Below are 357093 nucleotides of genomic sequence, written 5' to 3'. Positions count from 1 at the left end.
TTGAGCTTGTTGAGCTTGTTGAGCTTGTTGAGCTTGTTGAGCTTGTTGAGCTTGTTGAGCTTGTTGAGCTTGTTGAGCTTGTTGAGCGACGTCTTGTCCGACCATTTCCGACAAAGCCAAAGTTGGGTGGAGAGGCCTGGGCTTGCTTCTTCGAGGAGTCAGCTGAGCGCAGTAGTCGAGCGGCAGTGATGGCACTCTGCCAACACCGACCAAGAGACGTACTAATGCTGACAAGCTATGCAATTGAAGCTGCTATTAATGGCGGTCATCAAATGATGATGTTGGCGGATGTGGAGACTGCATCGAGAAGATATAGCACAAGCCGTCTCAAAGATCTTGGCGATGAATTTGCCGAAAACTATCCGAATATTAGCGTCCTCCTAGAGTTTTTCTATGGACTTGGAAATGAGTATTCGTTGATTGGCATCGAAGACTTTATTGCCAAATTGCTAGTTAACGACAAGATAAAAAAGCATTGCGCGTCGTGGTTCTTTGACTACACAACTGCATCAAGGCTCGTCGAGTTGCTTTATGGCATTGGGTTTCTAGGACTTCGACGTGCAGGTCGAACCTTCTTCAAGGAACCCGGAAAAGACTCGAACGCCAAATTGCCTATCGATCAGGCGACTCATTTTGTCGTTCATCCGACGTACCAGCCAGCACTAAACCTACGCAACATTCTCATTCAGACAGTTTCCAAGGATACCGCCCTGAAAAATGAGGGAGTATTAGAGGAGCTACCTGACAACTATAGATTCGACCAATACAAAGATGAACTTAAAAGCGCGCTTGAGGATTTAAAGACGCTCCCATTGGGACATGCTGGGGCCCAAGAATTCGAAGAAATCGTGGGCAAAGTGGTAAAGCTTTGCTTTTTTAGATCGCTTACAAACGTTCAATCGAAGTGTCGAACTGCAGATGGTTCTCAGATACGTGATTGGATAGCGTCCAATCGAGCGAGTGGCGGGTTTTGGGATATTGTTCGAGCCAAATACGGTGCAACTCAAGTTGTCTTTGAATGCAAAAATTATGAAAACCTCTCTGCCGATGATTTTCATCAGGTTCAGTATTATTTTAGTGAAACCTTCGGTCGTTTTGGTTTAATATTTTTTCGCGGGAATGAGATCAGAGACTCCTATTTGAAGCACATTGCAAATGTCGTAAATAAAAACCAAGCGGGATTGATCCTTCCATTAACGCAGAGAGATTTGGAAGTTTTTCTTCGACAAGCTATTAATGGCGTCTTTAAAGAGTGTCATATACAGGACAAGTTTGATTTTTTGGTTCGCTCGATTTCATAAAACTCGAGTCAAATCGCAACCATTTCTCGGCCTCAGCAGAATGCGAAGACGTATTAACAAGATGCTGCTAGCTCGGCAGCATCACAGTGCATGGCAGGGGAAGACCGCTTTCATCCGATACTGATGCAACTTCGCCTCAGGGGCGGCTTCACAAGGATTACCAGTCCGAGACGTCACAAACCGCCTGGCCGCGGCCATGATCGCCTCCGCGGTATCCCTCAAGCTGGGACAGATTGCCGAGCGATGCAAGCCGTTGGTGCGGGAACTGTACCGTTTTCATCCGGTCAAGCTGGCCGCGACGTACGGGGGCTGATGCTGCAACCATCCCGGCAAACCAATTGCCTGCGCCTTGACGCTCGTGCATATAAGCGTAGCTCTGGGCGATAGCTCGTTTCCTCGGCCTTGGAATGATTGCCACATTGAACACGATCTGGTCTTCAACAATCCTATATCGATGCAGTTTGCAAAAGGGCCAATTCCGGGGCACGGAGAGAAAAGGATCGCAGATGGCTCGACCATGACCTCGCGCAAGTTCGGTGGCACTTCACAGTGCCATTAACCATCGGTTCACCATGGGGTATGGCGCATTGACCATGAGTTAACCAGTGGTCGGGCAGAGACCAGCTAAATCAAGGCCTGTGGCCAACTGCCGTCCAGGCAGCATTCGCGGCGACCAGAGATATCCAAAGGTGTTGGGCTCTGACCAGATATACGCCACTGGGGTGGGCGATTGGCCGGGCGTTACCCTCAGGCATGATCTTGTGGGTGGGGTGGCTAGAGCCAAGCCTGGTTCATGGTCAATGGCACTGCAGTCGGCCAAAGACCAACCCAAACTTTGCTTAAAAACTGTTCGAAAGATTGCTTAAGACACCTTCGCAGCGGTCAATCCGACCACCTTTGCGCCTACGCATTACTTCATACGATGTATATTATGTTAATAAAATGATGAGTGCTATCGTCTCGAAAGACGACTCACCCTCAGCTGCGATGCACTAACAATGTCTCGTAGACAAAGTTCTGCAGCACGACTTGCTTGGCTGCGTCAATATCGTGGAAGTTAATGCCGTGGGAATACACGGTCTGAAACGTGGCTCCATCGGCGGTACTGCCAGCCGATTGCTGCAGACTGCGGATGGAGGCTGTCGTTGCTATCGTGACCAACTGATCTGCGGTCTGGTCATTCAACGAAAACTCAATAGCTATGACGTCGCCAGTAGTGCCTAGAGACTTGCTGGTGGAGATCAATGCGCCTGAAAGGCTGATATCCGAAAGTGTAGCTGTCGTAACGTCTTCGGCCTCTACCGGGCTTTTCACACGCACGGGTAAGTTTGCTTTGACACGAACAGCTTTGCGTAAACCCACTTTTTGGATAGCTGCGGGAAAGGCCAGCAACATGAAGGTGCGAGGCGTTTGCACCACAGACTCAATTCGGCTGTCAAAGGTAAAAACGGATACGCCTGTAAAGACCCGTATGACCACCCCCATGCCTTCTTGCAAGGTAACCATGGCGCCATTGTCTTGCGGAATTGTCAGTAACAGGTACTCGCCCGCGACAAAGCCGATCAGCGTTGAGTAATGCACCACAGCGTTATCGCTATGGTTCAAAAGAATCTGGAGTCGTACGCCGACTTGTAGATTCATGTCTTCGAATTCAATGGTGTTCTTCTTGGTCATATGTATTGCTGGGCCTGCCACTCGCAGACAAGAGTCCGGCGGCTATGCCGCCGTGTCCATCGCGCAAATTTTAGTCGCTCACATTCCGATCCCCTAAGGCGCAGGAAAGACGGCAAGGTGTCTAAAAAAACGAGAAATGCGGATGTGACAGCGAGAAGCGAACCGTGGGCGTACTGAAGTCATTGAAAGGTACACCGAGTGCAATTTCCCCGGAGGCATGCAGCACGCAGTCATTCCGACGCAACGGTACATCGTTATCGCTGCCGACAAACCGCACCCAGGTGCCGAAGCTGCTCATATCCGTCAGAAAAAACGCTCCTTTACGCCATTCAATCTTGGCATGCAGGCGGGATACACGGGGGTCCTCAATGAAGAATTCGGCAGTTTCGGCCCGCCCCAGATGTACCGGCATAGCTGCAGATGAAAAGCTGCTGCAGTGGTCCAGATAGGCCAGATGGATTTGCCCGGTAGAGCGCTCGACAGGGTGCTCGGTTTGCAGCAACGTGGCCTGCATAGTCAGGAACTCGGACACGGCGCCGTCCTGCCATTCGAGTCGGTACAAAGGCAGGGGCTCCGCCCTGCCCCGTATGCTCACCGGCCCCAGGCGCAAAAAGCGCAGGCCAGAATCATCGCCCAACGCATCGACCAAGGCTTCAGTCATCCAGACCTGGTTGGCACCCGAAAGATCACTCAAGCGAGATGCAACATTGACCGCGTCTCCATAGCAGTCACCCTCTACCTCCACCACTTCGCCGTAGGCGATGCCGGCCTTGATTTCCATGCGAATGGCGGCCGGCCATTTCAGCAACCTGAGTTGGTGGCCACGTTGAATGTCGGTCACAGCGCGGACTGCATTTTCTGCATTGACAAAGACGGCCAATACACCGTCGCCCAGCTTTTTCACCACGCGACCCTGGTACGCCACGCAGACGTCACCGATCCATTGCGTCAACCGTGTCACCGTCTGGGCCGCTTTGGCATTGCCAAGGGCTTCATAGAAAGCAGTACTTCCGGTGAGATCGACAAATACGACGGTGGCCTGAACGCCCATGGTGGTAGCGGTGTAGTGATTGTGAAAAGAAAATACGATAGTGCCGTGAAATTATGCGGGCAAAGTGTGCTTCCCCCGCTGGGCTTTCAAGTATTGGAGGCTGATGTTATGCAATCACATGCCTTAAGTATGTTCCAAGCTGGCAAATGAAGGGTTTGCTCTATAAAGACTGCACGGGGCAATTGGGTCTTGGTATAAATGCGGGATTCAGTTACTCGTGCAATACCCACTTATTTGCCTATGGCCGCCCCTAAAAACTCTGTGCTGCTCAGCCTGTTCAGCTTTTTCCGTCCGGAGTCTGGCCGGGTGGATGCTCGGCAGGAGCAGCAGTTGGAGTTGATTCGCTCGACGATGCTGTCCTGCCTGGAGACGGCAGCGGCCGACCCCTCTTACTTGGAACGCAAGATACGTACCGCCAAGGATGTGCAGGTCTTGTGGTATCTGCGCGCGGACCTGATGGCGACTTTGGCCAGCCAAAGCGGGGAAATAGATGCCCGCGCCAAGATGGAGCACGTGACTCGGCTGTTCCAGGGCGCGCTGCCCCGCAGCCTGAAGGCGCGTCCTAGCTCACTGGGCAGCTAAGCGGTTTTCAGTGGCGATGGGTGTGGTCGTGGCTGGGGTCCGTGCATCCAGACGGCAAATGCCCCCATACGATCAGCGCTTCGCGCCCTTCCACGGCCAGCTCCACCTTGGCACCCACAGGTAGCAAGACCTTGGTGGGAACATGCCCAAATGGCAGCTGGGTCAGGACCGGTACTTTCAGCAGACTGCGCAACCACGACAACACCGTCGCCATCCGGAAGCTGCCGTCATGCGGCACCTTGGTGAAACCGGTGAACTGCCCCAGCACCACCGCCTTTTGGCGCGCCAGCACACCGCTGTACAGCAACTGGGTCAGCATGCGCTCGATGCGATACGGGTGCTCGCCCACGTCCTCCAGAAACAGCACGCCGCCCTGGATGTCCGGGAAATACGGCGTACCGATCTGCGACACGAGGACTGAAAGATTCCCACCCCACAGCGTAGCGTCTTTGACATAAAAACTGCCGCTAGCGCAATCAGAATCTGCGCCAGCAGCTACTGAATCAATAGCAAGTTGAGCATCTTCGCGGCCCAGTCGCCAGCCGGTGCCCTCGCCCTGCCCTTCGACCAGGTCGTCAAAACAGGCTTCCATGATGTCGTCCGGCAATTCCGCCGTGCCGAAGTCTTCGCCCAATGCCGGCCCGGCCCAGGTGATGGCACCGGTTTGCGCCAGCAGCGCGTTTTGCAAAGCTGTGAAATCGCTGAACCCGACAAACTGCGTGCCGTGGTGGATGGCATGGGTCACGGCAGCGTAGTCGATCTGGCCTAGCAGACGCGTCAGTCCGTAGCCACCACGTGAAATCAGCGCAACGTCGGCACCACTTGCGGCCGCACGGTGGATGGCGGCAACGCGGGTGGCATCGTCGCCAGCAAAGCGCATATGGCTCTTGAGGGCATCGGTGTCGATTTCCACCGTATGGCCCAGGGATTTGAGGCGGGCTACGCCGCGTCTGAAAGCAGCCTTGTCGCGCACTGCGCCAGAGGGGGAGTAAATATAAATATGTTTGGTCACGCGCAGGAGTATCCCATTGGCCGATCAGGCAGGGGTGAAATAGGTGGCGGCCTGTTGCGCCGCTTGCAGGCCCGGCGGACAAGCCAGTTGCAGCACCTGTCCCTGCCAGGTGTCAGGCGCAGCTTGAGCGCCCTGCTCCGCCGCCCAGCGGGCCCATGCACGCGGAGCTGCACGATGCCCGGGGTCAGGAAAAGGGGCATCGTCTGCAGCGTGCGCAGGGGCGGGCTGCAACACCAACAAGCCGTGAAAAACCTCGGGCGCCGCTGTCAGCAAGGCCTGGCCCAACGGGTCACCCGCTTGTAAAACCAGCACTACGCGGTGCAGCGCCAGGTGCAGCACCCATTCCCGCAGGATGCGGCAATGCCAGTCCAGACTGTGTAAAGTCTCTTTCTTGGGTTTGTCGCTGCGGCCGAACCCGACCAGGTCAGGCACCAGCACGCGCTGTCCCGCCGCCAGCAATGGCGACAGCATCTGCCGGTACTGGTACCCCCAACCGGAGGCGCTGTGCAGGCAAACATAGCTGAGACCCGCAGCGTACGGGCCCTCGTCTACATAGGCCATGCGCAAGCCCGCGAGCGCAGGCAGATCGCTGATGTACTGCGTGGCCCATGAAAAATCGGCCAAGCCGGCAAACTGGGCTTTTGGCGTGCGCAAAGCATCTTCACGTAGTACGTGGCGCGCCTGGCGTTGCGCTGCCCGCCGCTGCTGAAAAAAGTCTTGCAGCAGTGCGGCGCATTCTTCAGCCAGCACGCCGCCGTGCACCTGGGTCTGGTGGTTCAGCTGGGACTGGGCGAATACGTTCAGCACCGATCCGGCCGCACCGGTCTTAGGGTCGGCTGCGCCAAACACCACGCGTTGCAGCCGTGCGTGCAGCATGGCGCCGCTGCACATGGTGCAGGGCTCCAGGGTGACGAACATCTCGCAGCCGTCCAGCCGGTAATTGCCCAGCACCTGGGCTGCTGCACGCAGGGCGACGATTTCGGCATGGGCTGTGGGGTCATGACTATCCACGGGCGCATTACGCCCGCTGGCAATCACCTTGCCATCTTTCACGACCACGGCGCCGACAGGCACCTCACCAGCAGCCGCGGCCAAACCTGCTTCAGCCAGGGCTAGCTGCATTGCATCGGCGTCGCTCAAGGCCATTTTTGCTATGAATTAAGTAGCAACTGCCGCAGATAAAACCTGCGCCAATTGCCAAAAACATCAAGGTTTTTCATCGGGCAGCATGCGCGGCTGCTGCAAGGCAGCATCCACCGCCTGTTTGACCTGCTGAGGCATGTTTTGCGCCGAGGCGGCGGCCTGCGGCGTTTGCACCGCAGGCGTCAGCTGCTTCTTGGCCAGCAGGCCCAGCACAAGCACTACCAGCAGCAAACCCAGGAGGCTAAAAATAGCGCGCATGGTTCAGGCCCGATGGATCCGCCTTATTCCCACTCGATGGTGGCTGGCGGCTTGCTCGATACGTCGTAGGTCACGCGGTTGATGCCACGCACTTCGTTGATGATGCGGCCAGACACCTTCTTCAGCAACGCATAGGGCAGCTCGGCCCAATCGGCGGTCATGAAGTCGCTGGTCTGCACGGCGCGCAGGGCCACCACATAGTCGTAGGTACGGCCGTCGCCCATCACGCCCACGCTCTTCACTGGCAGAAACACGGTAAAGGCCTGGCTGGTCAGTTGGTACCAGGTTTTGCCCGTAGCTTCGTCCTTGAAGTTGTGCAACTCTTCGATGAAGATCGCGTCGGCACGGCGCAGCAGGTCGGCGTATTCCTTCTTGACTTCGCCCAGGATCCGCACACCCAGGCCGGGGCCGGGAAACGGGTGGCGGTACACCATGTTGTATGGCAGGCCCAGGGCCACGCCAAGTTCGCGTACCTCGTCTTTAAACAGCTCGCGCAGCGGTTCCAGCAACTTCAGACCCAACTGCTCGGGCAGGCCGCCAACGTTGTGGTGGCTCTTGATGGTGACGGCTTTTTTGCTCTTGGCGCCGCCGGACTCGATCACGTCGGGGTAAATCGTGCCCTGGGCCAGCCATTTAGCGCCCTTGGCGCCCTCGCCTTTCAGCTTGGCGGCCTCTTGTTTGAATACGGTGACGAACTCGCCGCCGATGATCTTGCGCTTGGCTTCGGGGTCGCTCACACCAGCCAGCTTGCCCAGGAACAGGTCGGAAGCATCGGCGCGGATGACCTTGGCGTGCAGCTTGCCGACGAACATGTCCATCACCATATCGCCTTCATTCAGGCGCAGCAGGCCGTGGTCCACGAACACGCAGGTCAGTTGGTCACCGATGGCACGGTGGATTAGGGCGGCAGCAACGGAAGAATCGACGCCACCAGACAGGCCCAGGATCACTTCTTCGTCACCCACCTGCTCGCGGATGTGCGCTACGGCTTCGCTGATGTAGTCGCCCATCACCCAATCGGGCTTGGTGGCGCAAATGCCGAGCACAAAGCGGTTCAGCAGCGCCTGGCCTTGCACGGTGTGCGTGACTTCAGGGTGGAACTGCACGGCATAGAAGTTACGGGCTTCGTCGGCCATGCCGGCGATTGGGCAGCCTTCGGTGCTGGCCATCAGCTTGAAGCCGGGTGGTAGCTCGGTGACCTTGTCGCCGTGGCTCATCCAGACGTTCAACATGCCTTCGCCTTCGGGTGTGGTGAAGTCGGCAATGTCTTTCAATAAAGCGGTATGGCCGCGGGCGCGCACGGCGGCAAAGCCGAATTCGCGGGTGTGGCCAGTTTCCACCTTGCCACCGAGTTGCTGCGCCATGGTTTGCATGCCGTAGCAGATGCCCAGCACCGGCAGACCCAGTTCGAACACCACCTGGGGCGCGCGGTCAGTGGTGTCTTCGGTCACGCTGGCGTGGCTGCCGGACAGGATGATGCCTTTCAGCTTGCCGTCTGCGGCGTAATTGCGAATCCACTCGTCTGTCACATCGCAGGGATGGACTTCACAGAACACATGGGCTTCGCGTACACGGCGGGCGATGAGTTGGGTGACTTGGGAGCCGAAGTCGAGGATAAGGATTTTTTGGTGCGTAGACATGAACGGACGTGAGGTCAAAATCAAAAACGGGCAGCGCGTGGGCTGCCCGGATGGGGTTACTTACCGTATGCCTTATTCCGAACGGTAGTTCGGGGCTTCCTTGGTGATCTGCACATCATGGACATGGCTTTCGCGAATGCCGGCAGAGGTGATTTCCACGAACTCGGCCTTGTTCTTCATGTCGTCGATAGTGGCGCAGCCGCAATATCCCATGCTGGCGCGGATACCGCCGGCCATTTGGAAAATGATGGACACCATAGAGCCCTTATAGGGCACGCGACCTTCGATGCCTTCGGGTACCAGCTTGTCGGCGTTCGGGTTACCCGTGCTGACTTCCTGGAAGTAGCGGTCGGCACTACCTTGCTGCATGGCGCCAATGCTGCCCATGCCCCGGTAGCTCTTGTAGCTGCGGCCCTGGAATAGCACTACCTCACCCGGAGCCTCTTCGGTGCCGGCGAACATGCCGCCCATCATCACGGTGCTAGCGCCTGCCGCAATGGCTTTGGCGATGTCGCCGCTGTAGCGGATGCCACCGTCGGCAATCAGCGGTACGCCGGAGCCTTGCAAGGCGGTCGCCACGTTGTCGATGGCCATGATTTGTGGCACACCCACACCCGCCACGATACGGGTGGTGCAAATGCTGCCGGGGCCAATGCCAACCTTGACTGCATCGGCACCGGCTTCGGCCAGCGCCAGGGCTGCCGCGCCGGTGGCGATGTTGCCGCCGATCACGTCGATTTGTGGGTAGTTTTGCTTGATCCAACGCACGCGGTCGATCACGCCCTTGCTGTGGCCGTGGGCGGTGTCTACCACGATCGCGTCCACGCCGGCACGAACCAGGGCTTCAACACGCTCTTCGGTGCCGTCACCCACGCCAACCGCAGCGCCTACGCGCAACTGGCCTCGGGCATCACGTGCGGCATTGGGGAAGCTGGTCTGCTTGGTGATGTCCTTGACGGTGATCAGGCCCTTGAGCTCGAATGCATCGTTGACCACCAGCAGGCGTTCCAGCTTGGACTTGTTCAGCAATGCCTTGGCTTCGGCCAAGGAGGCGCCTTCCGTCACGGTGACCAGCTTTTCACGTGGCGTCATGATCTGGCTGACTGGCACGTCGTAGCGGGTTTCAAAACGCAAATCGCGGCTGGTGACGATACCGACCACCTTGCCGCCATCGCAGACCGGAAAGCCCGAAATGCCCAGCTGTGCCGACATATCGATCACCTGGCGCACGGTGTGGCTCGGGGTGATGATGACAGGATCACGCAGCACGCCGGACTCGTAGCGCTTGACCTTCAGCACTTCAGCGGCTTGCTGCTTGGGGGTGAAGTTTTTGTGCACGATACCCATGCCGCCCTCTTGTGCCATGGCAATAGCCAGACGGGCTTCGGTCACCGTGTCCATGGCGGCAGACACCAGGGGCAGGTTCAGGGTAATGTTGCGGGATAGACGGGTGGCAAGAGACGTGTCCTTGGGCAGGACTTGGGAGAACGCTGGCACCAACAACACATCGTCGAAAGTGAGCGCTTTTCCTAGCAGGCGCATATCAAAGCTCCAAAAGTCGTATTGTACTAGCCCGCAGCAGGGGTATTTTTTGCGCAACAGCAGCGCCCGGAGAAGCTGTAGGGCCAAAGCATTCATATCCTTGCAGGCATGCGGCCGCTAAACTAGCGGCATGAAATTGCACAAAATGCTCGTAGTCGCTTTGGGATGTGGGCTGTCGTTGGCAGCTTTTGCGCAATGGCAGTGGATGGATAACACCGGAAGCAAGGTTTTTAGTGACCGCCCGCCACCACCCGACATTCCCGCCAAAAATATTTTGAAGCAGCCAGGCGGCACTCTGAAGATCAAGGCCGCAGCGCCGGAGGTACCGGCTTCTGCCGCATCCGCCCCCAAGATCAGTGGCGTGGACAAGGCCTTGGAAGAGAAAAAGAAGCAGGCGGAAGACGCGGAAGCCGCCAAGCGCAAGGCCGAAGCGGATAAAAATGCCGCGGCCAAGGCAGAGAACTGCACCCGCGCCCGCCAATCCAAGATCCAATACGATTCCGGCATACGCATTGCGCGCGTAAATGAAAAAGGTGAACGGGAAATCTTGGACGACGCTGCGCGCAATGCCGAATCGCAGCGCATCCAGGACGTAATCAACGCCGACTGCAAATAAAGCTGTAGACCCAGCTCAATAGCCCGATTTAGCCCCGGCTCGCTTCTGGGCAAACAAACCGGTGGTACGCGCGCCCTGGCGCTTGAAGCGGGTGCGCCGCGCTTCCATAGGGTCTGCTGTCAGGGGACGGTAAATTTCCACCCGGTCGCCGTCTTCCAGTACCAGCTTCAGTTGCGCCTTGCGACCCCAAACACCCAGCGCTGCCTCGGAGAGATTGATGTCGGGAAACCGTGTCAGTACATCGCTGGCTCGCACGGCATCTTCCAGGCTGGAGCCCTGCGGCAACAACAACGAGCGTTCGAAAATCTCCCGCGGCGCCGACGAATACACCAGCGTGATGTTGATGTTCACCCGTACACCTGCTCGGCGCGTTTGACAAAGGCATCCACCAGACTGCCTGCGATGCGATCAAATACGGGCCCTACCAGGGCCGACAAGGCCACGCTGTCAAAACCGTAGTTCAGCTGCAGGTCCACGCGGCAGGCGCGTTGCTGGCCGTCGCCCACGGGGGTGAATTGCCAGTCACCGTCCAGGTTGGAGAATGGACCTTTGACGAGCTTCATACCCACCCGGCGCCCCGGCACATGGGTGTTCTGGGTGGTGAACTTCTGATGCAGGCCGCTGAAAGCAATACCCACTTCGGCGGTCATGCCGTTCTCATCCTGAGCCAGCACAGAGGCGTGGTCGCACCAGGGTAAAAACTGCGGATACAGCTCAACTTGGGTGACAAGCTTGAACATTTCCTCGGCGCTGTACCAGATCAGGACGGACTTATGGACGTTTTTCATAGAATGGAAGGCTGCGCGGAATTGTAAAACCTGCACCGCACGCTTTCCGACTTGTACCCCATGGCCAAAAAACCCGATACCAACACCCGCATTGCCGACAATAAAAAGGCCGCTTTCAACTACTTCTTTGAGGAGCGCATTGAATGCGGGCTGGTACTTGAGGGGTGGGAGGTCAAGTCGCTGCGTGAAGGCAAGGTGCAACTGACCGACGGCTATGTCGTAGTGCGCAATGGCGAGCTGTTCATCATCGGCTGCCAGATCCACCCCTTGAATTCGGCCTCCACCCACATCAGCCCGGACAAGGTGCGCACCAAGAAGCTACTGCTGCACAAAGAGCAGATCAAGAAGCTGATCGTCAAGACCGAACAAAAGGGCTACACGCTGGTGCCGCTAAACCTGCACTGGAAAGGCGGCAAGATCAAATGCGAAATCGCGCTGGCCAAGGGCAAGGCCGAGCATGACAAGCGCGACACCATCAAGGACCGCGAAGGCAAGCGCGAGGTGGAGCGCGCCATGAAGTCGCGCCAGCGCTAGGCGCGTGCGGGCGGCGCTATCGCCGCTATCGCCGTCTACCCCCTGGTAAAAGCCGCTGGCTTCCGCCCAGGATGTTCGTTAGCATGGGCCTGGCACTCTGTAACGAAGGCTCACCATGAAATTGCGCAACCAAATTCTTTCTCTGGGCTTGATCGGTATTCTCATGGCCGGACTGGTGGGTGGCATCGGTTTGCTCAATGCCAAACGTCTGACCACGGCCATCAATGGCTCCATCGGCATGGGGGTTGCACTGCAAAGCAGCCAGGAGGCGGACATGATGCACGACGCCGTGCGCGGCGACGTGCTGTTGGCCCTGCTGGGAGCGACCAGCAAGGACGAAGGCCAGATTGAAGAAGCCAAAAAAGGTTTGTCCGAGCACGCCAAAATATTTAACGATGCGCTGAAAACGCTGCAAGGTCTGCCCATATCGCCCGAGGTCAAGACTGTCGTCGATAAGACCCTGCCGATGGTGAGGAGCTACACCGAATCTGCCGCCGTGGTGCTGGGCCAGGCATCCACCGACCTGGCAGCCGCACAAGCCGCCGTGCCGGCCTTCCAAAAAGCCTTTGCCGACCTGGAAAAGCAGATGGCCGAACAGTCCGACGCCATCGAGAAAAGTGGCCACGACATGAACCAGGAAGCGCAGGACCAGGCCAACCAGTCCCTGGTGCAAATTGGTCTGGCCCTGGCCCTGGCCAGCGCAGTGCTGGTGGTGGCGGCGCTCTGGCTGGCCAAATACCTGGCGCAACCCATGGCCCACGCCATGCACATCGCCGACCAGCTTTCGCAAGGGGATTTGTCGGTCGCGGTGCAGCCTGCAGGCAACGAAGAAACCATACAGCTGCTCAAGTCCATGGCGCACATGCAAGCCAATTTTGCGGGCATCGTGCACAGCGTTAAAAGCAATGCCGAAAGTGTGGCCACGGCCAGCGCAGAAATCTCCCAGGGCAATCACGACCTAAGCGCGCGCACAGAAAACCAGGTCAGCGCGCTGGAACAAACCGCCGCGTCCATGGAGGAACTGGGCTCCACCGTCAAACAGAACGCCAGCAACGCCCAGCAAGCCAACCAGTTGGCCCAGAACGCATCCACCGTGGCCGTGCAAGGCGGTCAGGTAGTAGGCCAGGTGGTGGAAACCATGAAGGGCATACACGACAGCTCGACCAAGATTTCCGACATCATCAGCGTGATCGACAGCATTGCCTTCCAGACCAATATCCTGGCCTTGAATGCTGCCGTGGAAGCCGCCCGCGCGGGCGAACAGGGGCGCGGCTTTGCCGTGGTGGCCAGCGAGGTGCGCAGCCTGGCCGGACGTAGCGCCAACGCGGCCAAGGAGATCAAGTTTCTCATCAACGACAGTGTGGAGCGGGTAGCCCGGGGCACCAGCCTGGTAGACCAGGCCGGTAGCACCATGACCGAAGTGGTGGGCGCCATTCGCAAGGTCACCGACATCATGGGCGAAATCAGCCGGGCCAGCAACGAACAGTCGGCCGGCGTGTCACAGGTCGGTGAAGCCGTCACCCAAATGGACCAAGCCACCCAGCAGAACGCGGCCCTGGTCGAAGAAATGGCCGCCGCCGCCAGCGGGCTCAAGATCCAGGCTGACGGCCTGGTGCAAGCCGTGGCTGTGTTCAAACTAGCCTGATCTGAGGCAATGGGGGAACTTCAGCGCGCGCGCCGTATCATTCAGGGCATGCGTTATTGGCTTTGGTTTCTGCTCATCGTCTCGCTGCCCTTGCGCGCCTGGGTGGGTGATGCCATGGCTTTGGAAATGCTGAAGCCCCACCCAGCCGCTATGCAAAATATAGCTACTGGCGCAGCTATTACCAGCGCCAGCGCTGTTTTTGATGAGGATATGCCAGCCGAACACATGGATTGCGCCGGCCATTCCAGCCAGCCCGAACCCGATGCGGCGCCCCACTGCGGCGATGGCAGCTGCAGCCTGTGCCAGGTCTGCCACTCCGTGGCAACGGTGGCGTCCATACCAGTCTCGGCGCTGGCGTGGACACCCCATGTGCGACCCCATGCGGGCGGCACGCCGTACGCCAGCGCCGCCGCCGCACTAGCGCTGAAACCACCCATTTCCTGAACTCCCTAGCCGTAGTCCGTCTGTACTGCGCCTGATGGCGCCTGTGCGGGGCGGATAACGGTGGCCTGCCGGCCACCTCGCTCGTGTTGTTCAGGAGAATTCTGTGAAAAAAATGTCTTTCGTGGCGGGCACGCTGTTGTGCACGCCCGTCTTTGCCCAGCTGCCATCGGCGGCTGACCCCAGTATTACCGTGCCGCCCGTGGCCTACCGCTCGGTCTTTGCCAGTACCCCTGCCGGCATGGAAATGCAGGCCAGCGACTGGAAGGAGGCCAACGCCCAGGTCGGCCAGTTCCGCCGGGGCCATGCGGATGTCTTGAAGTGGGAGCAGGCCCAGCGCCCGACCACGCAGCCCAATGCATCCAAGCGGTAGCCGTATGCGAATCGCTAAGCTCAAACCTATCAGCACGGCCCTGGCCCTGCTGACCCTGGCCGGCTGCGCCTCGCTCTCACCCGATGGTGGCCTGGCTGACGTGCAAAAGCTGGCCCAGGGTAAGACCGCTGGCGCGCCCGTGCTACTCAGCCAGGACCCGCAGGCATCAAATACCGCCGTCGCCGAGCTGCTGGCGCAGCCATTGCAGGCCGAAGCAGCGGTGCGCATCGCCCTGCTCAACAACCCCAGGCTGCAAGAGTCGCTGGCCACGCTGGGCGTGAGCGATGCCGACCGGGTACAGATGGGGCGTCTGCCCAACCCGCACTTCGCCATTGGCCGCTTCACAGAGGGCGATAGCCGCGAAATCGAGCGCATGCTGAGCTTCAATGTGCTGGGCCTGCTAACCCTGCCCTGGCGCGCCCAGTGGCAGGGCCAGCAGCACGAACTGGCCAAGCTGCAGGCCGCGCAGGACGTTGTGCGCCTTGCGGCCGACACCCGCAAGGCCTGGATCAACGCCGTGGCCGCCCAGCAAAGTGCCCGCTATCTGCACGATGTCAAAGAGGCAGCCGAAGCCGGTGCCGAACTGGCCCGGCGCATGGCCCGCACCGGCAACTGGAGCCGCCTGGAGCAGGCCCGCGAACAGGTCTTCCTGTCCGATGCCACGGCCCAACTGGCCCGTGCCGAACAAAAGGCCTTCAGCGAACGTGAAAAGCTCACCCGCCTGCTCGGCCTGTGGGGCATGCAAGCCAGCTTTAGCCTGGCCGAGCGCCTGCCCGACCTCCCGAAAGCTGCGACCGAGATGGACGACATTGAGGCCCGCGCGCTGCGCGAGCGGCTGGATGTGCGCTCCGCCATTGCCGAGTCGGACTTTGTCGCTCAGCAAGCCGGTTTCCAACGGGTCGAAGGCTATCTGGATGGCCTGACCCTGACGGCCACCCGTAACACCAGCTTCAACAACACCAGCGGCGAGAAAACCGCCAAGCGCGGCTGGGAGCTGGAACTGCCCTTGCCCTTGTTCGACTGGGGCGGTGCGCGCAACGCCCGGGCCCAGGCCGTGTACCGGCAGTCCACGGCACGGGTGCGCCAGGTAGCGGTGCAGGCCCGCTCGGAGGCGCGCGAAGCCTACTTTGGCTACCGCAGCACCTACGACCTGGCCGTGCACTACCGCGACCAAGTGGTGCCGCTGCGTCAGCTGATCCATGAAGAGCTGGTGCTGCGCTACAGCGGCATGCTGGCCAGCGTGTGGGAGCTGTTGGCCGATACCCGCCAGCAGGTTCTGGCCGTCAACAACGCCCTGGAAGCCCAGCGCGACTTCTGGCTGGCCGAGGCCGATCTGCAGACCACCCTCAGCGGCACCTCGCCTGGCGCGTTAGCGTCTTCTGCCTCCGGCGCCAGCGCCGAGGCCCTCACATCGCAAGGACATTGATATGGACCGTAGAACTTTTTTTGGTGGCACGGCCTTCTCTGCCGTGGCGGCTGCCAGCGTCAGCCGGGTTGCTTTGGCCGCGCTGCCCGAGCCGGTGATCGCCACCACGCCCGCTACGGCGCCGCCGCTGCAGCCCAGCACCGGCCAGCCCTACAACCCGGTGGTCACCCTGAATGGCTGGACCTGCCCCTGGCGCATGAACGCCGGAGTGAAGGAATTCCACCTGGTGGCCGAGCCGGTGGTGCGTGAAATCGCCCCCGGCATGAACGCCACGCTATGGGGCTACAACGGCCAGTCGCCCGGCCCCACCATTGAGGTGGTGGAAGGTGACAAGGTACGCATCTTCGTCACCAACCGCCTGCCCGAACACACCACCATCCACTGGCACGGCCAGCGCCTACCCAATGGCATGGATGGCGTGGGCGGACTGACCCAGCCGCAGATACCGGTGGGCAAAACCTTTGTCTACGAATTTATGGCGCGCCGGCCCGGCACCTTCATGTACCACCCGCATGCGGATGAAATGGTGCAGATGGCCATGGGCATGATGGGCTTCTGGGTCACGCACCCCAAGGCCAGCCACCCGCTGATCAGCAGCGTGCAGCGCGACTTCTGCTTTCTGCTGAACGCCTACGACATCGCCCCCGGCAGCACCACGCCCCGGCCCAACACCATGCTGGACCAGAACCTGTGGACCTGGAACAGCCGCGCCTTCCCCGGCATAGACAGCCTGAACGTGCGCCTGGGCGACAAGGTTCGGATCCGCGTGGGCAACCTGACCATGACCAACCACCCCATCCACCTGCACGGCCACGAGTTCATGATCACCGGCACCGATGGTGGCCCAGTGCCAGTCAGCGCCCGTTGGCCCGAGGTAACGACCGACATCGCCGTGGGCCAGATGCGCCAGCTGGAATTCGTGGCCGACGAAGAAGGCGACTGGGCCCTGCATTGCCACAAAAGCCACCACACCATGAACCCCATGGGCCACAACGTGCCCAATATGATCGGCGTGGACCACCGGGGCCTGGTGCAAAAAATCCAGAAACTGGTGCCCGACTACATGCTGATGGGCGAGCGCGGCATGGCCGACATGGGCGAGATGCAAATGCCCATCCCCGACCAGACCCTGCCCATGATGACCGGCACCGGCCCCTACGGTCCGCTGGAAATGGGCGGCATGTTCACCACGCTGAAGGTGCGTAAAGACCAAAAGCCGGGCAGCTACGCCGACCCCGGCTGGTATACCCAGCCCCGCGCCAGCCAGGCATTCGAATGGACCGGCGCCCTGGCCGAGCCGGCGCGCCCTGCCCCGATACCGCCCGGTGATGCCATGCCGGTCCGCAAGCCCGGCAGCGGCCATGAAAACCATTGAGTCCCATGTTCACTATTAAAACCATAGCTACTCCCGCAGGTACTACCTGCGCCAGAGCCCTATTTTCTTTAAACCACCCTGCACTGAAAAAACCTATGCGCACACCCTACCCAAGCCTGATCGCCGCTCTCATCACCCTGTCTTGCACGGCCAGCTGGGCCCACGGCGACGAAGCCCATAACAGCCAAATGGCTGCAATGAAGAAAGAGCAAAAAGCCTGGGGTATTGCCGGCGATGCCCAAGTCGTGACGCGCACCGTCACGCTCAGCATGACCGACGCCATGCGTTTCGAGCCCAACCAGATCAGCGTGAAAAAAGGTGACACGGTGAAGTTCGTCATCCAGAACAGCGGCGCCATGCAGCATGAAATCGTCATCGGCACCAAGAAGGACCTGGACGCACACGCCGCCATGATGGCCAAGTTTCCCAATATGGAACATGACGAGCCCCACATGGCCCATGTGGGCGCGGGCCAGACCGGCACCCTGGTCTGGACCTTCAACCGAGTCGGCAGCTTCGACTTCGCCTGCCTGATCGCCGGCCATTACCAGGCCGGCATGACCGGAAAAATCACCGTCGCTGCCCAATAACCACCACACCAACCTGAAAGGAATTTTCATGCGCAACACTTCCCGACTCTTTACCGCTCTCGCATCCGCCGTCTTCAGTGCTGGCGTGCTGGCCCAGGCCGCCCTGCCCCTAGTGGATGGCGAGGTCCGCAAGGTGGACCTGTCCGCCCAGAAGATCACGCTGAAACATGGCGAAATCAAAAACCTCGACATGCCGGCCATGAGCATGGTGTTCAAGGTGAAGGATCCAGCCCTGCTGGACAAGGTGAAGGCCGGCGACCGCGTGCAGTTCACCGCCGAGGACGTGAACGGCGCGCTAACGGTGGTGTCGATTGAGCGTGTAGCGCCCTGATCTGAAGAGTCTTACCAGGCCCCTTTGGGCTGTTTCGCCCGCACGGCGGCCGAGATCGCGGCCACCGCGTCCGGGCGGACGCCCAACTGGGCGAAATCGATGGCGCTGAGCTGTTGTTGGTTCTTCAGCAACGGGTCGGCACCCTCGTCCAGCAGCAGGCGCACGGCGTCGGTGCTACCGTAGCGCGCGGCCATCATCAGCGGCGTCGTGCCGTTGGGTGACGCGGCGTCGATATAGGCGTCGTTGTCCAGCAGCAGGCGCATCACGGCCACCTGGCCGCGCGTGGCGGCGTAGTGCAAGGGCGCCCAGCCGACCTTGTTGACGTCCGCGCCCTTGTCGATCAGCTTCTTGCACAGGTCCAGCTCGCCGGCCAGCGCGGCGATCATCAGCGCGCTTTCGTCCTTGGGGTTGCGGGTTTCGGCTGCGATCTGGGGCCAATCCAGCAAAGCGTCAGCCGCCTTGTAGGACTCGCTCTTGATGGCCAGGAACAGGCCGGACAGGCCTTGCTCGTTGCTGGTATTGCCATCAAATCCGCGCTGCAGCAGCGCCCGGACGTCGCTGGCATTGTCACGCTTGATGGCGGTGAAAAAGTCTTCAAAAGAGCCCGCGTTTGCAACACTAAACCCTATAAAAACAAATAGATAGGCCAGCTTCTTAAAGTATTGCATCATGCCAAAACCCCGCTGAACAGTCGGTCAAAATTGGCGCTGGTAGCTTGCGCTACTTCTTCCACCGGGATGTTCTTGATCTGCGCGATCTGCTGCGCCACATAAGGCACGTACGAGGGGTTGTTGGTTTTGCCACGGAAGGGCACGGGCGCCAGATACGGGCTGTCGGTCTCGATCAGGATGCGGTCCATGGGCACCAGGGCCGCCACATCGCGTATGTCCTGCGCCGTCTTGAAGGTCAGGATGCCCGAGAAGGAAATGTAGAAGCCCAGGTCCAGCGCGGCGCGGGCCACCATGTCGGTCTCGGTAAAGCAGTGGAATACGCCGCCAGCCGCACCGGCCGAGCCGTCTTCACCCTCCTCCCGTAGGATGGCCAGGGTGTCATCCGAGGCGCTACGGGTGTGAATCACCAGCGGCTTGGCGGCCTGGCGTGCGGCGCGGATATGGGTGCGGAAGCGCTCGCGCTGCCACTCCATATCGGCTACGGTGCGCTCGCCCAGGCGGTAGTAGTCCAGCCCGGTTTCGCCTATAGCCACCACACGTGGCAGCGCAGCGCGCTGAACCAGGTCGTCCAGCGTAGGCTCCTGCACATCGTCGTTGTCAGGATGCACGCCGACGGTGGACCAGAAGTTGTCATAGCCGGTGGCCAGGGCATGCACGTCGGGAAACTCTTCCAGCGTGGTGCAGATGCACAGGGCGCGGTCTACACGCGCGGCGGCCATAGCGGTACGGATGGCGGGGAGCTGCGCGACCAGGTCGGGCATGCTGAGGTGGCAATGGGAATCGGTAAACATGGCGACCGCCAGAGGGGCGGTGGTTGCGGTGAAGGCGGTGGAACGGCGGGGCTTAAATAGTCTGCGTAGGCCGATCCGAGCCCAGGTGGGCACCCAGGATCTCTTCGATCTTGAGCTTGAGCAAGCGGGCTTTTTCGTCCTTGGGGAACTGAATGCCCACGCCCTGGGTACGGTTGCCGGCTGCGCGCGGTGGTGTAACCCAGGCCACGCGCCCGGCGATGGGGTGGCGCTGCGGGTCATCGGGCAGGGACAACAGCACGTACACATCGTCACCCAACTGGTATTCCCGCGTGGTCGGCACGAACAGCCCGCCCTGGGTGAACATCGGGATGAAGGCGGCATACAGCGCACCCTTTTCCTTGATGGCAAGCTGGATGACGCTGGGACGGGGCGAGGCGTTGTTACTGCTCATTGGCAAGCACCATGGATAGCGTTAAAGACGCGAGTTTAGGACGTTTTGGGCCCGGCCCACCAAAGACTCCAGCAGCAGCCCCGCATTGAACGGGTGCTCCACCACGCGGGCGGTGGCGTTCAGGTCCTTGGCCCACTGGGTTAGCAGCTTGCCGGACGGTGCTGATGGCAGATCCTTGGCGGCAAAAAAACGCGGCGCAGCACCTACGCGTACCAGCAGCAGGTCGTGGCAAAGCTTTTGCAGCGCGTCCACCACCTGGGCCGGCCCCCAGTCGGCAAACGTGGTCAGCACACCCTGGGCCACAGCGCGCGGCAGGGCCGACCAGCTCTGTGCTGTACGGCCAGCCTGGGCCCATTGCAGCGCATCTTCGGGGCGGCCACCGGCGGCGGCCAGCAGCACAGGCGCGTCGGCCGCGGGTACGCCCTGGGCCTGTAGCCAGGTTGTGGACTCGACCGTATCGGGCCAGACCATGTTGTGACCCATGCAGCGGCTGCGGATGGTGGGCAGCAGTTGGTGGGCGGCGCCCGTGGCCAGCACGAACTTCACGTCACCCGGCGGTTCTTCCAGGGTTTTGAGTAGCGCATTGGCGGTGATGTGGTTCATGCGCTCGGCCGGATAGACCAGCACGGCCTTGCCGCGGCCACGGGCGCTGGTGCGCTGCGAGAACTCCACCGCGTCGCGCATGGCATCGACGCGGATTTCCTTGCTGGGTTTGCGCGACTTGTTGTCGATCTCGGACTGGGCCTTTTCGCTCAGCGGCCAGCCCAATTCCAGCATCATGGCCTCGGGCATCAGCAGGCACAGGTCGGCATGGCCATGCACATCGATGGCGTGGCAGCTGGCGCATTGTCCGCAAGCGCCCTGTGCACCCGGCGTGTCGCACAGCCAGGCGCGCACCAGTTCCAGCGCCAGCCGGTACTGGCCCAGGCCGGACGGCCCTTGCAGCAGCCAGGCGTGGCCACGTTGGGCCAGCAAGGTACTGCGCTGCTGCGCCACCCACGGGGGGACCAGGGCTTCACTCATGCCAGGGCCTTCAGGTAGCCGCGTTGCACCAGCACCGCATGCACCTGTTGCCAAACGGCCTCCCGTGGCAGCGCCGCATCGATGCGAGCGAAGCGGGCGGGTGAATCCTCGGCGCGGCGCGCATAACCGTCGGACACGCGACGGAAGAATTCGGTGGGCAGGGACTCGAAACGGTCGGGCACACGGGCACTGGCCAGCCGCTCGGCGGCGATTTCGGGCGCCAGCTCAAACCACAAGGTTAGATCAGGATTGCGAATGAAATCGGCCTCTGGCGCAGATACTGTCTGCACGAAGCGCTCTAATTGTGATAGCACATCAAGCCGAAAGCCGCGCCCACCGCCCTGGTAGGCAAAGGTGGCGTCGGTAAAGCGGTCGCAGACCAGCACGTCGCCACGCGCCAGCGCCGGCTCTATCACCTGCTGCAGATGGTCGCGCCGCGCGGCGAAGACCAGCAGGGCTTCGGTCAGCGGGTCCATGCTGTCGTTCAAGACCATGGCGCGCAGCTTTTCGGCCAAGGGCGTACCGCCAGGCTCGCGCGTCAGCGTGACCGCCCTGCCCTGCGCCCTGAAAGCTGCGGCCAGAGCCTCGATATGGCTGGATTTGCCCGCACCGTCTATGCCTTCGATGCTGATGAAAATTCCTGCTTTCATTAACCAATTACCCCTGACATCCAGAGCCTTCTATAAAACACATGCCAGCTCTTACCGCCTGCTTCCAGAGATACCGCGGAGCCGGCTTTGCCGGGCCGCTGGTATCGCCCCCTGCAAGGGGGTGGGCGAAGACACGAATTGCGTAGCCTGGGGGTGAGCATCATTTTTGTCTGATGTATTTGTTCACGGCGCGATTGTGCTCTTCCAGCGTGGCGCTGAACTGGCTGCTGCCGTCGCCCCGTGCCACAAAGTACAAAGCTGCCGTGGGGGCCGGCTGCACTGCCGCCAGCAGAGCCTGCTTGCCCGGCATGGCGATGGGCGTGGGTGGCAAGCCCGCGCGCAGATAGGTGTTGTAGGGGCCGTCTGTCTGCAGGTCGCGTTTGCGCAAATTGCCGTCAAACCCGGCTCCCAGTCCATAGATGACAGAGGGGTCGGTCTGCAGCGGCATGCCTATGCGTAGCCGGTTGTTGAATACGCCGGACACCATAGGGCGGTCGCCCGGCTGGCCGGTTTCTTTCTCGACGATGCTGGCCAGGATCAGGGCCTCGTCCGGCGTATGCGCCTGGGTGGAGGGTTGGCGCTGGGCCCAGGCGGCTTCCAGCTTTTTGTCCATGGCATGCAGCGCACGTTTCAGCACAGCCAGATCGCTGCTGCCCTTGGAATAGGTATAGGTATCGGGAAAGAACCGGCCCTCAGGCGCCACGCCGGGCCGGTCTAGTGCGGCCATTACGGCCTCGTCGCTCAAGGCAGCGCTATCGGGCTTGAGCTGGTCGGCCCGTGACAAGGCCGTTCGCACCTGGCGAAAGTTCCAGCCCTCTACCAGGGTGACGGCGCGCATGGCTTCGTCGCCGCGTACCAGCTTGGATAGCAGCTCCAGGGGCGTGGTGCCGCTAGTGATTTCATAGCTGCCGGCCTTGATCTGGCGGGCCTGACCCGACACGCGGAACCAGGTAAAGAGCAGCACGGCAGGGGTTTGCACGCCCGCATCGACCGCAGCCTGGGCTACGCCGCGTGGACTGGTGCCGGGCTCGATGGACAGATCCAGCGTAGCGCTGGACAGGGACAAGGGCTGGTACAGCCACCATCCGGCCGCTGCCGCGCATACGCCCACGATCAGCAACAAACTCAAAAACAGGCGACGCACAGTAGACCTTTGTGAAACCGGACAAATAGCCATTGATGATAATTCAGCCCATGACCATCGCACTCAACGCCGCACTCCACGGGATTGCCCCCCTCCATCACCTGGGCGTGATACGCGCCGAAGGCGCTGACGCAGCCAAGTTTCTGCACGGCCAGCTGACCCAGGACTTTGCCCTGCTGGGCCAGGACCAGGCCCGCCTGGCCGCCTTCTGCAACGCCAAAGGCCGCATGCAGGCCAGCTTCATCGGCTTCAAGCGCAGCCCGACCGAGATACTGCTGATATGCCACCGCGACCTGCTGGCCCCCACGCTGAAGCGCCTGAGCATGTTTGTCATGCGCGCCCAGGCCAAGCTGACCGACGCCACGGCCGACTTCGCGCTGTACGGCTTGGTGGGTGGCGACATTGCCCCGGCCCAGCCCGCCTGGACCCTGGCCAGCGCTGGTGATGCCACCACCATCGCCCTGTACCCGGCGGACGGACTGGCACGCGCATTGTGGATCGCACCCGCGCAAACCACGCCGCCCACTGGTCCTTCGCTCAGCCCCGAGCTGTGGCTGTGGAGCGAGGTGCGCAGCGGCGTGGCCACGGTGTCGCAACCGATTTTTGAAGCCCTGGTGCCGCAGATGCTGAATTACGAATCGGTCGGCGGCGTGAACTTCAAAAAAGGTTGCTACCCCGGCCAGGAAGTGGTGGCACGCAGCCAATTCCGTGGCACGTTGAAACGCCGTGCGGCCATAGGCCATGCGGACGTGAGCATGCTGCCAGGGCAGGAAATCTTCCACTCCAGCGATGCCGAGCAGCCCTGCGGCGTGGTGGTGCAGGCGGCGGTCGCGCCTGAGGGCGGCTGGGATGCGATTGTGTCCCTGCAGCTAGCCGCCATGCAAGACGGCAGCCTGCATGTGGGCGCGGCGGATGGCGCCGTGCTGAGCCTGCTGCCCCTGCCTTACGAACTACTCGCCGATATCTAGTCCAAATGCGCCACGCAGGGCCCTGGCCGCGTCAGCATGGGCTTGGCGCGCCTCGGGGATGGCGCGGCCCATTTTGATGAATTCATGGGTCACGCCACGGTAGATCTCCAGGTCTACCGGCGTACCCGCCAGGCGCAGCTTGTCAGCGTACTGCAGGCCCTCATCCACCAGCGGATCGCATTCAGCCAGGCCGAACCAGGCCGGAGCCACGCCTTCCACATCCTGTGCCTGCAGTGGCGCAAAGCGCCAGTCCTCACGGTCCGCCGGGCTGCGCAGGTACTGGCCGAAGAAGAAATCGATGTGTTCACGCTCCAACACCAGGCCGCTGGCAAAGCGGGCATGCGACGCGGTATCGCCATGCGAGGTCGTGCCCGGGTAGAACAGCATTTGCAGCGCCAGCGGCAGGCCCGCGTCGCGCGCCTGGATGGCGGCCACGGCAGCCAGCGTGCCGCCCGCGCTGTCCCCGGCCACGGCCATCTTGCCGGGCTGCAGGCCCAGGCTGCGGGACTCGGCGGCCAGCCAGGCCAGCGCGTCCCAGGTGTCGTGCACCGCGGTGGGAAAGCGGTGCTCCGGCGCCAACCGATAGTCCAGCGAGACCACGGCGCAGCCACTCAAGCGGCTGAGTTCGCGGCACAGTATGTCGTGTGTGGCCACGCTGCCCACGGTAAAGCCACCGCCGTGCAGGTACAGCAGCACCGGCAGCGGCTCGAACGACGGCGCTACCAGCCTGGCCTGCAGCGCATGCCCGTCGCGCGCCGGAATCTGCAGGTCTTGCACCCGGGCCAAGGCGGGCGAAGGAATTTCCAGCACGCCCGCCCCCAGGGCATAAGCCGCGCGGGCCTGCTCCGGAGTCAGGCTATGCAAGGCCGGGCGGCGGGCGCGGGCCATGCGGCTCAACACAGAACGCATCTGCGCGGTCAGGTGGGAGTCAATAGACATAGGATTGAAACCTGCTCTGACGCAGGTAAATCGTGCGCAAGCAGCTAGCAAATAAATAGCAAATAGAACTAGAGACGGGGCAGAAACGGCGCGCTCTGGTCGCGCCAATCTAGCGGGTCCTGCTGCAGCACGATGTCGATGTCCAGCCCCAGTGGCACACCGATTTCTCCGGGGAAGCTGACAGCCAGCGCGTTGTCGTCCAGCGCGCCCTCTTTGGCGCGTACCCGCCAGGCAGCCAGGTGCAGCACGCCGGCCAGGGGTTCGTAGCTTTCGTTGTCGAACGGTGCAATCTGGTACTGCAGCGCGTCCACCAGGCGTTCGGGCAGTTGCCATTGGCGCGCCAGGCCGGCGGCTACATCGGCATAGCTATAACCCAGGCGCTTGTGTTCCAACCGTGCACGGCGCAGGTCGAATGGCGGCTGGGTCTGGTTCAGCGCCTCCATCTCATCCGGCATGGCAATATGCAGTGCCAGCTCGCCCACGGCATGTAGGAGCCCGATGGCATAGGCAGTGCATGGGTTGTTGCGTATGGTGCCGGCCAACGCGCGGGAGAGCTTGGCCACGTCCACGCTGAAATGCCAGAACTGTGGCAGCGACAAACTGACCAGGGTCTGCGGCCCCAGGCTGTGTGTGGCGGTATGCGCCAGGCCGCGCAACTGCTCGGTGCTCAGGATGGCCAGCGCCTCGGGGATGCTATAGACCTGGCCAGCCATGGGCGTGCCGGCCGCGTTGGCCTGGGCCAGCAGGCGCACGGTCAGCACCGGGTCGACGCCTACCAGCTGGCCCAGCACCCGCAGATTGGGGTCCGGGTGGGCCAGCTCATTCAGAAACATGGCCACCACCTTGGGCGCATAGGGCAAGGCCAGCTCGGAGGCCAGCAGCGCATTCAACTCCATGGTTGTGTCTCCATTCGTATACGGCATGGTACGGCAAACCGCCTGCTGCGCACCATGGGCGCATGCGGTTTACCGTGCTAATCAGCGCTTGGGTTGCAGCTTGGCAAAAGCCGATGCCATGGCCGACTGCGGCGCCGGGCCGTTGTCGCGACGCGGCTGTTGCTGACCACGGCTAGCACCCTCGAAGCGGTTGTCACGGGGACCATCCCGGCGGGCCGGCGCCTCGCCCAGCTTCATGCTCAGCGCAATGCGCTTGCGGGCCACATCCACCTCGACCACGCGCACCTTGACGATGTCGCCGGTCTTGACGACCTCGCGCGCATCGGTGGTGAACTTGTGGCTGAGTTGGCTGACGTGCACCAGGCCGTCCTGGTGTACGCCCAGGTCCACAAAGGCGCCAAAGGCCGCCACGTTGCTGACCGTGCCTTCCAGTACCATGCCTTCGACCAGGTCCTTGATGTCTTCCACGCCATCGTTGAAGCGCGCTACCTTGAAGTCCGGGCGCGGGTCGCGGCCGGGTTTCTCCAGCTCGCCAATGATGTCTTTGACGGTAATGACGCCGAACTTCTCATTCGCAAACAGCTCGGGCCGCAGCGTCTTCAGCATCTCGGCGCGGCCCATCAGCTCGGTCACCGGCTTCTTGGTCACTTCAATGATTTGCTCGACCAGCGGATAGGTTTCGGGGTGCACGCCGGTCATGTCCAGCGGGTTGTCACCGCCGCGGATGCGCAAAAAGCCCGCGCTTTGCTCGAAGGTCTTGGCGCCCAGGCCGCTCACGTCCATCAGCTGCTTGCGGTTCTTGAAAGCGCCATTGGCCTCGCGCCAGCGCACCACGGCCTTGGCCACGTTCGCAGACAGGCCGGAGACGCGGCTCAACAAGGGCACGCTGGCGGTGTTCAGGTCCACACCTACCGAGTTCACGCAGTCTTCGACAACGGCTTCCAGGCTGCGCGCCAGGTCGTTCTGGCTCACATCGTGCTGGTACTGGCCCACGCCAATGGACTTGGGGTCGATCTTCACCAACTCGGCCAGCGGGTCTTGCAAGCGGCGCGCGATGCTGGCCGCGCCGCGCAGGCTCACGTCCACATCGGGCATCTCTTGCGACGCGAATTCGCTGGCCGAATACACCGATGCGCCGGCTTCGCTGACCACCACTTTCTGCACTTCCACCGGTGGCAGGCCGGCTTGCTCGCTCATTTTGGCCAGCAGCTTGATCAGGTCGGCCGCCAGCTTGTCGGTTTCACGGCTGGCTGTGCCGTTGCCGATGGCGATCAGGTTCACGCCGTGTTTGGCGCACAGCTTGCCCAGGGTGTGTAGCGAGCCTTCCCAGTCCTTGCGCGGCTCGTGCGGGAAGACGGTGGCGGTTTCCACCAGCTTGCCCGTCGTATCCACCACGGCGACTTTCACGCCGGTACGGATGCCCGGGTCCAGGCCCAGCACCACACGTGGGCCGGCCGGTGCAGCCAGCAGCAGGTCGCGCAGGTTGTCGGCAAATACCTTGATGGCTACTTTTTCGGCGTCTTCGCGCAGCTTGGCGAACAGGTCGCGCTCGGTAGACAGGCTGAGCTTGACGCGCCAGGTCCAGGCTACGCATTTGCGGATCAAATCGTCGGCCGGGCGGCTTTGGTGGCTCCAGCCCAGGTGGATGGCGATGCGGCCCTCGGCCAGGGACGGCTTGCCCGGCTCGGGCTCGACTGGCAGTACCAGCTTGGCATCCAGGTATTCCAGCCCACGGCCACGGAATACAGCCAGTGCGCGGTGCGATGGCACGCGGCCAATCGGCTCGTCGTAGTCGAAGTAGTCGCGGAACTTGGCGATGTCGGGGTTGTTCTCGTCCTTGCCAGCGGCCAGCTTGCTGCGCAGCAGGCCTTCATTCCACAGCCAGCTGCGCAGGTTCTGGATCAGCGCAGCATCTTCGGCCCAGCGCTCGCTGAGAATGTCGCGTACGCCGTCTAGCACGGCCTGCGCGGAGGTGAAGTCGTCACCGTTTTCACCCTTCTCGGCTTTCACAAAGGCCTGGGCTTCATCGGCCGGTACCAGCGCGGGGTTGGCAAACAGCTTGTCAGCCAGCGGCTCGATGCCGTTTTCTCGGGCGATCTGGCCCTTGGTACGGCGCTTGGTTTTGAACGGCAGGTACAGGTCTTCCAGCTCCTGCTTGGTGGCGGCGGAAAAGATGGCCACACGCAGCGCGTCGGTCATCTTGCCCTGCTCTTCAATGCTGGCAACGATGGCCGCACGCCGGTCTTCGAGTTCGCGCAGGTAGCCCAGGCGGGTTTCCAGCTCGCGCAGCTGGATGTCGTCCAGGCCGCCGGTGACTTCCTTGCGGTAGCGCGCGATGAACGGTACGGTGGCACCGCCGTCCAGCAGCTCTACGGCGGAGCGGATTTGTTCTTCTCGGACTTGGATCTCGGTGGCCAGCTGGCGGATGATTTTCTGCATGAACGGGAACTAATAAGGCAAGGGGCGTGAGTTTGCCACAGCCACCTTAGCCCATATTTTGTATATAAAAAGCGACTCTAGCGCAGAAGAAACCTGCACCAGCAGCTATTTATTCAATAGCAAACTGCGTACCTTGTGTTGCAAAGCCGGGGGCAGCGGCGAGATACCCTGCTCTGGCTAACGCAATTTACTGAACTTATGATGTGGAATTAAATACGCTAGTAATGCACAACACAAGATGCAACCAGAATACGCAGGGCTATGCTTGCCTAGGCCGCTTATTACTGATATGCCTCGCGGATATCCTGCTTAACGAAACGGAGCATATCAAGGTGGCTTCAAGGCCAAGTTTGAAGAATACTTTCAAATGGGACTAAGTCCGGTAAATAGGCCGCCGACGTCCTGAAAGCGCAGGGGAACTTGAATCTTAGCAGTGCTACCTAGCATGGATCAACTCACTATTCCGCTGGGCACCGCATTGCTCAGCATTTACCTAAGATTTAAGTCGCGCTTTGATAATTCGTCCGGCCGCCGTTTGAGGGCAAGGTAAATCTATAATTGAAAAACCCCATTCGACTAACATCCTGAAGAAATAATTCGGATGAAAACAAAGCTCCATCCAGCCATGATGTGCTATTGACCAAATGCCTTGCCCCGAAGGATTTAGCCCCCAGTCATAAGGGAGTTCATTTGTTATTGTTTCACCGGTAAATATTATTACAGCAGAAGGAGTAAGGCATTTTTTAAGTCTTACCAGTAGTTCGCGATGTGCTATGCAATGGTGAAAGCTTTCGAAAAATAATATTGCGTCAAATTTTTTCCCTAACTTTGGTGCCTCAAAATAGTCGCCACAAATTGTATTCAAGCTTAGATTGAATCTATTGAATCTATTGAATCTATTTTTTACAATTTTTATAAATTTTTCTTCAATATCAAGAACTGTTAATTGATAACCGGAAAGGGCCAGTTGTAAGGCCAACCTTCCCCAGCCCACACCCATTTCGAGTACAGAGCCTCCAATGGGCACGTCATCGAAAGCTCTTACTATAGAACCCACAGCGATTAATTGATTGCCGATTGCGACTGGGTCTTTGGTGTTATAGGGGTAAACATTATCAATCAAATTATCCGAGAAATCGTGTTTCTCGTTTTCTACTTTGTAATTTATTTTGCATATATTTTTATATTGACAAAGCCAAAATTTTTCATACTCGGGAGAGGCTGAGTCGCCAGATGGAACTTGGAATGCCCCGCTAAATTTGGTAAAATAATGCAACAGCGCATCATTGGAATGATTGGCCATATGATGAGATAAACCAATGAAGCGATCGATATCCGCTTCGATTTCCAATTTATATCCACCAGTAAGTAAGGATTTTTTTCGACTGATGCCTCCTCCAAACTGTGAAGTTGTTGCAATGCCCTGAATCATTAGACCCAGTGCACGTGGGTCATTTTCGGATGATGGGTAGCGATCGGATACTTTAATTGATATTAAGTTACTATCAGGAGTTGATATTTCCATTTTATCAATGACAATAACCTGGTGCCCTGTTGAGATTTTGAATTCCCTGCTGCCCGCATCTCCGCAAATTTTTACATCAACCTCGTTGCTCTGCTTTTCCAAATATCCATAATGAATTAAAATATAATCCAAGAAATCATTGACAGGAATCCTTATTGTTGCACTTAATCCCATCCGTCTCCATCGTTCATCGCCATTGACTTCCATGTCAAACCAGCCATCAAGCAAATCCACTCCCTCGGGAGCGATATCGCGAACATAAGGATCAACAAACGGTAAAAAGACCCCGTTTATTTTCTTTCTTTTTATGTAGCCATGCGATGCAAGATATTTGGTTGCCAATCGCTTGAATTCTTTAAGGCTCATATTGGCAATCTATGTGGGGAAAATTGAAGGAAAACCGATCAACAAATTTTTATTTGCTGATTCGATCTCATTAAATCATCACAACTCATTTGTGTCCTGCGAGGTGTTTACCGCCCCATATTACCAACCCTAGCGTACTAAGAAAAATGGCAAGTAGCTCAAACACCGAGCCAAGCTGAAATCGGTGTTGAAGTTGATTCACTACCTTTGTTGATTGATGTGATTGCCAAAGTGCTCACCTATAACCCATATCGATCGCCATCGGGCAAGCGTTTGCAATCACTTCTATTTTCAAATTACATCAACCTCAATGACAACCGGAGTGAAAGAGGCCATCTCAAACCACGAAACATCCTCGTGAACCAGTGTAATCTCAAGCAAAAATCTTCCTTTTTTCTCAGGTGCATTTACTCGAATCACTTGCTCGACCGTGGTGCACGCCTCTATTAAATCATTGAGAATTTTTGTTCGAACCCCATCAAATACTATGACTTTGCCACACTTATCCCGCCAGTGGTAACTAACGCGTACTGGGCGCTCTCCATTTCCATTCCAATTTTTCTTTGAAAGATTACAAATTGTCGCGTCAACCGAAAACTCTTCGCCTAGCGACACCCTTTCGGGGCAAAACTTGATGCTTAATTTACCAGCATAGTCCTTAGACTCGCAGAGCGGCAAGGTCTCATCGGGTAAAAGCGTGGGATTCCGCCAAAGCTGGACACCATCCACCTGAGTATGGATTTCTCGACCAATCGCAAGTACCGCAGGTCGCTCGATTTCCAAAACCCAGCCAGCGGACTGGAAGCTATCAAATAAGGCGGCCTCAATCTGCTTACTATGTGTGCCGATTAGTACCATCGCAACTTTCTCGTTTAAGAAGGGCATGGATAACGGAATTAGTGGAACCTCAGCACCTTGAATGTCGACATGAACCAAATCAATCCGATCAAGCTCCGAAGAAAGTAACGAAGAAAGCGGTATTTGACGTAGATAGTTGTACTTACCTGTATTCAATAACTCTGCTAATTCCGTATCTAAAACATTAAAACGAGCTTCAAGCCCCCAAGACACACCAGACTGCTCCTGAATAGGAAATAAAGCGTGCCCAGCCTGCCAACTCGCAATACCATGGTGGATCACATACTCATCGATGTTGAAGCCGTTTTCCTGCAGAGACTCATGGGCAAACTGGACATGCCCAGCATCGCCTTCGACGCCGATTAATTTGACGTCTAGTCCTCTTCGCCTGGCAACTACACCGGTAATATTTAACCAGCACCCCCACCCACACCCCAACTCAATTACGGTAAATTTATCTTTTGCCAATTCCACGGCGCGCAATGCAGCGCCGAACTCGGCCAAATCAGCGTGCCAATTTGCAGGTATAGGTGGTGGCTCCACACCTTCCTTTCCCCCTACAACCAAGGGCAGATGGTTCGGATTTACTTTTACACCAAAGGCATTTGTTAGAAATCCAGGAGTAGGCGCTATGTCAGGCAACACATATCTCATCACAAGTTGTTCCAATCCACCGATGGCAGATTGGTAAAAGTAGTATCGACTGCTCGGATCCAGGGTCATTAATATTCCTATTTCAAAAAATTTCTTTAATTTTTATTACCATACCTCTTGGTATCATGCCGAATTGCCGCGTGGTAAACCCGTAGTTACAGATCACTCAGGGAGCAGGCAATGGCTATACCGCCGAAGAGCTCATTGAAGCCCTGCGCGAAATGAATGTTATCCCACATATGGCACTAAATACCTCGAGACGTCACCCAGTCGGCCAAACACCGTTGACGCAAGTGAGACGCATCATCGCGGTCTAACAGAGAAACCGCATTGAGCAAGACTTTGGCTGGGCAAAGACCAGTGAGTGCATCCACTAAATGACGGTGCGCTGACTCTGTAGCGTAGATCATATTTTTGTGCTGACCGCGGCGGTCAACAACCTCACGTACATGTTGGAGAGAATGCGCCTGCAAACGCTTTAAGACAACGCTAAACAAGGACCTTCAAAGGCTACGTTAACAATCCACAAGGGGCGAACTTCGTCCACAGAGACGCTCATTGTGTTGGCTTAGATAGGCTTTGAACCCGAATGGCAGATCATTCAACCTGCATGCTGCCTTTATGGGCGTACCTGTGCCAGCGACTGGCTGCGGCTTAGGTGGATATTGGCCAGCGCCAAGGCGGTGAACGCCCTCGTGGCGCTCTTCAGCAAGCCGCTTGTCCACGCCAAAAATGTGTTTTACCCGGGCGCGTATCTTGGATTTGTTGCGGTTCTTAGACCGCACCACCTCATCGACAATACCGTTACGCCGGCTGCGTTTATTCGTGAAGTTCCGGGCTTTTGCTGGCTTCGCCTGAATCAGGCCCTTCTGACTGGCGTAGGCCGAGTCGTATAGACGCGCCGCTCGTTGCCATGGAGCAGTTTGGGCAAGGGGTGTTTGTCATGCAGGTTGGCGGACGTGACCACGGCGCTGTGGACCAGTCCGCTTTGGCTGTCCACGCCGATATGCAGCTTTATGCCGAAATACCACTACTGGCCTTTGCAGATTTGGTGCATCTAGGGGTTACAGGCCTTATCCGCGTTCTTGGTCGAGCTGGAGTGCTGAGAGGGTGATATCCACAATGGTGCCGGTGTTGACCTTGAAACCCCTTATTGCAGCTCTTGTCCAACCTTCGCAAACAGAGACTCTCCCCGTTTGTACTCGTTGATGTGTCGGTGCAACTTGAGCAGGGTGACAGCGTCAGGTACCGGCTCACGGCCCAGGTCAATGTCGACGAAGCTGCGCAGGCTGGCGGTATCGTACAGCCCCTCATCGCAAGCCAAGTCGGCCAGATTGAACGAGTGCTGCAAAGGTGGATGCGCAACATGCGCTCCAACCCAATGGGAGAGCGTCCGTTGCCGGCCTTGGGGCAATGAGGTTCAATGACCTCACACAAGGCAACGGAACAATCGTGTTTATGGTCACGAGGAACCCATCACGCCGTGTGGGTCTGCGGCAGCTTTCGAACCCAAGATCTGCCGCCATAGCTAGAGTCTGCTGTTTCATCCCTACCTCCTCAAAATGAGGCACGCTATCACGCAAATCACGTGCCAGCTCGGGAATTATTCAGATGGTATGAGCGCCTCCCTCCTACCGCTACTTGCACTGCGCCCTGGGTAATGCCAGATTGGAGATCCCATCGTCAACATCGAAACGGAGACCATCATGGAACGTACCGTCATTGCCGTCGACATTGCCAAGAAGGTGTTTCAGCTGCATTGGGCCGAGCCTTGATGGCGCTGGGCCACGAGGTACGGCTCATCTCCCCGCGCAAGGCACGCCCGTTCGTTCAGCGCAACAAGACCGACGCTGCGGACGCTCAAGCGATCTGGACCGCATGCCGTCAGCCGGGAATGCGCTTCGTGCCTGTCAAGAGCGAGGCCCAGCAGATAGTGCTATCGCTGCACCGGATGCGCTCACAGCTCATGAAGACTCGCATCATGCAAACCAACGAACTCAGGGGCTGCTCTACGAGTTCGGCATCGTGTTGCCGGAAGGTCATGCGGCGTTGCTCAAGGCCTTGCCTGACGCCATGTGCGACGCAAAGACACGGCTGCCAGCGATGCTCATGGACAGCCTGGACGAGCAGCTCAGGCGAGTCCAGCAACTGCAGGCCGACATCGGCCTCATCGAGCGACGGCTCTCGCAGCAGATGCGGGAAATACCTGCGCACGCTGGTGATGCGTGGCGCGCACGCCATCGTGATCAGATCCAAGGATGGTCCGACATGGCTATGGTTGACAGCTTTGTTGCAACGTCGGCCGTAAAGCGTGGCGGTCGAAGCCGTAGCGAACAAGTTGACGCGAACGATCTGGGCCGTATTGGCACGCGAACTGGCTTGGAGGTCTGAAGCGTGGCAGGCCGCGCGTTAAAGATGAGGCTTACGAAACGACCAGTTTGAAGGAGAGCAAGCGACCACGCGTGTGATGGAACAAATAGGTCGGACCGGGACGGAGACACTCCGATAAGGCATAAGAGCATCAAGCTCGATGTTCAGATGGAAACTTCGTCAGCGAAAACCATTAGGGCCAGCAGGCACATCAGCTTGCACAACAGGCCGGATATAAGACTGCAGCCCTGCCTCCTGAATCTTCACACACACGAGTTCTTGCAATCCGGGAGGCGCCCATATAAGCGTTGCCTTAGTTCAACTTGATATCAGTCGAATTATTTTCATGACAAGCATGCTTATTGCAGCTGCCATTGCTGGCAGGCATTATTGAGCCAAGCCCATTGCTGGATATTGGTCGTGTCGGCGGTGCCGCAGTTGGAAACATCCAATACCTTTCCGCTGTTGCGCGAGGTCAAGCGGAACCAGGGAGCGGTGGTCGTTGTTACCTGCCATTGCTGACTGGTGCTACTGCTGCAAGTATTTTGGATCACGTTGCCGCCATTGGCAGTGGAAGATCCGCTGACATCCAGGCACATGCCGCTGTGCTCGCTATAGATACTGGAGTATCCATTGCCCAAGTCCACCATTTGCCAATTCTGCCAAGCAAACCCGTTGCATGTATAGAGGTCGACATTGCTACCCGCACTGGTATTAGGTTGCTGAACGTCCATGCACTTATTGCTGTTTTGATTGACGAGCTTTTTATAAGAACTCAGGGCATTTCCACTGTAACCTGCTGCAACGATATTGGCTTGCACGGCGTTTTCGGTTGCATCAGAAGGCTTGCCTGTTGTCATTGCGCCTTCATAGAAATTACCGACTGCCACCTTGCTGTTGTCGCCGCCAATACCCAAAATAATGGCGCCTTCTTTGTGGAAGGGTACATATCCTGACGTTGTGGGTAAGGGCCCTGCATAATCCGTTTTTAATGCACCAGTTTGGGCATCTCCATCTCTAATGGAATATGTTGTGGCATCTTGTTTAATCATGGCCGTGACAAAAGTGGTGTTGCGGCCAGTATTATTCGTATTGCTTCCGTTGCCGCCCAGGAATAAACCGTTCTCAAGATCTGCCATGACCCAGGGGCCAGATCCAGTACATGCGAACCAGCACAAAGTGCCAAAGTAGACAGCATTCATGTGTCCATTGCCGGTATCAAGGTTATTTGTCTCGGCATTACCATAATCAAAGCAGCAACCATTATTCACATGGGTCGCACTGGTAACCATGTATACGCCTTCTGATGCGCTACCGGTTGCAATGCCTGTGGTGTTATTGCGCCGATACCCGACGCCCGCGGAGATATAGACCGCATATGCAGACTTTCCGCCAATCGTCACCTTTAATGCGGTAGCACTGCCTGTGATGTCTGCGCTGCCGTTCCCCCCGGCCGGTGCAACAGTCAAGTGATTTCCATTCGCGGTCTGGTCATAGATCGTTTCAATGGTACATACAGAGCCTGCGCAGAAGGCATCTTGTGCTGCAGCGTTGGCAATACCACCGGCTGTCAAAGTGCCAATATCCATGGTGGCGCCATTAGATGCGCGCTTGACCTGGTACAGTTTTCCGTTATATGCCCCAAACAAGGCTCGCACTGTGCTGTGGGCCGCAGAGCACGGCGTACCGCCCGAAGCGTAAATATCACAGGTACTTGTGGCGGCAGAAGCTTTCTGGAAAAAACCTGAGCTTAAAAATACCATCAACGCCAAAAGCATTAAAAAGCGATTTAATGTCTTGGCGGTAAGTCTACTTAATGGGGGATGTCCATCCAACTGCAAATAATGGTTTTTCATTTTAGTCTCCGTGGTTATTTACTTTGATACCATGCCTCTCGACATGTCATTCCACGGGTTATTATTTCTAAACCCGTAAAATTGATTTCGGCAGAACGTATAGCGTTCGGTGCCTGATAGGGTGAATTCAATGGTGTGAATCTATGGCGCGCAAACCCGCGATATTCCAACTTGTGCGCCGCCTCAGTTGGGGCCCAGGTGAGCGAAGTACTTTTTTCGCCCACGGCGGTCATACACCACCGGCGGGAGCCGGGGACGGCCGAGGAATCGGCTTCTCCGCCTCAACTCCGCCATTGATCGCGATGCGCAATAGCCGGGCTTCTGCATGGTCAAGAGCGTCAAAATATTCACCGGTAGCGGACTTCTTCCGGCTCTGCACCAGATTCGCCAGATCGGTGCTTGCTTGGCGGTCGCCCTGTTCTGCCAGCGCTTCGAGCTGCCAGACCAGATTTGCCGCGTCAGCGTTGGTCTTGGCGCACTCAGATGCCGTCGCATTCGGTTGCTGGGCAACTTGGCATGGCCATATCAGATCAAGCTTTGCGCGTACGGCCGTTACATCTCTACCCGCGGCGGGCGATAGCGGCACCGGATCGTTCGAACAGTTCGATGGGCCGCTTCCGAATGGGCTGATTTGCATCATGTCGGCGCAGCGCTGCTTGCCAGGCGCATCCGCTATTGCTGAGGCCGTGCTGCTGAACGGTGGCAATGGCTTGGCGCCATCCAGTTGCCGGGCGCTTGCCAAAGGCTGCTCAGCGCTGTTTGATTGGCTGCCGCCTATCAGTGCGTAATAGCACAGGCACGCTGCGGCGATCACGCATATGCCCGGGAACACTTTTTGAGCAACAGACATTCTTTTCCTACTTTTGCTGGCCTTCCCCGCGAGCATCTAGACACCTTATGGCCCTGCCAAGAGCAGGATCGGCATGCTTGCATACGCAAAGCATAGGTGCCAGGATGTTCTACCGAACGATCAGCCTGGGAGGGAAATTCAGCTCGCGTCGACATCCCCCAACGCAAACCCGACTAGCCGCTCAAACCGATTGTTCGGGGCCATCGTAGCCGTCATCATTTCAAGAAACCAATCACATCTTTCAAAGATGGCATATCATTTTTAGTATTGGTAGTACCACTATTGATACTTAAATGCATATGTCTTACTCGGAGCTATCCATTCAACAACATCCCACTCAACTCCTGCCGCGCAAGACTGCGGCTGCTGGCGTCAGACATACCAATCTGCTGCACGACTCGCCCTTGGTCAAACACAAAAGCCACGTCAGCCAGCGCCAGCACGTCTTCCACGTCATGGGTAATCATTAGCGCCGGGATGCCCCATTGGCGGCGCACCTGGGCTAGCTCGTCGCGCAGGCTGTGACGCAGGCGGGGGTGCAAGGCGGCAAACGGCTCATCCAGCAGCAGCACCTGGGGCTGGCAGGCCAGTGCGCGAGCCAAAGCCACGCGTTGCTGCTGCCCACCAGACAGGGTGATGGGCCGGCTGTCCGCTAGCGCGGCTAGGCCAAAGCTGTCCATCAAGGCCTGCACATGGGCCTGCTCAATGGGCAACAGACGTTTTTTGCGCCAGGACTTCAGGCCGAAGGCAATGTTTTCGTATACCGACAGATGCGGGAACAGCGCGTAATTCTGCGGCAGATAGCCCACGCGGCGCTGGGGCGGCGGCATGTGCACGCCTTGCCCTGCGTCGAACAAGCTACGGCCGTCCAGGCGGATGTGGCCCCGGTGGGGCTTGAGCAGGCCGGCAATAGCCTGCAGGGTCAGCGACTTGCCCGCGCCCGAAGGGCCGTACAAGGCGGCAAACGGCGCGTCGGTGGCAAAGCGCACGGCCAGATCGAAGCGCCGGCGGCGGTCGGCAACAGTGAGCTGGATGTCTACGTCAATCACGGCTTTCCAAAGCCGTAACGCGCCAGCACTTGCTGCGCGGCATCGGTGAACAGGAAAGCGATGAAGTTCTTGGCCAAGGCCTTTTGCTTGCTGTCGGCCACCACGGCGATGGGGTACGACACAGGGGTGTGGCCGGTGGTGGTCAGCACGATCTTGACCTTGTCGCCCAGCAGCGCCGCATCGGTGCGGTAGACGAAGCCGGCCTCGGCCTCGCCACGGCTCACATAGTCCAGCACCTGGCGCACGTTATCGGCCTGCACGAACTTGGGCTCCAGGGCGGTCCACAGGTGGGCGCCGTCCAGCACCTGCTTGGTATAGCGGCCGGCGGGCACGGTAGCGACTTTGCCGATGGCGATCTTGCGCACATTGGCGCCGCCCAGGTCTTGCAGGCTTTTCAGGCCCAGGCCATCTTTGCCGGGTTCGATCAGCACCAGGCTGTTGCTGACGAAGTCCTTGCGGGTGTCGGTGTCGATCAGTTTTTGGGCCGCACCCCGGTCCATGGTGTCCTGGTCGGCGCTGACGAACACGTCCACCGGCGCGCCCTGGCTGATCTGCTGCAGCAGCACGCCAGAGGCCGCAAAGTTGAAGCGCACGGTGGCGCCGGGCTGGCTGGCTTCGAACTTGGGGCCCAGCTCCTTGAACGCATCTGTCAGGCTGGCGGCGGTGGAGACGGTGATCTGCTGCGCGCTGGCCAGCAAGGGCAAGGCCAGCAAGATGGAAAGCAGTCTGGAAAGCAGTAAGGAAGGACGCACGTGAAAGCTCCTGAAAATCAACGCAAGGAAAAGAAGCGGTTGGACAGCACCAGCACCGCAATGGACAGCACCGAAGTGACCAGCACCAGCAGCAGCGCCCTGTCGTCCTGCCCAGCCTGCACCGCGTCGTAAATAGCCATGGACAGGGTCTGCGTCTGCTGCGGGATGGAGCCGGCCACCATCAGCGAGGCGCCGAACTCACCCATGGCCCGCGCAAATGCCAGCAGCGTACCGGCCAGGATGCCCGGCCAGGCCAGCGGCAGCGTGACGCGCATGAACACCGAGAAAACCGATTGGCGCAAGGTGCTGGCAGCGGCCTCCAATGCAGGGTCCACACCCGCAAACGCTGCACTCGCCGACTTGAGCACCAGCGGTAGCGCGACCACGGCCGAGGCGACCACCGCGCCGTGCCAGCTGAAGATGATGGTGTAGTCCAGATGCGTGCGCAGCCAAGCGCCCAGCGGGCTGCGCCGCCCCGCCACCACCAGGATGGCATAGCCGATGACGGTAGGCGGCAGCACCAGCGGCAGCATGCAAGCCGCTTCCAAAAGGCTACTGCCAGGAAACTTTTTGCGGGCGAATACCCAGCCCAGCGCAACGCCTGCCAGCGTCGCCAGCAAGGTCGCCACCGCAGCCACTTTCAGCGACAGCATGAGGGGGAACCAGTCCATGGAGGCGAGTAGCGCGGGCATGGCCGGCATTGTATCCAGCCGTATATAGCGATAAAGAAATGTTCAGGGCGCCAGCAGCGCCTGTAGCGCGGCAATGTCCACAGCGGCTGCCGTGCGGGCGGCCTGCTCCACGGCTCGGTAGTGCTGCACCAGCTTCTCGCCCAGGGGGGACAACGCAGTGCCCCCGCCCTGCGCGCCGCCGGCCACGGTGGTCACGGCTGGCGACACCAGGGTGCGGTTCATTTCGTCCACCAGCACCCAGGCGCGGCGGTAGGACATGCCAAGCTGCCGGGCAGCGGCGGAGATGGAGCCGGTTGCGGCAATGGCCTCCAGCAGATCGACCTTGCCCGGCCCGATGGCAATGCTGGCATCGCGGTAGATGCGCAAGCGGAACTGGGCTTTGCTGGTAGCGGTCCTCACAGCGGCTTGGCGAACAGGCCGATGGTCAGACACACGCCGATGCCGACGATGGCGATGCGCAGATATTTCTCGTTCACCCGGTGTAGCGCCCAGGAGCCGATGAGGCCGCCAACGATGGCTCCTGCGCCCAGCACCAGCGCGGGCAGCCACTGCACCTGGGGTGAAGTGATGAACAAGGCCACGGCGGATGCATTCATCACCCCGGCCAAGGCGTTCTTGGTGGCCCCAGCATTGCGGGTGGGCAAGCCGGCCATGGTCAGTGCCGCCATCATCAGAAAGCCAATGCCACCGCCGAAATAGCCGCCGTAGATGGCAATGCAAAACTGCGCCACCGCCGCGCCCGCAGGGCCTATGTGCACCGAGGCCTCCCCCGGCTTGCGAAAGAAACTACCCCAGGCAAACACCGTGGTGGCAAACAGCACCAGCCAGGGCACCAGGCGAGTAAAAATGTCCGAAGGAGTATGCAGCAACAGCAGGCCACCCAGCGCCCCGCCCAGCACGCTCACCAGCAGCAGCGCCCAAAACGGCAGCGCGCCGGCGCCCGTGACCAGCTTGCGGCCCGCAAAGCCGGATGTCACCTGCCCCGGAAACAGCGCCACCGTGGAGGTGATATTGGCCGCCAATGGCGACATGCCCGACAGGATCAGCGCGGGCAAGGTGACAAAAGAGCCGCCACCGGCCAGCGAGTTTTGCAAACCGGCCCACAGCCCGGCCACCAGAATCAATACAAGCACGCAGACCCCTCAAATTTCATATATAAAAAAAGCTTCTGGCACAGTATTTACCTGCGCGAGAAGCTATTCAAACCATAGCAAGAATGCAGCGATATTACGCCAGTGCCTTATCCACAATGCCCTGCGCTTCTTGGGTGATACGGCGCAAGTGGTCTTCACCGTGGAAGCTTTCTGCGTAGATCTTGTAGATATTCTCAGTCCCGGAAGGGCGCGCGGCAAACCAGCCGTTGGCGGTAGACACCTTCAGCCCACCCAGGCTGGCACCGTTGCCGGGGGCCGTGGTTTGCACCTGGGTGATGGCCTCGCCCGCCAGCTCCGAACTGGTGATCTGCTGCGGCGTGAGCTTGCCCAGCTTTTTCTTCTGCTCGGGCGTGGCCGGAGCGTCGATGCGGTCATAGGCGGGTGCACCAAAGGCCTGGGTCAGCTTTTGGTAGGCCTGGTGCGGGTCGTCGCCGGTGCGGGCGATGATTTCGGCCGACAGCAAGGCGGGAATCAGGCCGTCCTTGTCGGTGGTCCACACAGTACCGTCGCGGCGCAGGAAGGACGCGCCAGCGCTCTCTTCGCCACCAAAGCCCAGCGAGCCATCGCACAGGCCGGCTGCGAACCATTTGAAGCCCACCGGCACCTCGTACAGATTGCGGCCCAGGCGGGCAGCCACACGGTCAATCATGCTGCTGCTGACCAGGGTTTTACCCACGCCGGCCTGGGCGCTCCAGCCGGGCCGGTTCTGGAACAGGTAATCGATGCACACGGCCAGGTAGTGGTTGGGCTGCATCAGGCCACCGCTCTTGGTTACGATGCCGTGGCGGTCGTGGTCGGTGTCGCAGGCGAAGGCGATGTCGTACTGGTCCTTCAGGCCGATCAGCGAGGCCATGGCGCTTTTGCTGGACGGGTCCATGCGGATGCGGCCGTCCCAGTCCACGCTCATGAAGCGAAAGGTGGCGTCCACCTGCTCGCTCACCACACTCAGGTTCAGCTGGTATTTCTCGGCGATGCGGGCCCAGTAGTGCACGCCCGCGCCGCCCAGCGGGTCCACGCCCATACGCACGCCTGCGCCGCGGATGGCATCCATATCGATCACATTCGCCAGGTCGGCCACGTAGTTACCCAGGTAGTCGTGGCGGTGCGTGGTGCTGGCCTTCAGCGCCTGGGCATAGGGCATGCGCTTTACGCCCTGCAGCTTGTTCTGCAGGATTTCATTGGCGGCTTTTTCTATCCAACCGGTGATGTCGCTGTCGGCCGGGCCACCGTTGGTGGGGTTGTACTTGTAGCCGCCGTCCTCTGGCGGGTTGTGCGACGGCGTCATCAAAATGCCATCGGCCAGGCCTGTGCTGCGGCCCTTGTTATAGACCAGGATGGCATGCGACACGGCAGGTGTGGGCGTGTAGTCGTCATTCACAGCCAGCATGACCTGCACGCCGTTGGCGGCCAGCACCTCTAGCGCGGTGGCGCCCGCGGGTTCGGACAGCGCATGCGTGTCTATGCCCAGAAACAGCGGGCCGGTGATGCCGTTCTTTTCACGGTACAGGCAGATGGCCTGGGTAACGGCCAGCACATGGTGTTCATTGAAGCTAGCCTTGAACGCATTGCCCCGGTGGCCTGAGGTACCAAAGGCCACGCGCTGGGTGGACTCGGCCGGGTCGGGCTGCAAGCTGTAGTACGCGGTAACCAGCCGGGGCAGATTGACCAACAGGGATGGGGGTGCGGTGTGTCCGGCCAGAGGGCTGTTGGGCATGGTGTGTCCTGTTCTTGGATGGGTGGTTCTCAACAATATTGAACCACAGCAATCCGGTGCTTAAGCCCTGGAACCGGGCCGATTGCCGGGTATCTGTCCACGCATGTGTTTCCAGTTGTAAGCCTGTAAGAATTGGCGGCCTGCGGCGACCAAAGGCTATGACTATTTTCAGGAGCCGCCCATGTGGAATGCTATCAAGTTCGTAGCTGCCAGCGCAGGTATTGCCTGCGCTGGAGCGGCTTTTTCTTCAGAAGGAAGCTGCAGCCTGCAGTCGGGCCGCAACAGGCTGCCAGTGGTGGAGCTGTACACCTCCGAGGGCTGCAGCTCCTGCCCGCCGGCCGACCGGTGGCTCAGCCGCCTTAAGGGCCAGACTGCTGTGGTGCAGGCCTTCCATGTGGGTTACTGGGACCAACTGGGCTGGGTGGACCGCTTCGCCACACCCGCCCACACGGTGCGGCAGCGCCAGGTGGCCGCGTGGAACCGGCAAAGCTCCATCTACACGCCGCAGGCGGTACTGGACGGCAAGGACTGGAGAACCTGGGGCGGAACGCTGGACAAGCAGGCCGCCGAGCCCGGCCTGGCCCAGATCAGCCTGCACCAGCTGGGGCCAGACCAGTTTGAGGCCACGGTGACGCCGGTTGCCGGCGCACCCGCGCACTGGTCGGCATATTGGACGGTGACGGAGAACGGCTACAGCTCCAAGGTGCAGGCCGGTGAAAACGCGGGCGAATTTTTGCAGCACGACTTTGTGGTGCGCCAGTACACCAGCGCTGGCGTCTACACCAGCAACACTGCGCAGCGGCTTACGTTTCGCAGCATTGCCAGCACGCCGGAGCACAGCCGGCAGATCAATCTGGTGGTGTTCGACCCGCAGACGGGCAAGACGCTGCAGGCCATCACCGCGCCTTGCTAAGCACGTCTTAAATGGCCTTCAGCACATAGCCTATGCGGGGGAAGTGCACGTGCACCGTGCCGGCTCGCGAATCCTCGCGGCGCAGTGTGATGTGCATGCGGGTGGCTGCCACCAGCTCGCCCTCGCTGGCTTCCGGGCCAAAGCTTTCGGCTTGGACACTGACGCGGCTGCCCAGCGGGATGCCATGGTCGTCCTGGAACACTTCGGTTTCCAACGGCAGCGGCGTGGATTGCGCGGCGAGCGCGACGGCATCCTCCGAGCTCAGCTGTTGTACGGGCGGGTGGTCCAATGCGGCCATGTGGTCCATCCAGTCCAGCACATTTGGCGTGGCATCAAGGATGGGCGCCAGCGCTGGCACGTTAAAGCGGGTGAACCACAGCGGCGCGTAGGCGGCAAAGTCCGCCAGGCAGGGCGCCGTGCCCACCAGAAAAGGCAAGTCTTCCAGCATGCTAGCCAGGCGGCGTAAATAAGACTTGTAGGCCGATGTGGCATCGCCCGGGCGCAGGTGCGGTACACCGCCCCTCATCTTGGCACGGTCCTCCGCGAAGGCCAGGCCCACCTCCGGCGGCACGTGGCCAAACAGCTGCTCGCGCCCGCGCGGTTGGAAGCAATAGGCCATGGCGGCGGTGAACAGCGTGGTATCGGCCCACTGCGCCAGTACCCGCGCCAAGCCTTTGTGCGAAGGGGGTGACAGCGAAGGGCTGGGCTGGCGGTGTTCCAGCACGTCGCAGATCAGCGCGCTGTCGCAATAGATGTCGGCACCGACCTGCAGCACCGGGGTTTTGCGGTAGCCGCCAGTCAGGGCCACCACGTCAGGCTTGGGTGCGATGCTGGGCACGGTGACCGACTGCCAGTCCAGCTGCTTGTAGGCCAGCACCTTGCGGACCTTTTCAGAGAACGGCGAGATGGTGTAGTGGTGCAGTATCAGATCGGCCATGGCAAAACCTTCCGCTATTCGTCGCTAGAGCGTACGCGCGAGCGCACGTAGATCAACACGGCCCCGAAGACTGCTGCCACTCCACCGCCGACCACCATGGTCTGGCCCAGGTCATCGTCCGCGCGTTGGGTGAACAAGCCCAGGATGAGCGTCAGCAGCCCTCCGTAGAGCAGTATCCAAATGGTGTTCTCTAGCCGGGCAATCGTTTTAGGGGTGAGCATGCGCGCCACTGTACCGAAAGCAGGGCCCGCCCGCCATGGTTGCACTATTTTTACCCAGGATTTACCTGGGTAGAACGCCCCCTAGGGGTTTGCGCTAGGGCGGACTTGAACCCGCCGCGTAAGTCCTTGCCCTGCAACGGTATTCCGCCGCTTCCATGCAGGGTTGCCGATATATCAATCTGCACCAGGGCAAGACGCCACTAGACTGCGCGCAGGCTGATGGCAGCCCACAGAATCCCTCTTACGGAGACAAACAACAATGGCCCCCCTACCCTCCACCACATCGGGCAGCGCACTCGAAAAATCCGCGTACAACAAAGTCGCCTGGCGCCTGATCCCCTTTTTGTTTCTTTGTTACGTCGTAGCCTATCTGGACCGCGTCAACGTCGGCTTTGCCAAGCTGCAGATGCTGACCGACCTGAAGTTCAGCGAGACCATTTACGGCCTGGGCGCTGGCATCTTTTTCGTGGGCTACTTTCTGTTCGAAGTGCCCAGCAACATCATCCTGCACCGCACCGGCGCCCGGGTGTGGATTGCCCGCATCATGGTCACCTGGGGCGTCATCTCGTCGGCCATGATGCTGGTCACCACGCCGGCCATGTTCTATGTGCTGCGCTTTCTGCTGGGCATTGCCGAGGCCGGCTTCTTCCCCGGCATCATCCTGTACCTGACCTACTGGTTCCCCATGGAGCGGCGTGCCCGCGTAGTGGCCCTGTTCATGACGGCCATTGCCTTGTCGGGTGTGGTGGGTGGGCCGCTGTCGGGCTGGATCATGCAGGCTTTTGCCGGTGTGAATGGCTGGCATGGCTGGCAATGGCTGTTCCTGCTGGAAGGTATTCCGTCCATCCTGGTCGGCATCTGCGTGTTCTTCTATCTGGAGGACTCTATCGCTGGCGCCAAATGGCTGACCGACGCAGAAAAGCAATTGCTGATAGACAACATTCGCCGCGACGAAAGCGGCCGCAGCGAGCACAGCCTGAAGCAGGTGTTCCGCAACCCCAAGGTGTGGCTCATGGCCAGCATCTACTTCTGCAGCGTAATGGGCCTGTACGGCATCAGCTTCTGGCTGCCGCAGCTGATCAAGAACGCCGGCGTCAAGGACGTGCTGGACGTGGGCCTGCTGACCATGATCCCCTATGGCCTGGCGGCCGTGGCCATGGTGGTCGCTAGCCGCAGCTCGGACCGCAGCGGCGAGCGCCGCCTGCATACCTCTAGCGCGGCCTTCGTCGGCGGCCTGGGCCTGGTGCTGAGTGGCGTGTTTGGCAACGATATCGTGCTGGCCATGGCCGCACTCAGTCTGGCCACCATGGGTATTTTGACCAGCCTGCCGTTGTTCTGGACCCTGCCCACCGCCATGCTGCGTGGCTCGGCGGCCGCCGCCGGCATTGCCCTGATCAACGCCCTGGGCAACCTGGCCGGCTTCGTCAGCCCCTTCATGGTGGGCAGCATCAAGGACGCCACCGGCAGCACCACGGCAGGGCTGTATGTACTGGCCGGCAGCCTGTTCCTGGGCGGCATCCTGGTGCTGCTGGCCACCCGCAAGCCAGCAGGGCGTTGAACCGGCATGCGCCGCGCTGCACTGACAATCGTACGGAAAGGAAACCTCCCCGTGACGCCCTCTTCCGCCGACCACCGCGCTCTGCTGCGCAGCCTGTTTGACGCCGCCATCGCCGCCGCCCAGCCCGCGCTGTGCCTGCCGCCGCATTTACCTGCACGACCCAAGGGCCGGACCATCGTGATCGGTGCAGGCAAGGCCTCGGCGGCCATGGCGCAAAGCCTGGAAGCGCATTGGGACGGCCCGCTGGAAGGCCTGGTCATCACCCGCTATGGCTATGCCGTGCCCTGCCAGCGCATCGAGATCGTAGAAGCCGCCCATCCGGTACCCGACGCGGCCGGTGCGCTGGCCACCCAGCGCATACGCCAGTTGGTGACGGGCCTGAACGCCGACGACCTGGTCATCGCCCTGGTGTCAGGTGGCGGCTCTGCACTGCTGGTAGAACCCGGCGAGGGTTTAACGCTGGCCGACAAGCAGGCCGTGAACAGCGCGCTGCTGGAATGCGGCGCCAGCATCTCAGAGATGAACTGCGTGCGCCGGCATCTGTCCGGCATCAAAGGTGGGCGGTTGGCCGCGGCCTGCTTCCCGGCGCGGGTGCACACCCTGCTGATTTCCGATGTGCCGGGTGACGCGCCCAGCAATATTGCATCCGGCCCCACGGTAGCCGATGCCAGCAGCTGCGCGGATGCGCTGGCCATCATTGCGCGCTACCAGATTACCCTGCCACCAGCGGCGCGCACGCTTTTGGAAAGCGGCCTGGGCGAAAGCATCAAGCCCGACGATGCACGGCTGGACGCCAACGTCACCCGCACCATCACTGCCCCACAGATCGCACTGGAGGCCGCCGCCCAGGTGGCGCGCGCGGCCGGCTACACGCCCTACATCCTGGGTGACAGCCTGGAGGGCGAGGCGCGCGACTTGGGCAAGGCCATGGCCGGCATGGCCCGGCAGGTGGTACTGCACGGCCAGCCTTTCCAGGCGCCTTGCGTGCTGCTCTCGGGTGGTGAAACCACGGTCACCCTGCGCAGCAACGGCCGTGGCGGGCGCAATGTGGAGTTTTTGCTGTCCCTGGCGGTGGCGCTGGACGGCCTGCCCGGCGTGCATGCGATTGCGGGCGATACCGACGGCGTGGACGGTGTGGAAGAAATCGCCGGTGCCACCCTGGCTCCGGACACCCTGGAGCGCGCCTGGGCCCAGGGCATCAACCCCAGGGCCAGCCTGGACCGCAACGACGGCCATGGCTTTTTTCAGGCGCTGGGCGACTCGGTCATCACTGGCCCCACGCTGACCAATGTGAACGACTTTCGCGCTATCGTGATCGAAGCACCTAAGCGCTGATACCGTCCCCCGGCCACACCATATCGATGGTTGCCAGCAAAGCTTGCAGCGTGGCGGATTCCTCTTGTGACCGCCGATACAGCAGCGACAGCGGGCAAGCCAGGCGCGCCCCCTGCCAGGCCACGACCTGTCCGGTCTCCAGCGCCGGGGCCAGGGTGCGCTCGCGCATCAAACCCAGGGCCACGCCGGCCTGTACCAGCTCCAGAATCGATGCCTCCTGGTCGGCCTGCACCACGGTGCGGTAGCTCAGGCCGCGCTCCGCAAACATCTGGGTCACCACGCCATACTGCGAGCTGCCGGTCGGCGAGGCCAGCCAGGGCATGGCGGCCAGTTCCTCCCAGCCTGCCGTGTGCAAGCGCTCGGCCCAGGCGGCCGGCCCGATGACCACGTAATGCTCCAGCAGCAGTTGGCGCACGGCGATGTCGGTGTCCTTCAGCGGCCCCAGGTAGAAGCAGGCGTCCACCTCTCCGTCTCGGAGCATTTGCAGCACCCCGCCCGAGATGCCGTGCTGCAGCGACACATCCACCTGCGGGTAATACTGCAGCAGGGCCGTGAGCAAAGCCCCGAGGCGGATGGAGTCCGGGTCGATGATGGTGCCCAGGCGCAGCCCGCCGGCCACCGTGCCGCGCATAGAGGCGGCCAGCGCCGCCATTTCCTGTACCGAGTCCACGGTTTGCGTGGCCAGTGGCAGCAGGCGCCGCCCGGCTCCGGTCAGCACCATGCCGGTGGGCGTGCGGGCGAACAGCAGCACACCCAGCTCGTCTTCCAGGCTCTTGATTTGTTTGGACAGCGCAGACTGGGTTAGGTGCAACTGATCGGCCGCCCTAACGAGCTGGCCGCTGCGGGCCACGGCCAACAGCGCACGGAGTTGATGGAGTTCCATGCCGGGATTATGGCCCGCAGCCCACGCGGAACCGGTGCCCGCGCATTTAAAAGAAATAGGCCGCTAGCGCAGACACTACCTGCGCCAGCAGCTATTTATTCAATAGCAATGCAGCCTACAAAACCTCAAACACCCCGGCCGCGCCCATGCCGCCGCCTATGCACATCGTCACGCACACGCGCTTGGCACCGCGGCGCTTGCCTTCTATCAGCGCGTGGCCGGTCAGGCGCTGGCCGCTCACGCCATACGGGTGGCCGACTGCAATCGCGCCGCCGTTCACATTCAGCTTGTCGGCCGGAATGCCCAGCTTGTCGCGGCAGTAGATCACCTGCACCGCGAAGGCTTCGTTCAGCTCCCACAGGTCGATGTCGTCCACCTTCAGGCCCAGGCGCTTCAGTACCTTGGGGATGGCGAACACCGGGCCTATGCCCATTTCGTCCGGCTCGCAGCCGGCCACCGCAAAACCGAGGAAGCGGCCCAACGGCTGCAGGCCGCGCTGGCTGGCCAGGGTTTCATTCATTACCACGACAGCGCCGCCGCCGTCAGAAAACTGGCTGGCGTTGCCGGCCGAGATTAGGCCGCCGGGCAAGGCCGAGCGCAGGCCGGCGATGCCTTCCTTGGTCGTGCCGTCGCGTATGCCTTCGTCCTGGCTCACCGTCACTTCCTTGGTCATCAGGCCGCGCACCTTGTCGGCTACGCCCATGGTCACAGTGATGGGCGCGATTTCGGCGGTGAACAGCCCGGCGGCCAGGGCTGCCACGGCCTTTTGCTGGCTGGCTGCGCCGTATTCGTCCATCTGCTCGCGGCTGATGTTGTAGCGCTGCGCCACCTGCTCGGCGGTCTGCAACATGTTCCAGTAGATCTCGGGCTTGTTTTTCACCAGCCAGGGGTCGTTGAGCATGTGGATGTTCATCTCCTGCTGTACGCAGGAAATGCTTTCCACGCCGCCGGCCACATACACATCGCCTTCGTTGGCAATGATGCGCTGGGCCGCCATGGCAATGGTCTGCAGGCCGGACGAACAAAAGCGGTTCACGGTGACGCCGGATGTCGTCACCGGGCAGCCGGCGCGCAAGGCGATTTGGCGGGCGATGTTGGCGCCCGTCGCGCCTTCGGGCGTGGCGCAGCCGATGATCACGTCATCGACTTCGGCGGCTTCGATGCCGGCGCGCTGGATGGCGTGCTGCACCGCGTGGCCGCCCAGGGTGGCACCATGGGTCATGTTGAAAGAGCCCTTCCAGCTTTTGGCCAGGGGGGTGCGGGCGGTGGAAACGATTACGGCGGCGGTCATGTTCTGTATTCCTTAATTGAAGGTTTTGCCTTCGGCGGCGAGCTTGGCCAGCAAGGGCGCGGGCGTCCAGAAAGCGGCATCGTCCAACGGGTTCTGCGCAAAGCGCTGCATAGCCTGCACCACGTTGAACAGTCCCACCTGGTCGGCGTAATGCATGGGCCCGCCGCGGTAAATGGGGAAGCCGTAGCCGGTGAGGTACACCATGTCGATGTCGCTGGCCTTGGAGGCAGTGCCCTCCTCCAGAATGTGCGCGGCCTCGTTGACCATGGCATACACCAAGCGCTGGACGATTTCTTCGTCGCTGATCTTGCGAGGCGTGATGCCCAATGACGCGCGGTGGTCCGCCACCATTTTTTCCACCAACGCGCTCGGCACAGCGTCGCGCTTGCCGGCCTGGTAGTCGTACCAGCCGGCGCCGGTCTTCTGGCCAAAGCGGCCCAGTTCGCACAGCAGATCCGCCGTCTTGCTGTACTTCATACCCGGCATTTCTACGTAGCGGCGCTTGCGTATCGCCCAGCCGATGTCGTTGCCGGCCAGGTCGCCCATGCGGAACGGCCCCATGGCGAAGCCAAACTTCTCCACCGCCTTGTCCACCTGGGCCGGGGTGCAGCCCTCGTCCAGCAGAAAGCCGGCCTGCCGGCCGTACTGCTCGATCATGCGGTTGCCGATGAAGCCGTCGCACACGCCGGACACCACCGAGGTCTTCTTGATCTTCTTGCCCAGTGCCATCACCGTGGCCAGCACGTCCTTGGCCGTGGCCTTGCCGCGCACCACTTCCAGCAGCTTCATCACATTGGCGGGGCTGAAGAAATGCGTGCCCACCACATCCTGCGGCCGCTGCGTGAAGCTGGCGATCTGGTCCAGGTCCAGCGTCGATGTGTTCGACGCCAAGATGGCGCCGGGCTTCATCACGCGGTCGAGTTCTTGGAACACGGCTTTTTTGACGCCCATGTCTTCGAACACGGCTTCGATCACCATATCGGCATCGCCCAGGTCGTCGTAGCTCAGGGTGGTGCTGAGCAAGCCCATGCGCTGGTCCAGCTTGTCCTGCTTCAGCTTGCCCTTGGCCACCTGGGCTTCGTAGTTCTTGCGGATGGTGGCCAGGCCGCGCTCCAGCGCCTCGGGCTTGGCTTCCAGCAGCTTGACCGGAATGCCGGCGTTCAGGAAGTTCATGGCAATTCCGCCGCCCATGGTGCCGGCGCCGATGATGGCGACGCTGTTGATAGCGCGTTGCGCAGTATCTGCGGGCACGTCAGGTATTTTGGATGCTGCACGCTCGGCGGCGAAGATATGCCGCAGCGCCCGGCTCTCGGGCGTCCACATCAGGTTCAAGAAGGTGCTGAGCTCGAAGGCCATGCCGGCGTCGAACTTCTGCTTGGTAGCGGCTTCGACCGCGTCCACGCACTTCAGCGGTGCCGGGTAGTCCTTCGCCATGCCCTTGACCATGTTGCGGGCGAACTGGAAGTAGGCATCGCCCTGCGGGTGCTTGCATTTGAGGTTGCGCACCAGCGGCAAGGGCCGGGCATCGGCGATGGAGCGGGCAAAAATCAGCGCTTCCTCAAGCAGCGATTCGGCGGATGCCGCCAGCTTGTCGAACAGCTTCTGGCCGGGCAGCGAGGCCAGCAGCTCGCTCTTCACCGGTTCACCGCTGACGATCATGTTCAGCGCGGCCTCTACGCCCAGCACGCGCGGCAGGCGCTGCGTGCCGCCGGCACCCGGAATCAGGCCCAGCTTGACCTCGGGCAAGGCCACGTTGCAGCCCGGCGCCGCAATGCGGTAGTGGCAGCCCAAAGAGGTCTCCAGCCCACCGCCCATGCACACCGAATGGATGGCCGCAACCACCGGCTTGGCCGAGTTCTCGATCGCCAGAATCATGCTCAGCAGATTCGGCTCGCGCATGGCTTCAGGTGTATCGAATTCCTTGATGTCCGCCCCGCCGGAAAACGCCTTGCCGGCGCCGGTCAGCACGATGGCCTTGACGGCCGCATGGGCATTCGCCTGGGCCAGGCCGTCCGTCACGGCGCGGCGGGTAGCCAAGCCTAGGCCGTTGACCGGTGGGTTGTTCAGAGTGATTACGGCTATGTCGCCGTGAACTTGGTATTGCGCCGCCATGGAGGAACCTCAGGTTTAAATCGAACGATCGTGCGATTTAAATTCTAGGCCTCGTGCATGTCAGCGCATGCACTGGTTTGTCCCAGTCGGGACAGTTTTACTAGCGCACCGAGATACTGCTGGGCCCGGAGCCGTTGGTGGATGCAGTCCCCAGCGAGGTCAATGCGCCGCTGGACCCTACGCTGAACGATGTAACCGTAGCGTCGTTGTAATTGGCCGCATACACAAAGCTGCCGCTGGGCGACACGGCAATTCCGCTGGGGCCGGTGCCGGTAGCCGCGGTGGGGGTAGCCATGGCAGTCAGCTTGCCGCTGGAGATGCTGTACTGGGACACGGTGTTGTCGCCCGAATTCGCCACATAGGCATAGCGCCCGCCAGGGCTGACGACGATGCCGCTGGGCGAGGTGCCGGTGCTAACGCTGGCGGGCGACAAGGCCGTCAACAAGCCGCTGCTGCCAATGCTGAACTGGGCCAGTTTGGCGCTGTCTGATAGGGTCACATACAAGTAGTTGCTGTCTGGCGCAATGGCAATCGCCAGCGGCGTGGTGCCCACCGAGCTCAGGCTGACCGTGGCCGGCGACAAGGCCGTCAGCGCACCAGTGCTACCAATGCTGTACTGCGACACGCTGTTGCCACTGGCGTTGACCACATAGGCGTACAAGCCATCGGGGCTGACCGCCACCGCGTAGGGGTTCACCCCCGCAGCCACGCTAGGTGTGGACATGGCGGTCAGTGCGCCGGTAGAGCCGATGGTGAACTGCGACACCGTGGCGCTGCCGTAGTTGGCGACGTACAGGTATTTGCTGTCGGGGCTGATGGCCAGGCCGTACCCTGCGCTATCGGCGCTACCGGTGCCCACCAGGCTCAACGCGCCGGTGCTGGCCGAGATGCTGTAGACGCCTATGGCCTTGTTGTTCTGGAAGCTGACGTAAGCAAACTTGCCATCGGCACTGGTGCTGATGCTGGACGGCAGGTAAGTGTTGGTGGACAGCGTGGCCGTTGACTGCGCAGCCAATGCCCCGGTACTGCCCACGCTAAATTCGCCCAGGCTACCGCTGTACCAGTTGCTGGTAAAGGCCACATAGCCACGGCAGGTAACCACCACGCTAGACACATTGCTGCCACCGTTGCCACTGCCATTGCTGACCACGCAGGTCTGCCCGTCTGGCTGCGTCGCCACGCTGACCGAATAGCTGCCCGTCATGCTGTCGCTGAACGTGAAACTGGTCGCACCCGAGGCCACCGCCAGCGAGGACGAACCATTGGCGAGCACCAGGCCGCTAGTCGTCAGGCCGCTGACCGTGCCGGCCAGCGTGTATGCGGTGTCGTCGCTGCTACCGCCTCCGCAGGAAGCCAACGCGACAACCGTGGCGCAGGTGATCAAAAATGGTAAGCCATTGCGGCGCTGTGTGTTCAAAGCTCACTCCGTAGTTTCTCTTGTGCGAACTACGGTAGCACCCGTGCATAAAGTTATTTATCAATTGATGTCTGGCTTGCAGCAGGCATTTCACACTTCCAGCCATTCCTGACGCAAGGCATCGTCCTCACGCAACTGCTGCGGCGTACCCTCGAACACGATGCGCCCCCGCCCCATCAGCAATACGCGGTCAGCTATGTCCAGGGCAATGGCCAGTTTTTGCTCGACCAACAAAATCGCCATGCCCTGGCTGCGCAACTGCTGCAGGGTGGCGGCCATGTGCGCCACCAACTGCGGCGCCAGGCCTTCAGTCGGCTCGTCTACCAGCAGCAGCTGCGGGTTGCCCACCAGGGTACGCCCCAGGGCCAGCATTTGCTGCTCGCCGCCGGACAGCACGCCGCCAGGGGCATGCTGGCGGGCTTTGAGCGGGGGAAACATCTGGTAGATCGCATCCAGATCCCACGGGCCCTTGGGGCCGGCGGACTTCTGGCCCAGCAACAGGTTCTGCTGCACGCTCAGCCGCGGAAAGATGTCGCGGCTTTCGGCCACATAGCCCAGGCCACGCTGCGCAATCTGAAACGGCTGCAGCCCCAGCAGTTCCTGCCCCATCCAAAGCGCCGAGCCTTCTGCGCGGACCAAGCCCATCAGCGCCTTGGCCGTGGTGGACCGGCCTGCGCCATTGCGCCCCAGCAGGGCAACGATTTCGCCGGGCCGCAGGTCGAACGACAGCCCCTGCAGCACATGGCTGTGGCCGTAGTAGGCGTGGAGCTGGCGTATCTGCAGCATCAGGCGGAGGCCCCCAGGTAGACGGCTTGCACCTGCGGGTTGGCGCGTATGGCGGCCGGTGTGTCGCAGGCGATGATCTGTCCCGCCACCATCACAGCTATTTTGTCCGCTAGCGCATATACCACCTGCATATCGTGCTCCACAATCAATAGCGCTTTACCCTGGATCACGTCGCGTATCAGCTGCACGAAATGCGCGCTTTCGCTGGCCCCCATGCCGGCCGTAGGTTCGTCCAGCAGAACAGTGTGGGCACCGCCGGTAATGGTGATACCCAGCTCCAGCGCGCGCTGCTCGGCATAACCCAGTTCGCCAGCCAACACATCACGTTTGGCGCTCAGCTGCACCTGGGCCATGCAATGCTCTGCCAGGGCATTGGCATCCTTCAGGCCCGACAAACGACGCCAGAAGCTGTAGCCATAGCCCAGGCTCCACAACACGCTGCAACGCAGGTTTTCAAACACGCTGAGCCGTGCGAATACGTTGCTGACCTGGAAGCTGCGCGACAGGCCCGCCCGGTAGATCTGGAAAGGTGTTTTGCCTTGTATGGCCTGGCCTTGCAGCACGACACGGCCGCTGTCTGGCGCATGTTTGCCGCTGATGAGGTTGAACAAGGTGGACTTGCCCGCGCCGTTGGGGCCGATCAGCGCCACCCGCTCGCCCGCCGCCACGGCCAGGCTGGCACCCCGGATGATGTCTACCGGGCCAAAGCTTTTACGCAGGCCTTGCAGCTCCAGTGCTGGCACAGGTTCCGTCATATCCGGCGCGCCCCCATAAACATGCCGCCGCCCGCCAGCAATACCAGTGCCGCGCCCAGCCAACAGGTCCAGCGGCTGGCGTCCAGTTGCAAGCCCATCCAGCGCAACTCCGGCCCCAGCGAAGACTGCAGTTGCAGCTGGTAGGCCATCTCTACCAGCATGGAAAAGCCCGCGAAGGCCATCGCTGCACACAGGGTTAAAGCCACATAACGCGGCCATCGACGCCACCGCAGCCGGTGCGCCACCAACACACTGGCAATGCCCCCCGGCGCCACAATCACGATGGCCAGAAACATCAAGCCCAGGTACAGCAGCCAGGCCTTGGTCACGGTACTCAACAACACAAAACACAGCACCATCAGTACCGCGCCAATGATCGGCCCCCAAAAGAATCCTGTGCCGCCTAACACCGTAAACAACAGATAGGCCCCCGAGCGCTGGCTGCCCAGCACGTCGGCAGTCACTATCTCGAAGTGCAAGGCCGCCAAGCCGCCGGAAACACCAGCGAAAAACCCCGCCACCACCACCGCCATGAAGCGCACACGGCGGGCGTTGTAGCCCACAAATTCGGCACGCTCGGCGTTGTCGCGCACGGCGTTCAGCATGCGGCCCAGGGGGGTCAGGGTAAAGAAGTACATCAACGCCGTGCAAACGCCGGTATAGGCAGCCACCAGGTAGTAAACCTGGATTTGCGGACCGAAGCTGATGCCCAAGGGCGCAGCACCTTGCACGCGGTTGCCGGCCAGGCCCGATTCGCCGCCAAAGACCGCCGGGAACAACCACGCCATCGCCGCCACCAGCTCGCCCAGACCCAGCGTCACCATGGCAAACGTGGTGGCAGAACGCTGCACACTCATCCAACCCAGCAGCAAGGCCAGCACGGCCCCGGCCACGCCACCTACCAAGGGCACCAGGCTGACCGGTAGCAGCGCCAGGTTCAACACATGCATGGCGGCAAACGCGCCCAGCCCCGCGTACACCGCGTGGCCAAAGCTCAGCATGCCACCCTGCCCCAGCAAAATGTTGTAGCTAAGGCAGACGATGGTGGCGATGCCCATCTGCGTCAGCAAACTTTGGCCCAGGCTGCTGTGGAACACCCATGGCGCCACAAGCATAAGCGTCGCCGCACTACCCCAGACCACAACCTTAGTCAGCACGCCGCCCCCACAGCCCTTGCGGTTTGGCCACCAGTACCAGCACTAGCAGCAAGTACGGCAGCAGTGGCGCAATCTGGCTGACCTTGATACGCCACAAGGCATCGCCCCAGGTGCCTGGGGCAACTAGCCAACCGAGTACCGGGGCATCGATGCCTACCGCCAAGGTTTGCAGCATGCCCACCAGCAAAGACGCCAGAAAGGCCCCCTTCAAAGACCCCATGCCGCCCACCACCACGACCACAAATACGACAGAGCCCACGGTGGCAGCCATGCCCGGCTCGGTCACAAAAGCGTTGCCCCCCACTACACCGGCCAGACCGGCCAGCGCAGCACCGCCGGCAAACACCCCCATGAACACGCGAGGCACGTTGTGCCCCAAGGCCTGCACCGCATCCGGGTGCGTCAGCGCGGCCTGTACCACCAGGCCAACGCGGGTACGCGCCAACACCAACCACAGACCGCCCAACATGACCAGTGCCACCAGCACCATGAAACCGCGATAGGCAGGAAACGGCGAGCCCCACACATAGAACAAAGGCCCCGCCAATTGGGTTGGAATGCGGTAGTCCACCGGCCCCCTGCCCCAGACCAGCTGCACCAGTTCGATCAGCACCGTATTCAGCCCGAATGTCACCAGCATTTCGGCTATATGCCCATGGGCATGGACGCGGCGCAACACGAACTTTTCAAACCCCGCGCCCAGCAAGCCCACGGCAGCCGGAGCCAACACCAAGGCCACCCAGAAGCCAAGCCACTGCGTCAGGCTGTAGGCGAAGTAGGCCCCCAGCATGTAAAAGCTGGCATGGGACAAATTCAGCACCCCCATCATGCTGAAAACCAGCGTCAATCCCGCGCTGAGCATGAACAACATCAGCCCATAGGCCAGGCCGTTCAACAAAGATAGGGTGAAAAACTCCATGCGTTTCCAGGGGTAGGGCCACGCGGTGCGGTGGGGCGGAAGTGTAGCTGGCGCTAAGGCCCGGTGAACGTCCCCCCTTGGCGAAACAGTTGATCGGTTAGCGGACTACTTGGCGGCTGTGGCTGCCGTATTGGCCGGCGGCATCACGCTGCCAGTGGAATTTGGTTTTGATTCGGTGGTCGCTGCCGGAGAGACTACCCAACGTCTCTTTCAAGGCCTCTTGCATGCTATTAAATAGATAGCTTCTTGCGCCGGTAGTACCTGCGCCAGAGGCCGATTTGGCAGTTATTCCTGAGGCCTCTTTCTGTTCTCCACCCAAGCGCTGGTCTACTGCGGCACGCAGGTCTGCGCTGAGGTTGTTGTGGGCCAGGTGAACGACACGCAGCAGGGTATAGCGGCGTTCGTCCTCAGGTGGTTCTTCCAACAACGTGGATAGATCGGCCTGGCCGCTAAGCACGAAGTGGGTGCCGGGGGTGAAGCTGCGCACGGTGCCGGCTCCGGTGTAGAGCTGGCGGGCGACGGTCACATTTAAGGAGATGAGCGCTCCCTGCAATTGCCTTGAGTCAAGATCCAGCAAATCCTTCCATCACAACTCAGTGAGTCCAGCTTTTCAAGGAGGGAACGCGTATTCCAAATCTGGATTATTCACACTTTCAAATAAGTTATCTTTATCATCTGGAAGATAATCAATCGAAATTATTTTCCAGCCAAGCTTGGGGAACCACTGAAACACCAAATTCGCTCGCTGCACATACTTAACAGAACCCCATTGTCCATCACAAAATTCTTGAAAAAGTTGCAACTCGTCCGCAGTTGTTTTATAAAAATTTGATTTTTTAAAATTATTGAAAAATTCTGTATTTTTCGTTACCTTATTTTTTATGAAGATAATCGAATAATTTTTCAAAAAAAATTTTTTACTTATTAGTGTTGGTTTATCCCCATGATAGGGGCCATTAAGCTTCAATGGAAAGTTAAAATATGGCTCCATTGTCTTGGCATCTTTAACCAAAGCAAAATTTGAATAATCCATCAGTGTATGGGTAAGTTGTGCAGACATATCCTCTGCACAAGTGGTAGCATGTATTACACCACAAAAAAATAAATTAAGAATTAACGCCAATAATTTCTTCATTATTTTTTCTCCTGAGCTGTAGGCCACCTATACTCCACCAAATGCAACTTAGGATCATCCAAGGCATCAACCGCCCAACCCGCAGCTTCAATAATTTGATTTGAATAGTTGCCACTTAATAAACGCACCTTTTTAACCATCTTGTGCTTATCGCGTTTTATTTTCTTAATATTCCCCTTTTTATCAACAACTTCAATCTCCTCTTGCCCATCCTTTACACTTACCTCTTGAATTCCCGTGTAAAAGCCAACATGAAATTGTGTTGCCGAGCGTGTAACTATCGTAATAGCACCATAGCGTGGTTCGTCAATTTTCTCGCCCCAATTTTTCCAATTCTCAGCTCTGGCTGCACCGTCTGCCAGTCCTTTATAACCCGCAGATTTTATGCACCAATTCAAGAACGAAGCACACCATGCGGTCCCATCGTCACGTGCCATATCTCTCGGAAGATTGGTGGACTGTAGATATTTAACAATATCTGAATTATTCGATTTACTTTCGATAACCTTCATTTCTTCATCCGCAGCATCACGCAAAGATATTTGCTCTTGAATTTGTTTTTCCAGTTCTTCTATTTTTTTAGTGTCTTTGATTTTTTCGGATTTTCGCTTCTCTTGATTTAATTCAATCTGCTTCTTTTTTAAAGTGGTTTCAGCATCTGTACGTTCCTCGTGTTTTTTTTGCCAATTTTTATTATTTACATGTGAAAGAGTGTTTTCTGTAACATTTTTTCCTTGCTCCTCAATAGCAAAATTCATCCAAGGTGCATCTCCTGATATTTCCACCTTTTTAATCACTGGTTCAATCGCTGTAGTAACTGCATTTTTCACCTTTGGTGATTTAACATCGACATTCTTAATACTACTATTGACAACCTGAATGCGTGTTTTTTCTTTTTTTACTATTGTTTTTTCACTCAATAATTTAGCCGGCAATTTTGGTCGTGTATAAAATTGCTTCGCATAAGCAAAGGATGTTTCAAATACATTCTCCCAACCTAAATTTTTCTTAAGAGCAATAACAATATCATTAAATGTAATATCGGCACTAGGGCTGGGTTGGGGAAATTGCGCGTGTTTCTTGTCTTGCGCCATAGCCGCAGAAAGGCTTGGCGTTTCGCTGTTCTTTTTTACCGCGGGAGTTTTGGGAGCAGGTTTGGGAGTATTCACGGGTCCAGTCGCAGGTGCAGGCGTGACTGGTACTGGTTCGGGTGATTTAATCGTCGGCAAAGCGCCTTGCTCGCCACTGCTCATTGCAAGTCGGTGTTTATTGCCATCTTCACAGATGGAATAATCTGCAACCGCCTTGTTATATGCTTCGTAATCTATTCTCGGAATCAAGACTAATACTCGCTCTTGTGTATCGGATGCAACCTCCGGTATTTGGCCCTCGCTGTTTGTAGTAACCTCTAGCGCCACCAGTTCCCAAGTCATGGTGGGAGTGGGCTCAGAGGGTGGTGGTACACATATATTTGCCGCAGACTGTCCCTCAACCTTGCCGGGACTGGCGGCTGGCTCAGCATTCTCAACGGCCGGAACAATTGGAGTATCAGTTGAGGCTGTTGGTGTTACCGGTATCGCAGTTTGTGTATTGACAGCTCTTTTTTGGACAACAACGACCTTGCGCCCTACCATGGGCTTGCCCATGATGTCCATTAGCTGCACTTGCAGCCCATGCGTATCGTTCAGTATCTTTTCAATACGGGCCGCTTCGTCCACTACGGTTTGTGAATCCAGGTATTTTGGCGTGCCCTCCAGCTGCGTAAAAGGATAAGGCTCCTTTACAACGACCTTACCATTAATTTTTTCACGTCGATTGATGGAGAATTCCCCGTAGTGGTAGCAGTAATAAATCAGCGCTTCGTACTGACCTGTCGCCGAACCATAGTCTTTAATTATTTTCTCTTTGAGATGCCAAAAATACTGTAGGCCAGCAGAAATATTAGCACGAGCATCAAATCTATTTTTGTCATTAAGCCCATAAGTATCACCCGTATCATCAAGCATCTGCGCAATACCTGCCGCTGTGGAGCGGTCATTAGCAGCATCCGGATTAAAACCAGATTCACGTTTGGCAACGGCTATGTAGTACGAAATATCACGATTACTAAATTTCCTCTTACGAGCCTCCTCGATGATGATATCAACAATTTTCTGTTGAATTTCTGGCGGCGCATCCCCTCCATTCCGTGAGTTACCATGTAGTTCACGTTGGGTATCTAATTGTTCATTAACGTGAGTTTTTGTCATGGACCGACCTGCGCCTCAATTTTATTTTTCAAATAGACAGCTTCCATCTTAAACCAATCATCCTGTCGCATCGCTATATCACGCCGTACGCCTCCCTGAATAAGCCATTTACGGTCGTAACGCATCCATTGACCTCGCAAATTCATCACGGCATCAACTTCACAGTCATCGCAATTACCACCATTATCTAAAATCATATAAAGATAGGGCTCCCCTTCCGTTTCTGCGGCGCATCGAATAGAAGCAAGCGCATGGTAATTCCCGCGAACAGGCTCTCTCTCCAATAATTTATTTTTTTTATACTGTCTTCCATCAGGATGGTTAAATTCTATTTTTTGGTTAAAACAAGCCGTGTTCTTCGCCAAATCTGGCGCATTCTGGCACTCGGAATACACGGTTATCTTCACCTCGGCACACCGTATTTCATTCTTATACCAATGCATGTCATCCAAGGCCCATACATTTCCCACCGCGCCAGCAATGAATCCGGCCACTAACCATTGATAAATCTTTTCCATATCAAGACTCACTTTCGCCAAACCAATCATTTACGTCGTCGTCTTCCGTCTTCGCTCTATGAAATTTTTCATTCGTATCCATCGTAATTTTGAGTTTTTGAGCCTGCGATGTCACTACGGACTGGGTGTGCCCTTGATGGTCCGTTTGCCCAAAAATGACCGTACCGTTTTCCATCGTTTTTCTATAAATACGACCAGATACAGGCTCTTGATTGAGTTTTTCTGATACCTGGAACTTGCCTGCATAAAGTTTTGAACGCGGCATATCCAGTACAGGGCCACTCACACTCCCCGGCCCGGTCAACTCCACCGCACTGCCCTTGAACGCCATGGTCCCCGGCCCCTGGATGGTGATGTTGCCGCCTTCAATCCGCAGCCCCGCCCCACCCGCGGTCAGTAACACATGCTGCTGCGCACTGACGTTGATTGCACCGGTGACACTCGCTACCTTAATCCCCTGGTCAGCCGTCAGCCGTGTCTGGCCGCTCTGGCTTTGGCTGCTGACCTTGCCGCTGGCGGAATGCAGGGCGATGCCGGTTTCCTGGTTCGGCTGGTTGGCGTTGCTGACTTTGCCGTAGGTGAAGAAGCTGATGCCGTCTTTGATCAGGTGGTGGCTGTTGCCTTGGGCGGCCAGGTTGATGGCGTTTCCTGCGGTGATGCTGCTGGTGTTGCCGGCACTGAAGACGCCGCTTTCGGGGGTGGCGGTGGTGATGCCGCCTTTGCCGCTGAGCTGGAGCAGGGGTTCGCTGTAGGCAGTGGCGTCTTGGTCCTGGGTTTGCAGGATGTTTATGCTGCGGGCCTGTTGTTCTACGGCGGGCAGCTTGGCTGGTTCGAGCTGGGCTTTGAGTTCGGCTTTGTGCTTTTGGGCGGTCTCGGCCAGGCTGGTGTGCAGCTGTTGGCTGGCCTGGGCCTGAGCTATCGCCTCCTGGCTGTCGAGCTGGGTGCGGCTGACGTTAGCTCTAGCGTCGGTACTCAGCAGCATGCCAGCGCCGGCCCGGCTGGCGTGGCTGTGCGGGGTTTTGAGTTCCGCGCCGAAGCCCACCGGATTCAGTCGTTGGTTGTCGCTTTGGTGGCGCAGCTGGCCCAGGTTGAGTTCAGCCGTTCCCTGGTGCGGGGAAGCATGGCTTTGCAGAGCGGTGCGGGCCTGGCCGGCGCTGTCGTCAAACACCAGTTGGTTGTAGCCACCTGCGCCTTGCTGGCTGGCGGACAAGGCCTGGGTTTTGATGCCGCTCAAGGCTGCGGGGTGGGCATGGCCGTCGGCCTCACCGGGGAACCATGCGGGGGCGTTGCCGGTGCTGCTGCCAGCACCACTAGGGGCCTGGTTGTATTGGGCGTCGGCAGTGCCTTGGCCGTTGTAGACGCTGCCGGTGATGACGGGGCGGTCGATGTCGCCCTCGATGAAGTCCACCCAGACTTCCTGGCCTATGCGGGGGATAGCGACAGCGCCCCAGTTGGCGCCTGCTGTGGGGGCCAGGCTGGCGGCGACCCGGACCCAGGTGCCGCTTTGTTCATTGGCAGGCGCCCCTGTGTGGGCTCCACCTTGGCCTTGCTGGCTGGGGTGGCTCTGGCGGCTGTGGCTGCCGTATTGGCCGGCGGCATCACGCTGCCAGTGGAATTGGACTTTGACGCGGTGATCGCGGTCGGTGTAGACCACCTGTCCCGTGGGGCCCACCACGACAGCGGTTTGCTGGCCGTAGACGCTGGGCTTGGGGTGGAGCAACTGGCCCTGGCTGCTCATCTGGGAGCCCCGGTAGGGGGTGGTGTTGCGTATGGCGTCCACGCGGTTGCGGTACAGGGGTTTGTCGCTGCCGGAGAGACTACCCAACGTCTCTTTCAACGCCCCTTGCATGCTATTGAATAGATAGCTGCTTGCGCTGGTAGTACCTGCGCCAGAGGCCGATTTGGCATTTATTCCCGAGGCCTCTTTCTGTTCTCCACCCAAGCGCTGGTCTACTGCGGCACGCAGGTCTGCGCTGAGGTTGTTGTGCGCCAGGTGAACGACACGCAGCAGGGTATAGCGGCGTTCGTCCTCAGGTGGTTCTTCCAACAACGTGGATAGATCGGCCTGGCCGCTGAGCACGAAGTGGGTGCCGGGGGCGAAGCTGCGTACGGTGCCCGCTCCGGTATAGAGCTGGCGGGCGACATCCAGGGACTGGAGCTGGTTGCGGGCCAGACGCTGGCCTTGGGCCGGGGTTTCGAAGGCATAGGCGCCGGGGGCATCCCGGTGGGCCAAGGGGATTGCGCCGGTGGCATCGGATTCCCCATTGCCGGTATTGCTGGCCAGCGCTGGGCGGCTGGTACCGCCACGGTAGTCCCATGTGCTGAGTTGCACCGTGCGGGCCTGCCAGCGGCTGAGGCTGCGCCAGCGGTCGACACTGTCGCGTTGCATGACTGCGCCGGGCTGGGTGAAGGCGACATTCGCGCTGGCGTTGGGCTGGAATGCGCCGTTGTGGTCGGCTATCACGACGGTGTGGGTGCCCAGTGCGGGGCTGTTGGCATCGCCCTTGTGCTCTACCCAGGCGAACAGGCCTTCTTCGGCCATGAGCCGGGTGATGAAGGCCAGGTCGGTTTCCTGGTACTGGGTGGTCAGGCTGCGTTTGGGGTAGGCAGACTTGTCGGCAATATCAAACCGCCACTGGGGCTGCAGAGCGCCCTGGCCCTGGTAGTCCTGGAAGATGGAGTCCAGGATGTCAAAGACCTGCATGTCCTGGAAGCTGGCACTGTCCTGGCGCTGCGCCAGAAAGGCGAGCCAGGGTTCCACGGTCAGCTGGTAACGGGCCAGACCGCCGTTGGCACCCAATTGCTCAACATGGGTGATATGGCCATGGAAGGGACGCAAATTGGTACGGCTGGCATCGGTAAGCAGCTCCAGTAGCACTGGCTGGCCCAACAACGTGGACAGGTCGATATGGGCGTCTTGGCTCAGGCAGCGTATGTACCAACGGGTGCCGCAAAACGCGGGGTCCACGGCCAAGCCGGTCCCGGCTTCGTCTTGCACGCCCAGGTTGCCAGGGTACAAGGACTCTACCGCCTGCAGACGTTCGGCCAGCAGTAATTGTCCTGGCAGCGTGGTGTGCAAACGCAGCAAACGGTCGGACTGGCCCCAGCTGTCGAGCATGCTGCTGAATACGCCACTGAGCGGGCCAAGACTGGCGATGGTGCTGATCGCGGTCATATGTGCTTACCGGTTCACTTACTGTATGGCGTACTTGAAGTCGCCCTTTTTATTGGCGCTGACCTTGATCTTGCGGATAAGGCCGCCTGTGGCCATCTGGGCCAGCACGCTTTCTGATATTTCAGGCAACAGGCTGCCGTTCAGGATGTTGTCTACATTGCGGGCACCCGAATCCACCTCAGTGCAGCGGGCCAGGATTGCATCCACCAGCGCCTCGTCATACACAAACTCGGCTTTGTGGTTGACGGCAATGCGCTTCTGGATGCGCGATAGCTTGAGCTCGATGATTTGCGCCAGCACCTCATCGCCAATGGGGTAGTACGGAACCACCTTCAGCCGCCCTAGAAAAGCGGGTTTGAAGGCCTTCATCAGCTGCGGCCGGATCAAGGCTTCCAGCGCTTCGGTGCTGGGTAGTTCGTCTGCCGTCTTGTTCAGGCAGGCCTGCATCATCTGGCTGGAGGCAACATTGCTGGTCAAGATGATGATGGTGTTCTTGAAGTCGATTTCGCGGCCCTCGGCATCGTCCATCACACCTTTGTCAAAGACCTGGAAGAACAGTTCCATCACATCGGGGTGGGCTTTCTCGACTTCATCCAGTAGCACTACGCTGTAAGGGTTGCGGCGCACAGCTTCTGTCAGCACACCGCCCTCGCCATAGCCCACGTAACCAGGTGGCGAACCTTTCAGGCCAGACACGCTATGCGCTTCCTGGTATTCGCTCATATTGATGGTGATGAGCTTTTTCTCGCCACCATACAAAGCGTCGGCCAAAGCCAGCGCAGTCTCGGTTTTGCCGATGCCGCTGGGGCCTACAAACAGGAACACGCCCTTGGGCTTGTTGGGGTCGTCCAGGTTGGCGCGCGAGGTGCGTACACGCTGGGCAACAGCTTCGATGGCATGGGGTTGGCCCAGAACGCGCTCTTGCAGCAGGTCCTTGAGCTTGAGCACGGTTTTGATTTCGTCACTGACCATCTTGCCCAGAGGGATGCCGGTCCAGCTGGCAACAATTTCAGCTACGACATGACCGTCAACCTGGACGGGAACCAACGGTGTTTCGCCCTGGTGGGTCTTGAGTTCTGTCAACAGTTGCTGAAGAGCAGCCAGCTCCGGGCTATCACTGGCTTTGGCCGGCTTCTTGGTTGCTTTAGCCGGTTTGGAAGCGCCCTCCACCACCACGGCTGGTGCCTGCACTGCAAGCGCTTCCAGAGCAAGACGAGCGGCCTTTATTTTTTGTGCAAGGGCTTGCTCTGTATCCCAGCGCGCGGTCTGCAGCACTAGCTCCGCATTGGCCGCATCGCGTTGGACGAAGAGTTCTTGCAGCCGCTCTCCGTGCTGGCTGCCACTGGCCTGCTCGCGCTCCAGGTTGGCAATCTCGGTGTGCATGCGGTCCAGATGCTTTCGCAGATTTTCCAGCACGGCCGGGACCGCGCTTTGCCCCAGCGCGACTTTCGCGCAGGCCGTATCCAGTACGCTGATCGCCTTGTCGGGCAATTGACGGCCGCTGATGTAGCGGTGGGACAGGCGCACTGCTTCGGTGATGGCTTCGTCAAAAATACGCACGTTGAAGTGCTTCTCCATCACCGCAGCCATGCCGCGCAGCATGGCACAAGCCAGTTCTTCGCTGGGCTCTTCCACCTTGATTACCTGAAAGCGTCGAGCCAACGCTGCGTCTTTTTCAAAATACTTTTTGTATTCACCCCATGTGGTCGCAGCGATAGTGCGCAGCTCGCCCCGGGCCAAGGCCGGTTTGAGCAAATTGGCTGCATCATTCTGGCCGGCTTGACCGCCTGCTCCGATCATCGTATGGGCTTCGTCAATGAACAAAATGATGGCGTGTGGGCTCTTCTTCACCTCGTCAATCACATTTTTCAGCCGGTTTTCAAACTCACCTTTGACGCTGGCGCCAGCCTGCAGCAGTCCCATGTCCAAGGTGTGGATTTCTACGCCTTGCAGAACTTCGGGCACATCCTTCTGTGCTATACGCAAAGCCAAGCCTTCTACTACGGCGGTTTTACCCACACCGGCTTCACCGGTCAGAATGGGATTGTTCTGCCGACGCCTCAGCAAGATGTCGACGGCCTGGCGTATTTCCGTATCGCGACCTATCACCGGGTCTACCTTGCCTTCGCGAGCCCGCTGCGTCAGGTTGGTGGTGTACTGGTCCAAGGCAGGAGTCTTGGTGCCTGTTCGAGCGGACAGATCACCGACAGGATCGCCGCCCTGCTCTTGCGTAATCGATTGCACACGGGCCCCTTCTTCAGAACCCTCGGTCAATTTGGCTAGGTTGTGCTTCAGTTCGTCCAACTTGAATTTGACAAACAGCTTGGACCCTCTGTAAGCCAGCTGCGCCAAATCGGGCTGAGTCAATAAAGCCAGCAAAAGATGGCTGCTGCGTATGCGCGCAGACTGGTTGTCCAGTGAAGCAATCAGCCAGGCATGTTCGAACAAGGTTTGCAGGTGTGGCGACAGCACGGGTGTGCGCGTGTTGCCAGTTTTGAAGCGGCCGATTTCGGCCTCTAGATCTGATTGCAGGCTCTCGACACTGATGCCGGACTTGCGGGCAATCACGGCAAAGTCGCTGTGAGGCTGCTCCAGCAAAGCCAGGAACAAATGCTCCAAATCGACTTCGTATTGACCTCTGCTGGTACACATATTGGCTGCGCGTTCTGTCGCTAGCCGTGCGTGGTCGTTGAGTTTGCTGATCAGTGTTTTGAGATTGGTGCCCATCGCCTACTTTCGCGTCTAAAAATGTGCAGCCAGCGCATGGATGTCGTAACAGACGTCCGCGCGGTCCTGCACTTCTGGTTTACTAGTCAAAAACAAATCCCACCCAAGCCGACCACTTGGACCATCCGCACCTAAGCGGGCGCCGGATACATCAGAAGAGCGCAATACCAATTGCACCTCGTACTCCAGACACACGCCGGTGAAAAGGGTGAGTATTTTTTGCAAAGCTACAGCCGCCTTGGCCCTTGGCAAAAACTGTTCAAAATCTGCGCGGGCCAGCGGCCCTACGCGCAGACGTACCCGCAGGTCACGTTGCCAGACTCGCGAGCCCACCATCGCAGCCGTGCCCAACACGGCATTGGTTGACCCTAGTTGCGTCTGGTGCTCACGTGGCACGTGGTACCACATGCCGACAAACTGCTCTAGCGCGATGGGTACCGCAAAATATTCGCTTAAAACGCGCTGCAACAGCGCAGCGGATGTGGGGCGCTGACGCACGGCGGCGGCAAAGCGCGCAATGGACTCATCAAGAACGCCCTCTCCGTCGCTCCCCAGACGGCTATGCAGAGAGCTTTGCCCTAGACCCGACAACGACAGCAACAACGGGAGAAACCCGTCTTTTCCCTCGGCTTGGTCGTAGTGCAACTCCAGCCGGTACTTACGCCAGGCACGGTAAAACAAAGCCAATGCACGATTGGAAAAAGTGTCTAGAAAAGCACGTGGGCCTTCATCTTTTTCCAAAGCCTGATGTGCAGCAACACGCTCGGTGTAATGGTTTGGCAGGGCTCCATTGCCGCCCAGAAAACCCATGAATGTAGGCGTCAAGCTGAAATGCTTGAATGCCTCGCTCTGCATTGCAAGCTCAGACTCCACCACCGACGCATCCGGCTCCGAAGGAAAAACCGCAAGGCTCTCGACTTCACTAGCCGGATAGCCAAGAGAAATCCGATTGGCAAAGCGTATGTGGTTGGACAGCATCTGCTCCGAACCCACACCTCTGTTCTTAAACCACAGTTCGATCAGCCGCACCGACTGGAAGAACTGGAAGCGATATGGCGTGGCGAGCAGGCGCTGAACTACGCTAGGCTCAAATCTCCGCTTCGTGGTCGGCATCGCAACAGCTCCTCCCCATTTCTTTTGGATGTAATGACGAGTTGGGTAAAACTGTTGACGTGTACGTATAGCCCTAAAAACCGGTCAATCAGGCTGGCAAACACATGCAAGCCACTGCCGACGAAACCCTCTTCATCCAGCGTCAGACGCACTTCAACTCCCCGTACCAAGCTAGCGAATGGATTGCCAGGTAACCACGCAGTGGCCGCACGGTGTTCTATGGAGAAGATTGCTCCGATCTGGCGCTGCGTTGTCGCGGAACGCGACAAGTCATACAAGGTCAAAGTTTCGCGAAAGGCATCAACCCCACCTTTGGTCAACGATAAATGGTTCAACGCCAGATGCGAAATCAAGCGCCAATGGGCTCCTCGTCCGCGCTCAAAGCGCAGGGGGGCACTGGGCTTGCGCAGCAAACTCATGGACTTGACCAGCGTGCCGCCCTTCAGAAACAAATCACCGCCTGGTAGCCCGTAGGCCAATGCGGCAGGCAAGTCACGATTGGTCGCCGTGAGTTCCAAACTCAAAGTCTGCGTCTCAATCTCAGCGGGATCAAAGTCAATATCAACAATCGAAATTTCTGCCTCATACCCTGGGCTTCTGAGAGCCACAATTTCATTGCGGCGCATGACCCAGTAATGCCCCTCTTTGCCCGGCACCTGGCCGTGGCGCAAAGAATAAAACGGACGGAATTCAGTGACAGACTCACCCTGGGGCGATTGTCGAACCAGTTTGACTGAGTCAATTGCGTACACCTCGAACGCAAATGCATTCTGCGAATCCGCGACCACCGGATACTGCGCACCCGTATGCGTGAGGCGGATGGGGTCACCATGTTGTTTGAACAGATTGACCACGGGCGCACACCCCAACAGCAGATTCTTGGCCGATAGCGTGCCCAACATCCGCGCGATATTCGAATCTGAACGCAGCCCCTCCAGCGCCAAATGCAAAATAAATCCCTTACACCCCAACGGCAACAGCGCCAAAATGGGCAAGAGCTCCAGATCAAAAAAATTGAATTTCTCTGGAAAAGAGAAATACTCAGTCAACAAACGGTAAGCAGGATGCGAATTGGCAGGGAAATCAATCAGTGCATCTTCTTCGTCAAAGCCCACCTCCCGAATTGGAACGGTGGGCAGTGTCTTCCATTGCGTCGTTTTAGGCAGCTCAACATAGGCTCGCACACTACGGGTAAACAATGCGTCCCGCAAAGCTGCGCAAAAGGATGGCTCTCCATCGATAAACACTCTGAGTTTGCCAATACCGAGTTGACCAATGCCAAGCTGCTCTGACAGAACATCTATGTGAATGCTGATTTTTGAAGTGACCTTGGGTGGCAACACAACGGATTCCGGAGCCGCCACAATGGCATCGAACTGCGCATGAGACAGCCGAATAGGAGCAACAACCACGTCATAAGCGGTTTGAAATCTACACTCAACACCCTTAACCGGACGGGTGCTCACCTCCGTCCCTCGCGGCATTAGAGTTGCAGCCGTTAACTGGGATATGTTGACACCCGAATCCATGCGCGCAATCGCGCATGATGGAAACGGTCTCAAATAATGTGGGTAAAGCACTTCAAACAGTGCTTCCGTAAATTCGGGGTAGTCGTCGTCGATGCGTTTAGAAACTCGCGCACTCAGCAACGCAAATGACTGGATCATGCGCTCGATGTGAGGATCTTCACAGACCTCTCCCACCATCAATAGACTACCCGCAATTTTCGGATAACGTTCCGAAAATTCGCGCGAATACCGCCTTAGAAAGCCTAGCTCTCGCTCATAGTAAGGAAGAAGTTCTTGCAACTTAAATTCCAATCCGTGCCGTATACCGGGATTTTTTAATTGAATATTGCAAAGACGATGGCTGCAATACGGCATCAAAACTAACTGGCTCCTGGGTTGTACTCACAACCAGAAGCGCTGAAATGGAAAAGCTCAATCTATTGATCTTGCCGTCCTGAACTTCCAAAGAAGCCCGCACACTTCTTAATCGAGGTTCGTGGCGAGCAATCGATTGCTCTAGATTGCGGCAAATAGTGGCTCTGTCATCCGTACTGGCCAAACTCATACCTGCAAAATCATGCAAACCATAGTTGATGATCGAGGTCGAACATTCGGGATATTTTTTTAAATTGTCCAACGTAAAAACAGCACGCGTGTTTAAAAGGGACTCAAGGTCACGGGCTACCTCATCCTTCAATTCTTCTAGCGACAACAACCTTACGAGACTCTGCGATGAAGAACGCGCACCATCACCGAGTAATTTCTCAAACAATCCTGAAGAAAATCCTTTCATATATATTTATATCCAAATGAAATAACCACCAACGGAAGTCAGTGGTTATTTCAACTGACAAGATCTTAGGCAACCTTGTTTTTAGACAGATCCCAGCCGCCAGAGGTATTACCACCAGCGCCGCCGCCAATCTTCTGCTGCGTGTACTTCCACTTAACCAACGAGTATTTCAAGGAAACCACATCCGTCAAAATACTACCTTCAGCGACAGAAGAGGAAACGCTGCTGATAATCAGATTTTCAATTTCAATTTCGAAGTATTTGACGCGCTCACCTTTGCCATCAGCGCGTAAAAATTCAAATTTTGCCTTGGCAATCGTTTTGCCAGACGAGCTATTTTGCAACAGCAAGGGTGTTGACAAATCAGCAAGTTTTGTGAAAACGATATCTTTGTGTTCACAGCGTTCGGCCGTGTGCCCGCCGCCTGTAGATGCCGTCGCGGACTTTGGTTGCAAAACACCAAAATCAACGGATTGGCACTCAATCCAATCTTTGTGTGAATCATCGGTGGATTCACCCTTAATGCCATCAATCTGCAAATATACGTCAATTGCCATAATTTACCTTTCGGTTATGTTGTATAAAACAACGGTTAAGACTTAGAGGACTGAGGCAATTCAGCCACCAAGCGGAGAGATACTGACAATTCATCCAGCTGAAAGTGCGGGCGTAAAAAAGATACTGCACGGTAAACACCTGGCCGACCTGGCACTTCAGAAACCTGCACAGACGCCTCCCGTAAGGGGAATTGTGCTTTTGCCTCTTGGCTAGCGTTGTCATCCAGCAGCACATACTGCGCAATCCAACGATTCAAGAAATCCTCCACATTGGATGCTGCAGCAAAACTGCCAATCTTGTCGCGCATCATGGATTTCATGTAATGGGCAATACGAGATACCGCAAAAATATATTGCAACTGAGAAGACAATACCGCGTTGGCGTTGGCTGATTCTGTGTTGTAGCTTTTTGCCTTTTGCGTAGATTGCGCACCAAAAAAAGCCGCGTAATCGGTATTTTTGCAATGCACAAGCGATATGAAACCAAGATCACTCAGTTCTTTTTCGCGTCGATCCGTAATTGCAATTTCGGTCGGACACTTTAAAGCGACTTCACCTTCATCAGTTTTAAAAGTGTGGGTTGGCAAATCCTCAACCAAACCACCACCCTCAACGCCACGTATTGCGGCACACCAACCGAAGTCTTCAAAGGCTTTGGTCAGTTTTGTTCCGAAAGCATATGCTGCGTTACACCACAAATATTTTTCGTGGTCTGTTCCATCTACATCTTCTACAAAATTAAAACCTTCCACAGTTAATCCATCTCTGGGATTAAATGGCAGTCGCCCCAGAAACCTCGGCAAGGTTAAGCCAACATAACGTGAGTCTTCTGATTCACGAAAGGATTTCCATTTTGCATACTCAACTGTGTCGAATATTTTTGCCAAATCACGTGGCTTACCTAAATCGCTGTATGTTTCCAGCCCAAACAGTTCAGGTGACGCAGCAGAAATAAATGGAGCATGAGCGGCCGCTGCTATACGCGACATTTGCTCAATAAAATACATGTCTTCTGGCTGCCGCGTAATTTCGAAATCACCAATCAGGCTCCCAAATGGAGCCCCACCAAAAGTGCCAAACTCTTCCTCGTACACCTTTTTGAACATCGTACTTTGATCAAACTCCAAAGCCGAATTGAAATCTTTGATCAATTCTTTTTTGGTGGCATTTAAAACTTTTATTTTTAAATTTTGACCAGTTGACGTGTTTTTTACTAAGTAATGCAGTCCGGTCCAGCTACTTTCCAGCTTTTGGAATTCGACTGCGTGCATGATCGCACTTACTTGATTAGAAATTAGTCGATCAATTTCGGCAACACGCGCATCCAAGGTCGCCATCAAATTCTCTGACACCACCACAGTGCCGTCCATGACCTGATTTACCAGCTCAGAAATAATATCTTTTGCCCGGGTGTGCTCGGCACTTGACTTGGCAACCTTACTTTGCTCAACGATTTGATCCAACAAACCAAGCTCAGTCTGCACTTCAACGGCAGCCTCTGCTGTATTTTTTTGTTCAGACATAATTACCCCGATTACTTGGTAGTTTTTTGACTTAGTTCCGCTAGCTTTTCCGTATTGTTAAGCACATCATTGAGAATATCTTCAAGCTTCTCACTGCCAGCCAATTTATTACGTAAATCAGCCAATTTTGTACGCGCCTCTAATAGTTTTTGGAGGGGTTCCACCTGCCTCACCACCGCTTCTGGACGAAAATCCTCCATGGATTTAAATTTCAGATCCACAGAAAATTCACCGCCTTTCTCGCTCAACTCATTTTTTACGCGATATGCAGCTCGCGGCTCCAACCCCTTCATAACCTCATCAAAGTTGTCCGGGTCAATGTTAATAAATTTGCGATCCTTTAACTTGGCCATGGCAATTTCAGAGTTACCACTGAAATCTCCAACAACACCGGTCACAAATGCCAGTTCTTTCTTTTCAATAGCATCACCAATTTCGACGTCATAAGTCATTTGCACCCGTGGTGGACGCACTTTTTGAAGTTTCTTTTGAATGCTTTCACTTTTAGCCATGTTCACTCCACAGGTAACAAAAATTTAAAATGCTGCGGGGAGCAATGTATCTCTTGCAGCGGGCAACCGAACTACTTTAATCCACCAAATGGATTAGATTTCCCCGAGTCTGGAGTGTCGACCTTGGCCGAAGCGCTGGTAGGCTTGGAGCTCGCCGCCACCGGCTTCACCGCAAGGGGGGCCGATACACGTGGCCGGGGAGCCGTAGCTGCTGGAGAAGGCACCAAAACAGTTTCACCAAGATTTTCGCGAAGCAACTTGGCAAGGTCTTGAGCTTCATTTTTGACGGTACCAGACAGCGCATTTTGGGTACGCAAATCGGCGAGAGATTTTGTTGCGAGACGTAAACCACTCACGGTCACAATACTATTGGCAATCTTATCTGAAGGATCTCGCTGCAATGCCTCCAGCGCATTTATGATGGCTTCGCCATAGATTCCACTATCAAATTTAATCTGTGCCATGCGTAACCATGGTGTTTTATCAGCAGGAAATTTATTGGCAGCATCTTTAAATAAACTTAATGCCTGATCCGTTTGCCCTGCTGCCTGAGCAGCATTTGCATCTGTTACCGCAGACTCCAGGGTCACTTTAACAGGTTCGGGAGTTTTAACTGGTGCGGCACACCCCCCTAAAAGAGATGCCAGCAACAAAAAATAAGCAGAATTCAATTTACGAATATGCACGCGTAATGCTCCTAGTACAAAACAATGTTTTCATTGTTGAAAATGCGAATCTGTCTATGTTAGCGCAGGTTGCATGCGAAATTTTCGGGTCTTCCATCTTGCAACTTCGTTTTCAGAAACCTTCAGAAGCTTTCAGTTGATCAATGAAGCGCAGTTAGAGCCTCTAGAACTGCAAGCAAAGACGTACTTGGACGGCATAATTTGCTTTGTTTAATCGATAAAAAGCACACATCACTCTTAGCATTGGATCAATACAAGTGCGCGAATCCGACTTTCGACAAACATCATTTTCTTCATCAAAATTGTGGAAAAAATTCTTTTATCAGATCCTGATGATTCTTTCTTTTTTGGGGATCGCAGGATGCTCGGCTACATCTGCTGTCTCTGTTTTGGGGGCAGTAGCTAATTCCGCACTCGAGGCCACTGGCCTTAAAAAGCCGGATGCTCCTGAGGTGCCGGATGCCTTAAAGGTGCCTCGCAATGTACCGATTAAACTGCACGCCAGCGATACTTTGAACCTGGATGCATCCGGACGTCCACTTGCGGTTATTGCAAAGATTTACAAACTCAAACAAAACACTGCATTCTCTCAAGCCCCTTATGACGCTTTCTTGAATTCTCAAAAGGAAAAAGAAGCACTAGGTGCTGATTTATTGGAAGTTCGAGAAATTACACTAATACCAGGCCAACGTTACGAGGCAATTGAAAAAGTCAGCTATGAAGCCGGATATATTGGCGTTGTTGCATTATTTAGAAACCCAGTTCCATCACGCTGGAGGGTTGATTTCCCCGCGGCACAGGCAGAAAAATCCGGCATCGTTCTAGGATTGCATGCTTGCGTTCTGACCGTGGGGGTTGGCACTACTTCGACCGACACACAAAGCAAAAATCCCATGCTGGCACCAGTACGGTGTCCACAATAGTTTTACTAAAAACGAATATATAAAAGAGATCCATACTGTGAATCAATCTGACAAGGTTTTGTGGGGCGAGGGCTTGTTCCTGCGTCCACAGCATTTCCAGCGCCAAGATAGCTACCACGAAAGTCGTCTGCACCAGACCGCTACAGCGCTTAACCCTTATGCCTGGGGTGTCCAGCAACTCAAAATTGACCGAGATGCTTTGGCCAATAACTCTTTTCGGTTGTTGGACCTGTCCGTTATTTTTCAGGACGGTGAAATTTACCGCGCGCCTGACGGTGACGATTTACCAGAAGCCGTTGCTTTGACAGATCTGCCACCCACGCTGCAAACCATTACCTACTATGCGGCACTGCCAGCGCTCAAAAGTTTTGGCGGCAACTTCGTGGCAAATGCGAATGGTCAACAGTCGTCCCGCTACACCCAGGCCAATCATGAGACACCCGACCTTTTCACGGATGCGGCCAAAGCCGAAGTGGTTTACCTCAAAAAGTCGGTGCGACTTATTTCCGAACTGGAACCACGTGACGCCATGGTCTGCCTGCCTATCGCTCGATTACGCCGTTCCACCCAAGGCGGCTTTGAATTGGACCCGCATTTCATCCCACCCAGCCTATCTGTTGGCAGCGCGCCGCACTTGGTACTCAGGCTACGGCGCCTAATGGATGCGTTACAAGCCAAAGTCAGCGCGCTATATGGACACCACAGGGAACCCAGTAAGAACGTAGTTGAATTCCGCTCTGGAGACATTTCGTCTTTTTGGCTTCTACACACTGCCAGCACGGCCTATGCTGCATTGAGCCATTACCAAAACAATCCTCTGTTGCACCCCGAGCGACTCTACGAGCAACTGTTGACTCTTACAGGCTCGTTAATGACCTTCTCCAAAAACTACGCGCTGAGCGATCTGCCACCCTATGTACACCAGGATCCGGGCCCCGGTTTTGCCAAGCTGGATGGCATCATCCGAGAGCTGCTGGACACCGTTATTTCATCGCGCTATTTTGCAATCGCGCTGTCAGAGGCCAAGCCGTCCTACCACCATGGCATGCTGGATTCCGGAAAAATCGACGACAAGACGGCCTTGTACCTCGCGGTCGGCGCCGACATACCCGCTGTTGAACTAATTGACATCGTGCCGCTTCGCTTCAAAACCGGAGCGCCAGATGATGTGGAGAAGTTTGTGCTGGCGGCCATGCCAGGTGTGAAACTGGTGTACTCACCCCAGGTACCCGCTGCCGTACCGGTGCGACCTGATACTTATTATTTTGCAATCGACCCCAAAGGGGCCATGTATGAGCGTATGTTGCAGGCCCAGTCCATCTGCATTTACGTACCCGCAGGTATTCGTGGACTCAAGCTTGAACTTTTGGCAGTAACCGCATGACCTCATCCGCTCCCTCCCTGCTAGGTGCATCTGCAGCGCCATCCTCTAGCCCATTCTTTGCTAGCGAAGCCCCTGTGCACGCAAACTCCCTATTGGATTTGATGTACGACGGCTTCTACGCACTCTTCTTGCTCAAAGGTGGCAGTGCACCGCAGGATAGCGAGACACTGCTGGCAAGAATGCAGAAATTTTTAACCGTCGTGGAGCAAGGAGCCAAGAAACTGAATGTCTCCGCCGAAGATGTACACGCAGCTAAATATGCTTTTTGCGCTTGCGTGGATGAAATCGTTTTGCGCTCGCAATTTGCCATCCGCGATGCATGGGAACGCCGGCCTCTGCAGTTGGCGTTGTTTGGCGATCAGCTGGCAGGTGAAAACTTTTTCAACCAGCTGGAAGCCATGCGGGCCAAGGGTGCCGCGCACATTCATGCATTAGAAGTATTTCATATGTGCTTGCTGATGGGCTTTCAGGGCAAATACGTCATTGAGGGGCTGGAAAAGCTGAACTACATTACGGCTCGCCTGGGAGACGAAATCAGTCACATAAAGGGAAAAAGCGCCGGTTTCGCCCCCCATTGGGCTCGCCCTGACGCTATTGCCAATCGGCTTCGCAATGACGTTCCTATATGGGTGATAGGCGCCATATTTGCCTTGATGGCTTTGTCCGCCTACGGTGTTTTAAGCTGGATGCTGCAACGCTCCACACAGGATGGCATCAACGGCTACAACGACATCGTGCGCTTGGCCCCACGCCCAGCCAACCTCACGATTACCCTCCCCTGAGGTTTCATCGTCCAGCATAAACAAATATAGCCGCTGACGCAGTAAACACCTGCGCTGGCAGCTACAAAATAAATAGCATCAACGCTTAGCCTTGGCCTGGGCGTAGCGCGCAGCAGACAATACGCTCAAAATTGCGGTCGTAACCATCTCCGGTCGATCTTGGTGGATGTTATGCCCGCTGTCTTCGCATACCCGCATGCGACCAAGCTTAGACATCTTGGCCAGGTTGCGCTGGCTGGCGTTCCAAACCTTGCCCAAGCGCTCGGGCCAGTTCGATGTGGCCTTGCCTTGCGAAAGAACAATCAAAGGAATAGGGGGGAAAGGCCCTGCCCGGCGCGCTTGCCGCATGGTCAAGGCGGACGCCGCCAGCTCCGCGCGGGTCGCTCGTGAAGAAAGCGCAAACAGGAGCTGTGGAGGCTGGTAGAGCAAGCGGTGCACGCCCTGCTGCCTACAGCGTTTGTCGAATTCAGAATGACGGGCATCGACTAACACCACTCCCGCCACGTCACCAGGATGCATGCGGGCGAACAATTTGACAAATGTGCCACCCAAAGAATGCCCCACAAGAATATAAGGCGGCTTGATTTCCTCCGCCTGCAGCAACGCCCGCAACTCTTGCACCACCTGGTGGCCGTCACGTTGCAAGTTGGATGGGTCACTGCCGCCATAGCCGGCCCGGTCATAGGCAAACACTCGGGCGACAGCGCTGACTTCATTAAAAATATTGCCCCAAATCTCCTTGCCGTCACCCAGGCCAGATTCGAAAACGACGGTAGGCCCGCCCTCGCCTGCACTGATGAATGAGCGCATGCCCATGGGCGTGTATGCCAGCAAAGGGGCTGGTAAAGCCTGGGAGCGCAAGGATGGATCTACACGAAGACGCTCCAATTGGGGTTCGGCTTGCTGTGAGGCGTGCTCGGGATGCTGTGCGACAGGTGCCCCGACGGTATAGCGAGTCCGCGGCTGCAAAACCGGCGCCAAGCTGCCGACCGCCGATCGCACCACCGTAGTGCGCCGACTAGGAGGCAATGCATTCAAAGACGGCTGTGCCTCAAGCTTGCTTTTGTCGTCAAACTGGAGGGAAAAAGCTCTAACCATTTTGGAAAATCAAGGAAGACGCCATAAAAGTCATGAATTTACCAAGGAGACGATAGTGGCATGGTGCTGCCTCGCCGCATTTATAGATTATCAGATCGGCGTGGCAACTTGAATAAGTGCGGAAGGCGGTAAAGCCAGGGCATTTCACCGCCACCCCAAAAGCAAAAAACCGGCCTTGACACCGACATCGCCCCGCTGCATGGACAATAGTGGGGTGACTATTCCCCATACCTTCATCCAGGAACTGATTGCCCGCGCCGATGTCGTCGAAATCGTGGGCCGCTACGTGCAACTCAAAAAGGGGGGCGCCAACTTCATGGGCTTATGCCCTTTTCATTCCGAGAAGTCGCCGTCTTTTTCCGTCAGTCCCACCAAGCAGTTCTACCACTGCTTTGGCTGCGGTAAAAATGGTGATGCCGTTCGGTTCCTGATGGACCACGTGGGCATGACTTTTGTCGAGGCCGTGCAAGACCTGGCCCAGCAATACGGCATGCAAGTGCCGGAAGACGAGGCATCGCCGCAAGACAGGGCCCGTGCGGCGGAACAAAAGCAAAAACAGGCCACGCTGACAGACGTGCTGGAAAAGGCATGCCTGGCCTATAAAAAGCACTTGAAAGAATCGTCCCGGGCCATTGCCTACTTCAAGGGCCGAGGCTTGTCCGGAGAAATTGCCAAGCAATTCGACCTGGGTTACGCCCCGGAGGGCTGGCGCAGCCTGGCCAGCGTATTCCCGCACTACGACGACCCGCTGCTAGTGGAAAGTGGGCTAGTCATTACCGGAGAAGATGGGGAAGACAAGCGCTACGACCGCTTCCGGGACCGGGTCATGTTTCCCATCCGCAATGTCAAGGGCGAATGCATCGGCTTTGGCGGCCGGGTGCTGGGCGACGACAAGCCCAAGTACCTGAATTCGCCCGAAACCCCGGTATTCAGCAAGGGGCGCGAGCTGTATGGCTTGTTTGAAGCGCGCAATGCCCTGCGCGACGCCGGGTATGCCCTTGTTACAGAAGGCTATATGGACGTCGTGGCCTTGGCCCAGTTGGGTTTTCCCAATGCGGTCGCCACACTGGGTACAGCCTGCACCAGCGACCATTTGCAAAAGCTGTTCCGATTTACCGATTCAGTCGTTTTCAGCTTCGATGGAGATGCCGCTGGCAGACGTGCTGCGCGCAAGGCGCTGGACGGCGCACTTCCCATGGCGACCGATGTACGCAGCTGTAAATTTCTATTCCTGCCGCCAGAGCACGACCCAGACAGCTACATCCGAAGCTTTGGCCAGGATGCATTTGCCCGCTATATCGCCGAGGCCATTCCGCTGAGCCGCTTCCTGATCGACTCGGTCCGTGAGGGCTGCGAACTGCATACCGCTGAGGGGCGAGCCCATTTGGCCAGCAATGCCAAGCCGCTATGGGGACAACTGCCTGAGGGCGCACTCAAACGCCAACTGCTGGCAGAAATTGCCGATCTGGTACAGCTCAACAGCAGCGAACTCAACGATGTATGGCAAGGCAAAGCCATCAGCAGCACCCGCACCGAAGTTAAGAGCTACAAAAAAAGTAGCACTCCATATACACCTGGCCGGCGCTACGAGCCCAAACCACCCCCTGTTGGATCGGATCGCCAAGGCCGTCGCCAACCCGCGAGTCGTTCCGACCATGCGGCCCGGCTGCTACTAGCCAATAGCTCGGCCTGGAATGATCTTTCCCATGAGGAACATGCGCTGCTCTGCGACCTGCCCCTGCCCCACGGCGCGCTATTTGTGTGGCTAGAGATACAGCAACACGAGCACGGGCCCCAAACCTGGGGCAATCTACGAGAGAGCCTACGCGAAGAAGCATTCGAAAGCCTGGCGCTGAAGCTCATGTCTGGGCTGGAGACCAGCCCTCCGCCCGAGCCCATAGACCCCGGCGCCACGCCTGGGCGCGAGGCCTTGAACGAATTGAAGGCCTTGTTGAACCTGATGCTGATCGACCAGCTCAAACAACAGGAAACCGAAGCTCTTGCCGCCGCGGCCTCTGATCCCGAGGCCCTGGAGCGCTATCGGGCCATCAATCGGCGCCGCCTGGAGCTTATGGCCACCAAAGTGACATAAACCGCAATTAGCACTTGAATTTAAGCCAGCAGGCTATAATCTAAGGCTAACTGCTCGGCAAGAGCGACAGCAGCACCTCCGGACACCGCCAATCGACGCCACAGCGCGCGCCGGCTCCTCCGCAAGGACTGCATGCCAAATGATCGCCCAGACATCTTGCCAACGAGAAACTCTCTCTCCCACGCGCCCGCGCCGGTAACCTGCGGTTTCCGGGTTTATTTCGTTTGTTTGCTGTTGTCCTGAGGTTTCTGCCCATGCCCGCTCAAAAGTCCGAGAAGCCCGTCAAATCCGCTGCAGCACCCGCAGCAAAAACCAAAAGTACGGCAAAAGCCGCACCCGAGGTCGTGGCCAAGTCCGCCTTGAAAGTGAAATCCGTGCCCGCATCGAAGACCCCTGCCGTAAAAGTAGTAGCAGCCGCTGAAGACTCCGCAGCCAAGAAAAAACCTGGCCGCCCCCCCAAGGTCGTAACCCTTCCTGCAGCGACCGCCAGCACTACCGCGGCAGCGGCCAAGCCCAAGCCGACCGGTGCCAAGCGCGGCCCCAAGCCCAAAGGCTCCATTTCGACGGAAATCAATCTGGACGATCTGATCGAAATCGAAGAAGACCCGGTGGAAGAAGCGCCGGTTCAACTCAGCCCCACCGGTGAGAAGATCAAGCCTCTGCGCATGAAGATCAGCAAGGCGAAAGAACGCGCGCTGATGAAGGAATTCGGCCTGGACGAAACCGTCCTGTCCGAAGAAGACATGGCCAAGCGCCGCATGCGCCTGAAGGCCCTGATCAAGCTGGGTAAGACCCGCGGCTATTTGACGCACGGCGAAATTTCCGACCACTTGCCCGACAAGCTGGTCGATGCGGAAACGCTGGAAGTCGTGGTCAACATGTTGAACGACATGGGCGTAGCGGTGTACGAGCAGACGCCCGACGCCGAAACCCTGCTGCTGAACAACACCGCACCGACTGCGGCGACCGAAGAAGAAGCCGAAGAAGAAGCGGAAGCTGCCCTGAGCACGGTGGATAGCGAATTCGGCCGCACCACCGACCCGGTACGCATGTACATGCGCGAAATGGGCACAGTTGAGCTGCTGACCCGCGAGGGCGAAATTGAAATCGCCAAACGCATCGAAGGCGGTCTGATGCGCATGATGGAAGCCATCAGCGCAAGCCCCGCCACCTTGGCCGAAGTGTTTGCCTTGGGCGAACAGATCCGCGAAGGCAAGGTTGTCATCTCCACCATCGTGGACGGCTTCTCCAACCCGAACGAAGCCGACGATTACGTGGCCGAAGAAGACTTCGACGAATTCGACGCGGCCGACGATGACGACGGCAAGGGCGGCTCCAAGGCACTAACCAAGAAGTTGGAAGAGCTGAAAAACGAAGCCCTGACCCGCTTCGACCGCCTGCGCGAGTTGTTCGAGAAGGTCCACAAGATCTACGACAAGGAAGGCTACGGCACGCCGCACTACGTCAAGGCCCAGGCCGCTTTGAGCGAAGAGCTGATGACCATCCGCTTTACCGCCAAGACGATTGAAAAGCTGTGCGATCTACTGCGCAGCCAGGTGGACGACGTGCGCAAGAAAGAACGCGAGCTGCGTCGCATCCTGGTGGACAAATGCGGCTATCCGCAAGAAAACTTCATCGCCGACTTCAGCGGCCGCGACAAGATGGGCAACAAAGTGCCATCGCATCTGCTGGACCTGAAGTGGATCGAAAAGCAAACCGCTGCAGGCAAGCCCTGGAGCGCGATCATGGGCCGTAACATTCCGCCCGTGCAGGATATCCAGCAAAAGCTGACCGACCTGCAAGCCCGTGTCGTGGTGCCGCTGGACGAACTGAAAGGCATCAACAAGCGCATGAACGAAGGCGAAGCCGCCTCGCGCGATGCCAAGAAGGAAATGATTGAGGCCAATTTGCGCCTGGTGATTTCCATCGCCAAGAAGTACACCAACCGCGGCCTGCAATTCCTGGATTTGATCCAGGAAGGCAATATCGGCCTGATGAAGGCGGTGGACAAGTTCGAATACCGCCGCGGCTACAAGTTCTCGACCTACGCCACCTGGTGGATTCGCCAGGCGATCACCCGATCCATCGCCGACCAAGCACGCACCATCCGTATTCCGGTGCACATGATCGAAACCATCAACAAGATGAACCGCATCAGCCGCCAGCACTTGCAAGAGTTTGGTTTCGAGCCCGATGCATCCATCCTGGCTGAAAAGATGGAGATCCCGGAAGACAAGATCCGCAAGATCATGAAGATCGCCAAAGAGCCGATCTCCATGGAAACGCCGATCGGTGACGACGACGACAGCCACTTGGGCGACTTTATCGAAGACGGTGCCAACACCGCGCCTATCGAAGCTGCCATGCAAGCCGGCCTGCGTGATGTGGTGAAGGACATTCTGGACAGTCTGACGCCACGCGAAGCCAAAGTGCTGCGCATGCGCTTCGGTATCGAAATGAGCACCGACCACACGCTGGAAGAAGTCGGCAAACAGTTCGACGTGACCCGCGAGCGCATCCGCCAAATAGAAGCCAAGGCACTGCGCAAGCTCAAGCACCCCAGCCGCTCGGACAAGCTGCGCAGCTTCATCGACACGCTGTAAGAGCACTGCCCATAAAAAAGCCCCTGCCGGTTCACGCTGGCAGGGGCTTTTTTTATGTGCGCACAGCTTAAGTGATGGACTCCATCAACATCAAACCGGCGGCGGTGTTGGAGATGGGAATGTGGTAGTTCGAATGCAGCAACCGCGCCTGTCCAGGTAAAGCAGCCCGCGTGGTCAGCCACATCAGCAGCTCAATACCTTGGGTGCCCACCTTCTCGACTAACTCATGGATGCTGAAGCGGGTCGCCCAGGCCGGATCGCTGACCAGGCTCTGCATGAACTGCAAATCAAATGCCTTGTTGATGAAGCCAGCACGCTGGCCGTCGAGTTGATGGCTCAGGCCACCGGTGCCGATGATGACCACCCGGGCGTCGCTGTCCCAGGACGCCACGGCCCGTCCTATGGCTTCGCCCAGCTTGTAACAGCGCGCGGCGGTAGGCAGTAGGCATTGCCCCCAGCCTCTATCAGTGCCAGCACATTGCGCTGGCGAATCGCCTCGGCCTGCTCGGCATTCAAGCCAAAAGCCCGCATATAAGCCTCTTCGTCCTGCTGAAAAGTTGCGCGGGCTTCGGCGGTGTTGAACGAAAAGCACATCTTGTTCAGTGCATAGCCCTTGCGGGCCTGGACGCTATCAAACAAGGTGGTGCCGGGTATATCGACGTGGACCATGGTTGTCTCCTGTGAAGTGGGTGATGGGAAGTATTCCCGCCGCCACACATTCAATAAAGTCGATAATTAAGATCAAACCCATGAGCAAATTCGATTACTCACACTTGGATGGCCAATTGCTGCAACTGCTGCTGGCGGTACTGGAAGAAGGCTCGGTCACCCGTGCCGCCCAACGCCTAGGCGTGACGCAATCCGCCGTTAGCCATTTGCTCGACAAGCTGCGCGGCATTACGGGCGACCCGCTGTTCGTGAAGTCGGGGCGTGGCATCGTCCCCACCGCACGGGCCGAAGCCCTGGCCCAGCCAGCTCGCCTAATGCTGGAAGACATGCAAAGACTCGCCACCGCCGAGCAATTTGACCCTGCTGCCCTGCAAGTCTGCTTCACCATCGCCGCCAACGATATGCAGCGCGATCTGCTGCTCCCCCCGCTGCTGCGCAAACTGCGCCAGCAAGCACCCATGGTGAGTTTGCACACCATTCCCTCGGGCGTACCCAGCGCGGAAATGCTGCGCGATGGCAGCTGCCAACTGGTACTGTCCCCCCGACCTCCCGATGCCACGGACATCGTACAAAAACGCTTGTTTGAAACGCCCTACCGGGTGTTTTATGACGCGACCGCGCGTGCCGCACCGAGCACGCTGGCTGACTACCTGGCCAGCGAGCATGTGAGCGTGCTGTACCAGCCGCGCCGCACACTAGACATAGACCAATGGCTACAAACACAGGGCATACAACGCCGTATGGCGGTCACCGTGCCAGGCTTTGCTGGAATAGCCGCCTTTCTGCTGGGCAGCCCCTGGCTAGCCACTATGCCGGGGCTACTGGGCCGGGCTATGCTGCGCGACTTCAACAGTTGCGCGCTACCACTGCCCTGCCCCAATTTGCCCATGTATATGCTGTGGCATTTGCGGCACCAGCATGACCCGGTACAACGCTGGCTGCGCCAGTCCCTAGAGGCCATCGCCATAGAAGTATTGCAGCCATAAACTTCGACCTAAAATCACCCGCTAGCGCAATCAGAATCTATGTCACAAGCTATTAAATCCATAGTAAGCAACTCTTCGTTATGGGTGGCTTGCTTGTGTGCCGATTGGTGCGGCAGCTGCCGCGAATACCAGGCCCGGTTTGAGCAGATGAAGGCCAGCTTTCCCGGCGCCGAATTTGTGTGGATTGATATAGAAGACCAGGCCGATCAGGTAGACCCGATTGAGGTAGACAACTTCCCCACCCTGCTGGTTCTGGTCGACCAGCAGGTGCGCTTCTTTGGCAGTGTCACGCCACAGGTCGAAACCTTACACCGCCTGATCCAGGCGCAACTGGAGGCGCCTGCGTCTCCAGCCCCAGCGAAATCCGCAGTGACCGCGCTAGCGCAGCGTTTGCGCGCGTTGACTTAACCCAGACTCAGTGTTCTACACCCGCTTTGGGTGGTTTTGTTGCAGGCTTGACAGCGGGCTCGTCATCATCATCGTCTTCCTGGTCTTGCACCAGATAATGCTGCACCAAGGAAAAAAAGCTATCGTAGAACGTTTCAGAAGCGATAGTTTCACTGCTGACTTTGACCATGGCGTCGCTACTTGAGCTTAGTGGCAGCGAAAACGACCCTAGTGCACCCACCCCCAGACTGGCGGAGGCGTTGGTCTTTTTCAATGCGTAACGGTCTTGCAGCGCGCTCACAAAACCCAGACTGATGCGGCCATTTTTGCTTTCCGAGACACACACCACGCGAATATCCACCTGTACATGAATTTCGTTTTCAGGCTGGAAGCTTTTTTGCCCTTGAATCAGTTCCTTGCTCGCGGCTGAGATGATGTAGCCCTGGCTCAGCAAAGCCCTCCGAGCGGCCTCACAGGTCTGCGCCGGTGAGGCATCAAACATACGGGAAAACTGCCCTTTGGAGTTGAAGTTTTCTTGCTGTGGAATGGACCGCATGGGAAGCGAGCATCCTGCCAAGGTACCCAAACCACCAACTGCCAGCAGCCATAGAACCCAATGCTTAGAAGTCGGCATCGTTAATCTTCAGGAAGCTCATAGGTAGTGTCCGAGCCTGAAAGTACCGACAAGTTCAGCGGCCGGACTGCGCCCATCCACATCGCATAGTCCCGATGGTCAATAAGATCATTACCGGTGATGGGGTGGATGAACACCACCAAGCCGCGCCGATGCAACGCCAGCCAAGGGATCAACTCGGCAAATACCGAGGGAGCAAATGCGAGTTGGCAGCTCCAGTCAGGGTGCGGCCCTACAGGCTGCTCATGCACCCGCCCCATCGCTAACTTGAACTTGCTGGCAGCCTCGAGGCACAGGGCGCGGGCCTGCTCCAGCGTGCTGGCGTCGAAATACACGTGGGCGTGAAAGCCCCGAATGCGCGGCGTATCGACTTCAGCCATGGTTAAGGTGCCCGGTGCAGCCGTGGGCTGGCCAATGCCACAGCCTGCTCGTCCAGCGCTGTATCGACGTTGGGATGCCGCGCGGGTGCATTAGGCAGTTGCAGCTGCGTGCGCAGCTGAGCCACATCCTTGGCGCTGTGCGCAGCCTTGATTTGTGCAATTGCCGCCGTCGCATTGCCGCTGCGGATCAGCGCCAGCATTTTCGTCACCCATTCGCTAGGACCGGATTTGTGTTTGACCATGGGGCTGATTTTGCTTGAAATTGATCGACCGGAAACAACAACGCCGCGTAGGCGACCCATACAGGCCCACCTACGCGGCGTTGTTGCCACCAGGATGGAGATTAACCGCCCTTGTGTGGACGCTTGCCAGGGTTCTTCTTGCTACGTGTTGCAACACCGCGTTCCAGGCTGCGCTTTTGACCGCGGCTGACGGGGTTGGTGTAGCCGGGCAGTGGCGTGGGCTTGGGGGAAGCGCGACGCTCTGCTTCGGTGCGGGGTTCTTTAGCCATCAATTACTCCATTTAAAGTTGGTTAACCCGCAATTAGGCCACAACCGCGAATGCAGTTTGCCGTAACAGGGGTCAGGTGTTGGATTTAGCTGGCGGCTTCATCCATCGCTTGGCACGATGGAGAGCAAACCGCCTGGGACTTGCCGAGCACCTTGCGGGTACCCATCAGCGAACGGGTACGGTGCTTGCCGCACAAAAAGCACGACATGGTGGCGCCACCAAACGACGCAGCAGCCGCAAAGGGCGAGCCGGAAGCCTTGGACTTGTAACGCAGTCCGTCGGCCAGCATGGCAGTTTTGGATTCAGCTTTCGCCATGGATAAAACCTTTTATCGGGATGCCCTGAGGCATAGTCATACGGCACGCAGGCCACACAGGAGGCTACATTATCCTCCTGAATGATGTCCTCCTTCGGAATAAGGGTGTGTGTGGGCATATAGCAGGCTCTTGTTCATTCTCAACTTTAGGGACATCTGCCGGGTTGCAGCCTTCCATTTCAGGCTGGATATGTTCATAAGCAGACCACCTGAGCTGGCGTCCTGATCTGCGACGCCAATGCTGCATTTTCGATAGCACCCAGCGAAGTATTTATCTGCACCGACAGCATTTTTCGCGTGCAAACGGCTTGGCATTCTTGCACCAGCCCCCACATGCTCTGTAGCGGGTAAAATCCTGCATCCGCGCGCTTGCGCCGAGATGTAAAAACAGCCCGCCATGTGGGCTGTCTTTTTTTGTGAAGAAAAACCATGCAAGACCACTATGCTGCGCTAGGGCTGTCCAGTGCCGCCACGCTGGCCGAGATCAAAAAAGCCTTTCGGCTGCGCGCCTCGCAGTACCACCCGGACCGCAACGCCTCCCCCGACGCGCCCCAGCTGTTCCGTGCGGTGCAAACCGCCTACGAGGTGCTGTCCGACGAGGAGCGTCGCAAGACGTATGACGACAACCGCCGCCGCGGCCTGCTGGACGACCCGCTGGATACCGCCCGCAGCATCTGGCACAACTACCTGAACGAGGCCTTGAAATGAAACTCTCCCGCTACTTTGCCGACCACGCCCGCGCCTACGACGCGGAAATGGACGACCTGGTGTCCGACTCCGAAGGCAAGAACGTGCTGGAAAAGCGCCTGAAGGAAAAACGCAGCCAGGTGGACTTTCTGGTCCACATGATGGACGACAGTCCTGAAATGCTGGCCACCGCCTTCCACCAGGGCTTCAGCTTCTCCAACACCAAATCCATGGATCTGCTGGTCGCGCAAGAACCTGAAGAGTTTCCCGACTGGGCAAAACTCTCACAAACCATCCAACTGGCCCCCTGGGCCAAGACCCTGGCCGCACGCGTGCTGCAAGAGCCCACCGGGGAGCGCTTTCTGGCCGTCGCCGCCTGCCTGGAATACCTGTACACCCGAGCCGATGACCGCGGCGCCGCCGTGGACGAGCCCGAGGATGATGAAGAAGATTTCGACCCCGAAGAGCAGGACGCCCGCGACCGCGAAGATGCCGGCGCCGCCTGGATGGAGGAGCAAGGCTTCGACCCGAAGCCGCCCAAAGCGTGAGCAAGATAAGTGTCCGTTGAGTAAAGAGTAAAGGCCCTACCCATGCATTACCCCGCAATCGTCAAAGCCCAAAGCCTGATCCTGGCCGGAGACATCGTTGGCGCCGAATCCGCCCTGGTGGAACTGGCCGACGAAGAAGGCGACCAGGCCCTGGTGCTGGCACTGGACCAACTGCCCCCGAAAGACCTGTTGGCGGTGATACGCGAATACGACCCGTCTAAGGACTCGGTCATCAACCTGCTGGTCACGCCCGAGCAGTTCTCGCGCGCCGTGGTCATCGAAAAGCAGTACAAGGACCTGACCCACGCCCACCTGCGCGGCATGATGAATTCAGTCATCTTCCGGGATGACAACGACCCGGTTGAATTCCTGCGCGCCATTGGCGAACGCGAAGGTGGTTGCGATGCCCTGGCCGACTACCTGGCCGACCATTGGGGCCGGGTGGAGAGCTTTTTGCGCACCGGTACTTTCGAAGCATCGGAAGACACCGGCGCCGTGCTGTCCGAAGGCGAGCTGGTCGTGCAGATGTACAACGAGGCCAAGGTGGACCGCGACGAGATCGCCGACCACGACTGGATGGAATTCACTTGGCTGCTGCGCAACGACTGCCCTGACATCCTGATCGAGGTGATGGTGATACTGCGGGCTCGCGTCAAGGCCTTCGAGGATGAATCCGAAGACGAAGACGATAGCCTGCACCAGGGCGGCCACACGCCCTTCCGCGAAACCCACGGCGAAGGCGAAGGCTCGCAGCGCAAAGCCGCGGACCCCGACGAAGAATCGGCGATCTAAGCCCATGACCATGCAAGAAACCAGTGCCGGCATCTCGATCTACGACCACCGGCCTTTCTTCGAGAAAGCGCTGCGCTTTGGCCTGCAGAACGGACTGATCGACGACGCCAAGCTTGAGTCCATCCGCAACGATGCGCCCAAGGGCATGGTGCAGATCGCTCGCTACTTTGGCACTGAGTTTCTGCGGCCGGAGCTGGAAAAGGCGCGTGAGCGCATGGTCAACCTGGTCAGCCTACATCTGGAGCAGGACTGCGCCGGCGACCTGCGCCAAGCGGCCGAGCTGCTGCGGGAGAACTCCTTTCTGTCGCGCTCCAAGGCTGGCTCCGACATGCTCAAGGGCTTGCTGTCCATGCCGGACAACACCCACTTCAGCATGATCGATAGCGGCGGCTTCCGCGACGAAATGATCCCGGTGCTGGCCAAATGGACGCTGAAGACCTTGCCCGAATACCAGCAGGAACTGGCCAAGCGCGAAGCCATCCAGACCCGCCTGGACGCAGCCTTTTGGCTGGCCCAGAAATTGGGCGTGGCACGACGCGAGCTGCAGGCTGCCGATACCGACTCGGAGGCCGTCATCCGCACCAGCCTGCTGTCCCTGGCAGCCGGTCGCAGCTTGATGCCGAATTGGCCGCAGTTCGAAACTGTGGTGAATCTGTTGCGCAAACGTGCCGAAGCCGGCAAACCGGTAGACCTTGCCATGCCCAAGGATGCCCCTGCCCACCTGCGTCCGGTACTGCAGGCCACGCTGGAGTCTATGGTGGAGCAGGATCTGCCAAAGGTACTGGACGCCTCGGTAAAGCCGCGCAAACTGTTTATCCAGTCGCTGAACTTCATGGGCCGCTATTTTTGGCTGGACGAAGGCGTGGAAGATGTCAGCGAATTGGACCGGGCCATCTCCGACCAGTGGCTGAAGTTAACCCAGCGGCATACCGACGACAGCTCGTTGATCACCCTCTTCCTGTGCATTGCCGCCGGTATGGCGCGCAAGACCACGCTGACCGAAACGGCGGCCGCCAGCCTGGTGCGCAAAATCCGCAAAGGCAGCTACCAGCCCCAGCTGGCCACTGACTTCATCCGCGAATATGCGCCGCACGAGAACCACAACGACTACCAGACGCTGTGGCAGAACTTTGTCGCAGAGACCGAACGCGACCTGAAGGACGAGCGCGATACCCGCCTGGTGGAAGCCATGGCGGCACTGAAATTGCATTGCAATCTGGTCAAGGCCGCGCCCAAGCTTGCAAAAGCAGGTAAGCCGACCTAAAAACAAACATGCTTTGTTGGCCTCGCGCAAGTGATGCTTGCGCAGAGCGCTATTATTTTTGATAGTTGATTACAACGCTCTGAAAGTTAAAATAGGGGCGTTTTCCGGCGTTCATCCAGAAATTGGTTGGGCGTATTTCGTTGAAACTGAGGGCAAGTTCAATGGAGGCGTATATGAGGGTTATGGGTGCAAGCGGCAATATGTACGCTGCAACGCCGGTCAGCAAGGCGGGTGCTGCTGCGCTGTCTGCCGCCTATACCGATACGGCATCAACCAGCCGCACCAGCTCCAATAACGCATCCTCGACCTACGACTTCACCAGCATCACCCCTTCCCAGCTGGGTCAAACCGTGGGTGAACTGGTCAGCAGGGGCCAGTTGGACCAGGAAGACACCGTCACCCTGGCCGATACCATGCCCACAGCGTCCAGCAAAACCAATTTTCACGGCAAGATCCCGTCAATCTACGACCAACCCAACAACATCATTGCCCGCTTGCAAACCGGTATTGACGACGCGCGCAACCGCAACGACCTGCAAAGCGTGCACAGCCTGTCCAAAACGCTGAACGTGTTCCAGCGCTTACAAGGCGCACCTCGCGGCATCGATCTACAGGCCTGAGGTCTTTTCGGCCTCTAGCGCAAGCAGTACCTGCACCAGCCGCTATAAACTGCATAGCATTCTCGGGCATTTCAGCCCATACTCGTTTTTCCACTTATTCCAGCGCAGGCGCCGCATGAGCCGACTTGGCCACACCCGCATAAAAATCTACAACATTGTGGCCCGCCAGTTGCACGGCCAGGTGCCCTGCTGGGTATGCGGCGAACATGTGGCAGCCGAGGCTGCTACCTTGGAACATATCCAGCCGCTGAGCGAGGGTGGCAGCAGCCACCAGGAAAACCTGGCTATCAGCCACGACCACTGCAACCACCAGCGCCATGCGAAAAAGCCCGCAAACCCGTTGGACGGCGCCTGATTTGGCGCAAAATCACCGGACCGATTAAGGAGACAACTATGTCCAACGAGCGCCGCCAATTCATGCGCGTGTCTTTTGATGCCCCGGCATTTCTGACCACGCCAATGGCCCGCCATCAGGTAGAGGTACTGGACCTGTCCTTCAAGGGTGCTTTGGTACGCCTGGCCGCTCCGGCCGAAATCCGGGTAGGCATGTTCAGCCAGCTCAGCATCCCGCTGGCCAAGCTCGAAGCGCATATCGCCATGTCTACCGAGGTGGCGCATATCAACGGCAACGATATCGGCCTGATGTGTCGCAGTATCGACCTGGACAGCATGACCCATCTGCGTCGCCTGATAGAGCTGAACCTGACGGACCCCGCATTGCTGGACCGCGAGTTCAAGGCCTTGATGCTGTCTTAAACCTTTCCCCGAAAAACGCCTAGCGCCACCGACTGGCGCCCCTGGCGCGACACCCGCATGGCCGTGTTCGCGGCCTTGATGATCTGGTCCACGCTGCCATTGCCACCCTGCAGCAAATGGATACCGATGCTGGCCGTGCAACGCAGACGCAAGTCGCCCAATAGATAGTCGCGGTCCAGCAGATCCAGCACCTTGTCTGCCACGGCATTGACGTGATTTACCGCAAACACCTCCTCGGCACCCAGATCTTCCAGAAGCACTACGAACTCATTGCCCCCCAGACGAGCCACTGTATCGTTCTGGCGTATGGCCGCCATCATGCGCACGGCTACCTCGACCAGCAGCTTGTCGCCAATGGCGTGCCCGTGCTTGTCGTTGACCTGCTTGAACTGGTCCAGGTCCACATACAGCACAGCAAAGAAACTGCGCTGCCGGTTGCTGTGCAACTGGGCGCGCCATAGGCGGTCACGCAGCAGGCTGAGATTGGGCAGGCCGGTCAAGGCGTCGTTCATCGACATGGTGCGCACCAAGTCGGTCGCCAGCTTTTGCATCGAAGTGTCACGCACCACCCTGGACAAGCCCACCAGCTGCCCGCGGGCGTCCAGCATGGCGGTCGCCGCAATGACCACCGGAATCAGGCTGCCGTTCTGGTGCAGGCGCACGGTTTCCAGGGTTTGAACCGATTCAGTTGCATGGCTGCGCAGCTGTTCTTCTTCTTCCAGGCGGTCCACGGGCACCAGAATCTGACTGCGCTGTCCCAACATTTGCTTGGCGGTATAACCAAACATCACTACCGCACCCGGGCTCCAGTACTGCACCACACCCTGGGCATCCTCCAAACAGATGGCGTCCGCCGAGCTGCGTGCCACCGCATTAAAGCGCAAACGCAGCCCCCCAACCTCCCTACTGTGCAGCCCGTACAAAGCCCAAGCACCACAGGCGCACAGCAAAAGCAGCGCGCTACCGTAATACAGCAACGACATGGTGGGCCTTTCAATAAAACACCATCTTAGAACTATCGCAAATCCCACGCCAACACCGTTGGCACCAAGATAGACCCGTCCAAGCACGGATTAAATAGGTAGAGCACACCAAATAGGTGCACCGATCTTGCATACCAGTTGGCACAAATGCTGCATGATATGCAGCCATGAGCACCGCATCCGACATCAGCAAACGCATTATCGAAGCCGTGATGGCGCAAAAGCTGGCCCCTGGCTCCCGCTTGGGCGAGCAACCTTTGGCCATGCTGTTCGATTGCAGTCGCACCATCGTGCGCGAGGCGCTGACCCACCTGGCCGCACGCGGCATCGTCACCGTCAGCGCGCGCCGTGGCTGGTATGTGATTGAGCCTTCGCAAGAAGAAGCGCGTGAAGCCTTTGAAGCCCGCCGCGTCATCGAAACCGGGTTGATTCGCAGCCTACAAGGCATTGAAAAACCCGCACTGAAACGACTTAAACAGCACCTCAAGCAAGAGCAGGCGGCCGTGGAGGGGAATGACATTGGCACGCGCAGCTTCTTGCTGGGCGACTTTCACGTCTGCCTGGCCGAATGCCTGGGCAATACGCTATTGGCCGACACCCTGCGCGACTACACCGCGCGCACGACCTTGATCGCCATGCTGTACCAGTCGTCGCACAACGCAGCCCAGTCCTGCGAGGACCATGTGCAGATCGTTGGCGCCCTGGAGAAGGGCGATATTGTCCGTGCTGAGGCCCTGATGGCAGCCCACATCGGCAGCGTTCAACATGCGCTGAAGCTGCCCGTGAATGCCGACCCGTTGGCACAGTTGCGCGACGCCCTGGCGCCGGTAGGCAAGCCGGCCCTCGCCGCTGAGGCACAAGTCTTGCATACAAGATCATTGAAAACTCGCAAAAAACCTGCGAACCCCACCGAAGACCCATCCACCTACCTAGGAGCTTTGCTATGACCACCTCTCGCCGCCATTTCCAATTGGGCCTTGCCACCATCGCCCTGCTGTCCAGCCTGGGTGCCCACGCCCAAACGGCGCTGGACGACGTGATGAAGGCCAAGAAGATCACTATCGCCATTCCCACCGACTTCCCTCCCTACGGCTTTGTCGGTACCGACCTCAAACCCCAGGGCCTGGACGTGGACATGGCCAACTACATTGCCGCCAAGCTGGGCGTGGCCATCGAACTCGCACCCGTTACCAGCGCCAACCGCATCGCCTACCTGCAATCCAAAAAGGCTGACCTGGTGATCTCCACCCTGGGCAAAAACCCAGAGCGTGAAAAAGTGATCGACTTCACGTCCGCCTACTCGCCCTTCTTCCAAGCCGTGTTCGCACCCAAATCCCTGGCCATCAAGAGTTTTGCCGACCTGAACGGAAAGAGCGTCGGCGTAACCCGTGGTGCCATCGAAGACCAAGAGCTGACCAAGCTGGCCCCAGCCGGTGCCGACATCAAGCGCTTCGAAGACAACAACGTCACCGTCTCATCCTTCGTCTCCGGCCAGGTGCAGGTGATTGCCACGGGCGCCTCGGTCGCCGGCAACCTGATGGCCAAGAACCCGCAGCTGGGCACCGAATACAAGCTGCTGTTGAAAGACTCTCCCAACTTCATCGGCGTGGCCAAGGGGGAAGACAAGCTGCGCCTGAAGGTGAATGAAATCATCGCCGACGCCAAGAAATCCGGCGACATCGACAAGATGGCCGAGCGCTGGTTGGGCCGCCCCGCTGGTGATCTGCCGCAGTAAACAGGCCACCCCGCATTCTGCGGGGCTCGCCCGCACCATAGTCCACCCCGTGCGCCGCTGAGGCGCATGACCCCAGCCAACACCATCCTCGGAGGCAGCCCATGCGCATCCAATTTGACTTTATTGCCGTGCTGGAGCAGTGGCCGCTGCTGCTCAAGGGCGTGGGCTGGACGCTGCTGCTAACGCTGCTGGCCACGCTGATTGGCGCCGTGGTTGGCATCGCCTGCGCCTGGGTGCGCAGCCAGAATGCACCCGCGCCGCTGGCCCTCAAATGGCTGGTGGGAGCCTATGTAGAGCTGATCCGCAACACGCCTTTCATCGTGCAACTGTTCTTCATCTTTTTCGGCTTGCCCGCGCTGGGCTTCAAGCTATCGCCCCAGGTGGCTTCGGTGCTGGCCATGGTGATCAACCTGGGCGCCTACGCCACGGAAATCATCCGCGCCGGCATCGACGCCACACCCAAGGGGCAAATCGAAGCGGCCATGAGCCTGGCCTTATCTCGCCTGCAGATCTTTACCAGGGTGGTGCTGCCGCCTGCCCTGAAAAAGGTCTGGCCGGCCATGGTCAGCCAGATCATCATCGTCATGCTGGGCTCGGCGGTGTGCGGACAGATTTCCACCGAAGAACTGAGCTACGCCGCCAACCTGATCCAGAGCCGCAATTTCCGCGCGTTCGAGGCCTTCATCATCGCCACTGCCATCTACCTGGCGCTGTCAGTTTCCATGCGCAAGCTACTGAATTGGCTGGGCCCACGCTTCGTGTTTGGCCGCTAACCTCCCAAAGGATCTACACATGGTTGATTTTTCCGTTTGGGACATTTTTCGCAACCTGCTGCTGGCTGCGCGTTGGACGGTGGGGCTTTCGCTGATGGCCTTCATCGGCGGCGGCATCGTCGGCGCACTGCTGCTGGTGGCCCGGCTCAGCCAGGTCAAAGGCGTCGATAAGGCCGTAGGCGCCTATGTACAGGTGTTCCAAGGTACGCCGCTGCTGATGCAGCTTTTCCTGGCCTACTTTGGCATTGCCTTGTTTGGCGTTAATACCAGCGCCTGGGTGGCTGCCGCAACCGCATTGACGCTGTACACCAGCGCCTTTCTGACCGAAATCTGGCGCGGCTGCGTGGCCTCTATCCCCAAGGGGCAGTGGGAGGCGTCAGCCAGCCTAGCCTTGAGTTTTGGTGAACGCCTGCGCTACGTGGTTTTACCCCAGGCGGTGAAGATCGCCATCGCCCCGACTGTGGGTTTCCTGGTGCAGGTCATCAAGGGTACGGCCCTGGCCTCGGTGATCGGTTTCATCGAGCTGACCAAGGCCGGCACCATGATCACCAACGCCACCTTCAAACCCTTTGTGGTCTACAGCTGCGTGGCTCTGCTGTATTTCATTTTGTGTTTCCCCGTCAGTTTGTACGCCAAGATGCTTGAAAGGAAGCTGCATGCAGCCCGTCGCTAAACCCGTGTCCGCACCCGCGATCGTCGAAATCAAGGGCCTGCGTAAATCCTTTGGCAGCAACGAGGTGCTCAAGGGCATCGACCTGCAAGTCCAGCCCGGCGAGGTGATAGCCATCATCGGTAAAAGCGGCTCAGGCAAAAGCACACTGCTGCGCTGCATCAACGGGCTGGAGGAATTCCAGAGCGGCTCGCTCACCGTAGACAGCAAGCCCCTGCTACATGACAACGCCCTGGCCATGCGTGCACTGCGCCAGCGCGTGGGCATGATCTTCCAGGGCTTCAATCTGTTCCCCCACCTCACCGTAGGCAAGAACGTGATGCTGGCTCCGCGCCTGGTGAAGCAGCAGGCCGAAGCACCCGGCATGGAGCAGGCCCGCAAGCTGCTGGCCCGCGTAGGCCTGGCCGAGAAGTTCGACGCCTGGCCCGACCAGCTTTCTGGCGGCCAGCAACAGCGCGTGGCAATTGCCCGGGCTCTGGCCATGGAGCCGGCTGTACTGCTATGCGATGAAATCACCTCCGCTCTCGACCCCGAGCTGGTGGGCGAGGTTCTGCGCGTAGTGGAAAGCCTGGCCGACGAGGGCATGACCCTGCTGATGGTGACCCACGAAATGAGCTTTGCCCGCAAGGTCAGCGACCGCGTGATCTTCATGCACCAGGGCCGTGTACACGAGATGGGGCCACCCAACGAGCTGTTCGGCAACCCGCAAACGCCAGAGCTGAAACAGTTCCTGTCCTCACTGCATGACTAACACGCGCTATATATTTGATAGCTACTCGCGCAGATAGAATCTGCGCCAGGGCCACTTTTTATTCAAATCGATGAGCGCACGCACTGAACTTGCCGGCTTGCAACAAAGCCTGGACGCCTTGCGCAATGCAAGCCTGGACATCCACGCGTTCAGCCAATCTGCACGGCAATGCCCGGACTTGCTGGCCGCCCTGCCCCCGCGCTACGGCGAGGTGTTGTTGGGCCTGCTGGATCGGCTTGAATCCAGCGCCCTGTTCAGTGAAGAAAGCTGCTCGTTCAGCCACACCGACCTGCACGACAGCCTGCAGATGTGGCTGGACAAGGCGGGCCGGCAGCTTTAGGCCATCGGCCCGGTTCCTACCGGCTACTCACGCCGGTGTTTGTTGCTGTCTTCCTGTTCTATCTGCTCCACCGCGGCTTCGAGTTTGCGGTAGGTGGCGACCAGCAGCTCCTGGCAGCTTAGGCGGTGGCCCGTGGAGCTGCGGTCGGCCTCCTTGTTGATCAGTGCTGCGACGATGGTGGCAGCGGGTTGCAGAAGTTCGGTTCGCATATCGTCTCCTTTCACGTAGCCATGGGCTATTGCAAACCTGTTTGCGCGGGATTGCAACCGGGTACGCACTAGACTGTGTATAACTTTGTAGCGTCTTTACCTGGCCTGAAACCGGTCTTACACAAGCTGTGCTCCACGACATATTCGCCCGCCAATGGATTACCCTGCACAGCCTGATCGTCCTGCTGGGCCTGGGCATTTACGCTGCAGGCTCACACGCGCTGAAACAACGCCGCCATCCGTCCGCGGGTATCGCCTGGGTGGTCTCCCTGGTGCTTCTGCCCTATGTGGCCTTGCCGCTGTATCTGGTATTTGGCAGCCGAAAAGTTGTTAGTCCCAAGCGCCTGAGAAGGCCGCCTACAACCCCATCCAGCCACAATGCCCCGCCCGCCGAGGCCGAGCGGCTGGCCAGGGCACTGAGCCTGGGTGACGCGGCCTCGTTTAGCCAGTTGGCCGTGCACGCGCATGGCAGCCAGGCATTGGATGCCCTTCGGATGGGCATCCACGGCGCGCACCAGCGCCTGGACATCTGTACCTTCGTTTTGGGCAAGGATGTGCTGGGCGATGAGATCTGCGAATTGCTGGTGCGGCGCGCCCGTGAAGGCATCCAGGTACGGCTGCTACTAGACGGCATAGGCCGTTACCTGGGCGGCCCCGTCAAGCTGAACAAGCTGCGCGCGGCAGGTGTTCAAGTGGCCTTGTTCGTACCGCCGTTGCGCTCCCCCTTGCGCGGGCGTACCAATCTGCGCAACCACCGCAAGATGGTGCTAGCCGACGGGCAATGGTTGTGGTGCGGCGGGCGCAATCTGGCGGCCGAGTACTTTGAGGGCGACACCAGGTCGACCCAGACCTTCCGCAACAAACCGGTCTGGATAGACCTTAGTTTTGATCTGCGCGGCGACCTGGCGCAGCAGGCGCAACAACGCTTCGACAGAGATTGGAACTTCGCCATCACCGGCGTGACCGAAGCCGCACCGCCACCCACAACAGGCCTCGCCCACACTACGGGCTCGCGGGCGCGTCTGGTGCCCAGTGGTCCGGACCAGACCGAAGACACGGTCTATACGCTGCTGGTGTCGGCCTGCTTCACAGCCAAAAGCCGCATACTGGCCGTAACGCCCTATTTCGTGCCCGACTCGACCCTGCTCGTGGCCATGGCCCTGGCAGCCCGACGCGGCGTGACCGTGACCCTGCTGATACCCGCCCACTCCAACCACCGTTTGGCCGATATTGCGCGCCACGCCGCGCTTCGCGAGCTCGCTGCATCAGGGGCTCACATATGGCTATCGCCGCATATGGTGCACGCCAAGGCCGTGCTCATCGATGAGGACATGGCACTGGTGGGTTCTTCCAATCTGGACGAGCGCAGCCTGTTCCTCAATTACGAACTGATGGTGGCCTTTTACGATGCGCCCGTGGTGCAGACCTTCGCCCAATGGATCGAACACCAGCTGGCCAATACCAAACCCTACAAACCACGCGCTCCCGGCCTGGCGCGCGAACTACTGGAAGCGGCGGTGCGCTGGGTAGCTTTTCAGCTCTAAAGGACAAATGCCCTGGTGAACAGGTCCACCAGGGCATGTATGCAGGTAATCGCGGCTTGCTTGCTTATTTACTTTCGGCCTTGGTATCGGTGAAGCGGCCGTAACTTTGCAGGCGGTCGTAACGGCGGTCCAACAGTTCCTTGACCTTGAGATCACTGACCTGGCGGTACGCATCGTTCAAGGCGCGCTTGAGGAAGGCTGCCATCTGCTTGTGGTCACGGTGGGCGCCACCCACGGGCTCGTTCACGATCTTGTCCACCAGGCCCAGGGCCTTGAGGCGGTGCGCGGTAATACCCAGGGCGTCGGCTGCATCGCCGGCTTTCTCAGAGGTCTTCCACAGGATGGAGGCGCAACCTTCAGGGCTGATGACGGAATAGATGGAGTACTGCAGCATCACCACCTGGTCGCCCACCGAGATCGCCAGCGCACCGCCAGAGCCGCCTTCGCCGATGATGGTGGTGATGATGGGCACTTCCAACTGCGCCATCTCGTAGATATTGCGGCCAATGGCTTCGGACTGGCCACGCTCTTCCGCGTCAATGCCGGGGTAGGCACCGGGAGTATCCACAAAGGTGAACACCGGCAGCTTGAATTTCTCGGCGGTCTTCATCAGACGCAGTGCCTTGCGGTAACCCTCGGGCTTGGTCATGCCAAAGTTGCGCAGGCCACGCTCCTTGGTGTCGCGGCCCTTTTGGTGGCCAATCACCATGCAAGCCGTACCGTTGAAGCGCGCCAGGCCGCCCACGATGCTCAGGTCATCGGCAAAGTGGCGGTCGCCGTGCATCTCGACGAAGTCGGTGAAGATTTCGTTGACATAGTCCAGCGTGTAGGGACGCTCGGCGTGACGGGCGATCTTGGTGATCTGCCAGGGCGTGAGGTTGCTGTAAATGTCTTTGGTGAGTTGTTGGCTCTTTTTGCTGAGCTGGTCGATTTCTTCCGAAATATCCACGGCAGACTCGGTCTGCACATAGCGCAGCTCTTCGATCTTGGTTTCGAGGTCGGAAATCGGCTGCTCGAAATCCAGAAATGTTCTTTTTGCCAAGGTCATTCTCCTAAGGTAGTGAGATAACTTTCAGGACTGGAGGTGCATCGCGCCCCAGTCCTGAAAGCTAGTAGGTGTTTATTTCGCCGCGTCCGCAGCAGGCACCGGGGCCAAAGACCGCCAAATATACCAAGTTGCCACGCTGCAGTACGGTGCCCAGGCGGCAGCCACTTCGCGTGCGTCACTGCGGCTGACGGGGTCGCCCGAAAAATAGTTCTGGCTGATGCCGCTGATCAGCCCCACATCGTCCAGCGGCAGCACGTTCGGCCGCATCATATGGAAGATCAGGAACATCTCGGCAGTCCAGCGGCCGATGCCGCGTATGGCCACCAGCTCGGCAATGATGGCCTCGTCGTCCATATCCTCCCAAGCCTGGACATGCAGCTTGCCGGCATCGAAATGCAGGGCCAGGTCCACCAGGTATTCCACCTTGCGCGCGCTCAGGCCGGCGGCGCGCATATCGTCCACCTTGAGCTTGAGCACGCTCTGTGGAACCATCTGTTCAGGCAGTTTGACAAACTTGCCCCACACCGTTTGCGCCGCCTTAACCGATATCTGCTGGCCCACGACGCTGCGCGCCAGCGTGGTGAAAGCATCGCCCCGGGTCTCCAGGCAAACGTCGCCAAACTGGGGAATCAAGCGCTTCATCACCCGGTCTTTTTTAACCAGATGCTTGCGGGCATCTGCCCAGTAGGCCGGAGTGAATACGGTAGGGCTGTCTCTTACTATATTTTTAGTAGCAGCCATCGCACATTCCACTTGCGCCAACGGGCGAAATCATTCGCAAAAAAAGCACTACGCTGCCTCCCAGGTCGTGCCGCTGGCGGAGTCCTTGAGGGCAATGCCCTGGGCCAGCAGCTCCTGGCGAATACGGTCGGCTTCGGCAAAGTTGCGGGCGGCCTTGGCCTCCGCGCGCTGGACAATCAGCGCCTTGATGGCGACATCGTCCAGACCGGCACCAGCCTGCAAAAAGGCCTTGGCGCTGCCTTGCAGCAAACCCAGGGTTGCACCCAGGGCCTTCAAGAGGCCGGCCTGCGCTGGCGACTGACTGCGATTCACGTCGGATGCCAGTTCAAACAGCACGGCCAGGGCTTCCGGCGTGCCAAAGTCTTCGTCCATGGCGGCCTGGAAACGGGCAGCAAACGGCTGGGTCCAGTCGATCTGTGCGGGCACTTCGGGTTCGACCAGGCTAAGTGCGGTGTACAGGCGTTTCAGGGCGGTACGGGCGTCGTCCAGATGCGCATCGCTGTAATTCAGCGGGCTGCGGTAATGGGTACGCACCAGGAAGAAACGCAGGGTTTCAGCGTCGTACTTCTGCAGCACGTCGCGGATGGTGAAGAAGTTGCCCAGGCTCTTGGACATCTTCTCGTTGTCCACCCGGACAAAACCGTTGTGCACCCAGAAGCGAGCCAAGGGCTTACCCGACGCGCCTTCGCTCTGGGCGATTTCATTCTCGTGGTGCGGAAACTGCAGATCGGCACCACCGCCGTGGATGTCGAAGCTTTCACCCAGGGTCTGGCAGGACATGGCCGAGCATTCAATATGCCAGCCGGGGCGGCCGGGGCCGAAGTCACTGTCCCATTTGGCGTCGGAGGGCTCGGTGGGTTTGGCGGCTTTCCATAGGACGAAGTCCAGGGGATCTTCCTTGCCATCCAGTACCGCCACGCGTTCACCTGCATGCAGTTCGTCCAACGACTTGCCGGACAACTTACCGTAGCCCGGAAATTTGCGCACGGCGTAGTTCACATCGCCTTGCTGCGTGCGGTAGGCCAGGCCTTTCTGCTCCAGCATGCCGATCAGGTTGAGCATCTGCGGCACGTATTCCGTTGCACGCGGCTCGATGCTGGGCGGCTCTATGCCCAGCAGGCTGATGTCCTGGTGCATGGCCAGGGTCATCTCGTCGGTCAGGGCACGGATGGTGATGCCGCGCTGCACTGCGCGGGCGATGATCTTGTCGTCGATATCGGTGATGTTGCGCACATAGGTCACGCGCAAGCCGCTAGCCTTCAACCAACGCTGCACAACGTCAAACGCCATCATCATGCGGGCATGGCCGATGTGGCACAGATCGTAAATCGTCATGCCGCATACATACATGCGCACATGGCCTGGCTCGATCGGCGAAAACTCTTCCGTGGCACGCGAAAGCGTGTTGTATATGCGCAAACTCATGGAATCTAGGGTTGGCGCAGGACGCATGGCGGTCCTGCGGGCTTTTCACTGGGTAACACTGGACAAGGGAGGCAGCTTGAAATCCGCGCCTGGGTGGGGGCGGGTCCGTTATTGCGAAACCCCTGGGCTACAATCTTCCGAGTATATAGCCCTCGTTTGGGCCTGTCTTCGCATGCTTTTCAAGAGGCCCTATGCTGCACCCCAAGTTCCGTTTTTCTACTGTGCTACGCGTGCTGGCTGTTGGCGCCCTGGTGGCGACTTCGGCAGCTTACGCGGATGACTACAGCGATGTGAACCAGTTGCTACGCACCGGCAAGCTGACAGAGGCACAGGCCAAAGTAGACCTGTACCTGGCTGTCAAGCCACGGGACCCGCAAATGCGCTTCTTGAAGTCTTCGGTGCAAAGCGCAGCAGGCCACCCCGCGGATGCAATCACCACCCTGACGGAGCTCACCCAGGAGTTCCCCGAACTGCCCGAGCCCTATAACAATCTGGCCGTGCTGTACGCCGGACAGAACGATTTCGACAAGGCCCGTACGGCCCTGGAAATGGCGGTCCGCATCAACCCGAACTACGCCACCGCCCATGAAAATCTGGGCGATATCTACGCCAAGCTGGCGAGCCAGTCCTATAGCAAGTCGCTGCAGCTGAATGCCAACAATCCGCAAGCCTCCAAAAAAGTCGCTTTGCTGAAAGATGTGCTGACACCCGCTGCCGCCCCCAAAGCAAAGTAACTCTGCGTTCACGGCTGCAGTCTCATGAGGCTGCAGCGCCCTTTTTGCATAGCATTTCTACATGATGGCTTTTTCTACTTCCAAGCGCGCCTGGCTGACTGCCGGTGCCATCTGGGCTTGTGCCCTCGCTGCTCCCGCATTTGCCGCCGACGCACCCCGGGTCAAATTTGCCACCTCCGTCGGCGACTTCGTGGTCGAGGTCTACCCCGACAAAGCACCCAAGACCGTGGCGAACTTCCTGCAATACGTGCAAGACAAACATTACGACGGCACCATCTTCCACCGTGTGATCGACGGCTTTATGGTCCAGGGCGGCGGCTTTACCCCCGACTTGCAGCAAAAGCCAACCCGCCCGCCCATTCCGCTGGAGGCCAATAACGGGCTGAAGAACGACCGTGGCACGATTGCCATGGCGCGTACCGGCAACCCCAACTCAGCCACCGCCCAGTTTTTCATCAATGTCAAAGACAATAGCAACCTGAACGCCCCCCAGCCGGACGGCTACGGTTATGCAGTGTTTGGCAAAGTGGTGTCGGGTATGGACGTGATTGACAAGATCCGCACCAGCGCTACCGCCAGCAAGGGGCCGTTCCAGGACGTTCCCGTGACCACCATCAGCATCCGTACTGCCACTCCTCTCTAACTTTCCCGCCCGGGTTGCCAGGCGCCCCGGGATCACGAAAGCGCTTTCAACCTCCATAAGGAAAACCTGCCATGAGCAACCCCAAAGTCGAACTCCACATCGCCAACCGCGGCGTCATCACCCTTGAACTGGACCAGGAAAAGGCACCCAAGTCGGTCGCTAACTTCCTGGCCTATGTGGCCAAGGGCCACTACAACAACACCGTGTTCCACCGCGTGATTCCTGGCTTCATGGTCCAGGGCGGTGGCTTCGAGCCCGGCATGAAGCAAAAGGGTACGGACTCCCCTATCGACAACGAAGCCAATAACGGCTTGAAGAATGACAACTACACCGTTGCCATGGCCCGCACCAGCGATCCGCATTCGGCTACGGCCCAGTTCTTCATCAACGTGGCCAACAACGGCTTCCTGAACCACACCGCAATCTCCAGCTCCGGCTGGGGCTATGCCGTGTTCGGCAAGGTCGTGTCCGGCACGGAAGTTGTGGACGGCATCAAGGCAGTGAAGACAGGTAACCGCGGCGGCCACGGTGATGTGCCCGTGGAAGACGTGGTCATCGAAAAAGCCGTCGCACTGTAAGGACTGCATGGCGCCGACCTCCATCGCGCCAGCGTCGACCGTGCCTCCAGTGGCCGAGCTGCTAGCTCCTGCCCACTGGCGCACGGTCGATTGCATTTCGGACCTGCATTTGCAGGCCGCTGAGCCGGCCACCTTTGCTGCGTGGCAACGCTATATGGCAAGCACCACGGCCGATGCCGTCTTCATTCTGGGTGACTTGTTTGAAGTATGGGTGGGTGACGACGGTGTGGACGCCGATCCAATAGGGTTTGATGCGACCTGCCTTCAGGTGCTACAGGCAGCCGCCCAACAACGTCCGATTTTCTTCATGCACGGCAACCGGGACTTTCTGTTCGGGCAGCGGGCTGCCGATGCCTGCCAGCTGACCCTGCTGGACGACCCTACGGTTTTGCAGTTCGCCGGGCAACGCTGGCTACTTAGCCATGGCGATGCCTTGTGCCTGGACGATGTGGACTACCTACAGTTCCGAGCAATGGTGCGTAGCCCCGCCTGGCAGAGCAATTTTCTGGCACAGCCTCTGGCGCAACGCCAGCAAATCGCCCGCAACATCCGCAGCCAGAGCGAAAACCGCAAGCATAGCGGCGTGGTCTACGCCGACGTGGATGGCCCGGCAGCCTGCCAATGGCTGGCTGCGGCACGCGCCCGGGTGTTAGTACACGGCCATACCCACCGGCCGGCGCAACATGCGCTGGGCACAGACCTGGAGCGCTGGGTGCTTAGCGACTGGGACGCCGACGCCACCCCCCCGCGTGGCGATGCCTTGCGTATTTCATTTAACGGCCTGGTACGCATCCAGATCGCTTAGGACCTGTTGGCTACAACGATCCATCACGGATCTTGCCGCGCAGTGCCTTGGTACTGGAACGCAGCCCCTTGCCCTCTAGCCGGCGTTGCTGCGAGCCGTAGGTAGGCTTGGTCGCTCGACGTACGCGGGGGGCTAATGCCACGGATTCCACCAGGGACTGCAGGCGTTGCAGGCCGTCGACCCGGTTCTGCTCCTGACTTCGGTGCTGCTGGGCTTTGATCACCACCACCCCCAACTGGGTGATGCGGGCATCCCGCAATGCCAGCAGGCGCTCCTTAACATCCTCCGGCAATGAGGACGCCCGCACGTCAAAGCGCAGATGTACCGCACTCGACACCTTGTTGACGTTCTGCCCGCCTGCCCCCTGGGCACGGACAGCCGTGATTTCGACCTCCGCTGGATCGATGACCAGGGGACGGAAATGCATCACGGCCCCGTCAGTTGGACGGCACCTGACACCGTCACCTGCACGGTGCTGCGGCCGGCCTCGGTTGGCACTGGCATATCGGACTCCATCAATTTGGCACTCATGGCCATGGGACGCATACGGGGTGTGGGACCGGTGTCATTGGTGTTCACAGAAACCTCGCGCAAGCTGTAGCCGCTAAAACCAAAACCCTTGGCGATGTCCCGGGCTTTGGATTTGAACTGCTCAATGGCGAGTAATTGCGCATCGCCCTCGACTTGTGCTCGCTGGCTGCGGCTGAGGCTGAAAGCCACATTCGACATAGTCAAAGTATTGATCTTGCCGGCAGTGCTGGCGATGCGGCTGAAGTCTCGTCCTTCCAGCACCAACTCGGTTGTGCCCACCCATCCCTGGATTTTGCCGTCCTTGCCATAGCGCGGCGACAGACTGAAATTGCCCGTGTGCAAGTCCAGTTGGCCGGCTTGGGCATATTTCTTGGCCTCGACCAATGCACTATCCAGGGCCACTTTCAGCTGATTTTGCAAAACAACGGCGTCCGCACCGTCGCGGCTGGTTGCCAACACAACGGTCAGCCAGTCCTGCTGAACTTCCACTGCACCACTGGCAGACAACTGCACCACATTGTGAAGCGGGGCGACACTCGTTGACTCCTGAGAAAATACCGGACTCGCGCATATTACAAATAGGCTTGCAGCTATAAATTTAGTAGCAATTAATGGGATTTTTTGCATTGTTTCCTTGGGGTGTGGGTATCGAAAATCAGGCCGAAAAGCACATCCCATTTTTGGTGAAAATGCTACAAAACCAGGCCGCTAAGGGCCTGCAAAAGTTGTAACAGTCTGTCAGAAGCCACCGTTATCCAGGATTTTCCGTTGTTACACACTGCAGAATCCCCCCTTGTTACATATTTACAGTACACGGACTATGAACCAGACTGCCAGCCGACCCGACAAGATCTTGGTTGTCGATGACGACTCCCGAATTCGCGATTTGCTGCGCCGCTACTTGGTGCAAGAAGGCTTTGAAGTCATGCTGGCCGAAGACGGCAAAGCATTAAGTCGCATCATGTTGCGCGACACGGCCGATTTGATTGTGCTGGATTTGATGATGCCCGGCGAAGACGGTTTGAGCATTTGCCGCCGCCTGCGTGCCAGCAATGACCGCACGCCCATCATCATGCTGACCGCCAAAGGCGAAGACATTGACCGTATCGTAGGCCTGGAAGTAGGCGCAGACGACTACCTGGGTAAACCCTTCAACCCGCGTGAGCTGCTGGCCCGCATCCACGCTGTATTGCGCCGTCGCCCGACCAAGGAAGCGCCCGGAGCACCATCGATAGACAACGAAATCATCAATTTCGGCCCGTTTGCGTTCGACCTGGGCTCCCGCACCTTGAACCGCAACGGTGAAGAACTCCCCCTGACCACCGGTGAATTCGCCATGCTCAAAGCGCTGGTTCGCCACCCGCGCCAGCCACTGTCACGCGAAAAACTGGCATTGCTGGCGCGTGGACGCGAATTCGAGCCTTTTGATCGCAGCCTGGACGTGCAGGTGTCCCGCTTACGCAAGTTGGTGGAAGTGGATGCTGCGGCCCCCCGTTTCATTCAGACCGTATGGGGCGTGGGCTATGTATTCGTACCCGATGGTGCGGGTTAATCCATTTTGAGAAAAACTCCGCGGACCGGCCAGTCTTCCAGCTACCGCGCTGGCGGGTCCAACCAGATTGATGCCAGTGCTCCTGCGCCGCTGGAAACGCGCACCAAAAAGTCACACCTGTCACGCCAGATGGTGGTCGTCAGCCTGTTCTGGCGTACCTTCTTTTTGTTGGCGGCGCTGCTCATGGGCAGCATGCTTGCTTGGCTGATGACACTGCGGGCGCTCGACTTTGCGCCACGTGCCATCCAGGCAGCGCAGCAGATCGCCTCACAAGTCAACCTTAGCCGCGCAGCACTGATGCATACCGACCCCATAGCCCGGGTGTCGTTAATCAAGGCCATGGCCGAACAAGAAGGTTTGCGCATCCTGCCGCGTGAACCGACCGACCAGTTCCAACCCTTTGACCACGACAGCCTGAGCGAACGCATCGCACAAGAACTCAAAAACCTGCTAGGCCCAGCGACTGTTGTAGCGCGCAGCGTGAACGGGGTTGAGGGTCTGTGGATAGGCTTTCAAATCAATGGCGACCCCAACTGGTTGCAGTTAGACCGTGAACGCTTCAATCCTGCCAGCAACAAAACCTGGCTGATCTGGCTGCTGACCATCGGCGGCCTATCCTTGGCTGGTGCCGCCCTGATTGCCCGCCTCATCAACCGCCCGTTGAAACAGTTGTCGTTCGCCACCAGCCGCGTGCGTGAAGGTGACTTTGACGCCAGCCACCTGGATGAGCGCGGCGTGACCGGTGAAATCCGCGAGGTGAATATCGGCTTCAACCGCATGGCGCAAAAGCTGGCCAAGATTGAACAGGACCGCGTGGTCATGCTAGCCGGCATATCGCATGATCTGCGCACGCCGCTGGCACGACTGCGCCTGGAAACCGAAATGAGCGTGGGCGACTACGACGCCCGTGAACATATGGTGGCCGACATCGAGCAACTGGATGCCATCATCGATAAATTCCTGGACTACGCACGCCCAGACCATGTGGAACTCAAAATGGTGTCGCTGAATGCGGTGATCGAGTCCAGCCTGTATGCCGTGCGCGAGTACGAGGATATGCGCATCAACCTCAATGTAGACGAGGCGTTGATGGTGCTGGCCGACGAGGTGGAACTGACACGTGTGATCTCCAACCTACTGGAGAACGCACGCCGCTACGGAAAATCCGAAGGCTCCGGCATTGCCGAAGTGGACATTGCCGCCAAATCACGTGATGACTGGGTACTGCTGAAGGTGCGCGACCACGGCCAGGGTGTAAACCCCGAACAATTGGACAACCTGCTGAAACCCTTCTTCCGGGGCGATGCTGCCCGTACCGCCGCCACTGGGGCCGGTCTGGGCTTGTCGATTGTGGACAAGGCCATACAGCGTATGGGTGGGGAGTTTGAATTGACCAATAGCTCTTCGGGCGGTCTGGCCGCCCATATCAAATTGCAAAGGGCCAACAAACCCAGGATATCTTCAGTACAGTAGTACGACGGCCCGGGCCTCGATGCTCTGCCCCAGGCCCACTGGCCCCATCTTTTCAGCCGTCTTGGCCTTGATGTTGATCTGATCCAATTCCAGCCCCAGCGCCGCAGCAATGCGTTCACGCATGGCTGGAATGTGCGGCATCATTTTCGGCGCCTGGGCAATGATGGTGCTGTCGATATTGCCAATGCGATAACCCTTGGCCTGCACACGGCGCACAGCCTCGACCAGCAACACCATAGAGTCGGCACCTTTGTATTGCGGGTCGGTATCTGAAAAATGTGTGCCGATGTCGCCCAGCGCAGCGGCGCCCAGTACCGCATCGGTGATGGCATGCAGCAAGGCATCTGCATCCGAATGGCCCAGCAGCCCCATGGTGTGGGGGATTTCAACGCCACCCAATATCAGCTTACGCCCAGCTACCAGGGCGTGGACGTCCCAGCCCTCTCCAATCCGAAACTGCATTAAAAACTCCTGGAAGATAAACGACTGCGCAGCACAGCCTCAGCCAGCGCAAAGTCGTCAGGGTACGTTACCTTGAAATTCTGGGCACTGCCCGGCACCAGTTTGGGCGCCAGGCCCATGGACTCCATGGCACTGGACTCGTCCGTCACCTCGGCCCCAGCGGACTGCAGCGCCTGTGACAACATGCCAATGCGAAACATCTGCGGGGTTTGAGCCAACCATTTATCGCTACGCGGCAAAGTGCTCGCCACACGCCCCTGGTCTTCGCTTTTCAGTGTGTCGGCCAATTTGTGCGCCAGCAAGCCTCCCACGGCATCCGATTCACAGGCATCAATCAGTGCATTGATTTGCGCCGGAGTGATGAGGCAGCGCGCAGCGTCGTGTACCAGCACCCAGTCATGGCCTTGAGCGCCTTGCTCAAACAGATCGTGCAAGCCATTGAAAACCGATTCGGCCCGGGTCGCGCCACCGCAATCAGACACCACACAGGTTGAACTTTGGTGCTCAAAAAAGTCGTCCCCCATCGCCACCACCACCAGCACATCGGTAATCCGTGGCACGCTGGCAAAGGCAGCCAGGGTGTGCATCACCATAGGCTGGCCAGCGACAAGCTGGTACTGCTTAGGGGTTGGCGCGGCACCGGCTACAAGGGCTCTGCTGCCCATACCAGCACAAGGAATCAGGGCAAAAAAACGGGGTACTGCAGGTAGGGTATCGGTAGACATTGCCTGCATTCTAAAATCAGCCCTATCCACACCCCCCGCCCTCGTGCCGGGGGGTGTTTTTGCATTCCAGAATCAAACCCTATTGCAGCCCATGGACCTCCCCAAACTCACCCCCGGCAAACGCTATACCCTGCCCCGCCCCCAAGGCTCGGCCGACGCGGTGCTGCTGGCCCAGCTGGCTCGGCGGGAAAAGGCCAAGGGCTCGCTGACGGCGATCTTCACCTCGGACGCCAGCGACGCCCAGCGGCTGATGGAAGAAATCGTCTTCTTTGCGCCGAGTCTGCGCTGCGCGATGTTCCCCGACTGGGAAACCCTGCCTTACGACACGTTTTCGCCGCACCAGGACCTGATCAGCGAGCGCCTGGCCACGCTATGGCGCATCAGCCAGCGCGACAAGGACACTGGCGCCGACGTGGTCATCGTGCCGGCCACCACCGCGCTGTACCGGCTGGCGCCGCCCAGCTTCATGGCTGGCTACACCTTCCAGTTCAAGACCAAGCAGAAGCTGAACGAAGCCAAGTTGAAGGCCCAGTTGACCCTGGCCGGCTACAGCCACGTGACCCAGGTGGTCAGCCCCGGCGAATACGCGGTGCGCGGCGGCCTGATCGACCTGTTCCCCATGGGCAGCGCCGTGCCCTACCGTGTCGACCTGTTCGACGACGAGATCGACAGCATCCGCACCTTCGACCCCGACAGCCAGCGCAGCCTGTACCCGGTGCCCGAAGTGCGCCTGCTGCCGGGCCGCGAGTTCCCCATGGACGACGACGCCCGCGCCAAGTTCCGCAGCCGCTGGCGCGAACTGCTGGACGGCGACCCGACCAAGAGCCGCATCTACAAGGACATGGGCCATGGCGTGGCCACCGCCGGCATCGAGTACTACCTGCCACTGTTCTTTGAAGACACGGCCACGGTGTTCGACTACATCGGTGCCGATGCCACCGTGGTGCTGCACGGCGACCTGGAGCCATCGATCCTGCGCTTCTGGCAAGACACCAAAGAGCGCTACCGCCTGGTGCAAGGCGATATCGACCGCCCCGCCCTGCCGCCCGAGGCCTTATTCCTGGGCACCGAGCAGTTCTACGCGCTGACGAACCAGCACGCCCAGCTGGCCCTGCGCACGGTGGAAAGCAGCAGCGACACCGGCTTTGAAGCCCTGCCGGTGCTGTCGGTGGCGCGCGGCGCCGAAGACCCGCTGACCCAGTTGAAGATGCACATCCAGCGCACGCCGCACCGCGTGCTGCTGCTGGCCGAAAGCAATGGCCGGCGCGAAAGCCTGCTGGACCTGCTGCGTGCCAGCCAGGTAAACCCGCCGGCCTTCGACTCGCTGGAAGACTTCCAGACCAGCAGCGAAAAAGTCGGCATCGCCACCGCCGCGCTAAATACCGGTTTCAGCTGGTTGGCCGAGGCCATCGACTTCGTCACCGAAACCGAGCTGTTCGCCGCCGGCCCGACCACGCGCCGCCGCAAGAAGCAGGAACAGGTCAGCGATGTCGAAGCGCTGATCAAGGACCTGAGCGAGCTGAGCCTGGGCGACCCGGTGGTCCACTCGGCCCACGGTATTGGCCGCTACAAAGGCCTGGTTCACCTGGACCTGGGCCAGGGCAAGAACGCCGACGGCACCCCGGTTTTGCAAGAATTTCTATTCCTGGAATACGCCGACAAGGCCACGCTGTATGTGCCGGTCAGCCAGTTGCAGCACATCAGCCGCTACACCGGCGTCAGCGCCGACGAGGCGCCGCTGCACCGCCTCGGCTCGGGCCAATGGGAAAAGGCCAAGCGCAAGGCCGTCGAACAGGTACGCGATTCGGCCGCCGAGCTGCTCAACATCTACGCCCGCCGCGCGGCCCGCGAAGGCCATGCGTTCCGCTATTCGCCCAACGACTACGAGGTGTTTGCCAACGACTTCGGATTCGAAGAAACACCTGACCAGAAAGCCGCGATCCATGCCGTCATCCAGGACATGATCAGCCCGCGCCCCATGGACCGCCTGGTCTGCGGCGATGTCGGCTTCGGCAAGACCGAGGTAGCCCTGCGCGCCGCCTTCATCGCCATCACCGGCGGCAAGCAGGTAGCGCTGCTGGCGCCCACCACGCTGCTGGCCGAGCAGCACTACCAGACCCTGGTGGACCGTTTCGCCAAATGGCCGGTCAAGGTGGCCGAGGTATCGCGCTTCCGCTCGGGCAAGGAAATCACAGCCGCTCTCAAAGGCATAGCAGAAGGTGGTGTGGATATTGTGGTGGGCACGCATAAGCTGCTCAGTGAATCGACCAAGTTCGCGAACCTGGGCCTGCTGATCATCGACGAGGAGCACCGCTTTGGCGTGCGCCACAAAGAGCAGATGAAGGCGCTGCGAGCCGAAATCGACGTGCTGACCCTGACCGCCACGCCAATCCCGCGCACGCTGGGCATGGCACTCGAAGGCCTGCGTGACCTGAGCGTGATCGCCACCGCGCCCCAGCGCCGGCTGGCCATCAAGACCTTTGTGCGTTCCGAGAGCAATGGCGTAATCCGCGAGGCGGTGCTGCGCGAGCTCAAGCGCGGCGGCCAGGTCTACTTTCTGCACAACGAAGTCGAGACCATTGAGAACCGCCGGCAAAAGCTCGAAGAGCTGCTGCCCGAGGCCCGCATCGCCGTGGCCCACGGCCAGATGCCCGAGCGTCAGCTGGAATCGGTGATGCGCGACTTCGTGGCCCAGCGTTTCAACCTGCTGCTGTGCTCAACGATTATCGAGACCGGTATCGACGTGCCCAGTGCCAACACCATCGTCATGGCCCGGGCCGACAAGTTCGGCCTGGCCCAGCTGCACCAGTTGCGCGGCCGCGTGGGCCGCAGCCACCACCAGGCCTATGCCTATCTGATGGTGCCGGACCTGGAGGGCCTGACCAAGCAGGCCAGCCAGCGCCTGGACGCGATCCAGAAGATGGAAGAGCTGGGCTCTGGCTTCTACCTGGCGATGCACGATCTGGAAATCCGCGGCGCCGGCGAGGTGCTGGGCGAAAACCAGAGCGGCAATATGCTGGAAGTCGGCTTCCAGCTGTACAACGAGATGCTGAACGAAGCCGTGCGCTGCCTGAAAGCCGGCATCGAGCCCGATCTGCTAAGCCCGCTCAGCGTCACGACGGAAATCAACCTGCACGCCCCGGCCCTACTGCCGAACGACTACTGCGGCGATGTGCACCTGCGGCTCAGCTTCTACAAAAAGCTGGCCACGGCCAAGACCACCGACCAGATCGACGCACTGCTGGAAGAAATCGTCGACCGCTTCGGCAAACTGCCTGCCCAGGCGCAGACCCTGATCGACGGCCACCGCCTGCGGGTGCTGGCGCGGCCCTATGGCGTAGTCAAGGTCGATGCGGCGCCCGGCGTGATCAACATCACCTTCAAGACCAATCCGCCGATCGAACCCATGCGCATCATCGAGCTGATCCAGAAGAACAAGCACATCAAGCTGGCTGGCAACGAAAAGCTGCGCATTGAACGCGAACTGCCCGAGCCCAAAGACCGCGCGCAGATGGTGCGAGATGTGTTGCGTAGCCTGGGGCAGCCCATCCAGGTGGAAGCGGTCGCTTCTTAGGTCATGCGTCACATATAAAAGCGACCAGAAGCCGAGATAATCAAAAGTCCATTGCGCCCCAAGCCAGGGGCTTAACTCTCCAATGTCAGGAGCCCTTAAAAGCATGTCGGCCGTCAGCTCGCTTCTTCAACCTATCAGCGATGCACACCCTTGCGGTGAGGATCTTTCTTTCTCCCCAGAACTGGATGCCATTGCACAAGCACGCCGCTTTGACGACCCCACTCTGGACCAGGGTGAGTGGGTTACCACGCTCAAAGAAGCGGATTGGAATGCTGTAGTGCAACTTTGTACTTCGCTGCTCTCCACCAGAAGCAAAGATCTACGGTTGGCTGTATGGTTTACCGAAGCAAGCGCTAAAACCCAACGCTTTCGTGGCTTGGGCGATGGTTTCAGCCTGATTAGCGGCCTATGTGATAGCTATTGGGCCGACATACACCCTCTGGCCGAAGATGACGACCAGGACATACGGGTTGGCAACCTGAGTTGGATTCTGGCGCGTGCGGTACCGCTGCTACGCGAGATGCCGCTGACCGAAGGCAAGGACTCGGCGTTTTCCCTGGCTGATTTTGAATCAGCACGCACACGCGCCGTGCAGGCCGAAAAAATCATCGCTGCAGGTGGACGTCCGGAAGAAGGCTTAAAGCTGGCCACCTTAGAAGCAGCTCGGCACAAAAGCTCGCGCAAATTTTACGAGGAGCTGCTTGCCGATTCGCAGTACTGCCTGGACGCGTTGCAGCAAATGGAAAAGTCGGTCGATGCACGCCTTGGCATGGATGGCCCGACGTTCTCTGCTGCAAAGAATAGCCTGGACCAGGTAATGCGCACCATCGCCCGCTTTGCGGCCGATATCGGCATCCAAGCCGCCCCTACTGAAGAAGCTGAAACCGCAGTAACCGAGCCGCTACCTACTACTACAACTCTCGCCACTATGCGCAATGGCCCCATACAGAACCGGACCCAGGCTTTAGCACAACTACGTGCAGTGGCAGAATTCTTTAGGCAAACGGAACCCCATAGCCCTGTTGCCTATCTGGCAGAAAAGGCTGCACACTGGGGTGACTTGCCCTTGCATGCCTGGCTGAAAACAGTCATCAAAGACAGCGCATCCATGGCGCATATCGAAGAACTGCTGGGTTTGCAGATGCCGCCCGCCGATGGGCACTAAGAACCTCATCGGCTGAAGCGTTACTGTTTACTGCGCAATTCGGAATTCGATGCGCCGATTGCGGGCACGACCGTCGGTCGTATCGTTGCTGGCTACGGGTCGGTCGGGGCCTTGCCCCGAGGTGGATAGCAGCGCGACATTGATACCCTTAGATCCCAGATAAATTTTTACCGCGTCTGCACGCGCCTGGCTTAATGCCAGATTGCTGGCCCGCAGCCCCTTGTCATCAGTATGGCCGATGATTTCTACCTTGCGGTCCTTGAGTTTTTGCAAGGCAAGAGCCATCTCGTCCAGAATGGTCTTACCAGCAGGCGTCAGTGTCGTCTGGCCGCTTTCGAACTCCACAATCCGGTTGGCCAAAGTACTATCCAAAATGCCCTGTTCCGACGCCGATACGCGCAGTCCATTGTTGACGGTATAGGTCGGATTGAGGCTGGTGGCAATCGCACTGGCTACCTGTTGACGCTGTGCTTCGTTCGCCACTTCGCCATGCACGCTGACGGCCGTACCGTCAATCTTGAGCTGACCACGGCTGACCAGCTTGAGATTGGGGCCGATAATTTTCTGCACATAAGTACTCCAATTGGCAGGGGACACGACAGAACCGATAGCAATTTGGTCCACCACCTTATCTGCACCATATAACTCGCGCAGTCGTGCCAACACACTGGATTTGGTAGCTTCGTCCGGCACCGTGCCAGCAGCCAAAACCTGACCAGGATTTGGCGTAACGACAGGAGGAGCCACTGTTTGCGCGCCGATCCAGCTCGGAATCAAAAAAAGAAAAAACCACAGGCGACGCATGGCATCAAGCTCCCAAAAACGCTTCACGAAACGAATCGTGTGCGGACTTCAAAGACAGATTCGGCAAAGATAAATAGCTGGACAGCTTCTTCAAGCCATAGTCAGCAGCCAACTGCTCTTCAATCCAGTCGGCAGAATCAAAAGCAATATGCTGTTCACTACCAACCTGGGGGTCCAACACCGCATGCAAGGTGCGAGCGGATGCACCGCCAAAACCTAGAACCATGCTTGGGTTCCCATGGATTTGGGTTAAAAACAAAGCCAGCTCGAAATCAGCACGCTGTAAAAACGGGACAATCAAATGCATCCAGAAAGTTGCCACCAATGGCCGATATATGGGATCGCTTGGCAACGGCAAAACCAGGCTTTTATCCAAACGGCTGGAGCTACTGGCCATGACAGGCTGCAATAACAAACCCAGGGCCAGAATCAGCTGACGGGCATTACCAGCGAAGCCAGAACGTGCGAGCAAACTGTCCAAAGCACCAATAGTTTGCATCTCCAGAAAATCAGCAAAGGCTGCGTCATACCCTGCGGTATTCAGCTCCAGATCCACGGTCGCAGTCGCCAGGCTCTGCAGAGATGCAGCAGGATCCTGAGACGACGTAGCGTTCTCAGTTAAAGACTCCAGACGCGTCCACAATCTGGACAAGATCAGTGGGCTACGTTTGACAAAGGCAGACGGGTCTTCAATATCCATCGTGCCCATTGTCAGAAATGGAAAGCGCCGTTGCGCTTGATCGGTGCTGGCCCGTAAATGCCCTGCAACAGCCCGCTTGCTGCGCGGGCCCATGAAAACAAAGTGCAATGGCGGCACTGCGTCGTAGATGATCTTCCAGCGTGGATCTACAGACAACAGCTCCATTGATTGGGCCAGCCAATCGTCCAGCAAGCCGATGAGCGCACTATTGTCTGCAGCTTTGACAAAGTCTCCACGTGAAGGCAGCTTTCCAAAGTAACCCACTTTGGTGGGAGTGGCAGCGCTGCTCATTGCGAGGCTCCCACAGTGCTAGAAGCAACAGGCACCGGTAGGTTCACAGCCTGAACCGGGTCAGCAGGAGCCGCCGTACCGCCCGCAATGGCTTCGGGCAACTTCATCCCACGCAGGGTAGGCGTACTTCCGCCTTTGTCTGAGGTTGCGCCGGAGACCTGCGAGCTACTGATAATTTTCAGGTCCATCGCCACTGCCACTGAGCCATTACTCCAGCCCAATTCAAATACGCCACCATCTTTGCGCTTGCGGGTCGCAGAATTAATCAGCCGCTCCAAACCAAAACGGCCAGGCTGGTTGGCCACCTCCACGGTACGTCCATCAAACGTCACCGCCGTGATCTTGGCACCGGGCACACCTTGCGCATTGGGCCACACGAAATTGGTCCATTGGGCCTGGGTATTACGGTACCGCAACATCTGGCCGTCGATCTCCACTGTGTATTCCGTCGTACCAGGCGCTGGCAAGGGTTGTATCTGGAACACGGTTTGCGGATCTGAGGCTCCACCAGCCTGCGTTGCTGCGCCTGCCGCAGCCTGCGGAGCAACCCAGCCTGCGAAATTTGCCGAGACAGACGGCAACAAGTTGATCCCCATATTGGCCCAGGTCTTGGGCGCCAAGGTATCGCCACGCCTCACCACCAATGGCCCCATGGAAGTAGTTACAAATTTGGCTATGGCGCCATCGGCACCAAAGATCGCTCCGATCTCGGCGCTATTTGCTTCGATTTTGGAGTCCACAGTGAATGGGTACTTTCCTGCCAAGGTCTTTTGGAAGGGTTCGTACACCTGCGCCAGCCAAACCTTGTTCATTTCAGCCTCTGTAGGCTTAACGATGACCGCGAAAGCCTGGATCAGCGGTCGCACCAGCAAGGGACGAATAGCTTGCTTCTGTGCATCGCTCATGCCGGTAAGCATCTGTTCATCTACATACTTCAACCCATCCGACAGTTCGGAACTGCTGCCTTCCAGGGTCTGTTGCATCAATTGCTTTGCTCCAGGTCCCGTATCTCCCTGGTTCTTGATCTGGTTGAAGCGGGTACGTAGCTTGGATAGAGTTTCCATATAGCCGCGCATTAGCGATGCATCCTTATCCTTAACGACCACCAACTTGGCCACGCCCGCAAACTCCTTGCCTACAGGCCCCAAAGGAATTTCTGCGCCAGTGGCTCCCATATTGAGGTTGACGTTTACAGGTACCGGCGCTTGCCCCAGCACCGTCTGCTTGAACCAATCGATGACTCCCGACTGGGCGTTCTTGAGGCCTGCGTTGACCAAGGACGGGTTATCCCAAGATGTCTCCTGGTAAACCGTTGTCACAATCTTGTTGATGGGCGAGGTAACGGGGTCACCCAGTCGATTCATTGCCGTGACTGCAGACTCAAAACTATTCAGGTCGACCACCGCCACACCTTGTACAAACTTCTGCCACTCTTTGGCGTATTCGGTCTTGTATTGGTTGACCAAGGCCTTCTGAATTTGCTCGGGGCTGCCCTCCAGGGTTAAATCGTCTTTGGATGCCGTCTTCAGCACCCAGTCACTACTTTGCAGTTCCTTGTTGGCGGCATCCTTGAAAGCTTCTTCGATGTACTTTTCCCAGGCATCGCGTGTGAAGGTTCCGGGAATGACGTAGCTCCCCAGCACCAATTCCTTGTCTTGATCTCCGACAAGGCGGGCCACGGTGACACTGGGAAAGCGGGTGGACGCGCGCGCCTTGACCTCGGCATATACCCGATCCCGTGCTGGCATGCCACGTACCACACGCCGCAGGCTCTCACGGGTCTGGTCCACCAAAGTCAGTTTGTTATCCATCACAGGCCAAGATGGGTCGTTGATCTGTTCCAAGGAAAAACTGATCAAGCGCTCTGCGCTACGAATAAGCTGCTCTCGGGGCATATTGCCGCGATTACTCTCCAGCCAACCGCGCCAGAAGCGGGTGATCTGGTCATTCAAATGGCCCGTTTCCGCTCGCGACTTGTCTCCCAACATCAAGTAAGTTTTGAGTGCGTTGTAAGCGTCTTCCACACTGGCAGGCGAGACGTCCTTGTATTGTTGTGAACTTTGTGCAGCTCCTGCCTGCTTGTCTGTGGTGGACACGTTGGCAAACTGGGGAGGACGTGACATCGGCTCCAATTTGTCGGCGCCAGCATTGACCTCGCTGAGATAGACCTCGATATTCGCTGCTACCGGATTCAGCATGACTTCCTTGATGCCGGCGTAGTACTCCTCGCGCAGCTTGCGTTCCAGCAGGTCCCCCTGGTACAGCCCTAGACCAACTGACAAAGGCTGGCTTGCGTGAAGCTTGCTGAGCTGCTCGATCCGATCTTGCAAAATTTCCAAAGCCTCGAATCGCGACTGCAGATCCAACCGTTTGTCTTGCAGCTTTACCACCTTGTCCAGATCTGCCTGTACATTCGCGGCGAGCTGTTTGTTACCCACATAGGACCAGCTCCAGCCGCCCAATGCCAGGCCAACCAAAGCTGTTGCAACAAAGAACGCGACATAACGCATGCGTGTCTTGGCAGGGCTGGCATATTGCGCAACCAATTGCTTATCCGCAAAGATCACCTGTTTAAACAAATTCAGCAAGAAGAAACCATGCTGTGACCGCACTTCGGTCTGTTCTTGAGGGCGCAACTGCAAACCAAACCGTTCGGCAATGCGCTGCGCCGAGGAGCCAGAGGCACTCCCCTCTTGCAAGGCACTCGTGAAATAGAAGCCACGGAATACGGGCTTGAATTGGTAAGGATTTTCCTCAAACAAAGTGGTGATGAAGGATCGTAAAACCCCCTTGATAGAAGAAAACTCCAAGGGAAAAGTCAGCACGCCCGCGGGCAGGCGTTCACCCCGACTCATGGACATACTGGCCAAACTCATATCCTTCAAACCATCATGCAATTCGTCAAACCGGGTATCAAAGAAATTGACGATCTCCTGGCCGCTGCTATAGCGTGCATAAGGCATGGTGGCACCCCAAACACGCTCACTTTCAGACAGCTCGCTACCGGCAAAGAACTCATTGAATCCAGTGATCAAATCCGCCTTGGTGAACATAACGTAGACCGGCGCAAACACCTCCAGTCTCTCGGTCAACTCCTGTACACGCGCACGTAAATTCTGCGCTAGCATAATCACGGCTTCTGGCCTGCTGCCAACCAACTCGGCAATGCTTACCGCCATGATGATGCCGTTAATAGGCGCCTGCTTACGGTTTTTCTTCAGCAGGCTCAGAAAGCTAAACCACTCCGCACGGTCTTCGTCATACACCGAATACCGCCCAGCCGTGTCCAGCAATATGCCATCTGTCGTGAAAAACCAATCGCAATTGCGTGTACCGCCCAGGCCCTGAATGATCTTGCCGTGCTTGTCTGCCAACGGAAACTGCAAGCCTGAATTGACGATTGCCGTACTTTTACCAGCTGCCGGATTGCCAATCACCATGTACCAGGGCAGCTCATATAAAGCAGCAGCGCCCGAGCGCAAACCCAGCTTGGATGTCTTAATGGTGTTGATCGCATCCAGCATGCGCTTGCGGATAAGCTCAACTTCATCACGCTGGAAATTGCTGCTTTTAGACACCGATTTATCAGCCTGGCTTTCCAGCATATCGCCTAGCTGTCCGGCTGCTCGCTTGGCGCGCCAGCGCTTGAAAAGCTGAAAAGCCAGCCATAGACCAAGCGCCACCAAAAACAAACCGACCGCCCAAATTGCTGCCAGCTGCATCGTACTGGCACCCAAAAACAAGAAGCCCGCCAGTGCGGCGAACCCAATTACCACCAACGTGTTCGTGTTGGTCAAAAACTGCCAGATTCGTTGCATGTTGTAGTCAATGTCATTGTTGGGACTGGTGCGAAACGCCATTGGCGTCTACGACACAGTCGTTTCGACGGGTTAGGGAGTACAAGGCTGTACGACCATCACCACACGTTCATAAGCGTCCTGGCAGCCAATACACAAGGCAATGCTTTGCTCTACACTTGCTTCATGGTGCGCCAACGCCAGCGCAGTCAAGCTAGATACAGCGCCAGCACTGCCGCAGTCTGCAGCTACTTTCAAACATTGGCTGCGAAAGTCCAGATCAGGAAAAACACTGGCTTCCAGGCTGAGCAACTCCGCCAGCCGACGGTGATCTCCATCGCTGGTAATCAAGCTTATCTTCTCAGGCGCAATACCCGCCGCTTGAATGACATCCTGTACCAGTTGCACCAACAATTCGCCGCTAACTCGCCCACTTGCATCTGCCGATTTATCTCTGCGCCCCAAAGCCATACGGCGCATTTTTGCGTATGGAGCACCGGCAGCCAGCAGCTGAGCCTGCTGCATGTCGGCCAGTAAAAAGCCTACGGCCCCCTCTCCTGGTGTCTGTCCCGACTCGACCTTGGCCTTGCGCAGCTGCCCTGCTTGATCCCAGGCCAAAATACTTTCTTCGCCTATCCAGGATTCACACGCAACAACCACGCATAGGCATGGCGCAGCGAGACGATGGGCCTGCACCAACACCGCATCCAACTGCGCCAAGGGTTCTGCTTTAGTCGTACCCACCAACTCCAGTTTTTCAAGCGGCCAGCCATGCTGCACCAACTGGTGCTTGAACCACCTTGACGACGCCTGGCACATTTCGTCCGTCCAACGATGGGGCCAAAACGCCAGCAACTGCAGCATTGGCAAAGCCACACCATCGCGCACGGCAGACCCCGTCTTTGCACTCTGGATGTAAGCGGCAAGATGCGGGTGAGAAAGCAACTGCGGCAGCAGCTCTTGCAGCACATCAGTACCCATGCTCAAGGCACGCAACTGCTCATCCGACCAGTTCTGTACAGGTTCGTGAGCAGCACCTTGCCAAGACGTAACTGCATCCAAAACAGCACCACTGTCTAGATCGGTGATGCGCCCGGTTTTAACTGGAAAACCATCCAACGTGGTTAACTCGGTATCCAGTTGCAAACGTATATCCTGAGACTTCAAGGCAACCGCCAACTCCTCAGCGGATGCGCCATGTGGTGACCGCAAAGCAGTGGCCAGAACCGCCAAATGCCAATCACGTTCTGCCGCAGAATTATCCGCATGCACGGCAGGATGAACAGCAGCCGCAGACGCTGCGGCGACTGTCGCTTTTTCTGCGCGGGCTACCACTAAAGCCATTGACTTGCGAAACAGCCAAACACACAACAAAAAAGCTGCAGGCAATACAAACAAATACAAGACAGCTTCCGAAGCTGCCGGCATTCTGTGGTTGTTACGCCAGTACACCATCATCAGCAACCACACTGCGACGAAGCACAGCACCACCAGTGCGCTGCGCTTGAACCAAGCCAGCATCAGCGACCCACTCTCAAAACAATCGGCATGCGTTTGCGCTCAAGATGTAGTTAAGCCTTGGCTTGCTATCAAGGTAGCGCCGCAAGCAGTTTTGTCGCCGTCACGCGCTACCGGTGCACCGTCCACAATCAGCATGGCGTCACCGCTCACAATTTGATTGTCACCGTGCCCCTTAATAGGACAGGTTACCTTGTCGCCAATCCTCGCCACACCAACGCCACCAGTAACGGTTTGGCCCGATGCCGACACGACCGTCCCGCCATGCGAGGTTTTGTCGCCTAAAACAATAAATGCCTTTCCCATTTGAATCCCTTGTTCTTCTATCTTCTATTAACGTCTTAGTCTATCTGGCACAACGTGGCGTCTAGAGCACACGAGATGATTTCAGAAGTCTTCATGGTTTCTTCAGAACGCCGGGTAAATGCAGTTCGGTATGACCCAGATCCATCATCTTCCAGCGCCCGCCCCAGGTCAGCCCCACCGACTCAGCCACTTCGCCATACAAACGGTAGCCTTGCATGGCCCATGGGTCCTTTTCACTGATCACCAATTTTCCATAGCGCATGAAAGCGCAATCGGCAGCAAGGCCATACTGATGGTAGCTTTGAAATGCTGCGACATTGGTCACATTGGGGCCCAATGCTGCAAGCATGTTCTGTCGTTCAGGGCTGCGATAACCTTCCAAAATTGTCATGTCGTAATCGTATTTTTCTTTCATGATTTTGAACACCAGCAGCAGCCGCTGGGTGTACTCACTATTGAGTAATTGCCAGTTGCGACTTGCCGAAACCAACATAGGCCGCACCATTGTTACTTCTTGTGACGTAAAAAAGTCTGGAGGCAAAGGTGGCGGTGGAACCAGTAGTTCGCCCCGCAGCAATTCCGACACCTGCACGTTCGCGTTGCGGCTGGAATCATCAAAACCTTGCAACATGGATTTGTCACTGAAAAGCAATGCCACAAATGGCGGAAGCAAGATTAAAAAAAGCCCTCCGGCCCATAGCAAAGAATGCCGTTGAAAGCTGCGCGCCAGTCCCACTAGTGCAGCATGAAAAGACAGTCCCAACTGACCCACAGCACGGTCTTTAGAACGCAGCCCACGATGTATGCTGTGCACGCACTTTGCGGCCATGCCTTCAACTTGCCGTAGCACCGTATCGCGTCCTGACGTGAATAGAATCATCCAGGCAATAAAGCAAGCCAATAAGAAGCACACACCAAGAGTGACGAAAAGCACCAAAAGCCTTGCAATGTAGATCAATGAGGAACATGCATTTTGCAGCACCCTGAACAGCCCAAGTCCAGCCCTAGTCGGCCCAGTCTTCTCTCTGCAACCGAGTCAAATGACAAGGAGCACGCGCGTATTCTTGGTAGCGTCTCCGCAAAGGAGCGTCAGAATTCCTCCTCAAACTTGGGGAAGAAAAGTTTGGTTTGGTTATTGCTTGGTGGTGTTGCCATTACGGCTGTGTGGGGGCTCATCAACCGCACGGGATCAAATGCACCAACGGTAGATAAATACACCCCGGCCACAACACCGCCTATTGCAACGACTGCGCCCTCAGCGCCAGCGGTGCCCGAAGTCGTACTGGCCGCTGCACCGCCAGCAGCAACCATCATCAATGTTGATGAAAAATCCTCCAGTCCAACTGCCTCCAATGCAAAGGACAGCCATCTGGATCCGCTTACAAACCTGCTGGAAGCTGGCGTCCAAGTGCCAAGCAACACGATTAGTGCTGCATTAGGTTCGACGCCAATTACCGCCCCCGTCAAGCCACATGTAACGGCACAACCTACCCAACGTGCAGAACCCGTCAAAGTGGCAGTAGAACGCAGCAAGCCCATCCCGCCACTGCCCTCCAAATCCATGGACCCAATCGACAACGACGTCAGTTTGATTTCAGCCCTGGTGGCCCATACCGAAGTAGAGCCTCCGCCCGCACAAAATCCCCCCAAACGAGCAGTGAAGAAACTCACACAAGACATCGTGGAACGCCACACAGGCGACAGCACGGCCGCACTGATCAAGCGCTGCAAACGCCTGGGTGGAACCGAAGCCAAACTGTGCCAACGGCGCATATGCGCAGGCCATGGATCCGAAGCTGCATGCAAGGCCAAGTAGGCCAGGCTTGCAACAAGCCTGCATGGCGACAAATTGCGGCAAGGAATCCCATTGCAAGAAAATCAGCCTCCAGCGCAAACAACGCTTGCGCAGGCAGCTACAAATTTAATAGCAAGCAAGATTCACTGAATCTCGGGACAGAAATATCCTCAGACCCTGCACCTGGGCTATCAAGACCAGGGCTGTTTAGGCGAACATCATCATCATGGCCGTCTAAACGGGACAGAAATATGAGAATCAAAAAGGCACCGTAGGCGCAGCGCTTGGCGCACGGCCATTGATATGAAATATGCAAAACCCGGCTGAGGGCGCACAAAAGCAAAAGGGTTAGTAGGCTTTCACCTACTAACCCTTGCTATTAATGGTCGGGGCGAAAGGATTCGAACCTTCGACCCTCTGGTCCCAAACCAGATGCGCTACCAGGCTGCGCTACGCCCCGACTAGTCTTCTATTCTACAACGACTTTTGGGCTGATTTGGAGCCCGGCGAATTTATTCACACATTCGCCAGCAAATCTGCACGCTGCGCGGCCCGTGCCACAGCCTCTGCAGCAGGGTGTACCGCTGCGTCACGGATAAACAGCCCTGTGCCTTGCATCTTGGCATCATGCTTGGCCAACGCAGCGGCATTGGCGACATCTTCGGCCTGCGCATACTGGCCGCGCCGTATGCGGATGGCCCCAATCGACAACGTGGTGAAAGGGAAAAAACGGGGTATGCCTTGGCGGTCTTCGGCGTAAATGCCGCCTTGCAGGCGTGCAGCATCGTCAAACAGGGCCAAGGCCCGCTCACTGAATTCCTGCACGATGATTTCACAGCGCTGTACCCAGTCATTGCTTTGGAATAGAAAAATGAAATCGTCACCACCTACATGGCCCACAAAGTCGCGCTTGGCGTCACAGTGCGACAAGGCAAGCTTAGCCACCAAGCGGATCATTTCATCGCCACGCCAGTACCCGTAATGGTCGTTGAAAGGCTTGAAATGGTTCAGGTCGGCATAGCAGGCCACAAAGTCGGCTCCGGCTTCCATCAGGCGCTCTATATGCTGACTGATAGGAATATTGCCCGGCAAGAAAGTGAGCGGATTCGCATGGCGCGCGGCTTCCAGCCGCACCTCGGTCACCGAGCGCACCAGTTGGTCGCCAGTTCCCAATCCCAAATAACGCCCGTTTTCAGTCACGATGAAGCCTTCGGTCAGATAGCGCTGATCTTGGGACGTCAGGATGCCCACCAGCTCATCCACGTTGTGGTCACGCTCCACCAGGCGCGGCGCATGGTTGGCGTTCAGCAAACAAGGCTTGCGGCCGTGCACCTCCCGGTAGTACGGCGTGGCGTAATGGGTCATGAACTGGTGCCGGTTCACCAAAGCCAAAGGTCTTTCTTGGTCCACGATAGCAATCGCATGCAACTCGGGATGGCGCAGAAACATGGCCGACAACTGGTCGTTGGTAGTGTGGATGCCGGCGCAGGGTGCGTTTTGAACGGCGAGTCCACGCAGCACGCCCGAGCGCGAAACCCGTCCCGACGCCGGGAAGATTGACACCAGGGAGTCGCTCAATACCTGGATGGCCTCGTTCTTGGCTTTCACCCGTGGCGACGCAGCAGGCCGCCCCAGCAAATAGCCCTGGCCATAGGCCAGATCCAGGTCACGCAGCACCCGCAAATCATCTTCGGTTTCAATGCCCTCAGCCACCAACTGGGTACCAAAAATGGTGGCGATCTGCTTCAAGGCTTGCAGCGTTTGCAGATTGTCAGCGTGCTGCGAAATTTCCTTGGTGAAGTACTTGTCGATCTTCACAATCTCGGGCTTGACCTGTGACCATAGGCGTAAGCTGGAGCGGCCATCGCCAAAATCATCCAGCGCCAAAGACATGCCCGCCGCGCGCACCTCGCGGGCTACGCCAATCAGTTGCGCCATATCATTGACGCGCTCATGCTCGGTCAACTCCAGCACCAGCATGCGCGGCAAGACACCATAGCCACGCACCGTATCGATCAATTTCTGGCAGCCCTGGCGACTCACCACCTCCACCAGCGCATCGGCACTGATGTTGACAAACAGACGCCCAGGCTCCTGCAGGCGCCCCCAGCCTTCCAGCGCAACGCGCACGCAATACAGCTCAAACTCGAACAGCAGATTTTCAGAGCGTGCTGCAGCAAACAGCGCATCGGCCCCCAGCAACGCAGCACCTGGCGAGCTGCGGATCAAGGCTTCATGCGCATAAACATTGCCGCTACGCAAATCCACGATGGGCTGAAACACCGAGTGCAAGGCATTGACACGCATCAATTGAGCCAAAACGCCCTGCCCCAGGCGCACACGCTCCGGCTGATAGCCCAGACTCAAACTCGGCGCATCCACCATAGAAGCATTCACCATTCCACTCCACCGGTCATGACAATCGTTCAAGTTAATACAGTGCTGTGACAGAGCGATGAAACGGGGTGCATCTGCTATTGTTTTTTTGCAAATCATCAAAAACCATATAAACTATATAAATCGTTTAAAGGATTTTTTTGATGACTACCAGCCCCAAAGTTGCAAGCACCACCGCAGCCCCCACCTTGCCCACAACAGTAGCCGCGCCTGCTGTAGAAAAGTCTCCTGTTGCCAAACCGGCCGCCACCAAACCGGTTGCCGTCAAGACTAGCAGCGCAGCCAAAGCGCCCGCACCCAAGGCAAAGGCCGTAAAAACCAAGACTGTGAAAAGCCCGGTGGCTGCCGCCGCTGCCAAGCCCAAGGCAGTTGCTGCCAGCAAGCCCACCAAGGTCAAGAAGCCTAAGCTGGTACGTGACAGCTTCACCATTCCCAAAGCCGAATATGTGGTGCTGGACGAGTTGAAGCAACGCACTATCAAACTGGCACAACCCGCCAAGAAAAGCGAATTGCTGCGTGCCGGCATCAAGGCCCTGGCCGCCATGTCAGACAGCGCACTGCGCACCGCCCTGCAAGCCGTACCCGCCATCAAAACCGGCCGCCCTGCAGCCGCCAGCGCAGATGTGTCGGCAGCCGCTAAAAAAACCGTCAAGAAGGTCGCCAAAAAGGCCTGATTCGGCGACGCATTTGGCGTCCAGGCTGCCATGCCGTGGCGCTGGAAGGTGAACTAAATTGTCTCCGGCCCCTGTACGGAGACAACCACGGTCTGCGCCTGGCCGTCCCGCTCACGCCGGCGCAGCCACCAGACCGCACCCTTGCGCACCGGCAGCTCCAACTCCCGCAGGCCCAGCAATTGGGCAATCGTCTGCCCCAGGGTAGGCTGGTGCCCCACCAGCAGCACGGCAGACTTGCTTTCAGGCCACTGCGCTGCAGCCAGCAGCTGCTCTGGCGAACAGCCCGGGGCCAGGTCCGGACGCAGCTTGTAGCGACGCCCCAGGGCTTGCACGGTTTGCTCCGTGCGGCGCGCGGGGCTTGCGAGCACCCGCGTACTCTCGGGCAAATGGCGGTCCAGCCACTGCGCCATGCGCTGGGCCTGCTTGCTACCGCGCGAGGTCAGGGCTCGGTCCATGTCGCCCAGAGTTTCACTCCCCTCTTCAGCTTCGGCATGGCGCCACAAGACCAGATCCATGGTGTTTACGCGTCGTGCGCCCGTCGGTGAAGGCCATAACGCCCCATCAGCGCGGCCTGCGCGCCATGACCTTCTGGCTGCTGCACACGCACATACTGGCCGCCCGCAACCATGTCCCAGGCATCGCGCTGGTCCAGCAGATACGGCACCAGGCACTCATCAATCACACGTTGGCGCAGCTGCGGGTCGGTCACCGGCCAGGCCAGCTCGATACGGCGCAGCATATTGCGGTTCATCCAGTCGGCACTCGACAGGTACAAATCTTCCTGCTCGGCGCTGCGGAAATAAAACACCCGTGAATGCTCCAGAAAGCGCCCGATGACAGAGCGCACGCGGATATTCTCCGTGCTACCTGGCTCCTGCGCGGGCAGCATGCAGGCACCGCGCACGATCAGGTCGATCTTCACACCCTGCTGGCCTGCCAGCATCAGGGCCGCGATCAGGTGCTCGTCGGTCAGCGCATTCATCTTGGCCACGATGCGGCCCGACACCCCCTGGGCGGCCGCCTTGCCGACGGCGCGCACCTTGTCGATCAATTTATCGTGCAGCTCGAAGGGAGCCAGCCACAGGCGCTGCAAGCGGGGCAATTTGCTCAGGCCGGCAATGTGCACGAACACATGCTCCATGTCGCCGGTCAGGGCCGGGTCGGCCGTCAGATAGCTCAGGTCGGTGTACAGCCGCGCAGTACGCGGGTTGTAGTTGCCGGTGGACAAATGGCCGTAGCGGCGCAGCTGCTTGCCCTCGCGGCGCGTCACCAGCAGCATCTTGGCGTGGGTCTTCAGACCCACCACGCCATACACCACCTGGGCGCCGATGGATTCCAGCATCTCGGCCCAATTGATATTCGCCTCTTCGTCGAAACGGGCTTTCAGCTCCAGCACCACGGTGACTTCCTTGCCGCGGCGCACAGCCTCGCGCAGCAAGGCCATCAGCTCGGAATCAGCGCCGGTGCGGTAGATGGTCTGCTTGATGGCCAGCACCTGCGGGTCGTTGACGGCCTCGCGCAAAAAGGCCAGCACCGCGTCAAAACTCTCGAACGGCTGGTGGATCAGTACATCGCCCTGCTTCAACCGGTCGAAAAATGACTGCCCCTGCGTCAGCTGCTGGGGCCAGCTGGCATGGAAAGGCGGGAACAGCATGGACGGCCGGTTCACCAGATCGATCAGCTGCGTCAGGCGCGCCAGGTTCACCGGGCCATGCACGCGGTACAGCGCCTGCTCGGGCAGCTTGAACTGTTTCAGCAGAAAGGCCGACAGGTATTCCGAACAGTCCGCCGACACCTCCAGGCGCACAGCCTGCCCGTAATGGCGTATCTCCAGCCCCTGGCGTAACGCGGTGCGCAGGTCGCGTACCTCGTCTTCGTCCACCGCCAGGTCGGAATGGCGGGTGACGCGGAACTGCGAAAACTGCCCCACCGTGCGCCCGGTAAACATCTCTTGCAGATGGGCCCGGATCACGCTGGACAACGACACAAACAGAACGCGCTTGCCCGACACCGCATCTGGCATGCGGATGAAGCGCGGTAGCACGCGCGGCACCTTGACGATGGTGATGTCGTTCTCGCGGCCAAAAGCGTCTTCGCCGGTTAGCCGCACGATGAAGTTCAGCGACTTGTTGGCCACCTGGGGAAACGGGTGCGACGGGTCCAGACCCACCGGCATCAGCAGGGGGCGTACCTCGCGGTCAAAGTAGGCTTTGACCCAGCGTCGCTGCTCGGGATTGCGTTCGCCGTGCGAAATGATCTGGAAGCCCTCTTTCTCGAAGGCCGGCATCAGATGCTGGTTGTACAAAGCGTATTGGCGCGCCACCAGGTCGTGCGCCGCAGCAGCCAGCTTCTTGAAGGAATGGACGCTGTAGACGCCTTGGTAGTCGTTGTTCTGCGCAGCGATCAGATGCGGTGCACCCCGCACCTCAAAAAACTCGTCCAGATTGGACGACACAATGCACAGATAGCGCAAACGCTCCAGCAAGGGCACGTCGGCGCGCACCGCCCAGTCCAGCACCCGCTCGTTGAAGGCCAGGATGCTGTGGTCGCGGTCCAGCAAGGGCACGGCAGGCAAATTGGCGGAAGCAGCGGGAGGTTTTTTATGCTGAGACATCAGGTCTTTATAGAGGCTATACAAGGCACGCGGCGCGCGATGCTAATCGCAAGTGTCCCCTCATTTGATGACAGTAATGTGTCAATCCAATGACGACACAAAGCACTAGCCTATGCAATATTTTTGATAGCAAAAACAGCATAGCCATTTATGCTTTTAGCGCAGGTATTGTCTGCGCTAGGCGCCATCATTTTGATAGCATTTTTTGCATAAGCATCAATGGAAATCTCGGCTGCTGGTGGTCAGTTCACCCAGCAGATGGCTGGCGTCGCGCAAATGCTGCGCCAGCAGGTGGCGTACTTCGCCCACGCGCTGCCACTGGCCGTAGACCGCCAGCAATTGGGAGTGCAGCAGCTGCGTCCGTTGGCTATCGCGCAGACTCTTGCGCACGATCACGTTGACGCTACCGGTTTCGTCCTCCAGCGTCACGAACACAATGCCCTTGGCCGTGCCCGGCTGCTGCCGCACAGTGACCAGGCCGCAGGCGCGCACCACGCGGCCCGTCGCCGTCTCGGGCAGCGCAAACAGCTCTGCGGCCGAGAGCAGGCGTTTGCTGCGCAGATACGGCCGCAGCAGGGCCACCGGGTGGCGCCGCAGCGTCATGCCCAGCGCCGCGTAGTCCCAAACGATTTCTTCGGACTCAGGGGCTGCCTCCAGCGCCAGCAGATCCTCATATACCGGTGCATCGCGCAGCAACGCTGGTGTGGCGTGCAGGGCCGACGCGTCCCACACCTGCTGGCGCCTATGGCCCGACAGGCTGGCCAGCGCATCGGCACGGGCCAACGCGTTCAGCGTGGCGGCATCCAGCTGGGCGCGCAGGGCCAGGTCTTCGGTGTTACGGAACGGCTGGACGGCACGCGCCTCCATCAGACGCTGCATCGGCTTCTGCGACACGCCAGACACCAGGCGCAGCCCCAGACGTACCGCGGGTTGCGGCAACCGGCCCGGCTGCAGCGGCCCACCGCTCTCCAGCGTGCAGTCCCAGTCGCTATGCGTCACGTCCGCCGGCCGAACCTCGACACCGTGACGCTGCGCGTCCTGTACCAGCTGCGACGGGCCGTAAAAGCCCATGGGCAGCGAGTTCAGCATGGCCGCCAGAAAGCAGGCCGGCTCGTGGCATTTCATCCAGGCGCTGTCGTAGACCAGCAGCGCGAAGCTGGCGGCATGGCTCTCAGGGAAGCCATAGTCGCCAAAGCCCTGCATCTGACGGAAGATGGCTTCGGCGAACTCAGACGCGTAGCCACGCGCAGCCATGCCATCCATGATGCGCTGGTGGAATTTCTCCAGCCCGCCCTTGCGCTTCCAGGCGGCCATGGCGCGGCGCAACTCATCCGCCTCGCCGGCGCTGAAGCCGGCGGCGATCATGGCGATCTGCATTACCTGCTCTTGAAAGATCGGCACACCCAGCGTGCGCTCAAGGGCTGGGCCCAGCGCTTCATTGGGCAAGGTTTTGGGCTCCAACCCCTGGCGCCGCCGCAGATACGGGTGCACCATGCCGCCCTGGATCGGCCCGGGCCGCACGATGGCCACCTGCACCACCAGGTCGTAATACTCACGCGGCCGCAACCGGGGCAGCATGCTCTGCTGGGCCCGCGACTCAATCTGGAAAACACCTATGGTGTCGGCGGCGCAGCACATGTCATAGGTGGCGTCGTCGCCGTCCTTGATGTGCTGCCGCGTAAAGACATAGCCGCGCCACTGGCGGATGAAGTTCTGGCAGCGGTGCATAGCCGTCAGCATGCCGAGTGCCAACACGTCCACCTTCAGCAGGCCCAGTGCGTCAATGTCGTCCTTGTCCCATTCGATAGTGGTGCGCTCTTGCATGGACGCGTTGCGCACCGGCACGGTGGAGGTGAGTCGGTCGCCGGTCAGCACAAAACCACCGGTGTGCTGCGACAGATGGCGCGGAAAGCCGACCAGAGCCGGCGCCAGCTCCAGCAGCAGCGCGATGGCCTTGGCGGCCGGGTCGGCGCCGATTTCGCGCAGGCGCTCGGGCATAGCCTCGGGGTCGTCCCACCAGACATGGTTGTGGGCCAGTGCCTCCAGCATGTCCAGCGGCAAGCCTAGTGCCTTGCCCACGTCGCGGATGGCACTGCGCGAGCGGTAGCTAACCACGGTGGCCGTCAGTGCCGCGCGGTGCCGACCGAAGCGGGTGTACAGGTACTGGATGACCTCCTCGCGCCGCTCGTGTTCAAAGTCCACATCGATGTCCGGCGGCTCGTTACGCTCGCGGCTGATGAAGCGCTCGAACAGCAGGCTGCTGCGCATCGGGTCCACCTCGGTGACATGCAGACAGTAGCAAACCACCGAATTGGCAGCCGAGCCCCGGCCCTGGCACAAGATGTCTTGGCTGCGCGCAAAGCGCACGATGTCGTAGACGGTCAAGAAATACTTCTCATAGCGCAGCTCGCCAATCAGCGCCAGCTCATGTTCCAGCCGCTGCAGCACACCGTCCGGCACGCCGCCCGGGTAGCGCTGGGCCGCACCGGCCAGCGCGCTGAGGCGCAAAAAGCTGGCCGGCGTGTGGCCCTGCGGCACCACCTCCTGCGGGTACTCGTATTGCAGCTCATCCAGCTTGAAGGTACACAGCGCGGCAACCAGCAGGCTCTCCTGCAGCAGTTCGATCGGGTACAGGCCGGCCAGCCGCACGCGGGTGCGCAGATGGGCCTCGGCATTCGGCTCCAACGCAAAACCGCACTCAGCCATTGGTCGGCCCAACCGGACGGCGGTGATCACGTCATGCAAGCGCTTGCGCGAACGCACATGCATCAACGCCCCGCTGGCTGCCACCAGGCGCAAGCCACTGCGCTGGCCGACCTGCTGCAGCGTGTGCAGCCAGCGCGCATCGTCCATGCGCTGCAGCAATTCCACCGCGATCCAGCTGCGCTGCGGAAACAGGCGTTGCAGCCACTCGGCGCGGGCGCTGATGTGGTCTACATCCATTTCATCCATCCGGCGCTGCGGTGCGAACAAAGCCAGGCATTCATTCAATGCGCCGGCGTGGGCTTCCCAATGCGCGGCATCCTGGCGGTAGGGGTCTTTTTCGGTTCGGCTGCCGGCACGGCACCGTGTGATCCATTCGCACAGCTGGCCGTAACCACGCCGGTTGCGCGCCAGCAGTACCAGCGTACCGCCGCCCTCCCCCTGCAGCATGAATTCGGTGCCGACCAGCAGATGCAGCGGCGTGCCGCGCGCCGCCACATGGGCTCGCACCACGCCGGCCACCGAACATTCGTCGGTGATCGCCAAAGCCGTGTAGCCCAGCTTGAGGGCGCGCGCCACCAGCTCCTGCGGGTGCGAGGCCCCGCGCTGGAAACTGAAGTTGCTCAGGCAGTGCAGCTCGGCATAACCCGGCAAGGCCATGGCGCTGGAGGTGGCGCGGCTATCCATACACACCGTGCAGATACCAGCCCATCGCACCGCGCAGACGTTCGCGGTACACCCAGAGCAGGCCCGATGTCGCGCTGTGGGCGATGAAATAGTCGCGCAAGGTCAGGTCGCCCCCGTGCCCATCCCCCTGCTCATCCCACCAGCCGGACTCAATACGCTCCGGCCCGGCCAGCAGGGTTAGCGGGTCCTGGTACACCGGCCGGTGGCCGTCCATGCCCAGCGGCAGCGGGCTGCGCAGTATCCAGGGCGGGTGCGAGGCCTGGGCCGGGTCCGGCGTGATTGGCTTGCCGGCCGCCGCAGTGCTGGCCGCGGCCCAGGTCTGCATGTACTGTGGCCGGTGGTCGGCCACGGCCTGGGCACGCAGCACCTGCTGCGGCCCGAGCCGGGCGGCAACACGCTCGATGAACTGCTGCAGCGACTCACCGCGCACCTGGTCCCCCGGTAGCAGGCTCTGGCTACCGACCTGCAGTCGCTCCACGCCCAGCGCCTCCAGCGTGATGGCCACCACCGGTGCGGCCAGCGGGGTGTGGGCCAGATGCTCTGCCAGCAACTTGGCCAGGTGGGATGTATCGCGCGTGGCCTCGGCCGTGCGGACTTCCATAGACCCGGCCGCCGCCTCGCTACGGCGCTGCATATCGTGCTCCCAATGCAGGCGCACTCCGATAGCGCCACTTTGCCGCGCCTGCAGCCAGGCTTTCAGCTGCAGCAGCAGGCGCTGCACGCCAAACAACATGCCCTGCGCCACCTCGATGCGGCCGCTGAACTCCAGCCGCAGGCGGAACTGCTCGGGTAGCGCCACCCAGGGGTAGATTTCCGACTTCAACCCGTACGCCCGGTCCAGTGCATCCAGCACGCCGGCACCAAAACGCCGCGACACGCCCGCGCGCGGCAACGCCCGCACCTGGCCCAGGCTGCGGCAGCCCAGGCGCTGCAGGGTCGGCAGATGGCTGGCCAACGCCGCCAGGCAATGCAGCGGCAAGCTGTCCAGCGTGCTCTGCAAGGTCTGCGGCTTGCAGCCCGCCAGCGGGCCACTGTGCTGCTTCAGCAATGCCAATGCGCCCAGCGCAGTAGGCGCCACCGCCAGATGGCAGTGTTGCCACAACGCCACCTGCTGCTGCACCGCCCGCACCAGATCGCGCTTGCCGTGGAACAGGCGCAGGCTGGCTTCTACCTCCAGCAGTACCGCCTGCTCCACCAGACAGACGCGCGGGCTGAACTGCAGCATCGCCCAGGCCAGCGCCTGCAGCAGTGCGCCAATGTCGGCGATCGGCCCCTGCGCCACCTCAAGCGATGATGGAACGGGTGTAAGGGCGATCCACAGCATGGAGCGGGGGGGAAGAAGGCGCCGGCACCCGTGCCGGCTTCACCAGCGCCGGCGGTAGCGCCGGCAGCAACAGCAAGGGGCGGTCCAGCGTCGGGCCACGGCGCTTCAGGACGCTGATCTCCAGCCGGTGCCTGGGCGCACTGCCCATGCGGATACGCAGCGGCGCGGGCGAGGAAGCGTCTTGCGCCTGCAGCGGGCGGAACGCGAACACCAGCGGTGCCTGCGCCTGGTTGGCGCTTTGCGCGGCCATGTGCAGGCGGCGCAGTTGGTCAGAGCGCGCATGGGCCAGCCAGACCAGCACAGCACCCACATCGCGGCAGCGCAACGCCTGCTCGGTAGCCCACAGCTGGTCTGCCGCACGCTCGGCGTCTATGCGCAGCAGCGCATCCATGGCCAGGCCCTGGCAGGCCAGCGCCGGCATATTCGGCAGCAGCGGGCTGCCCACCAGCACCACCGTGCCGGCCACCGCCCGCAGGGCCGGCAGCAGCAGGCGCCATTCGTGCACGCCGTGCTGGGCCTGCAGGATTTCCGTCAGGCTGCCGCAGGGCCAGCCGCTGCCGGGCAAGGCGGCATCCAGCAGCGCATGGCCGCTGGACACCGTGGCCATGGCGCCCAGGCTCAACTCGCTGGCACGCCAGACGGTGTCGAGAAAGGGAACGGTGTTGCCGGGCATGGGGTGTTTTCTCAGTTAACTGTTTAAATATACAGTATTTTGAATAGACTGGCAGCTTGTGGAAGCCTCTCAGGCCCAGGTGTGCTGCTGGTGTGTAATGGCGCTCCGCACACAGAAAGACACACTCCATGGGCCTGCAGGAACCAGCCATCCCTCCCCTACCCGACAGCCCACTGCGCAATGCGGTCGCCGGTCTGTCCGTGGCCGGCTTGCTGATCCCCGAAGCCATTGCCTACGCGGGCATTGCCGGTGTGGCGCCGCAGCACGCCATCGTGTCTAGCGTGGCAGGGCTGTTGGCCTATGCCGCCCTGGGCGGTAGCCGGTATGCCATCGTGTCGCCCACTTCTTCGTCCGCCACCATCCTGGCCGCCGCGGTTGCCACGCTGGTGGCAGCGGGCTTTAACACCGCCAGCGCGCTGATGCTGTCATCGGCCATGGTGCTGCTGGTGGGCGCATTGTTTGCACTGAGTGCGGCCGCCCGCATAGGCCATCTGGCGGCCTTCATCTCGCGGCCGGTGCTGCGCGGCTTTGCCTTTGGCCTGGCCGTGACCATCGTCATCAAACAGCTGCCGCATATCGCGGGCGTGGCCGCGCATGGCACAAGCGCCCCCCAGATTCTGTGGCAGCTGCTGCGGGACCTACCGGCCTGGAACCCCTGGACGCTGGGCCTGGGCTGCGGGGCCTATGTCTGCCTGCGGCTGCTGAAACGCATTGCCCTGTTTCCCGCCGCGTTGGCCGTGATGCTGCTGGGCATGGCGGCCGCTGCGCTGCTGGACCTGCCGGCGCACGGCGTGCCCCTGGTGGGCGCCATTGACATGGGCCACATCCATCTGGCATGGCCGACGTTGGACCACAACGCCTGGCTGCGTGTGGCCGAGCTGGCGGTCCCGCTGGTGGTAATTCTGTACGCCGAGTCCTGGGGCTCCATACGTACGCTGGCGCTCAAGCACAACGACGTGGTGGAACCCAACCGCGAGCTGGCGGCCCTGGGTGCGGCCAATCTGGCGTCGGGCATCTTCCAGGGCTTGCCGGTGGGCGCCGGATTCTCTGCCAGCGCGGCCAACGAGGATGCTGGAGCGCAAGGCAAACCCGCCGGTCTGCTGGCCGCCCTGGTCATTTTTGTGCTGGTGCTGCTGGCCGGCCCCTGGCTGGCCCTGCTGCCGCAGCCAGTGCTGGCCGCGGTGGTTGTGTCGGCCCTGACGCATGCGCTCAACCCGCGCCCCTTGCTGACCCTGTGGCGCCTGGGGCGGGACGAGGTACTGGCCATTTGCGCCGTGCTGGCCGTCATCGCCCTGGGGGTACTGCAAGGCATGCTGCTGGCCGTGCTGCTGTCCATCGTGGCGGCCATGCGGCGCTTTTCACAAACGCGGGTCAGCGTGCTGGGCGAGCTGCCGGGCACGCATGACTTCATCGACGCGGCCCGCCACCCGGAAGCCCGGCTGCACCCTGGCGTACTGGTGGTGCGCCCGGAGGCACCGCTGTTCTTTGCCAACGCCGAGCAGATCCTGGCCGAGGTGCGCCGGCTGGCCGAAGCCCAGGCGGCGCCGCTGACCATCGTGCTCAGCCTGGAGGAAAGCACCGACCTGGACAGCACCGCCGTGGAGACCCTGGCAGAGTTCCACAGCTGGGCCCTGCGCACAGGCCACCGCCTGCTGCTGGCCCGGGTGAAAGAAAGCGTGCGCGAGTTGCTGCTACGCGGGCCCGGCCCTAGCGCCAGTACCGTCTGCTTCTGGAGTGTGGCCGATGCGGTGCAGGCGGCTATAGATAAAAACGGCCGCTAGCGCAGGCAATACCTGCAGCAGCAGCTATTCATTTAATAGCAAACTGCACCAGACGCCCTATTCCTCGTAGGCCACCACGGCCTGCGCTGCCTGCGCCAGGCACTGGGCCAATGCCGCATCGGTGGGGAAGAAACGGGCCTTGTCGCCCAGCAACAGGTCGGCCACGGCCACGCCCTGCGGGGTTTGGCGCTGTACCGACAGGCGCACCGGCAGACCATGCACCACGTCGCCCTGCTCGGTGGTTTCACGTACCGGCGGGAAATCCTTCACCAGCTTGGCAATGTCCAGGCCGGAGCCGGTGGCGTTCGGTGGCAGCTGCAGACGCAGGAACTTAGCGTAGCGGCAACGCGCGGTGGCCAGGCTCCAGGCTTCGGTAATGCTCATCTGCAGGCCACCGCCGCCGAAGCGGTCGGTTTGCACCTTGCCCATGGCGATGATGAGTTCGTCGTCCTTGAACAGGTCTTTGTTGGCCTGCATCAATGCATCGCTGACGCGGGCGTCGATCATTGCGGAGCCGTCGTCCAGCCGGAACAGGCCCAGCTTGCCGCGCTGGCCGTTGATAACGCGCAGGTCACTGATGATGCCGGCCAGCATGACGATGTCGCGGCTGTCCACTGCATCGGCAATCTCGCGCTTGGCGAAGCGGCGCACCTCCTTGCGCACCTCGTCGAACAAATGCCCCGACAGGTAGAAGCCCACCGCCGTTTTCTCCAGCGTCAGCCGCTCCTTGATACCCCACATCGGGGTTTCGACAAGGTCCGGCTCCTGCGTGCTGGAGCCGTGGCTGTCGTCTTCCAGCATGTCGAACAGGCCGCCCTGGTCGGCATTCGCCAGCGTGGCTGCCGCAAAGGCAAAGGCACGGTCGATGGAGGCGATTAGCGCTGCGCGGTTGATCTCGATAGCGTCAAAGGCGCCGGCCTTGATGAGTGCTTCCACCGTGCGTTTGTTCAGCTTGGATTTATCCACCCGCACGCAGAAGTCGAACAGGCTCTTGAACGGCCCACCGGCTTCGCGTGCCGCCACGATGGCCTCAATCGCCTGCTGGCCCGAGCCCTTCACGGCGCCCAGGCCGTAGCGGATCAGCTTGTCGGTCACCGGCTCGAAGCGGTAGCGGCCCAGGTTGATGTTGGGCGGCTCGAAGCTCAGGCCCATCTTCACCGCGTCCTCAAACAGCAGCTTGAGCTTGTCGGTGTCGTCCATTTCCACCGTCAAGTTGGCGCAGAAGAATTCGGCGCGGTAATGCACCTTCAGCCAACCCGTGTGGTACGCCAGCAGCGAGTAGGCGGCAGCATGCGACTTGTTGAAGCCGTAGCCGGCGAACTTCTCCATCAAGTCGAAGATTTCGTCGGCCTTGGCCTCTGGGATGTTGTGGGTGGCCAGGGCACCGGCGCGGAACTTCTCGCGATGCTCGGCCATTTCCTCGGCCTTCTTCTTACCCATGGCGCGGCGCAACATGTCCGCGCCGCCAAGCGAGTAGCCGCCCAGGATCTGCGCGGTCTGCATCACCTGCTCCTGGTAGACCATGATGCCGTAGGTCTCGCTCAGCATCTCGGCCACCGCCGGGTGCGGGTACTCCACTTCCTCGCGGCCGTGCTTGCGCGCCACGAAGCTGGGGATCAGGTCCATAGGCCCTGGGCGGTACAGCGCGTTCAACGCAATCAGGTCTTCCAGCCGGCTGGGCTTGGCGTCTTTCAACATGCCCTGCATGCCGCGACTTTCAAACTGGAACACGGCTTCGGTCTTGCCGTCAGAAAACAGCTTGTAGGTGGGCTTGTCGTCCAGCGGAATGTTCTCGAAGGCGAAGTTCTCCTGGCCCGGGTGGCGCAGGATGATGAACTCCTTGGCGATCTCCAGGATGGTCAGCGTGGCCAGGCCCAAGAAGTCGAACTTCACCAGGCCGATGGCCTCCACGTCGTCCTTGTCGTACTGACTCACGGCCGACTCGCTGCCGGGCTGCTGGTACAGCGGGCAGAAGTCGGTGAGCTTGCCCGGGGCAATCAGCACACCCCCGGCGTGCATGCCGATGTTGCGGGTCATGCCCTCCAGCTTTTGCGCCATTTCGATGACGGTCTTCACGTCTTCTTCGGTGCGCACGCGCTCGTACAGCAGGGGCTCCAGCTCCAGCGCGTAGTTGTTCTTGTCGCCCTCCTTCTTGGGTTCGGGCGGATAGGCCAGCGTGTACGACATACCGGGCTTGCCCGGCACCAGCTTGGAGATGCCATCACAGAAGTTGTAGCTCATGTCCATGACACGGCCCACGTCGCGGATGGCCGCCTTGGCGGCCAGGGTTCCGAAGGTGGCGATCTGGCTCACAGCGTTCTTGCCGTATTTTTCCTTCACGTAATCGATCACGCGGTCGCGGTTGCTCTGGCAGAAGTCGATGTCGAAGTCAGGCATGGACACCCGCTCCGGGTTCAGGAAACGTTCGAACAGCAGCTTGTACTGCAGCGGGTCCAGGTCGGTAATCTTCAGCGCATAGGCCACCAGCGAACCGGCACCAGAACCCCGGCCCGGCCCCACCGGGCAGCCGTTGTTCTTGGCCCAGTTGATGAAGTCGCCCACGATCAGGAAGTAGCCCGGGAAGCCCATCTTCAAAATGGTGGTGAGCTCGAATTCCAGGCGCTCCACATAGCGCGGGCGCTCAGCCTCGCGCTTGGCTTCATCGGGATACAAGTGCAGCAGGCGCTCTTTCAACCCCTCGTGCGATGCGTAGCGGAAATAGTCCTCGGGCGTCATGCGCACGCCATCCACCAGGGGCGTGGGGAAGTCCGGCAGCTGCGGCTTGCCCAGCACCAGGCTCAGGTTGCAGCGCTTGGCGATCTGCAGCGTGTTGGCCACGGCAGAAGGCAGGTCGGCAAACAAGGCCAGCATCTGCTCCGTGGTCTTGAAATACTGCTCGCGGGTGAAGCGGCGCACCCGACGCTGGTTGCCCAGAATTTCGCCTTCGGAAATGCACACCCGGGCCTCATGGGCGTCGTAGTCATCCACCTCGCCGAACTGCACCGGGTGGGTCGCCACCACCGGCAGCTGCAGGCGCGCCGCCAGTTGCACCGCGCCCACCACCTGGGCCTCGTCGTCCGGCCGGCCGGCGCGTTGCAGCTCCAGGTAAAAGCGCTGGGGGAACAGCGCGGCAAACTGTAGCGCTGCCTCTTCGGCCCGCGCGGTATCGCCCTGCACCAGGGCCTGGCCCACCGGGCCGGCTTGCGCGCCCGAGAGGCAGATCAGCCCCTCGTTCAACTCTTGCAGCCAGGCCAGCTTGATCACCGCCTGGTTCTTCACAATATTCTGGGTAAAGCCGCGCGCCAGCAGCTCGGACAGGTTCAAGTAGCCCTGCTTGTTCTGCACCAGCACGATGACGCGACTCAGCGCCGTCAGGTCCAGGCCCTGGCCTTCCAGGAAAATCTCGGCCCCGATGATGGGTTTGACGCCCTTGCCCCGGCCTTCCTTGTAGAACTTGAGCGCGCCGAACAGGTTGCTCAGGTCGGTAATCGCCAGCGCGGGCTGCTGGTCCTTGGCGGCGGCTTTGACGACTTCGTCGATGCGGTTGGTGCCGTCAACGACGGAAAATTCGGTATGGAGGCGGAGATGGACAAACATCCGACCATTTTAGGTCGCGGCCAAGTCTGAAAGCGGGCTCTTAAAATCGCTGGGTGAACTCCATCCTGAACATCTCCTCCTACAAATTCGTCCCCCTGCCAGACGCGGTAGCCCTGCGCGAGCAGCTGCACGCCTGGGCTCTGGAGCTACAGCTCAAGGGCACCATCCTGCTGGCCGGCGAAGGCATTAACCTGTTCCTGGCCGCGCCCGAGGCCGCCGTGCGTGCCTTTGTGGCCCGCCTGCAGCAAGACCCGCGCTTTGCCGACCTGGCGCCCAAGGAAAGCTGGTCGGCCACCCAGCCCTTCAAGAAGATGCTGGTGAAGGTAAAGAACGAAATCATCCGCATGGACTGCCCTACCATCCAGCCCGACTTCAGCCGCCCGGACGGCCGTGCACCCGCCGTCAGCGCGGCCACGCTGAAACGCTGGCTGGACCAAGGCGTGGACGACGAAGGTCGCCCGGTAGTCACGCTGGACACGCGCAACGCCTTCGAGGTGGACCACGGCACGTTTGACGATGCTATCGACTGGCGCATCGACAAGTTCAGCCAGTTTCCCCCGGCCCTGCTGGAGCACAAGGCTGAGTTACAGGACAAAACCGTGGTGAGTTTTTGCACCGGTGGCATACGCTGCGAAAAAGCCGCCATCCTGATGCGCGAACAAGGGCTGGAGCATGTGTACCAGCTGGAAGGCGGCATCCTCAAATACTTCGAGGAAACCGATGGCAGCCACTACCACGGCAGCTGCTTTGTGTTTGACGAGCGGCGCACGCTGGAGGCCGATCTGTCGGCCAGCGACCTGGCTGCAGCGAAAATCTAGGTTTCAAGCCTTTCAGGCCGCCAGCGCAGAATATACCTGCGCTTCAAGCTATCAATGCGATAGCAAAACACTCACGACACCGAGTTGCCCGAGCCGGCAATCTGCACCGTTTTGTTGTCGTTGCCCGTGACCGTGGCGGTCTGCGTAATGCCCAGGGCCTGTGCCTGCTGGCGGCCTTGCTCCAGCCACTGCTGCAGGAATGCCGCCAAAGCCGGGTCGGCTTGCACCGCCGCCTTGAGCTGCTTGCGCAGATCGGCCTGGTTGTCGGCATCTTCGGGTTGCTTGGCCAGGTCTTGCAACGGCTTTTCGGCCGGCGTACCACCGAGGCGCTGCTTGAACTTGTCCAGCAAAGCACCCATGGCCGACTTGCCCAGTTCCTCTGCGCCTTTGTCCACAGCCTTGGCCAGCAAGGGTGACAGCAGCGCCACGGTGCTGCTGACCAGGGCGGAAAGGGTTACGGGGTCGATCATGGCGGTGCTTCCTCATCGGTTTGGGCAAAAAAAGGCTGCAGCGGGGTCAGCAGCGCCTGGTCGGGCTCCTGGTCTGCGGCCTGGCATAGCGCAAAGTAGTCGCTCAACAATGGCTGCATCAGCTCCACATAGGCCTCGGTCCGCTGCAGAAAATGCGGCAACAGGGCCTGCACCGCCGCCTGGGCGACTGCCAGGGCGCCACCGGCGTCCTCGCCCTCTTCCCTGTGGATGCACACGGCCAGCAGATACAGCGACCGGGCCAGGTCGGGGCCATACAAATCGGGCAGCTGCGCCGCCAGGGGGCGGTACAGATCCACGGACTGCTGCGCCGCCTGCCGGGCCGCACCAAACTGTTCCTGCGTGGCATTGGCACGGGAAAGGATGAAAAGCGCTCTGGCCCAGTCCGCAGAAAACACGCCAGGCCGCGCCACCTCCAGCCCTTGGTGCAACACGGTCGCCTGCTGCGCTGTTTCCACGGCGGCGTCAACCAAGCCATTGGCCAGCTGCATCCCCGCCAGATTGCTCAGCGCCTTGCCCAGCTCAGGGGCATACACATCCGGTGCGTGCAGGGCCAGACTGCGATACAGGTCGGCGGACTCCTGCGCCGACTGCAGGGCGGCGGCAGGCTCGCCGGACTCCACTTGAGATTTGGTCAGATTCAGCAAGGCCATGGCCAGGTCGGGCTGGAACACCTCGGGCCGCTGCAATGCCAGCTGGTGGTAGGCCTCCACCGCTTGCTGCGCCGACTGCAGAGCATCTGCATGCTGGCCCAATGCGCTGTGGATGTAAGACAGATTCGTTTGCGACCGTGCGAGCAGCGACAAAAACACCTCGGGCCGCTGCCGGGCCAGTTGCCGGTGCAAATCCAGGGCCTCCTGGGCCACGGGCAAAGCCATTTGAAACTGGCCCAGCTCGACCTGCGATTTGGTCAGATTGAACAACGAAAACGCCAGCTCCGAGGTAAATAGGTCGGGCCGCTGTGCGGCCAGCGCACGGTACAGCTCCACCGCCTCCAGAGCACTCTGCAAAGCCGCCTGCGACTGGCCCTGCTGGCTGTGGATATAGGCCAGGTTGTTCAGCGACCTGGCCAGATTCGGGGCGTACACATCCGGCTGCTGCGCCACCAGGCCGCGGTACAAAATAATGGATTGATTCACTGTGTGCAGAGCCGCCCCCAGCTGCCCCATCTCGATCTGCGCCTTGGCCAGGTTCAGCTGGGCCACGGCCCAGTCTGGCGTAAAGGCCTCGGGTTGCTGTGCCACCAGGCCGGCGTACAGAGCCACGGCCTGCAACCCCGCCCGCACAGCGGCCTTCGCCTGCGCCAGATTGCTGTGCATGAACGCCAGGTTGTTCAGGGCCCGGCCCAGGTCGGCGGTGAATAGGTCTGGCTGCTGCTCCGCCAGGCTGCGGTACAGCGCCTCGGCCTGTTGCGCGGCCAGCAAAGCGGCTTCGGGCTGCCCCACCTGTGACTGTGCGAGAGACAGGCTCAGCAAGGCCGCCGCCTGCAGTCCAGGGTTCGCAGTGGGGTCGTCCGCACATTGGGTCTGCAGGCATTGCGCCACCCGCAGGCTGACATCGCCCAGCACCACGCTCCCCATGGGCAGGCTGAACAGTAGCTGCAATAGCGCAGGCACATCCTGCTGGGCCGCATCCACCATGGCATTCAGCCATTGCAGCGGCAGCGGTGACTCGGCGGCAAAGTCCTGTGCGCAGCGGACTGCGGCCTCGGCCACCTTATGGCCCAGGGTGGCATAGCAGCGCCGCACGGCGTCCGGGTCATCGCGTAGTACCTGCAGCACCAGGGCCTCGCCAATCAGGTCGGGGGTAACGGGGGCTATACCGCCAGGCTGCGGCAGGGCTTGCTCCAGCAGCTTGGCCACGGCGGGTGGTGCGCCCTCCCAGCCGGAGACGGCCTTCTCCGCCACCGCGAAGGCAATGAACGCCTTGTGCTCCAGCCCCTGGGCCAGCGTGGCGCAGGCGGCCAGGTGCAGCACCCAAGCCGGGTCCAGGTGCCGCGCCTGGGCCAGTTTTTGCAGACGCTGTATCTCCCAGCCAGCCACCGCCATCGCCAGGTCGGTGCGCCCCAGGGACAAGGCCTGGGCATGGCCCAGCCTGGCCATGTGCATGGCGGCCATCATCAGAAACAACGGGTCTCCGCCCCAGGGCGCGGCCATCAACTGGGCCTGCAGCACGGGCCCGTCCAGCGGCAACCAGATGGCCTGCTGGTCCAGCATATTGCGCAGCAGCGCCAGCCGGTCCTGCTGCTCCACCAGGCGGTGGATTTCCACTGGTACAGGCGGGTCCAGCAGGGCCTGGCGGGCGTACTGGCGCGCATCACCGCCAAACACGGTTTGCCACCAGCCACCCTGAGGGTCCGCATGGCGTTCCAGCAGCAGCAGGCGCAGCGGATGCGAAGGACGAGACGAAGACTGGCTGTGGTCGGCCAGCTCGGACAACCAGAGCTTCAGGGTTTCGGCCTTGGCGGCGGCGTAGTCGATCACCACCAGGGTGGGTTTTTGCCAACGCCAGGCGCTGAGGTTTTGCTGGGCCACAAAGCGATCCAGCTCGGCGCCGGTGATGAAGCCGGTGTTCCAGCCCTCTTGCGCCAGGCTGTCACACAGGTCCAGCGCCAGCCGGGTCTTGCCGCTGCCGCCGCTGCCCACCATGACCCGCACGCTGATAGGTCTGGCGTCTTGCAAAAAGCTGCGCAGGCTGGCCATTTCCGCATCGCGGCCCAGCAGGGGCGTGGAGCGTGCGTAGGGGGTGAGCCGGTTCAGGGGGGTGTCCAGCCTGCGTTGCGCCTCGAACCGCGTCAGCACTAGATGCGCGCGGCCCAGCTGCACGATGTTGTTGTCACCTTCGATTTGGACAACGGTATTGCCGTCGCCAAAGATGCTTGCGGTGTGGCCCATGGCGCGGATTATGGAGCCGGGCGCCGGTTTGGGATAGCGGATTTCCCGCAGCCTATGCTATAAAAATATGAGCTGCCTGCGCAGGTAATTTCTGCGTTGCAGGCCTATTTCTTATAAATTTCGGCAGGCCAGGCGATGGCAGTGACCGCGCGCACATGCTCGCGCAACCAGCAGTGCACCGGGTCGCCGTGCATGCGCGGGTGCCAGTTGAGGGCAATGTCCACGCCCTGGGTCTGCACCGGCAGCGCAAAAATGAAAAACTGGCCGGCCCCGGCGTTCCACAGCGCAAAGGGCTCCGGCATCACGGCTATGCAGTCCGAGGCCTGCACCATGGCCAACGCCGTCTGAAAACCCGGCACCACCGCCACCACCTGGCGTTGCGCTCCCACGGCCTGCAGAGCCTCGTCGATGGAGCCGTGGGCGCGCCCGCGCCGCGACGGCGTCACATGCGGCCAGCGGGTGAAGGCTGCCACATCCACTTCGACCAGCTGCTGCAACGCATGCCCGGCCCGCACCACGCCGACAAAGCCGACCCGCATCAGCAGCTGGCTTTTGATTTCCGGCGCGGGCGCATGCAGCACGCCCAGGTCCAGATCGATCTCGCCGCTGCGCAGCTGCTCCATATGCGTATCGGTGCGGGGCACGAAGCGCAGGCGCACACCGGGCGCCTCGGCGAGGGTGCGCGCCAGCAGCCGGGGTGCCCAGGCGCCGATGAAGCCGTCGTTGGCGCGCAGCGTCAGCGTGCGTTCCAGGCGGCTGAAGTCCACCACCGGCGGAGCCAGAATGCCGCGCACATCTTCCATCGCGGCCTGTACCCGTTCCCGCAGGTCCAATGCCCTGGCCGTGGGTACCAGGCGGCGGCCGGCCAGCACAAACAGCGGGTCGCCAAGGGCATGGCGCAAATGCGCCAGGCGCCGGCTCATGGCAGGCGCGCTGAGGTGCAGCTTCTTGGCCGCGCCGGCCACACTGCCTTCGCTGAGCAAGGCGTCCAGATCGATCAGATGGTTCAGGTCCATGGTGCGGTGATTCTCCCGCATGCATGCACAGCTTGCATGGATATAGATCGAATGTTGCACTTTATTGATGCATCGAAACACTGAAAAATAGACCCAACTTGATACCCACAAGGTAACCGTATGTCTACATCCTCTTCCGCTCCCGCCTCTTTCAGCAGCTTCCAGGGCGCCGCACTTGCGCCGCTGGCGGCCGTGTTGCTGTGGACCGGCAACACCATCGTCACCAAGGCAGCGGCTGCGGTGATTGCGCCGGCATCCATCGCCCTGTACCGCTGGTTGCTGGCATTTTTGATACTGACACCGTTTCTCGGGCGCGCCGCCTGGCAGCACCGCGCCGCCATCCTGCAGCACCTGCCCAAGCTGGCTGTACTGGGCGGCCTGGGCATGGCCACCTACCAAAGCCTGGCCTACGAAGCCGCCAGAACCACCACCGCGGTGAATATGGGCGCCATCGTGGCCTGCATGCCACTGCTGTCGGCGCTGTTGGCAAGCGCCATGGCGGGGGAAGATCTTTCCGCCCGCAAGCTGGTGGGCATAACCGTTTCCCTGCTGGGCCTGCTGGTGCTGACCACGCACGGCGCGCCGTGGGCCTTGCTACAGGGCTCGGTGCAGGTGGGCGATGTGTGGATGCTGCTGGCCGTATCGTCAAATGCGTTGTACGGCGTGCTGCTGAAACGCTGGAACCTGCCGCTTTCGACCTGGCAGCAGCTGTATGCGCAGATTGCCATGGGCATCTTATGCCTGCTGCCGTTCTGGCTGGGCAGCAGCATATCGCCCATCACCGCAGCAAATGCGCCGCTGGTGCTGTACGCAGCCATTCCGGCCTCCATAGGCGCACCGTTTTTCTGGATGACTGGCATCAAGTTCTGGGGTGCGGCCCGCGCCACTCTGACCATGAACCTGCTGCCGGTGCTGGTGGCGTTGGCGGCTTGGGCGCTGCTGGGTGAAGAGCTGCACACCTACCACGCCGTGGGAGGCCTGGTGGCGTTGGCGGGTGTGGCCTGGGGGCTGAGCAAGCCCAAGAGCCTGTCTACGATTTAAGGACGACGCGGCGGCAGAGGGATGAATTCCGTATCGCCCGGCACCTGGCCCATGCGCTGCGCTTCCCAGTCGTCCTGGGCCTGCAAAATGCGCTCCTTGCGGCTGGAGACAAAGTTCCAGCTGATGAAGCGGTGGCCGTCCAGCGCATCACCGCCTAGCACTACCAGGCGCGCGGCTGCCGTGCTGCGGATGGTGGTAGTCACGCCGGGGGCCAGCAGCGCCAAGGTGTGTGATGGCAGCACGGTGCCATCCACCTCCAGCTCGGCATCCACGCAGTACAGCGCCAGTTCCTGCTCCAGCGGCGGCAATTCAAAACTACCGCCAGCGGACAACGCAATATCCAGGTACAGGGTGGAGGCGAATGTGGGCACGGGCGAACGCAGACCCCAGGCCTGGCCCACCAGCACACGTATATCGGCGTCGCCCAGCGTAAGTTCGGGAATATCGACCGCCGCCGTGTGGCTGAAGCTGGGCTCCACCTCTTCAAACGCCTGGGGCAAGGCGGCCCACAGCTGCAGGCCGTGGTTGACGTAGGTGGACTCGGCCAGGGCCGGCGGCGGGCGCTCGGAATGTACGATGCCACGCCCGGCGGTCATCCAGTTGATGGCGCCCGGCTCGATCTGCTGGACCACGCCCAGGCTGTCGCGGTGCAGCATCGCGCCTTCGAATAAGTAGGTCACCGTGGCTAGGCCAATGTGCGGATGCGGACGCACCGCATGGCCGCCACCAGGCGGAATGGTGACCGGACCGAAATGGTCAAAAAACAGGAATGGACCGACCGACTGGCGCTGCGCCGATGGCAGCAAGCGGCGCACCATGAAGCCACCGCCCAAATCCTTGGTGTAGCCTGTTAATTGATGTTCGATGCTCATGGGTCGGCTCCTGATGTTCTGGTGAACAAGTGAAAACGCCAGGCCGAATGGCCTGGCGTTCGAGTTTTACCAAGCCTGCAGTTTATGCCTTGAACTTGGCGGTGATGTCAGCTACGCGCTTGCCGTAGTTCTTGGCGGTGTCCAGGTCGCCCTGCGACATTTCTGCGGGGCTGGAATCCGAGGGCGACTGCACCAGCACGCCCACCGAACCACCAATGTTATTCAGGTCATTGCGGGTAGCGGCCTTGGTGTTGCTGGGCATTTGGCCCAGGCTGACCCAGATGCCACCTTGTTGCGATGCCAGGGTTTGCAGATAGATCAGGGTGACTTGCTTGTCACCGCTGAAGCTGGCGCTGTTGGTGAAGCCGCCAAACACTTTGTCTTTCCAGGCGCTGGTGAACCAGGCTTTGCTGGAGGCATCGGCAAACTTCTTGAACTGCCAGCTCGGGCCACCCATGTAGGTGGGCGTGCCGAAGATGATGGCGTCTGCTGCGCCGATCATGGCCCAGCCCGCTTCGGACACATTGCCCTCAGCATCGATAGCGATCAGCTCGGCATTCGCGCCTTCGGCCACAGCCTGGGCAACGCGTTGGGTGTGGCCATAGCCAGAGTGGTAGACAACAACAGTCTTAGTCATACAAGTTTCTTTCTTGAAAAGTTAAACACAGGGCACACGAGAAATACTGTAACGGAGCTCAATTACCGCTGCGGGCATCCAGGCTCCAAGCGCCAGGACCCCAGGCGGCCAGGGTCAGCAGGCCCCCCACCACGGCGATGTTCTTGATGAACAGCAGCTGGGTCACCATCGCGGCTTCGGCCGGCACGGCCCAAAACGCGTGGAAGAAGAAGCTGGCCACCAGGGTGAAAACCGACAAGGCCAGTGCCGCCCAGCGGGTACCCAGGCCAAAGACCAAGGCCAAGCCACCACCCACTTCAAACAGGATGGCGAACAGCGCGCTCAACGTAGGAAACGGCATGTTCACCGAGCTGATATAGCCCACAGTGCCCGCAAAGCCGGTGATCTTGCCAATGCCGGCCGGCAGAAACAGGACGGCCAGCAACAGACGGCCAATAAAGCTCAGAGGATTTTGCAAAGTTTTGAACATGGTGTTTTCTTTCAATAAACAGATTTAAAAATTCAGGCAGCCAGGTCAAAAACCAGTACTTCGGCCTGCTTGCCATGGGTGAGCGTCAACAAGGATTCGCTCTCGATCAGTGCCGCGTCGCCGGTGACCAGCGGCTTGCCGTTGACCTCCAGCGCACCGCGCACCAAATGCACATAACTCTTGCGCGCCGGGTCCAGCGCCAGGGTCGCAGATTCATCGCCATCGAACAAGCCCGCATACACCGCCGCATCGGCATGGATGGTCACAGAGCTGTTGGCGCCGTCAGGCGATGCCACGAGGCGCAAAACGCCGCGCTTTTCGCAGTCCGCAAAGGTCTTTTGCTCGTAGCTGGGCTGGATGCCGGTCACGTTGGGGGTGATCCATATCTGCAGGAAAAGCGTGCACGCATCCGGCGCATGGTTGAACTCGCTGTGCTGCACGCCACGGCCCGCACTCATGCGCTGCACGTCGCCGGGCGGAATGCCTTTGACGTTGCCCATGGTGTCCCGGTGGGCCAGCTCGCCCTGCAGCACATAGCTGATGATTTCCATATCACGGTGACCATGGGTGCCAAAGCCCGAACCCGGCGTGATGGTGTCTTCGTTGATGACGCGCAAATTGCCCCAGCCCATGTGTTCCGGGTCGTAATAGCCGGCAAACGAGAAGCTGTGGTGGGACTTCAACCAGCCATGGTCTGCATGGCCACGGTCTTGTGATTTGCGAATCGTGAGCACTTTCATCTCCTGATAGTGGGATTCGGCTGTCGAATCCATGGACTGAACTTTAGGCCCGAGCACCCTTCTGGCCGTCCACATCGTTTGATGGCATCATTCGAAAAATTTCAATGAAAAATAACGAACCATGCAAAACGCACGCGATGTACTGACGCCCGAAGCCTTGTCCATGCTGGTCACCATCCAGGCCCAGGGCAGCTTCGCGGCGGCGGCGCGCAGCCTGGGCATGGTGCCCAGCGCTCTGACCTACCGGGTACGGCAGATCGAAGACGCGCTAGACGTACTGCTGTTCGACCGCAGCTCGCGCCAGGCCAAGCTCACCGTCGCCGGGGCCGAGCTGTTGCGCGAAGGCCAGCGCCTGCTGGAGGATATTTCGGCGGTGGCCAACCGCGTCAAACGCGTGGCCACCGGCTGGGAGCCGCAGCTGACCATTGCGGTGGACAGCGTAATCTCGCGCAGCACCGTGCTGGAGCTGTGTGAAGCCTTCTTTGCCCTGAACCCACCCACCCGGCTGAAGATCCGCGAAGAAGTGCTGTACGGCACGCTGGAAGCTCTGGTCTCAGGCATTGCAGACCTGTCCATCGGCGTGGCGATGGAAACCAACACCAACTCCAACATCCTGGGCGAACGCCTGGGGGAAATGCGCTTCATCTACGCCGTAGCGCCGCACCACCCACTGGCCAACGCGCCCGAGCCCCTCAGCGACGTGCTGATACAGCAGCACCGCGCCGTGGCCGTGGCCGACTCCGCCCAGCGCGGCAACGCCCTCACCTTTGGCCTGCTGGGCGGGCAGGACGTATTCACCGTACCCAGCATGCGTGCCAAGCTGGATGCCCATTTACGCGGCTTGGGCGGTGGCTTTCTACCCGAAAGCCTGGCCCGCCCGTACCTGGAAACCGGGCGTCTGGTGAGCCGTGAGGTGGAACGCGCCAGCCGCGTCATCCACATCAGCTATGCCTGGCGTGCCGACACCGGTGGCACCCAAGGACGCGCCCTGCAATGGTGGCTGCAGCAGCTGAAAAGTCCGGCCACGCGCAAGGCCCTGCTGGACCGCCAGGCCAGCAATTGAGCAGTTCCACAGACCGCCTGCGCAACAGTTGTACAGTGGGGTTGGTTGACTGCGAATGCGTGCGTACGTTCTAACATCCACTCCAAGAAGAAAGCCAACATGATTAAGACCAGCTCTCCCTTTATTCCGCGCCAGATCGCCGTTGTGGGTGCAGGCATAGCCGGTATCACTTGCGCCAGAACCCTGATGCAGGCTGGCCACAACGTCACCCTGTTTGATAAAAGCCGTGGCGTGGGCGGGCGCATGTCCACCCGCAGCAGCAGCTTCGGCACCTTCGACCACGGCACCCAGTATTTCACCGTGCGCGACCCACGTTTTGCCCTGGCGCTGGAGACCGCCAAAGGCATTTGCCGCCCCTGGAGCGCCAGCTCGGTACGGGTGCTGGACACCTTTGGCCGCGTCGCTGCTGCCGCCCTTCCATCGCGTGACCCGCATTGGGTTCCCACACCGGGCATGAATGCCCTGGCCAAGCACTGGGCCAAGCCTTTGCTGGACGACCAGCGCCTGGAGTTGGAAACCCAGGTCACCCGCATCGAACGTGATCCGTTGAACAAAAAGCAATGGCAGCTGCGCACCACCGGCATGCCAGGATCGCCCGAAGCCCAGCACGTGTTCTCCGGCTTCGATGCGGTCGTGCTGGCCATGCCACACCCACAAACTGAAGATCTGCTGCAAAAATCTGCCCAGGCCGCACGCCTGGTGCGCGACATACGCCGCGTGCAGGTCGCACCCTGCTGGACTCTGATGTTGGCTTTCCCCCAAGCCGTACAGCCCACCATGGCGCACCTGGGCCCGCAGTGGAATGCCGCCCGTAGCAACCACCACCGTATTGCCTGGCTGGCACGCGAGTCCAGCAAACCCGGACGTGGCGGCGTGGAGCGCTGGACAGTGCAGGCCAGCGCTGCGTGGTCGCTTGAACACCTGGAAGACGACAGCGCCCGCGTGCAGGCCAAGCTGCTGAAAGCCTTCACCGAGGTCACTGGCATCCGCGCCGAGCCCAACTTCTCCGCGGTACACCGCTGGCGTTATGCGCAAACCGTGCAACCCCTGGGCCAAAGCCATCTGTGGGATGACAAGTCCGACATTGGTGCCTGCGGCGACTGGTGCATTGGCCACCGGGTGGAGGACGCGTTCATCTCCGGCCTGGAAATGGCGCTCGCTATTGCTTAACCAGTCGCTTGACGGATAGCTTGCCGACCTACACCGGGCGCTTCGCGCCCTCGCCTACCGGCCTGTTGCACGCGGGCTCGCTGGTGGCCGCACTGGCCAGTTGGCTGGACGCCAGGGCACATGGCGGTACCTGGCTGGTGCGCATAGAAGACGTGGACACGCCGCGCTGCATCCCCGGCGCCAGCGCGCTGATACTGCAGCAGCTGGCTGCCTGCGGCCTGGTGCCAGACGCCCCACCAGTCACCCAATCCACACGCGGCGCGCTGTACCAGCAGGCTTTGGACGCGCTGGTGCACAGCGGCTGGGCCTACCCCTGCGCCTGTTCCCGCAAGGACATAGAAGCGGCCTGCGCCGCACACGGCCAGCCGCGCCAGCGCCATGCCGAGCTGGTCTACCCCGGCACCTGCCGCACAGGCCTGCAGGGCCGGCCCGCCCGGGCCTGGCGTATGCGTACCGATGCATTTAAAGAAAAGAACCCTCTAGCGCAGGAAATACCTGCGCTAGCCGCTACGAATACCATAGCAAACACCAGCCTAGCCTGGCACGATAGGCGCTTGGGTCTACAGGAGCAAAACCTGGCCACCGAGGTAGGCGACTTCGTCTTGCGCCGTGCCGACGGGCTGTGGGCCTACCAGTTGGCCGTGGTGGTGGACGACGCCGCCCAAGGCATTAGCCATGTGGTGCGCGGCCAGGACTTGGCCGACAACACGCCGCGCCAGATCCATCTGCAACAGGCCCTGGGCCTGCCCACGCCGCAGTACCTGCACACAAAGCTCGTGTGCGGCCCAAATGGCGAAAAGTTGTCCAAGCAAAACGGCGCCCAGCCGCTGGACCTGACCGCACCGCTGGCCGCCTTGCAGGCAGCAGCCCAGGTACTGGGCCTGCCGGCCGTAGGCAGCGGCTGTGCCGATGCACTGGCGGCCTGGGTGGAGGGCTGGCGCGCTCTCTACAATCCCACCCTGTGAACGACGCAACAAACCCTATCCCCCCCGCAGACGCAGGCCGCCCGGCCGTGCCCCATCCCAAGACCATCAAGAGTTTTGTGCTCCGCGCCGGTCGCACGACCACCGGGCAGACCAAGGCCTTCGAAACCCTGGGCCCGCAATTCCTGCTGCCCTACCGCGCCGCACCACTGGACCTGGACGCCACCTTTGGCCGCAGTGCCCCGCACATCCTGGAAATCGGCTTTGGCATGGGCGAAGCCACGGCCCACATCGCCGGCGTGCTGCCAGAGAAGGACTTTCTGTGCTGCGAAGTGCACCAGCCCGGCGTAGGCGCGCTACTGAAACGCATTGGCGAACAATCCATACCGAATATCCGCATCGTCTCGCACGACGCCGTGGACGTCATCGACCACATGCTGCCACTGGCCAGCCTGGACGGCATCCACGTATTCTTCCCCGACCCTTGGCACAAGAAGAAGCACAACAAGCGCCGCCTGCTGCAGGCGCCGCTGGTGGCCAAGCTGGCCGCACGCCTGAAGCCCGGCGGCTATCTGCACTGCGCCACCGACTGGCAAAACTACGCCGAGCAAATGCTGGAAGTACTGGGAGCCGAGCCGCTGCTGCGCAACACGGCCGCCGACTACGCCCCCAAACCCGACTACCGACCGCTCACCAAGTTCGAGAACCGCGGCATCAAGCTGGGCCATGGCGTGTGGGACCTGGTGTTCCAACGGGTTTGATACCTGCCCACCTCCCCACCCGGGACGGCGTAGGCCCCAGCTGCGTGGGGCTGCCCGGCGGAGACTGGCTCCGCACTATCGATTTCCTGGCGGATAGATTCCCCACGGTACAGCCCGAAGTGTGGCTGCAGCGCATGCAAGACGGCCTGGTGCTGGACGAACAGGCCCAGCCGGTGTTGCCCGACGCAGCCTACCGCCCGTATACCCGTCTGTACTACTACCGCCACCTGGCGGAAGAGCCCCGCATTCCTTTTGAGTACACGTTGCTGTTCCAGGACGCGCATCTGGTTGCCGTAGACAAACCACATTTTTTGCCCACGGTACCGGGTGGACGCTATGTGCAGGAAACCGTGCTGGTGCGCCTCAAGCAGGCGCTAGGCCTGGACAGCCTGGCACCTCTGCACCGGCTGGACCGGGAAACCGCCGGCGTCACCCTGTTTTGCATCCACCCGGCTGAGCGCGATGCCTACCACGCGCTATTCCGGCAGCACCAGGTGCATAAAACCTACGAGGCCGTCGCCCCCTGGCGCGCAGAACTGCCTGCCGTGCGGCGTAGCCGTATCGTGCAAGGTGAACCCTTTTTTCGCTACTGCGAAGTGCCCGGCGAAGCCAATGCGGAAACCCACATTGCCCTGCTGGAGGCCACGGGCGAATGGGCCCGCTACCAGCTCAGCCCTACGACCGGGCGCACCCATCAGTTGCGCATCCATATGGCGGCCTTGGGCGTTCCCATTCGCAATGACCACTGGTACCCTGAGCTGGTTCCGGTGGCCGACGGCGATTTCAGCACGCCGCTGCAGTTGCTGGCGCGCTGCATTGCCTTCACCGACCCCATTACCGGGCAGGCGCGGCAATTCAGCAGCAGCCGAGAACTTAAAGTTTAGGCGCCCAGACAACCGGTGTGCCTGCGGGCTCGTTGGGCAGCAACACCGTGCTGGCCATGGGCACGGCAGCATCGGCCGCACCGGGCGCGGAATGGGCCGCCGTTGCAGGCAGGCTCTCATCGACATAGGCAACACCCGAGTCAGGGGTCAACAAAATGCCCACAGCCACCAACGCAACGGAAAACAGCAGCCAGACGAGCAACGACCACCAGGGGCCGTTCTTTGCACGGATACGGGGCATGGGTTTGGGACGAACCGTTGTGGTGCGCATGTTCACTCCTGTCAACCAATATGCTGCAAGGAAACCATGCCGTCCTGCCGGGCATCCGATTCATGGCAAAAAGCCAATGCATCGCCCCGGGCCTGCGCGGCCAATTTGCCGTATACCGTCTTCACGTGGCACAAAAGGGTTTGCGACGGGCAACCGGCCAATTCACTGATCTGCTCCAGCGACATCCCACGTGCAACCCAACGCAGAATATCTGCCTCGCGCTCAGACAGCGGGTGGATGGAGTCCGCCAGAGACATGGACCAGGCAGACACGCTGCTCACCCCTGCGCGCAGACGAAACCGACCAAGCACACGCCGTGCCATACCTGGGCTGATTGCCGCACCGCCGCCACACAAAGTATGGATACAGCTACCCAGATCATCTTCTGCGGCATCCTTGAAGAAATAGCCACTGGCACCGGCTTCGATACAGGCCAACACCTGCTCATCGTTGCCGAATTGGGTGAGTACCAGTACCTCGGTGGCGGGGTGGTGCCACGCCATATGGCGGATAACGTCCACCGCTGGCATATCGGTCAAGGCCAGGTCCAGCAACAAGACATCGGGCATGCTTTGCTCAACCACCACCGTTGCGGCAGTGCCGGTGGATACAGCAGCGGCCAGGCTCAGCGCCTGGTCCTGCTCGATAGCGGCCGCGAACTTGAGCAATACCTCAGGGTTGCTTTCGGCAATCAAAACACTGATCGGTTTTTTGGCAAACATAAATAGACTCCCTAAGCCCGAGATCGATGGAAACGTAAACCGCCAACGTTGTTCAAATGGGCTGAATGGCCGTGTTGTGGCCGTAGATGCAAGCCGTTTACAAGGCCTGTGATGCGATCCATCTTAGGTAGGCTGAGCATGCTTCGCATCCCTAATATTGACGAAAAACAGCTGCCGTAACACCCTCGTGCACAGGGGCCTTCCGCGCTGCGCCGCCGGTGCCTGCATCCTGTGGCAGACTCGCCGTTTGTGCGGATGCGGCGGTGCTCCAGCCCATGGCTACCAACGCAGTGCGCATGCCGGCAGGCTCGGCCAGATGTGGCAACCAGCGCGCCGCCGCAGTGGCAAACAGCACGCAGACCAGAATCCACACCAGGCCAGGACGGTCAAAGTAATGGGGGGCGGGATGTGGATCGGCTTGAAACTGTGAAGAATCACCGAAAGTTTCTGGAAATCCACTGTCACGAGTTGTAAATGGTTCGGGGGTCATGCGTTTTGTCCTTGACAATCAGGCAACATGTCGCTGCCGTGACAGGGGTGGACTGTCCTCCGAACCGGTTTGTACGTCCTTGATCTGCCTGAAACCGATCTGAAAACTTCTGAAACCCGGCCCATCCGCGATTTCCCGGCGCCCCCGCCTCCGTGGCAGCAGGGTGCCATCCAGAGACCTATTTTTTGTATGCAGGTACTTAGTTGTTGAATAGCTACCGTTTTGGCCGCTTCGAGGTCCGGCCATCCCAGCGCATGGTTCTTGTAGACGGCACGGCCACCAACCCGGGAGCGCGTGCCTTTGACGTGTTAATGGCCCTGGTAGAGCACCGCGACCGGGTCGTCACCAAGGACGAACTGCTGGACATGGCCTGGCCCGGGCTGGTGGTAGAAGAAAACAATCTGCAAGCCCAGGTTTCCACGCTGCGCAAGCTGTTGGGCCCACAGGCCATCGTCACCATTCCGGGGCGCGGCTACCGCTTTGCCCTGGAGGCCAGCGGTGCGCCCAGCACGCCGATACCCCCTGCACCGCCGCCCATGAGCAATAGCGCCGCCGAAGCGCCTGCGGTCACCCACCTCCCCTCGGTGCTGACACCGCTGATCGGTCGCGCCTCCGACGTGTCGAATCTGGGCAGTTTGCTGACCCAGCACCGCCTGCTGACCATCGTGGGCGCGGGCGGCATAGGCAAGTCGCTGCTGGCGCAGTGGCTGCTGCACGAGCGGCGCAGTGCCCACCAGCATGGCGTGGCCTGGGTTGATCTGGCGCCGCAAACCGCACCCGAATTCGTCGCCAGCACCGTTGCCGGCGCGCTGGGGCTGCAGTCGGGCCACGGTGACCCGCTCAAAGGCTTGATGGAGGCGGTACGCCCGCTGTCCATGCTGATTGCCATCGACAACGCCGAGCATTTGCTGGATGAAGTCGCCCGCATACTGCAGGCCCTGCACCAGGCAGCGCCCCAGCTCAAGGTGCTGGTCACCAGCCAGGCACCGCTCAAGCTGGCCGATGAATGGGTTTACCGGCTGGATGCGCTTGCCCTGCCCGACCGCCTGACTGCTCTGGAAGAGGCCCGCGAATACGGCGCCGTGGCCCTGTTTGCGCAGCGCGCACAGGCGGCGGACCGGCGTTTCACTCTGGGCCCCGAAAACCTGGACACGGTGGTGGAGATATGCCGGCGCCTGGACGGCTTGCCGCTGGCTATCGAGCTGGCAGCGGCCCGCGTGCCCCTGCTGGGCCTGGCGCCCCTGGCCAACTCCCTGAACCAGCGCCTGCGCCTACTCAATGGCGGCAGCCGGCGTGCTCCGGCGCGGCAAAAAACCCTGCGCGCGGCGCTGGAATGGAGCTACAGCCTGCTCGATGGTGTGGAGCAAACCGTGTTCCGCCGGCTAGGCGTCTTCGTTGGTGGTTTTTCGCTGGAAATGGCCAAACAGGTGGTGGCCGACGACAACCTGGACGAATGGTCTGTCGTGGACGTGCTGGGCGCGCTGGTGGACCGCTCTCTGGTAATTGCAGAGCGCACCAACCACGACGAACAGGTGCCGCGCTACCACCTGCTGGACACGCCGCGCAGCTTTGCTCTGGAGCAGCTGGGCGCCGCCAGCGAAGAGCCTGCCTTGCGTCAACGCCATGCCCTGGCCATGCGCCATCTGTTCGAGCAGGCCGACATTGACTTCTTCAGCGGCAAGCAGCGCATAGACGACTGGTATGCCGCGCTGGCACCCGACCTGGGCAATGGCCGCGAGGCGCTGAATTGGGCCATCCACAACGACCCGCAAAGCGCCGTGGCCATCGCCCCGGGCCTAGCCGAGGCGCTCAGCAGCGACCGCCGCCGGGAACGCCGCTACGTCTGGGAAGCCACTGCACCCCTGGTCACCGACAAGCTGCCCACCGGCCTGCAGGCCCGCTGGTCCAGCCGTGCAGCCTATTTCTGGGCCTACCGGCAACCCGCCCTGGGTTGCCGCCTGGCGCGCCGCGCCTGTACTTTGTACCGCGCCCAACCCGGCGAAAAGCGCAACCTGTACCACGCGCTGGCCGCACTGGTCTATGCACTCACCTACGGCCCGGAGCAGCGCCAGGAACAGCGCGAAGTGCTGTCAGAGATGTGGGCCATTGAAGACCCCACCTGGCCGCCCATCGTGCGCAGCTACGGCCTGTTTGCTTCACTAACCTGCAATTTCGTTTCCGGTGCGTTTGACCAGGCCATCGAGCAGTTGCTGCAAAAAGCCACACTGGACGCACTGGCCGGCTATTCCGAGGCACTGCTGCGCGGCGAGGACATCATCGCCTACATGGAGCTGGCCGCCGGCCGCGTGGATGCCTCCATCACCCGCTACCTGGCGCTGCAACAGCGCCTGGCCAACACCCGGCACATGGCCACCCTGTTGCTGGTGCAGTTGCACCTCACTGGGGCCTGGCTGGCCAAGGGCGATACGGCCCAGGCCCGCGCGCTAGCGCAGGCCTGCTGGCCACAAGTGCTGCACTTTGATGCCCAGGTGTATGCCGCCGACAACCTGGCTCTGCTGGCGGCACTGGAAAACCGCCCACAGACCGCCGTCTGTCTGCTGGGCTATGCCGACAAGGTGCATGCCGCACACGGCAAGTCACGCGAAGTGAACGAAGCCCGCTGCGCCGAATGCGCCGAACACATGGCCCGCCAGCTACTGGACGCCACCCAGTTCGACCGGCTCAAAACCCTGGGCGCGGGCCTGCGCCACGAAGACGTGGAAGCACTGGCCTTCGGCCTGGACGATCAGACTCTTTGACGCGCAGACCCAAGACCGCCAGCCTGCTGCAACTAAAGCAAGAAAAAACCACTCTGACGCAGACGAAACCTGCACCAGCAGCTACGCTTTTGATAGTAAATCAGCTTGCGGGACATCTGCTGGCCCCGTAACATCGTGTTGACAGTTTTGTGTAAGCCCATGCCCCTAAAACGGCACTAGCGTCTGGTCCGGCTCTGCCGGGGCCAAACAAGCACGACAACAACTATCTACGAGACAAAAAACCATGCTTTTCCAAGCCGTTCTTTCCCCGGGTGTACAGCTGATGCGTCGCCTGCCATTGCTGGGCAAGGTATTGCTGCTGGCCGCGGTGCTACTGGCCCTGCCGGTCGGCGTTACGCTGAATGCATTCCTGGGTTCGGCCTCCAGCGCCATGCCCTGGCTGTGCGCGTCCGGACTGCTGGTATCGGCCTATGCACTGCTATGTTTTCACCACAGCTTGGCGCAAGACCTGCAGCAGGTACAGCAGGCCATGGCCCAGTTGGTCAAGGGTGACTTGCGCCTGAAGCTGCAAGTACGTGGCAGCGACGAACTGGCCGCGCTGGCCAACGCCACGCAGCAAATTGGCTCTACGGTATCGGCCATGGTCGCCAATGTGCGCAGCAACGCGGCTTTCGTCGCCTATGCGGGCAAAAGCCTGGCCAGCGGCAACCGCGACCTGTCCGACCGCACCGAGCAGCAGGCGGCCAACCTGGAGCAAACCGCTGCCAGCGTGGAGCAACTCTCCAGCACCGTGCAGACCACCGCACACACGGCCAGCGAGGCCAATACCCAGGCCGCCAGCGTGCGCGACGCGGCCGACCAGGGCAGCAGCACCATGGCCGATGCCATCGCTTCGGTAGAGGCCATACAAGGCAGCGCCCAGCGCATGGACGAGATCGTGGGTGTGATTGACGGCCTGGCCTTCCAGACGAATATCCTGGCCCTGAACGCCGCCGTGGAAGCCGCCCGCGCGGGTGAATCCGGCCGGGGTTTTGCCGTGGTGGCCAGCGAGGTGCGTTCACTGGCCCAGCGTTCGGCCGGCGCAGCCAAGGAGATCCGCCTGCTCATCGGCACCTCCAGCAGCCAGGTGGCCACCAGCGTGCAAAAAATCCGCAGTGCGGGCAGCACACTGAACAAGGTGGTGTCCGGCATCCGCGACGTAGCCAGCAATATGGCGCACATCTCTGTTTCCAGCGCCGAACAAAGCACCGGCCTGAGCGAGATCACCAGCGCCGTGCGCCAGCTGGACGAAATCACCCAGCAAAACGCGCACATGGTGGAGCACGCCGTCACCCAGGCGTCCACACTGGAAAGTCGCGCCTCCACCCTGGTGGAAGCCGTGGCACTGTTCAAGCTGCAGCAGGGCTCGGCCGAAGAAGCCATGGCCCTGGTCGAGCGGGCCGTGGCGCACCGGCACCGCAGTGGTTCTACCGATGGATTTCTGCGCGACCTGACCCAACCTGCCCAGGGTTTCCATGACCGGGACATGTACGTCTTCGCACTGGACCGCAGCGGCAACTACCGCGCCTTTGGCGGCAACCCTGCCAAGGTCGGCACGCGGGTCCAGGACATTGCTGGCATCGACGGCGCCGGCCTGCTGCACGCCATCTACGCCCAGGCAGAACGCGAGCCCGGCTGGGTGGAATACAACATCACCAACCCCAGTACCGGGCGGGTTCAAACCAAGATGTCCTTCGTCCAGCTGGTCGATGACTTGGCCGTGGGCTGCGGGGTCTACAAGAACCTGGTTGTTGCCTGACAAACCACCAACAGCCCCACAGGCCTCCAGCGCAGGTAGAACCTGCGCAACACGCTGCTTATTTGATAGCAACAGCACCCAGGGTCTGGCGTAGTTCTTCGCGTACGCTGGCATAGGCCTGTTCCCGAGCCGCGGGGTTGCGGCCCGCATGCACACCCTGGCCAGGGCGCACGCCATTGGGCACATTGCGCAGTAGGCGTACGCCGCCTGTGGGGTTGTCAAACTCGTGGTAACTGCCGGGGTACACATGCAGCTCGGCCCCCACCGCCTGCCCCAGCGCGATGCACGGCGCTGCAGGTGTCCAGTCGTCGCTCTCACCCAGCAGCAACATCAAGCGGGTGTTTGGCTGGTAGCCGGCCTTGTTGGCGGCGGCGCAGCCTGGGTAAAAGGCAATCGCAGCTGCAAAGGTGTTGGGCTGTGCCGCCACCTCGGGCTGGCGGCGGTCGGTGGCAGCCAACACGGCGCTGCCGCCATGCGACCAGCCCAGGGCCGCAATGGCCTTGGGTCGGGCCCAGGGCTGGGCCGCAACCCAGGCCAGCGCGCCCAGAACATCGCTGCGCCGCTGGGTCTGTGTGATGTCGCGCTGGGCCATTTTCTGCTTGCACAGCGAATCCTCACCGCGCGATGTCAGGCTGTCGGGGAACAGCACGGCATAGCCCTGGCCCAGCAGCATATCGGCCATGGCCTGGTGCCGGGCATTCAGCTTGCCGCCCTTTGCATACAGGCCGCCACAGCCGTGTACGGCCACCACCGCAGGGCGGGTCGCAGGCCCCGGCGTGTCGGGCAGAAACAGCCAGGCACGCAAACGGGTTCCGTCCAGGCTGTTGAAATGAACTTCCTGCCCCGGGGCAGCGCTGACGGTCTGGGTGGCCGCACACAGAGATACTAAAAACAAGCGCTTCAGCGCCGATGAAATATGCATAAGTAGCTACGAATTAAATAGCAATAAAAAGAAGAAATGATGAACGCATGCCGGCGTCGCCGGCGCAGGCCCTATTTGGTGGCCTCGAGGTTCAGGCTGATAGGTACCGGATGGCCTGCCACCGCAATTGAGCGAGCAGACCAGTCAGGCAGATTATGAAAGGCATCACTGCCCGGTTGCCAAGCTTGCACCGAAGAAAATCCGGCCTGCAGCAAAACCTTGCGCAAGGACTGCTGGTTAAACGCCGTGAAATGGAAGTTGAACGGATAGTCCTGGCCCCCAAACAACGGCGGCAAAATAACTTCCATGTCCTGGCCGCTGCGCTGGTACATCTCCAGAATGCGGTCGAAGTCCGGCACCGAAATGCACAAGCGCCCGCCGGGCACCAGCACCCTGCACCACTCCTTAAAAATCCCCACGGTACGGTCGCGCGGGAAATGCTCGGCGGCATGGGAGCAATACACAAAGTCCACGCTGCCATCCTTGAAACGCCGCAGCCGTGTCAGGGACTGCACAAAATGCACATGCGGTCGGTCAATGCCATCAATGTTCACAAAGCCTGGATGATCGACAGGCCCGCAGCCCAGATGCAAACGCAGTACCCCGTCTTGGGGCAATGGCTTGGGAAACGCCCAACGGTGCAGGCGGCCACGCAGCGCCGACGCGTGAAATTTCCCCGTTTCTAACCAAGAAGGTACGAGCATCGGCGCATCATAGTCACGCCCTTTGTGACCTGGCTAGCTTCTATCTGTAACAACCAGTAGGCAGTCTGCTTCGGCCTACCGTGTTGGAAATACCCGGTTCCGACCAGCGGCCTTGGCCTGGTACAGCAGGGCATCGGCCCGCAGGATCAAGGCGCTGCCATCTTCCTCCGGCCGGGCCTGCACAGCACCGAAACTGGCGGTCATGGAAATGGACTGTCCGTCAAAATGCACGGGCTCGGACTCCAGCAAGTGGCGCAGGCGCTCGGCGGTATGCAAGGCGGCGGTCTCGTCGGTCTCGGGCAGCACAATCAGGAACTCTTCGCCGCCCAGGCGCACCACCCAATCCACCTGGCTGCGCGACACGCCGCGCAAGCGGTCTGCCGTGGCGCACAGCACGGCATCACCGCAGGCGTGGCCGAACCGGTCGTTGATCTGCTTGAAGTGGTCCAGGTCCATGCAGATCACCGAAAACGGCCGCCCATAGCGCCTTGCGCGCTCCAGCTCGCCGTGCATCCGCTCTTCCAGATGGCGGCGGTTGAAACAACCGGTCAGTGCGTCGGTAATGGACAGCTGGTGGTTGGCCTCCGCCAGGTCTTGCAACTGCTGGGTGCGCTCGGCCACCATCTGGTCCAGGTTGGCGATATGCTCGCGCAAACCGTTTTGCAGCTTGGAAAACCCATGGGCCACCAAGTCGATTTCGTCGATACGCGCACGCTGCGGTCGGTCCAGCGCCAGCGGCTCGACCAGGGTCTCGGGCGTCAGCTCGCGGGCAAACTGTGCCAGATGCTGCAAGGGCCGCTGCAACTCGCGGCGCAGCATATATGAAATCAAAGCACAAATCAGCACGGTGAACAGGCCATAGCCGGCCAGCACACTCAAGGCCGTACGCCGTACCTCGTTCACCACGAACTGGGGATTAGCCCACAGCCGCAGTTCGCCTATCACTTTGCCGCCCTGCGGCGCCGGAATGGGTATGCGCAAGCTGCCTGGCTCCGGACGAAGCTGCGCGTTGCCGGCTTCGAATTGCTGGCCGGTACCCACCATCAACAGCACATAGCCGACCTCCGGGCGATCGGCGATCACATCCACCTGCTGCTGTACGGCCTGAGGCTCGATATCCCATAGGCTGACAGACAACAAAGGCGCGCTGGTCTTGGCGACCTCATCCACCAGCTGCTGAAACTGCGCCTTGTGCTGCTGCAGCATCAGCCCCACCTGCACCACAAACACCGCCAGCATGCAACACAAGGCCAGACCCAGCGTGTTGCGGATCAGATGCCCTGCGAGGGACCGGAACGGTAGGTTCGGCATGGATGCAGTGTGCAATCAACGCAGTAATTGGGCAAATCCGAAACTGTATTGCGCCAGCTTGGGGTTCAGCGCCTTGCTGTAGCGGCGAAAGTCAATGCTGTTGTAACGCTGACCAAAACGCTCTTCAAATTTTTGTACCAAGGCGGGCGTGAACAGGACGAACATCGGGCGCTCCAGCTGCAACCCCTCGTCCGCAAAATCATGGCCATGCTGGTAGTCATACAGCATCACCAGCGCCCAGGCACCGGCCATGAAATGCCCACCGGCCAGGGCTGTCAGGCGGCCGGACTTGACGGCCCCCAGCGCCTCCTTCGAGGTATTCACACCGCTGAACCACATGCTTTGGCCCGGCTGCCCACCACGCTTTTCCAGCGTCTGCATGGCACCAAAAGCGATCTGGTCGCTGCCGGCCCACACCAGCCGGGCCGCTGGATGGCGCGCAAACAGCCAGTCGGCCTGCTCGGCGGCCTTGTCGCGCTTCCAGCTGGAATAGACCATCTGGTCCAGCACGGCGTCGTCCGCTTCTGATAGGGCCTGCAGCAGGCCCTGGTTACGCAATACCGAGCTGGGCGTGGACCGGTCGCCGGCCAGGGCCAGCACATGCAATTTACCGTCGGGGGCCTGGGCCTTGGCGGCACGCCCCTGCTCCAGCAAAGCCTTGGCCGTCAGGTAACCCGCATCCGCCGCGCGCGGCTCCAGCGAACCCAACCACTGCTTGAAGCGCTGGCGCGGCCCGCCCAACAGCGCTTCCTCGGCAGCAGACAGGCGGCTGAAGGCCATGAAGCACCGGATGCCGGAGCCGTCGAACACGCGCAGCAGCTCCGCCCCAGTGGCGTTGTCATTGGAAAACACCACATAGTCCGGCCGCTGGGCCGGGGGCCGCGCTACCAACGCACGCGCCTGCTCCAGCACGCGCAAATGGTCGCGCTCGGCGAACTGGACCTCCAGTTGCAGCCCCAGGCTGGTCGCAGCCTCCTGCATGGCCTGAGCCGCAGCCACCCAATAGGCTTCATCCGACTTGCCTGGATTGAGAAAAGCCACCGACATGGCGCCCGCAGGCCAAGCCATCAGCAAGGCCCAGCACAGGGCCAGGCGCCGGATCAGGGTGAGGCGCTGCACGATAGAACTCCTGGGATCAACACATCCCAGGACGGTACGGCGTTAAACCCGTTCGCGCACCCAGGCTTGTACCGATGCCAGCGCTGCTGGCAGCTTGGCCGGTTCGGTGCCGCCGGCCATGGCCATGTCGGGCTTGCCGCCGCCCTTGCCACCGAGCTGGCTGGCGACAAAGTTGGCCAGTGCGCCGGCCTGCACCTTGTCCACGCTGTCCTTGGTCACACCGACGGCGATCTGCACCTTGTCGCCATCCACAGCGGCCAGCACGATCACGGCGGTTTTCAGCTTGTCCTTGAGCTTGTCCATGGTCTCGCGCAGGGTCTTGGTGTCGGCGCCTTCGAGCTTGGCGGCCAGCAGCTTGATGCCATTGAGATCCACCGCGCTGTTAACCAGCTCGTCGCCCTGGCTGGAAGCCAGCTTGCCCTTGAGCTGGGCGACTTCTTTTTCCAGCGCCTTGATGTTCTCCAAGGCCAGCGTGACGCGGGCTTGCAGCTCGGCCGGCTGCACCTTGAAGCTACCTGCGGCTTGCGTCACGGTGCGCTCCAGGTCTTGCAGGTAGGCCAAGGCGCCCTCGCCGGTCACGGCTTCGATGCGGCGCACGCCAGCGGCCACGCCACCCTCGCCCACCACCTTGAACAGGCCGATGTCGCCGGTGCGCTGCACGTGGGTGCCGCCGCAGAGTTCCTGCGTGCTGCCGATGCTCAGCACGCGCACGATTTCGCCGTACTTTTCACCGAACAGCATCATCGCGCCGGTCTTTTGCGCCGATTCGATGTCCATCAGCTCGGCCTTGGTCGCGGCATTAGCCAGAATTTCAGCATTCACCAGCGCTTCGATCTGCAGGATTTGCGCGTCGGTCACAGGCGCATTGTGCGTGAAGTCGAAGCGGGTGCGCTCGGCATTCACCAGGCTGCCCTTTTGGTGCACATGCGTGCCCAGCACCTCGCGCAAGGCCTTGTGCATCAGGTGGGTGACCGAGTGGTTGCGCTGGGTGGCGGCGCGCAGCGCGGTGTTGACGCTGGCGGTCACCGTGTCGCCCACATTCAAGGTGCCGGATTCCAACGTGCCCTGGTGGCCGAACACATCGGTCTTGATCTTCTGGGTGTCGCCCACCGCGAAGCGGGCCGAGCCGCTGGTGATCAGACCCTCATCGCCGACCTGGCCGCCGCTCTCGGAGTAGAACGGTGTGGTGTCCAACACCACGGTGCCGGTTTGACCTACTTTTAGTGCTGCAACGCTGGAACCATCTGCGTAGAGGGCTACGATTTTTGCAGTAGCTTCGAGCTTCTCGTAACCCACAAAGGCGTTGTCTGCGCCGGTGTATTCCAGGCCCCGGTCCATCTTGAATTTGCCAGCGGCACGGCCCTTGGCTTTTTGCGCTTCCATCGCGGCGGTGAAGCCGGCTTCGTCCACCGACAGGCCGCGCTCGCGGCAGACGTCGGCCGACAAATCGAGCGGAAAACCGTAGGTATCGTGCAGCTTAAAGGCCACGTCGCCGGGCAGCACCTGCACGCCGCCTTCCAGGGCTGCATTGAGGATTTCCATGCCCATGGCCAGTGTCTCAAAGAAGCGCTCTTCCTCGGCCTTCAATACTTCGGCAATGCGCTCCTGCTGCGCCGCCATGGCCGGGTAGGCTGCGCCCATCAGTGCCACCAGGTCAGGCACCAGCTTGTGGAAGAACGGTTGGGTCTGGCCCAGCAGGTAGCCGTGGCGGATGGCGCGACGGATGATGCGGCGCTGCACATAGCCGCGGCCTTCGTTGCCCGGGATCACGCCGTCGCTGACCAGGAAGGAGGTGGCGCGGATGTGGTCGGCGATGACGCGCAGGCTCTTGTGGCCCAGGTCTTGTTCACCGGTTTCACGCGATGCGGCCTTGATCAGTGCATCAAAAATATCGATTTCGTAGTTGCTGTGCACGTGCTGCAGGATCGCAGCCAGGCGCTCCAGGCCCATGCCGGTATCGACGCAGGGGGCAGGAAGCGGCGTGACCGAGCCGTCTTCGGCCATGTTGAACTGCATGAACACGTTGTTCCAGATCTCGATGAAGCGGTCGCCGTCTTCACCGGGGCTGCCTGGGGGGCCGCCTTCGATGTGGTCACCGTGGTCGTAGAAAATTTCAGAGCACGGGCCGCAAGGGCCGGTGTCGGCCATCATCCAGAAGTTGTCGGACTTGTAGCGGCCGCCCTTGTTGTCACCGATGCGGATCACGCGCTCGGGCGGCAGACCGATTTCCTTGGTCCAGATGTCATAGGCTTCGTCGTCTTCTTCGTACACCGTGGCCAGCAGGCGGTCGGCGGGCAGCTTGTAGACCTTGGTCAGCAGCTCCCAGGCCCACTTTAGCGACTCGCGCTTGAAGTAGTCACCGAAACTCCAGTTGCCCAGCATTTCAAAGAAGGTGTGGTGGCGCGCGGTGTAGCCCACGTTTTCCAGATCGTTGTGTTTGCCACCGGCACGCAGGCAGGCCTGCACCGAGGCCGCACGCACATAGGGGCGCTTGTCGGTACCGAGAAACACATCCTTGAACTGCACCATGCCGGAGTTGGTGAACATCAGCGTCGGGTCGTTGCCCGGTACCAGCGAACTGCTGGGTACCACCGTGTGGCCCTTGGATGCAAAGAAGTCGAGGAAAGTCTTGCGGATATCGGCGACGGTGAAAACAGGCTGGGTCATGTCGGTAGTTCTTGGAGCGGTGGTCAATGGAGCCGCATATTATCGCCGCCCCCGGCAGGGAGTCCCCGCGCCGCGTTTTACAAATCCATGGTGGAGAAGCTGGGCAATCGCAAGCCCGTACTCCAAAATGGCGCATCCTCACTTTCCTTCCGCAGACAGGAACTCACACCATGGCTACACCGCGCTTTCCGACCCAGCTTTTGATCAACGGCGCCACCGTCACCGGCGAAGGCCGCGCCGAGAGCGTGCTCAACCCCGCCACCGGCGAAGTGCTGTGCGAAGTGCGTGAAGCCAGTGCCGACCAGCTGCGGCTGGCTGTGGATGCCGCCAGCAATGCCTTCCCCGCCTGGGCCGCACTGACGCCGCGCGACCGCAGTGGCTATCTGCTGCAGATCGCCGACGCCGTCGAGGCCCACGGCGATGAATTTGCCTCGCTGGAATCGCTGAACTGCGGCAAGCCGCTGAGCGCGGCGCGCAATGACGAGATTCCGGCCATCGCCGATGTGTTCCGCTTCTTCGCCGGCGCCCTGCGCAACCTGACCGGCGCACTCGGCGGCGAATACCTGGCAGGCCATACCAGCATGGTGCGGCGCGACCCACTCGGCGTGGTGGCATCCATCGCGCCCTGGAACTACCCGCTAATGATGGCCGCCTGGAAGCTCGGCCCGGCGATCGCCATGGGCAATACCGTGGTGCTCAAACCCTCGGAAAACACCCCGCTGACAACTTTGCGGCTGGGCGAAGTACTGGCCGCCATTTTGCCGCCGGGCGTGGTCAACATCGTCTGCGGCCGCGGCGATACCGTGGGCGCACCGCTGATCCGCGACCCGCGTATCCGCATGGCCTCGCTGACCGGCGATGTCTCCACCGGCAGCAAGATCATGGAAACCGCCGCCCGCGGGATCAAGCGCACGCATCTGGAGCTAGGCGGCAAGGCCCCGGTGATCGTGCTCGATGATGCCGACCTGCCCAGCGTCATCGAAGGCCTGCGCACCTTTGGTTACTACAACGCCGGCCAGGACTGCACGGCCGCCTGCCGCATCTACGCCGGCGAAAAAATTTATGACCGCCTGGTGGCAGATCTGAGCAGCGCCGTCTCCAGCATCAAGGTCGGTACGCAGCAAGAACCCGGCGTAGAAATGGGCCCGCTGATCTCGGCCCGCCAACGCGACCGCGTCGCCGGCTTTGTCGACCGCGCCGCGCAATTGCCGCACGTCGAAGTCACCACCGGCGGCGGCGCCTGGGGCAGCAAAGGCTTCTTTTACCAACCCACCGTGGTGGCCGGCGCACTGCAGGACGATGAAATCGTGCGCAGCGAAGTCTTTGGCCCAGTGGTGTCTGTCACCCGAGTGAAAGACGCCGAGCAGGCCATCGCCTGGGCCAATGATTCCGACTACGGCCTGTCCAGCTCGGTCTGGAGCCGCGATGTAGGTGTGGCGATGCAGGTGGCGTCACACCTGCAATACGGCTGCACCTGGGTCAACACCCATTTCATGCTGGTGTCGGAAATGCCGCACGGCGGCATGAAACACTCTGGCTACGGCAAGGACATGTCGGTCTACGCGCTGGAGGACTACAGCTGCGTGCGCCACGTGATGGTGAAGCACGCCGGCTAGGCTAGCGCCCTATAATCTTGTCATCTCAGCGGGTGTAGTTCAATGGTAGAACGCTAGCTTCCCAAGCTCGATACGTGGGTTCGATTCCCATCACCCGCTCCAGTCGTTGAAGCCACGACGACCGTCACCGGCCCCGCGCCAACCCCACCGACGCGGTGCTGCTCCAGGGAGCCTGCACCATGCGCTTGCCGAAACCGCCCCACCCGTATCTTTCGCCCCTGCTGCCATTGCGCTGGCTTGTGGTGATAGGCATTTGGCTCGGCATCAGTGCCTGCGGAGGTGGTAGCAGCGAAGCCGCGGCACCGGTGGTTGTGCCAAAAATCACCACCTTGAACAGCAGCCTGGCAAGTCCATGGAGCATGGTGTTTTTACCCTCGGGCGAGCTACTGGTATCGCAACGTGGTGGCAGCCTGGTGCGACTCAGCGCCGATTTCAAAAACGCTACGGCCATCAGCGGCATCCTGCCAGTCAACACCAGCGGCCAAGGCGGCTTGTTAGGGCTGGCGCTGGACCCGGATTTTGCGACAACACCCTGGGTGTACTGGAGCTTCTCAGAGCCCGGCAGCGGTAGTGAAGCCGGCTTGACCGGCACCAGCGTGGCGCGCGGACGGCTGGTGGGCAATGCACTGCAGGATGTCACCGTGGTGTTCCGCCAGCAGCCCAAGACCAGTGGAAGCAACCACTACGGATCGCGCCTAGTGTTCGCCCGGGACAAAACCCTGTTTATCACCATGGGGGAACGCCAGCTCGGCAGTCCGGCACAAGACCTGCAGCAAACCCTGGGCAAGGTGGTGCGCATCCAGCGCGACGGCAGCATTCCTGCCGACAACCCGGTGTTTACCCCGCCAGCGCTGCCCGGCATCTGGAGCCTGGGCCACCGCAATGTGCAGGGTGCGGCACTGCATCCAGACACCGGCGAGCTGTGGACCAGCGAGCACGGGCCGCAAGGCGGCGACGAGATCAACATCGACCGCGCCGGTGCCAACTACGGCTGGCCGGTGAAAAGCTATGGCTGCAACTACGGCGACCCCGTGGGCGACGCCTGCCGCATCGGTGGCGGCGTGCACGCACCGACCTATACAGAGCCATTGACCTATTGGGTGCCGACCTCCATCGCCCCCGCGGGCCTACTGTTCTACACCGGCAATCTGATACCGCAATGGAAGGGGAATTTATTCTCCGGCTCGCTCGCCGGCCAGGCGCTGTGGCGCATGACGGTCAGCCCCAGCGCCGTGCTGGCACGTGAAGCATTGCTGACCGATCTGCACGAGCGCATTCGCGACGTGGCGCAAGCACCCGACGGGGCCATCCTGCTGCTCACCGATAGCGGCAAGCTGCTGCGACTGGGCCCTTGAAGCTCAAACTAGCTTAACGCCGGTCTTGGCCTGCAACGCGTCCAGAGTCACGCCAGGCGCCAGCTCCACCACCTTCAAACCGGCAGGTGTCACATCCAGCACCGCCAGGTCGGTGATGATGCGGTCAACCACGCCCACGCCGGTCAGCGGCAGGGTGCAGGCGGGCAGAATCTTCAGGTCTTCGGTTCCATCTTTCTTCTTGGCCACATGCTCCATGAGCACGATGACGCGCTTCACGCCGGCCACCAGGTCCATCGCGCCGCCCATGCCTTTAACCATCTTGCCGGGGATCATCCAGTTGGCCAGATCGCCCTTCTCGCTGACCTGCATGGCCCCCAGAATGCTGAGGTTGATCTTGCCGCCGCGAATCATGGCGAAGCTTTCATGGCTGCCAAAAATCGACGAACCGGGCAGCGTGGTCACGGTTTGCTTACCTGCATTGATCAGATCGGCGTCCACCTGGTCTTCGGTCGGAAACGGGCCTATGCCCAGCATGCCGTTCTCGCTCTGCAACCAGACTTCCTTGTCGGCGGGCACATGGTTGGCCACCAGCGTGGGGATGCCAATACCCAGATTTACGTAAAAGCCGTCTTCCAGCTCCTGGGCCGCACGGGCCGCCATTTGGTCTTGTGTCCAGGCCATGCTTATGCTCCTGCTTTCTCGGTGAGGGTTCTCTTCTCGATGCGCTTCTCGGGGTTCGCATTGAGCACGATGCGGTGCACGTAAATGCCGGGCAGGTGTACCTGGTCGGGCTCCATGCTGCCAGTTTCCACAATCTCTTCCACTTCCACGACGCAGACCTTGCCCGCCATTGCAGCGGCGGGGTTGAAATTGCGTGCAGTCAGGTGGAATTGCAGGTTGCCAGACTTGTCGGCGCGCTGGGCTTTGACCAGGGCCACCTCAGGCACCAAGGCGCGCTCCATGACGTAGGTTTCGCCATCGAATTCGCGCAGCTCTTTGCCCTCGGCCACCAGTGTGCCTACGCCGGTCTTGGTAAAGAAGGCTGGTATGCCCGCGCCGCCGGCACGCAGTTTTTCGGCCAGAGTGCCTTGGGGAGTGAATTCCAGCTGCAGTTCACCAGCCAGGTACTGGCGCTCGAATTCCTTGTTCTCGCCCACATAGCTGGAGATCATTTTCTTGATCTGCCGGGTCTCCAGCAGCTTGCCCAGGCCAAAGCCATCGACACCTGCGTTGTTGGAGATCACCGTCAGGTCTTTCACGCCGCTGTCGCGCAGGGCGTCAATCAGCGCTTCAGGGATGCCGCACAGACCAAAGCCGCCTACCGCCAGCAGTTGGCCGTCCTGGACCACGCCTTGCAGCGCCTGCGCCGCAGAAGGGAAAATTTTGTTCACACAGCTCTCCGGTTAAAAGATCAGCGCATACGATACTACGTATTCATGTACGTAGTTTTTCGTAGAGGGCCCACCTGATGGATGTTGATTACCGTCTGGCATTCGAGCTAGCTCCCGTCGGCCTGGTGGTTTCGCGCAACCGCAGCATCGTGGATTGCAACCAGCATCTGTGCGACATGTTTGGCGCGGAACGCGCGCAGTTGCTGGGGCAGTCGTTTCAGATGCTCTACCCGAGTGCCGCCGAATTCGAGCGTATCGGCGCACGCATTGCCCCGATACTCAACGCCACAGGCCATTACGCCGACGAACGCATCATGCAGCGCGTGGGCGGCCGCTTCAAGGGTGAAGTCTTCTGGTGCCACGTCACAGGCCGCGCCTTTGACCGCAACGCACCGCATGCGGCGGGCATCTGGAGCTTTGAAGACCTGTCTTCACGCCGCCCCGTGCAGGCCGCGCTGACGCCACGCGAACGCGAAGTAGCAGCCCATGTGATCAGCGGGCTCACATCCAAGGAAATCGGCCGCGCACTGGGCATCAGCCACCGCACGGTGGAGCTGTACCGCGCCCGTTTGATGCGCAAATACCAGGCCTCCACTGCCGCAGACCTGACGCACCGGCTGATCGGGGGCTAACGACCAACCCCATAAAAAAAGCCGCACACCGCTTGGCACGGTGTGCGGCCTGGTCATGGCCGGTGGGGCAGCAGATTACTTGCTCTTCTTGAACAGCGTGTAGACGTTGCTCATGGATTCGCGGGTTTCATTGCTCAAGCTGGTGGGCGACACCATCTTGGCCATATTGTCCGCATCCACGAAGATGGTCTTGTCGCTGGCGATTTCAGGCTTGACCTTCTCGATGCTGGCCTTGTTCGCCGTGGGGTAGCTCAGCTCGTTGGTCAGAGACGCAGATACCTCTGGACGCAAGAAGTAGTTCATGAACTCCATCGCGTTGTTGGGGTGCTGCGCATCCTTCGGAATTGCCAGGTTGTCAAAGAAGATCAGACCGCCGTTCTTGGGCAGCAGCACTTCGATGTCATTACCGTTCTTGTTCTCGATGGCGCGCGCCTTGGCGATGTTCAGGTCACCAGCCCAGCCCAGGCCCACGCAGGCCTTGCCGCCCGCCATGTCATCGATCATGGTGCTGGAGAACAAGCGGATGTCCTTGCGCACCTTGGCCAGCATGGCGCCAGCGGCCTTGTGATCGGCCACATCGGCGGAGTACGGGTTCTTGTCCAGGTAGTGCAGTGCTGGTGGAATCACCTCGGTGGGCGAATCCAGGTAGGCAATGCCGCAAGACTTGAGCTTGGAGGTGTAGGTGGGGTTGAACACCAGGTCCCAGACATTGTCAGGCAGCGGGGTGGAGCCCAGTGCCTTGGCGACCTTGCCCTTGTTGATGGCCACCGTGGTGTAGCTCCAGGCCCATGGCACCAGGTGGGCGTTGCCCGCGTCCACGCTGGCCACCTTTTCCATGATGGTCGGGTCCAGATTGGCCAGATTTGGGATCTTGCTCTTGTCCAGCGCCATCAGCAGGCCGCCATCGATTTGCGATTTGGCAAACACGGCGCCCGGCACCACGATGTCAAAGCCGCTATTGCCGGCCACCAGCTTGGCGTGCAGGGCCTCATTATTCTCAAAGGTCTGGTAGTTGACCTTGATGCCGGTTTCTTTCTCGAAGTTGGCCACCATATCGGCCGCGATGTAGTCGGGCCAGTTATAGACGTTCAGCACTTTTTCTTCAGTATTGGCTGGTGCTGGAGCGGGCGCCGAAGCCACCGGAGCCGGTGCGGGCGCAGAGGCCGGTGCCGCAGGCGCCTCTTCTTTTTTGCCGCAGGCGGCCAGGAAAAGGGCTGACAAAGCAATAACCAGTGCTTGCTGTTTCATAGCGTTTAAAACTCCTAAAAGGAACAGATGAAAAAGTGAAACCCCGAAAAAATCAGATTGTATAAAGCAAAACCATCACACATGCAGCAGGAGATGCTCACGTTCCCACGGCGAAATGACCTTCATGAATTCTTCAAACTCGATTTCCTTGATCTCGGTGTAGACGGTGATGAAATCCTCACCCAGGATTTCATGCAGATCGGGCTCGTTGCGTAGCAAGTCCAATGCCTCCCCCAGGCTGCGCGGCAAGGTGAAGGGCGCCAGATATGCATCCCCCTTCATCTCGGACTTGGGTTTGATCTTCTTTTGCATGCCCAGGTAGCCACAGGCCAAGGTCATGGCCATGGCCACATAGGGATTGGCGTCCACACCGATCACACGATTTTCGATCCGCCGCGCCTGTGGCGTGGAAATGGGCGAGCGTATGCCCACGGTGCGGTTGTCGTAGCCCCATTCGGTATTGATGGGCGCCGCCGTGTTGCGCGACAAACGGCGGTAGCTGTTCACATAAGGTGCCACCAGGGCCATGGCCGCAGGCAGATAGCGCTGCAAGCCACCGATGTAATGAAAGAAAGCCTCGGACGGCGAGCCGTCGTCGTTGCTGAAAATATTCCGCCCCGTGGCTTTGCTGACCAGGCTTTGGTGCACGTGCATGGCACTGCCCGGTTCACCCTCGATGGGCTTGGCCATGAAAGTGGCGTACATGTCGTGGCGCAAAGCCACTTCACGCACCGTGCGCTTGAAGAAGAACACCTCGTCCGCCAGGCCCAACGGATGGGCGTGGAAGAAATTAATCTCCATCTGCCCGGCGCCGGCCTCGTGGATCAAGGTGTCAACATTCAGCTCCATCTTTTCGCAGTAGTCGTAGAGCTCCTCGAACAGCGGGTCGAACTCGTTCACCGCGTCGATGCTGTAGGACTGGCGGGAGGTTTCAGCCCGGCCGCTGCGGCCAACCGGCGGGCGCAGGACGGTGTTCGGATCGGTGTTGCGGGCCACCAGATAAAACTCCAGCTCTGGCGCCACCACCGGCTCGAGGTCCAGCGCGGTATAGAGATCGCAGACCCGGCGCAACACACTGCGTGGCGCAAACGGCACCAGCTTGCCGTCGCGGTCATAGCAATCGTGGATCACCTGCGCCGTGGGGTCGGAAGCCCAGGGCACGATACGCACGGTGGACGGGTCGGGCCGCAGGTGCATATCGCGGTCTGTGGGGTTGACCACATCGTAATAAGGGCCCTGGGACGGCAGTTCGCCCGTCACCCCCATCGCCACCACCGCCTCGGGTATGCGCATACCGCGGTCTTCGGTGAACTTTTCGCGGGGCAAGATCTTGCCACGGGCCACCCCCGTCAAATCAGGTACCAGGCACTCCACTTCCGTCACGCGGCGCTGGTTCAGCCAGTGCTCCAGATCGTTGAATGTCATGTTCTCTTTTTTGGCTACCGCCATAAACGAATGCTCCTGTAATTGAATCAAGCAGCGGCCTGCTGCAGTCTATTGCTTTTATTTTTATAGCACCTCGCGCACGCAATATGTGCGCCAGAGGCCTATTTTGCTTAAAAGTGAAACGGCCCAGGCTCACGGGTAGAGGGCATTTATCAACTGGGCCAAGCGCGCACCGGCCTTGGTCAACTGGCGTATTTGCAGCTGCTCCCGGCGCGCGCGGTAGCCCGCCTCATCGTCGAAGCTGGCCTGCCATACCCGGGCACCCTTCTGCAACGTTGCAGGGCTGAAATGCACACCCACAAAAACCTCCCGGCTCGCCGCGAGCGAATCCTGGACCCAGGCATCCACCCAACGCTCCGGCTTGGCCCGACTGACGCGCAGGGCCCGTGCATCCTGCAACATAGCGGGCGGAATACTGCTGGAACGCAAGGTATCCGGAATATCGTCCCACATCGCGTGCAAATTGCTGCTGCCCAGCTCCAGGCTGTTGCCTCCCCGGGTGGCAAACACAGCGTCGGCAGCTACGCCTCCGGCGTCGGGATCTACAGGCTGCGCATCTGCATCCAGATATATGGCACCCACATGCAATGGCTGGTGCAGGTCACCCACAAAATGGGCCAACAACAGCAAGGCTTCTGCGCGGCTGGCGATGCTGAAGGGCGCAGGCACAGGCTTGCCTTGCAGCATGGCAACCGCCGCCCGTATTGCATGCACCAAGTCGTGCCCATTCACCCCTACATAGTCCGCCCGGTAACGGAGATGCTGGTAGGCCACGTCGGTGAAGTGGTAGGTCTTGTGGCAGTCGACGCGCTGGCCGCAAGTATCCCAGTTACGCGCCACGTAGTCCCGCATCGCCCGCACGCCGTCCTGGGTCTCAAAACGTGTGCAAGCAGGTGACGGCCACCGCTCATCTGCTGCATAGGCAAAGCCTTTAGGCCCAAAGGCCACGTTTTTCACGCAATCCGCCCATGGCGCGGCCTGCTCCAGCGACAGGCCCAGATCGGCCTGCAAGCCCGCCCGGGCCCGGGCTGTCAACAATTGGTCGGCTAAGGCGCCGACCACCATATGCCCTTGATGGCCCCATGCCAGGGCCTGTTGCGGCAGGCCGCTTAACAGGGCCAAAACAGCAATGGCCGGGCCAAGCCATCTCTTGTAGTTATGCATACTGGAGTCCAAGTTTCATGACGGCCCAAGGGGCAATGCAGCCATTTACAGCAGCACATAGCGCCACTTGCTGCCCAAAATATTGCCCTCAAAACTAGTATGCATGAACAACTGCATACAAAAAAATTTCAAAGGTTACGTCAAGTTTCAGACCGCTTTGCAAAGCTAGGCTTTCTGCCTTGACTTGACTGCCAAATCCCTCTAACCTGCGCCGGATGCCAAAATGGATACTTGTTCTACTGCTCGCCTGCTCCACCGCCCACGCCGCCCCTCCCCCTCCCAGCAATGAAGAGATAGACAAAATCCTGGCCGACAAAGGCCTGCTGAACCACACCATGGACCAGCTCGAGCAAGTGCGCCAAAGCATGAGCAGCAAGGCCTCCGATTTAGTGGTGAATGCCATGGGTTTCCTGGGAGTTCCTTACAAGCGCGGTGGCAACTCCGCAGAGACCGGTTTTGATTGCAGCGGCTTCGTGCGCGCCATGTACGAACAAACGGTGGGCCTGGTATTGCCACGCCGAGCCAAAGAGCAAGCGGCCGCCACCGACCGCATCGACAAGAGCGAACTGCGTCCAGGCGACCTGGTTTTCTTCAACACCATGAAACGCGCTTTCAGCCACGTCGGCATCTATGTGGGCGATGGCAAGTTCATCCACTCCCCACGCACGGGCTCTCAAGTGCGCGTAGAAGACATGCGTGAAGCCTACTGGCAGCGCCGCTTCGATGGCGCCCGCCGCGTCACACCACAGCCCGAAGCAGAAGCAAAGCCCTGAGCAAAACCCGCGATATCTAACGGTCTTTGGCGTAATACTGCAAACCGATATGCTCCAAATTTTGGAGACTTTCGATGCAACGCAAAACTGCCCAGGATTTCGACCAGGAACTGTTGATACTGTTTGACGCCTACGTACACGGAAACCTGGACCGTCGAGGCTTCCTGGAAAAGGCCCAAAAATTCGCAGTTGGCGGCGTCACAGCCACCATGTTGCTGGGCGCACTCAGCCCCGATTTCGCACTGGGCCAACAAGTCCCCCCCAACGACCCGCGCATCACCACTGAAACGCTGTCAGTTTCTTCCCCCAAGGGCTATGGCACCATCAAAGGCTATTTGGCGCGCCCAGCGAATGCTACCGGCCCGCTGCCAGCCATCTTGGTGGTGCATGAGAACCGCGGCCTGAATCCCCATATCGAAGATATCGCCCGGCGCCTGGCGCTTGATAACTTTGTTGCATTCGCGCCCGACGCATTGACCCCGCTTGGAGGTTACCCCGGTGACGAGCAAAAAGCCGTTGCCCTTTTCAGCCAGCTGGACCAAAGCAAAACGGCGGAGGACTTCATCGCCGCGGCCGAATTCCTCAAATCGCGCCCGGAAGTGCGCGGCAAGATTGGCGTTGTAGGCTTCTGCTACGGCGGCGGCATAGCCCATATGCTGTCTACCCGCTTGCCCGATTTGGGAGCCGCAGTTCCCTTTTACGGCAACCAACCTGCCGCCAGTGCCGCAGCGCAAGTCAAAGCCCCGCTGCTGATGCACTTCGCCGCGGTAGACGAACGTATCAACGCATCCTGGCCCACCTACGAAGCCGCGCTGAAGGCCGCCAGCGTACCCTATACCGCCTACCAGTACCCCGGCACACAGCACGGCTTCAACAACGACACCACGCCCCGCTATGACGCTGCAGCAGCCAAGCTGGCATGGGAGCGGACGCTGGCCTTTTTCAACCAAAACCTGCGCAGCTAAGCCAGCAAAAAGAGCTATTCAAAAAAGGCTCTGGCGCAGGATTTATCTGCGCCAGCAGCTCTCAATTTGAGAGCAACTCACTCTTTGCCCAGCAACCGATCCGCATAGCCCTGCCAGCGCGCATCCGGCCCCAGATCAGCGAACAGCCTGGCACGGGCTAGGCGGGCCATGGCATCCTGCTTGTGGGCGGTAGCGGTCGCCATAGTCGGGTCCAGGCCTGCGTCGCGTACCGTACGGGCGGCCTCAAACATTTCCTCGGCACGGCGCTTGCCATGTTGTGCCACCCGCTGGAAGAAGTAGCTACCTTGCTGCTGCCAGTCGATACCGGGGAAGGTCTCGGCCAACGTGGCCAGCATGTGCTCCTCCACGCCGTAATGGCGGGCTGCGGCATAGCTCTCCATCACCAAGGCCTCCATTCCCTTGACCACCACGCTACGGCACATCTTGATGGCCGAGGCCACGCCAACCTCATCAGACACGGCCTTGGCATCCATGCCCCAGCCGCGTAGGGTCTCGGCCAGCTCCTCGGCCTTGGGGCCACCCAGCAGCATGGGCACACGTATGCCGTAAGGCGGTACCGACGCCATTACCCCCGCATCCACGTAGTGTGCGCCACCGGCAGCCAGCATGCTGGCCGAGCGCTTCTTGGTGCTGGGCGAAACCGAGTTCAGGTCCAGGTAGATGCTGCCTTCGCGGATGCACATGCCGGCGTCTTCCGACACATCCAGCGCGCTCGACGCGGTCACGGCCGACACCACCAGGTCCGCCTGCGCATATAGCTCCTGAAACGAAGCACAGGCCTGCAAGCCAGCCGGCACGGCATCGCGCACGCGGTTGTCACTGAACTGCAAATCCCAGGTGCTGACCGCGCCCACATGGGGGGCCAGGCCGGCCGCAAAAATCTTGCCCACCTCGCCATAGCCGACCACGCCCAGGTGCTTGAATTGCATGGAGTTGCTCCGAAAATCAGGTTTATAAAATAAGACCGCTAGGGTCTGCCGGGCCTGTGTCCGTGCAAGGCTTCGGCCATGCGCCCACTATCCCCCGCCCGCGCGCCATATGCAAGGGCTGAACACCCACTGCGCAGGGTTCAGGATACCGGTGTTGCGACCGCCGATGCGGCCGGCTGCGCAGGCACAGCCGCTGCTGGTGGTACTGGTGCTGCTGGCACGGGTGCCGCAGGTGGCAGTCGCAAGTAGGCAGCAGCGTCCTCGGGAGCCATGCCAAAAGTGAAAGTCGCCGGACTGGCATCGCTGCCGCCCCAGCCATAGGCCTTCAGATCGCTGATGGCAGTGAACGCCATGGAGGTAGGCACACCCGCGCAATGCAACTGCAACACACCGGTGGTGGTCGCGGTATATCGGAAATTGCCCGAACACACCCGTACAGGCGTTTGGGTTGAGGCCATCTGCACCGTGCCCGAGCGGTCCAGCCCCACGGTAGCCGTGCCCTGGTACAGCACGCCATCCACCACCGCCAGGGCGGGAGTGCTGGAGTAAAGAAAGGAAACGGCCTTGTTGCTGACCGTGTCACAGCCGCCCAGCGCCAGGGCAGCCACGAGAGTGCAAAGAACTGCTTTCATCTGCGCATCTTAGGCTGCACAGCTTGGCTGCGGGCCCCGGTAAATCGCGGAAAAGCGGGTGATTTCCGGCACTAACTACCGGTTAGGTTTGGTTCTCAATCGTCGTCTGTAGGCGCCAGGCCAGGGAATAACACCTCGGTATAACCCAGCTGCGTCAAATCGCGCATGCGCGTGGGGTACAGCCGACCTATGAGGTGATCGCACTCGTGCTGCACTACGCGGGCGTGGAAGCCCTCCACCGTACGGTCTATAGGGTCGCCATACTGGTCAAAGCCGGTATAGCGGATCTTGGACCAGCGCGGCACCAGGCCCCGCAGACCGGGCACAGACAGACAGCCCTCCCAATCGTCGTCTTCCACCTCGCCCAGGGCCGTGATCACAGGGTTGATCAGCACCGTAGGCGGCACCAGCGGACGGTCCGGGTAGCGCGGATTGGCCTCGCGCGTGCCGAACACCACCAGCTGCAGGTCCACGCCGATCTGCGGCGCTGCCAGCCCAGCGCCGTTGGCTGCGCGCATGGTGTCCAACATGTCAGAGACCAGCAGATGCAGCTCATCGGTATCGAAATGGGTCACAGGCTGGGCCACGCGCAGCAGGCGCGCGTCGCCCATTTTCAAGATGGCGTGTACGGTCATGGCGTAGCTCCTTCATTCAACAGCGCCAGCATCTGCGCCTCGTCCAATACCGGCACGCCCAAAGCCAGCGCCTTGTCCAGCTTGCTGCCAGCTTCCTCGCCGGCAACCACGTAATGGGTCTTCTTGCTCACCGAGCCGGCCACCTTAGCGCCGGCGGCTTCGAGCAGATCCTTGGCCTGGTCACGGCTCAGCGTGGGGAAGGTGCCGGTCAGCACAAAGGTCTGGCCGGCCAGGGGCTTGGGCACCTGGGCGGCGGGCTCGCCCTCTTCCCAGCGGATGCCGCAAGCGCGCAGTTGCTCGACAACTTCGCGGTTATGCGGCTGGTCGAAGAAGGTGCGGATGGCCAAAGCCACGATAGGGCCGACGTCGGCCACCTCCAGCAGCTGCTCAACGCTGGCATCCATGATGCTGTCGAGCTTGCCGAAGTGCCGGGCCAGCTCCTTGGCCGTGGCCTCGCCGACGTGGCGGATGCCCAAGCCAAACAAAAAGCGCGGCAGGGTCGTGTCCTTGGATTTCTCCAGCGCGGCCAGGATGTTCTTGGCCGATTTGTCGGCCATGCGGTCCAGCTCGGACAAGGCCGTCAGGCCCAGCTTGTACAGGTCGGGCAAGGTGCGGATGATGCCGGCGTCGACCAGCTGCTCGACCAGCTTGTCGCCCAGGCCTTCGATCTCCACCGCGCGGCGGTGGGCGAAATGCAATATCGCCTCCTTGCGCTGCGCCGGGCAGAACAGGCCGCCGCTGCAACGGTGGTTCATCTCGGTCTTCTCGCGCACCACGGCGCTGCCGCAGATCGGGCATTGGCGCGGCATGCGGAAGTTGGGCACGTAGGTTTCACGCGCCTTTTCGACGACTCCGACCACCTCGGGAATCACATCGCCCGCACGCCGCACGATGGCGGTATCGCCCACGCGCACCCGCTTACGGCGCAGTTCAAACAGGTTGTGCAGCGTGGCATTGGTCACCGTCACGCCACCGACGAAAACCGGCGCCAGCCGCGCCACCGGCGTCAGCTTGCCGGTGCGTCCCACCTGCACGTCAATCGCTGTCACCGTGGTTAGCTGTTCCTGTGCCGGGTATTTGTGCGCCACGGCCCAGCGCGGCTCGCGCGACACAAAACCCAGTTGGCGCTGCAAGGCCAGCGCATTCACTTTGTAGACCACGCCGTCGATGTCGTAGGGCAGCTGGTCGCGCGCAGCACCGGTCTGCTGGTGGTACGCTACCAATTCCGTAGCGCCCTGCGCAATCTGTACCTGCGCTGCAACCGGAAATCCCCAAGATTTCAAGGTCTGCAGCATGGCGTAATGGGTGTCGAAGACGGGGCCGCCCTGCTCCATCGGCGTCAGCTCGCCCAGGCCGTAGGCGAAGAACTTCAGCGGGCGCTTTTGGGCAATGCCCGGGTCCAGCTGGCGCACTGCGCCGGCGGCCGCGTTGCGCGGGTTGACAAAGGTTTTCAGGCCGGCTTCACGCTGGCGCTCATTTAACGCATCGAAGTCGTCGCGCCGCATATAGACCTCGCCGCGGACCTCCAGCACGGCCGGCGCATCGCCGTGAAGGCGCAGCGGTATCTGGCGCATGGTGCGGATGTTCTGCGTCACGTCTTCGCCGTACTCGCCGTCGCCGCGCGTGGCGGCCTGCACCAGCGCGCCGTTCACATAGCGCAAGCTCATGGCCAGGCCGTCGAACTTGGGCTCGGCCACGTATTCCACCGGCGCATCGCCCTCGGCCAGGCCCAGTTCCTTGCGGATGCGGGTGTCGAAATTCAGCGCGCCGCTGGGTTCGGTGTCCGTTTCTGTTCGGATGCTCAGCATGGGCACGGCGTGGCGTACCGAGGCGAACTCGGGCAGCGGCTTGCCGCCCACGCGCTGGGTCGGCGAATCGGCCGTCAGCAGCTCGGGGTGCGCCTCTTCCAGCGCCTGCAGTTCGCGGAACACGCGGTCGTACTCGGCGTCCGGCACGGTGGGCGCGTCCATTACGTAATAGCTGTGGCTCCAGGCATTGAGCTGCGCGCGCAATGCTTCTATTTTGATAGCTGCTGGCGCAGGATTTACCTGCGCTGGCGCCCCAAAAAGCTCTAAGTTTTCATCCATGTCGTAAATCCAATGGGCGTCAACACACCGCAGCCAATAAGGCGAGGTGATTTCTTATTCCAGAATACCGCGGAACCGGCTTCGCCGGGCCGCTGGTATTGCCCCCTGCAAGGGGGGAGGAGGCCACACGAAGTGGGCAAGCCTGGGGGTTAGCTAAAAAGCCGTCTCGCCAATGCAGAGCCGGCAGCCAGCTCGCGCGACTCCAGCGTGTCGTAGAGCTTTTCCAACTCGGCGCCGATGCCGTCCAGTGCATCCTGGGGCAAGGGGTAGCCTCGGTCGTCGGTGATGCTGCCGTCCATGGCCTCGGCCAGGGCCTTGGCGGTTTCACGCATGCGCACAAAGGGCTGCTCGGCGCGGTCCACCTGGGGTACGTCCAGGCTCAGCGACACCTCACGCAGGGCCGATTGGTCCGGGTCTTCGGCCAGCGCAGCCTGGGCGTCGAAAGCCAGGCCCAGCACCGGTGGCATGCCCGTTGTGGCCGAGGGCAACACCATACGGCCCGGGATCAGCGAGGGTACAAAACCCAGGCGGGCCGCGTGCTGCTGCACATAGCCGGGGCTCCAGGCCGCGTGCACGGCGCGCAGGGTGAAGCCCAGCTGGGCGTCGTGGTCGTTGGCAAACTGGTCCAGCTCGCGGCCACGGGCCACTTCTTCACGCATCTCGGGGAACTCGGGCAGGCCGTTGACCGCATCGGCAAAGGCCTGGGTCTTCATCACGAACTCGGAAAACTCGATCTCGTTCAGCGCACCCGTGCGGTTGGCCAACTGCACGCCGGTCTGAAACTGGGTGTAGCGCTGGCCGGCGGCGGGGGTTTCCCACTGGCCGCTGGAGGCATTCAGTCCTTCGATGGCAAAGGGTTTGCTGCCCACGCGGCGTGTCGGCGGCATGGCGGCCAAGGCCGCGTCGCCCGACACCGGCTGCTCCACGGCCACCGTGGCCAGGCCGTCTATCAAGGCGTCCATGCCGGGCTTGCGCTCGGGCACGGGTAGCGGCGGCAGCTCGCCCTCGAACGATGGTTCCTGGCGTTGCACACCCTCCTCCGTGTCGGGGAAGGCGCTGGGCGGCGGTGGATCGGGTTGCTTGGGGGCGTTTTTGCGGGCTGTCCAGGTGCTATGTGCGACGACGGCGGCCAGTACCAGGCCGCCCCCCACCGCCAGCCCCAGTTGTAGGGTAGTTGTCATGTCATTTCGGCCATGGAAAGGGCCGACTCCATATCGACCGCCACAATGCGCGAAACGCCCTGCTCCTGCATGGTCACGCCAATCAGTTGCTGGGCCATTTCCATGGCGATCTTGTTGTGGCTGATGAAAAGAAATTGGGTCTCGCGGCTCATGCTGGCCACCAGTTTGGCATAGCGCTCGGTGTTGGCATCGTCCAGCGGCGCGTCCACCTCGTCCAGCAGGCAAAACGGCGCCGGGTTCAGCATGAAGATGGCGAACACCAGGGCAATCGCGGTCAGGGCTTTCTCGCCACCCGACAACAGATGGATAGTCTGGTTCTTCTTGCCGGGCGGCTGCGCCACCACCTGCACGCCGGAATCCAGAATCTCGTCGCCGGTGATGACCAGGCGCGCATTGCCGCCGCCAAACAGCTCGGGAAACATCTTGCCAAAGTGGCCGTTCACGGTGTCGAAGGTGCCGGACAGCAGTTCGCGGGTTTCGCCGTCAATCTTCTTGATGGCGTCTTCCAGCGTGGTCATGGCGTCCACCAGGTCGGCGGTCTGCGCATCCAGGAACTGCTTGCGCTCGCGCGCCACGGTCAGCTCGTCCAGCGCGGCCAGATTCACAGCGCCGAGTGCGGTGATTTCACGGTTCAGCCGGTCGATTTCGCTCTGCATGCCGTGCATGCGTACATCGCCATCGGCAATGGATTTGGCGATCGCCTCAAGATCAGCCTTGGCATCGGTGAGCAGCTGGGTGAATTGCTCCGAGCCCAGGCGCGCGGCCTGCTCTTTCAGCTGGAATTCGGTGATGCGCTGGCGCAGCGGGTCGAGGGCGCGCTCATTCTGCATGCGGGCCTCGTCGGCGGCACGCAGGCGGGCGGTCAGGTCGTCGTACTGGCTACGCTGTGCACCCAGAGCGGCTTCGCGCTCCAGCTTCTGGGCCAGCGCGGTCTGCAGGCCGCCCTGGGCGGCTGCGTCACTGAGGCGGGCCAATTCGTCGTGGGCGCGCTGCTGTTCGTCGGTCAGCGACACGGTTTGCTGCTGCGCCATGTCCACCGCGCGCGCCAGCTCGGCCCGGCGTGCGCCCAGGCTGCGCTGGGCGAAGGTGGCCTCTTGGGCCTGGCGCTCCAAGCTGCGTTGCTGCTCACGGCATTCGTTCAGCTTGCGCTGCACTTCGATGACGCGCTCGTCCAGCTGGGCGTGGCGCTCCTGGCTGTCGGCCAGCTGCATGTCCAGCTCTTCGAAACGGGCCTCGGCGGTGACGCGGCGCTCTTGCAGATCGTCCAGCTGGGCCTCGACCTCGGCCAGGTCGCCGGCCAGCTGCTGGCTGCGCGCGCGGGCCTGCTCGGCCAACTGGCCCAGGCGCAGGGTTTCGACCTGCAGCGCGTGGGCCTGGGTTTGTGCTTCGCTGGCTTCGCGCCGGGCCGTGACCAGGCGCTGCGAGGATTCGTTATAGGCCGCCTCGGCACGCACCAGGGCGTAGCGGGTTTCCTCGTTGATCAGTGTCTGGGCGCGCAGCTGCTTTTCTAAATTTTCAATTTCCTGGGCTCGCGCCAACAGGCCGGCCTGCTCGGAGTCCTGGGCGTAAAAAGACACACTGTGCAGGCTGACGGCGTGGCCGCTTTGCACATAAATCACTTCGCCAGTCTGCAGCTGGCTGCGTTGCTGCAGCGCGTCTTCAAAGCTGGCTGCGGTATAGCAGCCGTGCAGCCAGTCGCCCAGCAAGGCGGCCAGGCCGGCATCGTTCAAACGCAGCAAATCGGCAAGACGGGGCAAGGCGGCAGCAACTGGTGCGGGGCCGGCCGGCGGCGCGCTGTAGAAAGCCAGCTTGGCCGGAGGCACATCTTTGCCGTCCAGGCCCGCAAAGGCACGGACCATGTCCAGCCGGGATACTTCCAGCGCGCCCATGCGCTCGCGCAGTGCGGCTTCCAGGGCGTTTTCCCAGCCTTGCTCGATGTGGAGCTTGCTCCACACGCCTTGCAGCCCTTCCAGGCCGTGGCGGGTCAGCCAGGGTTTTAGCTTGCCGTCGGTCTTGACCTTTTCCTGCAGCGCCTTCAGCGCCTCCAGGCGGGCCGAAATATCGGCCTGGCGAGCAGATTCGGTGTTGACGGCGGTCTGCTTGGTGCGCCGGTCTTCATCCAGCTGGGGCAGGTTTTCCTGCAGCTCCTGCAGGCGCGCGTCGGCGATGGCCGCGGCCTCGGTGGCTTCATCCAGCTGGCCTTGCAGCATCTCCAGACGGGCATCGTCGGGTGCGGCCAGGGATTTCTTGTCGCTCTCCAGGCGCTCACGGCGCTGGTCCAGCTGACGGAACTGTTCTTCGATGCTGCGCTGCTCGGCGGCCAGCACCTGGATCTGCTGCTGCACCTGGACCACGCCTGTGCGCTGCTCGTTAGCAGCACGGGCGGCGCTTTGCAGCGCATCTTCCAGGTCTGGCAACTGGGCGGCCTGCTCTTCCACCTGGGCGGCGAGCAGCTCGGCTTTTTCTTCCGCCTCGATGCCGGTGGCCTCCAGATTTTCAAGTTCGAAATGCGCGTCTTCCTGGCGCGTGGCCCATTGCTGGATTTGTTCTTTCAATGTGGCCAGGCGCAGCTCGACGCGCTGCCGGCCTTCGACCACGAAGCGGATTTCGCCCTCCAACCGGCCGACTTCGGCGCTGGCCTCGTACAGCTTGCCCTGGGCCTGGTTGACCGCATCGCCGGCGTCGTAATGGGCCTGGCGTATGGTTTCCAGCTCGGCCTCGACATGGCGCAGGTCGGCGATGCGCGACTCCAGGTCGTTCACCGCCTGGGCGGCTTCGGCCTTGACCTTGCCCTGGTCAGCCTCGCTCTCGGTCTTCTTCAGGAACCACAGCTGATGCTGCTTCAGCGTGGCGCTGGCGTGCAGGGTGTTGTACTTGTGGGCCACCTCGGCCTGCTTTTCCAGGCGCTCCAGGTTGGCGTTGAGCTCGCGCAAGATGTCTTCCACGCGGGTCAGGTTTTCACGCGTGTCGCTCAGGCGGTTCTCGGTCTCGCGGCGGCGCTCCTTGTATTTGGAGACGCCGGCGGCTTCTTCGAGGAACAGGCGCAGCTCTTCTGGCCGCGACTCGATGATGCGGCTGATGGTGCCCTGGCCGATGATGGCGTAGGCACGCGGGCCCAGGCCGGTGCCCAGGAACACGTCTTGCACGTCGCGCCGGCGCACCGGCTGGTTGTTGATGTAGTAGCTGCTATTGCCTTCACGGGTCAGCACGCGCTTGACGGCGATCTCGGCAAACTGGCCCCACTGGCCGCCGGCACGGTGGTCGTTGTTCTCGAACACCAGCTCCACGCTGGAGCGGCTGGCCGGCTTGCGCGTGGTCGTGCCGTTGAAGATCACGTCCTGCATGGACTCGCCGCGCAGCTCGCTGGCCTTGCTTTCGCCCAGCACCCAGCGCACCGCGTCCATGATGTTGGACTTGCCGCAGCCGTTCGGCCCCACCACGCCAACCAGTTGGCCCGGCAGATGGAAGGTGGTGGGTTCGGCAAAGGACTTGAAGCCCGCGAGCTTGATGGATTGGAGGCGCACCGAAGTCTGGTTGTTATAGCGAGTGGGTTGGTCTGCAAGGCATTTGTATACGCCATAAGCGCCACAAAAGCAGAATCGAGTTTACCCGAGCCCCCGGGCGTATCCCAGATCAACTGCTACCAATTGCTACCAATTCAATAGCTTACAGCGCAGACAGAATCTGCGGTAGACCCGTATTTCTTTCACAAGCCCTGCCGCATCGTGCCGCAAGCAAGGGCTTTATGGTGCAATTATCCAATCTTCCGTAAAATTATGTTTTACGAAATAATTAATCCATAAAACCCATGGCCGACCTCTTCACCTACCGCCGCACCGCCCTGGCGGCCAGCTACTGCGACGCGCTGGAGGGCCGTGGCATCCTGGACGCCACCTCCGGTCTGTTCCTGGCGGCACCCCGGCGCACTGGTAAATCCACCTTTTTGCGCGAAGACATGGTGCCCGAGATGCGCAAGCGCGGCTGGGAGACGCTGTACGTAGACCTGTGGTCCGACCGCAGCCGCGACCCGGCCGAACTCATCATCTCCGTGGTGCGCGAAGCCCTGGCCCGCTTTGATGGCGTGGTGCTCAAGGCCGCCAAGGGCGTGGGGCTGGACAAGCTGAATGTGCTGGGGGCTCTGAGTCTGGACCTGAACAAGATCGGCCAGACCGGCGGCGCCACGCTGGCCGACGCGCTGGAGCGGCTGCACCTGAAATGCGGCAAACCCCTGGTGCTGCTGGTGGACGAAGCCCAGCATGCCCTGTCCACCCCCGCCGGCACCCAGGCCATGTTCGCGCTCAAAGCCGCGCGTGATCGCCTCAACCAAGGCACGCCCGAGCGCGGCCTGTACCTGGTGATGACCGGCTCCAACCGCGACAAGCTGACGCACCTGGTGTTACGCAAGAGCGAGCCCTTCTATGGCGCCGGCGTAACCCGCTTCCCGCTGCTGGACCGGGGCTTTGTAGAGGCTTACGCCGCCTGGCTGAAACCCCAGTTTGCCGACGGCAAAGCCTTCAGCGCCGATACGCTGGAGCGTGCCTTTGACCTGCTGGGCCGCCGACCCGAGATGCTGAAACGCGTGGTCGGCGAAGCCGTGGCCGACTGGGGTGGCGCCGAGGCGCTGGACGCACTGATTGAACGCAACGCCCAGCAGCTGCAAAGCCGCGCCTGGCAAGAGTTTGCCTCGGCCTATAACAGCCTGCCTGGTGCGCAAAAGGCCGTGCTCGACGCCATCGCCCGCCTGGCCCCCGACTACACCCCGTTCGCCGAAACCGCGCTGGCCGCCTACCAAGCCGTGCTGGGCAAAGCCTTGAACAACTCAGCCATCCAGGGCGCGCTGGACGCGCTGCGCGACAAAGAGTTGATCTGGCGTGCCGGCCGCGGCGACTACGCCTTCGAAGACGACGGCCTGCGCGCCTGGTACCTGCAGCAGCATCCACAGCCGCCGCAGATAACCGACTGAAGCTTGCTATCAAGTCAATAGCTTCCAGCGCAGGTATTACCTGCGCTGGAAGCTATTTTTATATGCAATAGGAACAGGTCTTATGCGCTCCAATTATTCGCATATCGTATGTTGATATCGTTCTATAGCTGCATACACATCTAAACCTAAGATTCCGCTCCAAGGCCACCGCTTGCCGTGGCCGCAAACTATCAGGAGCTGGAAGCATGCGATTCGCACAAAAACTATGGACGGCCGCCGTGGGCGCGCTGGTATTGGGCACCGCCCTCACAGCCACAGCGGCCGACAAAAAAGTAGTGGTGGGCTACCAGACGGACGCCCTGCCCTCGTCGGTCGGCATTGCCAATGGCGACTACGCCAAGACCACGGGTTTTGAGATCGACTTCCGTCGCTTCAACTCCGGTGCCGACATCTTTGCCGCCATTGCATCGGGCGATGTACAGATTGGCTACGTGGGCTCCAGCCCCTACGCTGCCGCCACCTCGCGCGGCCTGGACGTGAAGGCCTTCTACGTGGCCTCCATCTCCGGCATCGATGAGGCCCTGGTGGTGCGCAACGGCTCCGGCATCAACAGCCTGGCCGACCTGAAGGGCAAGAAGCTGGCTGCAGCCCCCGTCTCCACCGACCACTACCAGCTGCTGGCGCTGCTGAAAACCCAGGGACTGACGGAGAAAGACGTGCAGGTTTTCGCCATTCCCCAGCCCGACATCGTGGCCGCCTTCAACCGGGGCGATATCGACGGCGGCTTTGTCTGGGACCCGGCGCTGACCGAACTGAAGAAGAATGGCAAAGTGCTGGTGACCTCCAAGGATGTGGCCGACAAAGGCGCGCCGACCTTCTCCGCCTGGGTGGCCACCGCAGCCTTCGCCAAGGAGCACCCCGAGTTCCTGAAGTCGTTCTCCAGCGTGGTGGACAAATACACCACCTCTTTCACCAACAACAAGGCCGCATGGACAGCGGATAGCGAGAACACCAAGCTGCTGGCCAAGCTGCTCGGCGGCACCCCGGCCGACCAGGCCGCTGCGCTGCAAAACCTGTCGTTGCTGAGCCTGAACACCCAGGCCTCCGATGCCTGGCTGGGCGGCGGCGAGAAGTCTGGCGTGGCCCGCATCCTGAAGGAAACCTCGGTGTTCCTGAAAGAGCAAAAGAAGATCCCCGAGGTATTACCCAGCTACGCAGCGTTTGTGACGCCCGCTGCCGTGGTAGCCCTGAAGAAATAAGCGCATCCATGCTCCGCGTCCAACACGCCAGCGTATTTTTTGAAGCCCGCGACGGCAGGCCGGTGCATGCGCTGGACCGGGTATCGCTGGACATCCCACAGGGCGGCTTTGTGGTGGCCCTGGGCACTTCCGGCTGCGGCAAATCCACCTTGCTGAATGCCATGGCCGGATTCCTACCTTTGTCCGATGGCAGCATCACGCTGGACGGGCGCCCGGTGAAGGGTCCGGGTGCCGATCGTGGCGTGGTGTTCCAGAAGGACACGCTGCTGCCCTGGAAATCCGTGCTCGACAACGTCGCCCTGGGCCTGCAGTTTGCCGGCCTGCCGCGCGCCGAGCGCCGCGAGCGGGCACTGGAGCTGCTGCGCCTGGTGGGTCTGCAGGACTTTGTCAACGCCGCGCCCTACGAGCTGTCAGGCGGCATGCGCCAGCGCGTGGGCCTGGCCCGTGCCCTGGCGCCCGATCCGCACATCCTGCTGATGGACGAGCCCTTTGGCGCGCTCGACAGCATGACCCGCGAACAAATGCAGGAGCTGCTGGTGTCCGTCTGGGCGCGTACCGGCAAGCGGGTGTTTTTCATCACCCATTCGATCGAAGAAGCGCTGTTCCTGGGTACCGAACTGATCGTCATGTCCCCCCGGCCGGGTCGCATCGTGGCGCGCTTCAATCTGGACTTTGTACGCCAGTACGCCCGCGACGGCGACGCCCGCGCCATCAAGACATTACCCGCCTTCGCCCAGCTGCGCGAAGACATACGCGCCATCGTCCACCAGTCTGAACACAACACCGAAAACACCGAAGAGGCCACCGTATGAGCGATCTAGCCGTTCCCGGCGCCATCCACAGCGCCAGCGCCGCCCCTCGCACCGCCAGAGAGGCGGCCATGCCGCGGCTGGTGAAGATGCGCAGCTTTGGCATAGGCGAGCATTCCACCGTGACCACCAGCGTCGCCACCGGCGCCGCCATCCTGCTGCTATGGTGGCTGGTGGCGCAGACCGGCCTGGTGCCACACCTGTTTCTGCCCACCCCGGCCGAGGTGCTAGCCACGGCCCGCAGCATCTGGGACGACGGCTATGCCAACGCCACGCTGTGGGAGCATGTGTCTGCCAGCCTGGTGCGCATACTCTCGGCCGCCGCCATCGCGGTGGCACTGGGCATACCTGTGGGTATCGCCATGGGTTTGAACCGCTGGGCCAAAGGTGTACTGGACACGCCCATAGAGTTCTACTGGCCGCTGCCGCCGCTGGCCTATCTGCCGCTGATGATCATCTGGCTGGGCATAGGCGAAGCGTCGAAGATCACCCTGCTGACGCTGGCCATGTTTGCGCCCGTCGTGCTGTCGGCCCAGGCCGGTGTGCGGTCCCTGTCGCAAGAGCGGGTGAACGCTGCGCTGTCGCTGGGCGCTAACCGCTGGCAGTTGTTCAGCCAGGTGGTACTGCCGTCTGCGCTGCCCGAGATTTTGACCGGCATCCGCATCGCGCTAGGCGTGGGCTGGAGCACGCTGGTAGCGGCGGAACTGATCGCGGCCACGCGCGGCATAGGCTTCATGGTGATGTCGGCCTCCCACTTCCTGGCGACTGACGCGGTGTTTGTCGGCATCGTCATCATCGCAGCTTGCGCATTTGCATTTTCCCTGGCCATGCGCCTGCTGGAGCGCTGGCTACTGCCCTGGAAGGGCAAACACTGATTGCTTCAAATTTGATAGCTACTAGCGCAGGTATTAGCTGCGCCAGCAGCCTTTTTACCCAGATGAATAGGAGGAGCAAAAACCCTGTATGTAGGAATCGGGCTACGAACAGTAACGGCATCGTCTGCTGTGCGGATGGTCGGGAATTTTCAATACTGTAGGTATACAAAACCCACAGGAGAAACTCCATGAACAGCAACTACCGCATCCACCGCGCCATCGCTACTGCCACCATAGCCGCCGTTTTGCTCACCTTGGGCGGCTGCGCAGGCATGAACCGCAGGCAGCAAAACACCGCTACTGGCGCAGCCATCGGCGGTGCTGCCGGCCTGGTTCTAGGGGGTAACGCGGTAGGCACGGCTGCTGGTGCAGCAGCCGGCGCCTTCATCGGCCACGAAGTCAGCAAGTAAGCTGATCTGCGCTACCTAGCTAGCGCGACACACCCAAAAGCCTGCTGAGCAGCTCCGGCTGCTCTTGCAGGCTTTTTGCCGTTCCGGTGTAGACCACGGTGCCGCGGTCCAGCACGGCAGCGGTATCTGAGATCGCCAGAATCGCCTGCGGATGCTGCTCGACGATGATGGCCGACAGGCCTTCCTCGCGGGTGATGCGGCGGATGGCCCGCAGCAGCTCCTGCACGATGATGGGGGCCAGGCCTTCGCAGGGTTCGTCCAGCAGCAGCAAGGTCGGGTTCAGCACCAAGGCCCGTCCCAGGGCCAGCATCTGTTGCTCGCCGCCCGAAAGCTGCGTACCCAGATTCGTCTTGCGTTCCGCCAGCCGCGGGAACAGGCTGTAAACCCGCTCCGGCGTCCACGGGCTGGACGCGCGCCCTGCCCGCGCCGGCCGCGCCACCGCGGTCAGGTTCTCGTGCACCGTCAGCGACTTGAAGATATTGCGTTCCTGCGGCACCCAACCGATGCCGACCGCGGCCCGCTCGTGCGACGGCAGCTTGTGCAAGGCGATGCCACCAAGCTGGATGCTGCCCCCGTGCTGGCGCGTGGCGCCAGCCAGGGTGTTGATCAGCGTGGTTTTACCAGTGCCGTTGCGACCCAGCAAGGCCAGCGTCTGGCCTTCGTTCAGACTCAGCGCGATGCCATTGAGCACCACCGCCTCGCCATAGCCGGCGCTCAGGCCCTGGACATTCAGCAGCTCAGCCATGGGCGAACCCTCCCTCGCTGGTCACAGGCGCCTCGTCCTCGCCATGGCCCAGGTACACGGCCTTGACCTGCGGGTCGTTGGCAATGGTTTGCGGATCGCCCTCGGTCAACACCGTGCCGTTGACCAGCACCGTCATGCGCTTGGCGAAACTGAAGACCAGGTCCATATCGTGCTCAATCAACAAAATCGATACCTCGGCCGGCAGCGCGGCCACGGTTTGCAGCAGCTCTTCGCGCTCGCCCGCGGGCACGCCAGCCACCGGCTCGTCCAGCAGCAGCACGCGTGGCTCACAAGCCAGCGCGATGGCAATCTCTAGTAGCCGGCGCTTGCCGTAGGCCAGCACCCGGGTTTCCTGGGCCATCACGGCCGTCAGGTGGAATTGCTCCAGCAGTTGCTCGCAGCGCTGCGTCACGTCGCGGCGTGCACCCAGCGCCTGCCACCACTTGCCGCCCAGGCCCTGGTGTTGCGACACCGTCATGGCCAGGGTTTCCAACGGCGTCAGCGTATCGAAAAGCTGGTTGATCTGGAAGGTGCGCACCATGCCGCGGCGTACGCGCTGGTATGGCGCCAGTTGGGTGATATCCTGCCCCTCCAGCACGATGCGGCCGGCGGTAGGCTGCAGCACGCCAGTGAGTAGATTGATCAAGGTGGTCTTGCCGGCGCCGTTCGGGCCGATCAGCGCGTGGCGCGCGCCTTTTTGCAGGTGCAGCGTAACGTTGTTGGTGGCGGTGATGCCACCAAACTGCATCACCAGGTCTTCGGCGGACAGCACGGTATCTGCGCTCATGGCCGACCTCCCGTCCGGCGCGGCAAACGCCAGGTCCAGGGGCGCAGCAGGCGTTCGCGGCCGACCAGCACCAGCACCACCAGGAACAAGCCGATCCAGAAGGTCCAGTACTGCGGCGTGATGCTGGACAGAAAGTCCTGCATCAGCTTGAACACCACCGCGCCGAGCACGCCGCCATACAGCCAGCCGACGCCCCCGACCACCAGGATCAGCATCACATCGGCCGAGCGGTGGAACTCGAACAGATCCAGCGAGGCAAAACCGGTGGTCTGCGCCAGCAAGGCGCCAGCCGCACCGGCAACACCAGCCGCCACGGTGTAGACCACCACCAGCCGGCTATGCACCGGGATGCCGATGGCCATGGCACGCAGCCGGTTGTCGCGTATCGCCTTCAACGTGGCGCCGAACGGCGAGTGCACCAGCCGCCGCGCCAGCACGAACAGCACGAGCAGCACGCTGAGCGAGTACCAGGCCGCAGTCTGCCCCATCAGATCAAATTCAAACTGGCCCAGCAGCGGCCCCATCACCACCCCCTGCAGGCCATCGGCGCCACCGGTCAGCCAATCCAGCTTGTTGGCCAGCTCCATCAGGATCAGGCCGACGCCGAGAGTCACCATCAGCCGCGTCAGGTCCGTGCCGCGCAAGATGGTGGCGCTGCAGATGGCGCCCAGCAGCGTCGCGGTGGCGATGCCGAATACCAGGCCGAGCAGCGGGTCGGGCATCACCAGTTTGGCAAACAGCGCGGCCGAATAGGCACCCATGCCGAAGAAGGCGGCATGGCCCAGCGACACGATGCCGGTGTAGCCCAGGATCAGGTCCAGCGACAGCGCGAACAGCGCGACGATGGCGATCTCGTTGATGATCAGCGCGTGGCGCGACAGTACCCAGGGCGCGGCCAGCGCCAGCAGCCACAGCGCGTATTCCCAGGACTTCCAGCGGCCGCTTTTCAGCAGCAGGTTTTGCGATTCAGACTGCATCACTTGCCCCCTTGGCGAACGAACAGGCCTTGGGGCCGCCAGATCAGAATCACGATCATCAGGCTGTAGACGATGAAGGCCCCGAGCTTGGGGATGTAGTACTTGCCGGCCACGTCGGCAACGCCCAGCAGTAGCGCGGCCAGCAGCGGCCCGGTGATGCTGGAGGTGCCGCCGACAGCGACCACGATCAAAAAGTAAATCATGAATTTCAACGGAAAGCTTGGATCCAGACCTAGCACCTCGGCACCCAGCGCGCCGCCGAGGCCGGCCAGGCCCGAGCCCACGGCAAAGGTGCCCAAAAACACCAGGTTCACATTGATGCCCAGGCCGGCCGCCACGCGTTGGTCGTCGACCGAAGCACGCAGGCGGCTGCCGAAACGGGTGCGCGCCAGCACATACTGCAACGCCACTGTCAGCGCGGTACACACGGCGATGATGAACAGCCGGTAGTGGCCCATGCCCAGCATCCAGGCACCCTCGCCCACTTCGGTACGGCCCTTCAGCCATTCGGGCAGCTGGATGATCTGCTGACTGGAGCCGATGAAGTAGTCGGCGCTGGCCACCGCCATGAAGGTCAGCCCAATGGAAAACAGCACCTGGTCCAGATGCGGCTTGCGGTACAGCGGCCGGTACAGCGTGCGCTCCAGCACCGCACCCAGCAGGGCCGAGCCCAGGAAAGCCAAGGGCAGGCACAGCAGAAACGGCACACCGAAGCGCTGCATCAGCAACACTGTGATGTAGCCGCCCACCATGGCAAAAGCGCCGTGCGCCAGGTTGATGAAATTCATCAACCCCATCGTCACCGCCAGGCCCACAGCCAGAATGAACAACAGCATGCCGTAGGCAATGCCGTCAAAAAGAATCGTCAACATGCGATAGCCAATCTCTCAAGTATCCGCAGGAATTCGAGCCCGCCGGAGGCGCGACTGCCTTACCCAGAACAACCGCGGAACCGGCTTTGCCGGGCCGCCGGTTGTGCCCCCCCTTCGTATCGGTTTTTCAAACCGATACGAAGGGGGGGCGGAAAGTGCGCAGCACTGTAGCCTGGGGGTGTTACTTAGCCTTGCCCGGATCTTTCACGTCCTTGATGACCGCGAATTCCACGTTGTACAGCTGGCCGTTCTTGCGCTCCACTTTGCGCAGATAGATGTTTTGCACGATGTCGCGGGTTTGCGCGTCGATGAAGATCGGGCCGCGTGGGCTCTCGAATATCTGGCCCTTCATTGCCGCCAGCAAAGCGTCGCCGCCGCCCTGGCCCTTGGTGGCGCGCAGTGCTTCGTAGATCACGCGCATACCGTCATAGCCACCCACGGCCATGAAGTTCGGGCGCAGACCCTTGTTCGCCTTGCCAAAGGCATCGACAAACTTGGCGTTCAAGGCCGAAGGATGGTCGGTTGAATAGTGGTGCGAGGTGACCACGCCCAGCGCGCCGTCGCCCATGTCGTTCAATTGGTCGTCATCGGTCACGTCGCCGGTACCGATCAGCTTGATGCCGGCCTTGTCCATGCCGCGCTCCAAAAACTGCTTCATCACCGCTGCACCGGCGCCGGAGGGCACGAAGACAAACAGCGCATCTGGCTTCAGGTCGCGCACTTTCTGCAGGAACGGCGCGAAATCCGGGCCGCGCAAAGGCACGCGCAGCGACTCTGGCACCTGGCCGCCGTTGAACAAAAAGCGCTCTTTGAAATACTTCTCGGCGTCCAGGCCCGGGCCGTAGTCGCTAACCAAGGTCACCACCGTCTTGATGCCGTTCTTGGGTGCCCAGTCGGCCATGCTGACCGCTGCCTGCGGCAAGGTGAAGCTGGTGCGTACGATGTACGGCGAAGCCTGAGTGATGCTGCTGGTGGCAGCGGCCATCACCACTTCGGGCGTCTTCGACTGGGTGGCGATGGGCGCGGTGGCCAGGGCCGATGGCGTAATACCGAAGCCAGCCAGCACATTCACCTTGTCATTCACCACCAGTTCCTGCGCCAGGCGCTTGGTGACGTCGGGCACGCTGGTGTCGTCCTTGACGATCAGCTGTATCTTCTTGCCGGCCACGGTATCGCCGTTCTGCGCCATATAGAGCTTGGCTGCGGCTTCGATCTGCCTGCCGGTGGAAGCCTGCTGGCCAGTCATGGGCAGGATCAGACCAATCTTGAAGACATTGTCTTGCGCTATCGAAACAGTAGCACCCAGCGCAGAAACGGCGAGCACTGTGGCGCGAATAAAGAAATTCTTGGGCATATCTTGTCTCCTGGTGGATGGGAATCAAACGCTCTGGCAGCCCCCGGCACACAAGTACCTTGCACCGCAAATCCGACTACACGATCAAGTGTAAGTGGCTGCAACATAAAGCAATCACTAACAGTTGTATAGCAGATATATAACAGCTGTACCCCATCACCAGGGCTAACCCTATTGCGCCCAGCGCGCTCAGGCGCTTGCGATGGCGGCTATTGATGCCTGCGGCGACCGGGCCGGGCCATTGGCTTCCGCGACAGGGGCCGACTCTAACCGGAACACAGATACCGCCGTCACTAGATCGCCGGCCTGCCCCTTCAGGCCACTGGCCGCGGCAGCCATCTGCTCGACCAGCGCAGCGTTCTGCTGATTCACCTGGTCCATCTGGGCCACGGCTTCGCCGATTTGCGACACACCGCTGCTCTGCTCGGCACTGGCCACGCTGATCTCGCCCACAATGGCAGCGAGCTTGCGGATGCTGGACACCACCTCGGCCATGGTGCTACCGGCCTCGTCCACCAGGCCCACGCCCTGCTCCACCCGCTGCACGCTGGCGGCGATCAGCGACTTGATCTCCTTGGCGGCATCGGCCGAGCGACTCGCCAGCGAACGCACCTCAGACGCCACCACCGCAAAGCCGCGCCCCTGTTCGCCCGCGCGGGCGGCTTCCACGGCAGCATTCAGCGCCAGGATATTGGTCTGAAAGGCGATGCCGTCAATCACGCTGATGATGTCGGCGATCTTGCGCGAAGACTGGTTGATGCCCTGCATGGTCTCAACCACCTTACCCACCACATCACCGCCGCGCACGGCCACCTGCGAAGCCTCCAGCGCCAGCCGGTTGGCGCTGTGGGCGCTGTCGGCGTTCTGCCGGACGGTACTACTAAGCTCTTCCATCGACGCCGCAGTCTGCTCCAGCGCACTGGCCTGGTGCTCGGTCCGCGCGCTCAAGTCATGGTTGCCCTGGGCAATCTCGGCACTGGCCCGGGCTACCTCGTCCGCCCCCATGCGTATGGATTGCACGATCTGCGTCAAAGACGATTGCATGCCGGCCATCGCAAACACCACGCTGCGCTGGTCGTTCGGCTGCACCTGCACCGGGCTGCTCAAATCGGCCTGGCTGATGGACGTTGCCAGCGCCACCACGGCATCCGGCTGCCCACCCAATTGGCGCAGCAAATGCCGGCTGATCAGCACAGCCAGCACGATCGACAGCAGCACGCAGGCCAGCGTCACGCCCATCAGCACCAGCTGGGCCTGGGTCACGGCTTGTCGGCCCTGGGCCTTGTCTTGTTCCGCCTGTGCCAGCTGGTCTTGCCACAGCTTCTGCAAAGCCTGGTAGGCCGCCACATACACCTGCTGGCTGGGCCCGTCGAAGAAATCACTGGCTTCCATGGCCCGCTCGCCCTCGGCACCTGCGGCGGAATTCGACATCTGGAAGAAGGTGCTGCGCAGCGCATGGTATTTGGCGATGGCACCCAGCAAATTGGCCTGTAGCGCCGGGTTCGCCGATATACCGCTGCCTGCCTTGTAACGCGCCAATGCGGCATCCAGCTCCTTCACGGCGGCTTTCACCACCAGCTCTTCACGGTCCTTGGAGGGCATATTCAACGCCGCCAAATGCTTGAGCTCGGATATGCGCACCGCCTGCAATTTGTCGTTCACCTCCCCCAGAGCCGTCAGCGCGGGCAAGCTGGTGTCCACCAGGCCATCAAAATCCGCATGCATGGACGTAATGCGGCTGTAGGCCGTCAAGGCCAGCACCACCACCAGCACAATCACCATGCCAAAGGCCAAGCCCAGTTGGCGCCCCACACTCATTCTGGAAAGCATCTTGGAATTCACCTTTGTGCGCTGCAGCGGCCCCAGCGCCTCCGTCCAACACCAACACATACACCAGGCCAGGATGCATACGGATGGCTGACTCCACCCAGATACATCAGCTTACATTTGGCGCCCGTGCCGGATGCATACCGATTTGTCGATTGCTGGTACGCAATTGGTTTTTCGGCTCAGGATATCCCTAGGAGCAGGCTTTAAGCGCCATGGTCCTACACGGCCCAAGTGGTGGCCGACGGTAAAATGCACAGCATGTTTCGTTGTGTCTTTGCGGTCGTTCTGTTCTTTGCCATGCTGGCATCCGGCTTGTACGCCTGGGCAGGCGAGCCGACAATGGCCGAGCACCATGTGGTGCAGGAACAGATACCTTTGCAGGCAGATGCCTGCGGCGAAAGCTCCACCAGCAACAAGCCGTTGCTCACAGACCAGCAGTCCGACACCGCTGAGACCGACAGTGGTTTTGACAGCCCCGCGCTGTGCCACTCGGCGCCGTCCGGCCTGACTTTTGGCCGCAAGTCGGCTGCGGCCATACCTTTCACACCCACCGCTTTCCTGCAACCGTTCTCGGATGGCTTGCGCAGGCCACCACGCTTGGCCCTGCTCCGCACCTAGTGCGGCGCAGCGTTTCTCTGCAAGAGAAACGCCCGCCCAGACCCTAGGCTGCGGGCCCTCTCACTGACGCTCTTGTCCGGCCTGCTGCTGTAGCGGCGGCTATTTGCACTCCACTGAAAGCTTACCGATGAACACACTCCACTCCAACACCTATGGCGCGGCTGAAAGCCTGCCCAGCACGGCGCAGCGCAACCGCGTTTTGCGCAATACCTATTGGCTGCTGGTACTGTCCATGCTGCCCACCGTGCTTGGCGCATGGCTGGGCGTAACAACCGGCATTTCCCGCGCCATGTCGCCCGGCATTGGCATGCTCGTCTTCCTGGGCGGCGCGTTCGGCTTCATGTACGCCATCGAGAAGACGAAAAACTCTGCGGCCGGCGTGCCGGTGCTGCTGGCGTTCACGTTTTTCATGGGGCTGATGCTGTCGCGTATGGTCGGCACGGTGCTGGGCCTGAACAACGGCGCCAGCCTGGTGATGACTGCCTTTGCCGGTACCGGCGGCATCTTCCTGGGCATGGCGGTCCTGTCTACCGTCATCAAGCGCGACCTGAGCGCCATGGGTAAATGGCTGTTCATCGGCGCGATCCTGTTGCTGGTAGCCGGCGTTGCCAACTTCTTCATACAGTCCAGCGCGCTGATGATGACGCTGTCGGTACTGGCCATAGGCATCTTTTCCGCCTTCATCCTGCACGACCTGAAGCGCGTACAAGACGGTTACGAGACAAACTACATCAGTGCCACACTGGGTGTCTACCTGAGCCTGTACAACGTGTTCCAGTCCTTGCTGGCACTGCTGGGCATGGGCGGCAGCCGCGACGAATAAGCGACGAACTCCCTGGGCCATCGGCATACCGGTAGCCCAGGGAGTGGCACAAAAACCATGCACACGCTCTTACTGCGCAGCTACTAGCTCAGCTGCATTTTTCTGGCCACGGCTGGCCTTGTCGGTTGCAACGGCTACCCCGCCGAGGCTCGGCGTACGGCTCTGCGCAGGCAAAGACCGAGGCACTGCCCTGCAAGATCACGACGCTCGTCAAGCGACGCACACGCGAGTGTCAAGCGGACACCGAAAACCAGGCTGCGGTGTCCGTTTGACGGTCTAGTTAATCCAGCCAGCGGCGCGCGTTGTGCCAGAGCTGCATCCACGGGCTGAAGCTGCTGACATCGCCGCTGGTCCAGCTCTTCTGCACGTTGCGGAACACGCGCTCGGGGTGCGGCATCATCGCGGTGAAGCGGCCATCGGCCGTGGTCACCGCGGTCAGGCCACCGGGGCTGCCGTTCGGGTTGAACGGGTAGGCCTCGGTCGCCACACCATGGTTGTCGGTGTAGCGCATCGCCGCAATCGCCTTGGTCGCGTCGCCACGGTAGGCGAAGTTGGCATAGCCTTCGCCGTGCGCCACGGCAATCGGCATGCGGCTGCCGGCCATGCCTTGCAGGAACACGCTGGGCGATTCCAGGATTTCCACCATCGACAGCCGCGCTTCGAAGCGCTCGCTGCGGTTGGTGGTGAAGCGTGGCCAGGCTTGCGCGCCGGGGATGATGTCGGCCAGTTCGGCAAACATCTGGCAGCCGTTGCAGACGCCCAGCGCCAGCGTGTCCTGCCGGGCAAAGAAGGCCTTGAACTCTGCCGCAAGCACCGGGTTGAAAGTGATGCTGCGCGCCCAGCCTATGCCGGCACCCAGGGTGTCGCCGTAGCTGAAGCCGCCGCAGGCCACCACGGCCTGCATATCCTGCAAGTGCACGCGGCCGGATTGCAGATCGGTCATGTGCACGTCGAAGGCCTCGAAGCCCGCCTCGGTGAAGGCGTAGGCCATCTCGGTGTGCGAATTCACGCCCTGCTCGCGCAGCACGGCAACCTTGGGCCGGGTCAGCTTCAAGGCCGGCGCCGCTACGGTTTTCGTAGCTGCTGGCGTAGACAGTACCTGCGCCAGAACACTGTTTGGCTCTATAAACACATGCAAGCCTGGGTCGTTGGCCGCACCGGCTGCTGCGTGCTCAGCATCGGCGCAGGCCGGGTTGTCGCGCTGCTGGCAGATCTGCCAGCTGACGCTGTCCCAAACCTGGTGCAGATCGGCCAGCTTGGCGCTGAACACGGCTTTCGCATCGCGCCAGACCTGGACTTCGCCCACGCCGGCGCTGATCGCGCTGTCTGAACTTGTTGGTATGGGCCGGGTCTTGCCCACGACGTGGCTGTGCTTGCCCAGGCCATGCGCGCGCAGGGTCTGGACCACGGCGTCACGGTCAGACGTGCGCACCTGCAGCAGCACGCCAAGTTCTTCGTTGAACAGCGCCTTCAAGGTCAGCTCTTCGCGGCGCGGGCCGACTTGGCCTGCCCAGTTCTTGCTGTCGCCCACATCCATGCGGCTGTCGGAAATACCATCGCCTTCGGTGACCAGCAGATCGACATTCAGCGCCACGCCCACGTGGCCGGCAAAAGCCATTTCGCAGGCTGCCGCGAACAGGCCGCCATCGCTGCGGTCGTGGTAGGCCAGGATTTGCGGGCGCACGGCATTGACGGCGTTCACCAGGTTGACCAGGTCTTGCGCATCGTCCAGATCGGGCACGGCATCGCCGACCTGGTTCAAGGTCTGCGCCAGGATGCTGCCGCCCATGCGGTTTTGGCCCTTACCCAGGTCGACCAGGATCAGCGTCGTGTCTTCCGTCGCGTTCAGCTGCGGCGTCAAGGTGCCGCGCACATCGGGCAGGCTGGCAAAAGCGGTGACGATCAGGCTGACCGGCGAGGTCACCTTCTTTTTGTCCGCATCGTCGGTCCATTGTGTACGCATGGACAAACTGTCCTTGCCCACCGGGATCGAAATGCCCAGCGCCGGGCACAGCTCCATGCCCACGGCCTTGACCGTGGCGTACAGCGCGGCGTCTTCGCCGGGTTCACCGCAGGCGGCCATCCAGTTGGCCGACAGCTTGACGCGGGGCAGATCGAAGGGTGCAGCCAGCAGATTGGTGATGGCTTCGGCCACGGCCATACGGCCGGACGCAGGGGCGTTGACGGCAGCCAGCGGCGTACGCTCGCCCAGAGCCATGGCCTCGCCCGCAAATCCCTTGTAGTCGGCCAGGGTGACGGCGCAATCCGCCACCGGCACCTGCCACGGCCCGACCATCTGGTCGCGGTGGCTGAAGCCGCCCACGGTGCGGTCGCCGATGGTGATCAGGAAGCGCTTGCTGGCGACAGTCGGGTGGGCCAGCACAGCAATGGCGGCTTTTTGCAGATCCACGCCGGTCAGTTCCACTGGCGCAAAGGTGCGCGCCACGGTCTTCACATCACGGTGCATCTTGGGCGGCTTGCCCAAGAGCACATTCATCGGCATGTCGACCGGGCTGGCCGCGCCGTCATCGGCGACGATCAGTTGGCGCTCTTCGGTAGCGACACCGACCACCGAGAACGGGCAACGCTCGCGCTCGCACAGCGCGGTGAAAGCCTCCAGCGAATCCGGCGCGATGGCCATCACATAACGTTCCTGGCTCTCGTTGCACCAGATTTCCTTGGGGCTCATGCCGCTTTCTTCCAGCGGCACGGCACGCAGGTCGAAGCGTGCGCCGCGACCGGCGTCATTGGTCAGCTCGGGGAAGGCATTGCTCAGGCCGCCGGCGCCGACGTCGTGGATCGCCAAAATCGGGTTCTTGTCGCCCTGCATCCAGCACTGGTTGATGACTTCCTGGGCCCGGCGTTCGATCTCGGGGTTGCCGCGCTGTACCGAGTCGAAGTCCAGCGACGCGGCATTCGCGCCGGTGGCCATCGAGCTGGCCGCGCTGCCGCCCATGCCAATGCGCATGCCCGGGCCGCCCAGCTGCACCAGCAGCGAGCCGGCGGGGAATTCGATCTTGTGGGTTTGCGTGGCGTCGATGGTGCCGAGGCCGCCGGCGATCATGATGGGCTTGTGGTAGCCGCGGCGGATGCTGTCCACATCGGAGGTGACGGTCTGCTCGTACTCGCGGAAGTAGCCCAGCAGATTGGGCCGGCCGAATTCGTTGTTGAAGGCCGCGCCACCCAGCGGGCCCTCGACCATGATTTGCAGCGGGCTGGCGATGTGCTCGGGTTTGCCGATGGACACGTCGCCGTCTTGCGGCCAGAGCTTGGAAACGGTGAAGCCGGTCAAGCCCGCCTTGGGCTTGGAGCCGCGGCCCGTCGCGCCCTCGTCGCGGATCTCGCCGCCAGCGCCGGTGGAGGCGCCGGGAAATGGCGAGATCGCGGTCGGGTGGTTATGGGTTTCAACCTTCATCAGCACATGGTGCTGCGCGCTACTCTTTTCATAGCTGCTGGCGCTGGTAGTACCTGCGCCTGAGGCCAATTTGGCCGAATTCCCAAATTCAGCCGATTTGGCTAAAAATCGTTCGATCTCGAAGCCTTCCATCACCGAGGCGTTGTCCGAGTACGCCACCACGCTGTGCTGCGGCGCCAGCTGGTGGGTGTTGCGGATCATGCCGAACAGGCTTTTGGGCTGCGCCACGCCGTCGATGGTGAACTCGGCGTTGAAGATCTTGTGGCGGCAATGCTCGCTGTTGGCCTGGGCGAACATCATCAGCTCCACGTCGCTGGGGTTGCGCTTCAGCGTCGTGAAGGCGTTGACCAGGTAGTCGATTTCGTCGTCGGCCAGGGCCAGGCCGAATTCGGTATTCGCCGTCTCCAGCGCGGCGCGGCCACCGCCGAGCACGTCGACCTGGGCCAGGGGCGCGGCTTCCAGCGAGGTGAACAGCTCTTGCGCCTGGCTGCGGTCCAGCATGGCACTTTCGGTCATGCGGTCGTGCAGCAGGTCGGCCACCTGGGCCAGTTGCTCGGCGGACAATACAGTTTTGCCCAACAAAGGCTGCTTGACAGACAAACGGTATTCGACCAGGCGCTCGACCCGGCGCACGGCCAGGCCGCAGTTGTGGGCGATGTCGGTAGCCTTGGACGCCCAGGGCGACACGGTGCCGAAGCGCGGGGTGACGACCAGCAGCGGGCCTTCGGCCGGGCCGGCATAGGGGTCGCCATAGGTCAGCAGGCCGTCCAATTGGGACTTGACGGCCTCCGTCAGAGGCGCATCGCTGGCCACCAGATGCACAAAACGCGCGGCAACACCGCTGATCTTGTCGTGGATGGCTTGCAGCCGGGGAAGAATTTGTTGAACGCGGAAGTCGCTGAGGGCATTGCCGCCCTCAAACTGGGAAATGTGCAAGGTCACTATAGCGGCCCGGGTTGGGGAAGTTAGCCTCTGATTTTAACGGCACGGTCAAAGCGTACTTCCCGCATCTAGGATAATTACAGCCATGACTATCACCTACAAAGACGCGGAAGGCATCGCAGGCATGCGCATCGCAGGCCGCCTGGCTTCCGAAGTACTCGACTACCTGACCCCCCACGTGGTGCCAGGCGTTACCACCAACCAGCTGGACAAGCTGGCGCACGACTACATCACCCAGGTGCAGGGCGGCATTCCGGCCCCGCTGAACTACACCGCCGGTGGCAACATCCCCTACCCCAAGTCGATCTGCACCTCGGTGAACCACCAGGTTTGCCACGGCATCCCGAACGACAAGCCGCTGAAAAAGGGCGACAGCGTAAACATCGACGTGACCGTCATCAAAGACGGTTGGCACGGCGACACCAGCCGGATGTTCATTGCTGGCGAAGGCAGCATCCTGGCCAAACGCCTGGCGGCGCTGACCTATGACGCGATGTGGCATGGCATCAAGATGGTCAAGCCCGGCATCCACCTCGGTGATATCGGCCACGCCATCCAGCGCTTTGCCGAAAGCAATGGCTTCAGCGTGGTGCGCGAATTCTGCGGCCACGGTATTGGCCGCGTGTTCCACGAAGAACCGCAGGTGCTTCACTACGGCAAACCCGGCACGCTGGAAATGCTGAAGCCCGGCATGACCTTCACCATCGAGCCAATGATCAACGCCGGCAAGAAGGAGATCAAGGAAGGGCCGGAAAAAGACGGCTGGAGCATCGTCACCAAAGACCATTCCCTGTCGGCCCAGTGGGAACACACCATCCTGGTCACCGAGACCGGCTACGAAGTACTGACCGTCTCTGCGGGCAGCCCGCCCATCCCAGCATTCGTGCCAGCCCAAGCCTGAAGCTTCTACGCGCCCCACCATGACCGACATCCAGGCGCTGCGGGCGCATTACCTGCAGGAAAAATCGCGTTTGCTGCAAACCGTGCGCGACAGCGGCCCCAGCACCCGGGGCCTGCGCAAGGCTTTGCAAAACCTGTCCCACCTGGCGGACGACACCTTGCGCGACCTTTGGGTGCGCGCCGGCTTCACCGCCTCGTTCGCTCTGGTGGCGGTGGGCGGCTTTGGCCGGGGCGAGCTGTTCCCCTACTCGGATATCGACGTGCTACTGATGCTGCCCGACGGCGAATCGCCCGAGCAAGACGAGGCATTGAAATCGCGCATCGAAGACTTCATCGGCAGTTGCTGGGACGCGGGGCTGGAGATCGGCTCCAGCGTACGCAGCCTGGAAGACTGTCTGGCCGAAGGCAGCAAGGATGTGACGGTGCAGACCGCGCTGATCGAGTCGCGCCTGGTCACCGGCGACGCCAAGATGTATGCCGACTTCCGCCAGCGCCTGGGCACGGTGTCCGACCCGCGCGCCTTTCTGGTGGCCAAGACGCTGGAGATGCGCCAGCGGCATAACAAGTTTGAAAACACGCCCTACTCACTGGAGCCCAACTGCAAGGAATCGCCAGGCGGCCTGCGCGACCTGCAAACCATTCTGTGGGTGGCCAAAGCTGCCAACCTGGGCAAGAGCTGGGAAGAGCTGGTGCGCAGCGGCATCGCCACACCGCACGAGGCCAAGCAAATCAAGCGCAACGAAGACCTGCTGTGCCTGATACGCGCCCGCCTGCACCTGACAGCGCATCGCCGTGAAGACCGCCTGGTGTTCGACCTGCAGACTGCTGTGGCCGAATCGTTTGGCTATAGCTCCGAGGACGACGACGGCCAGCCGGTGCGCGCCAGCGAAGCGCTGATGCGCCGCTACTACTGGGCGGCCAAGGCCGTGACCCAACTCAGCCATATCCTGCTGCTGAACATCGAGGAGCGGCTGAACCCCTCCACCCACCTGCTGCGGCCGATCAACGAGCACTTTTTTGAAAAAGCCGGGATGATCGAAGTCGCCAGCGACGACCTGTACCACCGGCACCCACACGCCATTCTGGAGACCTTCCAGGTCTACGCCTGCACGCTGGGCGTGCGTGGCCTGTCGGTGCGCACGCTGCGCGCCCTGTACGGCGCGCGAAGCCTGATGACCTCGCAGTTCCGCAAGGACCCGGTAAACCGCGCCACCTTCATGCGCATACTGCAGCAGCCGGCTGGCATCACCCATGCGCTGCGGCTGATGAACGATACCTCCGTGCTGGGCCGCTACCTGTGGGTGTTCCGACGCATCGTCGGGCAGATGCAGCACGACCTGTTCCACGTCTATACCGTCGACCAGCACATCCTGATGGTGCTGCGCAATGTGCGCCGCTTCTTCATGGCCGAGCACGCCCACGAATACCCGGCCTGCTCGCAGCTGGGCGCCGGCTGGGACAAGCCCTGGATCTTGTTTGTGGCGGCGCTGTTCCACGACATCGCCAAGGGACGTGGTGGCGACCATTCCGAGCTGGGCGCGCTGGAAGTACGGCACTTCTGCAGCCAGCATGGCATCAACCGCGAAGACGGCAAACTTATCGAATTCCTGGTCAACGAACACCTGACCATGAGCCGCGTGGCGCAAAAGGCCGACCTGAGCAACCCGGACGTCATCAACGCCTTTGCCAAACGCGTAGGCAACGAACGCTATCTGACCGCCTTGTACCTGCTGACCGTGGCCGACATCCGCGGCACCAGCCCCAAAGTCTGGAACGCCTGGAAGGGCAAGCTGCTGGAAGACCTGTACCGCACCACCCTGCGCAGTCTGGGTGGCCGCGCACCCGATCCGCAGGCCGAGGTAGAGGCGCGCAAGCGTGAAGCCCTGGTGCTGCTGGCCCTGCACGCCCAGCCTTTTGAGTCGCACAAAGCCCTGTGGGACACGCTGGACGTGGGCTACTTCATGCGCCACGACGCGGCCGACATCGCCTGGCATACGCGCCAACTGTCACGCCACCTGGCCTTCCCGGCGCCGCTGACGGTGCCGCCGCATGCGGTGAAACCGGTGGTGCGCGCCCGCCTGTCGCCAGTCGGCGAAGGCCTGCAGGTAATGGTCTACACGCCCGACCAGCCCGATCTATTTGCGCGCATCTGCGGCTTCTTCGACCAGGCCGGCTTCAGCATCGTGGACGCCAAGGTGCATACCGCCCGCAACGGCTTCGCGCTGGACACCTTCCAGGTGGTCACGGCCATGCTGCCCGAGCACTACCGCGAGCTCACCAGCATGGTGGAAAACGACCTGGACCACACCCTGGCCCAGCAAGGCCCACTGCCGCCACCCAGCAAGGGCCGGGTGTCGCGCCGGGTGAAGAGCTTCCCCATCGCGCCGCGCGTGGACCTGCGGCCTGACGAAAAAGGCCAGCGCTGGCTGCTGAACATCTCCGCCAGCGACCGCGCCGGTCTGCTGTACCTGGTGGCCCGCGTGCTGGCCAAGCACAACCTCAGCGTGCTGCTGGCCAAGGTCACCACCCTGGGCGAGCGTGTGGAAGACAGCTTTTTGGTGCAAGGCCCAGAGCTGCAGTACAACCGCAACCAGATCGAGATCGAGACCGAGCTGCTGGACGCACTGGCCGCCAAATGAAGCAAGACGTCAGCTAAAAACTGGCGCCAAACTGATAAGCTCCAGATCACAGAAATCCTTCTGAACTGGTCCGCCCTGCACTTGGGGCGGCCAGCCTGTTTCCACCTATCCACCGGAGAAAACCATGGCCAAAGGTCAACAAAAAACCAATAAAGAAGCCAAGAAACCCAAGAAGGACACATCTCCACCCAAGCCCATTTCGGGTGAAGCCGTGCGCCCCACCATCACCACCGTGGTGCCAGTGCGCGGCAAGCTCAAGAAGGTTTAAAGGTTTCCCAGGCCACTGCTATTGAATTAATAGCTGCCTCCGCAGGATATACGGGCGCCAGTGCCTTATTTCTCTTAAATATCCCGACTGCGGATGGAGCCGCTCACAGCAAGGGACGCAGCTCCCTTGCCGCCTCCAACAACACCGGCAACAGCTCTTTGCGCAGCACCTCTTGCTGCAGCCGTTGCGGCGTGGTCACCACATTCAGCGCAGCCACCGTCTTGCCCTGCAGATTGCGCAGCGGAATCGCCAGGGCATGCACGCCCAATTCGTGCTCTTCACTGGCCACGCAATAGTCGTCAGCGCGTACCTGCGCAACCACCGCGCGAAAAACTTTGGTGTCGGTAATAGTGTGCGCGGTCAGCCGGGCCAGGCTACGCCCCTTCATCCAGGCATTAAAGCTCGACTTGGTCTCCGCCGCCAGCAGCACCCGCCCGGTGGAAGTGGCATGGGCTGGCAAGCGTGCACCCAGGTGCAGGCCATACGCCAGCACGCGCAAGGGCCCGCCGCTGCGGTCGTTGCCACTGCGCGCCACGATGACCACCTCGTCGCCGTCACGCACCACGGCCGAGAACGACTCCAGCGTCTGCGCCGCCAGCCGGTTCAGCGTGGGTTGCAGCACCCGCGGCAGCTGGGCCGAAGCCAGATAACTACCTGAAAAACGCAGCACCTTGGCCGCAAGCCAGAAGTAGCTGCCATCGGTATCCAGGTAGCCCAGGTGCGCCAGGGTCAGTAAATGGCGCCGGGCGGCAGCCCGCGTCAGGCCCGCACGCTGCGCCGCCAGGGTGGCGTTCAGGCGCTGGCGCTGCGTGTCAAAACTCTCCAGCACCGCCATGCCTTTGGCCATGCCTTCGATCAAATCGGCCTTCTGAATCTCCATGGGCGCCCTTCTGTGGATGTTTGCGCGGTGATCGCGCAGCAGTCTCGATAATCGCACAAAGAGCGCCGAACGGCCGCCACAGAACGTTCCTGGCAGCCTAAGCTAACAGGCAAATTACGCCCTCAGGAGACACCCCATGCGAACCCAGGTTGCCATCGTCGGAGCCGGCCCGTCCGGCCTGCTGCTCGGCCAGTTGCTGCACAAAGCCGGCATAGACAACATCATCATCGAACGCCAAAGCCCTGACTACGTGCTGGGCCGCATCCGCGCCGGCATACTGGAACAAACCACGGTGGACATGCTGCGCGAAGCCGGTGTGGGGCCCCGCATGGAGGCCGAAGGTGTGGTGCACCACAGCATTGAGCTGGTGTTCTCCGGCGTGCGGCATGCGATCGACGTGCATGGACTGACCAACGGCAAGGTGGTCACCGCCTACGGCCAGACCGAACTCACCCGCGACCTGATGGATGCACGCAGCGCCGCTGGCCTAACAACCATCTACCAGGCTGCCAACGTCAGCGTGCATGATTTCGACAGCGAACACCCCAAAGTGCACTACCAGAAGGATGGCCAGAACTTCGAGCTGGAATGCGACTTCATCGCCGGCTGCGACGGCTTCCACGGCATCTGCCGCGCCAGTGTGCCCGAGGGCTCCATCACCGAATACGAAAAGGTCTACCCGTTTGGCTGGTTGGGTGTGCTGGCCGATGTGCCGCCCGTGTCGCCGCACGCCATCGTCTACGGCAACAGCGAACGCGGCTTCTCGCTGTGCTCGATGCGCAGCCTGACGCGCAGCCGCTACTACGTACAGTGCCCCCTCACCGACAAGGCCGAGGACTGGAGCGACCAGCGCTTCTGGGACGAGCTGCGCAGCCGCCTGGACCCGGACCTGGCCGAGCGCATCGTCACCGGCCCTACGCTAGAGAAAAGCATCGCCCCGCTGCGCAGCTTCGTGGCCGAGCCGATGCGCTTTGGCCGCATGTTCCTGGCCGGCGACGCCGCCCACATCGTGCCTCCCACCGGCGCCAAGGGCCTGAACCTGGCCGCTAGCGACGTCAAGTATTTGTCCAGCGCCTTCATTGAGTTCTATGCCGAAAGGAGCGCGGCTGGTATCGACACGTATTCACAGCGCGCCCTGGCACGCATCTGGAAGGCCGAGCGCTTTTCCTGGTGGTTGACCTCGCTGATGCACAAGTTCCCCGACACCGGCGCCTTTGGTCAGCGCATGCAGGAAGCCGAACTGGAATATCTGGTGAACTCCACCGCCGCCTCCACGGTGCTGGCGGAAAACTATGTGGGCCTGCCGCTGAACCTGGAGCGCTGAGCCCAGCCCATCGCTATCAAATAAATAGCTACTTGCGCAGACGATACCTGCGCTAGCAGCCTATTTCTCATAAAACCACTCAGCCCAAGGTGCCAGCTTCAATGGTGATGCGGCGCTCGCATCGGGCGGCGATGGCGCGGTCGTGCGTCACCAGTACCAGGGTCGTACCCTGCTCGCGATTTAGCGCGAACATCAACTCCATCACCGTCTCGCCGGTGGCAAAGTCCAGGCTGCCGGTGGGCTCGTCGGCCAGCAGCACGGCCGGCTGCACCACAAAGGCCCGCGCCAATGCCACGCGCTGCTGCTCTCCTCCGCTGAGCAGCTTGGGGTAATGGCCTAGCCGCTGGCCCAGGCCGACGCGCCCCAACATCTCGGTGGCGGCTTTGCGCGCGTCCTTGCGGCCTATGAGTTCCAGCGGCAGCATCACGTTCTCAAGCGCGGTCAAATTACCCATCAGCTGGAAGCTCTGGAACACAAAACCCAGCTTCTGCGCCCGCAATGCGGCCCGGGCGTCTTCACTCAGCGCAAAAATATCCTGGCCGGCGATGTGAACTGTGCCCTGCGTGGGTGTATCCAAGCCTGCAATGATGGACAACAAGGTGCTTTTGCCGGAACCTGACGCGCCCACGATGGCCACAGTCTCCCTGGGCGCTAGTGAGAAATCGATATCACGCAAAATGGAGAGCGTGCCGGTAGAGTCGGTCACCGACTTGGAGACATGCTCTACAGAAATCACAGCACCTGGGGACAGATTTGGCATGAAAGGCTTTGAGTTTTGAAACGTAGACACTTTATCGCGACATGGACCCTGGCCGCCGCTGTGGGGTCATCCGGTGCCTGGGCCAAGACCACGCCGAACATTCTGGTGGTGGGCGATAGCATCAGCGCCGAATACGGCCTGCCCCGCGGCACGGGCTGGGTGGCTCTGCTGGAGAAGCGCCTGGCCGAACAAAAGATCCAGGCCGTGGTGCACAACGCCAGCATCAGCGGAGACACCACTTCGGGTGGCCGCTCGCGTCTGGCCGGCCTGCTGGGCTTTTACCAACCGACACTGGTGGTGATTGAGCTAGGAGGCAATGATGCGCTGCGCGGCCTACCCCTACAGTCCACCGAAGACAATTTGCGCCAAATGACCGAAACCGCCCAGAAAGCCGGTGCCAAGGTGCTACTGGTCGGCATGCAAGTGCCGCCGAACTACGGACGTGATTACGCAAATCGCTTCCAGAGCACGTTCGAGAGGGTGGCAAAGACGGAGAAAACCGGGTTGGTGCCCTTCTTGCTGAAAGGCGTGGCGGATGCGCCGGACCCGGTGGCTTTGTTCCAGCCAGACCGCATCCACCCCAAGGCGGAGGCGCATCCTACGTTGCTGAACAACGTGTGGCCGGAGCTGAAAAAGCTGCTGAACTAAAAAACGAAGGAAAGATCAGGCGTCGCTGGAGGCGTCGGGCGGTGGGGTTTGCGTTGCATCGCCCTGATCCTGCACACCGTCGTCCGTGACGCCGTCGTGCTTGCGCTCGCTCTTGGCCTTCAGCTTGTCTTCCTTCTTCTTTTTCTTGGCCAGCTCTTTTTGACGCTTTTCGTATCCGTAATTTGGTGTTGCCAAGGTGGTCTTCTTTCAAAATAAGGCTACCACTTTAACAGCTTGCCCGGCACCCGGATATTCGGCGGCCCCAGGATCTAACCGCTGGACTGCGCCAGTTTCCGCAGCGCCTGCGCCAAGTCTGCTTGCAGGTCCGCCACCGCCTCCAAACCCACGGAGAAGCGTACCAGCGTGCCTCGCGCCAGATGGTCCGGCCAGCCTACCCGCATGCGCTCCAGTTCGTAAGGCACCACCAGACTCATCGGACCGCCCCAGCTATAACCCAGCTTGAACAAAGCCAGGGCATCGCAAAAGGCGTCCACCTGCGCCGAGGTATAGCGCGGGTCCAGCACCACGCTGAACAAGCCGGCGGCCGCATCCTGCGCGCCACACAGCGCCTGCCAGTGCGTATGGCCAGGCGAACCCGCCAGCGCAGGGTGCAGCACCTGTACAAACTCGGCCTGCTGGCGGCACCATTGCACCAAGGCGCGGGTCGCCATGTCGTGGGCCCGGTAGCGCAATGCCATGCTGGGCAAGGAGCGCAGCACCAGCTCGGCATCATTGGCCGCAACACCCAGGCCCAAATGCATATGGGTGCGCTGAACCCTGCGGTGCAGCGCAGGATCGCGGGTGACGACGCTGCCCATCAGCACATCGCCGCCCCCGCTGGGGTACTTGGTCAGCGCATGGACGGACAGGTCCACGCCGAGCGTGGTCCCGCTGCCAGACAACAGATCAAAGGGGTTGAAGGCCAGGCCCGCACCCCAGGTGTTGTCCAGCGCGCACCAGACCTGGCGATCACGGCAGACCTGCAGCAAAGCCGGCAGGTCTGGGAACTCCAGGGTAACGGAGCCCGCAGCCTCGACCCACACCAGCCGGGTGGTCGGCGTGATCTTGGCCGCCAGATCGCCTGGATTCATGGGGTCGTAAACCTGGGTGCTGATGCCCCAGCGCGCCAACTCGCCTTCCGAGAAGGCCTTGTTGGGGCCGTAGACGTTGTCGGGTAACAGCATGCTGTCGCCGGCCTTCAGCAGGGCCAGAGCCACATTGGCGATGGCCGCCAAGCCGCTGGGCACCAGCACGCAGTAGCTGCCACCTTCCAGCGTCGCGATGCGCTCTTCCAGCGTGTAGGTGGTGGGCGTGCCGTGCAGGCCGTAGGTGTAGGCCGACTTGTCTTTCCATTCGTACTCGCGCATGGCGGCCACGGACGGAAAGATGACGGTCGACGCCTTGAACACGCCAGGCTGCGGCGCCGCAAACGCCGCTGGCGGCGCGTACGGGTGGTGGATCAGCTGGGTGGAAGGATGGGGACGGCTCGCCACGGATCGCTTGCGTCAGCCGCGCTTACAGCTTCCACTTTTCCATCAGCTGGGCTGGACGCATGGCGTCGTAGCCCTCGAAAGGCTGGTGGATCCAGGGATTGGTGGGCAAAAACTCGACCGAATAGTCGGGCGTAAAGACGGAAACCGCCTTGGTCCAGATCACGGCGCTGCGCAGCTCGGTGATGGGCGCGTAGTCGCTCTTGAGCTGACGCACCACCGCGTTCAGCGTGTGGCCGGTATCAGCCAAGTCATCCACCAGCAGCACCTTGCCAGCAATTTCACCCTTGGGTGTAGTGATGAAGCGAGCGATATCCAGCACGCCCTGCTGGCGGCCGGCATCCGCGCGGTACGAGCTGGTGGACATAATGGCCAGAGGCTTGTCGAAGATGCGTGACAGCACATCGCCAGGGCGCAAGCCACCGCGCGCCAGGCACAGGATATTGTCAAATTCCCACCCCGACTGGTGGACTTTGAGGGCCAGCTTTTCGATAAGGCTGTGGTATTCGTCATAACTGACGTACAGGTGCTTGCCGTCTTCTGTCAACATGGGGAATTACTCCTGAAATAATAGCTACTGGCGCAGGCGCTATCTGCGCCAGCGGCCAATTTATTCAATAACTCAAGCAGCCTTGTAAGGGTGCTGCATCATGATGGTGTGGTCGCGGTCCGGGCTGGTCGAGACCATGGCGATGGGCACACCCGTCACCTCTTCAATGCGGCTCAGGTAGCGGCGCGCATTCTCGGGCAGCTTGCTGTAGTCGGTCACGCCCACAGTGGAATCGGTCCAGCCATCGATGGCTTCGTACACCGGCACGCAGCGCGCGATATCGTCTGCACCCATGGGCAGGATATCAACCAGTTCGCCGTCCAGCATGTAGCCGGTGCAGAGTTGCAGCACGTCAATGCCGTCCAGCACATCCAGCTTGGTAATGCACAGGCCGCTCAGGCCATTGACCTGGGCGCTGCGCTTGAGCAGGGCCGCATCAAACCAGCCGCAACGGCGACTGCGGCCGGTGGTCACGCCCTTTTCAGCTCCGACAGTGCTCATGTGGTAGCCAGGCGTACCGGGCTTTTCCCATTCGAGTTCGGTCGGGAACGGACCGCCGCCTACGCGGGTGCAATAGGCCTTGGTGATGCCCAGGATGTAGTGCAGCATGCCCGGGCCCACGCCAGAACCGGCAGCGGCATTGCCAGCCACGCAGTTGCTGGAAGTCACGTAGGGGTAGGTTCCGTGGTCCACGTCCAGCAACGTGCCTTGCGCACCTTCAAACAGCAGGTTGGCACCTGCTTTGTGGGCGTCATTCAATTCACGCGACACGTCGGCCATCATCGGCTTGAGCAACTCGGCATGGCGCATGGACTCGGCATAGACCGTGTCGAAATCGATCGCAGGAGCATGCAGGAACTGGGTCAGCACGAAGTTGTGCAGCTCCAGCAGCTCACGCAGCTTGGTGGCGAAACGCTCGGGGTATTTCAGGTCCTGCACGCGCAGCGCGCGGCGGGCAATCTTGTCCTCATAGGCAGGACCGATACCGCGACCTGTGGTGCCGATCTTCTCGGTGCCGCCCTTTTCGCGCAGCGCTTCGCGGGCGATGTCGATAGCCGCGTGGAACGGCAGGATCAGCGGGCAGGCCTCGCTGATGCGCAGGCGCGAACGCACTTCGACACCTGCCTTCTCCAGCCCTTCGATTTCTTCAAACAGCTTGGCGGCCGACAACACCACACCATTGCCTATGTAGCATTTGACGCCAGCGCGCATGATGCCGCTGGGAATCAGGTGCAAGGCCGTCTTCACGCCGTTGATGACCAAGGTGTGGCCCGCGTTGTGACCGCCTTGGAAGCGCACCACGCCCTGGGCGCTTTCGGTGAGCCAATCGACCAGCTTGCCCTTGCCTTCATCGCCCCATTGCGTACCCACCACGACGACATTGCGACCAGGAACCAGATTTGTTTGGGTGTTCATCTCAGAAATTTTCTTAAATAACTTGCACGACCCACTGCCCAGCCGCTTGCTGAAGCACGCGATCGCAATGGAACTCATCAACTTCACTTTCGTGGCCTGGCAACACGCAGACCACAATCTCACCTTCGGCGCGCAGTGCAGCAATAGCCGCGCGCAGATCGTCGGCATGGCCCCAAGGCGCGCGGATGGCGGCCCGCAGCGGACGTGGGCCCACGGCCCCCACCAACTGCTTCAGGTCCAGACTGAACCCAACCGCCGGGCGATTACGACCAAAGACCGCTCCCACCTCGTCATAACGGCCGCCACGCACCAAGGCATCGCCAGCGCCTTGCGCATAAATCGCAAAGCGTGCACCGCTGTAGTAGGCATAACCGCGCAGATCGGCCAGATCAAAGCTGACCGGCGTGCCGGCCAGCTGTTCCGCTAGCCACTGCAAATCACGCAGCGCGTCCTGGATGGCCGGCAAACTTGGCAGCACACGAAGTGCCTGCTGCAGGATGCTGGCATCGCCATACAACTGCACCAGAGCCAATAGGCCGTCACGCGTCACCGCCGGGAAGCCCTGGCACAACTCGGCCAGCTCAGTAGCGTCTTTGTTGGCCAGCGCAGCATGGATACGTGCCAACAGATCGGGCGCAGGCGCCACTTCTGCCAGCAGGGCACGCGCAATACGCGCATCACCCATATCGACCGTGATGCCTTGGACCTCAGCCGCCCGCAGACAGTCCAGCGACAGCTGCAAGACCTCCAGATCGGCTTCCAGGCCGGCATGGCCGTAAATTTCGGCGCCCAGTTGCAGCGGTTCGCGGGTGGCATGCGGACGGTCTGGCCGGGTATGGGCCACAGGGCCGCAATAGCACAGGCGCGTCACACCCTTGCGGTTGAGCAAATGGGCATCAATGCGTGCAACCTGGGGCGTGGTGTCAGCGCGCACGCCCAACATCCGCCCGGACAGCTGGTCTACCAGTTTGAAGGTTTGCAGATCCAATGCCTCGCCGGTACCGGTCAGCAAGGACTCCAGATGCTCCAACAGAGGCGGCATGACCAGCTCGTACGCATAGCCACGGGCGGTGTCGAGCAAGGCGCGACGCAGTTCTTCGATGTGCCGTGCCTCGGAAGGCAGGACATCGGCAATGTGATCCGGGAGGACCCAAGCAGACATGGGATTTGGGGAGGCTGTTAAAAAAGAGATTTTACCGGGCTTGGGCACGGGTAAAAACCGCCACGGTACTTTTCCTGCAATCCGTGGCGTTCAAGCGGGACGCAGCCCCTATGTCAGCAGCAGAAACAAAACCAGCCCGAGCAGCATGCTGCACAGACCAAAGAAACGTAGCTGGCCGTCTTGCAGCTCCAAAAGCTGCTTGAACATATTGCGCCAGGTAGACGGTGATAGAAAAGGCAGCAGCCCCTCTATCACCAGCACCAGGGCCAGAGCGGCCCAAAGGCTATTGCCGTCTTCCAAGATTACTTCTTACCGGCAGGCGCAGCAGCACTGCTGCCACTACCGCGCATAGCTTTGAAGAAGTCCGACGATGGGTCCAAGACCATCACATCGCTCTTCTTGTTGAAGCTGGCTTTGTAGGCATCCAGGCTGCGGTAGAACTGCGCAAACTGGGGGTCTTTGCCAAATGCATCGGCATAAATGCGAGAAGCCTCGGCATCACCCTCGCCCTTGATCTTCTGGGCCTCACGGGTGGCATTGGCGATGGTCACTTCACGTTGCTTATCGGCATCGGCGCGGATCTTTTCGCCCTCAGCAGCACCCGTGGAACGCAGCTCGTTGGCCACGCGCTTGCGTTCGGCCTCCATGCGACGGTAGACCGATTCGGTGATGGCCTCCACGTAGTCCACACGCGTAATACGTACATCCACTACATCCACACCCCAAGGCTTGGAGCCCTGCACGGCCTCTTGAACTTCGCGCTTCACATCGGCCATCAATGCTTCGCGCTTCAGCGACAGCAACTCCTTCACCGTGCGCTTGTTGACTTCCTCTTGGAAGGCATTGCGCACCACGCGGTTCAGCTGATTGGCGCCGGCATTCTCATCCAGGCCCACATTACGGATGTAGTCGGACGGCGTCGAAACGCGCCAGCGCACATACCAGTCAATCACCACGCGTTGCTTTTCAGCGGTCAGCATGGGCTCGGCGTCGGTGCTGTCCAGGGTCAGCAATCGCTTGTCGAGATAAGTGACGTTTTGGAACGGTGGCGGCAACTTAAAGTTCAGACCGGGCTCGGTTATCACCTCTTTAATCTGGCCCAGGGCGTAGACCACACCAAACTGGCGCTGATCCACCACGAACAACATGGAGCTCAGCAGCGCGAAGACCACCAGCAGGGACGATGCAATAAAACCAACTCTGTTCAAAGTATTCTCCTAACGCACGTCACGGTCACGCGAGCGCGAGTTGTCGCGCGTGCGGGCATCATTCGACACGATCGCTGGCGCAACCGGCACCACCGAGCTGCTTGCCAACGGATCTGCCGTAGTGCTGCTATTTGCAGCACCCACAGCGGCTTGACCTGACATCTGCATGATCTTGTCTATCGGCATGTATAGCAGATTGGAGCCCTGCTTGGAGTCCACCAAGACCTTGGTGACATTGGTATAGATTTGCTGCATGGTGTCCAGATACATGCGATCGCGCGTGACCTGGGGGGCCTTCTGGTATTCGGTCAACACCGAGCGGAAACGCTGCGCATCACCTTCGGCCTGGGCCACGATACGGGCCTTGTATGCCTCAGACTCTTCTTGCAGGCGCGACGCGGAACCCACGGCGCGTGGCACCACGTCGTTGGCATAGGCCTGGGCTTCATTCTTGGCACGTTCACGCTCCTGACCGGCCTTCAGCACATCGTCAAACGCAGCCTGCACCTGCTCGGGCGGACGCACGCCACTTTGCTGCATATTGATGCCAACCACCTCCACACCCAACTTATAGCGGTCCAGAATGGTTTGCATCAGCACGCGCACACGCGGTCCAATCTGGTCACGCTCCTCGGCCAAGGCCGTATCCATGCGCATCTTGCCCACCACCTCGCGGACCGCCGTTTCTGCGGCCTGCACCACGGCGCCGCTGGGGTCCTTGCTTTCAAACAGGAAGGCACGCGCATCGTTCAAACGGTATTGCACAGCGAACTTGATCTCGACGATGTTTTCATCTTCGGTCAGCATGGCGGATTCACGCAAGCCAGTGGCCTTGATGATGGAATCGCGACCCACATCCACAGAACGGATCTGGGTGACGGAAACCAGCTCGTGGCGCTGCACGGGGTAAGGCAGACGCCAGTTGAAGCCCGCCCCCACCGTGGATTTGTACTTGCCAAACTGGGTGATCACGGCCTGTTGGCCTTCCTGCACAATGAAGAAGCCGGTGCCCAGCCAAATCAGCAGAACCACGCCAGCGATCAAACCGATGCCGACACCCGCATTCTTCATGTCGGGCTGAAAACCGCCACCACCGCCACCGGAAGATCCGTTGCCGCGAGAATTATTCTTGTTGCCGCCAAACAGCCCGCCCAATTTGCGGTTGAAGTCACGCCACAACTCATCCAGGTCCGGCGGGCCTTGGTTCGGACCCTGGCCGCGGTTGGGCGTGTTCTTGGCCGGCTCTTCCGGCTTCTGAGAGCCATCGGACCCATTGTCGTCACCACGGCCCCAGCGCGGGTCGTTCAAGTTGAACATACCCCGGAGTCGTCCTGGCAGGATGGCCATAGTAAAAGCCCGTAAATTGAGATTCATTCGCGCAAGTCTCTCGGTTGTCATTCCTGTATTGTGCCTATGGAAACACCGTCGCCGAGCCATTCCGGGGATTGCGTGGGGGCATCTGCCTTGGACATTTTGGCCAAGGACAGTTCCGCCAGCTTCTGCCGCAACGCCGGCATTCCGTCTCCGGTACGGGCACTTAAAAAAATTCGAGGGACCTGCTGGCCATCTACCTCGATTTCATCTTGCATCTGGAGCGGCCAACGCGATTTATCAAGGGCATCCAGCTTGTTAAATACCAGCAGTTGGGGCACATCGTCAGCGCCTATTTCTCTCAGCACCATGCCGACTTCGGCCATCTGCTCAGGAAAGTTCGGGTTGGAGGCATCCACCACATGCAACAGCAAGTCGGCATCGGCTGCTTCTTGCAGGGTTGCTCGGAACGCATCCACCAATCCGTGCGGCAGATCGCGGATAAACCCCACGGTGTCGGACAGGGACACGGACCGCCCGGCCTCACCCAGGTATAGCTGACGAGTAGTGGTGTCCAGCGTGGCAAACAACTGGTCGGCGGTGTAGGCCCGTGCCTTCACCAAGGTGTTGAATAGTGTGGATTTGCCGGCGTTGGTATAGCCGACCAGCGAAATGGTGAAGGCGTCGCGGCGCGAACGCTGGCGCCGCTGGGTGCTGCGCTGGCGCACTACCTTTTGCAAGCGCTCCTTGGTTCGCTTGATGGACTCGCCCAGCATGCGGCGATCGAGCTCGATCTGCTTCTCACCGGGGCCGCCACGCATACCGATACCGCCGCTTTGCCGCTCCAAATGCGACCAGCGCCGGACCAGCCGGGTACTCAGATACTGCAAACGCGCAAGTTCGACCTGCAACTTGCCTTCGTGGCTGCGCGCGCGCTGGGCAAAAATGGTCAGGATCAGCATGGTCCGGTCGTTGACCGGCAACTCACAGTGGCGTTCCAGATTGCGCTGCTGCGCGGGGCTCAAGCTCTGGTCGAAGAGAATCTCGGTCGCGCCATGCATTTGCGCCAGCAGCTTGATCTCATCAGCCTTGCCGCTGCCTACAAACAGCGCAGCATCGGGTGCCTGGCGTTTGCAGGTGATGCGGGCAACCACACGCATACCCGCGGTGTCTGCCAACAGGCCCAGCTCTTCAAGTTCTTTGTCAAAATGCGGTGCCCCCAAATCAACACCGACCAGTACGGCCAGTGGCATGTCAGGCGAATCAGAAGAACTCAAATCAGGAAACAGGTAGAGGGGGAGGTTTTAGTGGACCGGGCAGCGTTGCAGAAGCCCGGTCACCAAAAGAATGACCGGCAATCTCAGGCGGCTGCGTCGGGAGCCGACTCATCCGCAGCGGAGAAATTCACAGCACGGCCAGGAACGATAGTCGAAATGGCGTGCTTGTACACCATCTGGGTCACGGTATTGCGCAACAGCACAACGTACTGGTCAAAAGACTCAATCTGGCCTTGCAGCTTGATGCCATTGACGAGGTAAATCGACACTGGCACATGCTCGCGACGCAAAGTATTGAGAAATGGGTCCTGAAGAAGCTGCCCTTTATTGCTCACGATATTCTCCGTGTTGTGAAGATGTTAAAGAAGGTTGGACCTTACCACAGCGATACCCGTACTTACACTAGGTATGCCTAAGGCCCCACCAAAATTGTTGAGACTCGTTCAGTCGTCTTTATCGGCGTAAGGATTGGCTGCCGACTTCATCTGGATACGCAATGGCGTACCGGTGAGATTGAAGGCCTTGCGGAAACGACCTTCCAGAAAGCGCTTGTACGCGTCGGTCACATGCTCCAGCGAATTGCCGTGGATGATGATGACCGGTGGGTTCATGCCGCCCTGGTGGGCATAGCGCAGCTTGGGGCGGAACATGCCGGCGCGCTGCGGGCTCTGGAAGGCCGTAGCCTCCAGCAGCAGACGCGTGAGCACCGGCGTGGACATCTTGCACATCGCCGCCTGGTGCGCCTGCAGAATGGACGCCCACAACGGCCCCAGACCCTGGCGTTTGGTCGCCGAGATGAAATGCATGGACGCAAACTTCAAAAACGCCAGTCGGGTCTCGATTGAGCGCTGCACCAGTTGCCGCTGGTAGGCGTCTACAGCATCCCATTTGTTGATTGCCAGCACCACCGAGCGCCCGCTTTCCAGGATGTAGCCAGCGATATGGGCATCCTGGTCGGTCACACCCTGGGTCGCGTCAATCAGCAGCAGCACCACATGGCAGGTCTCGATCGCCTGCAAGGTCTTCACCACCGAAAACTTCTCGATGGCTTCAAAAACCTTGCCCTTGCGGCGCAGGCCGGCGGTGTCGATCAACTCGAACTTGTGGCCGTTGCGCTCGAAAGGCACGCTGATGGCGTCACGGGTCGTACCGGGCATATCGAATGCCACCAGTCGCTCTTCGCCCAGCCAGGTATTGATCAGTGTGGATTTGCCCACATTCGGGCGGCCCGCCACGGCCAGCTTGGTCACGCCGATGTCTTCGGCCTCGGCCTCTTCATCCGGATCGGGCAGATTCAAGGGAGCCAGCGCCAGATCGACAAGGCCTCGAATGCCCTGCCCGTGCGCTGCCGAGACGGGGTACACCTCGCCCAGACCCAGTTCATAGAAATCCACCAACTGGTGGCCTTCCTTCATGCCTTCGGCTTTGTTGGCCGTCAGTATGCAGGGCTTGCCCAGGCGACGCAGGTACTTGGCAATATCGTGGTCCTGGGCAGACAGGCCGCCACGGGCATCCACCACGAAGATCACCACATCGGCCTCGGCAACCGCCTGGCGCGTCTGTTTGGCCATTTCCTTGTAGATACCGCTTTCGGCATCCGGCTCGAAGCCGCCGGTATCAATCACGATGTATTCGTGCTTGCCCTGACGGCCGTTGCCGTAGTGGCGGTCGCGGGTCAGACCGGCGAAGTCCGCCACGATCGCATCACGCGACTTGGTGAGGCGATTGAAGAGTGTAGATTTGCCCACATTAGGGCGACCGACTAAGGCCAAGACTGGTTTCATGGTATGGCGCAGATCGGCTGACGCAAATTAATTATTCAGGCTGAAAGCCAAAAACACCGCCGCTGCGGGTCACAACGACAACGGTGTTGCCCGCCAATACGGGGGGAGTCACGATGGGCGAGCCATCGGTGGGCAAGCGGTTCAAGAGAGAACCGTCTTCGCGGGAGACGAAATGTACCAGACCTGTACCATCGCCCACCACCAGCGAGCGGCCCACTGCCAGCGGCGCCGACAGGTTACGGTAACGCAAACGCTCGGAAACCCAGGCGCGTTCACCATCAGTACGACGCCAGGCCACGATGTTGCCATCGTCTTCGGAGCCATAGACAAAACGGTCATCGCCATGCACGCCAATGGAGCCCACATCTGGCTTGGTCCACAGCAAGCTGCCGCGCGACGCATCCACACAGCCCACCGCAGCCTGGAAGGCCCGAGCACATACCACACCGCCCATCCGGCTGACACCACCCACCAAGTCCACCAACCGCTCAACATCATTGGTGCCGCGCGGCGAAGCGATCGGCGCCTCCCAACGGGTACTGCCATTGTTCGGGTTCAGGCCCACGAGGCGGCCGGACATGCCGGCGACCAAGGTATCGCCCACGGCCATCAGCACGCCTGACTGGCTCAGCACCAAGGCCTCGCCGGTGCGTTGCTGGTTCCACAATTTGCGGCCCGTGGCGCCATCAAAGGCATTGACGGAACGGTCAGCAGCCAACACGAACACTCGCCCGCCGGCCACCAGCGGCGCGGTCAGGGTCTGGGCTGCCAGGCGCTGGCGCCACAACACGCGACCGGCCTGCAGGCCGACTACCTGGTTGTCACGCGTGACCACGGCCGTCAATGTGCCGTCGCTGCCCACGCCGGCAGACAAGGGACCGCCTACAGCCACACGCCACAGCGATTGGCCGCTTTTCGCGTCCAGCGCCGACACCGCGCCATCGGCACCCGCCAGGGTCACCGTCCCACCCGAGACGTTGACGGACATTGGGAATCCCGCCTCACCCAGTCTCACGTTCCAGGCAGTACGAACGCCCAGCAAGGCCACGTTGGCGGGCAAATCTACGGGCTTGGGTTTTTCGGGGGTGCTGGAGCAGGCCGCCAGCGCCGCTACCAAAACAATAGCGACCGGCACACGAAATATCTGCACAAAAGGCATATTTTTCATTATTTTTTGACTTCCACAGAGACAGGGCCTGCAGACGTGACCACGGGGACTGCAGGACGCGGGTCCACGCCCAGGCTGTTGAGCTTGACCTCTACCAGACGGCGGTACTGGTCTTGTTCGTCCAGGCCTTTGTAGGCGATCTGGTACTGGGCGATGGCATCAGTCTTCTTGTCTTGCACCAGGTAGATATCGCCCCTGCGGTCGGCGACCAGCGGTTCAAAATCCTTGGGGAAGCTGCCCGACAACTGCTTCAAAGCATCGTCGTAGCTCTTGGCTTCCAGCAGCACGCTGGCAAGACGCAAATGGGCGATGGCCTGGTAGCCCTCGTCAGAAGACTGCTCGGCCACCCAGGTCAGGGCCGCCTTGGCTTCATCTGGCTTGCTCTTTTCATACAGGCTCTTGGCAGCCAGCAGGCCGGCCTGCTGGGCGAATGCCGTACGACCGAACTTGTCCTTCATGTCGGAAAAAGCGCGTTCCACCATGGCCACGTCACCGGCTTTGGATGCGCGGTCCACCTCGTCGTACAGGGCGGCCGCCTGAGCTGCCTGGCTGCGCTGCCAGTATTGGTAGCCGTTCCAGCCGGCGAATGCGGCCAGCACCACAATCAAGGACCAGGTGATCAAATTGCCAAAACGGTTCCAGAAAGCTTTGAGCTCGTCAAGCTGTTCTTGTTCTTCAAGGTCGAGGTGGTTTGCCATAAGGTTCTAAGAGTCAAGCGTTCGATTGTAGGGTCGGTGCCCAGGTGGCCACATCGGCCAGGGACTGGGTGGTTTGCACTCCGCTGCCGTCGCGCAGGGATTTGACCGTCACCAGGTTTTGCGCCAGCTCGTCGGCTCCAAAAATCAGGGCAAACCGGGCTCCGCTGCCGTCGGCCTTCTTCAGCTGCGACTTCATGCTGCCCATGCCCTCGCCGGCTCCGGCGTGCATTTGCACCTGCACACCGGCGCGGCGCAGGGTCTGCAAGGTTTGCATGGCGACCGGCAAGGCGGCGATATCAGGCACGACCGCATAAGCGTCGGCCGCTTGCGCAGGCAACTCGGCGCCCTGCTCCTTGATCAACTCCAGCACGCGCTCAATGCCCATGCCCCAGCCGACGGCCGGCGTGGGCTTGCCGCCCAACAGCTCGAACAGGCCGTCATAGCGGCCACCGCCGCACAAGGTGCCCTGGGCGCCCAGCTCGTCGGTGATGAATTCGAACACCGTGTGGCTGTAGTAGTCCAGGCCACGCACCAGGCGCGGATTCACGGTCCACTGCACGCCACAGCTGGTCAGCAGGGTCTGCACTGTATCCAGATGCTTGAGCGAGGCCTCGCCCAGGTAGCTGAGCAGCTGCGGCGCGTCCTGCACCATGGCCTGCATGGCCGGGTTCTTGGTGTCCAGAATGCGCAGCGGATTGGTCAGCAGACGGCGCTGGGCATCGGTGTCCAACAAGTCGCGGTGCTGCTCGAAATAGGCGATCAGCGCGGCGCGGTGCGCCTGGCGCTCGGCCGGCACGCCCAGGCTGTTCAGCTCGACGCGCACATTGCGCAGGCCCAGGTTGGCAAACAGCTCGCTGGCCAGCAGCATGATCTCGGCGTCGACCTCGGGGCCGGAAAAGCCCAGGGCCTCCACGCCCAGCTGGTAGAACTGGCGGTAGCGGCCGCGCTGGGGCCGCTCGTGGCGGAACATCGGACCCATGTAATACAGGCGCTTGCCGCCGTCATAGGTCAGGTTGTGCTGGATGGCCGCGCGCACCACGCCGGGCGTGTTTTCGGGGCGCAGGGTCAGCTGCTCGCCGTTCAGCCGGTCTTCGAAAGAATACATCTCCTTCTCGACGATGTCGGTGGTCTCGCCCGTGCCGCGCACAAACAAGGCGGTGGGCTCGACGATAGGCGTGCGGATCATGCGGTAGGCCGAGCGCGCCATCAACGTGCGGACCTTGTCCTCCAGCCACTCCCAGCGCGCGGAATCGGGGGGCAGTATGTCGTTCATGCCTTTGACGGCAGTCAGTTTGTCAGCCATGGAATCAGATGCTATTAAATGTATAGCTCCCAGCGCAGGTATCTCCTGCGCTAGAGGCATTTTTTATATAAATTTCTGCTATGCCGCCGCGTGGGTGCCAAAGCGTTTTTCGATGTAGTTCTCGACGATGGCCTGGAACTCCTGGGCGATATTCTCACCGCGCAGGGTCACGTTTTTTTCACCGTCGATGTACACGGGCGCAGCCGGCGCTTCGCCGGTGCCGGGCAGACTGATACCGATGTCGGCGTGCTTGCTTTCACCCGGGCCGTTGACGATGCAGCCCATCACGGCCACTTTCATGGCCTCCACACCCGGGTACTGCTTGCGCCAAACTGGCATCTGCGCGCGCAGAAAGTCGTCGATCTGCTTGGTCAGTTCCTGGAATGTCGTGCTGGTGGTGCGACCGCAGCCGGGGCAGGCGGTGACGCTGGGCACAAAGCTGCGCAAGCCCAGGGCTTGCAAGATTTCCGACGCGACCACGACTTCTTGGGTACGGGCCTCGCCGGGCTGCGGCGTCAGCGAGACGCGGATGGTGTCGCCAATGCCTTCTTGCAGCAACACGGCCAGAGCGGCGCTGGAAGCCACTGTGCCCTTGGTGCCCATGCCGGCTTCGGTCAGGCCCAGGTGCAGCGCATAGCGGCAGCGCTGCGACAGCGCGCGGTAGACCGAGATCAGGTCCTGCACGCCGCTGACCTTGCAGGACAGAATGATTTGCTCGGGCGCCAAGCCCATGGATTCGGCCAACTTGGCTGATTCCACGGCCGAGGTGATCAGCGCCTGGTACATCACCGGTTTGGCGTCCCAGGGCACAGTGCGGCGGCTGTTTTCGTCCATCAGGCCGGCCAGCAGTTCCTGGTCCAGGCTACCCCAATTGACCCCAATACGCACGGCCTTGTTCCAGCGCACCGCAGCTTCAATCATCTGGCCGAACTGGCGATCCCGCTTGTCGCCCTTGCCCACGTTGCCAGGGTTAATACGGTATTTGGACAGGGCCTCGGCGCAGGCCGGGAACTCGGTCAGCAGGCGGTGGCCGTTGTAATGGAAGTCGCCGACCAGCGGCACGTCAATGCCCATACGGTCCAGCTGTTCGCGGATATAGGGCACGGCCTGGGCGGCTTCAGGGGTGTTGACGGTGATGCGCACCATCTCCGAGCCGGCCAGGGCCAGCTCTTTCACCTGGATGGCGGTGCCGATGGCGTCCACCGTGTCGGTGTTCGTCATGGACTGGATGCGCACGGGGGCGTTGCCGCCCACCGTGACATCGCGGGAGCCCCAGCGCACATGGGCTTGGTAGCTATTGCGCGCGCGCGGCGCGGCAGCCTCTACAGGCGTCAGGAAGTCCATTACTTCACCTCGAATCGGGCAACATGGTCTTTGGCAAAAGGCGTCATGTCAAAAGCGTGGCCACGTACTTGCAATTGCACGGCATCCACACGCCCCACCACCATATTGAACGGCGGGGTACCTGATGGCTGGACGACCTCGCCCGCATTCAGCGTACGGCTAAAAGCCACTACGCCCTTGGCATCGGTGACCTTCACCCAGGATTCCCCCGTAGCCGTCATAACCATGATGGAGGGTGCGCTGGCAGCAGTGAGCGGAGCACTGGCAGCAGCAGCCACCACGGGCGCCGAGGCCATAGGCGCGGCAACAGGCGCCACCGCGACCGGAGTTGGCAGCACAGCAGAAGCCGCCGGCGCAGGCTCAACCGTGGGTTCTGAAACAGGAGCCTGCGTAGCAATAACCGTAGAAGTATCCACACCTTGGGACACCTCCGACGCCTCTTCCTTGCTTTTCGGCCACAAGAAGACAGCCAAAGCCGCAATCAACAACAGCGCAACGGCCACGACGGAAGGGCTGGGCATTTGCCCTTTCAGGCCGAAACGTGGCCCCGCATGCGGCTGCCTGAAAGGCGCATTGATCGCCGAGTCTGCCGCGCCCAGGCGCGAGGCAGCTCCCTGGGGAAAATGGGCCAGCACCGGTGCAGCGTCGATCTTGAGACTACGGCATACGCTGGCGGCCAAGGCTCGCGCAAACATGACGTCAGGCAAGGCATCCAAGCGGCCGGCCTCCAGGGCCTCCAGCTTACCCACCGGCACCTTGAGCGACACCGCCAAGGCTGCCACATGCAGGCCCACAGCCTCACGTCCCTGCCGCAAGAGCTGCCCGGCCCGCACAGCCGAAGGCTCACCCTGGGCCAGGGTTTCAGACTCCACCGCAACGGGTGCCGCAGGCACCACTGACTCATTCATCAAATGCCCCTCTCTCATACGCCGCCAGCTCGCGGGATTGTGCATAACGCTTTCGCAGCTGATCCACCAGCTGCATCATTGCCTCACGGTTCTCCATGCGGCGCTCCACCTTGATGCCAAGCCACAAGGACTCGGAATTCGCAAGCTCGGAATTATTGATTCTGCGGATATAGAACTGGGCACGTGTCCATTCGCCACGTTGGTACAACAAAGTCGCAAGGTTGTAGCCGGTGATGGGGTTGCCAGGATCCAGCTCATAGGAACGAGACAGACTGCGCTCAGCCTCGGGCAACAAATTGGCGCGCTGCTGGCAAAGACCTTCCGTCATCAGTGTTTTGGCGCGCGCACTATAGATGGGGTTGGCCAAGGCCTGTTCGAACATCTGCACGGATTCCGCGTATCGGCCTTGCTGACACATCAACCAGCCATAGTTGTGCATGGTGTTGGGCTCACGCGGGTTCAAGGCAAGAGCCCGGCGGAAACTGTCTTCCGCCAGACGCAAATCGTTCAAGCGCATGTAAATCAGGCCGCGCAGATTGAAAGCATCAGAGAACGAGGGGTCAATCACCAGGGCCTGCTTCAGCTCGTCCAGTGCCACCGTAGTTTGGCCTTGCTCGAAATAGCCGATCGCCAATTGCAGGCGGGTACGTGCATGCTTGCGAGCCTCTGGTTCATCTGACGCCGTCACGATGTCAGTCTGGGGGCCTGGATTGGCGGCGACCGCAGGCGTCACATGTCCAGGCGCGCCGCACCCGGCCAGCCACAGCACCATGGCACATCCAGCCAACAGCCCCAATAGGCTGTTACCCCACAGTTTTTTTTGCATTCCTCAGACCCCTTTGGACGATTCAACCACTGGCGGCACCTGCGCCATCATCACCATACGTTGCTGGGCCATGCGTTTCACCACCTGGGTGCGGTCCTTGACATCACCGGCCAGCTGACCACAGGCAGCATCGATATCGTCACCCCGGGTCTTACGCACCGTTGTCACGATACCGGCGTCACTCAACAGTTTGCCAAATGCCGTCACACGGGCCAGGGGCGAACGCAACAGGCCAGACGCTGGGAAGGGGTTGAAGGGAATCAGATTGAACTTACACCACACGCCGGGGCGGCGGTATTGCTGCACCAGTGCGATCAGCTCCTGGGCATGCTCGGGCTGGTCATTGACGCCATCCAGCATGCAGTATTCAAAGGTGATGAAGTCCCGTGGCGCATGCTCCAAATAGCGGTTGCACGACTCCATCAGCTCGGCCAAGGGGTACTTACGGTTCAACGGAACCAGGTTGTCACGCAGGGGATTGTTCGGCGCATGCAACGACACTGCCAGGGCAACAGGGCAATCCTGCGCCAGGCGGTCAATCATGGGCACCACACCAGAAGTAGAAACCGTCACCCGGCGACGCGACAAACCATAACCATGGTCGTCCAGCATCACCCGCAAAGCTGGCACCAAGGCGTTGTAATTCTGTAAAGGCTCACCCATCCCCATCATGACGACGTTGGAGATGACGCGATCTTCGGTTTTGAGGTGTTTGCGCAGGAAGTGCTCAGCAAACCATAGCTGGGCCACGATTTCACCGGTGGTCAGATTACGACTGAACCCTTGGTGCCCTGTGGAGCAAAACCGGCAGCCCACAGCGCAACCGGCCTGGGATGAAATGCACAGCGTGCCACGATCGCTCTCGGGGATAAATACTGCCTCAACGGCATTGCCCTCACCCACATCAAACAACCATTTGATGGTGCCATCAGTGGATGCATGCTGGCTAATCACAGGCAAGCCCTGCACATGTGCGCTGCCGGCCAATTTGCCGCGCAAGGACTTGGCCAGATCACTCATCTGGTCAAACTCTGTGGCTCCACGCTGGTGTATCCAGCGGAACAACTGTGTCGCGCGAAAACGCTTTTCCCCGAGCCGCTCACAAAATGCGGCCAAGCCGTCGAGATCAAACTCGAGCAGATTGGTCGTCATTTCAGGCGCCGCTCAGGGCTCACCCCCACCAGCGATGCCCTCTTGCAGAGGCAGCGAAGCATGAGGGTGCACATAGTTAGCGGGAGTACACGTTCAGGCCAGCGAAGAAGAAAGCGATTTCTTCCTTGGCGGTTTCAGCAGCGTCAGAACCATGCACGGCATTGGCGTCGATGCTGTCAGCGAAGTCAGCACGGATGGTGCCGGCATCAGCCTTCTTGGGGTCCGTTGCACCCATCAGGTCACGGTTCTTCAGAATGGCGTTTTCGCCTTCCAGGGCCTGGATCATCACAGGACCGGAAATCATGAAGTCCACCAGATCCTTGAAGAAAGGACGGGCTTTATGCACAGCGTAGAACGCTTCGGCTTCGCCGCGCGACAGGTGCGCCATGCGGGCTGCCACAACCTTGAGGCCAGCTGCTTCAAAGCGTGCATAGATTTGACCGATCACGTTCTTGGCGACTGCGTCGGGCTTGATGATGGAGAGGGTACGTTCGATAGCCATGATTTTCCTGAACTTAGGTTTTTTGAAATTTTGCCAACAAAGCAAAGCCTGCGAGTTTAACCCGCCGGCATGCCCACTTTATGAATAGGTTGTAGTGGTGCGAGCAATTGCCTTACTCTCATCCACAATTAGCGGTTACGGCCACCACTGCGGCGCGGCCCGCCGTTACCGCCGCCACCAGAGCCTCCACTGCGTCGTGGCCCACCCTGGTTCGGTTCTTTGCGCTGCCGGGTAAAACTATCGGCACCGATGTAGCCAAAAGCGGTCTTCATCGGATCTGGCTGACCACCACCAGGAGTCCGGTCCGCCATATCCTTACGACCTTGACCACGGCCTTTGCCGCCAATCTGGTTGGTCACCAATGGATTCGGGCCTACAGGTGGGTTGACACCCGATGGACGGGGGCCTCGTCCTCCCGTGTTGCGACCACCCCGTGTGCGGTTCGGGGCACTACGGACATCGGCAGGATTGGGTGGGCGGCGGCTAGGGGCACGTGCCTGGCGCGGCACCTCATCGAACTCACTCGCGGGCGCCTTGTTGGCCGCATGCACCAAGGCCTGGATATCGCGATCGTCGAGCTCCATCCAACCGCCGCGCTTGAGGCCGCGGGGCAACAACATGGCACCGTAGCGAATGCGAATCAACCGGCTGACCGCATGGCCCACGGCCTCCAGCATGCGGCGAACCTCACGGTTACGGCCTTCGGAAATGGTCACACGGTACCAGCAATTGGAACCTTCACCACCACCATCTTCGATGCTGCCAAACGAAGCCATACCGTCATCCAGCTTGACGCCATCGAGCAGGCGCTGCTTTTCTTCCTTGCTCAGGGCGCCCAGCACGCGCACCGCGTATTCGCGCTCCAGCCCAAAACGTGGGTGCATCAACTGGTTTGCCAGCTCGCCCGAACTGGTGAATAGCAACAGACCTTCGGTATTCAGGTCCAGCCGCCCCACTGACTGCCACTTACCCTGGAACAATTTCGGCAATTTACGGAACACGGTAGGACGATTTTGCGGGTCGTCATTAGTCACCACCTCGCCTACCGGCTTGTGGTACGCAATCACCCGAGCCGGAGGCGGTTCAATGCGAAAACGCACCGGTTTGCCATTGACCTTGACCGAATCCCCGTATTGGACGCGCTGACCAATATGGGCAGGTTCGTTGTTAACCGAAATGCGCCCCTCCAGAATCAGCTGCTCCATCTCCAGGCGTGAGCCCATACCAGCCTGGGCCAATACCTTGTGCAGCTTCGGGCTCTCCGCAAGAGGCGCCAGCACACGTTTCAGCGGTGGAATGTCGGCACTTTCTTCATCGGCATCAAACTGACCCGATACCACATCCAGAAAACGATTTTCAGCGTCATCCGACGGTGCCGGCGCGGGCCGAGAGCTGGCTTCGGCACCCACGGGCAGATCTTCCGTAGCAGGAGGCGTAAGCGGCGCGGGGTCAACAGGAGTGTTATGCATGGGGCGAACTTGTTATCGGAGAATCACCGCTGGCGGTGAGGGGAGCAAAAGGAGGCTCGGAGGGCTCCAGCGAAGCTGGGGAAACATCCACAGCGGGGTTATCAATCGGCAATGCCGCTTGCGCAAAGTCTTCAGCTTGCGTCAAAGAGGCCAGCAACTCGGCACTTTGCACAGGGTCATCCGCCAAAGGCAGCTGGTCCAGGGAGGCTAGGCCCAAATCGTCCAAAAACTGGCGCGTGGTTGCAAACAATGCGGGACGCCCCACCGTCTCACGGTGACCAATGACCTCAATCCAGCCACGGTCTTCCAGTTGCTTGATGATCATCGCACTGATGGTGACACCACGGATCTCCTCCATGTCCCCTCGGGTAGCCGGCTGACGATAGGCAATGATGGCCAAGGTCTCCAATGTCGCTCGCGAATAACGTGGCGGTTTTTCGGGATGCAAACGATCCAAGTACTCACGCATCTCAGGGCGACTTTGAAAACGCCAGCCGCTCGCCACATTGACCAGCTCCACGCTGCGTTGTGACCATTCACTTTGCAAATCCTGCAGCAGGGACTTCACAGTGTCTGCACTAAGAGCATCGTCAAACAGGACACGCATATCGCGCACAGGCAAAGGCTGCTGCGAACAAATCAGTGCAGCCTCGAGGACGCGCTTGGCCTCTGCCGTATTCATGTATGTAACTATTCCGGGGAAAACGCCATTCAAGGACGCAAAATCGACAGCGCGGAGCTCACGGTACACGCGACCCGCTGGGGTGTCGTCAAAAAACTGATAGCGTCAGGACCCAAGCCCGAGCATCAAACGCTTTTAGCCATTGTAACTGAGACCCCAGTCAACCAAGGCAAGGCGCATATCCTGCGGCAGTGGCGCATGGAATCGCAAAGCCTCCCCCGTCATCGGATGGACGAATGAGAGCTGGGTCGCATGCAATGCCTGGCGGGCCATTCCGGCAGCAGCGATGCCGCCATACACAGCATCCGCCACCAGAGGGTGCCCAGCAGCAGCCATATGCACCCGAATCTGATGGGTGCGGCCCGTATGCAAGGTGCAGCGAACCAGGCAGCCTTGGTCGCAATTCTCCAGCAGAGCCACATCGGTCCTGGCAGTTTTACCCGCATGCAAGGCCAAATCAACTACAGCCATGCGCAGGCGATTGCGCGGATCACGCCCAATAGATGCGTCCAAACTACGGTTTGCGGGGCCAGTCCAGGCCTTGTGCACCAAAGCCAGATACTGGCGGCTCACGTCTCGGGACGCGATCATGGCCACCAGTGCATCCATGGTGGCCCGACTTCTGGCCACGACCATCAAACCACTGGTGTCTTTATCCAGCCGATGAACGATGCCCGCCCGCGGCAGCATCTGGGCTTGCACATCGCGCGCCAACAGTCCGTTGAGTAAAGTTCCGCTCCAGTTTCCCGGAGCCGGATGCACCACCAAGCCAGCAGGTTTATTGATTACGCGCAAAAAAGCGTCTTCAAAAACCACATCCAACGGCATGGGCTCAGGCTTGAAAGCCTGGCTTTGCTGTGTGGGGCGCAACTCAATAACACCTGCATCCCCGGCCTTTACTTTGGCCGCAGGCTTTAGTGCAGGCCGGCCATTCAGAGTCACCGCCCCCGCCTCTATCAATTGCTGCAGATAACTGCGCGAAAACTCCGGCACCAGCTCTACCAAAGCGCGGTCCAGCCTCTGCCCATGCAAAGCTTCGGCAATATGTAATGCGCGCTGCTCTGACTCCACCTCCAGAGGATCCGGAAGGTTTTCTGCCGAGCCGTCAGCAGCAAGGTCGGTCGATATAATCAAATCGCTTAGTTTCAAGAAAGTGGCCAGTGATGTTGCGCTCTAGATTATCGGTGTTCCCTGGCCTGCTGGCCGTCGTTCTGGCTTTCGGCCTATCTGCCTGCTCCACCGTGACCGAAGATAAAACGGTGGGATGGAGCCCCAACAAGATTTACTCCGAAGCCAAGGATGAGCTCAACTCCGGCGCCTATGACAAGGCCATTGGCTTGTTTGAAAAGCTGGAAGGCCGCGCCGCAGGCACGCCGTTGGCACAGCAGGCTCAGCTAGAAAAAGCTTACGCATACTACAAATCAGGCGACAAGGCGCAAGCCCTGGCCACCCTGGACCGATTCCTCAAGCTGCATCCCGCCAGCCCTGCACTGGACTATGCGCTATATCTCAAAGGCATTGTCAATTTCAACGAAGACCTAGGACTATTCTCCTTCGTGACCCGGCAAGATCTGTCCGAACGCGACCAGAAAGCAGCCAAGGAATCCTTTGAGTCATTCAAGGAACTGAGCACCCGCTTCCCCGAGTCTCGCTTTACGCCCGACGCCCTGCAGCGCATGGTCTATATCGTCAACTCGCTGGCCCAATACGAAGTGCATGTTGCGCGCTATTACTACAGCCGCGGAGCCTATGTAGCAGCCATCAACCGCGCCCAGTCCGCCCTGGTGGACTACCAGAATGCCCCTGCACGTGAAGAGGCCTTGTACATCATGGTCAAGTCATACGAAGCTCTGGGCATGACGCAGCTGCGCGATGACACGCAACGCATACTGGCGCAAAACTACCCAAAAAGTGAATACGTGAGCCAAGGCTTCAAGGCCAAGGATTCTCCGTGGTGGAAGATTTGGTAAGCGCCTGTAAGGCCGTCTGAAATTCGGCTTCCGTTTTCAAGATCCGCATGGGCGGCAATGCGGCTCGCAGACGCTTGCCATAGCCCATACTGACAAGACGCACATCACAAACCACTAGCAAGCCTCGGTCTGTTTCGTGGCGAATCAAGCGCCCGGCGCCCTGCTTCAATGCAATGACGGCCTCTGGCACGAAATATTCCATAAAGGGATTTCTCCCCTCTGATTCAATTCGCTGAGCTCGCGCCTCTACCACCGGATCGTTGGGCGGCGGAAACGGCAGCTTATCGATGATGACGAGCTGTAGCACGTCGCCAGGAATATCAACCCCCTCCCAAAATGATGCCGAAGCCACCAACACACAGCCTGGCTGGCCGTTGGATGCCCCTTGGCGGAAGCGCTCGATCAAGCGGCGCTTAGGCTTGTGCCCTTGCACCAACACCTCTAGCGCCAGATCGCCGGCAAACGCCACCTGCAACGCATCACCTATCACCTGCAAGGCACGGAGAGACGTAGTCAAAACCATGGTGCGCCCACCCAAACTGCGCGCGGCGTCTGCCGCAAAGAGCGCCACCTGGGCGCTGTGTGATGACTCGCCAGGTTTGGGCAAATGGCGTGGAACATAAAAGCCAGCCTGCTCAGCATAGTCAAATGGACTCGCCACGCGAACACAGCTTGCACCATGGAGTCCACAGCGTTCGGTAAACCAGCTCAATTGCGCATCATCGCCCAAGGTCGCTGACGTAAATACCCAGGATTTTCCGGTGTCCGCAACATCCGCCCCGAAAAGTCTTGCTTTGACAGCCGACGCAATATCCAAAGGAGACTCTGTCAGGCGCAGATGCATGCCCACCTCCAGCCAGCGCACACCCTGTAAAGGGTTTTCCCGCGAAAACTGCAAAATCACGTCGCGCAGCGCCATAGCCCGCTCATGCAGTCGCACAAAGTCAGGAGCCAGCTCACTCACCATATCCAAAGCCATCGCCGCTTGCTGCAAAGCTTCAACCATGTCCGCCATGGCCTCACGCCAAACGTCCTCCTGCAAACCTTCTGGCGCCAGACCCGTCCAGCGCAAGCGCGTGTTCGGGCCGACCTTCCCCACCACCAGCCGCAGCTCACGCGCGGCGCGCTCCACTGCAAAAACTGTTTGCTGCCAATCCACCAGGCCCCGCGCCTGCTGCAAGCCTGTGGCAAGCAGGTCTCGGGCAAAATCCAGCAACTGCCCGGTTGTGCAATGGGTGCCCAAAAACTGAACTCCGGTTTCGTTCAGCTGATGTGCTTCGTCAAAAATTGTTACCCGCGTAGTAGGCAACAATTCGGCCATCCCGCTCTCTCGTACAGCAAGATCGGCAAAAAAAACATGGTGGTTCACCACCACCACATCCGCCGCTAACGCCTCTCGACGGGCCAGATTGACATGGCAATCGCGAACCCTGGGACACTGGGAGCCTAGACAATTCTCACGTGTTGATGTCACCCTCGGCAGTAAGGTTGAACGCTCGTCCAAAGCGTCAAGTTCAGCCATATCTCCGCTGCGGGTCACAAGGGACCAGCGTTCAATATCGGCCAAGTTCTGCAATTCAGAGCGGTCCACCGGATGGAAATCAAAACGAGCCTGCTCCAGGCGCTGCAGGCACAAATAGCTGCCACGCCCTTTTAGCAAAGCAATGCGCAAAGGCAGACCCAAAACACGGGCCAAGAATGGCAGGTCACGTGCAAACAATTGGTCTTGCAAATTCTTGGTTGCTGTAGACAGCAGGATACGCTCCCCGCTCAGCAACGCCGGCACCAGATACGCAAAAGTTTTGCCTACGCCGGTCCCGGCTTCGGCCACCAATACCCCGCCCTCTTCAATGGTCTTGGCCACACTTAAAGCCATATCCAATTGGCCAAGACGGAGCTTGTAATTACTGGTGGTGCGCGCCAGAACCCCGTCAGACGCAAAGACCTCTTGAACCCGCTGACCCAGGCCCATCAAGCTGGCTCTTTGGGATCAAGTGACATTTCCAAGCGCGCAATTTTGTCCCGCAGGGCCAAGCGGCGCTTTTTCAGCCTTTGCAGCATCAATTCATCCAGTGGTTTATGCTCAACCAAGTGGTCAATGCTGGCGTCTAAATCGGCGTGTTCCATGCGCAATTCGATCAGTTGGCGTTCAGGGGAGTGGAGGTTGGGATTCAAGGCGACGATCTAGAACAAGAAGAGCCAGACGCATTCCAGCTTGGCTGGATAATACGGACAAGTAAAGTTTATCCACACATTATGTGCGGACCCGCTCCCTGCGCCAACCATAGAACTAAGCATTTCATATATGTCCCCAGGTTTTCGGATTACCGCTTCGACGGGCCTTCACAAAGGCGATCGCGAATACCAACAAGACCAGCTCCTACTGCTCAGCCATGCCCGCGTGCACGGCTGTGTATTGGCCGCGGTAGCCGATGGCATGGGTGGCCGAAGCGGTGGTCGCAAGGCATCCGACCAGGTCATGATGACCGCCCGCCAACTCTTCGAACGCTTTGATCCCTATAACGACGACCCGCGCAACCTACTAAAAAACATCATTGCGGAGGCCCACCTGGTCATCAAGCTGACCGCCATTTCTGCCGAGGAAGAGCCACACAGCACCGCCGCCTTGTTTTTGATTACCCCACAAGGCCAGTGCCACTGGGCGCATACCGGCGACTCTCGCATTTACCACTTCCACAAGGAGCAACTCGTCAAGCGCACGCTAGACCATTCCTTTGTGCAGAACCTGGTGGAGCGTGGCGAAATCACCCCCGAAGAAGCCAATACACACCCCAACGCCAACATCCTGCTGGGCTGCCTGGGCACAGAGGCCGACCCGCCTGTAGACGAGCACCTGCAGCTGCAGTTGCAACCTGGCGATACGCTACTGGCCTGCAGCGACGGTCTTTGGCACTACTTTACAGACAATGAATTGGGCAGCATCTTGTCCAGCCTGCCGCCGCGCGAGGCCAGCGCAATCCTGATAGAGCAAGCGCGTAAGCGCGCCCGAGGCACGGGCGACAATCTTTCCCTGGTTTTGGTGCACATCTCCACACTGTAAGCGCGCCTCCATACACAAAGAGCCCGCCAACCTGAAGGTTGGCGGGCTCTTTGCCATTCTCACCGCGTGCCGCTGTAGCAGCCGCACGCAGGAAAATTAGTTGCGGGTTTGATCAACCAGCTTGTTCTTGGCAATCCAAGGCATCATGGCGCGCAACTGGGTACCGACCTTTTCGATCGAATGCTCAGCCGTCAGACGGCGACGAGCGGTCATGCTGGGGTAGCCGGTACGGCCTTCCAGAATGAACATCTTGGCGTATTCGCCGGTCTGGATGCGCTTCAGGGCGTTGCGCATGGCTTCGCGGGATTCGGCGTTGATCACTTCGGGGCCGGTCACGTACTCGCCGTATTCGGCGTTGTTCGAGATCGAGTAGTTCATGTTGGAAATGCCGCCTTCGTAGATCAGGTCCACGATCAGCTTCAGTTCGTGCAAGCACTCGAAGTAGGCCATTTCAGGAGCGTAGCCGGCTTCGACCAGGGTCTCGTAACCCATCTTGATCAGTTCGACAGCGCCGCCGCACAGCACGGCTTGTTCGCCGAACAGGTCGGTCTCGGTTTCTTCCTTGAAGTTGGTTTCGATGATGCCGGCCTTGCCGCCACCATTGGCCATCGCGTACGACAGGGCCAGATCACGGGCCTTGCCGGTCTTGTCCTGATGCACGGCCACCAGGTGGGGCACGCCGCCACCCTGGGTGTAGGTATTGCGCACGGTGTGGCCAGGGGCCTTGGGGGCGACCATCCACACGTCCAGGTCAGCACGTGGCACGACTTGGTTGTAATGCACGTTGAAGCCGTGGGCGAAGGCCAGCGAAGCGCCTTGCTTGATGTTGGGTTCGACGTTGTTCTTGTAGACGGAAGCGATGTCCTCGTCAGGCAACAGGATCATGACCACATCAGCGGCCTTGACCGCGTCGTTGACTTCCAGCACGTTCAGGCCGGCCTTGCCAACCTTGTCCCAGGAAGCGCCGCCCTTGCGCAGACCGACCACGACCTTGACGCCGCTGTCGTTCAGGTTTTGCGCATGCGCATGGCCTTGACTGCCGTAACCAATGATGGCGACCGTCTTGCCCTTGATCAGGCTGAGGTCACAGTCTTTGTCGTAAAAAACTTTCATGTTCTGCTTTCAAAAATTAAAGGTTTGGCGAAATGCCCATCGACAGGCTCAGGGCGAACGTTTACCGCAATCGCCAAAAATAGTCCGTTCGCGTTGAGCCCGTCGAAACGCGCGTACGGACGACTCAAAACTAAACCCGCAGAATGCGTTCACCACGGCCGATACCGCTGGCGCCGGTACGCACGGTTTCCAGGATCGCGCCGCTGTCCAGTGCTTCCAGGAAAGCGTCGTTCTTGCCCTGGTCGCCGGTGAGTTCGATGGTGTAGCTCTTCTCGGTCACATCGATGATGCGGCCGCGGAAGATGTCGGCCATGCGCTTCATTTCTTCGCGCTCCTTGCCGACGGCCCGCACCTTGACCATCATCAGTTCACGCTCGGTGTAAGCGCCTTCGGTCAGGTCGACCACTTTGACGACTTCGATCAGGCGGTTCAGGTGCTTGGTGATCTGTTCGATCACGTCGTCCGAGCCCGAAGTCTGGATGGTCATGCGCGACAAGGTGGCGTCTTCGGTCGGAGCGACCGTCAGCGACTCGATGTTGTAACCACGGGCGGAAAACAGGCCGACCACGCGCGACAGCGCACCGGGTTCGTTTTCCAGCAAGACAGCAATGATGTGTTTCATAAGACTAGATTCCTCTTTTCGCTGCCCTCCCCCGCACACGGTAATGTGCGGGCTCGGCAAGCAATAGATTCGTCAGAAAGTTAATACTATCGAATTGATAGCTGCAAGCGCAGGCAGTACCTGCGCCAGAGCCCGATTTTTCTCAAAGGTCTGGTTACAGATCCTCGCTGCCCAGCAGCATTTCGGTGATGCCCTTGCCGGCCTGCACCATCGGGAACACGTTCTCGGTGGGGTCGGTACGGAAGTCCATGAACACCGTACGGTCCTTCAGTTTGCGGGCTTCGCGCAAGGCGGGCTCCACATCTTCCGGGCGCTCGATCAGCATGCCGACGTGGCCATAGGCCTCGGCCAGCTTCACGAAGTCCGGCAAGGCATCCATGTAGCTGCTGCTGTAGCGGCCGGAATACTCCACCTCTTGCCACTGGCGCACCATGCCCAGGTAGCGATTGTTCAGCGAGCAGATCTTGATCGGCGTGTTGTACTGCAGGCAGGTCGACAGTTCCTGGATACACATCTGCACCGAGCCTTCGCCGGTGATACAGAACACTTCGCTGTCGGGCTTGGCCAGCTTGACACCCATGGCGTAGGGAATGCCCACGCCCATGGTGCCCAGGCCACCGGAATTGATCCAGCGGCGCGGTTCGTCAAAGCGGTAGTACTGCGCAGCCCACATCTGGTGCTGGCCCACATCGGAGGTGATGTAGGTGTCGGCATCCTTGGTCATGTTCCACAGGGTTTCGACCACGTACTGGGGCTTGATCACGTCGCTGGAGCCCATGCTGTACTTCAGACAGTTGCGGCTGCGCCAGCCTTCGATGGTGCTCCACCAGCTGCCCAAGGCATCGGCGTCGGGCTTGGTGCCGGCTTCCTTGATCATGGCGATCAACTCGGTCAGCACTTCCTTCACGTCGCCGACGATGGGTACATCGACCTTGACGCGCTTGGAGATGCTCGACGGGTCGATGTCGATGTGGATGATCTTGCGTTCGTTCTGGGCGAAATGCTTGGTGTTGCCGATCACGCGGTCGTCAAACCGGGCGCCAACAGCCAGCAACACGTCGCAATGCTGCATAGCGTTATTGGCTTCGATGGTGCCGTGCATGCCCAGCATGCCCAGGAATTTCTTGTCGCTGGCCGGGTAGGCACCCAGGCCCATCAAGGTGTTTGTGCAGGGATAGCCCAGCATGTCCACCAGGGTGCGCAGCTCTTGCGAAGCATTGCTCAGCAGCACGCCGCCGCCGGTATAGATATACGGACGCTTGGCCGCCAACAGCAGCTGCAAGGCCTTGCGAATCTGGCCGCCATGGCCTTTGCGCACCGGGTTGTACGAGCGCATGGCGACGGTTTCGGGGTAGCCGTGGTAAGGCGTCTTCTTGAAAGACACGTCTTTCGGTATGTCCACCACCACCGGTCCGGGGCGACCGGTACGAGCGATGTGGAAGGCCTTCTTCATGGTCTCCGCCAGATCGCGCACGTCCTTGACCAGGAAGTTGTGCTTAACGATGGGACGGGTGATGCCGACGGTGTCGCATTCCTGGAACGCATCCAGGCCGATGGCGTGCGTAGGCACCTGGCCGCTGATGATCACCATGGGAATGCTGTCCATGTACGCCGTGGCGATACCGGTCACTGCATTCGTCAGGCCGGGGCCGGAGGTGACCAGCGCCACACCCACATCACCAGTAGCACGCGCATAGCCATCGGCAGCGTGCACGGCGGCCTGCTCGTGGCGCACCAGCACGTGCTGGATAGTGTCTTGTTTGTAGAACGCGTCGTAGATGTACAGAACGGCGCCGCCGGGGTAGCCCCAGATGTGCTTAACGTTCTCGGCCTGGAGACATTTCACCAGAACCTCAGCGCCCATGAGCTCTTGGGCGGTAGTACGCGGGGTATTTTGTGCGGCGCTAGACGCTGCGGCCGCCGAAGTGATTTCGGCTTTTGACATTTCCATGATGAACCTTTGTGAATTTCTCTAACGAAATACCTTGGGTGCTTCTTCACGAACTCTTTTGGAGACGTGTTGAAACTTAAGACCAAAGCCATGGGTGGGCTGCTTGCACCACCGAACCATGATCCGTTTGCGTTTTACTTGCGCCTTGGATTATGTCACTGTGCAACGCACAAAATCCATAACAGTCCAAGAAAATGCGATCCCAATGCCATAATCTCGCCCGACAAGCCCTTTCTCGGTGCATATTTCCCCACTGAGAGTCCACCGCCTTTACCAAACGTCCTTCAGACCCGATCTTCTTGGCTACCGAACGCGAACTCTCTGATTTCCTCAAAGGCGTCGAAAAACGGGCGTTCAAGCGCTCGCTGTACCACGTGCGCAATGAAGAATCTGCGCTGGACATCGTGCAAGACAGCATGATGAAGTTGGCCGAACACTACGGCGACAAGCCGGCAGAAGAACTGCCCATGCTGTTTCAACGGATTCTGTCCAACTGCACCCTGGACTGGTTTCGCCGCCAAAAAACCAGAAACACACTGTTCTCCAACATGAGCGATTTCGAGTCTGGCGACGGCGAGTTCGATCTACTGGAAACCTTTGAGCTCTCCGATAGCTCCGAACAAACGGAAAGCGCGGAAGACTCCACCCGCCGGGCACAAGTTTTGCGTGAAATCGATGCGCAGGTACAAGAACTCCCAGCACGTCAACGAGAAGCGTTCCTCATGCGTTACTGGGAGGAAATGGATGTTGCGGAAACCGCCAGCGCCATGGGCTGCTCGGAAGGCAGTGTCAAAACCCATTGCTCCCGCGCGGTCCAATCGCTCAGCAAAGCACTCAAGGCACGAGGAATATTTTTATGACACAGCTGCTAGCACCCCGCACGCTTTCTGCGGAAGACCGTTATGCACTCAAGCTCACGGCGCGCCTCTCTGAAGGCAGTAGCGAACTGCCGCACGATATTTCCGAGCGCCTGCGCGTGGCTCGCATGCAGGCCCTGGCCAAACGCAAGGTGGCGCCGTCCATCCGTACGGCCACCGTGGTGCTGGGCCAAGGCGGCAGCGCAACACTGAGTATGGGCAACGAAAACCCAGGCTGGTGGAGCCGACTTGCCTCTGCTGTCCCGATTTTTGCGCTGGTCGTTGGCATGCTGACCATTTACGTTGTGCAAAACGACAATCGCACTGACGAATTGGCCGAAGTGGACTCCGCCTTGCTAACGGACGACCTGCCGACCGCGGCTTACACCGACCCTGGATTTGTAGAGTTCCTCAAAACCAGCCGAGACACCACCCAATAACCCGGACCAGATACGGATGTTCCTTTCGAGCAACGGTCAATTTCTTTCGCTGCAAGCTTATGCAGCTGTGGCAAGCCTGTGTCTGGCGGGTTGGGCCATATCTGCGCCCGCAATGGCGCAAGTCGCCGCTATTTCCAATGGCCCAGCCTCCATTCCCCTGGCGGTCACGGCAAAGACCGAACTGCGACCGCTGTGGAAGGAGTTGACGCCCGCCCAGCAAGAGGCTCTCAAGCCCCTGGCCATGCACTGGAACGATATCAGCGAGCCCCAGAAGCGCAAATGGCTGGCCTTGTCTGCCAATTACGGAAAAATGAATGACACTGAGCGGGCCAATCTGCATGAACGCATGCTGGACTGGGGCTCACTGAGTGTGGCCGAACGCAGTCGCGCTCGCCTGAATTTCGCCGAAGCCAAACGTCTGACGCCCTCCGAGAAAAAGGCCAAATGGGAGGCCTACCAAACGCTGTCGGCCGAAGAAAAACACCAGCTGGCCAAACAAGCACCCACCAAGTTACCCGGTGCAGCCACCGCGGTACGGCCTATTTCGCCGCAAAAACTGGTGGTGGTTCCAGCCGCGCGCAAAGACGTCATCAAAAACCCCAGCATCGTGACGGAAGCGCACCAAATCGATCCCAAAACCCTGCTCCCCCTGGCTTTACAGCGCGTAGAACTGGGTAACCCGGCCGGATCCACTCCCGCCAAAACAACGGCCCAATGACGCCCCCTGCCTCCGTGCTGGGTGGCGACACACTCACGGCGCCCAGCTTGCGCCGGCGCATGGCCTCCTGGCTGTACGAGGGCATGCTGATGTTCGGCGTGGTGTTCATAGCTGGCTACTTGTTCAGCACACTCAGCCAAACCCGCAACGCCATGGACAATCGAGGCGCCTTGCAAGCCTTCTTGTTTGTCATATTCGGCATCTACTTCACCTGGTTCTGGTCCAAAGGACAAACCCTGGCCATGAAAACCTGGCATATGCGGGTCGTCGACAAAAACGGTGTTGGCATCACGCAACGCAGGGCATTTATGCGTTACCTGTCCAGCTGGCTGTGGTTCTTGCCACCTCTGGCGGCACTGGCGCCGTTCGAAGTTTCGGTGCAGGAAAAAGTGTGGGTGCTCTTCGGCTGGATTGCAGTTTGGGCAGTTTTGAGCCGCTTCCATCCGCAGCGTCAGTTCTGGCACGATGCGCTGGCGGGCACTCGCCTGGTTGCCTCACCGCCCTTAAGTCGTTAAGGGTCGTTAAGGCACTTATGGTGCCTTGGCTCGGCGACAATCAGGCCATGTCCTCTTCCCCCATGCACTCCGAAGCCAACCCCCAAAAATCCCGCACCGGCCTAAGCCGTATCTGGCACGCCGCAGGCTATTCACTCGCCGGTTTACGCGCAGGCTGGCATGAAACCGCTTTTCGCCAAGAAGCCATCGCCGCCATGGTGCTGATTCCTGTGGCCGTATGGCTGGCCCATAGCTGGGTGGAGTTTTCGTTGCTGGCAGGCTCCATCGTCATGGTGATGGTGGTGGAACTGCTGAATACGGGAATTGAAACCGCCATCGACCGTATCGGGCCGGAATGGCATTCGCTGTCCAAACGCGCCAAGGATATGGGCAGCGCGGCCGTGCTGCTGAGCCTGCTGATGACCATTGCCATTTGGGGCATGGCGCTGGTCCAGCGCTTTACAGCCTGGATCTAAATGGTTTAGACCGCGGCTTCGTCCTGTTCGCCGGTACGGATGCGCACCACGCGCTCCACGCTGGTAATAAAAATCTTGCCATCACCGATTTTGCCGGTGCGAGCTGCACGCACGATGGCATCCACGCAGCGGTCCACGTCATCGGACTTGACCACCACCTCGACCTTTACCTTGGGCAGAAAGTCCACCACGTACTCGGCGCCACGGTAGAGCTCGGTATGGCCTTTTTGGCGACCAAAACCCTTGACCTCGGTCACCGTCAGGCCGGTCACGCCACATTCAGCCAGGGCTTCACGGACTTCTTCGAGCTTGAACGGTTTCAGAACGGCGGTAATTTGTTTCATGGTTTTCTCGCTATAGAGTGGAAAAGTTAAGCCCGGAAGCTGCTGGTAATAGGATAGCGCCAATCCTTACCAAAGCTACGGTGGGTCACGCGAATTCCCACTGGAGATTGTCGGCGTTTGTATTCATTGATCTTGATGAGCCGGGTTACGCGCTCCACATCGGCGCGCTCAAAGCCGGCGGCGATGATGGCCTCCAGGCTTTGGTCGTTCTCCATATAACGCTCCAGAATCGCGTCCAGCACCTCGTAGGGAGGCAGACTGTCCTGGTCGGTCTGGTCGGCACGCAGCTCGGCGCTGGGTGGGCGGGTGATGATGCGCTCCGGGATCGGGTTGCTACCGGTGCCATAAGGGTCATTGGCATTGCGCCAACGCGCCAGGGCGAACACCAGGGTTTTAGCCACGTCCTTGATGACAGCAAAGCCGCCAGCCATATCGCCGTACAGGGTGCAGTAGCCGGTGGCCATTTCACTCTTGTTGCCGGTGGTGACCACAATGCTGCCGAACTTGTTGCTCATGGCCATCAACAGTGTGCCGCGGATACGCGCCTGGATGTTTTCCTCGGTCGTGTCTTCGGCTCGGCCCACAAAATGCGGCGCCAGCGAGGCTTTGAAGGCCTCAAACTCGGGCAGGATGGAGATTTCATCGTACTGCACACCCAGGCGCGACGCCATGTCGCGCGCGTCGATCCAGGAAATATCGGCGGTATAGGGCGACGGCATCATCACCGTGCGCACCCGCTCCTTGCCCAACGCGTCCACCGCAATGGCCAGCACCAGGGCCGAATCGATACCACCCGACAGCCCCAGCAGCACGCCGGGGAAACGGTTTTTGCCCACATAGTCGCGCAGACCCAGCACCAACGCGTCCCACAAGTCGGCCTGTAGGCTACGCTCGGGCACTATGCTCGCTTCCAATTTGATAGCTGCCTGCGCAGGTACTGCCTGCACGTAGAACAGATTTTCCTTGAATGCCGGGGCGTGGCCGCTGAGTGTGCCGTCGGCATCCACGCAGAAGGAATTGCCGTCGAACACCACCTCGTCCTGTCCGCCCACGATGTGTGCGTAAATCAGCGGCAGGCCAGCGGCGCGCGCCCGGTCGGCCATGCGCAGCACCCGCTCGCCGCCCTTGCCCACATGGAACGGCGAGGCGTTGATGACGGCCAGCAGCTCGGCGCCAGCCTGCTTGGCCAGCGCGGCAGGCTCGTCGAACCAGGCGTCCTCACAGATCAACAGGCCAACCTTCACGCCCTCTACCTCGAACACGCAGACGCCATGCCCAGGCGTGAAATAGCGGCGTTCGTCGAACACCTGGTAGTTCGGCAGCTCGCGCTTGGCATAGGTAGCCAGCACCTGGCCTTCACGCAGCACGCTGGCCGCATTGAAGCGGCGCTGCACCGCCACGGATTTGGTGCGATCATCGCCGCCGCTGGGGTGGCCGACTACCACCACCAGGTCTTTTAACCCGGCCAGCTCGCGGGCCACTGTTTTCACGGCATCATCACAGGCAGCGGTGAAGGCCGGACGCAGGAAAAGGTCTTCGGCGGCATAGCCGCAAATCGAGAGTTCCGGCGTCAACACCAGCCGCGCTCCTTCGGCATAGGCGGTGCGTGCTGCATCGACGATCTTTTGCGCGTTGCCGGCCAGGTCGCCGACGACAAAATTGAGCTGGGCAACACAGAGTTTGAGAGTCATGGAAACAAAAAAGACGGTGGCAGCAGCAGGCCTGCGGGGTGGGAAATGAGTTCGGTTGATTATGTCATCCGGGTGCTGAACTCGCCGCTACAGCTGCCTGCCGCAGACTGGAACGGGCTGCTGGCTTTGCAGGCCGACGCCAGCCCTTTCATGCGCTGGGAATACCTGGCCGCGCTGCACCAAAGCGGCAGCGCCCTGCCCGCCACCGGCTGGACGCTACAGCTCATCACGCTTTGGCACGGTGACACGCTGCACGCGGCCACCGCGCTGTACCTGAAAAGCCATTCCTATGGCGAATACGTGTTCGACTGGGCCTGGGCTAGCGCCTACCAGCAGCACGGTGTGCCCTACTACCCCAAGGCCGTTATTGCCGTACCCTTTACCCCAGTACCCGGCGCACGCCTGCTGGCGCGTGACCCTGGCGCGCGGGCCGCTTTGATCCAGGCGGCGGTTGCCTGGTGCGAGGAGCAAGGCCTGTCGTCCCTGCACATGCTGTTTGCCAACCCGGACGACATTGCCGCGGCCCAAGATGCCAAGCTGATGCTGCGCCACACCGTGCAATTTCACTGGCAAAACAAAGTGGACGGCTACCGAGATTTCGACGACTTCCTTGCCTCGCTGGCGCAAGACAAGCGCAAGAAAATACGCCAGGAGCGGCGCAAGGTGGCCGACGCGGGCATCCGCTTCCGCTGGGCGCGCGGGCGCGACATCACGCCGCAGGACTGGGACTTTTTCTACAGCTGCTATGAACGCACTTATTACGAGCACGGCAACGCACCCTACCTGAGCCGCAACTTCTTCCAGCGCATGGCCGACACCATGCCGGAGAACTGGGTGCTGTTTGTGGCCGAACGCGAGCTAGATGGTGTCGCCAAGCCTATTGCTACAAGTTTAATAGCTATCAGCGCAGATATTGATTGCGCCAGCGGCCTAAAAAGTCCGCAAGATTTGGTGGCCTATGGGCGCTACTGGGGTGCCCTGGAGCGGGTGGACTGCCTGCACTTCGAAGCCTGCTATTACCAGCCGCTGCAGTGGTGCATAGAACACGGCGTGTCACGCTTCGAAGGCGGCGCCCAGGGTGAGCACAAAATGGCCCGCGCCCTGCTCCCAGTCAAAACCACCAGCGCGCACTGGCTGGCCCATCCGGCATTTGCCGACGCGGTGGAGCGTTTTCTGGAACGCGAAGGCGCCGGCATCACGGACTACCTGGGCGAGCTGGCCCAGCGCAGTCCGCTCCGGCAAGAAAGTTAGGCTAGCGCCTGCGCAAAGTCGGCCAGCAGGTCGGCTGCGTCTTCCAGGCCCACCGACAGGCGGATCAAGCCATCGGCAATGCCCATCTGGGCCCGCACCTCGGCGCCGGCCTCCCAGAAAATGGTGGGAGCCACCGGGATGATCAGCGTGCGGGTGTCGCCCATGCCGGTGGCCTTCACCGGAAGCTGCAGCCGATTGATGAAGGCCAGACAGGCATCGGCATCGGCCAATTCGAACGACAACAGCCAGGATCCGGCGCTGAAATGCTGCTGGGCCACGGCGTATTGCGGATGCGACTCCAGCCGGGGGTAGAACACCTTGACGACCGCCGGGTGGGTCTCCAGAAACTGCGCCAGCGCCAGCGCCGTGACACTGGTCTGGGCCACGCGCAGAGCCATGGTTTCAGCCCCCACTGAAATGCTATGTGCCTGCTCGGACGACAGCGACGCGCCCATGTCGCGCAGCCCCTTTTTGCGAATCTGCGCCAAGCCCCACTGGCGCGCATCGCCCTTGCGGTAAGCCGGAAAGATATTGGGATAGGCCGACCAGTCGAACAAGCCGGTATCCGTCACCGCGCCACCCAGCGCCGTGCCGTGCCCGGCAATGGTCTTGGTGAGTGAGTTCATCACCAGGCTGGCATCCACCGTCCTGGGCTGAAACAGCGCGGGCGAGGTGATGGTGTTGTCCACCACGTACACCAGGCCCTTGCTGCGGCACAGCGCGCCGATGGGCGCCAAGTCGGGAATCTGGGTACCGGGGTTGGCAATGGTCTCGACGAAAACCATGCGGGTATTTGGCTGCACGGCGGCTTCCACATGGGCCACGTCGGTGGCGTCCACCGTCGTGACTTCTATGCCCAGGCTGCGCAGCGTGCCGAAAACGCTGTTGGTATTGCCAAACACATAGCGACTGGCTACCAGGTGGTCGCCCGCCTTCAACAGGGTCAAAAATATCGCCGCGATGGCACCCATGCCGGTGGCAAAGCAGACCGAGCCCAGGCCGCCTTCCATGCGCGTGATCTTGGCCTCCAGCGCCGCCGTGGTGGGCGTGCCCTGGCGGGCGTAGTTGAAACCGCCTTTGACCGTGCCCTGGAACACGCCAATCAGGTCTTCAACCTTGTCAAACCCGTACTGCACCGAGGTGTGGATGGGTTTGTGCACCCCTCCGTGCTCCACGCCCATGGCCTTGTCGCCGTGCACGATGGTGGTGGTAAATCCTTGCGTAGCCATGCTCATTTCCTTGAATTCATATCAGTAGCAGCAATTAAATCATCCCTACGGGCGTATCCAGTCAGCCCGCCAGCAGACCATGCCGGTGTTACATTCTGCCTTCGCGGCCATGTCACCCTGCTTCGGCCACTTCTTGCAACTTCTTGCCTCGTTACAACACCATGCTGCAATCCATAGAAGCCCGAACCGGCACCCCCGTTGGCGCACAATTTCCTGAATCCACTCCCGCTGAAATCGACCAGACCGTAGCCGCTGCAGTTGCCGTCGCTGACGCCTTCGCCGCCACCTCGGCCACCCAACGTGCCAGCCTGCTGCGTGCCCTGGCCGTCGCATTGGAAGGCAGCCGTGAAAGCCTGGTGGCCCTGGCCGACCGCGAAACCGGCCTGGGCCTGCCACGCCTGAACGGCGAGCTGGACCGCACTGCCTTCCAATTGCGCGGCTTTGCCGATGTGCTGGACCAAGGTATTGCCCACGCCGTGGTGGACGATCCGGCCGTTGCCGGTGCACCACCCGCAGGCCGTCCACGCCTGGCCAAGGTCCGCGTGCCCGTGGGCCCTGTCGCCATGTTCTCGGCCAGCAACTTTCCGTTTGCGTTCTCGGTACTGGGTGGCGACACCGCCGCAGCACTGGCGGCCGGTTGCCCCGTGGTGGTCAAGGGCCACCCCGCCCACCCGGAGCTGACTCGCCAGACTGCGGCCCTGGCCCAGGGTGTGGTCGCAGCCCAAGGTCTGCCCGCTGGTGTCTTTGGCCTGGTGCAAGGCGGCTCCATTGCCGTTGGCGTACAGCTGGCGCAAGCGCCTGGCATTGCCGCGATTGCCTTCACCGGTTCGTTCAAGGGCGGCACGGCTCTGGCCAAGATTGCCGCAGACCGACCACGCCCCGTGCCGTTCTACGGTGAACTGGGTTCGGTCAACCCGCTGGTCGTGTTGCCCGCCGCGGCGGAAAAGAATGGCGCAGAGCTGGCCAACACGCTGGCCGGCTCCATCTGCCTGGGTGCAGGCCAGTTCTGCACCAGCCCAGGCGTGATCCTGGTCCAAAAGGATGCCGCATCCGATGCATTCGTAGCGGCCTTTGCTCAAGCGCTGCACGCCTTGCAGCCGCACGCCATGCTGTCGGGTGCGATCCGCTCCACCTTCGACAAGGGTGTGGCCCGCTGGAAAAACACGGCCAGCCTGAAGCCCCTGGTGGACGGTGGCGCCGAAGCGTCCGCCCCTCCACGCCCATTCCTGGCCGAAGTACAGGCAGCCGATTTCATCGCCGACCACCAGTTGCACGAGGAAGTATTTGGCTCAGCCGCCCTGGTCGTTCGTACCGCCTCGGTGGAAGAAACCCTGGCCGTGCTGCACGCCATCGGCGGTTCGCTGACCGTGACGCTGTGGGGCGCAGAAACCGAAAGCGAAGCCACCCGCAGCCTCGTGCGCGCGGCCACGCAAATCGCTGGACGGGTGCTGTTCGCAGGTGTTCCGACCGGTGTGGCCGTGACCACAGCCCAGCACCACGGCGGCCCCTTCCCCGCATCGACACAGCCCTTCACCACCTCGGTGGGCTACGCCGCGCTGGACCGCTTCCTGCGCCCGGTGGCTTTGCAAGACGCACCGGACTGGCTGGTCGCTCGCAAGGGCGTGCCCTGCTAAGTCGGCGGTAAGAGTAAGAAGTAGCTGGGCGGCTACACGCTGCCCAGCCCCATGGACCGGGTGATCACTTCCTTCATGATCTCGTTGGTGCCGCCATAAATGCGCTGCACCCGGGCGTCGGCGTAGGCCCGGGTAATCGGGTACTCCCACATATAGCCATAGCCGCCATAGAGCTGCACGCAGGCGTCCATCACCTTGCATTGCAGATCGGTGGCCCAGTACTTGGCCATGCTGGCGGTTGCAGTATCCAAGCTGTCCTTCAACATCAGCTCAATGCAGCGGTCCACAAACACCCGGGCAATCTGCACCTCGGTCTGCAGCTCGGCCAACACAAACCGGGTATTTTGAAAGCCGGCCAGTGGCTGACCGAAGACCCGACGCTCCTTCACATAATCCACCGTGCCCTCGATCGCCGACTGCGCGGCCGCCACGGCCGTGATGGCAATCTGCAGGCGCTCCCAGGGCAGCTGCTCCATCAAACAGACAAAACCGTGGTTTTCCAAGGCCGCCCCACCCAACAGTTGCTCGGGTGCCAGGCGTACGTGGTCGAAGAACAACTCTGCCGTATCCTGCGCCTTCAGGCCCAGCTTCTTCAGCCGCTTGCCCGGCGCAAAACCTGGCATGCCGCGCTCCACCAGGAACAGGCTGGTGCCCTTGCCGCCAGCCGACGGATTGGTCTTGGCGGCCACCAGCACCAAATCGGCGTGCCAGCCGTTGGTGATGAAGGTCTTGCTGCCATTCAGCACGTAGCTGCCATCGGCCTGGCGCAAGGCGGTGCACTGCATGCCTTGCAAATCCGAGCCCGCTGCCGGCTCGCTCATGGCGATGGCTCCCACCATGGCGCCGCTGGCCATGGCCGGCAGGTACTTGTGCTGCTGCTCCGGCGTGCCGTAGTGCAGCAGGTAGGGCGCCACTATTTCACTGTGCAGGGTGTAGCCAATGCCGGTGGTGCCAGCACGCGCCAGCTCTTCCATCTGCACAATCGAATACAACCTGTCGGCGCCAGCCCCGCCGCAAACTTCGGGCATGGAGGGACACAGAAAGCCCTGCTCGCCGGCCTTATTCCATACGGCTCGATCCACATAACCCTGCTCCTCCCACTGTGCATGGAAGGGCGCGATTTCCCGGGCAATGAATTTCTGAAAGCTGGCGCGGAAAGTCTCGTGGTCTGAGCTGAAAAGTGTGCGTTCTATCATGCTCTCTAATTTGATATATTTGATACAAAAGAGAAAAATACTACTTCGCAATGTACCCCAGGCCTGCCAGCCCCTGCACCGCCACTTCCTCCATTTGGGTGAAAAGAATCTGCCGGATCGTCCTCAAACGGGTCGTCATAATGGCGCGATGAGCACCTCTAATGCACCAGCCCCCGCCCGTCCACAGCCCCGATCCCCCACGGATTTGTTCCTGTCCTTCACCTGGCTGGCGTTGCAAGGTTTTGGCGGCGTGCTGGCCGTGGTTCAGAACGAACTGGTAGAGAAAAAGCGCTGGCTGACAAACGAAGAGTTCGTGGAAGACTGGGCCGTGGCGCAGATCATGCCCGGCCCCAACGTGGTCAATCTGTCCATCATGATCGGCGACCGCCACTTCGGCCTGCGTGGTGCCATGGCCGCGTTGGCCGGCATGCTGACGATGCCGCTGCTGGCGGTGCTGGCCCTCGCCCTGGTGTACACCCAGTACGCGCATTACCCCCAGGTGGTGGGCGCGCTGCGCGGCATGGGCGCGGTGGCTGCGGGCTTGATCACGGCGGCAGGCCTGCGCTTGCTGCCAGCGCTGCGGCGGCATGCGCTGGGCATACCGGTGTGCGCTGCACTGGCCGTGGTCTGTTTCATCCTCATCGCCTTGCTGCGGATTCCGCTGGCCTATGTGCTGCCCAGTCTGGGCGGACTGGCCTGCCTGCTGACCTACCGCAAGCTCAAACCATGAATACCTTGCACGCTATCAGCATGCAGGCCCAGGACTGGCTGCATCTGTTCCTGCATTTCGTATCGCTGTCCTTGCTGGCCGTAGGTGGCGCCATCACCACCGTGCCCGATATGCACCGCTATCTGGTGGATCAGCAAAACTGGCTGACCAGCGAGCAGTTCAATACCGCCATTGCCATCGCCCAGGCCGCGCCCGGGCCGAATGTGCTGTTCGTCGCCCTGTTCGGCTGGAACGTGGGCTTGAATGCGGGCGGCGGTTGGGCTGCGCTGCTGGGCATGGCCTGCACCATGCTGGGCCTGCTGTTGCCCAGCACCATACTCACCAGCGTATCCACCCGCTGGGGCCACCGCAACCGCGACTTACGTGCCGTGCGCGCCTTCAAACAAGGTATGGCGCCCATCGTGATTGCGCTGATGGTGGCCACAGGCTGGGTGCTGTCATCAGCACAGCACGGCCCGCGCGGAGACTGGAACCTGTGGCTGCTGACCGCCGTGTCCGCCCTCATCATGTGGCGCACCCGGTTGCACCTTCTGTGGTTGCTGGGCGTAGGCGCCATCCTGGGGGCTTGGGGCTGGGTTTGAAGGGGGCGCAGTGCCCGGGTTGTTAACTGCCCGAAAATAAGGCACTGCAATGTTTACCCTTTAAAAACAAGGGTTTACCCCAGTAATACAGCATTCATTCAGAGTTATCCCCAAAGTTATCCAGTGCCAACGGGGAGAACTTGCCATGTTCCGTGAGCCGCCATCAATCGCTACTAAATAAATAGCAACTTGTGCACATATCTTCTGCGCTAGAGCCGTATTTAACCCTTAACTTCCGGTAAGAGTCGGTCCGCACCCGGTCGGCCACCCGGCGGTCCACACAGCACCGCCAGGCGCGCGCACCAGCCCTGAGCCTGCCGCAAGTCCCGCCCCAGCCGCCACCAACCGTGCATGGCCACCCGCAAAGGGTTGTAGGTGGCCAGAGGTTCGACCAGGCCGTAACGGATGGAAATATCCGCCCGCTCCTCCACAAAAGTACCGAACAAGCGGTCGAACACAATCAGCACGCCGCCGTAATTGCAGTCCAGGTACTCGGCATTGCTGCCATGGTGCACGCGGTGGTGCGACGGCGTGTTGAACACCCATTCCAACGGACCCAGCTTGGGGATCCAGGTGGCATGCAGCCAGAACTGGTACAGCAGATTCGCCGCCAGCACACCCGCTACAGCCACCGGCGGAAAGCCCAGCCACACCAGCGGCCCAAAGAACAAGCCAGTCCCGGTGAGCTTGCCCGTCCAACCCAGACGAAGTGCCGAGACCAGGGTCAACTGCTGCGGCGAATGGTGTACGCAGTGCGTGGCCCAGAACCAGCCCACACGGTGTGCCGCGCGGTGGTACCAGTAGTAGAAGAACTCCTGCGCCAAAAACAGGCCACCCACCGCCACCAGACTGGACAAGCCTATATCCCCTATGCGGTGCGTATAGGCCCAGGCAAACACCGGCGCGGCCAAAGACAGACCCAACGCATCCGCCAGTCTGCGCCCCAGCATATCGGCCACCGATGTGGCGTAGGCCCGCCAGTCATAAGGCTGGCGGCGCACAAAGCATTGCACCAGGCCTTCCAGGGTAGCGGCCAGCCAGACCAAAGCCAGCGGCCACAGCAACCAGGGCAGGTATTCCGGAGCCTTGCTGAACGAAGCCAGCATCTCAGCCGCCCGCCACGGGTTGCCCGGCGGAAGCGAGCAGCCAGTAACACATTCCGGTTCGCATAGGCTTCTCCTGGAATCTTCCGGATGGAGATGAACTGCCGGTTTAACGCGTCACCGTCACCGTGCCGGTCTGGCCATTTGGGCCGGTCACCGTGGATTGTGAACCGGTGCTGCTGCGCGTCGTCACCCGGCTGGCGGATTTACCATTCGGCCCCGTCATTGTGGCCATGGCACCGGTGGCCGAACGGTCCACCACACGGCTGCTGGTCTTACCATTCGGGCCGGTGGTACTGGACGATACATCGCCGCGCTTGCGCAGCACGTCACGGGTGGCCGACTCCCCATTTGCTCCGGTAATGGTGGTCTGGCGGCTACGCGCCTGGGCTTCGCCGGTAAAGGCGCCCAGCGCGCAGGCGGCCGCCAGTGCCATCAGCACCGAGTGGCGGAAGGTCATGGAGGAAGGTGTTTGCATGGTGGTTGCTCCTGGGGTTGAGGGTTTGCGCACGAGCCTTGTGGCCTGGCCTCTATTTGACGGTCCGGACGCGCCCAGGATGACCACGGAATACGACGAAATGCGACAGTTTTGAAACATGCATGTCGCACGGCCTGCCCTCTCCTACACTCAGTGCCCATGAACAAAGCCCTGGTCCTGGTGGTGGACGACGATGCCGAGCTGTCGGCCATGGTGGCGGAGCTGCTGCAGCGCGAAGGTCTGGCCGTGCATACGGTGCTGACCGCCGGCGACGGCGAGCGCGCCTTGCAACAATGGAAACCCGACGCAGTACTGCTGGACGTGATGTTGCCCGACGCCAATGGCTTTGACGTCTGCCGGCGCTGGCGTGCCGCCCACCCGGCCCTGGGCATCGTCATGCTGACTGCGCGCGGCGACCCCATGGACCGCGTGCTGGGCCTGGAAATCGGCGCTGACGATTACCTGCCCAAACCCTTTGAACCCCGTGAGCTGGTCGCCCGTCTGCGTGCCCTGCTGCGCCGGCAACTGCCCGGCCGCGCCGAATCCACGCAACTGCGCTTCGATGGGCTCTGCATAGACCAGCTTAAACGCGAGGTACTGGCCGGCGGCCGGGCGGTGGCGCTGACCAGCGTGGAATACAAACTGCTGATCGCCATGGCTGCCAGCCCCGGCAAGCCACGCTCACGCGAGCAGCTCAGCGACGCCGTGCAAAGCGGTGGCTACAAACCGCAAGACCGTACGGTAGACGTACAGGTGGCCAGGCTGCGGCGCAAGCTGGAAGAAGCCGTGCCCGGCAAAGCCTGGATAGACACTGTGCGCGGCGAAGGCTATGTCTTCGTACCGCGCGGCTGAAAGAGGCAAGTACATGGGCATGCTGCGCCGCCTGGACAGCCTGTTTCTGCGCCTGCTGCTGACACAGTTGGCCGTGGTGATGGCACTGGGCAGCATTGTCGGCAGCCTGTTCTACCTGGAACGCAACACCACCATCGCCACTCTGTACGCCGAGCTATGGGCGCCGCAACTCACCCAGGCAGCAGGCTTGCAACTCACACCCTCGGCTCCCGCACAGATCCTGCAGCAAAGCGATACGCCAGCCCAGACCCGCCGCCTGCCCACACTCACGCCACGCTTCATCGCCTTGCGCAACACCCTGGCACAACGCGGCCTGTCAATAGACGAGGTCCGGCTGAATATGCGTGCCAACGAACCCATGGTCTGGATCCACGTGCTGCGCCCCCAGGCCTCCGCCATCTGGCTGGGCATCCCTGGGGAGATTGTGCTGACCGCGTGGCCCACACGCGTGCTGCTGGCGCTGACCGCCCTGGCGGTCTTACTGGTGCTGGCCAGTTGGGCCTTTACCCGCCGCCTCACAAGGCCACTGGAACAGTTACGCGCGCGCATGCAGGCCCTGGCCAACGGCAACACCCACCTGCTGGAGACGCCTGCCAGCGCCCTGCCTCCGGGTGGCACACCCGAAATTGCCGCCATCGACAGTGCCTACACCCAAGCCTTGGCGCGGCTGGCCCAACAGCAAAGCGAACGGGCCGTGCTACTGGCCGGCGTATCGCATGATCTGCGCAGCCCGCTGAGCCGCATCCGCCTGGCCGCCGAGCTACTGCCTGACGTACCCGACACCAGCGCCCGCAAAGAGGCCATCGCCCGCAACGTAGGCGTAGCCGACCGCCTGATAGAGAGCTTTTTAGACTATGTGCGTAGCGACACCCTGTCACTGAATGAGACCGTGGACCTGGCTGAAGCCGTGCGTAGCGCCGCAGCCCGCTGGGACCGCCCTGCCGAAGAGCTGCACATCGATGCCCCAACCAGCCTGCTCTGGCCAAACGCCAATGCCCTGCTGGTAGACAGGCTGGTCAGCAATCTTTTGGACAACGCTTTCAAGCACGGCCAGACACCTGTGTGCGTGCAGCTGTGTCAGCAAGAACAAGAGGTTTGGCTGGACGTAACGGACGCCGGCCCAGGCATCGCCCAGGAAGAGGTGGAGCCCTTGCAACAGGCCTTCAGCCGGGGTAACAGCAGCCGTACCCTGCCAGGCACTGGGCTAGGCTTGGCCATCGTGCGACAAATCACTACCCGCATGGGCGGACGGCTGGAATTTACGGGTGGACCCGGCGCCTACACCGTGCGGGTCCGGCTCGGCCCGCTGTAATCACATGCGGGCCCAAACAAGGGGCGTCTATCGGAATGCAACCGTCCGTACCAGCGACGACCAGAACCGCCTCCAGGCGTACTTTTTCAAGACCGGCTGAAACCGCTGGTGGCGGTAGATGTTGATACGCGCCTGTTTGCGCGGCGTCTTGCTGCCAAACACAATATTCCCGTCGCTGGTGATAGGCAGTGGACCAAATTGGGATACCACCAGCAAGCCGCCATCGGGCGACAGCGCAATTCCGTGCGGGAACTGCATGTTTGCGCCTGGGTTTTCCAGTGCGTTGCTGGGCGCTTCTTCCGTGATGCGGTTGCTGCGGCTATCAAAATGGTAGGAGGTTATACGGTCCGCCTCGCTGTTCGACACCAGAATGCTGTCACCTTCGCGCGAAATCCGTATATCTTCCGGCCGAAATAGACGCGTGGCCTCGCCCTTGAAAGTCTGCAGGGGAACAGGATTCAGGCGCCCGGTTTCCGCATCAAACCCGTAAACGCAAATGCAGTTTGCATCCGCGTAGGTCACCAGCACGCAGCTACCATCCGGAGAGAAAACAACGCCCTTGGGTATGCCGGGCAACTCCTCTTCCTTGATGAGGCTAAGCAAGCGGATCGCCGGCTCCTTGTCATCAAAACTGAAGAGCGCGACCCCGCGTTTGCGCAGCGAAGTGGAGCCAAAGGCCAGCACCATCTTATTGCCGCAGCGCGACATGTCCATGCCATGCGGCTTGAAGCCGGCCAGAGGCTCTGGAAACTTGATGGAAGCCAGGGGACTGTGCGCATAACGCCCATTGGCGCCGCGCTGGTAAATCGTGAATATCTCGCTATTCCAATTGACGGCGATTATTTTTTGGCCGTCCGTGGAAAACACCACATGCTGAGGCTCATCCAGCAAAGCTGTGGGGCTTTTCAATATCTGACTCGTCCGCGCCTGGCCGAAACGATCAATTTTGAAAATGATCAGTTGGCTGATAGTGGTAAAAGCCGCACAAAAAAGATTCTCGCTCGGATGGAAAGAAACGCTATTTATTAAGCTGTACGTCTTCGCACGACTGGTGATGCAGTCTATAGGTTGGGTTTCATAAAACACGCTGAGTCTCCTGCTTATTCTTGTATTGCCCATCAACTGCGGCAACCCGATTTCCATGCTGTGCCCCACCTCCTCCTTAATGGATATTGGTGACACGCATATTTACAATGTAAAGAATAGCTGACTCTGCACTGCTTCGAGCCGCTTTCAGCAACATATACCCACAATTCAGGCGAAAATCCGCATTTTTCAAACGGTGCCCTACAAGCGCTGGCGCAAGGCCTCGTAAAGGCAAACGCCGCTGGCCACCGATACGTTCAGGCTCTCCACCGCGCCCGCCATGGGGATGCCAACCAGCTCGTCGCAGGTCTTGCGCGTCAGCTGGCGCATGCCGTCACCTTCGTTGCCCAGCACCAAAGCGACGGGGCCCTTCAGGTCCACCTGGTACAGGGTCTTGGGCGCGTTGTCGCTGGTGCCTATGCACCAGATGCTGCGCTCCTTCAGCTCGCCCAGGGTGCGCGCCAAGTTGGTCACCATGAAGTAGGGCACGGTCTCGGCCGCACCGCTGGCCACCTTGGCCACCGTCGCATTGATGCCGGCCGCGTGGTCCTTGGGAGCGATGACGGCATGGGCACCGGCGCCATCGGCCACACGCAGGCAGGCGCCCAGGTTGTGCGGATCAGTCACGCCGTCCAGCACCAGCAGCAACGGCGGCGTGGTCAGGCTGTCGAGCAGGTCGTCCAGCGAATGGACCTGCGGAATATGTTCCACGCGTGCCGCCACGCCCTGGTGGCCGTGGCTGCCGCAAAGCTTGGCCAGGCGCAGGCTGTCGCCTTCAATCAGACGCGCACCGGCTTCATTGGCTTTCTCCAGAAACTGGCGCATGCGCGCATCGCGCCGGGTGGGCTCGTAGTAAATCTCGATGATGGACTGCGGCGCGGTTTTCAGGCGTACGCCCACGGCGTGAAAGCCGAAAAGAACTTTGGGAGAAGACATGGGGAGATTGCTACGTTATTTATAGCTACCAGCGCAGGTAAATCCTGCGCTGGCAGCGGTTTTTTCTTAAAACTTTTGCAGGCTTAGCGCGGCTTGCGCACGACCTTGCGGACCGGCGCCTTGCCCGAGCCGTTGTCGCGCGGCGGCAGGCCGGTGTGCTGGGTCAGCAGGCGGCCCTTGGTCACCGGTGAAGACTTGGTCACCACGGTGGAATTCTTCTTGCGTGCACTCTCGTAGTTCCCGTCGGTCATCGGCTGGTAGGTCGGGATCAGATGGTGCTTGCCGTTGCCGATCAGATCGGCACGCCCCATGGTCTTCAGCGCGTCGCGCAGCAGCGGCCAGTTGTTGGCATCGTGGTAGCGCAAGAAGGCCTTGTGCAGCCGGCGGCGCCGGTCGCCACGGACGATGTCGACGGTTTCGCTGTCGCGGGTGATCTTGCGTAGCGGGTTCTTGCCGCTGTGGTACATCGTGGTCGCGGTGGCCATCGGCGACGGGTAGAAGGTCTGCACCTGGTCGGCGCGGAAGCCGTTTTTCTTCAGCCACAGCGCCAGGTTCATCATGTCTTCGTCGCTGGTGCCAGGGTGGGCGGCAATGAAGTACGGAATCAGATACTGCTTCTTGCCAGCCTCGGCGCTGAACTTCTCGAACAAGGTCTTGAACTTGTCGTAGCTGCCGATGCCGGGCTTCATCATCTTGGTCAGCGGGCCCTGCTCGGTGTGCTCGGGCGCAATCTTCAGGTAGCCGCCGACGTGGTGGGTCACCAGCTCTTTCACGTACTCGGGGCTTTGCACGGCCAGGTCGTAGCGCAGGCCGGAGCCGATCAGGATCTTCTTGATGCCCTTGAGCGCGCGGGCGCGGCGGTAGATTTTGATCAGCGGGTCGTGGTTGGTGCCCAGGTTCGAGCAGATGCCCGGATACACGCAGCTGGGCTTGCGGCACGCGGCCTCGATCTCGGGGCTCTTGCAGCCGAGTCGGTACATGTTGGCGGTGGGGCCGCCCAGGTCGGAGATGGTGCCGGTAAAGCCCTTCACCTTGTCGCGGATGTCTTCGACTTCCTTGATGATCGATTCTTCGGAACGACTCTGGATGATGCGGCCCTCGTGCTCGGTGATCGAGCAGAAGGTGCAGCCGCCGAAGCAGCCGCGCATGATGTTCACGCTGAAGCGGATCATTTCCCAGGCGGGGATCTTGGTGGCGCCGTCATGGCTGCCGTTCTCGTCGGCATAGGCCGGGTGCGGGCTGCGGGCGTACGGCAGGTCGAACACCGTGTCCATCTCGGCGGTGGTCAGCGGGATGGGCGGCGGGTTGATCCACACATCGCGGGCGGTCACGCCCTCGCCATGGGCCTGCACCAGTGCGCGGGCGTTGCCGGGGTTGGTTTCCAGATGCAGCACGCGGTTAGCGTGGGCATACAGCACCGGATCGGATTTCACCTGCTCAAACGACGGCAGACGGATCACCGAGCGTTCGCGTGGCGGCACCTTGATCTTGGCGAGTTCGCGGGCTTGGGAGCGGGCCAGGGCATCGCCCAGAGATGGGCTCATCTTGACGACGGCTTCTGCCGGTAAGCCCTGCGGATTGGCCTCGTCCTTGGAGCAGGTCGCGCCCTGCTCTGCCGCCTGCTCGGAGGTGGTCTGGTAAGGGTTGATGTGCGACTCGACCCGGCCCGGCGCATCCACCGAGGTGGAATTGATCTCGACCCAGTCGCGCCCGGTCGGGTCGTCGCTGCGGCGGATGAAGGCGGTGCCGCGCACATCGGTAATGCTCTGCACGGGCTCCTTGGCGGCCAGGCGGTGGGCGACTTCGACAATCGCGCGCTCGGCATTGCCGTACAGCAGCAGGTCGCACTTGGCATCCACCACCACGCTGCGGCGCACCTTGTCGGACCAGTAGTCGTAGTGCGCAATGCGGCGCAGCGAGCCTTCGATACCGCCCAGAACGATGGGCACGTCCTTGTAGGCCTCACGGCAGCGCTGGCTGTAGACAATGGCCGCGCGGTCGGGGCGCTTGCCGCCGATGTCACCGGGGGTATAGGCGTCGTCACTGCGGATCTTGCGGTCGGCGGTATAGCGGTTGATCATCGAATCCATATTGCCCGACGTGACGCCGAAGAACAGGTTCGGTTTGCCCAGGGCCTTGAACGGGTCGGCGCTCTGCCAGTCGGGCTGGGCGATGATGCCGACGCGAAAGCCCTGCATCTCCAGCATGCGGCCGATCACCGACATGCCGAAGCTGGGGTGGTCCACATAGGCGTCGCCGGTGACGATGATCACGTCGCAGCTGTCCCAGCCCAACACATCCATCTCGGCGCGGCTCATCGGCAGGAATTTGGAAGTGCCAAAGCGGGCCGCCCAGTACTTGCGGTAACTGGTCAGCGGCTTGGCGGCGCGCGCGAAAAAGGAAACGTCGACGGGGGCGTTCATGCAAAACTTTGTGGGGATTAACCCGCGATTTTAAGGGCTGGGGCCTCGTTACGCACCCAGACGCACATATGGCCCCACCTCCCTCTACATGGCTTTAGGGGTGCTGCGCCGCATGCTCATACAAGAAAACCGGCGCTAGCGCAGATGAAATCTGCGCCAGGCGCTCCTATAAGTAGAGCAATCAGCTCTTGGCCAGACGGCTGAAGGTCTTGCGGAATTTCTCCACCTTGGGCGCAGCCACCATCAGGCAGTAGCCCTGGCTGGGGTGCTTTTCAAAGTAGTCCTGGTGGTATTCCTCGGCGGGCCAATAGTTGGCCAGGGGCAGCACCTCGGTCACCACTGGGTGGCGATAGGTCTTGCTGTCGTTGACCTCACGCAGCACAGACTGCACCACTTCCTGCTGGTCGGGCGAATTCACGTAGATGCCGCTGCGGTACTGTGTGCCTACGTCGTGGCCTTGCTGGTTCAGCGTGGTCGGGTCATGGATGACGAAGAAGATTTCCAGAATCTCACGCAAGCTGATCTGGGCCGGATCAAACTCCAGCTTGACCACTTCGGCATGGCCGGTCTGGCCGCTACACACGGCCTCATAGCTGGGGTTCTGGGTCGTGCCGTTGCAGTAGCCGCTTTCTACATCGGTAATGCCGCGCACCTGGACGAACACGGCTTCGGTGCACCAAAAACAACCACCGCCCAAGGTGATGGACTCACGTTGGGCGGCACTGGACGAGGATGTGGAGGACGGCGAATTTTGCATAAGCTACTTTGTACACCGATTCAACAGCGCACGACTTGTACACTCAGCCTGCCCCCTGCACCGACTGGGATGCAGCCAGCTTCGATACAAAGCAAAACATGGTGTAGCGCACGAATTTCTTGCGCCAACAGCTATCAATACAAGAGCAAATGAATCCGAGTGAACTCAAACCCATACTGACCGCATTGGCCATGCCTCCAGCCGGGCCTTTGTTGCTGGCGGCTCTGGCCAGCGTGCTGGCGCGGCGGCGCAAATGGCTGGGCCGGGGCATCGCCGTGCTGGCCCTAGCAGGTTTGTGGCTGCTGAGCTGCAATGCAGTGGCGGTCTGGCTGGCGCAGACCCTGTTGCCGCAGGTTGCAGCCATTCCACCCGCCACTGCACCCAGCTACCTGCAGGCCCACCAGGTCCAGGCGATTGTGGTGCTGGGCGGTGGCGTGCAGCCCAGCGCACCCGAATACGGCGCGGCCCAGCCCTCGGCCCAAACCGCTGCGCGGCTGCGCTACGGCGTCTGGCTGGCGCGCCAATCCAGCCTGCCACTGGCGTTTGCAGGCGGCGTGGGCTGGGCCAATAGCGGCACCAGCGCCTTGTCGGAAGGCGATGTGGCAAAGGCCATGGTGTCGAAAGAACTGGGCAGCAACCTGCGCTGGGTAGACGACCAATCCCGCGACACCGTGGAAAACGCGCAGAAAATGCAGCGGCTGCTGGCGCACGACGGCGTGCAGCGCATCGCGCTGGTAACCCACGCCTGGCATATGCCACGCGCCGTGCAGGCCTTCGAACGGGCCGGCTTGCAGGTCGTGCCCGCCCCCACCGGTTTTACCCTGCCGCAGCAGCGCACATTGCTGGAATGGCTGCCCTCTGGCAGTGGCTTGCAGTCCTCGCGCGAAATCCTGCGGGAATGGCTAGGCATGCGGGTTGCAGGGCGCATATAAGAAAAGAACGTGTTTACGATCTAAGGCATGCCATGACTGCGGGAACAAATCCCGCATGTGCCAACCCAAGCCCAGCCCGCACAGCCCGAACGTTGACGCTGCATCGGTAACGGGCTATATTAATAACCAACCAGTCAGTAAAATGCCCCCCAGTCTAGCGTCTCCGCCCCCTCCTACCGCCAAACGTGCGCGGCGCAAAGAAGCGCGCCCGGGTGAACTGCTGGCAGCGGCACTGGACATCTTTGTTGAAAAAGGCTTTGCCGCAACCCGTGTGGAAGAAGTCGCCCTGCGCGCCGGCGTGTCCAAAGGCACGCTGTTTCTGTACTTTTCCAGCAAGGAAGAACTGTTCAAAGCCGTAGTTCGGCAAAGCCTGACCAGCCATTTCCACGAGCTGAACGGCGAAGTGGATGGATTCACCGGCAGCATCGCCAGCCTGCTGGAGCACGGCATGCTGACCTGGTGGGAGCGCGTAGGCCGGACCAAAGCCGCTGGCATCAGCCGCCTGATGCTGCTGGAAGCCCATAACTTCCCGGAAATGGCCGCCTTCTACCAAGATGAAGTGGTGCACCCTTACCAAAATCTGGTGCGCAAGATTCTGCAACGTGGCGTGGACAGCGGTGAATTCGCGCCGCTCAACCTGGATCTGGCCACCTATAGCGTGACCGCGCCGCTGCTTTTCCTGTCGGTGGGCCAGCGTGCCGATGGCAGCCACCCCTGCACCCAGCAGCCGTTTACCCCCGAGCAGTACATTGCCTCGCAGGTGCGCATCATGCTGAACGGGCTACGCGCCCGCCCCGAGCCCTCCGGAGCCGCCACCGCATGAAACTTTAGCTACCGAGGCACCATCGCCGTCCATGCCAGGCCTGGCCGGAAAGTAAATGGCCTAGCTGCCCGCCGAACCCGCCATATTCCACCCCTAAAATCCAGAGCTTATTTCGCCTTCGCTACAGAGACCCACCATGACCACCACCGCCCAGATTGAAAAAACCCGCTTCAACATGATCGAGCAGCAGATCCGCCCCTGGGATGTGCTGGACGCCTCGATCCTGGCTCTGTTGTCTATCGTCAAGCGCGAAAAGTTCCTCCCGCCCGAGCACCAGGCCTATGCCTTCATCGACATGGAAGCGCCCCTGCCCGGTGGCCAATGCATGCTGTCGCCCAAGGTCGAAGCCCGCGCACTGCAGGACCTGAAAATCCAGAAACACGAAAAAGTGCTGGAAATCGGCACCGGCTCCGGCTACATGGCCGCCCTGCTGGGTGCCTGCGCGCAAAGCGTGCTGTCCTTGGAAATCCTGCCGGAACTCGCCAGCCTGGCCCGCAAGAACCTGCGTGACGCCGGTGTGCACAACGTGGAAGTACGCCAGGCCGACGGCGCCCAGGGCGCGGCCGGCGACGGTCCTTTTGACGTCATCGTGCTCAGCGGCTCTGTGGCTTCGGTGCCTGAAGTACTGAAAGCCCAGCTCAAAGTGGGCGGCCGCCTGTTTGCCATCGTGGGCCAAGACCCGGTGATGCAGGCCCATATCATCACCCGCACCAGCACCACCAGCTACCAGACCACCACCCCCTGGGATATCGTCGCCCCCCGGCTGGCACATTTCCCAGAACCCTCGAAGTTCCATTTCTGAACCCCATGCTCGACCAGATCACCCCCGCCCAACTGGCCCAGTGGCTGCAAAGCCTTCCCTCCACGGCAAAGCCAGTTGTGCTGGATGTACGGGAGCCCTGGGAATGGCAAACCGCCAGCGTGCAGCCAGAAGGCTTTAGCCTAGTGACTCTACCCATGGGCGAAATCCCGGCACGCCTGGCGGAGCTGGACCCCGCGCAACCCGTGGCCTGCCTCTGTCACCATGGCGCGCGCAGCCAGCGGGTCGCCATGTATTTGCTGCAGAGCGGATTCGAGCAAGTGGTGAACATTGCCGGCGGCATAGATGCATGGTCGCAACAGCTGGATACCCGTGTGCCCCGCTACTGACATGACAAGGATGAACATGCAACGTTTCCCGCTCGGCGCGCTCGCTTTGGCCGTGGCTGCCATTTTTGCCGGCTCAGCCCATGCGCAAAGTCTGCAGGAGCTGTATGACTCCGCCCGCGCCACGGATGCAACCTACCAGTCGGCCAAGGCGCAGTACGACGCCAATCTGGCCAAGGCCGACCAGGCCAAGGCTGGCATCCTGCCTACCGCAGGCCTGTCCGCCGGGCTGAACCGTAACTTGCTCGACAGTGTGAATCCCACGCTGGACAAGGACTACACCACCCAGACCGCGGCCCTCAGCGGCACGCAGCCACTGTACCGCCCCGCCAACTGGATCACTTATGAGCAGGGCAAGAAGTCGATAGAAGTCGCCCAGGCGCAACTGGTCGTAGCCGAACAAGACTTGGTGGTGCGCGTGGCACAAGCTTATTTCGACGTCTTGGCCGCCAGCGATACTTTGACCTTTGTACGCGCCCAGAAGGCCGCTGTGGCGGAGCAACTGGCTTCTGCCAAGCGCAACTTCGAAGTCGGCACGGCCACCATCACCGATACCCGCGAAGCCCAGGCCCGGTTCGACCTGGCCCGCTCCCAGGAGATCGCGGCCGACAACGATCTGCTGGTGAAAAAAATAGCGCTGGACACTATCGTCGGCAAAACCAATGCCCAGCCCACGCCGCTGGCCCAGCCCGCCGTGCTGCCCAACGTGGAAGAAGCCGATGTCTATAAATGGGTCAGCCAGGCCGAAGGCGCCAGCCCGAACGTGCAGCAGGCACTGGTGGCACTGGATGTGGCACGCCTGGAAACCCAGAAGGCCAAAGCTGGCAATCTGCCCACCCTGGACCTGACGGCCGCCTACAACGTCAACCGCTACCCCAACGGCACATCCAGCCTGCCGTCCAACTCGCGCAACAACACCGCCGTGGTGGGCCTGAGCCTGACCATTCCACTGTTTGCCGGCTACTCTGTCCAGAACCGCATACGCGAAACCTTGTCATTGGAAGACAAGGCCCAGGCCGACCTGGACGCAACCCGGCGCGCGGTCACACAATCCACCCGCACCGCGTTCTATGGCGTGCTGTCCGGCCTGGCCCAGGTCAAGGCCCTGGAGGCCGCCGAAAGCTCCAGCCAGATTGCACTGGACGCCAACAAGCTGGGTTACCAAGTTGGCGTGCGCATCAATATCGATGTGTTGAACTCGCAAAGCCAGCTCTACCAGACCAAGCAAAGTCTGGCCCAGGCCCGCTACAACGTGCTGGTGGGTTCGCTGAAGCTGCGCCAGGCCAGCGGGAGCCTGAAGCCAGAAGACCTGCAGGCGATGAACGCCCTGCTGGCCCACTAAAAACGTTCTAAAACCTCAGGCCTGTAACAAGGCCTTGATCGCGGCGGCCGTCTTCTGCGCCGCTCCGCGGTGGGCTGCTGCAAATGCCGGCCCGGCTGCCGCGGCAGCAGCCAGCTGATCCGGCGCCAGGCACCAGGCCCGCACCTGTTCCAGCGCCGCGGGCATATCGGCCACCCGGCAGGCCGCACCGGCCTGGGTTGCCAATTCAGCCGCCTCAGCGAAATTGAAGGTAGAGGGCCCCAGCACCATGGGGCAGCCACAGGCCGCGGCCTCGATCAGGTTCTGCCCGCCCAATGGCTCGAAACTTCCGCCCAACAAAGCCATATGGGCCAGGCCGTAATACAGCGCCATCTCACCCAGGGAATCCCCCAGCCAGATATCGGCCTCGAGCGGAGCGTCCTGCCACTGGCTGCGGCGCGACACGCTCAAACCGTAGGTCTGTACCAGCGCGGCCACTTCGTCAAAACGCTGCGGATGGCGCGGCACGATCAGCCACTGCACACCGCTCGCTCCCATTTTAATAGCACCTAGCGCAGATGAATCCTGCGCCAGAGCCTTAAAAGACTTCAAGGCTTCCAGCAGCATGCGCTCCTCGCCTTCGCGCGCACTGGCCAACAAAACCACCGTACGGCCCGCCGCCTGGCGCCAGTTGCGGCCTCGGGCGCACTGGGCGGCATCCGGGCTGGCATCGAACTTCAAATTACCCAGCACCTGGGGCCTGGGCGCGCCGGCTGCAACGAAGCGCTGGGCGTCCGCCTCAGTCTGCGCCCACACCGCGCTCAGCGCACCATAGGCCGGCCGCGACAACCAAGCCAGTCGCTGGGCCTGGCGCAAGGATTTTTCGCTGAGCCGGGCATTTGCCAGCACCACCGGTATGGCTGCGCTACGGCAAGCGGCCAACAAGTTTGGCCAGATCTCGGTTTCCATCAGGATGCCGATACGCGGCTGAAAGTGACTCACAAAGCGCTGCACGGCGCCCAGACTATCCCAGGGCTGCCACACCTGTACATCACCCGGACGCAGCAGAGCGCGGCCTTCGGCCCTGCCGGTGGCCGTGCCATGGGTCAGCAGCAGGCGCAGGTCCGGCATCTCCTTGCGCAAGGCTGCCAGCAAAATGGTGGCGGCCCGGGTCTCCCCTAGCGAAACCGCGTGCACCCACACCCAGCCTGTGCTGGGCGCCTGGGTGTAGTGGCCAAAACGTTCGGATATGTGTTCTGCATAGCCGGGCTCTGCCACGGCGCGCAGACGCAGCTTGCGGCGCAGCAAGGGACTGGCCAGCCACAGCAGCAGGGAATACAAGGAGCGAACCAAGAGTGCTCAGTCTCGCAGCGCCGCCAGGGCCGAGGCCTGCATCCAGGCGCCCCAGACCGCCTCGACCGTGGGCGTGGTGTCAGACACCACGCTGATCTGGTGATCGCTCTGCAGCGGGCCGGTACGCCAGGCGGTGTCGAAGTTATATATCTGCACATGCGGCAGATCCAGCGCCACGGCGATATGACTCAGGCCACTGTCCACGCCCACCACGCCCATGCATTCGGACATGGCATCGGTCAGCGCGTCCACCTTCATGCGGGGCCAGACCACCGCCTGCGTCAGCCGGCTGGCAATGCTTTCGCTGCGCCACAACTCCTCATCATTGCCGTGCGTGAAAGCCACGGTATAGCCCAAGGCATTCATGCGATGTCCCAGGTCCAACCAATGCTCCACCGGCCATTGCTTGTCGGCGCGGGACGTGCCGTGCACAAATGCCACCACGGGCGCGGGAGACGTGGCACCGGAATCGAAGAAGTTGTTGGAAATGTTCTTGATCGCGTTCACGTCCATACTGGAATGCGACACCAGGCCGAAATTGACCTTCTCCGGCAATGCGTACACCAAGGCCCGGGCGCACATCACGCGGGAGCGGTTGATGGCGTGGATGCGCGGCTCCACAGGAATGGCCACATCGGCCACCCAGCGGGTAGGCGCCTCAAAACTGGATCCCTCGGTCTGGTTGGCCAGGGCATAACGCAGGCCGTCCGGGCTCAGGCGCGCCATTTTGGCCACCAGCGCGGATTTGCTCAGGCCCTGCAGGTCCAGCACCGCGTCATAGGTCTCCTGCTGCAAGTCGGCCGAAAAGGCACGCCAAGCATTGCGCGTGTCCACGGTAAACACGGTCTTGCGCCAGCGGCGCAAGTCGCACTCGATCACCCGGCGCACGCCCTCACAGCGGCGCACCAGCGGTGCAAAACCCGGTTCGACCACCCAGTCCACCTGGGTACCGGGCAACTCAGAGAGTATGTCCTGCACCGCCGGCATGGCGTGCACCACGTCACCAAGAGAAGACAATTTGACGATCAGAACATTCATGCCAGATACCTGCAGACGCCAGCAGCCACCTTAGTGGGCGGAGGCTGCAAAACTGGCATCGGGCTTGACGCGGCGCAGCAGCGCCAACACATCGGCCTGGATGCGATCCAGCGCCGCCTGGGTGTGGCCTTCAAAACGCAGCACCAGCACAGGAGTGGTGTTGGATGCGCGGATCAGGCCAAAGCCGTCCGGCCAATCCACGCGCAAACCATCGATGGTGCTGACCACTGCAGGCGCGGCGAAATCCACCAAACGCAAGGCTTCCGCCACCACGCGGGGCGGCTCGCCCTCATGGCAGGGCACATTGAGCTCAGGCGTCGAAAAGCTGGTCGGCAAGGCATGCAACACCGCATTGGCGTCGGGCGACTGGCTCAGGATTTCCAGCAGACGGCAGCCGGCATAGGTGCCGTCATCGAAGCCAAACCAGCGTTCCCTAAAGAAGATATGGCCGCTCATCTCGCCACCGAGCGGCGCCTGGCCACCCGCAGCTTCGATCTCTTTCATCTTGGCCTTAATCAAGGAATGGCCGGTCTTGAACATCAGCGGATGGCCACCGGCGGCGGCAATCGCCGGTGCCAGACGTTGTGAACACTTCACATCGAACAAGATGGTGCCACCGGGCACGCGCCGCAGCACGTCTTCGGCGAACAGCTGCATCTGGCGGTCAGGGTAAATATTGCTGCCGTCCTGTGTCACGATGCCCAGGCGGTCGCCATCGCCATCGAAAGCCAGGCCCAGCTCGGCGCCCGTGGTCTTCAACGCGGCAATCAGGTCTTCCAGGTTCTCGGGCTTGCTCGGGTCCGGGTGGTGGTTGGGGAAGTTGCCATCCACCTCGCTGAACAGCTCCACCACTTCACAGCCTATGGCCCGCAAAATGGCGGGGGCCGAAGCGCCGGCAATGCCGTTGCCCGAGTCAACCACGATCTTCATCGGCCGGGCCAATTGGATGTCGGAGACGATGCGCGCGGTGTAGGCAGGCAGCACATCTACCTGGCGTACCGAGCCACCGGCCTGGAATACCCAGGTTTCCGCTTCCATCATGCGGCGCAGCGCCTGGATTTCCTCACCATGGATGGCACGCCCACCCATGATCATCTTGAAACCGTTGTAGTCCTTGGGGTTGTGGCTGCCGGTAACCTGGATACCGCTGCGGCACAGGGTGTAGGCCGCAAAATACAGCATAGGCGTAGTGGCGGCGCCCACATCAATCACTTCCACACCTACAGCCACCAGACCGCGGATCAAGGCGGCGACCAGGCTGGGGCCGCTTAAACGGCCATCGCGCCCGACAGCAATGACCTTCTCCCCCTCGGCCAGCGCAATCGTGCCGAACGCCCTACCGATTCCCTCTGCAACCGCTTCGTCTACCGTGGTCGGCACGATGCCGCGGATGTCATAGGCTTTGAAGATGGAATTAGCAATGTGCATGGTGTAGATGAGGTCGGGTAAATCAGACATCCGACCCAGAGGGCCAGACCACGAGCGCGAATTGTAGGTTTTTCGCAAGCCCGTTTTGACGGGCCTGCAATCCACCAGCTACGCAGCCTGTGCCGGCACACCCAAAGCTTGGTACAACGCAAGGTATTGCGTAGCCGCTGCAGCCCATGAAAAGTTCTGCGCCATGCCACAGCGTTGCAGCTGCTTCCACACATCCGGCAGCGCAAAGTCCTGCACGGCACGGTGCACCGCCAAGGCCAAAGCCTCGCGGGTCGCGGGGCCGAACATGAAGCCCGTTGCGGTGTCCGCCTGCAGGCTGGACGCATCCGCATCCACCACCGTGTCGATCAAACCGCCCACATGGCGGACCACGGGTACCGTGCCGTAGCGCAAGGCATACAGCTGGGTCAGGCCACAGGGCTCGAAACGGGATGGCACCAGCATAGCGTCCGCCCCGGCAATCATCTGGTGAGCAAAGGTTTCGTCATAACCTATGCGCACCGCCATGGCGCCGGGATGTACAGCCATGGCTTCCCTGAAGGCCTTTTCCAGCACGGCATCGCCCGTCCCCTGCACCGCCAACTGCGCACCGGCGGCCAGCATCTCGGGTATGGCGGCCAGCACCAAGTCCAAACCTTTTTGTTGCGTCAGACGGCTCACCAGGGTAAACAGTGGTGCCTTGGCATCCACCCGCAAACCCAGGGCTTTTTGCAGCGCCGCCTTGCATACGGCCTTGCCAGCCAGATCGGATGCGGAATAGCGAGCGGGAATATCCTTGTCGGTGGACGGGTTCCACACCGCGTCATCCACCCCGTTCAGGATGCCGGAGACATCTGCGCCACGTGAGCGCACCACCCCATCCAAACCGCAGCCGAACTCGGAGGTTGCGATCTCCTGGGCGTAGCTGGGGCTGACCGTGGTGATGCAGCGCGCGCTGGTCAAACCCGCCTTCATGAATGAAAACTTGCCGTGGTACTCCAGTCGCGTAGGGTCCATGTACCGGATGGGTAAACCCAGTAGATGAAAGTCCCTGGCATCAAACAGCCCTTGGTAGGCCAGGTTGTGCACGGTAAATACCGTCGCCACATGGGCCCCTGGGTTCGCCGCAACGTAGGCACACGCCATGGCAGCGTGCCAATCGTGGGCGTGCAGCACATCGGGCTCCCAGGCCGGATCCAGGCCACCAGAGGCCACCTGGGCCGCCGCCCAGCCCAGCAAGGCAAAGCGCTGCGCGTTGTCCGGCCACTCGGATCCGTCTGCCGCCAAATAAGGATTACCTTTTCGCTGGTAAAAATACGGGGCATCCACCACGTAGGCCGGCACACCGCTGACGGCCAGGGTGCCACGCAGCAAACGTACCCGCCCCGCGCCAAACACGGCACCGAGCTCACACACCAGTGTGGGTTTCTTCAGCCCTGCCAGAATGGCTGGAAAGCCCGGCAGCAAAAGACGCACATCAGCCCCCGCCGCAATCAAGGCCTGGGGTAAAGCCCCCATGACGTCCGCCAAGCCACCTGTTTTGACCAGAGGAAAAACCTCGGCGCCTACTTGCAATACTTTCATCCGGCCAACTTCTTCAACATGGAGGGTGTCACCAAAGTAATGCCATTTTCACTGCGGTGGAAACGCTCAGCATCCAGTGCGGCATCTTCACCGATCACCATGCCGTCGGGAATGACGCAGCCACGGTCTATGACAGCCCGCGTGATGCGTGCTCCGCGGCCCACCTGTACACCCGGCAACAGTACCGACCAATTCACACTGGAATGGGAATGCACCCGCACGCTGGAGAACAGCACGGAACGGAACACGCTGCCCGACACGATGCAACCACCCGACACCATGGATTCGATCGCCAGGCCGCGCCGGTCATCCTGGTTGTGCACGAACTTGGCGGGCGGCAGCTGCGCCTGGTAAGTCCAGATGGGCCAGTGCGTGTCGTACAGGTTCAGCTTCGGTTCCGTGGCTGTGAGATCGATATTGGCATCCCAGTAAGCATCAATGGTGCCCACGTCACGCCAGTAAGGCTCCTCATCATCCGCATTGGGTACACAGCTCAAAGAGAACGGGTGGGCCGATGCATTGCCGTTGCGCACCGCGCGCGGAATGATGTCCTTACCGAAGTCGTGGCTGGACTCCGGGTCCGCCATATCGCGTTCCAGCTCGGCATACAGATAGGCGGCATTGAAGATATAGATGCCCATGCTGGCCAGGGACATGTCCGTACTGCCGGGCATGGCCGGCGGGTCGGCCGGCTTCTCCAGGAATTCGGTGATCAGGCTGTTGTCGCCCACGGCCATCACACCAAAGGCAGATGCCTCGCTGCGCGGTACAGCAATGCAACCCACGGTGCATTCCCGCCCCTTGGCCACGTGGTCGGCCAACATCAGGGCGTAATTCATCTTGTAGATATGGTCACCGGCCAGCACCACGATGTAGTCCGCACCATAGCTTTCCAGAATGTCCTGGTTTTGATAGACCGCGTCGGCGGTACCGCGGTACCAGTTTTCGTTGTCGTTGCGCTGCTGGGCCGGCAGCAGGTCCACGAACTCGTTCATCTCATTCTTCAGAAAGGCCCAGCCACGCTGCAAATGGCGCAGCAGGCTGTGCGACTTGTACTGGGTGATCACGCCAATGCGGCGAATACCGGAGTTCAAACAGTTCGACAGTGCGAAATCAACAATACGGAACTTGCCGCCGAAGTAGACCGCCGGTTTAGCACGCCTATCGGTCAGGTTCATCAGGCGGCTGCCGCGTCCGCCGGCCAGTACCAATGCGATGGCCCGCTTGGGCAAATCCAGCCCGAGTGCCAAATCATTTTTTTGCATCAAATGTCTCCAGAAGAAATTAATTGTTGATTGGCTTTCAGATTACCGCCAACATCTTAAACCTCGAAACCAAAAAAATCCTACGGCCCAACCCTGCATGCGAAAATTCAACAAATAAGCCTATTTCAGCAATCCAAAGCGCTTAGACTCTGCAAAAAAGCCTCCAAATGGAGTGCAACAGCCTTGACCACATTCGATAAAGGATGCCCCTGTGCCCCAGTGTATTACCCCCTCCGCTGACGATATCCATACCGCCATTGAACAGCATTTGCTGCACACCGTAGGCGTATCTCCGGCCGATGCAACCGCACACGACCTGATGCTCGCAAGCTCGCATGTTGCACGGCAACAACTTTCAGCACGCTGGGTGCAAACCCAAAACCAGGAAAAGTCTCAGAAGGCCCGCCGCGTGGTCTATCTGTCCATGGAATTCCTGATGGGCCGTACCCTGTCCAACGCCCTGGGCGCCCTGGAGCTGCGTGGCAGTGCCGCAGAAGGCCTGACCCGATTCGCCCAAAACCTGGAAACCGTGGCCGACCGTGAACCCGATGCCGCGCTGGGCAACGGCGGCCTAGGCCGCCTGGCAGCCTGCTTTCTGGATTCCATGGCCACCGTGGGTCTGCCGTCCTTCGGCTACGGCATCCGCTACGAATACGGCATGTTTGCGCAGGACATCCAAAACGGCGCGCAAATGGAATACCCCGATCCGTGGCTGGAAAACGGCACGCCCTGGGAATTCCCGCGTGCAGACATCAGCTACCCGGTGCGCTTTGGCGGCTGGGTAGAGCATGTGAACGGCGCCTCCGTCTGGCGCCATGCGGGTGAAGTGGCTGCCAAAGCCTATGACATGGTGGTGCCCGGCCACGGTACGCCCAAAGTCAGCACTCTGCGCCTGTGGAAAGCCGTGGCACCGGCACATATCGACCTGAACGCATTCAACACCGGCGACTACGCGCGCGCCGCCAGCCTGAAAAACGAATACGAAAACATCTCCTGGGTGCTCTACCCCAACGACAGCACGCCCGCCGGGCGCGAGCTGCGGCTGAAGCAGGAGTACTTCTTTGTAGCCGCGTCGGTGCAGGATCTGGTGGCACGGCATCTGGCTGAACACCCGTCGCTGGACAACCTGGCCGAACACGTGGCCATCCACCTGAACGACACCCATCCGGCCATAGGCGTTGCCGAGCTGATGCGCGTGCTGTGCGACGAGCAAGGCATGCCCTGGGACAAGGCATGGAGCATCTGCTGCAAGACCTTCTCGTACACCAATCACACCTTGATGCCGGAAGCACTGGAAACGTGGCCGGTGAGCCTGATGCAGCATGTGCTGCCACGCCACCTGGAAATCATCTTCCGCATCAACAAGGAATTTCTGGACATCGCCGCCGCCCACCGCCCGGGCGACAACGGCTTCCTGGCCCGCCTGTCGCTGATCGACGAGCAAGGTGAGCGCCGGGTACGTATGGCGCACCTGTCCATCGTCGGCAGCCACAAGGTCAACGGCGTGTCTGCATTGCACTCCGAGTTGCTGGTGCAAACCATCTTCGCCGACTTCGCCAGCATCTGGCCCGACCGCTTCACCAATATGACCAACGGCGTGACTCCGCGCCGCTGGCTGGCCCAGGCCAACCCAGGCCTATCCTCCTTGCTGGACAACACCATTGGTAAGGGCTGGCGCCAGGATCTGGACCAGTTGCAGAAGCTGAAGGCCAAGAAGGACGATGCGGACTTTCAAAAATCCTTTATGGCCGTCAAACGCGCCAACAAGGTCCACCTGGCCGCCGCCATACAGCACAGCACTGGTATCACCGTTAGCCCGGATAGCTTGTTCGACGTGCAGGTCAAGCGCATCCACGAATACAAGCGCCAGTTGCTCAACGTGCTCCACGTGGTGACACGCTACCAGGCCATTCTGGCCAACCCGAACGCCGACTGGGTGCCGCGCACCGTGATCTTCGCGGGCAAGGCCGCCTCGTCCTATGTGGCAGCCAAGTCCATCATCCGGCTGATCCACGATGTGGGTACGGTCATCAACAACGACCCGCGGATTGGCGACAAGCTCAAGCTGGTATTCATGCCCAACTACGGCGTCTCGGTGGCCGAAGTCATCATGCCCGGCGCCGACCTGTCCGAACAAATTTCCACCGCCGGCACCGAAGCCTCCGGCACCGGCAATATGAAGCTGGCCCTGAACGGCGCGCTGACCATTGGCACCGACGACGGCGCCAACATCGAAATACGCCAGAACGTGGGGGATGACAACATCTTCATCTTTGGCCTGAAGACCCCCGAGGTGCAAGCCCTGAAGCAAAGCGGCTACCAGCCCATGCGCTACTACGAAAGCACGCCCCAGCTGAAGGCCGTACTGGACGCAATAGCCGGCGGCCAGTTCTCGCCGGACGAACCCGGCCGCTACCGCGCGCTGGTGGACTCACTGCTGTGGGGTGGTGACCACTACCTGCTGCTGGCCGACTACGCATCCTATGTAGCGACGCAATCTGAGGTGGATGCGCTGTACCGCCAGCCGGCGGCTTGGTGCGCCAAGGCCATCAGCAATGTGGCGGGCATGGGGGTGTTTTCATCCGACCGCACGATCCGTGAGTACGCGAAACAAATCTGGCACATCACACCGGATGCATCGGGCTCGCTATAAGACATATGCGGTGACAGACAACACCGCATAGCGCTGTCCATTTCTGATTAAACCCACTTCAAGATCGGTTTTTATGTTGCACGCCCACGATATTGAAATGATTTGCGGCGCACGCCACGGCGATCCATTTGCAGTGCTGGGCCCCCACCCTGCAGATGCGGGCCAGACCTCGGTGCGTTGCTTTTTACCAGGTGCCCGGAGCGTGGCCGTGGAATCGACCAAGGGTACGCCGCTAGGGCAGCTGATACAGCAAGACAGCGCAGGCTTCTTTGAAGGCACGGTAATACTCCCACCGGGCGCCGCATACCGATTGCAGGTGCAATGGGCCGATGGCCACAGCAGCACCGTAGACGACCCCTACCGCTTCCCCGTGGTACTGGCGGAAATGGACGTCTGGCTGCTGGGCGAAGGTACACACCTGCGGCCTTATGAAGTACTGGGCGCACAACCCTGCAGCATGGAGGGCGTGGCCGGTACCCGCTTCGCGGTGTGGGCGCCCAATGCCAGCCGCGTCAGCGTGGTGGGCGACTTCAATTTCTGGGACGGCCGCTACCACCCCATGCGGTTGCGCCGCGAATGCGGCGTGTGGGAGCTGTTCCTGCCCGGTGTACATGCCGGCAACAAATACAAATACGAAATTCGCACGCAGGACGGCCGCATACTGCCCGGCAAGGCCGACCCCTATGCTCTACAGGCCGAATTGCGCCCCGCCACCGCCAGCATCGTGGCACCGTTGCCGCCCTTCGTGCCCGCATCCGCTGCCCGCAAACACGCCAACGCACTGGATGCGCCCATCAGCATTTACGAAGTGCACCTGGGCTCCTGGCAACGCAAGACCGAGGAAGGCAACCGCTGGCTGAACTGGGACGAACTCAGCGACAGCCTGGTGCCCTACGCACGCGATATGGGCTTCAGCCACATCGAGCTGCTACCCATCAGCGAGCACCCGTTCGACGGCTCCTGGGGCTACCAGCCCGTAGGCATGTACGCGCCCACTGCCCGCTTCGGCGACCCGGCGGGTTTCGCCCGCTTCGTGGCCCGCTGCCATGCCGAGGGCCTGGGCCTGGTACTGGACTGGGTACCCGCCCACTTCCCCACCGATGCGCACGGCCTGGGCAATTTCGACGGCACGCACCTGTACGAATACGCCGACCCGCGCGAAGGCTTCCACAACGACTGGAACACCCTGATCTACAACCTGGGCCGCACCGAAGTCAGCAACTTCCTGGTCGGCAACAGCCTGTACTGGCTGGAGCGCTTCGGCGTCGACGGCCTGCGCGTGGATGCCGTGGCCTCCATGCTGTACCGCGACTACAGCCGCAAGGCTGGCGAGTGGATTCCGAATGTGCACGGCGGGCGCGAGAACCTGGAAACCATCGCCTTCCTCAAGCGCATGAATGAGGTGGTAGGCACCGAACGCCCGCAGGCCATTACCCTGGCCGAAGAGTCCACAGCCTTCCCTTCTGTATCCCGCCCCACATATGCTGGCGGCCTAGGCTTTCACTACAAGTGGAATATGGGCTGGATGCACGACACGCTGGCCTATATGCAGCGCGACCCGATCTACCGCAAGCACCACCAGGGAGAAATCAGCTTCAGCCTGGTCTATGCTTTTACCGAGAACTTCGTGCTGCCCATTTCGCACGACGAAGTGGTGCACGGCAAGGGTTCGCTGCTGAACAAGATGCCGGGCGACCGCTGGCAGCAGTTCGCCAATTTACGTGCCTTCCTGGGCTACATGTTTGCCCACCCGGGCAAGAAGCTGCTGTTCATGGGCTGCGAATTTGGCCAAGACCGCGAATGGAACCACGACCAAAGCCTGGACTGGCATCTGTTGGAGCACGCGCCCCACGCTGGCATACAGCGCCTGGTGCGCGACCTGAACCACTTCTACACTGCCACCCCGGCGCTGTACCAGTTGGACTTCGTGCCCGAGGGCTTCCAGTGGATTGAGCACAACGATACCGAGCACTCGGTGCTGGCCTTCATACGCCGGGGCATGAACGCCACCTCGTTCATCGTTGTGGTGTGCAACTTCACCCCGAATGTGTGGAACGGCTACCGCCTGGGCGTACCGAGCGCCGGCACTTACCATGAAAAACTGAACACCGATTCGGCCCACTACGGCGGCAGCAATGTAGGCACGCCACTGGGCACTGCCACAGCGGAAGATGTGGCCTGGCAAGGGTTCGCGCATTCTGTTGTGCTGAACTTGCCGCCTTTGGCTACAGTACTGCTGGAATGGACAGCCTGAAATCTCCCCCCGCCCCCCCGCCCCATGCGGCCAGGCTTAGCCTGACCCAAGGCCAACCCTGGCCCTTGGGTGCCAGCTTTGATGGCCTTGGCGTCAATTTCGCGGTGTTTTCCGCCCATGCCCAGGCCATGGACCTGTGCTTGTTCGATGCCACAGGCACGCAGGAACTGGCCCGCTTGAGGCTGCCTGCCCATACCAGCGATGTCTGGCACGGCTACCTGCCAGGCGCCCAGCCCGGCCAGGTGTATGGCCTACGCGCCCACGGCCCCTGGCGGCCCGACCGGGGCCACCGCTTCGACGCATCCAAGCTGCTGCTGGACCCCTATGCGCGCGACATCGTTGGCCACTTCGAATGGCGCGACGAGCATTTCGCTGGCGACCGCCTGCACCCGCGCCACATGGACACACGCGATAACGCAGCATTTGCACTCAAAGCCCGCGTCACGCACGACCAGTTCGACTGGAGCGGCGACCACCCGCCACGCATAGCCCTGGCCGATTCGGTGATTTACGAGTGCCATGTCAAAGGCTTCTCGCGCCTGAACGACCAGGTGCCGCCAGCCCTGCGTGGCAGCTACGCCGGCCTGGCACACCCCGCCTCCATCGCCCACCTGAAGCGCCTGGGCGTGACGGCGGTCAGCCTGCTGCCGGTGCACTACGCAGTCAGCGAAGAGCGGCTCAGCGACATGGGCCTGAGCAACTACTGGGGCTACAACACCCTGGGTTTCTTCAGCGTGGACCCACGCATGGCCAGCGGCGTGGATAGCCTGTCGCCACGCGACGAGTTCCGCCGCATGGTCAAGACCCTGCACGCCGCCGGGCTGGAGGTGCTGCTGGATGTGGTCTACAACCACACGGCCGAATCGGGCGAAGACGGCCCCAACATCAGTTTTCGCGGGCTGGACAACCGCAGCTACTACCGCCTGCCGCCAGAAGCCCTGGCCTACTACGACAACTACTCCGGCTGCGGCAACACGCTGGACATACGCCAGCCACGCGTGCTGCAAATGGTGATGGACAGCCTGCGCTACTGGGTGGCGGACATGCATGTCGATGGCTTCCGCTTCGATTTAGCCCCCGTGCTGGGCCGTACCGATACCGGTTTCGAGCGCGGCAGCGCCTTCTTCACCGCCGTGGCCCAAGATCCGGTGCTGTCGCGCGTGAAAATGATCGCCGAGCCCTGGGACGTAGGCCCGGGCGGCTACCAGACCAGCAACTTCCCGCGTGGCTGGCTGGAATGGAACGACCGCTTCCGCGACTGCATGCGCGGCTTCTGGGTGCAAACCGCCGCCGCCCCGGAGGCCGCTCTGCCCGACAACACCCGAGCCGACCTGGCCTTGCGCTTGTGCGGCTCCTCCGATATGTTCCAGCCGCGCCAGCGTGCACCGGCCGAATCAGTGAACTACGTGGTGTCGCACGACGGCTTTACCCTGCGCGACCTGCTGAGCTACAACCACCGCCACAACGAAGCCAACGGCGAGAGCAACCGCGACGGCCATGGCCACAACCTGAACTTCAACTGCGGTGCCGAAGGCCCGAGCGACGACCCCGTGGTCAACACCTTGCGCGGGCGGCTGCAACGCGCCCTGCTTGCTACTACTTTACTAGCACAAGGCACACCACTGATCTGTGCTGGCGATGAATTGGGCCATACCCAGGGCGGCAACAACAACCCCTATTGCCAAGACAACCCGACCACCTGGATCAACTGGTCCGAGGCCGACGACGACCTGATCGCCTTCACGGCCCGCGTCATCGCGCTGCGCCGCCAGGCCCTGCCCTTCGCCAACCAGTGGTACAGCGGTGTGGCCGACGCGCTGGGCCTGCACGACCTGGCCTGGCTACGCGGCAGCGGCCGGCCGCTGGAAGGTGATGGTTGGCGCGACCCCCACTACCGCTCGCTGGGCTGCCTCATAGGCCGGCCCGGCCGGGCCAAAGCACCTTTGCTGCTGCTGGTGAATGCTGGCCATACCGACGACCCGTTCTGGCTGCCCGCCGGCGTCTGGCAAGTCGTCCTGGACAGCAGCCAACCACAGGGCCGATCCAAGTGGGTCGGCCAGGGCGAAGTGATGTTCCAGCTACCAGCGCACAGCCTGGTGCTGTTGGCCGCCGCAGGCTCCGGCATTACGCCGTAGACCATTACGCCGTAGACGCTACTCGCTACTGGCGCGCGCCTTCCAGCGCGCGGCCTGCCATACGCGACAAGATGCCCAGGGGGCTTTGCGAGGGATCGTACTGGTGCTGGGGCGGGATGAAAAAGGTCTGCTCCATCATGAACTGGCCCTGGTCCACCGCGTGCAGGGTCTGGTCGGAAAAGCACACCCAGGTGCTGCCCGGGGCGAAGGCCACCACGGTCTTGGGCGCCTCCTTCTGGTAGACCATGTCGCGCTTCATCTTGTCGTGCAGCTGCAGCATCATGTGGTCGTATTCGCTGCGCAAGGACTTTGTGATACGCATGCTGCGCAGCAAACGCGCCTTCCAGGGGCTGTACGGCGGCAGCTGGGGCCAGAACTTCTGCACCATGTCTTCGAACGGTTCGCCCACGCGCCACACGCGCGGCTGCTCGGGGTTGACGTTGCTGAACACCCGCAGGATGCGCTCGCCCCGGTTCGGCCGGGACGGGAAAGCATCCACATGCAGGCGTTTATCGTCAGCGCGCCAGGACTGCTTGCGCGAGGCCACCTCGGTCGGCCGAAAGCTGGTGGGCTCCATGCGAAGATAAGCGCTGTAGCGCGGGAACAAGTCCTGCACCAGCTGCACCGCCTGGTGGCGGTAGCGGCGCATCATCGCATCCAGCAGGGCCAGCTCATCGGGCGAACCCAGTGCGCCCTTCACCTGGCCCTGTGGCGGCTGGCTGATATTGCGCGCCTTGGGGTCGCGCATATCGGGGCGCAGCAAGCTCTGCTCGGCCGGCGACATGGTGAACGCCATGGACGGAAAATACAGAACCCCGCCGCTTTCCAGCGCCCGGGTCAGTTTTGCTTCGGTGGGACGGCCAGACCAGTGGGCGCCAGGGACTTCGACGATGGGTTGGTGCATAACTTCATTTTCCCTGAGAATTGCCCCGCGCCAAGCCAGGCTGCGCATAAATTGTGGACGGAAATGGGCCGTGCACAGCGCGCAAATCACGGGTCCGAAAACGGCTAATCAGGGCCGGCGCCTGGCGTACCATGGCCTCTATGACACCTGACAGCACCAGCCGCTTTGACGATACCTGCTACCGCGCCATGCAGGCGCGGGACGCCCGCTTTGACGGCTGCTTTTTCACCGGCGTAACCTCCACCGGCATCTACTGCCGGCCAGTGTGCAGCGTGAAAACACCCAAGCGCGAAAACTGCCGCTTCTTTGGCCACGCAGCCCAGGCCGAGCACGCGGGTTTCCGTCCCTGCCTGCGCTGCCGGCCCGAGCTGGCGCCGCACTCGCTGGTGTGGTCGTTCCAGGACGCCACCACCATCCTTGCCCAGCAGGCCGCCCGCCTGCTGGACGACCCGCAAAGCTGGAGCGACAACAGCAATATCTCGGTGGCCCAACTGGCGGCGCGCCTGGGCGTCAGCGACCGGCATTTGCGCCGTATCTTCGAGGCCCAGCTGGGCGTGTCGCCCCTGCAATACCTGCAGACCCGGCGCCTGCTGGTAGCCAAGCAGTTGCTGGCCGACACCCAGTTGCCCATGGCCCAGATTGCCCTGGCCAGCGGCTTTGCCAGCGTGCGCCGTTTCAACGCCGTGTTCATGGAACGCTACCAGCTCAACCCCAGCCAGCTGCGGCGCCAGGGCACCCAGCCTGCAGCCCAGGGCGGCACGGCCATCAAGCTCGGCTACCGCCCGCCGTATGACGTGGCCGCCATGTTGGGATTTTTGCGCAAGCGCCAGATAGACGCTATTGAATCCATAGCTACCAGCGCAGATGAATCGTGCGCCACACGCACTTTTAGCTTGGATTCTGGCGGCAAGATCCACAGCGGCTGGCTGCGCGCCGAGTTCGTTCCCGGCCAGACCCATGTGCTGCTGCACGTCAGCGAATCGCTGCTGGGCGTGCTGCCGCAGGTGATACGCCGGGTGCGCGCCTGGCTGGACCTGGACGCCGACCCCAAGGCCATCAACCCAGTGCTGCACAGCGACTTCCCCAGCGGCGACGGCCTGCGCGTACCCGGCACACTGGACGGCTTCGAGCTGGCCGTGCGCGCCGTGCTGGGCCAGCAGATCACCGTGGCCGCGGCCCGCACCCTGGCCCAGCGCCTGGTGGAACAGTTTGGCGAACCGTTGGAGCCCCCCGTGCCGGGGCTGAACCGGCTCTTCCCCTCCGCCCAGGTACTCGCCCGGCTGAACGGCGATGCGCTGGGCGCCCTGGGCGTCGTGCGCCAGCGGCAAAACGCCATTCTGGCCCTGGCCCGCGCCGTGGCCGACGGGCAGCTGCGGCTGTGCGGCAGCGGCCCCATACACGCCACCATGGCCCAGCTGCGCGAACTGCCCGGCATCGGCGACTGGACCGCCCAGTACATCGCCATGCGCGCGCTGCGCTGGCCCGATGCATTCCCGGCCGGCGACGTGGCCCTGCACAAAGCCCTGGGCGTGCAGCAGGAGCCGAATGTGCGCCTGGCCAGCCGCGCCGCCGAAGCCGCCTCGCAGGCCTGGAAGCCCTGGCGCAGCTACGCCGTGCTGCGCGCCTGGGCCGAGCTGCCCGCACCGGCCGCTAACCCCCAACCCGTTGCTACCAAAAAGGTAGCTGCCGCCGCTTGATTTACCTGCGCCAAAGGCTTGTTTGATATGAAATTCCCATCCCACACGGTGCAAAGCCGTTTCGACTCACCGCTAGGACCTATGCTGGCCGCCGCCAGCGAGCAAGGCCTGTGCGGCCTGTGGTTTGCAGAAGGCCAGCGCCATCTGCCGGATATGTCGGGCTGGCCGGTGGCGCAACAGCACCCGGTGCTGCTGCACACCCAGGCCTTTATGCAGGCTTATTTTGAGGGCGACACCAGCAGCTTCAACCTGCCGCTGGACCTGCGCAGCGGCACAGAATTCCAACAGGCTGTGTGGCAGGCCCTGCTGCGCATCCCCAGTGGCGCCAGCACCACCTATGGCGCCTTGAGCTTCGGTCTGGGCCGACCCAGCGCGGTACGAGCCGTGGCTGGCGCCGTGGGGCGCAACCCCATCAGCATCATCGTGCCCTGCCACCGGGTGCTGGGCTCGGACGGCTCGCTTACCGGCTATGCCGGCGGGCTGGAGCGCAAGACCGCGCTGCTGCAGCTGGAAGCCAAGCGCCAGGCGGTGCTACTGTGAGTGCGGTGCCTCAATCTCTTGCCAAGCCCTGGCTGCTGGACTTCGTGGCACTGGCCTCCATCTGGGGGGCCTCGTTTCTGTTCATGCGCATCGCCACGGTGGAAATCGGCGCCGTACCGACCGCCGCAGTGCGTGTGGCCATTGCCTCGCTGGCCCTGCTGCCGCTGTTGTGGCTGCGCGGGCTGATGCCCTCCCTGCGCCAGCACTGGAAGCCGGTGCTGCTGATTGGCATGCTGAATTCAGGCATTCCGTTCGCGCTGTTTTCGTTTGCGCTGCTGTCCATCACCACCGGGCTGTCGGCCATTCTGAACGCCACCGTACCGCTGTTCGGCGCCCTCATCGCCTGGGCCTGGCTAAAGGACCGGCCAAACAGCTCGCGCTGCCTGGGCCTGGTGATTGGTTTTGTAGGCGTAGCCCTGCTGGCTTGGGACAAAGCCAGCTTCAAGCCCGACGCCCATGGCATCGCCCCCGGCTGGGCCGTGCTGGCCTGCCTGCTGGCCTCCATTTGCTACGGCATCAGCGGCAGCTACACCAAACGCTTTCTCACCGGCGTACCGCCCCTGGTCACCGCCACCGGCAGCCAGGTCGGCGCCACGCTGGGCCTGGCCCTGCCCGCGCTGTGGCTCTGGCCTACCCAATGGCCCAGCACCCACGCCATGCTGGCCCTGCTGGTGCTGGGCGTGGTGTGCACAGGCCTGGCCTACATCCTGTTCTTCCGCTTGATCAGCAACATCGGCCCCGGCAAGGCGCTGACAGTAACCTTCGTAGTGCCGGTGTTCGCGGTGTTCTACGGTGCGGTGCTGCTGGGCGAGACGCTGACGCCATGGATGCTGGGCTGCGGCCTGGTGGTGGTCTGCGGCACGGCCTTGTCCACCGGGCTGATCCGCCTGCCTGAGCGCAGGAGATAGCACCGGGAGCGGTGGAACTTTCGCCCTCCCACATTTCGCAGAGACCCTTTGCAGCGGTTTTCAAAGCCTATTGAAAGGCAAATTCAAAGTGCTATAAAAAAAGTAGCTTCTAGCGTAGGTAATACCTGCTACAGCGACCTAAAAGGCACCAAAAACTGCTCCACATACCCGAGTACGCTCCGCCCGGGACCTCAGTGGTCACATCCTGTTGCGCTACGGCTACGACAACGCCGGCAACCGCACTCGGGAGTCCTACAGCGGCTTGGCTGCAGACAACACCAGCCCGGTGTGCTCGTACCAGAACGTCACCATCCGGTACGACGAACTCAATCGCATGGCCCACGCCAAGGACCGCTCGGTAGACGTGCAGTACAAATACGACGCCGTGGGCAACCGCCGTGCCGTGCACGCCACCTACTTTGACCCGCTGGCCGCTTCACCCTCACCAAGGGCAGCCTGACCGCCTCTGGCGGCAAGATCGCGCAACGCAGCCAGGGCATCAACGCGGTGAATGCCGACGGCAGTGTGGAGACCTGCAGCTACAGCACCGACGGCTACATGGAGGACACCCAAGTCAACGGCACCCTGCGCGACCGCCGCCGTGTCGATGAACCATAAATGGACTTTATGAATTTGGATTTAATCTGATTAATTTTTTTGAAAATGCACCAGCATGCACCCGGGAAGTAGCAATAGAGACTAGGCGTACTTTTTATCCGATTGAAATTATTTTTCATGTATATCGGCTATGGAAAAACCCTTGGGAGAAAGACCAAGGGTGTGGATTTTCATGGTTTCTTCAAATGCCCTTTCAATATCTTGAGTAAATCTGCTTGTGTCGAAGAGTGGGAATGTATTTTTGTTTAAAGTGAGACGATTTCTTAGCTCTCTTAGCTTTTCTGGTGAATTTGCAAGCTCAATCGCCATTGATTCATATTGTTTTGTTGAAGTGCAGATCAGCTCGGGTAAACCTATCGCATGAAGTAAACTGCTTGCGACTCGGCCAGCGAAAGCGACTCCTTGATACGTGAGCACAGGTACACCCGCCCAGAGCGCATCACTGGCAGACGTGTGGGCGTTATAAGGAAAATTATCCAAGTACAAATCTGACAATTGAAGTCTACGAAGATGCTCTGCCGGTATTAGTCGAGAGGCAAATATAATCCGCTCGCTTGCCACTCCGCGCTTGATTGCTTCGTTTTGAATATTTTTTTGCTGAATGGGTGATGTTCCCAACAACCATAGCACGCTCGAAGGTATTTCCCTTAGCAATCTCATCCAGATATCAAACGTGGCAGGTGTTGTTTTGTAGCTGTTATTAAATGAGCTAAATACAAACGCATTTCCTGGCAAGCCAAAGTCAAACCGAGAATAAGTAATTGATGCAATTTCTCGTTTGGAATCATTTACTTGGTACGAGTTGGGGAGATAGATAATTTTTTCGGTATAGTGATGCTGCAACTCTTCCTGGATAACATGACGGTCTGCAATAACGTAGTCTAAATAAGAAGTTGCAGTGGTGCCCGGGTATCCGAGGTAACTAATTTGAATCGGTGCCGGACGATATGAGAAAATGCCTAGGCGTGTATTTGTGGTATGCCCCTTTAAGTCTACGGCGATGTCGATTTCCAATGAGCGCATGAGCACAGCAACTTCTCGATCAGACCTCCCTGAAACATCAATAAATTGTGAAAAACTATTCTCGATTCGCTTACGCATTGCTGAACCATCGTCAGGACCATATGAGATCGCGATAAGATCAAATCGTGATTTGTCATGATGCTCAAAAAGTCCGGCCATCAATAATGATGTTGCATGCTCATGAAAATCAGCTGAGACGTATGCCAGTCTTATTTTTTTGTGATTGTAGGAAGTGCTGCCTGCGAGATTTTCCGTTGCTGGTCTATAAAAATCTTCCACCAGAATTTCAGCTGCCGCGCGATGAGCTTGCGGATCGTCTAGAAGACCAAGAAGAATAAAAGGAGAAATACATTTCTTTCTTGCCTGTAGAGCAAGATTTATTTTTTCAATATTTTCTTCAAATTTTCCCCAATCATTGCAAATCATATTGCTATGTATAAGTTTTCCCAGCCCGTATGCGTAATCGGGATCAATTTTTAATAATTTATCAAAATACTCCACAGCCATGTGGTGCTGCTTCGCTGCGGCATACATAGTCGCCAGCCCCGATAGGGCTGGGGTATAGCCAGGATTTATTTCAAGAGCCGCGTTATAATCACTCAATGCTGCCGGAAAATTCTTGAGCTCGTAAAGTATTTCGGCTCGTACAAAAAATGCATTGAAATTTCTAGAGTCTATAGCGAGTGCTCGCGTAACACGCTCCAGTGCAATTTCGGGTTTTGAAATTTGGCTCAATGCCACGGCGCTATTAACCAATGCGGCTACAAAAGACGGATTGAGTTGCAAGGCTCTTTCGTAATCGTTATTTTCCTCGTTATACTTCCGAAGATCTCCGAATATTAACGCTCGGTTATAATAAACTTCGCAAGAGTCGGGCCTCAAAACTTGAGCTTTATTCATACAATCCAAGGCATCCAAAGGGCTCTTCATTTGTCGAAATGAATTTGCACAGCCGTGCAACGCCTCAAAAAAATCGGGGTACTTCGACAACGCCTGCTCGAACGAATGGATTGCATCTTCATGTCGCTCTAATTTTTGCAGGGCCAGTCCCTTGTAGTATAAAATCTCGATTGATTTTGGATTTAATTTTAATGCAATTTCAAAATTCCGAATCGCCCCATCAAAATTCCCAATAACTCCAGCAATATTCCCAAGTAAGCTTTTAATTTCAAAAAGTTCATGCGCATTAGGGCTAATGTTGATTAGTATGTTTTCGGCTTCGCTAAATCGATTGGCGCGAAACAGTTGAGTTGCAAGTGCAATTTGCTCTTTATTATTTTTGGATTTCATTTGAAAATCTGCAGAAAAAAATGGTTGCTCGCAATTATTAGAGCACTGTACACTTTCAGGAATGCTTACTTCTGATAGGTTGAAAAGAAAAATTACAAAGCATTTTTTACATTTCTGATTTTGAGGTTGAAATAAGCAACCAGTCGCTTATCTACCCCCTAAAGGCGCAGCCAGTTACCCCAGCACTCGTTGAGCAAAGCGCTATATGGTCTGAGCATCTTGCACCTCGCCGCTCATTATGGCCTGCGCATACCGGCCCGACAGATTGCTGCGGTCCAGTCGCAAAGCCCGGTCGATATGTTCTTGCGCGGCCTCGCGCTTTCCTTGTAGGGCCAAAACAACGGCCATGCCGCCTTGGCTTTCTGCAAAGTTGCGGTTCAGGTCCAGGGCGGTGGCAAAGCTGGCTTAGGCGCCCGCTAGATCCTGCCCCAGTAGTTGCGTCCAGGCCTGGCCGTGCCAGGTGCCGATATATCCGGGCATATGGGCCAATGCATGGCCAACATCCGCGAGGGCCGTAGCGAGATCCCCCTAAGAGGCCCGCGAAGGCGCGGGCGGACCAGGCGCGATCATCCTGAGCATGGAGGCGCAAAGCGGCATCCGCCCACCTTCGCGCTTGGGCCGAATGGCGGCCGAACGCCTAGGAACAACCCGCATTCGCAACCCATTCACCCCCCGTACAATCCGCATCCTCACGCATTCAAAGCGCTTTGGAGAAGCTTCTATGTCCGCCCCCTCGTCCAGCCCATTGCGCCAGTTTTGGCAGCAGCTCTACCCCGGCCAGCCCACCGCACAGTTGGACGCCTTCCTCGCCGAGCTGCAGCAAGCCGCCGCCCAGGCCAGCCCGCCGCCGCCTGCCACCTGGTTCAAGGAGGTGGTGGTGTATTCGCTGTACGTGGACCTGTTCAATAAGGACTTCAACGGCCTGCGCGACCGCCTGGCCTATCTGCAGGACCTGGGCGTGACCTGCCTGTGGCTGCTGCCGATACTCGACTCGCCCATGCGCGACGCAGGCTTTGACATCAGCGACTACACCCGCATCCGCAGCGAACTGGTGGGCGGCAGCGACACCGCGGCCCAGGCTACGTTTGCCGAATTTCTGGCCGAGGCGCACCGCCGCAATATCCGCGTGATCTTCGACGTGGCGATGAACCACTGCTCAGACCAGCACCACTGGTTCCAGGAAGCCCGCAAGGGGCCGGACAACCCCTACCGCGACTACTTCATCTGGAGCGACACAACAGAGCGCTACAAGGAAGCGCGCATCATCTTCAAAGGCATGATGCCGAGCAACTGGCACCCGTTGCCTAGTTCCGATGGTCAGCCCGGCACCTATTTCTTCCACCGCTTCTTCGACTCGCAGCCGGACCTGAACTACCGCAACCCCGAGGTGCTGCTGGCCATGTGCCGGGTGCTGTTGTTCTGGGTAGCACAGGGGGTGGACGGCTTCCGTGCCGACGCCATTCCCTACCTGTGGAAGGAAGAAGGCACGATTTGCGAAAACCTGCCGGGCACGCACACCATCATCAAGTTCTTCCGCGCCGTGCTGGACACCGTGCGCCCCGGCACCATCCTGCTGGCCGAGGCCTGCCAGCCGCCGGCCGAGGTGGTCACCTATTTCGGCGACAGCGACGAATGCCAGGCCGCCTACCATTTCCCGGTGATGCCGCGCATCTACCTGGCGCTGGCCCAGGGCTCGGCAAAACCGATTGTCGAAACCTTATCCTCCAACTTCACACCCGAGATTCCTGCCGACTGCGGCTGGTTCTCCTTCCTGCGCTGCCACGACGAGCTGACGCTGGAGATGGTGACGCCCGAGGAGCGCAAAGCCATCCATGCGGCCTACTGCCTGCAGCCGGAATGGGACTTCCGCCAGGGCGAAGGCATAGCGGCGCGGCTGGTGGACCTGTTCCGCCACGATCCGGCCGCCATCCTGCTGGCCTTCAGCATCAGCTTCACCCTGCTGGGCACGCCGGTGATCTTCTACGGCGATGAATTCGCCAAGCCGAATGACGACCAGTTCCAGCGAGAGCAGGAGGCCCTGACCGGCTACCAGGACGCACGCTACCGCGTGCGCGGCGCGGTGGACTGGCCTGCGGTGGACAAAGCCCTGGCCACGCCCGGCAGCCTGCCGGCGCACATCCATGGTGCTGTGCGCGCCATGCTGGCTGTGCGCCACAGCCAACCCGCACTGAGCGGTGGCAGCTTCCAGCCCGTGCCCGGTCTGGCCGACAGCGTGCTGGCCTATGTGCGCGCCAACGGCGACCGCCGGGTGCTGGTGCTGCAGAACCTGGGCAACACTGCGGTGGACATCGCACTGCCGGCTGAGCTGGCCAGCATCCCATGGCAAGCCGTGTATGGTGAACACAAGCTGGCACGCGGCGCGCTTACGCTACCCTCCAAAGGCTTTGGCTGGTTTGCCGCCTGAGCCATCCACAACTTCATCTGGACCCACGCACCATGGCATCCGATCTTCTGAACCAACGCACTTCGGGCGTACTGCTCCACCCCACGTCCCTGCCCGGCCCGCACGGCTGCGGTGACTTCGGGCCAAACGCCTACTATTTTGTGGACTGGCTGCAAGTGGCCGGCCAGACGCTGTGGCAGACGCTGCCGCTGGGCCCCATCGGCCCGGGCGACTCGCCCTACATGGGCAGCTCGGCCTTCGCGGGCAACCCCTTGTTTGTGGCATTCGAGCCGCTACTGGAGCACGGCTGGATCAGCGCGGCATCGCTAAAAGCCGACTTCAACGCCCAAAAGATCGACTACAACCAGGTTGTACCCTGGCGCCTGGCCCGCTTGCGCGAGGCCTTTGCGGGCTTCCAGCAAGCCGCCCTGCCGGAAGACCAGCAGGCCCTCCAGGCCTGGCTACAGGCCGAAGCCAGCTGGGTGGACGACTACACCCTGTTCATGGCATTGGACCAAGCCCACAGCCCCGCGCTGTGGCCCGACTGGCCAGCCCCGCTGGCCCGCCGTGAACCGGCCGCACTGGTGCAAGCCCGCACCCAGCATGCACAGGAAATTGCCTTTTGGGGCTTTGTGCAATGGCAGTTTGATGTGCAGTGGAAGCGGCTCAAGGGCTACGCCAACCAGAAGAGCATCCACCTGGTGGGCGACCTGCCCATCTTCATTGCCCACCACTCCAGCGACTGCTGGTCCCGCCCGGATCTGTATGAACTGGACCCGCAGGGCAACCCGAATGTGATCGCCGGCGTACCGCCCGACTTCTTCTCGGAAACCGGCCAGCGCTGGGGTAACCCGCTGTACAACTGGAAGGCCATGCAGGCCGACGGTTACCGCTGGTGGATAGAGCGCGTAAAGCGCCAGCTGAGCCTGGCCGACGTGGTGCGCATCGACCATTTCCGCGGCTTTGTGGGCTACTGGGAAATTCCGGCCAGCGAGCCCACCGCCGTAAAAGGCCGTTGGATGCCAGGGCCGGGCTATGAGCTATTCGCCGCCATCGAAGCCGCGCTGGGCAAGTTGCCCATCATCGCGGAAGACCTGGGCGTCATCACGCCCGAGGTGGTGGCGCTGCGCCAGCGCGCTGGTTTCCCCGGCATGCGCATACTACAGTTCGCGTTCTCGGACGATGCAGCCAACAACTTCCTGCCGCACAACTATGCGCGCGACACGGTCGTCTACAGCGGCACGCACGACAACGACACGGTCAAAGGCTGGTGGGCCGACTGCACCGAACGCGAACGCGCCTATGCCGGTGAGTACCTGCACACCGACGGACATGATGTGCACTGGGCTATGGTGCGCGCCTGCGCGCAATCAGTGGCCAACCACGCGCTGTGCCAGTTCCAGGACGTACTGGGCCTGGACGGCAGCCACCGCATGAACACCCCGGGCACCGTGGGCTGCTGGACCTGGCGTTTCCAGTGGGAATGGGTGGGCAGCGAGGCCGCAGAGCGCCTGGCACACATCACCGCCGCCAGCGGACGCACGCGCTTTGATAGACTGCCTCTGCCAGCCTATCCCGAAGGTAAAAACAAGCCGTAGATGGCCTCTAGCTGCCGTGCCGTGGCGCTTGGGGGACACTACATTTTTAATAGCTACTCCCGCAGGCTCTATGTGCGCCAAACGCATATTTGGCTTGAAACTTGCAGGCCCTGAACGCTATGAGCAACTCCGCCCTTCTCTCCCTGGCTGCGGCCCTGGTCTGTGCCGTCATCGGCCTGTTCACCGCATTCGCTGGCCTGATTGCCCACAAGGCGGCCAAAGCCGCCAGCGCGGCCAGCATGGCCTGCGAACGCATGCTGCGCCTGATGGAGGTGCGCGAGGCCGTCGCCGCCGCCAGCGCAGTCCATATGGAGGCCGAACGGGCACAGCAGCAGGCCGCAGAACTTAGCCGCGCTTATGGGCTGATGGGCTTGTTCACCACGGCGGGCGAGCTGGACGCGCACCAGTCGCAGCTGGCCGCCGATGCCAAGGCAGATCTGGCCGGAGAAATCGCCGCCCATGCGCAGCGCTTCATCCACTCCCGCAACGAGCTGGAAGAACAGCCGGTGCACGACATCGACCGTTCACTGACCGAGTTCCAGCACGCACTGACAGAAATCCGCCGGCTGCGCAAAGAGGTGGAAGAAGAACAGGCAACCGTGGCACGCAAGCACACCACCTACACCTGAGACGGGTAATCGCAGCGGCTTGTATGTTCAAGACATCGGGCGGCGCTGCCACCAACCCAGCAGCTCATTGCCCACCAGCGCGGCCACGACCAGGGTACCGCCCAGCAGAACGCGCGGATCGGGTGCCTCGTTGGCACCCAGCCAGGCCAGGGCAATGCCAAACAGCACTTCCAGCAATTGCAGCAGCGACACCTCGGGCGCCTTCAACACCCGGGCGCACCATACCGACAGCACGCATGGAATGGCCAGCTGCACCGAGCCCAGCAGGGCCAGCAAGCCCATATCGTGCGCGGTCGCCTGGAAAGGCAAAGCCAAAGGCAGGGTCAAAGCCGACGAAATCAAGGCCCCCACCAGTACCGAAGGCACCAGGTCCACATCATGGCCCTGTGCCCGGCTGCGCTGCAGCACAGTCCAGTTCACCGCGCCGGCAATCGGTACGCACAAGGCGACCAGCGAGCCCAGCAACTGCTCCATCCCACCCTCCAGCGAGAGCTGTGCACCATACATGGTGGCGATACCCACGCCCGCCACGGCAATCGCCGTCCAGGTGCGCATGGGCAAACGGTGGCCAATCACGAAGCGGGCCAGCAATGCAGTGAACAAAGGCCCCAGCGCCATGGTGACCAGCACATTGGCCACCGGGCTCATGCTCAGAGCCAGCATGAAGGCAGTAAACATCACCGCCCAGCACACGCCCGACAACCATAGCGAAACGCCGCCCCGGGCGATCTTGATGAAAACCGCACGGCCCTGCAGGATGGGCAAAATCACCAGCAGCGACAACACTGTGAAGGCGCTACGCCAAAAAGTGATTTCAAAGCTGTGGGCAGACTCCAGGTGGCGGGTGGTAACCCCTGCGATGGACCACATCAGGGTCACCAAAACCATCATGAACAAGGCGCGGGCGTGGGATAAATGCATGCCCTATTGTCGCCTGCCGCAGCACCTGCCTAGACAACGTAACCTAAGCTGCTGGATGCGCCAAACCGGTCAGGCCCATGCGCCGGCACAAGGCATGCGCCGTCTGGTACAGGCTGCGCAATTGCCGCGCCGCGTCCGCGCAGGCGTCGGCGCTATAGTCCAGCCCAACGCGTTCAACCTGCCCGGCCAGGGCAGCCAGAGCATGAAATCCCAGGCTGGCGCAGCCACCCTTGAAGGCATGGGCCACCTCTTGCAAGCACGCCGTATCGGCCGCGTCCAGGCATGCCACCAGGGTATTGAAGCTGCGAGACTCGTCGTTGAAAAAGCTGTCCAGCAAGGAGCGGTAGCCGTCCAGGGAAATCGCCACGCAAACCTCGCCCAGCATGGGCATATCCAAGTGCCGGGCCACATCTTCCGAGCGGAAGCGCCGTGGTTCGGCCGGTGCAGGCGGGGCCACCGTTGCAGCCTCTTGCGCAGGAGCGCGGCTGTCCATCAGGCCGAAGCGCTGCTGCAGCAAGGATTCGATCTGGTCCATTCGCACCGGCTTGGACAGAAAATCGTCCATGCCCGCTGCCAGCGCACGCTCACGGGATTCGGCAAAGACATCGGCCGTCAAGGCCACGATGTAGACGCGGGACGCCGCACCACCACCCGCGCGCAATGCCTGGGTGGCCTGCAGACCGTCCAACACGGGCATGTGCACATCCATGAACAACACATCGGGCGCGGCACGCCGTACCTCGGCCACAGCCTGTTCGCCGTCCTCCACGAAACGGATGCGGTGGCCCAGCCGTTGCAGCAGGCCCTCCATGTACTTGCGGTTCACCGGGTGGTCTTCAGCGACCAGGATGTCCAGGCCGCCGATGATGCCGTACTGGGTCGCATGCGCAGGTAGCACCGCGGGCGCCTGCTCGGTACCCTGCGGAGCCGGCACGCAGGGCAATAGCAGTGCCAGGCTGAACTGGCTGCCCCGGCCGGGCTGGCTCTGCACCGTAATATCGCCTCCCATCAGCCGGGCCAGGCTGCGGGAAATTTCCAGGCCCAGACCGGTGCCCCCGAAACGGCGGGAAATACTGGCGTCACCCTGCGAAAAGCGCTGGAACAGGCTGTCCAGCGTGGCGGCGTCCATACCTATGCCCTGGTCGCTGACGCATAGCCGCAGCGCTACGGAATGCGCAGGTGTGGCGTCGCCCTGAGGTTCGCAGTCCACACTCAACAGAATGCGGCCCTGGGCGCTGAACTTGATGGCGTTGGACACCAGGTTCAGCAAGATCTGCTTGATGCGTGTACCGTCGGCCTGCACCCAATCGGGCAGCGGGCTATGCAATTCCAGCGCGAACTCCAGGTGCTTATCCTTGGCCAGCGGGCCCATCAGGGCATCTACATCGTGCAACAGCCGGATCAATTGCACAGGTGAAGGATTGATGGCCATCTTGCCCACGTCCAGGGCCGACACGTCCAGAATGTCATTCAACAAAGCCAGCAAATGGTTGGCCGAGCCGCGCACGGTGGCGACATAGTCGGCCTGTCGCGCATTCAGTCGCGTTTCCTCCAGCAGCCCCAGCATGCCCAAAATACCATTGAAAGGCGTGCGCAACTCGTGGCTCATATTCGCCAGAAACTGGCTCTTGCCGCGGTTGGCGCTCTCGGCCATGCGGTTGGCCTCTACCAGATCATCGGTCAAACGCTTCAAGGCTAAGCGCTCCTCTTCCTGCCGGCGATGCCGGACCACCAGGGCACCGGATGCCACCAACAGCACGATCAGCTGTGCCAGCGTAAGCCAGACGATCATATTGTTCTGCCACAGCAGCGTGGTGCCCTGCCCCTCCAGCTGCAGTGATACCTGGCTGTTTGCAACCATGCTCAGTGCTTGCACCTCGGGCCCCATGGCATTGAATTCCCGCAGCAAATCAGTCAATGCCTGAGGGTCCGGATCTGGCTGCTCCAACACGCTATCGGTCTGCGCCACCAACTGTTCCATGCGGGGAATGACCGCCACGTATTCAGGCCGCCCCTGGAGGATGGCAATGCTGGGGTTGTCACGCAGCAAACCCAGGCGACTCACGAAGATGTTCAGTCGCAGATTCAGCTCATCCATGTCCGGTGGTTCACGGCTTTTGACCCGGCTGTCCAGCACCTGGCGAAAACGCAAAAATTCGCGCTCAAACTGAAAGGCCATGGCCGTGATCGAATCATTTCCCAAATGGCTGTTTTGCCGTATGGCCTGCCGCTGCGTCAGTTGTAGCACCAGCATTACCGCCATGGCCAGCGCCATGCCGACCGTCACTACGGCGACCCAGAGCAAATAACGGTGGTAATTCGTACGCCCAAACATCAAGGGAGCCCCATTCGAAATGCGTCCACCTGGACCATCCAAGCACGCAACCATGGTAACGCGTGCCCGCCATGCAGCAAAACATGCCACGCATGAAAAAACCCCGGCACGCCATGACGGCGCCCGGGGCTTCCAAGAGAGCAGCACCTCGCGGTGGCTGCTCCGAATCAGGGCTTAACGGCCTGCGCGCTTGCGATCGCTTTCCTTCAGATGGCGCTTGCGCAGACGCACCGACTTGGGCGTGATTTCGACCAGTTCGTCGTCTTCGATAAACTCAACGCCGTACTCCAGTGTCAGCTCGATCGGAGGCGTGATCTTGACCGCATCTTCCTTGCCGGACACGCGGAAGTTGGTCAGTTGCTTGGTACGCGTAGCATTCACCACCAGGTCGTTGTCACGGCTGTGGATACCGACGATCATGCCTTCATACACAGGGTCGTTGGCGCGCACGAACATGCGGCCGCGGTCGTCCAGCTTGCCCAGGGCATAGGTGAAGATTTCACCGTCGTCCATGGAGATCAGCACACCGTTCTTGCGGCCGCCGATGTCGCCCTTGTGCGGCTCGTAGCTGTCGAAGATGTTGGAGATCAGGCCGGAACCACGGGTCAAGTTCAGGAATTCGTTGGAGAAACCGATCAGGCCACGGGCCGGGATGCGGTACTCCAGGCGCACACGGCCACGGCCATCCGGCTCCATGTTGACCAGTTCACCCTTGCGCTCGCCCAAAGCCTGCATCACGCCGCCCTGGTGCTGTTCTTCGATATCGGCCGTCACCAGCTCGATAGGTTCGTGCTTCTCGCCATTGATGTCCTTGAACATCACGCGTGGCTTGGACACTGCCATCTCATAGCCTTCACGGCGCATGTTTTCCAGCAGGATGGTCAGGTGCAATTCACCACGGCCCATGACTTCAAAGATACCTTCTTCGTCGGTTTCGTTGACGCGCAAAGCCACGTTGTGTTGCAGTTCCTTTTGCAGGCGGTCCCAGATCTGGCGGCTGGTTACGAACTTGCCTTCACGGCCGGCCAGCGGGCTGGTGTTGACGCAGAAGTTCATGGTCAGCGTGGGCTCGTCCACTTTCAGCATGGGCAGTGGTGCGGGCTTCAGCGGATCGGTCACGGTCACACCAATACCGATGTCGGCAATACCGTTGATCAACACGATTTCGCCGGGGCCGGCTTCCGTGGCTTGCACGCGTTCCAGACCTTGGAAGGTCAGCACTTGGTTGATACGGCCCTTGACGACCTTGCCGTCCGGACCTTCCATGACCACCACGTCCATATTGGGCTTGATCGTGCCTTGACCGATGCGGCCCACGCCGATACGGCCCACGAAGGTGGAGAAGTCGAGTGCGGAAATTTGCAGCTGCAGAGGAGCTTCAGGGTCGCCGCTTTGCGATGGCACGTGCTTCAGCACGGTGTTGAACAAGGCCGACATGTCGGGGCCCCATTGCTCACCAGGAGCACCCTCTTCCAGCGAGGTCCAGCCATTGATGCCGGAAGCGTAGACCACCGGGAAGTCGAGTTGTTCGTCGGTCGCGCCCAGCTTGTCGAACAGGTCGAAGGCGGCGTTCACCACGTGCTGGGGACGCGCACCGGGCTTGTCCACCTTGTTCACCACCAGAATCGGCTTCAGGCCCAGGGCCAGCGCCTTCTTGGTCACGAAACGAGTCTGCGGCATCGGGCCTTCTTGTGCATCGATCAACAACACAACGCCATCGACCATGGACAAGGCACGTTCCACTTCACCACCGAAGTCCGCGTGACCGGGGGTGTCAACGATGTTGATGTGCGTGCCTTCCCAGCTCACTGCGCAGTTCTTGGCCAGAATCGTGATGCCACGTTCTTTTTCGATGGCGTTGTTGTCCATCACGGTGTCAACCACTTTTTCGTGCTCGGCAAAGGTGCCGGACTGGCGCAGCAGTTGGTCAACCATGGTGGTTTTGCCATGGTCAACGTGGGCGATGATCGCTATGTTACGGATTTGTTTAGTGCTCATATTTCTCTACTCCTAAATCGAATGGCTCTCTGCTTTTTGCGCCTGGGCCAGAATCTGACCTATGTCCAGCGGGCTTAGCAGTCGCCCTGGTATCAATTCACCGTCCTTCGCCTGTGCCGTTCCCAGCAAGGTGGCGGGGCTGTCGCCGTATACCGCCACATGGGCAGCATCGGGCCAGTCGCCCCGGCGGCGCACGCCGCTCAGAAACCGTCCCGCATTCTGCGTGTCCAACATGACACGCTGGTGCTGCGCCAACAACGCATCCACCGGCAGCAGGCAGTCCAGGCGCTGGTCTTCCGTCATGGCCTCCAACTCCGCCAAAGTGACGCACTGCGTTATCCCGAAATCACCGGTCGCAATGCGACGCAATGCCGTCAGATGCGCACCGCAACCGAGTGCCTCACCAATATCTTCACCCAGTGTGCGGATGTAGGTGCCCTTGCTGCACTTAGCTACGATTTCTATAGCTTCCAGCGCAGATTCTGTCTGCGCCAAAGCCACTTTTAATTCAAAAATCTCGACATCCCGCGCCGGTCGCTCAATCTCCACCCCGGCACGCGCGTACTCGTACAAGGGTCTTCCGTCCTTCTTCAAGGCGCTGTACATGGGCGGCACCTGCCGGATCGGGCCTGTGAACTGCTTCTCCACGGCCACCACCTGTTCGGGGCTGACATGCACCGGCCGCGTCTCGATCACATCGCCTTCGGCATCGCCGGTAGAGGTTTTCACCCCCAGCCGGGCTACTGCCAGGTAGGTCTTGTCAGCATCCAGATGCAGCTGGCTGAACTTGGTCGCCGAGCCAAAACACAGAGGCAGCACACCGGTGGCCAAGGGGTCCAAGGTACCGGTATGGCCGGCCTTCTCGGCGCGCAGCAGCCATTTCACTTTTTGCAGCGCATCATTGCTGGACAGGCCCAAAGGCTTGTCCAGCAGCAGCACCCCATGCACGGGACGCCTGGCAACCCGTACACGTGGCGTTGCGGTCATGGGGCTTAGTCTTCCTTGGCCCGGGATGCCACCGCGCGCGCAATCAGCGCGTTCATATCGGCGGCTTTCTCGGTCGTCCGGTCAAAGTGAAAGTGCAAAGTCGGCACGGTATGGATGTGCAAGCGCTTGAACAAACCAGCGCGCAAAAAGCCTGCGGCCTGGTTCAAACCCTCGGTACATTCGTCCGGGTTGCCCGTCAGCACGCTGAAGAAAACCTTGGCGTGCGCGTAGTCGGGCGTAACCTCCACCCCCTGGATGGTGACCATGCCCACCCGCGGGTCTTTCAACTCGCGGGCGATCAGCTCCGTCAGATCCCGCTGAATCTGGTCGGAGACTTTGAGGCTGCGGTTTGGCGCAGCGGCTTTGCGTTTCACCATTACAGGGTACGGGCGATTTCTTTGATCTCAAAGAATTCCAACTGGTCGCCCACGGCGATGTCGTTGTAGTTCTTGAGCTTGATACCGCACTCGAAGCCTTCGCGCACTTCGCGGACATCGTCCTTGACACGCTTGAGCGAGTCAATTTCACCGGTGTAGATGACGATGTTTTCGCGCAGCAAGCGGAAGCGTGCACTGCGATTGACCGAGCCGTTGGTAACCATACAGCCTGCGACCGTACCGATCTTGGAAGCCACGAACACGGTGCGAATCTCGGCCATACCGATGACTTCTTCACGTTGCTCGGGCGCCAGCATGCCGGCCATGGCAGCCTTCAACTCATCCACGGCGTCGTAAATGATGTTGTAGTACTTCACGTCCACAGCATTGCCTTCGGCCAGCTTGCGGGCACCGGCATCGGCGCGCACATTGAAGCCGATCACGATAGCCTTGGACGCAATCGCCAGGTTGATATCGGACTCGCTGATACCACCCACAGCGGCGTACACCATCTGGATCTTGACTTCGTCGGTCGACAGCTTGAGCAGCGATGCAGCCAAAGCTTCCTGCGAACCCTGCACATCAGCCTTGACGATGATAGGCAGTACCTTGACTTCGCCCGCCGTCATGTCCGTGAACATGGTCTCCAACTTGGCGGCTTGTAGCTTGGCCAGCTTGGTGTTACGGAACTTGCCGGCACGGTAGGTAGCGATTTCACGGGCCCGGCGCTCATCCGGCAGAACCATGAACTCATCACCCGCCTGTGGCACTTCGGTCAAACCCTGGATTTCCACCGGGATCGATGGGCCAGCCGACTTGGAGGGACGGCCGTTTTCATCCAGCATGGCGCGCACACGGCCATAGGTAGAACCTGCCAGCACGATGTCGCCGGTTTTCAGCGTACCCGACTGCACCAGCACGGTGGCCACAGGGCCCTTGCCCTTGTCCAGACGCGCTTCAATCACCAGGCCCTTGGCCATGGCGTCCACCGGTGCTTTCAGTTCCAGCACTTCGGCCTGCAGCAGAACTTGCTCCAGCAGTTCGTCAATGCCCTGTCCGGTCTTGGCAGACACCGCCACGAATGGCGAGTTACCACCGAAGTCTTCGGGGATCACGTCTTCCACCACCAGCTCGTTCTTCACACGCTCGGGGTTGGAGTCTGGCTTGTCGATCTTGTTGATGGCAACCACGATGGGCACACCAGCCGCTTTCGCGTGCTTGATAGCTTCCTTGGTTTGCGGCATCACACCGTCGTCGGCAGCAACCACCAGAATCACGATGTCGGTGGCTTGCGCACCACGGGCACGCATCGCAGTGAACGCTTCGTGGCCCGGGGTATCCAGGAATGACACCATACCGCGCGGAGTTTCCACGTGGTAGGCACCAATGTGCTGGGTAATGCCACCGGCTTCACCCGATGCCACCTTGGCACGGCGGATGTAATCCAGCAGCGAGGTCTTACCATGGTCCACGTGGCCCATGACGGTTACCACAGGTGCGCGCGGCAAGGCTTCGGAATGCTGTTGCGAAACTTCGTCGTCGGTGAAGGCTTCTGGATCATCCAGCTCGGCAACGATAGCCTTGTGGCCCATTTCTTCGACCACGATCATGGCCGTATCCTGGTCCAGAGGCTGGTTGATGGAGACCATCTGACCCAGCTTCATCAGGTGCTTGATCACCTCAGATGCCTTCACCGCCATCTTGTGGGCCAGTTCGGCCACAGTGATGGTTTCAGGCACGTGCACTTCAATGATGCGCGCTTCCATTGGCGCTTGTTGCGCGTGGTCGTCATGCTGGTCGCGGTCATTGCTGCCACGGCGACCACGCGGTCCACCACGCCAGTTGCCACGGCCACCGACGCCACCGCTGGAATCGCCACGGGTGGGCAGTGGTTTCTTCTTGGCGGGATCTGCCCAGCTGCTCGACAGCTTGGCCGACTTGACTTCCTTACCTGCACCAGTGCCGGTAGTTGCTGGCGCTGGCGCCGGCTTGGCCGGAGCTGCACCGGCAGCGGGCTTGTGCAAGGTGCCCTTCATGCCGGCCTTGGCCGCGTCAGCGGTTGCAGGCTTGGCCACAGGCTTGGGCTCTTCCGGTTTCTTGGCGACCAACACCTTCTTGGGCGTGGACATCATCAAACGGATGGCGGCAGCTTCTGCTTCGGCCTTGCGGCGGCGGTCTCCCAGATCCACCACGCGGGCGGCTTCTTCGTCTGCACGGGCCTTGGCCTCGGCAGCGACCTTGGCGCGGGCATCCGCCTCGGCCTGGGCCTTGGCTTGGGCCGCAGCAGCGTCGGCTTGCGCCTTGGCCTGGGCAACAGCTTCAGCTGCGGCGTTGATGTTTTGTCCAACGGCAGACAGAGGCGGCGTGGGCGCAGCCGCTTTTTGTTGTTCAGCCTGGGCACGTGCTGCAGCCTTGGCCGCCGCTTCTGCTTCAGCTTCTGCCTTTTCAGCAGCAGCCCGTTCACGCGCTTCCTGCTCTTCACGCTGGCGGCGCTTTTCGATCAGTTCTTCTTCCTGACGGCGCATCAGCTCAGCCTGGCGGCGAGCTTCTTCCTCACGGCGGGCCAATTCAGCTTCTTCTGCCGCGTTGCTGGACGGAACTTCCAGTTCAGCCTCTAGCACAGCGCCCTCGGGGCTCGCGTCCATGCCTTCATCACGCTTGATGAAGGTGCGCTTTTTGCGCACCTCGACCTGGATGGTGCGAGCACGACCGGTTGAATCGGCCTGCTTGATTTCGCTGGTGGATTTCTTCACCAAGGTAATTTTCTTGCGTTCCAGAGTAGCAGTGCCATGGCTGGCCTGCAGATAGCCCAACAAGCGTTGCTTGTCGGACTCGCTCAGAACGTCAGACACAGCAGCTTTGGCAACACCGGCACCCCGGAGTTGTTCCAGCAGGGTGTCAGGGGATTTTTTGAGTTCAGCAGCAAACTCGGCGACGGTAGTAGTGGACATGTATTGTGTGACCTTTCATGACCATTACTCTTGAGAGGCGCCGTCATTGGTAAACCAATGCGCGCGCGCCTTCATGATCAAGGTCGTGGCCTCGTCCTCAGACTGGCCGGTAATTTCGGAGAGCTCATCACCAGCCAAATCGGCCAGATCGTCGCGTGTTTGGATGCCGCCCGCATGGAGCTTGGCAATCAGTTCGGGGGTCAGACCTTCCAGGTCGCGCAGGTCCTGGGATACCGCCTCGGCATTTTCTTCCAGGGCGATTTCCATCGTCAGCAGCACGTCCTTGGCACGCGAGCGCAGCTCGTGCACGGTGTCTTCGTCAAAGCTTTCGATTTCCAGCATTTCCTGCAGAGGCACGTAGGCGATTTCTTCCAGGCTGGTAAAGCCTTCATGAATCAGGATGTCAGCCATTTCTTCATCGACATCGAGCTTTTCCATGAATAGCTTGCGACTGGAATCGGTTTCCACAGCCTGCTTCTGGGCCGACTCGGCGGCGTCCATGATATTGATCTTCCAGCCGGTCAATTCGGCGGCCAAGCGCACGTTTTGACCACCACGGCCGATCGCGATCGCCAGATTTTCCTCATCGACCACCACATCCATCGCATGGCGCTCTTCGTCCACCACGATGGAGGTGACATTGGCCGGAGCCAGGGCGCCAATCACGAACTGGGCCGGGTCTTCACTCCACAGCACGATGTCGACGCGCTCGCCAGCGAGTTCATTGGTCACACCGTTGACACGGGTACCACGCACACCCACGCAGGTGCCGATGGGATCAACGCGCTTGTCGTGCGACAGCACGGCGATCTTGGCGCGCGAACCGGGATCGCGGGCACAGGATTTGATCTCCAGCAGGCCTTGTTCGATTTCAGGCACTTCCTGGCGGAACAGTTCAACCATGTAGGCAGGCGAGCTGCGCGACAGGATGATGGGGGCACCGCGCAAGGTCAGGTCCACTTCCATGATCATGGCGCGAACGCGGTCACCGGTACGCAGATTTTCCTTAGGGATCATCTCGTTACGACGCAGACGGCCTTCAACGCGGCCGCTCTCGACAATGATGTCGCCCTTGTCCATGCGCTTGACGGTGCCGACAAAAATCTTGTCGCCGCGGCTCATGAAGTCGTTCAACAGCATTTCACGTTCAGCGTCGCGGATTTTTTGCAGAATGACCTGCTTAGCGGCCATCGCACCAATGCGACCAATCGGCAGGGACTCGATCGGTTTCTCGATGTAGTCGCCTTCTTCGATGTCAGGAATGTCGTCGCGCACGTCCGACACCAGCTCTTCTGCCTCGGGGTTTTGCAAACCGGCAGAGTCTGGCACCACCAGCCAGCGGCGGAAGGTTTCGTAGTTGCCGCTATCGCGGTCCAGCGCCACGCGGATATCCACTTCGCCCTGGTACAGCTTCTTGGTGGCTTGCGCCAAAGCCGATTCCACTGCGCCAAACACAACGTCCCGCTCCACGTTCTTCTCACGTGAAATGGCATCTACCAACATCAACATTTCGCGATTCATGTCACGAATCTCCTGAACACTTAAACCAACAAAACCAAACCCGCTGAGCCGCATCTGCACGCTGGCGCCGACGGACCATCACCCAAGCGCCGCGCCAGTGTCTTTTGCGTTGCGGCCATTGAAACTTACGATAGGAGCCAAACGGGCATCCCGAATCTCATCCAGAGTGAACCCCAACGCCTGCACCGGCGCGGGAGCCCGTTTTTTACTGATACGCGCACCGGGCTTGGCCACGGGCTCGTCGCTCCAGACGATTTGCCAAGTGGGCGCCGCATCGGCGCTCACAGCGGCAACGCTTTCCAGCGTGCCGCGAAATTTCTTGCGATTGGCATTGACCTGGCCACCGGCCGCCATACCGATGGCGACCTTGAGGGTGATATCAATCACCGAACCTTCAAAACGTTCAAAGTCGGTCTTGTGGCGCAGTGGGCGATCGATACCGGGCGAGGAGACTTCCAGCCGCTTGTATTCGACGCCATCGACTTCCAGCGAAAACTGGAGTTGGCGGGTGACTTTTTCGCAGTCTTCCACGTTGATGAACTGCTCAGGCGCCCCCGCGACCCAAGGATGGTCGATGGTGATGCGCAGCAAACCACCAGCAGAGCGTTCGATCTCTACGAGGTCATAACCGAATCCGGTCACGGTTTGTTCAACGATGTCTTGTAACGCCACGTGTTATGAATATGAGTACATTGGGCCCGACCGCACCGCCATAAAAGCAGGTGCCGAGAGGCGTGTTAAAAACAATCGACCAAAAAAAACGGGCCGGTAATTACCCGCCCGTTTGGTCGTGAGCCCGGATTGTAGCGCAAAAATGGCTTTAATCCATTGATACGTAAGGGTTTTAGCGGGGCTTGGCCGGCATTCAGGCCGCCGCAGCCACCAGCGCCCGGGTATAGCCATGGTGTGGCGCATCCAGGACCTGGTCTACCGGGCCCGATTCCAGGATTTTGCCCTCTTGCATCACCAGCACCTGGTGGGCCATGGCACGTATCACCGCCATATCGTGGGTAATCAGGAGATAGGCCATGCCATGCGTGCGTTGCAACTGCTGCAGCAACTGCAGCACCTGCTTCTGGATGGTCACATCCAGCGCGCTGGTGGGCTCGTCCAGCACCAGGAGCTGGGGCCGCACGATCAGGGCCCGTGCAATCGCCAGCCGCTGGCGCTGGCCGCCCGAAAAGGCATGCGGGTAACGCTGCAGCAGACCCGGGAACTGGGTTTCGCCCAAGCCCACCTCAGCCAGAGCTTCCAGCACCATTTTTTTACGATCCGTTACACCTACATGCGGCGCATGCACGCGCAGACCCTCACCCACGATCTCTTCCACCGTCATACGTGGCGACAAGGAGGAAAACGGGTCCTGGAACACCACTTGCAGCTTGGCCCGCAGGGCCTTGTTGCCCGTCGCATCACGGCCCCAGGCCTGGCCGGCGCACTGCACGCTACCGGAAAATTTCTGCAACCCCAGAACCGCCAGTGCCAGGGTGGATTTACCCGAACCCGATTCGCCCACCACGCCCAGTGTCTGACCTGGGGGAATGGCAAAGCTGGCCTCTTTCAGCGCCACAAACTCCGCCTTGCGAAACCAGCCCCGCAGGCCGGCGATAGGCACCGGATAGGCCACCCGCAGGGATTGCGCCTGCAGCAAGGGCGGCGCGGGGCTGTCGGGCACCACATTGCGGACCGGCGTGCTATCGATCAACTTGCGGGTGTAGACATGCTGCGGACGGGCAAACACCTCGGCCACTGCACCAGTTTCGACGATGCGGCCCTGCTCCATCACCGCCACGCGGTCAGCAAACTGGCGCACCAAATGCAGGTCGTGGGAAATCAACAGCACGGCCATGCCGTACTGGCGCTGCAGATCGGACAGCAAGGCCAGAATCTGGGCGCGCACCGTCACGTCCAGCGCGGTGGTGGGCTCATCCGCCAGCAGCAGCTTCGGTCTGCAGGCCAGGGCCATGGCGATCATGGCGCGCTGGCGCTGGCCGCCGCTGAGTTGGTGCGGATAGCTGCCCACCCGGCGTGCGGGTTCGGCAACACCTGTACTTGCTAGTATTTCAATAGCTGCCTGCGCAGATTGCGCCTGCGTCAGGCCCTGTTTTAATTCAAAGACCTCGGCAATTTGGCGGCCAATGGTGAACAGCGGGTTCAGCGCCGTCATCGGCTCCTGGAACACCATGGCGATGTCCTGCCCACGGATACCGCGCAAGGCACCTTCTGACAGTGTCAGTAAATCGGTTCCGCCCCACAGGGCCTTACCGGAAACCCGGGCGTCCTCCACCAAACCCAACAAACTGAGCGCCGTGATGCTCTTGCCAGAGCCGGACTCACCCACCAGTGCAAACTTCTCCCCTGGCTGTATCTGGAAGCTGACGCGGTCCACCACCGGCTTGTCGCCAAAACGCACGCTCAGGTCTTGTACGTCGAGCAAGCTCATGCCTGAACCTTTCGCGGATCGAGCGCATCACGCAGCGCGTCGCCCATAAAGGTCAGCAGTAGCAAAGTGACCACCAGCACCACAAAGGTGGACAGCGAAATCCACCAAGCGTCGATATTGTTTTTGCCCTGGCTGAGCAGCTCGCCCAGCGACGGCGTACCGGGCGGCACGCCCAGGCCCAGAAAATCCAGCGAGGTCAGCGTAAGGATGGAGGCACTCATCTGAAACGGCAAAAAGCTGACCACCGGCGTCAGGCTGTTGGGCAGGATGTGACGCCAGATGATTTGCATATCGCTCACCCCCAGGGCGCGCGCGGAGCGCACGTAGTCCATCTGCCGGTTCCGCAGAAATTCGGCGCGGGTGTAGTCGCTCAGGCCCATCCAGCCAAACAGGCTGAGCAGGACCAACAACAGACTGATGCTGGGCGTGAAAATCGCGCTGAAAATGATCAGCATGTACAGATACGGCATGGAGCTCCAGATTTCAATGAACCGCTGGAAGACCAAGTCCGTCTTGCCGCCCAAATAGCCCTGCAGCGCACCCGTCGCCACGCCCACGACCACGCTGACCAGCGTCAGCGCCAGCGCGAACAGAACGCTGACACGAAAGCCGTACAGCAGTTGCGCCAACAGGTCGCGCCCCCGATCGTCCGTGCCCAGCCAGTTGTCGCGCGACGGCCCGGATGGATTGGGAAACTTGGCGAAATAGTTCAGTGTCTTGGGGCCGTAGCGGTTCGGCGCGTACAGCACCCAGTTGTCGCCGTGGGCCAGCTGCGCCTGGATGAACGGGTCCAAGTAATCGGTGCTGGTTTCAAAGTCGCCGCCGAAGGTCTTTTCAGAGTAGTCATGCACCAAGGGGAAGTACAGCTGACCTTGGTAGCGCAGCACCAACGGCCGGTCATTGCTGACCAGCTCGGCCGCCAGGCTCAGCAATACCAGCATACAAAAAACAACCAGGCTGTAGTACCCCAGGCGATTGCGCTTGAAGCGCTGCCAGGCGCGGCGGCCGGGCGATGGGCTAATCAAATCTGACACGCGGATCCACCCATACGTAGCAAAGATCGGAAATCAGCTTGGTGACCAGGCCGATCAGCGTAAACAAATACAGCGTGCCCAGCACCACCGGATAGTCACGGCGGATCACGCTCTCGTAGCTCAGCAGGCCCAGGCCATCCAGCGAAAACAGGGTCTCGATCAGCAATGAACCAGTGAAGAAGGCGCCAATGAAGGCCGCCGGAAAACCGGTGACGATGGGGATCAGCGCGTTACGCAGCACGTGCTTGTACAGCACCTGGTTCTGCGACAAGCCCTTGGCCCGCGCCGTCAGCACATACTGTTTGCGAATCTCTTCCAGGAAGGCGTTCTTGGTCAGAATGGCGGTGACGGCAAAGCTGCCCACCACCATGGCCGTGACCGGCAAGGCAATGTGCCAAAGGTAGTCCACCACCTTGGCGCCCCAGCTGAGCTCGTCAAAATTGCTCGACACCAGGCCGCGCAATGGGAACCACTGCAACTGCCCGCCAAACACCACCAGCAGCACCACACCCAGCACAAAACCGGGAATCGCGTAGCCCACCAAAATCAGCAGCGAAGTCACCAGGTCAAACGTGGACCCGGCCCGAACCGCCTTGGCAATGCCCAGCGGCACAGCGACCAGATAGCTGATGAAAAACGTCCACAGGCCCAGGCTGATGGACACCGGCAGCTTCTCCCACACCAACTGCGACACCGGCTTGTTCTGGAAAAAGCTCTTGCCCAGGTCGAAGCGCAGAAACTGCCCCAGCATCTGGACGAAGCGCTCGTGCGCCGGTTTGTCAAAGCCATATAGCGCCTTGATTTGCTCGATACGCTTGGGGTCCACGCCCTGCGCACCGCGGTAGCTGAAGCCCGCCCCCTCGCCCGCACCGCCGCTGCCGGCCACACCGGCCCTGGCCTCGGCCAGGTACTGCTCCACCGGCCCGCCAGGTACGAACTGCACCACCGCAAAGGTGATCAGCAGCACGCCCAGCAGCGTGGGCACCATCAGCAGCAAACGCTTCAGTATGTAGACAAACATGGTTTAAGGTGCTTTGACGGGCCGGGCCCACCAGGTGTGGATGGCCCAGCTTTCACCGGGAGAATACGGCGGCACCACATCGGGACGCGCCAGGCGCCAGGCGTTATAAGCCATGCGGTGGGTGGTGGCCGTCCACTGCGGAATCAGCACGTGGCTGTGGCTGATCACGCGCTCCAGCGCACGGCAGGCCGGCAGCAGCTCGGCCTGGGTTTTGGCGCCCGTCATGCGGGTAATGAGCGCATCCACCGCCGGGTTGCGCAGACCGTTGTAGTTGCCCGAATCCTCCACATCGGCGGCCTTGCTGCCGAACAAATCTGCAAATTCCTGGCCCGGGTTGTTGGTGCCGGGGTAGTTGATGGAGATCATGTCGAATTCGAACTTGCTCAAGCGCTGTTGGTACAGCGCGAAGTCCACTGGCCGGTAGTTCAGCTGGATGCCCAGCTTTTCCAGGTTGCGCGCCCAGGGGCTGACCACGCGCACGCCACTCTCGCTGCTGTCGAGCATTTCGATCACCAACGGCTCGCCCTTGGCATTGCGCAGCGCACCGTCACGTACCGTCCAACCCGCTTCCTGCAACAAGGCCTGGGCGCGCCGCAGATTGGCACGCAGGGACGAATCGCCGTCGGTGCGCGGCGGCACCGTCATCGGACCAAAGGCCGCAGCCGGAATGTCCTTGCGCAGCGGCTCCATCAGGGCCAGCTCCTGCGGGCTGGGCAAGCCCGTGGCCGCGCAGTCGGTATTGCCAAACAGGCCGTTCACGCGCTGGTAGGCGCCGTAGAACATCTGGCGGTTCATCCACTCGTAGTCCATCGCCAGGCCCAGGGCCTCGCGCACCCGCACATCCTTGAATTTGTCACGGCGCAGATTAAGCACATAGCTTTGGAAGCCCGAAGGCAGGCGGTGCTGGAATTCACCCTTGACCAGCTCGCCCGTGTCAAAACGTTTGCCGGTCACGCGACGCGCCCAATCGCCGGCAGAGAAGAAGCGCATCAGGTCGAACTCACCGGCCTTCAGCGCCTCCAGTCGGGCCGTGTTGTCCTTGTAGATCTTCACCGTGATACGGTCGAAATTCTCGGTGCCTCGCTTCACATTCAGGTCGCGAGCCCAATAGCTGGGGTCGCGCACATAGGTGATGTCCTTGCCGAAGTTCACCGGGCCGATACGGTAGGGGCCGCTGCCAATCGGCAGGTCCATCACCACCTCGTCAAAGCGCTTGCCTTGGCCCCACTTATGGCTGAAGACGGGCAGGCCGCCCACGGTCAACGGCAGCTCACGGTTTGGCTTCTTGAAGCGGTAGCGCACAGTGCGTGCATCCAGGACGTCAATACCGGCCACGTCCTCCAGCGCGGTCTTGTAGCCGGGCGAGGTGTAGGGGCCCATCAGTGTGTCGTAACTGAACTTCACATCAGACGCCAGCACCGGATCGCCATTGTGGAAGCGCGCCTCACGGCGCAGCACAAAAGTGGCACCCATGCCGTCGGCCGACACCGCCACATCCTCGGCCAGCAGACCATAGCCCGCGCCGTTCTCGTCCATAGAGCCAACCAGCAGGCTGTCGAACAGCATCTCGGTCAAATAGGCCGGCGCACTGCCCTTGATGGTGAAGGGGTTGTATTTGTCGAAGGTGGAGCTGCGGATGTTGCTGACCAGGCGTAGCTCGCCGCCCTTGGGGGCATCAGGGTTGACGTAATCAAAGTGCGTAAAACCGGGCGGGTATTTCAGCTCGCCCCACAGCGCATAGCCAGGCGCGGCCCAGGCCGACGCGGCACACAACAGTCCCCCCAAAGCCAGCAGAAATCGCATGCGACAATTCTGCAATACTTTTGGTCGCTAAACGACACGCTTAGCACTGCTCACTTTTCTTGGAGACTTTAGTCATGGGATTTCTTGCTGGCAAAAAACTGTTGATCACCGGCGTGCTGAGCAACCGCTCGATCGCCTACGGCATTGCCAAGGCCTGCCACGCACAGGGTGCCGAGCTGGCATTCAGCTACGTGGGCGAGCGTTTCAAGGACCGCATCACCGAGTTCGCCGCCGAATTCGACTCCAAGCTGATTTTTGACTGCGACGTGGGTGACGACGCGCAGATCGACAAGCTGTTCGCCGACCTGGCACAAACCTGGCCCACGTTCGACGGCTTTGTGCACAGCATCGGCTTTGCACCACGCGAAGCCATCACCGGCGACTTCCTGGAAGGCCTGAGCCGTGAAGGCTTCAAGATTGCGCACGACATCAGCGCCTACAGCTTCCCCGCGATGGCCAAGGCCGCCCTGCCCTACCTCAGCGACAAGTCGGCCCTGCTGACCCTGACCTACCTGGGCGCCCTGCGCGTGCTGCCCAACTACAACACCATGGGCCTGGCCAAGGCCTCGCTGGAAGCCAGCGTGCGCTACCTGGCTGAGTCGGTGGGCCCCAAGGGCGTGCGCGTCAACGGCATCAGCGCCGGTCCAATCAAGACCCTGGCCGCCAGCGGCATCAAGGACTTCGGCAAGATGCTCAAGGCCACGGCCATGAATCCCATCCGCCGCAATGTAACGATTGAAGACGTGGGCAATGTCGCCGCTTTCCTGCTGAGCGACTTGGCGGCCGGTGTGAGCGCCGAGATCACCTACGTGGACGGCGGCTTTAGCCAAGTCGTGGGTGGTATCGGCGAATAAGGTTCACGCGGCAGTCGCCGCCAGGATCCAAGCAAAAAGGGGCGCTGGCGCAGATAGCACCAGCGCCCCTAGCTATATTTTTTATAGCTATTTGTGGGCTTAGTAGCCTTCCGCCAGACCGGTATTGCGGCGTGGATCGTTCGCGCCGTAGAAGCGAAAGTTGCCGCGCGGCTTGCCCTCTAGCGTTGGCGCCCCCACCAAGATGGCAGCCAAGTGGTTTGCGGGCTGGGGCGCACCGAGGTTGTGGCCCATGCCTTCCAGAATCTTGCGGGTATCCGGGCTGATGCCGAAAGTGTCCACGTTCGTCAGGTCCGGCAGCCATTGCTGGTGAAAGCGCGGCGCGTCTACTGCTTCTTGTACGTTCATGCCGTAGTCAATCACGTTCCATATGGTGTGCGTCACCGCAGTGATGATGCGGCTGCCGCCCGGTGTGCCCACCACCATGACCGGCTTGCCGTCTTTGCTGACGATGGTCGGACTCATGGAACTCAGCGGACGCTTGCCGGGCTCAATCTTGTTGGCCTCGCCCTGCACCAGACCGTACAGATTGGGCACACCCACCTTGGAGGTGAAGTCGTCCATCTCGTTGTTCAGCAACACGCCGGTTTTGGCCGCCGTCACTTTCGCGCCAAACCAGTCATTCAGCGTGTAGGTCACCGATACCGCATTGCCAACTTTGTCCACGATGGAATAGTGGGTGGTGTTGCTGCCTTCGTGCGGTTCGACGCCTGGCTTCAAGTCCTTGGAGACCCCGGCCTTGCTCGGATCAATGGCAGCGCGGATCTTCGCGGCATAGGTTTTGTCCAGCAGGCGGTCCAGCGGATTCTTCACGAAGTCCGGGTCGCCCAGGTAGCTATTGCGGTCCAGGTAGGCGTGGCGCATGGCCTCGATTTGGTAGTGCACCGCTTGGGCCGAGCGGAAGCCCAACTCTTTCATGGGATAGCCCTCGACGATGTTCAAAATCTCGCAGATCACCACACCGCCTGAGCTAGGGGGCGGCGCCGAGACGATGTGGTAGCCACGGTAGTCGCACTCCACCGGCGCCAGCTCACGCACCTTGTACTGGTCCAGATCGGCCTGGGTGATGATGCCCTTGCCGGCGGTACTGGCGGCAACGATGTTGGCACCGACCAAGCCTTTGTAGAAGCCGTCCGCCCCCTTCTGGCTGACCAGCTTGAGCGTCTTGGCCAAGTCTTTCTGCACCAACTTTTCGCCAATTTTGAAAGGCTCACCCTTGTTCAGGAAAATGGCGGCAGAAGGCGCATCTTTCTTGAAGTCTTCGGTCGAAGTTTTCAGCATGTCCACATCGCCCTCTTGCAGCACAAAGCCACGCTCGGCCAAGGTGATGGCCGGGGCGATCAGCTTGGCGCGCGGCATGGTGCCGTATTTGGTCCGGGCCTCTTCAAAGCCGGCAACCGAACCAGGCACCCCCACGGCCAGATAGCCATTGGTGCTGGCGCCCTTGACTACGTTTCCAGCGGCGTCCAGGTACATATTCGCCGTGGCAGCCAATGGGGCTTTTTCGCGAAAGTCAAAGAAAGTCTTGCGGCCATCGGCCAGTTGCACGGTCATGAAGCCGCCGCCGCCCAAATTGCCGGCAGCCGGGTACACCACCGCCAGCGCATAGCCCACGGCGACTGCCGCGTCAATGGCGTTACCGCCGCGTTTGAGTACGTCAACACCGACCTGGGTTGCCAGGTGCTGGGCGGTGACAACCATGCCGTTTTCAGCGGCAACCGGTGCCACGGAAGCGGCCTGCGCAATACAGCACAGGCTGGCAGCGCTAGCGATCAACGCCAGACGGAAAGATAGAGTTTGCATGCGAATAGATCTCCAAACTTGGGGGACGGGCTACTACAAAAATTTACGACGTCACAGAAACCACTGTAACAACTGCAGTGGCGAAAACGGCATGCTTTTCATATGCGAGTCATGCTGCTTTGTAAGGAAAAATAACCGGCTCAGGTATTTGCTGCGCGCCAGGGGCGGCGTCAAATGTCGGCATGAAAAATCCTACATCGACACCGACACTTCCGCGCCGCAGCGTCCTGCAGTGCGCACTATTCCTAGTCGCCAGTGGTTTAGCCCCGATACGCGCACGGGCCGAGACCCCACCGCTGATGTTGCCCAAGATTTACCGGCAAGGTGTGGCGCTGAACGGGTACTGGGTCAGCGAAAAGTTTGACGGTGTGCGTGGCTACTGGGATGGCCAGCAACTATGGACACGCGGCGGTCAGCGCGTCACGCCGCCAGCCTGGTTCACTGCAGGCTGGCCGTCTGTGCCCATGGACGGTGAACTCTGGGCCGGGCATGGCGCATTTGCCAGCGCGGTATCCACGGTGCGCCAGCAAGCGGCCAGCGATGCAACGTGGCGCGAGATGCATTACATGGTGTTTGATCTGCCAAACCAAGGTGGCATATTTGACGAGCGACTCAAGGCGCTGCAGCAGCTGTCTTTGCCCGCCTGGGTGCAGCCGGTGGCACAGTCGCGTATTGCCAGCCACGCGGCCCTGCAAGCCCTGCTGCGCAAAACCGTGGGGGATGGTGGCGAAGGCCTGGTACTACACCGGGGCGACTCGCTGTACAGCGCCCAGCGCAACGAGGATCTATTGAAATTCAAACCCTTTGACGACGCCGAGGCCAAAGTCGTGGCGCATATTCCGGGCAAGGGTAAATTCGACGGCATGCTGGGCGCGCTGTTGGTGGAGACACCGCAGGGCCAGCGCTTCAAACTGGGCACCGGCTTGAGCGATGCCCAGCGCCGCGATCCACCGCCTATCGGTAGCTGGGTGACGTACCGCTTCCGCGACGTCAACCCCAGCGGCATCCCCCGCTTTGCCAGCTATCTGCGGCAGCGGGAGGATGCGAATTTATGACCCTTTCGTTTCTAATTCAGTCCGAGATTAGGCGCGAAGCTGCAGACAGTACTTGCGTACGGCAAGGCGAAGCAACGACATATCGGGCTGAATCAGAGACGAAATTACTTGGGCAGCAGCACCTTGTCCACCACGTGGATGACACCGTTGGACTGGTAGACATCGGCAATCGTCACATTCGCAGTGCCGCCTTTTTCATCGGTCACCGTGACGCCCATGCCGTTGGCCTTGGCGGTCAAGGTACCGCCGTTGACCGTCTTCAAGGTGGCCATGCCCTTGCCATCCATGACCATCTTGCCGATGGCGGCTGCGTCGTATTTGCCGGCCACCACGTGGTAGGTCAGGATGGTGGTCAGCGTGCCCTTGTTTTCAAGCTTGAGCAGCGTGTCTACCGTGCCAGCAGGCAAGGCGGCAAAGGCGGCGTTGGTAGGCGCAAACACGGTGAACGGGCCGGGGCCTTTCAGCGTTTCCACCAGACCCGCAGCCTTGACAGCAGCGACCAGGGTGGTGTGGTCCTTGGAGTTAACGGCGTTGTCGATGATGTCCTTGGATGCCAGCATGGGCGCGCCGCCGACCATCACATCGGCCATGGCGGCCACGGAAACGGCCGACATCACGAGGGCCAGGCTGAAAGAGGCCAGCTTGCGGGTAGTTTGAATCGAGACCATGGAATGCTCCTAGTAGGTTGATGACAAGCCGAAATGTTGCGGCTGATCTCAATACGGAGCGGGCCCGATTTTGGATGCAGAAAACCCCTGGTGTTTTCTGGGATTTATAAAAAACAAGCCGCTAGCGCAGGTGCTACCTGCGCTAGCGGCTACGTTTTTGATAGCAATGCTAGTTTTAGAGCTTAACGCAGTCGGCGTAGTAATGGTGCTTGCCGTCGGCATCCACCTCTTCCACCAGACCGTGGATGTCAGTCTCGAAGCCGGGGCACTGGGTGTTGAACTCGCGCGAGAACTTCAGATAGTCGACGATCTTCTTGTTGAACACCTCGCCCGGGATCAGCAGCGGAATGCCCGGTGGGTAGGGCGTGACCAGGCCCACGGTGACGCGGCCTTCCAGATTGTCGATTTCCACCCGCTCGGTCTTGCGCAGCGCAATGTGCGCGTAGGCGTCACTGGGCTTCATGGCCGGCGTCAGGTCGCTCAGGTACATGTCCGTGGTCAGGCGGGCGATGTCGTATTTGGCATACAGCGCATGCAGATGCTGGCACAGGTCGGCCAGGCCCATCTTTTCATAGCGCGGGTACTTCTGGCAAAACTCGGGCAGGATGCGCCACATGGGCTGGTTCTTGTCGTAGTCGTCCTTGAACTGCTGCAGCGCGGTCAACATGCTGTTCCAGCGGCCCTTGGTGATGCCGATGGTGAACATGATGAAGAAGCTGTACAGGCCGGTCTTCTCGACCACCACACCGTGCTCGGCCAGGAACTTGGTCACGATGCTGGCCGGGATGCCGGTTTTGGCGAACTTGCCGTTCAGATCCATGCCGGGCGTCACGATGGTGGACTTGATCGGGTCCAGCATATTGAAGCCGGTGGCCATCTTGCCAAAGCCGTGCCAGTTGGCCTTGGCATTGGTCTTGGATTCGCCCTTGATGATCCAGTCGGTGGCGCGGCCAATGCCCTCTTCCACCAGCTTGTCCGGGCCCCAGACCTTGAACCACCAATCGGTGCCATATTCCTCGTCCACCTTGCGCATGGCGCGGCGGAAGTCGAGCGCTTCGGCAATGCTTTCTTCCACCAGGGCGGTACCGCCGGGCGGCTCCATCATGGCGGCCGCCACATCGCAACTGGCGATGATGCTGTACTGCGGGCTGGTGCTGGTGTGCATCAGATAGGCTTCGTTGAAAAGATGCCGGTCCAGCTTGACGTTTTGCGAGTCCTGCACCAGCACATGGCTGGCCTGGCTGATGCCGGCCAGCAGCTTGTGGATGGACTGGGTCGCATACACCACCGCATGCTTGGGACGGATGCGCTTCTTGCCCATCGAGTGGTAGCTGCCGTAGAACGGGTGGAAGGCCGCATGCGGCAGCCAGGCCTCGTCGAAGTGTAGGTTTTCCACGTAGCCATCGAGCATGCTCTTGATGGTTTCGGTGTTGTACAGCACGCCGTCGTAGGTGGACTGCGTCAGCGTGAGGATGCGCGGCTTCACCGTATCCGCGTCCACGCCCTTGAGCAACGGGTTGGCGCGAATCTTGGCCTTGATGGCTGCGGGCTCAAATTCGCTCTTCGGAATGGGACCAATGATGCCGAAATGGTTGCGCGTGGGCTTCAGGAACACCGGGATTGCACCGGTCATGATGATGGCGTGCAGGTTCGACTTGTGGCAGTTGCGGTCCACCACCACCACGTCACCCGGTGCCACCGTGTGGTGCCAGACCATCTTGTTGCTGGTGCTGGTGCCGTTGGTCACGAAGAAGCAATGGTCGGCGTTGAAGATGCGCGCGGCATTGCGCTCGCTGTCGCCAATCGCGCCGTTGTGGTCCAGCAGCTGGCCCAATTCTTCCACTGCGTTACAGACGTCGGCGCGCAGCATGTTTTCACCAAAGAACTGGTGGAACATCTGGCCCACCGGGCTCTTCAAAAAGGCCACACCACCAGAATGACCGGGACAGTGCCAGGAGTAGGAGCCGTCTTCCGCATAGTCCAGCAAGGCCTTGAAGAACGGCGGTTGCACGCTCTCCAGATAGGACTTGGCCTCACGGATGATGTGGCGGGCCACGAACTCCGGCGTATCTTCGAACATGTGGATGAAACCATGCAATTCGCGCAGGATGTCGTTAGGCATATGGCGCGAGGTCTTGGTCTCGCCATATATATAAATGGGCACATCGCGGTTCTTGCGGCGCACTTCATCGATGAAGTGGCGCAGGTTCAGCACCGCCGGGTCCAGATCCGGCCCGGGCGAGAACTCTTCATCGTCAATCGACAAAATAAACGCACTGGCACGGCTTTGCTGCTGGGCGAACTGGCTCAGGTCGCCATAACTGGTCACACCCAGCACCTCAAAACCCTCTTGCTCTATGGCCTGCGCCAAGGCACGAATGCCCAGGCCCGAGGTGTTCTCAGAGCGAAAATCCTCATCGATGATGACGATAGGGAAACGAAACTTCATGCCGGCCTCCAGCCAATACGTGAATCAAGCTACCACACCCGCCCGGCACCACCCAGGGCCGCGCCAGCGGGGACAAATCTGCAAAATAGGCGCGAAGTGTAAGGACATCTGGTGAAGCTTCTCCGACACAGGGCTGCTTTTGTCCCAAAATGTGGCGCTAGCAACACAATCGAGAGCAATATGGCCGAATCGACCTTTTGGTGGCTGCTGGCAGGTGCCGCAGTCGCTGTGGAACTTGTCACCGGCACCTTCTATTTGTTAATGCTGGCCATTGGCTTCGCCGCAGCTGCCCTGGCGGCGCTATTCGGAGCAAGCACCACGGTGCAAATCCTGCTGGCCAGCGCCGTCGGTGGCGGTGCGGTCATCGTCTGGAGCCGCATCCGTGGCAAACATCCCCAAAGCCTCCCGGCCAGCGCCAACCCTGACGTGAATATGGACATCGGTGAAACCGTGGTGGTTGATACCTGGCAGGCCGACGGTACCGCCCAGGTGCACTACCGAGGCGCCCAATGGACGGTGGTGCACCGCGCTGGCAACCCGCCCAGCAGCGGCCCGCATCGGGTTGCGGAAGTGGTGGGAAACCGCCTGTTGGTCGACAAACTGTGAAACACTGGGCACCTGCCCACTACCGGAGTTGTTATGGAAATTGCCCTCGTCGTCCTCGTTATCGCCATCATCTTTGTCAGCCGCACCTTGAAAGTCGTGCCCCAGCAGCATGCCTGGGTCATAGAGCGGCTGGGCAAATACCACGGCACACTGACGCCAGGCCTGAATTTCCTGGTGCCCTTCGTGGACCGGGTGGCCTATAAACATGTGTTGAAAGAAATCCCGTTGGACATCCCCAGCCAGGTTTGCATCACACGAGACAATACCCAGCTGCAGGTGGACGGCATTCTGTACTTCCAAGTCACGGATGCCATGCGCGCCAGCTATGGTTCCAGCAACTACATCATGGCCATCAGCCAACTAGCGCAAACCTCGCTGCGCAGCGTCATCGGCAAGCTGGAGCTGGACAAGACGTTTGAAGAGCGCGACATCATCAACGCCCAGGTGGTCGCCGCCATCGACGAAGCCGCGCTGAACTGGGGCGTCAAGGTCTTGCGCTATGAAATCAAGGACCTGACTCCGCCCAAGGAAATTTTGCACGCCATGCAAGCCCAGATCACCGCCGAGCGCGAAAAGCGCGCATTGATCGCCGCCTCCGAAGGTCGCCGCCAGGAGCAGATCAATATCGCTACCGGCGAACGCGAGGCTTTTATCGCCCGCTCGGAAGGCGAAAAGCAGGCCGTCATCAACAAGGCGCAAGGTGAAGCGGCGTCCATCACCGCAGTCGCAACCGCCACTGCAGATGCCATCGAACGTGTGGCCACCGCGATTCGGCAGCCCGGCGGTGAGCTGGCCGTGCAGCTCAAAGTGGCAGAAAAAGCCGTCGAAGCCTACAGCCGGGTCGCCGCTGATGCCAAAACTACCCTGATCGTGCCCAGCAATATGACCGAGGTATCGGCCTTGATAGGCTCGGCCATGAAGATGGTCAACGCCACCAAACCGCAATAGGAGCCCTATGGAAGACCCGGCCATGGAACACAACGTACTCGGCTCCGAGCTGGTGCCCTGCTCCTACGACCCGCTGACGGGCTACTTCCGCGACGGCTGCTGCAATACCGACGACAGCGATGCGGCCGCACACGTGGTTTGCGTCAAAGTAACACGCGAGTTCCTGGCCTTCTCGCTGTCACGCGGCAACGACCTCTGCACACCCCGCCCCGACTACCGCTTTGCCGGGCTCAAACCCGGCGACCGCTGGTGCCTGTGTGCCAGCCGCTGGAAGGAAGCCCTGGAGGCCGGTGTGGCCCCACCGGTGGTGCTGGACTCCACCCACATCCGGGCGTTGGAATTTGTTTTATTGGAAGACTTGTTGCGACATGCAGTACCGGGTCGAAATACCGCCGTTTGACTGCTATAATTCGAGGCTCTGGAACGGTGGATGAGCGGTTTAAGTCGCACGCCTGGAAAGCGTGTGAGGGTTAATAGCCCTCCGCGGGTTCGAATCCCGCCTGTTCCGCCAGATTGGCTTCCAAAGCCTGAAAAAGCCCTAGCGCCTTAAAACGCTAGGGCTTTTTTTTCGACTTTTTCGTGCCCAGGGCTTCAAGCAAAATACATCCAAGCACCGCCTCTATTTTTTGATCAACACGCACAAGCGCACCATGTCTATTGCCACCGAAATTTCCCCCGGCCTTACCGTCCAAGGTTTCCCCCCCCCGCTGCGCCTGAGCGACTTCAAACTAATCGCCTTTGACATGGACTCCACCCTGATCAACATCGAGTGCGTGGATGAGATCGCCGACGCTGCCGGTCGCAAGGCCGAGGTAGCCGCCATCACCGAAGCCGCCATGCGCGGCGAAATCACCGACTACAAGGAAAGCCTGCGTCAACGCGTGGCCCTGCTCAAGGGCGTGAGCGTAGCCAGCATGGAACAGGTCTACAACGAACGTCTGCAACTCAACCCAGGTGCCGCAGCCTTGGTGGCAGCCTGCAAAGCCGCCGGCATGAAGGTGCTCCTAGTCAGCGGCGGCTTCACATTTTTCACCGACCGCATTCGTGATCTATTGCACATAGACGCCACCCGTTCCAACATGTTGGAAGCAGTGGATGGCATGCTTACCGGCCGCATGCTGGATCAGGCCTGGGGCGATATTTGCGATGGCGACGAGAAGCGCAAGATGCTGCTGCAGACCTGTGCTGAAATGGGCATCACAGCCCAGCAAGCCATTGCCATGGGCGATGGTGCCAATGATTTGCCGATGATGGGCGTAGCCGGTTTGTCGGTGGCTTACCACGCCAAGCCAGCCGTGCGCGAAAAAGCCATGGTCGCTATAAACAGCGGCGGACTCGACCGTTTGTTGGAGGTAGTGCACTAATTCCGTCCCCTTCTGCGCAAGTGGTAAACGGAAGGCCTATGATGGTCGTTAAGTAGATAGAACTTTTAGCGAGAGCAGCGAATCCAGACCGTATAAGTCCATTGCAAATATTAGGAGAATGCCATGACCATTTTCACCCGCTACCAAGGCCGCTTTGCAGCAGCACAGGAAGAGGAAATGTCGGTTCAGGACTATCTGGAGTTATGCAAGCGTGACCCCACGGCCTACGCCAGCGTGGCAGAACGCATGCTGCTGGCAATTGGTGAGCCCGAGCTGGTAGATACCCGCACCGACTCCCGCCTATCACGCATCTTCGCCAACAAGGTCTTGAAGGTGTACCCCAGCTTCAAAGACCTCTACGGCATGGAAGAGGTGATAGAGCACATCGTCTCCTATTTCCGCCACGCAGCCCAAGGCCTTGAAGAGAAAAAGCAGATTCTCTATCTGCTGGGGCCGGTCGGCGGCGGCAAGTCTTCTCTGGCTGAAAAACTCAAGGCCTTGATCGAAAAAGTTCCTTTCTACGCCATCAAGGACTCCCCAGTCCACGAGTCCCCGCTGGGTCTTTTCAACCCGGCAGAAGATGCCGAGTTACTGGAAACCGACTACGGTATCCCACGACGCTACCTCGGCACCATCATGAGCCCCTGGGCGGTCAAGCGCCTGCAGGAGTTCGGCGGTGACATCACCCGCTTTCGCGTGGTGAAGCTACGCCCCTCGGTGTTATCACAGATCGCGGTCTCCAAGACCGAACCAGGCGACGAAAACAACCAGGACATCTCGTCCCTGGTCGGCAAGATCGACATCCGCAAGCTGGAAACCTATTCCCAAAACGACCCGGACGCGTATTCATACTCGGGCGGCCTGTGCCTGTCGAATCGCGGCGTGCTGGAGTTTGTGGAAATGTTCAAGGCCCCCATCAAAGTCTTGCACCCCTTGCTGACCGCCACGCAAGAAGGCAACTACAAGGGCACGGAAGGCTTTGGCGCCATACCGTTTGACGGTCTGGTACTGGCCCATTCAAACGAGGCCGAATGGCAGGCCTTCAAGAACAACCGCAACAACGAAGCTTTTCTGGACCGCATCTACATCGTCAAAGTGCCCTACTCGCTGCGCGTGTCCGATGAAATCCATATCTACGAAAAACTGGTGTCCAACTCGTCGCTGTCACAAGCGCCTTGCGCTCCCGACACGCTGCGCATGCTGGCCCAGTTCTCGGTACTGTCGCGGCTGAAAGACCCCGAAAACTCCAGCATCTTCTCCAAGATGCGGGTCTACGACGGTGAAAACCTCAAGGACACCGACCCCAAGGCCAAGAGCTACCAGGAATACCGTGACTTCGCAGGCGTGGACGAAGGCATGACGGGTCTATCCACCCGGTTCGCTTTCAAGATCCTGTCGCGCGTCTTCAACTTCGACCACCGTGAAGTTGCTGCCAACCCGGTGCACCTGATGTATGTGCTGGAGCAGCAGATCGAGCAAGAGCAGTATCCGCCAGAGGTGGAAGAAAAATACCTGCGCGCCATCAAGGAATTCCTGTCACCGCGCTACGCAGAATTCATAGGCAAGGAAATCCAGACCTCCTATCTGGAAAGCTACTCCGAGTACGGGCAGAACATCTTCGACCGCTATGTGGTGTATGCCGACTTCTGGATCCAGGACCAGGAATACCGCGACCCCAACACCGGCGAAATGCTGGACCGCAGTGCGCTCAACGACGAGCTGGAAAAAATCGAGAAGCCTGCCGGCATTTCCAATCCCAAGGACTTCCGTAACGAAGTAGTCAACTTCGTGCTGCGCGCCCGCGCCCGCCAGGACGGACACAACCCACTGTGGACATCCTACGAAAAGCTGCGCGCGGTGATCGAGAAGAAGATGTTCTCCAACACCGAAGAGCTGTTGCCAGTGATCTCGTTCAACGCCAAAGCCAGTGGCGAAGAACAGAAGAAGCACCAGGACTTCGTCAACCGCATGATCGCCAAGGGCTATACCGAGAAGCAGGTGCGCTTGCTGTGCGAGTGGTATTTGCGGGTGCGCAAATCCTCGTAACGCAATAGCCAACCAACCCGTCTGCACCATGTGTGCAGCGCACCACAGCAGACGGGTTCCTTCAAGTCAACGGGAGACTCTATGACGGTGCGCATCGTAGACCGGCGGTTTGACAGCAAGCACAAGAGCTCGGTCAACCGCAGCCGCTTCATCCAGCGTTTCAAGGGCCAGATCCGCAAAGCCGTTTCAGATGCCGTGAACAAGCGCGGCATGCGCGACCTGGACAATGGTGAAAAAATCAGCATTCCCGGCAAAGACATAGGTGAGCCGCAGTTCGAGCACGGCCAGGGCGGCGTCTGGGAAGTGGTACGCCCCGGCAACGACCGCTTCCACCGCGGCGACCAGGTGGAGCGCCCTCAAGGCGGCGGAGCCGGCGGCAAAGGCAAGGGCCAGGCCAGCAATGAAGGCGAAAGCCTGGATGAATTCGTCTTCACCCTCACCCGGGACGAATTTCTGGACATCTTTTTCGATGAGCTGGCCCTACCCAATCTGGTCAAACAACAACTGGCGCGCATAGACCAGTACCGCCGCGTGCGGGCCGGCTTTGTACAGACGGGCGTACCCACCAACATCAATCTCAGCCGCACCATGCGCGGCGCAGCCGGGCGGCGCATTGCGGTGGGCGGTCCCTATGCCGCGCAGATTCGCGCGCTCGAAGCCGAGCTGGAAGAACTGCGTAAAACCCGACCTGAGGACGACCCGGACGTGGAGCAACTGCGCCGCGACATCGCCCACCTGCGTGCCAAGATCGAAGCCGTGCCTTTTGTGGACACCTTTGACCTGCGCTACAACAACCGCGTGCGCATACCCCAGCCCACCACGCAAGCCGTGATGTTCTGCCTGCTGGACGTGTCGGGCTCAATGGACGAGGGGCGCAAAAACATCGCCAAACGCTTCTTCATGCTGCTCTACCTGTTCCTGACGCGCAACTACGAGCGCATCGAGGTGGTATTCATACGCCACCACACGGTGGCCAGTGAAGTGAATGAAGACGACTTCTTCACCTCGCGCGAATCGGGCGGCACCGTGGTGTCCAGCGCGCTCAAGCTGATGCATGAAATCATCACCGCCCGCTACAACAGCCACGCCTGGAATATCTACGGCGCACAAGCATCCGACGGCGACAACTGGCACGACGACTCCCCCCTATGCAAAAACCTGCTGCAAGAGTCGCTGCTACCGCTGTGCCAGTTCTTCGCCTACATCGAAATAACCGAAGGCCCGCCACAAAACCTGTGGGACGAATACACCCAGCTGCAAGGCAGCGCTGACGGCAATTTCGCCATGCAACGCATTGCCACGGTGGCCGACATCTACCCTGTGTTCCGTGAACTCTTCAAGCGGCGTGCCTGAACCATGAGCACCTCCAAACTCCTCCCCACCGGCTCCGAATGGACCTTTGAAGCCATCGAGGCCTACGACCAAGCCATAGGCGAAGTCGCTCGCCGCTACAAGCTGGACGGCTACCCCCACCTGTTGGAGATCATTAGCGCCGAGCAAATGATGGACGCCTATGCCTCCATCGGCATGCCGGTGTACTACCACCACTGGTCCTTCGGCAAACATTTTCTGGCTACCGAAAACCGCTACAAGCGCGGCCAGATGGGGCTGGCCTACGAGATCGTCATCAACTCCGACCCCTGCATCGCCTATCTGATGGACGAAAACACCCTGCCCATGCAGGCGCTGGTGATCGCCCACGCGGCCTACGGTCACAACTCCTTTTTCAAGGGCAACCACCTGTTCAAGCAGTGGACCAGCGCGGACGCCATCGTGGACTACCTGGTTTTTGCTCGCAACTACATCGCACAGTGTGAGGAACGCCACGGCGTAGAAGCTGTAGAACAGTTGCTAGACGCCTGCCACGCGCTGAGCAACCTGGGGGTGGACCGCTACAAGCGCTCGCCCCGCCTGTCGCTCGAAAAAGAAACCTCGCGCCTGAAAGAGCGCGCCGAATACCTGCAAGCCCAGGTCAACGACCTGTGGCGCACCCTGCCCCCACGCGCCGAGGCCGAGGCCACCCAGGAGGAAAAGCGCTTTCCGCTGGAGCCCGAGGAAAACCTGCTGTACTTCGTCGAAAAAAACGCCCCACTGCTCGACCCCTGGCAGCGTGAAATTGTGCGCATCGTGCGCAAGATCGGCCAGTATTTCTACCCGCAGCGCCAAACCCAGGTGATGAACGAAGGCTGGGCCACCTACTGGCACTACACCCTGCTCAACACCTTGTACGACGAAGGCCGGCTGGGCGACGGCTTCATGCTGGAGTTCTTGCAGTCGCATACCAATGTGGTCTACCAGCCGCCGTACAACAGCCCCTACTACTCGGGCATCAACCCCTACGCGCTGGGTTTTGCCATGTGGCGCGACATACGCCGCATCTGCGAAGACCCGACCGACGAGGACCGCGCCTGGTTCCCCGACATTGCCGGCTCCAACTGGCGCGAGACCTTTGACTTCGCGATGCACAACTTCAAGGACGAAAGCTTCATTGCCCAGTACCTGTCGCCCCGGCTGATGCGGGAGTTCCGCCTGTTCAGCGTGCTGGACGACGACGCCCGTAAAACCCTGGAGATCAGATCCATCCACGATGACAGCGGCTACCGCGCGCTGCGCCACCAGCTGTCCGAGCAATACGACCTGGGCCACCGCGAACCAAATATCCAGGTCTGGAACGTGGACCTGCGCGGCGATCGCTCGCTGACCCTGCGCCACTTCAGCCACCAACGCCGCCCACTGGGCGATTCCAGCGCCACCGTGCTCAAGCACATGGCCACGCTATGGGGCTTCAATGTGCGGTTGGAACGGCAAAACGCCGACGGCAGCACCAGCCTGGTGGCCGAGCACCTGAGCGAAAAGCGCCGCCGCGCGCCCGGCAAAAGCACGCCCTGAGCGTCGGAGCACAACGCTACACCTTTTATAGCTGCCAGCGCAGATTTTTCCTGCGCTACAGCCTTCTTTTTCATAAATTTCTCGACGCGTCCATTTGCAGTGTGTGGTTTTAAAAACCATCCCAACACCATCCATATGGATGGTTCATACTGCGAACATGAAATCCCCCATTGCAACCGAGTCCGCCAAAGCCAAGGCCCAGGACTCTGAAAAAATCACCATCAACCTGGGTTTTGTGGACCTCGGCCATGTGGACCTGCTGGTGTCGGAAGGCTTCTACGCCAACCGCACAGACTTCATCCGCACCGCCATCCGCAACCAGCTGACCACCCACGCCGACACCGTCAAGCAGGTGGTAGCGCGCAAGATGCTGGTGCTGGGCATGCAGCATTTCAGCGAAAGCGATTTGCTGGCTGTCCAGGCCGCCAATCAAAAACTGCAGATCCGTGTGCTGGGCCTGGCCAGCATTGGCCACGACGTGAGTCCCGAGCTGGCATTGGCCACCATCGACTCGCTGGAAGTGCTGGGCGCCCTGCATGCCAGCTCAGCCGTCAAAGCAGCTTTGGCCAAGCGCCAAGCCTGAAACCCCATGTCCACCGACTTACAACGAAAGCCCGCATGAGCGCACTGTTTAAAAAGATCATGCAAGAAGCCACCCGGCTGACACAACGCGGCCATCTGCAAGATGCCACCCGCGCCATCCAGCAGGCACTCGCACGGGTGACAGAGGGTTTTGCGACGACCAAAGCACCCGCCCGCCCGGCGCCAGCCAGTCCACCCGCGGCATCCCCCTGGATATTCGATGGCTACGTCACCGAATTGCCGACAAAGCCCAGCGCACCTGCCACACCACCCGCAGAAGCCCCCACGCGCCCCGCAATCCATGACACAGCGGAAGCCTTTGTAGAAGGCCGGTTCGAACACGCCCTGGGTGCACTGCAGTACAAGCTGTACACCCCCCCCGGCCCCCAAGCCCAGCCCATGCCACTGGTGCTGATGTTGCACGGCTGCACGCAGGACCCTGACGACTTTGCGGCCGGCACCGGCATGAATGCCATCGCGCTAGAACATGGATTTGCCGTTCTCTACCCTGCCCAGCAGCAGACCGCCAACAGCCAGCGCTGCTGGAACTGGTTCAAACCCACAGACCAGCAACGCGACGGCGGCGAGGCAGCCCTGCTGGCAGCCCTGGTGCAGCACGTGACCGCCCAGCACGCGATAGACCCACGCCGCGTGTACGTGGCAGGTTTGTCCGCAGGCGGTGCCATGGCCAGCATCCTGGGCCACACCCACCCGGACCTGTTTGCCGCTGTCGGCGTGCATTCCGGCCTGGCCTGTGGCGCGGCCAATGGCCTCATCAGCGCCCTGTCGGTCATGAAAAGCGGCAATGGCCGCAGCAAGCTGCAGTCCACTGTCCCCATCATCGTCTTCCACGGTGACGCCGATACGGTAGTGCACCCGCACAACGGCCAAGCCGTGCTGCAATCCGTGGTTGGCGCAGGTGAACAGTCCACGCCCAACAAGGTCCAGAGCAAGTCGCCCCAGGGCCGGGCCTATACCCGCACCCGCTACCAGCGTGAGGACGGCAGCAGCCTGGCCGAATACTGGGAGCTGCACGGCGCCGGCCATGCCTGGTCGGGCGGCAACAACAGCGGCAGCTACACCGACCCACAGGGCCCGGACGCGTCGGCAGAAATGTGGCGCTTCTTCGAGAGCCATTCCCGCCCGCTGGTGCATTAACTGGGGGCATCAACTGGTGCATTGGCTACACTGCCGACCCTAACCGCGTACGCCGAATTGCATGTCTGACTACCTCACCGCCGCCTTCTACCAGTTCGTAGAGCTGCCCGACTACACCGCCTTGCAGGCGCCGCTGCAGGCCTGCTGCGAGTCGCACGGCGTCAAAGGCATGATTTTGCTGGCCACCGAAGGTATCAACGGCACCATCGCGGGATCGCCAGACGGCGTGCATGCCGTGCTGGCCTGGCTACGCTCTGACCCGCGGCTGGCGCGGCTGCAGCACAAGGAAGGCTTCGCCCAGCATTCACCCTTCTACCGCATGAAAGTACGGCTGAAGCGCGAGATCGTCACGCTGGGCGTGCCAGGGCTGAACCCCAGCCAGATGGCCGGCCAATACGTCAAGCCCGAAGACTGGAATGCGCTGATCGCCGATCCCGACGTGGTGCTGGTGGATACACGCAATGAATACGAGGTCGGCATTGGCACCTTCCAAGGCGCCATCAACCCGCATATCGACAGCTTTGCCGAATTTCCGCAGTGGGTGGAGCAGGCCCGCGCCGAGGGCCAGCCGCTGCACCGCAAGCCCAAGGTTGCCATGTTCTGCACCGGCGGCATACGCTGCGAAAAATCCACCGCACTGCTGCGCGCCCAGGGCTTTGACGAGGTCTACCACCTCGAAGGCGGCATCCTGAAATACCTGGAGACCGTACCCCAGGCCGAGAGCCGCTGGGACGGCCAGTGCTTTGTGTTCGACGAGCGTGTCTCGGTGGGCCATGGCCTGGTGCCCGGCACGCTGGAGCTGTGCCGCTCCTGCCGCTGGCCGCTGGGCGAGGCCGATCTGGCATCGCCCCACTTTGTACGCGGCGTGTCCTGCGCGCATTGCCACGACCAAAAGACCGAAGCCCAAAAACAAGGCTTTCTGGAGCGCGAGCACCAGATGGCCCTGGCCCGCGAGCGGCAGCAGCCGCATGTGGGCGCCAAGCTGAAATCCTAGTGCGGCCCATCCTGTATTCCTTCCGCCGCTGCCCCTATGCCATGCGGGCACGGCTGGCCTTGTGGGCCAGCAGCCAAGTCTGCGAGCTGCGCGAAGTGGTGCTGCGCAACAAGCCCCCCGAATTGCTCGCCGCATCCGCCAAGGCCACCGTACCCGTGCTGGTGCTGCCCGGCGGCGAAGTTCTGGACCAGAGCCTGGACATCATGCTGTGGGCACTACGGCAGAACGACCCGGCCGGCTGGCTGGAGCCTACTCACGGCACACTGGGCGACATGCTGGCCCTGGTGGCCCGCGTGGATGGCAATTTCAAACACCATCTGGACCGCTACAAATACCCGGGCCGCTATGAAGAAAATAGCACGCTACCCAATACGCATATGCACCGGACTGCTGCCAGCCTGTTATTGGAAGAATTCGAAACACGGCTGACGGCGCACGCCTTCTTGCTGGGCCAGCGCACCAGCCTGGCCGATATGGCAGTGGCGCCCTTTGTACGGCAGTTTGCCCATGTGGATGCAGACTGGTTCGCAGCCCAGCCCTGGCCCCGGCTGCAAGCCTGGCTGGCCGCCTGGGAGGCCTCTGACGCCCTGGCCCAGGTGATGTCCAAGTTCCCGCCCTGGCAGGCCGGAGCGCCTGCCGTGTGCTTTCCTACAGCGCCTTGATCCCCGCCAGCAGCAGGCCGGCAGCCAGCAAGCCACCTTGCAGGCGCAGGGCCGAAGGCATGCAGACCAGACGGGTTTCCACATGGCGGTACAGCCAGCGTCCACTGACCATGGACGCCGCAAACGCCAGCACCATGCCAAAGGCATTCACCCAGGGCTGGGTGGGCCAGAACTGGTTGAACGCAGTGTTCACCAGCAGGCACACCGGAAAGTGCACCAAAAACACCGAGTACGACATCTGGCCCAAGCGCTGCAGCGGCGCCAGAGGCGACCAGTGGCGCACACTCTGGCTGGCCTGCAGCACGCACAACATCAAAGCCATGACCAACGCCACGGCAATACGGCCGCGGAAGTCCCAGGCCAGTGCCGCCACGCCCAGCAAGGCCAAGGCCATTAGCCACAGCAACGGCCGCTGGCTGCGCCCGGCCCAGAAGGCCAGCATGCCCAGCCCATACGAGCCCACGAAATACAAAGCCCAGGTGTCCAGCGACGGCATGCGGTTGAAATAAGCCAGAGACGCGCAGGTCAGGCCCAGCACCAGCGCGGGCGCCAGCCAGGGGCTGCGGCCATGCGTGGGCCAGGCTCGCGCCAGGCTGAACACCGCCACCGCCAGCACAAACAGCTGGAAGTCGATGGCCACGTACCAGACACCGGCCGACAACGCCTCAAAGCCCAGCACGTCCTGCAGCATCAGCACATGGGCCAATAGCTGCGGCAGGGACGGCTCAGACGGGATGGACGAGTGCTCCATGCCATTGCGTGCCAACTCGGCTGCCAGCAAGCTCAGCAGCAGCGCAGCCAGATACGGCGTGGACAGGCGCACAAAGCGGCGCTGCACCTGCGGCCAGGCCTGCTCGAACCGGGCCACGCCGGTGGGCGCCAAGGTGCTGGCCGCCAGATAACCACCCAGCACCAGAAACACCTGCACCGCCATACGGCCGTAGTCGAACAGCCAGTCCATCAGGCCAGGGGCCAGCGGAAAAGCCACGTCCGACATAGGACCGTAAAAAACCAGGTGGTGCCCCACGACCAGCATGCAGGCCAGTCCTTTGAATACATCTAGCAGGGGGATACGAGAAGCGTTGGAACGGTTAGAGGAAGAAGGCATCGTCACACAAAAGGCGGCCCCCGCAACAGTCCGGGGTCCACAAAAACAAGGGGAACGCACAAGGCGTTCCCCGGTAAAAATCTAAAGGGATAGGCTAAACGGATAAACGGGCTTTGGCCTCGGCGTATTCGCGCCGGAGCTGGGCCACGTATTCGCCCGCAGGCTGGATTTTACGGACTGCGCCAATGCCCTGGCCGCAGCCCCAGATATCTTTCCACGCTTTGGCCGCCGTATCGCCGCCAAAATTCATCTTGGTAGGGTCGCTTTCGGGCAGATGCTCAGGGTCCAGGCCGGCCGCGCGGATGGACGGTGCCAGGTAGTTGCCGTGCACGCCGGTGAACAGATTGGTCAGTACGATGTCGTCCGAATCACCATCCACGACGGCCTGCTTGTAGGCGTCTACGGCACGTGCTTCCTCGGTAGCGATGAAGGCTGAGCCTATGTAAGCAAAGTCAGCCCCCATGGCCTGTGCCGCCAGCACGCCACCGCCGGTGGAGATGGCGCCGCTCAGGGCCAGCGGGCCATCAAACCATTCACGGATTTCCTGCACCAGGGCGAACGGGCTCTTCACTCCCGCGTGGCCACCGGCACCGGCCGCCACAGCGATCAGGCCGTCAGCGCCCTTCTCTATCGCCTTGTGGGCAAACTTGTTGTTGATGATGTCGTGCAGCACCACGCCGCCGTAACTGTGCACCGCTGCGTTCACATCCTCGCGCGCGCCCAGCGAGGTGATGACGATGGGCACCCTGAACTTCACGCAGGCCTGCAGGTCGTGCTCCAGGCGGTCATTCGACTTGTGCACGATCTGGTTGATGGCGAACGGTGCGGCCGGTGCGTCGGGGTGGGCCAGGTTGTAGGCCGCCAGGGTTTCAGTGATCTCGGCCAGCCAGTCGTCCAGTTGCGATGCCGGACGCGCGTTCAGCGAAGGCATGGAGCCGACCACCCCGGCAATGCACTGGGCAATCACCAGCTTGGGGGTGCTGACGATGAACATCGGCGAAGCGATGATGGGCAGCGGCAGCGCGTTCAACGGGGCAGGCAATCTGGACATGGGGTCTCCGGTGCATTTATAAAAAATCTGGCTCTGGCGCAGGTAATACCTGCGCTAGCAGCTACACAATCAATAGCAAATCAGAACGCATCCACACCCAGCGCAGTGACGCTGTCCGCGCCTTCCAGAATGCTGTCGCGCAGGCTTTGCGCGGTGACCAGCACATGGTCGGCATAGAAACGTGCGGTGCTGATCTTGGCTTGCATAAACGCTGTGTCTTCACCCTTGGCCAGCAGGTCCTCGGCCACCAGCAGGGAGCGCGCCAGCTGCCAGCCGGCAACCAGCTTGCCGGCCAGCATCAGGTAGGGCACGCTGCCGGCAAACACCGCATTCGGCTCGGTCTTGGTGTTGCTTACTACGAAGCTCACCACGTCCAAAAAGGCAGTGCGCGCAGCCTTCAACCGTTTGGCCACGGCCTGCGCGTGGGCGCTGCCGCTTTGGGCCAATGCGGTCTCGGTGACCACGATCTGGCGCGCAATCGCTTTAGCAGTGGCGCCGCCGTCGCGTACCGTCTTGCGGCCTACCAGATCGTTCGCCTGGATCGCCGTTGTACCTTCGTAGATGGCCAGGATCTTGGCGTCGCGCAGGTATTGTGCGGCGCCAGTTTCTTCGATGAAGCCCATGCCGCCATGCACTTGCACGCCCAGCGAAGCCACGTCCAGGCTCATTTCGGTGCTGTAGCCCTTGACCAGCGGCACCAGGAACTCGTGGAAAGCCTGGCTCTGCTGGCGTGTCTCGGCATCGGTATGGTGGTGCGCCGTGTCATAGGCAGCAGCTGCCACGGCCGACATGGCGCGACAGCCCTGGGTGTGGGCGCGCATGGTCATCAGCATGCGCTGCACGTCCGGGTGGTGGATGATGGGCACGCTGGCCTTGACCGATCCATCAACCGGGCGGCTCTGGACCCGGTCTTTGGCGAACTGCACGGCCTTCTGGTAGGCCCGCTCAGCCAGGGCAATGCCCTGCATGCCCACCGCGTAGCGGGCGGCATTCATCATGATGAACATATATTCCAGGCCGCGGTTTTCCTCGCCGACCAGGTAACCCACGGCACCGCCGTGGTCGCCGTACTGCAGCACGGCTGTGGGGCTGGCCTTGATGCCCAGCTTGTGTTCGATGCTGACGCAATGCACGTCGTTGCGCGCCCCCAGCGAGCCATCGGCATTCACCAGAAACTTGGGCACCACGAACAGGCTGATGCCCTTCACCCCTTCGGGCGCGCCGGTCACGCGGGCCAGCACCAGATGGACGATGTTCTCGGCCATGTCGTGCTCACCCCAGGTGATGAAAATCTTGGTGCCAAACACCTTGTAGCTGCCATCGCCCTGCGGTTCGGCGCGGCTGCGCACCATGGCCAGGTCGCTGCCGGCCTGCGGCTCGGTCAGGTTCATGGTGCCGGTCCATTTGCCGCTGACCAGGTTCTCCAGGTAGGTGGCCTTGAGTGCGTCCGAGCCGGCGGTCAGCAGCGCTTCAATCGCGCCGTCGCTGAGCAGCGGGCACAGCGCGAAGCTCAGGTTCGCGCTATTGCACATCTCCACGCAGGCCGCGCCAATCGTCTTGGGCAGGCCCTGGCCACCGTATTCGGTGGGGTGCTGCAAGCCCTGCCAGCCGCCTTCGGCAAACTGTTTGAAGGCATCCTTGAATCCGGTCGTGGCGGTGACCACGCCGTTTTTCCAACTAGACGGATTTTTGTCCCCTTCCCAGTTCAGCGGAGACAACACCCCCTCGTTGAACTTGGCGGCCTCTTCCAGCACCGCCTGGGCCGTATCCAGCCCCGCGTCTTCAAAGCCTGGCAACGCAGCGATATGGTCGATATGGGCCAGATGCTGGATGTTGAAAAGCATGTCTTTCAGCGGGGCGGTGTAGCTCATGGGGTGTCTCCGGGATCAATAGTTATAAAAAAAGGGCACCGCGCACGATGCCCCTTCGCACTGACCTGCTTCTTACAAAGCCGCGACGAGTGCAGGCACGGCGACAAACAGGTCCGCCTCCAGCCCGTAATCGGCCACGGAGAAGATCGGTGCCTCACCATCCTTGTTGATGGCCACAATGACCTTGCTGTCCTTCATGCCGGCCAAGTGCTGAATGGCGCCGCTGATGCCGGCGGCGATGTACAGCTGGGGCGCGACGATCTTGCCGGTCTGGCCCACTTGCCAGTCGTTCGGGGCGTAACCCGCATCCACGGCTGCGCGGCTGGCACCCAGTGCGGCGCCCAGCTTGTCGGCCAGCGGAATCATCACTTCGTTGAACTTCTCGGCGCTGCCCAGAGCACGGCCACCGCTGACGATGATCTTGGCGGCGGTGAGCTCGGGGCGGTCGTTCTTGGCGATCTCGCTGCCCACAAAGCTGGATTGGCCGGAATCGGCCACGGCCGTCAGCTGCTCCACAGCAGCGCTGCCGCCGCTGGTTGCTACCGGGTCGAAGGCGGTGGTGCGCACGGTCAGGACCTTGGTTGCGTCCAGGCTTTGCACGGTGGCAATCGCGTTGCCGGCGTAGATCGGGCGCTCGAAGGTGTCGGCGCTGACGATCTTGGTGGCGTCAGAAATCTGGGCCACGTCCAGCAGTGCCGCGACGCGCGGCGCCACGTTCTTGCCACCAGCGGTCGCCGGGAACAGGATGTGGCTGTAAGCCGGGGCAATGGCCAGCACCTGGGCGGCCACGTTCTCGGCCAGACCATGGGCGAACTGGGCGCCATCGGCGTGCAGGACCTTGGACACGCCAGGCAACTGCGCTGCAGCAGCCGCGGCTGCGCCGGCGTTGCTACCCGCGATGAGGACATGCACATCACCACCGCACTGTGTGGCGGCGGCGACGGTGTTCAGGGTGGCGCCCTTGAGGCTGGCGTTGTCGTGTTCGGCAATAACGAGAGAAGTCATGGTGTCTTTCCTTGGTCCTGTCACAGGCCTGCGGGTGCAGGTTCGCTCCTTCCAGAAACACCGCGGAACTGGCTTTGCCAGGCCGCTGGTGTTGTCCCCTGCAAGGGGGTTGGCGAAGCGACACGCAGTGCGCGCAGCCTGGGGGTGTTAAATAACTTTGGCTTCGGTTTTGAGTTTGGCCACCAAGGTGGCGACGTCTGGGACTTTGATGCCGGCACTGCGCTGTGGCGGCTCGCTGACCTTCAGGGTCTTGATGCGGGGGGCGACGTTGACGCCCAGGTCTTCCGGCTTCACCACTTCCAGCGGTTTCTTCTTGGCCTTCATGATGTTGGGCAAGGTGACGTAGCGTGGCTCGTTCAGGCGCAGATCGGTGGTGATGATGGCTGGCAGGCTGACCGCGATGGTCTCCAGGCCGCCATCGACTTCACGGGTGACGTTGGCTTTGCCGTCGGCAATTTCCACCTTGCTGGCGAACGTGGCTTGCGGCAGATGGGCCAGCGCGGCCAGCATCTGACCGGTCTGGTTGCAGTCGTCGTCGATGGCTTGCTTGCCCAAGATCACCAGGCCGGGCTGTTCTTTGTCAACCAGGGCTTTGAGCAGCTTGGCCACGGCCAGTGGTTGCAGTTCTTCGCTGGTTTCCACCAGGATGGCGCGGTCGGCGCCGATGGCCATGGCGGTGCGCAGGGTTTCCTGGCATTGGGTCACGCCGCAGGACACGGCGATGATTTCGGTGACGGCGCCCTTTTCTTTCAGGCGAACCGCTTCTTCGATGGCGATCTCGTCAAACGGGTTCATGCTCATCTTGACATTGGCAATGTCCACACCCGTGTTGTCCGACTTCACCCGAACCTTCACGTTGTAATCCACTACGCGTTTGACTGCTACCAGGACCTTCATCACTGCACTCCTCAGAGTTATTGAATTGACGTATACGTAAACTTGCTGATTCTATTCCGCAGCACGTCCAGTCTCTTGCGAACATGCCGATCACCATGGGTTCGCCATTAAAAAGCACGATCGTTCTTTTTAATTATAGACCGCAATATGCGACCCACCGTCATCCAGGCGACAGCTACGGCTTCAGCACCGAGCGTTCTTTTTCAAACTCGGGGTATGGCTTCGAGTAGCGCCCTGCCGTACAGGATTCAATAGGCCCGTTGCGCTGGGTTCGGCAAGCCTCTTGGGCGCTTTGCTGCATGCCCTTGTACCAAGCCTCGGTAGAGCAGCCACACAATAAAAACACCAGAGCAGCACCCCATAAAACCATTCGTTGTTGCATCATTCATCCGCCTGTTTTCTGTGTGGCCGTAGCGTTGCGGGCGGCACGTTCTTGCGCCTTCAGCTCACCCAGGCTGCCCGACCACAGCATGTAAAAGCCCTCCTGGGCCGAGGTTTGCAGCCAACTCTCCCAGCGCGTGTTGTCCAGCGCCGCGTCGCTGGCAACCACACCGTCCTGCGCGATGCCTACAGCCAGGCTGCCGCCGGTGCCACTGCGGCGCTCTGCCTGCAAGCGCAGAAACTGGGCCTGTATGCGTTGCAACTCCACTTGCGATGCAGGCGTGAAGCGGTACAGCATCCAACGCCGCCCAGGGCCTGCGGGCTCCAGCCCCATGGCCGGAGCCGCAGTCACATTCAGCTGCATGGGCAGCTTGCGCTGTACCGCTTCAAACGCCCCGGCGACAGCGGGCTGGATGTCGATACTGAAGGTGGGCGTGCCACTGACTGCAGGCAGCAAGCGGTTGTCCACCTGCACCGCGAACATGATCTCCGCCGGGCTGGCATGCAGCAGCTGATCGGGCAGCTTGGCCAACCGTGACATGGAGCGGATGGGGATACCGGAGCAGGCAACCAGCCCCAACAACAAGCCGGTACAAATCACAGTTCGCCAATAGCTGGACATGGTAATAATTTCTAGTAGATGTTGATAAATTATTGTTTTACAGAAATTATTTGTCAAATTAAAATAAATCCCTCGCAAAGGAATGACCATGCAACACACCGCAGCAGCACCCACATCCGACCCTTTGGCATTGCGCCGCACCAGCCGCATCCTGGCGGCAGCTTGTGGCTTATTGGTCTGGGCCTTACCCCTGGCCGTGCTGGCCTGCTGGGCCGTGGCCGATACCGGCACCCTGGCTGCCCAGGCCCACTTGGCGTCCGGCGCCATACAGGGCGCTCTTTCGCCACTGCAGAGGCTGGCCGGCGCGCTGCTGACCTGCGGGCCCGTAGGCCTGCTGCTGCGCGGCCTGTGGGAAGCACGCAAATGCTTTCAGAGCTTCGCCCGGGGTCAGGTCTTCACCCCGCAAGCCGTACTGGGCCTGCGGCGCTTTGCCGCCTGGACCATGGCCTCCGTGCTGGCAGGCATGCTGCTGGTGCCCGCCCTGTCTGTATTGCTGACGCTGAACAACCCGCCGGGCATGCGGCACTTGGCGATTGCGCTGGGCTCGGACCACATCTTCACCCTGCTGTTCGCCGGGGTGGTGTGGCTGATGGCGGCCATCATCGGCCAGGGCCAGGCGCTGGCCGATGAAAACGCGGCTTTCGTTTAAACCTAGGTTAAAGGCGCCCAATGCCAATCGTGGTGCAACTCGATGTGATGCTGGCGCGTCGCAAACTCAAATCCAAGGTGCTGGCCGAGCTGGTGGGCATGACCGAGGCCAACCTGTCCCTGCTGAAGCAGGGCAAGGTCAAGGGCGTACGCTTTGACACGCTGGAGAAGATCTGCAGCATCCTGCAGTGCCAGCCTGGCGACCTGCTGGTCTACGAAGCCGATGCGGACACCACCGCAGCACCCTGATCCGAATCGCTGGCTGGCACTACCCGGGTGTGCACCACGCGCTGCGGGTAAGGCACGTCGATGTGGTGGGCACGCAAGGCTTTCAAAATACGCAGATTGATGGCCGAGCGCAGATTGCCCTGTCCGTTTTCCGGGTCGTTGATCCAGTAGCCTAGATTGAAGCCCAGGCCGTCTGCACCAAAGGCCGTCAAGGTGGCGGCGGGCGCAGGCTCGCGCAGCACGCGCTCTTCCTGCAGCGCCGCATCCACCAGCAGGCGCATTACCAGGTCCACGTCGCTGTCATAGCCCACAGAGACTTCGGTGGCCTGCGAAATCCGGGAGTTGTTCAGCGACAGGTTTTCCACCCGCTGGGTTAGCAGCATCTCATTGGGCACGATGGATTCACGGCCATTGGGCGCGCTGATCACGGTGTAGCGCGCGTTGATGTCGGTGATGCGGCCCTCAAAGCTGTCCATCTTCACAAAGTCACCAATGCGAACGCTGCGCTCGGCCAGGATGACAAAGCCGCTCACATAGTTGGCTGCCAGCTTCTGCAAGCCAAAGCCGATACCCACGCCCACAGCGCCGCCCAGCACCGACAAGGCCGTCAGGTCGATACCCACGGCCGACAAAGCCAGCAGCAGCCCCAGGAACATCAGCAAGGCGCGGGTGGCATTGCTGATGGCCTTGCGTAGCGACAGCACGCTGCCCGTGGCCTTGCGCAGCAAGCGCGACTCGATGGCCGCTGAAATCCACAGCGTCACGATCAGCACCGCACCGGCCGTGATCGCCCCCTCCAGCACATTGCGCGCCGACATGGTGGACGCGCCCACCTTCCATTTGATCTGGTCCAGCTCGTCCAGCAGCACCGGCAGCAGGCCGCTGACCCACAGCACCATGGCCAGCCAGGCCACCCAGGAAATGGTGCGCTCCAGCAGGCGCACCAGCGGCGCGTCATGGAAGGCCGCCTGCAGCACCTTCACCCCGGTGCGTATCACCACCAGCGAGATGATCACCGGCATGGCCAGCTTGTACACCGCCAGCGACATCCAATGCCCCAGCAGCAGCTCGGCCAGCGTGCCAAATGCCAGCAGCAGGAATGGGAACAGCACACCATCCACAATGCGGCGGCCAAACAGCACCGAGCGCGGATCGGGCGTGTCCACCGCCTTGCGCGCTGTCCACACCACAGCCCAAGCCAGCAGCAGGCACAACGCCAGGCTGGCCAGCTCAAACAGGGTCACAGGCCGCAGCAACGCAGCAATCCAGCTGTCCAGGTCGGTAATCGGGGCGGGGGAAGTCGTCGTCTTCAAAAAATCCATCGTGCAAAACCTTGGCGTATCGAGGCGACCGATTATCCCGGCGCTGCACGACCCCCAGGTAACACGCCGAGTTACAAGTCAGCCAGCACCCGGATATGCGCTTCCACGCTGCGGCCCAGCGCGCTCAACGCATAGCCGCCTTCCAGGCAGCTGACCATGCGGCCCTTGGAAAAGCGGCGGGCCACGTCCTTGATGCGCTGGGTGATCCAGGCGTAGTCCTGCTCCACCAGGCCCAGCTGGCCCATATCGTCCTCGCGGTGCGCATCAAAGCCCGCGCTGATGAAAATCATCTCGGGGCGGTGCTGCTCCAGCCGGGGTAGCCAGTACATCTCGATCAGCTCGCGGATGTCCATGCCTCGGGTGTAGGCAGCCACCGGCACGTTCACCAGGTTGGGCGCATCGGACTGCGCTCCGCCCACCGGGTAGAAGGGGTGCTGGTAGAAGCTGGTCATCAAAATGCGCTCGTCGCCGGCCACGATGTTCTCGGTGCCATTGCCGTGGTGCACATCAAAGTCGACGATGGCCACACGCTTCAGGCCATGGCGCTCCAGCGCGTACTTGGCGGCAATCGCCACGTTGTTGAAAAAGCAAAACCCCATGGCCTTGTCGCGGCAGGCATGGTGGCCGGGCGGACGGATGGCACAGAAGGCATTTTCCAGCTCACCGGCAATCACCGCGTCGGTGGCGGCAATGGCCGCGCCGGCAGCATGCAGGGCCGCCTCCCAGGTGTGGATATTGATGCTGGTGTCGGGGTCGATCTGCGCATGGCTGGGGCCGCCGGCGTTGATCTCATCCCGCAGACTATCGCCCAGGCCGCGCAGGGCGGAAATATGGCTGCGGCTGTGTGCCAGCTCGATGTCGGCGAGCGAAGCCGCGTCCGCTTGGCGCGGGTCCAAGGCGTCGGCCACGCCAGAGATCAGCAGCCTGTCGTCGATCGCATCCAGCCGCTCCGGGCATTCTGGATGGCCAGGGCCCATCTCGTGCTTGCGGCAGGCGGGATGGCTGAAGTATCCGGTCTTGTTCACGGTCATGGGCGTGGGACTTGAAATTTCATGTAACGTCTTGGCATGCATGTACAAAACAAACTCCACGCACTGCTGGGCCAGCTTAACACGGTGATTGTGGGTAAACCAGCCCAAGTACAGGACTGCGTCGCCTGCCTTCTGGCCGGCGGCCACCTGTTGATCGAAGACGTGCCCGGCGTGGGCAAGACCACGCTGGCCCATGCGCTGGCGCGCACCTTCGGCCTGCAGTTCTCGCGCGTTCAATTCACCTCGGACCTGATGCCGAGTGATCTGTCCGGCGTGTCTATCTACGAGCGAGGTAAAGAGGCCTTTGTCTTCCACCCTGGCCCGCTGTTCGCCCAGATTCTGCTGGCCGACGAGATCAACCGCGCCAGCCCCAAAACCCAAAGCGCGCTGCTCGAAGCCATGGAAGAAAAACAGGTCACCGTAGAGGGCGCCACCCGCCCCCTGCCCTCGCCCTTCTTCGTGATCGCCACGCAGAACCCCATGGACCAACTGGGCACCTTTGCCCTGCCCGAATCCCAGCTGGACCGCTTTCTGATGCGCATCTCGCTCGGCTACCCCGACCGCCAGGCCGAACGCGAGCTGCTGGCGGGGCAAGACCGGCGCGAACTGGTAGAGCACCTGCCCGCCCTGCTCAACGCGGCCGAGCTGCAGGCCCTGCAGCAGCAGGTGCTGCAGGTCCACACCGCCGCCCCGCTACTCGACTATGTACAAGACCTGGTGGCCGCCACTCGCTCCGGCCGTTGGTTTCTGCAAGGCCTGAGCCCGCGCGCCGGCATTGCCGTGGTGCGCGCCGCCAAGGCCCAGGCACTGCTGAGCGGGCGCGACTATGTGGCGCCCGACGATGTGCGGGCCATCCTGGCGCAAACCGTGGCGCACCGCCTGGTGCCGGTAGGCGATGCCGGCCGCGGCGCCGTAGCCCAGGTGCAGGCCATGCTCGAATCAACACCTTTGCCGTGACGCTCAGGAACCCTCTCGCTCTGCTGCGCGCGCGCTTCCAGCGCTGGTGGCAGGCGCGCATCCACTTCACCGACACCACGCTGTTAACCCAGCGCAACGTCTACATCCTGCCCACCGCACCCGGCCTCATGCTCGCCGCCACGCTGCTGGTGCTGTTGGTGGCCAGCATCAATTACCAGCTGAATCTGGGCTATTTATTGACCTTTCTCCTGGCGGGCTGCGCCGTAGTGGGTACCTATGTCGGCCACGCGACCCTGCATGGATTGAGTATGCATTTGATAGCACCCGAGCCCCAGTACACGGGCGCCAATGTGCTTGTTTCCATACAGCTCAGCAGCACGCGGAAAAAGATTCGCCACGGCATAGGCCTGGCCCTGCTGGGCTCTGGCCACTGGGCCTGGACCGACGTGCCCGCCCAGGGCAGCGCCCAGGTGCAGATCGCCTTCACCCCCACCGAGCGGGGCCTGCAGCGCGTGCCGGCCATCACCGCCGAGACGCGCTTCCCGCTGGGCACCTTCCGCGTGTGGACCTATTGGCGGCCGGCGGCACAGCTGCTGGTCTACCCCCGGCCTGAAGCCCATCCGCCGCCACTGCCGCCCGGCCAGCCGCGCCCTGGCAGCGCCAGCCACAGCGCGGCCCAGGCCAGCGGCGACTTTGACGGCGTGCGCGCCTACCGCCGTGGTGACCCGCTAAAGCTGGTGGTCTGGAAAAAGGCCGCCAAGGCCGATGAGCTGGTGAGCCGCGACAGCCAACAGGCCCAGCGCAGCGAACTCTGGCTGGACTACGCCCAGGCCGGCAGCTTGGGCACCGAGGCCCGGCTGTCACGCCTGTGCGCCTGGGTGCTGCAGGCCGACCGCCTGGGCCTGGACTACGGCCTGCGCCTGCCCGGTCTGGCCCTGCCGCCCGCTGCTGGCGAGGCGCACAAACGCCGCTGCCTGGAGGCACTGGCCTTATGCTGAATCGTCCTCCAGCGCAGAATCTACCTGCGCAAGCAGCTCTCATTTTGATAGTGGGCAGCCCATGCGCGGAATGAACACCATGAACCCGATGAGGGCCCTGCCCCGGGACAGCCGCGACACCCTGTTCCTGCTGGTGGTCATCGCCTGGGTGGTGCTGCCCCAGGTGGGCAATCTACCGCTGTGGTGCACGGGCCTGACGGCGGGTGTGCTGCTGTGGCGCGGCTGGCTGGCCTGGCGCGCCCGGCCCCTGCCCTCGCGGTGGTGGCTGGCGGCGCTGCTGGCCCTCACGCTGGCGGCCACCTGGGCCACGCACAAAACCCTGCTCGGGCGCGATGCCGGCGTGACCCTGATCGTGGTGCTGCTGGCGCTGAAGACGCTGGAGCTGCGCGCCCGGCGCGATGCCTTTGTGGTGTTCTTCCTGGGCTTTTTCACCATGCTCAGCAACTTCTTCTTTTCGCAGTCGCTGCTGACGGCGGCCGCCATGCTGATCGCCCTGCTGGGCCTGCTGACGGCCCTGGTCAACGCACACATGCCGGTGGCCCCGCAAACCGCCCTGCCCGAAGCCGCCAAGATCGCCGGCGGCATGGCCCTGCTGGGCGCGCCCATCATGGCCGTGCTGTTCCTGCTGTTCCCGCGCATGGCGCCGCTGTGGGGTGTGCCCAGCGATGCCATGGCCGGGCGTAGCGGCCTGTCCGCCAGCATGCAGGTCGGCACCATGGCCCAGCTGGCGCTGGACGACAACATCGCCATGCGCGTGCGCTTTGAAGGCCCGCCACCGCAGCAGCAAGACCTGTACTTTCGCGGCCCGGTGCTGTCGCGCTTTGATGGCCGCGAGTGGCTGCCCCAGTACAGCGACTTTGCACGACTGCCGCCGACCGACCTGCAGGTATCCGGTGCGCCCGTGAACTACCAGGTCACGCTGGAGCCCAGCAACCGCCCCTGGCTGCTGACGCTGGACGCCACGCCCCAGCGCCCCACCCTGGCCGGCATGGACGCCGCCATGACGCCCGACCTGCAATGGCTGGCCAGCCGCCCGGTCAGCGACCTGCTGCGCTACCAGGTGCAAAGCTACCCACAGTTCCGCTATGGCCCCCAACAAGCCGATACCAAGAGCAATAGCAGCCTGCAGCCCTATCTGGACCTGCCGCCCGGCTACAACCCACGCACCCTGCAGCTGGCCGCCGACATCCGCCGCGCCCAGCCCACAGCCAATACCGCCAGCCTGGTCGCGCTGGTGCTGAACCGGCTGCGCACCGGCGGCTACAGCTACACGCTGGACCCCGGCGTCTACGGGCGCGACACGGCGGACGAGTTCTGGTTTGACCGCAAGGAAGGCTTTTGTGAGCACATCGCCTCGTCCTTCGTCATCCTGATGCGGGCGCTGGACGTGCCGGCCCGCATCGTCACCGGCTACCAGGGCGGTGAACTCAACGGCGTGGACGGCTTCTGGGTGCTGCGCCAAAGCGATGCCCACGCCTGGGCCGAGATCTGGCAGGCCGGCCGTGGCTGGACGCGCGTGGACCCCACCGGCGCCGTGTCGCCCGGCCGGGTCGGCAGCTTCCAGCGCCTGCAGGCGCCCAGCGGCGTGGTCGGCACGGTGCTGGGCACCGTCAGCCCCGACATGGCCAAGCGCCTGCGCGCCGCCTGGGACGCGCTGAACAACGGCTGGAACCAGTGGGTGCTGAACTACAGCCAGGGCAAGCAGCTGAACCTGCTGAAGAACATAGGCTTTACCAACCCCGACTGGGAAGACCTGGGCAAGCTGCTCGCCGGTCTGCTGGTGCTGGCCACCCTGGGCGGCGCCGCCTGGGCGCGGTGGGAACGCCTGCAACACGACCCCTGGCTGCGCCTGCTGGACGCCGCCCGGCGCAAGCTGTTGAAGGCCGGCATCACCCCCGCCCCCAACGCTCCGCCCCGCGAACTGGCGACGCTGCTGCCCCAGCACCCGGCCATCCAGCAATGGCTGCTGCAGCTGGAGGCCCAGCGCTATGCACCCCAAACGCCGCACAGCCTGGCGGCGCTGCGGCGCAGCTTTAGAGGGCTCGTCTGGCCCCACTAAACTCAGGTGGCCACTTTCCTTATTCCATGCACCCATTCCGCCCGATATTCCACCCGATTGCTCTCGTTTTAATAGCTGCTTGCGCAGCATCTGTCTGCGCCAAGCCCGCAAAACAGCCCAAAGTCAAAAAACCCGCCAAAGTCGCCGCCATCACCGCCGGCCCGCTGTACGCCAGCCGTGACGACGCCATGGCCGCCGCCGACGACATCGCCGAGCGCCGCGGCTTGGACGCCGCCTGGGTGCACAACATCCTGGGCCAGGCGCGCTTTCTGCCCAGCGTGCCGCGCCTGATGGCACCCGCGCCCAGCGGCACGGCCAAAAACTGGAAGCTCTACCGCAGCCGTTTCATTGAACCCATCCGCATCGCCGCCGGCGTGCGCTTCTGGCAAGACAACCGCGCCGCGCTGGAGCGTGCTGAAAAAGAATACGGCGTGCCGCCCGAAATCATCGTCGGCATCCTGGGCGTAGAGACCATCTACGGCCAGCAGATGGGCAACTTCCGCGTCATCGACGCACTGGCCACGCTGGCCTTTGACTTCCCCGCCAGCCACCCGCGCGCCGCCGAGCGCAGCGCCTACTTCAAAGGCGAGCTGGAGCAGTTCCTCAGCCTCACGCAGCGCGCCGGCATAGACCCACTCAGCCTGCGCGGCAGCTACGCCGGCGCCATGGGCATGCCCCAGTTCATGCCCACCAGTTGGGTGCACTACGCGGTGGACTTCGACGGCGACAGCCATGTGGACCTGTTCGGCAGCGCCACCGATGCCATCGGCTCGGTGGCCAGCTACTTCAAGGCCTTCCACTGGCAACCCGGCATGCCCGCCACCTACCCGGTGCAATTCGCACCAAATATCAATACGGCCAATATGGACGCCCTGCTGGCCCCCGACATCCTGCCCACATTTAGCGTAGCCAGCTTCCAGTCCAAGGGCGCCATGCTGGACGGCCCGGCCCTGCAGCACAGCGGCCCACTGGCCCTGGTCGAACTGCAAAACGGCGACAACCCGCCGCAATATGTTGCCGGCACCGAAAACTTCTACGCCATCACCCGCTACAACTGGAGCAGCTACTACGCCATGGCGGTGTTGGAGCTGGGGCAGGAAGTAGCAGCCATTGTCAAAGCGAGAGCTACACCATGAGCGCCGGCAGCTCCAGCTTTGTAGAGTTCATCGTCGAACAGCTGGCGGGCATGGACCAGCTGCAAAGCAAGCCCTTCTTTGGTGGCATAGGCCTGGTATCTGGCGGCACCCAGTTTGCGATGCTGATGGGCAATACGCTGTACTTCACCGTGAACGACACCACCCGCCCGAAGTACGAGCAGATGGGCAGCCAGTGCTTTGCTTACAACACCAAGGCCCGGCGCGTGCAGGTGAAGAAATACTTCGAGGTGCCGGCGGAAATACTGGAAGATCCCACGGCCCTGCTGGCGCTGGCGCAGCAAGCGCTGGAGGTCGCGCGCCAGGCGAAGACGAAGCGCCCCAAAGCCCGGGCTTGAATGCTGCCAAGTTGCAAAGTACAACAGCGGCTTAGGCGCTCTCCAGGTCAAAGTACCGCGCCAGCCTGGCTATAGTGCATGCACCGCACCCGATCGCAGACCTGATCGCGCAAGCGGGTGGAATGCAACTTAGGAGCGCCGAGTTTCATGGAAAATTTATACCAAATGTTCCTCCCAGCATGGGTGCCGCTGACCCAACGTACGAGAGGCTTACAGCGCTTTTATTCAAAAGATGTATCGTCAAGTGCCGGATGTATCGACCGGGGTTTGCGGTCTGCATTACATGCGTCGTCATATTCCCGCCCCCAACATTATGGTCACTCTGACATCAGTAATCCCTGACGTAGACGTGCTTGCGGCGCTAGCGCCGGAAGAACTGGCGGCGGTCTTATTGCGCCTTGCCGACGAGCGTCGCCAAAACGACCGTATTCATTTACAGGCTTTGGTCTCCGATATCCACGGCCATCCAGGAACCTCGGACGGCTATCCCCAGAACCGGAAGCGAGATGCTGAATTAGCGCTCGCCGAAGCATGGAATTGGCTGACTGTGCAGGGTCTTCTAATTCCTGAGCCAGGGATAAACGGCAACAACGGACATATGCTGCTGAGCCGCCGCGCCAGAGCAATATTGGCCGATGGCTCATTCAATACTTATGCGCGCAGCCTTGCCTTCCCGAAGGCATTGTTACATCCGTCCATCGCGGATGAAGTTTGGCTCGACATTGTTCGGGGTGATCTAGAAACCGCAGTGTTCAAGGCATTTCGTGCAGTTGAAGTCGCCGTGCGCGAGGCCGGACATTTTGCAGACGCAGACATTGGAACCGCGCTGATGCGCAAAGCATTTGACAAAACGGCTGGTCCGCTCTCTGATATGCAGCAGCCAGAGGCTGAGCGCGAAGCGTTAGCACACTTGTTTGCCGGAGCAATTGGCTCTTACAAGAATCCGCATTCTCATCGCACCGTTTCGATCAACGATGCAACGGAAGCTCAAGAAATGGTGGTGTTGGCGAGCCACTTGCTTCGCATTATTGATAGCAGACGGTAGGTTGCCAATGACGACAAACCCTGCGGTCAACCGGACCTGCGAAAAAAGCCGCGCAGGTTCGGGTACCTTGAACGTTATGCCTTATGGAATTGGGCCAATGCTTGAGCGACTCGTAAAATTGCTAGACCTGCCAGATGCTGACTACTGGGCAGATGTTGGTAGCATTGATGCTCGCTCTGTTGTAGACGAAAACCCAATAACTGTCCTTTCTGAGGTTGGCCACCATTGGCAGTCATGGCCTGTGATGCGGCAAGAGCATATAGCCTATATTCTTGGCGAGAGTTCGCTTTTGATCGAGAAAGAGATACTCCTTGAGATGGTTAAGTCTAGCAATTCAAGCGTCGCGATGTCCGCTCGCGAAGCTCTGCGTTCTATCCCGGCCAATGAGGCATAACTGGTCGGCCCGCGCGGGTGCACACCAGCAGGTTACCGCTGTGTGACGCTTGCTGCGTGCCGGTGACCTCGAACGTCAGACATCCCCATGAGTCATCTCGAAAACCCACAAATTTGCCCGAAATGCCTAAGTGAAGCTCAGGTGAGAGAAAAGACGCTCCTCATCGGTGCGGCCAGCCCGAATTTGCTTTTCCCGGGGGAAGAGCAAGCAGGATATCAGCGCAAGGATCAACTCGCTGTTGATGAATGTAAATTCGAAGTATTAAAGAGTGCGCCATTGGAGCAATTTGTGGATGGCTATTTCTGCGACAAGTGCGGTATTGGCTTTCTTTCAGAGGACATCAAGGGTTCAATAGGGCGACGACAAGGCTGACGGAGCAGCAACAGAATCAGAAAGGGGCAAAATTGCAGCAAACTGTGGGCATGAACACTCAAACCCTGACATCGACGCGGCGTTATGCGCAAGGTATGGCAAACGCTTGTGCGATTCAGGTTTTTTACAGCCTCGTTAAAGGTCACATTCGATGCCTCGTCGATCCGAGCTAAATGGGGTTGCGGCAGACATCGTCCGTTCATTCGTGAGTAGGAACAACGACGTGCGGGGATATTGGGCGCTGGGCTTGCTGTATGCCTATGTCAAAGAACACAGTAGCGACTCGCTCCTAATTCCGCTGGCCCCTTTGGAGTCGACACCAAGCGTAGAACCATTGGCATTTGTTGCGAAAAACTACTGCGCCAAATTGCGTGTCATGATGGAGAGTCGAAAGCTTCCCAGATCATGGCTAACATCCGCATGCGTTACTGTCCAGTTCGAATCGACAACCGCAAAGCCGCAATTTTTCAGCACTCGCGCGAATGCTCGACCATTCCACTGCCTAGTGAAAATTGAGGATGACCTTGGACGAAAGCATGCTGCATTAGTTGTCGGTTGGTGTTCACCCCATGATTCGAATATTGAGACACAAAGTACCCGCGCATATGACCTCTAACAAATCGACGTACATGGAGAAGCAACGTCGGGTTGCCACTTCACGGCGTGAGTTGCGTGCCAGCGGCCTCGGACACTAGGCCTCAAAACTAAATATGACCGATCCGCTTCTCTTCTCAGTTGCGAAAACCGTCCTGTCTCCAGCGACCAAGTTGGTGGGTTTTGCTTACGGGTGGTTCCGTCGTCCCACTGTCAGCTACAAGCGCGCACCCAAAAATCTCTTCGCTCACATCAAGCCTGGCGCTTCGATGGCACGCGTGAAAGAGCTGCTTGGACCGCCGCATCAAGAGACCGACGGGCAGTACCGCTATGCCTTTAGTGAAGCTTGTGTGCAAGTGGACTCCACCGACAAGACCACAGTCGACGCGGTCTCTGTCGGTCTACGTGGTGTCGCTCGCCGCAATCGCTTTCACGTCTGGCCGATAAACAACCTTCTTCTGGGTAAGACGACTTTTGCATCCGTCATCGAGGCGAGCGACGAAGTCGTCTTTGACTATTCCTCGAAGTTCTACCATTTCTATGTCGTCAAATATTACGGCTTTCCGGGCCTGTATTGGAACTATGCCCTTGGATATCTCGAATGTCCCGGCGTATCTCCGGATGAGCATCACTGGTCACCAAATGCTCAATCTCGCGATGAGATACCGAAGAAGATGACAATCAATTGGGCGTGTGTGACGCGTTTAGAAGAGCCACCTTCATTCAGCTACTATGGATTCCTATGACACCTAATCCTTTACAGGGACTTCCAAAATAGTCAAATAGGAAACGGTATTTTTCTTCTTCCTTGGAAAGCGGTATTCCTTGCGCTGACATCAACGGAAGCTGCGGTAAACGAGGAACAGACTGCACATCTACAGACGGCCTTGTTGCATCAAACCGTGCGGGGGCAACTGGGCACACCAGGCCATGAATTGGTCACGGCTCAAGGGGTGGTTGGTGAACATCTTGCCTGCGGCATCGACGGCGTGGACGTGGATGCCGCGTTTTGCCAGATCAACGCCAACTCGTGTAGTCTCGGTCATGGGGCTTCCCCTTTACAAGGTTGCAGATTGACTTCAACACGCCAATCTTGGCACTCGATCCCGTTGCTCAAGTCGCTTGTTGCCTGGCTAGTCATACTTGCCCTGGCAGTCGCCAACGGGGCTTTTCGCGAGATCATTCTGATTCCTGCTCTCGGCAAGACCACCGGTCTAGTCCTGAGCGGCACGCTGCTCTCCCTTCTCGTGGCGCTTGTGTCTTTCGCCTTTGTTCTCCTCAGCCACGGCATCACAATCTTGCAAGGTCTTCGCGTTGGCGCTTCTTGGTTGTGTCTCACACTGGTCTTCGAGTTCAGCTTTGGGCGCTACGTCCAGCACAAGTCCTGGTCTGAGCTACTCGCCGCCTATACATTCAAAGATGGCAACATCTGGCCTGTTGTTCTCCTCGTCACCTTTCTGGCGCCATTGGCCGCAGTCCTCCTTCAAACAAGATCGAAGCATGCAAACGGCGGAGCCTAACCCCCAAGCTGACCTGCCTTCGGCGGTCTGCCTAAGTCGTTAACCGTCACCATGTTCATCCGCGCCGCACTTTTATCAGACTGCTCCGCCATCGCCGAGCTTCATGTTTCAAGCTGGAGATCCGCCTACAGAGGTGCACTCAGTGACGAATACCTCGCTGGAGATATCGTGCAAGACAGACGGCAACTCTGGGAATCTCGTTTAGCTGAACCTCCAGAGCACCAGCACGTCTACGTCGCCGAAGACGGCGATGGGTTAATCGGCTTTGCCTGCCTGTATGGGAGCGCGCACGCCGAATTGGGCTCATTCCTCAATAACATCCATGTCTCCCAAGTAGCACAGGGCCGAGGCATAGGCACCGCACTGCTGCACGCTACTGCTGAGTTGTGCACACGGCTATACGGTGAAGCAGGTCTGTACTTGTCGGTAATCCAGTCCAACACCAAGGCGCAAGCCTTCTACGCACGCTATGGAGCAAGAAATGTTGGAACCAGCGTTTGGCATGCGCCGGGTGGCACTGATGCCCCGCTCTTTCGCTTCGCCTGGGAGAATCCTCGTGCTCTCCAAGAGGCGACGGCTAAGCCTTCTTAAATAGACTCCCCTCAACAAATCGAAGTCTTCAAAGCCCGTGCTTGAATGCTGCCAATTTGCTAAGGACAATTGCAGCTTGGCTAGCTTCTAGGTCAATGCACCCCGCAATCTGGCTATAGTGCTTGCGTCGCACCCGCTCGCATACCTGATCGCGTACGTGGATATATTGCAACGCAGGGGGCCGGGAATTAATGGAAAATTTATATCTGATGCTTTGCATCTCACATGTGTCGCTCTGCACAGGACTTATCGACCGGAATTGCGGCCAGTACGGCATTAAAGGTAGATCACAATGCAGGCATTAAATTTAGCGCGCATTGCTCTATGCATCGCAATGGCATCGACAGTACAACCTACGCTGGCGCAGTCTGATGTGTGGCACATTTTGCTGCGCTCCATAGGATTCGCCGAAATGAACCGAGCTGGCCTGGAATTCAATTGCAGGGAAACCCCTCAATACGCAGCCATTCCCCGCCTTATTGATCTTTGTGCGAAGCGAACCAAAATTCCAGATTACGTAATTGAAGAGGCCGCCATACCCTATTTGCAAAAGTATGTAAGTGAACGCATTGCCAAACAATCAATTGATGCATTGCAGGCTGATGATCAAAAGGCACTTTCGAATAAATTAAATCAAGAAATTGCATCTGGCAAAAAAAATCTTCTAACTCCGGCAGATATTGATCTTTTGGAAAAAAGAAACGTGACTGAATACAGCCAAGCTTTGATGGCCTTTGCGTCCGATAAAGAGAAAGGTATAGCCGTGGCACGAGCCATGCTCAACTATCAGTCCCCTGAATAACGCTGTAAGGCCGCTGTAACTATTGCAGCCATTCAAACAATCGAAGTCTTCAACCCCCTATCCAGCACATACCGCTCCTGCGCCAGTTCAATCAGCCGAGTAATCAACGCGGTATAGCCCAGCCCACTCGCCTGCCATAGCTTCGGGTACATGCTGATGGAGGTGAAACCGGGCAAGGTGTTCACCTCGTTGACCAGCACCTTGCCTTGCGGCGTCAGGAACACGTCGACGCGGGCCATGCCTACGCAGTCCAGCACGCGAAACGCCTCCAGGGCCACGCGGCGGACTTCGCTGCTGGCGGTCTCGTCGATGTCGGCTGGTACTACCACCGCAGCGCCTTGCTCATCGATGTATTTGGTGTCGTAGGAATAGAACTCGTCACGCAGCACGATCTCGCCGCACAGGCTGACCTGGGGGTCGTCGTTGCCCAGCACCGCGCATTCGATCTCGCGGCCCACGATGGCTTGTTCTACCAATACCTTGTGGTCGAACTCCAGCGCCAGGGCCAGGGCGCGCTGGAATTCGTCCGCAGTGCGCACTTTGCTCACGCCGACCGACGAGCCCATATTGGCCGGCTTGACGAACAAGGGCAGGCCCAGCTGGGCCACCACGTCGTCGAACCGGGCGCGGTGCGCGTTGGCCCGCGTGAACACCAGGAATGGCGCTACGGCCAGGCCGGCGTCGCGCAGCAGGCGCTTGGACACATCTTTGTCCATGCACACCGCCGAGCCCAGCACGCCCGAGCCCACGAAAGGCAGGTTGAGCATGCGCAACAGGCCTTGCAGCGAACCATCCTCGCCCTGCGAGCCGTGGACGATGGGAAACACCACGTCGATCTGGCCCAGTGCGGCCGCCGCTGCTTCCTGGGTGCTGACCAGTTGCCGGCTATCCGTGCCCGGCACCAGCGCCACGTCCAGATGGCTGCGGTGCAGCGCGATGAGTGCGGGGTTGTCGGCATGCAGCAGGTAGTTGGACACATCGTTCACATGCCACTGGCCTTGCTTGTCGATGCCGATCAGGGTCACCTCAAACTTGGCTGTGTCCAGCGCATCCACAATGTTCTTGGCCGATTGCAAAGACACTTCGTGCTCTGCCGATTTGCCACCAAAAATGATTCCAACCCTGGTTTTACTGGCCATGTGCATCTCCTTGCTTGGTCTGGGAAATGTACAGCCGTGCATGAACGTAGCCGCTGCGTAAACATCCGTAAACCAGGCCCGTTCCTACAGCTTTGACTCGGACTCTGGACTCCAATGCAGGCAAAGGCGGTCACCTGGCCGCACTACGAAAAGGATCAGCAAATGCACAAAACAACTTTGATCGCCGCACTGACCGCCGCCAGCCTGTGCCTGGGCAGCGTGGCCCAGGCGCAAGGCCGGTCCGGGGGCGATGACGACTGGAAGCGCCAGAACCAGCAGCATGACCAGCGCAATGACCCACGCCAGGAACACCGTATGGACCGCCAAATGCCAGGCCAGGCCATGGGACAGCGCATGCAGAATGACCGCCCCCCGGCCATGCAGGAACGTGGCGCTGGCCCGGACCACAACTTCCGCAAGGGTGGCCGTCTGCCACGCGAGTACCGCGACAACAGCTATGTGGTGAACGACTGGCGCGGCCACCACCTGAGCGCGCCACCGCGCGGCTATCACTGGGTGCAGACGGGTGGCGACTATGTGCTGATCGCCATTACCACCGGCATCATTGCGCAGATTTTGCTGGGCAATTGATTTAAGCCAAATCGGGCTCTAGCGCAGGTAACATCTGCGCTGGCAGCTCCTAAAAACAGAGCATATTGACCGCTAGCGCGCCTGGCGCCGCTCGGAGTCGGGAGCGACGAATTTGCGCAGCAGGCGCAGCAGCTCTTGCCGTTCCTCCATCTCCAGTCCATCCAGCAGCTGGGTCTGCATGTCTTGCATGCCGGGCACCAGGGTGCCCAGCAGCGCGACGCCGGCCTCGGTCAGCGCCAGGCTGCGCTGGCCGCGTGCCAGCACGGCACGGCTGATCCAACCCTTGCTTTCCAGGCGCACCGCGATGTCGGCGGTGGTGGACGTGTCCAGCGCCACCTCTTGGGCCAGCGTGGCCTGGTCTATGCCCGGCCTGGCCTGCAGGACCCGCATCATGGCGTATTGCACGGGGGTGACTTCTCGGCCCAGATGCTGGTGGAAGCTGGCCACGGCGATCTGGTGGGCCCGGCGTATCAGATGGCCGGGCTGGTCGTTGAGGTCGATGGGGGCGGCGAGAAGCGTGGCAGCGGTGTCGGGCATGGGGTCACAGGTCGAGTACGAGTACCGGTGATTTTGACCGCGAACAGCAGGGTGTGAACTGGTCGTTGGCTGCCTGTTCCTCGGGCGTGAGGTACAGGTCTTTGTGGTCAGGCACGCCTTCGATCACGCGTGTCAGGCAGGTGCCGCACACGCCCTGCTCGCAGGAGAACGGCACTTCCACACCCGCCAGAGCCAGGGCCTGGATGACGGTTTGCTCCGCTGCGATATGGATCACCTTGCCGCTGCTGGCCAGGCGCACGTCGAAGCTGGCGTCATTGGCCGAGTGCACCACTTCCGCAGAGAAAAACTCGTAGTGCAGCTGCTCTTCGGGCCAGCCGCTGGCACGGGCGGTACCCAGCACCACGTCCATGAATCCCTTGGGGCCGCACACATACAGGTGCACGCCGGGCTGCGGCTCGGCCAGCAGGTCGGGCAGAGACAGGGCTTGCACGCTGCCACCGTCGTCGAAATGGAAGTGCACATCGCGCGCAAACGCGCTGCCGCGGATGCGCTCGACAAAGGCCGTGCGCTCCTGCGAACGGGTGCAGTAGTGCATATCGAAGGGCTTGCGGCTGGCCGCCAGCTGCTGCGCCATGGCCAGGATGGGCGTGATGCCTATGCCGCCGGCCAGCAGCAGGCTGCGCTGGGCGTCCGCTGCCAACGGGAAATGGTTCTTGGGCGCGCTGATGTCCAGTTCGCTGCCCTCGGCCAAGGCGTGCATGGCCTCGGAGCCACCGCGTGATGCCGGGTCGCGCAGCACGCCCAGGCAGTAGCGCTGGGTTTCCTGCGGGTCGTTGCACAGCGAATACTGGCGCGTGGTGCCGCCGGGCAGATGCACGTCGATATGCGCGCCGGCGCTGAAAGCGGGCAGCGCCGCGCCGTCCAGTGCCACCAGCTCGAAACCGCAAATGCCCTCGGCCTCCAGCCATTTGCGGGCCACGCGCACACGCAGCTTGTCGCTCATACCGTCACCTGCGTAGCTTCCTGGGCCAGCAGGCGGTCTATCACCTTGCGCGACTGCACGCCGCCGGCGTCGATGTTCAACATCAACAGCTTGCGCTCGGGGTAGGCCAGCAGGTTGCGCTGCTGCTTTTCCAGCATTTCCAGGTCTTCGCTGAAGATCTTGCCCTGGCCTTCGCGGATGCTGGCGGTCAGCGCCGCGTCCTGCGGGTTGAAGCTGCGCGCCATGCCCCAGAAGTACCAGATGGAGGTCTCGGTCTCGGGGGTGATGAAGTCCACCACAATGGAGGCGGCCTTGTGCTCGGCCGGGGCGTCGTAGCCGCCCTTGCCGGCGTGGGCCACGCCGACTTCGATCATCACATGGCTGGGCGGGGTGAAGCGGCAGACCTGCCAGCGGTCGACAGGCACGTCGTCGGCCAAGCCGTTGCCGCGCAGCGCCATGCGCCAGAACGGCGGTGCGGAGATGTTTTCCATGTAGCGGCTGGTGATGACCTCGTCGCCATTCACCACGGTTTTCACGGGCGCCTCGTCGATCTCCTTCTGGCCGATGCTGCTGGCGTGCACATAGGTTTCGTGCGTCAGGTCCATCAGGTTGTCCACCATCAGGCGGTAGTCGCAGTTGATGTGGAACAGGCCGCCGCCATAGGCCCAGGCGGGGTTGTCGGCCCACTCCAGGTGGTGCAGCTTGGACTCGTCGGCCAGGTCCGGGCTGCCGGGCCAGACCCAGATGAAGCCGTAGCGCTCGATCACCGCGAACTTGCGGATCGGTGGAAAGCCGCGCACGCGCTGGCCGGGCATGGCCACGGTCTTGCCGTCGCAGCCCATTTCCAGGCCGTGGTAGCCGCAAGTCAGCTTGCCGTTTTCTACCTTGCCCAGGGACAGGGGGGCACCACGGTGCGGGCAGAAGTCTTCCAGCGCAACGGCCTGGCCCTCGGGTCCACGGTAGAAGACCATGGACTCGCCGCAAATCTTGCGGCCCAGGGGTTTGTCGGCGATGTCGTCGGGCATGCAGGCGACGTACCAGGCGTTTTTGGGGAACATGGCGTGGGCTCCTATCGAGGGTTGAGTCATTTAGGCGGGCAAGTTCAGGCCCGCTGCTTCTTACGATCAGTATACGGATCGTCAATTCAAAACAAAAGGGGCTAGGCCTCGGTACTTTCCCGAATGCCGCCCCTTTTCAGTGGACGCCTACGCTACATAATTTATAGCCTCTTGCGCAGGTAGTTCCTGCGCTGGAGCCCTATTTTCCTTAAAGTGCCTGGCCCAGGCGGGCAATGCCCTCTTCGATCTTTTCCACACCCACGGTGGCGAAGCTCAGGCGCAGCGTGGACAGATCGGCGTCATGCGCAAAGAACGGCGCGCCGGGCACAAAGGCCACCAGCTTTTCGATGGCGCGCTTGGCAAAGGCACCGGCGTCGCGGCCTTCGGTCAGGCGTGCCCAGAAGAACATGCCGCCCTGCGGCGCATTGAAGGTGATGGCGGGACCCAGCTCGCGGCGCAACGACTCGGCCATGACGCGGGCGCGCTCGGCGTAGACCTTGCGCACCCCGACCAGCGTGGCGTCCAGGCGGTTCAGGGTCAGGTAATGCGCGGCCGTGGCCTGGGTCAGGTTGCTGGTGTGGGCATCGCTGAACTGCTTGCACATGGTGGCCTTGGCCAGCAGCTCAGGCGGGGCGATCAGCCAGCCTACGCGCAGGCCGGGGCTGAGGATCTTGCTCATCGAGCCGCAGTGCGCCAGCCAGTCGCGGCTACCGGGCACGTCGGCACTCAGCGCCAGGATGCTGGGTGGCGGTGGCTGGTCAAAGTACAGCTCGCCGTAGGGGTCGTCTTCCACCACCAGGGTTTGGGTGCGCACGGCAATGTTCAGAATGCGCTTGCGGCGTTCCAGGCTGAGCGTCGCGCCGCTGGGGTTACCAAACGTGGGGATCAGGTAGACCAGCTTGGGCTTGTGCTCGTCGATCAGCTTCTCCAGCGCGTCCACGTCCACGCCGTCGGCATCGATGGGGGCGCTGATGACCTGCGCGCCGTACAGGCGGAAGCACTGGATGGTGGCCAGGAAGGTCGGGCCTTCGACGATCACCTTGTCGCCGGGGTTGATCATGGTCTTGCCGATCAGGTCCAACGCCTGCTGGCTGCCGGTGGTGACGATCAGGCCGTCGGGCGCCACGGTCACGCCCTTGTTGCCCATGAACTTGCTGAGCTGTTCGCGCAGCGGGTTGAAGCCTTCGGTGGCGCCGTATTGCAGCACCGGGCCGGGGTTGTTCGCCAGCACGGCGGCGGTAGACTCTGCGATACCAGCCACATCAAACAGCGCAGGGTCGGGGAAGCCGCCCGCAAAGCTGATGATGCCGGGCGTGCCCAGCAGCTTGAAGAGTTCGCGTATGGCGGAGGTTTCAACGTAGTTGAGTCGGTCGGCAAATGGCAGGGACATGGTTGGGTTTCTCGCTTTCTGAACCGCATTGTCGCTAATAAAGGGACGCTCCATGCATGTAGAACTGAGGTTGCTGCCGCCCATGCACTTGGCCTATATGCGCTGCACAGGCCCATACGGCAGCGCCGCCAGCACCCAGACCTGGACCCGCTTTGCCACCTGGCGCCAGCAGCACGGTCTGGACGCAACCCGGCGCACCCAGCTGGGCATACGCCAGGACCGGGCCAGCACCACGCCCGCCGAACAATGCCGCTACGACTGCTGCGTGGAGGTGGACGAAGACTTCATGCCCAGTGCCGACGTGGCGGTACAGGACTTTGCCGGTGGCCGCTATGTATGCGGCCAATTTACCGGCACGGCACTGGACATCCACGCGGCCTGGCTGCACCTGCGCAGCGAATGGCTGCCCAGTGCAACGGCCGATGGCGCCTGGCGTCTGATGGAGGCCCCATTGCTGGAAATCTACCCCGAAGGCTACCGGGTAAACGCCAAAACCGGGGCTATCCAATGCTGGTTATGTTTACCCATTCGTGCCGCATAAATAGGTAAGAATAGGCTCCATGTAAAGCATGTATTTAAGCCACTTCATCCATCAGCAGAGGAGACACCATGTCGGACATCTCGGTATTTTTTCAATCCGTCAAATTGCCCGTCATGTCGGAGGTAGCGCACGCACTGATCCGCACGCTCAACGATGAAGATGCCACCGGCCCGCAGGTGGCCGCCATCATCGCCAAGGACTCCACCCTGACCGCCCGCCTGCTGCGCCTGGCCAACAGCGCCAGCTTCGGCCTGAGCCGCAAGGTGGCCACGGTGGACGACGCCATCACCCTGGTGGGCATGAGCCGGGTACGCACCCTGGGCCTGGCCGCAGCCATGGGCGACGCGTTTCCCGTGGTGGACGGCCTGGATCGCAAGGAGTTCTGGCGCAGCTGCATGGTGAGCGCTGGCTATGCGCAATGGCTGTCGGCCCACCTGGGCCTGGACGGCAGCGAAGCCTGGCTGGCCAGCATGATGGTGCGCCTGGGCGAGTTGATGATTGCCCAGGCCGAGCCGAGCAGCCTGCAAGAAATTGAAAAACTGCCACACCAGCCCGGTGGCCGCTGGGAGCGCGAACAGCGCCTGACCGGCTTCAGCGAGGGCCAGATCACTGCCGAGCTGGCGCGCCGCTGGAACTTCCCCGCCGAGATCGTGCGCGCGCTGGACACCTGCTCCGACCCGCTGGCCGCCCACCCGTTCAACCGGCTAGGCGGCATCGTGCACCTGGCCATGTTGTTGGCCGACATGCCGGCCGGCGGCGTGGAAATGCTGGACGAGCTACCCGAAGAGGTCGTGCACGCCCTGCAGCTGAACCGAGAATGGATGCAGTCCAAATTCCCCCTGCCCGACTCGTTTGTCGATATCTCCTCACTCTGAAATGGAACTCTGCCAGGCATGAATCGCCAAGCCATCGCCGGATTTTTTGCCACCCTACAGGCCGCCAACCCGCACCCCGTTACCGAGCTGGAGTACAGCAGCCCGTTTGAGCTGCTGGCGGCCGTGCTGCTGTCGGCCCAGGCCACCGACGTGGGCGTCAACAAGGCCACGCGCAAGCTGTTTCCAGTTGCCAACACGCCGCAGGCCATTCTGGACCTGGGCCTGGAGGGGCTGGAGGGCTACATCAAAACCATAGGCCTGTACCGCAGCAAGGCCAAGCACCTGATGCAAGCCTGCCGCATGCTGGTGGACCTGCACGGCGGTGAGGTGCCGCACGACCGCGAGGCCCTGGAAGCCCTGCCCGGCGTGGGCCGCAAGACCGCCAATGTGGTTTTGAACGTAGCCTTTGGCGAACCCACCATGGCGGTGGACACGCATATCTTCCGCCTGGGCAATCGCACTGGGCTGGCGCCCGGCAAGACCCCGCTGGAAGTAGAAAAAGGCCTGCTCAGACGCATTCCGGCCGAATACATGGTGCACGCCCACCACTGGCTGATATTGCACGGCCGATACATCTGCCAAGCACGCAAGCCCCTGTGCTGGCAGTGCGGCGTAGCGAGCTACTGCGACTTCAAACCCAAGACTGCGGCGCCCTGAGTCCACGGTCAGACCAGAGGGACGCTCGCCCTGGCCCGGGACTGCAGCCACTGCTCCAGTTCGGGCGCCGGCAAAGGCTTGGCAAACAGATAACCCTGCAGCACCGGGCAGCCGCGGTCCGTGAGAAAGTCGGCCTGCAGCTGGGTTTCCACACCTTCGGCAACCACCGTCAGGCGCAAACCGTCGCCGATGCGCAAGACGGTGTTGGTCAGCGCCTGCGCAGCGGCACTGTCGTCCAGGTCTTGCACAAAGCTTTTGTCCAGCTTCAGCTCGTGAATGGGCAGGCGGTGCAAATAGCCTAGGGAGGAATAACCGGTACCAAAGTCGTCCAGCGACAGATGCACTCCCATGGCATGCACCGCGTGGATGGTCTGCAGTGCGCTGCCACCGGCGTCCATCATCACGCTCTCGGTCATCTCCAGCGTCAGGTCGTTCGGGGTCAGCCCGTGCTCGCTCAACAAGTTGGCCACCAGGCGTGGCAAGCCGGCATCCTGGAAGTTGCGCGCCGACAGATTGACGGCCACCCGTGGTACGGCTATACCCCGTCTGCGCCAGTCGGCCATCTGGCGGCAGGCTTCCTCCAGGCCCCAGCGGCCCAGAACGTCGATCAGGCCAGATTCTTCCGCCAGCGGAATGAAGCGGGCCGGCGAAATCACCCCCAGCTCTGCGTGCGTCCACCGCGCCAAGGCTTCCACACCATGCAATTGCTGACCGCCATGCCCCATGACCTGCGGCTGGTAGTGCAGCTGCAGGCCGCCTGTGCGCAGTGCCTCACGCAACGCCGACTCAAGGGCAATGCGTTCCTGGGTCTGGCGATCCATCGCCAGATTGAAGAAACGCATGCAACCCCGGCCATCGCGCTTGGCCTGGTGCATGGCCAGATCGGCGTGGGTCAGCAGGGTATCGAAGTCGGTGCCATCTTCGGGGAACATCGCTACACCCAGACTAGCGTTGGAGTGCACCACCGTACCCGACAACAGCACCGGCGCTGTCACTGCGGCACGCATTTCATCAGCCAACTGCGTGGCCTGCTCAGAGGTGCACTCCGTCAGCACGGCCACGAACTCATCCCCCGCATGGCGCCCCAGCAGATCGCCCGCACGCACGAACAGGCCCAAACGGGCAGCGATTTCGCGCAGCAGCGCATCTCCCGCGCCATGGCCTTGCGTGTCGTTGACCTGCTTGAATCGGTCGATATTGAAAAACAGCACAGCCAGCGGCGCCTGTGTACGGCCGGCTTCCGCCACCGCAGCCTCAGCCCGTTTGCGCAGCATGGTGCGATTCGGCAAGCCGGTCAAAGCATCGAAAAATGCCAATTGATGGATATGCGCGCGCGACTCCTCGCGCTCCATTGCCAGCGCACAGAGATGCACACAGACATTCACCAGGCGTTGGTGCAACGGGTCCGGCCCGCGATTTTCACGAAAGTAGAACGCGAAGGTGCCCAACACCCGGCCATCCTGCGCCATGATGGGGCTGGACCAGCAGGCCAGAAAACCATAGGGCAGGATCATGTGCTTGTAAGGCGCCCACAGCGGGTCACTGGCGATATCCGTCACCACCACAGGTGCGCGCCGCCAGGCTGCCGTACCACAGGAGCCGGCCTGAGGCCCGATGGACAGCCCTTCCAACGCAGATGAAAACTCATTGGCCAGACCTGGTGCCGCCAATGGATGCAGCCGGCCCTGCATGTCCACCGCCAGCACCGAGGAGGTCACTTCGGGCGCGATCTGTTCCACCTCGTGGCAGACCAGCGCCATCAGGTCTTGCAAGGGCATTTCCTGCGCCATGGCTTGCAGCACCTTGTACTGCAGCTGTTCATGCATCTTGACCTGTGTAACGTCAGACAGAACACAGACCAAGCCCAGCAACTGGCAGCGCTCGTCATACGATGGGTCCACCACCACCGACACCCACAAGGGGTGGCGGGTCTTGGTGTACATCAACGCCTCGGTGTGGCCGCCACCGGGCTGCAAAAAGTTACCGGCCATGCGCTGCATGGCCTCGGCATGAGAGTGTGGACCGGCCAACAGCACACTGGCCAACTGGCCCAGCGCTTCGCTTGCGGTGTAACCAAAGACTCGGGTAAAACCTGCGTTGACGTAGCTGATGCGGGCGTCCGGCCCGCATACAAGGAAAGCGCTGTCACTGTGCGACACGGCCTGCAGCAACTGGCTTGCCACCGCCCGCGTAAAGCCCCCTTCGGGTGCTCCGACAGACTGGGCTCCAAAATTGGGAGGCGACATGTTCATGGGTGGGCCATTCAACGAGGTCGAAGCCCAGTTTACCAGTGCATATGCTGCTGTACAGCCCCCCCACCGCACACACAAACCCTAAACCATACTTACATATAAAAATGCCTTGTAGCGCATATAGAACTTGCGCAGCCAGCTATTAAAACCGTAGCACACACCCAATTACGGAGCCGCGCTTTGCGACACGCCCGCAGATGCAAAACTAGCCATGTCCGCCAGTACCAAGCAGGCTGACTGCAGCAGCGGCCAAGCCATGGCGGCCCCCGAGCCCTCGCCCAGGCGCAGGCCTAAATCCAGCAGTGGCGTTGCACCCATATGGTGCAGCATCAAGGCATGACCGCGCTCGCCCGAGCTGTGGGCGAAAACGCAGCGCTGCAACACCAAGGGCTGCAGCGCATGGGCCACCAGAACCACCGCACTGGTGATGAAGCCATCGACCAGTATCACGCGGTTTTCCTGGGCCGCCTGCAGCACGGCGCCCAGCATGGTCGCCATCTCGAAACCACCAAACGCCTCCAGTGCTTCCAACGGATCGGTCACGCCAGCATGGCGCTCCAGCACCTGGGTCAGCACGGCGATCTTGCGCTGCAAACCCGCATCGTCCAGGCCGGTGCCCACGCCGGTGCAATCCGCAATATCCAGCCCGGTCAAACGGGCCATCAATAGCGATGCTGCCGAGGTATTGCCAATGCCCATTTCACCCAGCAGCAAGACATTGCCTGGCAGGCTTTTCACTACCGCGCGGCCCTGGGCAATCGCCCGCTCGCATTCGGCGGCACTCATGGCCGTTTGTTCCAGCGCATCGGCTGTGCCATAGGCCAGCTTGTAGTCCAGCAGCCCCGGGCGGGGCGCAAAGTCATGCCGTACGCCGCAGTCCACCACGGTCAGCGCAATGCCATGCTGGCGCGCCAGCACGCTGACGCAGGCACCACCGGCCAAAAAGTTTTCCACCATCTGCCAGGTCACATCGCTGGGATAGGCCGACACACCGCGCGCAGCCAGGCCATGGTCGCCAGCAAACACCACCAATTGGGGTTGCTCCAGTACCGGAGCCTCGGTGCCCAAAATCTCGCCCAGCTGCACGGCCAAGGCTTCCAGCCGCCCCAAAGAACCCAAGGGCTTGGTCTTCTGATCCAGTTTGAGCTGCAACAATGGGCGCAAGGAAGATTGGGACAAATCCGTCAAAGTCATGGTGGGTTCTCGGTCAATGCAAAATACGCAGATTACAGCAGACACTGGAAGCAACCCACCTGGCCAGCCTTGGTATGGGACTTGCATTCGAAGCTACCCAGCTGTTAAGGGCAAACCCCTGCCGCTACGCACCACCTTGGGGCCTAAAATTTGAGCCCCTAAAGTGTGTCCTGCAAGCTATTTTTGACACCCCTCCTACCAGGAACATCAATGAAGAAAATCGTTCTGACTCTCGCCCTGAGCGCCCTGTCTATTGCCGCAATGGCACAAGGTAAAGACCTCAAAGTCGCCATCGACCCCACCTACGAGCCCTTCACCTTCAAGACCGCCGACGGCAAGCCCACCGGCTTCGACGTGGACATCGCCAACGCCCTGTGCGAGAAGATCAAACGCAAATGCGTGTTCGTCGAACAGGTCTGGGACAGCATGATCCCCGGCCTGCAAGCCAAGAAATACGACGCCATCATCAGCTCCATGTCCATCACCGAAGACCGCCTCAAAGTGGTGGACTTCACCGACAAGTACTACAACACCCCCAGCAAGATCGTCGTCAAGAACGACATCAAGTTCACCGACCTGGCCTCCCTCAAGGGCAAGAAGATCGGCGTCTTGAAGGGCAGCACCCAAGAGAAGTACGCCAACGGCGAACTCAAGAAGCTCGGCGTGGTCGTCACCCCCTATGAAGCCCAGGACCAGGTCTACCTGGACATCAAGGCCGGCCGCCTGGACGGCACCGTGGCCGACATCATCGAAGTCACCGGTGGCTTCCTGAGCAAGCCCGAAGGCAAGGACTACGTGGCCGTTGGCCCCGAGCTGTACACCCCCAAGTACTTTGGCGGCGGTGTCGGCGTGGCCCTGCGCAAGGGTGACAAGGCGCTGAAGGAAGAACTCAACGCCGCCATCAAGGCCATCCGCACCGACGGCACCTACAAGACCTTGAACGACAAGTACTTCAAGATCGACGTGTACGGCACGAAGTAAAGCGCACCCCCAGGCTGCAGCGCTTCGCGTCTTTCGCCAACCCCCTTGCAGGGGGCGAACCCTACAGCCCGGCGGAGCCGGTTCTGTGGGTTCCTGGTGGGAAGACAGGGGTGTCTCTAGCCCCCGGTGGTTGTCGTTCTCTATCTCATGGCCGTGGTAAGCGATAAGCACCACGGCTTGTTTTTTTATTCTGCAGGTAGATTTGTTTTGTCTGATTACTACTGGTCCATCCTCCATGGCGCGCTGCTCACGGTCGGCGTATCCCTGGCCGCGCTGGCGGTCTCGGTGCTGCTGGGCCTGCTGGGCGCAGCCGCCAAGCTGTCCGGGCGGCCGGTGCTGGTCGTGCCGGCCACGCTGTACACCACCATCATCCGCGGCATCCCGGACCTGGTGCTGATGCTCTTGGTGTT

General features: G+C 60.6%; 325 protein-coding genes, 3 tRNA genes and 4 pseudogenes. 137 read left to right on the top strand and 195 right to left on the bottom strand.

The window, feature by feature from the left end:
- On the top strand, positions 1 to 1301 hold a 1301-nt coding region (locus AC07VY_RS07400), incomplete at its 5' end, for a P-loop ATPase, Sll1717 family (protein WP_495096666.1).
- A 978-nt stretch (positions 1302 to 2279) separates the two neighbouring features.
- Here AC07VY_RS07400 and AC07VY_RS07395 read toward each other — a convergent pair.
- The gene (locus AC07VY_RS07395; protein ID WP_495096667.1) at positions 2280 to 2975 is read right to left on the bottom strand and encodes a flagellar brake protein; all 696 of its coding nucleotides are present in this window, start codon (positions 2973 to 2975) and stop codon (positions 2280 to 2282) included.
- 121 nt (positions 2976 to 3096) lie between these two features.
- A complete protein-coding gene (locus AC07VY_RS07390; protein ID WP_495096668.1) occupies positions 3097 to 4026 on the bottom strand; it encodes an adenylate/guanylate cyclase domain-containing protein in 930 nt (309 codons plus the stop codon).
- Positions 4027 to 4266: 240 nt separating this feature from the next.
- On the opposite strand from AC07VY_RS07390, the gene AC07VY_RS07385 reads away from it, so the two are divergent.
- Positions 4267 to 4608 carry a hypothetical protein gene (locus tag AC07VY_RS07385; RefSeq protein WP_495096669.1) on the top strand — a complete coding sequence of 114 codons (342 nt, stop codon included), beginning with the start codon at positions 4267 to 4269 and terminating at the stop codon, positions 4606 to 4608.
- Positions 4609 to 4615: 7 nt separating this feature from the next.
- On the opposite strand, the gene AC07VY_RS07380 is transcribed toward AC07VY_RS07385, so the two are convergent.
- The 5 genes from AC07VY_RS07380 to guaB form a co-directional block, all read right to left on the bottom strand.
- A complete protein-coding gene (locus tag AC07VY_RS07380; RefSeq protein ID WP_495096670.1) occupies positions 4616 to 5620 on the bottom strand; it encodes an LD-carboxypeptidase in 1005 nt (334 codons plus the stop codon).
- Between the two features lie 24 nt (positions 5621 to 5644).
- Positions 5645 to 6766, bottom strand: coding sequence for a tRNA adenosine(34) deaminase TadA (gene tadA, locus AC07VY_RS07375; RefSeq protein ID WP_495096671.1), 1122 nt, complete (start codon positions 6764 to 6766; stop codon positions 5645 to 5647).
- A 60-nt stretch (positions 6767 to 6826) separates the two neighbouring features.
- Positions 6827 to 7021 carry a hypothetical protein gene (locus AC07VY_RS07370; RefSeq protein ID WP_495096672.1) on the bottom strand — a complete coding sequence of 65 codons (195 nt, stop codon included), beginning with the start codon at positions 7019 to 7021 and terminating at the stop codon, positions 6827 to 6829.
- A 23-nt stretch (positions 7022 to 7044) separates the two neighbouring features.
- Positions 7045 to 8661, bottom strand: coding sequence for a glutamine-hydrolyzing GMP synthase (gene guaA, locus AC07VY_RS07365; protein WP_495096673.1), 1617 nt, complete (start codon positions 8659 to 8661; stop codon positions 7045 to 7047).
- A gap of 72 nt (positions 8662 to 8733) precedes the next feature.
- Positions 8734 to 10203: an IMP dehydrogenase gene (gene guaB / locus AC07VY_RS07360; protein ID WP_495096674.1), complete on the bottom strand. Its 1470-nt coding sequence runs from the start codon at positions 10201 to 10203 to the stop codon at positions 8734 to 8736.
- 130 nt (positions 10204 to 10333) lie between these two features.
- Here guaB and AC07VY_RS07355 point away from each other — a divergent pair, with 130 nt between their 5' ends.
- Positions 10334 to 10819 carry a DUF4124 domain-containing protein gene (locus AC07VY_RS07355; protein ID WP_495096675.1) on the top strand — a complete coding sequence of 162 codons (486 nt, stop codon included), beginning with the start codon at positions 10334 to 10336 and terminating at the stop codon, positions 10817 to 10819.
- A gap of 15 nt (positions 10820 to 10834) precedes the next feature.
- Here the strand turns inward: AC07VY_RS07355 and AC07VY_RS07350 are convergent, their stop codons facing one another.
- Together AC07VY_RS07350 and AC07VY_RS07345 are read right to left on the bottom strand one after the other, a co-directional pair.
- Positions 10835 to 11170, bottom strand: a complete 336-nt coding sequence (locus AC07VY_RS07350) for an RnfH family protein (protein ID WP_495096676.1) — start codon at positions 11168 to 11170, stop codon at positions 10835 to 10837.
- Positions 11167 to 11607: a type II toxin-antitoxin system RatA family toxin gene (locus AC07VY_RS07345; RefSeq protein ID WP_495096677.1), complete on the bottom strand. Its 441-nt coding sequence runs from the start codon at positions 11605 to 11607 to the stop codon at positions 11167 to 11169. Before AC07VY_RS07345 ends, AC07VY_RS07350 begins: the two co-directional genes overlap by 4 nt.
- 60 nt (positions 11608 to 11667) lie before the next feature.
- Between AC07VY_RS07345 and smpB the strand changes: the two genes are divergently transcribed.
- The 8 genes from smpB (at position 11668) to AC07VY_RS07305 (ending at position 18322) form a co-directional block, all read left to right on the top strand.
- Positions 11668 to 12141: an SsrA-binding protein SmpB gene (smpB, locus tag AC07VY_RS07340; RefSeq protein ID WP_490594157.1), complete on the top strand. Its 474-nt coding sequence runs from the start codon at positions 11668 to 11670 to the stop codon at positions 12139 to 12141.
- A 115-nt stretch (positions 12142 to 12256) separates the two neighbouring features.
- Positions 12257 to 13786, top strand: coding sequence for a methyl-accepting chemotaxis protein (locus AC07VY_RS07335; protein ID WP_495096678.1), 1530 nt, complete (start codon positions 12257 to 12259; stop codon positions 13784 to 13786).
- Between the two features lie 48 nt (positions 13787 to 13834).
- A complete protein-coding gene (locus tag AC07VY_RS07330) occupies positions 13835 to 14230 on the top strand; it encodes a hypothetical protein (RefSeq protein ID WP_495096679.1) in 396 nt (131 codons plus the stop codon).
- A gap of 103 nt (positions 14231 to 14333) precedes the next feature.
- The gene (locus tag AC07VY_RS07325; RefSeq protein ID WP_495096680.1) at positions 14334 to 14600 is read left to right on the top strand and encodes a hypothetical protein; all 267 of its coding nucleotides are present in this window, start codon (positions 14334 to 14336) and stop codon (positions 14598 to 14600) included.
- A 4-nt stretch (positions 14601 to 14604) separates the two neighbouring features.
- Positions 14605 to 16026, top strand: a complete 1422-nt coding sequence (locus AC07VY_RS07320) for a TolC family protein (protein ID WP_495096681.1) — start codon at positions 14605 to 14607, stop codon at positions 16024 to 16026.
- Between the two features lies 1 nt (position 16027).
- Complete coding sequence (locus AC07VY_RS07315) at positions 16028 to 17401, top strand: multicopper oxidase family protein (protein ID WP_495096682.1); 1374 nt, start codon at positions 16028 to 16030, stop codon at positions 17399 to 17401.
- A gap of 95 nt (positions 17402 to 17496) precedes the next feature.
- Positions 17497 to 17991 carry a cupredoxin domain-containing protein gene (locus tag AC07VY_RS07310; RefSeq protein WP_495096683.1) on the top strand — a complete coding sequence of 165 codons (495 nt, stop codon included), beginning with the start codon at positions 17497 to 17499 and terminating at the stop codon, positions 17989 to 17991.
- A gap of 28 nt (positions 17992 to 18019) precedes the next feature.
- Positions 18020 to 18322, top strand: a complete 303-nt coding sequence (locus AC07VY_RS07305; protein ID WP_495096684.1) for a copper-binding protein — start codon at positions 18020 to 18022, stop codon at positions 18320 to 18322.
- A gap of 11 nt (positions 18323 to 18333) precedes the next feature.
- Here AC07VY_RS07305 and AC07VY_RS07300 read toward each other — a convergent pair whose 3' ends face one another.
- The 6 genes from AC07VY_RS07300 to mltG all read right to left on the bottom strand — a co-directional run bounded on the left by AC07VY_RS07300 (position 18334) and on the right by mltG (position 23013).
- On the bottom strand, positions 18334 to 18993 hold the full coding sequence (locus tag AC07VY_RS07300) for an ankyrin repeat domain-containing protein (protein ID WP_495096685.1): 660 nt from the start codon (positions 18991 to 18993) through the stop codon (positions 18334 to 18336).
- The gene (locus tag AC07VY_RS07295) at positions 18990 to 19784 is read right to left on the bottom strand and encodes a TatD family hydrolase (RefSeq protein ID WP_495096686.1); all 795 of its coding nucleotides are present in this window, start codon (positions 19782 to 19784) and stop codon (positions 18990 to 18992) included. The genes AC07VY_RS07300 and AC07VY_RS07295 overlap by 4 nt, the downstream gene beginning before the upstream one ends.
- Positions 19785 to 19836: 52 nt before the next feature.
- A complete protein-coding gene (locus AC07VY_RS07290; RefSeq protein ID WP_495096687.1) occupies positions 19837 to 20196 on the bottom strand; it encodes a PilZ domain-containing protein in 360 nt (119 codons plus the stop codon).
- Between the two features lie 21 nt (positions 20197 to 20217).
- Positions 20218 to 21219 (bottom strand): DNA polymerase III delta subunit-related protein, encoded by a 1002-nt coding sequence (locus tag AC07VY_RS07285; RefSeq protein ID WP_495096688.1) that lies wholly within the window; start codon positions 21217 to 21219, stop codon positions 20218 to 20220.
- Positions 21216 to 21869, bottom strand: a complete 654-nt coding sequence (gene tmk / locus AC07VY_RS07280) for a dTMP kinase (RefSeq protein WP_495096689.1) — start codon at positions 21867 to 21869, stop codon at positions 21216 to 21218. Before tmk ends, AC07VY_RS07285 begins: the two co-directional genes overlap by 4 nt.
- Before the next feature lie 160 nt (positions 21870 to 22029).
- On the bottom strand, positions 22030 to 23013 hold the full coding sequence (gene mltG / locus AC07VY_RS07275) for an endolytic transglycosylase MltG (protein WP_495096690.1): 984 nt from the start codon (positions 23011 to 23013) through the stop codon (positions 22030 to 22032).
- Between the two features lie 50 nt (positions 23014 to 23063).
- Between mltG and ygfZ the strand changes: the two genes are divergently transcribed.
- Positions 23064 to 23981 carry a CAF17-like 4Fe-4S cluster assembly/insertion protein YgfZ gene (gene ygfZ / locus AC07VY_RS07270; protein WP_495096691.1) on the top strand — a complete coding sequence of 306 codons (918 nt, stop codon included), beginning with the start codon at positions 23064 to 23066 and terminating at the stop codon, positions 23979 to 23981.
- Here ygfZ and AC07VY_RS07265 read toward each other — a convergent pair.
- The 6 genes and pseudogenes from AC07VY_RS07265 to AC07VY_RS07240 all read right to left on the bottom strand — a co-directional run bounded on the left by AC07VY_RS07265 (position 23964) and on the right by AC07VY_RS07240 (position 33205).
- Positions 23964 to 24920: an alpha/beta hydrolase gene (locus tag AC07VY_RS07265; protein ID WP_495096692.1), complete on the bottom strand. Its 957-nt coding sequence runs from the start codon at positions 24918 to 24920 to the stop codon at positions 23964 to 23966. The genes ygfZ and AC07VY_RS07265 overlap by 18 nt on opposite strands.
- 68 nt (positions 24921 to 24988) lie before the next feature.
- Positions 24989 to 25816 carry an HDOD domain-containing protein gene (locus AC07VY_RS07260; RefSeq protein ID WP_495096693.1) on the bottom strand — a complete coding sequence of 276 codons (828 nt, stop codon included), beginning with the start codon at positions 25814 to 25816 and terminating at the stop codon, positions 24989 to 24991.
- Positions 25817 to 25897: 81 nt separating this feature from the next.
- Entirely contained in the window at positions 25898 to 28255 is a 2358-nt protein-coding gene (locus AC07VY_RS07255) for a Tex family protein (RefSeq protein ID WP_495096694.1), read from the bottom strand.
- A 493-nt stretch (positions 28256 to 28748) separates the two neighbouring features.
- Positions 28749 to 30146: a class I SAM-dependent methyltransferase gene (locus tag AC07VY_RS07250; protein WP_495096695.1), complete on the bottom strand. Its 1398-nt coding sequence runs from the start codon at positions 30144 to 30146 to the stop codon at positions 28749 to 28751.
- A gap of 291 nt (positions 30147 to 30437) precedes the next feature.
- Positions 30438 to 31727 carry a class I SAM-dependent methyltransferase gene (locus AC07VY_RS07245; RefSeq protein ID WP_495096696.1) on the bottom strand — a complete coding sequence of 430 codons (1290 nt, stop codon included), beginning with the start codon at positions 31725 to 31727 and terminating at the stop codon, positions 30438 to 30440.
- A 550-nt stretch (positions 31728 to 32277) separates the two neighbouring features.
- Positions 32278 to 33205 (bottom strand): annotated as a pseudogene (locus AC07VY_RS07240) (IS5 family transposase).
- 159 nt (positions 33206 to 33364) lie between these two features.
- On the opposite strand from AC07VY_RS07240, the pseudogene AC07VY_RS07235 reads away from it, so the two are divergent.
- Positions 33365 to 34071 (top strand): annotated as a pseudogene (locus tag AC07VY_RS07235) (IS110 family transposase).
- A 316-nt stretch (positions 34072 to 34387) separates the two neighbouring features.
- Here the strand turns inward: AC07VY_RS07235 and AC07VY_RS07230 are convergent.
- From AC07VY_RS07230 to pgm, 8 genes are all read right to left on the bottom strand, one after another.
- Positions 34388 to 35884: an arabinofuranosidase catalytic domain-containing protein gene (locus AC07VY_RS07230; protein WP_495096697.1), complete on the bottom strand. Its 1497-nt coding sequence runs from the start codon at positions 35882 to 35884 to the stop codon at positions 34388 to 34390.
- A gap of 229 nt (positions 35885 to 36113) precedes the next feature.
- Positions 36114 to 36734, bottom strand: coding sequence for a hypothetical protein (locus AC07VY_RS07225; RefSeq protein WP_495096698.1), 621 nt, complete (start codon positions 36732 to 36734; stop codon positions 36114 to 36116).
- A gap of 314 nt (positions 36735 to 37048) precedes the next feature.
- Complete coding sequence (locus AC07VY_RS07220; RefSeq protein ID WP_495096699.1) at positions 37049 to 37783, bottom strand: ABC transporter ATP-binding protein; 735 nt, start codon at positions 37781 to 37783, stop codon at positions 37049 to 37051.
- On the bottom strand, positions 37780 to 38535 hold the full coding sequence (gene modA / locus AC07VY_RS07215) for a molybdate ABC transporter substrate-binding protein (protein ID WP_495096700.1): 756 nt from the start codon (positions 38533 to 38535) through the stop codon (positions 37780 to 37782). Before modA ends, AC07VY_RS07220 begins: the two co-directional genes overlap by 4 nt.
- Positions 38536 to 38552: 17 nt before the next feature.
- The gene (modB, locus tag AC07VY_RS07210; RefSeq protein WP_495096701.1) at positions 38553 to 39227 is read right to left on the bottom strand and encodes a molybdate ABC transporter permease subunit; all 675 of its coding nucleotides are present in this window, start codon (positions 39225 to 39227) and stop codon (positions 38553 to 38555) included.
- 42 nt (positions 39228 to 39269) lie between these two features.
- Positions 39270 to 39626, bottom strand: a complete 357-nt coding sequence (locus AC07VY_RS07205; RefSeq protein ID WP_495096702.1) for a winged helix-turn-helix domain-containing protein — start codon at positions 39624 to 39626, stop codon at positions 39270 to 39272.
- Positions 39623 to 40360, bottom strand: a complete 738-nt coding sequence (locus AC07VY_RS07200; protein ID WP_495096703.1) for a sulfite exporter TauE/SafE family protein — start codon at positions 40358 to 40360, stop codon at positions 39623 to 39625. Before AC07VY_RS07200 ends, AC07VY_RS07205 begins: the two co-directional genes overlap by 4 nt.
- Positions 40361 to 40454: 94 nt before the next feature.
- Positions 40455 to 42095: a phosphoglucomutase (alpha-D-glucose-1,6-bisphosphate-dependent) gene (gene pgm, locus AC07VY_RS07195; RefSeq protein ID WP_495096704.1), complete on the bottom strand. Its 1641-nt coding sequence runs from the start codon at positions 42093 to 42095 to the stop codon at positions 40455 to 40457.
- 181 nt (positions 42096 to 42276) lie between these two features.
- On the opposite strand from pgm, the gene AC07VY_RS07190 reads away from it, so the two are divergent.
- Positions 42277 to 43008, top strand: coding sequence for a DUF1223 domain-containing protein (locus AC07VY_RS07190; protein WP_495096705.1), 732 nt, complete (start codon positions 42277 to 42279; stop codon positions 43006 to 43008).
- A gap of 7 nt (positions 43009 to 43015) precedes the next feature.
- Here the strand turns inward: AC07VY_RS07190 and AC07VY_RS07185 are convergent, their stop codons facing one another.
- Together AC07VY_RS07185 and AC07VY_RS07180 are read right to left on the bottom strand one after the other, a co-directional pair.
- A complete protein-coding gene (locus tag AC07VY_RS07185) occupies positions 43016 to 43945 on the bottom strand; it encodes a glutathione S-transferase family protein (protein ID WP_495096706.1) in 930 nt (309 codons plus the stop codon).
- 14 nt (positions 43946 to 43959) lie between these two features.
- Positions 43960 to 44166 carry a hypothetical protein gene (locus AC07VY_RS07180; RefSeq protein ID WP_495096707.1) on the bottom strand — a complete coding sequence of 69 codons (207 nt, stop codon included), beginning with the start codon at positions 44164 to 44166 and terminating at the stop codon, positions 43960 to 43962.
- Positions 44167 to 44425: 259 nt separating this feature from the next.
- Here AC07VY_RS07180 and AC07VY_RS07175 point away from each other — a divergent pair, with 259 nt between their 5' ends.
- Both AC07VY_RS07175 and AC07VY_RS07170 read left to right on the top strand, forming a co-directional pair.
- Positions 44426 to 45724 carry an MFS transporter gene (locus tag AC07VY_RS07175; RefSeq protein ID WP_495096708.1) on the top strand — a complete coding sequence of 433 codons (1299 nt, stop codon included), beginning with the start codon at positions 44426 to 44428 and terminating at the stop codon, positions 45722 to 45724.
- Between the two features lie 51 nt (positions 45725 to 45775).
- Positions 45776 to 47059 (top strand): glycerate kinase type-2 family protein, encoded by a 1284-nt coding sequence (locus AC07VY_RS07170; RefSeq protein ID WP_495096709.1) that lies wholly within the window; start codon positions 45776 to 45778, stop codon positions 47057 to 47059.
- Here the strand turns inward: AC07VY_RS07170 and AC07VY_RS07165 are convergent.
- From AC07VY_RS07165 to AC07VY_RS07065, 21 genes are all read right to left on the bottom strand, one after another.
- Positions 47049 to 47942 carry a LysR family transcriptional regulator gene (locus AC07VY_RS07165; protein ID WP_495096710.1) on the bottom strand — a complete coding sequence of 298 codons (894 nt, stop codon included), beginning with the start codon at positions 47940 to 47942 and terminating at the stop codon, positions 47049 to 47051. The genes AC07VY_RS07170 and AC07VY_RS07165 overlap by 11 nt on opposite strands.
- A gap of 115 nt (positions 47943 to 48057) precedes the next feature.
- Positions 48058 to 49233: an acetyl-CoA C-acyltransferase gene (locus AC07VY_RS07160; RefSeq protein WP_495096711.1), complete on the bottom strand. Its 1176-nt coding sequence runs from the start codon at positions 49231 to 49233 to the stop codon at positions 48058 to 48060.
- A gap of 12 nt (positions 49234 to 49245) precedes the next feature.
- Positions 49246 to 51345 (bottom strand): 3-hydroxyacyl-CoA dehydrogenase NAD-binding domain-containing protein, encoded by a 2100-nt coding sequence (locus tag AC07VY_RS07155; protein WP_495096712.1) that lies wholly within the window; start codon positions 51343 to 51345, stop codon positions 49246 to 49248.
- Positions 51346 to 51445: 100 nt separating this feature from the next.
- Complete coding sequence (locus AC07VY_RS07150; protein ID WP_495096713.1) at positions 51446 to 52762, bottom strand: lactonase family protein; 1317 nt, start codon at positions 52760 to 52762, stop codon at positions 51446 to 51448.
- 90 nt (positions 52763 to 52852) lie between these two features.
- Positions 52853 to 53548, bottom strand: a complete 696-nt coding sequence (locus AC07VY_RS07145; protein WP_495096714.1) for an ABC transporter ATP-binding protein — start codon at positions 53546 to 53548, stop codon at positions 52853 to 52855.
- The gene (locus AC07VY_RS07140) at positions 53548 to 54303 is read right to left on the bottom strand and encodes an ABC transporter ATP-binding protein (protein ID WP_495096715.1); all 756 of its coding nucleotides are present in this window, start codon (positions 54301 to 54303) and stop codon (positions 53548 to 53550) included. Before AC07VY_RS07140 ends, AC07VY_RS07145 begins: the two co-directional genes overlap by 1 nt.
- Positions 54300 to 55418 carry a branched-chain amino acid ABC transporter permease gene (locus AC07VY_RS07135; protein ID WP_495096716.1) on the bottom strand — a complete coding sequence of 373 codons (1119 nt, stop codon included), beginning with the start codon at positions 55416 to 55418 and terminating at the stop codon, positions 54300 to 54302. Before AC07VY_RS07135 ends, AC07VY_RS07140 begins: the two co-directional genes overlap by 4 nt.
- A gap of 31 nt (positions 55419 to 55449) precedes the next feature.
- Positions 55450 to 56379, bottom strand: coding sequence for a branched-chain amino acid ABC transporter permease (locus tag AC07VY_RS07130; RefSeq protein WP_495096717.1), 930 nt, complete (start codon positions 56377 to 56379; stop codon positions 55450 to 55452).
- Positions 56380 to 56476: 97 nt separating this feature from the next.
- A complete protein-coding gene (locus tag AC07VY_RS07125) occupies positions 56477 to 56905 on the bottom strand; it encodes a hypothetical protein (protein ID WP_495096718.1) in 429 nt (142 codons plus the stop codon).
- Positions 56906 to 56989: 84 nt separating this feature from the next.
- The gene (locus AC07VY_RS07120; protein WP_495096719.1) at positions 56990 to 57514 is read right to left on the bottom strand and encodes a hypothetical protein; all 525 of its coding nucleotides are present in this window, start codon (positions 57512 to 57514) and stop codon (positions 56990 to 56992) included.
- A complete protein-coding gene (locus tag AC07VY_RS07115) occupies positions 57514 to 59763 on the bottom strand; it encodes a TIGR02594 family protein (protein ID WP_495096720.1) in 2250 nt (749 codons plus the stop codon). The genes AC07VY_RS07120 and AC07VY_RS07115 overlap by 1 nt, the downstream gene beginning before the upstream one ends.
- Positions 59760 to 60281, bottom strand: a complete 522-nt coding sequence (locus tag AC07VY_RS07110) for a hypothetical protein (protein WP_495096721.1) — start codon at positions 60279 to 60281, stop codon at positions 59760 to 59762. Before AC07VY_RS07110 ends, AC07VY_RS07115 begins: the two co-directional genes overlap by 4 nt.
- A 1-nt stretch (position 60282) precedes the next feature.
- Positions 60283 to 63456 (bottom strand): type VI secretion system Vgr family protein, encoded by a 3174-nt coding sequence (locus AC07VY_RS07105; RefSeq protein ID WP_495096722.1) that lies wholly within the window; start codon positions 63454 to 63456, stop codon positions 60283 to 60285.
- An 18-nt stretch (positions 63457 to 63474) separates the two neighbouring features.
- Positions 63475 to 66183: a type VI secretion system ATPase TssH gene (gene tssH / locus AC07VY_RS07100; protein ID WP_495096723.1), complete on the bottom strand. Its 2709-nt coding sequence runs from the start codon at positions 66181 to 66183 to the stop codon at positions 63475 to 63477.
- Positions 66184 to 66198: 15 nt separating this feature from the next.
- Positions 66199 to 67296 carry a type VI secretion system baseplate subunit TssG gene (tssG, locus tag AC07VY_RS07095; protein WP_495096724.1) on the bottom strand — a complete coding sequence of 366 codons (1098 nt, stop codon included), beginning with the start codon at positions 67294 to 67296 and terminating at the stop codon, positions 66199 to 66201.
- Positions 67260 to 69104, bottom strand: a complete 1845-nt coding sequence (tssF, locus tag AC07VY_RS07090) for a type VI secretion system baseplate subunit TssF (protein ID WP_495096725.1) — start codon at positions 69102 to 69104, stop codon at positions 67260 to 67262. Before tssF ends, tssG begins: the two co-directional genes overlap by 37 nt.
- A gap of 1 nt (position 69105) precedes the next feature.
- Complete coding sequence (gene tssE, locus AC07VY_RS07085; RefSeq protein WP_495096726.1) at positions 69106 to 69597, bottom strand: type VI secretion system baseplate subunit TssE; 492 nt, start codon at positions 69595 to 69597, stop codon at positions 69106 to 69108.
- 65 nt (positions 69598 to 69662) lie between these two features.
- The gene (locus AC07VY_RS07080; protein WP_495096727.1) at positions 69663 to 70154 is read right to left on the bottom strand and encodes an Hcp family type VI secretion system effector; all 492 of its coding nucleotides are present in this window, start codon (positions 70152 to 70154) and stop codon (positions 69663 to 69665) included.
- Between the two features lie 35 nt (positions 70155 to 70189).
- Complete coding sequence (tssC, locus tag AC07VY_RS07075) at positions 70190 to 71677, bottom strand: type VI secretion system contractile sheath large subunit (RefSeq protein ID WP_495096728.1); 1488 nt, start codon at positions 71675 to 71677, stop codon at positions 70190 to 70192.
- 11 nt (positions 71678 to 71688) lie between these two features.
- Complete coding sequence (tssB, locus tag AC07VY_RS07070) at positions 71689 to 72189, bottom strand: type VI secretion system contractile sheath small subunit (protein ID WP_495096729.1); 501 nt, start codon at positions 72187 to 72189, stop codon at positions 71689 to 71691.
- A gap of 71 nt (positions 72190 to 72260) precedes the next feature.
- Positions 72261 to 72875 carry a tetratricopeptide repeat protein gene (locus AC07VY_RS07065; protein ID WP_495096730.1) on the bottom strand — a complete coding sequence of 205 codons (615 nt, stop codon included), beginning with the start codon at positions 72873 to 72875 and terminating at the stop codon, positions 72261 to 72263.
- Positions 72876 to 73132: 257 nt separating this feature from the next.
- On the opposite strand from AC07VY_RS07065, the gene tssJ reads away from it, so the two are divergent.
- From tssJ to icmH, 3 genes are read left to right on the top strand one after another with little or no spacing between them, the layout of a single operon-like run.
- Positions 73133 to 73798 carry a type VI secretion system lipoprotein TssJ gene (gene tssJ / locus AC07VY_RS07060; RefSeq protein WP_495096731.1) on the top strand — a complete coding sequence of 222 codons (666 nt, stop codon included), beginning with the start codon at positions 73133 to 73135 and terminating at the stop codon, positions 73796 to 73798.
- Between the two features lie 37 nt (positions 73799 to 73835).
- A complete protein-coding gene (gene tssK, locus AC07VY_RS07055) occupies positions 73836 to 75182 on the top strand; it encodes a type VI secretion system baseplate subunit TssK (protein ID WP_495096732.1) in 1347 nt (448 codons plus the stop codon).
- Entirely contained in the window at positions 75179 to 75964 is a 786-nt protein-coding gene (gene icmH / locus AC07VY_RS07050; RefSeq protein ID WP_495096733.1) for a type IVB secretion system protein IcmH/DotU, read from the top strand. Before tssK ends, icmH begins: the two co-directional genes overlap by 4 nt.
- 78 nt (positions 75965 to 76042) lie before the next feature.
- On the opposite strand, the gene AC07VY_RS07045 is transcribed toward icmH, so the two are convergent.
- On the bottom strand, positions 76043 to 76774 hold the full coding sequence (locus tag AC07VY_RS07045; protein WP_495096734.1) for an alpha/beta fold hydrolase: 732 nt from the start codon (positions 76772 to 76774) through the stop codon (positions 76043 to 76045).
- 502 nt (positions 76775 to 77276) lie between these two features.
- Here AC07VY_RS07045 and dnaG point away from each other — a divergent pair.
- Both dnaG and rpoD read left to right on the top strand, forming a co-directional pair.
- Positions 77277 to 79154, top strand: a complete 1878-nt coding sequence (gene dnaG / locus AC07VY_RS07040; RefSeq protein WP_495096735.1) for a DNA primase — start codon at positions 77277 to 77279, stop codon at positions 79152 to 79154.
- A gap of 254 nt (positions 79155 to 79408) precedes the next feature.
- Positions 79409 to 81757: an RNA polymerase sigma factor RpoD gene (gene rpoD, locus AC07VY_RS07035; protein ID WP_495096736.1), complete on the top strand. Its 2349-nt coding sequence runs from the start codon at positions 79409 to 79411 to the stop codon at positions 81755 to 81757.
- Positions 81758 to 81824: 67 nt separating this feature from the next.
- Here rpoD and AC07VY_RS07030 read toward each other — a convergent pair whose 3' ends face one another.
- Entirely contained in the window at positions 81825 to 82148 is a 324-nt protein-coding gene (locus tag AC07VY_RS07030) for a DODA-type extradiol aromatic ring-opening family dioxygenase (RefSeq protein WP_495096737.1), read from the bottom strand.
- Positions 82149 to 82192: 44 nt separating this feature from the next.
- A pseudogene (locus AC07VY_RS07025) lies at positions 82193 to 82426 on the bottom strand (protocatechuate 3,4-dioxygenase); the annotation flags it as partial.
- A gap of 80 nt (positions 82427 to 82506) precedes the next feature.
- On the opposite strand from AC07VY_RS07025, the gene AC07VY_RS07020 reads away from it, so the two are divergent.
- Complete coding sequence (locus tag AC07VY_RS07020) at positions 82507 to 83412, top strand: LysR family transcriptional regulator (RefSeq protein ID WP_495096738.1); 906 nt, start codon at positions 82507 to 82509, stop codon at positions 83410 to 83412.
- A 39-nt stretch (positions 83413 to 83451) separates the two neighbouring features.
- Complete coding sequence (locus tag AC07VY_RS07015) at positions 83452 to 83820, top strand: thioredoxin family protein (protein ID WP_495096739.1); 369 nt, start codon at positions 83452 to 83454, stop codon at positions 83818 to 83820.
- Positions 83821 to 83827: 7 nt separating this feature from the next.
- On the opposite strand, the gene AC07VY_RS07010 is transcribed toward AC07VY_RS07015, so the two are convergent.
- The 5 genes from AC07VY_RS07010 to AC07VY_RS06990 all read right to left on the bottom strand — a co-directional run bounded on the left by AC07VY_RS07010 (position 83828) and on the right by AC07VY_RS06990 (position 85640).
- Positions 83828 to 84433 carry a DUF2242 domain-containing protein gene (locus tag AC07VY_RS07010; RefSeq protein ID WP_495096740.1) on the bottom strand — a complete coding sequence of 202 codons (606 nt, stop codon included), beginning with the start codon at positions 84431 to 84433 and terminating at the stop codon, positions 83828 to 83830.
- A 2-nt stretch (positions 84434 to 84435) separates the two neighbouring features.
- Positions 84436 to 84813: a DOPA 4,5-dioxygenase family protein gene (locus tag AC07VY_RS07005; RefSeq protein ID WP_495096741.1), complete on the bottom strand. Its 378-nt coding sequence runs from the start codon at positions 84811 to 84813 to the stop codon at positions 84436 to 84438.
- A gap of 2 nt (positions 84814 to 84815) precedes the next feature.
- Positions 84816 to 85055 (bottom strand): hypothetical protein, encoded by a 240-nt coding sequence (locus AC07VY_RS07000; protein WP_495076096.1) that lies wholly within the window; start codon positions 85053 to 85055, stop codon positions 84816 to 84818.
- A gap of 101 nt (positions 85056 to 85156) precedes the next feature.
- Positions 85157 to 85324, bottom strand: a complete 168-nt coding sequence (locus AC07VY_RS06995) for a hypothetical protein (RefSeq protein ID WP_490594092.1) — start codon at positions 85322 to 85324, stop codon at positions 85157 to 85159.
- A gap of 85 nt (positions 85325 to 85409) precedes the next feature.
- Entirely contained in the window at positions 85410 to 85640 is a 231-nt protein-coding gene (locus AC07VY_RS06990; protein WP_490594091.1) for a hypothetical protein, read from the bottom strand.
- 429 nt (positions 85641 to 86069) lie between these two features.
- Here AC07VY_RS06990 and AC07VY_RS06985 point away from each other — a divergent pair, with 429 nt between their 5' ends.
- The 7 genes from AC07VY_RS06985 (at position 86070) to AC07VY_RS06955 (ending at position 90307) form a co-directional block, all read left to right on the top strand.
- Positions 86070 to 86348 (top strand): DnaJ domain-containing protein, encoded by a 279-nt coding sequence (locus tag AC07VY_RS06985; RefSeq protein WP_495076097.1) that lies wholly within the window; start codon positions 86070 to 86072, stop codon positions 86346 to 86348.
- A complete protein-coding gene (locus AC07VY_RS06980) occupies positions 86345 to 86875 on the top strand; it encodes a hypothetical protein (RefSeq protein ID WP_495076098.1) in 531 nt (176 codons plus the stop codon). Before AC07VY_RS06985 ends, AC07VY_RS06980 begins: the two co-directional genes overlap by 4 nt.
- 42 nt (positions 86876 to 86917) lie before the next feature.
- The gene (locus AC07VY_RS06975; RefSeq protein WP_495096742.1) at positions 86918 to 87667 is read left to right on the top strand and encodes a hypothetical protein; all 750 of its coding nucleotides are present in this window, start codon (positions 86918 to 86920) and stop codon (positions 87665 to 87667) included.
- A gap of 4 nt (positions 87668 to 87671) precedes the next feature.
- A complete protein-coding gene (locus AC07VY_RS06970; RefSeq protein ID WP_495119479.1) occupies positions 87672 to 88931 on the top strand; it encodes a hypothetical protein in 1260 nt (419 codons plus the stop codon).
- A 173-nt stretch (positions 88932 to 89104) separates the two neighbouring features.
- On the top strand, positions 89105 to 89551 hold the full coding sequence (locus tag AC07VY_RS06965; protein ID WP_495096744.1) for a hypothetical protein: 447 nt from the start codon (positions 89105 to 89107) through the stop codon (positions 89549 to 89551).
- Positions 89552 to 89666: 115 nt separating this feature from the next.
- Positions 89667 to 89906, top strand: coding sequence for an HNH endonuclease (locus AC07VY_RS06960; protein ID WP_495096745.1), 240 nt, complete (start codon positions 89667 to 89669; stop codon positions 89904 to 89906).
- A 38-nt stretch (positions 89907 to 89944) separates the two neighbouring features.
- Entirely contained in the window at positions 89945 to 90307 is a 363-nt protein-coding gene (locus AC07VY_RS06955) for a PilZ domain-containing protein (protein WP_495076103.1), read from the top strand.
- On the opposite strand, the gene AC07VY_RS06950 is transcribed toward AC07VY_RS06955, so the two are convergent.
- Complete coding sequence (locus AC07VY_RS06950) at positions 90304 to 91290, bottom strand: diguanylate cyclase domain-containing protein (RefSeq protein ID WP_495096746.1); 987 nt, start codon at positions 91288 to 91290, stop codon at positions 90304 to 90306. The genes AC07VY_RS06955 and AC07VY_RS06950 overlap by 4 nt on opposite strands.
- A gap of 167 nt (positions 91291 to 91457) precedes the next feature.
- Between AC07VY_RS06950 and AC07VY_RS06945 the strand changes: the two genes are divergently transcribed.
- From AC07VY_RS06945 to AC07VY_RS06920, 6 genes are all read left to right on the top strand, one after another.
- On the top strand, positions 91458 to 92237 hold the full coding sequence (locus AC07VY_RS06945) for a GntR family transcriptional regulator (protein ID WP_495096747.1): 780 nt from the start codon (positions 91458 to 91460) through the stop codon (positions 92235 to 92237).
- On the top strand, positions 92234 to 93025 hold the full coding sequence (locus tag AC07VY_RS06940; RefSeq protein WP_495096748.1) for a transporter substrate-binding domain-containing protein: 792 nt from the start codon (positions 92234 to 92236) through the stop codon (positions 93023 to 93025). Before AC07VY_RS06945 ends, AC07VY_RS06940 begins: the two co-directional genes overlap by 4 nt.
- A 101-nt stretch (positions 93026 to 93126) precedes the next feature.
- Positions 93127 to 93798 (top strand): amino acid ABC transporter permease, encoded by a 672-nt coding sequence (locus AC07VY_RS06935; protein ID WP_495076107.1) that lies wholly within the window; start codon positions 93127 to 93129, stop codon positions 93796 to 93798.
- Between the two features lie 19 nt (positions 93799 to 93817).
- Positions 93818 to 94471: an amino acid ABC transporter permease gene (locus AC07VY_RS06930; RefSeq protein WP_495076108.1), complete on the top strand. Its 654-nt coding sequence runs from the start codon at positions 93818 to 93820 to the stop codon at positions 94469 to 94471.
- Entirely contained in the window at positions 94455 to 95219 is a 765-nt protein-coding gene (locus tag AC07VY_RS06925; RefSeq protein ID WP_495076109.1) for an amino acid ABC transporter ATP-binding protein, read from the top strand. Before AC07VY_RS06930 ends, AC07VY_RS06925 begins: the two co-directional genes overlap by 17 nt.
- 70 nt (positions 95220 to 95289) lie before the next feature.
- Positions 95290 to 95559 (top strand): hypothetical protein, encoded by a 270-nt coding sequence (locus AC07VY_RS06920; RefSeq protein ID WP_495076110.1) that lies wholly within the window; start codon positions 95290 to 95292, stop codon positions 95557 to 95559.
- 23 nt (positions 95560 to 95582) lie between these two features.
- Here the strand turns inward: AC07VY_RS06920 and AC07VY_RS06915 are convergent, their stop codons facing one another.
- Entirely contained in the window at positions 95583 to 95768 is a 186-nt protein-coding gene (locus AC07VY_RS06915; RefSeq protein ID WP_495076111.1) for a hypothetical protein, read from the bottom strand.
- A gap of 128 nt (positions 95769 to 95896) precedes the next feature.
- Between AC07VY_RS06915 and AC07VY_RS06910 the strand changes: the two genes are divergently transcribed.
- On the top strand, positions 95897 to 97312 hold the full coding sequence (locus AC07VY_RS06910; protein WP_495096749.1) for a phospholipase D-like domain-containing protein: 1416 nt from the start codon (positions 95897 to 95899) through the stop codon (positions 97310 to 97312).
- A gap of 64 nt (positions 97313 to 97376) precedes the next feature.
- On the opposite strand, the gene AC07VY_RS06905 is transcribed toward AC07VY_RS06910, so the two are convergent.
- From AC07VY_RS06905 to cysS, 3 genes are all read right to left on the bottom strand, one after another.
- The gene (locus AC07VY_RS06905; protein WP_495076113.1) at positions 97377 to 98354 is read right to left on the bottom strand and encodes an acetyl-CoA carboxylase carboxyltransferase subunit alpha; all 978 of its coding nucleotides are present in this window, start codon (positions 98352 to 98354) and stop codon (positions 97377 to 97379) included.
- 78 nt (positions 98355 to 98432) lie between these two features.
- Positions 98433 to 99101: a DNA-3-methyladenine glycosylase family protein gene (locus AC07VY_RS06900; protein WP_495096750.1), complete on the bottom strand. Its 669-nt coding sequence runs from the start codon at positions 99099 to 99101 to the stop codon at positions 98433 to 98435.
- Between the two features lie 48 nt (positions 99102 to 99149).
- Positions 99150 to 100526: a cysteine--tRNA ligase gene (cysS, locus tag AC07VY_RS06895; RefSeq protein WP_495096751.1), complete on the bottom strand. Its 1377-nt coding sequence runs from the start codon at positions 100524 to 100526 to the stop codon at positions 99150 to 99152.
- 191 nt (positions 100527 to 100717) lie between these two features.
- Between cysS and AC07VY_RS06890 the strand changes: the two genes are divergently transcribed.
- The 4 genes from AC07VY_RS06890 (at position 100718) to AC07VY_RS06875 (ending at position 103286) form a co-directional block, all read left to right on the top strand.
- Positions 100718 to 101260 carry a tetratricopeptide repeat protein gene (locus tag AC07VY_RS06890; protein WP_495096752.1) on the top strand — a complete coding sequence of 181 codons (543 nt, stop codon included), beginning with the start codon at positions 100718 to 100720 and terminating at the stop codon, positions 101258 to 101260.
- A 64-nt stretch (positions 101261 to 101324) separates the two neighbouring features.
- Positions 101325 to 101903: a peptidylprolyl isomerase gene (locus tag AC07VY_RS06885; protein ID WP_495076117.1), complete on the top strand. Its 579-nt coding sequence runs from the start codon at positions 101325 to 101327 to the stop codon at positions 101901 to 101903.
- Between the two features lie 71 nt (positions 101904 to 101974).
- Positions 101975 to 102481 (top strand): peptidylprolyl isomerase, encoded by a 507-nt coding sequence (locus tag AC07VY_RS06880; RefSeq protein WP_495096753.1) that lies wholly within the window; start codon positions 101975 to 101977, stop codon positions 102479 to 102481.
- Positions 102482 to 102488: 7 nt separating this feature from the next.
- Positions 102489 to 103286 (top strand): UDP-2,3-diacylglucosamine diphosphatase, encoded by a 798-nt coding sequence (locus tag AC07VY_RS06875; protein ID WP_495096754.1) that lies wholly within the window; start codon positions 102489 to 102491, stop codon positions 103284 to 103286.
- 10 nt (positions 103287 to 103296) lie between these two features.
- On the opposite strand, the gene arfB is transcribed toward AC07VY_RS06875, so the two are convergent.
- The gene (arfB, locus tag AC07VY_RS06870) at positions 103297 to 103713 is read right to left on the bottom strand and encodes an alternative ribosome rescue aminoacyl-tRNA hydrolase ArfB (protein WP_495096755.1); all 417 of its coding nucleotides are present in this window, start codon (positions 103711 to 103713) and stop codon (positions 103297 to 103299) included.
- A complete protein-coding gene (locus tag AC07VY_RS06865) occupies positions 103713 to 104444 on the bottom strand; it encodes an SIMPL domain-containing protein (RefSeq protein WP_495096756.1) in 732 nt (243 codons plus the stop codon). The genes arfB and AC07VY_RS06865 overlap by 1 nt, the downstream gene beginning before the upstream one ends.
- A 193-nt stretch (positions 104445 to 104637) precedes the next feature.
- On the opposite strand from AC07VY_RS06865, the gene ompR reads away from it, so the two are divergent.
- Both ompR and AC07VY_RS06855 read left to right on the top strand, forming a co-directional pair.
- A complete protein-coding gene (gene ompR, locus AC07VY_RS06860) occupies positions 104638 to 105369 on the top strand; it encodes an osmolarity response regulator transcription factor OmpR (RefSeq protein ID WP_490594065.1) in 732 nt (243 codons plus the stop codon).
- Between the two features lie 129 nt (positions 105370 to 105498).
- Complete coding sequence (locus tag AC07VY_RS06855) at positions 105499 to 106842, top strand: ATP-binding protein (protein ID WP_495096911.1); 1344 nt, start codon at positions 105499 to 105501, stop codon at positions 106840 to 106842.
- On the opposite strand, the gene ispF is transcribed toward AC07VY_RS06855, so the two are convergent.
- Together ispF and ispD are read right to left on the bottom strand one after the other, a co-directional pair.
- Entirely contained in the window at positions 106831 to 107304 is a 474-nt protein-coding gene (ispF, locus tag AC07VY_RS06850; RefSeq protein WP_495096757.1) for a 2-C-methyl-D-erythritol 2,4-cyclodiphosphate synthase, read from the bottom strand. The two genes, AC07VY_RS06855 and ispF, sit on opposite strands and share 12 nt — an antisense overlap.
- The gene (ispD, locus tag AC07VY_RS06845) at positions 107304 to 108038 is read right to left on the bottom strand and encodes a 2-C-methyl-D-erythritol 4-phosphate cytidylyltransferase (protein ID WP_495096758.1); all 735 of its coding nucleotides are present in this window, start codon (positions 108036 to 108038) and stop codon (positions 107304 to 107306) included. Before ispD ends, ispF begins: the two co-directional genes overlap by 1 nt.
- Positions 108039 to 108120: 82 nt before the next feature.
- Here ispD and mfd point away from each other — a divergent pair, with 82 nt between their 5' ends.
- Both mfd and tssA read left to right on the top strand, forming a co-directional pair.
- Positions 108121 to 111603 carry a transcription-repair coupling factor gene (gene mfd, locus AC07VY_RS06840; protein ID WP_495096759.1) on the top strand — a complete coding sequence of 1161 codons (3483 nt, stop codon included), beginning with the start codon at positions 108121 to 108123 and terminating at the stop codon, positions 111601 to 111603.
- 103 nt (positions 111604 to 111706) lie between these two features.
- A complete protein-coding gene (gene tssA / locus AC07VY_RS06835) occupies positions 111707 to 112768 on the top strand; it encodes a type VI secretion system protein TssA (RefSeq protein ID WP_495076125.1) in 1062 nt (353 codons plus the stop codon).
- A gap of 27 nt (positions 112769 to 112795) precedes the next feature.
- Here tssA and AC07VY_RS06830 read toward each other — a convergent pair whose 3' ends face one another.
- The 6 genes from AC07VY_RS06830 to AC07VY_RS06805 all read right to left on the bottom strand — a co-directional run bounded on the left by AC07VY_RS06830 (position 112796) and on the right by AC07VY_RS06805 (position 121121).
- Positions 112796 to 113572 carry an OmpA family protein gene (locus AC07VY_RS06830; RefSeq protein ID WP_495076320.1) on the bottom strand — a complete coding sequence of 259 codons (777 nt, stop codon included), beginning with the start codon at positions 113570 to 113572 and terminating at the stop codon, positions 112796 to 112798.
- Positions 113573 to 113576: 4 nt separating this feature from the next.
- Positions 113577 to 114563: a type VI secretion system-associated protein TagF gene (tagF, locus tag AC07VY_RS06825; protein WP_495096760.1), complete on the bottom strand. Its 987-nt coding sequence runs from the start codon at positions 114561 to 114563 to the stop codon at positions 113577 to 113579.
- Positions 114560 to 118381 (bottom strand): type VI secretion system membrane subunit TssM, encoded by a 3822-nt coding sequence (gene tssM, locus AC07VY_RS06820; protein ID WP_495096912.1) that lies wholly within the window; start codon positions 118379 to 118381, stop codon positions 114560 to 114562. The genes tagF and tssM overlap by 4 nt, the downstream gene beginning before the upstream one ends.
- A gap of 72 nt (positions 118382 to 118453) precedes the next feature.
- Positions 118454 to 119881, bottom strand: a complete 1428-nt coding sequence (locus AC07VY_RS06815; RefSeq protein WP_495096761.1) for a hypothetical protein — start codon at positions 119879 to 119881, stop codon at positions 118454 to 118456.
- Positions 119882 to 119920: 39 nt separating this feature from the next.
- A complete protein-coding gene (locus tag AC07VY_RS06810) occupies positions 119921 to 120184 on the bottom strand; it encodes a PAAR domain-containing protein (protein WP_495076129.1) in 264 nt (87 codons plus the stop codon).
- Positions 120185 to 120275: 91 nt separating this feature from the next.
- A complete protein-coding gene (locus tag AC07VY_RS06805; protein WP_495096913.1) occupies positions 120276 to 121121 on the bottom strand; it encodes a M15 family metallopeptidase in 846 nt (281 codons plus the stop codon).
- Positions 121122 to 121157: 36 nt separating this feature from the next.
- Here AC07VY_RS06805 and AC07VY_RS06800 point away from each other — a divergent pair, with 36 nt between their 5' ends.
- On the top strand, positions 121158 to 122000 hold the full coding sequence (locus AC07VY_RS06800; RefSeq protein ID WP_495096762.1) for a hypothetical protein: 843 nt from the start codon (positions 121158 to 121160) through the stop codon (positions 121998 to 122000).
- 362 nt (positions 122001 to 122362) lie between these two features.
- Here AC07VY_RS06800 and AC07VY_RS06795 read toward each other — a convergent pair.
- Together AC07VY_RS06795 and AC07VY_RS06790 are read right to left on the bottom strand one after the other, a co-directional pair.
- A tRNA-Pro gene (locus tag AC07VY_RS06795) sits at positions 122363 to 122439 on the bottom strand.
- A gap of 56 nt (positions 122440 to 122495) precedes the next feature.
- The gene (locus AC07VY_RS06790; RefSeq protein WP_495096763.1) at positions 122496 to 124379 is read right to left on the bottom strand and encodes an EAL domain-containing protein; all 1884 of its coding nucleotides are present in this window, start codon (positions 124377 to 124379) and stop codon (positions 122496 to 122498) included.
- A gap of 140 nt (positions 124380 to 124519) precedes the next feature.
- Between AC07VY_RS06790 and AC07VY_RS06785 the strand changes: the two genes are divergently transcribed.
- Positions 124520 to 125050: a hypothetical protein gene (locus AC07VY_RS06785; RefSeq protein WP_495096764.1), complete on the top strand. Its 531-nt coding sequence runs from the start codon at positions 124520 to 124522 to the stop codon at positions 125048 to 125050.
- A gap of 53 nt (positions 125051 to 125103) precedes the next feature.
- On the opposite strand, the gene sixA is transcribed toward AC07VY_RS06785, so the two are convergent.
- The 5 genes from sixA to imuA form a co-directional block, all read right to left on the bottom strand.
- On the bottom strand, positions 125104 to 125565 hold the full coding sequence (sixA, locus tag AC07VY_RS06780; RefSeq protein WP_495096765.1) for a phosphohistidine phosphatase SixA: 462 nt from the start codon (positions 125563 to 125565) through the stop codon (positions 125104 to 125106).
- A gap of 5 nt (positions 125566 to 125570) precedes the next feature.
- Positions 125571 to 127664 carry a polyphosphate kinase 1 gene (gene ppk1, locus AC07VY_RS06775; RefSeq protein WP_495096766.1) on the bottom strand — a complete coding sequence of 698 codons (2094 nt, stop codon included), beginning with the start codon at positions 127662 to 127664 and terminating at the stop codon, positions 125571 to 125573.
- 216 nt (positions 127665 to 127880) lie between these two features.
- A complete protein-coding gene (locus AC07VY_RS06770; protein WP_495096767.1) occupies positions 127881 to 131054 on the bottom strand; it encodes an error-prone DNA polymerase in 3174 nt (1057 codons plus the stop codon).
- Entirely contained in the window at positions 131047 to 132378 is a 1332-nt protein-coding gene (locus AC07VY_RS06765) for a Y-family DNA polymerase (RefSeq protein ID WP_495096768.1), read from the bottom strand. The genes AC07VY_RS06770 and AC07VY_RS06765 overlap by 8 nt, the downstream gene beginning before the upstream one ends.
- Positions 132338 to 133051: a translesion DNA synthesis-associated protein ImuA gene (gene imuA / locus AC07VY_RS06760; RefSeq protein WP_495096769.1), complete on the bottom strand. Its 714-nt coding sequence runs from the start codon at positions 133049 to 133051 to the stop codon at positions 132338 to 132340. The genes AC07VY_RS06765 and imuA overlap by 41 nt, the downstream gene beginning before the upstream one ends.
- 128 nt (positions 133052 to 133179) lie before the next feature.
- Here imuA and AC07VY_RS06755 point away from each other — a divergent pair, with 128 nt between their 5' ends.
- Entirely contained in the window at positions 133180 to 134832 is a 1653-nt protein-coding gene (locus AC07VY_RS06755; protein ID WP_495096770.1) for a SulP family inorganic anion transporter, read from the top strand.
- Between the two features lie 57 nt (positions 134833 to 134889).
- Here AC07VY_RS06755 and dnaE read toward each other — a convergent pair whose 3' ends face one another.
- A complete protein-coding gene (gene dnaE / locus AC07VY_RS06750) occupies positions 134890 to 138429 on the bottom strand; it encodes a DNA polymerase III subunit alpha (RefSeq protein ID WP_495096771.1) in 3540 nt (1179 codons plus the stop codon).
- 53 nt (positions 138430 to 138482) lie between these two features.
- Here dnaE and AC07VY_RS06745 point away from each other — a divergent pair, with 53 nt between their 5' ends.
- Positions 138483 to 139247: a sulfurtransferase gene (locus tag AC07VY_RS06745; protein WP_495096772.1), complete on the top strand. Its 765-nt coding sequence runs from the start codon at positions 138483 to 138485 to the stop codon at positions 139245 to 139247.
- Between the two features lie 71 nt (positions 139248 to 139318).
- Here the strand turns inward: AC07VY_RS06745 and AC07VY_RS06740 are convergent, their stop codons facing one another.
- The 3 genes from AC07VY_RS06740 to AC07VY_RS06730 form a co-directional block, all read right to left on the bottom strand.
- On the bottom strand, positions 139319 to 139717 hold the full coding sequence (locus AC07VY_RS06740; RefSeq protein WP_495076142.1) for a hypothetical protein: 399 nt from the start codon (positions 139715 to 139717) through the stop codon (positions 139319 to 139321).
- The gene (locus tag AC07VY_RS06735; RefSeq protein ID WP_495096773.1) at positions 139714 to 142629 is read right to left on the bottom strand and encodes a tetratricopeptide repeat protein; all 2916 of its coding nucleotides are present in this window, start codon (positions 142627 to 142629) and stop codon (positions 139714 to 139716) included. Before AC07VY_RS06735 ends, AC07VY_RS06740 begins: the two co-directional genes overlap by 4 nt.
- Before the next feature lie 104 nt (positions 142630 to 142733).
- Positions 142734 to 143645, bottom strand: coding sequence for a LysR family transcriptional regulator (locus AC07VY_RS06730; RefSeq protein WP_495111294.1), 912 nt, complete (start codon positions 143643 to 143645; stop codon positions 142734 to 142736).
- Positions 143646 to 143765: 120 nt separating this feature from the next.
- Here AC07VY_RS06730 and AC07VY_RS06725 point away from each other — a divergent pair, with 120 nt between their 5' ends.
- Positions 143766 to 144686, top strand: coding sequence for a DMT family transporter (locus tag AC07VY_RS06725; RefSeq protein ID WP_495096775.1), 921 nt, complete (start codon positions 143766 to 143768; stop codon positions 144684 to 144686).
- Here AC07VY_RS06725 and AC07VY_RS06720 read toward each other — a convergent pair.
- The 4 genes from AC07VY_RS06720 to AC07VY_RS06705 form a co-directional block, all read right to left on the bottom strand.
- Positions 144683 to 145558 (bottom strand): pirin family protein, encoded by an 876-nt coding sequence (locus tag AC07VY_RS06720; RefSeq protein ID WP_495096776.1) that lies wholly within the window; start codon positions 145556 to 145558, stop codon positions 144683 to 144685. The two genes, AC07VY_RS06725 and AC07VY_RS06720, sit on opposite strands and share 4 nt — an antisense overlap.
- An 82-nt stretch (positions 145559 to 145640) precedes the next feature.
- Positions 145641 to 146195: a flavodoxin family protein gene (locus AC07VY_RS06715; protein ID WP_495076147.1), complete on the bottom strand. Its 555-nt coding sequence runs from the start codon at positions 146193 to 146195 to the stop codon at positions 145641 to 145643.
- A 58-nt stretch (positions 146196 to 146253) separates the two neighbouring features.
- Complete coding sequence (locus AC07VY_RS06710; RefSeq protein ID WP_495076148.1) at positions 146254 to 146664, bottom strand: DoxX family protein; 411 nt, start codon at positions 146662 to 146664, stop codon at positions 146254 to 146256.
- A gap of 32 nt (positions 146665 to 146696) precedes the next feature.
- Positions 146697 to 147398: a pirin family protein gene (locus tag AC07VY_RS06705; protein ID WP_495096777.1), complete on the bottom strand. Its 702-nt coding sequence runs from the start codon at positions 147396 to 147398 to the stop codon at positions 146697 to 146699.
- Between the two features lie 127 nt (positions 147399 to 147525).
- On the opposite strand from AC07VY_RS06705, the gene AC07VY_RS06700 reads away from it, so the two are divergent.
- The 5 genes from AC07VY_RS06700 to AC07VY_RS06680 all read left to right on the top strand — a co-directional run bounded on the left by AC07VY_RS06700 (position 147526) and on the right by AC07VY_RS06680 (position 152205).
- On the top strand, positions 147526 to 148467 hold the full coding sequence (locus AC07VY_RS06700; RefSeq protein ID WP_495076150.1) for a LysR family transcriptional regulator: 942 nt from the start codon (positions 147526 to 147528) through the stop codon (positions 148465 to 148467).
- Positions 148468 to 148566: 99 nt separating this feature from the next.
- Positions 148567 to 149637 (top strand): NAD(P)/FAD-dependent oxidoreductase, encoded by a 1071-nt coding sequence (locus tag AC07VY_RS06695; protein WP_495096778.1) that lies wholly within the window; start codon positions 148567 to 148569, stop codon positions 149635 to 149637.
- 8 nt (positions 149638 to 149645) lie between these two features.
- Complete coding sequence (gene gluQRS / locus AC07VY_RS06690) at positions 149646 to 150602, top strand: tRNA glutamyl-Q(34) synthetase GluQRS (protein WP_495096779.1); 957 nt, start codon at positions 149646 to 149648, stop codon at positions 150600 to 150602.
- Positions 150599 to 151321 carry a tRNA (guanosine(46)-N7)-methyltransferase TrmB gene (gene trmB, locus AC07VY_RS06685; protein ID WP_495096780.1) on the top strand — a complete coding sequence of 241 codons (723 nt, stop codon included), beginning with the start codon at positions 150599 to 150601 and terminating at the stop codon, positions 151319 to 151321. Before gluQRS ends, trmB begins: the two co-directional genes overlap by 4 nt.
- Positions 151318 to 152205 (top strand): pseudouridine synthase, encoded by an 888-nt coding sequence (locus AC07VY_RS06680; protein WP_495096781.1) that lies wholly within the window; start codon positions 151318 to 151320, stop codon positions 152203 to 152205. The genes trmB and AC07VY_RS06680 overlap by 4 nt, the downstream gene beginning before the upstream one ends.
- On the opposite strand, the gene AC07VY_RS06675 is transcribed toward AC07VY_RS06680, so the two are convergent.
- The 3 genes from AC07VY_RS06675 to AC07VY_RS06665 all read right to left on the bottom strand — a co-directional run bounded on the left by AC07VY_RS06675 (position 152195) and on the right by AC07VY_RS06665 (position 153688).
- The gene (locus tag AC07VY_RS06675; protein WP_495096782.1) at positions 152195 to 152476 is read right to left on the bottom strand and encodes a hypothetical protein; all 282 of its coding nucleotides are present in this window, start codon (positions 152474 to 152476) and stop codon (positions 152195 to 152197) included. The genes AC07VY_RS06680 and AC07VY_RS06675 overlap by 11 nt on opposite strands.
- Before the next feature lie 11 nt (positions 152477 to 152487).
- Complete coding sequence (locus AC07VY_RS06670) at positions 152488 to 153198, bottom strand: response regulator (RefSeq protein ID WP_495096783.1); 711 nt, start codon at positions 153196 to 153198, stop codon at positions 152488 to 152490.
- A 151-nt stretch (positions 153199 to 153349) separates the two neighbouring features.
- Entirely contained in the window at positions 153350 to 153688 is a 339-nt protein-coding gene (locus AC07VY_RS06665) for a hypothetical protein (RefSeq protein ID WP_495096784.1), read from the bottom strand.
- 206 nt (positions 153689 to 153894) lie between these two features.
- On the opposite strand from AC07VY_RS06665, the gene AC07VY_RS06660 reads away from it, so the two are divergent.
- On the top strand, positions 153895 to 156447 hold the full coding sequence (locus tag AC07VY_RS06660; protein ID WP_495096785.1) for an ATP-binding protein: 2553 nt from the start codon (positions 153895 to 153897) through the stop codon (positions 156445 to 156447).
- A 244-nt stretch (positions 156448 to 156691) separates the two neighbouring features.
- Positions 156692 to 158206 (top strand): methyl-accepting chemotaxis protein, encoded by a 1515-nt coding sequence (locus tag AC07VY_RS06655; RefSeq protein WP_495096786.1) that lies wholly within the window; start codon positions 156692 to 156694, stop codon positions 158204 to 158206.
- Between the two features lie 58 nt (positions 158207 to 158264).
- On the opposite strand, the gene AC07VY_RS06650 is transcribed toward AC07VY_RS06655, so the two are convergent.
- The 5 genes from AC07VY_RS06650 to alaS form a co-directional block, all read right to left on the bottom strand.
- Positions 158265 to 159128: a dienelactone hydrolase family protein gene (locus AC07VY_RS06650; protein WP_495096787.1), complete on the bottom strand. Its 864-nt coding sequence runs from the start codon at positions 159126 to 159128 to the stop codon at positions 158265 to 158267.
- A gap of 71 nt (positions 159129 to 159199) precedes the next feature.
- Complete coding sequence (locus AC07VY_RS06645) at positions 159200 to 159832, bottom strand: class I SAM-dependent methyltransferase (protein WP_495096788.1); 633 nt, start codon at positions 159830 to 159832, stop codon at positions 159200 to 159202.
- Between the two features lie 75 nt (positions 159833 to 159907).
- Positions 159908 to 161143: a sensor domain-containing diguanylate cyclase gene (locus AC07VY_RS06640; protein WP_495096789.1), complete on the bottom strand. Its 1236-nt coding sequence runs from the start codon at positions 161141 to 161143 to the stop codon at positions 159908 to 159910.
- 15 nt (positions 161144 to 161158) lie between these two features.
- A complete protein-coding gene (locus AC07VY_RS06635) occupies positions 161159 to 162262 on the bottom strand; it encodes an ABC transporter substrate-binding protein (protein WP_495096790.1) in 1104 nt (367 codons plus the stop codon).
- A 42-nt stretch (positions 162263 to 162304) separates the two neighbouring features.
- Positions 162305 to 164929, bottom strand: coding sequence for an alanine--tRNA ligase (alaS, locus tag AC07VY_RS06630; RefSeq protein WP_495096791.1), 2625 nt, complete (start codon positions 164927 to 164929; stop codon positions 162305 to 162307).
- A 170-nt stretch (positions 164930 to 165099) separates the two neighbouring features.
- On the opposite strand from alaS, the gene AC07VY_RS06625 reads away from it, so the two are divergent.
- The 3 genes from AC07VY_RS06625 to AC07VY_RS06615 all read left to right on the top strand — a co-directional run bounded on the left by AC07VY_RS06625 (position 165100) and on the right by AC07VY_RS06615 (position 167900).
- Entirely contained in the window at positions 165100 to 166545 is a 1446-nt protein-coding gene (locus tag AC07VY_RS06625; RefSeq protein ID WP_495096792.1) for a gamma-aminobutyraldehyde dehydrogenase, read from the top strand.
- A 28-nt stretch (positions 166546 to 166573) separates the two neighbouring features.
- A tRNA-Gly gene (locus tag AC07VY_RS06620) sits at positions 166574 to 166647 on the top strand.
- 77 nt (positions 166648 to 166724) lie between these two features.
- Entirely contained in the window at positions 166725 to 167900 is a 1176-nt protein-coding gene (locus AC07VY_RS06615) for a PQQ-dependent sugar dehydrogenase (RefSeq protein WP_495096793.1), read from the top strand.
- A 3-nt stretch (positions 167901 to 167903) separates the two neighbouring features.
- Here AC07VY_RS06615 and AC07VY_RS06610 read toward each other — a convergent pair whose 3' ends face one another.
- Together AC07VY_RS06610 and AC07VY_RS06605 are read right to left on the bottom strand one after the other, a co-directional pair.
- A complete protein-coding gene (locus AC07VY_RS06610; RefSeq protein ID WP_495096794.1) occupies positions 167904 to 168542 on the bottom strand; it encodes a CoA transferase subunit B in 639 nt (212 codons plus the stop codon).
- 2 nt (positions 168543 to 168544) lie between these two features.
- Positions 168545 to 169252 carry a CoA transferase subunit A gene (locus AC07VY_RS06605; protein ID WP_495076168.1) on the bottom strand — a complete coding sequence of 236 codons (708 nt, stop codon included), beginning with the start codon at positions 169250 to 169252 and terminating at the stop codon, positions 168545 to 168547.
- A 77-nt stretch (positions 169253 to 169329) separates the two neighbouring features.
- Here AC07VY_RS06605 and AC07VY_RS06600 point away from each other — a divergent pair, with 77 nt between their 5' ends.
- Positions 169330 to 169884 carry a LuxR C-terminal-related transcriptional regulator gene (locus tag AC07VY_RS06600; protein WP_495076169.1) on the top strand — a complete coding sequence of 185 codons (555 nt, stop codon included), beginning with the start codon at positions 169330 to 169332 and terminating at the stop codon, positions 169882 to 169884.
- Positions 169885 to 169959: 75 nt separating this feature from the next.
- On the opposite strand, the gene AC07VY_RS06595 is transcribed toward AC07VY_RS06600, so the two are convergent.
- The 3 genes from AC07VY_RS06595 to AC07VY_RS06585 form a co-directional block, all read right to left on the bottom strand.
- Positions 169960 to 171132 carry an extracellular solute-binding protein gene (locus tag AC07VY_RS06595; protein WP_495096795.1) on the bottom strand — a complete coding sequence of 391 codons (1173 nt, stop codon included), beginning with the start codon at positions 171130 to 171132 and terminating at the stop codon, positions 169960 to 169962.
- A 75-nt stretch (positions 171133 to 171207) separates the two neighbouring features.
- On the bottom strand, positions 171208 to 172557 hold the full coding sequence (locus AC07VY_RS06590; protein ID WP_495076171.1) for a glutamine synthetase family protein: 1350 nt from the start codon (positions 172555 to 172557) through the stop codon (positions 171208 to 171210).
- Positions 172558 to 172710: 153 nt separating this feature from the next.
- Entirely contained in the window at positions 172711 to 173700 is a 990-nt protein-coding gene (locus AC07VY_RS06585; protein WP_495096796.1) for a S1/P1 nuclease, read from the bottom strand.
- A 257-nt stretch (positions 173701 to 173957) separates the two neighbouring features.
- Between AC07VY_RS06585 and AC07VY_RS06580 the strand changes: the two genes are divergently transcribed.
- Both AC07VY_RS06580 and AC07VY_RS06575 read left to right on the top strand, forming a co-directional pair.
- On the top strand, positions 173958 to 174515 hold the full coding sequence (locus tag AC07VY_RS06580; protein WP_495076173.1) for a C40 family peptidase: 558 nt from the start codon (positions 173958 to 173960) through the stop codon (positions 174513 to 174515).
- Between the two features lie 74 nt (positions 174516 to 174589).
- On the top strand, positions 174590 to 175480 hold the full coding sequence (locus AC07VY_RS06575) for a dienelactone hydrolase family protein (protein ID WP_495096797.1): 891 nt from the start codon (positions 174590 to 174592) through the stop codon (positions 175478 to 175480).
- A 77-nt stretch (positions 175481 to 175557) separates the two neighbouring features.
- On the opposite strand, the gene AC07VY_RS06570 is transcribed toward AC07VY_RS06575, so the two are convergent.
- The 6 genes from AC07VY_RS06570 to smc form a co-directional block, all read right to left on the bottom strand.
- Entirely contained in the window at positions 175558 to 176430 is an 873-nt protein-coding gene (locus AC07VY_RS06570) for an NAD(P)-dependent oxidoreductase (protein ID WP_495096798.1), read from the bottom strand.
- 140 nt (positions 176431 to 176570) lie between these two features.
- On the bottom strand, positions 176571 to 177062 hold the full coding sequence (locus AC07VY_RS06565; RefSeq protein ID WP_495096799.1) for a hypothetical protein: 492 nt from the start codon (positions 177060 to 177062) through the stop codon (positions 176571 to 176573).
- 95 nt (positions 177063 to 177157) lie between these two features.
- Complete coding sequence (def, locus tag AC07VY_RS06560) at positions 177158 to 177697, bottom strand: peptide deformylase (RefSeq protein WP_495096800.1); 540 nt, start codon at positions 177695 to 177697, stop codon at positions 177158 to 177160.
- The gene (gene ligA, locus AC07VY_RS06555) at positions 177694 to 179784 is read right to left on the bottom strand and encodes an NAD-dependent DNA ligase LigA (RefSeq protein ID WP_495096801.1); all 2091 of its coding nucleotides are present in this window, start codon (positions 179782 to 179784) and stop codon (positions 177694 to 177696) included. The genes def and ligA overlap by 4 nt, the downstream gene beginning before the upstream one ends.
- Positions 179785 to 179933: 149 nt before the next feature.
- Positions 179934 to 180965 carry a cell division protein ZipA C-terminal FtsZ-binding domain-containing protein gene (locus tag AC07VY_RS06550; protein ID WP_495096802.1) on the bottom strand — a complete coding sequence of 344 codons (1032 nt, stop codon included), beginning with the start codon at positions 180963 to 180965 and terminating at the stop codon, positions 179934 to 179936.
- Complete coding sequence (gene smc / locus AC07VY_RS06545) at positions 180962 to 184489, bottom strand: chromosome segregation protein SMC (protein ID WP_495096803.1); 3528 nt, start codon at positions 184487 to 184489, stop codon at positions 180962 to 180964. Before smc ends, AC07VY_RS06550 begins: the two co-directional genes overlap by 4 nt.
- A 284-nt stretch (positions 184490 to 184773) precedes the next feature.
- Between smc and AC07VY_RS06540 the strand changes: the two genes are divergently transcribed.
- The 5 genes from AC07VY_RS06540 (at position 184774) to AC07VY_RS06520 (ending at position 189242) form a co-directional block, all read left to right on the top strand.
- Positions 184774 to 185928 (top strand): hypothetical protein, encoded by a 1155-nt coding sequence (locus tag AC07VY_RS06540; RefSeq protein ID WP_495096804.1) that lies wholly within the window; start codon positions 184774 to 184776, stop codon positions 185926 to 185928.
- 206 nt (positions 185929 to 186134) lie between these two features.
- On the top strand, positions 186135 to 187148 hold the full coding sequence (tauA, locus tag AC07VY_RS06535; RefSeq protein WP_495096805.1) for a taurine ABC transporter substrate-binding protein: 1014 nt from the start codon (positions 186135 to 186137) through the stop codon (positions 187146 to 187148).
- Positions 187149 to 187156: 8 nt separating this feature from the next.
- Positions 187157 to 187960, top strand: a complete 804-nt coding sequence (locus AC07VY_RS06530) for a taurine ABC transporter ATP-binding protein (RefSeq protein WP_495096806.1) — start codon at positions 187157 to 187159, stop codon at positions 187958 to 187960.
- A 68-nt stretch (positions 187961 to 188028) separates the two neighbouring features.
- The gene (locus tag AC07VY_RS06525) at positions 188029 to 188832 is read left to right on the top strand and encodes an ABC transporter permease subunit (RefSeq protein ID WP_495096914.1); all 804 of its coding nucleotides are present in this window, start codon (positions 188029 to 188031) and stop codon (positions 188830 to 188832) included.
- 188 nt (positions 188833 to 189020) lie between these two features.
- Positions 189021 to 189242, top strand: coding sequence for a YMGG-like glycine zipper-containing protein (locus tag AC07VY_RS06520; RefSeq protein WP_495076186.1), 222 nt, complete (start codon positions 189021 to 189023; stop codon positions 189240 to 189242).
- Positions 189243 to 189261: 19 nt separating this feature from the next.
- On the opposite strand, the gene AC07VY_RS06515 is transcribed toward AC07VY_RS06520, so the two are convergent.
- The 6 genes from AC07VY_RS06515 to AC07VY_RS06490 all read right to left on the bottom strand — a co-directional run bounded on the left by AC07VY_RS06515 (position 189262) and on the right by AC07VY_RS06490 (position 195807).
- Positions 189262 to 189987, bottom strand: a complete 726-nt coding sequence (locus tag AC07VY_RS06515; protein WP_495076187.1) for an ABC transporter ATP-binding protein — start codon at positions 189985 to 189987, stop codon at positions 189262 to 189264.
- Positions 189980 to 190774 carry an ABC transporter ATP-binding protein gene (locus AC07VY_RS06510; protein WP_495096807.1) on the bottom strand — a complete coding sequence of 265 codons (795 nt, stop codon included), beginning with the start codon at positions 190772 to 190774 and terminating at the stop codon, positions 189980 to 189982. The genes AC07VY_RS06515 and AC07VY_RS06510 overlap by 8 nt, the downstream gene beginning before the upstream one ends.
- Positions 190771 to 191751, bottom strand: a complete 981-nt coding sequence (locus tag AC07VY_RS06505; RefSeq protein ID WP_495096808.1) for a branched-chain amino acid ABC transporter permease — start codon at positions 191749 to 191751, stop codon at positions 190771 to 190773. Before AC07VY_RS06505 ends, AC07VY_RS06510 begins: the two co-directional genes overlap by 4 nt.
- Positions 191751 to 192623, bottom strand: coding sequence for a branched-chain amino acid ABC transporter permease (locus AC07VY_RS06500; protein WP_495096809.1), 873 nt, complete (start codon positions 192621 to 192623; stop codon positions 191751 to 191753). Before AC07VY_RS06500 ends, AC07VY_RS06505 begins: the two co-directional genes overlap by 1 nt.
- Positions 192624 to 192804: 181 nt before the next feature.
- Entirely contained in the window at positions 192805 to 193977 is a 1173-nt protein-coding gene (locus AC07VY_RS06495) for an ABC transporter substrate-binding protein (protein WP_495096810.1), read from the bottom strand.
- A gap of 189 nt (positions 193978 to 194166) precedes the next feature.
- Positions 194167 to 195807, bottom strand: coding sequence for a methyl-accepting chemotaxis protein (locus AC07VY_RS06490; RefSeq protein WP_495096811.1), 1641 nt, complete (start codon positions 195805 to 195807; stop codon positions 194167 to 194169).
- Between the two features lie 258 nt (positions 195808 to 196065).
- Here AC07VY_RS06490 and AC07VY_RS06485 point away from each other — a divergent pair, with 258 nt between their 5' ends.
- Positions 196066 to 196425: a hypothetical protein gene (locus tag AC07VY_RS06485; RefSeq protein ID WP_495096812.1), complete on the top strand. Its 360-nt coding sequence runs from the start codon at positions 196066 to 196068 to the stop codon at positions 196423 to 196425.
- Between the two features lie 127 nt (positions 196426 to 196552).
- The gene (locus AC07VY_RS06480) at positions 196553 to 197248 is read left to right on the top strand and encodes a Bax inhibitor-1/YccA family protein (RefSeq protein WP_495096813.1); all 696 of its coding nucleotides are present in this window, start codon (positions 196553 to 196555) and stop codon (positions 197246 to 197248) included.
- A gap of 280 nt (positions 197249 to 197528) precedes the next feature.
- Here AC07VY_RS06480 and purL read toward each other — a convergent pair whose 3' ends face one another.
- The gene (gene purL, locus AC07VY_RS06475; protein WP_495096814.1) at positions 197529 to 201605 is read right to left on the bottom strand and encodes a phosphoribosylformylglycinamidine synthase; all 4077 of its coding nucleotides are present in this window, start codon (positions 201603 to 201605) and stop codon (positions 197529 to 197531) included.
- A gap of 85 nt (positions 201606 to 201690) precedes the next feature.
- Between purL and map the strand changes: the two genes are divergently transcribed.
- The 3 genes from map (at position 201691) to AC07VY_RS06460 (ending at position 205412) form a co-directional block, all read left to right on the top strand.
- Entirely contained in the window at positions 201691 to 202506 is an 816-nt protein-coding gene (gene map / locus AC07VY_RS06470) for a type I methionyl aminopeptidase (protein ID WP_495096815.1), read from the top strand.
- A 19-nt stretch (positions 202507 to 202525) separates the two neighbouring features.
- Complete coding sequence (locus AC07VY_RS06465; RefSeq protein WP_495096816.1) at positions 202526 to 205144, top strand: [protein-PII] uridylyltransferase; 2619 nt, start codon at positions 202526 to 202528, stop codon at positions 205142 to 205144.
- Positions 205145 to 205268: 124 nt separating this feature from the next.
- A complete protein-coding gene (locus AC07VY_RS06460; protein ID WP_490593722.1) occupies positions 205269 to 205412 on the top strand; it encodes a hypothetical protein in 144 nt (47 codons plus the stop codon).
- A 103-nt stretch (positions 205413 to 205515) separates the two neighbouring features.
- Here AC07VY_RS06460 and AC07VY_RS06455 read toward each other — a convergent pair whose 3' ends face one another.
- Positions 205516 to 206292, bottom strand: coding sequence for an IclR family transcriptional regulator domain-containing protein (locus AC07VY_RS06455; protein ID WP_495096817.1), 777 nt, complete (start codon positions 206290 to 206292; stop codon positions 205516 to 205518).
- Between the two features lie 136 nt (positions 206293 to 206428).
- On the opposite strand from AC07VY_RS06455, the gene pobA reads away from it, so the two are divergent.
- Positions 206429 to 207616, top strand: a complete 1188-nt coding sequence (pobA, locus tag AC07VY_RS06450; RefSeq protein WP_495096818.1) for a 4-hydroxybenzoate 3-monooxygenase — start codon at positions 206429 to 206431, stop codon at positions 207614 to 207616.
- A gap of 79 nt (positions 207617 to 207695) precedes the next feature.
- Here pobA and AC07VY_RS06445 read toward each other — a convergent pair whose 3' ends face one another.
- Positions 207696 to 208376, bottom strand: coding sequence for an ABC transporter ATP-binding protein (locus AC07VY_RS06445; protein ID WP_495076200.1), 681 nt, complete (start codon positions 208374 to 208376; stop codon positions 207696 to 207698).
- Positions 208377 to 208391: 15 nt separating this feature from the next.
- Here AC07VY_RS06445 and AC07VY_RS06440 point away from each other — a divergent pair, with 15 nt between their 5' ends.
- Entirely contained in the window at positions 208392 to 209024 is a 633-nt protein-coding gene (locus tag AC07VY_RS06440; RefSeq protein ID WP_495076201.1) for an arylesterase, read from the top strand.
- Between the two features lie 15 nt (positions 209025 to 209039).
- On the opposite strand, the gene AC07VY_RS06435 is transcribed toward AC07VY_RS06440, so the two are convergent.
- The 22 genes from AC07VY_RS06435 to AC07VY_RS06330 all read right to left on the bottom strand — a co-directional run bounded on the left by AC07VY_RS06435 (position 209040) and on the right by AC07VY_RS06330 (position 230351).
- The gene (locus tag AC07VY_RS06435; RefSeq protein WP_495076202.1) at positions 209040 to 209219 is read right to left on the bottom strand and encodes a hypothetical protein; all 180 of its coding nucleotides are present in this window, start codon (positions 209217 to 209219) and stop codon (positions 209040 to 209042) included.
- A 74-nt stretch (positions 209220 to 209293) separates the two neighbouring features.
- The gene (locus tag AC07VY_RS06430; RefSeq protein WP_495096819.1) at positions 209294 to 210517 is read right to left on the bottom strand and encodes a PLP-dependent transferase; all 1224 of its coding nucleotides are present in this window, start codon (positions 210515 to 210517) and stop codon (positions 209294 to 209296) included.
- 22 nt (positions 210518 to 210539) lie between these two features.
- On the bottom strand, positions 210540 to 211064 hold the full coding sequence (locus tag AC07VY_RS06425) for a phosphoribosyltransferase (protein ID WP_495076204.1): 525 nt from the start codon (positions 211062 to 211064) through the stop codon (positions 210540 to 210542).
- 72 nt (positions 211065 to 211136) lie between these two features.
- Positions 211137 to 212480 carry an adenylosuccinate synthase gene (locus AC07VY_RS06420; RefSeq protein ID WP_495076205.1) on the bottom strand — a complete coding sequence of 448 codons (1344 nt, stop codon included), beginning with the start codon at positions 212478 to 212480 and terminating at the stop codon, positions 211137 to 211139.
- A gap of 13 nt (positions 212481 to 212493) precedes the next feature.
- Positions 212494 to 213642: an ATP phosphoribosyltransferase regulatory subunit gene (locus AC07VY_RS06415; protein ID WP_495096820.1), complete on the bottom strand. Its 1149-nt coding sequence runs from the start codon at positions 213640 to 213642 to the stop codon at positions 212494 to 212496.
- Positions 213643 to 213750: 108 nt separating this feature from the next.
- A complete protein-coding gene (locus tag AC07VY_RS06410; protein WP_495076207.1) occupies positions 213751 to 213942 on the bottom strand; it encodes a DUF2065 domain-containing protein in 192 nt (63 codons plus the stop codon).
- Between the two features lie 2 nt (positions 213943 to 213944).
- On the bottom strand, positions 213945 to 214850 hold the full coding sequence (gene hflC, locus AC07VY_RS06405; RefSeq protein ID WP_495076208.1) for a protease modulator HflC: 906 nt from the start codon (positions 214848 to 214850) through the stop codon (positions 213945 to 213947).
- A 9-nt stretch (positions 214851 to 214859) separates the two neighbouring features.
- Positions 214860 to 216224, bottom strand: a complete 1365-nt coding sequence (gene hflK / locus AC07VY_RS06400; RefSeq protein WP_495076209.1) for an FtsH protease activity modulator HflK — start codon at positions 216222 to 216224, stop codon at positions 214860 to 214862.
- 20 nt (positions 216225 to 216244) lie between these two features.
- Positions 216245 to 217414, bottom strand: a complete 1170-nt coding sequence (hflX, locus tag AC07VY_RS06395) for a GTPase HflX (protein WP_495076322.1) — start codon at positions 217412 to 217414, stop codon at positions 216245 to 216247.
- A 107-nt stretch (positions 217415 to 217521) separates the two neighbouring features.
- Positions 217522 to 217773: an RNA chaperone Hfq gene (gene hfq, locus AC07VY_RS06390; RefSeq protein WP_490593736.1), complete on the bottom strand. Its 252-nt coding sequence runs from the start codon at positions 217771 to 217773 to the stop codon at positions 217522 to 217524.
- Positions 217774 to 217881: 108 nt separating this feature from the next.
- Positions 217882 to 219222, bottom strand: a complete 1341-nt coding sequence (der, locus tag AC07VY_RS06385; protein WP_495096821.1) for a ribosome biogenesis GTPase Der — start codon at positions 219220 to 219222, stop codon at positions 217882 to 217884.
- Between the two features lie 31 nt (positions 219223 to 219253).
- The gene (gene bamB, locus AC07VY_RS06380; RefSeq protein ID WP_495096915.1) at positions 219254 to 220381 is read right to left on the bottom strand and encodes an outer membrane protein assembly factor BamB; all 1128 of its coding nucleotides are present in this window, start codon (positions 220379 to 220381) and stop codon (positions 219254 to 219256) included.
- 8 nt (positions 220382 to 220389) lie between these two features.
- Positions 220390 to 221088 (bottom strand): YfgM family protein, encoded by a 699-nt coding sequence (locus AC07VY_RS06375; protein ID WP_495096822.1) that lies wholly within the window; start codon positions 221086 to 221088, stop codon positions 220390 to 220392.
- A gap of 13 nt (positions 221089 to 221101) precedes the next feature.
- A complete protein-coding gene (gene hisS / locus AC07VY_RS06370) occupies positions 221102 to 222391 on the bottom strand; it encodes a histidine--tRNA ligase (protein ID WP_495096823.1) in 1290 nt (429 codons plus the stop codon).
- 78 nt (positions 222392 to 222469) lie between these two features.
- Positions 222470 to 223735, bottom strand: coding sequence for a flavodoxin-dependent (E)-4-hydroxy-3-methylbut-2-enyl-diphosphate synthase (gene ispG, locus AC07VY_RS06365; RefSeq protein WP_495096824.1), 1266 nt, complete (start codon positions 223733 to 223735; stop codon positions 222470 to 222472).
- Positions 223735 to 224643, bottom strand: coding sequence for a helix-turn-helix domain-containing protein (locus AC07VY_RS06360; RefSeq protein ID WP_495096825.1), 909 nt, complete (start codon positions 224641 to 224643; stop codon positions 223735 to 223737). Before AC07VY_RS06360 ends, ispG begins: the two co-directional genes overlap by 1 nt.
- Positions 224636 to 225469: a type IV pilus biogenesis/stability protein PilW gene (pilW, locus tag AC07VY_RS06355; protein WP_495096826.1), complete on the bottom strand. Its 834-nt coding sequence runs from the start codon at positions 225467 to 225469 to the stop codon at positions 224636 to 224638. The genes AC07VY_RS06360 and pilW overlap by 8 nt, the downstream gene beginning before the upstream one ends.
- Positions 225470 to 225472: 3 nt before the next feature.
- Positions 225473 to 226621 (bottom strand): dual-specificity RNA methyltransferase RlmN, encoded by a 1149-nt coding sequence (gene rlmN / locus AC07VY_RS06350; protein WP_495096827.1) that lies wholly within the window; start codon positions 226619 to 226621, stop codon positions 225473 to 225475.
- Positions 226622 to 226697: 76 nt separating this feature from the next.
- Entirely contained in the window at positions 226698 to 227123 is a 426-nt protein-coding gene (gene ndk / locus AC07VY_RS06345; protein WP_490593745.1) for a nucleoside-diphosphate kinase, read from the bottom strand.
- 128 nt (positions 227124 to 227251) lie between these two features.
- A complete protein-coding gene (locus tag AC07VY_RS06340; protein ID WP_495096828.1) occupies positions 227252 to 228592 on the bottom strand; it encodes a pseudouridine synthase in 1341 nt (446 codons plus the stop codon).
- Positions 228585 to 229274 (bottom strand): SMC-Scp complex subunit ScpB, encoded by a 690-nt coding sequence (gene scpB / locus AC07VY_RS06335; protein ID WP_495096829.1) that lies wholly within the window; start codon positions 229272 to 229274, stop codon positions 228585 to 228587. Before scpB ends, AC07VY_RS06340 begins: the two co-directional genes overlap by 8 nt.
- A gap of 135 nt (positions 229275 to 229409) precedes the next feature.
- Entirely contained in the window at positions 229410 to 230351 is a 942-nt protein-coding gene (locus tag AC07VY_RS06330; RefSeq protein ID WP_495096916.1) for an RluA family pseudouridine synthase, read from the bottom strand.
- Positions 230352 to 230437: 86 nt separating this feature from the next.
- Here AC07VY_RS06330 and AC07VY_RS06325 point away from each other — a divergent pair, with 86 nt between their 5' ends.
- Positions 230438 to 231244, top strand: a complete 807-nt coding sequence (locus AC07VY_RS06325; protein WP_495076220.1) for an outer membrane protein assembly factor BamD — start codon at positions 230438 to 230440, stop codon at positions 231242 to 231244.
- Here the strand turns inward: AC07VY_RS06325 and yoaA are convergent.
- Positions 231207 to 233216: a DNA repair helicase YoaA gene (yoaA, locus tag AC07VY_RS06320; RefSeq protein ID WP_495096830.1), complete on the bottom strand. Its 2010-nt coding sequence runs from the start codon at positions 233214 to 233216 to the stop codon at positions 231207 to 231209. The genes AC07VY_RS06325 and yoaA overlap by 38 nt on opposite strands.
- Complete coding sequence (locus AC07VY_RS06315; protein WP_495076222.1) at positions 233216 to 233419, bottom strand: YdcH family protein; 204 nt, start codon at positions 233417 to 233419, stop codon at positions 233216 to 233218. The genes yoaA and AC07VY_RS06315 overlap by 1 nt, the downstream gene beginning before the upstream one ends.
- Before the next feature lie 130 nt (positions 233420 to 233549).
- On the opposite strand from AC07VY_RS06315, the gene AC07VY_RS06310 reads away from it, so the two are divergent.
- On the top strand, positions 233550 to 234305 hold the full coding sequence (locus AC07VY_RS06310; RefSeq protein WP_495076223.1) for a PP2C family protein-serine/threonine phosphatase: 756 nt from the start codon (positions 233550 to 233552) through the stop codon (positions 234303 to 234305).
- Positions 234306 to 234401: 96 nt separating this feature from the next.
- On the opposite strand, the gene ilvC is transcribed toward AC07VY_RS06310, so the two are convergent.
- From ilvC to AC07VY_RS06295, 3 genes are all read right to left on the bottom strand, one after another.
- Entirely contained in the window at positions 234402 to 235418 is a 1017-nt protein-coding gene (gene ilvC, locus AC07VY_RS06305; RefSeq protein WP_495076224.1) for a ketol-acid reductoisomerase, read from the bottom strand.
- Positions 235419 to 235548: 130 nt separating this feature from the next.
- Complete coding sequence (gene ilvN, locus AC07VY_RS06300; protein WP_295960339.1) at positions 235549 to 236040, bottom strand: acetolactate synthase small subunit; 492 nt, start codon at positions 236038 to 236040, stop codon at positions 235549 to 235551.
- A gap of 154 nt (positions 236041 to 236194) precedes the next feature.
- Positions 236195 to 237991 carry an acetolactate synthase 3 catalytic subunit gene (locus AC07VY_RS06295; protein ID WP_495096831.1) on the bottom strand — a complete coding sequence of 599 codons (1797 nt, stop codon included), beginning with the start codon at positions 237989 to 237991 and terminating at the stop codon, positions 236195 to 236197.
- Between the two features lie 299 nt (positions 237992 to 238290).
- Between AC07VY_RS06295 and AC07VY_RS06290 the strand changes: the two genes are divergently transcribed.
- The 5 genes from AC07VY_RS06290 (at position 238291) to AC07VY_RS06270 (ending at position 240976) form a co-directional block, all read left to right on the top strand.
- Complete coding sequence (locus AC07VY_RS06290; protein ID WP_495076226.1) at positions 238291 to 238851, top strand: RNA polymerase sigma factor; 561 nt, start codon at positions 238291 to 238293, stop codon at positions 238849 to 238851.
- Entirely contained in the window at positions 238848 to 239288 is a 441-nt protein-coding gene (locus AC07VY_RS06285) for a DUF3619 family protein (protein ID WP_495076227.1), read from the top strand. The genes AC07VY_RS06290 and AC07VY_RS06285 overlap by 4 nt, the downstream gene beginning before the upstream one ends.
- A 112-nt stretch (positions 239289 to 239400) precedes the next feature.
- Positions 239401 to 240006 carry a DUF3106 domain-containing protein gene (locus AC07VY_RS06280; RefSeq protein WP_495096832.1) on the top strand — a complete coding sequence of 202 codons (606 nt, stop codon included), beginning with the start codon at positions 239401 to 239403 and terminating at the stop codon, positions 240004 to 240006.
- On the top strand, positions 240003 to 240521 hold the full coding sequence (locus AC07VY_RS06275; RefSeq protein WP_495096833.1) for an RDD family protein: 519 nt from the start codon (positions 240003 to 240005) through the stop codon (positions 240519 to 240521). The genes AC07VY_RS06280 and AC07VY_RS06275 overlap by 4 nt, the downstream gene beginning before the upstream one ends.
- A gap of 47 nt (positions 240522 to 240568) precedes the next feature.
- A complete protein-coding gene (locus AC07VY_RS06270; RefSeq protein ID WP_495076230.1) occupies positions 240569 to 240976 on the top strand; it encodes a diacylglycerol kinase in 408 nt (135 codons plus the stop codon).
- A gap of 5 nt (positions 240977 to 240981) precedes the next feature.
- Here AC07VY_RS06270 and AC07VY_RS06265 read toward each other — a convergent pair whose 3' ends face one another.
- Positions 240982 to 241320, bottom strand: coding sequence for a P-II family nitrogen regulator (locus AC07VY_RS06265; RefSeq protein WP_495076231.1), 339 nt, complete (start codon positions 241318 to 241320; stop codon positions 240982 to 240984).
- A 26-nt stretch (positions 241321 to 241346) separates the two neighbouring features.
- Positions 241347 to 243011, bottom strand: coding sequence for an NAD+ synthase (locus tag AC07VY_RS06260; RefSeq protein WP_495096834.1), 1665 nt, complete (start codon positions 243009 to 243011; stop codon positions 241347 to 241349).
- 45 nt (positions 243012 to 243056) lie between these two features.
- Between AC07VY_RS06260 and AC07VY_RS06255 the strand changes: the two genes are divergently transcribed.
- The gene (locus AC07VY_RS06255) at positions 243057 to 244262 is read left to right on the top strand and encodes a GNAT family N-acetyltransferase (protein ID WP_495096835.1); all 1206 of its coding nucleotides are present in this window, start codon (positions 243057 to 243059) and stop codon (positions 244260 to 244262) included.
- Here AC07VY_RS06255 and AC07VY_RS06250 read toward each other — a convergent pair.
- Positions 244259 to 245491, bottom strand: coding sequence for a cystathionine gamma-synthase family protein (locus AC07VY_RS06250; protein ID WP_495096836.1), 1233 nt, complete (start codon positions 245489 to 245491; stop codon positions 244259 to 244261). The two genes, AC07VY_RS06255 and AC07VY_RS06250, sit on opposite strands and share 4 nt — an antisense overlap.
- Before the next feature lie 161 nt (positions 245492 to 245652).
- Between AC07VY_RS06250 and AC07VY_RS06245 the strand changes: the two genes are divergently transcribed.
- Positions 245653 to 247125: an aldehyde dehydrogenase (NADP(+)) gene (locus AC07VY_RS06245; RefSeq protein ID WP_495096837.1), complete on the top strand. Its 1473-nt coding sequence runs from the start codon at positions 245653 to 245655 to the stop codon at positions 247123 to 247125.
- Positions 247126 to 247157: 32 nt separating this feature from the next.
- On the opposite strand, the gene AC07VY_RS06240 is transcribed toward AC07VY_RS06245, so the two are convergent.
- Positions 247158 to 248321 (bottom strand): acyl-CoA dehydrogenase family protein, encoded by a 1164-nt coding sequence (locus AC07VY_RS06240; RefSeq protein WP_495096838.1) that lies wholly within the window; start codon positions 248319 to 248321, stop codon positions 247158 to 247160.
- A gap of 148 nt (positions 248322 to 248469) precedes the next feature.
- Here AC07VY_RS06240 and AC07VY_RS06235 point away from each other — a divergent pair, with 148 nt between their 5' ends.
- A complete protein-coding gene (locus AC07VY_RS06235; protein ID WP_495096839.1) occupies positions 248470 to 249051 on the top strand; it encodes a chromate transporter in 582 nt (193 codons plus the stop codon).
- Entirely contained in the window at positions 249048 to 249632 is a 585-nt protein-coding gene (locus AC07VY_RS06230) for a chromate transporter (RefSeq protein WP_495096840.1), read from the top strand. The genes AC07VY_RS06235 and AC07VY_RS06230 overlap by 4 nt, the downstream gene beginning before the upstream one ends.
- Positions 249633 to 249853: 221 nt before the next feature.
- On the opposite strand, the gene AC07VY_RS06225 is transcribed toward AC07VY_RS06230, so the two are convergent.
- Both AC07VY_RS06225 and AC07VY_RS06220 read right to left on the bottom strand, forming a co-directional pair.
- Entirely contained in the window at positions 249854 to 250738 is an 885-nt protein-coding gene (locus AC07VY_RS06225) for a sterol desaturase family protein (protein ID WP_495096841.1), read from the bottom strand.
- A 106-nt stretch (positions 250739 to 250844) separates the two neighbouring features.
- On the bottom strand, positions 250845 to 251213 hold the full coding sequence (locus AC07VY_RS06220; protein WP_495096842.1) for a hypothetical protein: 369 nt from the start codon (positions 251211 to 251213) through the stop codon (positions 250845 to 250847).
- 159 nt (positions 251214 to 251372) lie between these two features.
- Between AC07VY_RS06220 and AC07VY_RS06215 the strand changes: the two genes are divergently transcribed.
- Both AC07VY_RS06215 and AC07VY_RS06210 read left to right on the top strand, forming a co-directional pair.
- Positions 251373 to 252065, top strand: coding sequence for a response regulator transcription factor (locus AC07VY_RS06215; RefSeq protein ID WP_495096843.1), 693 nt, complete (start codon positions 251373 to 251375; stop codon positions 252063 to 252065).
- Positions 252043 to 253377, top strand: a complete 1335-nt coding sequence (locus AC07VY_RS06210; RefSeq protein ID WP_495096844.1) for a HAMP domain-containing sensor histidine kinase — start codon at positions 252043 to 252045, stop codon at positions 253375 to 253377. The genes AC07VY_RS06215 and AC07VY_RS06210 overlap by 23 nt, the downstream gene beginning before the upstream one ends.
- A gap of 27 nt (positions 253378 to 253404) precedes the next feature.
- Here AC07VY_RS06210 and AC07VY_RS06205 read toward each other — a convergent pair whose 3' ends face one another.
- The 4 genes from AC07VY_RS06205 to msrA form a co-directional block, all read right to left on the bottom strand.
- Positions 253405 to 254520: a lactonase family protein gene (locus AC07VY_RS06205; protein ID WP_495096845.1), complete on the bottom strand. Its 1116-nt coding sequence runs from the start codon at positions 254518 to 254520 to the stop codon at positions 253405 to 253407.
- A 144-nt stretch (positions 254521 to 254664) separates the two neighbouring features.
- Complete coding sequence (gene rlmB, locus AC07VY_RS06200) at positions 254665 to 255399, bottom strand: 23S rRNA (guanosine(2251)-2'-O)-methyltransferase RlmB (RefSeq protein WP_495076244.1); 735 nt, start codon at positions 255397 to 255399, stop codon at positions 254665 to 254667.
- Between the two features lie 83 nt (positions 255400 to 255482).
- The gene (locus AC07VY_RS06195; protein WP_495096846.1) at positions 255483 to 257822 is read right to left on the bottom strand and encodes a YgiQ family radical SAM protein; all 2340 of its coding nucleotides are present in this window, start codon (positions 257820 to 257822) and stop codon (positions 255483 to 255485) included.
- Between the two features lie 181 nt (positions 257823 to 258003).
- The gene (msrA, locus tag AC07VY_RS06190; RefSeq protein ID WP_495076246.1) at positions 258004 to 258579 is read right to left on the bottom strand and encodes a peptide-methionine (S)-S-oxide reductase MsrA; all 576 of its coding nucleotides are present in this window, start codon (positions 258577 to 258579) and stop codon (positions 258004 to 258006) included.
- A 149-nt stretch (positions 258580 to 258728) separates the two neighbouring features.
- Here msrA and AC07VY_RS06185 point away from each other — a divergent pair, with 149 nt between their 5' ends.
- From AC07VY_RS06185 to AC07VY_RS06165, 5 genes are all read left to right on the top strand, one after another.
- A complete protein-coding gene (locus AC07VY_RS06185; RefSeq protein WP_495096847.1) occupies positions 258729 to 259511 on the top strand; it encodes a YdcF family protein in 783 nt (260 codons plus the stop codon).
- A gap of 142 nt (positions 259512 to 259653) precedes the next feature.
- Positions 259654 to 260334: a TetR/AcrR family transcriptional regulator gene (locus AC07VY_RS06180; protein ID WP_495096848.1), complete on the top strand. Its 681-nt coding sequence runs from the start codon at positions 259654 to 259656 to the stop codon at positions 260332 to 260334.
- Positions 260335 to 260470: 136 nt separating this feature from the next.
- Complete coding sequence (locus AC07VY_RS06175; protein WP_495096849.1) at positions 260471 to 261136, top strand: protein-L-isoaspartate O-methyltransferase family protein; 666 nt, start codon at positions 260471 to 260473, stop codon at positions 261134 to 261136.
- Positions 261137 to 261141: 5 nt separating this feature from the next.
- Positions 261142 to 261483 carry a rhodanese-like domain-containing protein gene (locus tag AC07VY_RS06170; protein ID WP_495076250.1) on the top strand — a complete coding sequence of 114 codons (342 nt, stop codon included), beginning with the start codon at positions 261142 to 261144 and terminating at the stop codon, positions 261481 to 261483.
- A gap of 16 nt (positions 261484 to 261499) precedes the next feature.
- Positions 261500 to 262822 (top strand): TolC family outer membrane protein, encoded by a 1323-nt coding sequence (locus AC07VY_RS06165; protein WP_495096850.1) that lies wholly within the window; start codon positions 261500 to 261502, stop codon positions 262820 to 262822.
- A 15-nt stretch (positions 262823 to 262837) separates the two neighbouring features.
- Here AC07VY_RS06165 and AC07VY_RS06160 read toward each other — a convergent pair whose 3' ends face one another.
- The 5 genes from AC07VY_RS06160 to glgC form a co-directional block, all read right to left on the bottom strand.
- Entirely contained in the window at positions 262838 to 264133 is a 1296-nt protein-coding gene (locus tag AC07VY_RS06160; RefSeq protein WP_495096851.1) for a 3-deoxy-D-manno-octulosonic acid transferase, read from the bottom strand.
- A gap of 6 nt (positions 264134 to 264139) precedes the next feature.
- The gene (gene waaC, locus AC07VY_RS06155; RefSeq protein WP_495096852.1) at positions 264140 to 265171 is read right to left on the bottom strand and encodes a lipopolysaccharide heptosyltransferase I; all 1032 of its coding nucleotides are present in this window, start codon (positions 265169 to 265171) and stop codon (positions 264140 to 264142) included.
- Positions 265172 to 265201: 30 nt separating this feature from the next.
- Positions 265202 to 266599, bottom strand: coding sequence for a phosphomannomutase/phosphoglucomutase (locus tag AC07VY_RS06150; protein WP_495096853.1), 1398 nt, complete (start codon positions 266597 to 266599; stop codon positions 265202 to 265204).
- A gap of 108 nt (positions 266600 to 266707) precedes the next feature.
- Positions 266708 to 268171: a glycogen synthase GlgA gene (gene glgA / locus AC07VY_RS06145; RefSeq protein ID WP_495096854.1), complete on the bottom strand. Its 1464-nt coding sequence runs from the start codon at positions 268169 to 268171 to the stop codon at positions 266708 to 266710.
- Positions 268168 to 269436, bottom strand: a complete 1269-nt coding sequence (glgC, locus tag AC07VY_RS06140; protein WP_495096855.1) for a glucose-1-phosphate adenylyltransferase — start codon at positions 269434 to 269436, stop codon at positions 268168 to 268170. The genes glgA and glgC overlap by 4 nt, the downstream gene beginning before the upstream one ends.
- A 211-nt stretch (positions 269437 to 269647) precedes the next feature.
- Between glgC and AC07VY_RS06135 the strand changes: the two genes are divergently transcribed.
- The 3 genes from AC07VY_RS06135 (at position 269648) to glgX (ending at position 276478) form a co-directional block, all read left to right on the top strand.
- Positions 269648 to 272089, top strand: coding sequence for a glycogen/starch/alpha-glucan phosphorylase (locus tag AC07VY_RS06135; protein WP_495096856.1), 2442 nt, complete (start codon positions 269648 to 269650; stop codon positions 272087 to 272089).
- 73 nt (positions 272090 to 272162) lie between these two features.
- Positions 272163 to 274343, top strand: coding sequence for a 1,4-alpha-glucan branching protein GlgB (gene glgB, locus AC07VY_RS06130; RefSeq protein ID WP_495096857.1), 2181 nt, complete (start codon positions 272163 to 272165; stop codon positions 274341 to 274343).
- A complete protein-coding gene (gene glgX / locus AC07VY_RS06125) occupies positions 274331 to 276478 on the top strand; it encodes a glycogen debranching protein GlgX (protein ID WP_495096858.1) in 2148 nt (715 codons plus the stop codon). The genes glgB and glgX overlap by 13 nt, the downstream gene beginning before the upstream one ends.
- 25 nt (positions 276479 to 276503) lie before the next feature.
- Here glgX and kdoO read toward each other — a convergent pair whose 3' ends face one another.
- The gene (gene kdoO, locus AC07VY_RS06120; RefSeq protein WP_495096859.1) at positions 276504 to 277382 is read right to left on the bottom strand and encodes a Kdo hydroxylase KdoO; all 879 of its coding nucleotides are present in this window, start codon (positions 277380 to 277382) and stop codon (positions 276504 to 276506) included.
- Between the two features lie 140 nt (positions 277383 to 277522).
- On the opposite strand from kdoO, the gene AC07VY_RS06115 reads away from it, so the two are divergent.
- The 4 genes from AC07VY_RS06115 to AC07VY_RS06100 all read left to right on the top strand — a co-directional run bounded on the left by AC07VY_RS06115 (position 277523) and on the right by AC07VY_RS06100 (position 280987).
- Complete coding sequence (locus tag AC07VY_RS06115) at positions 277523 to 279079, top strand: DNA-3-methyladenine glycosylase 2 family protein (protein WP_495096917.1); 1557 nt, start codon at positions 277523 to 277525, stop codon at positions 279077 to 279079.
- A gap of 27 nt (positions 279080 to 279106) precedes the next feature.
- The gene (locus tag AC07VY_RS06110) at positions 279107 to 279619 is read left to right on the top strand and encodes a methylated-DNA--[protein]-cysteine S-methyltransferase (protein ID WP_495076260.1); all 513 of its coding nucleotides are present in this window, start codon (positions 279107 to 279109) and stop codon (positions 279617 to 279619) included.
- A 5-nt stretch (positions 279620 to 279624) separates the two neighbouring features.
- Positions 279625 to 280527, top strand: coding sequence for a DMT family transporter (locus tag AC07VY_RS06105; protein ID WP_495096860.1), 903 nt, complete (start codon positions 279625 to 279627; stop codon positions 280525 to 280527).
- A 208-nt stretch (positions 280528 to 280735) separates the two neighbouring features.
- Positions 280736 to 280987, top strand: coding sequence for a hypothetical protein (locus tag AC07VY_RS06100; protein WP_495096861.1), 252 nt, complete (start codon positions 280736 to 280738; stop codon positions 280985 to 280987).
- A gap of 266 nt (positions 280988 to 281253) precedes the next feature.
- On the opposite strand, the gene AC07VY_RS06095 is transcribed toward AC07VY_RS06100, so the two are convergent.
- Positions 281254 to 283458, bottom strand: coding sequence for an O-linked N-acetylglucosamine transferase family protein (locus AC07VY_RS06095; protein WP_495096862.1), 2205 nt, complete (start codon positions 283456 to 283458; stop codon positions 281254 to 281256).
- Between the two features lie 201 nt (positions 283459 to 283659).
- Positions 283660 to 283806, bottom strand: coding sequence for a hypothetical protein (locus AC07VY_RS06090; RefSeq protein ID WP_495096863.1), 147 nt, complete (start codon positions 283804 to 283806; stop codon positions 283660 to 283662).
- Positions 283807 to 284179: 373 nt separating this feature from the next.
- Here AC07VY_RS06090 and AC07VY_RS06085 point away from each other — a divergent pair, with 373 nt between their 5' ends.
- The 3 genes from AC07VY_RS06085 (at position 284180) to AC07VY_RS06075 (ending at position 288089) form a co-directional block, all read left to right on the top strand.
- On the top strand, positions 284180 to 285883 hold the full coding sequence (locus AC07VY_RS06085; protein WP_495096864.1) for an alpha-amylase family glycosyl hydrolase: 1704 nt from the start codon (positions 284180 to 284182) through the stop codon (positions 285881 to 285883).
- A 32-nt stretch (positions 285884 to 285915) separates the two neighbouring features.
- Complete coding sequence (gene malQ, locus AC07VY_RS06080; protein ID WP_495096865.1) at positions 285916 to 287460, top strand: 4-alpha-glucanotransferase; 1545 nt, start codon at positions 285916 to 285918, stop codon at positions 287458 to 287460.
- Between the two features lie 119 nt (positions 287461 to 287579).
- Positions 287580 to 288089: a hypothetical protein gene (locus AC07VY_RS06075; RefSeq protein WP_495096866.1), complete on the top strand. Its 510-nt coding sequence runs from the start codon at positions 287580 to 287582 to the stop codon at positions 288087 to 288089.
- Positions 288090 to 288116: 27 nt separating this feature from the next.
- Here the strand turns inward: AC07VY_RS06075 and AC07VY_RS06070 are convergent, their stop codons facing one another.
- The 12 genes from AC07VY_RS06070 to AC07VY_RS06015 all read right to left on the bottom strand — a co-directional run bounded on the left by AC07VY_RS06070 (position 288117) and on the right by AC07VY_RS06015 (position 305480).
- The gene (locus tag AC07VY_RS06070) at positions 288117 to 289010 is read right to left on the bottom strand and encodes a DMT family transporter (RefSeq protein ID WP_495096867.1); all 894 of its coding nucleotides are present in this window, start codon (positions 289008 to 289010) and stop codon (positions 288117 to 288119) included.
- A 43-nt stretch (positions 289011 to 289053) separates the two neighbouring features.
- On the bottom strand, positions 289054 to 291345 hold the full coding sequence (locus tag AC07VY_RS06065; RefSeq protein ID WP_495096868.1) for an ATP-binding protein: 2292 nt from the start codon (positions 291343 to 291345) through the stop codon (positions 289054 to 289056).
- 174 nt (positions 291346 to 291519) lie between these two features.
- A complete protein-coding gene (gene typA, locus AC07VY_RS06060; protein ID WP_495076269.1) occupies positions 291520 to 293343 on the bottom strand; it encodes a translational GTPase TypA in 1824 nt (607 codons plus the stop codon).
- A 12-nt stretch (positions 293344 to 293355) separates the two neighbouring features.
- On the bottom strand, positions 293356 to 294330 hold the full coding sequence (gene truB, locus AC07VY_RS06055; RefSeq protein ID WP_495096869.1) for a tRNA pseudouridine(55) synthase TruB: 975 nt from the start codon (positions 294328 to 294330) through the stop codon (positions 293356 to 293358).
- A 5-nt stretch (positions 294331 to 294335) separates the two neighbouring features.
- The gene (gene rbfA, locus AC07VY_RS06050; protein ID WP_490593799.1) at positions 294336 to 294707 is read right to left on the bottom strand and encodes a 30S ribosome-binding factor RbfA; all 372 of its coding nucleotides are present in this window, start codon (positions 294705 to 294707) and stop codon (positions 294336 to 294338) included.
- Positions 294707 to 297658 carry a translation initiation factor IF-2 gene (infB, locus tag AC07VY_RS06045; RefSeq protein WP_495096870.1) on the bottom strand — a complete coding sequence of 984 codons (2952 nt, stop codon included), beginning with the start codon at positions 297656 to 297658 and terminating at the stop codon, positions 294707 to 294709. The genes rbfA and infB overlap by 1 nt, the downstream gene beginning before the upstream one ends.
- Positions 297659 to 297682: 24 nt before the next feature.
- The gene (gene nusA, locus AC07VY_RS06040) at positions 297683 to 299179 is read right to left on the bottom strand and encodes a transcription termination factor NusA (RefSeq protein WP_495076272.1); all 1497 of its coding nucleotides are present in this window, start codon (positions 299177 to 299179) and stop codon (positions 297683 to 297685) included.
- A gap of 78 nt (positions 299180 to 299257) precedes the next feature.
- On the bottom strand, positions 299258 to 299851 hold the full coding sequence (gene rimP, locus AC07VY_RS06035; protein WP_495076273.1) for a ribosome maturation factor RimP: 594 nt from the start codon (positions 299849 to 299851) through the stop codon (positions 299258 to 299260).
- A 193-nt stretch (positions 299852 to 300044) separates the two neighbouring features.
- Complete coding sequence (locus AC07VY_RS06030) at positions 300045 to 301622, bottom strand: ABC transporter ATP-binding protein (protein WP_495096871.1); 1578 nt, start codon at positions 301620 to 301622, stop codon at positions 300045 to 300047.
- Complete coding sequence (locus AC07VY_RS06025; RefSeq protein ID WP_495096872.1) at positions 301619 to 302656, bottom strand: ABC transporter permease; 1038 nt, start codon at positions 302654 to 302656, stop codon at positions 301619 to 301621. Before AC07VY_RS06025 ends, AC07VY_RS06030 begins: the two co-directional genes overlap by 4 nt.
- Complete coding sequence (locus tag AC07VY_RS06020; RefSeq protein WP_495076276.1) at positions 302640 to 303677, bottom strand: microcin C ABC transporter permease YejB; 1038 nt, start codon at positions 303675 to 303677, stop codon at positions 302640 to 302642. Before AC07VY_RS06020 ends, AC07VY_RS06025 begins: the two co-directional genes overlap by 17 nt.
- Positions 303678 to 303680: 3 nt before the next feature.
- Positions 303681 to 305480 (bottom strand): extracellular solute-binding protein, encoded by a 1800-nt coding sequence (locus AC07VY_RS06015; protein WP_495096873.1) that lies wholly within the window; start codon positions 305478 to 305480, stop codon positions 303681 to 303683.
- 74 nt (positions 305481 to 305554) lie between these two features.
- Between AC07VY_RS06015 and fabI the strand changes: the two genes are divergently transcribed.
- Positions 305555 to 306334: an enoyl-ACP reductase FabI gene (fabI, locus tag AC07VY_RS06010; protein WP_495076278.1), complete on the top strand. Its 780-nt coding sequence runs from the start codon at positions 305555 to 305557 to the stop codon at positions 306332 to 306334.
- Positions 306335 to 306433: 99 nt separating this feature from the next.
- On the opposite strand, the gene ggt is transcribed toward fabI, so the two are convergent.
- Positions 306434 to 308155: a gamma-glutamyltransferase gene (ggt, locus tag AC07VY_RS06005; RefSeq protein ID WP_495096874.1), complete on the bottom strand. Its 1722-nt coding sequence runs from the start codon at positions 308153 to 308155 to the stop codon at positions 306434 to 306436.
- A gap of 182 nt (positions 308156 to 308337) precedes the next feature.
- Here ggt and AC07VY_RS06000 point away from each other — a divergent pair, with 182 nt between their 5' ends.
- Positions 308338 to 309210 (top strand): DNA ligase, encoded by an 873-nt coding sequence (locus AC07VY_RS06000; RefSeq protein WP_495096875.1) that lies wholly within the window; start codon positions 308338 to 308340, stop codon positions 309208 to 309210.
- Positions 309211 to 309314: 104 nt separating this feature from the next.
- Here the strand turns inward: AC07VY_RS06000 and AC07VY_RS05995 are convergent, their stop codons facing one another.
- Positions 309315 to 309878: a fasciclin domain-containing protein gene (locus AC07VY_RS05995; protein WP_495096876.1), complete on the bottom strand. Its 564-nt coding sequence runs from the start codon at positions 309876 to 309878 to the stop codon at positions 309315 to 309317.
- Positions 309879 to 310053: 175 nt separating this feature from the next.
- Positions 310054 to 312327 carry an Orn/Lys/Arg family decarboxylase gene (locus AC07VY_RS05990; protein WP_495076282.1) on the bottom strand — a complete coding sequence of 758 codons (2274 nt, stop codon included), beginning with the start codon at positions 312325 to 312327 and terminating at the stop codon, positions 310054 to 310056.
- Positions 312328 to 312507: 180 nt separating this feature from the next.
- Here AC07VY_RS05990 and AC07VY_RS05985 point away from each other — a divergent pair, with 180 nt between their 5' ends.
- The 12 genes from AC07VY_RS05985 (at position 312508) to AC07VY_RS05930 (ending at position 323576) form a co-directional block, all read left to right on the top strand.
- The gene (locus AC07VY_RS05985; protein ID WP_495076283.1) at positions 312508 to 312933 is read left to right on the top strand and encodes an NfeD family protein; all 426 of its coding nucleotides are present in this window, start codon (positions 312508 to 312510) and stop codon (positions 312931 to 312933) included.
- 33 nt (positions 312934 to 312966) lie between these two features.
- Positions 312967 to 313881: an SPFH domain-containing protein gene (locus AC07VY_RS05980; RefSeq protein ID WP_495076284.1), complete on the top strand. Its 915-nt coding sequence runs from the start codon at positions 312967 to 312969 to the stop codon at positions 313879 to 313881.
- 22 nt (positions 313882 to 313903) lie between these two features.
- Positions 313904 to 314281, top strand: coding sequence for a DUF2237 family protein (locus AC07VY_RS05975; protein WP_495076285.1), 378 nt, complete (start codon positions 313904 to 313906; stop codon positions 314279 to 314281).
- 20 nt (positions 314282 to 314301) lie between these two features.
- Positions 314302 to 314392, top strand: a tRNA-Ser gene (locus tag AC07VY_RS05970).
- Positions 314393 to 314531: 139 nt separating this feature from the next.
- Positions 314532 to 315245, top strand: coding sequence for a phosphoserine phosphatase SerB (gene serB / locus AC07VY_RS05965; protein WP_495096877.1), 714 nt, complete (start codon positions 314532 to 314534; stop codon positions 315243 to 315245).
- Between the two features lie 123 nt (positions 315246 to 315368).
- Complete coding sequence (locus AC07VY_RS05960) at positions 315369 to 317291, top strand: PrkA family serine protein kinase (protein WP_495076287.1); 1923 nt, start codon at positions 315369 to 315371, stop codon at positions 317289 to 317291.
- 81 nt (positions 317292 to 317372) lie between these two features.
- Positions 317373 to 318644: a YeaH/YhbH family protein gene (locus tag AC07VY_RS05955; protein WP_495096878.1), complete on the top strand. Its 1272-nt coding sequence runs from the start codon at positions 317373 to 317375 to the stop codon at positions 318642 to 318644.
- 3 nt (positions 318645 to 318647) lie between these two features.
- A complete protein-coding gene (locus AC07VY_RS05950; RefSeq protein WP_495096879.1) occupies positions 318648 to 320180 on the top strand; it encodes a SpoVR family protein in 1533 nt (510 codons plus the stop codon).
- Between the two features lie 157 nt (positions 320181 to 320337).
- Positions 320338 to 320763: a CopG family transcriptional regulator gene (locus AC07VY_RS05945; RefSeq protein ID WP_495096880.1), complete on the top strand. Its 426-nt coding sequence runs from the start codon at positions 320338 to 320340 to the stop codon at positions 320761 to 320763.
- Between the two features lie 35 nt (positions 320764 to 320798).
- The gene (locus tag AC07VY_RS05940) at positions 320799 to 321920 is read left to right on the top strand and encodes an extracellular catalytic domain type 1 short-chain-length polyhydroxyalkanoate depolymerase (protein WP_495096881.1); all 1122 of its coding nucleotides are present in this window, start codon (positions 320799 to 320801) and stop codon (positions 321918 to 321920) included.
- 61 nt (positions 321921 to 321981) lie between these two features.
- Entirely contained in the window at positions 321982 to 322914 is a 933-nt protein-coding gene (gene trhO / locus AC07VY_RS05935) for an oxygen-dependent tRNA uridine(34) hydroxylase TrhO (protein WP_495096882.1), read from the top strand.
- Complete coding sequence (locus tag AC07VY_RS05930; protein WP_495096918.1) at positions 322908 to 323576, top strand: glutathione S-transferase; 669 nt, start codon at positions 322908 to 322910, stop codon at positions 323574 to 323576. The genes trhO and AC07VY_RS05930 overlap by 7 nt, the downstream gene beginning before the upstream one ends.
- Here AC07VY_RS05930 and AC07VY_RS05925 read toward each other — a convergent pair.
- The 7 genes from AC07VY_RS05925 to AC07VY_RS05895 all read right to left on the bottom strand — a co-directional run bounded on the left by AC07VY_RS05925 (position 323563) and on the right by AC07VY_RS05895 (position 330511).
- Positions 323563 to 324684: an acyltransferase family protein gene (locus tag AC07VY_RS05925; protein ID WP_495096883.1), complete on the bottom strand. Its 1122-nt coding sequence runs from the start codon at positions 324682 to 324684 to the stop codon at positions 323563 to 323565. The two genes, AC07VY_RS05930 and AC07VY_RS05925, sit on opposite strands and share 14 nt — an antisense overlap.
- Positions 324685 to 324778: 94 nt before the next feature.
- On the bottom strand, positions 324779 to 325735 hold the full coding sequence (locus AC07VY_RS05920) for an NAD(P)H-dependent flavin oxidoreductase (RefSeq protein WP_495096884.1): 957 nt from the start codon (positions 325733 to 325735) through the stop codon (positions 324779 to 324781).
- An 80-nt stretch (positions 325736 to 325815) separates the two neighbouring features.
- Complete coding sequence (locus AC07VY_RS05915) at positions 325816 to 327606, bottom strand: acyl-CoA dehydrogenase (RefSeq protein WP_495096885.1); 1791 nt, start codon at positions 327604 to 327606, stop codon at positions 325816 to 325818.
- Between the two features lie 72 nt (positions 327607 to 327678).
- A complete protein-coding gene (locus tag AC07VY_RS05910; protein WP_495076296.1) occupies positions 327679 to 328611 on the bottom strand; it encodes an electron transfer flavoprotein subunit alpha/FixB family protein in 933 nt (310 codons plus the stop codon).
- 147 nt (positions 328612 to 328758) lie between these two features.
- Positions 328759 to 329508 (bottom strand): electron transfer flavoprotein subunit beta/FixA family protein, encoded by a 750-nt coding sequence (locus AC07VY_RS05905; protein ID WP_495096886.1) that lies wholly within the window; start codon positions 329506 to 329508, stop codon positions 328759 to 328761.
- A gap of 175 nt (positions 329509 to 329683) precedes the next feature.
- Entirely contained in the window at positions 329684 to 329893 is a 210-nt protein-coding gene (locus AC07VY_RS05900; protein ID WP_495096887.1) for a hypothetical protein, read from the bottom strand.
- On the bottom strand, positions 329894 to 330511 hold the full coding sequence (locus AC07VY_RS05895) for a hypothetical protein (RefSeq protein WP_495096888.1): 618 nt from the start codon (positions 330509 to 330511) through the stop codon (positions 329894 to 329896). It abuts the gene before it with no gap.
- A gap of 88 nt (positions 330512 to 330599) precedes the next feature.
- Between AC07VY_RS05895 and AC07VY_RS05890 the strand changes: the two genes are divergently transcribed.
- Together AC07VY_RS05890 and AC07VY_RS05885 are read left to right on the top strand one after the other, a co-directional pair.
- Complete coding sequence (locus tag AC07VY_RS05890) at positions 330600 to 331160, top strand: DUF2975 domain-containing protein (protein ID WP_495096889.1); 561 nt, start codon at positions 330600 to 330602, stop codon at positions 331158 to 331160.
- 20 nt (positions 331161 to 331180) lie between these two features.
- Positions 331181 to 331408 (top strand): helix-turn-helix domain-containing protein, encoded by a 228-nt coding sequence (locus tag AC07VY_RS05885; RefSeq protein ID WP_348007854.1) that lies wholly within the window; start codon positions 331181 to 331183, stop codon positions 331406 to 331408.
- Here the strand turns inward: AC07VY_RS05885 and AC07VY_RS05880 are convergent.
- Positions 331372 to 332709, bottom strand: a complete 1338-nt coding sequence (locus AC07VY_RS05880; RefSeq protein WP_495076301.1) for a mechanosensitive ion channel family protein — start codon at positions 332707 to 332709, stop codon at positions 331372 to 331374. The two genes, AC07VY_RS05885 and AC07VY_RS05880, sit on opposite strands and share 37 nt — an antisense overlap.
- 71 nt (positions 332710 to 332780) lie before the next feature.
- Positions 332781 to 333734, bottom strand: a complete 954-nt coding sequence (locus tag AC07VY_RS05875) for a histone deacetylase family protein (RefSeq protein WP_495096919.1) — start codon at positions 333732 to 333734, stop codon at positions 332781 to 332783.
- A 42-nt stretch (positions 333735 to 333776) separates the two neighbouring features.
- On the opposite strand from AC07VY_RS05875, the gene AC07VY_RS05870 reads away from it, so the two are divergent.
- From AC07VY_RS05870 to AC07VY_RS05830, 9 genes are all read left to right on the top strand, one after another.
- Positions 333777 to 334697 carry an AAA family ATPase gene (locus AC07VY_RS05870; RefSeq protein WP_495076303.1) on the top strand — a complete coding sequence of 307 codons (921 nt, stop codon included), beginning with the start codon at positions 333777 to 333779 and terminating at the stop codon, positions 334695 to 334697.
- A complete protein-coding gene (locus AC07VY_RS05865) occupies positions 334694 to 335656 on the top strand; it encodes a DUF58 domain-containing protein (protein WP_495096890.1) in 963 nt (320 codons plus the stop codon). Before AC07VY_RS05870 ends, AC07VY_RS05865 begins: the two co-directional genes overlap by 4 nt.
- Positions 335657 to 335726: 70 nt before the next feature.
- Positions 335727 to 337715 carry a transglutaminase TgpA family protein gene (locus AC07VY_RS05860; RefSeq protein ID WP_495096920.1) on the top strand — a complete coding sequence of 663 codons (1989 nt, stop codon included), beginning with the start codon at positions 335727 to 335729 and terminating at the stop codon, positions 337713 to 337715.
- Positions 337716 to 337741: 26 nt separating this feature from the next.
- The gene (mltB, locus tag AC07VY_RS05855; protein WP_495096891.1) at positions 337742 to 338851 is read left to right on the top strand and encodes a lytic murein transglycosylase B; all 1110 of its coding nucleotides are present in this window, start codon (positions 337742 to 337744) and stop codon (positions 338849 to 338851) included.
- Entirely contained in the window at positions 338848 to 339207 is a 360-nt protein-coding gene (locus AC07VY_RS05850) for a TfoX/Sxy family protein (RefSeq protein ID WP_495096892.1), read from the top strand. The genes mltB and AC07VY_RS05850 overlap by 4 nt, the downstream gene beginning before the upstream one ends.
- Before the next feature lie 283 nt (positions 339208 to 339490).
- Entirely contained in the window at positions 339491 to 340252 is a 762-nt protein-coding gene (locus AC07VY_RS05845; RefSeq protein WP_495096893.1) for a TIGR02391 family protein, read from the top strand.
- 97 nt (positions 340253 to 340349) lie between these two features.
- The gene (locus AC07VY_RS05840) at positions 340350 to 340646 is read left to right on the top strand and encodes a hypothetical protein (protein ID WP_495096894.1); all 297 of its coding nucleotides are present in this window, start codon (positions 340350 to 340352) and stop codon (positions 340644 to 340646) included.
- A gap of 87 nt (positions 340647 to 340733) precedes the next feature.
- Entirely contained in the window at positions 340734 to 341018 is a 285-nt protein-coding gene (locus AC07VY_RS05835) for a hypothetical protein (RefSeq protein ID WP_495096895.1), read from the top strand.
- 710 nt (positions 341019 to 341728) lie between these two features.
- Positions 341729 to 342358 (top strand): ETEC_3214 domain-containing protein, encoded by a 630-nt coding sequence (locus AC07VY_RS05830; protein WP_495096896.1) that lies wholly within the window; start codon positions 341729 to 341731, stop codon positions 342356 to 342358.
- 162 nt (positions 342359 to 342520) lie between these two features.
- On the opposite strand, the pseudogene AC07VY_RS05825 reads toward AC07VY_RS05830, so the two are convergent.
- Positions 342521 to 342658 (bottom strand): annotated as a pseudogene (locus AC07VY_RS05825) (IS110 family transposase); the annotation flags it as partial.
- Between the two features lie 27 nt (positions 342659 to 342685).
- On the opposite strand from AC07VY_RS05825, the gene AC07VY_RS05820 reads away from it, so the two are divergent.
- The 3 genes from AC07VY_RS05820 (at position 342686) to AC07VY_RS05810 (ending at position 344525) form a co-directional block, all read left to right on the top strand.
- Positions 342686 to 343132 (top strand): hypothetical protein, encoded by a 447-nt coding sequence (locus AC07VY_RS05820; RefSeq protein WP_495096897.1) that lies wholly within the window; start codon positions 342686 to 342688, stop codon positions 343130 to 343132.
- A 51-nt stretch (positions 343133 to 343183) separates the two neighbouring features.
- The gene (locus AC07VY_RS05815; protein WP_495096898.1) at positions 343184 to 343723 is read left to right on the top strand and encodes a GNAT family N-acetyltransferase; all 540 of its coding nucleotides are present in this window, start codon (positions 343184 to 343186) and stop codon (positions 343721 to 343723) included.
- 292 nt (positions 343724 to 344015) lie between these two features.
- Complete coding sequence (locus AC07VY_RS05810; protein WP_495096899.1) at positions 344016 to 344525, top strand: hypothetical protein; 510 nt, start codon at positions 344016 to 344018, stop codon at positions 344523 to 344525.
- Positions 344526 to 344557: 32 nt separating this feature from the next.
- Here AC07VY_RS05810 and ddlA read toward each other — a convergent pair whose 3' ends face one another.
- A complete protein-coding gene (gene ddlA / locus AC07VY_RS05805) occupies positions 344558 to 345664 on the bottom strand; it encodes a D-alanine--D-alanine ligase (RefSeq protein ID WP_495096900.1) in 1107 nt (368 codons plus the stop codon).
- A 162-nt stretch (positions 345665 to 345826) separates the two neighbouring features.
- Between ddlA and AC07VY_RS05800 the strand changes: the two genes are divergently transcribed.
- The gene (locus tag AC07VY_RS05800; protein ID WP_495096901.1) at positions 345827 to 346255 is read left to right on the top strand and encodes an RcnB family protein; all 429 of its coding nucleotides are present in this window, start codon (positions 345827 to 345829) and stop codon (positions 346253 to 346255) included.
- Between the two features lie 72 nt (positions 346256 to 346327).
- Here the strand turns inward: AC07VY_RS05800 and AC07VY_RS05795 are convergent, their stop codons facing one another.
- From AC07VY_RS05795 to AC07VY_RS05780, 4 genes are all read right to left on the bottom strand, one after another.
- Entirely contained in the window at positions 346328 to 346792 is a 465-nt protein-coding gene (locus AC07VY_RS05795; RefSeq protein WP_495096902.1) for a MarR family winged helix-turn-helix transcriptional regulator, read from the bottom strand.
- A gap of 4 nt (positions 346793 to 346796) precedes the next feature.
- Complete coding sequence (locus AC07VY_RS05790) at positions 346797 to 347756, bottom strand: PDR/VanB family oxidoreductase (protein ID WP_495096903.1); 960 nt, start codon at positions 347754 to 347756, stop codon at positions 346797 to 346799.
- The gene (locus AC07VY_RS05785; RefSeq protein WP_495096904.1) at positions 347753 to 348793 is read right to left on the bottom strand and encodes an aromatic ring-hydroxylating dioxygenase subunit alpha; all 1041 of its coding nucleotides are present in this window, start codon (positions 348791 to 348793) and stop codon (positions 347753 to 347755) included. The genes AC07VY_RS05790 and AC07VY_RS05785 overlap by 4 nt, the downstream gene beginning before the upstream one ends.
- Positions 348794 to 349001: 208 nt before the next feature.
- Positions 349002 to 350177 (bottom strand): aminotransferase-like domain-containing protein, encoded by a 1176-nt coding sequence (locus AC07VY_RS05780; RefSeq protein WP_495096921.1) that lies wholly within the window; start codon positions 350175 to 350177, stop codon positions 349002 to 349004.
- A 58-nt stretch (positions 350178 to 350235) separates the two neighbouring features.
- Between AC07VY_RS05780 and AC07VY_RS05775 the strand changes: the two genes are divergently transcribed.
- From AC07VY_RS05775 to nth, 3 genes are all read left to right on the top strand, one after another.
- Entirely contained in the window at positions 350236 to 350724 is a 489-nt protein-coding gene (locus tag AC07VY_RS05775) for an AraC family transcriptional regulator (RefSeq protein WP_495096905.1), read from the top strand.
- A gap of 68 nt (positions 350725 to 350792) precedes the next feature.
- Positions 350793 to 351599 (top strand): HDOD domain-containing protein, encoded by an 807-nt coding sequence (locus tag AC07VY_RS05770; protein ID WP_495096906.1) that lies wholly within the window; start codon positions 350793 to 350795, stop codon positions 351597 to 351599.
- Between the two features lie 18 nt (positions 351600 to 351617).
- Positions 351618 to 352256, top strand: a complete 639-nt coding sequence (gene nth / locus AC07VY_RS05765) for an endonuclease III (protein ID WP_495096907.1) — start codon at positions 351618 to 351620, stop codon at positions 352254 to 352256.
- 8 nt (positions 352257 to 352264) lie between these two features.
- On the opposite strand, the gene AC07VY_RS05760 is transcribed toward nth, so the two are convergent.
- Entirely contained in the window at positions 352265 to 354508 is a 2244-nt protein-coding gene (locus AC07VY_RS05760; RefSeq protein WP_495119478.1) for a sensor domain-containing protein, read from the bottom strand.
- Positions 354509 to 354673: 165 nt separating this feature from the next.
- Complete coding sequence (cobT, locus tag AC07VY_RS05755) at positions 354674 to 355702, bottom strand: nicotinate-nucleotide--dimethylbenzimidazole phosphoribosyltransferase (RefSeq protein ID WP_495076318.1); 1029 nt, start codon at positions 355700 to 355702, stop codon at positions 354674 to 354676.
- Between the two features lie 210 nt (positions 355703 to 355912).
- Here cobT and AC07VY_RS05750 point away from each other — a divergent pair, with 210 nt between their 5' ends.
- Entirely contained in the window at positions 355913 to 356683 is a 771-nt protein-coding gene (locus AC07VY_RS05750; RefSeq protein WP_495096909.1) for an ABC transporter substrate-binding protein, read from the top strand.
- A gap of 207 nt (positions 356684 to 356890) precedes the next feature.
- Positions 356891 to 357093 (top strand): ABC transporter permease subunit (locus tag AC07VY_RS05745; RefSeq protein WP_495096910.1); only part of this gene is annotated, 203 nt, incomplete at its 3' end.

The sequence above is a fragment of the Rhodoferax sp. GW821-FHT02C08 genome, assembly GCF_059421805.1.
This window is presented reverse-complemented; position numbering and strand designations above follow the sequence as displayed.

Bases quoted from the DNA above. Each gene is read 5' to 3' on its own strand.
- AC07VY_RS06500 (WP_495096809.1), bottom strand. From the start codon at position 192,623: ATGTTGACGATTCTTTTTGACGGCATTGCCTACGGCATGCTGTTGTTC.
- AC07VY_RS06675 (WP_495096782.1), bottom strand. From the start codon at position 152,476: ATGCGCACCACAACGGTTCGTCCCAAACCCATGCCCCGTATCCGTGCA.
- ompR (WP_490594065.1), top strand. From the start codon at position 104,638: ATGAACCAGACTGCCAGCCGACCCGACAAGATCTTGGTTGTCGATGAC.
- AC07VY_RS07180 (WP_495096707.1), bottom strand. From the start codon at position 44,166: ATGCTCACCCCTAAAACGATTGCCCGGCTAGAGAACACCATTTGGATA.
- arfB (WP_495096755.1), bottom strand. From the start codon at position 103,713: ATGCATTTCCGTCCCCTGGTCATCGATCCAGCGGAGGTCGAAATCACG.
- AC07VY_RS05750 (WP_495096909.1), top strand. From the start codon at position 355,913: ATGAAGAAAATCGTTCTGACTCTCGCCCTGAGCGCCCTGTCTATTGCC.
- AC07VY_RS06785 (WP_495096764.1), top strand. From the start codon at position 124,520: ATGACTACCAGCCCCAAAGTTGCAAGCACCACCGCAGCCCCCACCTTG.
- AC07VY_RS06520 (WP_495076186.1), top strand. From the start codon at position 189,021: ATGAACAGCAACTACCGCATCCACCGCGCCATCGCTACTGCCACCATA.
- AC07VY_RS06925 (WP_495076109.1), top strand. From the start codon at position 94,455: ATGCAGCCCGTCGCTAAACCCGTGTCCGCACCCGCGATCGTCGAAATC.
- AC07VY_RS07005 (WP_495096741.1), bottom strand. From the start codon at position 84,813: ATGGCTGAAGTCGATACGCCGCGCATTCGGGGCTTTCACGCCCACGTG.
- AC07VY_RS06950 (WP_495096746.1), bottom strand. From the start codon at position 91,290: ATGTCGTTGCTGTATTACGGTAGCGCGCTGCTTTTGCTGTGCGCCTGT.
- AC07VY_RS05845 (WP_495096893.1), top strand. From the start codon at position 339,491: ATGCGTCGTCATATTCCCGCCCCCAACATTATGGTCACTCTGACATCA.
- AC07VY_RS06930 (WP_495076108.1), top strand. From the start codon at position 93,818: ATGGTTGATTTTTCCGTTTGGGACATTTTTCGCAACCTGCTGCTGGCT.
- AC07VY_RS06000 (WP_495096875.1), top strand. From the start codon at position 308,338: ATGAAAAATCCTACATCGACACCGACACTTCCGCGCCGCAGCGTCCTG.
- hflK (WP_495076209.1), bottom strand. From the start codon at position 216,224: ATGAATCTCAATTTACGGGCTTTTACTATGGCCATCCTGCCAGGACGA.
- AC07VY_RS06510 (WP_495096807.1), bottom strand. From the start codon at position 190,774: ATGAGCGCAGATACCGTGCTGTCCGCCGAAGACCTGGTGATGCAGTTT.
- AC07VY_RS05860 (WP_495096920.1), top strand. From the start codon at position 335,727: ATGAACACCATGAACCCGATGAGGGCCCTGCCCCGGGACAGCCGCGAC.
- ppk1 (WP_495096766.1), bottom strand. From the start codon at position 127,664: ATGTCTCAGCATAAAAAACCTCCCGCTGCTTCCGCCAATTTGCCTGCC.
- msrA (WP_495076246.1), bottom strand. From the start codon at position 258,579: ATGCAAAATTCGCCGTCCTCCACATCCTCGTCCAGTGCCGCCCAACGT.
- AC07VY_RS06210 (WP_495096844.1), top strand. From the start codon at position 252,043: ATGTCTTCGTACCGCGCGGCTGAAAGAGGCAAGTACATGGGCATGCTG.
- ispG (WP_495096824.1), bottom strand. From the start codon at position 223,735: ATGGACTTCCTGACGCCTGTAGAGGCTGCCGCGCCGCGCGCGCGCAAT.
- AC07VY_RS06875 (WP_495096754.1), top strand. From the start codon at position 102,489: ATGGCGCCGACCTCCATCGCGCCAGCGTCGACCGTGCCTCCAGTGGCC.
- AC07VY_RS05910 (WP_495076296.1), bottom strand. From the start codon at position 328,611: ATGACTTCTCTCGTTATTGCCGAACACGACAACGCCAGCCTCAAGGGC.
- AC07VY_RS07160 (WP_495096711.1), bottom strand. From the start codon at position 49,233: ATGACCGCCGCCGTAATCGTTTCCACCGCCCGCACCCCCCTGGCCAAA.
- AC07VY_RS07290 (WP_495096687.1), bottom strand. From the start codon at position 20,196: ATGAGCAGTAACAACGCCTCGCCCCGTCCCAGCGTCATCCAGCTTGCC.
- AC07VY_RS07395 (WP_495096667.1), bottom strand. From the start codon at position 2,975: ATGACCAAGAAGAACACCATTGAATTCGAAGACATGAATCTACAAGTC.
- AC07VY_RS06975 (WP_495096742.1), top strand. From the start codon at position 86,918: ATGCATTACCCCGCAATCGTCAAAGCCCAAAGCCTGATCCTGGCCGGA.
- AC07VY_RS06270 (WP_495076230.1), top strand. From the start codon at position 240,569: ATGTCCTCTTCCCCCATGCACTCCGAAGCCAACCCCCAAAAATCCCGC.
- glgA (WP_495096854.1), bottom strand. From the start codon at position 268,171: ATGAAAGTATTGCAAGTAGGCGCCGAGGTTTTTCCTCTGGTCAAAACA.
- AC07VY_RS07385 (WP_495096669.1), top strand. From the start codon at position 4,267: ATGGCCGCCCCTAAAAACTCTGTGCTGCTCAGCCTGTTCAGCTTTTTC.
- AC07VY_RS06245 (WP_495096837.1), top strand. From the start codon at position 245,653: ATGCTGCAATCCATAGAAGCCCGAACCGGCACCCCCGTTGGCGCACAA.
- AC07VY_RS05980 (WP_495076284.1), top strand. From the start codon at position 312,967: ATGGAAATTGCCCTCGTCGTCCTCGTTATCGCCATCATCTTTGTCAGC.
- AC07VY_RS06235 (WP_495096839.1), top strand. From the start codon at position 248,470: ATGAGCACCTCTAATGCACCAGCCCCCGCCCGTCCACAGCCCCGATCC.
- AC07VY_RS06650 (WP_495096787.1), bottom strand. From the start codon at position 159,128: ATGCATATTTCATCGGCGCTGAAGCGCTTGTTTTTAGTATCTCTGTGT.
- AC07VY_RS06935 (WP_495076107.1), top strand. From the start codon at position 93,127: ATGCGCATCCAATTTGACTTTATTGCCGTGCTGGAGCAGTGGCCGCTG.
- scpB (WP_495096829.1), bottom strand. From the start codon at position 229,274: ATGAATACGGCAGAGGCCAAGCGCGTCCTCGAGGCTGCACTGATTTGT.
- AC07VY_RS07185 (WP_495096706.1), bottom strand. From the start codon at position 43,945: ATGGCCGATCTGATACTGCACCACTACACCATCTCGCCGTTCTCTGAA.
- AC07VY_RS06765 (WP_495096768.1), bottom strand. From the start codon at position 132,378: ATGCTGTGGATCGCCCTTACACCCGTTCCATCATCGCTTGAGGTGGCG.
- AC07VY_RS06265 (WP_495076231.1), bottom strand. From the start codon at position 241,320: ATGAAACAAATTACCGCCGTTCTGAAACCGTTCAAGCTCGAAGAAGTC.
- AC07VY_RS07295 (WP_495096686.1), bottom strand. From the start codon at position 19,784: ATGTTTACCGATTCCCATTGCCACCTCAGCATGCCCGACCTGGTCGCG.
- icmH (WP_495096733.1), top strand. From the start codon at position 75,179: ATGACCTCATCCGCTCCCTCCCTGCTAGGTGCATCTGCAGCGCCATCC.
- AC07VY_RS06295 (WP_495096831.1), bottom strand. From the start codon at position 237,991: ATGGAAATGTCAAAAGCCGAAATCACTTCGGCGGCCGCAGCGTCTAGC.
- ndk (WP_490593745.1), bottom strand. From the start codon at position 227,123: ATGGCTATCGAACGTACCCTCTCCATCATCAAGCCCGACGCAGTCGCC.
- AC07VY_RS06085 (WP_495096864.1), top strand. From the start codon at position 284,180: ATGTCCGCCCCCTCGTCCAGCCCATTGCGCCAGTTTTGGCAGCAGCTC.
- AC07VY_RS05955 (WP_495096878.1), top strand. From the start codon at position 317,373: ATGACGGTGCGCATCGTAGACCGGCGGTTTGACAGCAAGCACAAGAGC.
- nusA (WP_495076272.1), bottom strand. From the start codon at position 299,179: ATGAATCGCGAAATGTTGATGTTGGTAGATGCCATTTCACGTGAGAAG.
- AC07VY_RS07135 (WP_495096716.1), bottom strand. From the start codon at position 55,418: ATGCTTGTGGCGCCATGGGTGTTCCACAGCAGCCTGGGCCAAAGTTTG.
- AC07VY_RS06375 (WP_495096822.1), bottom strand. From the start codon at position 221,088: ATGGCAAACCACCTCGACCTTGAAGAACAAGAACAGCTTGACGAGCTC.
- AC07VY_RS06195 (WP_495096846.1), bottom strand. From the start codon at position 257,822: ATGAACGCCCCCGTCGACGTTTCCTTTTTCGCGCGCGCCGCCAAGCCG.
- AC07VY_RS06985 (WP_495076097.1), top strand. From the start codon at position 86,070: ATGCAAGACCACTATGCTGCGCTAGGGCTGTCCAGTGCCGCCACGCTG.
- AC07VY_RS07390 (WP_495096668.1), bottom strand. From the start codon at position 4,026: ATGGGCGTTCAGGCCACCGTCGTATTTGTCGATCTCACCGGAAGTACT.
- tssM (WP_495096912.1), bottom strand. From the start codon at position 118,381: ATGCAACGAATCTGGCAGTTTTTGACCAACACGAACACGTTGGTGGTA.
- AC07VY_RS06565 (WP_495096799.1), bottom strand. From the start codon at position 177,062: ATGAAAGCAGTTCTTTGCACTCTCGTGGCTGCCCTGGCGCTGGGCGGC.
- mltB (WP_495096891.1), top strand. From the start codon at position 337,742: ATGCACCCATTCCGCCCGATATTCCACCCGATTGCTCTCGTTTTAATA.
- AC07VY_RS06075 (WP_495096866.1), top strand. From the start codon at position 287,580: ATGAGCAACTCCGCCCTTCTCTCCCTGGCTGCGGCCCTGGTCTGTGCC.
- AC07VY_RS06700 (WP_495076150.1), top strand. From the start codon at position 147,526: ATGCAAAACGCACGCGATGTACTGACGCCCGAAGCCTTGTCCATGCTG.
- AC07VY_RS07250 (WP_495096695.1), bottom strand. From the start codon at position 30,146: ATGAGCCTTAAAGAATTCAAGCGATTGGCAACCAAATATCTTGCATCG.
- AC07VY_RS05815 (WP_495096898.1), top strand. From the start codon at position 343,184: ATGTTCATCCGCGCCGCACTTTTATCAGACTGCTCCGCCATCGCCGAG.
- AC07VY_RS06710 (WP_495076148.1), bottom strand. From the start codon at position 146,664: ATGTTCAAAACTTTGCAAAATCCTCTGAGCTTTATTGGCCGTCTGTTG.
- AC07VY_RS06030 (WP_495096871.1), bottom strand. From the start codon at position 301,622: ATGAGCTTGCTCGACGTACAAGACCTGAGCGTGCGTTTTGGCGACAAG.
- AC07VY_RS06065 (WP_495096868.1), bottom strand. From the start codon at position 291,345: ATGTTTGGGCGTACGAATTACCACCGTTATTTGCTCTGGGTCGCCGTA.
- sixA (WP_495096765.1), bottom strand. From the start codon at position 125,565: ATGGATCTGGTCTTGTGGCGCCATGCCGAAGCTGAAGAGGGGAGTGAA.
- AC07VY_RS06255 (WP_495096835.1), top strand. From the start codon at position 243,057: ATGAGTTCGGTTGATTATGTCATCCGGGTGCTGAACTCGCCGCTACAG.
- AC07VY_RS05940 (WP_495096881.1), top strand. From the start codon at position 320,799: ATGAGCGCACTGTTTAAAAAGATCATGCAAGAAGCCACCCGGCTGACA.
- AC07VY_RS07225 (WP_495096698.1), bottom strand. From the start codon at position 36,734: ATGTCTGTTGCTCAAAAAGTGTTCCCGGGCATATGCGTGATCGCCGCA.
- AC07VY_RS06490 (WP_495096811.1), bottom strand. From the start codon at position 195,807: ATGCTTTCCAGAATGAGTGTGGGGCGCCAACTGGGCTTGGCCTTTGGC.
- AC07VY_RS07230 (WP_495096697.1), bottom strand. From the start codon at position 35,884: ATGAAAAACCATTATTTGCAGTTGGATGGACATCCCCCATTAAGTAGA.
- guaB (WP_495096674.1), bottom strand. From the start codon at position 10,203: ATGCGCCTGCTAGGAAAAGCGCTCACTTTCGACGATGTGTTGTTGGTG.
- AC07VY_RS06885 (WP_495076117.1), top strand. From the start codon at position 101,325: ATGGCTTTTTCTACTTCCAAGCGCGCCTGGCTGACTGCCGGTGCCATC.
- ygfZ (WP_495096691.1), top strand. From the start codon at position 23,064: ATGACCATCGCACTCAACGCCGCACTCCACGGGATTGCCCCCCTCCAT.
- AC07VY_RS06540 (WP_495096804.1), top strand. From the start codon at position 184,774: ATGGCCGACCTCTTCACCTACCGCCGCACCGCCCTGGCGGCCAGCTAC.
- AC07VY_RS06220 (WP_495096842.1), bottom strand. From the start codon at position 251,213: ATGCAAACACCTTCCTCCATGACCTTCCGCCACTCGGTGCTGATGGCA.
- AC07VY_RS06640 (WP_495096789.1), bottom strand. From the start codon at position 161,143: ATGCCGAACCTACCGTTCCGGTCCCTCGCAGGGCATCTGATCCGCAAC.
- AC07VY_RS06625 (WP_495096792.1), top strand. From the start codon at position 165,100: ATGGCTACACCGCGCTTTCCGACCCAGCTTTTGATCAACGGCGCCACC.
- infB (WP_495096870.1), bottom strand. From the start codon at position 297,658: ATGTCCACTACTACCGTCGCCGAGTTTGCTGCTGAACTCAAAAAATCC.
- AC07VY_RS06695 (WP_495096778.1), top strand. From the start codon at position 148,567: ATGATTAAGACCAGCTCTCCCTTTATTCCGCGCCAGATCGCCGTTGTG.
- rlmN (WP_495096827.1), bottom strand. From the start codon at position 226,621: ATGACGACCAATCTGCTCGAGTTTGATCTCGACGGCTTGGCCGCATTT.
- tssE (WP_495096726.1), bottom strand. From the start codon at position 69,597: ATGAAAGGATTTTCTTCAGGATTGTTTGAGAAATTACTCGGTGATGGT.
- AC07VY_RS07145 (WP_495096714.1), bottom strand. From the start codon at position 53,548: ATGCTGCAGATACGCCAGCTCCACGCCTACTACGGCCACAGCCATGTG.
- AC07VY_RS07120 (WP_495096719.1), bottom strand. From the start codon at position 57,514: ATGAAGAAATTATTGGCGTTAATTCTTAATTTATTTTTTTGTGGTGTA.
- imuA (WP_495096769.1), bottom strand. From the start codon at position 133,051: ATGCCCGGCAACACCGTTCCCTTTCTCGACACCGTCTGGCGTGCCAGC.
- AC07VY_RS07130 (WP_495096717.1), bottom strand. From the start codon at position 56,379: ATGGAGTTTTTCACCCTATCTTTGTTGAACGGCCTGGCCTATGGGCTG.
- AC07VY_RS07020 (WP_495096738.1), top strand. From the start codon at position 82,507: ATGAGCAAATTCGATTACTCACACTTGGATGGCCAATTGCTGCAACTG.
- AC07VY_RS06865 (WP_495096756.1), bottom strand. From the start codon at position 104,444: ATGCAAAAAATCCCATTAATTGCTACTAAATTTATAGCTGCAAGCCTA.
- AC07VY_RS07000 (WP_495076096.1), bottom strand. From the start codon at position 85,055: ATGGTCAAACACAAATCCGGTCCTAGCGAATGGGTGACGAAAATGCTG.
- modB (WP_495096701.1), bottom strand. From the start codon at position 39,227: ATGCCCGCGCTACTCGCCTCCATGGACTGGTTCCCCCTCATGCTGTCG.
- AC07VY_RS07255 (WP_495096694.1), bottom strand. From the start codon at position 28,255: ATGCAGAAAATCATCCGCCAGCTGGCCACCGAGATCCAAGTCCGAGAA.
- ispF (WP_495096757.1), bottom strand. From the start codon at position 107,304: ATGCAGTTTCGGATTGGAGAGGGCTGGGACGTCCACGCCCTGGTAGCT.
- AC07VY_RS06420 (WP_495076205.1), bottom strand. From the start codon at position 212,480: ATGAACACCCAAACAAATCTGGTTCCTGGTCGCAATGTCGTCGTGGTG.
- AC07VY_RS06015 (WP_495096873.1), bottom strand. From the start codon at position 305,480: ATGCGATTTCTGCTGGCTTTGGGGGGACTGTTGTGTGCCGCGTCGGCC.
- AC07VY_RS07115 (WP_495096720.1), bottom strand. From the start codon at position 59,763: ATGACAAAAACTCACGTTAATGAACAATTAGATACCCAACGTGAACTA.
- ddlA (WP_495096900.1), bottom strand. From the start codon at position 345,664: ATGGCCAGTAAAACCAGGGTTGGAATCATTTTTGGTGGCAAATCGGCA.
- AC07VY_RS05915 (WP_495096885.1), bottom strand. From the start codon at position 327,606: ATGAGCTACACCGCCCCGCTGAAAGACATGCTTTTCAACATCCAGCAT.
- AC07VY_RS07140 (WP_495096715.1), bottom strand. From the start codon at position 54,303: ATGACGGAACCTGTGCCAGCACTGGAGCTGCAAGGCCTGCGTAAAAGC.
- AC07VY_RS06915 (WP_495076111.1), bottom strand. From the start codon at position 95,768: ATGCGAACCGAACTTCTGCAACCCGCTGCCACCATCGTCGCAGCACTG.
- AC07VY_RS07285 (WP_495096688.1), bottom strand. From the start codon at position 21,219: ATGAGTGAAGCCCTGGTCCCCCCGTGGGTGGCGCAGCAGCGCAGTACC.
- AC07VY_RS06815 (WP_495096761.1), bottom strand. From the start codon at position 119,881: ATGCTGGCTTGGTTCAAGCGCAGCGCACTGGTGGTGCTGTGCTTCGTC.
- AC07VY_RS06940 (WP_495096748.1), top strand. From the start codon at position 92,234: ATGACCACCTCTCGCCGCCATTTCCAATTGGGCCTTGCCACCATCGCC.
- AC07VY_RS06110 (WP_495076260.1), top strand. From the start codon at position 279,107: ATGAAATTCCCATCCCACACGGTGCAAAGCCGTTTCGACTCACCGCTA.
- AC07VY_RS06570 (WP_495096798.1), bottom strand. From the start codon at position 176,430: ATGCAATTCAAGCACCTGGGCGTGGTCGGCTATGGCGAGGTGGGCAAG.
- AC07VY_RS07110 (WP_495096721.1), bottom strand. From the start codon at position 60,281: ATGGAAAAGATTTATCAATGGTTAGTGGCCGGATTCATTGCTGGCGCG.
- AC07VY_RS05945 (WP_495096880.1), top strand. From the start codon at position 320,338: ATGAAATCCCCCATTGCAACCGAGTCCGCCAAAGCCAAGGCCCAGGAC.
- AC07VY_RS06855 (WP_495096911.1), top strand. From the start codon at position 105,499: ATGGTGGTCGTCAGCCTGTTCTGGCGTACCTTCTTTTTGTTGGCGGCG.
- pobA (WP_495096818.1), top strand. From the start codon at position 206,429: ATGCGAACCCAGGTTGCCATCGTCGGAGCCGGCCCGTCCGGCCTGCTG.
- AC07VY_RS06280 (WP_495096832.1), top strand. From the start codon at position 239,401: ATGGCGCAAGTCGCCGCTATTTCCAATGGCCCAGCCTCCATTCCCCTG.
- tauA (WP_495096805.1), top strand. From the start codon at position 186,135: ATGCGATTCGCACAAAAACTATGGACGGCCGCCGTGGGCGCGCTGGTA.
- AC07VY_RS07155 (WP_495096712.1), bottom strand. From the start codon at position 51,345: ATGGCGGCGCAATACCAAGTTCACGGCGACATAGCCGTAATCACTCTG.
- AC07VY_RS06730 (WP_495111294.1), bottom strand. From the start codon at position 143,645: ATGGACCTGAACCATCTGATCGATCTGGACGCCTTGCTCAGCGAAGGC.
- AC07VY_RS05950 (WP_495096879.1), top strand. From the start codon at position 318,648: ATGAGCACCTCCAAACTCCTCCCCACCGGCTCCGAATGGACCTTTGAA.
- typA (WP_495076269.1), bottom strand. From the start codon at position 293,343: ATGAGCACTAAACAAATCCGTAACATAGCGATCATCGCCCACGTTGAC.
- AC07VY_RS06465 (WP_495096816.1), top strand. From the start codon at position 202,526: ATGACCGACATCCAGGCGCTGCGGGCGCATTACCTGCAGGAAAAATCG.
- rbfA (WP_490593799.1), bottom strand. From the start codon at position 294,707: ATGGTGAAACGCAAAGCCGCTGCGCCAAACCGCAGCCTCAAAGTCTCC.
- AC07VY_RS07165 (WP_495096710.1), bottom strand. From the start codon at position 47,942: ATGGAACTCCATCAACTCCGTGCGCTGTTGGCCGTGGCCCGCAGCGGC.
- AC07VY_RS05790 (WP_495096903.1), bottom strand. From the start codon at position 347,756: ATGAGCGACAAGCTGCGTGTGCGCGTGGCCCGCAAATGGCTGGAGGCC.
- tadA (WP_495096671.1), bottom strand. From the start codon at position 6,766: ATGGCCTTGAGCGACGCCGATGCAATGCAGCTAGCCCTGGCTGAAGCA.
- AC07VY_RS06325 (WP_495076220.1), top strand. From the start codon at position 230,438: ATGTTGCGCTCTAGATTATCGGTGTTCCCTGGCCTGCTGGCCGTCGTT.
- AC07VY_RS06175 (WP_495096849.1), top strand. From the start codon at position 260,471: ATGACCACCACCGCCCAGATTGAAAAAACCCGCTTCAACATGATCGAG.
- AC07VY_RS07330 (WP_495096679.1), top strand. From the start codon at position 13,835: ATGCGTTATTGGCTTTGGTTTCTGCTCATCGTCTCGCTGCCCTTGCGC.
- rlmB (WP_495076244.1), bottom strand. From the start codon at position 255,399: ATGTCTTCTCCCAAAGTTCTTTTCGGCTTTCACGCCGTGGGCGTACGC.
- AC07VY_RS05810 (WP_495096899.1), top strand. From the start codon at position 344,016: ATGCAGGCATTAAATTTAGCGCGCATTGCTCTATGCATCGCAATGGCA.
- AC07VY_RS05800 (WP_495096901.1), top strand. From the start codon at position 345,827: ATGCACAAAACAACTTTGATCGCCGCACTGACCGCCGCCAGCCTGTGC.
- AC07VY_RS06990 (WP_490594091.1), bottom strand. From the start codon at position 85,640: ATGGCGAAAGCTGAATCCAAAACTGCCATGCTGGCCGACGGACTGCGT.
- alaS (WP_495096791.1), bottom strand. From the start codon at position 164,929: ATGACCCAGCCTGTTTTCACCGTCGCCGATATCCGCAAGACTTTCCTC.
- AC07VY_RS06215 (WP_495096843.1), top strand. From the start codon at position 251,373: ATGAACAAAGCCCTGGTCCTGGTGGTGGACGACGATGCCGAGCTGTCG.
- AC07VY_RS07355 (WP_495096675.1), top strand. From the start codon at position 10,334: ATGAAATTGCACAAAATGCTCGTAGTCGCTTTGGGATGTGGGCTGTCG.
- AC07VY_RS05960 (WP_495076287.1), top strand. From the start codon at position 315,369: ATGACCATTTTCACCCGCTACCAAGGCCGCTTTGCAGCAGCACAGGAA.
- cobT (WP_495076318.1), bottom strand. From the start codon at position 355,702: ATGACTTTGACGGATTTGTCCCAATCTTCCTTGCGCCCATTGTTGCAG.
- AC07VY_RS06725 (WP_495096775.1), top strand. From the start codon at position 143,766: ATGTCTACATCCTCTTCCGCTCCCGCCTCTTTCAGCAGCTTCCAGGGC.
- rpoD (WP_495096736.1), top strand. From the start codon at position 79,409: ATGCCCGCTCAAAAGTCCGAGAAGCCCGTCAAATCCGCTGCAGCACCC.
- AC07VY_RS06310 (WP_495076223.1), top strand. From the start codon at position 233,550: ATGTCCCCAGGTTTTCGGATTACCGCTTCGACGGGCCTTCACAAAGGC.
- AC07VY_RS06225 (WP_495096841.1), bottom strand. From the start codon at position 250,738: ATGCTGGCTTCGTTCAGCAAGGCTCCGGAATACCTGCCCTGGTTGCTG.
- AC07VY_RS05840 (WP_495096894.1), top strand. From the start codon at position 340,350: ATGCTTGAGCGACTCGTAAAATTGCTAGACCTGCCAGATGCTGACTAC.
- AC07VY_RS06595 (WP_495096795.1), bottom strand. From the start codon at position 171,132: ATGAAACAGCAAGCACTGGTTATTGCTTTGTCAGCCCTTTTCCTGGCC.
- AC07VY_RS06810 (WP_495076129.1), bottom strand. From the start codon at position 120,184: ATGGGAAAGGCATTTATTGTTTTAGGCGACAAAACCTCGCATGGCGGG.
- AC07VY_RS05985 (WP_495076283.1), top strand. From the start codon at position 312,508: ATGGCCGAATCGACCTTTTGGTGGCTGCTGGCAGGTGCCGCAGTCGCT.
- AC07VY_RS06645 (WP_495096788.1), bottom strand. From the start codon at position 159,832: ATGCTCGTACCTTCTTGGTTAGAAACGGGGAAATTTCACGCGTCGGCG.
- AC07VY_RS05880 (WP_495076301.1), bottom strand. From the start codon at position 332,709: ATGGATTTTTTGAAGACGACGACTTCCCCCGCCCCGATTACCGACCTG.
- AC07VY_RS06020 (WP_495076276.1), bottom strand. From the start codon at position 303,677: ATGTTTGTCTACATACTGAAGCGTTTGCTGCTGATGGTGCCCACGCTG.
- AC07VY_RS06180 (WP_495096848.1), top strand. From the start codon at position 259,654: ATGCCCCCCAGTCTAGCGTCTCCGCCCCCTCCTACCGCCAAACGTGCG.
- AC07VY_RS06575 (WP_495096797.1), top strand. From the start codon at position 174,590: ATGCAACGCAAAACTGCCCAGGATTTCGACCAGGAACTGTTGATACTG.
- AC07VY_RS06900 (WP_495096750.1), bottom strand. From the start codon at position 99,101: ATGGCTGCTACTAAAAATATAGTAAGAGACAGCCCTACCGTATTCACT.
- ilvC (WP_495076224.1), bottom strand. From the start codon at position 235,418: ATGAAAGTTTTTTACGACAAAGACTGTGACCTCAGCCTGATCAAGGGC.
- tssB (WP_495096729.1), bottom strand. From the start codon at position 72,189: ATGGCTAAAAGTGAAAGCATTCAAAAGAAACTTCAAAAAGTGCGTCCA.
- AC07VY_RS06670 (WP_495096783.1), bottom strand. From the start codon at position 153,198: ATGTTTGCCAAAAAACCGATCAGTGTTTTGATTGCCGAAAGCAACCCT.
- mfd (WP_495096759.1), top strand. From the start codon at position 108,121: ATGGACCTCCCCAAACTCACCCCCGGCAAACGCTATACCCTGCCCCGC.
- AC07VY_RS07305 (WP_495096684.1), top strand. From the start codon at position 18,020: ATGCGCAACACTTCCCGACTCTTTACCGCTCTCGCATCCGCCGTCTTC.
- AC07VY_RS06185 (WP_495096847.1), top strand. From the start codon at position 258,729: ATGAATCCGAGTGAACTCAAACCCATACTGACCGCATTGGCCATGCCT.
- trhO (WP_495096882.1), top strand. From the start codon at position 321,982: ATGTCTGACTACCTCACCGCCGCCTTCTACCAGTTCGTAGAGCTGCCC.
- AC07VY_RS07300 (WP_495096685.1), bottom strand. From the start codon at position 18,993: ATGATGCAATACTTTAAGAAGCTGGCCTATCTATTTGTTTTTATAGGG.
- ggt (WP_495096874.1), bottom strand. From the start codon at position 308,155: ATGCAAACTCTATCTTTCCGTCTGGCGTTGATCGCTAGCGCTGCCAGC.
- AC07VY_RS05995 (WP_495096876.1), bottom strand. From the start codon at position 309,878: ATGGTCTCGATTCAAACTACCCGCAAGCTGGCCTCTTTCAGCCTGGCC.
- AC07VY_RS06655 (WP_495096786.1), top strand. From the start codon at position 156,692: ATGCTTTTCCAAGCCGTTCTTTCCCCGGGTGTACAGCTGATGCGTCGC.
- AC07VY_RS06740 (WP_495076142.1), bottom strand. From the start codon at position 139,717: ATGATCGACCCCGTAACCCTTTCCGCCCTGGTCAGCAGCACCGTGGCG.
- AC07VY_RS06965 (WP_495096744.1), top strand. From the start codon at position 89,105: ATGAGGGTTATGGGTGCAAGCGGCAATATGTACGCTGCAACGCCGGTC.
- AC07VY_RS06890 (WP_495096752.1), top strand. From the start codon at position 100,718: ATGCTGCACCCCAAGTTCCGTTTTTCTACTGTGCTACGCGTGCTGGCT.
- AC07VY_RS06715 (WP_495076147.1), bottom strand. From the start codon at position 146,195: ATGACTAAGACTGTTGTTGTCTACCACTCTGGCTATGGCCACACCCAA.
- hisS (WP_495096823.1), bottom strand. From the start codon at position 222,391: ATGGCTGACAAACTGACTGCCGTCAAAGGCATGAACGACATACTGCCC.
- hflX (WP_495076322.1), bottom strand. From the start codon at position 217,414: ATGCCACTGGCCGTACTGGTCGGTGTTGATTTGGGGGCACCGCATTTT.
- fabI (WP_495076278.1), top strand. From the start codon at position 305,555: ATGGGATTTCTTGCTGGCAAAAAACTGTTGATCACCGGCGTGCTGAGC.
- tssC (WP_495096728.1), bottom strand. From the start codon at position 71,677: ATGTCTGAACAAAAAAATACAGCAGAGGCTGCCGTTGAAGTGCAGACT.
- AC07VY_RS06610 (WP_495096794.1), bottom strand. From the start codon at position 168,542: ATGGCCTGGACACAAGACCAAATGGCGGCCCGTGCGGCCCAGGAGCTG.
- AC07VY_RS06095 (WP_495096862.1), bottom strand. From the start codon at position 283,458: ATGAAATCCAAAAATAATAAAGAGCAAATTGCACTTGCAACTCAACTG.
- AC07VY_RS07315 (WP_495096682.1), top strand. From the start codon at position 16,028: ATGGACCGTAGAACTTTTTTTGGTGGCACGGCCTTCTCTGCCGTGGCG.
- AC07VY_RS06790 (WP_495096763.1), bottom strand. From the start codon at position 124,379: ATGGTGAATGCTTCTATGGTGGATGCGCCGAGTTTGAGTCTGGGCTAT.
- glgB (WP_495096857.1), top strand. From the start codon at position 272,163: ATGTTGCACGCCCACGATATTGAAATGATTTGCGGCGCACGCCACGGC.
- AC07VY_RS05760 (WP_495119478.1), bottom strand. From the start codon at position 354,508: ATGAACATGTCGCCTCCCAATTTTGGAGCCCAGTCTGTCGGAGCACCC.
- AC07VY_RS06600 (WP_495076169.1), top strand. From the start codon at position 169,330: ATGGATGTTGATTACCGTCTGGCATTCGAGCTAGCTCCCGTCGGCCTG.
- tssG (WP_495096724.1), bottom strand. From the start codon at position 67,296: ATGCCGACCACGAAGCGGAGATTTGAGCCTAGCGTAGTTCAGCGCCTG.
- AC07VY_RS06920 (WP_495076110.1), top strand. From the start codon at position 95,290: ATGAGCGCACGCACTGAACTTGCCGGCTTGCAACAAAGCCTGGACGCC.
- AC07VY_RS06170 (WP_495076250.1), top strand. From the start codon at position 261,142: ATGCTCGACCAGATCACCCCCGCCCAACTGGCCCAGTGGCTGCAAAGC.
- AC07VY_RS06945 (WP_495096747.1), top strand. From the start codon at position 91,458: ATGAGCACCGCATCCGACATCAGCAAACGCATTATCGAAGCCGTGATG.
- AC07VY_RS06960 (WP_495096745.1), top strand. From the start codon at position 89,667: ATGAGCCGACTTGGCCACACCCGCATAAAAATCTACAACATTGTGGCC.
- AC07VY_RS06955 (WP_495076103.1), top strand. From the start codon at position 89,945: ATGTCCAACGAGCGCCGCCAATTCATGCGCGTGTCTTTTGATGCCCCG.
- tssH (WP_495096723.1), bottom strand. From the start codon at position 66,183: ATGGGCACCAATCTCAAAACACTGATCAGCAAACTCAACGACCACGCA.
- AC07VY_RS07105 (WP_495096722.1), bottom strand. From the start codon at position 63,456: ATGACCGCGATCAGCACCATCGCCAGTCTTGGCCCGCTCAGTGGCGTA.
- AC07VY_RS06970 (WP_495119479.1), top strand. From the start codon at position 87,672: ATGACCATGCAAGAAACCAGTGCCGGCATCTCGATCTACGACCACCGG.
- AC07VY_RS06980 (WP_495076098.1), top strand. From the start codon at position 86,345: ATGAAACTCTCCCGCTACTTTGCCGACCACGCCCGCGCCTACGACGCG.
- AC07VY_RS05975 (WP_495076285.1), top strand. From the start codon at position 313,904: ATGGAACACAACGTACTCGGCTCCGAGCTGGTGCCCTGCTCCTACGAC.
- AC07VY_RS06480 (WP_495096813.1), top strand. From the start codon at position 196,553: ATGAACACACTCCACTCCAACACCTATGGCGCGGCTGAAAGCCTGCCC.
- tssA (WP_495076125.1), top strand. From the start codon at position 111,707: ATGTCGGCCGTCAGCTCGCTTCTTCAACCTATCAGCGATGCACACCCT.
- AC07VY_RS06340 (WP_495096828.1), bottom strand. From the start codon at position 228,592: ATGCATAACACTCCTGTTGACCCCGCGCCGCTTACGCCTCCTGCTACG.
- AC07VY_RS07335 (WP_495096678.1), top strand. From the start codon at position 12,257: ATGAAATTGCGCAACCAAATTCTTTCTCTGGGCTTGATCGGTATTCTC.
- AC07VY_RS07015 (WP_495096739.1), top strand. From the start codon at position 83,452: ATGTCACAAGCTATTAAATCCATAGTAAGCAACTCTTCGTTATGGGTG.
- guaA (WP_495096673.1), bottom strand. From the start codon at position 8,661: ATGTCTACGCACCAAAAAATCCTTATCCTCGACTTCGGCTCCCAAGTC.
- AC07VY_RS06505 (WP_495096808.1), bottom strand. From the start codon at position 191,751: ATGCAGTCTGAATCGCAAAACCTGCTGCTGAAAAGCGGCCGCTGGAAG.
- waaC (WP_495096852.1), bottom strand. From the start codon at position 265,171: ATGAATGTTCTGATCGTCAAATTGTCTTCTCTTGGTGACGTGGTGCAC.
- AC07VY_RS06515 (WP_495076187.1), bottom strand. From the start codon at position 189,987: ATGGCTGAGCTGCTGAATGTCCAGGGCCTGAGCGCCGGCTATGGCGAG.
- AC07VY_RS07190 (WP_495096705.1), top strand. From the start codon at position 42,277: ATGTGGAATGCTATCAAGTTCGTAGCTGCCAGCGCAGGTATTGCCTGC.
- AC07VY_RS06460 (WP_490593722.1), top strand. From the start codon at position 205,269: ATGGCCAAAGGTCAACAAAAAACCAATAAAGAAGCCAAGAAACCCAAG.
- bamB (WP_495096915.1), bottom strand. From the start codon at position 220,381: ATGCCTTTTGTGCAGATATTTCGTGTGCCGGTCGCTATTGTTTTGGTA.
- der (WP_495096821.1), bottom strand. From the start codon at position 219,222: ATGAAACCAGTCTTGGCCTTAGTCGGTCGCCCTAATGTGGGCAAATCT.
- AC07VY_RS06115 (WP_495096917.1), top strand. From the start codon at position 277,523: ATGACACCTGACAGCACCAGCCGCTTTGACGATACCTGCTACCGCGCC.
- AC07VY_RS06360 (WP_495096825.1), bottom strand. From the start codon at position 224,643: ATGAATGAGTCAGTGGTGCCTGCGGCACCCGTTGCGGTGGAGTCTGAA.
- AC07VY_RS06615 (WP_495096793.1), top strand. From the start codon at position 166,725: ATGCGCTTGCCGAAACCGCCCCACCCGTATCTTTCGCCCCTGCTGCCA.
- nth (WP_495096907.1), top strand. From the start codon at position 351,618: ATGAATCGCCAAGCCATCGCCGGATTTTTTGCCACCCTACAGGCCGCC.
- AC07VY_RS06525 (WP_495096914.1), top strand. From the start codon at position 188,029: ATGCCGCGGCTGGTGAAGATGCGCAGCTTTGGCATAGGCGAGCATTCC.
- AC07VY_RS06495 (WP_495096810.1), bottom strand. From the start codon at position 193,977: ATGCCCAAGAATTTCTTTATTCGCGCCACAGTGCTCGCCGTTTCTGCG.
- AC07VY_RS05775 (WP_495096905.1), top strand. From the start codon at position 350,236: ATGCATGTAGAACTGAGGTTGCTGCCGCCCATGCACTTGGCCTATATG.
- AC07VY_RS06665 (WP_495096784.1), bottom strand. From the start codon at position 153,688: ATGACCCCCGAACCATTTACAACTCGTGACAGTGGATTTCCAGAAACT.
- ilvN (WP_295960339.1), bottom strand. From the start codon at position 236,040: ATGAAACACATCATTGCTGTCTTGCTGGAAAACGAACCCGGTGCGCTG.
- AC07VY_RS06230 (WP_495096840.1), top strand. From the start codon at position 249,048: ATGAATACCTTGCACGCTATCAGCATGCAGGCCCAGGACTGGCTGCAT.
- dnaE (WP_495096771.1), bottom strand. From the start codon at position 138,429: ATGTTTGTCCATCTCCGCCTCCATACCGAATTTTCCGTCGTTGACGGC.
- glgC (WP_495096855.1), bottom strand. From the start codon at position 269,436: ATGCAAAAAAATGATTTGGCACTCGGGCTGGATTTGCCCAAGCGGGCC.
- AC07VY_RS07045 (WP_495096734.1), bottom strand. From the start codon at position 76,774: ATGCGCTCATTCATCAGTGCAGGCGAGGGCGGGCCTACCGTCGTTTTC.
- AC07VY_RS06415 (WP_495096820.1), bottom strand. From the start codon at position 213,642: ATGTCTGCTTGGGTCCTCCCGGATCACATTGCCGATGTCCTGCCTTCC.
- tagF (WP_495096760.1), bottom strand. From the start codon at position 114,563: ATGAGCAGCGCTGCCACTCCCACCAAAGTGGGTTACTTTGGAAAGCTG.
- AC07VY_RS06580 (WP_495076173.1), top strand. From the start codon at position 173,958: ATGCCAAAATGGATACTTGTTCTACTGCTCGCCTGCTCCACCGCCCAC.
- AC07VY_RS06445 (WP_495076200.1), bottom strand. From the start codon at position 208,376: ATGCCAAATCTGTCCCCAGGTGCTGTGATTTCTGTAGAGCATGTCTCC.
- AC07VY_RS05770 (WP_495096906.1), top strand. From the start codon at position 350,793: ATGTCGGACATCTCGGTATTTTTTCAATCCGTCAAATTGCCCGTCATG.
- kdoO (WP_495096859.1), bottom strand. From the start codon at position 277,382: ATGCACCAACCCATCGTCGAAGTCCCTGGCGCCCACTGGTCTGGCCGT.
- serB (WP_495096877.1), top strand. From the start codon at position 314,532: ATGTCTATTGCCACCGAAATTTCCCCCGGCCTTACCGTCCAAGGTTTC.
- AC07VY_RS06090 (WP_495096863.1), bottom strand. From the start codon at position 283,806: ATGGCCGTTGTTTTGGCCCTACAAGGAAAGCGCGAGGCCGCGCAAGAA.
- AC07VY_RS05920 (WP_495096884.1), bottom strand. From the start codon at position 325,735: ATGTCCAGATTGCCTGCCCCGTTGAACGCGCTGCCGCTGCCCATCATC.
- glgX (WP_495096858.1), top strand. From the start codon at position 274,331: ATGGACAGCCTGAAATCTCCCCCCGCCCCCCCGCCCCATGCGGCCAGG.
- AC07VY_RS07080 (WP_495096727.1), bottom strand. From the start codon at position 70,154: ATGGCAATTGACGTATATTTGCAGATTGATGGCATTAAGGGTGAATCC.
- AC07VY_RS06425 (WP_495076204.1), bottom strand. From the start codon at position 211,064: ATGTTGACAGAAGACGGCAAGCACCTGTACGTCAGTTATGACGAATAC.
- AC07VY_RS07010 (WP_495096740.1), bottom strand. From the start codon at position 84,433: ATGCCGACTTCTAAGCATTGGGTTCTATGGCTGCTGGCAGTTGGTGGT.
- map (WP_495096815.1), top strand. From the start codon at position 201,691: ATGACTATCACCTACAAAGACGCGGAAGGCATCGCAGGCATGCGCATC.
- AC07VY_RS07245 (WP_495096696.1), bottom strand. From the start codon at position 31,727: ATGACCCTGGATCCGAGCAGTCGATACTACTTTTACCAATCTGCCATC.
- AC07VY_RS06150 (WP_495096853.1), bottom strand. From the start codon at position 266,599: ATGCACATTGCTAATTCCATCTTCAAAGCCTATGACATCCGCGGCATC.
- AC07VY_RS06240 (WP_495096838.1), bottom strand. From the start codon at position 248,321: ATGATAGAACGCACACTTTTCAGCTCAGACCACGAGACTTTCCGCGCC.
- AC07VY_RS06720 (WP_495096776.1), bottom strand. From the start codon at position 145,558: ATGAGCATCGAACATCAATTAACAGGCTACACCAAGGATTTGGGCGGT.
- AC07VY_RS05785 (WP_495096904.1), bottom strand. From the start codon at position 348,793: ATGTTCCCCAAAAACGCCTGGTACGTCGCCTGCATGCCCGACGACATC.
- AC07VY_RS06070 (WP_495096867.1), bottom strand. From the start codon at position 289,010: ATGCATTTATCCCACGCCCGCGCCTTGTTCATGATGGTTTTGGTGACC.
- AC07VY_RS06205 (WP_495096845.1), bottom strand. From the start codon at position 254,520: ATGGAAATCGGGTTGCCGCAGTTGATGGGCAATACAAGAATAAGCAGG.
- AC07VY_RS05830 (WP_495096896.1), top strand. From the start codon at position 341,729: ATGACCGATCCGCTTCTCTTCTCAGTTGCGAAAACCGTCCTGTCTCCA.
- AC07VY_RS05990 (WP_495076282.1), bottom strand. From the start codon at position 312,327: ATGAAGTTTCGTTTCCCTATCGTCATCATCGATGAGGATTTTCGCTCT.
- AC07VY_RS05835 (WP_495096895.1), top strand. From the start codon at position 340,734: ATGAGTCATCTCGAAAACCCACAAATTTGCCCGAAATGCCTAAGTGAA.
- AC07VY_RS05925 (WP_495096883.1), bottom strand. From the start codon at position 324,684: ATGCCTTCTTCCTCTAACCGTTCCAACGCTTCTCGTATCCCCCTGCTA.
- AC07VY_RS06165 (WP_495096850.1), top strand. From the start codon at position 261,500: ATGCAACGTTTCCCGCTCGGCGCGCTCGCTTTGGCCGTGGCTGCCATT.
- def (WP_495096800.1), bottom strand. From the start codon at position 177,697: ATGACCGTACACGCCATCTTGAAAATGGGCGACGCGCGCCTGCTGCGC.
- AC07VY_RS06455 (WP_495096817.1), bottom strand. From the start codon at position 206,292: ATGGAGATTCAGAAGGCCGATTTGATCGAAGGCATGGCCAAAGGCATG.
- truB (WP_495096869.1), bottom strand. From the start codon at position 294,330: ATGACCGCAACGCCACGTGTACGGGTTGCCAGGCGTCCCGTGCATGGG.
- AC07VY_RS05890 (WP_495096889.1), top strand. From the start codon at position 330,600: ATGCAACACACCGCAGCAGCACCCACATCCGACCCTTTGGCATTGCGC.
- AC07VY_RS06530 (WP_495096806.1), top strand. From the start codon at position 187,157: ATGCTCCGCGTCCAACACGCCAGCGTATTTTTTGAAGCCCGCGACGGC.
- AC07VY_RS05870 (WP_495076303.1), top strand. From the start codon at position 333,777: ATGCATGTACAAAACAAACTCCACGCACTGCTGGGCCAGCTTAACACG.
- AC07VY_RS07320 (WP_495096681.1), top strand. From the start codon at position 14,605: ATGCGAATCGCTAAGCTCAAACCTATCAGCACGGCCCTGGCCCTGCTG.
- AC07VY_RS06770 (WP_495096767.1), bottom strand. From the start codon at position 131,054: ATGGATAGCCGCGCCACCTCCAGCGCCATGGCCTTGCCGGGTTATGCC.
- smpB (WP_490594157.1), top strand. From the start codon at position 11,668: ATGGCCAAAAAACCCGATACCAACACCCGCATTGCCGACAATAAAAAG.
- AC07VY_RS06250 (WP_495096836.1), bottom strand. From the start codon at position 245,491: ATGGCTACGCAAGGATTTACCACCACCATCGTGCACGGCGACAAGGCC.
- AC07VY_RS06285 (WP_495076227.1), top strand. From the start codon at position 238,848: ATGACACAGCTGCTAGCACCCCGCACGCTTTCTGCGGAAGACCGTTAT.
- AC07VY_RS05895 (WP_495096888.1), bottom strand. From the start codon at position 330,511: ATGTCCAGCTATTGGCGAACTGTGATTTGTACCGGCTTGTTGTTGGGG.
- AC07VY_RS06995 (WP_490594092.1), bottom strand. From the start codon at position 85,324: ATGGCTAAAGAACCCCGCACCGAAGCAGAGCGTCGCGCTTCCCCCAAG.
- AC07VY_RS06260 (WP_495096834.1), bottom strand. From the start codon at position 243,011: ATGACTCTCAAACTCTGTGTTGCCCAGCTCAATTTTGTCGTCGGCGAC.
- AC07VY_RS06830 (WP_495076320.1), bottom strand. From the start codon at position 113,572: ATGCGTCGCCTGTGGTTTTTTCTTTTTTTGATTCCGAGCTGGATCGGC.
- AC07VY_RS07175 (WP_495096708.1), top strand. From the start codon at position 44,426: ATGGCCCCCCTACCCTCCACCACATCGGGCAGCGCACTCGAAAAATCC.
- pilW (WP_495096826.1), bottom strand. From the start codon at position 225,469: ATGCAAAAAAAACTGTGGGGTAACAGCCTATTGGGGCTGTTGGCTGGA.
- AC07VY_RS05905 (WP_495096886.1), bottom strand. From the start codon at position 329,508: ATGAAGGTCCTGGTAGCAGTCAAACGCGTAGTGGATTACAACGTGAAG.
- AC07VY_RS06275 (WP_495096833.1), top strand. From the start codon at position 240,003: ATGACGCCCCCTGCCTCCGTGCTGGGTGGCGACACACTCACGGCGCCC.
- malQ (WP_495096865.1), top strand. From the start codon at position 285,916: ATGGCATCCGATCTTCTGAACCAACGCACTTCGGGCGTACTGCTCCAC.
- AC07VY_RS06755 (WP_495096770.1), top strand. From the start codon at position 133,180: ATGGGCCTGCAGGAACCAGCCATCCCTCCCCTACCCGACAGCCCACTG.
- AC07VY_RS05795 (WP_495096902.1), bottom strand. From the start codon at position 346,792: ATGCCCGACACCGCTGCCACGCTTCTCGCCGCCCCCATCGACCTCAAC.
- AC07VY_RS07310 (WP_495096683.1), top strand. From the start codon at position 17,497: ATGCGCACACCCTACCCAAGCCTGATCGCCGCTCTCATCACCCTGTCT.
- tmk (WP_495096689.1), bottom strand. From the start codon at position 21,869: ATGAAAGCAGGAATTTTCATCAGCATCGAAGGCATAGACGGTGCGGGC.
- AC07VY_RS05900 (WP_495096887.1), bottom strand. From the start codon at position 329,893: ATGATGCAACAACGAATGGTTTTATGGGGTGCTGCTCTGGTGTTTTTA.
- pgm (WP_495096704.1), bottom strand. From the start codon at position 42,095: ATGCCCAACAGCCCTCTGGCCGGACACACCGCACCCCCATCCCTGTTG.
- AC07VY_RS07265 (WP_495096692.1), bottom strand. From the start codon at position 24,920: ATGTCTATTGACTCCCACCTGACCGCGCAGATGCGTTCTGTGTTGAGC.
- AC07VY_RS07260 (WP_495096693.1), bottom strand. From the start codon at position 25,816: ATGGAGTTGAATGCGCTGCTGGCCTCCGAGCTGGCCTTGCCCTATGCG.
- cysS (WP_495096751.1), bottom strand. From the start codon at position 100,526: ATGAGTTTGCGCATATACAACACGCTTTCGCGTGCCACGGAAGAGTTT.
- AC07VY_RS05885 (WP_348007854.1), top strand. From the start codon at position 331,181: ATGCCAATCGTGGTGCAACTCGATGTGATGCTGGCGCGTCGCAAACTC.
- yoaA (WP_495096830.1), bottom strand. From the start codon at position 233,216: ATGGGCCTGGGTCAGCGGGTTCAAGAGGTCTTTGCGTCTGACGGGGTT.
- AC07VY_RS05850 (WP_495096892.1), top strand. From the start codon at position 338,848: ATGAGCGCCGGCAGCTCCAGCTTTGTAGAGTTCATCGTCGAACAGCTG.
- AC07VY_RS07370 (WP_495096672.1), bottom strand. From the start codon at position 7,021: ATGCGCGCTATTTTTAGCCTCCTGGGTTTGCTGCTGGTAGTGCTTGTG.
- AC07VY_RS06590 (WP_495076171.1), bottom strand. From the start codon at position 172,557: ATGACATTCAACGATCTGGAGCACTGGCTGAACCAGCGCCGCGTGACG.
- ligA (WP_495096801.1), bottom strand. From the start codon at position 179,784: ATGGATGAAAACTTAGAGCTTTTTGGGGCGCCAGCGCAGGTAAATCCT.
- AC07VY_RS07345 (WP_495096677.1), bottom strand. From the start codon at position 11,607: ATGAAAAACGTCCATAAGTCCGTCCTGATCTGGTACAGCGCCGAGGAA.
- AC07VY_RS06485 (WP_495096812.1), top strand. From the start codon at position 196,066: ATGTTTCGTTGTGTCTTTGCGGTCGTTCTGTTCTTTGCCATGCTGGCA.
- AC07VY_RS06550 (WP_495096802.1), bottom strand. From the start codon at position 180,965: ATGACAACTACCCTACAACTGGGGCTGGCGGTGGGGGGCGGCCTGGTA.
- ispD (WP_495096758.1), bottom strand. From the start codon at position 108,038: ATGCAGGCAATGTCTACCGATACCCTACCTGCAGTACCCCGTTTTTTT.
- AC07VY_RS06735 (WP_495096773.1), bottom strand. From the start codon at position 142,629: ATGGGCCACACCGCAAGCATCTTTGGCGACGGCAATACCGTTGTCCAA.
- AC07VY_RS06880 (WP_495096753.1), top strand. From the start codon at position 101,975: ATGAGCAACCCCAAAGTCGAACTCCACATCGCCAACCGCGGCGTCATC.